Source organism: Luteimonas padinae, assembly GCF_014652935.1.
In the GTDB taxonomy this organism is placed as follows: domain Bacteria; phylum Pseudomonadota; class Gammaproteobacteria; order Xanthomonadales; family Xanthomonadaceae; genus Luteimonas; species Luteimonas padinae.
The window spans coordinates 1-359629 of sequence record NZ_BMZT01000003.1 but is presented as its reverse complement, the minus strand read 5'-3'; the positions used below and the strand labels follow the sequence as shown (position 1 = coordinate 359629).

Genomic DNA, 359629 nt, shown 5'->3' with positions numbered 1-359629 from the left:
CGAGGATGCGGCGCAGGGTCGCCAGGCAAGACCAGAAGCTGTCAGCTCTTTTACAACCGTCCGTGATTTCGGGGTAGAACCCTAGTGGATGGAAATGGTTTGGGTGCTACCCCACGGTCCCTGGATATCGGGAACATCTGTAATCGCATACGGCGTGCATGGCTCGCCCTCTTCGTAAAGTCGCACGCCCTTCTCAACCCCTTTCATGGCAGCTGCTTGAAAGGCGGGATCCAAGAGCGCTGCAGCGTCATCTGGATTTGAGTGAAACGCCGTTTCAACGATAATCGCAGGAACTGTTGCGATGCTGTTTTCGCCATTATCGGTAGCGCCGACAGGATTGGTTGCAACTGGAAAGTCTTCGTAACCGCCTTGCGCGTTGATTATTTCCTTCATGTAGCAGAGAACACTTGTCGCGACATTGCGTGGGACAACTCTGCCTTGATGGTAGTAGACACGAGTGCCACGAGGAGTCGGCGTGTCATGCCCGTTCGTATGTATACTTAGCAAACCACTCGCTGCGATATCATTCGCATATAGTGGCCGACTCCTGATGTCTTCATCACGCTCACGCAAATCGTGAGTTGCATTGGGTAGCGAGTTCCAGATATCTTTCCTGTTTGGCAGCATCTCCTGCAGATAATAGCGAGCCGCTATGTCAATCCAAGGCGATCCGCTTGGGGCGTGAACGTTGGGCGACATAGAGCGTATCAGCAGCGCTGAATGCAGACCTCGCTCCATGATCAAATTTACAAGGGAATAGGAAAGTGGCTGAGTAATTTGGTCTTCCCTAACTCCAAAATACGCGTCTCGCTGAAATCTCCATATCGGCGGAGTGCTGCGATGGAGATACATTCCATGTCCAGCACTAACTACAATTTGTCCAGGACCGCCAAGTTGGCCGAAGTCGAGACCGCTCAAGGGGTCGCCGTCCTGTACGGAAAAGTCCTCCGGATAGTAGAAATGGAGCCCTTGGCCATCGAATGTGTAGTCGACATTCTCAACAATGATCTTGAGATCGAAGTTCGCCATCTGCACGATCTCAGTAGTGATCGTATGGAGACGATCTTGTAGCTCACTACCAAAGTTTCTCTGCCCTTGGGGCAGGTAGTCTTGCGTCAGATCAATCACGACTCTACTGTGGCTCTTATCTAGTCGGACGCTGATAAACGCATCAGTACGTCCCTGTCGAGCCAGTACGCCCTGAACAACGTCCGAGAGAAGAGCCACGAAGTTACGAGCCTGCTCGTCATTCAGTGACGCCGAATTGATCGGATCTTCGTGGGTTGGTTTAGGGGGTTTAGCAGCTACCCCGAAGGTGATTGCCGAGAGCATTACCACTGTCAAGACGCGTGGGATCCAACTTGCGCACGACTGCTTCATAGCCATTCTCCTTGGCAAACAGTAGGTACACGCGAACAAGATCGCCCGGAACGCTTAGAGTGCTCCTGCCCCATGCAAACCCTTAGTACAGCTAGATAAAACAGAACGTGATAATGGTCACGTTTTTGCCTGCGGAGGCTGAAGACCCCCTTTCCTGCTACCGCTTGTTATCTTTGTTGGCGATGATCTTCGCCTTATCGCCAGTACGGAAGCAACAGAGTAGGGCGCCCGCGTAGGAGACTTTGAGGGTCGGCAGGGATTCGTGTAAAGACGGGCCGAAAGTGAGCTAACTGCCTGTCGCAGCTGGCTTTCTTGGCCGCTCCAGAAAATCGAGGGTTGGGCAGCACTCTCCCGCCGGCACTTGGGCGCACCGGGCTATTTTCTGTTCGAGATCCCTCTCCAGCTGTCGCAGCTCGCGGATTCGTAGACGGACATCGACGAGCTTTCGCTCGGTCAGCTGACGGGTCTGCTCGCAAGAACGTTCGCCTGTGATCTCTAGCAGGCCAGCGATCTCGTCGAGGCTGAATCCCATCATCTGAGCGCGCCGGATGAACTGAAGCCGATTGACATCGTTTTCGTCGTAACGACGCACGCCTCCTATGGGTCGCTCGGGTTGACGCAGCAGCCTACGTCGCTGGTAGTAGCGCACGGTTTCGACGTGCACATCGGCCGCCGCCGCCAGCCGGCTGATCGTAAACGTGTTCGGACGCACGACTTGACTCCGTACCTAGGTACAGAGGCTAGTATGCTCTGATGCAAACAACCCCGGCCAAATCGTCTGTTCCAGCCATCGTTGGCGCGAGCATCGCCGCCATTGGCGCATCGGTCTGCTGCGTCGTGCCGCTGGTGCTGGTCCTGCTGGGCATCAGTGGCGCCTGGATCGGCACCCTGACAGCTCTCGATCCCTTGAGGCCCTGGTTCAGCGCCGCCGCCGTACTGTCCTTGGCCGTGGCGTTTTGGATGCTGTATCGACCGGCGGCACGGTGCGGTGTGGATGGCAGTTGCATCGCCCCGGACGCTCTGCGACGCAGGCGACGTTGGCTCTGGTTGGCGACAGCCCTCATCGTCCTGTTGCTGCTGTTTCCCTATTACATCGTCTGGATTCTGTAGGAGGCGCGATGCACAAGTGGATACTGGCCCTGGTGGCTGCTCTGTCGGTCGGTGCCGCTCTTGCGACGCCCGCAACCGTAGTGATGCTCGATGCTGAGAACATGACCTGTCCCGCCTGCGGCATCACCATCAGGAAGGCGCTGGAGAAGGTGCCGGGCGTGGCCGATGTGAAGGTGGACACCCGGGCTAAAACAGTCACGGTGACGTTCGAATCGAGCCAGACGGATGCAGCCGGAATCGCGCGTGCAGTCACGGAAGCAGGCTTCCCGGCCATGGTGCGGACTGGCGGTGAGTGACGTCAAGCTGGAAAGCATCTTGACCTGCCCGGAGTGCGGCCATCGGGCGACCGAGACAATGCCCATCACAGCGTGTCAATTCTTCTATGAGTGCACGGGCTGTGGAGCGGTTTTGCGTCCGCATCAAGGCGACTGCTGTGTGTTCTGCTCGTTCGGAACAGTGCCATGTCCACCGATCCAACAGAACAATCCCTGTTGTGGTTGAACCGCGGACTCCGATAATAGTTGGACAGACAGGCTGCGAGATCGACTGTGCCACCCTGGAAAGCGCGCCGCTCAACCAGCGGTGTGCATGCGAAGTGGTCGACATCCTCCGTCTGCACGAGTCGATCCGGGGTGCCTTTCCGGAGTTCACGACTGATCCCGCCGTACACGCGCACTTATTTTCACCCTATGCCTTGTTCGTTGATCGGCCCGCGTTGGAGGCCATGGGACGAGTCGCGGCGGCGGTCTTCGACGTCGCAGGAAACCCGGGATATAGCCAACGGGTCCTGCAATGGGCCCCTGACATTGCAACCCATGATCCGGGTTCGGCGGGGGGCGTCCTGGGTCTGGACTTTCACCTGACGGTCGATGGGCCGCGGCTGATCGAGGTCAACACCAATCCAGGCGGTCTGCTCCTCAATGCCTTGTTGCTCGATGCCGTGCGGTCTTGCGCGCCGCCAGCATGGGCCACCTGGACCAACGCGGCCCAAGCGCGTGATGCGGCCGTCACGGCCTGGATGGAGGATGCTCGGCAGCAATCCGGGCGCACGCCGTCGCGCCTGGCCATCGTGGACAGCACTCCGCGAGCGCAGTTCCTTTACCCCGAGTTTGAGCTGTACGCGAACGCGTTTCGGGACCATGGCGTGGACTGCGTGATCAGCGCTCCCGAGGATTTGTCGTTTGGTTCGGACGGGCTTGAGGATGCCCACGGTCGAATCGACACTGTCTACAACCGGTTGACCGATTTCGCGCTCGAGGATGCCTCGCATGCAGACATTCGTGAGGCTTACCTGGCAGGGGACGTCGCGCTGATGCCGCATCCCCGAGCACACGCGCTGTTTGCCGACAAGCGCAACCTTGCGGTGCTCGGGTACCCGGCTCTGCTCGGCGGGTTCGGGGTCGATGCGGGTTCGACGGCACTGCTGGGCCAGGTGATCCCGCCCACGGTCGAACTCGTGCCCGCGAACCGGGATGCGTTGTGGGCAGTGCGCAACGGATATTTCTTCAAGCCTGCAGCAGGGTTTGGCAGCCGTGGGAGTTATCGGGGCGACAAGTTGACCCGGCGGACTTGGGCGTCTATGGCGTCGGCGACCTACATCGCACAGGCCTTCGCGCCACCGAGCATGCGGATCGTGCATGGGGGCCAGTCCCTCAAGGCGGATGTGCGCTGCTTCGCGTCCGAGGCGGGTGTCCTGTTGTTCGCGGCCAGGCTGTACCAGGGCCAGACCACGAACATGCGCACCCCCGGTGGTGGATTCGCAGCGGTGCTCACGTCGTCACGGATCGACGAGTGATTCCCCACCGGAGCCGACCCTTGGGGCGTGTCGTGGCTACAGCCAGGCGAGTGCCGATTCAGCCAGTTCGCGCTCCTCATCGATCGCGACGTTCCATATGCTCGGCCCGCCCCCGCGGTCGATCCGCGTGGCTCCAGCATCGTTGACGTCAGGTGCCAGCGCCAGGCCGAGCCAGGCCAGTCGCGCGACGATGCGAGCCCGCAAAACCGGCGCGCGATGGCCGATGCCGCCGGAAAAGACGACATGGTCGAGTCCGCCGATTCCCGTGGCCATGGCCGCGATGGACTGCGCGATCCGGACTGCAAACAGCTCCACGGCGAGCTGGGCCTGCGGGCCGGGATCGGCCAGCAACACGCGCATGTCGCCATGCCCGGCGATTCCAGCAAGGCCTGCACTGCGATCAAGGCCATCTTCAAGTGCCTGCGCATCCAGACGCTCGTGCCGTAGCAGATACAGCAATGCGCCGGGATCGAGATCTCCGGAGCGGGTAGGGCTCGGGATTCCACCCAGCGGAGTGAGCGCCATGGTGGTGTCGCGGCTGCGGCCGCCTTCGACGGCGTTGACGCTGCAGCCACCGCCCAGATGCGCGAAGACGGCGCGGCCCTTCAGGATTCCAGTGTCGTGGCCGGCCACTATGCGGAGCGCGGAGGCAAAGGCGAGTCCATGGAAACCGTAGCGGCGGATGCCCAGCGCATCCCATGCTTCAGGGACAGGCAAGCGCCGGCTCCAGGGCGCGAGCGACGCGTGGAAGTCGGTGTCGAAGGCCACGCCTTGACGCGCGTGCGGCCAACGCAGGCGGGCGGCACGCGCGAACGCGAGGGCTACCGGCTGGTGCAAGGGCGCAAACGGCACCAATTCATCCAATTTCGCGAGCACGGTTTCGTCGAGCTCGCGGGCGTCGTGCAGGTCCGCCATGTACGATCCGGTGCACCACCACGTCGGGGCCGGGCGACGGCTCCGACAATGCCTCGAGCAGGGTGGCAAGGCGCTCCTGCGCATCTACGCCGACTGGAATCTCGGCCCGGGAGCGCTCGACCAGGCGAGACTGCGCGCCGGGTCCCTCAGCGTTGAACAGATAGGACGCGCCCTTGAGGGTGGACGAGCCAACGTTGAGTGCGAGAAGCCGGCGCGTGGTCACAGGTGTCGCCAAATCATGCTCATGGGGACCGCACCGCCCGGCGCAACAACTGCGCATTGATTGCCACAACGACGGTGCTCAGCGACATGAGCACTGCCCCAAGCGCAGGTTGCAGCAGGATCCCCCATGCGGCGAGAACGCCAGCGGCGAGAGGGATGGCGACGATGTTGTAGCCGGCGGCCCACCACAGGTTCTGGATCATCTTGCGATAAGTGGCCTTGCTCAATTCGATGATCGCTGGCACATCGCGCGGGTCGCTGCGCACGAGTACGACGTCGCCGGCCTCGACCGCGACGTCCGTCCCTGTGCCGATGGCGATGCCGACGTCGGACGTGAGCAGCGCCGGAGCGTCATTGACACCGTCACCCACCATCGCGACGCGCTTGCCCTGGGCCTGCAGCTCCTCGATCTTTGCCACCTTGTCCTCGGGCAATACCTCGGCGAAGACGGTGTCGATATTGAGTTCCTTCGCGACCGCGTTTGCGACCGCCGTGGAATCACCAGTCAGCAGGACAACCTCCAGTCCTTCGTCGTGCAGACGCTTGACCGCGTCGAACGATTCGGGACGGATGGCATCCGCGATCGCAAATACGGCGAGCACCCGGTCGCCTTCCACCAGGTAGGTTGCAGACTGACCATCGGCTGCGGCTGATTCGGCAGCCCGCCGAAGGGTCTCCGGCGGCTCGACGGCGAGCATTCTCAAGAGACCCGGCCCGCCAACGTGAAGCGAGCGCTCCTCGACGACTGCGCGCACGCCGCGTCCTGGCATGGACTCGAAGCCCTGCGACATCGGAACGTCGATGCCATGTTCCTTTGCGCTGGTCATCAGCGCCTGCGCGATCGGATGTTCAGCGTCGCGCTGGACGGACGCTGCCACGCGAAGCACCTCGTCGTCGGTGAGTCCTTCGGCGGCAGTGGTCTTCACGACGCGATGCGACCCGAGGGTGAGCGTCCCTGTCTTGTCGAATACGACCGTGTTCAGAAGACGCGCCTCTTCCAGGCCGCGTCGATCGCGCACAAGCAGCCCGTTCCGCGCGCCAATTGTGGTCGAGATGGCTGTCACCAGCGGGATGGCCAGACCCAGCGCATGGGGACAAGCGATCACGAGCACGGTCACTACGCGCTCGATCGTGAAGCTCCAGGGTCGACCGAGGAGTGGCCAGACGATGGCGGTGATGGCGGCGGAGACGATGGCGATGATCGTGAGGTAGAACGCCGCCCGGTCCGCCAGGGCCTGGGCGCGCGAGCGTGACGTTTGGGCCTGCTCGACGAGCCGCATGATGCCCGCGAGCGCGGTCTCGTCGCCGGTTCCAGTCACCTCGACACGCAGCGAGCCCTGCCCGTTGACGGTGCCGGCGATCACCCGGTCGTCCACCGACTTGTCCATCGGCTTGGACTCGCCGGTGATCATCGCTTCGTTGACCGCGCTGGTCCCTTCCTTCACTACGCCGTCGGCGGGAATACTTGCACCCGGCCTGATGAGCAGCAGGTCACCGCGCTTCAGATCCGCGACTGGGACTTCCTTCGCGGTACCGGCCTCATCCAACCGTACCGCCATATCAGGCAGCAGCTTCGCGAGCTCCTTGAGAGCGCCCTGTGCCTGGTTGATCGAACGCATCTCGATCCAGTGGCCGAGCAACATGATCGCCACGAGCGTCGCCAGCTCCCACCACAGGTCCAATCCCTCGACAACGCCGAGCGTGACCAACGCGCTGTAAAGGAAGGCGACGGTGATCGCAAGCGAGATCAGCGTCATCATGCCCGGCAGGCGATTTCTCAGCTCGTGGTATCCGCCGCGGAGGAACGGCCAGCCGCCGTAGAAGTACACGATCGTGCCGAACACCGCCGGGATGTACGCCGACCCCGGGAACTGTGGTGCGGTGTAGTCGAACCAATGCTGGATCATCCCGCTCCAGATCAGAGTGGGGATGGTCAGCAGCAGCGTGAACCAGAACTTGTCGCGGAAGCTCGCCACGCTGTGGCCGGCGTGCTTGTCGTGCCCGGCATGGACGTCACCTTCAGCACCCGTGCGGGGATGCGGCGGTTGCTCGCCGTGCGCCTGATGATCTTGATGATGATGATTGCGTTGCGTCATGGGTCTGCCTTCCTGAATGCACTGATGCACCGGGCACCAGCGGGGAGATAGATCAGTGTTCTGTTACAAGTGTCCCGATCTGGCGATGGCCATCACCAGCCGCAGTGAGAGCAATCCCGCAGCAGCGAAGGCCACGATCGCCAGGAAAGGCATGTGACCGAACACTTGCGGGCCGTCGGAATGCAGGCTCAACAGCGCACCGCTTACGTACAGGCCCAAGGTGACCAGGGCCAACGCCAGCCGGTTGCCCGTGCGCGCGATTGCCTCCTGCGTGGAACTCAGGCCATGGTGGTGTACGGAGAAGGCGGGTCGTCCGTCGCTGAGTTGCGCCTGCCGCAACAGGTCGGTGGCGATCTGTGGCAGTTGGCGCGCAGTGCGGGCCAGCCGCATGGCAAGCGGCCTGTTGCCGCTGGGGCGGCTGGCTTCGGCAATGTCGGCGATCGCGGCCGCCTGCGCGGACAGCGTCCCCAGCAGGTCCAGATCCGGATCCAGCGCCCGCAGCGTGTTCTCGACCAGGAACAGCGTCCGGATCAGGGACAGCAGGTGGGCCGGAAGCCGGAAGCCAGCGCCCTGCCCAATGCGTGCCACGCGCCAGATTGCCTCGGCAATGGACCACTGCGCCAGCGGACGGCTGGCCATCTCGGCCAGGATCAGGTGGATCTCGCGCACATGCGAGCGGCGGTCGACCTGCGGCGGGAAGAAGCCCATGGCGATCGCTGCATCCAGCACGCCCTCGGCGTCGTCGGCCGCAATGGCCTCGACCATGCCGCCGAGCGCGAGCCGGGATGCAGGGTCGAGCACGCCGATCGAGCCAAAGTCATGCAGGCACAGGCGACCGTCGTCAAAGAAGAACAGATTCCCCGGGTGCGGGTCGGCATGGAAGACGCCGGCGCCGAAGAGCTGATGCACGTAGGCACCGAGCAGCGCCCTTGCCAGTGCGGGAGCCGCCGCCGTTCCATAAGCGGCTTCCAGGCGGGTGCCGTGGCTACGATCCTGGACCAGCACGTCGCGGGTGGCGTAGGGCTCAACGACATGTGGCTGTGTGATGCCGGGCAGGGCATCGAGCACCTTCGCCATGCGGCGCATGTTCTGCGCCTCGTGACGCATGTCGATTTCATCGCGCAGGAATGCGCCCAGCTCGTCCACCAGTTCGAGGGGGCGGTGTCGCTTCAGAGGCGGCCAGATCCACTGGGCTACGCGCAGCGTGCGTCGAAGCAGCCGCAGGTCAGCCTGCACTTGAGCGTGGATGCCCGGCCGGGTGACCTTGACGACCACGTCGCGACCGTCATGCATGCGAGCCGGATGGATCTGAGCCACCGACGCGGCGGCCAGCGGATGGTCATCGAAGCTGGCGAAAAGCTCTTCGACGGAGGCGCCGAACGCCTGCTCGACCATGTGTCTGGCCTGGTCCGCAGGAAATGCCGGCACGTCGCTGTGCAACCGCGACAATGCCTCGCGATAGGGCGCCGGCAGCAGGTCCCAGCGCAGGCTCAAACCCTGGCCCAGCTTGACGAAGGTGGTACCCAGCCCCACCAGGGTGGCGCTGACGTACGCGGGAAGCCGTTCGGGTCTGCGTCGGCGCAGGCGCAACACCGCGACCCCGAGAGTCAGTCCGGCCCAGGCGATCTGGCCTCCGCGGCGCACCGTGCCCGCCATCAGCGCGAGGTCCTGGCCGGCCGGCTCACGATGCCGGCCCCGCTTCCGCGCGCAGGATGGCGGTCGGATCGCCGCGACCATCCACGGCCGCCAGCTCCGCTTCGGACAGCAGGTTGTCGCGGGACTCGCCGAGGACGCCCGCAGCCGCGTCAACCACGTGCGCCCAGGTGCTGCGGTTGGCGAACAGCAGGCCCGGCACGTCCAGTGTGCCGCCCCGGTTGACGAAGCCCAGCGCCGCGGTGGTGGTGGGGCCGGTGTCGAGTCGGCGCAGCGCACCGAGGAAGGGCTCCGGACGGGTGTGGGTAACGAATACGCGCGGCCGGCCCACCGGAAACAGCGCTTGGACCGCACTGTCGGAGTGCACGTACCTTGCCTCCTCCGGATCGCGCGGGGCGCGAAATCGGCCGGGTTCGGCGAGATAGACGATCGCGGCCGACATTCCGCGTGCGGCCAGACGCGCCTGTGCGCGGCGCACTTCCTGCAGCTGGTACGCGCCGGTGGCCACCAGCAGGATCGCCGCCGTCTCCGGATCGCCGGCGAGGCATGTTGCGCCGGTCTCGGCCAGTGCCTGGGCCTGCTGCGGGGTCAGCTCATGAGGCACCGGACGCTTGGGAACGACCAGTGTGGTGACCGTGCCCCGTTGCGCGTAGGCGCGGGCGAGGGCGGCGGCAGCGCCATTGGCGTCCGGCGGGAACACCACGCGCGAAATGTCGGCCATTTCGCCCATGAGCGCCTCGGCCATGGTCGGATCCTGGTGGGACTGTTCGTTCTTCGCGTTCTCCCACGTGTGCGAGGTCAGCACCAGGGGCACGCCCAGCCAGCCGGGTGGGCGCCCGGCCTGGGCCTGGTGGCGGGCGAAGATCAGTTCCTGACGTACGGCGCCGAGCATCTTCGGTGCAAACGCTTCGTAGGTGACCACCAGGTTTAGCCCGCCCTTGTTGCCGAGCGCCGCGCAGACCACGGCTTCTTCGTTGAGCGCAGTGATGACCGCGCCGGTTGGCGATTCGGCGACGCCGGGCTCGGGCTCGTGCACCCGGTGCTTCATCGCGTCCAGGGTCCGGTCGAGCTTGTTGCTGCGCAGCTCATCGGGATTGCCCACGCGCACCCGCAGTCCCGGATTCGCCTCGGCGATGGCGACGAACTGCTCGTCGAGTGCGGTCATTGGCGAGCTCTCACCGCCGGCGCCGCGGTCGGCGATCGCCGGGACGCGGGGCGGTTCCACCTGGCGATCGGCCAGCGCATGGTCGCGCTCGCGCACCCGCTGCTGGAGATCGTGGCTGTTGAGTGCGGCAACGGCCTGCTCGAGCTCCGACGCGGCCACGAACAGCGCCGCTGCGCCTTCATTGAAGAGCGTGCGCGCCGCGGCATCCTTCGCCGGATTCCCCGGCAGCGGCAAGTTGTGCGAGGCGTTGGTCCCGGCGCCGGGGAAGCCGAAGCCCTTGACGGTTTCGGCGATGCCATAGGGCAGCCGCACGTCGGCGGGAACAGCGGCGCCCGCTTGCAGGCGCGACTCCATCACGTGGATGCCCCACGCGATGCTGGCCGGATCGCGCCCGTCCAGCGCGATCGGATCAAAGCCGTTCAATCGCAGGTGCCGGTCCAGCCACCGCTCGCCGCCCTGCTGGGTGATCTGGCTGCGCTGTTCGATGCGGCGCCCGTTGAGGATGATGATCGGGCTGACCAGTCCGCTGTCCTCGGCGCGCCACCAGCGTGGCGCCCAGTCGCTGCCACGCTGTTCCTCGAACGCACCGTCGCTGAGGAAGGCGACCAGGCGTTCATCCTTGAGCGGCGCATGCACGTACTGCAGCTCGGCAAAGCCGAGATAGCCGCCTTCCATCACGCCCCCGGCGGTGTGCGCATTGACGTGGGAGCCGAGGGGCGACGCCGGCGTTCCGTCCGGATTGAGGGTGTAGGCATAGAAGTCGCTTACGAACCGGCTCAGCCCTTCGCCGGTGCGGTCGTAACGTTCGGCGTGCCGGTCGGTCATGTTGCCAACCAGCACGTTCAGCGCGTCGATGGCGGCCACGCAGTGCCCCTGGCCCATCATCCACGCGCGGGTGACGCCATCCAGGGAATCCATCAGCAGGTAGCCGGCGTAGGCGGGCACCATGTTGAGGGACCCGCCGGTGTGGCCTTCAGGCGTGGTCTTGAAATCATCGACCTCCAGGGCCGCGCCGTCGGTACGAACGCGCTGGCTGTAGGTCATGTGCGCCACCAGCCACATGCCGGCGCTGGTGACGCGGTCGGCCGCGGCGAGCCGCTGCCATGCGGTGCCGGCATCCGGCGTGCGGCCCAGGGCGACCAGCTCGTGCACCATCTGGCGGACCCGGAGCTGGGTAAGCGGGTCATGTCGGATCACCCCGTAGCCGGCCGCCCAGTGGGCGAACGCGGGATCGGCCTGCCGGTGGGCGTCGGCGAGTTCAAGGATCCGCTGGCGCTCGGCGGCCGACAGCTGGTCGGCGGTGCAGCAGTTGAGATGCAGGTTCATGGGTCCTCCGGGGAATCGGTCGAAGCGGTCATCAGGGTCGATGCCGCGGCGGCGAGGTCCGCACCCAGCGCGATGGCGTTGGAGGGGTGGGAAATGGTGTCAGTGCTGACGATGCGGGCCAGGCCCGCCTCCTGCAGGCGGGCATAGGCGTCGCCTGCGAACACCGGATGGATGGCGACCAGCAACGGCGACGGCAACGACAACCGGCGCAGGTGTGCGAGGGTCTCCAGGATCGTGTGGCCGGACGACACGATGTCGTCGATCAGCACCGGAGTCCGACCAGCCACGGCTGCCGGGTCGGGCAGGCTGACGCGCACGTCGTAGTCGCCGTGCCGCTCCTTGGCCAGCACCTGGTAGGGCATGCCGGACAGGGCGGCGATGTCCGCTACCCACTGCTCGCTCTCGCTGTCAGGGCCGATCAGCACAGCGTCGGGGACGGTCTCAGCGATCCAGCGGGCCACGGCCGGCGTCGCCGATACGTGGACCGTCGGAATGCGGTAGAGCGACTGCAGGCGCTCGACGCGGTGCAGGTGCGGGTCCACGGTCACCAGCCAGTCGAAATCCTCTTCGAGGAATTGCGCAAACAGCGGTGTACTGACCGCCTCGCCGCGATGGAAGCGGGTGTCCTGGCGCATATACCCCAGGTAGGGTGCGATGAGGCCGACCGAACGAGCCCCGAACTCGCGTGCGGTCCGGGCGGCGAAGCGCAACGGGAGGGCCGTGGCATCGGCGTTGCGCAGGCTGGCCAGGAGCGCCACATCGGCTCCGGCCAGTGCGTCGTCCAGGGTGACCAGCGACTCGCCATCTGGGAAGTGCCGCCAAGCCACGGGTGCAATGCGCGCCTGCAGGGGCTGGTTGATGGTGCCGGCCAACACTGCATCGGCCGGGAAGGGCATCAGCACACGGGTCATGGAACCTCTCCAAGCACAAAGGGTTGCAGCGTCGCGGCGTGCTCCAGGGCGTAGGCCAGTTCTCCCGGCGACTCCGCATGCAGGGTCATCATGGGCTGTCCGCGCTCGACCGTATCGCCGATCCGCAGACCGGTTTCGAGGCCGGCGGTGGGGGATGTCGGGGCGCCGGCCAGCTTGGCCAGTTTGGCCAGCCTGCGGTTGTCGATCGCCGCGATGCGGCCCGATGCAGGCGCCGGGACGTCGGCGGTGAACGCCGCCCGTGGCGGTTCGCGGAAGCCTCCCTGGGCCTCGCAGATCGCCAGGAACTTGGCCAGCGCCGCCCCGGAATCCAGCACGCCGCGCGCGCGCTCCAGTCCGGTGCCGGCGTTGCTGCCCGGTGCCATGTCCAGCAGCGCCGCGGACAGCGCAAGTGCGCGTTCGCGAAGGTCGGCGGGTGCATCGGCTGCGTTGCGCAGCACCTTGAGCACATCGTGCGCCTCGAGCGCCGGACCGATTCCCCGCCCCACCGGCTGGCTGCCGTCGGAGCGATGGATGCCCAACTGCAATCCCAGCGCGCCCGCGGTGTGGGCAAGCCGCGTGCCGAGGCTGTGGGCCGCGGCCTCACCTCGCACCTTGGCCGTCGGACCCACCGGCATGTCGATCAGGACGTGGGTGGAGCCCGCGGCTATCTTCTTCGACAGCACGCTGGCCACCAGTTGACCGTCGCTGTCGAAATCCAGCGGGCGCTGCACCCGGATCAGGATGTCGTCGGCCGGACTCAGGCGCACGTTGCCACCCCAGACGATGCAGCCGCCCTCGCGCTCCACCACCCGGCGCATCGCCGCCAGATCGAGCGCCACGGGCGCCATGACCTCCATGGTGTCGGCGGTGCCCGCGGGCGACGTGATCGCGCGCGAGGACGTCTTCGGGATGCGGTAGCCCAGCGCAGCCACGATGGCCACCACGATCGGCGTGGTGCGATTGCCGGGCAGGCCGCCGACGCAATGCTTGTCCAGCACCGGCCCATCGCCCCAATCCAGGCGCTGGCCAACGGCGATCATGGCCCGTGTCAGCGAGGTCGTCTCGGCGTTGTCGAGGCGGTCGCCCGCGCTGGCCGTGACGAAAGCCGCAAGCTCCAGGTCCGACAGCCTGCTTTCCATCACGTCCTGCACCAGGGCGAGGTACTGCGCGTCGTCCAGCCGTGCCCCGAACACCTTGGCGCGGAGCGCGCCTGCCGACGACGCGGGTTCCGCATGCCGCACCCGGGCGAGGGCATCGGGCATGGGATCGAGGAGCGTCCACGCGGCCTCCGACAGCGCCACCTCGTCGAGGCCGAGCCGATCGTCGACGACCACGTTCAGCGTCGCCACCAGCGTGCGCGCGCCGACGTCCAGCCTCACGCGCGTCATCGCGGCAAAGCCTTCCGAGCGGCAGACTTCGCAGTCACGGTGCATATAGACCACCGGCTGCTGGTAGGTGTCGATGCCGGCACGGGTGACGCGCAGGCGGGTGTGGCCCGGGGCCTGCGTGGTCATCTCGCATCCTCCAATCCGACTAGCTCCAGGTGCTCCGGCACGCGCGCACGCCAGCCCAGTTCACGCTGCACGCGCCCGCGCAGCGTGTCGGCTGCATCGGGCTCGCCATGGGTGAGGTACACCACGCGCGGCGCGGACGGCGCGGTGCGCATCCAGTCCAGCAACTCCCCGGCGTCGGCGTGGCCGGAGAAGCCTTCCAGCTGCACCACTTCAGCGCGGATGGGGACCTCGCGGCCGAACATGCGCAACGTGCGCTTGCCTGCCGCCAGCGCGGCACCGCGTGTTCCTCCGGCCTGGTAGCCCGCGAGCAGGATCGCGTTGCGGTCATCGGGGCCGAACGCCTCGATGTGGTGCAACACGCGCCCCCCGGTCGCCATCCCGCTGGCGGAGATGATGATCATCGGCCCGCGCTGGCGGTTGAGCGCCTTCGACTCTTCTACAGTGTTGACGAAGGTGGCCACGTCGAACATCCGCTGGCAGTCCTCTTCGGACACGTGGTGCTCGGAATGGTGGGCGTGGTAGTGCCGGGTCGCGTTGATCGCCATCGGGCTGTTGAGGTACACCGGCACGCGAGGGATCTCCTTGCGCTCACGCAACCGGGCGATATGCAGCATGAGCGCCTGGGCGCGTCCGACAGCAAAGGCGGGGATGACGATAACGCCCCCGCGCGCGGCAACACGGCGGATGATCGGGGCCAATTCCGCTTCCTGGTCGATCGGGACGTGTTCGCGATTGCCGTAAGTGGACTCGCAGACCAGTACGTCGCAGGCGGGCAGGGGCGTCGGCGGATTCATCAGCGATTCCTGCTGCCGTCCCAAGTCGCCGCTGAAGTGCAGGCGCTGGCCCTGAACATCCAGGCTGACGTGGGCGGCGCCCAGGATGTGACCTGCGGGGTGGAAGCGCACCGTGAAGCCGGGCGCGACCTCGATGTCGCGTTCATGGTCATGTCCCTGCAGCTGCTTCAGGCTGCGACGGGCGTCCTCTTCCGTATAGAGCGGTCGCGGCTCCTTGTGCTTCGAGTAGCCCTTGCGCGCGGCGTACTTCGCCTCTTCTTCCAGCAGGTGCCCGCTGTCGGGAAGCAGCAGGCCGCACAGCGCCACGCTGCCGTGGGTGCAGTGGATCCGGCCGCGGAACCCCTGCTTGACCAGCGCTGGCAGGTAGCCCGAATGGTCCAGGTGGGCGTGGGTCAGGACCACCGCATCGATTGTCGCCGGATCGACCGGAAACGGTGCCCAGTTGCGTTCGCGCAGCTGCTTGTAGCCCTGGAACAGGCCGCAGTCCACTAGCACGCGCTGGCCATTGCCCTCGACCAGGTAGCGCGAGCCGGTCACAGTGCCCGCGGCACCGAGGAACTGCAGGGTGGGGCTGGAAGACGCTGTCATGACGTGACTCCTGTCTCGGAAGGAAGCGATTGCGGGCGGCGTTGGAAGGGCCGACGCGCATCCCCGTGCGACGCGGCTGGTCAGGGGCGAACGAGCTCCACCGTGTCGTTGACCTTGGGGCTGCCGGAGATCACTTCCGCCTCCGCGTAGTGACCGTCGAACAGTTCAACGATCCGCACTTGGCCGACGTTTTCACGGCGATAGCGTGGACCGCCGGCCCGCGAATGCCGGATACGGCGCTTGTGCCGGATCACATCCAGCACCTGCCCGACCTGGGCGCCGTCGGCCTGCCCGACGCAGACCACGAGCGTCTCGTCCCCCTTCTCCAACACCTGGCCGCGCATCAAGACGTTGTGGCGGAACCCGCCCTCGCTCGCGGACGCGACGCCCGGCAGTGCGAACGAGAAGGCGAGCGCGCCCGCCATCGCCAACGCGGCGAACAAGCGGTAGGGATTGGTACGTGGGGCCGAGGAACAGGCAATGGGTGTGATCGTACTCATTGGGTGGACTCCTTCGATGGGGCGTGAACGGAGACGGCGATCTGGGGAGACCGCACGAACGGACGGAATATGCGTGTCGCCAACTGGAACGGCCCAGCGCTTTTCAGGCAGTTCCTCAACCTGCGTCACCGGGCTTCTCCCGCCGATGGGGTGGGGCCGCGCCGACGTCGCGGGATGAAGGCGGGGACCTCCTGCATGTAGCGGACGTAGTCATCGCCGAAACGACTCAGGCAGTCTTTCTCCTCACGGCGAGCAAGGCGGGCGTAGGCCCACACGAGCACCGGATAGCTGATGAGGGTGAGCAGCGTCGGCCACTGCAGCAGGAAGCCTGTCAGCACCAGCACGAATGCGACGTACTGCGGGTGACGCATGCGTGCGTACACACCCTCCAGGGCCAGCCGCCCCTCACGCTGTGCGCGATACAGCACGGGCCAGGCGGCCGAAAGCAGCCAGAACCCGCCTCCGATCAGTACGAAACTCGCGATGTGGAATGGACCGAAATGCGGGTTGGCGCGCCAGCCGAACCACATCTCAAGCAGATGGCCCGCGTCATGACTGAGCCAGTTCACCTGTGGATAGTTGGCACTGAGCCAGCCGCCCAGCACGTACAGCGTCAGCGGGAAGCCATACATTTCCGCGAACAGGGCCACGACGAAGGCTGAGAACATCCCGAATCCCCGCCAGTCCCACCGGGTCAACGGCTTGTAGAAGCTCCAGGCGAAGAAGATGAAGAACGCGGCGTTGATGGCGGCAAGGAGCCAAAGACCGTAGCCAGAATCAGGTGCGTGCATGTCAGCGTCCTCCGTTCGAGGTGTCGGACGTTTCGTCGTTCAGTTCCCGCTTGCGGCGGCTTTCATGGTGGCTGTGGGGTGTGTCGTCGGCATTGCCACCGCGCCCATGACCTCCATGCCCCTTGTGCATAAACACGTGCATCAGGGGGCACAGCAGCAGGATGGCCAGCGGCAACCAGCGGAGCGTTCCCGCAAGGTGGACGCGGTGCTCGACGCCGAGATAGAACAAGGCCAGCGCCAGGAAGATCCAGAAGGCCCAACGTCGGGACCCTGAGGTGGCAGGACCGGGAACAGTCATGGCAAATTCTCCTGAGTGGGGCGGCGTCCAAGGAGTCGCCGCGGGGTGGATTTGACGAACTTGCCGCCTTCCGCCGCGGCTACGGCTTCGATCAACGCGCAGACGTCATCGCCAGTCGGAATGGAGTCCGGAAGCTTCGCCCAGGCGTGGATGGCACGCTCCATCCGTTGGTGCATGGCGAGCAGCCTGTCCAGTTGTTGGCGGGTGTCGTCGAGCCTGCGCCGGATGATGTCCCGCACAAGCGGGCAGGGACTATGCCGCTGCAGGCTGTGGCGGATGATTTCCTCGATTTCGGCCAGCGTGAAGCCGAGCTGTTGCGCCGTACGAATGAAGTGCAGGCGCTGGAGCTCCGAAGCCGAGAAGAGCTGATACCCGCCCTCGGTATGCGTGGCCGCCTGTAGCAGGCCGCGCCGCAGATAGTTGCGCACCACATGCACCGTGACGTCGCCCTGCTGTGCCAGCTGGCGTACCGTCATCAGCTGCGGCGCTGCTTCGTCTTTGCCCATCATTGGCGCGCTCCAAGAAAGATGGTGATCACGCTAGACCTGTGTCCCGCACACAGGTCAAGCTCGGCTGACACGCCTCCATCCACACCAAGGCATCGAGTGCTCCCGCAGCGATAATCTTGGGTCAACGAACACGCGGACCGCCTTTGCCCTGGCGCGTTGAAGGTCGGCCACATCACGACACGTCCGCCGGCAGCGCAGCAGCCATTGGCCGCTTCCTGGCCAGCTGCCGCTGCTTGATCAACGAGTACAGTGCCGGGATCACCACCAGCGTCAGCACCGTCGACGACACCATGCCGCCCACCATCGGCGCGGCGATGCGGCGCATGACTTCCGAGCCTGTGCCGCTGCTCCACATGATCGGCAGCAGGCCGGCCATGATCGCGACCACGGTCATCATCTTCGGGCGCACGCGGTCGACCGCGCCTTCGATGATCGCGTCGCGCAGATCGCCGGCATCCAGCGAGCGGCCTTCGGCCTGGCGCTGCGCGGCGCGAGCTTCCAGCGCGTGGTCGAGATAGATCAGCATCACCACGCCGGTTTCCGCGGCGACGCCGGCCAGTGCGATGAAGCCGACGATCACCGCGACGCTGACGTTGTAGTCGAGCATCCACATCAGCCACACGCCGCCGACCAGTGCGAACGGCACCGACAGCATCACGATCAGCGACTCGGTGACGCGGCGGAAGTTGAGGTACAGCAGCAGGAAGATCAGCGCCAGCGTCACCGGGACGACGACGCGCATCTTTTCTGCGGCGCGCTGCATGTACTCGTACTGTCCGCTCCAGGTCACGTAGTAGCCCGGCGGGAACTTCACCTGCTCGGTGACCGCGTCCTGCGCTGCCTGCACGTAGCGGCCCAGGTCGCTTTCGCGCGTGTCGACGTAGATGTAGGCCGCCAGCATCGCGTTCTCGGTGCGGATGCTCGGCGCACCCTTCCTGACCTCAATCCGCGCCAGTTCGCCCAGCGGCACCTGGGCGCCGCCGGGCACCGGCACAAGGACTTGGCTGCCGATACGGTGCGGATCGTCGCGGAGTTCGCGGGGATAGCGCACGATCGCGCTGAAGCGTTCGCGGCCCTGGAGGATGGTGGTGACGATCTCGCCGCCCAGCGCGGCGGCCACCACGTTCTGCACCTCGCCCAGGGTGACGCCGTACTGGGCCAGGCTGCCAAGGTCGGGGGTGATGTCGAGGTAGTAGGCGCCGGTCAGGCGTTCGGCGAACGCGCTGGTCGTGCCCGGCACTTCGCGCACCACGGCTTCGATCTCGGTGGCCAGGGCGTCGAGCTGCTCGAGGTCGGTGCCGAAGAGCTTGATCCCCACCGGCGTTCGGATGCCGGTGGCCAGCATGTCGGTCCGGGCCTTGATCGGCATCGTCCAGGAGTTGGCCACGCCCGGGAACTTCAGCGCCTCGTCCATCTCCGCGATCAACTTGTCGGTGGTCATGCCGTCCCGCCACTCGTCCTCGGGCTTGAGGTTGATGACGGTTTCGAACATCTCCAAAGGTGCAGGATCGGTGGCGGTCAGGGCGCGGCCCGCCTTGCCGAACACCGACTCCACCTCCGGGAAGCCCTTGATGATCCGGTCCTGCTGCTGCAGCAGCTCCGACGCCTTGGTCACCGACATGCCCGGCAGCGACGCTGGCATGTACAGCAGCGTGCCCTCGTTGAGCGTGGGCATGAACTCGCTGCCCAGGCGCGATGCCGGCCACAGGCTGGCGAACAGGGCGACCAGCGCGATCACGATCGTGGCCATCCGGTACCGCAGGACCACGTTGATCACGGGCCGGTAGGCCGCAACCAGGAACCGGTTCACCGGATTCTTGTGCTCGGGCACGATCTTGCCGCGCACGAACAGCAGCATGAGTACCGGTACCAGCGTGATCGACAACAGCGCGCCACCGGCCATCGCGAAGGTCTTGGTGAATGCCAGCGGCTTGAACAGGCGACCTTCCTGAGCCTCCAGGGCGAACACGGGCAGGAACGAGACGGTGATGATCATCAGGCTGAAGAACAGCGCCGGCCCGACCTCGCGACAGGCATCGATGATCAGCTGGGTCCGGCTGCGGGAGCCGTCGGAGCGCTCGATGTGCTTGTGCGCGTTTTCGATCATCACGATCGCCGCATCGACCATCACGCCGATCGAGATCGCGATGCCGCCCAGGCTCATGATGTTGGAGTTCATGCCCAGCGCACGCATGGCGATCACCGCGATCAGAACGCCGACCGGCAGCATGACGATCGCGACCAGCGCGCTGCGCGCATGGAACAGGAATACCAGGCACACCAGCGCGACGATCAGGCTCTCCTCGAGCAGCGTCGTGCGCAGCGTCTTGATCGCACGCACGATGAGGTCGGAGCGGTCGTAGACGGCCTGGACGCTGACGCCTTCGGGCAGGCCGCGTGCAAGTTCCGCGATCTTGTCCTTCACTCCGCCGATCACGGCCAGGGCGTTCTCGCCGAACCGCGCAATCACAATGCCGGCCACGACGTCGCCTTCGCCGTCCAGGTCGGCGATGCCGCGACGCTCGTCAGGCACCAGTTCGACCCGGGCGACGTCGCCGATCAGCACCGGAGCGCCCCCTTCGGCGCGCAGCACCAGGCTCTCGATGTCCTCGATGCCGCGCAGATAGCCACGGCCGCGGACCATGTACTCGGTCTCGGCCATCTCGATCACACGGCCGCCAACGTCGCGGTTGCTTGCAGCGATCACCTCGGACACCCGCGAAATCGGGATGTCGAACTCGCGCAGGCGCACGGGGTCGACGGTGATCGAGTACTGGCGCACGAAGCCGCCGACGCTGGCGACCTCGGCCACGCCGGGCGCGGTGGTGAGCTGGTAGCGCAGGTACCAGTCCTGCATGGCGCGCAGTTCATCCAGCGAGTGGCGGTCGCTTTGCAGCACGTACTGGTAGACCCAGCCCACGCCTGACGCATCGGGGCCCAGCGCCGGTGCCACGCCAGCCGGCAGGTTCTTCGACGCGACGTTGAGGTTTTCGAGCACGCGCGAGCGCGCCCAGTACAGGTCCGTGCCCTCCTCGAAGATGACGTAGATGAAGGAGGCGCCGAAGAACGAGAAGCCGCGGACGTCCTTTGATTTCGGCACCGCGAGCAGGGCGCTGGTCAGCGGATAGGTGACCTGGTCTTCGACCACCTGGGGCGCCTGCCCCGGATACTCGGTGAACACGATCACCTGCACGTCCGACAGGTCCGGCTGGGCATCCAGCGGCGTGTTCATCAGTGCGTAGATGCCACCGGCGACGATCGCCAGTGTCATCACCAGGACCAGGAAGACGTTGCGGACCGACCATTCGATGAGGCGGCCAAGCATGTCAGTGCCCCTCGTGGCTGCTGGGGGAGGGCGGAATCTTCTCCGGGGCGGCGGGCATGGAGTGGCCGGCGTGCGGATCAGCAACCTCATCACCATGGGCTGCGTGCGGGTCAGCGGCGTCCTCACCGTGCCCGGCGTGCGGATCCTCAGTGGTGCCCGAGGGGGTCCCGTGTCCTGTGTGACCTTCAAGTCCTTGGAGCGCCGACTGCAGGTTGCTTTCTGCGTCGATCAGGAAGTTGGCCGAGACCACGACCTGCTCGCCCTCGGCGACCCCGTCCAGAATCTCGATACGATCGCCGCCGCGCCGCCCCAGGGTGACATCCCGCGGCGCGAAACTGCCGGGGCCGGTCTCGACCAGCACCACCTGGCGGGTGCCGCTGTCGAGCACGGCCGAGCGCGGGACGGTCAGGACCGGTCCGGACCCCGGCTCCTCGAGCAGCACCGTTCCGTAGAGCCCTGGACGCAGATCGCCGGCCGGGTTGGGCAGCGCGATGCGCACGTCCACCGTGCGGGTCATGGCATCGATGATGGGCTGCACGAAGGCGACTTCGCCCTCGGCCACCTGGCCAGGCAGGGCCACGGTTTCAAACCGGGCCGCCTGGCCGGGCTTGATGTCCGCGGCCTGCGCCGCGGGCACCTTGGCGATCACCCACACCGTCGACAGGTCGGCCAGGCGCAGGATGGTCTCGCCCGGCTCGAAGCGCGCGCCCTGGACCACCGGCTTCTCGATCACGACCGCGTCCGCGGGTGCGGTGAGCACCAGGGCCGTCTTGCCGAGCTGCGCGTCGCTGATTTCCCAGTTGCGCAGGCGGGTGCGGGCGGCATCGCGCAGCCGGATCATTGACGCCGCGCTCGCGGGGTCGGACGCCGCCAGCCTGCGGGCGGTCTCGTCGGCCAGCTGGTATTCCTGCTGCGCCGCGGCCAGCTGCGGGCTGTAGACGGACAGCAGCGGTTGCCCCGCGCGGACCCGCATGCCGGTCTGGTTCGCGTACAGCCGCTCCACCCAGCCTTCGAAGCGTGGCGCGATCGCGTACTGCCGGGTCTCGTCAACCTCGACGGTGCCGCTGGTGCGCACGGTCGCAGCCAGGACTGCGCGCTGGACCGCTTCGGTGCGCACGCCCAGCGCCTGCACCTTGTCGGGTGGCATCACCACCGTTCCCGGCGCCGCGGCAGGCGCGTCGCCGGCGTAGACCGGAATGTAGTCCATGCCCATCGGGTCCTTCTTCGGCACCGGCGAGGTGTCCGGAAGGCCCATGGGATTGCGGTAATAGAGCACCTTGCGTTCCGCGGCCGGCGCTTCGGCGGACGTGGCTGCGCTCGGAGCATCGTTCGTCGCGCGTCCGGCCATCCAGCCGACGGCGAGGGCGGCGAGGGCGACGCCGATGGCGAGCGACAGGGTCTGGACACGGGTCATCGGATCTCTCCTTCGATGGCGCGCACGGCGGCGGCGCCCAACAGTTCGTCACGCAGTGCATCGACCCGTGCGAGGTCGGCGCCCTGCCATTCATTGAGTGCTTCCAGCAGCGTCCCGAAGTCGACTTCGCCGACCTGGTAGCTGGCGAGGGCGGACTGCCAGGTGGCGTCGGCCTGCGGCAGCAGCGTGTTCTCGATCAGCGCGCGGCGCTCGCGTGCGCTGGTCCATTGCGACCAGGCGGAGGCGCCGCTTTCCTCGACGGCCCGCAACGTGGCATCTCTGCGGGCCAGCGCCGCGTCTTCGAGCAGGCGCGACTCGCGCTCGCGTTCGCGGCGGGCGCGCTGCTGGAACGGGATCTCGACCTCGAGCATCAGCTCGGTGCTTTCGAGGCCGTTGCCGAGCTGCATCGCACCCACGCCCAGGGTGATGTCCGGAAAGCGGTTGCGACGCTGCAGCACCACGTTCGTGCGCGCCGCCTCGGCGCGGGCCTGCTGCGAGCGCACCGCGGGATGCGCATCGGCGTCATCCAGTGCCTCGGCAAGCGAGGCGCTGTGGACGGCGAGGTGCGGCGCCTCGCCGGGAGTCGCCAGCGGTGCATCGGACCGGCGCCCCAGCACCGCGTTCAAGGTGGCGGCCGCCTCCTGCTTGGTCGCGAGGCGTTCGATCCGCTCGCGCTGTAGGCTGGTCTGCTCGACCTGGGCGCGGATGGCATCCTGCTGCGCCGCGCGACCCAGGGCGTAGCGCACGCCGGCTATTTCCTCGACCTGCCGGAGCAGGGCGATGCGGCGGTCGAGCACGGCCACGGCCTGATCGGCATGCCAGTAGCGCACGTACGCCGCTTCAGCCTCTGCCAGCAGGTCGCGCGCCGCGGTGATGCGGTCAAGCCCGACCGCGACCGCGTCCTGGCTGGCCGCGGTCCGCGCCAGACCACGCTTGCCCCAGAGCGGGAAGCGCTGGCGCAATGCGTAGTCGACTTGGCGGTCTGCACCGGCGGAGCGCCAGGGCTTGTCCGGATCGAGGCCGCGGAATCCAAGGGAAGCCGTCGGGTCGGGTAGGGCGCCCGCTGGCTGGATCCGTGCTTCGGCGGCCTGGGCCTCGAAGTCCATGGCCCGCAATTCCGGGTTGTGTTCCAGAACCCAGGCGCGGATCGACTCGAGGCTGTGCCCCGGGACGGGTTCGGTGGCGGTCACCGGCAGCGCCAGGGCCCACAAGGCGCCGGCAAGCACGCCGGCAAGAAGGTGCCGGAGCGGTGGCAGACGGCGGGACAGAGGGCGAGGGTGCAGGCGCCTGGCCGGCAGTCGGTCGAACGGGGATGCCATATCAGTGTCCTTGGGCCGACGCGACGCAGGTCGCTCGGACGAGGGCAGGAACACATGCCGTGACGCAGCCACGGCGCGAACGCACAGGACTGCGCCGCACAGACGTGCGGAGCAGTCAGCGTCCAGGCATCAGATCAGCAGGAGTGCCGCTGGATGGGCCGTTGGTCGGTGCCAGGCGGGCCTGGGAGGCGAATCCACCCATGTGGACGTGGCACCGGGCGCAGCATCCGCAATCCCGGCGTCCGCGAACCAGGAGAGCCACGCCCCGACAAGGAGCGGCGGAATCGAAGGGATGCGCCCACTGTCCGCCGAGATGTCACCCGCGGTGCAGTGCTCGTCGCACAGTGCCTTGCTCGCCGAGGGGAGCTCGGCATCGCAGCCGTGGCCATGGTCGTGCTGGGTGTCGGTGGCGGCAGCGACCAGCGCCGCCGGCGTGCCTGGGAGGTCCAGGCACTCGCCATGGCCTGCCAGCGCGAACTGGGACCAGAGCAGCGCCGCCATCGCGAGGAAGACGGTGCGCTTGAACCAGTTCCGGTGGCGAAGACGGGCCATGACTTGAGCTTACCACTACCCGGTCTGACGCAACTGATCCAGATCAACTCTTGGCCAGACCGGGAGTCTGTTCCGGCGCGGTCGCCCTCGGTGTAGCCGGCACCGCGGTCGACCTGGCCAGGCGAAGCGCGTTGGCAACCACCGACACCGAGCTCAGGCTCATCGCAAGCGCCGCGACCATCGGGCTCAGCAGGATCCCGAATGCGGGGTAGAGCACCCCGGCCGCGACCGGCACCCCCAGCGCGTTGTAGAGGAACGCGAAGGTGAGGTTCTGCTTCATATTGGCCACGGTGGCCTGAGAGATCTTCCGGGCGCGCAGGATGCCGCGCAGGTCGCCCTTGACCAGGGTGATCTGCGCGCTCGACATCGCGACGTCGGTGCCCGTGCCCATGGCAATGCCGACGTCGGCCGCGGCCAGCGCGGGCGCATCGTTGATGCCGTCGCCCGCCATCGCCACCCGCCGGCCCTCGCGCTTGAGGCGCTGCACCAGCTCGGCCTTGTCCTCGGGGCGGACCTCGCCATGCACTTCGTCCAGGCCCAGTTCGGTGGCCACAGCCCGTGCGGTGGTGAGCCCGTCGCCGGCGGCCATGATGATGCGCAGCCCGGCGGCGTGCAGCTCATTGATGGCGGTCGCGGCCGACGCCTTGATCGGGTCTGCGACCGCGATCAGACCCGCCAAGCGACCGTCCACGGCGAGGAACATGGCGCTAGCACCCTCGCGGCGCAGACGCTCGGCGACGTCGAGATGCGCACCGGGATCGGCGCCCATATCATCCATGAGTGCGGTATTGCCCAACGCAAGCGCGTGACCGGCGACGGTTCCGCGCACACCCATGCCGGTCACCGAGTCGAAGTCCTCCACGCGGTCGAACTCGAAGTTCCGGCGTCGGGCCTCGGCGACGATGGCGTCGGCCAGCGGATGCTCACTGCCCTGGTCCAGGCTGGCCGCCAGGTGCAGCACCTGGTCGGCGTCGAAGCCCTCGAAGGCCACGACTTCCTTGAAGGCCGGGCGCCCATCGGTGAGGGTGCCGGTCTTGTCGACGATCAGGGTGTCGATGCGGCGCATATGCTCGATGGCTTCGGCATCGCGGAACAGCACGCCCACCTGTGCCGCCTTGCCCGTGGCAACCATGATCGACATCGGCGTCGCCAGGCCCAGTGCGCAGGGGCAGGCGATGATCAGCACCGAAACCGCGTTCAGCACGGCGTAGGTCCAAGCGGGCTCCGGGCCGAAGATGCCCCAGATGAAGAAGGTGGCCACCGCGATCGCCAGCACCGCGAGCACGAACCAGTAGGCGACGGTGTCGGCCATACGCTGCATCGGCGCGCGGGAACGCTGCGCCTGCGCGACCAGCTGCACGATCTGCGAGAGCACGGTGTCGGAACCCACCTTGGCGGCGCGGATCACCAGCGCACCGGTGCCGTTCTGGGTCGCGCCGATGACCTGGTCGCCGGCGGTCTTCTCGACCGGAATCGGTTCGCCCGTGAGCATCGACTCGTCGACGCTGGAGCGGCCTTCCACCACTTCGCCATCCACCGGCACCTTCTCGCCGGGTCGCACGCGCAGGTGGTCGCCGACATGCACGTGGGTCAGCGGGATGTCTTCCTCGGTGCCGTCGGCATTGACCCGCCGGGCTTCCTTGGGCGCCAGACCAAGCAGGCCCTTGATCGCCGCGGACGTTTTCGAACGCGCCCGCAGTTCCAGCATCTGGCCGAGCAGCGTCAGCGACACAATCACTGCCGCCGCCTCGTAATACACGCCGACGCGCCCATGCTCGGTAAACGACGGCGGGAACAAGCCGGGTGCCAGCGTGGCGACCAGGCTGTAGCCAAAGGCGGCCGCAACGCCAATCCCGATGAGGGTGAACATGTTCGGGCTGCGGTTGCGGATCGACTGCACGCAGCGCTCGAAGAACGGCCAGCCGGCCCACAGCACGACCGGTGTGGTCAGGACCAGCTCGACCCAGGTCTGCACGTCGATCGACAAGGGCAGGATCTGCACGTCGTCCAGCACGACACGCGGGAGGTACTGGCCGAACATGGCCAGCACCAGCGTCACCACCGTCAGCGGAAGCGTCCACCAGAACCGGCGCGAGAAGTCGCGAAGTTCCGGATTGTCATCGTCCTCCAGGCTCGGCATTTCCGGCTCCAGCGCCATGCCGCAGAAAGGACAGTTACCCGGACCCTGTTGCCGGACTTCAGGGTGCATCGGGCAGGTGTAGATGGCGCCGGGCTGGGCCACCTCAGGCTCATCCCGGGACGTCAAGTAGCGCTCGGGATCAGCCACGAACTTCGCGCGGCATCGCTCCGAGCAGAAGTGAAAATGGGCGCCGGCGTGGTCCGCATGATGCGGCGTGGTGGCGGGATCTACCTGCATGCCACAGACCGGGTCGGTTACCCGTCCATCCGCAGTCTCGACAGGGGCTTCGCCTGTGGAATGGTGATGGTCATGGGACGACGGTGAGTTCATGCCGATGCTCGCTTTACTGGAGATGGACTGCCAAGGCAGTGTGCCATTGCGGGTTAAACAGCTATTCGGGGCTGAGCGTCCCGAGAACTGAAACAACAATCAGGATCAAGATGGCTAGCGCGGCCTCAGCCGTAACACTTTGCCGCAAAGCACGCGCCTCCTGTGCAGGTTCTCCGCTGGTCAGCGCCCGTCCCAGGCGCGGCACCAGCGTCCATCGGTGCAGCGCCCCTAGGCCCAGCATTCCGCCGAACAGAGCCAGTTTGAACAGCAGGAACTTCCCGTAGGTGCTCTGAAACAGGGCCGAAAACGACCACGCGGTGAGATCCCCGTAGTGCACGATGCCGGACACGACGAGCGCAGCAACGAAAATCGTTCCCAGCGTCGAAAATCCATGCAGAAAGTCATGCGTTGATCGCAGACGCCCGCTGCCGGAGGCCTCCTTGCCGCGCAGGAGCATCCCCAGGAACATCAGGACCGCTGCGATCCAGCCGCCTGCCGCAAGAAGATGGACAAGGCCCGCAGCAAGCCGGACCGCGCCTGCCACGCCCTCACCAGCGGCCGCGTGGCCGTTCCATGCCAGAGAAGCGAGTGCGCCGCCCGCCAGCGTCGCCGCCAGCGGGAAGGCGGTCTCCACCTTCCCGCGGCGACGATGCCATCCGAGCACGAACATCAGGGCGACCAGCAGCGCGCCTCTCGCCATGGCTGCCCGGCCCGCGGACGTCTCGAGCAGATACCAGCCAAGCGATGCGCGATCAACGTCGGCAACCGGCATTCCCATGATGCCCGCGGTTTTGAGAACGATATCGGCCCCGGTGAGCACAGTACCGACGGCGGCACTCACCAATAGAACGCCCATGAGTGGCCACCCGGCCAAGGCGTCGGCGAGTGTCGATCGACGCGAACCGTACCAACCGAACAGTGGAACCCCGAAAAGCACCATGAGAACAAGGTATTCCAGGAATCTCAGTGCATAAGCCGAGAGGTCGAACATTTGTTGCTCCTCAGCGCACCGTGAAACTGAAATTGCCGGTCATGGGGTGGTTGTCGCCTCCAACGGCGCGGTATTCCACGGTATAGACGCCCGGAGTCAGCGGCTGGGGCAACTTGGCACGCAGGGTCTTACCGTTGTTGACGATCTCGGTCGTGAAATTCTCGATCGGCATGGTGGAACTCCCGTGCTTCATGAGCAACTTGAGACGCGACGCCCGCGGAATCAATGTTTCGTTGAACACGAGAACGATCTGGCCCGGCGAAGCCACCACCGCATTTGCCGCCGGTGTGGACTGCTGCAGCGCGGCGTGGGCGTGCGCGATCTGCAGGGAGAACTGCCCAGCCGCAATCGCGAGGACGAGCGCGAAGGAGCGAAGGACGTTTGATGATTTCATAGGGATAAATCCTCATTGCGAATGTGATGCAAAGCCCCGTTCGGCGCCGTGCTGTGTTGGATCCGACAAGCGTTAGGTGTCGGGCTGTCACCGAAACCACGGTTGGTCGGCTTGTGATATTTGAGATGAGGATCCCGCCGCTCAGGCGGGATCCTCGACGCGTCAAGCCGCCATGGCGCTGCAGCTTTCCGCGCAACGGCGACAAACTTCGGCGCAGCGCGCCATCTCCGGGTCGTTCATGGCGTCGCATGCATCGGCGCACTGGCGGCAGATCTCCGCGCAGGCACCGCAAACCACGTCGTGAGCGCTGGCACCGCGCAGCATCGCGTCGGCACTGGTTGCGCAGATATCGGCACACGTCGCAAGTAGTGCAATGTGCTCTGGGGTCGCGTGGGCACCTCCTTTGGTCAGGCAGTAGTTGATGGTCTCCAGGCAGATGTCATGACACTGCGTGCAGTTGTCGATGCACTCGTTCATGGCCTGGGACCGGTGTGCGGCGGAATGGTGAGTCATGTGGTTCTCCTTCTTCCTTGCGGGCGAGAATCGGCGCGCCCGCAACACCGCCCCCTGTTGCTGCGACGGATCAGTGCTGTGCGAACGGTTCAGTGGTTCCGTCGCGATGGACCAGCTCGACCGTGTACGGCTGCTGTCGCCCCTCCGGAACCTCCATGCCGGGAGAACCAAGCGGCATCCCTGGGAGGACCAGGCCGCGTGCGTCCGGCTTTTCTTCGAGGAGACGCTTGATGTCCGCGGCCGGGACGTGGCCTTCGATGACGTATCCGCCGATCTCGGCCGTGTGGCAGGAGCCCTTTGCATAGGGGACACCCAGCCGCTCCTTGAGCGGCCCCAGGTCATCCATGTCGTGCACATCCACGGTGAAGCCCGCCTTCTGCACGTGGTCGATCCAGGCACCGCAGCACCCGCAGGTCGGGGTCTTGTGGACGGTCATGCGTGGCAGGGCTGCTGGAGTCGCGTCGGCTGATTGGACGACAACCTGTGCGGAGGGCGAGGTTGTGGGTTGCGCGGATGAAGCATCCTGGGTGCAAGCACCCAGACCAGCCACGGCAAGGACCACAAAAGTCAGGCGGTGCAATCTGAGCGTAGTCATTTCAAACTCTCGACTCAGCGCTTGGTCCGCGAGGACCAGTGGATGTGGACGATCCGCCAGCCGTCGGCGGTCTGCTTCAGCACCATCGTTTCGGTGCTCTGGACGGTCAGTGGCTTGCCGTCCTTCTGGGCGTGCAGCTCGCTTTCGGTTCCGACCCACGCGAACTCGCCAGCGGTTCGTGCACGCTGACGGAGCAGCTGGCGATGGGCGCCCTTGAGGAACGCCGCATCGCTGACTGCGTGATGGCCCATGTATTCCTCGCGGCTGTGTTCGGCGCCCCCGGACTCGAGGATGAGAACGTCGGCAGCGAGCAGGGCTTCGACCGTGGCCAGATCGCCGCTAGACAGGGCGCTGTTGAAACGCTCCGCTACGGCGACCGCGGCCTCTGCAGTGACTGGGACGTCGACGTCCGCAGATGCCGCGGCAGCGGGGTGATGTGCGTGCGGCTGTGTCGCCTGCGCCATTGCGGGGGACACGACGGCCAGTGCCAGTGCGAGGGTGAACGAGATTGCTGTTGCGTTCATTGCGTGGGCTCCAAGGAGATCAATGGGTGTGCGCATGGCCGTCACCGGCCACGGGCGTGTGTGGTGCAGGGTGCGACTCCACCTTGCCGTTGGGATGGCGGTGGTCCACCAACCCGACTTCCGTGTCGCTGAGTGTCGGGCCGTGGTGATCGTCGTCCACGCCCGGCGGGTGCGCATGCGGCATGGAGTTGTTGCCCGGCTCGGATGGGGCAGGGTGATCCTCGGCCTTTTCGTCGTCATGGTGGCCTTGCGTCTCGCCGCCGCCATGCGAATGGCCCTCGCTGCTGTCGACAAGTTCCTTGTACGCAGTCGCGTCGAGCGTGGGCAGCACCTGCAGGAACGCGGCCATGTTCCAGATGTACTCGTCGCTCATGTTCTTGCCCCAGGCGGGCATGCCGCTGGCCTTGATCCCGTGCTTGATCACCCAGAACGCTTTGGCCACGTCGACCTTGTGTTTACTGAGGTCCGGCGGCGTGGGATACAGGCCCTGGCTCAACTCGGTTTCGGCCATCGACGGGGCCAGGTGGCAGCCAGCGCACATCGCCGCATAGTTGCCCGCGCCCTGGACGATCCGTGTGCGATCGTCTAGGCCCGACGGCACGTCCAGCCGTCCCGCACGTGACACGATGGAGCGCTCGCGTGCGGTTTCGAGCAGGAAATGCACGGGCTTCGTGTGCATGTCATCGGCGGCGACGTTGTACACGCCGCCCCAGATGAAGCCCGCCGTACCCGCCACGAGAACCAGCGGAACCCCGATCAACCAAACACGCTTGCGTGTCTTTGGTTGCATGTGTGTTCTCCCATCAGAACCAGATTCGGACGCCGGCCACGACCCGGGTGTCGTCGACGTCCCCGGACCGTGCGCGACGCTGGTCCGCCGTTCCGCCGTAGGCACGCTCCCAGACGACGCCGACATAGGGAGCGAACTGCCGATGGAACTCGTAGCGCAGGCGGAAACCCGCTTCGACCTTGCTCAGTCCGCTGCCGATTCCAACCGCCGGATCGTCCTTGCTCCAGGCTTCGCCCTCGACGAGCCACTGGCCGATCAGCCGGTTGGTGAACAGCATTTCGTATTCGGCTTCCGCCCCAAGCCCGACCTGGCCGGACTCGCCCAGGTACGCGGTCGCTTCGACTTCAAACTTGTACGGGGCAAGGCCGATGACGCCGAGCGCGGCATAAGTGCGCGACGGGCCGCCGCCAAAGCCGAAGTCATGTCGGACACCGGCGACTGCATCCCACCATCGGGCGATGGCCCGGCCGTACAGGACTTCCACATCCGCCGACTCGGTGGATCCGCCCGCACGCTCGCCCTCGCTGCGGAGCCAAAGCCGGTTCAAATCTGAGCCGACCCAGGCTTTCGCTTCCCAAGCCATGCCGGTGCCGTCCTCATCCGCGTCCCACGCTTCGAGCCGGTCAAGCGACCAGTACGAGTTGATCGATTCGCCGTGTATCACGTGGTCGTCGAGGTTCTTGAATGCCGCGGCGCGATCGGCCGGGGTGAGGACAGGGATGGGCTCGTGCGGCTCCGCGGTCGCCGGAAGATCCTGGCTGGCACCAGGCTGATGGCCCATCGACGCGTGGTCCATGCCAGAGTGATCCATCTCGGAGTGGTCCATCGTGGAGTGGTCCATCCCCGAGTGGTCCATCGTGGAGTGATCCATCGTGGAGTGATCGCTGCCGGCAGTGTCCGCGGCCCCATGTTTCATGGAGCCGTGGTCCATGGCCCCGTGATCATCGGACATCGTGTCTGTCGGAGTCGGCTGGTGGCCGGCGTGTGGGTCAACAGGCTCAGGTGACGATGGTGTCGCAGCTGGAGCCGGCTTCGCTTCCGGATGGTGCGAGGCGTGGTCTGTCTCCTGCGCCCACGCGGGCGCGAACCCAGCGGCAAGCCACAGTGCGGAGGCCAGGCCGATGGCCAGGGGATGGCGGCTGGAACCGATCATGGCGCTCATTCCTCCACCCGCACTTCGCGGAACATGCCGGCTTCCATGTGATAGAGCAGGTGGCAGTGGTAGGCCCAGCGGCCGAGCGCATCGGCGCGCACCCGGTAGCTGCGTCTGGTGCCCGGCGGCATGTCGATGGTGTGCTTGCGCACCATGAAGTTGCCGGATTCGTCCTCCAGGTCGCTCCACATGCCGTGGAGGTGGATCGGATGCGACATCATCGTGTCGTTGACCAGCACGATCCGCAGGCGCTCGCCGTAGTTCAGCCGCAGCGGCTCCGCGTCAGCAAACTTCACTCCGTTGAACGACCACGCGAAGCGCTCCATGTGGCCGGTCAGGTGCAACTCGACTGTGCGTCCGGGCTCGCGCCCGTCGGGGTCGCGGAACGTGCTTCGCAGGTCGGCGTAGCTCAGCACGCGGCGGCCGTTGTCGCGCAGGCCGATGCCCGGATCATCCAGCTTGGGCGTGGGTGCCATCGTCTGCATGTCGACCAGGGGGTTGCCGGTTTCGGTGGCAGGGTGTTCCTGCATTCCGTCGGCGCCGTGATCCATGCCGGCCATGCTTTCGCCGGCCATCGCGCCTCCGGCCATCGACGACATGTCGTGGCCGCTGTGGTCCATTCCGGCCATCGCACCGCCGGCCATTGCCCCCTGAGACATCGAAGACATGTCGTGACCGCCGCCACCCATTCCGCCGTGGCCCATGTCGTCCATGGTGAGGAGTGGCTTGGGGTCGACGTTGGGCACGGGCGCCCGCAACCCCTCCCTGACGGCGAGCGTGCCGCTGATGTAGCCGGTGCGGCCGGTGTCCTGCGCGAAGATAGTGAACGCATCCTGCCCGGTCGGTTCGACGATGACGTCGAACGTCTCGGCCGTGGCGATGCGGAACTCATCGACCGTGACCGGATGCACGTACTGGCCATCGGCTGCGACCACGGTCATCTTCAGGCCCGGAATGCGCACGTCGAAGTACGTCATCGCGGACCCGTTGATGAAGCGGAGGCGGACCTTCTCGCCCGACCGGAACAGGCCGGTCCAGTTGCCGAGCGAAGTCGTGCCGTTCATGAGGAAGGTATAGGTGTTGCCGTTGACGTCCGACAGGTCGGTCGGGGTCATCCGCATCTGGCCCCACATCTTGCGGTCTTCGACCGTGGCGGCCAGGCCGTGCTGCTTCACGTCGTCGAAGAAATCGCCGACCGTCTGCTTGGAGAAGTTGTCGAAGTCCGACCGCTTCTTGAGCCGGGCGAACAGGCGCTTCGGATCGAGGTCGGTCCAATCGGTGAGCATGACCACGTAGTCGCGGTCATAGGCGAAGGGCTCGGGTTCCAGCGGCTCGATCACCAGCGGCCCGTAAAGACCGGCCTGCTCCTGGAAACCGGAATGGCTGTGGTACCAGTAGGTGCCGCCTTGCACGACGTTGAAGCGGTAATGGTAGGTCTCGCCGCGGTGGATGCCGTTGAAGCTCAGCCCGGGCACGCCGTCCATGTCCGCCGGCAGCAGGATGCCGTGCCAGTGGATCGACGCCTGGTCGCCATGGATGGAACCGGGGGGCAGGGCATTGCGGACCCGCAGGTTGACGGTCGTGCCCTCGCGCCAGCGCAGCAGCGGCGCCGGAACGGATCCGTTGACCGTGATCGCGGGGCGCGTGGCGCCGGTGAAGTTCATCGGCGTCTCGCCGATGGTCAGATCGAAGTCGGTGCCCGAGAGCACGTTGGGCAGGCCCTCGGCCTTGACGGCCCAGCTGGAACGGGGCCACAGACCCAAGGTTGCGACGGCCCCGCCAACAGCAAGGCCCTGGACGAAGCGGCGGCGCGACGGGGCAGACAGCCCCTCGGCACGGCCGAAAGAATCGGATGACATGGGAACTCCGGGAAAGGTCGAAGGCTCGCGGGACGAGCGTTACCCTGTCAGTGCGGAGCAGCGGACAGGATCCATCAGCGCCTCGGAAGGCGCGCAGGGACACTTAGCCGATCGGAGGTCGGAAGAGATTGGTCAGGGCCGCGGACGCGTGCACCGACAGGAACGGTTCGGCGGTGTGCCGGTACCGGATGGTGAAATCGGCGAGTGCCGACCCGGCGAGCGCCGCTGCGCAATGGTGTATGCAGGGGCAGCAATTCCCCGCCTCACAGCAGTCGTCCAACGGCGATTCAGCCCCGGCCTGGTCAGCGGCCTTGGGGTAATGGTGATCATCGGCCCCCGGAGCAGCCGCTGAGGCCCCGTGGCAGGCAGCCATGGCCTCGGCTGCTGTCGACGCCGTGGTCGCGTACGTCGCGTCGCCCAGGGAGTCGCGCACGTGCTCCATGTGCATGGACGCGCCAGCGATGCCCGGACCGTTCGCCAGCAAGGCAACGATCAGGAACAACCGCATCATGAGCGCGCGGAAAGGCATGCGCCCTAGTATACGTGCGGATATAAACGCCGGATGAACGCAGCGACAACCGCACGGGACGCAGCTCGAATATCGAGCCCCCAGCCCTTCGTCGCCTGCCTAGCCCAACGCGCCTGCAGCAGTTTTTCGGCTACAGGGCCATGTCTTCGTAGCTGCGGGGATCAGAGACCGGCTCCAGGTGCCCGGTCACGCGCATGGCCGGGAACTCCGCCACGATCTTCTCCACCAGGTCTTCCATGGCGTCATGCCCGCGCAAGACGGTCCAGTCGCCGGGCACCAGCATGTGCATCTCCATGAACTGGCGGGCCCCCGATTCGCGGGTCCGCACGGCGTGGAACTCGATCCGGCCCGGTTCGGCGTGCGCGTCCAGGATGGCCTGGATCCGGGCGTTGTCCTCGGGGGACAGGGTCGCGTCCATCAGGCCGGAGGCGGATTCGGACATCAGCCGGTAGCCGACAACCAGGATGTTGACGCCCACCAGGATCGCGATCACCGGATCCAGCCAGTCCCAGCCCGTCAGCCACGCCAGCCCCAGGCCCACCACGACCCCGACCGAGGTGTACACGTCGGCCATCAGATGCTTGCCGTCGGCGCGCAGGGTGATGGAGCGGTGCTCGGTGCCGACCTGGATCAGGATCCGCCCGACGACACCGTTGAGGACGGCGGCCACGATCGAAATGGCGAGGCCGATGCCGAGCGCTCCCAGTGGCCGCGGATTGAGCAGGCGATCGATGCCCAAGTAGATGATCGAGGCCGCGGCGACGAAGATCATGATCCCTTCCAGCGCGGCGGAGAAATACTCCGCCTTGCTGTGGCCGAAGTGGTGGTCGTCGTCGGCCGGCTGGGCGGCGATGGTCAGCGAGACCAGGGCCACGATGGCGGCCACGAGGTTGACCATCGATTCGGCGGCGTCCGACAGCAGGCCCACCGAGCCGGTGATCGCCCAGGCACTGCCCTTGAGCAGCACCGTCAGCACCGCCGTCACGATCGCCAGCCACGCGTACTTCCTCAGGTCCGGCGTGGCTTCGGCCGGTCTGTCATGGGGTTTCATGGGGACTATTGTCCGCTGCGACCGCGGGCCGGGCCAGCCGGCGCATGTCGCGCAGTCGGCAGGTCCGCTCAGAACCTCGACCGCCCGCAGCAGGCGTCGTCGTTCCGGCGCGGGTCGGCACCGCTTGCGCGCCGGTCGATCCTAAGCGGAGCGCGCATAGGCTGGCAGGCATCAGGTTCACACGATGAGAAGGGCACAGCAAGCCCCTAGCCAGCCGTCCTGCGTTGAGCGAGGTTGGCTGTTTGCTTGCCCGAAGCGGGTGTTCGCCTGAGCGCGCGGATTAGGGCTGGTTATCGGGGGTAGGGCGGATGGCTCCTTTCGACCCAAAGCGGACGTCTCGTTGGAACATCGCGCACCACTTCGTCCCACGGATCACTCAGGCAGCCAAGCCCGACCGCATGACCTCGTAGAGCGCAGTCCGGGTATTGTTGTCTGCCATCGAAGGGCTAGCAGCCCATGCAACGGCAAGAGCCCCTAGGAAGAGACTGAGCCGGGGCATCCCGGCGGCTCCCGGCGAGGTCAGTGTCCCCGCGCATGAAATCGAACCGCTGCAGCAGGCGCACCAGTTCCTGGACACGCACTGTCGTCGGGGCTGCGCGATCACCAGCCGTGCCAGTGCGGCAGCGGAAACAAGTACAAGCGGTGCCATGGCCGACAACTGGAACGCGCCTTTTCCCTGTAGCCCTCTCGACGCATTCAGCGGAATTGTATAACCCCATCATCCGCAGGTACCCTGCGCGGCCATGACCCGCCTGCATCCCCGCTTCTTGTTGCCGCTCCTGCGCGTCGTCGTGCTGGGTGTGCTTGCGTTGGGGCTGGCGTTCCAACCGGTGATGACAGCCGCCGGCGAGATGCATGAGCTCGCGCACGATCCGTCTGGCGCGCACAGCCACGGCCCGCATGCCAACGATCTGGACCCGGAGTTCGCCGCGGCGGACGCGCACGATCAGGACGGATCGGAGACGTTGCACCTGTTGCTGGATTTCGCCCATTGCTGTGGTTCAGCCGCGGCCGTGTTGCCGGTTCTGGATTCATTTTCCACTCAACCGGTCGCCGGTCGAATGGGGGTCGAAAAAGCGTCGCCCCCGGCCGCCTTGCGTCTGCCGAGCCCATTCAAGCCTCCGATCTTCGGATGACCGCGCCGTCGGCCTGATGCCGACGCCCGTCAATTCGATTCATCGGAGCAACCCCCATGCGTTTGCGATCAGCGGCCCTGGCCGCGTTCGTCGCCGTGTGTGCCGTGGCATTCCCCACGCACGCCGCCGACCCCCTCACCCTGGACGACGCTTTCCTCCGCGTTGCCGATACACACCCCGATCTGCGCCTGTTTGGCGCCCGCCATGAGGCCCTGAAAGCCGAACTGGATCGCTCCTCGTTGCGCCCGGCGCTGGTCGCTGGAGCCGAGGTCGAGAACGTGCTCGGTACCGGCCCGGCCAGCGGCCTGGATGGCGCCGAGATCACGCTGAGCCTCGCCTCCGTGCTGGAGCGCGGCGGCAAGCTCGATGCCCGCCGCACGCTCGCGCAAAGCCGGATCGATGCGCTGGCCATCGGGCGCGAGGCGCGGCGGTTGGATCTCCTGGCCGAAGTGGCCCGCCGCTACCTAGCAGTCGTCGGTGCGCAACGCGAAGGCGAGCTTGCGCAGTTGGGCGTCGACCAGCGCGATCGCACCGTTGCTGCGGCGCGCCGGCGTCACGAGGCTGGCGCTTCGCCCGAGTCGGTCGTACTCACCGCCCAGGCGGCCTTTGCGCGGGCCGAACTGGATAGCGCCCGTGCCCGGCAACGTGAGGCGGCCGCCCGCCAGCACCTCGCGGCCCTGTGGGGCGAGCGAAATCCCGCATTTGAGATCGTCGGCGGCGATCCGCTGGATGTGCCCCAGGTCGCGGACTTCGCGGTACTCGCCGATTGGTTGCAACGCACTCCCGAGCTGGCGCAGTTCGTCGACCAGCAGCGCATTGGCGAGGCGCGCCTGCAGCTGGCACGCAGCGAAGCGACCCCCGACTTCGACTGGCAGGTGGGCGTGCGACGGATGGCGGAGGGCGATGACTTCGGCTTGGTCGGCAGTGTCTCTATCCCGCTGGGCACCACTCGCCGGGCACAGCCGGGCATCCGTGCCGCACGCGCCGAGTTGACAGCGCTGGAAATCGAACGGGAGGCCATGGGGCTGTCGCTCTACTCCACCCTCGCTGAGGCGCATGGCCGCTTCGGGGTGGCCCGCCTGGAAGCACAGCGGCTAGGTGAGGACGTGCTTCCACGTCTGGCCAAGGCCGAAGCCGCGGCCGCCACCGCGTACCGCGCAGGCGCCGCCAGTTATCTGGAGTGGTCGAGCCTGCAGGCGGAGCACGCCGCCGCACGGCAGCAACAGCTGGCGGCGGCGCTGGAAGCCCAGCGCGCCCTGATCGAGATCCAGCGGCTGACCGGCCAGGCATTCGTCGCCGGCCCGGGCCTGCAACACAACCAAGGAGCAACCCCATGAAGCCTGTCCACCTGATCCCGGCACTGGCGCTGGCCTTGGTCCTCGCAGCCTGCGGTGGCGAGCCGGACCAGCCGGCCAAGGACGCACATGCGAACGACGCCGCCGACCACGGAACGGAGGCCGACGAACACGGCCATGAGGCGGATGAAGTCGCCAGCACGGTCATCGCTGCGGAAGTCGCTGAAAAGTCCGGTATCAAGACGCAGCCCGCCGGCCCCGGCGTGATCGCCGACGAGCATGAGGTGCAAGGCCTGCTGACCCCGGTCGAGGGTCGCGTTGCGCAGGTCACCGCCCGTTTCCCGGGCCCGATCCGTTCGCTGCGCGCCAACGTCGGCGACCCGGTCCGCGCCGGCCAGGTGCTGGCGACGATCGAGAGCAACCTGAGCCTGAGCACCTACAGCGTCGCCGCGCCGATCTCCGGCGTGGTCGTCGAGCGCAGTGCCTCGGTCGGCGGCCTGGCCAGCGAAGGTGCGCCCCTGTTCGAAATCGCCGATCTTTCGCAGCTCTGGGTCGACCTCCACATCTTTGGCGCGGACGCCCAGCACATCCAGCCCGGCGTGCCGGTGGCGGTCACCCGCATGAGCGATGGCGAGACCGTCCGAACCACGCTCGAACGCGTGCTGCCGGGCATGGCCACCGCCAGCCAGAGCACGGTGGCACGCGCGACGATCGACAACGCCGACAACCAATGGCGGCCGGGCACAGCAGTCAAGGCGCGGATCACGGTCGCACAGGAACCGGTGGACCTGATGGTGCCGCTGACCGCGCTGCAGTCGATGGATGGCCAGGAGTCCGTGTTCGTACGTGAGGGCGAGACGTACCTGACCCGACACGTCGAACTCGGTGCCCGCGATGCCACGCAGGTGCAGATCCTCTCGGGCCTGAGTGAAGGCGAGGAGGTGGTCGTCGCGGAGAGCTACCTGATCAAGGCGGACATCGGCAAGGAAGGCGCGGCGCATGACCACTGACGCCATAGGCCGCCAGCCGGGCCTGCTGGAGCGGATCGTCCGGTTCTCGATCCGGCATCGCTGGATGATGCTGGTGCTGACCCTCGGGCTGATCGGAGTAGGCATCTGGAGCTTCACCCGGCTCCCGATCGATGCAACGCCGGACATCACGAACGTCCAGGTGCAGATCAACACCGAGGCGCCCGGCTACTCTCCGCTGGAGTCCGAGCAGCGGGTCACCTATCCGATCGAGACGGCACTCGCCGGCTTGCCCCGGCTCGACTACACGCGCTCGCTGTCGCGCTACGGCTTGTCGCAGGTCACCGTGGTGTTCGAGGACGGCACCGACCTGTACTTCGCCAGGCAGCAGGTGGCCGAGCGCCTGCAGCAGATCCGCTCGCAGATCCCAGAGGGACTGGAACCCGAAATGGGGCCGATCTCGACCGGGTTGGGCGAGATCTTCATGTACACCATCGATGCCGCGCCCGAGGCGGTCAAACCGGACGGCACGCCGTGGACCGCCACCGACCTGCGCACCCTGCAGGATTGGGTGATCCGGCCGCAGATGCGCAACACCCCGGGCGTGACCGAAGTCAACACGATGGGCGGCTTCGAGCGGCAGATCCACATCACGCCGGACCCGTCCAGGCTGGTCGCACTCGGCTTCACGCTGCATGACATCGTCGACGCGGTGGCGGCCAACAACCAGAACATGGGCGCCGGTTACATCGAGCGCAACGGCCAGCAGTACCTGGTGCGCGTGCCCGGCCAGGTCGGCGGGATCGACGAGATCCGCAACATCGTGCTGGACCGGCGCGAAGGCCTGCCGATCCGGGTTGCCGACGTGGCGCAGGTGGGTGAAGGCCCGGAGCTTCGTACGGGCGCGGCCACCCAGAACGGCGAAGAGGTCGTGCTGGGCACCGTGTCGATGCTGGTCGGCTCCAACAGCCGCAGCGTCGCGCAGGCCGCGGCGGCGAAGCTGCAGGACGCGAACGCGAGCCTGCCAGAAGGCGTTATCGCAACGGCGGTCTACAACCGCACCGGGCTGGTCGAACGCACCATGCAGACGATCTCGAAGAACCTGGTCGAGGGCGCCCTGCTGGTGATCGTGGTCCTGTTCCTGCTACTGGGGAACTTCCGCGCCGCGCTGATCACCGCAGCCGTCATCCCCCTGGCCATGCTGTTCACGATCACCGGAATGGTGCGCGGAGGCGTCTCGGGCAACCTGATGAGCCTGGGTGCACTCGACTTCGGGCTGATCGTCGATGGCGCGGTCATCATCATCGAGAACGTCCTGCGCCGGTTTGGCGAGATGCAGCATCGGCTTGGCCGGACGCTGACACGTGAAGAACGCAACGACCTGACGGCTACCGCCACGGTCGAGGTCATCCGGCCCAGCCTGTTCGGCATGTTCATCATCGCCGCGGTGTACCTGCCGATCTTCGCCCTGACCGGGATCGAGGGAAAGATGTTCCATCCCATGGCGATCACGGTGGTGCTGGCCCTCACCGGCGCCATGGTGCTGTCGCTGACCTTCGTTCCCGCGTCGATCGCGATCTTCATGGGCAATCGCGTCCAGGAGAAGGAGAACCGGCTGGTCCAGTGGACGCGAGGCCGCTATGAGCCCTTGCTTGCCTGGTCGCTCCGCCGGCAGAACTGGGTCCTTGGCGGGGCACTCGCCCTGGTTGCCGTGTCCCTGCTGGTCGCCACGCGCCTGGGCAGCGAGTTCATTCCCAGCCTGGACGAGGGCGACATCGCCATGCACGCGATCCGTATCCCAGGCACGGGCCTGGAGCAGTCGGTGAAGATGCAGCTCGCCGTTGAGGAGCGCCTGCAGCAGGTTCCTGAAGTGGAGCGGGTCTTCAGCAAGATCGGCACGGCGGAGGTGGCCACCGACCCGATGCCGCCGAACGTGGCGGACACCTTCTTGATGATGAAGCCACGCGCGCAGTGGCCCGACCCGAGCAAGCCCAAGGACGTGCTGCTCGAGGAGATCGAGGCGGCGGTGGCGACGCTTCCAGGCAACAACTACGAGTTCACGCAGCCGATCGAGATGCGGACCAACGAGCTGATCTCCGGCGTGCGTGCGGACGTGGCGGTCAAGGTGTTCGGCGATGATCTGGACATGCTGATCGAGGTCGCCGAACAGGTCGAGGCGGTTGCCAGGCAGGTCGATGGCGCGGCGGACGTCAAGACCGAACAGGCGACCGGCTTGCCACTGCTGACGATCGTCCCGGATCGTGCGGCGCTGGCGCGCTTTGGCCTGAATCCGGGGATCGTGCAGCAGACCATTGCCACCGCGGTCGGTGGTCAGGTTGCCAGCCAGCTGTTCGAGGGCGACCGCCGCTTCGACATCGTGGTCCGGTTGCCGGAACAGATGCGTGTCGATCCGACTGCCCTTCAGGATCTGCCGATCCCCTTGCCCGACGTTGCGAACGCGGACCGGTCGAGCCTGGAGCCACGCTGGGCGACCGCGCGGACCGTACCGCTGCGGGAGGTCGCGAAGATCGAAAGCCTGCTGGGGCCCAACCAGATCAACCGCGAGAATGGAAAGCGCCGGGTGGTGGTCACCGCCAACGTGCGTGATCGCGACTTGGGTAGCTTTGTCGAAGAGCTGCAGCAGCGCGTCGGGCAGCAGGTGGACGTGCCCGAGGGCTACTGGATCGACTACGGCGGCACGTTCGAGCAGTTGATCTCGGCCAGCCAACGGCTCGCAGTCGTGGTACCGGTGACGTTGGTCCTCATCTTCGGCCTGTTGTTCATGGCGTTCGGTTCGGCCAGGGATGCGGTGATCGTGTTCAGCGGGGTGCCGCTGGCCCTGACGGGCGGTGTGGCCGCACTGGCACTGCGCGGCATCCCGTTGTCGATCACCGCAGGCGTCGGCTTCATCGCGCTGTCCGGCGTGGCCGTGCTCAACGGCCTGGTCATGATCGCCTTCATTCGCAACCTGCGCGAACAAGGCCAGTCGCTGGACGACGCGGTCTTCAACGGCGCCCTCGGGCGGCTGCGGCCCGTGCTGATGACCGCCCTGGTCGCGTCGCTCGGCTTCGTCCCCATGGCGCTCAATGTCGGCGCGGGCGCGGAGGTGCAGCGTCCGCTCGCCACCGTCGTGATCGGCGGGATCGTGTCTTCAACGCTGCTCACCCTGCTTGTCCTGCCCACCATTTACCGTCTTCTGCATCGCGGCGACGCAGCGAAGCCGCAACTGGAGGCCCACTGAGTTGAGTGAAGAGAAGATCGAAATACACGACGCGCACCAGCGCCGGATCCTGTTGATCGTCCTCGCCCTGAACCTCGCGCTTGCCGCGGGGTTCGGGGTCACGGGCGTCGCCGCCGGCTCAAGCGCTCTGATCGCAAATGGACTGGACAATGCGTCCGACAGCGCCGTCTACATCATCACCCTGCTCGCACTCAGTCGCTCACAAGCCTGGAAACGGTCGGCGGCCAAAGTGTCCGGCTGGCTGCTGATCCTGTTCGCCGCTGGGATCCTGGTCGACGTGGGCCGTCGGTTCCTGGGTGACGCCGAGCCCATTGGTACGACGATGATGGTGATGGCGCTGGGGGCCGGCCTGGTAAACGCGACATGCGTGTGGCTGCTCAAGAAAATCCGGCAGGCCAATGTGAACGTGCGTGCCGCGACGACCTTCAGCACCAACGATTTCATCGCCAACGCAGGCGTGCTCGTGGGTGGCGGACTGGTGCTGTGGACCGGGCGGGCCTGGCCCGACCTCGTCGTGGGGCTCGCAGTGGCGGCGATCGCCCTGAAAGGGGGCATCGAGATCCTGCAGGATGCCCGTGGCGAAGAGGACGCTTGAGTGCCGACCTAGGATGGCGGGTGGCGCAGCGTGTCGAGGATGGCGCACTGGCCGCGCTCGCCGCCGCTGCAACTGCCAATCACCCGTTCGAGCTCCGAGGCCATCCGCTGAAGGTCGTTTAGCCGGTTCCGGATGTCCAGCAGGTGCCCGCGGGCAAGACGGTCGACATCCTGGCAGGACAACCCGTCGTCTTCGGCCAGGCCCAGCAGGCTGCGGATCTCCTCCAGCGAGAAGCCCAGTTCGCGTCCGCGGCTGATGAAGCGCAGCCGATCCGCGTCGGCGGGACGGTAGTCGCGATACCCGCCCGCCGTGCGCGGCGGGGCAGGCAACAACCCGATGCGCTCGTAGTAGCGCACGGTTTCGGGATGGCACCCGCTGCGCTCCGCGACCTCTCCGATCTTCATGGGCTTGACTCTGTAGCGACTCCGGGGTTTAGGATCGCCGACCTGGAAGCGGGCCGCAAATCCTCGGACGCCCGCTCGACTCGGAGACATGATCATGAGTGATTCGTGCGGCTGCGGAAGCACGGTGGATATCCGCGCCCTGGAGGCGGGGCAGCGGCGCGTGTTGATGATCGTGCTGGCAATCAACATCGCCAGCTTCGTGATGATGATCACCGCAGCGATCTACAGCGGCTCGTCCTCGTTGCTGTCGGGCAGCCTCGACAACCTCGGTGATGCGTTGACCTATCTGCTGAGCCTGGCAGTGATCGGCGCGAGCCTGCGCGCCAAGGCCAGGGTGGCGTTGTTCAAGGGATTGCTGATCCTCGGTGCCGCGGTTGCGGTCGCCATCCAGATCGGCTGGCGCCTGGCCCACCCGGAGGTGCCGATCTTCGAGGCCATCGGCATCGCCGCCGTGATCAATCTTGCGTTCAACGCCTTGTGCCTGTGGCTGCTTACCCCGTACCGCTTTGGCGACGTGAACATGTCATCGGCCTGGGAGTGCTCGCGCAATGACCTGTACGAGGGTGTTGCGGTGCTGCTGGCAGCCGCCGGCGTGTGGCTGTTCGATGCCGGCTGGCCCGATCTGGTCATCGCCGGTGGACTGTTGCTGATGTTTCTGCGGTCCTCCGCTCGGGTACTCCGCATGGCTTGGCGGAGTTACCGGGACGAGGTGAAATAACGAGTTACGGCCCGTTGTCCGGTCCTCGAAGAAGAAATGCTCCGTTCTGACGCGTGGCTGGAGCGGCCAAGAAAGTCAGCTATGACAGGCAGTTAGCTCACCTTTGGCCGTTTTTTACACGAATCCCTGCCGACCCTCTGAAAGAGTGGATTCGAAGCGGCAGTTCGGGTCAGCCAGAACGTCCGCTTCTGGCCGGTAGCGGACGTTGGGGCAGGGGATTAGGGATGTTTATCGAGGGTAGGGGTGGATAGCTTCTGGTCGGAAACTGCCCTCGGACGTTCGCCTTGACGCTGTACAAGTCCAGGTATCGGTCAGAAGCAGCGCTACGCGCCTGCGTGTATCGCTCTATTCGGCGTGATGGCGAAGCCAATCCATCACTGCGGTCACCGCGGCGCTAGCGCTGCTTTGCTCTTGCCTCACCAAGTGATAGGTGTAACCGGGAATCGCAGGCCCGAATGGTTGTAGCAGTCGCCCGGCGGCGATTTCATCGGCCACCAGTGCTTGGCTCAGCAGCGCGACGCCCTGCCCAGCTACCGCTGCCTGGATCGCATGGCTTTCATCGGAGTAGCGCAACTCCGCCTGGGTGGTGGGTAGCGCGATACCGGCTTCCGCATGCCATCTCGTCCAAGTAGGGTTGTCCGGGGACGCTTTCTGCCAGTCGAAGTGAACCAGCGGATATGCCGCCATGTCCTGGGGCGAGCGCACTTGGAGTATCGGATTGATCACTGGGATATACGCGTCTGCGAAAAGTACATCGCTGCGGTACCCCGGATATGGCCCCCTGCCGTAGCGGATGGCGATGTCGAATGCATGGCTGGCCAGATCTACCACTGTATCCGATGCATGTAGCTGCAGATCAATGCCCGGATGATTGGCACGGAAGTTCGCTACGCGGGGCACTAGCCACTTCGCTACGAAAGCATTGGTCGCGGAAATGGTGACGCTTTCCCGTTCGGCGGGCGTCAGCAGCCGCCGGATGGCAACGTCGAAGATGTCGAAGCCCTGCCGGAGTGCCGGATACAGCTGTAGACCGGCGCGAGTGAGCGATACCTGTCTCACGCGGCGATCAAACAGCCGAACGCCGAGATGATCTTCGAGTGCACGGATCCGATGGCTCACGGCAGTAGGCGTGACCGCAAGCTCCGCCGCTGCCTGTTTGAAACTCCCATGGCGCGCCGCTGCTTCGAAGGCGCGTAGGGTGGACATGGGCGGGAGGCGGCGGGCAGGCGATGTCATGGATGAAAAAATATCATTTATCGAGTGACAAATCATCGTTTGTCGTCAGATTTCATGCGGATCAGGATGTGTGGCACCGGGGCATCGATGAATTCACATCACCCTGAATCGCCACCACCAAGGAACCGACCATGCGCGAACGCATCATCACTGAGCCGGACCACTACGCTCCCTATCTGCTTTCCCAGGGCATCCGCTTCGGCGATCTGCTCTTCATCTCCGGCCAGGCCGCCGGAGGCGAGGACGGGAAGATCGTCTCAGGCGACTTTCTGACCCAGGGCCGCCGAGCCTTTGCCAATCTGTCCCGTGCACTGGAGGCCGGAGGCTCGAGCCTGCATGACGTCATCAAGGTCACCATTTTCGTCACCGATATGGGTCACTTCCAGGACGTGGTGCAGCTGCGGCGGGAGTTCTTCTCGGCGCCGTATCCGGCGGACACCATTGCCGAGATCAAGGCTTTATATGACCCCAATGCCATGATCGAGATCGAGGCGATTGCCGCGGTCACGAAGGGAAAGGCCGAGGCATGAGCGCCGTCGACGTGCATGCGCTGCTCGCCCCTCACGCCCTCGGCCAACTCACGCTACGCAATCGCCTGGCCGTAGCGCCGATGACCCGCGTCTCCGCTACCCCGGACGGCCTGCCGACCGGAAAGATGGCGAGCTATTACGATGGCTTTGCCAAAGGTGGCTTTGGCCTACTGATCAGCGAGGGCCTCTACACCGACGCGGCTTTCTCACAGGGCTACCTCAACCAGCCTGGCCTCGCGGAGGACGGCCAAGCAAGGGCCTGGGCGCCGATTACGGCCGCCGTGCAAGCGAACGGCGCCCGAATCGTCGCCCAGCTGATGCATGCCGGCGCGCTGAGCCAAGGCAATCGCTTCCGTGAATACGCCGTTGCGCCGTCGGCCATACAGCCAAAGGGCGAAAAGATGGCGTTCTACTACGGCCAAGGCGCCTATGAAACGCCACGGCAGATCACTGAGGAGGAAATCGAGGATGCCATCGCTGGTTTCGCAAGTAGTGCGCGACGCGCGGTGACGATCGCCGGATTCGATGCCATCGAGATCCACGGGGCGAATGGCTACCTGCTTGATCAGTTCCTGACTGCCGGCACCAACCAGCGTACCGACCGGTGGGGTGGCGGCATGAGCGAGCGCATGAGATTGCTGGTGGCGGTCGTCCAACGTGTCAAGCAAGCGGTGGCCGGTCGAGCGCCGGTGGGCATCCGGATCTCACAGGGCAAGGTCAACGACTTCCATGCGAAGTGGAGCGGTGGCGAGCGCGACGCCGAAGTCGTGTTCGCCGCCCTCGCCGATGCAAGCGTGGATTACCTGCACATCACCGAGTTCCAGGCATGGCAACCCGCGTTCGAAGGGAACAGCGCCACACTCGCGGAACTGGCCAAGCGTTACGCATCGGCGGTGCCGTTGATCGTCAACGGCAGCCTCCACGAGCTCGACCGGGTCAGCGCCATGCTCGACAGGGGGGCCGACCTCGTCGCCATGGGGCGTGGCGCACTGGCCAACCCGGACATGCCGCGATTGCTTCAGCGAGGCATGTCCCTGCGCGAGTTCGACAACACCATCCTTGGCCCGATCGCCGATATAAAACAGTCGGAGCTGACGTTAAGAGCCTACCCAGCAGGCGCGTGACAACGCCAAGCCGCTGCAAGGGGACTCCTGCTCAACCCGTCGATGCTCCGGCTTCATCGTGAAGCCACGCGCAGAAAGCGTCTACGGTGGCGTCTGCCGAAGAACAGATCATCGAGTTCCTACTCAGTGTATGCAGCTAGGCTTTGCTGTTCGCCTACGCGTAGCATCCAACAGCATCAAGGGGATGGCACACCAGAGTGTGCGCTGTTGCTAAACTGGATAGCGGACCAATGGTCAAGCTACTAGGTGGTTGGCATTCAGATGACTTATATTCTTACCGACAACGAGAAAAGCTTTCTCAATGAAATTTGCCGGCCGGCTTGGGAGGACACTCGCAAGCAGGGGAAGCAGACGTTGGGGGGGCATTGCCTGCCATTGTCTTCTGTCGCCGCGATAGTTCTGACCGAGCGCCGTTTCCGTAATGCGAACTGGCGGGTTGTCGGCGGAGATGTGGAGACGCCTACGGGTCGGGTGGGTCATTTTTGGCTTGAAGGCAACTCAGCCGATCGATCTTTTTTTCTGGACATTACGTCAGATCAGTTTGGTTATGTTTGTCCATCTTTCTTGGCGAAAAGGCCCGAGAACTATCATCTTGGTCAGCAACCTAGTGATCTCTTCGAACACGCCATACAGGAAATGATAGTTGAAGCCCGGGAGCGACTCGGCAAATTCGATCTAGCTCCTGACAACTAATGAAGCAAACACTTCGTGGCCGGCTTAGTTTAAAGCTGGCCAACGTCTGCATCTGTTCGGAAGCGGGCATCGGCGAGACAGGAGATTAGGGCTGGTTATCGGGGGTAGTGAGGGGGGGCTTCCGACCCAACGGCGCCGATGTTCGAGTCATCCGTGATTGGGCAATTGTGTCGGACCTTTAGGGTCAAACACGAACCGCTGCCCAGGAACCAAGTTGAAGTTGCAGTCTTTCGCCGGAAGGCCGTTTAGTCTGAGCAGGAGGATGGCTTCGCCCTTCTTCGCTAGATCATCCAGCATCGCTTCTTCGAGCTTCTCTAAATGCGAAAGCATGTGTAGGAACCCAGAAAGAACCTCATCGCAATCTTTCAGCAATTGCTTCTTCGACACTTCTGGGGCGCGGATGTTAAGCGTCTGAATCTCTGAATGGGCGGCCTGGGCGTTTCGAAGCTTGTTCACAAAATCCATGTGATCCATCGCGCAATGGTCGAACTCGAGGCAAAGATGGAACGGGTGCGCCAACGTGCCTATCAGAGAAACCAAGTGTGGTTCTTTCCCATTCTGCTTTCTGCAAGAAGGACAGGGTGACTCCAGCAATGCCCCGAGCGCCATTCGCTTGTATCTTGACTCAGGAAACTGTGTGCAATGGAGTAACTGCTTGATCACAACCTCGCAGAATCTGGCGGTATAGAGAAGAACGTCGTTGTATAGTCGAAGTCGCTCGACCTCTGCGTCCACATTGGTATGATCCGGTGAAGGCGTGGTGGCGTATTCGTGAGAGACGTTGATTGCCTGACCTAGAACCAAAGATAGCGCGGCTGCGCTGTAGCTGTATGGATTTGTGTAACACCCCGTGGTCTCGCGGTCGGAGTTGGAGATGTATGAGAGTTGGCCCCGCTGCATCATCCAGGCGCGCATCTCCCGAGCCGAAGGTAAGAAATTGATGCCCACGATCCGCTCACCCTCCCAGCGGTACGCGTGCGGCCGGTAACTCCACGAAAGGTGCTTTCCATGCCACTCGCGTTCTGGCGGTCGCTGTGTGACTTCGGCAGTCATGATGTAAGAGTAATCCGTTTGGTCTCAATGAAAAGACAACGAACCACAGCAGTTGCTACGGCCCGCTACTGACCGAAAGCTTGTTCAGGCGGGTGGGGATTACGAAGATTATCGCGGGCGGCGAAAACCGCCATTGGGCGATAGTAGGTGAGTGCTGACGGAACCAACAAAAATGCCAATTCAGTGTAGTTTTTGTGCTTAAGCAGCTTGGCGGATCTCGGCCGGCAACTTCAGCTTTGGGTCGATGACCATCAGCTCCACGCCTACCCGCTTGACTTGTGCCGAGTAATTGAGGCTGAGATTGATGCTCGGAAACTTTTTGTAAAGGCGCTGGATTTCAGGTGCGTCGTCATAGGTCACCATCCAACGCTGCTCAATCATTGGGATCACCCGCGCCAGGCTTGCATGGTCCTCATGCTTATAGAAACTACAGTACAGGTCACGGCCCTTGCCGTAGTAGGGCGGGTCTATGTTGACCAGCGCCTTCTTCGATAGCTTCGGTAGCTTGTTCAGGATGAAGTCCTCGGCGTCCATCTTAGTAAGCGTGACCTGAGCCTTGTACTTCGCGATGCGCTGGATTTTTCGCAGCAAGTCGGTCTTGTTGAAACGACAATCCAATGAGTAGGCACTCTTCTGCATCTTGCCACCGATCACACCGCCCTTGAGGATCCCAGATCGATTGGTCCGATTTAGGAACAGCGTGGAGAAGCCGAGCTCCAGTTGGCGTGCACGCCGATCCTGCTGCACAGCCTTCTGCTTATGCCAGACTTCCATGGTTACTGGGGTCTTCTCGATCAACTCGCATAGGTCATCGGTCCTGCGCAAGACAGAAGCCCAGAAGGCGTAGATTGACGGATCGATATCATTGATATGGATCTCAGACACGTAAGCGTCCAGCAGCAGCTTCCAAGCGATGCCGCAGCCGCCGGCAAACGGCTCGATATAGGAGCCATAAAACAACTCATTCTCGCGCAGAATTTCGATAACGACCGGTGCGAGTTGGGTCTTGCCGCCTGGATAACGGAGAGGCGAGTCTGTCACTGGCATACGAGCAAACCTATATCTAATATGATGACTCTAGCGAAAGGGAGGCCGCTTGGCCACGCCCTCACAGCAACCCTTTCGCCAACAGGTGGAGCCCAGGCTCAAGGGTGTCCCAACGGCGATTAATTTCAGCTCGCGTAGGAACGGAACTGCCGTGAATCCAACTACCCAACGAGTCTGGCGACGTGCGGGAATAGCGATCTGAAACCATGCCCTTCAACGGCTGCAGGGCAGATTTGAGCGCCTTTCCTTCCAACGTCGAATGTGTTTCCAGATGTTTGACGCATCGGTCGATTACATTGTGCAGGTCTCCCTCCATGCCCAGACGGTGACGCTTGGCGTACAGCTTGGCGAGACGCTCAATGAACGCACGAAGCAGATACGCCGCCGCGAAGGAATGCTCGTTAGCATCGATGCTGCGCAGCTCGCGAAATAGGCGGCTTAGGATATGGTCGCTGGTGAAGCTATGTCTGAAGCCCGTAGTCACGACAGACCCGCGCTTATCAGGGTTGGACAGCCTCGGTGCTGCCTTGGCAGCTGACATTCTCGGACTTTTGAGCGGTACAGCCTTGGGCAGGCGCGTCTTTGGCGCGTGTCCGTGGGTGCTCAGCTCCTTGGCATATGACTTCCAGTCCGCAGCCTTTGAACGCGAATGCACCTTGGGATCTATGCCAGTCAAGCTCTTCGGCAACGAGTCCTGGAGGAACACTTTAAGGGCGGTGTTGAACTCATCCTGCGGCACGTCGAGTTCTAGCTCTTTGTTGGACGCGAGACCCAATGTGTGGCGGAAAATCGGATTGCCAAGGTATCGCGTAAGCGTAGTGACGGGCACTTCCTGATGTTCTTCACCCGTAATAAGACCGGTCTTCAAGGCGTGATCTACAAGCCCCGCAGCAAGTTGGTTCGCAGTAGAGCCACCAACCTTCTCAGCGTGACGCGCCTTCGCATTCACATCCCACGGACGTAAGCCTTTGCCTCCATCTTCGCCACGGTGCCGCATGCTAATCCACGGCTCGGCATCTTCCTCACTGTCAAACAAAACAACTTCAATCCGGGCGGGGATTTCTTGGCCCTTGGCCTTGTAGTCCAGCACCTTCTTCTTGAAAGAATCGGGAGCCTTGTCGGGGTCGTGTAGCATTTTCAATGCACAGACGCGGCGATTGCCTTCCACCACGATGTACGAACCCTTGAGTGCCGGATGGGCGACAACGCCAATTCGCTCTAGCGGATTCAACGCGCCAGCCTCAGCAATGCTTCTGGCAACTTCGCCAGCTTTCTCTTTCCTCAACAACTGCGCAATAATCTCAGGCTCGTTATCCATTGCATCGTGTCGCGCATTTGTTCGATCCAATAGAAGCTTATTGATGCCAACCGTGATGGTTCTATAACCCATTTTCACTACACCCCTATGCCCTACGAGGACTGGCTGAAAAATCCCAGTGGTAACAACGGCGCAAGGTTCATCAGGTTCGAATCTGGTGCTTAGCCTGATCTATTGGAGTCGCTGGGAAGTTGAGGCAACAGTCGACTCGAACTCTTCAATGAAACGCTTGACCAGTTCACTATTCACAGAAATCCATGCCTCCATAATCCCCCAACGTTTGATCTTTAACCAGCGCTCGCCCCACCAACTCTTGCTGGAGTCCCGATCATCACCTTCTCCTGAGTTATTAGGAAAAAAACTCTCTAAAAGCTTGTCGCTCGTAGGATTGGATACGTGTAAGCCAAGGAGGGCGTCCCGCAACTCGCCGTCATCTGCCGTAATCATAGACCTTATAAAGTTCTTTACGATATTCTCGGGAGATCGGCTGGTGCCTCTGGCACCGGAAGGGCATGGCAGCTTAATGGTATTTCGACGTCGCACAGCCTTAGCAGGAATGGAGGTGTCCGCGTCAACTATCAATACCCTGTCTTTGAAGATTGGGTCATGATCAGGAAGCTTTACCAGATTGGAGCCACCGACTCCAAGGCCGATTAGCTTAATCCTCACGCCATATTTTCTGCCGAGAGAAGTTCTTTTCGCTGGCGGCATCAGCGCTTCAAAAAACTGCTTGCCTTCTTCATCTTCAAAGTACACACCAAGTACGGGCTTGGTGGCCTTGACCGGTTCATCATCACGAAGCGCCATGTCATCAAGTATGGCCTCCAGCGATTGGTTCTCTGCTACCCGGGGAGACCTGGTATCAAGCAGGTAGAGTACTGAGTCGGGCGCCCGCGCATCGCCAGCGCCATCCGGATGGACCGCTGTGATCAATCGGGGGGAGTGTGTCGTGGCGACGATCTGAAGACTCAACTGCCTAGCATATTTCTTCAGACCTTTAGCGAGTCGATCAATGGCATGCGGGTGGAATCCAACATCCAGTTCGTCAATAACAAGAAGGCCCCCGGCATAGGATGCGCCTTGCTCGCGCTTGAGCTTGCTAAACGATGCAAGCGCGGTCGCGATGCTACCCAAGCTATCTTGGCCCATTGAAACCGCTAAAGCGTCGTGGTTCTTGTATCCGGGTTGGCTACTCTTTTTGTTAACCCCCCTGATGCTTTGCTCTGTCACGTTGTTTGTCACCTCACTGCCGGTGATAACAGATTTCATGAAATCTGTCATAATGATCTTGTCCTCGTCAGCCATGGCCGAAATGGCAACAGTGACGTCGCTGTCATTTGCTTCACCGATTGATGCGAGCCGACGAATTCCGAGATAAATGGTCGGTAGTGGCACCTTTGCATCTTGGCCGACCGGATCGTCATCAGCTCGATCCACAGTTCTAGGAACAACCCTCGCCCGGCGTTCCTTGACACGCTTTGTCATGGCGCATCGCTTTTTGATGGTGTTCCCATTGACTTCGGAAGTAACGATTGGTTGCGAAGATATATTTTCTTGAGCGAGATCTACCTCATCGATTGCCAGGTAAACGATCTTCTCGATGTTCGCGTAATAGTGCTCGCCGAAGTAGCTTTTGGGTCCATCAGTCAACCCAAATGTGTTGGTTAGCAGGCCTAGAATGGTCGACTTTCCGATGCCATTGTGTCCCGCAATCAATGTCAATCTTGGAGAGATTGGGACTTCTAATCGCGCCAGTTTGCGAAACGGCGGATGTCCAAACTCTATAGACTTCACCAGCACATTTTGGATTGCAACACCTGCCATGATCGGAGCCCCCCCTCCTCAAGTCTCAAAATTTCTCCATCGCTCGGAGTCTACGGCATCTGGCAACGCCTATGACCCTTGATGGTTGCCTGGTCGATGGCCTCAATCCTCTAGTAATCGAGCAGCGGGATTGTCTGTGGCTCCTCCGGATTGGAAGTACCCGATCACGCTCGACACCGCCCGGTGCTCGGTCAGCTGCATGATCGCCGGCAGCGAAACCCCTTGGCGGCTTGCCTCGGTCACGAACCCCGACCGCAGGCTGTGCCCCCCAAAATCCCCCTCAAGCCCCGCCTGACGAGCACGCCTCTGTACGATCTCCCCGACGGCGGCCGGGGAGAGGGCAGGGCCCACACGATCCTTCCACAGTCGCCGAAAGATCGCACCGTCGGTGATCCCAGACGCCTCCAGCCAGTCCTCCAGCGCCAGAGCGGCGCGATCAAGCACTGGCTTGTCCGGCGTTGAGTTGGCCGTCACCCCAGCCTGCTGAGTCTTGCTGTGCTCGAGCCGGTAGATGTAGCCCTGGTCACCGAGTCTTTTCAGATCGCGTAGATCCGCCGCGGCGACCTCGCTCCGCCGGCGTCCGCCGCTGGCAAAGGCAAAGCAGAGCAGGGCACGGTCGCGCAGGCCCACCAGGCTTTCATCGCATGTCGCCAGCATTCTTTCGAGCTCTGGCAGAGTGATGGCGGTCTTTTTTCGCGGCCGCTCCCCACGTTTAACAACCGCCCGGGCGGCACGGCTCAGCACGGTTCGAACCGCAGGCTGCTCGCAGGGATTCGGGACCTGCTTAAGCCGATGCGCCGTGGAAAGCACCGCGACCCGATGGCGGACGGTGGCCAGGGTCCAAGGACCGGGTTTGGCTTTGAGGCCGGCCGTCACGAGTGCCTGATCGACGGCTGGCGGCAGTTCCCAGGTCAGATCGCCGTCTGCGGATCGCCGCTGGACATGGTCGACCACGAACTGCAGCACGGCGGCTTCCGAAACCGGCAGCACCAGTTCGACGCCGTAGCGCGCCGCATGCCAGCCAGCCCAGTAGCGCAGGGCCGTGGCGTAGCTGCGGGTGGTGTTCTCGGCGGCCGCTTCGGCCAGCAGTTCGCGCACGGCATCGGGAGCCTGTTGGGCGAGCTGGTCGGGAAGGACCATGCCAGAGGCCGGTTGCACGAGGACCGGAAGTGCGTGATTATCGTTCATAATATGTAGTATTCACTACGTTGCAGACCATCCACCCGCGATAATCATCACTTATCACCAGTACGGAATCAACAGAGTAGGGCGCCCGCGTAGGAGACCCGTCCATGGCCCGAGGCATCACCGAATCCGACGTACACACCGCCGCTGACGCCATCGTCGACGCAGGCGAACGGCCCACGGTTGAGCGCATCCGCGCACATCTGGGCACCGGGTCCCCGAACACGGTGACTCGCTGGCTCGAGACCTGGTGGCAGGGGCTCGGCCAGCGACTGCAGGCGCAACAGGCGAGTCTTGCGCTCCCGGAAGCCCCTGAATCCGTGGCGAAAGCCGCGGGAGCGCTGTGGCGCCTGGCGTTGGAGCATGCCCAGGCCCACGCCAAGGAGGCACTGGAGGCTGAGCGCGTGGCCCTTCAGGAGGAACAATCCAAGCTCCAGGCCGAACGCGAAGCCTTCGCCATTGAAGCCACCGCTTTACGCGCCAAGGTCGAGGCCGCCTCCCAAGCTGAACGCGTGGCTGCGACCCAGGCGACCGAGCTCAGCCGGCTGATCAGCCAACTGGAAGGCCAAGTTGCCGAATTGGCCCAACAGCGCGACGTTGCGCGGGAGCAAGCCGCGAACGCCGAGACCGCACGACAAGCTGCCGATCGACGCCTGCAGGCGCTCCAGGACGCTGCCCAGGCTGAACGGGAAACACTGGCGAAGCATGTTCAGGTGACCGAGGACCGGGCCCATGCCGAAGTCGATCGCGCCCGGCAGCAGAGCAGGGAACTCCAAAGCCGTCTTACGGCCCTTCAGAAGGAGCAGGCAGCGGCCCAGAAAGCGCAACTCGTGGCCCTGGAGCAAAGCAACGCCAAAGCCATGGAGGCCCAGCGGCAGGCTGAGATCCATCAGGCCAAGGCTGAAGCGCTAGCAGAACAGCTGGCGCAGCTGCGCGACTTGCCGGCCGAGTTGGAGTCGGTCCTACGCCAGGCCAAAAAGGCAGCGCCAAGCCCCAGAAAGGTGGCCCGGCGGAATGTGCAAGCGCCCCAGAGGAAGAAGGTGTCAGCGGCAACCAGGAAGAAGGCAGCCGCGGACCTGGGCTAGACGGCCAACCTGGGAGCCGTTCCTGTACTCACACGATTTGGCATCCGGACACTCGACGTGTGCAATTGTGAGAAAGCTGCGCAGGTACGAACTCACACAATTACCCATCAAGCACTCACGCCTTTAGGCATCCAGACAGGAGCGGTGGGGGGATCGGGAATGACGGTGCGATGGCGTGAGTCCGCGCAGCTGGGTGGCTTGCCATTCTGACATAATGTGCATTATGCGAAGTTCCGAAGGGCGTGGACGGCAGGGCTGGCACGCTGGATCGCCCGCATCATTGGGCACAGCACTCTTTGGTGCACCGCTTGAACACTCTTGGTGTACATCCAGCGCACTCACACCTATACATCGAAATTTCTAGCGCACTGGAGAGCCCACGATGTCGTCGACAGCGCAGAAGCCCAGGGCCTGATCACGCCAGAGGTAGCCGAGGAGGCACAGGACAGGCTCGACCAGGCGCGCTGATCGCCCCGTCAATACGCCGCGGCCGCCAGCAGCGGCACCGCCTCGTCCCAGTGCGCGCGCACGCCCAGCGCCAGCATCTCGAACAGCACCGCCGCTCCCACCACTTCCGCGCCCTGCCGCCGCATCAGCGAGCGCGCCGCCAGCAGGGTGCCGCCGGTCGCGAGCACGTCGTCCACCAGCAGCACGCGGGCGCCTGTGGGCAAGGCGTCCACGTGCACTTCCAGCCGGTCGGTGCCCTATTCAAGCGCGTAGTCCTGCGACAGGGTGTCGGCCGGCAGGCGGCCCGGCTTGCGCACGGGGACGAAGCCGGTGCCGAGCGCCTGCGCCAGGGCCGCACCCAGGATGAAGCCGCGCGATTCGATGCCGACCACCGCGTCCAGCGCGGCCCCGCGCCAGGGTTCGACCATGGCCGCGACCGCGGCCGCGAAGCCGTCGGCATCGGCCAGCACCGGGGTAATGTCCTTGAACAGGATCCCGCGCCGGGGAAAGTCGGGAACGTCGCGCACCAGCGCCTGCCACGGCTTCACTTGAACTCCCCGTCCACGTAGAGCCAGCGCCCGTCGACGCGCGCGAAGCGGCTGACCTCGTGCAGGCGATTCGCCTTGCCGCCGCCGATCCTGTGCCGGGCGACGAACTCCACCACGGCGCTGCCGTCGCCGCCGTCCTCATGGCGCTTCACGTCCAGCCCCAGCCAGCGCAGGCCCGGGGTGTCATCCAGGTCCAGCGTGTCGGGGCGGGTGTCGGGGTGCCAGCTCACCAGCAGGTAGTCGCGCAGGCCGAGCGCGTAGGCGCTGTAGCGCGAGCGCATCAGCGCTTCGGCGCTGCCGGCCACGGCCTGGCCTTCGTGCAGCGGCTGGCAGCACGAGGCATAGGGAGTGGAGGCATTGCAGGGGCAGGACAACGACATGCCGGGACGCAGTAAACCAGCGTGGGGTGGGCCGTCGAGTTTGAGCCTCCCCGGCCGCGAAGCCAAATGGTCGCTGGCGGCACGAGGGTGGCGGCTTCGGAGAGTTGAAATATTGGCGTCATATGATCGAGCGTTGCCCTAGCCCAGCAGGTCGCATCGATGCCACGCACACCCCGAGTCGCCCCGGTCGCAGCCGCGATCACCACCGCCATGCTCATGGCAGCCCCGCCTGCGATGGCGCAGCCGGCACCAGGCGTCGCGACCGGCAGCTCAGCCCCGAGCTGCACGCTGACCGCGTTCCGCATGCGCTCGGACTTCGAGTCGCCGCTCAACGACACCACCGACTGGGCCGGCGCCACCAACGAGGCGCTGGCCGTCAACGCCGACCAGCCATTCCGCCTGCGCCTCGAGCTGGAGGCCGAAGGCCCGGCCGGGCAGCCGCGCAGGTTCTGGCTGCAGTACCGCCACAACGGCGGCGCGTGGACCGATCTGCAGGCCGCCGACTTCCCCTACCCGCTGGTCACGCCGCCGATCAGCGTGGTGGCCAACGGGGAGTACACCCCGGGCGAGGCCACGCTGGACCTGCTGCCGGGTTCCCGGGCGCCCTTCCATGCCGGCGCCGGGATCGTGGCGGAAGCCGCGACGCCGTCCTGGACCGGCGGCAGCGCCCACGGCGAGTGGGAATGGCCGCTGGTGGTCCGCCGCTTCTCAGACCACGCGCACACCAATGACACCGGCGATACCTACGAGCTACGTGCCGCCGAAGCGTTCGGCACCTGCAGCAGCGCGGTCGTGCCGACGCTCACCGTCACCGTGCCCGACGGGCTGCTGGGCGGCACCTTCGTCGAAACCCCCGGCCCCATCGGTCCCTGGCAGGCGCGCAACGGCGACCTGTACTTCCTGATGGAGCCGGCCGAGACCAGCAACATGCTGATGGTGGTGAAGTCCAGCGACGGCGGCCGCAGCTGGCGCGAGGTCGATGGCGGCCACCGCCCGGCCACCGGCGACCTCGAAGGCTTCGCGGCCACGCTTGCCGGCGACACGGTGCACATGCTCCACCAGACCTCGGAGGCGGTCTTCCACCATGCGTTCCGCACCTCCGACCATCCGACCGCACCCGACACCTGGGCCGTCCGCGACGAGCAGCTGGCCGCGCCGGAGGAGCCGCCGATCCAGGTGGCGGCGCTCGCCGCACGACCCGACGGCAGCCTGCTCGGCGTCTACGGCACGCCCACGCACATCGAGCTCCGGATCCGCGACGCGGGCGGCCGCTGGAGCGACGCCACGGTCATCGACCCGGACAGCGATGCGCTGCTGTCCGGGCCGATGCTGGCCACCGGCAAGGACGGCGCGGTGCACCTGGCCTATACCGACCGCCGCGGCAACGCCTGGTACCGGACCATCGGCCATGACGGCCTCCCCGGCCCGCGCCAGCACGTGGCCGACGGGCTCGGCCGCGCCGAAACCGACGTCGGCTCCATCCTGCCGCTGGTGTACCTGCCCGCCACCGACACGCTGATGGTCATCTACCGGCTGGCCAACGGAGCGCTGCGCGAGCGCCGCTCGGTCGGCGGCGCGCCGCTGGGCGGGCCGCGCGTGGTGACCGACCGCGTGGTCATCCAGGGCGCGGTGGACTCCGACCAGACCGCGGCCGACGCGATCGCACTCGACGGCCGCGCGCAGGTGCTGTTCGTCGACGCCGACTCCGGCAGCCTGTTCCACGCCGCCACCGGTGACGACGGCGAATGGGGGCCGGCCACGCTGCAGGTGGACGACATCGACGGCCAGTGGGTCCGCGGCCGGCCGGTGCGGCGCGCCGACGGCAGCCTCGTCTACGGCCATGTGTATGACGCCGGCTCCAACGGCGGCTCGGGCCTGAACCGCTATGGCGAAGTGGAGCCGGGGGCGCCAGGCGCGGAGTGACGTCCGCCGGGCGCGGGAACGATCACCGCCGCAGCGCCTCCGCCACCATCCCGGCAGGCACCGTCATACTGGTCGCCGCCGCGCTGCTGGCGCATCCTGCTTCACGCGCACCCCACGCACCCGAGGAGACTCCCATGACGATCAAGGCCTACGGCGCCCATGCCGGCGACAAGCCGCTGGAACCCATCGACATCACCCGCCGCGCCACCGGCGCGCACGACGTGCGGATCGACATCGCCTTCTGCGGCGTCTGCCACTCCGACCTGCACCAGGTCCGCGCCGAATGGGCCGGCACCCGGTTCCCCTGCGTGCCGGGCCACGAGATCGTCGGCCGGGTCTCGGCCGTCGGCCCGGATGTGTCCGCGTTCAAGCCCGGCGACCTGGTCGGCATCGGCTGCATCGTCGACAGCTGCCGCGGCTGCGACGAGTGCGCCGACGGGCTGGAGAACTACTGCGACGGCATGGTCGGCACCTACAACTCGCCCACGCCGGACGCGCCCGGCCACACCCTGGGAGGCTATTCGCAGCAGATCGTGGTGCACGAGCGCTACGTGCTGCGCATCCGCCACGGCGAGGACCAGCTTGCGGCCGTCGCGCCGCTGCTGTGCGCGGGCATCACCACCTGGTCGCCGCTGCGCCATTGGCAGGTGGGGCCCGGCAAGAAGGTCGGCGTGGTCGGCATCGGCGGGCTGGGCCACATGGGCATCAAGCTGGCGCACGCGCTGGGCGCGCACGTGGTGGCGTTCACCACCTCGGAGTCCAAGCGTGAGGCGGCACTGGTGCTGGGCGCGGATGAAGTGGTGGTGTCGCGCAACGCCGGCGAGATGGCCGCGCACCGCAAGAGCTTCGACTTCATCCTCAACACCGTGGCCGCGCCGCACGATCTCGACGCCTTCCTGGCGCTGCTCAAGCGCGACGGTACGATGACCCTGGTCGGTGCTCCGGCCACGCCACATCCGTCGCCGAACGTGTTCAGCCTGATCGCGAAGCGGCGCTCGCTGGCCGGTTCGCTGATCGGCGGCATCCCGGAAACCCAGGAGATGCTCGACTTCTGCGCCGAGCACGGGATCGTGGCCGACATCGAGATGATCCGCATGGACGAGATCAACGCCGCCTACGAGCGCATGCTCAAGGGCGACGTGAAGTACCGCTTCGTGATCGACAACGCGTCGCTGGCGGGCGATGCGGCGTCGGCCGGCGGCTGACTGACGGGCGCAACCGGGGCGCACGCCCGAAGGCCATGAGTCCCGAGCCGCAGGCCACCCTCGAACTGCAGCGCACCCTGGTCCTGGTGCTGGACCTGTGCGGCACCTTCGCGTTCGCGGTCAGCGGCGCGACGGCCGCAGTGCGCCGGCACCTGGACATTTTCGGGGTGCTGGTGGTGTCGTTCGCGGCATCGACCTTCGGCGGCATCAGCCGCGACGTGCTGATCGGGGCCACGCCGCCGGCGGCCATCGAGGACTGGCGCTACCTCGCGGTCGCGATCGCCGCGGGCGTGGTGACGTTCTTCTGGTCGCCGCTGGTGGAACGGCTGCGCAACCCGGTCCGGCTGCTGGATGCGGTCGGCCTGGCCTTCTTCGCGGTCGCCGGCACCGAGAAGGCGCTGGCATTCGGGCTCAGTCCGCTGATGGCCGCGCTGATGGGCATGCTCACCGGCATCGGCGGCGGCATGGCGCGCGACGTCCTGCTGGCCGACGTGCCGGTGGTGCTGCGCGCCGATCTCTACGCCGTGGCGGCGCTGGTCGGGGCCGGCATCGTGGTCGGCGGCCACCTGCTCGGGCTGCCGGTGGTGGCCACGGCGGTGGCGGGCGGCCTGGCCTGCTTCGCGCTGCGCCTCCTGGCCCTGCGCCGGGGATGGCGGCTGCCGGTGGCCGGCGGGGCGCCACCGCCCGACGGGGATGCCTGAGCGTCCGTTGATCCTGGATAGCCCGGGTGGGGGCGCCACGCGCTAGACTTGCCCGTCATGCGCCCGTCCGCCCTCCTCCTCCGGATCCTGCTGGCCGTTGCCCTGGTCGTGAATTCGATCGGTGGCGCGGTCGCCGGCGTGGCCGGCAGCGGGGCCATCGGGCACGTGGCGGCGGCTTCCGTGGAGGTCGCCACCGCCGCGTCGCATTGCGGTGGAAGCCCGGCGGACCACCCCGTCGTACCTGAATGCCCCGCTCCCGCGGACGGCCACCCCTGCCCCTCGTCCGGCGAGGACGACTGCAGCCACGACGCGCGGTGCCTGCAGGCCTGTACGCATGCGTGCGCAGCGCTCGCCCGGTGCTTCGCGATCGGCGTGCAGGTGAACGCGGGCAGCCCGCTGCATCCGTTCACCCGGGGCCTTCCCTCGCCGCCCGTGCGCACCCCGATCCGGCCTCCCATCGCCTGACCTGCCGGCGCCCCAAGGGCGCTTTCCGTGGCAGCCCCATGCGGGTCGGCCCTTCCATCGGACGTCGGGCCGCGCATGCCGCGGCGGCGACGGGTGAACAGGAGTTTCAATGAACCATCCCCATTCCCCGGGCGATACGCCCGCCCATGGCCGCCGCCGCTTCGTGCAGGGCCTGGCCGGCGGCGGCATTGCCGCGGCGCTCGGCCTCAGGCCTGGCGCCGGCCACGCCGCCCCGGCGGCCGTGCCGGTGCTGTCGGGTTCGACCTTCGACCTCGCCATCGGCCGCTCGGCGGTGGACTTCACCGGACGTGCGCGCCTGGCGACCACGGTCAACGGCAGCCTGCCGGCGCCGATCCTCCGCTTCCGCGAGGGCGACACCGTCACCCTGCGCGTGGCCAACCGCCTGCGCGACGCCTGGAGCTCGATCCACTGGCACGGGCTGCTGCTGCCCGCGAACATGGACGGCGTGCCCGGGCTCAGCTTCGACGGCATCGCGCCGGGCGACACCTGGACCTACCGCTTCGACGTGCGCCAGTCGGGCACCTACTGGTACCACGGCCACTCGATGTTCCAGGAGCAGGCGGGCCTGTACGGCGCGCTGGTGATCGACCCGCTCGAACCACCGCCCTGGCACCACGACCGCGAGCACGTGGTGCTGCTGTCGGACTGGACGGACATGGATCCGGTCGCGCTGTTCCGGCGCATGAAGAAGGACGCCGGCTACGACAACTACTACCGTCCGACGGTGGGCGACTTCGTCCGTGACGCGCGCGCGCGCGGCTTCGCGGCGGCGTGGCACGAGCGTGCGATGTGGGACCGGATGCGGATGACGCCCAGCGACATCTCCGACATCAACGGCCACACCTACACCTACCTGCTCAACGGCACCGCGCCCGCGGGCAACTGGACCGGGCTGTTCCGGCCGGGCGAGAAGGTCCTGCTGCGCTTCATCAACGGCTCGGCGATGACGTATTTCGACGTGCGCATCCCGGGCCTGAAGCTGACCGTGGTCGCGGCCGACGGCCAGTACATCCACCCGGTCACGGTGGACGAGTTCCGGATCGCCGCGGCGGAGACCTTCGACGTGCTGGTGGAGCCGTCCGGCCAGGACGCGTACGCGATCTTCGCCCAGGACAGCGGCCGCACCGGCTATGCGCGCGGCACGCTGGCGGTGCGCCACGGGCTGGCGCCGCCGGTGCCGGCGCTGGATCCGCGGCCGCTGCTGACCATGGACGACATGGGCCACGGCGGGATGGACCACGGCGGCCACGCGGCGATGGGCCACGGCGCGCCGGCTGCCCCGGCGGCCGTGGACCATTCCGCGCATGCGGGCCATGCGGGCCATGCGGGCATGGACCACTCGGCACATGCGGGCCACGCCGCCGGTGCAGCCGGCATGGACCACGGCAGCGGCGCCATGCAGGCGCATCCGGCGAGCGAGGATGGCCATCCGCTGATCGACATGCAGGCCATGTCGGTGTCGCCGAAGCTGGACGATCCCGGCGTGGGCCTGCGCGGCAACGGCCGCACGGTCCTGACCTACGGTGCGATGCGCAGCCTGTTCGCCGATCCCGACGGTCGTGACCCGGGGCGCGAGGTCGAGCTGCACCTGACCGGCCACATGGAGAAGTTCGCCTGGTCGTTCAACGGCGAGAAGTTCATGGATGCCGCGCCGCTGCGCATGGTCTACGGCGAACGCCTGCGCGTGGTGCTGGTGAACGACACGATGATGTCGCACCCGATCCACCTGCACGGCATGTGGAGCGACGTCGAGGACGAACGCGGCGGCTTCCACCTGCGCAAGCACACCGTCGACATGCCGCCCGGCACGAAGCGCGCGTTCCGCGTTCGCGCCGATGCGCTGGGCCGGTGGGCCTTCCACTGCCACCTGCTGTATCACATGGAAGCCGGGATGATGCGCGAAGTGCGCGTGGAGGAGCGGGCATGACGCGCACCTCTGCCAACCGCGCCTGCGCAACGCGCGTCGCTGCTGCCGTGACAATGGCTGCGGCGCTTGGATTCGCGGGTCAGACCGTGGCGCAGGACCATCACGGGCGTGCCCCAAACGCCGCGCACGACCACGCTGGCCATGCCGGACACGGCGAGCATCCGCGCAGCCCGGACCATGCCGCGATGGACCATTCGAAGATGGACCATTCGAAGATGGCCCATGCGGCGAGCGGACATCCCGCCAGCCACGCCAACACGCACGGCGATGCTCCCCTGCTCCCGGTCCCGACCCTCACCGATGCCGATCGCGCCGCCGCCTTCCCGGCACTCACCCGCCACATGGAGCACGCGCCCACGGTCAACCGCTACCTGCTGTTCAATCGCCTGGAGGCCTGGGACGAGGACCAGGGCAGCGGCCAGGCCTGGGAGGCGCAGGGCTGGATCGGCACCGACACCGACCGGCTGTGGCTGCGCTCGGAAGGCGAACGCGGCGCCGGCGACACCTACGCGGCCGACCTGGAGCTGCTCTACGGGCGCAGCGTGTCGCCCTGGTGGGACGTGGTCGCCGGCCTGCGCCACGACTTCGCGCCCGGTGACTCGCAGACCTGGGCCGCCGTCGGCGTGCAGGGGCTGGCGCCGTACCTGTTCGAGGTCGCGGTGACCGGCTATCTCGGCGAGTCGGGCCATTCCGCACTCGCCGTCGAAGCCGAATACGAGCTGCTGCTGACCAACCGCCTGATCCTGCAGCCGGTGCTCGAAGCGACCCTGCATGGCAAGGAAGACCTTGCGCGCGGCGTCGGCACCGGGCTGTCATCGGCCGAGGCGGGGCTGCGCCTGCGCTACGAAGTGAACCGCCACTTCGCCCCGTATCTCGGCGTCACCCACGAACGGGCCTTCGGTGACACGGCCCGCCTGCGCCGCGCCGGGGACGCGCCGACGCGCGAGACCCGGCTGGTTGCCGGCCTCAGGATCTGGTTCTGAATCAACCAATTGGAGTGATTAAATAATGTCCAACTTCAAGCATGGCAAACCGATGATGACGCTGCTGCTGGGCGCGGCCACCGCGCTGGCCGCCTGCAGCGCCGGCAGCACCCCTCCCCCGCCGGCCGCGGCGCCGGCGCAACCCGCCGCGGCTTCCGCGGCGCCCCTGGCCAGTGCCCCCGCCCACAGTCCCGCCCCGGCGACCGAGGCCGCCGACGCGCTGATGGTCGTGCACAAGCATCCGAGTTGCGGCTGCTGCGTACTCTGGGTGGACCACATGCGCGAGGCGGGTTTCTCCGTCGAGGTGCACGACCACGAGGACATGGGCCCGATCAAGCAGGCGGCCGGCGTGCCCTACGCCAAGGGCTCCTGCCACACCGCGGAGATCGACGGCTATTTCATCGAAGGCCACGTGCCGGCCGAGGACGTGAAGCGCCTGCTCGCGGAGCGGCCGGACGCGCGCGGCCTCACCGTGCCGGGCATGCCCGCGGGTTCGCCCGGGATGGAGATGCCCGACGGCACCGTCCACCCCTACGCGGTCGAACTCGTCCACCGCGACGGCAGCACCACCGAGTACGCCCGCCACGGCGAGTGAACCTGCAGCGGGTGCGGTGCGCGACGCCCCGCACCCGCGTCGTGTTCAACCCATGTGCTGGCCGCCGTTGACCGCGATGTCGGCGCCGGTCACGTAGGCCGCACCTTCGCTGCAGAGGAACGCGACCACCGCGGCGATCTCCTCCGGCCTGCCCAGGCGCCCCATCGGCACCTGGCCCACGATCGACTCCACGATCTCCGGCTTCATCGCCATCACCAGCGAAGTGCCGACGTAGCCGGGCGAGACGCTGTTGACGGTCACGCCCTTGCGCGCCAGCTCCTGCGCCAGCGCCTTGGTGAAGCCCTGCACGCCGGCTTTGGCCGCCGAGTAGTTGGACTGCCCGAACTGGCCCTTGGTGCCGTTCACCGACGAGATGTTGACGATGCGGCCCCAACCGCGGTCGGCCATGCCGTCGGCGAAGGGCTTGGTGACGTTGAACATCGAGTCCAGGTCGGTGCGCAGCACCGCGTCCCACTTGGCCTTGTCCATCTTGCGGAACGTCGCGTCGCGGGTGATGCCGGCGTCATTGACCAGGATGTCGATGCCGATCCCATCGGCCTGCAGCCGCGCGGCCATCGCCTGGCAGCTGTCGTAATCGGCCACGTCCACGGGTTCGACGCGGAAGTCGCGTCCCAGCGCGGCCTGCGCGTCGCGCCAGGTGGCCGGGTCTTCGACGCCATCGAAGCAGGTCGCGACGACACGATGGCCGGCGTCGTGCAGCGCGATCGCGATGGCTTCGCCGATGCCGCTGGTGCCGCCGGTGACGAGCGCGGTACGCGGGGTCGGGGTATGGGACATTCGATGCTCCAGTTGGACGGTCAAGCCGCCGAGTATCGCGCGCCGCGCGCGGCATCGAAATTTCTTTGTCGCAATGTGTTGACGGCCCCGGAAAGCGTGCCTACAATTTGCGGCTCCCAACACGTGGGGCCATAGCTCAGCTGGGAGAGCGCCTGCATGGCATGCAGGAGGTCGGCGGTTCGATCCCGCCTGGCTCCACCACTCTTCGAACCAGGCCGTTCGAAAGTGACCGGACAGATCCAAGTCCCCATCGTCTAGAGGCCTAGGACACCACCCTTTCACGGTGGACACCGGGGTTCGAATCCCCGTGGGGACGCCATACAGGAAGAAGCCCGCCGTCAGGCGGGCTTCTTCTTTTGTGCGTCCGCTGGCCGGACCGCGTGCTCAGCCGCTGCTGCCGTCTCGCGCCGCGATTTCGCTCCAGTCGACCTCGACGCCCTTGCGGTGCCCCTTCTCCACCAGCTTCAGGCCGGCCGGGTCGATGGTGAGGGTGTAGGCCTTGTCGCCGATCTGCACTTCGCGCTTCAGGGGCTTGTCGAGCTTCGTCGTCATGGGTTCACCTTTGGCTGTCGAGGGACCTGTCGGCCGACGATAGCACCGGCGCCGGCCCGGGACATGAAGGCTCACGCCGCAGCGTGGCCACGCCATGGCCGCGCTCGGCCAGGTACTGCAGCCATTTGCCGAGGAAGGTGTTCATCCGCATGCGGTGGCCGATGAGCGCCGCCGGCGGCGGGAACAGGCCGATCGCGTCCTGCCAGCGACGGCCCACGTAGCAGTGCGTGGCCTCGACCTGGCGCGCGTCGCGATAGAAGCGCAGGTAGGCCGAAGGGTCGGGCTCGCCGGTCACCGGGTCCGGCAGCGCCACGTAGGCCAGCCGCAGTTCGCTGGTGTAGGCATGGCGCTCGATGACGTCCAGGCGCAGGTCGAGCCCGTCGCCGACGCTGGAGACATAGACCCCGGGCGCAAGATCGCCGGGCTCGAACAGGCGCACCAGGCGCGCGTGGTTCTCCGCGTACAGCGCCATCAGCCAGCCGAGGCGGCTGAGGCCGGGGAGTTTCGCGCGCCGGGCTAGGAGCTGGGACATGCCCCGATGCTACACGCTCAGAACATGCCCCGACGGATGCCCAGCGTGCTCATCACCTTGCTGGAGATCTCCTCGATCGAGGTGTGCGTGGTGCTCAGCACCGGGATGCGCTCGGCGCGGAACAGGGTCTCGGCCGCGGCCACCTCGCGCTTGCAGGTCTCGAGCTCGGCATAGGGCGAGTTCGGGCGCCGCTCCTGGCGGATCTGCTGCAGGCGCACCGGGTCGATGGTGAGTCCGAACAGCTTGGCGCGATGCGCGCGCAGGCGCGGCGGCAGGCGGTCGTGCTCGAGGTCCTCCTCGGTCAGCGGGTAGTTGGCCGCGGCGATGCCGTGGTGCAGCGCCAAGTACACGCAGGTCGGCGTCTTGCCCGCGCGCGACACCGCCACCAGGATCACGTCGGCGTCGTCGTAGTTGATCGACATGCCGTCGTCGTGGGTCAGGGCGTAGTTCATGGCGTTGATGCGCTTGTGGTAGGCGTCGAAGTCGACCATGCCGTGGGCCTGGCCCACGCGCGGCTGGCGCATTTCGCCCAGCTCGGATTCGAGCTGGCTCATGAAGGGCTCGAAAACGTCCAGCACCAGCGCCCCGCTGGCCCGGATCGCGGTGGTCAGCTCGCTGTTGACGCAGGAATTCACCACCACCGGGCGCAGGCCGCTGGCCTCCCCGGCCTCGCGGATGCGGCCGGCGATCTCGTGGGCGCGCTCGACGCTGTCCACGAAGGGGATCCGCTCGGTGGCGAAGGCGCTGTCGCGGAACTGGGTGAGGAGGCTGTGGCCGACCGTTTCGGCGGTGATTCCGGTGCCGTCGGAGACGTAGAAGACCGGGCGCGGGCTCGTCATGGGTGGTTTTTCCTGCGTGGCCGCGGGCCCCGCGGCGGGATGGCTTGCTAAAATAGCCGTTCCCGCCGCCCGGCGCCGCAGGCCCGGACGTGTATCCACCGAACCACCGCAGAACCCTCCGGAGCCCGCCTTGAGCGCCAACATCCTGTGGCTTGACGACCTTCGCCTCACCGACCTCGCCCAGGTCGGCGGCAAGAATTCCTCGCTTGGCGAGATGATCGGCAACCTGGCCCGGCTCGGTGTTTCCGTGCCCGGCGGCTTCGCCACCACCGCCGATGCGTTCAAGGATTTCGTCGCCCACAACGACCTGCACCAGCGCATCTTCGACCGCCTGGCCACGCTCGACGTCGAGGACGTGCCCGCGCTCAACAAGGCCGGCGCCGAGATTCGCGGCTGGGTGATCGACGCCCCGCTGCAGCCGGCGCTGGAAGCCGACATTCGCACCGCCTACGCCAAGCTCTGCACCGACAACGGCGGTGGCGACGTGGCCGTGGCCGTGCGCTCCTCGGCCACCGCCGAGGACCTGCCCGACGCCTCGTTCGCGGGCCAGCAGGAGACCTTCCTGAACGTCACCGGCGCCGACGACGTGGTGGTGAAGGTGAAGGAAGTCTTCGCCAGCCTCTACAACGACCGCGCCATCGCCTACCGCGTGCACCACGGCTTCAAGCACGAGGACGTGTTCCTGTCGGCCGGCGTGCAGCTGATGGTGCGTTCGGACTGCGGCGCCTCGGGCGTGCTGTTCACCCTCGACACCGAGTCCGGCTTCCGCGACGTGGTGTTCATCACCTCCAGCTACGGCCTGGGCGAGAACGTCGTGCAGGGCGCCGTGAACCCGGACGAGTTCTACGTCTACAAGCCGACCCTGCGCCAGGACCGCCCGGCGATCCTGCGCCGCTCGCTCGGCGCCAAGCAGATCCGCATGGTCTATTCCGACGCGCCCGGCGAGCGCGTGCGCAACGAGGACACGCCGGCCGAGCTGCGCGGCAAGTTCTCGATCAGCGACGCCGACGTGCACGAGCTCGCCCGCCAGGCGCTGACCATCGAGCAGCACTACCAGCGCCCGATGGACATCGAGTGGGCGAAGGACGGCATCACTGGCAAGCTCTTCATCGTCCAGGCCCGCCCGGAAACGGTGAAGTCGCGCGCCAAGGCCACCCAGATCGAGCGCTTCATGCTCGGCAGCCGCGGCGACGTGGTCTGCGAGGGCCGCGCCATCGGCCAGAAGATCGGCAGCGGCGTGGCCCGCGTGGTGCGCTCGCTCGACGACATGAACCGCGTGCAGCCGGGCGACGTGCTGGTCGCCGACATGACCGACCCCGACTGGGAGCCGGTGATGAAGCGCGCCGCGGCCATCGTCACCAACCGCGGCGGCCGCACCTGCCACGCCGCGATCATCGCCCGCGAACTGGGCGTGCCGGCCGTGGTCGGCACCGGAAACGCGCTGGACGCGATCGAGGACGGCAAGGAGGTCACGGTCAGCTGCGCCGAGGGCGACACCGGCTTCATCTACAGCGGCACCCTGCCCTTCGAGCGGATCACCACGGATCTCACCTCGATGCCCGAAGCGCCGCTGAAGATCATGATGAACGTCGCCAACCCCGAGCGCGCGTTCGACTTCGGCCAGCTGCCCAACGCCGGCATTGGCCTGGCGCGCCTGGAGATGATCATCGCCGCCCACATCGGCGTGCATCCCAACGCGCTGCTCGAGTACGACAAGCAGGACGCCGAGACGAAGAAGAAGATCGACGAGCGCACCGCCGGCTACGCCGACCCGGTGAGCTTCTACGTCGACCGACTGGCCGAAGGCATCGCCACCCTGACCGCGTCCGTCGCACCGAACCCGGTGATCGTGCGCATGTCGGACTTCAAGTCCAACGAATACGCCAACCTCATCGGCGGCCACCGCTACGAGCCGGAGGAAGAGAACCCGATGATCGGCTTCCGTGGCGCCAGCCGCTACGTCGACCCGGCGTTCGCCCAGGCGTTCGCGCTCGAATGCCGCGCGGTGCTGAAGGTCCGCGAGACCATGGGCCTGGACAACCTCTGGGTGATGATCCCGTTCGTGCGCACGCTCGACGAGGGCCGCCGCGTGCTCGAGGTGCTGGCCGCCAACGGCCTGCGCCGCGGCGTCAACGGCCTCAAGGTCATCATGATGTGCGAGGTCCCTTCCAACGCGCTGCTGGCCGACGAGTTCCTGGAGATGTTCGACGGCTTCTCGATCGGCTCCAACGACCTGACCCAGCTGACCCTGGGCCTCGACCGCGACTCCGCCGTGGTCGCGCATCTCTTCGACGAGCGCGACGCTGCAGTGAAGAAGCTGCTGTCGATGGCGATCCAGACCGCGAAGGCCAAGGGCAAGTACATCGGCATCTGCGGCCAGGGCCCGAGCGACCACCCCGACCTCGCCGAGTGGCTGATGCAGCAGGGCATCGAGTCCGTGTCGCTCAACCCGGACACCGTCGTCGACACCTGGCTCAAGCTCGCCAAGTCGAAGGCCAACGCCTGAGCCGTGCAGGAGCAGCTACAGCTGCGACCCACCGCAACTTGAAGGCCGGGCTTCGTGCCCGGCTTTCTCTTTTTTTGCCACGGATTTGCGCGGATTACGCGGGTCTGGCCGAGGCCAGTGCCGGCACCGCGCGCTGCACAAGCATTTTTCCTGGATGGCTTTTGCCAAGCAGTCCGTACAGGCCCTGAACTTCAATCCTTCCTCAGCCAGATCCGCGTAATCCGCGCAAATCCGTGGCTGAAAAAGCTTCTTGGCCCGCCTTTGCTTTATCCGCGTAAATCCGCGCTATCCGCGTCATCCGTGGCAAAAAATCACTCACCAATGCGGAGCGAACGCCCCCATCCCCGCACGGTAGTGGCGAAGTTCGGCGATGGAGTCGTGGACGTCGCTCAGCGCGGTGTGCGCCGCCTGCTTGCGGAGGCCGGCGTAGAGTTCCGGCGCCCAACGGCGGGCGAGTTCCTTCAGGGTGCTGACGTCGAGGTTGCGGTAGTGGAACCAGCGCTCCAGCGCCGGCATGCGACGGTGCAGGAACCGACGGTCCTGGCAGATGGAGTTGCCGCACATCGGCGATTTGCCGGCGGGCACCCACTGTTCCAGGAATTCCAGGGTACGGGCTTCGGCCTCGGCCATCGGCACGCCCTCCTCCAGCACCCGGCGCCAGAGGCCGGAGCGGCCGTGCTGGTTGCGGTTCCATTCGTCCATGGCCTCCAGCAGCGCCAGCGGCTGGGCGATGGCCAGTTCAGGGCCTTCGGCCAACACGTTGAGCTCGGCGTCGGTGACCACGGTGGCGATCTCGAGGATGGTGTCGTTGTCGGTGTCGAGACCGGTCATCTCCAGGTCGATCCACACCAGCCGTTCTTCGTTGCCCACCCTCGCTCCTTCCTGTCCGCCAGTTGAAACGGGCATGGTACCGCGGCTCAGGCCGGCGGCAGGCCGCGCTTGGCGCGGAAATAGTTGCGCAGGCGCTGTCCCGCTTCTCCGCCCAGCACGCCGCCCGTCACGTCCACCCGGTGGTTGTGGCGCGGATCGGTCAGCAGGTCGAAGACGCTGCCGGCGGCGCCGGTCTTGGGATCGCTCGCACCGTAGACCACGCGCGCCACGCGCGCGTGCACCATCGCCATCGCACACATCGCGCAGGGTTCGAGCGTGACGTACAGCGTGCAGCCGATCAGGCGGTGGTTGCCCAGCGCCCTGCCCGCTTCGCGCATGGCCACGATCTCGGCGTGGGCGCTGGGGTCGTGTTCGCCGATGTTGCGGTTCCAGCCTTCGCCCACCACCTGGCCGGTCGCGTCCACCACCACCGTGCCCACCGGAATCTCGTCGAAGTCGCGCTCAGCGCGATCGGCCAGGGCGAGCGCGTGGCGCATCCAGGCCTCGTCGGTGCCGGGCGCGGTGGTGTCGGCGTGCTTCTGCATGCCGCGCATTCTAGTCGGGATGGCGCACGGGCCGGCCACCGGACACCGCGGTCCGTCATCCGTCATCCGCCAGCGCGCCTGATCCGCATCAAGCGCCAGGCGGCAGCCACGGCCTAGAATCACCGGATGCACAGCAACCATGCGAACACCGGCGGACCCGGCCACGGAAGCGGCGCACTGCAGCCGATGCAGGTGGACGTGGTGTCCATCCAGTCGCAGGTCGTCTACGGCCAGGTCGGCAACACCATCGCCGTGCCTACGCTCCAATCGCTGGGGCTGCGCGTGGCGGCGGTGCCGACCGTGGTGCTGAGCAACACGCCGCACCACCCCACCGTGCACGGCGGCGCCATTCCGGTCGAGTGGTTCCGCGGCTACCTGGATGACCTGGTCGCGCGCGACTGCCTGCGCCGGCTGCGCGCAGTGGTGGTCGGCTATCTGGGCGGCCCGCGGCAGGCGGAGATCCTGGCCTCATGGCTGGAAGATCTGCTGCGGGCGGATCCGGGCATCCGGGTGCTGATCGACCCGGTGATCGGCGACGAGGACGTCGGTGTCTACGTCGACCCGGGCATGGTCGACGCCTACCGGCGGCACCTGTTGCCGCTGGCCGACGGGCTGGTGCCCAACGCCTTCGAGGTCGGCCTGCTCACCGGCCTTCCGGTGGACGATCTCGACCAGGTCATCGCGGCCGCACGCGCCCTGATGGGCGGCCGTACGCAGTGGGTGGTGGCGACCAGCGCCGCGCCCGCGGGCTGGCCCGAAGGCGGCATGCAGGTCGCCGTGGTCACGCCCGACGCGGTGCAGACCATCGACCACCGCCGCCTGGCGACGACACCCAAAGGCACCGGCGACCTGTTCAGCGCCACCCTGGCCGCGCACCGGCTGGCCGGCCTGGACGTGGTGGATGCGGCGCGGCGCGCCTGCGATCGGGTGCTGCAGGTGCTCGAGGCATCGCTGGCCGCTGGCAGCGCGGAGATGCTGGTCTTCCCCGACCCGCAGGACAGTCCTCCGCCCCCATCGCCCCCGACCAGTCCGGCCCCCTGTAGGAGCAGCTATAGCTGCGAATGCTGCCGCCGCACGCCAATGCCGCCGCTGCAGGCCATCGCAGCTATAGCTGCTCCCACAGGCGGCAGTCAGGTGTTCGTGCGGCTGCGCCGGTGCATCAGCACACCGGCGATGCTCACCCCCAGCGCCACCAGCACCACGATGATCGTGGCCAGGGCGTTGATCTCCGGCGTCACGCCCAGCTTCACCTTCGAGTACACCACCATCGGCAGCGTGCTCGAGCCCGGCCCGGAGGCGAAGCTCGCGATCACCAGGTCGTCCAGCGACAGCGTGAACGCCAGCAGCCAGCCGGCCAGCAGCGCCGGGGCGATCAGCGGGAGGGTGATCACGAAGAACACCCGCCAGGGCCGCGCGCCCAGGTCCATGGCGGCCTCTTCCAGGCTGTCGTCCATGCCGGCCATGCGCGAGCGCACGACGACGGTGACGTAGCAGGCGGTGAGCGTGATGTGCGCAAGCGTGATGGTCACCATGCCGCGGTCCGGCCAGCCGAAGGCCTGCTGCAGGGTCACGAACAGCAGCAGCGAGCTCAGGCCCATCATCACGTCGGGCATGACCATCGGCGCGGAGTTCATCAGGCTCAGCAGCCCCCGCCCGGGAAACTTTCCGAAGCGAGACAGCGCCAGCCCGCAGGCGGTCCCCAGGAATACCGCCGCGGTGGCGGTGAGCGCCGCGATCAGGAAGCTGCGCTGCACGGCGTCCAGCAGCTGCTGGTTCTCCAGCAGCGCCGTGTACCAGCGCGTCGAGAACCCGCCCCAGACCGTGGCCACGCGCGAGGCGTTGAATGAATACACGACCACCGACAGGATCGGGATGTAGAGGAAGGCATAGCCCAGCACCATCGCCGTGTACAGCAGCGTCGGGTTGCGCTTCATGCCTCGGCCTCGCGCTCGTTGCGGCGGTTCTCGAAGTACTCGAACACGAGCGTGGGCAGCACGATCAGCACCAGCATCGCGATCGTCACCGCGGCCGCCAGCGGCCAGTCGCGGTTGGTGAAGAACTCGATCCACAGCACGCGGCCGATGGTCAGCGCATCGGGTCCGCCGAGGATGTCGGGAATGACGAACTCGCCCACCGCGGGGATGAACACCAGCAGCGCGCCGGCGATGATCCCGGGCATCGACAGCGGCAGGGTCACGCGCGCGAACGCCTGCCAGGGCTTGGCCCCCAGGTCTTCCGCGGCCTCGAGCAGCGTGAAGTCGAGCCGCATCAGCGTGGCCGTCAGCGGCAGAATCATGAACGGCAGGTAGTTGTAGACGATGCCGATGTAGACCGCGGTGTCGCTGTGCAGCAGCGCGAAGTCGGGCCCGGCCAGGCCGACCGCCGACAGCGCCTGTGCCAGCAGGCCGTTGGCCTTGAGGATGCCGATCAGCGCGTAGGTGCGCAGCAGCGAGCTGGTCCAGAACGGCAGGATCACCAGCACCAGCAGCACCAGCCGCTTGACCGGCGACGCGCGCGCGATGCCGTAGGCGATGGGATAGCCGAGCAGCAGGCAGAACAGCGTCGACACCGACGCGAACAGCAGCGATTTCAGGTAGGCCGCCACGTACAGCGGGTCCGACAGCAGCATGGCGTAGTTGGAGGTGTGCAGGCGCAGCGAGGCCGCGCCATCGGCCGCGTGCTCGACCAGCGCCGTATACGGCGGCGCCTGCCCGAACACCGCCTGCGCGAAGCTGATCTTGAGCACGATCAGGAACGGCACCAGGAAGAACAGCCCCAGCCAGAGCATCGGCAGCGCGGTCACCAGGAAGCGGCCGCGACGCGTGCGGAACTCCTGCCCGACGCTGCGGAACCAGCCGAACAGGTTCCGCACCACGTCGAACCAGAAGTCCCACAGGCCGGCGTTGCGCCCCGCGGTGTTCATGCCGTCAGCACCACCGCGCTGGCCGCTTCCCAGCTCAGCCACAGGGTGTCGTCCCAGTCGTAGTGCGGCTCGGAGCTGCGCGCGACGTGGGTTTCCTGCACGCGCACGATGGCGCCGGCTTCGGTCTCGACCTGGTAGATCGACACGTCGCCCAGGTAGGCGATGTCGCGCACCTTGCCCACCACCACGTTCTCGGTGGCCACGGTGCCGCGCTGCGGCGGCGCTTCGTGCACGTCGATCTTCTCCGGGCGCACGGCCACGCTGACCGCGGTGCCCTCGGGCAGCGGGTCGGTGTGGCGCGCGAGCAGTTCGGCGTCCAGCGGGTCGCACTGGATGCGGACCTGGCCACTGCCCTCGTCGCTGCCCAGCACGCGGCCTTCGAAAATATTGATGCCGCCGATGAACTCCGCCACGAAGCGAGTGGCGGGATACTCGTACAGCACCGCCGGCGTCGACACTTGCACGATGCGGCCGGTATCCATGACCGCGATGCGGGACGACATTGTCATCGCCTCCTCCTGGTCATGGGTGACCATGATGAAGGTGGTGCCGACGCGCTCCTGGATGTTCACCAGTTCGAACTGGGTGTGCTCGCGCAGGCGCTTGTCGAGCGCGCCCAGCGGCTCGTCGAGCAGCAGCAGCTTGGGCTGCTTGGCCAGCGCACGGGCCAGGGCCACGCGCTGGCGCTGGCCACCCGAGAGCTGGTGCGGCTTGCGGTTGCCGAGCTGCGGCATGCGTACCAGCTCCAGCATCGACTGGACGCGGTCGCGGATCTCGCTGGCCGGGAGCCGGTCCTGGCGCAGGCCGAAGGCGATGTTCTGCGCGACCGTCATGTGCGGGAACAGCGCATAGCTCTGGAACATCATGTTCACCGGCCGCTGGTAGGGCGGCAGGTGGGTGACGTCGAGGCCGTCGATCAGGATCCGGCCCTGGTCGGGCGCTTCCAGCCCGGCCAGGATGCGCAGCAGCGTGCTCTTGCCCGATCCGGAGCCGCCCAGCAGCGCGAAGAACTCGCCGCGGTAGATGTCGAGCGTGACGTCGTCGCAGGCGTAGACCTTGCCGAAGGTCTTCGTGACCCCCTCGATGCGGACGAAGGGCTGGGCCGCGGGGTCGCGCCAGGGCTCGGAAGCGACGCTCCGCGCGGGAACGGCCATCGCCTAGCGGCCGCTCTTGATGCCGGTCCAGGCGCGCACGCGCTGGCGCTGCACGTCTTCCGGCAGCGACACCGGGTCGACCAGCCTGGCACGAACGGCTTCGGGCGGATACACGCCCTGGTCCCCGGCGATCTCCGGATCGACCAGCGGCGTCGCCGCGAGGTTGGCGTTGGCATAGGCCACGTGGTCGGTGACCGCGGCGATGACCTCGGGCTGCATCAGGTAATCGACGAAGGCGTGCGCGTTGCCCGGGTGGCGGGCGTCCTTCGGGATCGCGATGACGTCCATCCAGCGGATCGCGCCCTCCTTCGGGATCACGTAGCGGATGTCGGGCGCGGCCTTGCCGGTGGCGTCCGCGGCCTCGGCGGCGACGTCGCGGGCCTGGCCGATGTCGCCGGAGTAGCCCATCACCAGGCAGGCGTCGCCGTTGGCCAGCGCGTCCTTGTACTCGGCGTTGTTGAAGGTGCGGATGTGCGGGCGGATGGCGGCATAGGCCTGCTGCACGGCTTCGATCTCGTCGGCGGCGCCGGCGTTGGGATCGCGGCCGAGCCAGATCAGGGCGGCGCCGAAGGCCTCCTGATCATCGTCGAGCACGTGGATGCCGCAGGAGGCGAGCTTCGCGGCGTTCGCCGGATCGAACAGCAGGCTCCAGGAATCCAGCGGCGCGTCGGCACCGAGCGCGGCGGTGACCTTGTCGACGTTGATGCCCAGGCCGGTGGTGCCCCACATGTAGGGCACGACGTGGGCGTTGCCGGGATCGATGTCGGTCAGGCCCTGCAGGATCGCGGGGTCCAGGTGCTGCAGGTTCGGCAGCTTCGACTTGTCGAGCTCCGCGTACAGGCCGGCGCGGATCTGGCGCTGGGCGAAGGGCCGGGCGGACGGGAACACCACGTCGTAGCCGGAGCCGCCGGCAGTGAGCTTGGTCTCGAGCGTCTCGTTCTCGGCGTAGACGTCGTAGTTGACCTTGATGCCGGTGGCGGCCTCGAAGCCGGCGATGGTGTCGTCGGCGACGTAGTCGGACCAGTTGTAGACGTTGAGCACCTTCTCCTCGGCGCCGGCCGGCGTGCCGGAGGCGTCGGAGCCGGTCTGGCTGCCCCCGCAGGCGGCAAGGACCAGGGCGCAGGCAAGCGGGGCGAGGCGCAGGGACACGGCAGTTCTCCAAGGGCTGGGTACGGTGGCAGCGGGCATGTTCGGAGCGCACCCCGAGGGTGTCAACGCGAATTTACCGTCTGGCCGGCGAAGTATATATTGGCGGGTTTCCCCTATGAGACCCGCAATGAAGACGTCCTCCCTGTGCGCCGCGCTTGCGGCCATGCTTGCCGCCACCGCCCTGCCCGCCCTGGCGCAGGACGACGCCGGCGGTCCGGCCTGGACCTTCGGCGGCGAGGTCACGGCGGCCAGCGATTACGTGTGGCGCGGCGTTTCGCAGACGATGGAGGACCCGGCGCTGCAGCTGGAGGCCTTCGTCGAGCATGACAGCGGCTTCTACGTCGGCGGCTTCGCCTCCAACGTCGACTTCGGCGATCCCGATGACGGCATCGACTACGAGCTCAACGGCTTCATCGGCTGGGCGGGCGCCCTGAACGACAGCACGGAGCTGGACGTGTTCGTGTCGCGCGTGGCCTACCCCGGCCACAACGGCGCCGACTACGACATCGACTACACCGAGATCGAAGCCAGCCTGACCTTCGTGGAGCAGTACCACGTCGGCGTCGCGTACTCGCCGGACATCTTCAACCTCGGCGGCAAGGGCTGGTACTACTACGCCGGCGCGGCCTTCCCGCTGGCCGATACCGGCCTGACGCTTGGCCTGCAGGCTGGCCACTACGACCTCGACGACGCTGCCGGCGACAGCTACAGCGACTGGCTGGTGAGCCTGGACCGCGACTTCGGCCCGATCAACGCGAAGCTGCAGTACACCGACACCTCGAGCTACGGCGACCTGCTGTCCGAGTCCGTGGGCGACGCCAGCGTGGCCGACGGCCGCGTGGCGCTGCTGCTGACCTGGGCGTTTTGACCCCAGCACCGCCCCGCCCCCTCGCACGTCCCCTGTAGGAGCAGCTACAGCTGCGACCCGCCATTACAGTCGCAGCCGTGTCCACGCAGGTTGCGATCCTGTGGCAGAGGGGTCGCAGCTGTAGCTGCTCCTACAGGGGCGACGGCGGCGACGGCGGCAGCAGGGGCGACGGGGCGCAGCGTGCGCCCGGCGTCACTCCCACTCGATCGTCGCCGGCGGCTTGCCGCTGATGTCGTACACCACGCGCGACACGCCGCGCACCTCGTTGATGATCCGGTTCGAGACCCGGCCGAGGAAGTCGTACGGCAGATGCGCCCAGTGCGCGGTCATGAAGTCGATGGTCTCGACCGCGCGCAGGGCGATCACCCATTCGTAGGCGCGCGCGTCGCCGACCACGCCCACCGACTTGACCGGAAGGAACACGGCGAAGGCCTGGCTGGTCTGGTCGTACAGGCCCGCCTTGCGCAGCTCTTCGATGAAGATCGCGTCCGCGCGCGCCAGGATGTCGGCGTACTCGGCCTTGACCTCACCGAGGATGCGCACGCCCAGGCCCGGGCCGGGGAATGGATGGCGGTAGACCATCTCGTGCGGTAGGCCCAAGGCCACGCCGATGCGGCGCACCTCGTCCTTGAACAGCTCGCGCAGCGGCTCCACCAGCCCCATCTTCATGTGCTCGGGCAGGCCGCCGACGTTGTGGTGGCTCTTGATGACGTGCGCCTTGCCTGTCTTGCTGCCGGCGGATTCGATCACGTCGGGGTAGATCGTGCCCTGCGCCAGCCACTTCGCGTTGGCGCGCTTGCCGGCCTCCTCGTCGAAGATCTCGACGAACAGGTTGCCGATGATCTTGCGCTTGGCCTCCGGGTCGGTGACCCCGGCCAGCGCCTTGAAATAGCGCTCGCGCGCATCGACCCGGATCACCCGGATGCCCAGGCCGTGCGCGTCGGAGGCGTCGGCGAAGGTCGCCATGACCTGGTCGCCCTCCTGCCAGCGCAGCAGCCCCGTGTCGACGAAGACGCAGGTCAGCTGGTCGCCGATCGCCCGGTGCAGGAGCGCCGCGACCACGGAAGAGTCGACGCCGCCGGACAGGCCCAGGATCACCTCGTCGGACCCCACCTGTTCGCGTACGCGCGATATCTGGTCCTCGATGATCTGCTCGGCCGTCCACAGCGTCTCGCAGCCACAGATGTCGACCACGAAGCGCCGCAGCAGAGCCTGGCCGGACTTCGTATGCGTGACCTCGGGGTGGAACTGCACGCCGTACCAGCGCTTGTCCTCGTTGGCGAAGGCCGCCACCGGCACGCGCTCGGTCTTCGCGGTCACGGTGAAGCCGGGCGGCGCCTTCGAGACGTGGTCGCCATGGCTCATCCACACGTCCAGGCGCGGCGGCAGGCCGAGGTGGTCGCGCAGGTCGCCGAACAGGCGGTCGGCGGCCACCAGGGTGACTTCGGCGTGGCCGTACTCGCGCGCGTCGGCGGCCTCGGTCTCGCCACCGAGCTGCTTGGCCATGGTCTGCATGCCGTAGCAGATGCCCAGCAACGGCAGGCCGCTGTCGAACACCTCCTGCGGCGCGACCGGCGCGCCTTCGGCCGTCGTCGATTCCGGCCCGCCGGAGAGGATGATGCCGCGCGCGCCATAGGCGGCGATCTCCGCCGGGTCGTGGTCCCAGGCCCAGATCTCGCAGTAGACGCCGAGCTCGCGCACGCGGCGCGCGATCAGCTGCGTGTACTGCGCGCCGAAGTCGAGGATCAGGATCTTGTCGCGGTGCAGGTCGGTCATGGCGTGAATTCAGGGGGCGACTGCTCGGGCAGCGCGAGTCGGAAGGTGCACTGCTCGAGCTCCGCGTTCCACTCGCCACCGTTGCCGGTGCAGGAATCGCGCAGCTGCCAGCCGCGGTAGAAGGTGTAGCCGTAAAGCGCGACCGCCACCAGCACCGCCACGGCGATGCCGCGCAGCAGGATGCGGCGTGCCGGCGACGGCGTCCGGGGGGAGCGGCGGCGCGTCATCTCATCCGGCCCGGTAGTTCGGCGGTTCCTTGGTGATCTGCACGTCGTGCACGTGGCTCTCGCGCTGCCCGGCGCCGGTGATCTTCACGAACTGCGGCTTGCTGCGCATCTCGTCGATGCTGGCGCAGCCGACGTAGCCCATGGTCGCGCGCAGGCCGCCAAGGAGCTGGTGGATCACGCCGGCCAGCGGGCCGCGGTACGGCACCCGGCCCTCGATGCCCTCGGGCACCAGCTTGTCTGCGCTGGCGGCCTCCTGGAAGTAGCGGTCGCTGGAGCCCTTCTCCATGGCGCCGAGCGAGCCCATACCGCGGTAGCTCTTGTAGCTGCGGCCCTGGTAGAGCTCGGTCTCGCCGGGGGTCTCCTCGGTGCCGGCGAACAGGCCGCCGATCATCACCGTCGACGCGCCGGCGGCCAGCGCCTTGCCGATGTCGCCGGAATAGCGGATGCCGCCGTCGGCGATCAGCGGGATGCGGTCCTGCAGCGCCGAGGCAACCATGTCGATCGCGGTGATCTGCGGCACGCCCACGCCCGCCACCACGCGCGTGGTGCAGATCGAGCCCGGGCCCACGCCGACCTTGACCGCGTCGGCGCCGGCGTCCATCAGCGCGAGCGCGGCGTCGCCGGTGACGATGTTGCCGCCGACCACCTGCAGCTGCGGGAAGTGCTTCTTGGCCCAGGCCACGCGGTCGATCACGCCCTGCGAATGCCCGTGCGCGGTGTCGACTATGATGACGTCCACGCCGGCGGCGGCCAGGCGCTCGATGCGCTCCTCGGTGTCACCGCCCACGCCGACCGCGGCGCCAACCAGCAGGCTTTCCGACGCGTCCTTGGCCGCGTTCGGGTTGTCGTGCGCCTTCTGGATGTCCTTGACGGTGATCAGGCCGCGCAGCTGGAAGTCGTCGTTGACCACCAGCACCTTCTCGATGCGGTGGCGGTGCAGCAGCTCCATGACCTCTTCGTCGCTGGCGCCTTCCTTCACCGTGACCAGCTTGTCCTTGCGGGTCATGATGTTCTTCACCGGGTCATCGAGCTTCTTCTCGAAGCGCATGTCGCGCCCGGTGACGATGCCGACCAGCCGGTCGCCATCGACCACTGGAACGCCGGAGATGTTGCGCGCGCGGGTGAGCTTGAGCACCTCGCCGATCGAGGTCTGCGGGGAGACCGTGAACGGCTCGCGGATCACGCCGGCCTCGAAGTTCTTCACCTGCAGCACGTGTGCCGCCTGGCGTTCGGCGCTCATGTTCTTGTGCACGATGCCGATGCCGCCGAGCTGGGCCATGGCGATGGCCAGGCGGGCCTCGGTGACGGTGTCCATGGCGGCGGACACGATCGGCATGTTCAGCCGGAGGTCGCGGGTGAGGCGGGTGGCGAGCGAGACGTCCTTGGGCAGGACGGTGGAATGCGCCGGGACGAGCGAAATGTCGTCGTAGGTCAGCGCGTCAGCCTGGATACGCAGCATGGCGGTGCCAGTGGTGGTGAAGCACGCGATTGTACCGCGCCGCGGCACCTCGCGGCGTGCCGCGGGGCGGGACGCCGCGTCCCGCTCAGCCCGCGTCGTCGCCCGTTTCCAGGGCCTCGGCGGCCTCGAGCGTGTTCTCCATCAGCGTGGCCACGGTCATCGGCCCCACCCCGCCCGGCACCGGAGTGATCCAGCTGGCGCGGCGGGCGGCCTCGGCGAACTGGACGTCACCCACGAGGCGGCCGTCGTCGAGCCGGTTGATGCCGACGTCGATCACCACCGCGCCGGGCTTGATCCACTCGCCCGGGATCATTCCCGGCTTGCCCACGGCCACCACCAGGATGTCGGCCTCGCCGACATGGCGGCGAAGGACCTCGGGCGGCGTGAACCTGTGGCAGGCGGTGACCGTGCAGCCTGCGATCATCAGCTCCAGCACCATCGGGCGGCCGACGTGGTTGCTGACGCCCACGATCGTGGCGCTCTGCCCGCGCACCGGCCGATCGGTCCAGGCCAGCAGGGTGGTGATGCCGCGCGGCGTGCACGGCCGCAGGCCGAACTGGCGCAGCGCCAGGTGGCCGACGTTCTCGGGGTGGAAGCCGTCGACGTCCTTGCGCGGGTCGATGCGGTGGATCAGGCGGGTGGCGTCGGGAATGCCGGGCAGCGGCAGCTGCACCAGGATGCCGTGCACCTTGGGGTCGGCGTTGAGCCGGTCGATCAGGGCCAGCAGCTCCGCCTCGGTGGTGCCTTCCGGCAGGTCGAAGTCGAAGGCGCGGATGCCGACGATGCCGGCGGCGCGGCGCTTGTTGCGCACGTAGGAGCGCGAGGCCGGGTTGTCGCCGACCAGCACCACGGCCAGCCCGGGCGGCTCGTGGCCGGCGGCGACGCGCGCCTCGACCCGGACCCGCAGCGATTCCAGCAGCTGGTCGGCAATGCCCTTGCCGTCGAGGATGCGGGCCGTGGGTGAGGTCTCGGACATGCCTGCCTGATCGTGCGCGGGGAAGCGGCCATTGTCGCCGATCAAGGCCGCCGCGCGCGAACCCGTGCGGCCACGGCGCGGTCAACGCACCGGCGCAGGGGTCCCCGCCGGGCAGCGCGGGACACCGGCGCCGACGACGCAGTGCACGCAGCACTGCGGGGCCGCGGGCGAACTCGCCGGTTCCTGCAGCGGAGGCGGCGGGGCCAGCCGGGCGAGCTCGGCCTGCGGCCGCAGCTGCAGCAGCGCCCCCCAGTCCTGGCGGTTCGCATTGCAGGCCTCGGGCGCGTCCGGAGTGCAGGCCGGGTCGCCATCCGTGCGCATCGGCAGGTCCTGGAAGTGGCCGCCCGCCGTCAGCGGCAGCAGCCGCATGGTCACGCCGTCGAGGACGTTGCCGCCCACCAGGCGCGCGAGGCGCTCGCCGGCGGACACGACCACGTCGCAATGCATGCCGAGCCCGCCCCCTTCGCCGCCCAGCAGGGTCGCCAGGCCGCCGAAGCCGTAGCTGCGATCGGCGACGCGCACGTAGCACAGCAGGTCGCCCGGCGCCGGCTTCGCCGCGCGGGGATCGGCGATCCGGTAGGCGCTGCCTTCGGGGTCGCGATAGGCCGCGCGCACGTAGTCGACGTGGCTGGCAGAGGCGCCGAAGCCCGGCAGCGCCGCGCGCCGCATCACCCAGGACACGAAGGCCGCCGACCAGGGCGTGTCGATGATGAAGCTGCGGCAGGCCGCTGCTGAGTGCTGCGCCGGTGGCTGCGCGCATTCGACGGCGCCGGGACGCTGCAGGACCTGGCGCAGCAGGCCGCTGCCCCGCCAGTAGTCGCCCACGCGCTGCCAGGCCGGCTGCCCGTTGGCCAGCAGCGCCGCCTCGGCCTCGCGCACCACCGAACCCGCCAGCCGGCCCTGCGGGTCGATGAAGGGACGATGCCAGGCCTGGTGCTCCTCGCAGGCGACGGCCGCGATGCGCGTGGCCGCGTCGGGCGCCGACTGCTGCGCCCGCAGCAGCGGGCACGGGTCGGCCGCGGCGGCCGGAAGCGCCGGCAGGACGCAGGTCATGAGCGCCAGGAGCGCCAGGCGCATCCAGCCGCGCGGTGTCGTCGTCATGCCGTCGTCCTCTCCGATGGAGCGGAAAGACTAGCCGAGTCCGTCGGCGGTCCCGCTCACGCGCGGGACACGCTCAACCCGCGCAGAACGCGGCGTAGTCGATGTAGCCGGGGAATTCCCGCCCCGGCGCGCACACCGGACAGGCCGGATCGGGCGTGAGCCGCGTTTCGCGGAAGTGCATGCCCAGGGCATCGAAGTGCAGCAGGCGCCCGCGCAGCGGCTCGCCCACGTGCAGCAGCAGCTTCAGCGCCTCGGTGGCCTGCAGCATGCCGACCACGCCCGGCAGTACGCCCAGCACGCCGGCCTCGCTGCAGTTGGGCGCGGCCTCGGCCGGCGGGGGCTCGGGGAAGAGGCAGCGGTAGCACGGCGCCTCGCCGCGGTGGCGGCCGGCGTCGAACACACTGACCTGGCCCTCGAAGCGGTGCACCGCGCCGTAGACCAGCGGCACCGCGTGGCGGATGCAGGCATCGTTGAGCAGGTAGCGCACGGGGAAGTTGTCGGCGCCGTCGACCACCACGTCCACGCCCTCCATCAGCCGGTCGATGTTGGCCGACGTCACCCGCTCGGCCACCGCGTCGATCGTCAGCCGCGGGTTGAGCGCCGACAGCCGGACCTCGGCCGAATCGACCTTGCGCAGGCCGATATCGGCGTCGGTGTGCAGGATCTGGCGCTGGAGGTTGCTGCGCTCGACCACGTCGTCGTCGGCTATGCGCAGCTCGCCCACGCCGGCGGCGGCCAGGTAGAAGGCGGCCGGCGAGCCGAGGCCGCCGGCGCCCAGCATGAGCACGCGCGAGGACTGCAGCCGCTTCTGGCCGCGCATGCCGATCTCGGGCAGCAGCAGGTGGCGCGAATAGCGCTGGTGGAAATCCTCGTCGCGCGCCGGCGCCGCGGGATCGGGGCGGGCCATCGGCAGGCCCTCGGCGATCCAGCGCAGCGTGCCGCCGCGGACCGAGGCCACGTTGCGGTATCCTTGGCGCCGCAGCGCTTCGGCCGCCAGCATCGAGCGCCCGCCGGTCTGGCAGATCAGCACCAGTTCGCGGTCGCGGTCGTAGAAGTGGAAGCCGGGGTCGGCCTCCAGCTCGCCGCGCGCGATGCCGAGCGCACCTTCGGCCATGCCGCCCTCGCGCTCATGGTCTTCGCGCACGTCGACGAGGGTGGCGCCCATGGTTTCGAGCCGCCGCCGTGCGTCGCGCGGTGTGATTTCAGTTGCACGCATGCCGCGATTATCCGCCACCGCCCCACTCCCGCCGACTGCGGCCAACCCGAGATCCGCCTACCCTACGCCAAGCCATCCGCCCGCGCCGCTCCCGCCGCGGCACGCAGCGTTCATCCCGGCGTGCAGCCGGCGGCGGCGAGGTCATCGGGCGTGTTGAGGTTGCCGAAGCGCAGGCCGGCGAAGCGCACGCCGACCATTCCGAGCCGCGCCTGCAGCGTGCGCACCGCCAAGTCGCCGGACTCCAGCGCGGCCGGCAGCGCCGCGCGCAGCGCCTCGACGCGCCACAGCGCCACCAGCGGCTGGCGGCCATCGTCGTCCTCGGCCCAGGCGCCCTCCCCGCCCGCGGCGCGCAGGTTGCGCAGCAGGCAGTCGTTGACCGACACCAGATCCACCGGGAGCGTGAGCAGCCACGGCGTCGCGCAGGCGGCGGCCAGGGCATCCAGCCCACCCAAGGGCCCGAGGTCCGGATGTCGGTCGGCCACCGGAACCAGATCGTGGGCGGCATAGCGGCCGTGGTCCCGGTTGGCGGAGACCAGCACCGCGTCGACCTCGCCGCGCACGCGTCCGGCCAGGCGGACCACCTGCGGCACTCCGCCGCGCTGCAGCCAGGCCTTGTCGAGGCCACCCAGGCGCGTGGCGCGCCCGCCTGCCAGCAGCCCGAGCGTGGTCGCCGCCTGGTTCACTTCCCGCGCTTGGCGTGACGGATCAGGCGCTTCTTCTTCGCCACCTGGCGCTCGGACAGCACGTTCTTCTTGTCCTTGTAGGGGTTCTCGCCCTCCTTGAACACGAAGCGCACCGGCGTGCCGACCAGCTTGAAGCGCTTGCGGAAGAAGTTCTCGAGGTAGCGCTTGTAGCTGTCCGACAGCGTACGCAGGCGGGTGCCGTGCACGATGATGGTCGGCGGGCTCTCGCCTCCCGGATGCGCGAAACGCAGCTTGGCGGCATGGCCGCGCACCACCGGCGGCGGGCTGGCCTCGGCCGCGATCTCGACCGCGCGCGTGACCTCGGCGGTGCTGAAACTGCGCGTGGCCGAAGCATGCGCGCGGTGGATCGCGCGGAACAGCTCGCGCAGGCCGGAGCCGTGCAGCGCACTGATGCGCACGGCCTCGGCCCAGGGCACGAAGGCCAGCTTGCGCGACAGCAGCGCCTCGACCTGTTCGCGCTGGTAGGTGTCCAGGCCGTCCCACTTGTTGACGGCGATCACCAGCGCGCGCCCCGCGTCGAGCACGGCGCCGAGCACGCTGGCGTCCTGGTCGGTCACGCCCTCGCGGGCGTCGATCAGCACCACGGCGACCTGGCAGTGCTCGATCGACTCCAGCGTCTTGATGATCGAGAAGGTCTCCACCGCCTCGTCGACCCGCGACTTGCGGCGGATGCCGGCGGTGTCGACCAGCCGGTACAGGCGGCCGTCGCGCTCGAGGTCGGCGGAGATGGAATCGCGGGTGGTGCCGGCGACGTCGGAGGCGATCATCCGCTCCTCGCCGAGGATGCGGTTGACCAGGGTCGACTTGCCCACGTTCGGACGGCCGACGAAGGCGATGCGGATGCGGTCCGGGTCGTTGTCGGGGACTTCGGTGGCGCCCTGCTCCGGCAGGCGTTCGTGGATCGCCTCGACCAGGTCGTCGAGGCCCTGGCGGTGCGCGGACGAGACCGGCACGACGTCGCGGAAGCCGTAGCGCGCGAATTCCGCCAGCGCGGCGCGTGCGTCCACGCCATCGGTCTTGTTGACCACCAGGAACACCGGCTTGTCGGACTTGCGCAGCCACGCGAGGATCTCGTCGTCGACCGACGACGGACCTTCGCGGCCATCGACCACGAACAGCACCAGGTCGGCCTCGTCGGCGCCGGCGCGGGCCTGGCGCGCGGTCGCGCCGGCCAGGTCGCCGGTGACGAGGTGCACGCCGCCATCGGCGATGCCGCCGGTGTCGACCAGCGCGAAGGGCCGCGCCTCGTCGAGCCGGCACACGCCGTAGTGGCGGTCGCGGGTGACCCCCGGCTGGTCGTGCACGAGCGCGTCACGCGTGCGCGTCAGGGCGTTGAAGAGCGTCGACTTGCCGACGTTGGGACGGCCCACCAGGGCGACCAGGGGAAGCATGGGATGTCGTGCCTTGGTTCGTGGATGCGGGAAACGCGCGGCCCCGGGCAGAGACTACCCGGGGCCGCGATGTCCCGCCAATTCGCGGGGTTCAGTCGATGCGCCAGGCGCTGAGGTCGCCGTCGACGTTCTGCACCACCATCACGCCGTCGGCCACCACCGGATGCGCCGCGATGGCGGAGCGGCCGGCGCGCGTGCGCGCGGCGAACTCGCCGTCGGACAGCCGCATCCAGTGCAGGTAGCCCTCGAGGTCGCCGACCACGGCGTAGGCGCCGTGCACGACCGCCGGGCTCAGGTTGCGGCGGGCCAGCGCCGGCTGGCGCCAGTAGGACGTGCCGACGTACTTGTCGATGGCCCAGACGGTGCCGGCGGCGTCGCTCACGACCACGCGGTCGTCTGCGACGCCGACGCTGCCGGCGCCGCCGCTCTCGGCGGCCCAGAGCGGCCGGCCGGACGGGCCTTCGAAGGCCATGGTGCGGTTCTTGTAGCTGCTGGCGATGACGGCGGGGCCATCGACCACGGGCGCACCGTCGATGTCGGCCATGCGCTCAAGCTCGGTGCGCCCGTCAGGCAGGGCGACCGCCTGCTCCCACATCTTGCGTCCGTCGGTGAGCGACAGCGCGACCAGGTCGCCCTCGTCGGTGCCGACGAAGGCGTAGCCCGGGGCGAGCGCGACCGGCGCGTTGCCGCGCACGGTCAGGGTGGGCAGCTCCTCGATCCAGAACCAGCGGCGCTCGCCGCTGGCGGCGTCGAACGCAGTGACGCGCCCGTCGTTCGAGCGGACCACGACCAGGCCCTGGCCGACCGCCGGGCGTGCGATGACCTCGTTGGGCACCTTGGCGGTCCAGCGCAGCGCGCCGCTGGCCGCGTCCAGCGCGACCACCTCGCCGTCGAGCGAGCCGGCCACGACCAGGCCGTCGCCGGCGCCGGGACCACCGGACAGGCGCAGGTCCGATTCGTGCCGCCAGAGGCTGTTGCCGCTCTGCAGGTCGAAAGCGCGCACCCCGCCTTCCACCGACGCGGCGTACACCACGCCGTCGGCGATGAACGCGCCCTGGCGCACGCCGGTGTTGCCGTCGCCCTTGCCGGCGCTCGCCGTCCACAGCCGGCTGGGCGTGGCTTGGGACTGGAACTCGACCAGCTCGGCCGGCTCGGTCTGGACCTCGTCCTTGTCGCCGCTGGAGAACCAGCCGCGCACGGTGCTGCAGCCGGTGGCCACGCTCAGGCAGGCGAGCACGACGGCGGCGCGGCCGGCGAGGCGCAGGCCGCGAGGCGTGGAATTGGAGATCTGTGCGCTCATCGGGCCTGCTCCCCGTCATCCGCGGCGGGGGTACCGCCGGCATCGATCAGTTTGATCCGCACCAGCCCGCGCTGGGGGGCGGTCTCGTCGAGCGCCGCAAGCGCGGCGGCGTAGGCCTCGCGGGCCTGCTCCATGCGCCCGGCGGCCCGTTCGGCGTCGCCGCGGACTTCCAGGCTGCCGGCGTCGCGGGCGTCGCCGAGCGCGGCCAGGGCCTCGTCGGTGCGCCCCGCGTCGATCAGCAGCACCGCCAGCCGGCGCGCGATGACCGGCGCCAGCGCCGGGTCCGCGTCGCGGATGCCCGAGAGCGTCGCGATCGCCGCCTCGCTGTCGCCGGCGCGGACCTGGGCGGCCGCCAGGTCGAGCGGCACCAGGCTGGCGTACACACCCTCGGAAAGACCCGCCGAATCGGCCAGGCTGCGCGCCTGCTCGAGGTCATCCGCCGCGAGCGCTTCGTTGAACGCGGTATAGGCCTCGCCCTTGGCGACGCGCTGGCCGTGCAGGTGGTCCTGCCACTTGCCCCAGCCGTAGACCAGGACCAGCGCGACCGCGATGCCGCCGACCACCCCGATGGCGTTCTGCCGGATCCACTGGCGTACGCGTTCGCCCTGTTCGTGCTCGTCGAGCAACTCGTCTACTGCCATGTTCTTCCGATCATGCTGGGCGCCACGCCGCCGACGGGCGTGTGGACACCGGAAAGGGAACGGCCCGCGAGCGGGCCGCCGGTTTCATGCGCGGGGTCCCGGAGGGACCGTCGCAGCCGCTGCGCCGGGCTCAGTGGCCGGCGGGCGCGAGCGAACCGTCAGAGGATACCGTAAAGCGGGCGACGTTCGCCCGGAGGTAGGGCGAGATGTCCTGCGTCTCGCCGTTGGCGCGCACGTCGACCGCGTCGGCGTTGCCGAGCACCACCGCGCCCACTTCGCCGGCCGCGAAGCCGCGGATCTCGCCGGCACGCAGCAGGGTCTGCTCGAGCACGCGTCCATCGGGAGCGCTGATCTCGACCCAGCTGTCGTCCGACAGCTCGAACTCCAGCGCGGGGGCGGCGACGGCCGGCGCCGCCTGCGGAGCGGTGCGCTGCGGGACCGGCGCCATGGAGGCCACCAGGGCGGTCGGACCGCGGGAAGCCTCGGGTTCGCCCACCGCACCGACCGGGACGTCCAGCGACCCCGACACCGTGTCCTGCGGCGCAAGGTGCGGCCGGGTCGCCAGCCACACCGGCAGCGCGATCGCGGCGGTGATCACCACGTAGACCAGGCGGCGCGCGGACTGCTCGGCGATGATGCGCATGCGCGGCACGTAGGTGCGCGGCTTGAGCTCCACCGGCCGGACCGGTTCGACTCCGGAGGCCGCGTGGACCGTCGAGGTGGCGAGTCCAAGCAGGCGCCCGTAGCTGCGCAGCTGCCCGCGGATGAAGACCGGTGCGCCGAGGCGGCTCCAGTCCTCAGCCTCGAGCGATTCGACCACGCGCACCGGCATCTTCAGCCGGCTGGCGACGTCCTGGATGGAGAGGCCGGCGGCCTCGCGGGCGGTGCGGAGGCGCTGGCCGCAGCCATGGTTGGCGTCGGTCGTGTTGTGGTCTGACGGCATCATCGTGAAGTGCTGTCCCCGGGCAGCCTTGCTGGCGCGTGCGGAAACTCCGACCGCAGGCGCTGAACATAACGAGCGGCGGCAGCCTTGTCGCCGAGCTTGTCCTCGATCTGTGACGCAAGTAGTAGCGCGGCCGGCGAAGCCTGTGCCGCATCGAGACGGCGCTGCGAAAACGCCCGTGCCTCGAAGTATTCCCCCAGCCGGTAAAGATGCCGCGCCAGCGCTTCGAGCGCAACAGCATTCACCGGATCCAGGCGCAGGGCGGCGCGCAGATCGCGCTCGGCCCGCGCCGGCTGGCCGCCTTCGACCGCGCAGGCGCCGGCATTGGCCAGCGCGGAGGCCGGGCTGGCATAGCTGCGGTCGGCCAGGGCGCGGTCGAACCACGTCATCGCTTCGGGCGCGCGGCCGTTGAGGCACAGCCAGCTGCCGTAGTTGTTCAGCGCCGCGCCCGAGCCCGGCGCCAGCTCCGCGGCGCGCGCATAGTGCTCGCCGGCATCTGCGGTGCGTCCCTGGCGATCCAGCGACAGCGCCAGCAGCGTATGCGCGAGTTCGCTGCTGCCATCGATCCGCAGCGCCTTGCGGGCTTCGGCCTCGGCATCGGCCGCGCGACCCTCGCGCAGCGCCTGCTCGCCGCGCAGCAGGTGGACGCGGGGATTGTCGTCGGACCGGCCGCTGCCGCGCTTGCCGCTGACGTCATAGACCGGCGCCACCTGTTCGGACCTGCCACGCTCGGCGCTCGGCTTGATGAAGCTCAGCCGCGCGCAGCCGGCGGTGGACGCCAGCACGGCCACCGCCATCGCGCAGGCAGCCAGCCTAGCGATGGACATGGCCGCCCTCCCCGCCCGCCTCGAGGCTGCGCCGGAACTCGGCCTGGCGGCGGGTGCGGTCGGCGACCTGGCCCTTGAGCTGGCCGCAGGCGGCGTCGATGTCGTCGCCACGGGTGCGGCGCACCGGCGCAATCATGCCCGCGCTGTTGAGCAGCTTCTGGAAGGTGCGGATCGCCGCATCGTCCGGGCGCTCGTAGCGCGTGCCTGGGAACGGGTTGAACGGAATCAGGTTGATCTTGGCGGCGTCCTTCATCTGCACCGCGCGGTCGAACGCACGCAGCAGCTGCACCAGCTCGAGCGCGTGCTCCGGCTGGTCGTTGACGCCCTTCATCAACGTGTATTCGAAGGTCACCGACTCGCCCTTTTTGCGCAGCGCGTAGCGCACGCAGGCGTCCATCAGCTGGGCGATCGGGTACTTCTTGTTGAGCGGCACCAGCTTCGTGCGCAGCTCGTCGTTGGGCGCGTGCAGCGACACGGCAAGCGAGACGTCGCTTTCCTCGGCCAGCCGATCGATCATCGGCACCATGCCGGCGGTCGACAGCGTCACGCGCTTGTTGGCCAGGCCGTAGCCCAGGTCGTCGCGCATCACGCTCATCGCGCGCACGACGTTGTCGAAGTTGGCCAGCGGCTCGCCCATGCCCATCATCACCACGTTGGTGAGGCGGCGCTGCTTGTGGGGAATGTTGCCAAGGTGCTTCGCCGCCACCCAGACCTGGCCGATGATCTCGGCGGTGGACAGGTTGCGGTTGAAGCCCTGGGTGGCCGTGGAGCAGAAGGTGCAGTTGAGCGCGCAGCCCACCTGCGAGGACACGCACAGCGTGCCGCGGCCCTTGTCGGGAATGTAGACGGTCTCGATGGCATTCCTGCCATCCATGCCCAGCAGCCACTTGTGGGTGCCGTCCTCGGATTCCTTGTCGAAGTGCACCTGCGGCACCACGACTTCAGCCCGCTCCTGCAGCTTGGCGCGCAGCGCCTTGCCCAGGTCGGTCATCTCGTCGAAGTCGGTCACGTGCCGGTGGTGGATCCACTTCATCACCTGGTGCGCACGGAAACGCTTCTCGCCGAGTACATCGGCGAAAAACGCCTCCAGCCCCGCGCGATCGAGGTCCAGGAGATTCTGCTTGGTTGCGGCTTCGGTCACGGGACTGTCGGAAGAGCAAAAGCCTTTGCCACGGATGAACGCGGATCACGCGGATTTGCGCGGATAGAGCAGAAGCATGAAGACAGGTGGAAAGCCCTGATTTCGGATCTGTTTGCTTTATCCGTGTTCATCCGCGTGATCCGCGTAATCTTGTGGCAAAAAAGAATCAACGACCGTAGACGTCCGTCGACGGGAAGAAGTACGCGATCTCGAAGGCGGCGGTTTCGGCGGCGTCGGAACCGTGCACGGCGTTGGCGTCGATCGAGTCGGCGAAGTCGGCGCGGATGGTGCCGGCGGCGGCTTCCTTCGGGTTGGTGGCGCCCATCAGGTCACGGTGCTTGAGGACGGCGTTCTCGCCTTCCAGGACCTGGATCATCACCGGCCCGCTGATCATGAACTCGACCAGGGCGTTGAAGAACGGACGCTCGCGGTGCACGGCGTAGAAGCCCTCGGCCTCGGCGCGCGAGAGCTGCTTCATCTTCGCGGCGGCGATCTTCAGGCCGACCTTCTCGAAGCGGGAATAGATTTCGCCGATGACGTTCTTGGCAACGGCATCGGGCTTGATGATGGACAGGGTGCGCTCGAGCGCCATGGGGAGGTCTCCGGGATGAGGTGCCGGCCTTCCAGGCCGACACACGGTAACATGGAAAAACCCACGCCGGGGCGCGGGTTTAGCCGACAAGGCTGGAGTAATTCTAGCGGATCGGATGCGCCGCCTGCACGCGCGGTCCTGAACTTTTTCCATTTGACCGGCCGCCCCGGGCCCGCCTAGTATCCAAACAAGCGTTTGATTCAGGCAAGGCCCTGCGCACCATGGCAAGCACCCAGTTCTCCACCAAGGACCGGATCCTCGGCGCCGCCGAGGAGCTGTTCGCCCAGCATGGCTTCCTGGGCACCTCGCTGCGTCAGGTCACCAGCCGCGCCGACGTCAACATCGCCGCGGTCAACTACCACTTCGGCAGCAAGGAAAACCTCATCAACGAGGTGTTCCGTCGCCGGATGGACGAGATGAGCCGGCAGCGCCTCAGCCAGCTGGAACAGGCATCGAAGGACCGGCCGGGCGAGCTCGAAGCGGTCCTGGCCGCCTTCGTGGAGCCCGCCCTGGCCGTGGCCCGCGACTGCCAGGGCGGCGCCGCGTTCATCCGCGTGATCGCGCGTGCCTATGCGGAGAAGAACGACGGGCTGCGCCAGTTCCTGTCGGAGCAGTACGGCCATGTGCTGCGCGAATTCGCGCGCGCGATCGCGCAGTGCGTGCCGGGGCTCGAAAAGGAGCAGCTGTACTGGCGGCTGGACTTCCTGTCCGGTGCGCTGACCTACGCCATGTCCGATTTCGGGCTGATCAAGCGTCCCGCCGGGGTCAGCGAGGTCGCCCACCGCAAGCGTGCCGCGGACGAGCTGATCCGCTTCGCGGCGGCCGGAATCAAGAGTTGAACGATATTTAAATCAAGGAGTTGCCGAACATGACTGAGAAACTGCTTGTGCGTCGCGCCGCCGTGCTCGGCGCCGGCGTGATGGGGGCGCAGATTGCCGCCCACCTCACCAACGCCGGCGTCGACACCGTGCTGTTCGACCTGCCTGCCAAGGAAGGCGACCCCAACGGCATCGTCAACCGCGCGATCGCCGGTCTTGGCAAGCTCAGCCCTGCGCCGCTGGCCTCGAAGTCGCTGGCCGCGGCCATCACCCCGGCCAACTACGAGCTCGGGCTGCAGCGCCTGAAGGACTGCGACCTGATCATCGAGGCCATCGCCGAGCGCATGGACTGGAAGCAGGACCTGTACGAAAAGATCGCGCCTTTCGTGGCCGACCACGCCGTGCTGGCCAGCAACACCTCGGGCCTGGGCATCAACAAGCTGGCCGAGGCGCTGCCGGAGAAGCTGCGCCCGCGCTTCTGCGGCGTGCACTTCTTCAACCCGCCGCGCTACATGCACCTGGCCGAGCTGATCCCGGCGCGCACCACCGACAAGGCCGTGCTGCAGGGCCTGGAGGCCTTCCTCACCAGCACCCTCGGCAAGGGCGTGGTCTACGCGCGCGACACCCCCAACTTCATCGGCAACCGCATCGGCGTGTTCTCGATCCTGTCGACGATCCACCACACCCGGGAGAGCGGCCTGGGCTTCGACGAGGTCGATGCCCTGACCGGCCCGCTGGTCGGGCGCCCGAAGTCGGCGACCTACCGCACCTCCGACGTGGTCGGCCTGGACACCATGGGGCATGTCATCAAGACCATGGCCGACACCCTGCCCGACGACCCCTGGCACAAGTACTTCAAGTCGCCCAAGTGGCTGTCCGCGCTGGTCGAGAAGGGCGCGCTGGGCCAGAAGGCCGGCGCCGGCATCTTCCGCAAGGTCGGCAAGGACATCCTGGTCCTGGACCTGGAGAAGCAGGACTACCGCCCGGCCGACCGCAAGGCCGCCGACGAGGTGGTCGAGATCCTGAAGACGAAGGACCCGGTGGCGAAGTTCGCCGCCCTGCGCGCCAGCGAGCACCCGCAGGCGAAGTTCCTGTGGGGCGTGTTCCGCGATCTGTTCCACTACTCCGCCTACCACCTGGCCGACATCGCAGAGACCGCACGCGACGTCGACCTGGCCATCCGCTGGGGCTACGGCTGGTCGCTCGGCCCGTTCGAGACCTGGCAGGCCGCGGGCTGGAAGCAGGTGGCGCAGTGGATCGCCGACGACATCGTGGCCGGCAAGGCCATGAGCGACGCGCCGCTGCCGGACTGGGTGTTCGACGGCCGCGATGGCGTGCATTCGGCCGAGGGCAGCTACAGCCCCGGCAAGAACGCCCGCCTGCCCCGCTCCGCCCTGCCCGTCTACAAGCGCCAGCGCTTTCCCGATCCGCTGCTGGGCGAGTCCTTCCCCAAGGGCGAGACGGTGTTCGAGAACGACGGCATCCGCATGTGGAGCGACGGCGACGACATCGCCGTGGCCTCGTTCAAGACCAAGATGCACACCGTCTCCGACCAGGTGCTCGACGGCCTGCAGGAAGCGGTGGCGCGGGCCGAGCGCGATTTTGCCGGCCTGGTGATCTGGCAGCCGAAGGAGCCCTTCTCCGCCGGTGCCGACCTGGCCGGCGCGCTGGGCCTGCTCCAGGCCGGCAAGGTCGACGCCTTCGAGGCGATGGTCGCCAACTTCCAGGCCACCAGCTTGGCGCTCAAGTACTCGCTGGTGCCGGTGGTGGCCGCGGTGCGAGGCCTGGCGCTGGGCGGCGGCTGCGAGTTCCAGATGCATTCCGCGCGCACGGTCGCGCACCTGGAGAGCTACATCGGCCTGGTCGAGGCCGGCGTGGGCCTGCTGCCGGCCGGCGGCGGCCTGAAGGAGTTCGCCGTGCGCGCCTCCGACGCGGCCGGCCCGAACGGCGACGTGTTCGCCGAGCTCAAGGGCTGGTTCGAATCCGTGGCGATGGCCAAGGTGTCCACTTCGGCCGTCGAGGCGAAGGAGCTCGGCCTGCTGCGTGCGCAGGACAAGGTCGCTTTCCACGCCCACGAACTGCTGCACATCGCGAAGGCCGAGGCCCGCGGCCTGGCCGAGACCGGCTACCGCCCGCCGCTGCCCGCCCGCCGCATCCGCGTGGCCGGCGACGTCGGCATCGCCACCTTCCGCATGCTGCTGGAGAACATGCTCGAGGGCCGCTTCATCAGCGAGTACGACTACGAGATCGCGCAGCGCATCGCCACCGTGGTCAGCGGCGGCGACGTCGACCGCAACGCGGTGGTCGACGAGGACTGGTTGCTGCGCCTGGAGCGCCAGCACTTCGTCGAACTCGCGCAGCAGGAGAAGACCCAGGCCCGCATCGCGCACATGCTCAAGACCGGCAAGCCGCTGAGGAACTGAGGCCGCGCGGGGTCGTTCCCGGCTTCGGGAGGGATCCAGCGGGGTTGCCCCCATCCGCCCTTCGGGCACCTTCCCCCGCGATGCGGGGGAAGGAGATCAAGCAAGGATCAAACAGATGAGCAAGCAGGTACAGGACGCCTACATCGTCGCCGCCACCCGCACCCCGGTGGGCAAGGCGCCCAAGGGCGTGTTCCGCAACACCCGCCCCGACGACATGCTGGCCCACGTGCTGAAGTCCGTGGTCGCGCAGGCGCCGGGCATCGACGTCAACCGCATCGACGACGCCATCATCGGCTGCGCCATGCCCGAGGGCGAGCAGGGCATGAACGTGGCGCGCATCGGCGTGCTGCTGGCCGGGCTGCCCGACACCGTGGCCGCGCAGACCATCAACCGCTTCTGTTCCTCCGGCCTGCAGGCCGTGGCGCTGGCGGCCGACCAGGTGCGGCTCGGCAACGCCGACCTGGTGCTGGCCGGCGGCACCGAGTCGATGAGCATGGTGCCGATGATGGGCAACAAGGTGGCGCTGTCGCCGAGCGTGTTCAAGGACGACCACGTCGCCATCGCCTACGGCATGGGCATCACCGCCGAGAAGGTCGCCGAGGAATGGAAGGTCTCACGAGAGGACCAGGACGCGTTCGCGCTGGCCTCGCACCAGAAGGCGCTGGCGGCGCAGAAGGCCGGCGAGTTCGCCGACGAGATCTCGCCGCTGGAAGTCGTGGCCCGCATCCCCGACCTCGGCGGCAACGCGGTGCGGGTGAAGAAGGCGCTGGTCGAGCACGACGAGGGCCCGCGCCCGGACACCTCGCTGGAAGGCCTGGCAAAGCTGCGCCCGGTGTTCCGCAACGGCCAGTTCGGGGGCAGCGTGACCGCCGGCAACTCCTCGCAGATGAGCGACGGTGCCGGTGCGGTGCTGGTGGCCTCCGAGCAGGCGATCAAGGACTACGGCCTCACCCCCCTCGCCCGCTTCGTCTCGTTTTCGGTCGCCGGCGTGCGTCCCGAGGTGATGGGCATCGGCCCGATCGCGGCGATTCCGAAGGCGCTCAAGCAGGGCGGCCTGACGAAGGACCAGCTGGACTGGATCGAGCTCAACGAGGCCTTCGCCGCCCAGGCGCTGGCGGTGATCCGGGACTCGGAGCTGGATCCGTCGAAGGTCAACCCGCTGGGCGGCGCGATCGCGCTGGGCCACCCGCTGGGCGCCACCGGTGCGGTGCGCACGGCGACCATCGTCCACGGCATGCGCCGCAGGAAGCAGAAGTACGGCATGGTGACGATGTGTATCGGCACCGGCATGGGGGCTGCGGGAGTGTTCGAGGCCCTGTAGTCCTGGAGGAAAAAGGGACGCCCAAGGCGTCCCTTTTTCGTTGCGGCCGATTGCCTCAGAGAGGCCGGGGCCGGTCAGCGGCCGCGCCCGTAGATCTCCACGCGCATCGTGCCGTCCGGGTTGCGGGTGCGCGAAATCACGGAGCTCGGCATCGCACTCCCGACGCTGGCGGTGTAGAGCAGGATCCAGTCCTCGGCCTTGCCGGCGTCTTCGAACTGGCCGTCGATGCGGCACATGCTGCTGCGGCAGTCGATGCTGAGGTTGCGGGGTTGCGCACCGGCGACATCGAAGGCCGGGTCGGCCGCGATGCCGTTGAGTTCGGTGATCTTCCCCGGCGCCCAGGCCGGATCAACCTGCTCGCTGGCATACCGCTGCGCGGATTGCTCCTTGAGTGCTGCGGTTCGCGCCTGGTGTTCTTCGCGCTTTCGGGCCCGCTGGTCGAGCTGCTCGATCATGGCCTCGTCGGTGGCGGGCCTTCCCGGGACCGACGGCGCTGTGCGCGCGACCGGCGGGGCGAAACCGGCCGAAGGCGCAGACTCCTGCGCGGCCGCAACGGCATCTGGGGCGGTCGCAGTCGGCGTGCGATCGCCCCGCAGGAAGAACGTGCCGGCCACGACCGCCACGACAATGGCGGCAGCCGCGATGATGGGAAGCTTGGTGCCTGGTTTCATGGAAGCGTCGGGCCCGGTTCAAAGGATGCAGTGTGTTCGATCACGAGGTCAGGAAAAAGGGGTGCCGGTTGCCCGGCACCCCTTTTCTGCTCGCTTGGTACGGGACCGGCTTACTCGGTCGCCCAGTACACGTAGGTGTCGTTGATGCCGACGCCGCCGGGCAGGCGGCAGCTGAACGCCACCAGGCCGGACGCCATGGCACCCGTTTCGAAATCGGTGTCCGCGACGAAGATGTTGCCGTCCTCGCCGCCACCACCGGCCGGGATCTCCACGCTCAGGCTGATGTTCTCGGTATCACCACCTTCCCAGCCACCCACGGCGGTGCAGGTCACGGTGGCCGGCTCCGTGGTCGTGTTGGTGAAATAGGTGTCGACCAGCAGGGCCGAGTTGTCGATCGCCGCGCCGGCGTCGAACTCGAAGCCGCAGGTGATGAACATCGGCGTGGTGCCCACGTTCTGCACGGCGAGCGGCCGCTTGCGCAGGCCGACTTCGAAGTTCGGCAGTGCGCCCTGGCACCGGGCAGCAGGCTGGGCGGCATTGGAATGGACGACCTGCGAGACGGCCGGCGCACTGTAGGCGGCGGCAATGGCGAGCGTCAGGCCCGCGAAGGTTGTTGCAAGCTTCATGAAGCGGTCTCTCCCTGGTTGATGTGCTGTCAAGCGATCATGAGGGCTCTCACCCCACTCATGACCGCTTGAATATAACCCTGCCTTCCGCAAGATGTCACCCGGCTTCCCGCAGTCATCAGGAGTCGACGACCCCCAGCTCGACCAGCGCCTCCCGCATGAAGCCCTGGGCGGCCTCGCTGAGTTTTTCATGGTCAAGCGCATGGCGGATGGTGGCCTCGATGAGGCCGATGTGCGTCCCGCAGTCGAAGCGGGTGCCCTGGAAGTGGTAGGCGAGCACGCTCTCCTCCGCCAGGAGGGCCGAAATGGCGTCGGTGAGCTGGATCTCCCCGCCCGCGCCCGGGCGGGTGGCCTCCAGCAGGTCGAAGATCCGCGGTGACAGCACGTAGCGCCCAACCACGGCCAGGTCGCTGGGCGCGTCGGCAGGCCTGGGCTTCTCCACGATGGCCGTGATCCGGCCGCGCCGGTTGCTGAATTCATCCGTCGCCACGATCCCGTAGCTGGACACCTGCTCCGCCGGCACCGACTGGGTCGCGATGACGCTCGATCCGCTGGCTTCGGCCACGTCGGCCATCTGGGCGAGCGCGCCCGGACCGCGGTTCCAGATCAGGTCGTCGGGGAGGATGACCGCGAAGGGCTCGTCGCCGACCACCGGCTTGGCGCAAAGCACGGCATGCCCAAGCCCCAGGGCCTCGGCCTGCGTGACGAACACCGCGCGCACGCCCTTTGGCAATACGTTGCGCACCAGCTCCAACTGCGTCGTCTTGCCGGCGCGCTCGAGCTTCTGCTCCAGCTCATAGGCCTTGTCGAAGTAGTCCGCGACCGCGTGCTTGTAGCGGTTGGTGACGAACACCATGGTGTCGCATCCGGCCTCGACCGCTTCGTCGACCGCATACTGGATCAGGGGCCGATCGACGATCGGCAACATTTCCTTGGGAACCGTCTTGGTGGCCGGGAGGAACCGGGTGCCGAGGCCGGCCACGGGAAAAACCGCCTTGCGGATGCGTCGGGTCATGTGCGTCTTGCGTTCCTTGCGGGAAAGGCGACCACCGTCGCGGCCGCGGGCTCTTCATGGTGGACCAGGGGCGCGAACTCCGGAACCGCCTCGCGCAGGGCCTGGTCAAGGGCCTCGAGATCGTAGCTGGCGACCGCGTCGCGCAGGCGCGACAGGGCCGGGCCGATCCGCTCCGAAGACACGACGCGCGCTTCCGCCTGCAGGATCTTGGGATGCGCCGTGGGCCGGTAGCGCTCGTCGGCGTGGAACAGCGTCTCGTGCAGCTTTTCGCCCGGACGCAGGCCGGTATAGACGATGGCGATGTCGCGGCCGGGCTGCTTGCCGGCGAGCGTGATCATCTGCTCCGCCAGCAGGCGGATCGACACCGGCTCGCCCATGTCGAGGGTATACACCGCCTGCCTCGACCCGATCGCCACGGCCTGCAGGATCAGCTGGCAGGCCTCGGGGATGGTCATGAAGTAGCGCGTGACCTCCGGGTCGGTCACCGTCACCGGCCCGCCGCTGCGGATCTGCGCACGGAACAGCGGCACCACGCTGCCGGCCGAGTCGAGCACGTTGCCGAAGCGCACCGTCACGAAGCGCGTGCCGTCAAGGCTGTTCATCGCCTGGCAGACCATTTCCGCCAGGCGCTTGCTGGCGCCCAGCACGTTGACCGGATCCACCGCCTTGTCGGTGGAAATCAGCACGAAGGTGCCGACCCCGGCCGCCTGCGCCTCGTGCGCCACCGTCGCCGTGGCCAGCACGTTGTTGCGCACGGCTTCGCGGAGCTGCGATTCCAGCACCGGCACCTGCTTGTACGCGGCGGCGTGGAAGACCGCCTCCGGCTGCGACAGCGACAGTGCGTGGCGGATCACCGCCGGATCGCCGCAGTCGCCCAGCACGGGCAGGCACTCGATCTGGGGGAAGTCCCGGCGCAGCTCGTTCTGAACGGTCAGCAGCGCCAGTTCGTCGATCTCGATCAGCGTGATCTGGCGGGCGCCGTGGCGCGCGCACTGGCGGCAGAGTTCGGCTCCGATCGAGCCACCAGCGCCGGTGACCAGCACGCTGCGGCCTCCGAGCCAGCCGCGGATGGCCTTCCAGTCCGGCGTGACCGGCTTTCGGCCGAGCAGGTCCTCGATCGCGACTTCCTTCAGCTCACCCGGCAGCGACCGCCCCTCGAGCAGGTCGTTGAGCCGCGGAACGGTGCGGAACGGCAGGCCCGTTCGTTCGCAGGCGGCAACCACCCGGCGCATGGCGGTCGCGTCCAGCGACGGCATCGCGATCACCAGCAGGCGCGCAGCGGTCTCCGGCGCGATCTGGCCCACGTCGTCGATCCTGCCCAGCACCGGAAGTCCCTGCACGTGGCTTCCGCGGAGCCTCGCCGCGTCGTCGAGAAAGCCCACGGGCTGATAGGCTCCCACGCGGCGCAGGTCGCGCACCAGCGCCTCGCCCGCCTGCCCCGCGCCGAGGATCAGCACCCGCAGCGCCGCCTTGTCGGTGCGCTCGTTGCCGTGGTCCTTCCATGCGCGGTACAGCAGTCGTGGCATGCCCAGCAGCGCCGACAGCACGACCGGATAGGCCAGCATGACCGTGCGCGGCACCTGGCCCGCGCGGTCGAAGACGAAGAACAGCAGCGGCAGGATCGCCAGCAGGCCGAACAGGCTCGCCTTCACGATGTTGACCAGGTCGGGGATGCTCGCGAACCGCCACACGCCGCGGTAAAGGCCGACCTGCCAGAAGATGAGGCCCTGAACGATCAGGATCAGCAGCATCTCCGGCGACAGCAGCGGCGCGGCAGCGACCTGGTCGATGGCCGACTGGCGGAAATGGTTGAGACCGGCCCAGGTGAGCCAGACCATGGCCAGGTCGTGCGCGACCACCGACAGCCGCGGCAGGCCGTTCCGGATCCGGTCACTCAGGCTGGTCATCGTCGGGCGTCTCCTCATGCGTTCGTGCATCCGCACCGGTGGAGGCGCGCCATACCAGGATTCCAGCGGCAACGAAGCCCGCACAGACCGCCAGTTTAACGATGAAGCCGCTCCCTGAGGCAGCGAGCGCCGCCAGAACGGCGACGGCCGTCCATCCGGCGTACGCGAACGCCACCGGAACATGCGAACCCGTGCGCCTCGCCAGGCGCTGGTAGGCATGGCCGACGTGGGCCGTCCACCACTGTTCGCGACTGACGATGCGCCCGCCGAGCGTCAAGGTCGCGTCAACCAGGAACGCCGAGAGCGGCAGGCACGCGAGGACGAGCAGCCCCGCTCCCTGCCCCGGCGCCGCATCGGACAGCAGCAGGACCACCAGGACCGCCAGCGCGATACCGAGGGTTCCGCTGCCAACGTCGCCCAGGAAGATCCGCGCCCTCGGGAAGTTGAACGGCAGGAACCCGAGGCAGGCGGCGCACAGCAGCAGCGCTGGAAGCGCCGCCCGCACCCCTTCCTCCCCATGCGACGCGATGCCCAGCGCGGCGATGCCGGCCGCGGCCAGGGCGGCCTGGCTGGTCGCGATGCCGTCGATGCCATCCATGAAGTTCCAGACGTTGACCATGACCGGCACGGCCACGAAGGCCAGCAGCGCCAGCCACGCCGCTCCGCCGGCGAAGGACACACCCGCGGCGAGCACCAGGCCGGCCACGACGTGCGCGAGCAGCCGCCACCAGGCCGACAGCGGGCGGTGGTCGTCGATGTAACCGGCCACCGCCACCAACAGGCTGCCGCAGCCCGCCGCCAGGGCCAGCTCCCACGGCATCCAGCCCGACCACCCGGACAGCACGCAGGCCAGGACCCAGGCCACGGCGATGCCGACGCCGCCGCCACGCGGCGTGGGGACCTGGTGGCTGCGCCGCTCCCCGGGCAGGTCGAGCAGCCCGTGACGCAGCGCGTGCGCGCGTGCCAGCCAGGCTCCGGCAGCGCCGAGGGCCGCCGCGGCGGCCAGCCATGGCAGCGCGTGGATCCAGTCCAGGCGATCCACTCCTCTCAGACCACGGCGTAGTTGAGCAGCGGCTTGATGCTGCCCCACTCCTTGCAGGACGGGCACTGCCAATGGTGGCTGCGCGCGCCGAACCCGCAGCGGTTGCAGCGGTACGCGGGGTTGCGCACCAGCAGCTGGTCGGTGATGTGCCGGAGTTCCTGCAGGGTGGCCGCCTCGTTCCCGCCTTCGGCCAGGGTGAGCTCGATCAGCGCCGCCTCGCCGCGCACCGAGGGCCGGTCCTTGAGCTGCTGGGCGAGGAAACGGCGTGCCGCCGGCACGCCCTCCTCCGCTTCGACCAGATGCGTCAGCGCCAGCACCGGCGCCACCCCGCGGTAGTGCTCGCTCATCTCGGTGAGGAAGGCGCGCGCGCCGGGCAGGTCGCCGACGCGGTCGTAGGCCAAGCGCAGCGGCGGCAGGATTTCCGGAAGGAAGTCGGGGTCGTGCCGGGCGGCGCGCTCGTAGGCGCGGATTGCCGCAGCGTCGTTGCCGGCATCGAGCTCCAGGCGGCCCTCGAGCATGCCGGCGCGCACCGAGCTGGAGTCCGCCGCATAGGCGCGCGCCACCGCCGCCTGCGCACCCTCGCGGTCACCGGCGGCGCGCAGGCGCTCGGCGAGCTCGCACTCGAACTGGCCGATCAGCTTGCCCATGGGCTCGCCGGTCACGTCTTCGTAGCGGGTCGCGTTCTCAATCGCCTTGGGCCAGTCGCGCTCGGCCTGGTAGATGCCGATCAGGTGCCTGAGCGCCTGCGGCGCACGCTGGTCGAGCGCGGCGAGCTCGGTGAACACGGTCTCGGCGCGATCGAGCAGGCCCGAGCGCATGTAGTCCTCGCCCAGCGCCAGCAAGGCCTGCACCTTCTGCGGATCGCTGAGGTCCGGACGCTGGACCAGGCCCTGGTGCAGGCGGATCGCGCGGTCGACTTCGCCGCGGCGGCGGAACAGGTGCCCGAGCGCGATCTGGGTCTCGAAGGTGTCCTTGTCGAGTTCGGCGATGTGCAGGAACAGCTCGATGGCCTTGTCCGGCTCCTCGCTGAGCAGGTAGTTGAGGCCGCGGAAATAGGTGGTGGACAGCTTGCTGACCTGGCTGTCGCTGTGGCGCTCGCCGCCGCGGCGGCCGATCACCCAGCCCGAGAGCGCAGCGATCGGCAGCAGCAGGAAGAACCAGAACCACTCGGTGACGAAAGCCATCAGTTGGCGTCCATTGCGTTGGGGGTGGGCGTGCGGGCGCGCCGGCGCAGCGGCAGCACGATCGACGCCATCGTCGCCAGTCCGCCGGCTAGCGCGCCCAACAGCAGCGTGGCAAGCAGCGCGAGGCCGAGCGTCGGATGGAACACGGCCAGGCCGAGGTCGAGTTCGACCACCTGTGGATTGAGTGCACCGACCGCGACGCCTGTGGCCAGGCACAGCATGCCGATGAGGATGCGGATCGGGCGCATGGGCGGCTAGCTTAGCCGGCCCGGGCCACGCAGTCAGCCGCGGATGGCGGCGACGTCAGTCTTCGGCCGGAAGGGGCATGACCTCGCTGACGCGTTCGCGCAGCTCCTTGCCCGGCTTGAAATGGGGAACGTGCTTGCCCGGCAGCGCGACGGCCTCGCCGGTCTTGGGGTTGCGGCCCGTGCGGGGCGGACGGTAATGCAGGGAGAAACTGCCGAAACCGCGGACTTCGATGCGCTCGCCGTTGGCCAGCGCGCCACCCATCATCTCCAGCAGAGACTTCACCGCGAGGTCGACGTCGTCGGCCTTCAGGTGCCCCTGGCGCTGGGCGAGGATCTCGATGAGTTCGGACTTGGTCATGTGCCCCCTGGCGACCCTGTACAAGCCAACGGCGGCCCGGCTCACGCCGGGCCGCCGCCGGATGCTGCGGTATTACTCGGACTTGCTGTCCAGCTGCTCGCGCAGCAGCGCGCCCAGCTTGGTGGTTCCGCTGGAGGCTTCCGCCGCCGCGCGGTTGTACTCGGCCAGGGTCTCGGCCACCTCGGCCTCGTCCTTCGCCTTGATCGACAGCTGCAGGCTGCGGCCCTTGCGGTCCATGCCGATGAACTTGGCTTCGATCGAGTCACCGACCTTCAGGTGCTGGCTGGCGTCGTCGACGCGCTCGTCGGCGATGTCGCGGGCGGCCACGTAGCCTTCCACGCCATCGGCCACTTCGATCACGGCGCCCTTGGCGTCGACTTCCTTGACGGTGCCGGTGACCTTGGAGCCGCGCGGGTGGTTGGCCATGAACTGGCCGAACGGATCCTGCTCGAGCTGCTTGACGCCGAGGCTGATGCGCTCGCGCTCCGGGTCCACCGCCAGCACCACGGCCTCGAGGGTGTCACCCTTCTTCAGCTCGCGGGCCACGTCCTCGCCGCTGGTGTTCCAGCTCATGTCGGACAGGTGGATCAGGCCGTCGATGCCGCCGTCCAGGCCGATGAAGATGCCGAAGTCGGTGATCGACTTGATCTGGCCCTCGACCTTGTCGCCCTTCTTGTGGATGGCCGCGAAGGTCTCCCACGGGTTGGAGGTGACCTGCTTGATGCCCAGCGAGATGCGGCGACGCTCCTCGTCGACGTCCAGCACCATGACCTCGAGCTCGTCGCCGACCTGCACCACCTTGGCCGGGTTGACGTTCTTGTTGGTCCAGTCCATCTCGGACACGTGCACCAGGCCCTCGACGCCCGGCTCGATCTCGACGAACGCGCCGTAGTCGGTGACGTTGGAGACCTTGCCGAACACGCGGGTGTTGGACGGGTAGCGGCGGGCGATGTTGTCCCACGGATCCTCGCCCAGCTGCTTCAGGCCGAGGCTGACGCGGTTGCGCTCGCGGTCGTACTTGAGCACGCGGACGTCGAGCTCCTGGCCCACTTCCACCACCTCGGACGGATGGCGCACGCGCTTCCAGGCCATGTCGGTGATGTGCAGCAGGCCGTCGATGCCGCCGAGGTCCACGAACGCGCCGTAGTCGGTGAGGTTCTTGACCACGCCCTTGAGCACGGCGCCCTCGACCAGCTTCTCCATCAGCGCCTCGCGCTCCTCGGAGTGCTCGCTCTCGACCACCGCGCGGCGGGAGACGACGACGTTGTTGCGCTTGCGGTCGAGCTTGATGAGCTTGAACTCCAGCTCCTTGCCCTCGAGGTACACCGGGTCGCGGACCGGGCGCACGTCGACCAGCGAACCCGGCAGGAACGCGCGGACATCCTTGATGTCGACGGTGAAGCCGCCCTTGACCTTGCCGCTGATGCGTCCGGTGACGGTTTCGTTCTTCTCGAGGGCTTCCTCGAGCTCGTCCCACACCATGGCGCGCTTGGCCTTCTCGCGCGACAGCACGGTCTCGCCGAAGCCGTTCTCGAGGGAGTCGAGGGCGACCTTGACGACGTCGCCTTCCGCGACGTCGATCTCGCCGGCGTCGTTACGGAACTGTTCGATCGGCACGATGCCTTCGGACTTGAGGCCGGCGTTGATCACGACGACGTCGGTGCGCACCTGGACCACGGTGCCGGTGACGATCGCGCCGGGCTTCAGCTTGGCGAGGTTCGCCTGGCTGGCTTCGAACAGTTCTGCGAATGATTCGGTCATTGGAAATTACTCGGTTGATGAAACAGACCGGCTGCGCACGGGGCGCCTGGCCGGTCCACCCGTTGTCGGCGTGCGCGGGATTGCGCCTTGCCGTGAGTGCTGGTTGGAAACGGAAAATCCGCGCGGCGGTCGCCACGCGGGGCCATCTGCCGCGCCGGATTCAGGCCCCGTGCCCGGGCACCAAGGCCAGGACGCGCTCGACGACCGCCTCGATGCCCTGGCCGGTGGTGTCGATGCGCACGGCGTCTTCGGCCGGGCGGAGCGGAGCCACCGCGCGGCTGGCATCGCGCGCGTCGCGGGCCAGAATCTCCCGCAGCAGACCGTCCAATGTAACGGAAACCCCCTTGTCCTTCAACTGCTTATAGCGCCTTTCGGCGCGCTCCTCGGCGCTCGCGGTGAGAAAGACCTTCCAGCCGGCGTCCGGGAAGATCACCGTCCCCATGTCGCGGCCGTCCGCGACCAGGCCCGGGGCCTGGCGGAAGGCGCGCTGGCGCTCCTTGAGCGCCGAACGCACCTCGGGGATGGCGGCGATGGCGGAGGCCGCCGCCCCGGCGGTCTCGGTGCGCAGCTCATCGGTGGCGTCATGGCCGTTGACCAGCACCCGCGGCTCGCCCGCGGCATCGTCGCGGAAGCCGACCACGGTGTCGAAGGCGCAGCGGACCAGCGCGCCGGCGTCGTCCAGGTCCAGGTCGGCCCAGCCCGCGGCGACCCCGACCGCCCGGTACAGCGCGCCCGAATCCAGGTAGTGCCAGCCCAGTCGCGCGGCCACCGCGCGGCTGATCGTGCCCTTGCCGGAGCCGGAGGGGCCGTCGATGGTCAGTACCGGGATGGTGGATTCGGGCATGGTGGTCTCCGGGAGGGGCGGATATTCTAGACCGTGCCGCGCCGCATCCCGGGCAAGTACTTGATCCGGGGCCGCGGGTCCAGCTAGAATTGCCGGCTTGTTTGCCCCAACCATTTTCAGAGGTTCGTCATGAAGGTCCTGTCCTCCCTGAAGTCGGCGAAGGCCCGTCACCGCGACTGCAAGGTCGTTCGTCGCCGTGGCAAGATCTTCGTCATCTGCAAGTCCAACCCGCGTTTCAAGGCCCGCCAGCGCTGAGCCGGCTGCCCGGCGGCAGCGCATGCCGATGCATGCGGCAGCCGCCCGCGACGCCCGGAAGGCCGCAGCAATGCGGCCTTCCGCGTTTCCGGCACCCGCCCACCCCGTGACGGCGCGCCCGGTTCGGGGCGACTCACGCACCGGCACCGGCGCGATCTGTTAAAACGCTGCGGCTGCAAGCGATGCAGCCACCGGGGAGACCATGATGCGCTTGTCCATTGCACTGACCACCGCCGCCCTGCTCGCCGCCGCCGGCAGCGCCAGCGCCGACACCCTGCTCATCGAGCGCGTCCAGCACGAGACCGTGGCCATGCCCGCGCGCGGCTCGAGCATGTCGCAGGTCGAAGCCCGCTTCGGTGCGCCGGCCGAACGCATGGATCCGCGCGGCGGCCAGAAGCGCCAGTGGCCCACGATCCACCGCTGGGTCTACCCCGCGTTCACCGTGTACTTCGAGAACAGCCGCGTGATCGACGCGGTCGCCAACCAGGCCACGCCCGGCGAGACCGGTCCGAAGCCGCCGATCCGCTAAGCGAATGACCGAAAAGACCCTGCGTTTCCCCGCGGAGTGGGAGCCCCAGTCCGCGATCCTCCTCGCATGGCCGCACGCCGGCACCGACTGGGCCGAGCGCCTGGGCGAGGTCGAGGAGACCTATATCGCCCACGTCGCGGCGATCACCCGTTTCCAGCCGGTGCTCATCTGCGTGGCCGACGAGGACGTCGAAGCCTACGCGCGCGCGCGCTTGGCCTCGAACCGCATCGACATGAGCCGGGTCGGGTTCATCACCCTGCCCTACAACGACACCTGGCTGCGCGACACCGGGCCGATCTCGCTTGCCGGCGCGGAGGAGTTCGAGCTGCTCGATTTCCGCTTCACCGGTTGGGGTGGGAAGTTCGAAGCGGGCGAGGACGACCGCCTGGTGCAGCGCCTCCACGAGGCTGGAATCTTCCGCAACAGTTCCGTGCAATCGATTGATTTTGCTCTGGAAGGCGGGGCCATCGAAACCGATGGCGCGGGCAGCCTGCTGACCACCTGGCGCTGCCTGCACGAGCGCCATCCCGACGCCAGCCGCGAACAGCTCGACCAGCGCCTGCGTGGCTGGCTGCGTCAGGACCGCGTGCTCTGGCTCGACCACGGCTACCTGGAAGGCGACGACACCGATGCCCACGTCGACACGCTGGCCCGCTTCGCGCCGGACGACGCCATCGTGTTCCAGGCCTGCGACGATCCGGCCGACCCGCACTATGCCGAACTGTCGGCGATGGCCGCCGAGATCGCCGCGCTGCGCACGAGCGACGGCAGGCCCTACCGGCTGTTCCCGCTGCCGTGGCCGGTGCCGATCCTCGACGGCGGTCGCCGCCTGGCCGCCAGCTACGCCAACTACCTCGTCATCAACGGCGCCGTGCTCATGCCCGCCTACGACGACCCTGCCGACGATGGCGCCGCCGCCGTGCTTGCCGCCGCGCATCCGGGCCGCGAGATCGTGCAGGTGCCGTGCCGCGCGCTGATCTGGCAGAACGGCAGCCTGCACTGCATCTCGATGCAGCTGCCCGCCGGCCTGGCCTGATCACCCGAGGGACAGCATGGGCGGCCTACAATGGCCGGCTCACATGCATCGCCGCCACAGGGGCCCCGCCATGACCAGGAAGACCCTTCCCGTCGCGCTCGTCCAGGAGCGCAACCACGGCAGCGCCGCGGACAACCTCGAAGTGATCGAGGCCCGCGTCGCCGAGGCCGCGCGCCAGGGCGCGAAGCTGGTGCTGCTGCAGGAGCTGCACAACGGCGCCTACTTCTGCCAGCACGAGTGCGTGGACGAATTCGACCTCGCCGAGACCATCCCCGGGCCCAGCACCGAACGCCTCGGCGCGCTCGCCAAGCGCCACGGGGTGGTGCTGGTCAGCTCGCTGTTCGAGAAGCGCGCCACCGGCCTGTACCACAACACCGCGGTGGTCTTCGACGCCGACGGCAGCACGGCCGGCAAGTACCGCAAGATGCACATCCCCGACGATCCGGGCTTCTACGAGAAGTTCTACTTCACCCCGGGCGACCTCGGCTTCGAACCCATCGACACCTCGGTCGGCCGGCTCGGGGTGCTGGTGTGCTGGGACCAGTGGTACCCGGAGGCCGCGCGCCTGATGGCGCTGGCCGGCGCCGAGCTGCTGCTCTACCCGACCGCCATCGGCTGGGATCCGGACGACGACCAGGCCGAGAAGAACCGCCAGCGCGACGCTTGGATCCTCAGCCATCGCGGCCATGCGGTGGCCAACGGCCTGCCGGTGCTCAGCTGCAACCGCGTCGGCCATGAAGCATCGCCCATCGGCGCGTCGGGGATCGACTTCTGGGGCAACAGCCATGTGCTGGGGCCGCAAGGCGAGTTCATCGCCGAAGCCGGCGGCGACGCCACGATCCTCGCCTGCGAGGTCGACCTCGGCCGCAGCGAGGACGTGCGCCGCATCTGGCCCTTCCTGCGCGACCGCCGCATCGACGCCTACGACGACCTGCTGCGCCGCTACCGCGACTGACGCGCCCGCGGGCGCACGACTCCGGATTGCCATGACCGAGACTCCCGCAGGGCCCGACGCGGACCCCGTGACCGCCGCCCCCGCCACGGATCCGTCGGGCCCGCACCGTGACGCATCCGCCGACGCCGCCGGCGCGGCGTTCGACCTGGCCGCCCAGCCCCACGCCATCGTCGAACGCGACGGCGTGCGCTACACGCTGCTGGGCACCGCCCATGTCTCGCGCGCCAGCGTCGACGCGGTGCGCGCCGCGATCGCCACCGGCGCCTACGACGCCGTCGCGGTCGAACTCGACGAGCAGCGCCTGCAGGCGATGACCGATCCCGACGCGCTCGGGCGCATGGACCTGGTCAAGGTGCTGCGCGAGGGCAAGACGCCGCTGTTCGCCGCCAACCTGGCGCTGGCGGCCTACCAGCGCCGGCTGGCCGAGCAGATGGGCGTCGAACCCGGCGCCGAGCTCAAGGCCGCCGCCGCCGATGCCGGCGCGCGTGGCCTGCCCCTGCAGCTCATCGACCGCAACGTGGGCCTGACCTTCAAGCGCGCGATGCAGCGCCTGGGCTGGTGGGGGCGCGCGAAGGTCAGCGCGAGCCTGCTGATGGGCCTGCTGTCGAGCGACGAGGTCGGCGAGGACGAGATCGAGCGGCTCAAGCAGGGCGATGTGCTGGAGTCGAGCTTCAGCGAGTTCGCGGGCGAGACGCCCGAGCTCTACGAGACCATCATCGCCGAGCGCGACCGCTACATGGCCGCTCGCCTGCGCGAAGCGCCCACGGGCGCGCGCGAGGTGCTGGCGGTGGTCGGAGCGGGCCATCTCAAGGGCCTGGCCGAACACCTGCGCGACGACACCGCGCCTCCGGCCGAGTTGCGCGCATCGCTGGAACAGGTGAAGCAGAAATCCCGGGTGCCGTGGATGGAGCTCGTCATCGGCACCATCGTCATCGGCGGCTTCGCCTGGGGCTTCTGGCAGGGTGGCATCGACGTCGGTGCGGACCTGCTGCTGCAGTGGGTGCTGGTCACCGGCGTCCTCGGCGCGCTGGGCTGCGCGATCGCCGGCGGGCATCCGCTGAGTATCCTGTCGGCCTTCATCGCATCACCGCTGACCCCGCTGCACCCCGCGCTCGCCTCGGGCACGGTCAGCGCCGTCGTCGAGGCCATGCTGCGCAAGCCGACCTATGCCGACTTCATGGCCCTGCGCGAGGACGTCAACAGCGCGCGCGGCTGGTGGCGCAACCGCGTCGCGCGCGTGCTGCTGAACTTCTTCCTCACCAGCCTCGGCACCGCGATCGGCGTGTGGACCGGCGGGCTGAGGATTCTGGGCACGCTCTTCGGTTGAGGGCGGGCCGGGTCGCAGCTGTAGCTGCTCCTACCGCACGGCATACCCGCACGCCACGCCCCAGACCCCACGCCACGCACGCCCATCCGCACGCACGCACGCACGCAATGACTGTAGGAGCAGCTACAGCTGCGACCCACGCCCCTGACTGCCACGATCAACACGGCAATCAGGCCATCGCGGCAGCCCCCTCTCCGCCACGCCCGCGCGCTCGCCTGAGCACGCGCGCGGTGCCGTTGGCGAGGTCGTCGAGAATCGCGTAGATCGTGGGCAGGAACAGCAGGCTCACGCCGGTCGAGAACGCCAGGCCGCCGGCCACCGCGCGCGCCATCGGCGAATAGGCCAGGCCGCCCAGCACCACGGTCTCGCTGAGCGAGATCGGCACCATCGCCAGGATCGCCGTACCCATGGTCATCAGGATCGGGCGCAGGCGCTCGCGGCTGCCCTCGACCAGCGCGTCGGTGCGCGACAGGCCGCGGCGGCGCAGGTTGTTGATGTGCTCCACCATCACGATGCCGTTGTTCACCACCACGCCCATCAGCACCAGGATGCCGATGAAGGCCATGATCGTGAACGAGGTGCCGGTGATCCAGAACAGCCAGAACACGCCCAGGATCGAGAACAGCACGCAGCTCATGATCGCTGACGGGAACAGCAGCGACTCGAACACCGCGGCCATCACCACGTAGATCATCACCAGCGCCAGCACGAAGTTGAACAGCATCTGGTTCATCGCCTGCTGGCTTTCCTCGAAGCCGCTGCCCGAGAACGAATGGCCGTAGCCGGGCGGCAGCGTCACCGCACCGAGCACGCCCTCCATCGCCTTGCGGGCTTCGTCCATGGTCGCCTCGCCCTCGAGGTTGGCCTGGATGCCCAGCGCGGTCTGGCGATCGTGGCGCGTGATCCGGGTGGCCGACGGCGTCACCTGCAGGTCGACCATCGCCGACAGCGGCACCTGGCGCCCGTCCGGCGAACGCACCATGAAGCCGGCGATGTCGCCCGGGCCGTATTCCTGCGCGCCGCTGAAGCGCACCCAGACCGGCACCTCGGTGTCGTCGCGCCGGTACTCGCGCAGCTGGGTGCCGCGCAGCGCCATCGACACGAACGACGACACCTGCTGGGCGCTGAAGCCGAACGCCGCCGCGCGCTCGCGGTCCACCCGCACCGCCAGTTCGTCGGTGCTGGCGCCCCCGTCGATGCGCACGTCGCGCAGCTCCGGGCGCGCCTCCAGCATCGGCACCAGTTCCGTGGCCAGCTCGCGCAGCACCGGGGCGCTGTCGCCGACCAGCTGCACGCTCACGTTCTGGCCCATGCCGCCACCGCCTCCGCCGCCCTGTCCGCCCGGCCCGGACACGCCGATCTCGGCGCGCGCCGACTTCGGCAACCCCTTGCTGATCGCCTCCGACAGCGGGCGCAGGTCGGCGATGCCCTCTTCGAAGGTGATGATCGTTCCGGCATCGTTGCCCTCGCTGAAGTACGAGTACACCTGGGTGATGCGGAAACGCTCGCGGTTGGCATCGAGGAAGCCCTCGACCCGCGTGACCTCCTCGGACATCTGCGGCAGCGTGTAGCCGCCGTTCCATTTGTAGTAGAGCTGGATCTCGCCCTGCTCGCCGCCGCCGAACATGTCGAAGGTTGTGCCCTTGATCGGCACCAGGCTCAGCGCGACCACCAGCACGATGCCGGCCACGCTCCAGCCGCGGTGCGCCAGGGTCCAGCGCAGCAGGCGCGCGTAGCGGTCCTGCAGGCGCCGGATCACCCCGCCCTTCTCCACCAGCGCTGGCGGCGTGCGCATGCGCGCCGACAGCATCGGGATCAGGCTCACCGCGACCAGCCACGAGGCCAGCAGCGACACCGAGATGGTGATCGCGATCTGCGCCATGAAGATGCTGATGTCGTTGACCTCGCCCAACAGGTTGGGCAGGAACACGATGCAGTGGCACAGCGTGCCCGCCGACAGAGCGATCGCGACGTGCTTCGTGCCCGCCAGCGACGCGCGCACCGGATTGCCGGGGTCGCGCTCGCGCTCCTGGTAGATGCTCTCCACCACCACCACGGCGTTGTCGACCAGCATGCCGACGGCCAGCAGCAGGCCCATCAGGCTCAGCACGTTGAGCGTGACGCCGAAGAAGTGCATGAAGCCGAGCGTCATGATGAAGCAGATCGGGATCGCCAGCGTCACCATCAGCGTCGACGGCCAGTGGCGCAGGAAGAAGAACAGCACCGCGATCGACAGCAGCAGGCCGACTGCGCCGGCCTCCGCAAGTTCGATCAGCGAGCCGGTGACCTCCTTGCCCATGTCGTGCATCACCTTGAACTCGATGCCTTCCAGGCCGGGATCGCGCCCGGCGGCATCCAGCTCGGCCATGGCCGCGCGCGAAACCTCGACCAGGTTGGCGTCGCGCTCCTTGAACACCTCCAGGCCCACGGCCTGGCGGCCGTCCAGGCGGCGCGCGAAGTCGATGCGCGCGGGCTTCAGCCGCACCTCGGCGATGTCGCCCAGGCGCAGCCCGCCGGTGTCGATGACCAGCTCGCGCAGCTGGTCGAGGGAAGCGATCTCGCCCTGAGGCTGCACGCGCAGGCGCACGCCACCATCCTCGAGCATGCCCGCGGAGACCGAGAAATTGACCGTCCGCAGGCGCTCGGCGAGCGTGTTGAGCGCCACGCCGTGCGCGTTGAGCCGGTCCGGGTCGATCGCGATCTCGACCTCGTTGGCCGGCGCACCGTTGATCTCGACACGGGCCACGCCGGGCACCCGTTCGATCCGGCGCTTGAGCAGCCTATCGAGCAGGTCGTACGACGCCGACAGGTCGACGTCGCCCGCCAGGCGCACGCGCAGGATCGCCTGGTCGCCGCTCGACCACTTGAAGACGAAGTAGCGGCGGAAGTCGTCGGGCAGGTCGTCGCGGATCGCGTCCAGCCGCTCGCGGGCCTCGGACGCGGTGATCGCGATGTCGCGGTCCCAGTCGCGGAACTCCATGAAGATGCCGGCGCCGTTGGCGTCGGCCTGGCCGCGCATGCGCTTGATGCCGGTCATCGTCGCCAGCGCTTCCTCGGCCGGGCGCAGCAGGTTGCGCTCCACCTCTTCCGGCGACGAGCCCTCGTAGGGCAGCTGCACGAACAGGAACGGCGCCGACACGTCGGGCAGCGCCTCCAGCGGCAGCCGGAAGGCCGCGATCAGGCCGACCACCACCAGTGACACGAACAGCATCACCGTGGTGACCGGCCGCCGCAGGCTGAATTCCGCGACGGTCATGCCGGCAGCCCCTCCCGGCCACGATCGCCGTCGCTGTCGTCGCCCGCCGCGGCGCGCGCGCGGCGGCCACGCTCCAGGTACCAGGCGTCGCCGCGACGATCGAGCAGGTCGTACACCACCGGGATCACCAGCAGCGTCAGCAGCGTCGACACCAGCAGGCCGCCGATCACTGTGATCGCCATCGGCGAGCGCACCTCGGCGCCCTCGCCCAGGGCGAGCGCCAGCGGCATGAAGCCGAACAGGGTCGACAGCGTGGTCATCACGATCGGGCGCAGGCGCGAGCGCGCGCCCTCCACCAGCGCGTCGCGCTTGGCCATCCCGGCCTCGCGCAGCTGGTTGATCTTGTCGATCAGGATGATCGCGTTCTTCACCACCAGGCCGACCATCAGGATCAGGCCGATGAACACCACTACCGAGATCGTGTTGCCGGTCAGCAGCAGGCCCAGCACCGCGCCCACCATCGCCAGCGGGATGGTGAACAGGATCACGAACGGGTGCAGCAGCGACTCGAACTGCGAGGCCATCACGAGATACACCATGAAGATCGCCAAGCCGAACGCGAACAGCAGCGAGGACATCGATTCGGCCAGTTCCTCGCCCTGTCCGCCGATGTGCATGCCGATGCCGGCGCCCAGCGGATTGGCGGCCACGAGGGTCTCGACGTCCTGCACCGCGGCGCCCAGGTCGATGCCGCGCAGGTTGGCCGAGACCACCGCCACGCGGCCGAGGTCGGCACGATGGATCTCGCTCGGCCCGGTGGTCGCGACCACCTCGGCCACGGTCGCCAGCCGCACCGGCCGCGCCGCGCCCGGGTTCACGATCAGGTCGCGGATCGCCTGCACCGAGTCGCGCTCGGATTCGCGCGCACGCACCAGCACGTCGATCTTGCGGTCACGGAAGTCGTAGCGCGTCGCCACCTCGCCGCGCACCGAGTTCACCACCGCGTCCGCTACCTGGCGCGTAGTCAGGCCCATCGCGCCGGCCCGCTCCTGGTCGAAGACGATGCGGATCTCGGGCGCGCCCTGCTCCACGGTCGACTTGACGTCGGCGTAGTGCGGGCTTTTCCGCAGCAGTTCGGCCAGGCGTCCGCCGGCCGCGGCCAGCGCGTCCAGGTCGTGCCCGCGCAGCTCGATCTCCAGCGGGCTGGAGAAGCTGAAGAGCGCCGGCCGGCTGAAGTCGACCTGGGCGCCGGCCTGGCCCTGCATCGTCGCCCGCAGGCCTTCGGTGAGGCGCGCTTCCACCTCTTCGCTGCCGCCGCCTTCCATCACCACCGAGAGCTTGCCGATGTTCTCGCCGCTGTCGGTCGGGTTCGCATCCAGGCGGGTGCCGGTGCCGCTCACACCGAACAGCACCGACACGCCCTCGTCATCGGCATGCGCCTGCTGCACCCGCCGCATCATCGCGTCGGTCTCGCGCAGCGGCGTGCCGGGCGGCAGCCGCATCGTCATCTCGAAGCGGTCCTGCGCGAGCTGCGGGATCAGGTCGGTGCCCAGCGTCGGCACGATCGCCATGCTGAGCACGAAGGCCGCCGCGGCCACGCCCAGCACCAGGCGCGGGCGCGCCAGCGCGCCGGGAAGCAGGCGCAGGTAGCCGCGTTCGGCGCGGTCGTAGGGCGCCATCGCGATGCGGCTGGCCATGCCCATCGGCCTGCCGACCGCCGCCGACAGCAGGCGTCCGGCGCGCACCACCAGCCAGGAGATGCCGAAGGCCACGCCGCGCACGGCCGCGCCGATCCAGCGCGAGACCGCCGCGAACGGGCGCTGCCAGCGCGACGCCGGCCGCCACTGCGGATGCGGCGCCTCTTCCGGGAACGCCATCGGCGCCGGCGACTTCAGCGCGCTCAGCATCGGGATCAGGGTCATCGCCACCACCAGCGAAATGCCCACGGCCAGCGCGATCGTCAGCGCCTGGTCGCGGAACAGCTGCCCGGCGATGCCTTCGACGAAGACCAGCGGCAGGAACACCGCGATGATCGTCAGCGTGGACGCCACCACGGCCATGCCCACCTCGCGGGTGCCGGCGATGGCGGCATCGATGATGCCCAGCCCGCGCTCGCGCGCCTTGGCGATGCTTTCCAGCACCACGATCGAGTCGTCGACTACCAGGCCCGTCGCCAGCGCCAGGCCGCCCAGCGACATGACGTTGAGGCTCAGCCCCAGCTGGTCCATGAAGAAGAACGTGGTGATGATCGAGACCGGCAGCGAGATACCGACCACGAAGGTGCTCCAGCCGCTGCGCAGGAACAGGAAGATCACCAGGATCGCCAGCGTGCCGCCGAAGACCGCGTCGGTGCGCACGTCGGAAATCGCGGCGCGGATGAAGCGCGCCTGGTCGTCGACCACGTCCAGCGCCACGCCCGGCGGCAGCTCCTTGCGGATCCGCTGCAGCCGCTCCTCGACCGCGGCCGCGGTGGCCACGGTATTGGCGTCGCCTTCCTTGTAGATCGCCAGCTCCACGGCCTCGCGGCCGTCGAGGCGGATGATCGCCTCGCGCTCCTTCCAGCCCTGGCGCACTTCGGCGACGTCGCCAAGGCGCACCGCGCGGCCATCGGCCACGGCCCGGTTGGACGAGGCCGCGGCGCTCTGCGCCGACATCGCCGCGGCCATGACCGAGGCGTCGCCCGAGGCCGCGGCGATGCGCGCGACCTCGTCGGCGCCGCCACCGCCGCTGCCGCCGGTCTGGGTCGCGACCAGCATCCCGCGGATCTCGTCAACGGTTTCGAACTGGTTGATCGTGCGCACCAGGTAGCGCTGGGTGCCCTGCTCCAGGCGCCCGCCGGACAGGTTGATGTTCTCCTCGCGCAGGCGCTGCACCACGGCATCCGGCGCCAGGCCGATGCGCGCGAGCGCCTGCAGGTCGAGCTCGACCTGGATCTCGTCCTCGAGGCCGCCGCCGACCTTGATCGCGGCGACGCCGCTCACCGGCTCCAGCTTCTTCTTCAGGTCGTCGTCGGCATAGCGGCGCAACAGGGTGAGCTGGCGCGCGGCATCGCCCTCGCCTTCGTCCGCGCTCAGGGCGAGGCGCAGGATCGGTTCGGTGGATGGATTGAAGCGCAGCAGCACCGGCGGCTCGACTTCCAGCGGCAGCGCCAGGGTGTCGAGCTTGTCGCGCACCTCCAGGCTGGCCTGGTCCATGTCGGTGCCCCAGGCGAACTCGAGCACGACGTCGCTCTGCCCGGTCCGCGACACCGAGCGCAGCTTGCGCACGCCCTTGACCACGCCCAGCGCCTCTTCCACGGGCTCGCTGACCAGGGTCTCGATCTCCTGCGGCGCAGCGCCGGTGTACTCGGTGCGCACGGTCAGCGTCGGATAGCTGATGTCCGGCAGCAGGTTGACCTTGAGGTTGCCCAGCGCGATCAGGCCGAACAGCAGCATGCTGACCGTCACCATCGCCACCGTCACCCGTCGCCGCACCGAAAACCCGACCAGGCCATCGGCGCGCACGGTGCCGTCGACGCCGCTGTCGTCCTGGTGCATCCCCGTCCCCTGGTGGTCGCTCATTGCCGTTCGCCGTCCGCCTTCGCGTCGGCATCGGCATCGGCGGCGGCGACCGCCACCGGCGCGTCGCCGATCACCTGCACCGCGCTGCCGTCGCGCAGCGCGACCTTGCCGGCGGTGACCACGCGCTCGCCCTCGGCCAGACCGTCACGCACCTCGATGAAACCGCCGTCGACGTAGCCGGTGGTGATCGCCGTGCGCACGGCCTTGCCGTCGCGGACCACGTACACCGCCGGTTCGCCGTCGTCCTCCAGCAGCGCCGTGCGCGGGATCGCCAGCGCCGCGCCGCGGCTGTCGTAGTCGATGCCGATGCGCGCGAACATGCCCGGTTGCAGCACCCCGTCGTCCGGGTCGAAGGCGCAGACCACGCGGAAGGTGCCGCTTCCGGCATCGACCACCGGTGCGATCCGGTCGACCACGCCCTCGAAGGTCTTCCCCGCCAGCGCATCGACCTGCATGCGCACCGGCAGCCCCGCGCGCAGCGTGGTCAGGTCACGCTCGGGCACGTTGAGCGTGGCCTCCAGGCGCGAGTTGTCGACGATGCGGATGATCGGCGTGTTGATCTGCACGAAATTCCCCGGCTTGATCGAGCGCGAGGCGACCACGCCGGAGATCGGCGCGGTGACGTTGGTATAGGAGAGTTCGAGCTGGGCCATGCGCAGCATGGCGCGGGCGTTCTCGAGGTCGAAGCGCAGCTGGTCGTGGTCGCCCACGCTCACCATCTGCTGCTTGACCAGTTCGCTGGCGCGGCGGAAGTTGGCCTCCAGCTTCTTGACCTGCACGTCGGCCTGGGCGAGGTTGAGGCGCGCGCGGTCGGCGTCGATCCGCACCAGCACCTGGCCCGCGCGCACCACGTCGCCTTCCTCCACCAGCACCTGCAGCGCGACGCCGGAGGTCTTGGCCACGACCTGGGCTTCCGCGCGCGCCTCCAGCGAAGCACTGCCGCTGTAGCTGGCCGCCATTGCCCTCGGCGTGGCGGGCACGGCCTCCACCGTCACCGGCGGCGGCGCTTCGTCCTCCTTCCTGCCATCGTCGCCGGCGCGGCTTCCGCAGCCCGCAAGCAGGATCAGCGAGGCCAGGAACACGGTGGCGGGACCGGCGATACGACGTCGGGCAGCAGAGCGGATAGCGTGCATGTGGAGGCGAGCCAAAATGGTGTGGTAGGAAGGTACATCACCGGGCCACCTCCGCCCATGCGCCGAAGGTCATGCCACCCTTTGGCGGAGCGCCGGGGCCGACTGCCGAGGCGCCGATGCACGCCACCGTTAACAGGTCCCGAAGCGCTCGCTATACTCCGGCGACGGTCTGCGACGGGGAGAGATGTCGTGGGCACCAGCCAACCACAGACACAGGAAGCGGAACCCGACATGATGCGACCGTTGCAGATCGCCGCCTGCCTTGCCCTTGCCCTTGCCGCCCACTCGCCCGCCGCCTCCGCGCAGCAGGCCGCCGGCAATCCCGAGACAGGCCGCGGACTCACCTATACCTGCGTGGGCTGCCACGGCATCGAGGGCTACAAGAACGCCTATCCGCACTACCACGTGCCCAGGATCGGCGGCCAGTCGGCGGAGTACCTGACCAACGCGCTCACCGAGTACCGCAATGGCACCCGCAAGCATCCGACGATGGAAGTCCAGGCCCAGAGCTTCTCCGACCAGGACATCGCCGACATCGCCGCCTTCCTTTCGGGCCTGACGAAGTGAGCCGCGCCATGAAGACCTCCGCATTCCGCCTGGCCGCCGCACTCGCCGCCGGCCTCGTCCTGTCCGCCTGCGGCGGCGCCCCCGCCGAGCCCGGCCTGGCCCGCGCGACCACGGTCAACGCGCTGCCCGAGGGCAGGCTCGCCGAGGGTGAAGCCCGGGCCAACACCAAGGGCGCGGCGACCGGCCAGTCCTGCGTCGACTGCCACGGCGCCGATGGCAACACCCCGCTCGACCCGACCTACCCGAAGATCGGCGGGCAGTACCGCGACTACCTGGCGCACGCGCTGCAGGCCTACCGTTCCGGTGCCCGCGAGCACGCGCTGATGTCCAGCCAGGCCGCCGACCTCGACGACCAGCAGATCGCCGACCTGGCCGCGTGGTTCGCCTCGCGCCCGACCGAGCTCCGCGACCTGCACGGCGTGCACAGCATCAACTGACGGCGCCGACGGCGCCAGGTCGACCCCGCGAAGCCCGCCATGCGCGGGCTTCGTGCCGTCTGGCCGTATGCCGCCCCCGCCGCGCCTGCAGGGCTCAGGATCCCGGCGGACTGCCGAGGGCGTCCTGGTCTTCCATCAGCTCGGGCTTGAACGGCACGTCCGGCGGCTTGCGCGCGCGCGCGGGCTGTTCCTGCAGGTTGGGATCCATGATGTCGCAGGCACCGCCAAGCGCGAGCATCACCGTCACGCAGCGGATCGTCTTCGTGGTGCCCGGGATCGGGATGCGCACCTCGGTGACGCTCTTGCGCACCCGCTCCTCCAGCAGCGTCTCGCTGGGCATCCAGAAACGGTCGAACGAGGTCGGTTCGTAGTCGTAAGGCGGACGCTTGAGCCAGGTGCCGTGGCGGTCGATGTTCTCGAAATCCTCGGTGATGGTGCCCGGCGGCAAACCGCCGCCGACGCGTCCGCCGTCGGCCAGGCGCGGCCGGCCGTCGCCGTCGAACAGGCCCGATCCGCCGGGCGTGCCAGCCTGGCGTCCGGGCACGTTGCGCGCGGAGTCGCCCCAGTCATCGGCAACGGTGCGCGCCGGCGACCCGCCGGGCGGCTGGCCCGCCTGCGATCCGGCGCCGGGAGATGCCGCCGGGGCACGCGCGCCGTCGTTCGCATCTGGCCGGCCGCCAGCCGACGATGACGGCGGCGCGTCCGCCCTGCCGCTGCGCGCATCCGTCGCGGCCGCCTGCGCCGTGCCCTGTGCGGTCGCAGCCGCACGCCCGGCGGGCATCGGCACGTCGCGGGAGGGCGCGGCGGGCGCACGTGCCCGCAGTGCCGGAGCGGCCACCGGAGGCGCCGCAGCCGCCGGGCGAAGGCGGACATCCGGCGCTTCCCGCAGCTCGACGGCGCGCTCGTCGACCGCCACCCCGTGCGATGGCGCCGCGGGTACCGGCACGTCGACCTGTCGCGGCGCGCGCACGCCCGGCGCGACCACGTCGACCGGATCGGCGATCTCGACCTCTCGGCTGCGCACCGCGATCTCCTTGGCCTGGAGCGCCGGCGCGGTCATTTCCAGCTCGCGTTGCGGTGGCACCACGTGGCGGCTGTCGGGGATCTCGACCTCGGTGACCTGGAGTTCCTGCGGCGTGGGCAGCACGAGCGCGGGCAGCTCGGGCACCTCGACCGTCACCTCGCGGACCGGCAGCGGCGGAGGCGTGGCGTCGGCAGGCGGCGGCGCGGCGTCCGGAGCCACGTCGGCGACAGGCTCCGGTTCCGGCTGCGCGGGCGCGGGCATGGCCACCGCGTCCGCCGGCCGGGGCTCGCTCACGTCCGCGGGCGCCTCGGGGGCACCTCCGCCGGCGTCGTCGACCGGCGTGCCGTCACCGATGTATTCAACCTGCAGCACGTGCTCCTCGCCGTCGCGCGCCGCGGCTTCCCCGCTGGCCACGAACGGCAGGCGGAACACCATCAGCCACACCAGCGCCAGCACGAACAGCAGGTGCAGCAGCAGGCTGCCCGACATCGATGCCACCCGCGTCCAGCGCTCGTCGCGGCTGGCCGGCTGCCAGTCCTGGCGCCACAGCGCGGCAAAGGCCCGCCAGCGACCGAGCTGTTCGACGATGCCCGACGGCGGCAGCGGCGCACGCGCGGCGACCACCGCCACCACATCCTCCGCCCGCGCGCCGGTCACGTGCCCCGGCCGCGCCGACATCATGGCGAACCAGTCCCGCCAACCAGGCGGGAACTCGCCCGGGGGCGGCTGCGGGCGCAGGGACCGCCGCATGCGGCGGCGGAGGGCTTCGATCAGTTCGGCGGAAGAGAACATCCGTCGGCGTCGAAGCGGGCCGGAGGATCAGGCCGTCGCGCGGGGGATGTACGGCGCCGAACCGGTGTCGTGGTCGGTCGCATCGCGCACCGCGGTCACGCCCGGCACCTGTTCCATCAGGGTCTTCTCGATGCCCTGCTTCAGGGTGACGTCGGCCATGCCGCAGCCGTGGCAGCCGCCGCCGAAGCGCAGCAGCACCACGCCATCGGCGCTGACCTCCTCCACCGCGACGTGGCCGCCGTGGGAGGCCAGCTGCGGGTTGACCACGTGCTGGATCGTCCAGCGCACACGCTCGACCAGCGAGGCTTCGTCGTCGGGCTTCACGCCCTTGATGCGCGGGGCGCGGATCTGCAGCTGCCCGCCGGTGGCGGCGGTCGCATAGTCGATTTCAGCGCCTTCCAGGAAGGGCACGCTTCCGGCATCGAGCCACAGCGTGAAGCCGTTGCAGTCCACGGCCCATTCGTCGCCGCTGAGCTCGTCGGGCGCCGCGAACTCGAGGCGGACGTCGGCCTGCGGCGTGCCGGCGTGGGTGGCGGCCAGGCGCACGCCCATGCCGGGCACGCCTTCGCGCTCCACCAGCTTGCGGAAGTGGGCCTGTGCGGAATCGGAGATCTGGATCATGCGGCTATTCTATCCATCCCGCCCGGCTTTGCCGCGCAGCCCCCACCGCACGTCGCCGTGCGACACGCAGCGTTCAGGCGCTCGCCACCAGGAGCCCACCATGTCCGACCTCGTCCCCCTCGCCCGCGCCCACTGCCTGCCGCGTCGCGGCGCCGAGCACCGCCTGCCCGAAGCCCGCGTGCGCGAACTGCTGCCCGAAGTCCCCGAGTGGACCCTGGCCGAGGATGGCAAGGCGCTTCTGCGCACCTTCCGCTTCCCGGACTACCGCCACACGATGTCGTTCGTGAATGCGCTGGCGCACATGGCCAACCGCGAGGACCACCACCCCGATCTGGGCGTGCACTACGACCGCTGCGAGGTGCGCTGGTCCACCCACGACGTCGGTGGGCTCAGCGAGAACGACTTCATCTGCGCCGCGCGCACCGACGAACTCGCGTCCTGAGCCCCTCTGCACCCACCTCCTGCACCCCGCCCCCCGTAGGAGCAGCTACAGCTGCGACCAGCAGCGGATAACCGCAGCCCTGCAGCAAATGGTCGCAGCTGTAGCTGCTCCTACAGGGAAGCGCGGAGGCGTGTGGAAGCGCGGGGCGCGGGGCAGCCCGAACGCGCGGGGGATCGCGAACGCGCAGGGAGGCGCTGGGCCGCGGGCACGCACGCCGATAGTTGCCTGGCCCTGCCGGCCGCCTCAGGCCAGCCGGTCCAGCGCCTCGACCAGGTCCGGCGCCAGCGGCGCGGTCAGCACGTAGGGCGCGCGCCCGCCGTCAAGCGCGAACTCCAGCGAGGTCGCGTGCAGGAACAGCCGGCGCAGGCCGATGCGCTCGCGCAGGCGGCGATTGGCCTCGGCATCGCCGTACTTGTCGTCGCCGGCCACCGCATGCCCGATGTGACGAGCGTGCACGCGGATCTGGTGGGTGCGGCCGGTTTCGATCCGGACCTCGCAGTACGACTGGCCGCCGCGGCGCTCGAGGACGCGGAAGTGGCTGAGCGAGGGCTTGCCCGCCGGATCGACCTGCACGTGGCGCTCGCCGCCCTGGCGCAGGCCGACGTGCAGCGGCGCGTCCACGCTCATCACGCCGTCGGGCATCCGCCCCAGCAGCAGGGCCAGGTAGCGCTTGCGCAGCCCGGCGCCGGCATCCTCGCGCATCAGCGCCTGCAGTTCCGACAGCGCCGAGCGCTTCTTGGCGACCACCATCAGGCCCGAGGTGTCCCGGTCCAGCCGGTGCACCAGCTCGAGCTCCTGGTTGGGCCGCAGCGCCCGCAGGGTCTCGATCACCCCGAAGCTGATGCCGCTGCCGCCGTGGCTGGCGATCCCCGAAGGCTTGTTGATGGCCAGCAGGCGGGCGTCCTCGAACACGATGCTCGCCGCCATGGCCTCGAGCAGGCCCGGGGACGGACTGCCCTTCGCGGCCGGATCCTCGATCCGGACCGGCGGGATCCGGACCTCGTCACCGCCCTCCAGGCGCCGGTCGGCCCGGACCCGGCCCCCGTTCACGCGCACCTGCCCACTGCGCACGATCTTGTAGACCAGCGAGCGCGGGGCGCCCTTCAGGTAGCCAAGCAGGAAGTTGTCCAGCCGCTGGCCGTCGCGGTCCTCGGCGATCCTGACCGTGCGAACGCCACCGGTGGCCGGGGTCCTGCCTGCATCGCTCATCGTGTGCTCCTGGCTGCGCCGGAATGCCTTCCGGGGCATCCGACCTGAATTCTTTTTCTGCTACACTCGACGGGCGAGATAAGGCCCTGATTTCGCTGGAAGTTCCCCGGCCAAAAGCCGGCCTTCCGCGGGTCCATCCAGAGCGCGGCCACTGCCCCCGGGGCAGCCATGTTAGCGGCTGGACGGCAGGTCCTGTGATCGCCCGGTGCCAAGGCGCCGGCGCTGAACATGTCCCGCGCGGCGCGCAGGCCTGTCCCCCCGGACGTGCCTGCGCGGCCGCCGGCCCGAAACAGACTGCAACATGGAACAAGCGCTCCCGCGGTCCGCCGTGGTGTGCAGCGCTGGAAGCAACCACCGCCGCCAGGCGCTCGCGCGCCGGCGGCAGGCCACATCCAGGCGAAACGCCCCGGCGTTCCGCGTGCGAGAGCGCGCGAGGACGCAACAATGAAGCGCATGCTGATCAATGCGACGCAGGCAGAAGAACTGCGCGTCGCCATCGTCGATGGCCAGAACCTCTACGACATCGACATCGAGCAACCCTCGAAGGAACAGAAGAAGTCCAACATCTACAAGGGCCGCATCACCCGGATCGAGCCCTCGCTCGAAGCGGCCTTCATCGAGTACGGCGCCGAGCGCCACGGCTTCCTGCCGCTGAAGGAAATCTCCCGCGACTACTTCGCCTCCGGCGTCGACCACAACAAGGCCGGCATCAAGGAGCTGCTGCGCGAGGGCCAGGAGGTCGTGGTCCAGGTCGACAAGGACGAGCGCGGCAACAAGGGGGCGGCGCTGACCACGTTCATCTCGCTGGCCGGCCGCTACATGGTGCTGATGCCGAACTCGCCCACCGCCGGCGGCGTCTCGCGCCGGATCGAGGGCGAGGACCGGGCCGAGCTCAAGCGCGCCATGGACGCGCTGCAGATCCCCGACGACATGGGCGTGATCATCCGCACCGCCGGCGTCGGCCGCGATGCCGAAGAGCTGCAGTGGGACCTCGACTACCTGCTGTCGGTATGGAAGGCCGTGGCCGAGGCCGCGCTGTCCAAGCCGGCGCCGTTTCTGATCTACCAGGAATCGCGGCTGATCATCCGCGCCCTGCGCGACTACATGCGCGCCGACATCGGCGAGATCCTGGTCGACACCCCGGAGATGTACGCCGAGGCGCGCGAGTTCGTCGAGCAGGTGATGCCGCACAACCTGCGCAAGCTCAAGCACTACACCGACGACGTCCCGCTGTTCAACCGCTTCCAGATCGAGTCGCAGATCGAGAACGCCTACGAGCGCACCATCCGCCTGCCCTCGGGCGGCGCGCTGGTGATCGACCAGACCGAGGCCCTGACCGCGGTCGACGTGAACTCGGCGCGCGCCACCAAGGGCGGCGACATCGAGGAAACCGCGTTCCACACCAACCTGGAGGCGGCCGAGGAAGTGGCGCGCCAGCTGCGCCTGCGCGACCTCGGCGGCCTGGTGGTGATCGACTTCATCGACATGTCCTCGAACAAGCACCAGCGCGAGGTCGAGAACCGGCTGCAGAACGCGCTCAAATACGACCGCGCACGCGTGCAGCTGGGCCGCATCTCGCGCTTCGGCCTGCTGGAAATGAGCCGCCAGCGCCTGCGCGCGAGCCTGGGCGAATCCAGCCAGATCGTCTGCCCGCGCTGCGAGGGCCACGGCCGCATGCGCAGCGTCGAGTCGCTGGCGCTGGCGATCATCCGCCTGGCCGAAGAGCACGCGATGAAGGACAACACCGGACAGGTGCTGGTGCAGGCCCCGGTGGAGATCGCCAACTACCTGCTCAACGAGAAGCGCAGCGCACTGCGCGAGATCGAGACCCGCCACAAGGCGCCGATCGTGATCGTGGCCGACGAGCAGCTGCACACGCCGCACTACGAAGTCACGCGCCTGCGCGCCAACGAGCTGGACGAAGAGTCGGCGAAGCCGAGCTACCGCCGCGGTACGCCGCGCAAGGTGGCGACGATCGCGCTGACCAAGGCCAACCTCAATGTGCCCGCAGCCGCGGTGACCAAGGTGCAGCATGCGCGCCCGGCACCGGTGCGCGAACCGCGCCCGGAGCCGGTGGCAGCGCCGGAACCGGCGCCGGCCCCGGCGCCAGTGGCAGCCCCGCTGGCGGCCAGCGGCGGCATCGTCGGCTGGCTGAAGGCGCTGTTCGTCGGCCAGCCCGCCGCCGAAGCGTCGAAGCCCGCCACAGGAACCCCGGGCAAGCGCCGCGGTGAACGCGGCGACGAGCGCGGCCCGCGCCAGGAGCGCGATGGCCGCGGCAACCGCAACGGCGGCAATGACCGTCGCGAAGGTGGCCGTCGCGACGGCCGCCGCGGCGCTGGCGAACAGGGCCAGGGCGGCAAGCAGAAAGCGCCCGGCCAGCAGAATGGCCAGGGAGGCCAGCAGGCCGCGGGCGGCCTGAACGCCCAGCCGGCACAGAAGCCCCCGCGCGAGAAGCCGGCGCGCGACAAGCGCGAACGCGGCGACAACGAGCGCAATGGCCAGGGCCGCCAGCGTCGCGGCGACCAGGCCCAGGGCAAGGCGACCGAGGGCGCTGCGCGGGATGTCGTCGAGACGGCGCCGGTCGCCGTGGCTGCGGCGACTGTGGTTCCGGCCGCTGCGGCCGCCAGCCAGTCCGGCGATGAGCGTGCCCACGAGCAGCCGGCCCAGGTCGCGGCCGACGCCGTGAAGCAGACCGTCGTGCACGCGGATGCCGGCGACGGCCCTGCGACCCCGGCCGACGCCACCGGCACCACCAGCGCCAGCGCGGATGCGGGCAGCGATGCCGGTCATGCCGGCGGCACGGACGACGAGTCCGGCGATGGCGCGCAGAAGCGCCGCCGCGGTCGCCGCGGTGGCCGTCGCCGTCGCCGCGGGAACGCCGAGGGCGCTGCCGCCGACGCCGCGTCGCCGGTTGCGGGCGAATCGCCCGAAGAGGCTGCCGACGTATCAGTGGCGCGCAGCTCGCAGCCGGAGTTCGATTTCTCGGACGACGAGGCCGAAGTGAAGCCGTCGGCAGCCGCCACCGGACGCGCAACTCCGGCCACCGCCGCCGTGGCAGCAGTGGCCACGGCCGCCGCGACCGCTCCGGAGCGCCAGGCAGCGGGCCCGGGCGAGGCATCCATTGGAGTCCCGCCCACCTCGACGACCGCGACGTCAGCGGACGACGCATCTGCCGCCCAGGCCGAGCCGCGCCCCGCACCGCGCACGCCCGATGCCGTGGATGTTGCCGATGCGAAGGCCGACGGCGCCGCCACGGAAGCCGTCGATGCGAAAGCCGACCACGCCGCCGTGGAGGACGCGTCCACGTCGCCTGCGGACAAGGCAAAGCCGGCCGCGACCATCGCGCCGGAGCCGGCCCAGGCCGTGGTCCAGGCGCCGGACGTAGACGCGCCAGCGATCGACACGCCGAAGGCTGATGCGCCGGTGCCTGCCGTCGACGCCATCGCCGCCGGCACCGTCGAGGCGGCCGATGCCGCGGCCTCGGCGCCCGCGTCCGTCGCCGGCACAGGCACCGAAGTCGAGTCCGACCGGGAAGTCGACGCACCGCGCGAGGCCGCTCCGGCCGACGTGCTCCCGACGCCTGCCCCGCAGCCGCGCGGCCTGTTCGACGGTCTCGAGGCATCGGCCACGCCCACCGGCACAGGTGCCGATGGCGAGGACGTGGCTGAAGACGCAACCGCTGCATCGGCCGCGCCTGCGGACGTCGCAACCGACGAAGGCGACAAGAAGGACCAGGCGCCGCCCACCGGCGCCTGATCCGGAGCCCTGCCCCGCGTACGCTAGATGGCGTGCGCGGGGTCGGCCATGCCGTACTGGCTGGCCAGGCGCGCGAGCGCGATGCTGTCGTGCACCTGCAGCTTCTCGAACAGCCGCGTCTTGTGCGTGTTGATGGTCTTCGCGCTCAGGCTCAGCCTGCGCGCGATTTCCTCCTGCCGCATGCCCTGCACCAGCAGCATCGCGACTTCGGTCTCGCGCGGCGAGAGTGAATCGAACGGCGACTCCGTCGCATCCAGGCCCGACAGCGCCAGCGACTGCGCCACACGGCTAGCCAGGAACCGCCGTCCCGACGCCACTTCGCGCACCGCACGCAGCAGCTCGCGCGCATCCCCGCCCTTGCCCACGTAGCCCGCCGCGCCCGCGGCGATCATCCGCTTGGGCATGGGGCCATCCTCGAGCACCGACACCACGATCACCTTCGGCCCGTACTCGCCGCGCACGATGCGCTCGGTCACCTCGAGCCCGCTGACGCCGGGCAGGTGCAGGTCGCAGAGCACGATGTCGGGCTTCAACGCGCGGATCTCCGGCAAGGCATCCTCGCCGCTCTCCGCTTCGCCCACCACTTCGATGTCGGTCTCGGCCGACAGGATCATGCGCATCCCTGCGCGTACCAGTGCGTGGTCATCCACCACGTAGACCCTGATGGTCATCCTTGTCCCCTCATGACGCGTTCTTGGATCCCCGGGGGCGAGGCTAACCGTGGCGCCGCAGCGCCGCAAGCGCACTGCGTTCGTGGTCCTGGATGCACTGTGACCATGTCGACATCCTGCGCCCGGAGTGACCGGCGCGCTGCATTCATGGCGGAAGAGGTGGGATTCGAACCCACGAAAGGTTGCCCTTTGCCGGTTTTCAAGACCGGTGCCTTCAACCGCTCGGCCACTCTTCCGGGAGCTTGCCGCGGCGCTGCCTTACGCCCTGGTGGACTTTGGTCCGACAGGCACCGGCAGCGCGGGTGCGATTGTCGCACGGGCAGCGGCATTCATCCCGCCCTGCCGCTGTTGCACGTGGGCGCTCGTTGCACGGCGGGGACACCCCGCCGTCACGCGGCCCGCGCGGGACCTTCGGCCGGCTCGTCGCGCACGCACGACTGGCAGTCCAGGCGCGAGGCCTCGATCAGCGGCGGCAGCTTTTCGGCCAGGAAATCGATGAACACCCGCACCGCCGGCAGCAGCCCGCGACGCGAGGCGAACACCAGGTGCGCGATGCCCTGCGGCAGGCGCCACTCCGGCAGCACCACCTCCAGCTCGCCGTTGCGGACAGCCTCGGCGCACAGCGTCTCCGGCAGCATGGTGATGCCGAGGCCCTGGCGCGCCAGCGCCATCAGCATCGGGAAGTCGCCGCCGGCCACGCGCGGCTTGAGCTCGATGCGGCGCGTCTCGCCGTCGGCGCCCTGCAGCTCCCAGCGCTGGCGCACTTCATCCTCGCCCATGGTCATGGTGGTGTGGTCGTTGAGCTCTTCCGGCGTCTTCGGCCGGCCCGCGCGATCCAGATAGGTCGGGCTGGCGACCAGCAGCTCCTGGATCTGGCCGAAGCTGCGCATCACCAGGCTGCCGTCGTCGTCGAGCTTGTTGCGCACGCGGATGGCGACGTCGAAACCCTCGTTGATGACATCGACGCGGCGGTTCGAGACGTGCATCTGCACGCGCACCTGCGGATAGCGCGCCAGGAACTCCGGCAGCAGCTGCGGCATCTGCTGCTGCGCGAGCCCGACGGGCACGCTGGCGCGCACGATGCCGCGCGGCTCGGCGCTGAGCCGGTCGACGACCTCGCGCGCCGCGGTGGCTTCCGCGAGCATCGACTGCGCATGCCGGTAGACGCTCTGGCCGACGTCGGTCACCGCGAAGCGGCGGGTGGAGCGCTGCAGCAGGCGCACGCCCAGCTCGGTCTCCAGCTGGCTGATGCGGCGCGAGAGGCGCGACTTGGGGATGCCGAGCGCGCGCTCCGCCGCCGCGAAACCACCGTGGTCGACGACCATGGCGAAGTAATAGAGATCGTTCAGATCCTGCATCCGGGCGACTCCCAATAGAACAATTGGGTGCCATTTGACCACCGGCGGATCGATAACGCAACGAATGTGGACCAAATCGGTCCGATCAACGCCGCCTATCACGCACCGGGGACGGCAGGCGCCGAGCGCCGCGCGAGGTCACGAAATCGCGGCCAGCCCTCCCATGTACGGCCGCAGCACCTCGGGCACGGTGATCGAGCCGTCGGCCTGCTGGCCGTTCTCCATCACCGCCACCAGGGCACGGCCCACCGCGACGCCGGAACCGTTGAGCGTGTGCACCAGCTCGGGTTTGCCGCCGGCCGCGCCGCGCCAGCGCGCCAGCATCCGGCGCGCCTGGAAGTCGCCGCAGTTGGAGCACGAGGAGATCTCGCGGTACGTCTGCTGCGACGGCAGCCAGACCTCGAGGTCGTAGGTCTTGCGCGCGGCGAATCCCATGTCGCCGGTGCACAGCAGCATGCGCCGGTACGGCAGGCCGAGCCGCTCGAGCACGGTTTCCGCACAGCGCGTCATGCGCTCGTGCTCGGCGTCGCTGTCCTCGGGACGCGTCACCGAGACCAGCTCGACCTTCTCGAACTGGTGCTGGCGGATCATGCCGCGGGTGTCGCGGCCGTAGGCGCCGGCCTCGGCACGGAAGCACATCGAGTGCGCCGCCATGCGCATCGGCAGCTGCTCCGCATCGACGATCGAATCGGCGACGAGGTTGGTCAGCGGCACTTCGGCGGTGGGGATGAGATAGCGCTTCGACGCCGCCTCGCCCTCGCCGACCACGGTCGAGAACAGGTCGTCCTCGAACTTCGGCAGCTGCCCGGTGCCGCGCATCGCGCCGGCGTTGACCAGCACCGGAACGCTGGTTTCGGCATAGCCGTGCTCGTCCACGTGCAGGTCGAGCATGAACTGCGCGAGCGCGCGGTGCAGGCGCGCGAGCTGGCCGCGCAGCACGGTGAAGCGCGCGCCCGACAGCCGGGCCGCGGCCTCGCCGTCCAGCCAGCCGTTGCGGGCGCCCAGATCGACGTGGTCGCGCACTTCGAAGTCGAATTCGCGCGGCGTGCCCCAGCGGTGCTGTTCGACGTTGCCGGACTCGTCCGCGCCGACCGGCACGCTGGCGTCTGGCAGGTTGGGCAGGCCCAGCGCGATCGCCTCCAGCTCGCCGCGGATGCGGTCGAGTTCAGCCTCCGAGGTTTCAAGCTCCTCGCCGAACCCCGCCACTTCCGCCTTGATCCTCTCGACCTCGGCAAGATTGGCATCGGCCTGCCCCTGCTCGCCGGCCGCCCTGAGCCGCGCCACCTGGCCCATGAGCTGGCCGATCGCCTTGCTGCGGGTGTTGCGCAGGTTCTGCAGCTCCTGGGTGCGCACCTGCAGCGCCTTGCGCTCCGACTCCAGGTGTCCGATCGCGTCGGCGTCGAGCGCGAAGCCGCGGGTCTCGTGCAGGCGCCCGGCAAGAGCGGCGGGGTCTTGGCGCAGCAGGGTGGGATCGAGCATCGCGTGGCTTCGGCAGTGTCGGGCCGGCCATTATCGCGTGTTGCCGTGGGCTTTGCTCCGCGGCAGCGTGGCAGAATCGGGCGAACGCGATCCGAGGCCGCCCATGTCCCACACGCCCCCGCGCAGGTCCCTGCCCCTTCCGACCCTCCGCGGCTGGTGGTTTGTCGCCGCTGGACTCGCCGCCGGCATGCTGGTCTTCCTCGCACTATGGCTGGGCCAGCGCGACGGCACCCCCTACCGTCCCGACGAACAGCCGCCCGCCGCCGCCGCCCCGGTGTTCCGGCCGCTGCCGGCCCCGCCGACTTCCGGAACCGCCAGCACCTCCGGCAGCGCTGCCACCCCCGGCATGCCCGAAGCGCCGATGGACGAGGCCTGGATCGAAGAGCCTGCGGCCCAGCCGGCCGTGGCCAACGCGCGTGTCGCGGACGCGCCTCCGGCGATCGCCCCGGTCGAGCTGTCGGCGAGTTCGCCGGTGCCCATCGAGTCGCCAAGCCCCCGCTACCCCCGCAGCGCGCTGCGCCGCGGCGAGTCGGGCGAGGTGCTGCTGCGCATCGAAGTCGACCCGCGCGGCGTGCCGTCGCAGGTGGACGTGGCGTCCAGCAGCGGTTCGCGGGACCTTGATCGCGCCGCCGTGGCCGCGGCCCGCCGCTGGCGGTTCCGGCCCGCGATGCGCGACGGCGCGCCGGTCTCCGGCGTGGTGAACGTCCCGATCGCGTTCAGCAGCCCGCGCTGAGTCCCCGGCGGCGCACACGCGCCGTCAACCATGGCTGTGGAAGGCTCCGCGCACCGACGCAGAGTCCAGGAGAGCGCCATGGATCCGAAGCCCGACCTCCCGCCGCCGCCCCCGGCCCCACCCCCGCAGGGCGTCCCCGAGCAGAGAACTGCGGCCCCGCTGCTCTGGATCCTGCTGCTGCTGGCGCTCCTTGCCTTCGGCTGGTTCATCTACAGCCAGCGCGCCGGCGTCGCACCCGCGCCCGAGACCGTACCGCCGCCCCCCGTCGCGATCGGCGATGGCCGGGATGCGGCCGCGGAGCGCGAGCGCGCGGCCGACGATGCCCGGCGCGCCAACCGCGAACGCGCACCGGCGGCGCCCGCGCCCGCGGGTCCCGACCGCGAAGCGACTCCGCTGGCCCGGGTCGAGCCCGACTATCCCGTCGAGGCCTATCGCAGGCGCGAGGAGGGCACCGTGCTGGTCGGCGCCACCGTCGGGGCCGATGGCCGGCCCGCGCGGGTCGAAGTGGTCCGCCGCAGCGGCTTCCGCGATCTCGACCAGGCCGCGGTGGATGCGGTCCGCCAGTGGACGTTCGAGCCGGCGGTGCGCGGCGGCCGCCAGGTCGAGGCCGAGGTCCAGGTCCCGGTGACGTTCCGAATCGACCGCTGAGGCGCAGCGTTCGCGCTAGCCGGAACGCAGCCCGAAGCCGGCGCCGCGGGCCAGCGTCCCGAAGCCGGGGAACGAGGTCGCGACGTTGGCGACATCGTCGATCGCGACCTCGCCCCCGGCCAGCTGCGCGGCCACCGCGAAGGCCATCGCGATGCGATGGTCGCCCAGGCTGTCCACGCGCCCGGCGCGCAGCCGGCCGCCTTCGATCAGCATGCCGTCCGCGGTCTCGCGCACCCGCGCGCCCAGCGCCTCCAGCCCCGTGGCCATCGCGCTGATCCGGTCGGATTCCTTGACCCGGAGTTCTCCCGCTCCCGTCACGCGCGTGGTGCCGCTGGCGCAGGCCGCGGCCACCGCGAACGCGGGGAACTCGTCGATCATGTCCGCGACCAGGGCCTCGGGCAGGTCGATCCCGCGCAGCGGCGCGTGGCGCACGGCGATGTCCGCCACCGGCCCGCAGACGCCGTCGCGGCGGTCAAGCTCGCGGATGTCGGCGCCCATCATTCGCAGCGCCTCCAGCAGCCCGGTGCGGCGCGGATCGATCCCCACCGAGCGCAGCAGCAGGTCCGAGCCCGGCACCAGGCTGGCGGCGACGATGAAGAACGCGGCCGAGGAGAAGTCGCCGGGCACCTCGATGTCGCGCCCCGCCAGGCGGTGTCCGCCCGACAGCCGCGCCTCGCCCGGCGCGAACGCCACCGGCCAGCCGAACGCGGCCAGCATGCGCTCGGTGTAGTCGCGCGTGGGACGCGGCTCGCGCACCGCGGTTTCGCCCTGCGCGTACAGCCCCGCCAGCAGCACGGCGGACTTCACCTGGGCACTGGCCACCGGGGAATCGAAGGCGATGCCGCGCAGCGACCGGCCGCCGGTGATCCGCAGCGGCGGGCGCTCACCGTCATCCGAACCGACCGCCGCGCCCATGTCGCGCAGCGGTGCCATCACCCGCAGCATCGGCCGCTTCGACAGCGACGCGTCGCCCACCAGCACGCTGTCGAACGCCTGACCCGCCAGCAGCCCGGCCAGCAGGCGCATCGCGGTGCCCGAGTTGCCGCAGTCGAGCTCGCCGCCGGGCGCGCGCAGGCCGTCGATGCCGACGCCGTGGACGATGCGGCATGACGGCGATGGCGCTTCGATGCCGACGCCCATCCGCGCGAAGATCGCCGCGGTCGCGCGCGTGTCCTCGCCTTCCAGGAAGCCGTCGATGCGCGAGCGGCCGTCGGCCAGCGCGGCGAACATCACCGCGCGGTGCGAGATCGACTTGTCGCCGGGCACCGTGAAATCGCCCGAGAGCGCACGACCCGGCGAGGCCAGCCAGGCCTCCCGCGCCGATGGCGGCGACGCTGCGCCCACGCCGGCGTTCAAGGCACCGCCACCGGATACGAACCCAGCACCCGCACATCGCCCGCGAACGCGTCGATCTCGGCCAGCGCGTCCTTCAGCGGCGACTCGTCCACGTGCCCGGCCACCTCGATGAAGAACGCGTACTGCCACAGCGCGCCGTGCGCCGGCCGCGACTCGATCCGGTCCATGCTGATGCCGTGCCGCGCCAGCGGTTCGAGGACCCGGTACAGAGCGCCGGGCTGGTCGTGGATCGACACCAGCAGCGAGGTGCGGTCATGGCCCGACGGCGGGAACGCGGCGCGGCCGATCACCAGGAAGCGCGTGGTGTTGTCGCCGCGGTCCTCGATCGGGCCGGCCACCACCTTCAGGCCGTAGACCCGGCCCGCGCTCTCACCGGCGATGGCGGCCGCGTCGTCGGCGTTGCGCGCGCGGCGGGCGCCCTCGGCATTGCTCGCCACCGGCAGCTTCTCGGCCAGCGGCAGGTGCTGGCGCAGCCAGTTCTTGCACTGGGCCAGCGACAGTCCGTGCGAATAGATGCGTTCGATGTCCTCGATGCGGCCGGTGCGCGACATCAGGTACTGGTGCACGCGCAGCTCGACTTCGCCGCAGATCATCAGCGGCGAGGTCAGGAACAGATCGAGCGTGGACTGGATGGTGCCCTGGCTGGAATTCTCCACCGGCACCACGCCGAAGTCGGCGGCGCCGGAGGCCACTTCGTCGAACACCTCCTCCACGCTGGCCAGCGGCAGGCCGTGGGCGGAGTGCCCGAAATGCTTGTGCACCGCCTGCTGCGAGAAGGTGCCTTCGGGGCCGAGGTAGCCGACCTTCAGCGGCTCCTGCTGCGCCAGGCAGGCCGACATGATCTCCCGGAACAGGCGCACCAGCACCTCGTCCGACAGCGGACCGTCGTTGCGGTCGACCACGCGCCGCAGCACCTGCGCCTCGCGTTCGGGCCGATAGTAGTCGATGGCCGCGGCCAGCTTGCCCTTGGCGCGCCCGACCTGGCGCGCGAACAGCGCGCGCTCGGCGATCAGCGCCTGGATCTCGCGGTCGATGCCGTCGATCTGCGCTCGCACCGCGGCGAGGTCGGGCTTCGCGGGCTTGCGCTCAGCCATGGCGACGCTGGAACTCCCGCATGTAGTCGACCAGCTCCTGCACGCCGGCCAGCGGCATCGGGTTGTAGATCGAGGCGCGCATGCCGCCGGTCACGCGGTGGCCCTTGAGGCCGACCAGCCCGGCGTCGCGCGCGCCGGCCAGGAAGGCCGCGTCCAGCGCCGGATCGGGCAGGAAGAACGGCACGTTCATGCGCGAGCGCGCGGCCACGTCGACCCCGTTGCGGTAGAAGCCGCCGGAGCCGTCGATGGCGGCATACAGCAGCCCCGCCTTCGCGTCGCTGCGGCGCGCGAACTCCTCCACCCCGCCCTCGTCGAGCATCCAGCGGAAGGTCAGGCCGGCGACGTACCAGTTCCAGGTCGGCGGCGTGTTGAGCATCGAGTCCGCCGCCAGCTGCAGGCGGTAGTCGAAGATGTCGGCGCGCGGCTGGCCGGCGCGCTCCAGCAGGTCGCGGCGCACGATCACCACGCCGATGCCCACCGGGCCCAGGTTCTTCTGCGCGCCGGCGTAGATGGCACCGAAGCGCGACACGTCGATCGGTTCGGAGGCGATGCTGGAGCTGAAGTCGGCGAACAGCGGCACGTCGCCGGTGTCGGGGAAGGCGTGGCCGCCGGGTGTGGCCGGCCGGAACTCGACGCCGTGGATGGTCTCGTTGGCGGTGACGTGGACGTAGGCCGCATCGTCCGACAGCTGCCACGCGTCCACCGGCGGGATGCTGCGATAGCCGTCGGCCTCGCCGCTGGCGGCGACGTTGAGGTCGACGTAGGGTGCGGCCTGGCGGGTCGCGGTCGCGCCCCAGTGGCCGGTCAGCACGTAGTCGGCGCGCTGGCCCGGCGCCGCGAAGTTCAGCGGCAGCAGCGCCTGCTGGGTGGTGGCGCCACCGGGCAGGAACAGCACGGCGTAGTCGGCCGGGATCGACAGCAGCTCGCGCAGGTCGGCCTCGGCGCGGGCCGCGATGTCCATGAATTCGGGCCCGCGGTGGCTGATCTCCACGATCGAGGCGCCGGCATCGCCGTACTCCAGCAGGGTCCCCCGCGCTTCGAGCAGCACGGATTCCGGCAGCATGGCGGGGCCGGGACTGAAGTTGTAGGCGCGCGACATCCCGGATCCTCGAGTCATGGGGCGATCCAGTATGCCGCAATGCAACACCGCGCATGCACGGACGCGCGCGTAGGATGGAATCCCGCTCCCCCGCGAGGAATCCACGATGGCCCGATGCCGCTTGCCGCCGGTGCCGGCGTCCGGGATCACCGGCGAAGACGTCTACCGCGACCGCCGCCGCCTGCTGAAGGCCTTGGCCTTCGCCCCCGCCCTCACCATCGCCGGTTGCCGCGGCGAACCGCCTCCGCCCGTGGACGTCCCGCGCGCCGCGGCCAGCCGGCGTGCGGGGGGCTTCGGCACCGACGAGCCGATGACCCGCTACGAGGACGCGACCTCGTACAACAACTTCTACGAATTCGGCAGCGGCAAGGCCGACCCCTCGCGCGCCGCCAAGACGCTGGTCACCTCGCCCTGGTCGGTGGCCGTCGGCGGCGAGTGCGCAAAGCCCGGCACCGTGCCGCTGGAGACCCTCCTCAAGGGCCTCGTGCCGGAGGAGCGCGTCTACCGCATGCGCTGCGTCGAAGGCTGGTCGATGGTGATCCCCTGGCTGGGCGTGCCACTGGGCAAGGTGCTCAGGCGCTTCGAACCGACCGCGGACGCGAAGTTCGTCGCCTTCACCACCCTGGCCGACCCGCGCCAGATGCCGGGCATTCGCGCACCGATCCTCGACTGGCCCTACCGCGAGGGCCTGCGCATCGACGAGGCCATGCATCCCCTGGCGCTGTTGGCGACCGGCATGTACGGCAAGCCGCTGCCGCAGCAGAACGGCGCGCCGCTGCGACTGGTGGTGCCGTGGAAATACGGCTTCAAGGGCATCAAGTCGATCGTGGCCATCGACTTCCTGCGCAAGGCGCCGCGTACCTCGTGGAACGACATGCAGCCGCGCGAGTACGGCTTCTTCGCCAACGTGAACCCGGCGGTGGACCATCCGCGCTGGAGCCAGGCCACCGAACGCCGCATTGCCGGCGACGGCAACCGGCTGTTCGCCGACCGCATCCCCACCCGGCCGTTCAACGGCTATGCCGACCAGGTCGCCTCGCTGTACCAGGGCATGGACCTTGCGCGCTGGTACTGAGCGCGCGACGCCCGGCGGGGGCGCGATCGTGGCGGCCAAGGCGATGGTGCACGCCGCGGCGCTGCTGCCGCTGGCGCTGCTGGGCTGGAAAGCCTGGCAGGTCGGCGGCGGGGCCGACATCGACGCACTGGGCGCGGACCCGGTCGCGGCCATCGAGCACGAGCTCGGGCTCTGGGCGCTGCGCCTGCTGCTGGTGACGCTGGCGATCACGCCGCTGCGCCAGCTGCTGGGGCAGCCGCTGCTGCTGCGCTTCCGCCGCCTGCTCGGGCTCTGGGCCTTCGCCTATGCCAGCCTGCACTTCTGCGCATGGCTGGTGCTCGACCTGCGCGGCTGGTGGAGCCAGGTGTTCGCGGAGATCGCCGAGCGGCCCTACATCACCGTGGGCTTCGCCGCCTGGCTGTTGCTGGTGCCGCTGGCGGTGACCTCGACCCGCGGCTGGATGCGGCGGCTGGGACGGAACTGGGGCCGGCTGCATCGCCTGGTGTACGCCGTCGCGGTGCTGGCGGTGCTGCACTTCTGGTGGGTGGTGAAGTCCGACGTCCGCGAACCGCTGCTGTACGCGGCGATCCTCGCCGCCATGCTGGGATGGCGGCTGATGCGACGGCGCCAGCCGCGCGCACGTCACCGTGCGCCGGCCTCAGCCGGTGCCGAACAGCAGTAGCAGCGCCAGCAGTGCCGCCAGCACGGCCGCGGCCAGCACCAGCCAGGGCAGGTGCATCACGCTGCGGCCGCGCGCGGGCCCGGTGTCTTCAGCGGGGTCGCCGTCATCGCGCGCGGCCCGGTCGAAGATCCCCACCGGCGCCTCGAGCACGAACCGGTGGTGGGCGTCGAACACGACCTGGTCGCCCGGCCGCAGCACCGCATCGCGCACCGGCTCGCCATTGACCAGGCTGCCGTCCGGGGAGCCGAGATCGCGCAGCACGACGTCGCCGCGCAGCAGCTCCAGGCGCGCATGGCGCTCGGCGAACGCGGGTTCGTCGATGCGGATGTCGGCCTCGGGCGCGCGCCCGACCAGGCGCGGCCGCTCGAGCGTCAGGCAGCGGCCGTGGTAGCGGCCGCCGACGCCGCGCAGCACGATGCGCACGTCGCCGGACTCGCCGGTGCTGTCGCCGAAGCCGCCTGCGGGCTGCGTTGGCGGACGCGACGCGACCACGCGGATGCCGCTGCCATCGACGAAGACGGAATCGCCCACGCGCAGCATCGCCATGCGCAGCACCGGCCTGCCGTTGACGTGCACGCCGCGCGTGCCCTCCGGCACCGTCAGCCACACGCCGCGACGGTCGACGCAGAAGTTCACCAGCGGCGACGATTCGACCGGAGCGAGGCCGGCGCCGTCGTGCGGCCGACCCACGCCATGCACGCCGACGGACAGCGGGTGGTCGTCGTCGGCGGAGTCGAAGCGCAGCCTGAGGGTATCCATGCGCGGTGGAATCTATCACGCACGGCCCCTTGGATCGCCGCCTGCGCGGCTCCAGAATGTAGTCCCACCTTTGGCGGACCCAGCATGGCCGGCATCGACATCCAGCACGCCCACGCGCTGCCCCCTCCCCGCGCACGCGAGGCCGTGCAGCAGGTGGCCGACAAGCTGGTGGAGCGCTTCGGCGTGGACTGCCAGTGGCAGGGCGATGCGCTGCACTTCAGCCGCGCCGGCGTCGACGGCCGCATCGCGCTGCTGCCCGGCGCGGTGCGCGTGCAGGCCGAGCTGGGCTTCCTGCTGTCGGCGATGCAGGGGCCGATCGAGTCCGAGATCCGGCGGGTGCTGGACAAGCACTTCGCCTGAGTCCGCCGCGCGCGCGGCGGCGTCTTGCGTCTATATTCCCGGCAGGGTCCGGGAACAGGGGTACGGCATGCTGCAGTGGCTGCTGGCGATCGCCGCCGCGCTGGCGGTGGGAGGCATCACGACCTGGTTCGCGCACGGGCCGCTGCGGCGGCGGCACGACACCGAGGCCGGGATCGCCGCGCTGTCGGCGATGTCCTGGCGCGTCTTCATCCGCCTCGTGCTCGAGGCCCTGGACCGCCGCGGGTACCATCGTCTGGTCGACCGCGACGCCCCGGCCGGCGACGACGACTACACCCTGGTCCGCGATGGCGAACACTGGCTGCTGTCGGCGAAGCACGGCAGCTCCTTCGTGCTCGGCCGGCCGGCGGTGGCGGCGCTGTTGGAGGCCATGCGGCTGGCCGGCGCCGCGGGCGGGCTGCTGGTCACCCAGGGACGCATCGACGGCGAAGCACGCAGCGCCGCGCACCGCCAGCCGATCGAGCTGCTCGACGGGGCCACCCTGTGGCCCGAGCTGCGCCCGCTGCTGCCGGCGACGGTCCTGGATCCGATCACCGAAGCCTCGGCCAGGCGCGCACGCGAGCGCAGCCTGGCGGGATGGCTGCTGGCGCTGATCGTGGGCGTCGCCGTGTTCGCGCTGGTGCCCACGCCGGACGTCGCCTCCCGTTCAGGCCCGGCGGACACCCGGCCCCCTGCAGCCGGCCCCACCGCAGCCCGCGCGCCCGTTGACGGAGCCAGCGGCGACACCGCCACCGCCGGGCCCGTGGCCGACCCGGATGCCGCCACCCTGGAACGGCAGCGCCGCGAGCTCGCGGCGGCGATCACCACCCTGCCGATGGTGGCGACCACGCTGTGGACCACCGCCTCCACCCTGGAAGTGATCCTCGCCGACACCCGCGAGGATCCCGTGGCGAAGATCTGCCCGCTGGTCGAACGCTACCCCGCCCTGGCCGCCTCCAGGATCCAGCTGACGCCGCCGCCCGGCAGCGACCGGCCGGTGCGGTTCCGGCAGTGCCGGAGCTACTGAGGGCAGCCCTGACCGCCTGTCATGCAGGCGTCACCGGACCGACATCATCGGGTCACCGCCAGAGCGTGAAATGCTCCGCGAGGCCCGCCGGGGAGCGTTCCGGCCCGCGGCGGCCCCAGGTCATCCTCCTCGTCTCCTGGCTGTAAACGCTTCATTTTGCGGGCCCTCCGGGGCCCGTTCTTTTTCGCGCACGCCGCCGCCCGGCCCAGGCGTGACACGACTCGTCATGAAGCTGTCATAAAAACATCATCCAATGTGCGCAAGCCGCTTACGGCTCCTCGCCCACAACGGAATCCGCCATGACCACCTTCCCCAAGCTGCGAATCGCTTCGCTCGCCCTCGCCTCGGCGCTGTTCGTCGCGGCCTGCCAGCCCTCGGGCGACCCTTCGGCCACGGCCGGCGCGGATGCCGCGGGCGAGCGCGTCGCCACCCAGGTGTCCGGCGCGGGCGCCTCGTTCATCTACCCGCTGGTCTCGAAGTGGTCGGCCGACTACAACGCCGCCACCGGCCGCCAGGTCAACTACCAGTCCATCGGCTCCGGCGGCGGCATCGCCCAGGTCAAGGCCGGCACGGTCGACTTCGGCTCCAGCGACAAGCCGCTGTCGAGCGAGGAGCTCGCCGAGGCCAACCTCGGCCAGTTCCCCTCGGCCATCGGCGGCGTGGTGCCGGTGGTGAACATCGACGGCCTGGCGCCCGGTGCGCTGAAGCTCACCGGCCCGCTGCTGGCCGACATCTTCCTTGGCAAGGTCACGACCTGGAACGCGCCCGAGATCGCCGGCCTGAACCCCGGCCTGGCCCTGCCCGACGGCAAGATCAGCATCGTCCACCGCTCCGACGGCTCGGGCACCAGCTTCAACTTCACCAACTACCTGTCCAAGGTCAGCGCCGACTGGAAGGCGCAGGTCGGCGAAGGCACCTCGGTGTCGTGGCCGCTTGGCGTCGGCGGCAAGGGCAACGAGGGCGTGGCCTCCTACGTGCAGCAGATCCAGGGCGCGATCGGCTACGTCGAGCTGGCCTATGCGCTGCAGAACACCATGCCCTACGCGTCGCTGCAGAACGCCGAGGGCAACTTCGTCGAACCCAGCGCCGAAAGCTTCGCCGCCGCCGCGCGCACCGCGGACTGGGCCTCGGCCAGCGACTTCAACCTCGTCATCACCAACGCCCCGGGCGCGGAGTCCTGGCCGATCACCGCGACCAACTTCATGCTGATGCCGAAGCAGCCGAAGGACCCGTCGCGCAGCCAAGCCGCGCTGGAGTTCTTCAAGTGGGCCTTCGAAGAGGGCCAGGCCCAGGCCAGCGAGCTGCACTACGTGCCGCTGCCCGCCGAGCTCGTGCAGCAGATCGAGGCGTACTGGGCCGCCGAGTTCCAGCAGGGCCAGTAAGGCGACCGTGCCCGCCGCACCCGCGGCGGGCATCCTCCAGCCCCCGGGACACCGATGAACGCCACCGCCCTGACCGCCTCCGCGCCCGGCCGCCGCGACCTCCGCGACGCACGCGCCGACCGCTGGTTCCGCTACGCCCTCTTCGGCACCGTCGTGTTCGTGCTGCTGGCCCTGGCCAGCGCCATGCTCTCGATGCTCTGGGGCGGCCGCGAAGCCCTGCAGTCGCAGGGCCTGTCGTTCTTCTTCTCCGCGGAATGGAATCCGGTGGAGAACCGCTACGGCGCGCTGGCGCCGATCTACGGCACCGTGGTCACCGCCGTCATCGCCATGTTGCTCGCGGTGCCGGTGAGCTTCGGCATCGCGGTGTTCCTGACCGAAGTGGCGCCGCGCTGGATGCGCGGCCCGGTGAGCGCGGCGATCGAGCTGCTGGCCGGCATCCCGTCGATTATCTACGGCATGTGGGGCCTGTTCGTGCTGGTGCCGGTGATGACCCGCCACGTGACGCCCTGGCTCAACGAGCACCTGGGCACCATTCCCGGCCTCGGCATCCTGTTCCAGGGCCCGCCGCTGGGCATCGGCGTGCTGACCGCCGGCCTGGTGCTGGCGATCATGGTGGTGCCCTTCATCACTTCGGTGATGCGTGAGGTGTTCCTGACGGTGCCCACGCGACTGAAGGAGTCCGCCTACGCGCTGGGCTCCACGCGCTGGGAGGTGTCCTGGGACATCGTGCTGCCCTACACCCGCTCGGCGGTGATCGGCGGCGTGTTCCTCGGCCTCGGCCGCGCGCTGGGCGAGACCATGGCCGTGGCCTTCGTGGTCGGCAACAGCGTGCGCCTGACGCCTTCGCTGCTCGAGCCCGGCACCACCATCGCCGCGCTGATCGCCAACGACTTCGGCGAGGCCACCGAGACCTACCGCTCGGCGCTGCTGCTGCTGGGCTTCGTCCTCTTCATCGTGACCTTCGTGGTGCTGGCGCTGGCGCGGCTGATGCTCGCGCGGCTGGCGCGCAGGGAGGGCAACTGATGTCCGCCGAGGTCTCCGGGCGGCTGTACCTGCGCCGCCGCATCACCAATGTCGTCGCGTTGTCGCTGTCCTGCGTGGCCGCGGTCGTCGGCCTGCTGTTCCTGGGCTGGATCCTGTGGACCCTGGTGTCCAAGGGCATCACCGGCATCAACTGGGAGCTCTTCACCCGCGACACCCCGCCGCCGATGGCCGAGGGCGGCCTGCGCAACGCGCTGTTCGGCTCGGCGGTGATGTGTGGACTGGCGATCGTGATCGGCGCGCCGCTGGGCGTGGCCGCGGGCACCTGGCTGGCCGAGTACGGCGCGGCCAGCCGCGCGGCCACGGTCGTGCGCTTCGTCAACGACATCCTGCTGTCGGCACCCTCGATCGTGCTCGGCCTGTTCGTCTACACCCTGCTGGTGATGAACACCGGCGGCAGCTTCTCCGCCTTCGCCGGCGCGGTGGCGCTGGCCTTCATCGTGCTGCCGGTGGTGCTGCGCACCACCGACGAGATGCTGCGGCTGGTGCCGGCGCAGATGCGCGAGGCGGCGCTGTCGCTGGGCGTGCCGCAGTGGAAGGTGATCGTGCAGGTGCTCTACCGCAGCGCCTCGGCGGGCATCGTCACCGGCATCCTGCTGTCGCTGGCGCGCATCAGCGGCGAGACCGCGCCGCTGCTGTTCACCGCCTTCGGCAACCTGTACTGGAACAGCAACGTCATGCAGCCGATGGCCAGCGTGCCGGTGGTGATGTACCAGTTCGCCGGCAGCCCGTACGAGACCTGGCAGCAGCTGGCCTGGGCCGGCGCCCTGGTGCTGACCACCTTCGTGCTCCTCATCAGCCTCGGCGCGCGTGCGCTGCTGCTCCGCAAGCGCGTCACCCATGACTGACCCGACCCACTCCTGGACCCTTCCGATGAACGACGCCCCCGCCGCCGCCGCCACCGAGTCCGGACGCGCCAGGCTTGCCACCGCCGCTCCGCGCAGGTCCGCCGACGACGCCGCGCCGGTGAAGCTCTCGGTGCGCGGGCTGGACTTCCACTACGGCAAGTTCCACGCGATCAAGGGCGTGACGATGGAGATCCCGGAAAAGCGCGTGACCGCGCTCATCGGGCCCTCGGGCTGCGGCAAGTCGACGCTGCTGCGCGTGTTCAACCGCATCTATGCCCTGTACCCGGGCCAGGTGGCCAGCGGCAGCATCCTGCTCGACGGCGAGGACATCCTGTCGCCGAAGTACGCGATGAACCGCCTGCGCTCGAAGGTCGGCATGGTGTTCCAGAAGCCGGTGCCGTTCCCGATGACGATCTACGAGAACATCGCCTACGCCATCCGCCACCACGAGAAGCTGTCGAAGGCGGAGATGGACGCGCGGGTGGAGTCGGCGCTGCGCCAGGGCGCGCTCTGGGACGAGGTCAAGGACAAGCTGGGCCAGAGCGCCCTGGGCCTGTCCGGCGGCCAGCAGCAGCGCCTGTGCATCGCGCGCGCGGTGGCGCTGAGGCCCGAAGTGCTGCTGCTCGACGAACCGACCTCGGCGCTGGATCCGATCTCGACCAGCCGCATCGAGCAGCTGATCGAGGAGCTCAAGCTCGACTACACGATCGTGATCGTCACCCACAACATGCAGCAGGCCGCGCGCGTCTCCGACTTCACCGCCTTCATGTACCTTGGCGACCTGATCGAACACGACACGACCGAGACCATCTTCTCCAACCCCTCGAAGCAGCAGACCGAGGACTACATCACCGGACGGTTCGGATGAACAACACCCCCAACGACCACATCGTCCGCAGCCACGACGAGGAGCGCCAGCGCCTGATCGGCGAGATCATGCGCATGGGCGAGCTTGCCGTCGCCCAGCTAGAGGCCGCGCTGGACGTGGTGGAGCGCCGCGACGACCGCGCCGCCGGCCACATCGTCGCCAACGACGAGGCGATCGACGCGCTCGAGCGCGAGGTCAGCCACGACGCGATGAAGCTCTCGCTGCGCGGCCCGCTGGCGCGCGACCTGCGCGAGATCCTGGCGGCGCTGCGCATCGTGTCCGACATCGAGCGCATCGGCGACTACGCCGCCAACATCGCCAAGCGCTCGATCGCGCTGAACCAGGCGCCGGCACTGCCCGTGGCCAGCGGCCTGAAGCACGTCGGCGCGCTCGCCGTGCGCCAGGTGCGCGACGTGCTCGAGGCGTACGTCAACCACGATCCCGAGGCCGCGCAGGTGGTCCGCGACCGCGACGCCGCGCTCGACGCCGAGTACACCCGCCTGTTCCGCGAACTCCTGACCTACATGATGGAGGACGCGCGCGCGATCACCGGCTGCACCCACCTGCTGTTCATGGCCAAGAACCTCGAGCGCATCGGCGACCACGCCACCAACATCGCCGAGAACATCTGGTTCATGGTGCGCGGCGAGGACAACCTGCCGCCGCGCGAGAAGGCCGACGACACCAATACCACGGCCTGACCGCGGTGCCGGCCGCGTCGACGCGGCGTGAACGGAGCTGCTGCATACTGGCATCCCCGCGGCCACCCGGCCGCCTAGCGAGGAACGCCAGGATGTCCAAGTCAACCGCCAAGCCCGTCGCCCTGGCCATGGCCACCGCCCTCGGCGGCATCGCCCTGTCGGGTGCCGCGTTCTCGATGGCGCCGCTCGCGGGCGGCTACATGCTCGCCGCGCAGGACGCGGCCAGCGCGGACACGCCGGTCGTGGCCAAGGACGCCGAAGGCCGCTGCGGCATGGAGCGCGCGGACAGCGACGGTGACGGCCGGATGTCGGCCGCCGAGTTCGCCGCCGCCCATCCCGAAAAGGATCCGTCGTATTTCGCCGGCATCGATGCCAACGGCGACGGCTTCGTGGACAAGGCCGAGCACGACGCCCACCACGCCGCCGCCAAGGCCTCCGGCGACAAGGCCGAGCACGAGGGCAAGTGCGGCGAAGGCAAGTGCGGTGGCTCCGGCGCCTGTGGCGGCGCGGCCTGAGTGCTGATGGACCCCGAGCGCGGCGCGCCGCGCTTCCCCTGGCGATGACCGCCACCCCGCTGCACCCCCGCGCCGTCGGCCTTGGCCTGCGGCGCGCGCTGCTGCAGGACCTGCTCGCCGCGCCCGAGGGCAGCTTCGACTTCCTGGAAGCCGCCCCCGAAAACTGGATCGGCGTCGGCGGCGCGCCGGGCGAGGCCTTCGCCCGTCTGGTATCCGAGCATCCGCTGGCCTGCCACGGCCTCTCGCTGTCGCTGGGCGGGCCGGCGCCCCTGGACGACACCTTCCTGCACAAGCTGCGGCGCTTCCTCGACGCGCACCGCGCCGTGCTCTACAGCGAACACCTGAGCGCCTGCGGCGACAGCCTGGGCCAGCTCTACGACCTGCTGCCCCTGCCCTTCAGCGACGAAGCCGTGCACCACGTGTCGGCGCGCATCCGCCGCGCGCAGGACGTGCTTGGACGGAGGATCGCGGTGGAGAACATCTCCTACTACGCGACGGTCCCGGCAACCGGCACGGACGCGCGGCCGCTGACCGAGCTCGAGTTCATCAACGCCGTGCTCGCCGAAGCCGACTGCGACCTGCTGCTGGACGTCAACAACATCATCGTCAACGCCACCAACCACGGCTACGACGCGAGCGCGTTCCTGCGCGGCCTGCCCGGCGCGCGCGTGGCCTGCATCCACGTCGCCGGGCACCGCGACGAAGCGCCGGGGCTGAAGATCGACACCCACGGCGCGGCCGTGTCCGATCCGGTCTGGGCGCTGCTGGCCGAAACCTATGCGCTCATCGGGCCGCGTCCGACGCTCCTCGAGCGCGACTTCGACTTCCCGCCGTTCGACGAACTGCTGGGCGAACTCCAGGCCGTGCGCGGCCATCTGGCCGGCGCGCCGGCGCCCAGGCGGGCGGCCTGACGTGCAGGACACGCCGGATACGGTCGGCCGGGACGACGCGCCCCGCAGCGGCGCGGCCGTGCCCGGAACGCTGGCGGCCCGAGGCGCCCTGCGCACGCAGCAGGACGCGTTCAGCGCCCACATCCGCGACCCCGACCGCCATCCGCCGCCGCCCGGCGTCGACCCGCGGCGCATGCAGGTCTACCGCGACCTGTTCTTCAACAACGTCTCGCGCCTGCTCGCCGGCAACTTCCCGGTGATCCGCCGCATCCGCGGCGACGCCTGGCCGGCGATGGTGCGCGCCTTCTACCGCGACCACGGCTGCCGCACGCCGCTGTTCCCCGAGATCCCGCGCGAGTTCCTGCGCTGGCTGGGAGGCAGCGACGGCCACGAGCCCTGGCTGGCGGAGCTGGCGCACTACGAATGGATCGAGCTGGCGCTGCAGATCAGCGAAGCGGCGGTGGACGACATCGCGCACGACCGGCTCGACGCGCCCGGTACCGACGCGGCGGCCGCGCTGCTCGGCGGCCGCCCGCTGCTGTCGCCGCTGGCCTGGCCGCTGGCCTATGCCTGGCCCGTGCAGCGGATCGGCCCGGATTTCCTGCCCGACGCGCCACCTCCGGCGCCGACCCTGCTCCTGCTGCACCGCGACGCCAGCGGCCGGGTGCGCTTCCATTCGCCCAGCCCCCTGGCCTGGCGGCTGCTGCAGCGGCTGGACGAGGCTCCGGCGCTCACTGGCCGCGCGCAGCTCGAGGCGCTGGCCGCCGAAGCCGGCGTCACCGCCGACGCGACCTTCGTCCGCGAAGGGACGGCCATGCTGCTGCGCTGGCATCGCGAGGGCATCGTTCCCGGCATCCGCCGCGACGGCGACGGGACAGGCGCCACGCTCGGCTAGACTAGCGCCGGTGACCAGCCCGCTCCCGCCCCAGGCCCCCGAGGCCACGCCCGCCTTCGCCCCCATGTCCGCCCGCTTCCGCGGCTACCTGCCGGTGGTGGTGGACGTGGAGACCGGCGGTTTCGACTGGAACCGGCACGCGCTGCTGGAGATCGCGGTGCTGCCGATCGACCTCGACGCCAACGGCCGCTACGTCCCCGGCGAAGGCGCCAGCGCGCACCTGGTGCCCGCGCCCGGCACCGAGATCGACCCGAAGTCGCTGCAGGTCACCGGCATCGACCTCGACCATCCCTTCCGCTTCGCCAAGCCGGAGAAGGACGCGCTTGAGCACGTGTTCACCGCCGTGCGCACCGCGGTGAAGAAGCACGGCTGCCAGCGCGCGATCCTGGTCGGGCACAACGCCCACTTCGACCTCAACTTCCTCAACGCCGCGGTGGCCCGCAGCGGCCACAAGCGCAACCCCTTCCATCCCTTCAGCGTGTTCGACACCGTGACCATGGCCGGCCTGGCCTACGGGCAAACGGTGCTCGCGCGCGCCGTGCAGGCGGCCGGCCTGGACTGGAACAGCGAAGACGCGCACTCGGCCGTCTACGACACCGAACGCACCGCCCAGCTCTTCTGCACCATCGCCAACGCCATGGGCCGCTTCGCGACGCCCGCAACCTGAGGGCTTCGGCTTCGGGGAGGGTGCGGAAAAGCTTTTGCCACGGATTTACGCGGATAGCGCGGATTTACACGGATAAAGCAAAGGCAGGAGAAAAAGCTTTTTTGCCACGGATTTGCGCGGATTACGCGGATCTGGCTGAGGCCAGTGCCTGCGCCACGCACTGCACCTGTTCTTCATTCAGAAGGGCTTTCTGGCGTCAATCTTGCCTCGGCCAGATCCGCGTAATCCGCGCAAATCCGTGGCTGAAGAAAGCTCTCCGCCTTTTCCGCCTTTTCTGCCTTTCCGCTCTATCCGTGCAAATCCGCGCTATCCGCGTAAATCCGTGGCAAAAGCTTTCCCGGCAACCCGCCTAGAGCCTCTGCCGGACGGCTTCGAAGAGGCACACGCCAGCAGCCACGGAGACGTTCAGGCTTTCGACGCCGGCTTCGGCGGCGCCTGGCATCGGCAGGGACACCAGCTGGTCGCAGTGTTCGCGGGTCAGGCGGCGCAGGCCCTCGCCTTCGCCGCCCAGCACCAGGGCGACGTTGCCGCGCAGGTCGATGCCGTACAGCGACGCCTCCGATTCGCCGGCCAGGCCGTAGATCCACACGCCCTGTTTCTGCAGGTCGCGCAGGCTGCGCGAGAGGTTGGTGACGCGCACCACCGGGATCGCGTCCGCGGCGCCGGCGGAGGTCTTGCGCACCGTGGCGTTGACCTGCACGGCCTTGTCCTTGGGAATCACCACCGCGGTCACGCCGGCGGCGGCCGCGCTGCGCAGGCAGGCGCCGAGGTTGTGCGGATCCTGCACGCCGTCGAGCACCAGCAGCAGCGCGCGGCCTTCCGCGGCTTCGACCAGGCCCGGCAGGTCGTCCTCGTCATGGGTCTTCGCAGCGGCATAGCGCGCGACCGCGCCCTGGTGGCGCAGGCCGCCGGCGACGCCGTCGAGCGCGTTCTGGGCGACCCGGCGCACGTCGATGCCACGACGTCGTGCCTCTTCTTCGATGGTGCCGATGCGCGGGTTCTTCGCACCCGCCTCCAGCAGCACTTCGCGCACGTTGCCGGCGTCATGGTCCACGGCGGATGCGACGGCATTGATGCCGACGATCCACTGGTTCTGCTTGTTGCCCATCGGGCCCTCTTGGTCAGTATGGCTGCCTGGTGCGCTTGGCGGGCTGCCCGCGCGGCGGCTTCGGCTTCGGATCCCCCGTCCGGCGCTGGCCTTCCTCGACCAGGCGGAAGTCGATCTTCAGCTCCTCCACGCTCGCTTTCAGCACCACGATCCGCACCCGGTCGCCCAGCCGGAACTCGCGCTCCGAGCGCTGGCCGGTGAGCGTCTTGCGGATGGGGTCGAAATGATAGAAGTCGTTGGGCAGCTGGGTCACGTGCACCAGGCCGTTGACCTTGGACTCGTCAAGCTCGACGAACAGGCCGAAGCTGGTGACGCCGCTGACCACGCCGTCGAACTCGCGGCCGACGTGTTCCTCCATCCAGGCCGCGCGGTAGCGCTCGTCGACCTCGCGCTGGGCCTCGTCGGCGCGGCGCGAGCGCTCGGAGCACTGCAGCGACAGCGCCGCCATCTCGTGCGCGGAATACCGGTAGTCCGCGGCGCGGCCGCCGCCGAGCGCATGCTTGATCGCGCGGTGTACCAGCAGGTCGGCGTAGCGGCGGATCGGCGAGGTGAAGTGTGCATAGGCCTCCAGCGCCAGGCCGAAATGCCCGATGTTGTCCGGCGCGTATACCGCCAGCGACTGGCTGCGCAGCAGCACCGACTCCAGCAGCGCGGCATCCGGGCGCTCGCGCACGGTTTCCAGCAGCCTGCGGAAGTCCTTCGGCCGCACCTTCTGCCAGGTCGGCAGGCGCAGCTGGAACTCCTTCAGGAACTCGAGCAGGTCGGCGTACTTGCCCTCCGGCGGGCGGTCGTGGTCGCGGAACGGCGCGGGGACGCCCGCCTCGAGCAGCGCATGCGCGGCGGCCACGTTGGCCGCGATCATGCACTCCTCGATCAGCTTGTGGGCATCGTTGCGCTGGATCATGCCGGCCTGGGTGACCTCGCCCTGCGGGCCGAGCACGAAGCGCACCTCGCTGGTCTCGAAATCGATCGCGCCGCGGGCCGCGCGCGCCTTCTCGAACACCTTGTAGAGCTGGTGCAGCCGCCGCACCTGCTCCATCTGCGGACCGATGAAGGCCTGCGCGGCGTCGCGGTCGGCGTCGGGGATGCCGTCGCCCACGGCGTTCCAGACCTGGGTATAGGTCAGGCGCGCATGCGAGTGCATCACCGCTTCGTGGAATTCGTAGGACACCAGCTGCCCGCGGCGGTCGATCTGCATGTCGCAGGCGAAGCACAGGCGGTCGACCTTCGGCTTCAGCGAGCAGATGCCGTTGGACAGCGTCTCCGGCAGCATCGGCACGACGTACCCGGGAAAATAGACCGAAGTCGCGCGCTTCTGCGCCTCGACGTCCAGCGGCTCGCCCGGGCGTACGTAGTGCGAGACGTCGGCGATCGCCACGATCAGGCGGAAACCTTCGCGGTTGGGCTCGCAGTACACCGCGTCGTCGAAATCCTTGGCGTCCTCGCCGTCGATGGTCACCAGCGGCAGCTTCCGCAGGTCAAGGCGGCGGTTGGCGGTGGCGAAGTCGACGTCCACCGGCACCTCGGCCGCGGCGTCGAGCACTTCGGGCGGGAACTCGTGCGGGATGTCGTGGCCGTGGATCGCGGCCTCGACCGCGATCGAGGCGGTGAGGCGGTCGCCCAGCACCGCCAGCACGCGCCCGATCGGCGGCCGGTGGTTGTCGGGCGGGGTGACGATCTCGCAGACCACCAGCTGGCCGTCGCGCGCGTCCTGGCGCTCGTCGGCCGGGATCTGCACGTTGCGCTGGATGCGACGGTCGTCCGGCACCACGTAGCTGATGCCGTGCTCGAGCGCGAAGCGGCCGATCAGGCGCGTCACCCGGCGCTCCAGCACTTCGACGATCACGCCCTCGCGGCGGCCGCGTCGGTCGACGCCGGTGACGCTGCCGAGCACGCGATCGCCGTGCATGGCCTTGCGCATCTCGAACGGCGGCAGGAACAGGTCGTCACCCACGCCGCTTTCCGGGCGCAGGAAACCGAAGCCCTCCGGGTTGGCGATGATCGTGCCGGGGATGAGGTCGGCGCGCTCGGCCGGCACGAAGCCGCCGCGGCGGTTCTTCAGCACCTGGCCGTCGCGCAGCATCGCCGCCAGGCGCTTGTCCAGGGCCGCGGCGCGATCGGCGTCCTCGAGCCCCAGCACCTGCTGCAGGCGTTCGGCATCCAGCGGACCCTCGGCGTCGGACAGCACCTGCAGGATCGCCTCGCGACTGGGGATCGGATTCTCGTAGCGGCCCGCCTCGCGCGCGGCCTGCGGATCGACGAAGCCGCCTGCGCGCCCGGAGGCGGCCCGCGGCGCGCTCGGCTGCTTCCCGCGCGCGGGCTTGTCCATCGGTCGGGTCTCGTTGCCGCGCGCCGCGTCCGCGCCGCGTGGCTTCATCGCGCGCAGCAGCCCGGGGTCGGGCATCCAGGCCGGCTGTGCCCCCGCGCCGCCGGCCTTGCTGCCGCCATGGCCCGGCGCCCGCTTCGCAGCCTTCGAGGACGCCGGCGGCGAACCCTTGCGGCCCTTGCCGGACGCAGCTCTGGTCGCACCTGGCTTCGCAGGTTCCGTGTCGCGGCCGGTGCCGCGCTTGCCCGTTTGTTTCGTCATCCGGCGATTGTACGCGCGCGTCGTGTCCATCCCGTGCGCAACAGCCGTTGACAGACTCGCCGCCGCGCTGCACCATACGCGCCCACCTGCCCAGGTGGCGGAATTGGTAGACGCACTAGTTTCAGGTACTAGCGGGTAAAACCGTGGAGGTTCGAGTCCTCTCCTGGGCACCAGTTACAGCAGAAAACCCGCGCTCCGGCGCGGGTTTTCTGTTTTCCGCACGCCGTGGCGCGGGCACCGTCAGCGGCCGGCGCGGCGCACGAACGGCAGTGCGTTGTGCACGTGCGTGGCCGCGATCGCGGCGTGCCCCACCGCGACCGAGATCTGGTTGAGACCACTGACCACGTCGCCGATGGCGTAGAGACCGGGCAGCCGCGTCTGCTGGTCGCGGTCGACGATGATCTCGCCGCGCTCGTCCAGCGCCGCCCCCGCAGCCTCGGCCATGCCGGCGCAGGTCTCGGAGCCGAGATAGGCATAGACGGTATCGAAGGCGACCGGCTCCGCTCCCGGCGGCGCATAGGTGCAGCGCCGGCCGTCGAAGCCCAGGCGCCCGCCTCCGGGCAGCCACTGCACGCCGGCCGCCCGCGACTCGCGACCCGCTTCGCCGCCATCGCCATCGTCCAGCGGCAGGGCATGCACCGTCGGCGAGTATCCGCGCAGGAACAGCGCATGGCTTCCGATGTCCGCGCTCGGCCCCAGTACGCCGATCGACAGGTCGGTTGCCTCGTAGGCGTCGCAGATCGAGCACAGGCGCAGCGCATGGCAGGCAACCGCGGCCTCCACCCAGGGCTCCTCCGGCAGGCGATCGCGCACGCCGGTGGCGAGGATCACCCGGCGGGCCAGCCAGTGGCGATCGCCCGCCCGCACCTCGAAGCCATCGTCGCGCACGGCGATGGCGTCCACCCGCGCCTGCTCGACCGGCACCTCGACCGCCGCGGCCTGCTCGCGCAGGCGGCGCAGCAGGCCGTCACCTGACACTCCCTGGGGAAAGCCCGGGCAGTTGTTGCTTTCCGGGATCCAGCGCGCGCGGCTGTCGCCGGCATCGAGCACCAGGCAGTCGCGATGGAAGCGGCGCAGGTAGCTGGCCGCTGTGAGGCCCGCGGGCCCTCCGCCAACGACGATGCAGTCGATCATCCGGCGTCCTCGGGCGCGGAGGGCGGCGCCTTGCGCTGCGTGCCACCCTCGCGGCGCGGCATCGGGTCGTCGCGCGTGGGGGAGAACGCGTTGCGGTCGCCGCTTCCATGCGGGTACTCGCGCGGCTCGCGGTCGGGCGTATCGTGGCCGGGGGTGTCGGGTGCAGGGCCCTGGTCGCGGGGCATGGCGGGTCTCCACGGTTCGCGCGGCGCGCGGCAGCCAACGACACTGCGATCCGGTCTCGCAAGGCGGCGTGAATCCGGGGTGGCGGATCCACGGGGCCGCTGGATTCATCGCGCGATCACTGCGGGCCCGTAGCGTTAGGCCATGGCCCCGCCCTCCTCCGACCCGTCCTCTGACGATGCCCCACCTGGCTCGTTCGAGGCGATCGAGGCCGGCCTCCTGTATGTCTGCGATCAGGACCCCGGCATCCGTCGCCTGCGCAGTGGCCGCGGCTTCCGCTACCTCGATCCGGAGGGCAAGGCGGTGCGCGATTCGGCCACCCTGGACCGGATCCGCGCGCTGGCGATCCCGCCGGCCTACCGCGACGTGTGGATCTGCACCTCCCCCCGCGGCCACCTGCAGGCCACCGGCCGCGACGCGCGCGGACGCAAGCAGTACCGCTACCACGCCCGCTGGCGCAGCTGCCGCGACGCGGGCAAGTTCGAACGCCTCCCTGCCTTCGCCGACGCGCTGCCGCGCCTGCGCCGGAGGCTGCGCGCCGACCTCGCCCTGCCGGGCTTCCCCCGCGAGAAGGTACTGGCCCTGGTCGTGGCCACGATGGCAAGCACGCTGCTGCGGGTGGGCAACGACAGCTACGCACGCGACAACCGGTCCTATGGCCTCACCACCCTGCGCAGCCGCCATGCGCGGTTCCCGCCCGGCGGGCTGCGCCTGCAGTTCACCGGCAAGGGCGGCAAGCGGCACGACGTCGAGCTCAACGACCGGCGCCTGGCGCGGATGCTGCGCTCGATGCACCAGCTGCCCGGCCAGCGCCTGTTCCAGTACACCGGTGAGGACGGCGAGCCGCATCCCATCGACTCGAGCATGGTCAACGACTATCTGGGCGAACGCATGGGCCCCGGGTTCACCGCCAAGGACTTCCGCACCTGGGGCGCGACCCTCGAGGCCTTCCGTCTGCTGGCCGCCTCGCCGCCGCCGGCGGACGCCAGCGGCCGTGCGCTGGCCGCGATCCAGCAGTCGGTGCTGGGCGAGGTGTCGGCGCTGCTCGGCAACACCGTGGCGGTCTGCCGCAAATCCTATGTCGACCCCTGCGTGTTCGAGGGCTGGCAGGACGGCAGCCTTGCGCGCGCGGCCGGACAGGCGCGCGGTGCGCGACAGTGGGAGGCCGCCGCGCGTCGGTTCCTGGCGCGTGCCCACGCCCGCCAGCGCCCTGCGGTCACGCGGAGGAAACGCCGCCGGCGCTAAGAACAGGCCGCACCCACGCCACAGATCGCGAGGCACGCCATGAGCCGTGACAGGAAAGACCTTCCCGACAACCACCCCGCGCCGCACCGGGACGAAACCCCGGACGAGCGTCGCGAGCGCAAGCACAAGGAAAGCGAGAACCAGGACGAGGCGCTGGAAGAGACCTTCCCGGCGAGCGACCCTGTGTCCCCCTTCGTCCCGGCGAAGGCGCCCGACTGAACGTGGCGACCGGCGCCCTGCCCGCGCTCCTGGTGATCGACATGATCGGGATGCTCGACTTCCCCGGTGCCGACCGGCTGGCGCCTTCCGCCGTGCGCGCGGCGCGCGGCGCACGGACCTTGCGCGACCGCTTCCACCGGCGCGGCTGGCCGGTGGTGTATGCCAACGACAACTTCGCCCACTGGCAGTCCGACTTCCGCGAGCTGGTCGCGATGGCCTCGGCGATGCCGGGCGCGGCGAGCAGGATCGCCGGGCTGCTGGAGCCGACGCCACAGGACTACTTCGTACTGAAGCCCAAACACTCGGCCTTTCTCGACACCGCGCTGCCCGTGCTGCTGGCCAAGCTGGGCGTCCAGCGCCTGCTGCTGACGGGCATGGCGCTGGAAGCCTGCATCCTGGCCACCGCGATCGATGGCAACGCGCGCGAGTTCGAGGTCGCGGTCGCGCGCGAGGGCGTGGCCGGCAAGCCGGAACTGCGGGCCGCCGCGTTCAAGGTCCTGTCCGGCTCGAACGCCGCCGCCGTGGTCGCGCTTGATCGCGCCGTGGCCTGGTGCGCGCGCGCGGCGCGCTGAGCCCCGCGGACGTCCCCCGCCCCTCATCCCGCTTCGCGCCGAGGCCGCGCGCGGACCGGCGCCGCTGGCGGCCCGGTAGAATGCCTGGTTCCCACGCCACCGCAGTCCCGATGAACGATCCCGTCCGCACCGTCTTCCACGGCTTCGAGCAGATTCCCCTGCGCGAGTACGCCGAGCGCGCCTACCTCGACTATTCGATGTACGTGGTGCTCGACCGCGCCCTGCCCTTCATCGGCGACGGGCTGAAGCCGGTGCAGCGGCGGATCGTCTACGCGATGAGCGAACTCGGCCTCAACGCCACCGCCAAGCCCAAGAAGTCGGCGCGCACCGTCGGCGACGTCATCGGCAAGTTCCATCCCCACGGCGACAGCGCCTGCTACGAGGCCCTGGTGCTGATGGCACAGCCGTTCAGCTACCGCTATCCGCTGATCGAGGGCCAGGGCAACTTCGGCTCGCCCGACGACCCGAAGTCGTTCGCGGCCATGCGCTACACCGAGTCGAAGCTGACGCCGATCGCCGAGGTCCTGCTGGGCGAACTCGCCCACGGCACAGTGGACTGGGCACCGAACTTCGACGGCACGCTGGAGGAGCCGACCTGGCTGCCGGCGCGCCTGCCGCACCTGCTGCTCAACGGCACCACCGGCATCGCCGTGGGCATGGCCACCGACGTGCCGCCGCACAACCTCAACGAGGTGGTCAGCGCCTGCGTGCGCCTGCTCGACGATCCCGACGCGACCGTCGCCGACCTGTGCGAGCACGTGCGCGGCCCGGACTATCCGACCACGGCCGAGATCATCACCCCGGCCGGCGACCTGCGCGCGATCTACGAGACCGGCCACGGCAGCGTGCGCGCGCGTGCCACCTTCGAGAAGGAAGGCACGAACATCGTGGTCACCGCGCTGCCCTACCAGGTCAGCCCGGGCAAGGTGATCGAGCAGATCGCGGCGCAGATGCGCGCGAAGAAGCTGCCGTGGCTGGAGGACATCCGCGACGAGTCCGACCATGCCAACCCGGTGCGCGTGGTGCTGGTGCCGCGCTCGAACCGCGTCGACGCCGAGCAGCTGATGGGCCATCTGTTCGCGACCACCGACCTCGAGCGCAGCTACCGGGTCAACCTCAACATCATCGGCCTCGATGGCCGCCCCCAGGTCAAGGACCTGCGCAGCCTGCTGCTGGAGTGGCTGTCGTTCCGCTCCGACACGGTCACCCGCCGCCTGCAGCACCGCCTCGACAAGGTCGAGCGCCGCCTGCACCTGCTGGAAGGCCTGCTGGTGGCCTTCCTCAACCTGGACGAGGTGATCCGCATCATCCGCACCGAGGACGAACCGCGGCCGGTGCTGCAGGCCCGCTTCGGCCTCAGCGACGACCAGGTCGACTACATCCTCGAGACCCGCCTGCGCCAGCTGGCGCGGCTGGAGGAAATGAAGATCCGCGGCGAACAGGACGAGCTCGCGCGCGAACGCGAGCAGCTGGCCGCGGTCCTCGGCAGCAAGGCGAAGCTGCGCAAGCTGATCAAGGACGAACTGCTGGCGGACGCGAAGAAGTTCGGCGACGAGCGCCGCTCGCCGCTGGTCGCCCGCGGCGCGGCGCAGGCGCTGGCCGAAACCGACCTCGTCGCCAGCGAACCTGTCACCATCGTGCTCAGCCAGAAGGGCTGGGTGCGCGCGGCCAAGGGCCATGACGTCGACGCCTCGACGCTGTCCTACCGCGACGGCGACGGCCTGCTGGGCGCGGTGCGCGGACGCAGCACCCAGCAGGTCGCCTTCCTCGACTCGACGGGACGCGCCTATTCCACGCTCGCGCACGGCCTGCCTTCGGCACGCGGCAACGGCGAGCCGCTGACCGGGCGCTTCTCGCCCGCGGCCGGCGCCAGCTTCGTGGCCATGGCCAGCGGCGATGCGGACACGCGCTACACCGTCGCGTCCTCGGCCGGCTATGGCTTCGTCACCCGCTTCGAGAACCTGACCAGCCGGCAGAAGGCCGGCAAGGCGATGCTGAGCCTGCCCGAAGGCGCGCAGGTCCTGTCGCCGTCGCCGGTCGGCAACCTGCAGTCGGACCGCATCGTCGCGGTGACCAGCGCCGGCCACCTGCTGGCCTTCCCGGTGTCCGAGCTGCCGGAACTCGACCGCGGCAAGGGCAACAAGATCATCGAGATCCCCAAGGCCAAGCGCGGCACCGAGCGCGTGGTGGCGGTGGTGGCGGTGCCCGAGGGCGGCAGCCTGCTGGTGCATTCGGGCGCGCGCACGATGACGCTGTCCTGGCGCGATCTCGAGGCCTACCTCGGCGCGCGCGGCAGCCGCGGCGGCCTGCTGCCGCGCGGCTGGCAGAAGGTCGAAGCGCTTTCGGTGGAGTGATGGACCCCGGCTTCTGGCACGAGCGCTGGCGGGAGGGCCGCATCGGCTTCCACCAGCCCTCGGTCACGCCGCAGCTGGAGCGCCACTGGGACGCGCTCGGGCTGCCCGCGGGCAGCACCGTGTTCGTGCCGCTGTGCGGCAAGAGCCTGGACATGCGCTGGCTGGCCGCGCGCGGCCACCGGGTGCTGGGCGTGGAGCTGTCGGCGATCGCGGTCCGCGAATTCTTCGGCGAACAGGGCCTGGAGCCGACGCTGCGCGAGACGGCGTACGGCGTGCACCACGAAGCCGGCCCCTTCGAGATCATCGTCGGCGATGCCTTTCGGCTCGACCGCGAGGCGCTGGCCGCCTGCGCTGGCGTGTTCGACCGGGCAGCGCTGGTCGCACTGCCGCCCGACATGCGCCTGCGCTACGCCGGCAGCACCTGGGCGGCCCTGCCGCAGGGCTGCCGGGGTCTGGTGCTGACGCTGGAGTATCCGCAGGCGGAGAAGGCGGGCCCGCCGTTCGCGGTCGGGGCCGACGAGATGCAGGCGCTGTTCGGCGACGACTGGGCACCGGTCCTGCTCGAGCGCAGCGACATCCTGGCCACGGAGCCGCGCTTCATCGAGGCCGGCGTCGGCGCGCTGGCGGCGGCCACGTGGCGCCTGGAGCGGCAGCCGACGCGCTGAGCGCGGCACACGGCCTCCGCAGCGACCCGGTCGCGCCGTCGCCGGTACTACAATGCCGCGGGGCTTCGGGGACACCACCATGCTGCTTCGCTGGACCTTGCGGATCGCGCTCGCGCTGGCGGCGCTCGCCCTGCTGCTGTTCCTGACCAGCTGGTGGCTGCTGCGCGGCAGCCTGCCCCGGCTGGACGGCGGGGCCGAGCTGGCCGGGCTGTCCGCCCCGGTCTCGATCTCCCGCGACGCGCTGGGCGTTGTGACCGTGGCGGCCTCCGGCGAAGCCGACGCCATGCGCGCGCTGGGCTACGTGCACGCGCAGGAACGCTTCTTCGAAATGGACCTGATGCGGCGCTCGCCCGCGGGCGAGCTGTCGGCGCTGTTCGGCGCGGTGGCGCTGGACACCGACCGCCGACATCGCGTGCACCGCATGCGCAGCCGCGCGCGCGAAGCGGTGGACGCCGCGCCGGCGGCCGAGCGCGAACTGCTCACCGCCTACGCGGAGGGCGTCAACGCCGGACTCGGCGACCTGCGCGTGCGGCCCTGGGCCTACCTGCTGCTGCGCGCCCGACCGGCGCCATGGCGGCCGGAGGACTCGGTGCTGGTGGGGCACGCGATGTACTTCGACCTGCAGGACGCCGGCAACGCGCGCGAGCTGGCGCTGTGGCGTGTCCGCCCGCACCTGCCGGAGGCGCTGTATGCCCTGGTCGCGCACGCCGGATCGGACTGGGATTCGCCGCTGCTGGGCCGTGCCATCGGCGACGCGGCGCTGCCGGAGCCAGAGGCGGTGGACCTGCGCCGGCTGCCCGCGCCGTCCGACGGCGTGGCGCTGGGAATGCCCGGCGCCGATCCGGCCGCGGTGGGCAGCAACAACTTCGCCGTCGCCGGCACGCTGACGGCGCACGGCGCGGCGCTGGTGGCGGACGACATGCACCTGGGCCTGCGCGCCCCGGGCATCTGGTTCCGCGCGCGCCTGCGCTATCCGGATGCGCGCGCGCCCGACGGCCAGGTCGACGTGTCCGGCTTCACTCTGCCCGGCCTGCCGGCAGTGATCGTGGGCAGCAACGGGCACGTGGCCTGGGGATTCACCAACAGCTACGGTGACTACCTCGACTGGGCGCTGGAAACGCCGTGCGCAGAGTCCGTCACCGCCGTTGCCGACGATGGCGGTGCGGCGGCCGGCGACTGCACGCCACTCGTCGTCCACCGCGAGCCGATCGAAGTGGCGGGCGGCGAGCCCGAGGTGCTGGAGGTCGAGGAGTCGGCCTGGGGTCCGGTCCTGCACCGCACCGACGACGGCCGCGTGCTGACGCTGCGCTGGACCGCGCACCTGCCGGGCGCGATCAATCTCGGGCTGGCCGGCATGGCGCGCGTGCCGGACGTCGAACGCGCGCTGGTGCTGGCGCGCGACATCGCGCTGCCCAACCAGAACCTGGTGGTCGGCGACCGCGCCGGCCGCATCGCGTGGCGCCTGCTCGGCCCCGTGCCCCGGCGGGGCGCGGGCTGCGAACCGACGGCCCCCGTCGACCTGGCCACCACCGGCTGCACGCCCTGGCCGATGAGCACCCGGCACGGTCCGACCGTGGCCTCGCCGACCGCCGACCGCATCTGGACCGCGAACGCGCGCGTGGTGGACGGTACGGCGCTGGCGACCATCGGCGACGGCGGCTACGCGCTGGGCGCGCGCGGCGCGCAGATCCGCGACGCCCTGCGGGCGCGCGATCGCTTCGACGAACGCGACCTGCTGGCCATCCAGCTCGATGACCGCGCCCTGTTCCTCGAGCGCTGGCACGCGCTGCTGCTGGAGCGCGCGCGCGTGCAGGACGCCCCCGCCCTCCGGGCACTGGCCGATGCCAGCGCCGACTGGGATGGACGCGCCTCGGTCGACTCGACCGGCTACCGGCTGGTGCGGGCGTGGCGCAACGCGGTCAACGAACGCATTTCGCTCGGACTGCTGGCGCCCGCGCGCGCCGCGCTTGGCGATGCGTTCGAGATGCCGGCGCTGCCCCAGCTGGAGGGCGTGGCCTGGCCGCTGGTGACGCAGCGTCCGCAGCACCTGCTGCCGTCGCAGTACGCGGACTGGGACGCGCTGTTCGAGGAATCTGCAGCCGCGGTGCGCGACGAGCTCGCGCCGGCCGGTCCGCTGACGGAGCGCAGCTGGGGCGAGGCCAACACCGCACGCATCTGCCATCCGCTGGCCCAGGCCCTGCCGGGACCATTGCGCCAAACGCTGTGCATGCCGGCCGACCCGCTGCCCGGCGACAGCCACATGCCGCGCGTGCAGGCACCGGCGATGGGCGCCTCGCAGCGCATGGTGGTCGCACCGGGCCGTGAAGCCGAGGGCATCATCCACCAGCCCGGGGGCCAGAGCGGACACCCGCTGTCGCCGTTCTGGGGCGCCGGGCACGAGGACTGGGTGTCGGGACGGCCGTCGCCGTTCCTGCCCGGCGCGGCACGCCATTCCCTCGTGCTGGATGGGCGCTGAGGGCGGCCGCCGGGGACGATCACCGCGGATTCATCACGCGTGCGCAAAGTGTTTCCGCATCGTCCCGACCACTCGAAGGAGCCCACCATGGCGATCCGCAGACTCGACATCCTGGCGCTTGCGCTCGGCGTCGGCCTTGCCAGCGCGGCGACGGCCGCCGCGGCGCAGACCATCGGCTACAACGTCCGCACCGGCGACGTCTGGGTCGATACGCGCCTGGGCGAAATCAACGACTATGGCCGCCGCTACCGCGATCCGTTCATCGACGAGATGCACGGCTACTACGGTGCCCCGCGCCCCTTGCTGGTCGACCTGCTCGACCGTCGTGGCTGGGCGCCTGGCGATGTCTACTACGCCTGCGCCATCGCGCATGCACTCGGGGTGCCCTGCGTGGACGTCGTGCACGAATACGATCGCCATCCGGGCCAGGGCTGGGGCGCGGTGGCGCAGCGCATGGGCATCAAGCCCGGGTCCGCGGCCTTCCACGCGCTGAAGCGCGGCCAGGTCGACACCTATGGCCGCTGGGGTCAGACCGTGGTGATCGATCGCCCGGTGCGGGTCGACTGGTCGCGCTCGGGTCCCGATCGCGGCCATGGCCACAAGGGCAACGGCAACGGCGGCAACAACCGTGGCAACAGCGGTCGCGGCAACAATGGCCGCGGGAACAATGGCAACAACGGCCGGGGCAACAGTGGCAACGGCAACAAGGGGCGCGGCAACAACGGCAACGGCAACGGCAATAACGGCAAGGGCCACGGCAAGGACTGAGTCACCATCGCCGATCCGACGACGGCCACCGCCCGCGGTGGCCGTCTGCGTTCCGGGCCCCGCGCCGGTCACCAGCGTCAAGGGCGACCGCATCGTGGCGGTGCCCGAGGGCGGCAGCCTGCTGGTGCATTCCGCGCAGCGACCGCGGCAACATCGCGAAGCAAGGCGCTATCGCGCGGCCGCGTGCACCCCGGCCACCGCCCGCCCGGAAGGATCGGCCGCAGCCGCGAAGGCCGCGTCCCAGGCGATCGCCGCCGGCGACGAGCAGGCGATCGACGGCCCGCCCGGCACCGTCCGCGCGCAGGCTTCGCCCGGGAACGCGGCTTCGAACAGGCTGCGGTACCAGTAGGCCTCGCGCGTGACCGGCGGGACGTGCGGGAAACGCTTCGCGGCATCGGCGAAGGCGGCATCGCCCACGACCTCCGCGCCCCGCGCCTTCAGCGCATCGATCCAGCCATAGCCGACGCCGTCGCTGAACTGTTCCTTCTGCCGCCACAGGATCGACGCCGGCAGCACGCCTTCGAAGGCCTCGCGCAGCACCGCCTTCTCGATCGGCGGGCGGCCGTCAGGGCGAGGCGCGACCATCTTCGCCTCCGCGTCCATGCCCATCGCCAGCTCCAGGAACTCCAGGTCCAGGAACGGAACGCGCGCCTCCACGCCCCAGGCCATCATCGACTTGTTGGCGCGCAGGCAGTCGTACTGGTGCAGGGCGTCGAGCTTGCGCACGGTTTCCTCGTGGAAAGCGTCGGCGTCGGGCGCGCGGTGGAAGTAGAGGTAGCCGCCGAAGACCTCGTCGCTGCCCTCGCCGGACAGCACCATCTTCACGCCCATGGCCTTGATCCGGCGCGCCAGCAGGTACATCGGTGTCGACGCGCGCACGGTGGTGACGTCGAAGCTCTCGATGTGGCGGATCACCTCCGGCAGGGCGTCGATGCCCTCCTCCACCGTGTAGGTGAAGCCGTGGTGCACCGTGCCCAGCGCTTTCGCCGCGATCTCGGCCGCGGCCAGGTCGGGCGAGCCCTCCAGGCCGATGGCGAAGGAATGCAGGCGCGGCCACCAGGCTTCGGAGGCATCGTCGTCCTCGATGCGGCGACGTGCGAAACGCGCGGCGCAGGCCGCGACCAGCGAGGAATCGAGGCCGCCGGAAAGCAGGACGCCATAGGGCACGTCGGCCATCATCTGCCGGTGCACGGCGGCTTCGAACGCCTCGCGCAGCGCCGCCGGCTCGACGCGGCGGCCCAGCGTGGCCACGCGCTCGCGCCAGGGACGCTCGTAGTAGCGGCGAAGTTCGCCGGTGGCGGTGTCGTACCAGTGCCCCGGCGGGAAGACCTCGACGTCGGCGCAGCTGCGGGCCAGCGCCTTCATCTCGGAAGCCACCCACAGCCGGCCATCGCCGTCATGACCCCAGTACAGCGGGCAGACGCCGATCGGGTCGCGGGCGATGATCGCTCGGCCGCGGTCGCGATCCCACAGGGCGAAGGCGAAGATGCCGTTGAGGCGCGACAGCCATGCGCCGATGTCCTCGCAGGCAGCCCGTCGACGGCCCTCCACGCCGTCCATCGTTGCGGCGTAGAGCGCATTGATCACCTCGCAGTCGGAGCCGCTCTGGAAGTCATAGCCATCGCCGGTCGCGTCCTCCAGCTCGCGGTGGTTGTAGATCTCGCCGTTGACCGCCAGCACCAGCTGGCCATCGGCCGAGCGCAGCGGCTGCGCACCGCCCAGCGGATCGACGATGGCCAGGCGCTCGTGCACCAGCAGCGCGTTGGCATCGGCGTGCACGCCGCTCCAATCGGGGCCGCGGTGGCGCTGCAGCGCGGACAGCGACAGTGCGAGGGGACGCAGCACCGAGACATCGGCGCCGGGGCGGAGGTCGAAGATCCCGAGGATCGAACACATGGTGGGGCTCCTTGTGCCGGACGGCCGGCGGCGGGTGCACCCTGCGCGGGAAAAGCGAAACCCGCGCCGGGCGCGGGTTTCGGGGGGTATCGCGGTTGCCGCCGCCTAGCCTCCCGCCCACGCCGGGCGCGCGCGATTGTTCGAGCCGCGGTTGTGGGCGCGGTCGTTGCGGGCGATGGCGGGGGTGGCGGGGCGGTGCATGGAGCGAACGTAGCAGGGGGATCCGGTGGCGCGCAAGAAGAAGGGTTTCCGCGGGATTGCCCGCGTCCGCCCTTCGGGCAACTTCCCCAATTCCGCCGCCCTCACCCCACCAGAAGCTTCTCCACCAGCGCCAGATAGAGGCCCGGCAGCGCTTCAAGATCCGCCACCGACATGTGCTCGTCGACCTTGTGGATGCTGGCGTTCACCGGGCCGACTTCGATGCACTGCGCGCCCAGCGGCGCGATGAAGCGTGCGTCGGAGGTGCCGCCACCGGTGCTTTCCTCGGGCGCCGCCCCTGCCACCTCCGACAGCACCTCGCGCGCCGCCGCGCGCAGCGGGCCTTCCGGCGTGAAGAACGGCTCGCCGCTGCGGTGCCAGCGCAGTTCGAAGTCCAGGCCATGCCGGGCCAGCATCGCCTCGATCTCCGACTCCAGCCGCGGCGCATCCCAGTGCGGGTTGTAGCGGAGGTTGAAGTCCACGCGGAGCGCGCCGGGAATGACGTTCGTGGCGCCGGTGCCGGCGGCGACGTTGCTCACCTGCAGGCTGGTTGGCGGAAAGCTCTCGTAGCCCTCGTCCCAGCGGCGGCCGGTCAGCTCGGCGAGCGCGGCAAGCGCTTCGTGCACGGGATTGCGCGCCTGCTCGGGATAGGCGACATGCCCCTGCACGCCGCGCACTCTGAGTGCGCCGCTGAGCGATCCGCGCCGGCCCACGCGCAGCAGGTCACCCAGGCGCGCGGTCGAGGACGGCTCGCCGGTGATGCACCAGTCGATGCGCTGGCCACGCTCCCGGAAGGTTTCGGCGACGCGGCGCACGCCGTCGATCGCATCGCCCTCCTCGTCCGAGGTCAGCAGCAGGGCCACCGTGCCTGGATGCGCAGGGTGTGCGGCCACGAAACGCTCCAGCGCGACCACGAACGCGGCCACGCTGCCCTTCATGTCGGCGGCGCCGCGGCCGTACAGCATGCCGTCGCGGATCTCCGGCACGAAGGGATCGCTGGCCCAGGCCTCGCGCGGCCCGGGCGGTACCACGTCGGTGTGGCCGAGCAGCACCAGCACCGGCCCACCGTTGCCGTGCGTCGCCCAGAGGTTGTCGACCGCGCCGTGGCGCATCGACTCGCAGGCGAAGCCGGCGCGCCGCAGCCGCTCGGCGACCATCGCCTGGCAGCCGGCATCCTCCGGGGTGACTGACGGCCGCGCGATCAGCTCGCGGGCCAGCGCCAGCACCTCGCTCACCCGGCAATCCCGAAGCGCTGCTTGAAGCCGTTGTCGCTGAAGCCCTGGGTGACGCGGCCGTCGGCGGTCACCACCACCGGGCGGCGGATGAGCTGCGGATACTCGCGCAGCAGCAGCTTCCATTCCGCCTCGGAGCCGGGCGCCTTGCGGTGGGCGGGCAGCTCGCGCCAGGTCGTGGAGGACTTGTTGACCATCGCCTCGAAACCACCGAGTTTCCCCGCCCATTCCACCAGCGTTTCCGGCGAGGGCTTGTCGTCGCGGTAATCCACGAAGGCGTGTTCGACGCCGAAGCGGTCCAGCCAATTCAGCGCCTTCCGGCAGGTGTCGCAGTTCTTCAGTCCGTACAGGGTGGTCGTCATCGATGTGCCTCCGGGCTCAGAGCGCGTGCCCGCGCAGCAGGTCGTTGATCGAGGTCTTGGCGCGCGTCTTCGCATCGACCTGCTTCACGATCACCGCGCAGTACAGCGAGTGCGAGCCGTCCGCGGCCGGCAGCGAGCCCGCCACCACCACGCTGCCCGGCGGCACCACGCCGTAGCTGGTCTCGCCGGTCATGCGGTTGTAGATGCGCGTGGACTGGCCCAGGAACACGCCCATGCCGATCACGCTGTGGTGGCCGACGATGACACCTTCAACCACCTCCGAGCGCGCGCCGATGAAGACATGGTCCTCGAGGATCGTCGGCGCGGCCTGCAGCGGCTCGAGCACGCCGCCGATGCCGGCGCCGCCGGAAATGTGGCAGTGCCTGCCCACCTGCGCGCAGGAACCGATGGTGGCCCAGGTGTCGACCATCGTGCCCTCGCCGATCCAGGCGCCGATGTTCACGAACGAGGGCATCAGCACCACGTCGCGGCCGATGTGGGCGCCGCGGCGCGCGATCGCGCCCGGAAGCACGCGCGCGCCGAGCTTGCGGAAGGCGGCCTCGTCGAAATCCTCGAAGCGCATCGGGATCTTGTCCCAGTACGGCGCCGGGTACTGCTCCCCCAGCTCCATCTCCTGCACGCGGAAGTAGAGCAGCACCGCCTTCTTCAGCCATTCGTTGACCTGCCAGCCGCCGTTGCCGTCGGGCTCGGCCACGCGCAGGCGGCCGGCTTCGAGGCCTTCGATCGCACGGTCGACGAGCAGGCGCGTCGAACCTTCGATCTCCTCCGGCGTGAGCATCGAGCGGCGCGCCCAGGCGCTGTCGATCATGAAGGCGAGCTCGCGGTCGGCGTCGGCCACCTGGGGGGCGGCGGGGACGCGAGCAGGCGCAGGCGTCGCGACGGCGGTGCCCCGGGCCGCGGGCTTCGCCTTCGCGCGCGCCGCCGGAGCGGACGCCTGCTTCGACGGTGCCTTGCGGGGAGCCGCCGCCTTCCCGGCCGCGGCCGGCTTCGCCGGGGCCTGCTTCGCCGCCGCCTTCTTCACCGCGGCACGCTTCACCGCGGACTTCTTCGCAACCAGCTTCTTCGCATCCGCGGCGGCGGTCGTCGCGGCGGCCTTCTTCGCCGCCCCGGACGCCTTCTTCGCCGTGGACTTCTTCGCAATGCTCATTTCAGTTCCTCTCCGTCGATCCTCGCCAGCAGGGCCTCGCGCAGACGCGCGCTCGCCTCCCCGCCCAGCGGTTGCTTGTCTTCACCGGTCACCCGGAACACGTCCTCGGCGCGAGCGCCGAAGGTCGCGATGCGCGCGTCGTGCACGCGCAGTCCCTGGCTGCGCAGCACGTGCGCCACGTCGGCCAGCAGGCCGGGGCGATCGGTGCACACCAGGCTCAGCACCGTCGCGCTGCCGTCGGCGCTGGTGGCGAACTCCACCTGCGGCGCGATGCGGAAATGCCGCAGGTGGCGCGGCTGCGTGCGCTGCGCCGGGCGCACCCGGTCGAGCGGACCGGCGAGCACCGCGCCCAGCTTGCGCGCCACCACCTGCGGGTCGGCATCGGCGCGCGCGTCGCCGGGCAGCACCTGGAAGCTGTCGAACACCGTGCGCCCCGGGCCGTCGAGCGCGCGCGCCTGCTGGATCGCCAGCCCCAGCCGGTCCAGCGTGACCACGATCGCCGCGAACAGGCCGTCGCGATCGGCGCCGTGCACGAACACTTCCATCGCCGGGCTTCCCGCCGCGACCAGCCGCGCCTTGACCACCGCAAGCCCGGGATCATCGCCACCGGCCCCGTGCAGCGCGCGCGCCTGCCAGGCGATCTGCTCCGCGCGCGCGCGCAGGAAGCTGTGGGCGGGGAACCGCTCCAGCAGCGCCGCGGCATCGGCGGCGCCGATCCCGGACGCTTCAAGCAGCGTCGCTGCCGCCTCGCGGGTCTCCGCGATGCGCTCCGCCGCCGCCACCGGATGCTCCAGGCCGCGCCGCAGCGCGAGCCGCGTGGCATCGCGCAGGTCGGCGAGCAGGCGGTCCTTCCAGGCGTTCCAGAGCTTGGGCGAAGTGCCGGCGATGTCGGCGCAGGTCAGCAGGTACAGGTAGTCCAGGCGCTCGCGGTCGGCGACCTCGGTGGCGAAGCGGTGGATCACCGCCGGGTCGGCGATGTCCTGCTTCTGCGCGGTGACCGACATCAGCAGGTGGCGCAGCACCAGCCATTCCACCAGCGCCGTGTCGGCCTCGCCCAGGCCATGGGCCTCGCAGAACGCGCGCGCGTCGACCGCGCCGAGCTCGGAATGGTCGCCGCCGCGGCCCTTGGCGATGTCGTGGAACAGGCCGGCCAACAGCAGCAGCTCGGGCTTGCGCAGGCCCGGCCAGACCTCGTGTGCGCGCGAGAACCGCGCGTCCTCCTCGCCGCTGGCGAAACCGGCCAGGTTGCGCAGCACCGCCAGCGTGTGCTGGTCGACGGTATAGACGTGGAACAGGTCGAACTGCATCCGTCCCGACACCTGCGCGAAGGCCGGAATCCAGCGCCCGAGCACGCCCAGCCGCGCCATGCGCTCGAGGCTGCGCACCGGCGCCGGCCCGCGCAGCAGGCCGAGGAAGGCCTCGCGCTGCGCGGCGGTGGCCGCGGTGTACGGCGCAAGGTCGTCCAGCGCCTCGGCCAGCGCACGCGCGGTGTGGGTGTGCAGCCCGCGCAGTTCGCCCAGGCGCGCCCAGGTTGCGAACAGTTCGAACACCTCGCCGATGTCGCCGTGCGGCCAGCCGTGGTCGCGGGCGGCGAGGTAGCCGCGGCGCAGCTCGAAGCGCGCGTCCACCGCCTCGGGTTCGGCGGCGCCGTCGAAGTGCTCCTCGAAGCGCTGGTGCAGGCGGTCACCGATGCGGCGCACCACCGCCGCGCTGCGGTAGAAGCCCTGCATCATCTGCTCGACGCCGAGGTTGCGCGCATCGTCGGCGAAGCCCAGGCGCTCGGCCAGCGCCTTCTGGTGGTCGAAGCGAAGCCGCTCCTCGGCGCGCCCGGCCACCAGGTGCAGCCCGTAGCGCAGCCGCGCCAGCGCCTGGCCTTCGCGCTCGAGGGCGGCGGACTCGTCGGCACCGACGTGGCCCAGCGCCACCAGCGGCTCCAGCTCGTGGGTGCCGAAGGCGCGGCGCGCGATCCAGCCCAGCGTCTGCAGGTCGCGCAGCCCGCCGGGGCCTTCCTTCAGGTTGGGCTCGAGGTTGTCGGAGGTGTCGCCGAAGCGCGCATGGCGCCGCGCCTGCTCCTGCACCTTGGCGACGAAGAAGTCGCGCGCCGGCCAGGCCCGGTCCGGCGCGATCGCACGCGCCAGCGCCGCGCGCGCGGCGGCGTCGGCAACGAGCGGTCGCGCCTCGATCAGGGCGGTCATCACGCTGATGTCGGCTGCGGCCGCGGTGCACTGCGCGGGCGTGCGCACGGCGTGGCTCGCGGGCAGGCCCGCGTCCCAGAGCAGCGCGAAGAAGCGCGCCAGCACCGCCTCCGCCGCGCCGTCGGGCTCGCGTGCGGCCAGCACCAGCAGGTCGATGTCGGAATGCGGGAACAGGCCGCCGCGGCCGTAGCCTCCGACCGCGAACAGCGACAGAGCGGACTCCTGCGGCACGCAGCGCTGCCAGGCCTCGGCCACCACCGCGTCCACCGCGCGCGCGCGCTCGGCGGCCAGGCGCGTGGCGTCGACGCCGGCATCGAAGCGGGCCGCCAGTGCGGCCGCGCCTGCGGCCAGCGCCTCGCGGCGGGCCTGTGCCCAGCCGGCGTCGGCGGAGGCGTGGCTGCGGCCCTGCGCGTCGGAGGGCGCGGCCGCGTCCACGTCAGAGATAGCTGTCGTTGTCGTCGCCAGGCACGCGCGTCAGGACATCAGCGCCGTCGGCGGTGACCGCGATCATGTGCTCCCACTGCGCCGAGAGCTTGCGGTCCTTGGTGACCACGGTCCAGCCGTCGGGCAGCAGCCGCGTGTGGCGCGTGCCTTCGTTGATCATCGGCTCGATGGTGAAGGTCATGCCCTCCTCCAGCACCAGGCCCTCGCCCGGGCGGCCGTAATGCAGCACCTGCGGCTCCTCGTGGTACACGCGGCCGATGCCGTGGCCGCAGTACTCGCGCACTACGCTGAAGCGCTCGGATTCGGCGTACTGCTGGATGGCGTGGCCGATGTCGCCAAGCGTGGCGCCCGGCTTCACCGCGCGGATGCCGCGGAACATGGCCTCGCGGGTCACCTCCACCAGGCGCCTGGCCATCACCGACGGCGTGCCGGCGAAGTACATGCGACTGGTGTCGCCGTGCCAGCCGTCCTTGATGACGGTGACGTCGATATTGACGATGTCGCCGTCCTTCAGGATCTTGGCCTCGTTCGGGATGCCGTGGCAGATGACGTTGTTGACCGAGATGCAGGTGGCCTTGGGATAGCCCTTGTAGCCGACGTTGGCCGGCGTGGCCTGCTGCACGTTGACGATGTGCTCGTGGCAGATGCGGTCGAGCTCCTCGGTGCTGACACCGGGCTTCACGTGCGGGGCGATCATCTGCAGCACTTCGGCGGCCAGGCGGCCGGCGACGCGCATCTTCTCGATCTCTTCGGGGGTCTTGGTGGTGATGGCCATCGGGACATTATCGCTCATCCGGCGGCCTTCGGGCCCCGGCCTTGCCCGGAAGGCCCGTCACGGCTAGAATTCGCGGGTTCCGCAGCCGGATCCCGGCCCGGAACCGCCCACGACGGGCGTCACCGTCGAATACACACCTGACGCCACAGCCCGCCCCGGGGTGTCCAGCGCAGCAGGGCCGCAAGGCCCGGCAGCATCGGATTCGGAGGCGGAAGCGCCAGGGAGGCCCAACCCCGGAACCCATCGTCCGCCGCGTGCGGGCAAGCCGCCCCTACCCTTTCCCGGCGGCCGGGTTCCATGCCAGGAGTTCTGCAATGCCCCAGATCACCATGCGCCAGATGCTGGAAGCCGGCGTCCACTTCGGCCACCAGACGCGCTACTGGAACCCCAAGATGTCGCCGTACATCTTCGGCGCCCGCGGCAAGATCCACATCATCAACCTCGAGAAGACCGTCCCGCTGTTCTCGGACGCGATGAACTTCATCTCGGGCATCGCCCAGAAGCGCGGCATGATCCTGTTCGTCGGCACCAAGCGCAGCGCGCGCGAGGCGATCAAGGAAGAGGCCGAGCGCTGCGGCATGCCGTACATGACCCAGCGCTGGCTGGGCGGCACCCTGACCAACTTCCGCACCGTGAAGGGCTCGGTCTCGCGCCTGAAGACGCTGGAAGCCGGTGAGACCGACGGCACCTTCGACAAGCTGGTCAAGCACGAAGTGCTGGGCCTGCGCCGCGAGCGCGAGAAGCTGGAAGCCTCGCTGGGCGGCATCAAGGAGATGAACCGCCTGCCCGACGCCCTGTTCGTGATCGACATCGGCCACGAGGACATCGCCATCAAGGAAGCCAAGAAGCTCGGCATCCCGGTGATCGCGGTGGTCGACACCAACTACGACCCCTCGCTGGTCGACTACGCCATCCCCGGCAACGACGACGCCATCCGCGCCGTGCAGCTGTACGCCCGCGCCGCCGCCGACGCCGTGCTCGAGGGCAAGGCCGCCGCGCCGAGCGCCGCGACCGTGCGCGAGGAAGAGTTCAGCGAAGGCGGCGAAGGCGAGAAGCCGCGCCGCGCGCCGGCCCGCAAGAAGGCCGATTCCGCCGAAACCAAGCCGGACGAGGCCAAGGCCGAGGGCGCGAAGGCCGAGTAAGGCCCTCCGCGTCGCACGCCTGACACGCGGCCGCGCCACCATGCGCGGCCGCGCATTTTGAAACATCCACAGATCCCGAGGTCCCCAATGGAAATCACCGCTTCCCTGGTCAAGGAACTGCGCGAGCGCACCGGCGCCGGCATGATGGAGTGCAAGAAGGCGCTCACCGAGGCCGGCGGCAACATCGACGCCGCCGCCGAGGCGCTGCGCAAGTCCGGCCTCGCCAAGGCCGACAAGAAGGCCGACCGCGTCGCCGCCGAGGGCCGCGTCGCCTTCGCGCAGGCCGGCGACCGCGCCGCCATCGTCGAGATCAACTCCGAGACCGACTTCGTCGCCAAGGACGAGAACTTCGTGGCCTTCTGCGAGACCGTGGCCCAGGCCGCCGTCGGCGTCGACGACGTCGAGGCGCTCAAGGCCGCGACCATCGGCGGCCAGACCGTCGAAGAGGCCCGTGCCGCGCTGATCGCCAAGGTCGGCGAGAACGTGCAGGTCCGCCGCATGGTGGCGATGCAGAGCGCAGACAACGTCGCCGGCTACGTCCACGGCGGCCGCATCGGCGTGCTGGTCGAGCTCAAGGGCGGCGACGCCGAGCTGGCGCGCGGCCTGGCGATGCACGTGGCGGCCATGAACCCGCCCTACAACAAGGCCGCCGACGTCCCGGCCGACTTCGTCGCCAAGGAGAAGGAGATCGAGCTGGCGAAGATGAGCGACAAGGATCGCGCCAAGCCGGCCGAGATCCTCGAGAAGATCATCGGCGGCAAGATGGCCAAGATCGTCAACGAGGTCACCCTGTACGGCCAGCCGTACGTGCTCGACACCGACAAGTCGGTCGAGCAGGTGCTTAAGGCCGCCGGCGCCGACGTCGTGCGCTTCGAGCGCCTGGCCGTCGGCGAGGGCATCGAGAAGGTGGTGGAAGACTACGCCGCCGAAGTAATGAAGCAGGCCGGCCTGGCCTGATCGATCGTCCGGCGTCGCAGCCGAACGGAGGAAAAGCCGCGGCATGCCGCGGCTTTTCTGTTCCTCCCCCCGAGCGAGGGACCATCCGCTCCCGACGCGTGAGAAGGTCGGAAAAAACCGGCCGCCATCGCTGGCGGCCGAAAGGAGCCTCAAGACGCACTATCGAGTCTAGAAGTCGGCCCGGATCGAGAACCTGATCGCCCGCGGATCGGAGTAGCTGATCACGCGGTGCGCCTGGCTGTAAGGCAAGCCGGGGCCACCATTTTCGCCGTACTCGATCTGGTTCTGCGCCGACTGCCTGTCGAAGACGTTGAAGATGTCCAAGCCGAACTTGAGCTGGTTGTTCGCGAAGTTCGGGGCGTAGGTCACGCCGAGGTCGAGCCGGTAGCTCCAGGGCATGTTGCCTTGGCTGCCCCGCGGCGACGGCTGGTTGTTGCAGTAGAAGTAGTACGGGCCACCGTAGGCGTAGTAGGTGTTGAACTCTTCGTTCTCGGGAGTCTGGGGGTAATAGCCCATGCAGTTCTTCGGCCGCCCCGAGAATGCGGACATGGTGGCGGACAGGCCCCATTCCGGTGACGCCTGGTAGAAGCCGAACGCCTTGACGTAGTGCTTGCGGTGGTTGGGCAGGTACCCGTTTGCCAGTTCCATCAGCTCCGGATGGTCCCAGTCCTGGGTCTGCCCCACGTCGGTCTGGCCGATGTCAGACTTCAGCTGGCCCTCGGCATTGCCATAGTTGCGCGACAGGGTGTAGTCCACCCGGCCGAACCACGTCCCGTCGAAGGGGCGCTCGACGAAGAAGTCGATGCCCTGGTAGCTGCGCTTGAGCTTGGGGAAGCCGAGCTCGCCCGCCGTCAACGGCACTTCGACGAAGTTGCCCGTGCCGTCGTCCAGGAGGAACGTGTTCGCTTCGCCGGGGTTGAACAGGCGGCAGTTCGCCAGCGCGTTGCCGAGGTTGTCCGCGACCTCTTCCGAGTAGCCGTTGTCGATCGCCCAGTTGTAGGCCGGACGGTAGTCGCACATGTCGTCGATCGCTCCCTTCAGGTCACGATAGACGTAGCGCGCACCGACGGTGAGGCCGTTCTCGAACGCCTTCTCGATACCGAGCGCGTACTCGTCCTGGTAGTGCGACTTGATTCCCTTGGCGGCCACCGACCTCGGGTCCGGCGCCTGGCCGTATTCGCGGTTGGCCGAATACGGGCCGTCCCCGAGTTCCACCAGCCCCAGCGGAACGCCGGTGACCGGATCGATGCCGGTGAACGAGAAGTACTCGTTGGTGTAGAGCGAACCCGCCGCGCCACGCAGCGCCACGTTGTTGGGCATGGCCAGGTGGTAGCGGCCGGCATTGCCGTATACCTTCAGCGACGAGTCGCCCAGGACGTCCCAGCTCACGCCGATGCGCGGGGCCCACTGGTCCTTCTGCTCGACATAGACGATGCCGTCGGCATTGTAGTTCTTGAACGTTTCGTTGCGGATGCCGAGCGTGAGCAGCCACTGGTCGTTGACCTGCCACCGGTCCTCGACGTAATAGGCGGCCTGCTCGACCTTGAAGGTGCCGCCGTTCTCGTAGATGTACTGCGACACGTATTCGCCGTTCGAGGGGCAGACCGCGCCACCGCCGCCGGCGATGGGCTGCCCCGCCGTGCACGGGCCATAGCGCCAGGAGTAGCCCGGACCGGACATCTGGGTGCCAGCCATGCTCTCGGAGTCCTGACGGTCGTAACCGAAGCGCAGGCCATGGTCGCCGAGCCGCCACTCGAGGTCGAGGCGTCCGCCGCGCGTCTCGTCGTAGGCGCCTTCGTAGGCCAGGCGCTCGATCGTGCCGCGACTGATCTGCTCGTCCACCGGGCGGGAATCGGCCACGTAGACCTCGGAAGGGTCGTATCCGAAGGGCGTTTCGATATGGTCCACCGACTGTTCACCGTAGACGGCCGTCAGCGTCAGGTTGTCGCTCAGGTACCCGGTGTACTTTCCGATGTAAAGCTCGCCACCGTCTTCGTAGTAGATGCCGCCGGTCCTTTCGCCGAGCCTGAACGCGTCCTGGCCCGGCGTGTAGACGAACGAATAGTTGTCGCGGGTTTCCTTCTCGGTGTCCGAAACGGCGGTGAACTCCAGCAAGTGGTTGTCGTTGATGTTCCAGTCGATCTTGGCCATCCAGCGCGGGTCTTCCAGGTTCGCCTTCAGCCAGCCCGCATCGCCACCGGGTCGGGCCGTGCCGGGCGTGGAAATGCTCTGGTTTGTCAGCTCACCGCTCGCGTAGATGAACAGCCGGTCCTTCACCAGTGGACCGCTGGCGTACATGCCGTACTTCACCTCGTTGGCCTCACGCATGCTCCGGCGCGAGTACACGAGTCCGTCGAATGCCGGCAGCCCATTGTGTTCGTAGCGGATGTCCTCGTAGTTCCCGCGGAGCCCCTTCGGCGTGTACATCATCTCGCCGCCGAACTTCCATTCGTTGCCACCGCGCTTGGTCACGATGTTCATGACGCCGCCCGTGGAGCGGCCGAACTCGGCGCCATACCCGCCGGTGATGACCTGGGCCTGGCCGATCGCGTCGAAGGGCAGCGTGGTCGATCCGATGTTGGTCAGCGGATTGGTCACGGCATAGCCGTTGATGTAGATCGCGTTCTCCGATGCAGCGGAACCGCCGAAGGACGCCGCTCCCGGATAACGGGAGTCGGCCAGGACCACGCCTGGCGCGAGCAGCGCCACCTGCTCCAGGCTTTCGCGCACCGGAAGCTGTTCGAGCCGTTCGCTGGTGAACACCCGCCGTGTATCCGTGGACGACACGTCGATGACCGGCATACGGCTGCCTGTGACCTGAACGCCGCCGAGGGTGGTGACGTCCCCTCCAGCGGCCGCGCCGCCAGACACCTCGGTGCCGCCACCGATCACTACCTGCACGCCGGGGTTGAGGACCGTCTGCTGGCCGCTCTGGTCGACAGCGACCGAATAGGTTCCCGTGGGAAGTGCGCCGATCGAGTAGCGGCCCGAAGCATCGACGGTGATCTGGCGCTGGAACCCGGTGTCGTTGTTTCTCACGGTCACCACCGTGCCGGGCTCCATGCCGGAGCCGAAAATCGAGCCCACGGCGCTGGACTGGGCCTGTGCGGCACCGGTCGCGAAGAGTGCGCCCAGGGCCAGCGTCAGTGCGGTCTTGCGCAGATGCCTGCGCGTGGCGGTTTTGTTCAGGTTCAAATCGGTACTCCCCGGTTGCAAAAAAAGGATCACGGATGGACCTTCAAGTCACACGCCCTTGGCGCGCCGTCCGTCCATTCCTGCGGATGGTTCTCTCTTCCCCGGGCCTCGACGACCCTGCATGACTTTCGTCACGAGAGCGAAATTCGCTCCGAGTGACCATTTAAGTCAAGTTCATGACGTGAATCGGCAGAAATTAGTCCTTTTTTGTGAGTTTCGTCACATTTCAACCCGGGGATGGGTCGCGGCACCTCGCCGGCGCCGCCGGGACCGCATGCCGCAGTTCGCATGCCCGCAGGCAGACGGTCGGGTAGAATTCACCGGTTTGCCACTGCCAAGGCCCCGCACATGTCCCAGCTCGCCTACCGTCGCGTCCTGCTCAAACTCTCCGGCGAGGCGCTGATGGGCGACGAGGACTACGGCATCGATCCCAAGGTCATCCACCGCCTGGCGGCCGAGGTCATCGAGGCGCAGGCCGCGGGCGCGGAAGTCGCGCTGGTGATCGGCGGCGGCAACATTTTCCGCGGCGCGGGCCTGGCGGCGGGCGGCATGGACCGGGTCACGGGCGACCAGATGGGCATGCTGGCCACGGTGATCAACGCGCTGGCGATGCAGGACGCGCTCGAAAAGCTCGGCGCCAAGGTGCGCGTGATGAGCGCGATCAAGATCAACGACGTCTGCGAGGACTACATCCGCCGGCGCGCGATCCGCCACCTCGAGAAGGGCCGGATCACGATCTTCGCCGCCGGCACCGGCAACCCCTTCTTCACCACCGACTCCGGCGCCGCCCTGCGCGCGATCGAGATCGGCGCCGACCTGCTGCTCAAGGCCACCAAGGTGGACGGCGTCTACGATTCGGACCCCAAGAAGAACCCGGGCGCCACGCGCTTCGACCGCCTGTCCTACGACGAGGTCCTGGGCCGCGACCTGCAGGTGATGGACACCGCGGCGTTCGCCCTGGCCCGCGACAGCGACCTGCCGCTGCGCATCTTCGACATGGAGCAGCCGGGCCAGCTGCTGCGCATCCTCAAGGGCGAGCCGATCGGCACCCTGGTCCAGGGCCGGGGCTGACACTTCCCGGAGCGCCCGCCGGCGCCGGCTTCGCCTATAATCCCGCGATTGCGAACAGGAGCGGGCAGCCGATGCTCAACGAGATCAAGAAGGACGCGCAGACGCGCATGGCCAAGAGCGTGGAATCGCTGCGCCACGACCTGACCAAGGTCCGCACCGGCCGCGCGTCCACCGCGCTAGTCGACCATCTGAAGGTGAACTACTACGGCTCCGACATGCCCCTGACCCAGGTGGCCTCGGTGGCCGTCAGCGACGCCCGTTCGCTCACCATCACGCCGTGGGAGAAGCAGATGGTCGCCGCGGTCGAGAAGGCCATCCTCGCCTCCGACCTGGGCCTGACCCCGAACACGGCCGGCACCACGATCCGCATCAACCTGCCCGCGCTCACCGAGGAGCGCCGCCGCGAGCTCACCAAGCTGGTGCACTCCGAGGGCGAGTCGGCCAAGGTCGCCATCCGCAACATCCGCCGCGACGCCAACCAGCAGGCGAAGGACCTCCTGAAGGAGAAGGCGATCAGCGAGGACGACGAGCGCCGCTTCGAGACCGAAGTGCAGAAGCTCACCGACGACGCCATCAAGGACGTCGACGAGGTGGTGAAGGCCAAGGAGCAGGAGCTGATGGCGGTCTGAGGGCGACTCGATGAGCGCCCCGTCCGCCACCACCGCAGGCATTCCGCGACACGTCGCCATCATCATGGATGGCAACGGGCGCTGGGCCGCGCGCCGCCGCCGGCCGCGCATGATCGGCCACCGCGCCGGCGCGCGCGCGGTGAACCTGTGCATCGACTTCTGCCTCGAGCGCGGCGTCGCGGCGCTGACCCTGTTCGCGTTCTCCAGCGAGAACTGGGGCCGTCCGGCCGACGAGGTCGGTGCGCTGATGAAGCTGTTCCTCAACGCGCTCGATCGCGAGGTCGCCGAGCTCCATCGCCGCGGCGTGCGTGTGCGCTTCATCGGCGAGCGCGGCCGCTTCGACGCCGGCATCGTCGCGCGCATGGACGCCGCCGAGGCGCTCACCGCCGGCAACCGTCGGCTCACGCTCGCCATCGCCGCCAGCTATGGCGGGCGCCAGGACATCGCCGCGGCCGCGCGCGCGCTGGCGGTGGAAGTGGCCGAAGGGCGGCTTCGCCCCGCCGACATCGACGAGGCGGCGATCGCGCGCCACGTCGCCCTGTCCGACCTGCCGCCGCCCGACCTGTTCATCCGCACCGGCGGCGACGTGCGGATCAGCAATTTCCTGCTCTGGCAGCTGGCCTACACCGAACTCTGGTTCACCGACGTGCTCTGGCCGGACCTCGACAGGGCGACCCTCCAGCAGGCGCTGGACGACTTCGCCAGCCGTGAACGCCGCTTCGGCCTGACCGGTGACCAGGTCGCCGCGGCCACGCCCCCGGAGACCGCATGACCCGTACCCGCATCCTCGCCGCGCTCGTCATGGCCCCGGTGGCCATCGCCGCCGTGCTGCTCCTGCCCACGCCGTGGATGATGCTGGCGGCCGCGATCGTGTTCCTGGCCGCGCTCTGGGAGTGGTTCGGCCTGGCCGAGGTCGACGATTCGCTCGCCCGCGGCGCGCTGCTGGTGCTGAACCTGATGCTGATGGTGGCCCTGGTCTGGGGCACCGGCGGCACGGCGGCAACGCTGGTGCTGTTCAAGCTCGCGGTGGTGCTGGGCGTGGTCTGGTGGCTGCTGGCCATGCTCTGGCTGGTCCACTACGACTTCGCGTCCGACCACGACACCCATGCGCGCGTGTTCAAGCTGGCGGCTGCGACGTTCGCGGTGGTGCCGGCCTGGTGCGGGCTCGCCCTGCTGCACAACGACGGCCCCGGCTGGCTGCTGCTGGCGCTGATGGTGGTCTGGGCCACCGACACCGGCGCCTATTTCGCCGGGCGCGCCTTCGGCAAGCGCAAGCTCGCCCCGCGGATCAGCCCCAACAAGACCGTCGCCGGACTGGTCGGCGGCGCGCTGCTGGGCGTGCTGGTGGCGACGATCGGTGCCTGGATCCTGGGCACCGCCCCGGCGCAGCTGCCGCTGGTCGCCCTGGTGGCCCTGCTGACGGTGCTGTTCTCGGTCGTGGGCGACCTGCTCGAGAGCCTGCTCAAGCGGCACGTCGGCGTGAAGGACTCGGGCAACCTGATCCCGGGCCACGGCGGCGTCATGGACCGCATCGACAGCGTGCTGGCCGCGCTGCCCGTGTTCGCGCTCGGCAAGATCTGGCTGGGCTTCTGATGCAGCGCGTCGCCGTCCTCGGCGCCACCGGCTCGATCGGCACCTCGGCGCTCGACGTCATCGCCCGGCATCCGGAGACGATGCGTGCGTCCGCGCTCGCGGCCGGCCGCCAGGTCGAGGCCCTGCTCGAGGCCTGCCGCCGCCACCGCCCCGACGACGCCGCCATCGCCGATGAAGCAGCCCTGCCGCGCCTGCGCGAGGGCCTGCGCGAGGCCGGCCTCTCCACCCGCGCCCATGCCGGCATGGAGGCCATCGCCGCGCTGGCCCGTGACGGCGGCAGCGACACCGTGGTGGCCGCGATCGTCGGCGCCGCGGGGCTGGATTCGACCCTCGCGGCGGCGAACGCGGGCAAGCGCCTGCTGCTGGCGAACAAGGAATCGCTGGTGCTTGCCGGCGAGCTGGTGATGGCGGCCGCCCGCGAGCACGGCGCGCGCATCATCCCGATCGACAGCGAGCACAACGCCATCTTCCAGTGTCTGCCCGCCGACGGCGACTGCGCCGACGTGCGCCGGCTGGTGCTCACCGCCTCGGGCGGCCCGTTCCGCGGTCGCGACCGCGCGTCGCTGGCGGAGGTGACCCCGGCGCAGGCGGTGGCGCATCCGAAATGGTCGATGGGCCCGAAGATCTCGGTCGACTCCGCCACGCTCATGAACAAGGGCCTGGAGGTGATCGAGGCCCACCACCTGTTCGGCCTGCCCGCCAACCGCATCGACGTCCTGGTGCATCCGCAGAGCCTGGTGCATTCGCTGGTCGAGTTCGTCGACGGCTCCACTCTCGCCCAGCTGGGCCTGCCGGACATGCGCACCGCGCTCGCGGTCGGCCTGGGCTGGCCGCGGCGCATCGCCTCGGGGGTCGGCGGCCTCGACCTGCTGGCGCAGGGCCGGCTGGACTTCGAGGCCCCCGATACCGATGCCTTCCCCTGCCTGCGCCTGGCCTTCGACGCGCTGCGCGCGGGCGGCACGGCGCCGGCGGTGCTCAACGCCGCCAACGAAGAGGCGGTTTCAGCCTTCCTTCAGGGCCGGATCGGTTTCCTGTCGATCCCCGCGCTGGTCGAAGACGCGCTGGCCGCGCTGCCGGCACGGCCCGCCGCGTCCCTCGGGGCGCTGCGCGATGCCGACGCCCTCGCCCGCGCCTCGACCCGCGCCGCCCTCGCCCGCCACGCAATCTGACGAGCACGCCAACGCCATGACTACGTTCCTCGGTTCGGTGTGGTGGATGATCGTCAGCCTCGGCGTGCTGGTGACCTTCCACGAGTTCGGGCACTTCTGGGTCGCCCGCCGCAACGGCGTCAAGGTGCTGAGGTTCTCGATCGGCTTCGGCCGCCCGCTGTGGAAGCGCGTGGGCCGGGACGGCACCGAGTACGTGATCGCCGCACTGCCGCTGGGCGGCTACGTGCGCATGCTCGACGAGCGCGAAGGCGACGTCGCCGAGGACGAACGCGACACCGCGTTCAACCGCAAGTCGGTCTGGCAGCGCATCGCGATCGTGGCCGCGGGACCGGTCGCCAACCTTGTGCTGTGCGTGGCCCTGCTGTGGGCGATGTTCGTGATCGGGCGGCCGGACTACCAGCCGCTGCTGGGCCAGGTGCAAGGCGTGGCGGCCGAGTCCGGCCTGTCGCGGGGCGACACCCTGCTGGCCGTCGGCGACCGCGCCACGCCCACCTGGAGCGAGGCCTCGATGGCCCTGGTGACCGCGGCCATCGACCGCCGCGACGTCGAGGTCCGGCTGCGCACCGCCGCCGGCCAGGACGCCTTGCGCACCCTGCGGCTCTCCGCACTCCCCGCGGACCTGGACCAGCGCCGCGCGATGCAGGCGATCGGGCTGGTCCCGCAGGCGTTCGTCCTGCCGCCCGACGTCGGCCGCGTGGTCGAGGACAGCGCCGCCTGGGGCGTGCTCGCCGAGGGCGACCGCATCACCGCCATCGACGGCACCCCGGTCCACGCCTTCGCCGACATCCGCCCGCTGGTGCAGGCGCTGGGTGAACAGGGCGGCGGCGGCATGATCGAGGTCGAACGCGACGGCGAACGCCTGGCGCTCGAGGTGACGCCGACGCAGGCGACTCCGGGGGATGGCGGCGCGCCGTTCTGGGCGCTCGGCATCGAGCCGGACGCCGGCAGCGGTGCCCGCCACGACGCGACCCTGCGCCACGGCCCGCTCGCGGCCGTCCCCGCCGCGCTCGGCGAGACCTGGCGGCTGGCGCGCGACACCGTCGGCATGGTCTGGCGCATGGCCAGCGGCCGGGCGTCGGTCGAAAACGTCTCCGGCCCGATCACCATCGCCCGCTACGCCAACGCGTCGGCGGGGCTGGGCCCGGCCTGGTTCCTGAACTTCCTCGCCCTGCTCTCACTGAGCCTGGCGATCATCAACCTGCTGCCGATCCCGATCTTGGACGGCGGTCACCTGTTGTATTACCTTATCGAGTTGGTCAAGGGCAGCCCCTTGAGCGAGCGCGCCATGATCGCCGGGCAGTACATCGGCCTGGCGATGCTCGCGGGCCTGATGGGCCTGGCGTTCTACAACGACATCCTGCAACTGGTGCGATGACGCCGCATGCATGACCGCCGGACCCACCGCCCCACCCCCACGCAACGCCAGACCCGGACGCCATTGATGACGCGATTCCCGAACCGCCGCCTGCTCGCCATCACCCTCGCCTCGACGCTCGCAGCGCCGGCCTGGGCCCAGCAGCCGGTCGACCCCCAGGCCGCCTTCGGCGTTGCACCCCAGCCGGCCGCGGCCCCGGCGCCTGGCGCGTTCACGGTGTCCGACATCCGCGTCGACGGCCTGCAGCGCATCGGCGCCGGCACCGTGTTCACCTACCTGCCGATCGAGCGCGGCGACACCGTCGACGGCAGCCGCATCGGCGACGCCATCCGCGCGCTGTACGCGACCGGCTTCTTCGAGGACGTCAGCGCCGGCCGCCAGGGCGACATCCTGGTGATCGAGGTGAAGGAACGCCCGGCGATCAACAAGCTGACGCTGACCGGCAACAAGGACATCAAGACCGAGGACCTGACCAAGGGCCTGAACGACATCGGCCTGGCCGAGGGCGAGACCTTCGACCGGCTGGCGCTCGACCGCGTCACCCAGGAACTCACCCGCCAGTACAACAACCGCGGCAAGTACAACGTGGTGATCACCCCCACGGTGTCGCCGCTGGACCGCAACCGCGTGGACGTGGGCATCAAGGTCGACGAAGGCAAGCCGGCGAAGATCCGCCACATCAACCTCATCGGCAACGAGACCTTCGACGACGAGACCCTCACCGACAGCTGGGAGTCCGGCACCAGCAACTGGCTGAGCTGGTACCGCCGCGACGACCAGTACTCGCGCGAGAAGCTCGAGGGCGACCGCGAGAAGCTGCGCAACTTCTACCTCGACCGCGGCTACGTGGACTTCAGCGAGGACAACATCCAGGTCTCGATCAGCCCCGACAAGCGCGACATGTACATCACCGCCGGCCTTACCGAGGGCGAGGTGTACACGGTCGACTCGGTCGAGGTCACCGGCGACACGATCCTGCCGAAGGAGGACATCGAACGCCTGGTGCTGCTGAAGCCGGAGATGACCTTCTCGCGCGCCCTGCTCGAGTTCAGCTCCGAGCAGATCTCCGCCACGCTGAGCAACATCGGCTACACCTTCGCCCAGGTGAACGTGGTGCCCGAGGTCGACCGCGAGAACCGCCGCGTCGACATCAACCTGCAGGTGGTCCCCGGCCCGCGCGTCAGCGTCCGCCGCATCGTGTTCAAGGGCAACAGCCGCACCGCCGACGAGGTGATGCGCCGCGAGATGCGCCAGTTCGAGGGCGCGTGGTATTCGCAGGCCGCGATCGACCGGTCCAAGGTGCGCCTGCAGCGACTGGGCTTCTTCGAGTCCGGCAGCGTCAATGTCGAGACCAAGCCGGTCCCCGGCAGCAACGACCAGGTGGACGTGGAGTTCAGCGTCACCGAGACCACGTCCGGCAGCTTCATGTTCGGCCTGGGCTACTCCCAGCTCAGCGGCATGACCACGTCGGTGCAGCTGTCGCAGAACAACTTCCTCGGCAGCGGCAACCGCATCTCGGTGGAAGCGCAGCGCAACGTGTACCTGCAGCGCTATTCGTTCTCGTACATGAACCCGTACTTCAACGACAGCGGCCTGTCGCTGGGCTACAACCTGTGGTGGCGCGAGTTCGACAACTCCGAGTTCAACACCGCGCAGTACTCCTCGACCAGCCGCGCCGCGCAGATGGTGCTGGGCGTGCCGATCACCGAACACGACACCGTCTCGGCGATGTTCGGCATCGACAGCAACCAGATCTTCGCGTGGCGGGGCAGCTCGCCGCAGTCGATCGTCGACTACATCGACGTCATCGGCCAGCGCACCTTCCACGCCTGGCGCGGCGAGGTGAGCTGGGCGCGCGACACCCGCAACGACTTCCTCCAGCCCACCCGCGGCACGCTGCAGCGGGTGTCGGCGGAAGTGACCCTGCCCGGCTCCACGGCCGAGTACTTCAAGCTCAACTACGAGTTCTCCAAGTACTGGCCGCTCACGCGGGCGATGGTGCTCAACACGCGGCTGGAGCTGGGCTACGGCGACAGCTACGGCGACCCGCGCTACGGCATCGTCTACGACCCCTACATCCCCGCCGACGAGGACGCGCCGCCCACCGGCGATCCCATCCCGCGCGAGGCGGTGGCCGACGGCCTGCCGTTCTTCGAGAACTTCTACGCCGGTGGCGCGCGCTCGGTGCGCGGCTTCCGCGACAACACGCTGGGCCCGCGCGAGGCCGCCTGGAACAGCAGCTACCAGCAGGTCATCGGCGGCGCGGTGAAGACGATCGGTTCGCTGGAGATGTTCTTCCCCACCCTGCTCGACTCGCCCGCCGCGCGCGTCTCGGCCTTCGTCGACTTCGGCAACGTGTTCAAGGACGTCGACGCGTTCGACGCCGGCGAGCTGCGCGCCTCGGCCGGCATCGCCCTGATGTGGCGCGCGCCGGTCGGCCCGATCTCGATCAGCTACGCGATGCCGCTCCGCAAGGAGGATGGCGACGAGCTGGAGCGCCTGCAGTTCACCTTCGGCGGCGCGTTCTAGCCGCCGGGGACGCGCGAGATGCAGTCCAGGACGTACACGGCGGCGGCCTTGGCCGAACGCTTCGGTCTGTCGCTGCGCGGCGATGGCGGCGCCGTGGTCGAAGCCGTGGCCACCCTGGCCGGCGCCGGGCCGCGGCAGCTGTCGTTCCTGTCCAATCCCCGCTACCGCGGCCAGCTCGCCGGCTCCGCCGCCGGCGTCGTGGTGGTGCGCGAGGACGATGCCGAAGGCCTGGACCGCACCCTGCTGGTCGCGCGGGATCCCTACGTCGCCTTCGCGAAGATCGCGGCCCTGTTCGATCCGGAGCCGGCCGCGAATCCCGGCGTGCACCCCACGGCAGTGGTCGACGGGTCCGCCGACATCGATCCCGGCGCCGAGATCGGCCCGCTGGCCTGCGTGGGCGCGCGCTCGCGCATCGGGCCCGGCGCGATCGTCGGGCCCGGCTGCGTCATCGGCGAGGACTGCGTGGTCGGCGCCGGCAGCCAGCTGGTCGCGCGCGTGACCCTGGTGCGCCGCGTGCGCCTGGGCGAGCGCGTGCTCATTCATCCGGGCGCGGTCCTGGGCGCCGACGGCTTCGGCCTGGCCATGGACGCCGGGCGCTGGATCAAGGTCCCGCAGCAGGGCGGCGTCGTGGTCGGCGACGACTGCGAGATCGGCGCCAACACCACCATCGACCGCGGCGCGATCGAGGACACGGTGCTCGGCGAGGACGTGCGCCTCGACAACCAGATCCAGATCGCCCACAACGTCCGCATCGGCGCGCACACCGCGATGGCCGGCTGCGTGGCGGTGGCGGGCAGCACCACGATCGGCCGCTACTGCCTGATCGGCGGCGCCGCCGGCATCGTGGGCCACATCAGCATCTGCGACCGGGTCACCATCACCGCGATGGCCCTGGTCACCGCATCGATCGACGCGCCCGGCGAGTATTCCTCGGGCACGCCGCTCATGGACAACCGGAGCTGGCGCAGGAGCGCGGCCCGTTTCAGGCAACTCGACGCGCTCGCCCGCCAGGTGCAGGCGCTCGGCAAGGAGAAGACATGACCGCCGGCAAGCTCACGTTCCCGATCGGCGTGGAAGGCATCCGCACGATGCTGCCCCACCGCTATCCCTTCCTGCTGATCGACCGCGTGGTGGAGTTCGACGCCGAGGCAAAACGCGTGCTCGCCTACAAGAACGTCACCTCCAACGAAGCCTATTTCCAGGGCCATTTCCCCGACCGCCCGGTGATGCCCGGCGTGCTGGTGATCGAGGCCATGGCCCAGGGCGGCGGCCTGCTCACCCAGCTCGCGCGCGGCGGCGCCAGTCACGTCGGCCGGCTGTCCTACCTGGTCAAGGTCGACAATGCCCGCTTCGCCAACATGGTGGTGCCGGGCGACCGGCTCGACATCGAGGTCACGGTCAAGCGCGAGATCCGCAACATGACGCTGTACTGCGGCGTCGCCAGCGTGGACGGGAAGCAGGTCGCCAGCGCCGACATCCTGTGCGCCGAGGTCGATGCCTGACATGGCCGCCGCGGCCATCCACGCCAGCGCGATCGTCGACCCCTCGGCCGTCATCGGCGAGGGCGCCAGCATCGGCGCCTTCACGATCATCGGCGCCGGGGTCGAGATCGGCGCGGGCACGCGCATCGGGCCGCACTGCAGCGTGACGGGCCCGACGCGCATCGGCCGCGACAACCACGTCCACGGCCACGCCGCGATCGGCGGCGAGCCCCAGGACAAGAAGTTCCGCGGCGAGAGCGTGCGCCTGGAGATCGGCGACCGCAACGTCATCCGCGAATTCACCACGCTCAACCGCGGCACCGGCGACGGCGGCGGCGTGACCCGCATCGGCAGCGACAACTGGCTGCTGGCGTACACGCACGTGGCCCATGACTGCGTCGTCGGCAACCACTGCATCTTCTCCAACAACGCCACGCTCGCCGGCCACGTCGTGGTCGGCGACCACGTGATCCTCAGCGGCTTCGCCGGCGTGCACCAGTTCTGCCGCATCGGCGACCACGCCTTCATCGGCATGGGTGCCTTCGTCAACGGCGACGTGGCGCCCTTCCTGATGGTCGCGCAGGACGGCTACGGCCGGCCGCGCGGGATCAATGCCGAGGGCCTGAAGCGCCGCGGCTTCGACGCCGAGCGCATCGCCGCGATCAGGCGCGCCTACCGCGCGGTCTACATGTCCGGCGAGGCGCTGGACGAGGCGCGCGCGAAGCTCGCCGAACTCGCCGAGGGCAGCGACGACGTGCGCCTGATGCTGGACTTCATCGAGGGCGGCGACAGGCCGCTGCTGCGGTGACCGGCGGCGGGCCGCGCTTCGCGCTGGTCGCCGGCGAAGCCTCCGGCGACCTGCTCGGCGCCGGCCTGGTGGAAGGCCTGCGCGAGCGCTTCCCCGACGCGGAGTTCGCCGGGATCGGCGGCGACGCCATGCGCGCGGCCGGCGTGGACACCTGGCACGATGCAGGCGAGCTGGCGGTGATGGGCCTGTCCGAAGTGCTGGCCCACCTGCCGCGCCTGCTGCGCCTGCGCCGCGGCCTGCAGCGCCGGATCCAGGACTGGACGCCCGACGTCTTCATCGGCATCGACGCGCCCGACTTCAACCTCGGCCTCGAGCGCCGGCTGAAGGCGCGCGGCGTGTGCACCGTGCACTACGTCAGCCCCTCGGTCTGGGCCTGGCGCCAGGGCCGCGCGGCGAAGATCGGCCGCAGTGCCGACCGCGTGCTCTGCCTGTTCCCGATGGAACCGGCGATCTATGCCCGCCACGGCGTCGACGCGCGCTTCGTCGGCCACCCGATGGCCGATGCGATGCCGCTCAATCCCGACCGCCGCGGCGCCCGCCAGGCGCTGGGCGTCGATACGGAGGCGCCGGTGCTGGCGGTGCTCCCGGGCTCGCGCCTGGGCGAAATCGAACGCCTGGCGCCGACCTTCCTGCAGGCGGCCGCGCTGGTCGCCGAGCGCATCCCGGGCCTGCAGGTGCTGGTGCCGGCCGCCAACGCCGCCTGCCGCGCAGCGCTGGAGCAGCTGCTGCCGGCGCCCGGCGCCACGGCGCCGCAGGTCCGGCTGCTCGACGGCTCCGCGCGCGCGGCGATGGTGGCCTCCGACGTGGTGCTGCTGGCCTCGGGCACGGCCACGCTGGAGGCGATGCTGGCCAAGCGTCCGATGGTGGTCGGCTACCGCATCTCGCCGACGACGCACGCCATCGTGAAGGGCCTCGGACTGCTCAAGGTCGACCGCTACGCCCTGCCCAACGTGCTTGCCGGCGAGACCATCGCGCCCGAGCTGATGCAGGACGACTGCACGCCGCTCGCGCTGGCCGACGCGGTGCTGGCCTGGTTCCAGCAGCCGGAGGCGATCGAGGCGCTCGAACCACGCTACCGCGACCTGCACCTGCAGCTGCGCCGCGACGCCTCGCGCGAGGCCGCGGCCGCGGTGGCCGAACTGCTCGATCCACGTCACGCCTCCACGCCGGCGGACGCGGCGCCGTGAAGCAGCGCGCGCCGCTGGTCGGAGTCCGCTCGCGCCCAGCGCCGGCCGGTTCGGCTGCGGTATCCGCGCTGGTCGCGGGCATCGACGAGGCCGGCCGCGGGCCGCTCGCCGGGCCGGTGGTCGTTGCGGCCGTGGTGTTCGATCCCTCGCGCCCGCGGATCAACGGCCTCGACGACTCCAAGCAGCTCGCGCACGCGCGCCGTGAGGAGCTGTACGCGCGCATCGTCGACCGCGCCCTGGCCTGGCACGTGGTGGCGATCGAAGCCACGGAGATCGACCGCATCAACATCTACCAGGCCACCATGCTCGGCATGCGCCGCGCCATCGAAGCCGTCGCGCACGTGGCCGGGCTGGCCCGGATCGACGGCAATGCGATCCCGCCCGGCCTGCCCTGCGCCGCCGAAGCCTGGGTTGGCGGAGATGCCCGCGACCGCAGCATCGCGGCGGCATCCATCCTGGCCAAGGTGACGCGCGATCGCGCCATGCTGGCCCTGCACGGGGAGTTCCCGGCCTACGGCTTCGATGGCCACAAGGGCTACGGCACGCCCGCGCACCTGGCCGCGCTGCGCGCGCACGGCCCCTGCCCGCAACATCGCAGGAGCTTCGCGCCCGTGCGCGAGGCCGGCGCGCGCGACCTGTTCGCGGCCGGCTGAGCCGGCCGGCAGGCACTAGCGGGTTACCGGCCCTCCGCTCTTGGGGCGCCGGTCGGAGCCGCCCGCCTTCGCCATGCGCTTGTCGGCGGTGCCCGAACGGGGCGCCTCCGCCTTCTTCGGTGGTTCCCTGCCGGTCGTGGGCGTCTGCGCCTTGCCCGGGTGGTCCGGGTGTTTCCTGCTGGCCATCGCGATGCCTCCTGGTGGTCGAGTGCTGCGGGCCGGTCAACGCGCCCCGCCGGCCCTTGCGGGGGATGCCTCCGCGCGGCCATGGCGGCCGCACATCCTCACTTTCCCAGCACCGGGCTGGCGCGGATGCGCGCCTTCGCCATGCCGGATGTCCTCGCACGCGCCAGTTCGCGGTTAGAGGCCGCGGTGTCGCCGAGCAGCGACAGCGTCTCGGCGTTGTACAGCGCGATCTCGGCGGGATCGCCATCGTCGGCGGCCCGCGCGCGCGCCACCATCGACCAGCGAGGGCCCAGCGCCACCACATCGCCGGGTTCGAACCGGGTGTGCGGAGCCTCGCGCGCTTCCGGTCGGTGGCGCTCGCGCTGGCCGCCTCCGACGAGATCCCCACGCGTCGAGGCCTACTTCGACTTCCGCCGGTTGCGCACCGAGGAGGCGCTGCTGCGCGGCGAGCGGCCCCGCAGCTTCCCGTTCGGCCGCGCGGGCCTGGCTGTCAAGCCTTGTCCGCGCGAGGGCGGGACCCTACCCTGCCTGCTGCACCTGCGGTCCCGCGATGTCCCGACGCTTCGTCCACCTTGCCCTCCACAGCGAGTACTCGCTCGCCGACTCGACGATCCGCATCCCGGAGCTCGTCAAGCGCTGCGTGGCCCTGGGGCAGCCTTCGGTGGCGGTGACCGACCGCAACAACCTGTTTTCACTGGTCAAATTCTTCCGCGCCGCCGAAGGCGCCGGCATCAAGCCGATCGCCGGCGCCGACATCAGCCTGGCCGAGGGCGACGAGGCCCCCGCCACGCTCACCCTGCTCTGCCGCGACCACGCCGGCTACCTGTCGCTGTCGCGCCTGCTGACCCGGGCGTGGATGGAAGGCCAGCGCCACGACGGCGTGGTGGTGCGCCCTGACTGGCTGCGCGACGACCACGCCGGCCTGTTCGCGCTGGCCGGCCGGCAGTCCCCGGCCGGGCGGCTGGTCGCGGCCGGCCGCCACGACCAGGCCGAAGCCTGGCTGCGCGACTGGGGCGGCGTGTTCGGCGACGGGCTGCACCTGGCACTCGCCCGCTGCGGCTTCGCCGACGAGGCCGCGTTCAACGACTTCGCGCTGCAGGCCTCGTCGCTGTGCGCGCTGCCGGTGGTGGCCGGCAACGAAGTCCGCTTCATCGACCGCGAGGGCTTCGAGGCGCACGAGGCGCGGGTCTGCATCGCCTCGGGCCGAGTGCTCGACGATCCGCGCCGTCCGCGCGACTACACCGCCGAGCAGTACCTGAAATCCGGCGAGGAGATGGCGGCGCTGTTCGCCGACGCGCCCGACGCGATCGACAACGCCGTCGCGCTGGCACAGCGCTGCAACCTCGAACTGCGCCTGGGCACCTACTACCTGCCCGCCTTCCCGGTCCCGGACGACCACACCCTCGACTCCTGGATCCGCAGCGAGGCCCGCGACGGCCTGGCGCGACGGCTCGAGCACGCGCCGCTGGCCGCCGGCCACGACCGCGCCAGCTACCAGGCGCGCCTGGAGACCGAGCTCGACGTCATCATCCGGATGGGCTTCCCCGGCTACTTCCTGATCGTTTCGGACTTCATCCGCTGGGGCAAGGAGCAGGGCATTCCGGTGGGCCCGGGCCGCGGTTCGGGCGCCGGCTCGCTGGTGGCCTGGGCGCTGGAGATCACCGACCTCGACCCCCTGCCCTACGACCTGCTGTTCGAGCGCTTCCTGAATCCGGAACGCGTGTCGATGCCCGACTTCGACATCGACTTCTGCATGGACCGCCGCGACGAGGTCATCGACTACGTCGCGCGCAAGTATGGCCGCGACCGCGTCAGCCAGATCATCACCTACGGCACCATGGCGGCGAAGGCCGTGGTGCGCGACGCCGGCCGCGCGCTGGGCTATCCCTTCGGCCTGGTCGACGGCATCGCCAAGCTGGTGCCGATGACCCTGGGCGTGTCGCTGCCCGACGCCCTGGGCCGGACCGAAAAGGGGAAGAAGGACGACGCCTGGCGCTCGGACGAACTGATCGCGCGCTACAACGACGAGGACGAGGTCCGCGAACTCATCGACCTCGCGCTGCAGCTCGAGGACCTCACCCGCAACGCCGGCAAGCACGCCGGCGGCGTGGTGATCGCGCCCTCGCCGCTGTCCGACTTCTGCCCGCTGTTCGCCGAACACGACGGCGAGGGCGCCGGGCGCAACCCGGTCACCCAGTTCGACAAGGACGACGTCGAAGCCATCGGCCTGGTGAAGTTCGACTTCCTCGGCCTGCGCACGCTCACGATCATCGACTGGGCGGTCAAGGCCATCAACCGGCGCCATGCGGCGGATGGGTCCGCGCAGGGCGACGCCGCGGTCGAGCCGCTGGACATCGCCAAGCTCCCGCTCGACGACGCGAAGACCTACGAGCTGTTCGCGCGCGGCGACACCGTGGCCGTGTTCCAGTTCGAATCGCGCGGCATGCGCGAACTGCTCAAGCGCGCGAAGCCCGACCGCTTCGAGGACCTGATCGCGCTGGTGTCGCTGTACCGCCCGGGCCCGATGGACCTGATCCCGGACTTCATCGAGCGCAAGCACGGCCGCGCCGAGGTGAAGTACCCGCATCCGCTGCTGGAGCCGGTGCTGGCGCCGACCTACGGCGTGGTGGTGTACCAGGAACAGGTGATGCAGACCGCGCAGATCCTGGGCGGCTATTCGCTGGGCGGCGCCGACCTGCTGCGCCGCGCGATGGGCAAGAAGAAGGTCGAGGAGATGGCGCGTGAACGCGCCAAATTCGAGGCCGGCGCGCAGCAGACGCACGGCATCGAACCGAAGGTGTCCGGCCCGATCTTCGACCTGCTGGAGAAGTTCGCCGGCTACGGCTTCAACAAGTCGCACGCCGCCGCCTACGCGCTGGTGTCCTACCAGACCGCCTGGCTCAAGGCGCACCATCCTGCCGAGTTCATGGCCGCGGTGCTGTCGAGCGACATGGACAGCACCGACAAGGTCGTGGGCTTCCTCGCCGAGGCGCGCGCGCTCGGGCTGGAGGTGCTGCCGCCGGACGTGAACCACTCGTCCTACATGTTCGAGGCGATCGACCCGCGCACGCTGCGCTACGGCCTGGGCGCGGTGAAGGGCGTCGGCCAGGGCGCCTGCGAGGCGATCGCCGAGGAGCGCGCACGCGGCGGCGCCTACGTCGATCTGCTGGATTTCTGCCGGCGCAACGAATCGGCGCGCCTCAACCGGCGCACGCTCGAAGCCCTTGTGAATGCGGGCGCGCTCGACGCGCTCGGCTGCAACCGCGCCTCGCTGATGCTGCAGCTGCCCGAGGTGCTGAAGGCCACCGACCAGCTCGCGCGCGAGCGCGAGGCCGGGCAGGCCTCGCTGTTCGGCGGCTTCGCGGAGCCTGCGGCGGCCGCGGCGCAGATCACCCTGCCGGAAGTGCCGGAATGGCCGCTGGCGCAGAAGCTGGCAGGCGAGCGCGACACGCTCGGGCATTACCTGAGCGGCCACCCGCTTGATCCCTACCGCAGCGAGCTCAAGGCGCTGGTCGGCACCGACCTCGGCCAGCTGGATGCGCTGTGGGAATCGGCCAGCTCCGCGCGCAAGGGCGGCAACGGCAATGGCGAAGGCGGCCGTGGCGGCTGGCGCCAGGAGGTCACCGCGATCGTCGCCGGCCAGGTCACCGGCATCCGCAAGCGCGGCGAGAGCCAGGCCTTCGTGGTGCTGGAGGACGGGCGCGGGCGGCTCGAGTGCGCCTTTTTCTCCGAGGCCTGGATGGAGCACGCGCCGCTGCTGACCACCGGCCGCATCGTGATCGTCGAGGGCGGCCTGCGCGAGGACGAGTTCAGCGGCGGCTTCTCGCTGCGCGCACGCCGCGCCTGGGACTTCCACGAAGTCTGCAACCAGTCCGCGCGGCGGCTGTCGCTGCGCCTGGACCTGTCCGTCGCGGGCACCCTAGACCGCGTGGACGCCCTGCTGTCGACGCACCGCCCGGGGCCGACGCCGCTGCGCCTGGACCTGCTGCTGCCGGCGGGCAGCGCCGGCTCGCTCGACCTCGACGGCCAGCACGCGGTCCGCGTGGATCCGGACCTCGTCGACCGCCTGCGAGGCGAGGACGGCGTGCGCGCGGTCCAGGTCGGCATGGGCAGCCGCCCCTGGGCGGCCGGCTGAGCCGCGGCCACACCCCGACGTACGGTCCCCCCGGGCCGAACCCGCTAGACTCCCTCCTTTTCCGACCGAAGCCGTCGATGAATCCGAACTACCTCGACTTCGAGCAGCCCATCGCCGACCTGGAAGCCAAGATCCAGGACCTGCGCCAGGCCAGCTCCGGCCCCGCCGTCAACATCGACGCCGAACTCCGGACGCTCCAGGACAAGCTGCGCCTGCGCACCGCGCAGATCTTCCGCGACCTGACGCCCTGGCAGGTGTCGCAGCTCGCGCGCCACCCGGCGCGGCCCTACACCAACGACTACATCCGCTACATCTGCGACGAGTTCCAGGAGCTCGCCGGCGACCGCGCCTATGCCGACGACGCCGCGATCGTCGGCGGCATCGGCCGCATCAACGGCCGCAGCGTGATGATCATCGGCCACCAGAAGGGCCGCGACACCAAGGCCAAGGTACGCCGCAACTTCGGCATGCCGCGCCCCGAGGGCTACCGCAAGGCGCTGCGGCTGATGAAGATGGCCGAGCGCTTCAAGCTGCCGCTGCTGACCTTCATCGACACCCCCGGCGCCTATCCCGGCATCGGCGCCGAGGAGCGCGGCCAGTCCGAAGCCATCGCCCGCAACCTGATGGAAATGGCGGAACTCAAGATCCCGATCGTGTGCACGGTGATCGGCGAAGGCGGCTCCGGCGGCGCGCTGGCGATCGGCGTCGGCGACCGCACGGTGATGCTGGAATACAGCACCTATTCGGTGATCTCGCCCGAGGGCTGCGCCTCGATCCTGTGGAAGGACGCGGCCAAGGCCAAGGACGCCGCCGAGCAGCTGGGCCTGACCGCGAAGCGGCTGCTGGGCCTGGGCCTGGTCGACAAACTGGTGCGCGAACCGATCGGCGGCGCGCACCGCAATCCGCGCCAGACCGCACTGCGCCTTAAAGCCGTGCTGCTGAACCAGCTCGACGAGCTGGAGGCACTGCCGGCCGACGTGCTGGTGGACAAGCGCTACCGGCGCCTGCGCGGCTACGGGGCCTACGAGGCGGCCTGAGCCGGCGCGCACGATCGCATAGACTCTCCCGTGCCGGCAGACCGCCGGCCCAGGGGAGAGACCAACACATGATCATCAAGCGCATCGACGTCCTGTCCGCGGCGAAGATCTTCGGCATCACCGCCGCCGCCTTCGGCCTGCTGGCCGGCATCCTCGTGTTCCTGTTCGGGGGCGTGCTCGGCAGCCTCTTCGGCGACGCCGGCGGCGTGGGCTTCGTCGGAGGCTTCATGGCCATCATCACCATGCCCATCATGTACGGCATCTTCGGCTTCATCGGCGGCGCCATCCAGGCCTTCATCTACAACCTGGCGGCCGGCTTCATCGGCGGCGTCCGGATCGAGACCGAGTAAGCCGGGGCGGCGCGCGGTGGCCCGGGCGCCGCGCGCCGCAGCCTGTCCACCCATGGATCCGGCACTGCCTGACACCATCTTCGCGCTCCCGGACGAGGGAACCGGCAGCGCGGTGCTGGTGGCGCTGAGCGGAGGCCTGGACTCCAGCGTCCTGCTGCAGCGCCTGGCCGAGCTCCCGGCGATCCGCGAACGCGGCCTGCGCGCCCTGCACGTACACCACGGCCTGCATGCCGATGCCGATGCCTGGGCCGCGCACTGCGCGGGGCTGTGCTCGAGGCTGGGCGTCGCGCTCGAAGTCCGTCGCGTCGAAGTCGCCCGTGACAGCGGGCTCGGGCTGGAAGCCGCCGCACGCGCCGCGCGCCATGCGGCCTTTGCCCAGGCCCTGGGTGCCGGCGAGGTGCTGGCCCTCGCGCACCATCTCGACGACCAGGCCGAAACCTTCCTGCTGCGAGCGCTGCGTGCGTCCGGGCCGGACGGCCTCGCCGCGATGCGGCCCTGGCGGCGCTTCGCCGGCGGCTGGATGTGGCGGCCCCTGCTCGCGCAGCCGCGCGCGCGCCTCGAGGCCTGGGCCCGTGCGCGCGGGCTGGACTGGATCGAGGACCCGGCGAATGCCGATCCCGCCCACGCACGCAGCCTGCTGCGCCAGCAGGTGCTGCCGCTGCTCCGCCAGCGCTGGCCGGAAGCCTCCGCCGCCCTCGCGCGCAGTGCCGCCCTGTGCGCGGAGGCCACGGACCTGCTGGCGGACGATGACAGCGCCGCGCTGGACGCCCTGGCCGGCCCGCCCACGGCGTCGGCCACGGGGCCGCTGCCGATCGCGGCGCTGTCGGCGCTTTCTCCGCCGCGCCGCGCGCGCCTGCTGCGTGCATGGGCCGCACGCTCGGACCTGCCGCCGCTCCCGGGCTCGGGCATCACCGCCATCGGAGCCCTGTTCCAGGCGCGTGGCGACGGCGCCGCCGAATACCGCTGGGCCGGGGCTTGCGTCCGCACCTGGCGCGGGCATCTGCATGCCGTGCCGGACGCCGCGCCGCTGCCGGCCGGCTGGTCGCGCCTTTGGGACGGACGCGACCCGCTGCAGCTTCCCGGTGGCGGCCGGCTGGTGCTGGAAGGCGCGGATGCGTTCGATGCCCCGCTGCGCGCGCACGCACGGCAGGGGGGCGAGCGCATGCTGATGCCCGGACGCAGGCATTCGCATTCGCTCAAGCAGCTCCTGCAGGACAGCGGTTGCCCACCCTGGGTCCGGCCGCGCATGCCACTGCTGTCGGATGGCGACGGCCGGCTGCTGGCGGCGGGCGACGCCGTGGTGTCGGCAGCGCTGGACGCCTGGCTGCACCGGCATGGCGCACGCCTGCGCTGGCATGACATGGCGTAAACTCGAAGCCATGTCCGACACGCCCGATACCGCCCCCACCGGCTCCCCGGTCGCCGATTTCGAAGCCTCGCTCGACGCGCTCGAGCAGCTGGTCGGGAAGATGGAACGCGGAGACATGAGCCTCGAGGATTCGCTTGCCGCCTACGAGCGCGGCGTCGGCCTCTACCGCCGCTGCCAGCAGGCCCTGGAAGCGGCCGAACTGCGCGTGCGCCTGCTCACCGATCCGCAGCAGCCCGACGCCGCCACGCCGTTCCCGGGCCTCGGCGACGATGCCTGACGCCGGCGGCGGCGACGTCGCCGCGCGCCTGGACGCCTGGCGCCGTCGCATCGACGGCGTGCTCGAGGACGCACTGGCGCGGCATCCGGCGGCGGAAGCACGGCTCGGCGACGCCATGCGCCACGCCGTGCTGCTCGGCGGCAAGCGCATGCGCCCGCTGCTGGCCTATGCCAGCGGCACCGCGTTCGGTGCCGACGAGGCCACGCTCGATGCCGCCGCCGCCGCGATCGAACTCGTGCACGCCTATTCCCTCGTGCATGACGACCTGCCGGCGATGGACGACGATGCCCTGCGCCGCGGCCAACCGACCGTGCACGTCGCCTTCGACGAAGCCACCGCGATCCTGGCCGGCGACGCGCTGCAGTCGCTGGCCTTCGCGGTACTGGCCGACGCGCCCTGCAGCGATGCCGCGCGCGTCGCGATGCTGCGCGAACTCGCGCTGGCCTCCGGCGCGACGGGCATGTGCGGCGGGCAGGCGCTGGACCTCGCGGCCACCGGCCGCGGCGCCGAAGCCGGCATCCACGCGCTGGAGCACCTGCACGCGCTCAAGACGGGCGCGCTGATCCGCGCCGCGGTGCGCCTGGGCGCGATCGCCGCCGGTGCTCCGGACGCCGGATGCGTGCGCCTGGACGCGTTCGCCGATGCGCTCGGGCTCGCGTTCCAGATCCGTGACGACCTGCTCGACGTCGAGGGCGAAAGTGCCACGCTCGGCAAGACCGCGGGCAAGGACGCCGAGCAGGACAAGGCCACGTTCCCGGCGCTGATCGGCATCGAGGCCTCGCGCGCCCGGCTCGACGGCCTGGCGCGGACGATGGATGCGGCGCTCGCGCCGCTGGGCCCGCGCGGCGACGCGCTGGCGGCGCTGGGACGGCTGGCGATCAGCCGTTCGTACTGATCCGGGCGCGCCTCAGAACAGCCGCAGGGTCAGCGGATAGCGGTAGGCCTCGCCGTTCCAGGCGCGGAGCACCGCGATCACGCTGCAGACCAGCCACATCAGCGCGATCACGACGAACAGCGCGAGCAGCAGCAGGCCAGCCGGCAGGGTGACGATCGCGCCGATGCCGAGCGTGAGCAGGGTCGCGCCCACCAGCACGACGGCGATCGCGCAGGCCACCGCGGCGTAGATGAACATGCTGAGGTTGAAGTTCAGCGCCTCGCGCGCGTGCGCGGCGACGAAGGGCGAATCGTCGCGCTTGAACATGTACACCGCGCCGGCGCCGAGCACGCCGGCGATCCCCGCCATCCAGCTGGTGCACAGCGCCAGCACCAGCGCGGCCAGGTGGGCGCACGCGGCCCACTGGCGCTCGCTGGGCGTGGTGGTGCCGATCACGTCGCGGGTTTCGTTCATGGCAGGGTGTCCTCGTCCGGTAGCCGTGTCCCCGTAAGTTGGGGCGCGCGCGCGCCGCGCGCAACCCAACCGATGACAGGGCCGGTCGCGCCGCGCGCGGTGGAGATGGCGCGTCAGTCCGCGCCGGCCACCGTCATCGCGCCGACCAGGATCGAGCCGGTGCGGATGTGCGAACGCGGGTCGATGTCGCGGCCGACGGCTTCGATCGCGAGGAACATGTCGCGCAGGTTGCCGGCGATGGTGATGCCGTCGACGGGATGCACGATGGCTCCGTTCTCGACGCGGAAGCCCGCCGCGCCGCGCGAGTAGTCGCCGGTGACGGTATTGACGCCCTGCCCCATCAGGCTGGTGACCAGCAGGCCGTCAGCCATGCCGCGCACCAGGTCCTCGAGGCTTCCGGCGTTGGCGGCGACGTCCAGGTTGTGCACGCCGCCGGCGTTGGCGGTGGTCTCCAGGCCCAGGCGACGCGCGGAATAGCTCCCGAGCACGTAGCGCTGCAGCACGCCGGCCTCGACCAGCGGGGCCTCGCGCGTGGCCACGCCTTCGGCATCGAACGACGCCGAGCGCAGGCCGCGCTGCAGGAACGGACGCTCGTGGATCGAGAACCAGTCGGGGAACAGCCGCGTGCCGGCACTGTCGACCAGGAAGCTCGCCCCGCGGTACAGCGCGCCGCCGGAGACCGCCCCCAGCAGGTGTCCGAGCAGCGAGCGCGCGACCTCGGCGGAGAACAGCACCGGGTAGCGGCCGGTGGCCAGCGGACGCGGATCCAGGCGTTCGACCGTGCGCCGCGCTGCGCTGCGCCCGACGGCGGCGGCCGGTTCGAGATCGCCCGGCGCCAGCGCGTGGCTGTACCAGCCGTCGCGCTGCATGGCGTCGCCCTGGCCCGCGATCAGCGCGCAGGACAGGCTGTGGTGGCTGGCGCGCTCGGCGCCGACGAAGCCGTGGGAGTTGGCGTACACCGACAGCGTGGTGCCGCTGCCGACGCCCGCGCCGTCCGAGTTGCTGATGCGCGGGTCGGCGTCGCGACCGGCCTGCTCGGCCGCCAGCGCAAGCTCCACCGCCTGCTGCGCGTCCAGGTCCCAGGGGTGCCAGGCGTCGAATTCACGCAGGTCGCGCGCCATCAGCGCCGGGTCGGCGAGCCCGGAGGCGGGATCGTCCTCGGTGTGGCGGGCGATCGCGCAGGCCTGCGCCACGGTCGCGGCCAGGCTCTCCTCGCGCAGGTCGGCGGTGCTGGCACTGCCCTTGCGCTGGCCGAAATAGACGGTGACGCCGATGCCGCGGTCGCGCGTGGACTCGATCGACTCCACCTCGCCCATGCGCACGTTGACTTCGAGCCCGCGGTCCTCGCTGCAGGAGACCTCGGCCTGGGTGGCGCCGGCGGCGCGGCAGCGGTCGAGCAGCTGGGCGGCGATGCCCTCGAGGCGCGCCAGGCGCTGGCGGCTGTCGTCCACGGCGGGCGTGGCGTCGGTGATGGCGGTGGTCAATGCCTTATCCTTCGTGGTTCTTGAATGGTTGGACGGCGGGCTGGAACGACATGCGCGGCAAGGACGACGACACCGGTGAATTCCTCGGCCCCAGCCGCAGCGCGCAGCGTCGCGAGGCGCTGGACGTGCTGGAGCTGGCGAAGCAGCTCGTGGACCTGGACCCGGGCCGGCTGGCGAAGCTGCCGCTGGGGGAACACCTGCTGCCCTTCATCGCCCAGGCGCGCCGCATCACCTCCAACATCGCGCGCAAGCGCGAGATCGCCTTCCTGGCAAAGCAGCTGCGCCGCGAGGACGAGGAGGCGCTGGACGCGCTGCGCGACGCCCTGGACACCGACGGCGAAGCCGCGCGCCTGGACACCGCGCGCCTGCACCGCGCCGAGGAATGGCGCGAGCGCCTGCTGGGCGAGGACGGCGCAGCCGCGCTCTCGGCGCTGATGCACGAGTTCCCCGGCGCCGACAGCCAGCGCATCCGCCAGCTGGTGCGCAACGCGCTGGCCGAGCGCAAGGCCGGCAAGCCGCCGCGCGCCTTCCGCGAGCTGTACCGCGAAGTGCGCGCGCTGCTGGACGCCGACACGCCCGCCGACGACGGCACCGTGTAGGAGCGGCTGCAGCCCCGACTGCGCCGTGGGGGCCTGGCAATCGCGGCTATAGCCGCTCCCACAGGAATCGCCGCGGCAGCCCCTCCCTGCAGGAAGCGGCGTCACGCCCGCGTGCCACCGACGGTGATCGCCTCGACCAGCAGCGACGGCTGGCCCACGCCCACCGGCACGCTCTGGCCGTCCTTGCCGCAGGTGCCGACGCCGTCGTCGAGCGCCATGTCGTGGCCGACCATGCGCACCTTCTGCATCGTTTCCGGACCGCTGCCGATCAGGGTCGCGCCCTTCACCGGCGCGGTCACCCTGCCGTCCTCGATCAGATAGGCCTCGGTGGCCGAGAACACGTACTTGCCGCTGGTGATGTCGACCTGGCCGCCGCCGAAGTTGACCGCGTACAGGCCTTTCTTCACCGAACGGATCATGTCCGCGGGATCGTCCTTGCCCGCCAGCATGCAGGTGTTGGTCATGCGCGGCATCACCAGGTGCGCGAAGGATTCGCGGCGACCGTTGCCGGTCGGGGCCACGCCCATCAGCCGCGCGTTGAGCGTGTCCTGCATGTAGCCGGTGAGCACGCCGTCCTCGATCAGGGTGGTGCACCGGGTGGGCGTGCCCTCGTCGTCGACGTTGAGCGAGCCGCGGCGGCCATCGAGCGTGCCGTCGTCGACGATGGTCACGCCCGGCGCGGCCACGCGCTGGCCGATGCGGCCGGCGTAGGTGCTGGTGCCCTTGCGGTTGAAGTCGCCCTCCAGGCCGTGGCCGACCGCCTCGTGCAGCAGCACGCCGGGCCAACCGCTGCCGAGCACCACCGGCATCACCCCGGCCGGCGCGTCGACCGCCTCGAGGTTCACCAGCGCCTGGCGCAGGGCTTCGCGCGCGAACTTCTCCGGCTGCCCGTCGCCGAGCAGTTCGGCGTAGGAGTACCGCCCGCCGTAACCGGCGTAGCCGCTCTCGCGTCGGCCGCCCTGCTCGACGATCACCTGCACGTTGAGCCGCACCAGCGGCCGCACGTCCCCGGCGACCACACCGTCCGAGCGTGCGACGAAGATCGTGTCGACCCCGCCCGACAGGCTCACCATCACCTGCTTCACGCGCGGGTCGGCGGCGCGCAGCAGGCGGTCGACGCGGCGCAGCGCCTCGACCTTGGCATCGTTGGCCATGCCGTCCACGGGATCCTCGGCCGGATACAGCGAGCGCGCGCCCGCCGGCACCAGCGACCGCACGCGCTGCTCGGCGCCGCTGCGCGCGATCGCACGCGCCGAGCCCGCGGCCGACAGCAGCGCCTCGGCGTTGATGTCGTCGGCATAGGCGAAGCCGGTCTTCTCGCCGCTGATCGCGCGCACGCCCACGCCCTGCTCGATCGAGTGCGCGCCGTCGCGCACGATGCCGTCCTCCACCGTCCAGCTCTCGCGCCGCGCGTGCTGGAAGTAGATGTCGCCGAAGTCGACGCCGGGCCCCAGCAGGGTGCCGAACGCGCGCTCCAGCCCGGCACCGTCCAGCCCCGCGGGCAGCAGCAGGCGTGACTGGGCGATCTCGAGGGCGTGGGTCATGTCGGGGTCCTGCGGGAAGTCATGCGTGGAGAGGTGCGGGCTCGGAGCGCCCGGATCAAGGTGGACGATCGGCTTCAGGGCACCGGCACGGGCCCGGTGGCCGCTGGCGGCGTGGCCTCCCTGCCCTCCACCACCACCTTCGGATCCTTCCAGGGCCCGGTGACGTGGTAGGTGCGCGCGCCCATGCGCCCGAGCGGCTTCTCGAACACCGCGTTCGCCACCGCGCCCACGGCCGCGCCCACCGGCCCGGCGGTGATCGCGCCGACCGCGGTCAGCAGGCCGCCGGTGCGCGGCTGCACTTCGATCACCTGGTCATAGGTCTGCGCGCGCAGGTCGGCACTGCCGCCGATATGGATCTCCGCCGCGGCGCCGTCGATCACCAGCGCATCGCTGCGCGCCAGGCCATCGCCGAAGTGGAGCGTGCCGTCGATGCGGTTGAAGGCGAAGCCGCGCGAGAACAGGTCGCGGAAGTCGAGCATCAGCCGCCGCGGCAGCTCGGCCACGCTGAGCAGGCCGAGGAAGCGGCCGGCACCGGGCTCGACCTCGACCAGCTGGCCATCCTTCACCGCCAGCGCCAGGCTGCCCTCGAGCCCGGCCAGCCGGAAGCCTGCCGGCGAACCCGGCCAGCCGGCGTCGAAGCGCGCCGTGCCGTGGCCACCCTTGAGTCGCTCACCCAGGCCCAGCCCGCCCAGCAGCGTGCCGAAGTCGTGGCTGTCCACCTCGACCTGCATGCGCGTGCGGGCACCGGTGCCGCGTCCGGTCCATGCGCCCTGCACGTCGATCGACTGTCGGGGCGCGCGCAGCTGCAGGCGCTCCACGCGCAGGCCATCGCCCGCGGGCCGGGTGCGCAGGTCGAGCCGGCCGAGGGCCGCGTCGGCCACGCGCAGGTCGTCGACCACGATCGCCAGCGGCGGGATCGCGGCTGGATCGATGTCGGTGTCGGCGCGCGCGGCGGCGTCCGCATCGCCGCCGCCAGCCGCACCTGCGGGGCCGCCGGCACGGGCGCTGCGCCAGTGCAGGCGATCGACGTGCGCCGCGACGGTGGCGCCGTCGCCCTGCGGGATGCTCAGGCTTCCCGCCAGCGCCGCGCCGTCGAAGCGGATGTTCGTGCCCCGACGCTCCGGGCGGGCCACCACGCGCGTTGCCGGGAACACGCCCCCGAGCAGCTGCAGCCGGTCGGCGAGCAGATCGATCCCGCGCAGCTCGAGGCCATCGCCAGCTGCCGCGCCGTCGCCGCCGAAGAGTCCCGCCCATTCGATCGCATCCAGCACCGGCGTGCGCCCGGTGATGCGGATGCCGGCGTCGGGCGGGACGGCATCGACGCGGTCGCGGCCGAGCACGGCCAGCACGCCGGTGCGCCCGCCGCGGCTGCGCGCGCGCAGCGCCACGCGGTTGCCCAGCGCCACGTCGATGTCGTCCTCGCCCATCGGCAGCCGGAGGTCGATGCGGGCCGCCAGCGCTTCGCCCGGCGGCTTGCCCAGCGGCGCGGGCAGCGACAGCCGCGTGCCGACCAGGTCCGAACGCAGCTGCAGCCGCCCGCCCGCGCCGTCGGCACCCGCGTCCTGCGGCAGGCCCAAGGCCATCGTCCAGTCCGAGCGGCCGTCGAGGCGCTCGCCCAGCCAGGCCAGCTGCGGCGCGCGCGCGGCCAGCTCCGCCGACGCCAGGCTGGCCTCGAGCTCGGCCTCGAACGCCATGTCGCGCGCCTGCACGTGGCCTTCGCCCGCGCGCAGCGACAGCCGGCCCGGTGCCCCGTCCCGCCGCACCCGCAGGCCGTCGGCCGTGAACCCCGCCTGGTCGTAGCGCGCCTCGCCATGCACGGCGTCGAAGGCCAGCTCCCAGCGCTTTTCCGCGAGACGCGCGCCGGCGAGCGCGACGCGGCCGCTGATGCGCGGGCCGGTGTCGCCATCACCGCTGCCCAGCGGCAGCACCAGCCCGAAGGTCGAGCGCAGCGGGCCCGACGCCGACAGCGCGTCGAGGATGTCCTCCCGGCCTTCGCGCAGCGGGCTGGCGCGCAGGACCGCGAGCACCGGCGCGGCATCGGATGCCAGCGTCGCCTCGACCCGGAGCGGCTGGTCGCCGAAGTCCGCGATCCCGGCGCGCAGGGATTCCACCGGCACCTCGCCAAGCCGGGCGCGGCCCTCGAGGCTGAAGCCGGCCGCGACGAAATCGACCCGACCGTCCAGCGCCGTGGCCGCGGGCCAGCCGGGGTCGAAGCGCACTTCGGCGCCCTCCAGCCTGGCCGTGGCGTGGAACAGGCCGCGGGCGGCACCGTCCGGCCCGGCCGCGAACGGCCAGTCGTCGAGATCGCCCGACACCACGGCGCGCCCGTCGAGCACCTGCCCGCCGACCAGCGCCGTGTCCAGCCAGTGCACCGCGGCCTCCGGCATCAGGTGGCGGATCCAGAAGCGCTTGGCGACCGGCACCCGGGCCGCGTCGACGTCGGCCGCGAGGTCGATGCCCGGCCGCGTGCCGTCGCCGGGGAACATCAGCCCGCCGCGGACCTCGGCACCGTAGCCCTGGCCGTCGATGCGCAGCGCGGGGGTCCGCACCTGCCAGCCGCCATCGTCGCGCCAGAGCACCACGTCGCCGCGCAGCCTGACCTCGTGCGCGAGCGGACCGAAGCCTGCGGGCCAGTCGACCACGACCGTGGCCGCCGGGTCGGGCGTGAACACCAGGCCCGCGGAATCGCCGCGCAGGCGCCCGGAAAGGCCGGACACGCCGGGTGCATCGCCCAGCACGGCGAAGCCCAGGCCGTCCACCTGCGCGCTGGCCCGCAGCGCGCCGCCCGCATCGCCGACGACCTCCACCTCGCGCAGCACGCCGTCCGGGCGCGCATCGCGCAGCCAGGCCGCGAGGCCGTCGGACAGCCCCGGTGCCAGCGGCGCCAGCGCCAGCAGCGCGCCGGCATCGATGCGCGCGGCCACCAGCGCGCGCCGCGCGCCCCCGGCCACCAGCAGTCCGTCGAGGCGCTGCGCATCCTCGCCCGCGCCCAGGCGCAGGCGGGGCGCATCGAACCGCCAGCCGCCCGCCACCGCCGTCCAACGCCCGTCGACGCCGACATCGCCAAGGTCGACTTCGCGTGCCGCGCCGCTTTCCCCGCCGCCCTGCAGGCGCAGCCCTTCGACATCGCCGCGGATGGCCACCGCCGACACCCGGTAGCCACCCAGGTCGACCCAGGCTTCGACGCGGCCGGTGCCGGCCACCGGCCCCACGCCGCCGGCGCGCAGCGACGTCCAGGCCGACAGGTCGGCATTCCGCAGCGCGAGCCAGGCCCGGGCATCGCCGCTGTCGCGATCGAGTTCGGCGGTGATGTCCAGCGGCGAGACGCCCGGCACCATCCATGCCCGCGCGGCCGCGCGCACGCGACCGGCGTCCACGCGCAGGCGCAGGTCGACCTCGTCCAGGCGAGCGTCGATCCCGAGCCCGGGTGCATCCACGACCAGCACCCCGTCGATCACCTGCAGCTCGCCCAGGCCTTCCAGCGCCTCGAAGGGATCGCCATCCGACTGCGCTTCGCCGGGCAGACCGCGGACCTGCCAGCGGCCGTCGTCGCCGCGCTCCAGCGCGAGCTCCAGCCCGCGCAGGCGCAGCTCGGTGAACGACCGGCCCGGCAGCAGGCCGGCGTACTGCGCCACCAGCACTTCGGCCGCACCGATCGGGATGGCCTGGTCGCCTTCGCCGATGCGCAGGCCGTCCAGGCGCAGCAGCGGGCCGCGGCGGGTCCAGGCGGTTTCAAGATGGTCGAACGAGACCGGGCGTCCGGCGCGCTGGCCCAGCCACTCGGCGACGCGGTCCGGGTGGCGCTCGGCCAGCGGCAGCAGCTGGCTGGTGATGCCCGCGCCCAGCGCCATCAGCACCAGGCCGATGGCGATCGCGTACCAGGCACCGCGCCGCGCACGGCGCAGGGCGCGGCGCAGCGGGCCGGCCATCAGCGGCCCGCGCGCCGGGCGCGGGGCTCAGAGCAGGACGACATCGAACTGTTCCTGCAGGTACTGCGCATCGGCCTGGAAGCGGATGGACTTGCCGAGGAACTCCTCCAGCTCGGCCACCGCCGCGGATTCCTCCTCGGTGATCCGCGCCACCACCTTGGGCGAGGCGATCACCAGCAGCCGCTCGGCGTCGAACTGACGCACCGCGCGCACCACTTCGCGGAACACCTCGTAGGTCACCGTTTCCGCGGTCTTGAGCATGCCGCGGCCGCCGCACTCGTGGCAGGTCTCGCTGAGCTGGCGCTCCAGGCTCTCGACCGTGCGCTTGCGCGTCATCTCCACCAGGCCCAGCGGCGAGAAGTCGTAGACCGTGGTCTTGGCGTGGTCGCGCAGCAGCGACTTCTCCAGCGTCCGCAGCACCTGGCGGCGGTGCTCGGGGTCGGTCATGTCGATGAAGTCGATGATGATGATGCCGCCCAGGTTGCGCAGCCTGAGCTGGCGCGCCACCGCCTGCGCGGCCTCGAGGTTGGTGCGGTACACCGTCTCCTCGAGGTTGCGCTGGCCGAGGAAGGAGCCGGTGTTGACGTCGACCGTGGTCATGGCCTCGGTCTGGTCGATCACCAAGTACCCGCCCGACTTCAGCGGCACCTCCTTCTCCAGCGCGCGGCCGATCTCGTCCTCCACGCCATAGAGGTCGAACACCGGACGGACGCCCGTGTAGTGCTCGATCTTCTCGTCGAGCCCGGGCATGTACTGCGCGGCGAACACCTTCAGCCGCTCGCAGGTCTCGCGCGAATCGACCTTGACCTTCTCCACGTCGCGGCGCATCAGGTCGCGCACCGCGCGCATCGGCAGGGTCAGGTCCTCGTAGATGCAGCTGCCCACGCGCGCCGCGGCGGCGTTGCGCTCCACCAGCGCCCACACCCGCGCCAGGTAGGCGACGTCCTCCGCGAGGGCTTCGGCCGGCTGGCCCTCGGCATTGGTGCGCACGATGTAGCCGTGGCCGCCGGCCAGCGCCAGCTCGCCGACCAGCGCCTTCAGCCGCGCGCGTTCGGCCTCGTCCTCGATCCGGGCGGACACGCCGATCACCTTCGACTGCGGCAGCAGCACCAGATAGCGCGACGGGATGCTGATCTGCGTGGTCAGGCGCGCGCCCTTGGTCCCGATCGGGTCCTTGACCACCTGGACCACGACCTCCTGGCCATCGCGCAGCAGCTCGCCGATCGGCGGCGTGGATGGCGGCGGCGACGGTGGCAGCGGCGGCGCGCCGGGTTCCTCCACCGCGAGGTCCACGGCACGGCCCGGGCGCAGCACGTCGTTGGCATGCAGGAACGCGGCGCGCTCCAGGCCGACATCGACGAAGGCCGCCTGCATGCCGGGCATCACCCGCTGCACCTTGCCCTTGTAGATGTTGCCGACCACCCCGCGGCTCCAGCCGCGCTCGATGTGCAGCTCCTGGAGCATGCCGTTCTCGACCACCGCCACGCGGGTCTCGCGCGGGGTGACGTTGACCAGGATCTCCTCGCTCATGCGTCCCCGCCCCGCCGCGGCGTGCTGGCCTGGATGCCGAAGCCGCGCAACAGGCCCGCGGTTTCGTGCAACGGCAGGCCCATTACGCCGGAGTAGCTGCCCGCCAGGCGGCGGATGAAGCGCTCGGCGCCGCCCTGGATGGCGTAGGCGCCGGCGCGGCCCATCGGTTCGCCGCTGGCGACGTACTCGGCGATGTCGGCATCCGACAGCCCGGCGAACGACACCTCGCTCTCGACCAGCACCGAGGCCTCGCGGCCGGCGGACACCAGCGACACCGCGGTCAGCACCCGGTGGCTGCGGCCCGACAGCCGGCGCAGCATGGCTTCGGCGTGCGCGGCGTCGGCGGGCTTGCCGAAGACCTCGTCGCCGAGCACCACTTCGGTGTCCGAGCCCAGCACCACCGCGCCCGGCACCGCGACCACGCGCAGCAGGCCGGCACCGGCCTTTTCGCGGGCGACGCGCGCGACGTAGGCATCGGGTGACTCACCGGGCGCGCGCTGCTCGAGCACCTCGACGTCGAGGACGCCGAAGTCGAGGCCGAGGCGCGCCAGCAGTTCGCGCCGGCGCGGGGATTTCGAGGCAAGGTGGAGCATCGTGGAAGGATACCGTGCCCGCGCCGGGCCGGCCGTGCGCCACGGCCGCAACCCCGTTCCGGCTCACGACCCGTTCACTCCATCCGCACAACCCTTCCCTTGCCCCTTCCCGGAGACCACGATGACCCCGACCCTGCAGCGCACGGCGTCCGCCGCCGCCCTCACCCTCCTCCTCGCCTTCGGGACGCCCGCCATGACCGCAGCCGCGCAAACCCCAGCCCACACGGCCACCAGCGACGGCACCCTGCTGTCGGTCTCGGCCAGCGGCGAGGCCAGCCGCGCGCCCGACGTCGCCACCGCGTCGGCCGGCGTGGTCACCCAGGCCGCCGACGCGAATGCGGCGATGCGCGCCAACGCCGCGCAGATGACGAAGGTGATCGCGGCCATCCGCGCGGCGGGCGTGGCCGAGCGCGACATCCAGACCACGGGCATCAACATCCATCCCACCTACCGCCACATCGAGAACGAGGAGCCGCGCATCTCCGGCTACAGCGCGAACAATTCGGTGAGCCTCAAGGTGCGCGACATCGCCAGGCTCGGCGAGGTGCTCGACGCGCTGGTCGACAGCGGCGCCAACAACGTCAGCGGCCCGAGCTTCGGCATCGACCAGCCCGAGGCGGTGTACGACGAGGCCCGTCGCAAGGCGCTAGAACAGGCCCGCCGCCGCGCCGACATGTATGCCGAAAGCCTGGGGCTGCGCGTGCGCCGCATCGTCAGCATCAGCGAAGGCGGCGGCTTCGAGCAACCGCGCCCGATGTTCGCCGTGCGCGCGTTGGCCGCGGATGCCGAGGCCTCGACCCCGGTCGCCGCGGGCGAGAACACATTGACGGCCAACCTGGAGATCGTGTTCGAACTGGGGCGCTGACGACCCCGCGGCCACCGGCCGCGCGTTGGCATCCCCGCACCCGGCATGCGCCGGTCAACGAGGAGGTGGTCCATGGTCCTGCAGTCCGATGTGCGCAGTCCGTTCCCCGCCCTGTCCACGCACCGCGCGGCGGACGACCCGCGACGACCCGACCCGGTCCGCGTCGCCGGCATCGCCGGCGCCCTGCTGCTCAACGGCGCCGCGCTGATGCTGATGCTCGCCCCGCTGGGGAGCCCCGGGACAGCGCCCACGCCGCAGAAGGGCCTGGAGGGCGAGTGGTTCGAGCCCAGGCCGCTGCCGCCCCCGCCGCCCCCGCCCATCGTTCCCGTGCAGCGCGTACCGACCCCGGCAACGCCGACGGCGGAGCCGCGACGGGCGGTGGTCACCCAGCCCGAACCGGCGACGCCACCCCTCGTCGAAGGAGGCACGCTCCCCGCGGATTCCCTGCCTCCGCTCGAGGCGGGCACGGGTGATGCCGATGTCGCCCCGGCGCCCGGCCCCGCCGCCGGCCTGCAGCTGGCCTATGCCGAGGCCAGTTCGCCGCCCTACCCGCGCGACGCGCTGCGCTCGGGCCACCAGGGCACGGTGGTGCTGCAGGTGCTGGTCGGCGTGGACGGGCGCCCGTTGGAGGTCGTGGTCGAGACAGGCAGCGGCTACCGCGAGCTCGACGAGGCGGCCCGGCGGCACGTGCTGCGCCGCTGGCGCTTCCAGCCGGCCATGCGCGACGGCCGGGCGGTGCAGGCCATCGGCCTGGTGCCGATCGAGTTCCGCCTCGACCGCGGGTGAGCGCCGCGCTCAGGCGCGGTGGTAGGGATGGTTGGCGAGCAGCGCCGCGGCGCGGTAGAGCTGCTCGGCCAGCACCAGCCGCACCAGCATGTGCGGCAGGGTGAGCGGCCCCAGCGACCAGGTTTCATCGGCGCGGGCCAGCACCTCGTCGGCGTGGCCCTCGGGCCCGCCGACGAGGAAGGCCAGGTCGCGGCCCTGGCCGCGCCAGTGCTCCAGCCGCTTCGACAGCGCTTCCGAATCCCAGGCCCGGCCGCGTCCGTCCAGCGCGACCACGTGCAGCTCGCGCGGCAGCGCCGCCAGCACGCGCTGGCCCTCGTCGAAGGTCGCGCGCGCGGCGTCGCGGCCCTTGCCGCGCAGGCCTGGCGTGATCTCCACCAGTTCGAGCGGCAGCCAGTGCGACAGCCGCTTGCGGTATTCGCCGAAGCCCTCCGCGACCCAGCCCGGCGGGCGCTCGCCCACGGCGACCAGGCGTGCCTTCACCGCAGCCGCTCAGTCAGCGTCGCGCGTGGTGGCGTCGGCTTCGTCGGCGTCGTCGCCGTGTCCGAACGAGCGGCTGGCCTCACCGGCGTCCGGCGGCTGGTCGCCCACCGTCCACAGTCGTTCCAGCGCATAGAACTCGCGCACCCGCGGCAGCATCACGTGGACCACGACGTCGCCCAGGTCGACCAGCACCCATTCGGCCTCGCGCTCGCCCTCGACGCCCAGCGGCTGGCAGTCCAGGCGCTTGGCGAACTTCACCACCTCGTCAGCGATCGACTTCACGTGGCGGGTGGACGTGCCCGACGCGATCACCATGAAATCGCAGACGCTGGTCTTGCCGCGGACGTCGATGTCGACCACGTCCACCGCCTTGATCTCGGCGACGGCCTCCAGCACGGTCGACAGCAGCACGTCGACCGACGGCGGCGGGGTGGGCAGGCTGGTCTTGATGACTTGGGCTTGGCTGGTCAAGGGCTGTGGCTCGTTGGCTGGGCGACGGATTATAGCGAAGGGCCCGTCGCGGCCCCGTAACCGTACAGCCGGCGTTCGCGGATGAATCCGGCCACCGCCGGCGGCAGCATCGCGTCCCAACCGTCGTCGGCGGCGATCCGGCGGCGCACCTCGGTGGAGGATTCCCCGCGCAGCCTGGGAAGTTCCAGCACCGCGAACCCGCCGGCCGGCGCCTCCGCCAGCGCTTCCGGCGGCCTGCGGCGGGCGCCGAGCTCGCGCTCCACGGCCGGGGCGCGCGCGGCGACGTCGTCCGCGCCGATGGGCGAGCCAGGCCGCGCCACCGCCAGCACGTGGCCGTGCGCGAACAGCTCGCGCCAGCGGTACCAGGTGTCGAGCTGCAGCAGCGAGTCGCCGCCGACCACCCAGGCAATCGGCCGGTACGGCCCCTGCTTCGCCCGCACCAGGCGCAGGCTGTCGATGCTGTAGGACCGCCCCGCGCGCTCGAGCTCCAGCCGATCCACGCGCAGGCCCGGCTCGCCGGCGATGGCCAGTTCCAGCATTCGCGCGCGCAGCGCAGCGCCAGCGTGGGTCGCGTCCTTGTGCGGGGGATCCGCGGCGGGCAGCAGGGCGACCTCGGCATCGAGTGCGTCGCGCACCGCCAGCGCCACCGCCATGTGCCCCAGGTGGACCGGGTCGAAGCTGCCGCCGTAGCAGGCCAGCAGGCTCACGCGGCCAGCAGCGGCACCGCGCGGGCGTCGGCCACCGCCAGCAGCAGGCGCTCCAGCAGCAGCCATTCATCGCCGGCACCGCGTCCCTTGGCCACGCGGTCGACCTCGCCGGCCGCGGCCACGAAGCGTTCCCAGCGCGCCGCGGGATGGCGCTCCAGCGCGCGCCGGTAGGCCGCCTCCTTCGCGTCCCAGATCCGCTGCGCCTTGAACTCGGCGCCGAGGTTGCCGCCGCGCGCCTTGACCCGCGCCAGCGCGGCCATGCGCTGCAGCTCCACCACCACCATGCCCATGAGCGCGGGCACGGCTTCGCCCTCGGCACGGAGCCCGGCGAGCATGCGCACGGCCTGGGCCCCCTGGCCGTTGAGCGCGGCGTCGACCAGGCGGAAGACGTCATAGCGCGCCGCGTCCGCCACCAGCGCCTGCATCCGCGCCGCATCCAGGGTGCCGTCGGTGGCGAGCAGCGCCAGCTTGTCGATCTCCTGCGCGGCGGCGAGCAGGTTGCCCTCCACCCGTTCCACCAGCAGCTGCACGGCACCGGCGTCGGCGCTTACGCCGCGACGGCGCAGGCGCCCCTCGACCCAGCCCTGCAGCTCGTGCGGCTTCACCGGCCAGGCGACCGCGATCGCACCCGCGGCGGCGATCGACTCGCTCCACTTGCCGCCGTGCTTCCGGCTCCACTCGCCGCCGGTGACCAGCAGGCAGAGGTCCGGCGGCGGATCGGCGCAGAAGGTCGAGATCACCTCCGCGCCCTGCTTGCCGGGCCTGGCGGTCGGCAGGCGCACTTCGATCAGGCGCCGCGCCGCGAACAGGCTGGGCGCGCGCAGGCTGGCCTCGAGCCCGTCCCAGTCGACGTCGCGACCCTCGACCTCGAAAACCTCGCGTTCCGCGTAGCCCTGTTCGCGGGCCGCGGCGCGGATGGCGTCGGCGCACTCCAGCACGCGCAACATTTCGGCCCCGGCGACCAGGTAGACCGGGGCCAGGGGCCCGCGGGCGACGCTGCCGGCCAGCTGCTCCGGACTCAGCTCACGCGCCATCGCCGGACGGCCGATCCACCGCCTCGCCTTCCGGCGTCCCGTCGTCGTCGGACGCCGGACCGGCGTCGCCTCCGGCCGCCCCGGCCTCGGCCGCGCGCGCGGCCTCGGCTCGATTCACGGCCGCGATCCGGCGCAGCACCGCCGCCGCCATGTCCCGCTCGAGCTCGCGGGCGAGCATCTCGCGCTCGCTTTCCGAGCCCGTGGAGTTGTTGGGCAGGGAGACGTAGTCGCGCGAGAGCTCGATCACCTGCTCAGGCACCAGTTCCCGCCCCTGCGGATCCAGCAGCTTGAACACCGCCGCGTAGCGCAGGCTGTACTCCTGGCCGCGGCCGAACTGGTCGACGCTGATCGCCTGGGAATCCCAGCGCTCCGAGAGGATGCGCAGCACCGCCACGCCGTCACCGGCGCGCTCGGGGACGTTGAAGCCGGCGCGCTCCAGCGAGCGCGTCAGCGACTGCGCGAGCGGGCTGTAGGGATTGCGCGCGACCACCTGCACGCCGGCCAGGTCGGGTGGCAGTTCCAGCGGTTCGCGGAGGTGGAAGCCGCACGCCGGCAGCGACAGGACGATGGCGGCAAGCAGCAGCGGCAGGAGTCGGCTCATGGCGCGCAGTGTGGACGAGGCGGCGGCGCGCCGGCAACCGCGACTGGCAGGTTCGCATGCCGCCGGCCGCCGCTCGCGCGTTCCATGACAAAATGAAGACACGGCCGCGTGCCGCTCGGACCCACCGGTTGCCAGGCAGAAGTCGTGCTGACAAGGACATTGAAGATCGCTCCCGGCGTGCCATGGAGGGCCCGGCTCAAATGGCTCCTGCCCATCCTGCTCCCCGTGTTGTTCGCATTCGCGACCTGGAGCCTGGATCGTGCCTCGATCGGCGTGGCCGTGGACGCTTACCGCGTGCCGGCCACCGTCGCCGCCAACGCCGTGCCCGGGCTGCTCGTATGCCTGGCCCTCTTCGTGGCGACGCGGCGGCTGCTGCTTTCGTTCCTGATGGGGTTCGCGCTGCAGGCGCTGGTCTACGAAGCGTCCCGCATCAAGCTGCGGACGATCGAAACGCCCGTGGCACTCGAGGACATGTACTTCCTGACGGGGATCGACCTCGCGGGCATCAGGCTCTTCTGGGCCTATGTCGAGGATCCCGTGCGACTGCTGGTCCTGCTGGGCGCGGGGCTGGCGCTGCTGGCCCTGGTGACGTGGCGCGAGAAGCCTTGGTTCCGCAACTTCGGCCCGGGCCGGCTGGCGCTGCTGGCGCTGACCTTCGCCGCCGCCGCATCGCTTGCCCAGGCACGATGGCCGTGGCCCCGCCTCTACCAGGACGATGTCGCCGCGCCCACCCGGTTCAGCACCATGCCCGCCATCCTCCATTCCGGACTCATGGCCGACCTAGTCGACAAGCACCTGGAGCGGAAGACGCGCCGCTTCGACGTCGACGAAGCGGCACTGCGCGCCGCTGCGCGCAAGCTCGCCGCCACGCCCGACCGGGACGCCGGACCGCGCCCGCTGGCCGGCACGCGACCTGACATCGTCGTGGTGCTCAGCGAGTCCTTTTTCGACCCGCGGATCATGCGCGGACTGGACGATATCGAGGACTACATCCCCAACGTCCGGCAGTGGATCGAAGCGGGGCATGGCGGCACGATGTCGGTGCCGGCCTACGGCGGCGGCACGATCAGGACCGAGTTCGAGATCCTGACCGGACTGCCGTACCGCGCCTTCCCTGACATCGGCTTCCCTTACATGGCGCTGGACATGCGCGCCACGCCCACCCTGCCGGGGTTGCTCCTGCGCGAGGCCGGCTACCGCACCGCGGCGATCCACGGCAACCAGGGATCGTTCTACAACCGCTCGGCGGCCTACGGGGCGATGGGGTTCCAGAAGTTCATCACGGCGAAGGAGTTCGGCAAGGCCGGGGTCAGGGATGGCCTCTGGTACTCCGACGAGTCCATGACCGACCTGCTGGTCGCCGAACTCCAGTCGGAGGAAACGCCGCTGTTCGCCTTTGCGATCAGCATGCAGAACCACGGTCCCTACGACGCAAACAGGGCCCTCCATGCCGACGCATGGGAACGGATCCGTCTTCCCGACGGCCTTGGCGAGGGTGCCGCTATCGAGCTGCGCAACCTCCTCTACCACCTGGGCAGCGCCGACGCGCAGTTCGCGCGCCTGCTCGACGTCCTGCAGCGGCGCAACCGCCCCTACCTGCTGCTGTTCTTCGGCGACCATCTGCCCGGCCTGCATGCCACCTATCCCGAGCTCGGCTTCGTCGATGGTGCGTCCGCCCGCAGCCAGCAACCGCCGTGGGTGCTGATTCGCGGGCGGGGCTCCGACACCTGGCCGGCCGCGCGGGAGATCGCTTTCCCCTGGCAGCTGCCGGCCGAGCTGGCCTACGAGGCCGGCATCGACAACGCCTATTTCGACTTCAGCAGGAAGATGGGAGCCATGATGGGCCGGGACTACGAGAAAAAGCCGGATTCGCCCTCGGCGAAAGCCCTGACGTCGGCCGCGCGTGCGAACCTTTCCGGCGGCTTCGAGGCACGGGTCCGATGATCGGCCGTTCCGTCCGGGCGCTCGCCGCCACCGGTCTCGCAGTCCTCGCCGCGTCCTCCTGTTCGCCGCGCGGGGCGGATCTGGAGATCATTGCCGACACCTCCTCGTGCACGATCCCGAAGGTGGTGACGGTCCGCTGGAGCATCCCGGAGGACGAGCCGGTACCCGCCCTGCTGAGGATCAACGGCCCCGGGCGCCCGATGAAGGACTGGCGCCAGGCATCGGTCCGGGAAGGCGAAGCACCCACTGGCCCATGGGCCAGTGACGGGCTGACCGTGACCCTGGTGTCGAAGTCGGGCCGCCCGCTGGCCAGGCGCACGCTCACGCAGGGGCCCTGCGACGCCGGCTGAACTCAGCCGGCCACCACGTTCACGATCTTGCCCGGGACCACGATGACCTTGCGCACCGCAAGGCCTTCCAGGACCCGCGCCACGCCCGGCTCGGCCAGCGCCGCCGCTTCAACCGCCTCGCGCGCGGCGTCCGCGGCCACCTCGATGGTGCCGCGCAGCTTGCCGTTCACCTGCACCGCCAGGGTGACCGCGTCGCGCACCAGCGCCGTCGGGTCGACGGCAGGGAAGGCGACGTCATCGACCACCTGCTCGGCATGGCCCAGCACCTGCCACAGCGCATGGCAGGCGTGCGGGGTGACCGGGTTGAGCATCAGCACCATCGCCTCCAGGGCCTCGTGGCGCACGGCCCGGCCGGCGTCGCTGGCGTCGTCGAACTTCACGACGTGGTTCAGCAGTTCCATCAGCGCGGCGATCGCGGTGTTGAAGCTGTGGCGGCGGCCGTAGTCGTCGCCGACCTTCTGGATGGTCTCGTGCAGGTGGCGGCGCAGCGTCTTCTGCGGCGCCGTCAGGGCGGTGGTGTCGATGGCCGGCGGGCGGCCGATGGCCTGCAGCGACGCGGCGTGGTCGTGCACCAGGCGCCAGACGCGGCGCAGGAAGCGCGCCATGCCCTCGACGCCGGCCTCGTTCCACTCCAGCGACAGCGTCGGCGGCGAGGCGAACATCGAGAACAGGCGCACCGTATCGGCGCCGTAGCGGTCGACCATGGCCTGCGGGTCGACGCCGTTGTTCTTCGACTTCGACATCTTCTCGGTGCCGCCCACGCGGACCGGCTGGCCGTCCGACGCCAGGTGCGCGCCGGTGACGCGGCCGCGCTCGTCGCGCTCGACCTCGACATCGGCGGGGTTGAACCATTCCTTCGCGCCGTTCGCGTCCTCGCGGTAGTAGGTATCGGCGATGACCATGCCCTGGGTGAGCAGGTTCACCGCCGGCTCGTCGCTGTCCACCAGGCCTTCGTCGCGCAGGAGCTTGTGGTAGAAGCGGAAGTACAGCAGGTGCAGGATCGCGTGCTCGATGCCACCGATGTACTGGTCGACCGGCGTCCAGTACTTCGCGCGGCCGTCGACCATGTCGGCCGCGCCCGGCGAGGTGTAGCGCGCGTAGTACCAGCTCGACTCCATGAAGGTGTCGAAGGTGTCGGTTTCGCGCTCGGCGGCGCCCCCGCACTGCGGGCACGTGGTCTTGCGCCACTCGGGGTCGGCCTTGATCGGCGACTGCACCACGCCCGAGGCGAAGGCGTCGGCCACGTCCTCGGGCAGCACCACCGGCAGCTGGTCCTCGGGCACCGGCAGCGCGCCGCAGGCGGCGCAGTAGACCACCGGGATCGGGCAGCCCCAGTAGCGCTGGCGGCTCACGCCCCAGTCGCGCAGGCGGAAGTTGACCTTGCGCCGGCCGGTGCCCTCGCCCTCCAGGCGCGTGGCCAGGGCGTCGAAGGCGGCGTCGAAGTCGAGGCCGTTGTACTCGCCGGAATCGATCAGGAAGCCACGCTCGGTGTACGCCTCGCGCTGCTCGATGCCGTCCATGTAGTCGCGCACCACCGCCACCGCGGCCGCGGTGTCGTAGGCATCCACGCTGCCGCCCGCGAGCGCGGCCTGGAACGGATCGGCGTCGTGGGCCACGTCGCCGATCACTTCCGCCAGTGCGTCGCGCACGGCCGGCGGCACGATCACCGGGCGCACCGGCAGGCCGTGCGCCTTGGCGAACTCCCAGTCGCGCTGGTCGTGTGCCGGCACCGCCATCACCGCGCCGGTGCCGTAGCCCATCAGCACGAAGTTGGCCACGTACACCGGCACGTCCTCGCCGGTGACCGGGTGGATCGCCCACAGGCCGGTGGCCATGCCGCGCCTGTCCTGGGTCTCCAGCTCGGCCTCGGAGACCCCGCCCCGACGCAGTTCATCGATGAACGCGGCGAGCTTCATGTCCTCCTGCGCGGCCTTCAGCGCCAGCGGATGCTCGGCGGCGATGCTGATGAAGGTCACGCCCATCAGCGTGTCGGGACGCGTGGTGTAGACGGTCAGCGGCGCGTCCTCGCCGTCGACGCGGAACTGGATCTCGAGACCCTCGCTGCGGCCGATCCAGTTGCGCTGCATGGTCTTGACCGCCTCCGGCCAGCCCGGCAGCGCGTCGAGCCCGTCCAGCAGCTCCTGGGCATAGTCGGTGATGCGCAGGAACCACTGCGGGATCTCGCGCTTCTCGACCACCGCCCCCGAGCGCCAGCCGCGGCCGTCGATCACCTGCTCGTTGGCCAGCACCGTCTGGTCGACCGGGTCCCAGTTCACCACCGCGTTGCGGCGGTAGGCCAGACCCTTCTTCATCAGCCGCGTGAACATGCGCTGCTCGTGGACGTAGTAGTCCGGGCTGCAGGTGGCGAACTCGCGCGACCAGTCGATGGCGTAGCCCAGCATCTTCAGCTGGTCGCGCATGTGGTCGATGTTGGCGTACGTCCACTTCGCCGGCGCGGTGCGGTTCCTGATCGCGGCGTTCTCGGCGGGCAGGCCGAAGGCGTCCCAGCCCATCGGCTGCAGCACGTTGTGGCCGGTCATGCGCTTGTGGCGGCTGATGACGTCGCCGATGGTGTAGTTGCGCACGTGCCCCATGTGCAGCGCGCCCGACGGGTACGGCAGCATCGACAGGCAGAAGTACTTCGGGCGCGCGTCGTCCTCGCTGACCTCCCAGGCGCGCGCGCGCTCCCAGCAGCCCTGGGCCGCGCGCTCGACGTCGGCAGGTCGGTAGGAGTTCGGTTCTGGCGCTGCGCTGGGGTCGGACACGTCGTGGTTGCCGCGGAAAGTGGGGCCGCCAAGCCTACCCCAGTGGCCACTGCCGCCGCCACGCGACCCCGCACCCTCCTGCCCTATGATGGCCGCCATGACGCCGCCGTCCCGACTCCGGCCGTACCGCCTCGCCGCTGCCGTCGCTGCGCTGCTGCTGCTGGTAGCGGTGGCCGCGGCGACGGTGTTCGGCGTGCGGCTGCTGACCGAGAGCAACCGCTGGGTCGAACGCAGCCACCAGGTCATCGAGCAGCTCGAGGCCAGCCAGTCGCTGCTGGCCGCCACCCAGGCGGCCAGCCGCGGCTATCGCCTGACCGCGCACCCCTCGCTGCGCGGGGAGTTCCACCGCGCCGGCCCGCAGGCCCTGGACGCGGCCCTGGAACTGGTCCGCATCACCAGCGACAACCCGTCGCAGCATGCGCGCGCCCAGAGCCTGCTCCGGCAGTCGACCCAGCAGATCGAGCGGATGCAGGAACTGGTCGACATCCAGGACCGGGAGGGCCAGAAGGCCGCGGTCGCGGCCATGCGCGTGGACGAACTGGTCGCCCGCATGCACGGCGTCAATGCCGCCAGCGAGGCGATGCGCGCGGAGGAACTGCGGCTCCTCGCCGCCCGCCGGGCCACCAACGAGCGCAACGCCAACCTGCTCCTCGGGTTCGTGCTGCTGAGCCTGGCGGTGTCGCTGGCAACGCTCTGGACCCTGCTGGTGAGCCTGTCGCGCGAGAACCGCCACAACCGCAACCTGGAGCGCGAAGCCCGCGGGGCGCTGGCGGAGCTGCAGCGGGCCCAGACCATGACCGAGCGCCTGTCCGCGCAGCGCTGGGCGATCAGCGAGTACACCGGGCTGCTGCAGAGCGCGCAGAACCTGGACGAGGCCATGGAGCTCACGTCCTGCACCTTCGAACGCCTGCTGCCGCACCTCGGCGGCCAGTGCTACCTCGCCCGCGCGTCCCGGGACTTCCTGGAAAGCCGCGCCAGCTTCGGCCGGCCGGCGATCTCCAGCAGCGACGCCCTCCCGCCCGGCGACTGCTGGGCGCTGCGCCGCGGCCAGCCGCACCACAACCGCGCCGGTGGTGGCGTGCGCTGCGCGCACCTCGAGCACGGGACCTCGCTGGCCGCGATCTCGACGCTGTGCATTCCGCTGTCGGCGCAGGGCGAAACGCTCGGCATGCTCCACGCCAGCGGTCCCGTCGACGGCGGCGAGGAGGACAACGACGCGGCCATCATCGAACTGATGGGCGAGCAGCTCGCGCTGGCGATCGCCAACCTGCGGCTGCGCGAGACCCTGCGCCAGCAGTCGCTCCGCGATCCGCTGACCGGCCTCTTCAACCGCCGCTACTTCGAAGAGAGTCTGCGCCGCGAGATGCTGCGCTGCGAGCGCCGCCGCCTCCCGCTGGCGCTGCTGGTGCTGGACATCGACCACTTCAAGAGCTTCAACGACAGCCAGGGCCACAGCGCAGGCGACGCTGTGCTGGCGCACGCCGGCCGCTGCATCGCGTCGCTGGTGCGCGCCGAGGACATGGCCTGCCGCTACGGCGGCGAGGAATTCACCATCGTGATGCCGGAGACCGACGCCGCCAGCGCGGTCGCGCGCGCCGAAGCGATCCGCCGCGCCGTGTCCCAGCAGACGATCTCGCACAACGGCCGCACGCTGGGTGCGGTGACGGTCTCGATCGGCGTGGCGACGTTCCCGCAGGACGGCGTGACACCCGAACTGCTGTTCGAGGTCGCCGACGCGGCGCTGTACCGGGCGAAGGCGGAAGGCCGCAACCGGGTCCTGCACGCCGCGGCCGGCATCGGCTGAGGACGGCGGGTCCGCCTCAACGCATCGGCCTGCCCCAGGGGACGCAGGACACCCACGCGAACCAGGCCGCGAAGGCCAGGCGCTGGGCCAGTGGCGCCGGCACGGCCTCGGCCGCGAGCCAGCTCAGCGTGAACACCAGCCCGCCCGCGCCCAGGTGACCAAACGCCGCCAGCGGCCGGCGGCCACGCACCGCAGCCACCGCCAGCAACGCCGCGGCCGCGGCGAACGCGATCCCCCACAGCGCCCACGCGACGCCATGCAGGCGGCCGCGCCCGGCGTCGGGCGCCGAGGCATCCAGCGGAAGCAGTCCCTGGGCCGCGAAGGCCAGCGCCGCCAGCAGCGCCAGCGACCAGCCCAGGCGCGCCGCCAGACCGGCCCCCTGCGGCAGCGCCGCGCGCCTGCGCAGGGCCACGAACCCGGCGAGCAGACCGGGCATCAGATAGCCCAGCAGGTTGAATCCGGCCGCGCGCGGAACGCCCGCGGCACCCAGCAGCGCCACCGGCCAGTGCGCGTGGCCATAGCCCTCCAGCGCCGCGCCGAACCCGGCCAGCGCCGCCGCGAAACAGCCCGCGGCCGCCACGCCCGCGACGCGTGCCGCAAGGTCATGGCCGTCCGGAGCTGCTGTCGTCATGCGTCGAGGTGCCTCGTGGATGCAGCGCGCATCCTCGCTCCGCCGGCTTGCAAACGGCAAGCACTGGCACAATCTCATGCGTATCGCATCCTGGATCGGACCATGCCCCAAGCACACGCCACCACGCACGCCTTCGACGCCACCGCCGACAACTTCGAGGCCGACGTCCTCGACCGCTCGCTGCAGGTGCCCGTGCTGATCGACTTCTGGGCCGAATGGTGCGGACCCTGCAAGACCGTCGGCCCGATCCTCGAGAAGCTCGCGGCCGAGTACAACGGCACCTTCGTGCTCGCGAAGATCGACGTCGACCGCGAGCAGCAGCTGGCCGGCGCATTCCAGATCCGCTCGATCCCGACCATCATCCTGGTCAAGGGTGGCCAGCCGGTGGATGGCTTCCCCGGCGCGATGCCCGAAGGCCAGCTGCGCGAGTTCCTGGCCGGCCACGGCATCGTTCCCGCCGCGGCGCCCGCCGATGACGCGACCGTCGCCGAAGCCGCGCCGGCGGATCCGCACGCGGAAGTCGAGCGCCTGCGCGCCGAATCCGCCGCCGCGCCGGACAACGACGCGCTCCGGCTCGACCTCGCCGTCGCCCTGCTCGCCACCGGCGCCACCGACGAGGCCGGCCGCCTGCTCGACGCGCTGCCCGCCAACCTCGCCACCGACGACCGCGCCCTGCGTGCCCGCGCCGCACTCGGCTTCGCGGCGCTGCTGCGCGACGCACCGCCGGCGGCCAGCCTCGAGTCGGCGCTTGCCGCCGACCCGTCCGACCTCCGTGCCCGCCACCTGCTCGGCGCCCGGCACATGGTCGAGGGCCGCCACGAGGCGGCGCTGGAGCAGTTCATGGAGATGCTGCGGCGCGACCGCGGCTTCGACGACGGACTGCCGCGCAAGGCCCTGATCGAGGCCTTCCGCGTCATCGAGGACGGCGGCCTGGTCTCGCGCTACCGCCGGCAGATGTCCTCGCTGCTGCTCTCCTGACCGGTGCGCGCGTCGACCCTGCGCCACGGCATGAACGCGTGGCCGCCGTTCCTGTTCTCCGGAATCCGCATCACCGCGCTGGCCGAGGACTACCGCCACGCCCGCGTCGAGCTGCGCCAGCGCTGGTACAACCGCAACTACGTCGGCACGCACTTCGGCGGCAGCCTGTTCGCCATGACCGATCCGTTCTGATAGGGGGCCTCAGAATCGTTACCTTGTGCTAGCCTGCTGGCTCACCCAGCGGAGAGCGCACATTGACGTGCTTCAAGCAAGGCTGCTGCAAGCATCAAGGCCACTCTAGCGATCGAACTGTCTCTCCCCTGCAGGAACAGATCCAGGGGGCCGCAGAATGGAACTGATTTGGTCCACGGACGACTTCAAGCTGCACGGCGTTTCGTATCGCGACTTCCCGATCCTGCTTGATTCAGAAATGGTCGGCGTCTCGCCAGCCAACACGTTCCTCCGATATCACCTCCTGCAACGGGGAAGGGTTGGATCCGCCAAGAGTTGGAAGGTCTATGGGCAAGCGCTGTACGACTACTTCGGCTTTCTCGAAGCGCACGACCTAGTCTGGAACGACACCCCGAAGGCAGAGGATCACACACCAGTTGCTGCATATCGCGACTACTGCAAGGACACGATAGGGCTGAGCCTGAACACGGTCAGGCAAAGGTTGTATCTGATCTGTGAGTTCTACAAATACGCCCACAAGCAGAACTGGATCGAGACACTTCCGTTTTCAAGGGAGATTGTTCTAGCACCGAAAGCAGACACGCTCCTCGAGCACATCGACAGTTCCGGCGACGAGGTCGCATCGACTAGCGTTATGCCAAAGATGAGGAAGACGCTTCCACAGTTTCTGTCGACAGACCAGATCCAGCAACTGCTCGCCACAGCGCACAATCCCCACCACAAAATGATTGTGCGCATGGGACTACAGACGGGACTTCGTCGCGAAGAGATCGCCACATTCCCCTACGCCTACCTGATCGCTCCCGCACGCCTTGGCCATGCGCCCAAGAACATCAGAGTTCACCTGGATCCGGAAGATGGACACGGCATGCGAACCAAAGGCAACAAGGAGAGAACCATCTACATCAGCCGGAACTTCATGAAAGACCTGTGGCACTACTTCGTTCAGGTCCGCGGAGAGCGGGCGAGACAAGGTGCCTCTCAATCGAATGCACTGTTCTTGAACCAGGATGGAAACCCTTTTGCAGCCGGCGGAAAGGGAATTGAGCGGATCGTCCGCAACCTTGGCGCCAGTGTCGGCATCAAGGTGTGGCCGCATATGTTGAGGCACACCTATGCAACTCACACCCTGAATTCCATGCAGCAAGGTGACAAGACCATTGAGCCAATCGTGTTCTTGCAACGACAGCTAGGCCACGAATCCATACAGACGACCATGGTCTATGCGCATTTGATCGACGAACTGGCAGACGCCGCCGTGCTCCAGTACGACGATGAAGTCACGGAATGGAGCCGAGCTTAGCGAATGGGCAGGAAGAAGAACTTCCCGAAAGCAGACCTGACCGTCCCGACGGCTGTCATTCGCAAGACCGAAAGCGGTGGAATTGAGATTTCGAAGGAACTCATCTCGCAAGCACAAACTGTCGTCCGGTTCCCCGCAGAAGGCAACGCAACCGACCGCAGAAGTTTTGATTTTTCTCCTTGGTATGGAGTGGGTGTCGATCAGATCACATACGCATTCCAAAAGCAGGTCGAACGGTTCCTGCTGACCGGGGACGGGGATCTATCAATTGCAACCATCGCAGGATACTGCGGCAACGGGGCGAAGCTGTTCCTGGATTACTGCGTACTGACTGCCGGCGCGCTCGGCCGTGACCTGGTTCTGCCTGACATCGGTCGCCCGCTCGTTGATGGCTATCTTTTCCATTTACGCCAGTCGACCATAAAAACAACGACTCAGCGGCACAAATACACCTGCCTGAAGGCGATACTCGTTGGCCTTGCCGAAAGTAAGGTGATTGTCATCCTGAACGGAGAAGAAGGTACATTTCCTCCAAATCCGTTTCCGAACATTGGGCGCAAGCAACAAGGCGAGAAGCCACTGGATCAGCGAGAAAGAAAGACATTCGCTGCTGCATTGAAGACCGCAGTGATGCCGATTTTTCATGACGGTGCAGAACCAACGGCCGATCTCCTGACGTATGCCATTCTGGCCATCGCGCTCAGAACCGGGAGGAACACCACACCATTGCTTGAGCTCCCCGTCGACTGCCTCAGGCCGCACCCGAAGAAGAACATGCGGATTCTCGTGTGCTTCAAGAGGCGGGGCGCCACGACCCATAAGGTCGCATTACGCGACGTGAGCGACATTGCCATGTCCGCCAGCGTTCTTCCAGACGTGGTTCGGCTGATTGAACGCGCCAAGATCCTTTGCGAACCCCTGCAGAAGGATGCCCCAGCCCATTTGAAGGGCCGGCTATGGCTCTATCGCGACGCCGCAGGTCGCGTTACACATATCAGCGATATGACGCTCATGACCGTCATACAAAGACTCGTCAAGGATGCCGATCTTGTAGATGCGAACGGAGATCCGTTGCGCGTCAACATCTCCCGCCTACGGAAAACGTTCGCCAATCGCATTTTCGAGATTCTGGATGGCGACATCGCAGCCACGGCCAGGGCTCTGGGAAATACCGCGCGCACCACGGATCGCGACTATTTGATTCCCAGCGAAGACGCGAAGAGGAACTGGAGTTTCATGGGGCAAGTTCTTGCCAATGAACTTGAGACAGGGACGCTTGTGACGCAAAAGACGCCTACTTCGCGCTGCAGTGACCCGAAGAACGGCCAGTTGGCACCAAAGAACGGGACACAGTGCATGAACTTCCTTGCCTGCTTGCGGTGCAGGAACTTCGTCGTGACGGGCGATCCGGATGACCTCCATCGGCTATTCAGCTTTTTCTGGCTGGTGGTGCGGGAACGGGACAGGGTCACCAAGAAGAGATGGAAGCGTCACTACGCGCACCTGGTCAGGCTGATCGAACGGGACGTCGTGGATCGTGGAATTGCCGAGAGGAAGCTGGATCCAGATGTGATCCGTTCGGCCCGGGATCGCGCGCGTACCAACCCACATCCCTTCTGGTCAAGGCCGGATTCCCTTGAGTACCTGCAATGAATTCACAAGCATCCCCGGCAGGCCATCGCGGTTATTCACTGCAACCATCCAGTGTTCTCGAATTGTCGTCTCTGGACAGGGACTCATTGATTGTTTCTGCCATCAATGTCAATGGATCGTGGCAGACGGTTAGCCGTTATGGGGACGACTCATGGTTGCTCCACAGTGGCGTCACTAATCAGAACAAGGGATACCGAACCCTGAATTTCACGACCGTACCAGAGCCTTTCCGTGCGGCGATGAAAGCCATCATGTACCGGTTTATGCGCCGCGGAAGCATGAATCGCGGCCGACTTCCCAGCGTGTCCACGGTGAGATTACTTTTCTGGGATTCGATATCGTTCTTCCGCTACATCCTATCGCTCGGCATCGAACGACTTCAAGACGTCAGTCCATTTGTATGCGCCACTTATGTCCAGGAAATGAAAGGGCGCACATCAGCGAGAGGTAAATCCTTCTCTCGCACGACGCTTGAGAAGCGATTCCGCGCGATCGAGATGCTGCATGAACTGAGCAAGCATACGGACGATTCGATGCCTACCCATCCCTGGCCGGATTCCTCTGCGAAGATCCTCTCAGGAACGCTGACCGGATCCAGGGGAAGCCGGCATCATGGTGTCACGCCCCTCATTCCTGACCATATCTTCTGCGCGCTGTTCCAAGCCTCGCATGCCTTGGTACAGAAAGCCCAATACATTCTTGACCTGCGCGATGAGCTTGCGACCGTGGAATCAGCAGGCGGCGGAAATTCCAAGGAAGCGAATACGTGCGCGATGAGGAGGCACCTGGTAAGCCGAGGATGGGCTCACGGGTTAGCGAAATTCCAGGAAACAGTCACGGATCTCAGAACAGCCTGCTACATCATTGTCGCCAGCCTTTCCGGTTGCAGAAATCATGAAATCGCGGCGATCCAGTGCGGCTCGTACTATCGAACGGAGGGCAGCGATGGAGAGACATACTGGTGGATGCGGAGCCAATCGATCAAGACAGATGCCGGCGATACGGAATGGATGATTCCAGAAGCGGCCGTGCGGGCACTACAAGTCATGGATCGCTGGGCCATCCCATACCAGACCATTATCGCCGATGAAATCGCCCAGCGCCGGGCTATCGACCCCACCGACACCGAAATTGCCGAGGCGGAGAGGCATCTCAAGGCGGTATTCCTCGGAAGAGGTTCCAGAAACGGAAATGCCGTACGCACCATCTCGTTGAGATCACTCAGCGTTAGCCTTTTGGCGTTTGCGAAGAAGAACGGTATCGCCTGGAACGTGGCCACTCACCAGTTCCGTCGCACCTTTGCTCACTACGCTGCTCGCAGCCAATATGGCGACCTACGCTACCTGAAAGAACACTTCAAGCACTGGACTATCGACATGACCTTGCTCTATGCGTTGAACGATGCGCTGGAGGAGACATTGTTCGAGGAAATTGGCGAGGAGGTTGACAGTCTACGTGAGGCAAAAATCGACCTCTGGCTTTCTCCAGACGTCCCACTTTCTGGAAGAACCGGCCGCGGGTTCGTCGAGTATCGAGGAGCCAACCCCATCACGTTGTTCAAAAGCAGGGCCGAGATGATCCAAACAATCTCGGAGAACATCGAGATTCGCAGCAATGGACATGCCTGGTGTTCGGCACACCATGGAATCGACTGTGTAGGGAACGGCGGGCTGGATCGGATCCGTTGCACCGACTGCCAACATAGTGTCATCGAAGCGCAGCATGCACCCTTCTACCAAGGGTTGTATGAGCACCTAGAAACCCTCCTCGATTGCGATGACATCGGTGAAGGCGGATTGCTTCGCGTGCGCCGCGATCTGGACAGATGCGCCATCGTGCTTCGCGATCTTGGCCATGAGCTGAACAACAACGGTGCCGCATGAAGAACAGCCGCTTGGCATCTGAAGACAGGCAAAAGCAACTTCGCCTTGCCATCACCCGCATAGAGCGAGGGCGCTCGCAAACCAAAGCGAGGAAGCTGACGATCTCTTCGGTAGCAAGGGAAGCGGGCGTGAGTACCTCGCTCATTCACAACTACCATCCCGAGATTGCTGAGGTCATCCGCGAGAAGCAGGGACGATCCAGTCGAGCCATGCGGGATGCGAAGCAATCGGAACTCAAGGCAGAGCGGGAGAAGAATCAAAAACTACGATCCGAGAATGCTCAGTTGCGGCAACAGATTGCCAAGCTGGCCTCGGTCAACGAACTGTTGACGATGAACATCTCCTCGCTTGAGGCACGAATGTCCGGCGGGAACGTCATTGACCACCCATCTGCCAAGAAGTGACTATTTCGGCGCCGCCGGCGCCGGCATGCTGCGCCACCTCATCGGCTGACATGGGGATCCTGCCTGCCATCGATGCCCGCCTTCCGGGTGGCTACGCCTGACGGCTACCTCCCTGCGACGACGTGCTTGCATCACGAGAACGGCCGCGCCGACCATCGTGCGCCCATTGTCCTCCACCACTACTCGCTCGGGTGCGTGACGCTGTGGCGGGGGGGGTTTCCAAACGCCTCGCGATTGCGACCGTGCGGGATGTCATCACACTTGAGCTGCTTGCCGGACTGGGCCTCGTGGTCGTCTGGCAATGTAGCCGAAAGACGATGCCGAAATCGTCGAGCACGATTACATTTGAACTGCCTGCCGATCATCCGCACGTCTTGGAGCACACCCGAGAGGGAACGCACCGGCATGCCTATCGCATCGATATCCTGCATCGCCGGTGGCCGGGCTAACCTGCGAGCGGGTAGCCGCAGAGGCAATCCGAACAATGCGCAACGAGAAGTTAACAATACTTCTTGGGTGTCGGCAGAACTTTCTTCGCCGGGATCGGAATGACGTTGATGTGTCTTGACGCGGGAAGGGAGTCCGCGCACAGTACTCTACCCACCACGGGTGCGATCTCACCCCATGTTGGGCGTTGCCTGAGATTGCGCGTCAGCCGTCCGGGCAGGCAAGAATGAAACCGAACGTTCGTGGTTTGTCGCATGTCTGAGTGTTTTGCGCGGAGTCGAAGGTTGATCATGGCATTGCTTCTGGCAATGCTGGTGATCGTGCCTGCGATCGATGCTGCGGCCTGCACGGTCGAGCCGGAGACGGTGCAGCACGACGCCGACTCGGATCCCGGCACGCCAGATCATGCCGTTTGTGGGCACGGCCATTGCCACCACACGGGGACTCAGTTGTTGCCGTGCGACGCCTCGTATTCGGCGGTTGTTCATGCGGTTCTCGTCCTCGCGCCTGAGAAGCCGGCGCCGAAGTCTTTGCTACCCGAACGGTTGATGCGTCCTCCCCGAGTCTGATCGCAACGTTTGCGGCGATTCGCCGCAGTGATTGCCATCCAGACAGACTCACGGGTATCCCATGCATGACCGTATCGACTGGTCGCCTATGGCGGCCGGTGGCTGCGTCGTTGCTTGTCCAGCCTGTCGGCGAAAGGCCGACACGAGCGGGAGCGCGCGATGACGACCGCCACGTTTCCTCACTTGAACTTCAATCAGCTTCGTCCACCGGGCATTGGCGTCCTGTCGCTCGTCGCCCTCGTGGTGCTCGGCGCCGGATTGGGACTGCGGGATCCCTGGCCCGCCGACGAACCGCGCTTCGCGCTCGTGGCCAGGCAGATGGTCGAAAGCGGCGACTGGCTGTTCCCCCATCGGGGAACTGAGCTCTATTCGGACAAGCCGCCGCTGTTCATGTGGATCCAGGCCGCGCTGTACTGGGCCACGGGCAACCTGCGGATCTCCTTCCTGCTGCCGTCGCTGCTGGCCGGCTTGCTGACGATCGTGCTGACGTACGACCTCGGTCGCCGTTTGTGGAACCGGCAGATTGGGCTGTGCGCCGGGTGGGCGTTGCTCCTCACCTTGCAGTTCACCCTGCAGATGAAGCGAGCGCAGATCGACCCCCTGCTGATCGCTTGGGTCACGCTCGCGCATTACGGCTTGCTGCGGCACGTCCTCCGGGGGCCTGACTGGCACATGTGGACGCTGGGGTGGTTCGCCGTGGGACTGGGTGTCATCACCAAGGGCGTCGGCATCATCGCCCTGTTCGTGCTGATCCCGGCGATCGCCGCAACCTGGTGGCAACGCGGCGTCTCGAATGCCTGGTGGCACGACCGGAAGTTCTGGCTGGGGCCGATCGCGCTGCTGGTGGCCGTCTCGCTCTGGTTGGGACCAATGCTGGCCGCGGTCCGGTTCGTGCCTACCGCCGAGCATCTGGCCTACGCCCAAGACATCCTGTTCCGGCAAACCGTCGAGCGCTACGCGGAGTCCTGGACGCACATCAAGCCGCCTTGGTACTTCGCGGGCGTGATGGCGAGCGCGTGGTTGCCGTTGATGCTGGCGATGCCATGGGCACTCGCCCCTTGGAAGCGGCGCATCTCTCGTGGCGATCCACGCTTTCTGCTCCTGCTGGGCGGCTGGCTGCTGATCGTGCTGTTCTTCTCGATTCCATCGGGCAAGCGGGACATGTACATCCTGCCCGCCTTGCCGCTGGCCTGCCTGGCCGTCGCACCGCTGCTTCCCGGTCTGCTCAGACGCAGTGGGCCACGCCTGCTGCTCCTTGGATTCATCATGGCGCTGGCCTTTGCGCTGTTCATGGCGGGCCTGGCGATGCTGTTCACCGATCCGGGTTTCGAGAAACGTTTCCTGCTGACGCGCGGCATGTCCACAAGCTCGGAAGGCATGGCTTGGCTGGTGCTCGCCATGGCGCTGCCCGCGGCATTGGGCGCCATCACCGCCATGAGCGGGCGGGTCGTGGCCGGCACGATGGCCGGTCTAGGGGGAATGTGGATCGCCTTCGGCATCGGCGGCGCCGTCGTCCTCAACGATGCGAACTCGTCGCGCGGGCTGATGGAAACCGTGGCGCGACAGATCGGCCCAGACGCACAACTCGGCCTCGTGGGCTGGCGCGAGCAGCAGTTGTTGATGAGCCAATCGCCAACCACCGAATTCGGTTTCACCCGGCCGGAGAAAGAGCAACTCGAAAGCGCGTTGGCGTGGCAGGCGCAGGCCCCAGAGGACAGGTGGCTGCTCATCGTGGGCTCGGCGATTCCGCAAGGATTTCGCGACGGGGAACCGTTTGCGGTGGGTATCGCCAACCGGAGGACATGGTGGCTGTTGCCCGCGCGTGCCCGGGACACCTCAACCCAGGAGAGCCAGCGATGAAACACGCTGCGTTCCCGCATACAGATGGCTATCGAGTCGGCTCAGCCTCATCGGCGGTTCCGGATTCGCTTTCGGTCGTGATCCCGGCACACAACGAAGCCGGCAACATCGCAACCCTCCTGCAGGAAGTCTGCGACGCCCTGCGCGGGCGGATCGAGTTCGAGATCGTCTGCGTGGATGATGGTTCGAGCGACGGCACCGGGCAGGTGCTGTGGACGCTGAAGAGTGGCATCCCCGAACTGCGGCCGTTCCAGCATGACGTGTGCCGAGGGCAGAGCGTTGCGCTGCTAACGGGCGTACAGAACGCGTACAGCCCGTGGATTGCGACGCTGGACGGCGACGGACAGAACGATCCCGCGGACATTCCAAGCTTGATTGCCCGGCTGGAAGAATCACCGCCCGACGTGAAGCTGATCGCCGGCTGGCGCGTCATGCGCAACGATGGATCGGGCAAGCGAATCGCATCCCGGCTGGCCAATCGCATCCGGCGCTTCTTCCTCCACGACGGGACGCCGGACACGGGCTGCGGGATCAAGCTCTTCGAACGAGATGCCTTCCTGTCGCTGCCTGCATTCAATCACATGCATCGCTACCTGCCTGCGCTCATGCAACGGGCGGGCTGGCGAACGGTCAGTGTTCCGGTCAATCACCGCCCGCGGGGATCGGGAAGATCCAAGTACACCAACTTGGGACGAGCACTCGTGGGCATACGTGACCTGCTTGGCGTGTCATGGCTCACCGCACGCCACGTGCGTGCGCGCAGCCGATCCATCCAGGAGACCAGGCCATGAACGATCCCATCGCATGGCTCGCCTGGACGGGAATCGTGCTGACGCCGTGGAAACTCATCGGGATGATCGGCGCGCTGATGTTTGGCGCCCGCTGGCTCGTCCAGTTCCTCGCCAGCCGGCGCGCCGGCCGGCCGGTCATTCCCCGCCTTTTCTGGTACATGAGCCTGACGGGGAGCCTCATGGCGCTCTCGTACTTCCTGTTCTCGCACAAGCAGGACGTGGTCGGCGTACTGCAGAACCTGCTGCCAGCCTTCACTGCGGCATACAGCCTCTACCTGGATCTTCGCCCGCGGAGCGAGCACGGTGCCGGCCCGGCTCACGGTGATCCATCGTGATCGGTCGGCCGCCGCGAAGCACGCAAAAGAGAGTTGCCCAATCAACCACCCTCGAACTTTCGGCGGCAATGCGGACGCTGTTGGGTTCTCGCTCTGATCGACGGCTTGCCGGACTCAGGCCGTCCGTCAGCGTGGAAGGCCTCATCGCCATCGCGAGCCTGTTCTTCGTCGCGACCGCGAACGGGGCATTCTGGTCTGGCGTCAGGGACGCGGGCATCCTGGACCAGCCGGGCAGTTGGCGCCTGCTCGCCAGCATGGGCCTTGCGATTGCGGGCCTGCACGCGATCCTGCTCGGGATCGTCCTGAACCGCTGGACGGCCAAGCCGTTGCTCACGCTGCTTCTGATGGCGACAGCGGCGGCTGCCTACTTCGCGGATCGTTATGCCGTCCATTACGACCCGAGCATGATCCGGAACGTACTGCGCACCGATACGGCGGAGGCCTCCGAACTGTTGACGCCGGGACTGGCGTCGTCGGTGCTGGCCATGGGTGTCCTGCCGGCTGCTCTGCTCTGGTGGACGAGGATCAGGACGTACGGATGGAAACGCAGCCTGCTGCGCCGCTTGGCGTTCCTGCTGGCCGTGACCGCCTTGACCGGAGTGGCACTGGCGGCGTGCTTCGACGATCTCTCGTCGCTGATGCGGAACCACAAGTCCCTGCGCTACCTGGTCACGCCGGGAAACTATCTCGTGTCGACCGTCAAGGTGCTGGGCGAGGACGCCCGTACTGCGGATGCTCCCCGCCGTATCGTTGGCGAGGATGCACGACTGGTCGGCCATGAATCGTCGACCAAACCCCACCTGCTGGTGATCGTCGTCGGGGAAACGGTTCGCGCCCAGAACTGGGGACTGAACGGCTACCGTCGGCAGACGACGCCCCAATTGTCATCACTGGACGTCATCAACTTCACGGATGTCACGGCTTGTGGATCGAACACGGAGGTCTCAGTGCCGTGCATGTTCTCGGTTGCCGGACGGCGGAAATACGATCAGGAACTTATCAGGCGATCCGAATCGCTGTTGCATGTCTTGGAACGTGCAGGCGTCAGGACGCTCTGGCGCGACAACCAGACCGGATGCAAGGGCGTATGTGCCGGGCTGGCGTTCGAGTCCTATCGTGAGCCGCGTATCGACCCGCTCTGCGACGAGCAGGCGTGCCGCGACGCAGTGATGTTGCAAGGATTGCATGACGCCATCGACGACAATCCGGGCGACGCCGTGGTGGTGCTTCATCAGCTCGGAAACCACGGCCCGAGCTATTTCAAGCGGTATCCACCGTCGCTGCGTCGCTTCATCCCGGACTGCAGGAGCTCGGATCTTGGGAGATGCAGCCAGGAAGAAATCGTCAACGCGTATGATAACGCCATTCTGGAAACCGATGACTTCCTGGCCAGGACCATCCGCATGCTCGCGCAGGATCGGTCGCACGATACCGCCATGATCTACCTCTCCGACCATGGCGAATCGCTTGGCGAAGGAAACCTCTACCTGCACGGATTTCCTTACGCAATCGCGCCGCAAACCCAGATCAAGGTGCCGATGGTGGCGTGGCTTTCGCCGGGAATGCGAGACAGTGCTGGCATCGACATGCGGTGCTTCGAGCGACAGGCAGGCAGGCCGCTTAGCCACGACAACCTGTTCCATTCCGTGCTGGGGCTCATGCAAGTTCGATCTTCTGCCTACGACGCCGCTCTGGACGTGTTCTCGGCCTGTGCCGGCGTCTCCATGCCGCAGGCTTCGCGCATGGGTTTCGTACGCCGGCAGGAGAGATGACCGTTGACTCCCGAAGAGAAGATTGGATCCGCTTTATGCCCAAGATGCTCGGAGCACACTGTTATTGCATCCGGGCGGGCGCTGTGAGTACGTTGATCCGATGCCTTGATGAGCTTTGCTCCAAAGCCTGTTCCGTACGCGCACTGCCATCGGAACATGGGGCCAGACGTCCCTTCCGGATTGAGAGTGCCTGAATACGTGGAAAAGCGATATTTGCCGCAGACACGCCTGCTTGACTTCGGCTCTCCTGGGATTCACGACCTGGTGGCCGCACGAGGATGGGGCGCATTGGAGCCATTCGATCAGATCGGGAAGGCCTACACCTTCGTTCGCGACGAAATTGCGTTCGGTTACAACCGGGATGACGAGATTGCGGCGTCCGAGGTACTTAAGGACGGTTACGGTCAGTGCAACACCAAGGGAACATTGTTGATGGCGCTTCTGCGTGCGCTCGGCATTGCGTGCCGCCTGCACGGCTTCACCATCCACAAGGAACTCCAGCGCGGTGTGGTTCCCGAACTGGTCTACGGCCTCGCCCCCGACGACATCCTCCACAGTTGGGTGGAAGTCTGGCACGACGGGCGCTGGATCAATCTTGAGGGTTTCATACTGGATCAACCCTTCCTCGATCCCTGCAGGCAAAGTTTGCCGGAACCGCCAACGAACTCTGCGGCTACGGCGCCGGAACCGATTGCCTGTCCTCGCCACCCATTGATTGGGTGGGACAGGACACGTACATCCAACGCACGGGCATCAATGCCGATCTCGGGGTATTCGACAGCCCGGACGACTTCTACGCCCGGCATAAGCAAAATCTCGGCTGGATGCGGGGGTTACTCTATCGGCATCTCGTGCGTCACTCGATGAACCGGCGCGTCAGGAAAGTTCGCCAAGGTCGGATTCCGGCAATCCCCGGAGGCCCGGCAGGGCACGAACATGTGGGGCGGGACTAGATTGCTCGGCCAGCCCGCACCAGTTCGATGCCCGGCACTTGGACCGGGCGACGGACGTTCCCTCGCTCGCCCGCAAGCAGGTGGGAGCCTCCTCAGTGGACGCGTACCCGGAACGGTGGCATGCGATTGGCGACCGGCGACCGGTCCACGAACCGGTGCTTGAGCGCCGCGGCCACGTGCAGCGCGATCAGCGCCACCGCAATCCAGACCAGCACCACATGCATTTCAGCCGCCGGGCGGTGCAGCGAACGGGGCAGGCCGGGGATGATCGGCCACGGCGTTCCGCCCACCAGCGTGGTCATGCCCGTCTCGGCCGCGGTGCTGCCGGTGGAGACGTACACCCACCCGGCCAGCGGCAAGGCAATCAGCAGCGCGTAGAACAGCCAATGCACGGCGCGAGACAGGATGCGCTGCCAGCCGGGGAAGTCCGGCGGGAACGGCGGCGGGGGATGCGTCAGCCGCCAGCCCAGGCGCACCACGGTCAGCAGCAGCACCAGAAAGCCAAGTGTGCGATGCCACTCGAACCAGGCGGTCCGGGCATCGCCGCGTTCCATGCCGCTGAAGATCCAGCCGGTGCCGAACTGGGCGATGAGCACCACCACGATCAGCCAGTGGAGCGCGACCGCGACATTGTCGTAGCGGGCTACGCCTTCGCGCAGGTTGTATGCCATGGGGGAATCTCCTGTGGCCTGGCGACTCTAACCCAGTGTTCCGGGCGACACAAAAATGACGCCAACACACTGGTAGAGTTTTGCCGATGGACGAGCCCGAACCCGGGCCGCCCGGTACCAGACGCGCGGTCGGCGCGTCGTGGCGAGAAGCGTTTTCACGAACGCCGCTCTCTGAACAGTATCCCAAGCCTGCCGCCCGCCAAGATTCCCAGACCGGCCCTGTTATTGTATCCGGGCGCAAGCGACTGATATATTTGACCCGATGCATCGTGCCCTTGCCCGACTGAGAAGCACCATTGCCGCGCTGCTTGTCGCAGTGCTGGTGATCGTGCCTGTCGCCGATGCGTTCGCGTGCTCGTTCGAGTCGGACGCGGATCACGCGGCGGTCGCAGCGGACGATTACGCGGCGTCATCGTCGCGCGACGACGCCGGAAAGGGCGGCGTCCCGGACGGCTCGCATGGCGTGTGTGCCCACAATCACTGTCATCATGCATCGGCCAACCTTGCTTTCAGCGCGACCGTGGGCTACGACACCACGCATGCCGTGCAGCCTGTTCTACAGGACTCCACTCGCGCATTCGGGCTATACGAAGGACCCATGAGGCCTCCGCGGAGCTGACGTGCTTTGCCCGTCCTGACGGGCTCCCACGTCAACTTTTGCCTCTGGAGTTCCCATGTTCACGCTGCTTGTCCGACCGCTCATGGCGGCCGGGTTCGCGGTGGTTGTCCTGGCATTCGCGTCGCCGTCTATGGCGGCCGTTCCTGCCGTCGAAGCCACCCCGTCCTATGAAGATCTGATCGCCCGGCTCGACGCGTTGCCGTCGATGCTCGAGGCCGATGCCGTCTACGACGCGGCCGCCGCCCGTGCCCAGCAGGCGCGGGCCCTGCCCAACCCCTCGATCGTGTACGACCGGGAGAACGTCTACGGCACCGGGCCCTACAACGGCACCGGCAATGCCGAATCGACCCTGTCGATCAACCAACCCCTCGAACTGTTCGGCCAGCGCAGCGCCCGCATCCAGGCGGCGCGCTCCGAGGCCGACGCGGCGGGCCTGCGGCGCGAACAGGCCCGCTGGCAGATCGCAGGCCGGTTGGCGCTGGCCTACGCCGAGGCCGAAGCCGCGGCACGTCGCCACGACCTGGCGGCCGAAGCGCTGTCGCTGACCGAGCAGGATGCGCGCGGGGTCGCCGCCATGGTCGAGCAGGGTCGCGAGGCCACACTGCGGGGCGTCCAGGCCCAGAGCGAGGTCGAGGCCGCCAGGGCGGCGCTCGATGAAGCCAGGGCCCTTCGGGACGGTGCGTTCGCCCGTCTGTCGGCGATCGCCCTGCTCGACCGGCCGGTGCAAGCGATCGGCGCGAGTCTGCTCGATCGCACGCCCGCCCTGCCGGGAGCCAGATCGGACGACCCGCTGGCCGTCCAGGTCGCCACCGCCGAACTCGACGCCGCCAGCCGCCTGGTGACAGTCGAGCGGCGCCGCGCGCTCCCGGACGTCAGCGCTGGCGTCGGCATGCGCCGGTTCCGGGACACCGGCGACGAGGCGTTCACGGTCGGCGTCGAGTTGACCGTCCCGCTGTTCGACCGCAACCGGGGCGGCATCCGCGCCGCCTATGCCGAGCAGCGGGCCGCCGAAGCGCGCCTGATCGCGCAAAGGCAGGAGGCGCAGGCGGAACGGCTCACCGCCGAGGCCGCGCTGGCCGCATCGAGCAGCCGCACGCGGGCCGCCGACAGCGGCGTCGCGGCCGCCGAGGAGGCCTATCGCCTGTCCCGCATCGGCTTCGAGGCCGGCCGGATCTCGCAGCTGGAACTTCGCAGCACACGTGCGGCGCTGATCGCCTCGCGCAACGCCGCCGTGGACGCGCGGATCGCGCGCGTCCTTGCCGAAATCGACCTGGCGCGCCTCGAAGGCCGTGCCCCGTTCGGAGAATCCCGATGAACACCAATACGAGGCGACTGATGCTCGCCGCGGCGCTCCTGATCGCCCTCGCCGCAGGCTTCGGCCTGGCCAGGCTCACCGGAGGCCAGGATGCCGAAACCTCCCATGCGGCCCATTCCGACGACGACGGCCATGCGTCGCACGGGGACGACCAGGCACAGGAAAGCCATGCCGATCATGGCGCCGAAGACGGCCATGACGAGAAAGGCGACCACGACGACCACGGCGATGAAGCGGCCGAGGGCGAGGAAGGCCTGGTCGCGCTGACGCAGCAGCAGATCGAGGCGTCGGGCATCCAGGTCGTGGCCCTGGGCCGGGGCGGCGGCAGCGAGACGCGCCTGAGCGGTCGCGTCGAGTCCGCCATCGGCGCACGCGCCTCCGTTGCCGCCTCGGTCGGCGGCCGCGTCGAGCGCGTCATCGTGGCACCCGGCACTCCTGTCCGCGCCGGCCAGCCGCTCGCGGTGATCGTGAGCGGCGAAGCGGCGACGATGCGGGCGGGCGCGGAGGCCGCACGCGCCGAGGCCGAAGCGGCACGGCTGGTCTACCAGCGCGACCAGGCGCTGGTGACCCAGGGCGTGGTCGCCCGGCAGGAACTCGAAGCCTCGCGCGCACGCTCGCTGGCGGCCGATGCCGCGGCCCGGGCGGCCGCGGCCCAGGTCGCCGCGGCCGGTTCGCCGAACGCAGGCGGGCGCGTGACCATCAGCAGTCCCGTGCCCGGCGTCGTCGGCGCGGTGCAGGTGACGCCCGGCGGCTTCGTCGCCGCGGGCGACCTCGTGGCCAACGTGGCCGATCCCGCGCAGACCGAACTGGTGTTTTCCGCCCCACCCGCGCTCGCTGCGCAGATCGCGCCCGACGCGCGCATCGAGGTCACCGGGGCCAACGGGAGCTTCAGCGCCGTCGTGATCGGCGCGGCCGCCGACGTGCGCGAACAGGGCGGCATGGCGATCATCCGTGCGCGCCCCGAGTCCGGCCCCCTGCCGCCGGCGGGCTCGCCGGTGTCCGGCGTCGTGGTGGCCGAGGCCAAGGACGACACGCTGACCGTGCCCGCCGACGCCGTGCAGACGGTGGAGGGCCGGTCGGTCGTGTTCGTGGCCGGCGACGACGGCTTCCGTGCCACCCCGGTGCTCGCGGGACGTCGCGCCGGCAGTCGCATCGAGATCCTCAACGGGCTGTCGGGCGACGAACGCGTCGCCGCGACCAACGCGTTCCTGCTGAAGGCCGAACTCGCCAAGGGCGAGGCCGAGCACGGCCACTGAGGACGCCATCATGTTCAAACTCATCATTGAAACGGCGGTCCGCTTCCGCTGGGCAGTGGTCTTCGTGGCGGCGGTCATCGCCGCATACGGCCTGTTCCAGCTCAGCAAGCTGCCGATCGACGCCGTGCCGGACATCACCAACCGGCAGGTGCAGATCAACACCATCGCGCCCGCGCTCGCCCCGGGGCAGATCGAGCGCCAGGTCACTTTCCCGCTCGAAACAGCGCTGGCCGGCATCCCGGGGCTGACCAGCACGCGTTCGCTCTCGCGCAACGGCTTCTCGCAGGTCACGGCGATCTTCACCGACCAGACCGACATCTACTTCGCGCGCCAGCAGGTGGCCGAACGCATGCGCGAGGTGCAGGAGGACCTGCCCGAGGGCGTAACGCCGATGATGTCGCCGGTCACGACCGGCCTCGGCGAAGTGCTGATGTGGACGGTGGACTACGTGCCGTTCGACCCGGCGAACGTCGGCAAGCCGAACGCGCCCGGCTGGCAGGCCGACGAGATCTACCTGACCCCCGAGGGTGACCGGCTCGCGACGGCGCAGGAGCGCGCCACCTACCTGCGCACGGTGCAGGACTGGATCATCGCGCCGCAGATGCGCTCGACACCCGGCCTGGCCGGCGTCGACACGATCGGCGGTTACGTCAAGGAGTACGCCGTCCGTCCGAATGCCGAACGGCTGGCTGCCTACGGCATCGGCCTGGGAGAACTGGTGCAAGCGCTGGAACGCTCCAACGTCCAGGCCGGCGCGGGCTTCGTCCAGCGCGCCGGCGAAGGGCTGGTCGTCCGCGCCGATGCCCTGGCGCAGACGGTCGACGACCTGGCGCAGGCGCCGATTGCCAATCGCGGCGGCGTGGTGATCCGTGTCTCAGACGTGGCCAGCGTCGGGCTCGGACAGGCGCCGCGGTTGGGCGCCGCCACACGCGACGGCCACGAAGCGGTGCTCGGCACGGCGCTGATGATCGCCGGCGGCAACAGCCGCACGGTGGCGCAGGCGGCGGCCGAGCGCCTGGCCGAGGTCAACCGCTCCCTGCCTGCCGGCATCGTGGCCGAGCCCGTCCTCGACCGCAGCATGCTGGTCAATTCCACGATCAAGACCGTGGCCAGGAACCTGACCGAGGGCGCGCTGCTGGTCATCGTGGTGCTGTTCCTGCTGCTGGGCAACATGCGTGCCGCGGCGATCACCGCGCTGGTGATCCCGCTGTCATTCCTGTTCGCAGTGATCGGCATGAACCGCTTCGGGATCAGCGGCAACCTGATGAGCCTGGGCGCGCTCGACTTCGGCATCCTGGTCGACGGCGCGGTGATCGTGGTCGAGGCGACACTGCTGATGCTCGGCCAGAAGCGGGCCGAACTGGGTAGGTCGCTCTCCGCCGGAGAGCGGCTGGGCGTGGCGATCCAGGCGGCGCGCAAGATGGTGCGGCCCGCGGCGTTCGGCCAGTTGATCATCCTGCTGGTGTTCGCGCCGATCCTCACGCTGCAGGGCGTCGAGGGCAAGACGTTCCAGCCGATGGCCGCGACCTTCATGCTCGCCCTGATCGGCGCGTTCATCCTCTCCTTCACCTTCGTGCCGGCGATGGCCGCACTGTTCGTGCGCGAGCCCAAGGTCGCCCCCGGACACGCCCCGCCGCATGAGGACGAGAACGGATCGCACGGTGGGCACAGCGCCGAGCACGAGACCCGCATCATCCGATTCGTACGCAGCAGGGTCGAGCCGATTATCCGCACCTCGGTGTCGCGACCGCGCAGCGTTCTGATTGGTGCGGTTGCCATGCTCGCCATCGGCTTCGTGGCATTCCTCTCGTTGGGCCGGGAGTTCATGCCGACCCTCGACGAAGGCAACCTGGCGATGCAGGCGCTGCGGGTGCCGTCCGCTTCGCTGGAACAGTCGCTGGCGATGCAGTTGGCCCTGGAGAAGGCCATCACGAGCGAACCCGAGGTCAAGACGGTCTTCTCGCGCACGGGTACGGCGGAGGCGGCGATCGATCCCATGCCGACCAACATCTCCGACAGCGTGATCGTGCTCAAGCCGCGCGCCGAGTGGCCCGACAGGTCGCTGGGCAAGGACGACCTCATCCTCCGCCTGGAGTCGATCGTCGGCAACCAGATCGGCAACGCGTTCGAGTTCAGCCAGCCGATCGAACTGCGCTTCAACGAACTGATCTCGGGCGTGCGCACGGACCTGGCGGTGATGGTGTTCGGCGACGACTTCGACGTCCTGCAGCCGATCGCCGACCAGGTCTCGCTGAAGCTGCGCGGCATCGACGGCGCGGCGGACGTGCGCGTGGAGCAGGTCTCGGGCCTGCCCACGCTCACCGTCCGGGTCGACCATGCCGCCGCGGCGCAGTACGGCCTGACCGCGGCGGACGTCAGCGAGGCGCTGGCGACCGGGATCGGCGGCACAGCGGCCGGCAAGATCTTCGAGGGCGACCGTCGCTTCGACGTCGTGATCCGGCTCGACGAGGCCGACCGCAACGATCCGGCACAGCTCGCCGCCCTGCCGGTCGTCGCCCCCAACGGCACCGTGGTGCCGCTGTCCTCGGTCGCGCGCATCGACGTCAGCGAGGGTCCCAACCAGATCAGCCGCAACAACGGCAGCCGCCGCATCGTGGTGCAGGCCAATGTCCGTGGCCGCGACCTGGGTGGCTTCGTCGGGGAAGCGCAGGCCGCCGTGGCCGACATCGCCCTGCCCAGTGGCGTCTATCTGGACTGGGGCGGGCAGTTCGAGAACCTGCAGCGTGCCGAAGCACGCCTGGCCCTGGTGATCCCGATCGTGTTCCTGATGATCGGCGCCCTGCTGTACATGGCGCTCGGGACGATCCGCGAGGCCGCGCTGGTCTTCGTCTGCGTGCCGCTGGCGCTGGTCGGTGGCATCCTGGCACTGCTGGTGCGCGGCATGCCGTTCTCGGTGTCGGCGGCGGTCGGCTTCATCGCCGTCTCCGGCGTCGCCACGCTCAACGGCCTGGTGCTGATGCAGGCCATCCGCGAACGGCTCGCGGCCGGAGATGCGCCGCTGGAAGCGGCGGCGACCGGCGCCGCCAACCGGCTGCGCGCCGTGCTCACCACGGCGCTGGTGGCGATCGTCGGCTTCATCCCGATGGCGATCGCGACCGGATCCGGCGCCGAAGTGCAGAAGCCGCTGGCGACCGTCGTCATCGGCGGACTGATCACGGCGACCGTGCTGACCCTGCTGGTGCTGCCCACGTTCGCGGCGCGGGCCATCGCGCATCGTCCGAAGCGGCACGCGACATGACGCAGGATCTGGCCCGGCAGAAGAACGTCCTGCGGCAGGTGCTGCTGTGGAACCTCGCGCTGTTCGCGGGACTGGGCGTGGCGGGCTGGGTGGCCGATTCCAGCGCCCTGCTCGCCAACGCCGTCGACAACGGTTCGGATGCGGCCGTCTATCTGCTGAGCTACCTCGCCATCGATCGCCGCCCCGTCTGGAAACGCGGTGCGGCGACCGTCTCGGGGATCATGTTGCTGATCTTCGCCGTGGCGGTCCTGGCGGATGTCGTCCGGCGGTGGATGTATGGGGCCGAGCCGCTCGGTCCGGTCATGATCGGACTGGCGGTCGCCGCCGCTGCGATCAATCTGTGGTGCCTGGTGTTGTTGCGCCGCATTCGTTCCGAGGACGTGAACATGAAAGCGGCCGAAACCTTCAGCTTCAACGACTTCATTTCCAATGGCGGCGTGATCGTGGCCGGGGGGCTCGTGCTTTGGCTCGGCACATCGTGGCCAGACCTGGTAGCCGGCGCCCTGATCGCAGCCGTTGCGTTCAAGGGCGGTATCGAGATCCTGCGGAGCGTTCGGGAAGACAAACGTTCCGATAGCAATGACCCCGTCGCATGAGCCTGCTGGTTGGCAGATCCGGCATGCGCGTCAACGGACAAGCACACCCGTAGCCCTTAATACCTGGGGAAAACGACAATGACCGAGAAGCTGCGCATCGACCTTCAGATCCTCCTGCCCCACGTGCCTGACGAGGCCGATGCCTGTGTCAAGCGGCTGATCGACGATTTGGAGGGACGCAACGGGATCGAGCAGGTACACCTGCGCCCGGGCTCTGACGGTGCGCCGGCACAGATGTGCGTGCACTACAACCCGGATGTCGTACCGCTCGCCCGCATTCGCGAGGTTGTCGAAAGCGCGGGCGCGGCGATCAGCGAGCGCTACGGTCATGCCCTGTGGGAGGTGAAGGGGATCGGCCACCAGCGCCGTGCGCGCACCGTTGCCGAGCAACTCAAATCGCTCTGGGGAGTGCTGGAAGCCGAAGCCAGCGCGGCCGGCTTCGTCCATGTCGAGTACGACCGCCGAGAGGTCTCGGAAGAACGCATCCTGAAGGTCCTGGCCGGGATGCAGGTCGTTCCGGTCAAGACCATGGACGACGATCAACACACGCACGGCGAAGACGGGGCGGCCCATGCGCATCGCGAGGGCAGCGGCCATGCGCATGGCAAGGATGGAAAGGCGCATGCGCACGGCGGCTTGCTGGGTCCGAATACCGAATTGATCTTCTCGCTGGTCTGCGGCGCCTTGCTCCTCACCGGCTTCCTGGTGGAAAAGTTCTTCACAGGTGCGCCGGGGTGGCTGCCGCTGGCCTGCTACGTTGGCGCGTACTTCTTCGGCGGCGTCTACACGCTTCGCGAGGCATTCGACAATTTGAAGCTGAAACGCTTCGAGATCGACACGCTGATGCTGGTCGCGGCCGCTGGCGCCGCGGCGCTCGGTTCCTGGGCCGAGGGCGCGCTGCTGCTATTCCTGTTCAGCCTCGGGCATGCGCTCGAACACTACGCCATGGGCCGCGCCAAGCGCGCCATCGAGGCCTTGGCCGAGCTGGCGCCCGACACCGCCGTGGTACGCCGCGACGGACAGGTACAGGAGATCGCAGTCGAGGATCTCGTCGTCGGCGACGTGGTGCTCGTGAAGCCCAACGAGCGGATGCCGGCCGACGGCTTCCTCGTACTCGGCACCTCCAGCGTGAACCAGGCGCCGGTGACCGGCGAGAGCATCCCGGTCGACAAGCGGCCGGTGGACGATCCCGCGACGGCACGCGTGCGACCCGACGGCGTCGATGCCGCCTCGCGCGTATTCGCCGGCACCATCAACGGCAGCGGCGCGATCGAGATCGAGGTCACACGCAAGTCCAGCGATTCGGCCCTCGCGCGCGTGGTCAAGATGGTCAGCGAGGCCGAGACGCGCAAGTCGCCGACGCAGCGCTTCACAGACCGGTTCGAGCGCATCTTCGTGCCCGCGGTGCTGGGATTGGCGGTCCTGCTGCTGTTCGCTTGGGTGGTCGTCGACGAGCCCTTCCGAGACAGCTTCTATCGCGCAATGGCGGTGCTGGTGGCGGCCAGCCCCTGCGCGCTCGCGATCGCCACGCCCAGCGCGGTGCTGTCGGGTATCGCCCGCGCGGCGCGCGGCGGCGTGCTGATCAAGGGGGGCGCGCCGCTGGAGGAACTCGGCTCATTCAACGCCATGGCCTTCGACAAGACCGGCACCCTGACCGAAGGCCGTCCGCGCATCACCGATGTCATCACCGTCGATGGGGTGACGGAAGAGGAACTGCTCACCGTCGCGATCGCGGTCGAGTCGCTCAGCGACCATCCGCTGGCCGCGGCCATCGCCCGGGATGGCCGCGAGCGGCTGGGCGAGCGCGACATCCCGTCCGCCAGCGGCCTGGAGAACCTCATCGGCCGTGGCGTGACCGCCACGCTCGGCGGCGAGACGGTGTGGATCGGCAAGGCCGAGATGTTCGGCGCCGACGGCGTCGCGGCGCTGGGCGAATCGGCGGCGGCCGCCATCGCGCAACTGCGCGAGGCCGGACGCACCTCGATGGTGGTCAGGCAGGGTGAGCGCGACCTGGGCGCCATCGGCCTGCTCGACACCGCGCGCGAGGGCGCACCCGAGGCGCTGCAGGCACTGCGCGCACTCGGCATCACGCGCATGATCATGATCTCCGGCGACCACCAGCGGGTCGCCGATGCGATCGCCTCGGAAGTGGGCCTGGACGAGGCCTGGGGCGACCTGATGCCCGAGGACAAGGTCGAGGCCATCCGCAAACTGCGAGAGCAGGACAAGGTGGCCATGGTCGGCGACGGCGTGAACGACGCACCGGCGATGGCCAACGCCACGGTCGGCATCGCGATGGGCGCCGCCGGTTCCGACGTCGCGCTGGAGACGGCAGACGTCGCGCTGATGGCCGACGATCTGCGCCATCTGCCGTTCGCCGTCGGCCTCAGCCGGCACACGCGCGGCGTGATCCGGCAGAACGTGTTTGTCAGCCTCGGCATCGTCGCCTTCCTGGTGCCCGCGACGATCTTCGGCCTGGGCATCGGCCCGGCCGTGGCGATCCACGAGGGGTCTACACTGCTTGTGGTGTTCAATGCGCTCCGGTTGCTGGCGTATCGCGACCCGCGCGTCGCATGAGCCCTACAAGTCTCATGCCCTGTTGCGCGGCAACGCTTTTTCGGATGAAACGGTCATGACACATCGGATCCCCCTTTGCATTGCGCTGCTCTCTTTGCTGGCGATGACGTCCAGCGCGGTCGCCCAATTCACCGTCGCCAGCGGCCAGCAGGTGACGCCTGCGCCGACGCTCGAGCGGGGCGCCGAACTTCCGCTGCTGACCGTGCACAAGCACCCTTCCTGCGGCTGCTGCGGCGTCTGGGCCGATCACATGAGGCGGGCCGGTTTCAACGTCGTCGAGAAGAACGTCGAGGACATGGCAACCATCAAGGCGGCGGCCGGCGTGCCGTCCTCGATGGGCTCCTGCCATACCGCCCAGGTCGGCGATTACTTCGTCGAAGGCCACGTCCCTGCCGAAGACATACGCCCCCTGCTGCGCGAGCGGCCTGACGCCAGAGGGCTGGCGGTTCCCGGCATGCCCATCGGGTCGCCGGGCATGGAGCACCCGCAAGGCATCGTCCAGCCCTACACGGTGTCGCTGATCCTGAAGGACGGCAGCGTGCGGGAATTCAGTCGACACCCCTAAAAGGCAGAGGACATGCTGGTCGCACGGAATGTCCGTGGGTCGTTCCAGGGAGGCGGATCCGGTGCTGCAGCAGGACGGGAGGCAACGCATGAGCTTTCATGACATTGTCGTAGATGCCAGCCCCAGGGAGGACATCTCGCGCACCCTCGAACTGGCACGCGACATGGCGTCCGCATATGCAGCAAGGCTGTTCGTCGTTGCCTATGCATGGCCGGGCACGACCGTTTCGGACGTGCTTGGCGGAGGCAGGTTCGGAAGCCAGGCGCTGACCCGCGAACTGCAGCAGGCGATCGCCTCATCCCGCAGCGCTTTCGATCGCGTCTTCTCAGCCGCTACGGTGGATACCGAATGGTGCTCTGGCATCGGCGACCCGGCGACCGTGCTGGTCGATCACCTCCTGACGGCCGATCTCCTCATCACCGGCGTTTCCGCGGGCAATGGCAACGTCGTTGCGGAACCCGCGGCGCTTGCGCTCAACTCGGGCGCTCCCGTGTTGCGGCTGGGCGAACGCGAGGCGACAGACCGCTTTTCCAGGGTTGTCGTTGGGTGGAAGGATTGCCCGCAGGCGCGACGCGCCCTCCATGCGGCATTGCCGATCCTGGTCCGAGCCGACGAGGTCGTCATTGTCGGTGTAGGCGATGAGGTGAAAGCCACGCGGCTCGAAACAGTCGTCGATCACCTGCAGCGGCATGGCGTAACAGCGAGCTACGCGCATCTGCCCCAGTCGGAGGAAGGCGTCAGTGCGGATCTGGTCTGCCACGCGCTGCGGAAGGAGGCGGATCTCGTCGTCACCGGCGCCTATGGTCGCGGGCCGCTCGCAGAGCGCGTGCTCGGCGGTGTCACCAGGGATCTGCTCAAGACCGCCGATCTGCACTGGTTCATGGCGAGCTAAGTCCGTCACGAGCATCGCGTCAGAGACGGGCGATCATGAACGCGATCGCCAGCACGAAAGCCGCAAGGCTCGGGAGCAGGGTCACCGCCATGCCGAAGGCGCGTCCACCGGCTCCTTTCGGATACCCCAGCAGGAAACTGATACGGCCGACGCCGAACAGCAGTACGGATGCAGCGATGAACGGCATCGCTGGAGCACCCAGCAGCATCAGGAGCGCGGACAGCGAGAATGCCGCGATCACGAACTGCTCGAGCGTGTTCTGGAGAAAGGCGGCCGCGACCGCGATCTTCGGACTCGGGCGCGAGTAGGCCGAGCCGCCGATGTCGTCGGCGGAGTGGCGCCTTCCCCTCGCGACCATCCCCACGCCGATCAAGACCCACATGACGAGGAGCAGGTTGGCCCCGGCTAGGAAGGTGAGTCGCGATTCCAGTCCGTCGGCCGGGAACTCAATGATGCGCGGCAGGAGGAAGTGCGCTGCGCCCAGGACTGCCGCGCATGAGAGGAACGCGGCGCCGCTGGCAATATAGATTTTCCGCTGCTCCTGACGAAGCTCGGCCTCGGACTTGGGAAAGATCGCCATCTCATGTTCTCCCGCACGCGGAAAATAGCCAGTTTTCCAAGTAAAGGCCCACTCAGCCGGCCAAGGGTGACTTCATCGCATGGGCAGGCCATGCTCGGATTCTAGGGTGCCGGCGGCGTTAGTGAGGAGCGGGCATCGTCCCGGAATCGATCTCGAGCTTGGCGTGGTATCAAGAAGTGCCGCACACCCCGCCGCAAGCAAAAAATGCTCCGGCGTTGGACGGCCCTACCGTTGGACGAGCAGACCCAGAGGGATCCGCGAAACCGTTACTTCGCCAGAAGTAGCCATTTTCCGCTCTCAAATTACATGTAACTATTACCAACGCCCCAAAAGTTCTGGATGCTGCTGACGATGCATGCGCTGGGCCGCGACTACTACGTCTGGGACCAGGCCGCGGAGATCCGCTTCCTGAAGCCGGGCCGCGGCACGGTGCACGCAAGCTTCGACCTGGGCGACGACGTGATCGACGCCATGCGCGCGGCGACCGCGGGCGGCGCGAAGCACCTGCACTGGTTCGATACCGACGTCGTCGATGCCGAGGGCGACGTGGTGGCCGCGGTCCGCAAGCAGGTCTACGTCCGCCGCAAGCCGGACCGCAGGGTCGAAAGCGCCGGCGCGTGACCGGCGTCGCAATGGCCTTCATCCCATTCAGGGCCCGGACCGCTATCCTCGACGTCGCCTCAGGGGGGCCGGGATGACGCAGGACAATCCAAGCCGTATCGACGAGCCGATGCCGGAGATCCGCGGCTACCGGCTCGCGCGTGTCGTCGGCGCCGGCGGGATGTCGACGATCTACCTTGGCGAGCAGCTCTCGCTCGGGCGCGAGGTGGCGATCAAGGTGATGCTGCCCGAGGCGCTGTCCGACGAGGTCAGCCGCCGGCGCTTCGAGAACGAGGCGCGCACCATCGCCCGCCTCGACCATCCCAACATCGTCGGCATCCACGACGTCGGCCGGACCACCGAGGGCCTGCCCTACTACGCCATGCCCTACCTGCCGCGCGGCCACCTCGGCCAGCGCGACCTGCGCGGCAACGAGGACGCGGTGCGCGGGATCCTGCGCAGCCTGCTGTCGGCGCTGCAGTACGCGCACGCGCGCGGCGTCGTACATCGCGACGTCAAGGCCGAGAACGTGCTGTTCGACGACAGCGGCCGGCCGCTGCTGGCCGACTTCGGCATCGCTCTGCGCCGCGGCTACGGGTCGCGCGTGACCACCGCCGGCCTGGCCGTGGGCAGCACCGCCTACATGCCGCCCGAGCAGGCCCGCGGCGAAGGCGTGGACGCGCGCGCCGACCTCTACAGCGTCGGCGTGCTGGCCTGGGAGATGCTGGTCGGCAGCCTGCCGTACAACGCCGCCGACGCGCTGTCGATGGCGGTGATGCACGTGCAGGACCCGATCCCGCGCCTGCCGCCGGCGCTGCGCCACTGGCAGCCCTTCATCGACCGGGCGCTGGCCAAGGCGCCCGGCCGCCGCTTTGCCGACGCCACGCAGATGCTCGAGGCGCTGGAGCACATCCCGGCGCGCCGCCACGGCGGACTGCGCGGCGCCGTCACCGGCCTGGGCGAACGCCTGCGCCGACTGCCGGCCCCGGCCTGGGCCGGCGTCGGTCTGGTCGCGGTCGCGGCCATCGCCGCGGGCACCTGGCTGCACGGCCGCGATGGAGCGTCCGCCTTCTACCGGGCCGCCGACGACGCCGGCCGGGCAGGCGAGGCCGACCGGGGCGGCTCGGCCAGCCCGCCGCTGGCGCCGCGATCGGCGCCGCTGCCCGGCAGCCCCGAAGACGCCATGCTGCGCGCGGCGCCGGCCTCGGATGCCGAGCGCTGGCTGGTGACGGCCGAACGCCAGATGCGTGCGGGTCGCCTGTCGGCACCCGCCGGCGACAACGCCTACACCAGCCTGCTCAACGCCTGGCAGGCGGACGCCGGCCACCTCCGGCTCGGTCCCGCGATCGACGCCCTGATCGCGGCGCTCGGCGCCCGGGCCGAGCGCGCCTTCGCCCGCGGCGAGACCGATGAGGCGCGCACCGCGGTCATGCAGGCCAGCCAGTTGGCCTCGCGTACCTCGCGCGCCGATGGCGACGCGCTGCGCGCGCTGATGGCGGGCGTGGGCAAGGTGGTGTCCGCGCGCGTGGACCGGGCAACCACCGACTACGACCGCGCCGACGCGCTCGACGCCATCGAAGCCGCGCGCCGGATGGGGCTGGACGCCCCGGCACTGGCGAAGCTCGAGCGGCGCGCGCGCGCCATTCCCCTCCCCGGCGAGCGCCTTGGCGGCAAGGGCGTGGACATGGTGCTGGTGCAGCAGGGCGGGATCCGCCTGGGCGCGATGCGCCGGCCGGTCAGCCGCGACGAGTTCGCGGCCTTCGCCGACGCGACCGGCCGCGCGCCCGCGCGCTGCCGCGAGCGGGCTTCCCTGCTGCGGGTGGTGGCGCCGCGCAACTGGCGCAACCCCGGCTTCGAACAGAAGGGCGGCGACCCCGCGGTCTGCGTGTCATGGGATGACGCGCGCGCCTACGCCCAGTGGCTGGGCCAGCGGGACGGAATCGCGTATCGCCTGGCCACGTCCACCGAATGGACGCGCCTGCCCGCGGCCGGCGGGTCGCGCCGCATCGCGGAATGGAACGTCGACTGCAGCGGCAGCTGCGAACAGCGAGTGGCCAGCGGGACCAGCTGGCGCGACGAATCCGCCACGACCGACGGCCGCGAAGCCGACCGTGGCTTCGACGACGTCGGCTTCCGGCTGGTCCGCGACCTCGGCGGCGGCTGAGCGGCTCAGCTCCCCGTCGAACGTCCCCGGCCGCCGCGCCCGCGGCTGCCACGGCCACGCGCACCCGGTGCCTTCGGCCCGGCATGCGCCTGCGCCGCCGGCGGCTGGGCCTTGCCGTGCCCGCCCTGGCGATGCGCCGGCTTGCCTGCGGCACGGCTCGGACGCTGCTCGCCAGCGCGCTGGTCGCCCGCGGCCTGCGGCGGACCGCGGCGCTGGCCACCGGCACGCTGGCCGGCCGGCCGCTGCCCGCGTCCGCCCTGCGGCGGCATCGGCGCGTCCAGGCGGATCGGGCGGCTCGGCTCGTAGCCGGCCACCACGTCCATGCGGATCTCGGCCTTCAGCATCTTCTGGATCTGGTTGAGCAGCGCGCCCTCTTCCGGCGACACCAGCGACAGCGCCTCGCCGGTCGCGCCGGCGCGGCCGGTGCGGCCGATGCGGTGCACGTAGTCCTCGGCCACCATCGGCAGGTCGTGGTTGATCACCAGCGGCAGGTTCGGGATGTCGAGTCCACGCGCGGCGACGTCGGTCGCGACCAGGATGCGGGCACGACCGGCCTTGAACGCGTCCAGCGCCTTCTGCCGCTGCGCCTGGCTCTTGTTGCCGTGGATCGCCACCGCCGGCAGACCGGACTTTTCGAGTTGTTCGGCGAGGCGGTTGCAGCCGTGCTTGGTCTTGCCGAACACCAGCACCTGGTCGGTGTGGCGCGCGGACAGGATGTCGACCAGCAGGTCGCGCTTGCTGGCCGAATCGACCGGGTGCGCGCGGTGCACGATGGTCTCGGCGATGGTGTTCTGCGCGGCCACCTCGACCTGCTTCGGCGACTGCATGTACTCCAGCGCCAGCGCCTTGATGCGCGCCTCGAACGTGGCCGAGAACAGCAGCGTCTGCCGCTGCTTCGGCACGCGGCCCATGATCCGCTTCATCTGCGGCAGGAAGCCCATGTCCAGCATGCGGTCGGCCTCGTCCAGCACCAGCACCTCGACCGCGTCGAGCTTGGCGTGGCCGGCGTCCATGTGGTCGAGCAGGCGCCCCGGACAGGCGACGAGGATGTCGACGCCGCGGCGGAGGTTGTCGATCTGCGGCTGCATGCCGGCGCCGCCGAAAATGGTGGTGACGTTCATGCGCAGGTGGCGGCCATATTCCTTGAGACTGTCGGCAACCTGCACCGCCAGCTCGCGGGTCGGCACCAGCACCAGGGCGCGCGGCTTGCGCGGGCCCTTGGGCGGGGTCTCCTTCGACAGGCGCTGCAGCATCGGCAGGCCGAAGGCGGCGGTCTTGCCGGTGCCGGTCTGGGCGGCGCCCAGCACGTCATGGCCGGCCAGGACCAGCGGGATCGCCTGTTCCTGGATCGGGGTGGGAATGGTATAGCCGCTCGTTTCGAGCGTGCGCAGCAGCGCGGACGAGAGCCCGAGGGCCTCGAAGGTCCGGGTATCGGACATGGATTGAACTCCTGGTTCGCAGCTTGCCCGGCGCTTTCCGTGAACCGCGCGGCGGGCAATGGATTAGACGGCTTGCGGAGATGTCCGGGCCGTGTCTGCGCGACGAGAGACGTGCGGGAGTTAAAGGGCCGGGGCGCCATGCGGGGCCGCGGCTGGGCAATGACCGGATAACGGACTGCCGTGCGCCAACCGGTGCATCATACGCGAACATGCCTGAATCCGATACTTCGCAGCTGTTGCACGTGGTCGTCCTGCTGGCGGCCGCGGTCGTGGCCGTGCCGGTGTTCCGGCGCCTGGGGCTGGGCTCGGTGCTCGGCTACCTCGCCGCCGGCGTCGCGGTCGGCCCGTTCGGACTGGCGCTGTTCGCGCGGCCGGAGGCGATCCTGCACGTGGCCGAGCTGGGCGTCGTGCTATTCCTCTTCGTGGTGGGGATGGAGATGCGCCCCTCGCACCTGTGGGCGCTGCGGCGGCAGATCTTCGGCCTCGGGCCGCTGCAGATCGGCGCCTGCGCGCTGGTGCTCACCGGGTGCGGCCTGCTGCTGGGGCTGGCGCCGCCGGTGGCCTTCATCGCCGCGTCCGGCTTCGTGCTCACGTCCACCGCGATCGTGATGCAGATGCTGGCCGAGCGCGGCGACATCGCCACGCCGCGCGGCCAGAAGATGGTCTCGATCCTGCTGTTCGAGGACCTGCTGATCGTGCCGCTGCTGGCGCTGGTGGCGTTCATGGCACCGGCACAGGCCGGAGACGCCGGCGGCTCGCGGCTGCTGTCTGTCGCGATCGCCGCCGGTTCGCTCGCGGCGCTGGTGGCAGCGGGCCTGTTTCTGCTCAACCCCCTGTTCCGGCTGCTGGCCGCGGCGCGGGCGCGCGAGGTGATGACCGCCGCCGCCCTGCTGGTCGTGCTGGGCGCGGCGCTGCTGATGGAGATGGGCGGGCTGTCGATGGCGATGGGCGCCTTCGTCGCCGGCGTGCTCCTGTCCGAATCCACGTTCCGGCACCAGATCCAGGCCGAAATCGAGCCCTTCCGCGGCCTGCTCCTCGGCCTGTTCTTCCTTGCCGTGGGCATGTCGCTGGACCTGGCAGTAGTCGCCGCCGACTGGCGCTTCGTGCTGATGGCGGTGCCGCTGATGATGTTCGCCAAGGCGCTGTGCATCTATGTCGTGGCGCGCATGCTGCACACCGGCCACGCCGATGCCGTGGATCGCGCGGTGCTGATGGCCCAGGGCGGCGAGTTCGCCTTCGTGCTGTATTCCGCCGCGCAGGCCGCCGGCGTGCTTCCGGGCGAGGTCAACAACGCCATGACCGCGGTGGTGGTGCTGTCGATGGCGCTCACACCCCTGGCCGCGATCGCGACCCGGCGCGTCAGGCGCCGCGACAGCGAATCGGTGCCGGACGGCGTGGAGCCCGCCTCGGGGCAGTCGGGCAGCGTGCTGATGATCGGATTCGGCCGCTTCGGCCAGGTCGTCAGCCAGTCGCTGCTGGCGCGCGACGTCGACGTCACCATCATCGACAGCGATGTCGAGATGATCGCCAGCGCGGCCCGCTTCGGCTTCAAGGTCTACTACGGCGACGGCACCCGGCTCGACGTGCTGCACGCCTCGGGCGCCGGCAGCGCGCGCGCGATCGCGGTCTGCGTCGACGACCGCGCAGCGGCCGACCGCATCGTGGAACTGGTGCAGTCGGCCTTCCCGCAGGCCCGGCTGCTGGTGCGCGCCTACGATCGCCCGCACAAGCTGAAGCTGGTCGCCGCCGGCGTCGACGTCGCCATCCGCGAGACCTTCGCCGCCGCCCTGCAGTTCGGCGAGGCGGCGCTGCGCGAACTCGACGTCGATCCCGACGAGGCCGCCCGCGTCACCGCCGAGGTGCGCAGGCTTGAGGTGGAGCGCTTCGAGCTCGAGCGCCTGGCCGGGCTCGCGGCGGGTGCCGGCATGATGCGCACCAATACCGGCCCGAAGCCGGCGCCGCTGACCGCCCCCAGGCGCCAGGCGCGCGTGCTGGGGCCAGATGCGGAAACCGCTGCCCCACCCCCACCCGCCGCCGCGGACGAGCCGCCCGGGCCCGTCGCATGACCTTCTGCACCCTGCGCGCCACTCGGCACGGGCGTACATTCGACCCCCGGCCGCCCCCTCGGGGACGGCCGTTCCCTATTGCCATGCCCGCAAGGGCGGAGTCCGCATGAGCCACGCTTCCAAGTCCGCACCGAAGTTCCTGCTGCTGTCCCTGGCGATCGCCGGCGTCGTCGCCGGCTGCCAGCGCGACGCCACGCCCGCCACCACGGTGGCCGAGGGCGCCGCGCCGGAAGTCCCCGCCTTCACCCTCGACGAGTCGACGCTCCCGGGCGTGAACAGCTTCAAGGCCGCCGACTTCGACGCCAACGGCAACGCCTGCACCGACTTCGGCGCCTACGTCAACGGCACCTGGCTGGCCGCCAACCCGGTGCCGGGCGACCGCACCTCCTGGGGCGCGTTCGAGATGCTCGACGAGCGCTCGCAGGCGATCCAGCGCCAGCTGGCCGAGCACGCCGCCGCGATCGAAGGCGCCTCCGGCGTCGAGAAGATCGTCGGCGACCTGTGGGCCACCGGCACCGACGCCGAGGCCATCAACGCCCAGGGCATCGCGCCGCTCGAGCCCGAGCTGGCCACCATCGCCGGCCTGGACGCGCCGGAGAAGATCGCCGACTACCTGCGCGCCAGCGCCGCCAAGGGCCAGTTCACGCTGTTCGGCTTCGGCCCGGAGGCCGACTTCATGGACTCGTCCATGAACATCGCCTACGCCTTCCCGGCCGGCCTGGGCCTGCCGGACAAGACCTACTACTTCGACGCCGACAAGAAGGACAAGCTCGAGGCCTACCAGGCGCACGTCGCCAAGGTGCTCGAACTGTCGGGCGTGCCGGCGGCCGAGGCCGCCACCCAGGCCGCCGACGTGGTCGCATTCGAGACCCGCCTGGCCAAGGTGTCGAAGTCGAGCGAGGAGATGTCGCGCGACGTCGGCCTGTTCTACAACCCGGTCAGCCTGGCCGAGGCCGACAAGCTGGCCCCCGGCTTCAACTGGACGGCGTTCTTCGAGTCGCAGGGCGTGGCCGCGCCGGAGAAGTTCTCGCTGGCGATCCCCGCCTTCCACTCCGAGGTCAGCGCGATGATCGGCGACGTCGCCCCGGCGACGTGGCAGTCATACCTGCGCTTCCACACCGTCGACAGCGCCTCGCCCTACCTGGCCGACGCCTTCGCCGAGGAGAACTTCAACTTCTATTCGCGCACCATGCGCGGGCAGAAGGAGATGAAGGAGCGCGGCAAGCGCGTGCTCGACACCATCACCGGCCAGACCGGCGAGGCGCTGGGCCAGATGTACGTCGACGTCGCATTCTCGCCCGAGGCCAAGGAGCGCATGGAAACCCTCGTCGGCAACCTGAGCCAGGCGCTCAAGGCCCGAATCGAGAACCTCGAGTGGATGTCGGAGGAGACCAAGGCCAAGGCCCTCGAGAAGTGGGCCAGCTTCACGCCCAAGATCGGCTACCCGGACAAGTGGCGCGACTGGTCGGGCCTGGCCACCTCGCGCGACAGCTACATCGGCAACCTGCTGGCCGCCAACGAGTTCAACTACAAGTGGTCGCTGGGCAAGATCGGCAAGCCGGTGGACAAGACCGAGTGGGCGATGCCGCCGCAGATGGTCAACGCCTACTACAACCCGCTGGCCAACGAGATCGTGTTCCCGGCCGCCATCCTCCAGCCGCCGTTCTTCGACGCCAACGCCGACGACCCGCTCAACTACGGCGGCATCGGCGCGGTGATCGGCCACGAGATGACCCACGGCTACGACGACCAGGGCAGCCGCTTCGACGCCACCGGCAAGTTCCAGAACTGGTGGTCCGACGCCGACGCCAAGGGCTTCGCCGGCCGCACCGACAAGCTGGTCAACCAGTTCAACGGCTACGAGGCCGCGCCCGGCCTGCACGTCAATGGCAAGCTGACGCTGGGCGAGAACATCGCCGACCTCGGCGGCCTGGCGACGGCCTACGACGCGATGAAGCAGGCCACCGCCGGAAGCGAGGACCCGATGATCGAGGGGCTGTCGCGCGACCAGCGCTTCTTCGCCAACTGGGCCACGGTGTGGCGCCGCAACTTCACCGACGAGGAGCTGAAGGTGCGCATCGCCACGGATCCGCACGCACCGGCGAACTTCCGTGCGATCGGCGCGCCCTCGAACCTGCCGGCGTTCGCCGCGGCGTTCCAGTGCAAGGCCGGCGACGCGATGGTGCGCGAAGGCGATGCCCAGGTCGTGATCTGGTAACTCCGCGCCATCGGCGTCACGAAAAGGCCCGGCACCTGCCGGGCCTTTTCCGTTCCGTGGACCCGGGCCCGGTCGCACTCCGTCGAATCTCCGCAGCGCCCGTGGATTCAGTCCCGTCATGCGGTGGCTTGATAGACTTCCGCGGTCATTTCGCCGGATCCCCCCATGCCCAAGCACGCCCCCCTCGCCGCCGCGCTCGCCGCCAGCCTCGCCCTCGCCCTCGTGGCCCCCGATGCCGACGCTCAGCGCCGCGGCGCGGCGCGCGCGCCGGCCGGCCCCACGGCCTGCGGTGATTTCTACGCCTTCGCCAACAAGGACTGGCTGGCCGCCAATCCGGTCCCGGCCACCGGCGCGGTGTCGGTCCTGGGCGAGCTGCAGGCGCGCGTGCTCGAGCAGCAGCGCGAGCTGCTGTCCACCGCGATGAACGCGCCGCAGGGCAACGTGCAGAAGCTCCTGGGCGACTTCTGGGCCAGCGGCCTGGACGAGGCCGCGGTGGAAGCCGACGGCGCCAACCCGATCGCACCGCTGCTCGACCGCATCAACGGCATCCGCCGCGCCAAGGACATTCCGCCGTCCATCGCCGCCCTGCACCAGGTCGGCATCCCGGTGGTGTTCAACTTCAGCGCCGACCTCGACCTGGCCGACCTCGACCGCCACATCGGCTACTTCGCCCAGGGCGGCACCGGCCTGCCCGACCCGGCCTTCTACACCCGCGAGGACCCCGCGTCGCGCGAGATCCTCGGCCTGTACAACGCCTACGTGCAACGCATCCTGGCGCTGACCGGCACCGCCGAGGCCGACCTCGCCGCCGAAGCGCAGCTGGTGATCGACCTCGAGACCCGCATCGCGCGCGCATCGCGACCGGTCGCCGAGCTGCGCGACCCGCGCGGCAACTACGCCCTGGTCCCGACGGCGGACCTGGGCAAGGCGTACAAGCGCCTGCAGCTCGGCGAATTCCTCGCCGCCCAGGGCGTGGCCGACGACAGCGTCTCGATCGCCAACTCCGCGCTGTTCACCGCGCTCGACGGACTTGTCGGCAGCCTCAAGCCCGCGCAGTGGAAGACCTACCTGCGCTTCCACGTCGGCGACGCGATGGCGCCCTACCTGTCGAAGGGCTTCCGCGACGCGGCCTTCGATTTCCGCGGCCGCGTGCTGCGTGGCGAAGCGGCGCAGCCGCCGCGCGAGCAGCTGGTGCTGCAGGCGATCAACCACGCCGCCGGCCAGATGGTCGCGCGCGAGTACGTCGGCCGCCACCTGCCCCAGGCCAACCGCAGCCGCGCCGAGGCGATCGCCGTGGAAGTGCGCGATGCGCTGAAGCGCTCGGTCGAAGGCGCCGCGTGGATGGACGATGCCACCCGTGCCGGCGCCCTCGCCAAGCTCGACGCGCTGAAGATCGAGATCGGCGCCCCGGTGCGCGACATCGACTACACCGTGCAGCCCATGGGCCGCGGCAGCTTCGGCGGCAACATGCTCATCGCCTCCACCTGGCACCACCGCGAGGAGATGAAGCGCATCGGCCGCGGCAACGCCCAGCGCCGCTGGCCGGTGCAGCCGCAGGAGCCGGCGCTGGCCTACGACGCCGCGCACAACCGCCTGCTGGTCTCGGCCGCGGTGCTGCAGCCGCCGGTGCTCGACATGTCGCTCGACGGCGCGGCGCACTACGGCAGCTTCGGCGCCCTGGTCGCGCACGAGCTCAGCCACGCCATCGACGGCAAGGGCCGCCACGTGGACGCCAGCGGTACGATCCGCGACTGGTGGACGCCCGGCACCGCCACCGCCTGGACCGACCGCCTGAACGCGCTGGCCGCCCAGTACGGCAACTACGACTACCCCGGCCTCACCGGGCGCAAGCTCAACGCCAGCCTGACCAGCGAGGAGAACGCCGCCGACCTGGCCGCGGTCGAGATCGCCTGGAACGCCTTCAGCCAGGCCCAGCCCGAAGCCGCGAAGGAGGCCCGGCAGGCCTTCTTCGGCGCCTGGGCGGGGGTGTGGCGCGAACAGGTGTCGCCGGCGGTGGCCGAGCAGCGCGCCAGCACCGCCCTGCAGGCGCCGGGCCAGTGGCGCAGCAACGGCCCGCTGTCCAACCTGCCCGCCTTCAGCGAGGTCCACGGCTGCAAGGCCGGCAATGCGATGTTCCGTGCCGACGCCGACCGCGTCAGCCTCTGGCGCTGATGCGGCAACCGGGGCCCGCCCGGCGGCGCCCCGACCTCAGAAATGGCGGGCCCGCGTGGGCCCGCCGCGACGGAACGGCGGCTGCCCGCGCCAGTAGCGGATCAGCAGCCAGCCGAACAGCATGCCGCCCAGGTGCGCGAAATGGGCCACGCCGGCCTGCGTGCCGGTGATCCCCATGACCAGCGTGATCACGCCGAACGCGATCACCAGCGTGCGCGCCTTCATCGGGATCGGCGGGATCAGCAGCATCACCCGCTGGTGCGGGAACAGCATGCCGGTGGCCAGCAGCAGGCCGAACACTCCGCCCGATGCGCCGACCGTGGGATACGGCAGCCCGCCCTCGAGCACCGACCAGCTGGCCACGCCCAGCTGGCACAGCCCCGCTCCGGCCACGCAGACCAGGAAATAGGTCAGGAAGCGCTTCTGCCCCCAGACGTACTCCAGCTGCGCGCCGAACATCACCAGCGCCAGCATGTTGAACAGCAGGTGCGCCAGGTCGGCATGCAGGAAGCCGTAGCTCAGCAGCTGCCAGGGCAGGAAACCGGACACCCCGGCGACCCGCGCGTAGGCCTCCATCCCCATGGGCCACAGCATCAGCGGCGCGAACAGCGCGCTCCCGAGCAGCTTCTGCAGCAGGAACACGCCGACGTTGGCGATCAGCAGCGCCTTGGTCACGGGGGGAAGGTTGGTCAGCATTCGGGCGCCTCGCGGGGGGACGCCCATGATACCGGTTGGCCCGTGACTTCCCGTCGCCTTCCGCGCTCAGGCGGGGCCCCAGACCACGGCGTCGAGCGAACGTCCGCGCTGGACGAGGCGCACGCGGCCCTCGACCACCTTCACGCCCTCGGCCTGCAGGCGCCGGGCCTGCTCACGCCAGGAATCCGAGCCCGCGGCGAAGGCGATGCGGCCGTCGCTGCGCAGCACGCGGTGCCACGGCAGCGCGGGGTCGTCGCTGGCCGCCAGCAGGCGGGCCACCCAGCGCGCACGCCCGGGCAGTCCGGCGCGGCGGGCGACCTCGCCATAGCCCGCGACTTCGCCGGGCGGGATCGCACGCACGGCGGCCAGGATGCGTTCGGCGGAGTCGGCGGTGGGGGCCATTGAGCTAGGATAGCCACACGTCCGCCGCGCGGGTGCACCCCATGCAGAACTTCGAGCAGGTCCGCCGCCATCTCGGCAGCAACGGCTTCCGGACCACGGTCAACGAGGCCTTCGTGGTCGGCGTCGAGCTCAGCCTCGACGGCGGCCGCCGCCACCAGTCCATCTTCCTGTCCGAACTCCAGGACGACGATGGCCGCTGCTACCTTCGGGTCAGCACCGCCGTGGCGCCGATCACCGGCGTCGACGCGCGCCGCGCCCTGGCCTACAACTGGGGCAGCCGCGTCGGCTACCTCGCGATCGGCCAGCTGGACGACGTGCCCTACCTGCAGCTGTGCGAGAACCGGCCGTACGACGGCCTGGACGCGGCCGAAGTCGGCCGCCTGGTGCTGGAGATCGGCGGCATGGGCGACCGCCTGGAGCGCATGCTCAGCGCCGACGGCGACCTGCTTTGACCCCCGATGCCGCAGCGTCATCTGTAGGGGCATCTGTAGGAGCAGCTATAGCTGCGACCTGCTGATCGTCGCAGCTATAGCTGCTCCTACAGAGGGACAGCACAGAGCCGCCGTTACAGAGCGGCAGCACAGAGCCGCCGCACAGTGCGCCCCTACAGCAACCCCATCCAGCCAAGCAGGCGGTACAGCCCCCAGGCGATCGCGCCCGACATCGGGATGGTCAGGATCCAGGCGCCGATCATCTTCTCCACCACCGTCCACTTGATGGCGTTGAGGCGCTTGGCCGTTCCCACGCCCATGATCGCCGACGAGATGTTGTGGGTGGTCGACACCGGAATGCCCAGCGACGAAGCCGCCAGGATCACCGAGGCCGCGCTGGTCTCGGCCGCGAAGCCGTGGATCGGATGCAGCTTCACCAGCTTGTGGCCCAGCGTCTTGATGATGCGCCAGCCGCCTGCGGCGGTACCCGCGGCCATCACCAGCGCGCAGCTGATCTTGATCCAGGTGTCGATGTCGCCTTCCGCCAGCGCGCCCTCCGACGGATGCAGGAAGGCCAGCCAGCCCGGCAGCGCGTCCAGCGTGCCCGCCGACTGCGCGCTCACCAGCGCCAGCGCGATGATGCCCATGGTCTTCTGCGCGTCGTTCATGCCGTGGGCGAAGCCCATGCCGGCGGCGCTGACGATCTGCGCCTTGCCGAAGAAGCCGTTGACCCAGCGCGGCCGGGCGATGCGCGCGAGCACGCCGCCGCTGCGCGCCATCATCGAGATCACGAAGAACAGCACGCCCATCATCAGGAAGCCCGCCGCGAAGCCCAGCAACGGCGAACTCACCATCGGCACGATCACCTTCCACAGCACGCCGGCGCTGCGGTAGACCGGCTCGGCGGGCTCGGACCAGATGATCGAGCCCCAGTTGTTCGATGTCGCCGCCAGCGCGGCGCCGATCAGGCCGCCGATCAGCGCATGCGAGGACGACGACGGCAGGCCGAACCACCAGGTGATCAGGTTCCAGGTGATGCCGCCCAGCAGCGCGCACAGGATCAGCTGCGAGCCGACCTCGACCACGCCTGCGTCGATCAGGCCCGAAGCAATCGTCTTGGCCACCGCGGTGCCGGCCAGCGCACCGATCAGGTTCATGCCCGCGGCCAGGCCCACCGCCTGCATCGGCGACAGCACCTTGGTCGCGACCACGGTCGCGATCGAGTTGGCCGTGTCGTGGAAGCCGTTGATGTACTCGAACGCCAGCGCGACCAGGATGACCACCAGCACCAGTGTCAGCATGGTGCCGGCCTCAGCTGTTCTTGAGCACGATTTCGTAGGCCACCACGCCGGCCTCGCGGCAGCGGTCGATGGCCTTCTCGAGGATCTCGAAGAACTCCTTGAGCAGGAACATCTGCTGGGCGTCGAGCTTGCCCGAGTAGATGTCGCGGTAGAGCTCGAGCATCAGCCGGTCGGCCTCGTTCTCGATCGAGCGCAGCTCGTCGTTGAGGGCCTTCATCGGCTCGAGCTTGAGGTGGCGCAGCTGCTTCACCATCTTCACCACCACGCCCGCGGCCTGCTCCAGCATCGCCGCGCGCGGCGCGAAATCGATGTGCTCGAGATGGCGGGTAGCCAGCGAATAGCGGTCGGCGAACTTCTCGATCTGCTTGGGGATCTTGTACAGCGCCGAGCCCAGGGCCTCGATGTCCTCGCGTTCGATCGGCGTGATGAAGCTGTCCACCAGCGCCTGGCTGATCTTGTTGGAGGCCTCGCGCTCGCGCAGGCGCGCCAGCTTGAAGGCGTCCAGCGCCGGCTGGCGGTCGGCCTCGCGCAGCATCTGGTGGAGCGCGACGGCGGCGTCCTGCGCGGCCTGGGCGGCCTCCTCCAGCAGCGTGTAGAACTGCTTGCCTTGGCCGAACATGGTCTGCAGGGAAAACATGGGGAATTCGCCTCTCGCGGTCTCGGGACGGAGCTGCCCGTGCACGCGGGCCCGCGGAATTATGACGGCATCATGACGATCCGCCCAGCATTTCCCGGACGGGGGCCAGCCGCCCCGGCCTGCTATGATCCGGCGGTGCCCAGCGCACCTGTGCCCCGGACCCCCATGGACGACGACCCAAGACCGCCCTCCCGCACCAGCGGGACCGCCCCCTCCGCCCTTCCCCCGCGGTATGTCCGCCCTGCACGGGAAGCCCGGAGATGATCGAACTACTGCTCATCATCCTGCTCCTGGTGGCCTGCAACGCCTTCTTCGCGCTGTCGGAGATGTCGGTCGTCACCTCGCGCAAGCCACGCCTGAAGCAGATGGCCGCCGACCAGCGGAGCGCGCAGAAGGCGCTGGAGCTGGCCGAACATCCCGAGCGCTTCCTGTCCACGGTCCAGGTGGGCATCACCCTGGTCGGCATCCTCTCGGGCATGCTGGTCGGCGACGCCCTGGGCGGGGAGATCGCCGCCTGGATCGGCTCCCACCTGCCGGTGGCCGGCACCTATGCCGGCACCATCGGCAAGGTGGTCGCGGTCGGCCTGATCACCTACGTCACCATCGTCCTGGGCGAGCTGTTGCCCAAGCGCCTGGCCCTGCTGGCGCCCGAGCGCCTGGCCAGCCTGGTGGCGGTGCCGATGCACTGGCTGTCGCGGATCGCCACGCCGGCGGTCTGGCTGCTCAGCGCCTCGGTGCGCGGCCTGTTGCGCCTGATGCGCCTGGGCGACAGCGAGGCCGCGCATGTCACCGAAGAGGAAATCCGGCTGCTGGTGAGCGAAAGCCACGAGCAGGGCGTGATCGACGCCGACGAGCGCAACATGATGAACCGCGTCATCTCGCTCGGCGACCGCGACACCGAAAGCCTGATGACGCCACGCACGCGCATCGCCTGGCTCGACGCCGGCGAAAGCCTGGAGGAGAACCTCGCCACCATGCGCGAGACGCCGTTCTCGCGCTATCCGGTGTACCGCGGCAGCGACGCCGAGGTGGTCGGCATCCTCGAGGTGAAGTCGCTGGTCGACCGTTTGCGCGCCGGTGAATTCGACCTGTTCGAACACCTGCGTGAACCGCTGTTCGTCTCCGAATCGACGCCTGCGCTGAAGCTCCTCGAGATCCTTCGCGAGGCGCAGCAGTCGCTGGCCCTGGTGGTCGACGAGTACGGCGACGTCACCGGCATCGTCAGCGTCAACGACGTGCTCGAGGCGGTGATCGGGCGCACCTCCACCGGCGAGGGCGCCGATGCGCATCCGCTGGTGGTCGAGCGCGAGGACGGCTCGCTGCTGGTCGACGGCGGCCTGGCCGCGGACTCGCTGCGCGAGCTGATGGACGGCAAGCCGCTGCCCGATGGCGACGACCGCGACTACAACACCGCCGCCGGCATGACGATCGCGCATTTCGGGCGCATCCCCAACGTCGGCGAGCACTTCGACTGGGCCGGCTGGCGGATCGAGGTGGTCGACCTCGACGGTCCCCGCATCGACAAGCTGCTGCTGCAGCGGATCGCGGCCACGCCGGTGGGCGATGGCTGAGGCGCACCGCGACCCGCCGCGCGCCAGTGCGCGGGCGGTGCTCGCCGCGCTGGCCGCGGGGCCGGCCGACGACGTGGTCACCCTGCGCTCGATGCTGGAAGGGCTGGGCGGCAGCCTGTTCGGCATGCTGCTGTTCATCGCCACCCTGCCCGCCTTCCTGCCGATCCCCGGCGTGGCCGGCGCGCTCAGCGGGCCGCTGGTGAGCCTGATCGGGCTGCAGCTGCTGGTGCTGATGCGCCAGCCTTGGCTGCCGCGGATTGTCGCCGGCCGAGGCCCGCGCCGCGGCACGCTCGCACGCTTCGAACACCGCATCTCGCCCTGGCTGGAGCGGCTCGAGCGCCTGGTGCGGCCGCGGCTGCCGGGGATGATCGACCATCCGGCCGCGACCTTCGTCACCGGGCTGCTGCTGGTGCTGCTGGGCGTGCTGCTGGCGCTGCCGATCCCGTTCACCAACTACGTGTTCGGCGTCCTGCTGCTGGGCTACGCCTTCGCGCTGCTCGAGCGCGACGGCGCGCTGATGCTCGTGGCCTGGTGCGCGGGGCTGGCGGCGATCGCGGTGTTCGGGGCGGCCGGCGGCACGCTGGGAGTGCTGGCCATCGACTGGATCATGCCGGGCCGCTGAGCGCGGCGCGGCGGCGCGGCCTCAGCCCAGCAGGCCGCGGAGATCCTGTCCGGTCATCGGGTGGCCGAGCCAGTAGCCCTGGGCAAGGTCGCAGCCGCGCTCGCGCAGCACGTCGTACTGCCCTTCCTTCTCCACGCCCTCGGCAACCACGGTGATGCCCAGCGAGTGCGCCATCGCGATGATCGCGGTGGTCAGCGCCAGGTCGTCCGGATCGCGCAGGACGTCGGCGATGAAGCTGCGGTCGATCTTGACGCCGTCCACCGGGACCCGGCGCAGGTGGCTCAGGCCCGAGAAGCCGGTGCCGAAGTCGTCCAGCCACACCTTGACCCCGGCGTCGCGCAGGCGCGCGAGCAGGCTGCTCACCCGCACCTCGTCGCCGATCACCGCGGTCTCGGTCAGCTCGATGTGCAGGCCGGCGGCCGGCAGCCCGGTCGTGGAGAGCACATGGTCGACCAGCGCGGCCAGATCGCCGTTGCGCAGCTGCCGCGGCGAAACGTTGACCGAGACGAACAGGTCGCAGCCGGGGAAGTCGCGCCGCCACTGCATGGCGTCGGCGCAGGCCGCGCGCAGCACCTGCGGGCCGATGGTCTCGATCAGGCCGCTCTGCTCGGCGACGTCGATGAACACCGACGGCGCCACCGCACCGTGCTCGGGATGCTGCCAGCGCAGCAGCGCCTCGGCGCCGACCAGGCGGCGGTCCTCGAGCCGGTACACCGGCTGGTAGGCCAGGCTGAGTTCACCGCGCTCCCAGGCGCCGCGCAGGTCCTGCTCCATGCGCACCCGGCGCTCCACCGCCTGGTCCATGGCACGGCTGTAGAAGCGGTGGCAGTTCTTGCCGGCGACCTTCGCCTGGTACATCGCGATGTCGCCGTTCTTCATCAGCATGGTGGCGCCGACGGCATCGTCCGGGAACACGGTGACGCCGATCGAGGTGCCGAGGAAGACCTGGCGCCCGGCGACCACGATCGGACGGCTGAGCTCGGCCACCAGGGTTTCCGCCAGGTGGCCGGCGACCTCGCGGATGCCGTCGGCGGCGTCCGCGTCGGACTCCACCAGGATCACGAACTCGTCGCCGCCGAAGCGGGCCAGCACCGCGCCGCTCCCGCCCAGGCGGTCCACCGTCTCCGAGATCCGGTTGGCGAACTGCACCAGCACCTCGTCGCCGGCGTCGTGGCCGAGGGTGTCGTTGACGCGCTTGAAGTCGTCGATGTCGGCGAACAGCAGCGCCAGCTGCCGGCTCGCGCCGTGCAGCTCCATCAGCCTGCGGTCGAGCGCCTCCCGGAAGGCCAGCCGGTTGCCGAGCCCGGTCAGCGCGTCGGTATAGGCCATGCGTCGCATGTCGCGGTCGTGGCGCGCGATGCTGTCGCGCATCCGCCCGAAGGCGCGCACCAGGTCGCCGACCTCGTCGCTGCGGCGGCTGTCCGGCATCTCGGCGACGAAGTTGCCGCCTTCGATCTGGCGGGCGGCGTCGGCCAGCTCGCGCACCGGGCGCACCAGGGTGCGCTGGACCAGCATGCCCAGCCCCACGGCCAGGAGCACCAGGCCCGCCATCAGGGTCGCGATCCAGCCGGCATGGCGCTGGCCGATCGCCACCAGGCGCTGGCCCATGCCGTCGGAGGCGCGCTGCTCGTCGGCCACCACCGAGGCCAGCGAATAGCCCACCCGCAGCCCGCCCAGGCGCTCGTCGCCGATGTACAGCGGCACCGCCACGTCCAGCACCTCGTTGCTGGCCTGGATGTGTGGCGCGCGCGCGGTCACCACCTCGAAGGCCATCGGGTCGTCCATCACCTGGCCATAGGTGCGGATGTCGCGCGAGCCGTCGTGGATCACCGCGCCGGTGTTGTCGTAGACCAGCGCGTAGGCGACGTCGGGCTGCTTGAGGCCGGCGCGCAGCAGGCTGCCGATCGAATCGAGGTCGAAGTAGTACAGCGGGTTGACCAGGCTGCCGGCCAGCTCCACGGCCGCGGCCTCGGAGCGTTCGGCCAGGCGGTCGAAGGCGAGCGCGTGCATGGACTCGCGCCCGAGGTCGAGCACTTCCCGGCGCATCACTTCCTGCCGGTGCAGCACCACCGCCACGACCGCGAGCACCGCGAGCACCGCCAGCACCAGGGAGACGAGGAACCGCGCGTAGAGCCCGCCGCCCCTCATTCGATCACCCTGCCGACGTTGGACACGCCGGCGCGCAGCAGCTCCAGCGCGCGCGCGGTGTCGTCGTCGATGGGCAGGAAGCGGGTGGTGCCGAAGAAGCGCTGCAGCGCTTCGCTGGCCGCCGGATCGTTGCCCGCGGCGGCCAGCACCTCGCGCAGCCGCCCGGCAACCGCGGGATCCAGGTCGCCGCGCACCATTTCAAGACCACGGGGGAAGGTGCCGGTGGCATGGAACACCACCAGGTCGCGCCGATAGCTCTCGGGCATGCCCTGCACGCTCTCCCAGTCGAGGTTGCTGAAGGCGCCGGCGTCGACCAGGCCCTTGTGCACCCAGGTCGAGATGTTGAGTTCGGAGCGCGCGAACAGGTAGCCGACCGAGCCTTCCGCCGGCCGGTCGGTGGGCGACAGCAGGATCTCCATGTCCAGCCCCCGGTCGATCAGGCTCATCGCGGGCACGAAATAGGCGCTGGTCGAGGTCGGGTTCTGGAAGGCGAGGCTGCGCCCGCGCAGGTCGTCCAGGCCGGTGATGCCGCTGTCGCGGCGCGCGATGAACACCGTGTGGTAGCTGCCCACGCCGTTGCGCTCGGTCAGCAGCAGCGGGCGCGCACCGGCGCGCGTCTGCAGCGCCATCGCGCTGCCCGAGGTCTCGGTGACCCAGTCCACGCGTCCGCGCCGCAGATAGCTCTCCATCTGCCGGCTGTCGCGCGCCATCAGAACGCGGCCTTCGCGGATGCCGACGTCGGCCATGCGCGGCACCACGTAGTCGAGCAGCTGCCTGAGCTGGTCGTAGTGCGCGGCGGGGTCGTCGCTGATGCGCCCGAGCACCAGCACGCCCGGTTCGGCGGCGGCCGCGGGGGCGCAGAGTGCGAGCGACGCGGCCATCGCGGCCAGGAGCTGGCGGAGGCGGCGGGGCATGTGGCTGGTGCTCGCACCCTGCAGGCGGGGAATGCCGCAGGTTAGCCGAAAACATGACCGCCAACACATCTCAGCGCGTATCCCCGTGGCCGCCGGCCAGGCGCGCCATCCGCTGGGCGTCGGCGAGCACGCCGCGCAGCAGCCGGACCTCGCGTTCGTCCAGCCCGCAGCGCAGGAAGATCCGCCGCAGCTTGCGCAGGGCCGACTCCGGGGCGCGGCCCTTGTGGAAGTCGATGGCCTCGAGCGTGTCGCCAAGCTGGTCGAAGAAGCCCTCGAGCTGGGCATGGCTGGCGGGCGCCTCGCGGTGGCCGTCGCTACCGCCGGTCGGCAGCCCCGCGCGCTCCAGGGTCGCGACCCGCAGCTCGTAGGCGAGCACCTGGACCGCGGCCGCCAGGTTGAGCGAGCTGTAGTCCGGGTTGGCGGGGATGTGGACCGCGGCGTGGCAGAGCTGCAGCTCGTGGTTCTCGAGCCCGGTGCGCTCGCGGCCGAAGACCAGGGCCACCGGTGCACCCGGGCCCGCCGCGTCGAGCAGGCGCGCGGCGCCCGCGCGCGGCGACAGCTCCTCCAGCTGGATCCGCCGGCTGCGCGCGGTGCAGCCCAGCACCAGGGCGCAGTCGGCCACCGCCTCGGCAAGGTTGCCGACGATCGTCGCGGCCGCCAGCACGTCGTCGGCGCCAGCGGCCATCGCCACCGCGTCGGGGTGCGGGAAGCGCTCGGGCGCCACCAGCACCAGCCGCTCCAGCCCCATCGTCCTGATGGCGCGGGCGGCCGAACCGATGTTGCCGGGATGCGAGGTGCCGACGAGGACGATGCGGACGTCGGCGGCTGGCTGGGGGACGGTGTTCATGGGCGCGAATGGTAAACTGCGCGGCGGCCTCGAGCCGCCCTGCTCTTTTCCCCTGCCGTCCACGCCACGCCGGAGCCCGTCGCCGATGCAACAACCTGCCGTCAACATCATGGTCAAGGCGGCCCGCGCCGGCGGCAACGTCCTGCTGCGCCACATGCACAAGCTCGACGCGATCAACGTGGTCGAGAAGGACCGCATGGACTACGCCAGCGAGGTCGACCGCCTGGCCGAGGCGGCGGTGGTCAAGGAACTGCGCCGCGCCTATCCCGAGTACGCGGTGCTGGGCGAGGAATACGGCGAGCAGAAGGGCAGCCGCGGCGCCAGCCGCTACACCTGGGTCATCGACCCGCTCGACGGCACCAGCAACTATCTTCGCGGCTTCCCGCACTGGTGCGTCTCGATCGCGCTGTGCGAGGGCCCGGAGCCGCTGCACGGGGTGATCTTCGACCCGCTGCGCAACGAGCTGTTCACGGCCACGCGCGGCGCCGGCACCCAGCTCAACGAGAAGCGCGTGCGCGTGGCCGAGCGCAAGGACCTCAATGGCGCCACCATCGCCACCGGCTTCCATCCGCGCGAGCGCCAGCGCACGGCGGCGCAGTTCGACTGCCTGCGCCAGGTGCTGTCGGTGGCCGAGGACGTGCGCCGCACGGGCTCGGCCGCGCTCGACCTCGCCTACGTGGCGGCGGGCCGCCTCGACGGTTATTTCGAGGCCGGCGTGCAGGCCTGGGACATCGCCGCGGGCATGCTGATGGTGCGCGAAGCCGGCGGCAAGGTCACCGACTACAAGGGCGCGGTGATGGGTCCGGTGCACGTGGCGATGCAGAGCCGCCAGATCGTGGCCGGCAACCTGCGGGTGTCCGAGGCGCTGCAGAAGAACATCGTCGCGTCGGGATACGCCGCCGCTTACTGAGGCTGTGCGGTGCCCGCCGCGGATGCAGGGGGGATGACCAGCCGGAATCTGCGCTGTCCTGCTCCCACTTCCGGCCGCCGGCCATCCATGGCCGGCTCTGGCCATCCCCCCTGCCTCCACGACGGGTCCGACTTCTTTCGCGATCCTGTGGCCTGAAGAGCCAGCCAGCGGCGAACATGGCCTACCCGGCAATCGGGTGGCTTCCCGCCATGTCGCTTTTGATCTCCGTGCCGACGCCGATGATGGTCGGAGCCCGTTCCGGACGAAGGCCGGCAGGACGCCTGGTCGAGCTGCGATGCGATGCCTGCTGCCACGCAGGGATCCATGGCAAGTGCCGCGCCTTTTTCCAGCGGCCCGCCGGGATGTTGCACGCTTCGGCGCGTGGCCTGCTGACGGGAAGTCAAGGAGGAGATGCCGGCCCGGCGGGCCGGCATCGGGGGACATGAGCGGCAGCAGGCCATGCGTCGAAGCCACGCAGCGCCCCCACCCGCGCTCTTACCCGGCACCCGGCGCGACAAGAGCCCAAAGAAAAACCCCGCCACCAGGCGGGGCTTTTTCGATCGGAGCGCCGCGCGACTCAGGGCCTGCGGGCGAGCTCCGCGTCGTCCCGGGCCTTCGGCAGCAGGTCCTGCTTGGTGACCTTGAGGAAGCCCATGGTCAGCAGCGGGCAGGCCACCAGGATCGACGACAGCGTGCCGATCACGATGCCGAACATCATCGCCAGCGACATGCCTTCCAGCGAGCCGCCGCCGTAGAGGAACAGCGCCAGCACCGTCAGGAACGCCACCACCGAGGTGATGATCGTGCGCGACAGGGTCTGGTTGATCGAGGCGTTCAGCACCTCCATCGGCGGCGCGCGCATGCTGCGGAAGTTCTCGCGCACGCGGTCGAAGACCACGATCGTGTCGTTGATCGAGAAGCCCATCACCGAGAGCAGGCCAGCCAGCACCGTGAGGTCGAACTCGTGTCCGCTGAGCGCGAACCAGCCGGCGACGATCAGCACGTCGTTGAGCGTGGTGACGATGGCCGCGACCGCGAACTTCCACTCGAAGCGGAAGCCGATGTAGATCAGGAAGCCCACGACCACGAACAGCAGCGCATAGACCGCGTTCTCCGCCAGGTCGCGGCCGACCTGCGGGCCGACGAACGCACTGCTCTGGATGGTGGCCGGGTTGTCGGGCAGCGACGCGGCCTCCCTCACCTCGTCGGCAGTGCGGCTGGTGGCATCGGCGCTGGTCTCGCCGTCGCGCGGCTGCAGCCTGACCAGCAGGTCGCTGCCGCTGCCGAAGGTCTGCACCTGGGCGCCGGGATAGCCGGCGTCGGCCAGGCGCTCGCGCACGCCGTCGACGTTGGCGGGCTGCTGGAAGCGCAGCTCGACCACGGTGCCGCCGGTGAAGTCGAGCGCGTAGTTGAAGCCCTTGCCGGCGATGGCGCCGATGGCGGCGATGGTCAGCAGCATGAAGGCCGCCACCGACACCCAGCGCAGGCGCATGAAGTCGAGGTTCGGGGTGGCCGGGATGAGGCGCAGGGGAAAGATGTTCATGTGTCGTGTGCCCGCGTCAGATGGCCAGGGTCTTGAGCTTGCGCTTGCCGCCGTAGACCAGGGTGGCGATGCCGCGCGAAACGGTCACCGCGGTGAACACCGAGGTCAGGATGCCGATCACCATCGTCACCGCGAAGCCCTTCAGCGGGCCAGTGCCGAACGCGAACAGCGCCACGCCGGCCAGCAGCGCGGTCATGTTGGAGTCGAAGATCGTGCCCGAGGCCTTGTCGTAGCCGTTGGCGATCGCCGCCCGCGGTGGCATGCCCGCGCGCAGCTCTTCGCGGATGCGCTCGTTGATCAGCACGTTGGCGTCCACCGACATGCCGATCGACAGCGCCAGGCCGGCGAAGCCCGGCAGCGACATGGTGGCGCCGAACACGCTCATGATCGCGACCACCATCAGCAGGTTGAGCAGCAGCGCGACGCAGGTGAACAGGCCGAACATGCGGTAGTAGATGCCGAAGAACAGCAGGGTGAACACGAAGGCGTAGAGCACCGCCGTGGTGCCGCGCGCGACGTTCTCCTTGCCCAGGCTGGGGCCGACGATGCGCTCTTCGATGAAGTCCATGGGCGCGGCCAGCGAGCCGGAGCGCAGCAGGCGCGCCAGGCTGTCCGCCTCGGCCTTCTCCAGGCCCGTGGTCTGGAACTGCTTGCCGAAAACGCCGTTGATGTTGGCGACCGAGATCACCTCCTCGCTGACACGGAAGCTGCGCACTTCCTCGCCCGCGGCGTTGGTGGTCACCTGCGGCACGCGCTCGATGTACACCACCGCCATCGGCTTGCCGACGCTGACCGAGGTGAAGTCGAACATGCGCTGGCCGCCGACGTTGTTGAGCGTGACGCTTACCGCCGGCATGCCGTTCTCGTCGAGCGTCGACTGCGCCGCGACCATCTGCTCGCCGGACGCGATCACGCGCTTGGACAGCAGCACCGGGATCGGCTTGCCGTCCAGCCCCGTGCGACGCTCGTAGTACACGCGCGCCTCGGGGGGCACGTTGCCGGTGGCGGCCGCGTCGTAGGGATCGCCGTCGATCACCGCGCGGTATTCCAGCGTGGCGGTCGCGCCGATCATGCGCTTGGCCTCCGCCGTGTCCTGCACACCGGGCAGCTGCACGACCACGCGGTCGCTGCCCTGGCGGGTGATCACCGGCTCCCCCACGCCGACTTCGTCGACGCGGTTGCGCAGGGTGGTGATGTTCTGCTCGATGGCGTCGGCCGAGATCTGGTTGAGCTCGGTCTCGGGCACGCGGATGGTGATGCGGCTGCCCACGGCCTCGCGCAGCAGGGTCGGCTGCGCGGTCGCCAGCAGCGACAGGGCGCGGTCGGCGTCGGCGGCATCGGACAGCTGGGCGACGATGGTGCCGGTGGCGTTGCGCTCGACCGACTCGTAGCGGATGCGGTTGTCGCGCAGGATCGCGCGGACCTCGTCGGCGTAGGCGTCCAGGCGCTTGTCCAGCGCCGCCTTCTGGTCGACCTGGAGCACGAAGTGCACGCCGCCCTGCAGGTCGAGGCCGAGCAGCATCGGCTTGGCGCCGAACCAGGACAGCCAGTCCGGCACGGTCGACGCGAGATTCAGCGCGACCACGTACTGGTCGCCCAGCACCGCGCGCAGCGCGTCGGCGGCCTTCGTCTGGTCGTCGAGGTCGAGCAGGCGGACCATGCGCTCGCGCTCGCCTTCGGTGTCGACCGACTTCGGCGTCACGCCGGCGGCCGACAGCGCCTCGTCGATCTTCGCGTCCAGCTCGACGCCGGTGGGCGCACCGCGGTTGGACGTGATCTGGACCGAGGGATCCTGCGGGTAGATGTTGGGCAGCGCGTACAGCGTTGCCAGCAGCACCACGAGGAGGATGACGACGTACTTCCAGCGGGGAAATTCGAGCATGGTCGGGTCTTGCGCGAGGTCGTCCCGCGGGCGGGAGTGACGGGTTCTGGAACGGGCGTCGGCGCGGGACCGGCGCTCAGGCCGGGCCCGGTGCCTCCGGCGGGTGTCAGGCGGCCTTGAGCGAGCCCTTGGGCAGCACGTTGCCGACGGCGTTCTTCTGCACGCGGATCTCGACGTTGTCGGCGATCTCGACGGTGACGAAGCTGTCGCCCACGCGGCGCACCACGCCGGCGATGCCGCCGCTGGTGATCACCTCGTCGCCGACCGCGAGCTTCTCGACCATGTTGCGGTGCTCCTTCGCGCGCTTCATCTGCGGGCGGATCATCAGGAAGTACATGATCAGCAGCAGGATCACCGGGAAGGCGAACATGCTCAGCGGGCTCTGCGCCGCGGGCGCGGCCTGGGCGTAGGCGGGGGCGATGAGGAAGTCGAGCAGGTTCATTCAGGACGGTCCGGTGCGGAAATCAGCTGGTTAGTATGCCACGGCGGCGTGGCCAGGCGTTCCGGGGCGCCGCCGCAGGCCTGCCGCCCCCCTTGCCCACCAACCGCCCCTGTAGGAGCAGCTACAGCTGCGACGGGCAGTGGCCGGCATGTCGGGTCGCAGCTGTAGCTGCTCCTACACGGAGGTGGCGCGGGCAGCTTGGAAAGACCGCCTGAAGGCCTCGAAGGTTCCCGAGGCGATCGCGGCGCGCATGTCGGCCATGAGCTTCTGGTAGTACCAGAGGTTGTGCAGGGTGCCGAGGATCGGGCCCAGCATCTCGTTGCAGCGGTCCAGATGGCGCAGGTAGGCGCGGGTGTAGCCGCCGGCGCAGGCCGGGCAGCCGCAGCCCTCCTCGATCGGGCGCAGGTCGCGTTCGTACTTCGAATTGCGGATGCGCACGGTGCCGAAGGAGGTGAAGTAGTGCCCGTTGCGCGCGTTCCGGGTCGGCATCACGCAGTCGAACATGTCCACGCCGCGGGCGACGCCGTCGACCAGGTCCTCGGGCCGGCCCACGCCCATCAGGTAGCGCGGGCGGTCGGTGGGCAGCTGCGGGCAGGTGTGCTCGAGCATGGCGTTGCGCTCGGCCTCGGTCTCGCCCACGGCCAGGCCGCCGATGGCGTAGCCGTCGAAGCCGATGTCCTTCAGCCCCGCCGCCGAGCGCGTGCGCAGGTCGTGGTGCACCCCGCCCTGCACGATCCCGAACAGCGCCGCGTCGTTGCCCTCGTGCGCCCGCTTCGAGCGTTCGGCCCAGCGCAGCGACAGCTCCATCGAGCGCTCGATCACGCGCTTGTCGACCGGCTGGCCGTCCTTCTGCACCGGCGGACACTCGTCGAAGATCATCACGATGTCCGAGCCCAGCACCTTCTGGATGTGCATCGACTCCTCGGGCCCGAGGAACACCTTAGAGCCGTCGGTGGGCGCGGCGAAGGTCACGCCCTGCTCGGTGATCTTGCGGCGGTGCGCCAGCGAGAACACCTGGAACCCACCGGAGTCGGTGAGGATCGGCCCGTCCCAGCGCGCGAAGCCGTGCAGGCCGCCGTGGGCCTCGATCACCTCCAGCCCCGGGCGCAGGTACAGATGGAAGGTGTTGCCGAGGATGATCTCGGCGCCCAGGTCACGCACCTGCCCCGGCAGCACGCCCTTGACCGTCCCGTAGGTGCCCACCGGCATGAACGCCGGCGTCTCCACGGTGCCGCGCGGGAAGGTCAGCCGCCCGCGGCGCGCATCGCCGTCGGTGGCCAGCAGTTCGAACTGCATGCGGGACATCGGAAACCTGGAGTCGTGGGGGCTGGCTATTGTCGCGGAACCGCGGGGCGTTTGCTTCGTTGGGGGTGTCGGAAAAGCCTTTGCCACGGATTTACGCGGATTACGCGGATTTACACGGATAAAGCAGAAGCCATTCTGGTTCTGGGAGTGGCTGCAGTCGTGAAGGGAGCTTGGCCAGATACGTGGCACTTGTCTGGAGATCCATGTTCCAGGACCCGCGGTTCCCCGGGGTCGCAGCTGTAGCTGCTCCTACATGCACATCCAGTTGCTTTTGCTTTATCCGTGTAAATCCGCGTAATCCGCGTAAATCCGTGGCAAAAAAGCTCCTCCAGGACCCTCAATCGAAGCGAACCGGCGCCACATCAAGGAGGCTCAGGCGCACGAGGCTGCCCGGAGGCTGGGCGGCCAGGGTGGCGGCGTCGGGGTCGTCGATGTCGATCTCGACCAGGCTGCCGCCGGCCAGGCGCAGGGCCAGGGCGTGGCCAGGGCCGCGAAAGGTCAGAGCTACCAGTTCGGCCTGCAGGGGGCCCTGCGGGTCGGGGCGCAGGGCGTGCGGGCGCAGCAGCACGTCGCCGCCCGAGCCAAGGCCCAGCGCCGCGGCCGGCACCAGGGTGCCGCGGCCGATGAAGCCGGCCACGAAGCGGTCCAGCGGGCGCCGGTACAGCGCTTCGGCGCAGTCCCACTGCAGGATGTGGCCGCCGTCCATGACGCCGATCCGGTCGGCCATGGCAAAGGCCTCGGACTGGTCGTGGGTCACCATCAGCACGGTCGCGCCCGAGGCCTTGAGCAGCCCGCGCAGCTCCGCGGCCAGCTGCTGCCGGGTCTCGGTGTCGAGGTTGGAGAAGGGCTCGTCGAGCAGCAGCAGCGCCGGGCCGGGCGCCAGCGCACGGGCGAGCGCCACGCGCTGCTGCTGGCCGCCGGAGAGTTCGTGCGGATAGGCGCCGCCACGATCGGCCAGGCCGACCAGCTCCAGCATCTCCGCCACCCGCGTCCGCTGCGCGACGCGCGACAGGCCGCGCAGGCCGAAGGCGACGTTGGCCGCGACGTCCATGTGCGGGAACAGCGCGTAGTCCTGGAACATCATGCCGACGCTGCGCTTCTCCGGCGGCAGCGACAGCCCCGGCGCCGCCACCCGCTGGCCCTGCACGTCGATGCGGCCCGCCAGCACCGGCTCGAAGCCGGCCACCGCGCGCAGCACCGTGGTCTTGCCGCAGCCCGATGCGCCCAGCAGGCAGCCGATCCCGCCTGCACCCAGCGACAGCGAAAGGCCGTCCACCACCACCTTGGTGCCGCCTCCCGGCGCCGGGTAGCCGACGCGGATGCCCGCGATGTCCAGCAGCGCATCGGTCACGACATCCTCTCCCGTCCATAACGCACGCCGGTGCGCGCGAGCAGCACCACCGGCAGCAGGCCGACGGCGACGATCAGCAGCGCCGCCACCGCGCCTTCCTCGTACGTCCCGCGCGAGGCTTCGGCGTAGAGCCAGGTCGCGAGGGTCTCGAAATTCAGCGGCCGCAGCAGCAGCGTGGCCGGCAGCTCCTTCATCGCGTCCACGAACACCAGCAGCGCCGCCGCGGCCAGCGCCGGCCGCAGCAGCGGCAGGTGGATGCGGCGCAGCGTGGCTCCCGGCGCGTGGCCCAGGCTGGCCGCGGCCTGGTCGAGGCTGGGCGGGATGCGCGCCAGCCCGGCCTCGATGCCGCCGGCGGCGATCGCCATGAAACGCACGGCATAGGCCAGCACCAGCGCCGCCGCCGAGCCCATCAGCAGCATCTTCGGGGTCATCCCGGCTGCGGCCAGCACGACATTGGCGGCGTCGTCGAACCAGGCCAGCGGCAACAGCAGGCCGATCGCCAGCACCGTGCCCGGCACCGCATAGCCCAGACTGCCGCCGCGCAGCGCCAGCAGCGCTCCGGCCGTGCGCCGGCGCCCCTGTGCCAGGCGCATCGACCAGCCCAGCACCAGGCCCGCGGCCAGGGTCACCACGGTGGCGGCGGCCGCCACGCCCACGGTGTTGCCGGCGCTGGCCAGCAGCTGCGGCGAGACCCCGTGTTGGACGACGCGCTCGAACGCCTCCCAGGCCAGATAGCCGGCGGGAAGCAGGAAGCCCACCAGCACCGGGAACAGGCCCAGCGCCAGCGCCAGCGCCGCCGCCCCGCCGCGCAGGCGGCGCGGACGCATCGGACGCGGGCGCTCGCCCGCCGCGTAGCGCTGGCGCCGGCGCGCGTGGCGCTCCAGCGCCAGCAGCGCCACCACGATCGCCAGCATCGCCAGCGCGATCTGCGCCGCGCCCGGCAGGTCCGAGCGCGTCACCCAGGTGGTGTAGACCGCCACCGTCATGGTCTGCACGCCCAGGAACTCGGAGGCGCCGATGTCGTTGAGCACCTCCATCAGCGCCAGCGCCGTGCCGACCGCGATCGCCGGCCGCGCCAGCGGCAGCGCCACGCGCCGGAACACCTGCGCCGGCGTGGCACCGAGCGTGCGCGCCGCGTCCAGCAGGCCGGCGGCCTGGGTCATGAACATCGCGCGCGTGGTCAGGTAGACGTAGGGATAGAGCACGAAGCCCAGCAGCACGATGCAGCCGGCCAGGCCGCGGATGTCCGGGAGCCGGAAGTCACGCGGGCTGTCGTAACCGAGCAGGTCGCGCACCAGCCCCTGCACCGGGCCCAGCGGATGCAGCAGGTCCAGGTAGGCGAAGGCGACGATGTAGGTCGGCACCGCCAGCGGCAGCAGCAGCGCCCAGGCGACCGTACGTCGCCCCGGGAAGTCGAAGGCCGTCACCAGCCAGGCCGCGCCGGTGCCGATCGCCACCACCAGCGCGCCGACGCCGACCAGCAGCGCCAGCGTGTTGCGCGCCGCGCCCGGGAGCACATAGCGCGCCACGTGGCTCCACAGGCCCTCCTGCCCGCCCTGGAGCGCGGTCCAGCACAGCGAGGCCAGCGGCAGCAGCACCAGCGCCGCGACCGCCACCGCCGCCCACTGCCACGGGCCTTCGGGCAGCAGCCGGCGCAGGCCGCGACGGGACACGCCGTGGACCACCGGGTGCAGCGCACCCGCGGGCATTCCCGTCGCCGCCATGCCGCCGCCGGATCAGTTGTCGAAGCCGACCTTGTCGACCAGCGCGCTGGCCTCGCGGCGGTTGGCCACCACCTCGGTCAGCGGCAGCGGGTCGACCGTCAGCGTGCCGAAGCTGGCCACCACCGGATCGAGCTCGACGCCGGCCTTCACCGGGTATTCGTAGTTGGCGCGCGCATACAGGCTCTGCGCTTCGTCGGACACCAGGTACTCCATCAGCTTCACCGCGTTGTCGCGGTTGGGCGAATGCGCCGCCAGCGCGGCGCCGCTGATGTTGACGTGGGTGCCGCCGTTGTCGACGTTGAAGGTCGGGCGGATGACCTTGATCGCCTCGCCCCACTGGTGCTGCTCGCTGCCCGGCTCGGCGTTCTTCATGCGGCCGACGTAGTAGGCGTTGGCGATGCCGATGTCGCAGATGCCGGCGAGGATGTCGCGGGCCACGTCGCGGTCGCCGCCGGCGGCCTTGCGCGCCAGGTTGGCCTTGACGCCGCGCAGCCAGGTTTCAGTGGCCTCGGCGCCGTGGTGGGCGATCATCGCCGCGAACAGGCTGGTGTTGTACGGGTGCTGGCCGGAGCGGATGCAGACCTTGCCCTTCCACTGCGGGTCGGCCAGGTCTTCGTAGTGGAAGGACTCGAGGTCGAGGTCATTGTGCGCGTACAGCACGCGGTCGCGCAGGCTCATCGCGAACCACTGGTCGTCGGCGCCGCGCAGGTGCGCCGGGATCGCGGCTTCCAGGACCTCGGACTGCAGCGGCTGGGTGTGGCCGGCTTCGACCAGGTCGAGCATGTTGCCGGTGTCGACCACCATCAGCACGTCGGCCACCGAGCGCTCGCCTTCGGCACCCAGGCGCTCGAGCAGGCCGTCCTTGAGCAGCACGGTGTTGACCTTGATGCCGGAGCTGGCGGTGAAGGCGTCGAGCAGCGGCTGGATCAGGCCGGGCTCGCGCGTGGTGTAGAGGTTGACCTCGCCGCCGGCCTGCGGCGCATCCGCGGCGGCATCGGCGCCTGCGGCCTGAGCGGGCGCGGCATCGGAGCCGGCGACGTCGGCGGGCTGCCCGCCGCAGGCGGCGAGCAGGAACGCGGCGCAGGCGCTGGCAAGCGCGGCGCGGGGAAGGCGGAACGAAGACTTCACGGGCATCTCCCTGGTGCGTGCGTGGGGCGCGGCAGGCGCCGCTCAAATGAGAATGATACTCGACAAGCAGCGACTCAATCGTGCCGGTGCAGCAGCATTGCGTCGCCGTAGGAGAAGAAGCGGTAGCGCTCGCGCACGGCGTGCGCATAGGCCGCCAGCACCCGTTCGCGCCCCGCGAACGCCGACACCAGCATCAGCAGTGTCGACTCGGGCAGGTGGAAGTTGGTCAGCAGGATGTCGGCCGAGGTGATGCGGTAGCCGGGCACGATGAAAATGGCGGTCTCGCCGGCGAAGGGGTGCAGCTCGCCGTCCACGGTGGCCGACTCCATCGCCCGCATCACCGTGGTGCCCACGGCCACCACCCGGCCCCCGGCCTCGCGGGTGCGCCGCACCTGCTCCACCAGCGCCGCGCCGACGTTGATCCACTCGCTGTGCATGCGGTGCTCGCGCACGTCGTCCACGCGCATCGGCTGGAAGGTGCCGGCGCCGACGTGCAGGGTCACGTGGCCGAAGCCCACGCCCTTCGCGCGCAGCGCTTCCAGCAGGGGTTCGTCGAAGTGCAGGCCCGCCGTGGGCGCCGCCACTGCGCCGGCCTCGCGCGCGAACACGGTCTGGTAGCGCTCGGCGTCGTCGGCGCCCGGCTCGCGCTGGATGTAGGGCGGCAGCGGCATGCGCCCGGCCTTCTCCAGCCAGGCCTGCAGCGCGCCGTCGACGTGGAAACGCAGGTGGTGGAAGCCGCCGTCGCGGGCCACCACCTCGGCCACGCCGCCGGCGTCGAGCTCGATCAGGTTTCCGGGCCTGGGCGTCTTGCTGGCGCCGACCTGGGCGCGGGCCTCGTTGCCCGGCAGCAGGCGCTCGATCAGGATCTCCACGCGCCCGCCGCTGCCCTGCTTGCGGCCGAACAGCCGCGCCGGGATCACCCGGGTGTCGTTGAACACCAGCAGGTCGCCGGCGCGCAGGAACCCGGGCAGCTCGCGCACCTGGCGGTCGTCGTACCCGGCATCGCCCGGCGGCACCACCAGCATGCGGCTGGCCGAACGCTCGGCCAGCGGCGCCTGCGCGATCAGGTCCTGCGGCAGGTCGAAGGAAAAATCGGACTTCTTCAAGCAGGCCTCAGCGTTCGAACTTGGTCGACAGCAGCAGCGTCGAGGTGGTGCGCTCGACGCCGTCCAGGGCGCCGATGCGGTCGGTCAGCTCGTCCATCCCGCCGATGGTCGCCACCACCGCCATCGCCACCAGGTCCCAGGCGCCGTTGACTGAATGCAGCGCGCGCACGCCGGGAAGCTGGCGCAGCGCCTCGACCACGGCCGGCGCCTGCTTGGGGAACACGGTGATCATGATCAGCGCGCGGATGCGTTCGCGCTCGTGCTGGTCGTCCACCCGCACGGTGTAGCCGGCGATCACGCCGCTGCGCTCGAGGCGCTCGATCCGGCTCTGCACCGTGGTCCGCGACAGCTGCAGCCGGCGCGCGACCGCGGCGGTGGGCATGCGCGCGTCCTCGCGCAGCAGCGACAGCAGGGCTTCGTCGGCAGGACTGAGCTTCATGCGCGGATTCTATCGTCGATTCGCCGAAAACAGCAGGGTTTCCGAGCAGAACGCACCTACCAAGCGACGAACGCCTGCCGATACGATAGGGGAATCGCGCGGCCACCCGGCCCGCAGCCGTACAGGAGAGACCGCCATGACCGCCACCGTGACCGCCGCCCTCGCCCCGCTCCGCGCCCGCAAGGGCCAGCGCCGCACCCCGGGCCTCGACGACGCCACCCTCGAGCGCCTGGCCGCCGGCCATCCCGAGCTGCGCGCCGCCATCGACGCCGCCGCGGCCGAGTTCGCGCACGTCCAGGCCGACTTCGGCGACCTGCTCGACCTCGACGAGGACGCCCAGATCGCCGCCATCCAGGCCGGCTACGTCAACTTCTATCCGCAGGACGGCGTGAACCCCTACGTCGCCCTCGCCGCCCGCGGCCCGTGGATCGTGACCCTCAAGGGCGCGGTGCTGTACGACACCGGCGGCTACGGCATGCTCGGCTTCGGCCACGCGCCGGAGCAGGTGCTGGCCGCGATGGCGAAGCCGCAGGCGCTGGCCAACATCATGACGCCGAGCCTGTCGCAGCTGCGCCTCGACCGCGCCCTGCGCGCCGAGATCGGCCACAGCCGCGGCGGCTGCCCGTATGCCGCCTTCATGTGCCTCAACTCCGGATCGGAATCGGTGTCGCTGGCCGCGCGCATCGCCGATACCAACGCCAAATCCATGACCGATCCGGGCGCGCGTCACGCCGGCCGCACGATCAGGCGCCTGGTGGTCAAGGGCGCCTTCCACGGCCGCACCGAGGCCCCGGCGCTGTACTCCAACTCCACCCGCAAGGCCTACGAGGGCGCGCTGGCCAGCTACCGCCACGAGGACAGCGTGCTGGTGGTGGCGCCCTACGACATCGACGCGCTGAAGCAGGCCTTCGCCGACGCCGACGCGAACGGCTGGTTCATCGAGGCGATGTTCCTGGAGCCGGTGATGGGCGAAGGCGACCCCGGCCGCAGCGTGCCGGTGGACTTCTACGCCGCCGCGCGCGAGCTGACGAAGGCGCACGGTTCGCTGCTGCTGGTCGACTCGATCCAGGCCGGCCTGCGCGCCACCGGCACGCTCTCGATCGTCGACTACCCGGGCTTCGAAGGCCAGGAAGCGCCGGACATGGAGACCTATTCCAAGGCGCTCAACGCCGGCCAGTTCCCGCTGTCGGTGCTGGCCGTCAACGAGCGCGCCGCCGGCATCTACAAGCGCGGCACCTACGGCAACACCATGACCGGCAACCCGCGCGCGGCCGACGTCGGCGTGGCGGTGCTGGGCATGGTCACCCCGGAGGTGCGCGCCAACATCCGCACCCGCGGCGCGCAGGCGATTGAGAAGCTCGAAGCGCTGAAGGCCGAGCTGGGCGGGCTGATCACCAAGGTCCAGGGCACCGGCCTGCTGTTCTCCTGCGAGCTGTCGCCGGAGTTCAAGGGCTATGGCGCGGGATCCACCGAGGAGTGGCTGCGCGAGCAGGGCCTGGGCGTGATCCACGGCGGCGAGAACTCGCTGCGCTTCACGCCGCGCTTCCAGATGGGCGAGGACGAGCTGGACCTGGTGGTGTCGATGGTCAGGCGCGCCCTGCTCGAAGGGCCGAAGGTGAAGGCGGCGGCCTGAGCGGCCAGCGCCTGCTGACCAGGGGGCCGGCTCTCAGGAGCCGGCCTCTTTTTTTGGTTCTTCGCCCAACCGGGGGAATGTTCGCGTTGGTGTTTTTCGGGCTGCGGCGGCCCGGCGCGGACGCAGGGGGGATGCCCAGCCGGAATCTGCGCTGTCCTGCTCCCACTTCCGGCCGCCGGCCATCCATGGCCGGCTCTGGGCATCCCCCCTGCGCCCGCACCGGGCACCACCTCCCCCGCGGTCCGGGAAGACGCCAGACCTGCCTGACCGAGTCCTTCCAGTTCTGACCCGCCCTTCCGTTTGCGAGCGGCTGCCGCCTGGATCGTTGTGTGCCTTGCTGCGGACGTTGGCGCTTCGGTTGCGGTTGCGGTTGCTGTTGCAGTTGCTGTAGCTGTTGCAGTTGCTGTTGCTGTTGCCGTCGATCGTTCCCGGAGCCGACCATGGCCACAGCCCGTCGCGCGCACAGGGGGTGTGCGGACAGCCGGCCATGGATGGCCGGCGGCCGGCAGTGGGAGCAGGACGCGGAGATGCCGGGGGAGCACACCCCCTGTGTGCGCGACGGGCCGCGTACACCATCACGGAGCCGACTTGCCAACCCCGCAAGCATCTCTGGCCGCAGCAGATGCCAATCCAGCATCACCACAGTCAGGCTCGACCGCGAGCCTACTCACTTGGGAAATGAACCTCTTTTTTTTGCGCCGCGATGGCGCGCCGCGGCTTCGTCCAGCATCCGAAGCGCCTCGGCCGCGTCGCCCCAGCCCTGCAGGCTGACGCTGCCGGCCGCTTTGGCGGGGAGCTGCTTGTACGCGCGGAAGAAGGCTTCGATGCCGGGGCTCCGTACGCGGTGCGGGGGCCGGGCGCGTGCCCCCGGGGCCGGGCATGCGGCGGCGATGAAGCCGCGCATGCTCGCCGTCGCCGTCATTCCCAGCAGCGGTCGGCGCGGCCCTTGAGGGTGGCCGCGCGGGTGCAGTCGCGCTGGTCGATGCGGCCTTCAACGTGCTCGACGATGCGCCGGCCCGATGCCCGGTCGCCCTCGATGGAAAACGCGTCGTACAGCCGTCCGGTGGCGGTGCGCGCCTCGTAGCGCAGCACGTCACCGTCGATGCGCACCCGCTGGTACAGCTGGGTGTCCTCGGCCACCGGCGCCATCGTGGCGCGCGCCTCGGGCGACAGCCGGTACTGCTTGGCACCGGCCACGCTCACCACGTACTGCGGCGTGCCCTGCCCTTCCACCAGGCCACCGCGGCGGCCGTAGACGTGGTCGTGGCCCTGCAGCACCAGGTCGACGCGATGGCGCTCGAGCACCGGAAGCACATGCTCGCGCAGCAGTGCGTTGTCGCGGTCCTGGCGCGGCGAGAACATCGGCTGGTGCACGACGACGATGGTCCAGGCGCGCGGGCTGCCACCCGACCCGGCGTCGCCCAGTACGCCGTCCAGCCACGCGGCCTGCGCGCGCGCGGTGCCGAGGTCGAGCGCGGAGGTGCCGTCGAGCACCACGAAGCGCGCGTCGTGCATGTCGAACCAGTAGGTCGAGGCCTCGGCGCCGGCGGCGCCGTTGCCGGCCAGCGCGAACGCGTGCGGCCAGTGCGCGCCCATCATGCGGCGCTCCTGCGGCGTGTCCTCGAACTCCTCGGCGTACTCGTGGTTGCCCATCGCCGGCGCCACCAGCATGGTCGCGGCGACCGGCGCGACGATGTCGAACCACTCGCCCCATTCGTTGTCGTCCTCGCCGTCGCCACCGCTGACCAGGTCGCCGGCGAACAGTGCCAGGCGGGCATCGGGCGCATGCCGCAGCGCTTCCAGCAACACGCGGCTGCCGTGGCTGGCGTTCTTGTTCTGGGTGTCGCCGAAGTACAGGAACTCAAGCGGCATGCCGGGCTCGGCCGCGGTGCGCAGCTGCCGCCACGGGCTCCACCAGCCGCCGGCGCCCTGCACGCGGAAGGCGTACAGCGTGTCCGGCTGCAGCCCGTCGACCTCCACCCGGTGCTGGTGGCCGACGCCGTTCTCCGTCCCGAACACCGAGGTGCGCGCGACAAGCCGGCGCGGCTCGCCCACGTCGGGCGAATCGCCCGCCACCACGAGCTCCAGCCTCGGCGCCTGCACGCCCGCGGACGTGCGCCAGGACACCTGGAAGCCGCGCGCGGGATCGGCCGCGGGCGAAGCGACGATGCGGTCGGGCTGCGCGGCCGGTGCGTAGCGCAGGTCGCCCGCGGGCACGAGCGTGTTCGGCTCGACCGCGCGGGCCGTGCCCGTCGCCGATCCCTCCGCGCCCGCCGCGAACGGCAGTGCCAGCAGCATCGCGAGCAGCAGGGGATTCGACGCGCGCGGACGTGCGTGCAGGAGCGGTGGGACGGCGGCGGACAGCAGGAACCTGGGCATCGTGGATCGACCTTGCGAAAGGAATGTCATGAAACCGCAAAGTTTCCGGCCGCTGTATGACGGACTTGTTGCAGCCCGCAGTCCCGCTGCCGCGGATGCGCGCCATGCGGTCCGTCCACGGTCACATTCCTGCCATGGAAGCGACATTCAATACCCGGATGACTACGCACCCGGGCCTGACTCGCATGATCCGCAACACCCTCAAGACCACCCTCCTCTCGCAGGCACTTCTGTTCGCGCTGGCGGCACCCGCCGCGTTCGCACAGGACGCGGCCCTGGACGGCTCCACCGATGCGGCCCCCGACCCCAAGCAGCTCGATTCGGTCGTGGTGCAGGGCGAAATCGCCTATCGCAACCGCACCGCGGACATCGAGCCGGTGCTGAGCTACGACCTCGAGTATTTCCAGCGCTTCGAACCCACGACCGTCGGCGACATGGTCAAGCGCGTGCCGGGCGCCGCCTTCGTCGGCTCCGACATCATGGAATACGACGGCGTGCAGCTGCGCGGCCTCGCCGGCGGCTACACCCAGGTCCTGATCAACGGCAAGAAGGTGCCCGGCGCCGGCGACGACCGCTCGTTCTGGATCGACCGCATCCCGGCCGAGATGGTCGACCGCATCGAGGTCCTGCGCAGCAACAGCGCCAACCGCTCCGGCGACGCGGTGGCCGGCGCGATCAACATCGTGCTGCGCGACGCCTACGAGTTCGACGGCGGCTACCTGCGCCTGGGCGCGACCCGCTGGGACGACGGCGAAGTCAACCCGTCCTTCGGCGCAGTCGCCAGCGGCGAGGCCCTGGGCGGACGCATCCTCGGCGGCATCAACGTGCAGGACCGCTACCGCGGCAAGTACAAGCGCTCCGACCGCTTCTCCGACCCGTCGATGCAGGAGCTGGTCAGCTGGGAGGACCAGGAGGAGATCAAGGACGGCCGCGACTACTCCGGCAACGTCTCGTACACCGCCGACGTCGGCGAGACCGGGCGGCTGAGCATCGACGGCTTCTACGTCAAGACCGACCGCGACGTGACCGAGGTGTCGTACGAGGAGGAATACGACGACGGCGAGGTGATCACCGCCGACGTTCCCGGCTTCAGCACCGTGGACCAGAAGAACTGGGGCATCGGCGCCGAGTACCGCTTCGACATGGCCGGCGGCACCACCGAGCTGGACTTCGACTACGCCAGGTTCGAGGACAGCAGCATCGAGACGGAAGAGGCGCACGCCTACGTCGACGGCGAGTGGGACGAGTCCGAGGCCGAGCGCCTGGACATCGACGCCAGCGACACCGAGACCAGCTTCAAGATCGCGCACAAGCGCTGGCTCGGCGGCACCGAGATGCAGTTCGGCGTCGACTACCGTGCCAAGGAGCGCGAGATCGACCACGCCTACTACGAGTTCGCCGCCGACAACGAAGGCGACCCGGTGGTGTACCAGCCCGACACCATGGTCGGCAGCCTGATCGAGGAGACGCGGATCGACCCGTACCTCATGTTCTCCGGCGGCACCGGCGTGATGGCCTGGGAAGCCGGCCTGCGCTACGAGCGCACCGATTCGGACATCGAGTCCAGCCAGGACGGCGACCTCGTCCGCGTGTCCAAGGACTACGGCGAGCTGCTGCCGTCGCTGCACCTGAAGTGGGACCTGACCGACGCCGACCGCATCAGCCTGTCGCTGGCCCGGAGCATCAAGCGCCCGGACTTCAACGCGCTGATCCCAGCGCTGCTCGACGGCGAGTACGGCGACAACGACTACATCGGCAACCCGCACCTCGACCCTGAGACCGCCAACGGCCTCGACCTCGGCTACGAGCACCGCCTCGGCCGCCGTGGCGTGGTCGGCATCAACCTCTTCTACCGCGACATCGACAACCTGATCGAGCTGGTCAACACCGGCGAGCCCAGCGATGAAATGATCGGCACCTGGGAGGACCTGGTGGACGATGGCGAGTACGCCACCATCGAGGAGGCCATGGCCGCCGAGCCCGCCAACAGCTGGGTGTTCACCTCGGCCAACGTCGGCAGCGGCAAGGTCTACGGCCTCGAGTTCGACCTGTCCACCCCGCTGGGGGCCTTCGGCATGGAGAACACCGGCGTGTTCATGAACTACGCCTACGTGAAGTCCGATGTCGACGACTTCATGGGCGAGCGCCGCTTCAACAACCAGGCCAAATCGACCTTCAACGTCGGCTTCATCCAGGACCTGCCGACGCTCGACGCCAGCTTCGGCCTGTCGTACCGCAAGCAGGGCGACGCATACGAGCGCATCGTCGGCGAGGAGGTCACCATCAGCTACGGCGAGGACCTCGAAGCCTTCGTCGAGAAGCGGTTCGGCAACAGCTTCTCGCTGCGCTTCACCGCGGCGAACCTGCTGGACGCGTCGAAGGACGAGGTCTTCCACAAGTTCAACACCTTGGAAGACCAGTTCGCGCGCGACTACGACGAGTTCGAGCTGGAGACCGAAGAAGCCGGCCCCAGCTACCAGCTGGTCATGCGCTGGGCGTTCTGAGCCGGGCGCCCTGCCCACCGGACCACGGAAAAGCCGGCCCGATGGCCGGCTTTTTCGTGGCCGGCATGCACACGGCCGCGACTTTGTTGCAGACTTCCGGCATCGCTCCCCAGGCACCGCAACGTTGAAGATCGTCGAAGTCCGCCATCCCCTCGTGCAGCACAAGCTCGGCCTGATGCGCCGCGCCGACAACAGCACCAAGACCTTCCGCGAGCTCGCGGGCGAGGTCGCGGCGCTGCTCACCTACGAGGCCACCGCCGACCTCGAATGCGAGGATGCCGAGGTCGAAGGCTGGGCCGGCCCGGTGCGCGTGCGCCGCATCAAGGGCCGCAAGATCACCCTGGTGCCGATCCTGCGCGCAGGCCTGGGCATGCTGCCCGGCGTGCTGGAGCTGATCCCCGCGGCCAAGGTCGGCGTGGTCGGCATCCGCCGCGACGAATCCACCCTCGAGGCCATGGCCTACTACGAGAACCTGGTGGGCGACATGGCCGACCGCACCGCGCTGATCCTCGACCCGATGCTGGCCACGGGCGGCACGCTGGTGGCCACGGTCGACATGCTGAAGAAGGCCGGCTGCACGCGGATCAAGGGGCTGTTCCTGGTGGCCGCACCGGAGGGCCTGCGGGCGCTCGGGGCCCGCCATCCCGACGTCGAGGTCTACGTGGCGTCGATCGACGAGCGCCTGAACGAACTGGGCTACATCCTCCCCGGCCTTGGCGACGCCGGCGACAAGATCTTCGGCACCCGCGCCTGAGGGGACGTTGCGCGGGCGCACGGCGCGCGTCCACGCTGTCCTGCCCCCCGGGCATCCCGCGTTGCCCGGGATGTGGCCACCGCTCCGCTGCCGCCGACGCCTCCGGCCCCCGAGGGCCCGATCCCGCCCGCCCACGCGCCGCCGGCGGGGGAATGGCTGTTCGGCCGCTACCGCCTCGTGCCCGCGTCCCGCAGCCTGCACAGCGGTGAGCGCCGCATGGAGCTGGATCCGCGCGCGCTCGCGGTGCTGGAATGCCTGCTGCGGCAGGCCGATTCCGTGGTGCCGCGCGCCCACCTGATCGCCGAAGCCTGGCCGGGCGCCGAGGCCGTTTTCGACAGCGCGGTGTCCAAGGTCATGCGCCGCCTTCGCGTGGCGCTCGGCGACCCGCACGGCAACGTCCTGCAGACCATCTATGGCGAGGGCTACCGCCTGGCGTTGCCGGCGACGCTGCTGCCGCCGATGCCGGCACCGGCCGCGCACCGGCCACCGGGACTGCGGAACGGGGCGGCGCATGGCCAGGCGACGTCGCGCGATGGCGTGCCGGCCCCCTCGGCGTCCACGTCGACGCTCCACTTGGTGCCGGATCCCGGGAAAGACGATGCGGGGATTCCGCGGCACGGGCCGCGCGCCGCCTGGCGGGTCTGGCTGCCGTGGACGATCGCCGCCCTCGCCAGCCTGCTCGCCGGCTGCCTGGCCTGGCTGCTGTACCGCGCGGGCGTCGGCTGACCCTCAGTCCGCGCCGTTGGCTCCAAGGCTGCGCGCCTGCAGCCGTTGCACCTGGTGCACGCCGCTGAACCGGCCGCGCGCGTCGCGGTCGAGCTGAGCGAGCGCGCAGTCGGGATCGTGGGTGAAGTACAGGTGCACGCCGCGGGCGAACTTGTCGTCGAGGAAGGCCTGCTTCTCGTCGATCAGGGTCTCGGCGCAGCGGTCGTAGCCCATGGTGATTGGCACGTGCACCCAGGGCAGCCCGGGCACGAGGTCGGCGCAGAACACCACGCCGCCGTGGTGGCCGTCGTCGCGGCGCTCCGGGCCGAGGATCTCGGCCAGCATCATCCCCGGCGTATGGCCGTGGCTCCAGTGGAAGCGCACCGCGTCGCCCAGCGCCGGCGTGCGGTCGCTGCCGTGATCCACCAGCTCCACGCGGCCGCTGGCCTCGAGCAGCGGCAGCAGCGCCGGGATGTAGCTGGCGCGATCGCGCGGGTGCGGATCGCGCGCGCGCTCCCACTGCTCGCGGCCGATCACGAAGGTGGCGTTGGGGAACAGCAGCTCCGGGTCCCGGCCCTCTTCCCAGGCCGACAGCAGCCCGCCGGCGTGGTCGAAGTGCAGGTGGCTCAGCACCACCACGTCGATGTCCTCGTGGCCGAAGCCGGCCTCGCGCAGCGAATCCAGCAGCACGTGGCCGTCGCCACCGATGGCGTAGCGCTCGCGCAGCTTCGGCTCGAAGAAGGCGCCGATGCCGGCCTCGAACAGCACCGTGCGCCCATTGAACGGCGTCGCCAGCAGCGCACGCGTGGCGAGCCGGATGCGGTTCTGCGCGTCCGGCTCCATCCATTTCGACCACATCGCCCGCGGCGCGTTGCCGAACATCGAGCCGCCGTCGAGCCGCTGGGTATTGCCTTCGATCGACCAGAGTTTCATGTGGATATCCTCGTGTCCGTCCACCACTTGTCGCCCACCAGCCACTGCAGGAGCAGCTACAGCTGCGACCCGGTTCACCGGCCCAGACGAATTCATGCCCGCCTGGAGATTCCGGTCGCAGCTGTAGCTGCTCCTACAGGATCATGGTCAGGGATCGTGGGGATCATGGTCAGGGGCGATGGCACCATGGCCAGGGTGGTGGCTCGGACGGTGGTCAGGGCTTGGTAGCGCGCACTTCGGCCTTGCCCACGGGGTTGCGCGGGTCGGTCCCGGCTTCCATGCGCTTGCCGGCGATGTCCCAGGCCACGGTCTGGAAGTTGCCCCAGGCGTCGCTGGAACGGCGGCCCTCGGCCACTTCGTCCTCCGGGCGCACCACGGTGTGGCCCATCGCGCGCAGTGCCTGCGCGGTGGCCACGTCGAAGGTGCCGGCCTCTGCCTGGATCGCGTCCGGCATCCACTGGTGGTGGTACCGCGGCAGCGCGGCGACGTCGGCCGCCGACAGCCCGGCGTCGTAGCCGAGCACGCCCAGCAGCACCATGGTGATGATGCGGCTGCCGCCCGGGGTGCCGAGCACGGCGATCCGGTCGTCGGACAGCATGAAGGTCGGCACCATCGAGCTGAGCATGCGCTTGCCCGGCGCCGGCGCGTTGGCGTCGAAGCCCATCACGCCGAACGCGTTCGGCGTGCCCGGCTTGAGCGCGAAGTCGTCCATCTCGTTGTTGAGCAGCACGCCGGTGCCCGGCGCGACCAGGCCGGAGCCGTAGAGCAGGTTCACCGTCTGGGTCGCGCCGACGCGGTTGCCTTCGGCGTCGATGATCGAGAAGTGCGTGGTTTCCTCGTCCTCGAGCGGCGTCGGCGCGCCGGACAGCAGGTCGCTGGGCGTGGCGCGCTCCGGATGGATGGTGGCGCGCAGGCCGGCGGCGTAATCGGGGCTCGTGAGCAGCCGCTGCGGCACGTCCACGAAATCGGGATCGCCCAGGTAGAAGGTGCGGTCGCGGAAGGCGCGGCGCATCGCCTCGACCACCAGGTGCGTGCGGTGCGCCTCGTCCAGCTTGCTCAGCTCGTAAGGCGCCAGGATCTGCAGCATCTGCGCCAGCGCGATGCCGCCGGACGACGGCGGCGGCGCGGTGACGATGTCCCAGTCGCGGTAGCGGAAGCGGACCGGCTCGCGCTCGCGCACGCGGTAGGCGGCGAGTTCGGCGGCGGTCCACTGTCCGCCTTCGGCGTTGACGCCCGCCACCAGCTTCGCGCCGACGTCGCCGGCGTAGAAGCCGTCGAAGCCGCGCTCGGCCAGCTGTTCGAGCGTGCGCGCGAGGTCGGGCTGGCGGAACAGGTCGCCTTCGCGGATCGGGCGACCACCGGCGAGGTAGACCTCGCGCGTGCCGGGATAGCGCTCCATCACCGTGCGCCGCGCCTCGTAGCCGCGCGCCATGCGTCCGTACACCGGGAAGCCCTCGCGCGCGATGCGGATCGCCGGCGCCAGCGTGCGCGACAGCGGCAGCCTGCCGTACTGCTGCTGGATGTGGACGAAGGCCGCGGGCAGGCCGGGGATGCCGGCCGACCAGGCACCGTTGGTGGCGCGGTCGCGGTCGAACTCGCCCTCGGCATCGAGGTAGCGCTCCGGCGTCGCGGCCTCGGGCGAGGTCTCGCGCGCGTCGACGAAGACGTCGCGGCCGCTCTTCGCATCGTGCAGCAGGAAGAAGCCGCCGCCGCCGATGCCGGAGCTGATCGGCTCCACCACCGACAGCACCGCCGACACCGCGATCGCCGCGTCGAAGGCGTTGCCGCCGTCGGCCAGCACTTCCATGCCGGCATCGGTGGCCAGCGCGTGCGCCGAGGCGATCGCGGCGCCCGGAGGCGTGGCCGCGGCCGCCGGAGCAGCATGCGCGGCGGCCTTTGGCGCCTGGCCATCGGCGGCCGCCACCACGCCCGCGGGCACCAGGGCGAACAGCAGCGGCAGCGCCATCCGGCGCAGCAGGGTCATTGGCGTCATGCAGCCTTCTCCGTCAGCCGCAGGAACTTGGCCAGCAGCTGGTCGTGGGTTTCGGGAACATCGGGATCCGGGTCGATGCACTCGACCGGGCAGACGACGACGCACTGCGCCTCGTCGAAATGGCCCACGCACTCGGTGCAGCGCGAGGGATCGATGACGTAGACGGTTTCACCCTGCGAGATGGCCTCGTTGGGGCACGCAGGCTCGCAGACGTCGCAGTTGATGCAGAGTTCGTTGATGCGCAGCGCCATGGAGCCATTGTAGACCCTGGGCGTGCGGGCCGCCGCCGGCACGGGGCCGGCGGCGGACGCGGGGGCTTACTTCGCCTCGACGAAGATGAACTCCACGGCGGCCGGGGCCACGGCGGCGGACACGCGCTCGCGGTCGGCAGCGGCGCCGATGAACACGACGCGCACGCCCTTCATGGTGTCGGGTTCGACGCCGGCGAAGGCGTTGACGATGATGTCGGCCATCTTCGCCGAGTCCGACGAGGCATAGGCCAGCATGTTGCCGCGCACGATGCCGCGCGACACGTCGCTGGTGGCCTTGTCGGACAGGCGCTCGTAGTTGCCGGCGTCGGCGGCCTCGTCGCCTGTCGGTGCCGGCAGGTAGTAGACGTAGGGCTGGTTGACGATGCCTTCCATGTTGCGCGTCACCACGTCGGAGACGTAGGCGCGCCAGGCGGTGTCGTCGGCGGTGGCCGGCGCGGTCAGCGGCGCGGCGACGACGGCGACGGGCGCCTCTTCCTTCTTGCAGGCCGCAAGCAGCGGCAGCGCGAGGCAGGCGGACAGGAGCAGGCGGGTGGTGGTCTTCATTCGTGTTCCCCAGGAGATCGTTGCGTTGGTGGTGAGTCTATCCCGCGCGCCGCCATTCGGCCTGGAGCGCTTCGGCCACCGCCGCCGGCACGAAGCCCGAGACGTCACCGCCGAGGCGGGAGATCTCGCGCACCAGCGACGAGGATATGAAGCCGTACTGTTCGGCCGGCGTCAGGAACAGCGTCTCCACCTCGGGAATGAGGTGGCGGTTCATGCTCGCCAGCTGGAATTCGTATTCGAAGTCGGACACCGCGCGCAGGCCGCGCAGCAGCACGCCGCCGCCGACGTCGGAGACGAAGTGGGCAAGCAGCGAATCGAAGCCGCGGACCTCGACGTTGGCGTGGTGGGCCAGCGCCTGGCGCGCGAGGTCGACGCGCAGGCCGAGCTCCAGCGCCGGGCCCTTGGCCGGGCTCTCGGCCACACCCACGATCAGGCGGTCGAACAGCGGCGCGGCGCGGTCGACCAGGTCGACGTGGCCGTTGGTGATCGGATCGAAGGTGCCGGGATAGACGGCGATCCTGTTTCGGGCTGTGCTCATGCCTGTGTGCGCCGTGCTCGGGGTGCTGATCCGCCGGCCGGAGTGTATCAGCGCGGCACGACGCTGGTCAGGGTGCCGGCGCGCGCCGGAACAGGGCGTGGCGCGCGTCGCGGGTCGAGGACTCGCGGTGCAGGCGCCAGCCGGCGCCGGGTGCCGCCGGGGTGGCCGACGGCGACTCGATGTAGAGCCAGGCCTCGTCCGCGACCCAGGGGCCGAGCCGCTCCAGCGCGGCGTCCCAGGCGCCGGAATCGAAGGGAGGGTCGAGGAACACCAGGTCGAAGCGGCCGTGCAGCGGCGCGCGCAGCAGCTCCAGCGCGTCGGCGCGCAGCACCGTGGCGGCATCGCCGGCATCCAGCCGCGCGCAGGTGTCGCGCAGCGACTGCGCCAGCGCGGGATCGCGCTCCACCAGCAGCGCCTCGCGCGCGCCACGCGACAGCGCCTCGAGGCCCAGCGCGCCGCTGCCGGCGAACAGGTCGAGCACGCGCGCGCCCGGCAGCACCGGCTGCAGCCAGTTGAACAGGGTTTCGCGGGCGCGGTCCGAGGTCGGCCGCAGGCCGGGCGCGGACGCCACCGGCAGCTTCGATCCGCGCCAGCGGCCGGCGATGATGCGCACGCTGCCGGAGGCCGCGGAACGGGAGGGCGCGCGAGGGCTGGGTGGTACCATGACGCGGCATTGTCCGCGCTTGTGCGCACATGCGCACCCTCCCCCGTTCCCGCCTGGTCCGATCGCGATGAGTCTGTTCCGCCGCTGGAAATCCGACGCCGACAAGGCGAAGCCGGCGAAGGACGAACGTTCGTCGCTGAGCGCCGCCGCCGAAGCCATCGAGGCGGCGCGCCGGATGGGCGACGCGGCCCAGCCCGGCGCCACCGACGTGGCCGCGGCCGTCGAGGACGCGTGGAGCGCGCGCCGCGAGGTCCATGACGCCGCGCCTGCGCCGGCGCCCGCCGATGTCGCCGCGTGGAGCGCCGATGCGGACCCCGAAGCGGCCCCCGAAGCGCCGGCGCCGACCATATCCGACGCCATTTCGCCGGCAACGGCGGCTCCGCTGCAGGTCGAGGTTGCTTCGCCCGCGCCCGCGACCGTCGCCGTTGCGCCGCCGGCGCCCATCCCCGCCGCCCCGGCGTCCGCGCCCCCTCCGGCCGCCGTCCTTGCCGATGCACCGACGCCGCACGCCACCCAGGAAAAGCCCGCCGCCGCCCCCGGCAAGCCGGGCTGGCGCGAGCGCCTCATGGGCAGCGGCATCGCCCGCGGCCTCGGCGGCCTGTTCTCGCGCAATCCGCGCCTGGACGACGACCTGCTCGACGAGATCGAGACCGCACTGATCACCGCCGACGTCGGCGTCGCCGCCACCACCGGCCTGGTCGAGTCGCTGCGCAAGCGCATGAAGGCGCGCGAGTTCGCCGACGCCAACGCGCTGCGCAGCGCGCTGCGGCTGGAGCTGATCCGCATGCTCGAGCCGGTGGCGAAGCCGCTGGCCATCGACCCGGCCGCGAAGCCCTTTGTCATCCTCACCGTGGGCGTCAACGGCGTCGGCAAGACCACCACCATCGGCAAGCTGGCCAGGCGCTTCAAGGACGAGGGCCGCGGCCTGATGCTGGCCGCCGGCGACACCTTCCGCGCCGCCGCCGTCGCGCAGCTTCAGGCCTGGGGCCAGCGCAACGGCGTGGCCGTGGTCGCCCAGGGCCAGGACGCCGATCCCGCCTCGGTCGCCTTCGACGCGCTGCAGGCCGCGAAGGCCCGCGGCACCGACGTGCTGATCGCCGACACCGCCGGCCGCCTGCACACCCAGCAGGGCCTGATGGCCGAGCTGTCGAAGATCAAGCGCGTGCTCGGCAAGCTCGATCCCGCCGCGCCGCACGAGGTGCTGCTGGTGATCGACGGCACCACCGGCCAGAACGCGCTCAGCCAGTTGCGCCACTTCCACCAGGCCGCCGGCGTGACCGGGCTGGTGGTGACCAAGCTCGACGGCACCGCCAAGGGCGGCGTGGTGTTCGCGCTGGCGCGGGAGTTCGGCATCCCGATCCGTTTCGCCGGCATCGGCGAGCGCCCCGAGGACCTGCGCGTGTTCGACGCCGAGGCGTTCGTCGACGCCCTGCTGCCGGAGGCGCTGGGGGCGTGAGGCTGCGCCGCGGGCTTGCGCTCGCCGCCGGCATCGCCGTGGTCGTGCTGCTGCTGGTCGCGCTGGCCGCGGCGATCCTCATGCAGCCGCGGCAGCTCGCGCGCATCGCGCTGGGCAGCGTCGGCGACGCGCTCGGGCTGGACATCGACTTCGAAGGCGAGGCGCGCTATCGCCTGCGCGGCTCCCCGCTGCTCGAGGTACGCGACGTCGTGGTACGTGCGCCGGGTGCGGGCGCGCCGCTGCTGCGCGCGGAGCGGCTGCTGGTGTCGCTGCCGTGGTCGACCCTGCGCGAGCGCGCGGCACCGCTGGTGCTGGAGCGCATCGAACTCGACGCACCGGTGCTGGACCTGGCGCTGCTGCAGGCCTGGCTCGCCGGCCGGCCGCCGGGCGCAGGCCGGCTGCCGACGCTGTCCGACGGCATCGGCGTCCGCGACGGACGGCTGCTGGGCGAAGGCTGGGCGCTGCACGGGCTCGACCTCGACCTGCCCTCGCTCGGCGAAGGCCGGCCGGTGGCCGCGCACGCGCGCGGCGTGCTCGAGCTGGCCGCCCCGACCCGCGTCCACTTCGACCTCCATCTCGCGGCCACGCGGCCCGCCGACGGCGCGGGCGCCAGCGCGCGCGGCCGCGTGCGCATCGAGGGCGCGGACTGGCAGCTACCCGCCACCGTCGCCGCCTCGGGGCCGCTGCGCTTCGGCGGCGGCATCCTGCGCGTCGCGCCGCTGCGCTTTGGCATGTCCGCCGAGTACCGCGGCGAAGGCGAACCGCTGCGCTTCGCGCTCGGCACGCACGGCCCGCTGCGCCTGCGCGACGGCACCTGGACGCTGGCGCCGGCGGCGGTCGCGCTGCGCGTCGAGGGCATCGTGCCGCGGCTGGACTTGAACGGACGCGGGGCCTTCGGACACGCCCTGCTGCTGGAATTCACCGGCCGCATGCCGGACTGGCCCGAAGCATGGCCGGCGCTTCCGGCGCCGCTGGACGCATCGCCCGCGCCGATCGCCGTCGCGCTGGCCTATGCCGGCGCGCGCGACCTGTCCGGCCCCGTCGGCCTGCATCTGCGGCGCGATGGCGCCCAGGCCCGCGCCGGCGTCCGCATTCCGGAGCTGCTGGGCTGGATGGACGCCGCCGCCACCGGCACGCCGCTGCCGCCGCTCGCCGGGCGCGCCAGCGCCCCGCGCATCGAGATCGCGGGGGCGGTGCTGGAAGGCGTGGAGATCGGGATCGAGCCGGGTGACGCGCCGTGAGCCCGCGGACATCGCGCCAGGCACACGTCGAAGCTGCAGCCCCTGCCACGCCTACAACCCCTGCCACGCCCGCGGCCGACGCGTTCGCCGCCCCGCTGCTGGCGTGGTTCGACGTGCACGGGCGCCACGACCTGCCCTGGCAGCACCCGCGCACGCCGTATCGCGTCTGGCTGTCGGAAATCATGCTGCAGCAGACGCAGGTGCGCGTGGCCATCCCCTATTTCGAGCGCTTCGTGGCCGCATTGCCGACGGTCGCCGCGCTCGCCGCCGCGCCGCTCGACGACGTGCTCGGGCTGTGGTCCGGCCTGGGCTACTACGCCCGCGCGCGCAACCTGCACGCCGCCGCGCGCACCTGCGCCGAGGCGCATGGCGGCGAACTGCCGCGCGACTTCGACGCCCTCGTCGCGCTGCCGGGCATCGGCCGCAGCACGGCCGGCGCGATCCTGGCCCAGGCCTGGGGCGACCGGTTCGCGATCCTCGACGGCAACGTCAAGCGCGTCCTCGCGCGCTACCACGGCATCGACGGCTGGCCGGGCCAGCCCGCGGTGGAAAAGCGCCTGTGGGGCTTCGCGCAGGCGCACCTGCCACGCGCGCGCCTGGCCGACTACACCCAGGCGCAGATGGACCTCGGCGCCACGCTCTGCACCCGGCATGCGCCTGCCTGCACCGCCTGCCCGCTGCGGCCCGGCTGCGTGGCGTACGCGCAGGGGCGCACCGGGGAACTGCCGACGCCGAAGCCCGGGAAGGCGCTGCCCACCCGCGAGGCGACGCTGCTCCTGCTGCGCGACGCCGAAGGCCGCGTGCTGCTGCAGCGGCGCCCGCCGGCCGGGGTCTGGGCACAGCTGTGGTCGCTGCCCGAGGCCGACGGCGAGGCCGCCGCGCGCGCATGGTTCGGCGACCACATCGACGGCGACTACGCGCACGGCGAAGCGCTCGACAGCATCGCCCACGTCTTCAGCCACTACCGCTTCAACATGCACCCGCGGCGCTGGCGCGCGGTCGCCACCGCGGCCGCGGTGCGGGACAATGACGACCTGCGCTGGGTGCCGCGCGACGCGCTCGCCGGCCTCGGCATCCCGGCGCCCGTCCGCACGCTGGTCGAGGCGCAATTCGAACAGGACCAGGAGAAACAGCCGTGAGCCGCACCGTCCACTGCGAATACGAGAAGCGCGAAGCCGAAGGCCTCGACTTCGTGCCCTGGCCGGGCGCGCTCGGCGAGCGCGTCTTCGCCAGCATCGGCAAGCCGGCCTGGGGCGCGTGGCTGGCGCACCAGACCATGCTGATCAACGAGAACCGCCTGTCGCCGATGGACCCGGAGCACCGCGCCTTCCTGGAGCGCGAGATGGAGAAGTTCCTGTTCCAGGGCGGCGCCGAGAAGCCTGCCGGCTACGTGCCCGAAGACGCGTCCTGAGCCTCTTCCCGCGCCGCCTTCTCGGCCTCGCGGATGCGGGTGACGTCGAGCGGCCGGATCTCGCGGATGCGGCACGGCAACCGCATCGAGCCGGGGCTGTCCACCAGCACCTTGTCGAAGCCCGCGTACACCCGGCTGCCCTGGCTGGTGAGGCCGATCATCGGCGTGAATTCGATGTCCGGGCAGACGCCGCTGAACGACAGCAGCCAGGCCTCCTTCGGCCTCGTCCAGACCGCGATGTGCTCGTCGTCGAGCGGCGTCCAGCCGCTGATCCGCCCGAGATAGCTGAAGCTGGACACGGGCTCGCCGGCGGCCGCGCGGTAGGTCGCCAGCTTTTCAGCCTCGGTCATGCCGGTGGTGGCGCAGCCCTGCAGCGCCATCAGTGCGATGGCCGCAAGCGCAGCCGTGGGCGTGCCTTTCATGATGCCTCTCCCGCCGCGGCGCGGCGCTGGAACCGGCTTTCGATCATCGCGCACTCGCGGCCCCGCTGCGCACGGGCAGCGCCCGGCGTTCAGCCACGATAAGAAACAGAAAAGCCCGCATATCTGCGGGCCCTTCGCTGCCAAGTGGTGGCCGGGGAGGGAATCGAACCCCCGACACGGGGATTTTCAATCCCCTGCTCTACCAACTGAGCTACCCGGCCACTGGCGAGCCCGGAATGATACGGGAGCAGCCCTCGCCGAGGCAAGCATCCGGACGGACGCACTTCACCGTCGCCCAGCCTTCGCTACCCTGTCGCGATGCCGACGATCACCGATCCCCGCGAAGCCGCGCTGCGCCGCCGCAAGGCCATCGCGCTCGGGCTGCTCGGCATCGCCGGCACGGGGCTTGCGGTCGTCTCCGTGCTCGAGCGCACGCACCCGCACTGGGCCTTCGGCTTCCTGGCCGCGGTGTTCGAGGCGGCGCTGGTCGGCGGGCTGGCGGACTGGTTCGCGGTGGTCGCGCTGTTCCGGCATCCGCTGGGCATGCGCTGGATCCCGCACACCGCGATCATCCCGTCGAAGAAGGACGCGCTCGGCGCCAGCCTTGCCGACTTCATCTGCGACCACTTCCTCGGCACCCGGCAGGTGGCGGAGAAGCTGCAGTCGGTCGACATCGCCGGCTCGATCGCCGCCAAGCTCGCCGACTCGGGCTTCGCCGGCAGCATGGGCCGCGCCCTGGCCAATGCCCTGCCCCGCATCCTGGACGCGCTCGACAGCGAGGAACTGCACGGCTTCCTGCACCGCATCGCCGAGGCACGCCTGCGCCAGGTCGACCTGTCGGGCGTGGTCGCGGTGGTGCTGCGCCAGCTCACCGCGGACGGCCGCCACCAGGCGCTGGTGGACGCCGGGCTGTCCTACGCCGGCGAGGTGCTGGCCGCGCCCGGTACGCACGAGCGCATCTCCGGCGTGGCGGGCCGCGAACTGTGGAAGGTGCTGCGCTACCTGAAGCTCGACGGCGTGGTGGCCGACAAGGTCGCCGACAAGCTGGTCGCGGGCATGACCGGCATGGTCGGCGACATGGCCCGCGACCGCGACCACGAGATGCGCCAGCGCATCGGCGCCGAGTTCGAACGCCTGATCCTTCGCCTCGAGGACGACCCCGCGCTGCGCGAGCGCGTCAACGCCTTCCGCGACCAGCTGATCGAGGATTCCGACCTGTCGCGCTACCTGCGCAGCCTGTGGCACGACCTTGCGGCCTGGATCCGCGAGGACGTGGGCCGCGACGACTCGGCCATCGCCACTCGGATCTCGTCGGTGGGCGCCGAGATCGGCGCGCGGCTGGCCGCCGACGACGACATGCGCGCGTGGATCAACGACGGCATCGTCGGCCTGGTGCTGCCCGAGATCGAACGCTACCGCGAAGGCATCCGCGGCTTCATCGTCGAACGCGTGCACCAGTGGAGCGCGGTGGAGCTGACCCGCGAACTCGAGCTTGCGGTGGGCTCGGACCTGCAGTTCATCCGCTACAACGGCACCGCCGTCGGCGCGCTGATCGGCGGCGTGCTGTACGCGCTGGTGCACGTGATCCAAAGCCTGGCCTGAGCCGCCGCCCCGCCCTGTAGGAGCAGCTATAGCTGCGACCCGCCCCCCGACGCATTTGCACACCTCGGTCGCAGCTATAGCTGCTCCCACAGATAGCTGCTCCCACAGAGGCAGCGCGGGCGCCCAGGCGCGGGCCGGGTCAGGACGACTTGCGGCCCGAGCCTGACTTCTTGCCGCCGCCGTCCTGCTTGTTCACCGTCGCCCAGGCGACGCGTTCCGCGTCCTCCTTCGAGCGGCCTTTTTCGCGCTCGCTGTCCTCGATGTGCTCCGCCTTGCGCTTCTGCTTGTCGGTATAGGCCGACTTGTCGCCCCTGGTCATCACGCACCTCCTGACTGCAGCATGGTCCCGATCATCCGCGCGGCCCGCCCATCACGGGCAGGATCGCGCCGTTCACGTACGACGACATCACCGGCGACGCCAGGAACACATAGGCCGGCGACAGCTCTTCCGGCTGCGCGGGACGCCCCATGTCGCTGTCCTTGCCGAACTTCGCCACGTCGGCGGCCGGCTTGTCGGCCGGATTGAGCGGCGTCCACACCGGCCCCGGCGCCACGCAGTTCACGCGGATGCCGCGGCCGAGCAGGTTGCTCGCCAGCGCCTTGGTGAAAGCATGGATCGCGCCCTTGGTCGCCGAGTAGTCGAGCAGCTTCGGGCTGCCGAAGATCCCGGTCTCGGACCCGGTGTTGATGATGCTGGCGCCCTCCTCCATGTGCGGCAGCGCGGCGCGCGCCATGTGGAAGTAGCCGGCGATGTTGGTCTGCAGGGTCTCCTGCAGATGCTCGTCGGTGAGGTCCTCCAGGCGCTCCACGTGCTGCTGGAAGGCGGCGTTGTTGACCAGCACGTCGAGCCGTCCGAAGGCGTCGACCACCTGCCCCACCGCGTCCTCGCAGAACGCCGGGTCGCGCACGTCGCCGGCGATGACCAGGCAACGCGCGCCTTCGGCCTCGACATGCCGGCGGGTCTCCTCGGCGTCACCGCCCTCCGCGAGGTGCAGCACGGCGACGTCGGCGCCTTCGCGCGCGAACAGCACCGCCACCGCGCGGCCGATGCCCGAATCGCCGCCGGTAACGATCGCCGCCATGCCGTCGAGCTTGCCGCTGCCCGCGTAGTCCGGCGCGCTGAAGCGCGGCTGCAGGTCGAGATCGCCTTCCATGCCCGGCTTGGGAAGATGCTGGGCCGGCAGGGTGGTCGGCTGCCGGCGCGCGCCGGCCTGCGCGGGCGACTTCTTCGCGGGCGCCTTCTTCTTCGCCTGCTTCGCGGAGCGCAGCGCCTGCTCCTGGATGTCGCGCTGCCGCGCCGCTGTCTTCCTGCCGCCGCCTGCGGGACCGGCCCCGGCCGCCTTGGCCGCCTTACCCGTCTTCTTCGTCGCCATCGACCACCTCCCGGAGATTGCCGTCGGCGGTCGACGTTACGCCGGGGGCCGTTGGCGCCCCGTCATCGCGATGTGCATGCAGCGTGCGAGGCTCAGCCGGCCTTGCGCGCAGCGCCGCCGGCCCCCTTGCGCGGCGCCTTCGCGGACTTCTTCGCCACCTTCGCCGACTTCTTCGCGGCTTTCTTCGCTGTTTTCTTCGCGGTCTTCGCCGCTGCCTTCTTCGCAGGCTTCGAGGGCGACGCGTCCCCGGCCGCGCCCCTCGCGCCGCGCTTCTTCGCGGGCGTGCGCCTGTTGGCGCCGATGCTCTTCTGCAACAGGGCCATGAAGTCCACGACATTGGTGGTGGCGTCCTCGGGCACGTCGCGCTCGTCGTCGTCGTCACGCGACACCACGCCCTGCGACTTCATCCGGTCGCGGATCACCTTCTCGAGGCGCTCGCGGAACTCGTTGCGGTATTGCGACGGGTCCCAGTCGCCGCTCATCGCCTCGATGAGCTGCCCGGCCATTTCCCGCTCCTTCGCATTGATCCGGTAGTCGCCGGCTCCGCCCTCGGGCAGCCGGTACTCCGACGCATCGACGACCTCCTGCGGGTAGCGCAGCAGCATCAGCACCAGCGCGTCGCCCTGCGGCAGCACCGCCGCCAGGTATTCACGCGTCCGGATCACCACGCGCGCGATGCCGGCCTTGCCGGTGTCGCGCAGGGTCTCGCGCAGCAGCACGTAGCCCTTCTCGGCCTTCTTCGCGGGCACCAGGATGTAGGGCTTCTCGTAATAGGTCGGCGGGATGTCGGCGGCGTCGACGAAGGTCTCGACCTCCACCGTCTCGTGGCTTTCCGGCGCGGCGGACCTGATGTCGTCCTGCTCCAGGACCACGTAGCTGCCCTTGTCGTACTCGAAGGCCTTGACCACGTCCTTCCACGGCACTTCCTCCCCGGTCTCGGCGTTGACGCGCTCGTAGCGCACGGGGTTGTTGTCGCGGGAATCCAGCATGCGGAAGCTGATGTCGACCCGGCGCTCGCCCGACATCAGCGACACCGGCACGTTCAACAATCCGAAGCTCAGGGTCCCGGTCCAGATGGGGCGCGCCATGGCGGCCTCGCGTGCAGATGGGCGGACTCCGGACGCTAGGCGCGGCGCGGTGAGACGCGGGTGAAGCGGCCCGGGCCGGGCGATGGAAAGCGCCCCGGGGGCTTGCGGGACCCGGGTCCCGCTGCTGTATACTGCGCGGCCACCTCGGGCGGTTAGCTCAGCGGTAGAGCATTGCCTTCACACGGCAAGGGTCGCAGGTTCGATCCCTGCACCGCCCACCAGATCCAGACAGAAACCCCTGGTTTTCCAAGGGTTTTTTGTTGCGCCCCCTCCGGGGTGTCAGGCGGCCAGCAGTCCGTCGCGCCTGGCGGGCCAGTCCGTGGTCCAGCGCATGATCTCGGCGGCCGGCATGGGCTCCGCGAACAGCACGCCCTGGCCCATCCGGCAGCCCAGGTCGCGCAGGCAGGCGAAGTCCTCGACCGACTCCAGCCCCACCGCGACCGCCTGCACGTCGAGTTCGCGCGCCAGCGCCAGCGCGGCCTGCACGATCGCGCGGCGCGACGCGTCCCGGGCCACGCCGCGGACGAAGCCGCGGTCGATCTTGAGCTCGGAGAACGGGATGTCGCGCAGCTGCGACAGGTTGGAAAAGCCGGTGCCGAACTCGTCGATCGACAGGCGGATGCCCTTGAGCCTCAGCCTGGTCATGATGTCGAGCCGCGCCTGCGGCTGCGCCTGCGTCGGCAGATGGGCCTCGGACAGCTCGAGCACCAGGCGCTCCAGCGGGAAGTCCGCCGCGGTGGCCAGGCGCGCGACGCGCTCGGGCATGTCGAGCGTGGCGAGGTTGGCCATGGTCAGGTTCACCGCAACGTCCAGCTCCCGGCCCGCCGCGCTCCAGTGGCGCGCATCGTGCAGCGCGTTCGACAGGACCACCCTCGCCAGCGGCCGGATCAGCCCCGCCCACTCCGCCAGCGGCACGAACTCGGCGGGCATCACGATGCCGCGGCCGCGCTGCTGCCAGCGGGCCAGCGCTTCCACCCCGACCACCTCGCCGCTGACCAGGTCCACCTTCGGCTGGTAGAAGTTGAACAGCTCGCCCGAGGTGATCGCAGCCTCGAGCGCGGACGCGTCCCGGGCGGAGAACCGCGGCGCGGCCGCATCGGCGTCCCCGGCCGGTCCGGCCGGCGCATCGGCGTGCCGGAGGATGTCCTGCAGCGCCTGCGGCTGCACCGGTTTGGAGAGCGTGCCCAGGACATTCAGCCGCTGCGCGCGCGCCACCTGCTCGGCGGCCTGCAGCACCCGCGGTTCGGCACCGCTCATGAGCACCAGGGCACCGGTGAAGCCGCCTTCGGCGAGGTGGCGGACGAACTCCACGCCGTCCATTCCAGGCATCCGCAGATCGCAGAACACCAGCCCGAAGCCGGCCGGGTCGGCAAGGACGCGCGCCAGCCCGTCCTCCCCGCGCGAGCACAGCTCGATCCCGGAATAGCCGCTCTTCTTCAGCCCCATGGCCCGCAGCTGGATGTGCAGCAGGCGGGTGGTGAAATCATCGTCGTCGACAACCAGGATCTTCAAAGCGCATACCTCGTCATGTCCGGCGCCGGCGCGACGGCCGCGGCCCGCCAGCGGCGCATCGCCGCCAGGGCCGCATCCAGTGCGTCCACCACCTGTTGCACCAGCGGGCCGACGCCGTCGCGCCGCCGAGCATCCACGTGTTCCTCGAGCCTTGCGCACAGCAGCGCCAGCGGCACGGCGCCCACCGAGCGCGCGGACGCCTTCAGCCGGTGCGCGAGCATGCCGGCCTCGCCGGCGTCGCCCGTGCGTGCCGCGCGCAGCAACTCGTCGCGCATGCCGGTCGCGACGTCGTCGAAATAGTCGAGGATCTCCAGCATCAGTCCCCGCTCGTCGCCGACCAGCTCGCGCAGCGCACTGGCCTCGAACACCGGCATCGGCCCCGACGCGGCGCAGGGCCCGTCGACCGGCACCGCCAAGGCGGGAACGCCGTGGCCGGCCGCAGCCACCGGCGCGGTGGCCAGCCAGCGGCCAAGCACCGCACGCAGCCCGTCGAGCTGTATCGGCTTGCTCAGGAAGTCGTCGAAGCCCGCCTCACGGGCCTTCTCCGCCTGCCCGATGCGGACGTCCGCGCTGAAGGCCAGGACCGGCGTCCTGATCCCGGGGGCCTCCCGGCTGCGGATCGCACGGACCAGGCCGAAGCCGTCCATCACCGGCATGTGCAGGTCGCTCAGGACCAGCGCAAAGCCGCCCTCCAGCCAGCGCGACAGGCCTTCCTGGCCGTTGCCCGCCATCTCCGCGTCGACCCCGACCATGGCCAGCTGTCGCGCCAGCACGCTCCGGTTCGTCGCATCGTCCTCGACCACCAGGATGCGGCGCCCTTGGGCTCGAAACTCCGTCATGCTCCCTCTCCCTGGAGCAGCGGTAACGGGGGATGCTGCTACGCAACATGGTATCCGCGCGCGCGCCGGCGCTCCCGTGCGCACCGTCACAGAGCCGCAACATGACCCGCCCGGGCCTCAGGGGCAGTCGCCGATCCGCCGGAACGCGAGATCCTCGTAGTCGTAGCTGAAGTCGGCCTCGGGGTCGACCTTGGCCATGGCCAGGGTGACCGGCCCGCCGTCGGTCCCGGCGGCGAAGTCGAGCCAGGCGTCAGCGTCCGCGCCGAGGGTGTCGAAGTCCACCAGCAGGCGGTCACCCGCGCGCAGCACCGGGCCGGCCAGCCGCGGCGACTTCAGCGATTCGAAGCGCACGCCGCCATCGGCCTGGCACACGGTGGCCTCGCCGAACCAGAGATCGCGGTAGCGACCGAGCCGGCCGGAGAGCGCGTCGGCAGCCACGGCCTCGCGCGGGTGTACGCCCGCAGCGTCGGCCTCAGGCGAGTCCGGCGCAGCGGTGGATGCCGCGCGCTCCGCGGCCAGCAGCGATGCGTAGTGCGCGACCAGCCCGTCCTCCCGGGGACAGGCCGATGTCCCGGGACATCCGGTGAAGATCTTCGACAGCGACTGTTCAAGCACCGTCCGCGCATCGCCCGCATCCGCGTTGAGCAGGATGACGAAGCCGGCGTCCAGCTCCGGCAGCAGCGTCACCGCGGAATACATGCCCGACAGCGTGCCGGTGTGGGCGACCTTCGCCGTGCCGTCGACGTCGCTGAGGCGCCAGCCATGGCCGTAGGCGTAGTAGTGGCTGCGGTTCCAGTCGCGCATGCGCCGGCTGAGCGGCATCGGCATGTGCGGGGTCCACGCGGCCGCGCGCTGCCCGGCCGACAGCCAGGGCCGCCCCGCGGCGTCACGCGCGTCCGGATCGAGCCAGGCACGCACCCAGCGCAGCATGTCGTCCAGCCCGCAGCGCACGCCGCCGGCCGCCGCCATCGGCATGTCGGCCACGACCTCGCCATCGGGACGCCCCACCCACGCGCCATCGCGTCGACCGTGCGGTGCGGCCACCGGGCCGGCGCCGTCGATGCGCCACTCCCCGACCCTGCAGCCGTCCATGCCCAGCGGCTCGAACACCTCGCGCCGCAGCAGCACGTCGTAGGGCGCGCCGCCGGCCGCGGCCGCCACTTCGCCGGCGACGATGTAGAGCGTGTTGTCGTACGCGTAGCGCGAACGGAAGCTCCAGCGCGGCTTCAGGTGCGCCAGCCCGGCGATCACCTCGCCGCGCGTGAACGCGTTCGGCTCCGGCCACAGCATCAGGTCGCCAGCACCCGGGCCCAGGCCACTGTTGTGGATCAGCAGGTCGCGCACCTGCATCTCGCGCGTCACCCAGTCCTCGTGCATGCGGAAGCCCGGCAGGTGCTTCACCACCGGATCGTCCCAGGCCAACAGGCCGGCATCGACCTGCCGCGCGAGCAGTGCGGCGGTCATGGCCTTGGTGTTGGAGGCGACCTTGAACAGCGTATCGGCGGTGATCGCCTCGCCGCTGCCGGCGACGGTCTCGCCGCGCAGTTCGACCTGCCGCACCTCGCCATCGCCAACCACGCCGACGGCGATGCCCGGAAGCGCATAGCGCGCGACCGTCTCGTCCACCGCCGCGGCCACGGCCTGCCGCGGCCAGTCGCCATCCGCAGCATCCGCACGCGCCGCCGGCGCAAAAAAAATCGCGGCCGTGGCTGCGGCCGCGAAGAGGACTCCCACTGTAGCCACCTTGCCTCCTTCCCGTACCGGAGAGCGACGATCCGCCGCCCTCCGGTACGTCATGCTCAGAAGTTCCAGGTCACGACCAGCTGCGCGTAGCGCGGGGCCTGCCAGACCGTTCCTTCGCCGAAGTACGGCAGCTTCGTCCCGGGCGTGCTTTCGTAACGCGAATGCACGTTGACCTTGGTCTGGCTGTTGAGCAGGTTGTAGACCGAGAAGCGCGCCTTCAGGTCGATGCCTTCCACCGGCAGCGTCCAGGTCACGTTCACGCCGAGATCCTTCACCCAGGGCATCCGGCCGAAGGCACCGCGCTCGGAGTAGACGAGCTGGCGGGTGGCCGGGTCGGCGCAGTTGGCCACGCACAGCCAGCCAGTGCCGCCGCCGCTGAACTCGCCCGGGCCACCGCCCGGACGGCGGTCGTCGGGCCACACCACGCCGAACGCGGTGATCGGGCCGCCGGAGCGGGCCGTTGCGGTCGCGCCGAAGCTCCACATCTCGTTGAGCTTGTAGCTGCCGCGCAGCTTGAACTGGTGTCGGAAGTCGTTGAACAGGACGCCGAAACGCTCGTTGTTGGCCGGATGGTCGTAATGCTGCACCAGGTTGGTGTCGGCATAACCGGTATCCGAGTTGACCGGACCCTCCATGTTGCCTTCGCTCTTGGACCAGAGGTAGCTGAAGTTCATCGCCCACTTGTCGTCCCAGGCGCGGTCAAGCTGGAACTCGACGGCCTTGTAGGTGCGCTTGGGACGCTTGTAGCCCATGACCGCGCCGTCGCCGTAGGACGCCACGTAGCCGTCCTGCGAGGAGTCGAACTCCACCCAGTCCTCCGTATCCGGGCACCACAGGGTCACCTTCTCGCCCGGGTTGATGATCGGCCAGTCGCCGGAGTACCAGCCGCAGCCTTCGACATGGTTGATGCGCGCGTCTTCCACGGCGCGGGTCACTTCGCGATAGGTCGCGTTGACGCCGTACGACCAGGCCTGGTTGATGGCCTGCTGGAAGCCCAGGATGAACTCGTCCTGGTACACCTGCTTCAGGTCGCGCGCCACGGCGGTGCGCACATCGTCCGGCGGCGGCGCGTTCATGTCGGTGTTGACCGGGCCGATCTGCGCGCCGAGGTTGGGCGAGAGGTAGGGCTTGCCGGTGATCGGATCGTTGAGCTCGGTCCAGCCGTTGAACACGTAGTAGGAATGTTCGTCGGTGGTGCCGCCGCCGAAGTAGTCGGTCAGTTTGTTGGTCAGCGGCAGGTAGTAGCGGCCGGCATTGGCGAACAGCTTGGTGGTGCCGTCACCCCTCATGTCCCAGCTGAAGCCCAGGCGCGGCGAGACCATGTCCTCGAAGTCCGCGCGGGCGAAGGTCGCGCCCGAGGCCAGCTTGTTGTGGAACTTGTCGAAGCGCACGCCCAGGTTCAGCAGGACGTTGGGCGTGACGCTCCAGTTGTCCTCGATGTAGAACGCCTGCATCTCGGTGCTCACCGGCGCGCCGGTGATGTAGCGGCGCGCATCGACGATCTGGGTCACGCCATCCGGCACGACGGTACCGTTGAGCGGTGCACCCGGGGTCACGGTCTGCACCTGGTAGCTGCGGCCGTCGCCGGGATAGCGCACGAAGCTGGTGGAATCCAGCACCTCGTGGTCGACGCCGAAGCGCAGCAGGTGGTCGCCCAGGGTCCACTCGAAGTCCAGTCGCGCGGCCTCGCGCTCGTCGACGCGGCCGTTGTAGCTCGAGTTGGTCGGATGGCAGCCCCAGTTCACCCGCGCCTGGTTGGCCACGGTCACGATGCTGCAATCAGCGTCCCACGGGCTGCTGGTGTTGGTGCTGCGCTCGTTGACGCCGTACATGGCCTTGGCCATGAAGTTGTCGCCGAAATGGCCGGTATAGGTCACCGACCAGTTCTCGCCGCCGCTGCCCGACACCGAGCCGCCATTGAGCTCGCCGCTCTCGCCCGAGTCCCAATCGTAGTCGTAGATGCTGGTCTCGCTGTCGGCCTTGTCGGAGAACGCCAGCAGCTCAAGCAGGTGGTTGTCGTTGATCTGCCAGTCGAGCTTCGCGCCCCAGAAGTCGTTGTCGCTCTTGGTCAGGTAGACCTCGTTTTCGTCGACGTCCTTCGGGCTGCTGTCTCGCACCTCGTACATCGCGAAGAAGAACAGCCTGTCCTTCACGATCGGGCCGGACGCCCAGACGTTGGCCTTGTAGAACGAGTTCGAGTCACGGCTGGTGCGGTCGCGCTCGTCGAGCGTGCCGTCCGAATGGAAATGGTCGTCCTTGGACGAGCGCCAGGCCGAGGGCTCCATGGTCAGCTCGACGCCTGACTGGAACTCGTTGCCGCCCGAGCGCGTCACGGCGTTGATGACGCCACCGGTGCTGCGGCCGAACTCCGCCGAATAGCCACCGGTCTTGACCTGGAACTCGTCATAGAAGCCGAACGGCACCGAGGAGAAGCCCTGGCGGCGATACGGGTCGGTGACGTTGAGGCCGTTGATGTAGACCGCGTTCTCGGCCACCGAAGCGCCGCCGAAGGTCAGGCCGCCGAAGGTGGCGCCCGACGACACCACGCCGGGTGCGAGCAGAGCCACCGATGACAGGCTCTGGTCCACCGGGAGCTGCGCGATCTGCTCGCGCGTCACGTTGGTGGCGGATTCGGTCGAGCGCACGTCGACGCGGTTCACCACGCGCGCGCCGACCACCTGCACCGTGGCCATGTTGGCGATGCCGCCCTCGCTGCCGAGGTTGACGGTGGTGGTGCCGCCCAGCGCGACGCTGACCGCCACCGGCTCGCCGACCGGCGCGCCGTCCCGCACCACCTGCACGTTGTAGTCGCCCACCTGCAGCTGGCCGAGGCGGTAGCTGCCGTCGGCGCCGACCGTCACCGTGCGCGTGGCGCCGGTGGTGGCATTCACCAGTTGCACCTGGTCACCCGCGTTCGCGCGGCCGGCCACCGCGCCGGTGGCGCTCTGCGCCAGCGCAACCGGCGCCATTGCGGACAGGCAGGTGCCCAGGGCGATGCAGAGCGCGGCTCTGCGGAATCGGGTGTGGCTGGCCTTCATTGCGGTTCTCCCCGGAACAGGTGTGCGTTGTTGGGTGGCTTGGCTCAGGTGCCGTCGTCCATGACCGGTGGCAGCAGCTGCCACTCGAAGTCGTAGGTCCACTGGTCGAAGTACAGGTTGCCGCCGTCCCACTCGGCTTCGCCACGCTGCAGGTCGACGGTTTCGGAACGCGGGTGGTGCTTGGCCGGCACGAACTCGCGCGACCAGTCGTCGTTGAATGCGATGCGCCAGGCGTCGAGTCCGCCCAGGTAGAAGTCCTGCAGCTCGGGCGCGGCGCCGGGCAGGCGGCCGAAGGTCACGTCCATCGGCACCCAGCCGTAGGGGGCCAGGTACATCCAGCCCCAGTCGTGCATGTCGTTGTATTCGCCGTCGGAGAAGATCCAGCCCGACTGCCAGCGCGCGGGGATGCCGTTCATGCGCAGCAGGGTGATCAGCAACAGGGTCTGCTGGCCGCAGTCCGCGTGGCCCTGCTCCAGTGCGTGCTGGCCGATGTTGGTGATGGTGGAATACTCGCGGGCGCCGGCCCAGGGGATCCGGTCGACGGCGGCGAAGAGCTTCTGCGCGATGCGGTAGGGGTTGGTCTCGTCGCCGACGATGCGCGCGGACTCCAGGCGCATGGCGTCGTTGAACACCACGTGTGGCGCGCGCTCGGCAACAAAGGGCGCGAGCTCGGGCGTGATCTCTGCCGGTACCACGCGCTCGGGATCGATCCGGTTGTACTGCGCGCTGACGGTCAGCTCGTAGGTCACCGAGAACGCGGTCGGCTCGCCGGCAACCGCCGGCGCCTCCATGTACACGGTGCGCTGCAGCGCGGACTCGGGCGCGAGCTGGTGATCGGCCGGCACCGTCGACTGCAGCGCGATGTGCTCCTGCTGCCCGGCGATGGCGCGCGGGAACGGCAGCCAGGCGCGCACGGTCTCGCCGGGGGGCACCGCGTCGGGCTTGACCGTCAGCGACTGTGTCACGCGCACGCGCTGCGGCGCGACCGCGCGCTCGCCGCTGGCCAGGGCGGCCTCGCGCACGCGGGCGTGCTGCGGATGCGGCGCTTTTAGCGGGCTGTCGTAGACCACCAGCGGCGTCGCGCGGCGCTTGCGCGCCTCCTCGCTCAGGCGGAACAGATTGGAGGGGCCGCGGCTGAACCAGCGGCGCTGGCCGTCGATCACCCGCGCCTCGATCAGGCCCGCGGCGTCCCAGCGCGCGAACTCGGCGTCGGTGAGGTCGGGGATGTCGCGACGCAGGCGCGCCTTCGCGCCGGCTTCGTCCAGGCGGAAGTCCATCAGGATGCGGCGCATGCGCTCGCGCTGGAACTCGAGCGCGGTGCGCTGGTCTACGCCGAGCGACGCGTCTTCGAGCGCGCGGGCGATGGCCGCTTCGGCGCCCTTGAAGTCGCCGGCGTCGACGAGGTCGATGATGGCGGGCGGAGCGGCGAGACGTGCGCCGATGTCATCGCTGCTGGCGGGTGTTGTCGCTGCTGTTGCAGGAGCGGCTATCGCTGCGACCGCCGCTCCGTCGGTGGACATGACAGCGTTTGCGGCCATAGCCGCTCCCACAGGAAGGGTTGCGGCGAGCGCGAAGGCATGGGCACGCCATCGGCGCGGGGCGGGGCCCGCGCTGGCAAGCATGTGTGCTGGATCGATTGCAGGCATCGCTGAAAGCCCCTCTCCTGGCCCCCGGAACTGCGTCGGGGCTGTGTAACATGGGCTTCATGGGGCGTCAATAATTTATTCTTTTTGGTTGCTTTGTCCGAATCATGTATTCCATGATGCCTTCCGGCTCCGATATCGCCGGAAGGGGACGATCCATGCGATCCACTGCGCTGCTCCTCAGCGTCCTGCTCGCGCTGCCCGCCTCGCTGGCCGCGCGCGAGCCCGCCCAGGCGTCGCCGCCGCTGGCGGTCCCTGGGCTGGCCGATGCCCATCTTTCGCCCGGATTCTGGATCGACGCGCTCGCCGACGCCGACCGCGTGGTGCTGACGCCGGCGCAGATCGCCGCGCAGAACGCGCGCATGCAGGCCGAAGACCCGTCGATCCATGACCTCGAGGCCCTGCCCGCGCGCATCGACGGCGCGCAGGTGCGCGGCTGGATCGAGGCGCTTTCGAAGCTTCCCGAGCGCGAACTCTTCGCCGACACCGGCCGCCCGGTGCCCAGCGACGCGCTCCGCGACATCCAGGCCAATGCCGCGCTCGATGCCGTACCCGCCAGCCAGGCCACCCGCCACGGCATGGTCGTGGCCCGCGCCGACCTGCGCGCCTTCCCGACCCGCCTGCGCGTCTTCCACTCCGCCGGCGACCGCGACATCGACCGCTTCCAGGAAAGCGCGCTGTTTCCGGGCGATCCGGTCGTCGTCCTGCACGAGAGCCGCGACGGCGAGTGGTACTTCGTGCTCAGCCAGCGCTATGCCGCCTGGATCGAGAAGCAGTACGTGGCCGAGGGCGATCGCGAGGCGATCCACGCCTGGGGCCGCCGCGCGCCCTTCCTGGTGGTGACCGGCGCCACCGCGCGCACCGCCTACACCCCGGAGAACCCACGCGTTTCCGACGTGCAGCTGGAAATGGGCGTGCGCGTGCCGGTGCTGGCCGAGTGGCCGGCGATGGAGGCCGTCAACGGCCAGCTTCCGTCGGCCCACCACGTGGTCGAACTCCCGGTGCGCGGCGTCAACGGCAGCCTCTCCTTCGAGCCCGCCCTGCTGCCGCGCTCCGCCGACGTCGCCAGCGACTACCTGCCGCTGACCGAAGCCAACCTGATCCGCCAGTCCTTCAAGTTCCTGGGCGAGCGCTACGGCTGGGGGCATTCGTACAACACCCGCGACTGCAGCGGCTTCGCCTCCGAGATCTACCGCAGCTTCGGCGTGCTGCTACCGCGCAACACCAGCGCGCAGGCCGTGAGCCCGGCGCTCAACCGCCTGCCCTTCGACGCCGGCGACAGCCACGCCGAGCGCGTCCAGGCGCTGCGCGAGGCGCGTCCGGGCGACCTGGTCTACATCCCCGGCCACGTGATGATGGTGATCGGCCACGTCGACGGCGAACCCGTCGCCATCCACGACACCAGCGGCATGGCCTGGAAGCCCGAGGGCGCCGACGACCTGGTCCGCCTGCACCTCAACGGCGTCGTGGTCACCCCGATCCTGCCGATGATGTCGAACGCGACCACGCCGACCGTCGACCGCATCACCAGCATCCAGCGCATCCGGCCCTGATCCGGACACGCCCAGACAATGACCCGCCGCACATGAAGATCACCGACATCCGGCTCGCGATGCTGCGGGTCCCGCTGAAGACCCCGTTCAAGACCGCGCTGCGCACCGTCGACACGGTGGAAGACATCGTGGTCATGATCCACACCGACGATGGCCGCATCGGCTACGGCGAGGCCGCGCCGACCGCGGTCATCACCGGCGACACCCACGGCTCGATGGTCGAGGCCATCGGCAAGGTCATCGGCCCGCGCCTGGTCGGCCGCGACGTCGCCGACCTCAACCGCAATGTGCAGCTGGTGCAGACCGCCATGGAGCGCAACACCAGCGCCAAGGCCGCGGTCGAGATCGCGCTGTACGACCTGTGGGCGCAGCTGTACGGCGCCCCGCTCTACCGCATGCTCGGCGGCGGCGGCGACCCTGTGGTCACCACCGACCTGACGATCAGCGTCGACTACATCGACAAGATGGTGGCCGACTCGCTGGCCGCGGTGGACCGCGGCTTCGAGTCGCTGAAGATCAAGGTCGGCAAGGACATCGGCCTCGACATCGAGCGCGTCAAGGCCATCCACGCCGCGGTCGACGGCCGCGCGCTGCTGCGCCTGGACGCCAACCAGGGCTGGACCGCCAAGCAGGCGGTGTTCGCGATCCATGCGCTCGAAGACGCCGGCGTGCACCTGGAGCTGCTGGAACAGCCGGTGCCGGCAAGCGACATCGAAGGGCTCAAGTACGTCACCGAGCGCGTGCACACGCCGGTGATGGCCGACGAGAGCGTGTTCGGCCCGTCCCAGGTCATCGACCTGATCCAGCGCCGCGCCGCCGACATCATCAACATCAAGCTGATGAAGACCGGCGGCATCTCCAATGCCATCCGCATCGCCGACATCGCCGCGGTGCACGGCGTGGACTGCATGATCGGCTGCATGATCGAGTCGGCCATCAGCGTGGCGGCCGCGGTGCACCTGGCGGTGGCCAAGGCCGGCGCCATCACCAAGATCGACCTCGACGGGCCCTCGCTGTGCACCTTCGACCCGGTCGAGGGCGGCGTCGAGTTCAACGAGGCCGAGATCGCCATCAGCGACGCGCCGGGCCTGGGCATCCGCGCAGTGCGCGGGCTCGAGCCGATCACCACCGGCTGAGGCGCCGATGCCCCCGCTCGCGAGGATCCGCGGCGAACGCGACCGGATGTCGGCGATCGAGCGCCGCATTGCCGATTTCATGCTCGACAACGCCCACCTGCTGCGCGACTACTCCTCGCAGCAGCTGGCCAACGCGCTCGGCATCAGCCAGTCGAGCGTGGTGAAGTTCAGCCAGAAACTCGGCTTCAAGGGCTACCCGGACCTCAAGTTCTCCATCGGCGAATCGCTGGCACGGCTCGACTCCGACGGCGGCGACGCCGGCACGGCGCTGGCCGCGCACGACGACGACCCGGGGGCGCGGCTTGCCGAATCGCTGTGGCGCGCCAAGGCCGAGGCCGTGACCGTCACCCGCGCGCTCAACGCGCACACCGAGGTCGCCCGGGTGGCCGAAGCCATCCGTACGGCCGGCAAGGTCTACGCCATCGGCGTCGGCAATGACGGCCTGCACGCGCGCGCGCTCTCGATCAAGCTGGCGATGATCGGCCGCACCGCCATCCACCTGTTCGACCCGGCGCTGATGGCGGTGGGCACCTCTTCGGCGGCCAGCGGCGACGTGCTGCTGGTGCTGTGCGAACACGGCCAGGAAGCGGCGCTGTGCCATACCGCGCGCCTGTTCCGCCAGCGCGGCGGCAAGGTGGTCACGATCACCCGGCATACCGCGAACGCGCTGCGGGCGCATGCCGACATCGCGCTGCTGGTGAGCGCGCACGACCCGCGTCCGCAGGTGGAGGTGCTGCTGTACCACGCGGCGCTGCAGCACCTGCTGGACCTGGTGTTCCTGCTGCTGTGCGAAGACGAAGTCCACCTGCGTATGCTGGTCGAGAATGCCGCACCCATCGAATGAGGTCCCCATGGCAGCACGTCGCAACGCCTTTGCAGGAGCGGCCATAGCCGCGACAACCGCCGGTCGAAGCCGCAATCAGTCCCGCGGACCCGGTCGCGGCTATAGCCGCTCCTACAGCCTGGTTGGCGGCGACGGCCCCGCATCGGGGAGGCGTTGAGGATGCCGCGGCTTTCGAACGCAGCACGCGTGCTGCTGGCGCTGGCGCTGGGCGCCATCGCCGGCCTGCTGCTGGCCTGGAGCGACCCGGCGCTGGGCGCGCGCGCCGCCGATCTGGTCCAGCCCATCGGCCGGCTCTGGCTCAACGCCCTGCAGATGACCGTGGTGCCGCTGGTGGCGGCGCTGGTGGTGCTGGGCGTGAATTCCGCCACCGATGCCGCGGCGTCGGGCCGAACCGCGCGGCGCGCGATGGCCGTGTTCGCGGTGCTGCTGATCGCCTCGGGCAGCTTCACCGCCTTCATGGCCCCGAGCCTGCTGTCGCTGGTGCCGCGCGACCAGGCGCTGGTCGACGCGTTCCGCCTGGCCATCGGCGCCGACGACACCGTGATCGGCCGCGCGCCCGCCTTCGGCGAGTGGATCACCACCGTCATCCCCAGCAACGCGCTCGCGGCGGCCGCGGCCAACGCCATGCTGCCGCTGGTGGTGTTCTCGCTGTTCTTCGGCTTTGCCGCCACCCGCATCGACCCCGAGCGCCGCGCGCGCCTGCTCGAGCTGGTGCAGGCCATCGCCGACACCATGATCCAGGTCGTGCGCTGGGTGCTGCTGGCGGCACCGCTGGGCGTGTTCGCGCTGGTGCTCGCGGTGTGTGCGCGCGTGGGCCTGGCGGTGCTGGGCGCGCTGGGCTGGTACGTGCTGCTGCTGTGCACGCTGTACATCATGGTCACGGTGCTGCTGTACGGCGTCGCGCGCCTGGTGGCGAAGGAGCCGGTGCGCCGCTTCATGGTCGGCATCTTCCCCGCCCAGGTGATCGCGGCCAGCACGCAGTCCTCGCTGGCGTCGCTGCCGGCGATGATCGACTGCGCGCGCAACCGCCTCGGCTACCCGCTGCACGTCACCGCGCTGGTGCTGCCGATGGCGGTGTCGCTGTTCCGCATCACCAGCCCGATCCAGTACATCGGCGTGGTGAGCTTCATCGCCTGGATGTACGGCCTCGACCTCAGCGGGCTGCAGGTCGGCACCGCCATCGTGCTGTCGGCGCTGATCAGCATGGGCTCGGTCGGCCTGCCCGGCCAGGTCAGCTTCATGACCAACAACCTGCCGGTGACCCAGGCGATGGGCCTGCCGGTGGAGCCGCTGGGGCTGCTGCTGGCGGTCGACAACATCCCCGACGTGTTCTCGACCACCGGCAACGTCAGCGGCGACCTGACTGCGACGGCCATCGTGAACCGCCTGGAGGGCGCGTAGGCGCGTACGCCGGTCCACGCACGCCTGCACCGGCACCGATACGGATGCCGACGCAGCAGCGGCGCGGTCAGTGGCTTTTGGAGGCGCGCATCTCGAGCACGCGCGGTGGCGGGGCGAAGGTGTCGGCGCGGGCGTCGGCCCAGAAGGCGCGGAACACGGCGTGGCGTTCGGGCACGTCGCCCAGCAGCTCGCCCGGCTGCAGGAAGTGGTAGATGTTGGCCAGCGAACTCACGTGGTTGCCGGACACCCGGCGCACGATGTGCTCCGGCCCCAGCTCCGCCGGCGACGACAGCCCCGCCGCACATAGCAGGTCGCGGAAGCCCAGCATGGTGTTGCGGTGGTAGTGCGCCACGCGCTCGGCCTTGCCCTCGACGTCGAGGTGGGTCCAGCGCCGCGGGTCCTGGGTCGCGATGCCCGTCGGACAGCGGTCGTTGTGGCAGCTGCGCGCCTGGATGCAGCCCAGCGAGAACATGAAGGCGCGCCCCGCGTTGCAGAAGTCCGCGCCCATCGCCAGCGTGCGCGCGATGTCGAAGCCCGAGGTGATCCTGCCCGCCGCGCCCACCCGGATCCGGTCGCGCAGGTCCACGCCCACCAGGGTGTTGTGCACCAGCATCAGCGCTTCCTGCAGCGGCACGCCGATGTGGTTGACGAACTCCACCGGCGCCGCGCCGGTGCCGCCCTCGGCACCGTCGACCACGATGAAGTCGGGCAGGATCCCGGTCTCGCGCATGGCCTTGGCCACGCCGAACCACTCCCAGGGGTGCCCGATCGCCAGCTTGAAGCCCACCGGCTTCCCGCCCGCCAGCTCGCGCAGCGCGGCCACGAACTCCAGCAGGCCGACCGGTGACCCGAAGGCCGAATGCTGCGCCGGCGAGATGCAGTCCACGCCCACCGGCACACCGCGCGCCAGCGCGATCTCCGGCGTCACCTTCGCCGCCGGCAGCATGCCGCCGTGCCCGGGCTTGGCGCCCTGCGACAGCTTGATCTCGACCATCTTCACCTGCGGATCGGCGGCGTTGTCGGCAAAGCGCGCGGGGTCGAAGCGCCCCTCGGCGTCGCGGCAGCCGAAGTAGCCCGAGCCGATCTCCCACACCAGGTCGCCGCCGTGCTCGCGGTGGTAGCTCGAGATCGAGCCCTCGCCGGTGTCGTGATAGAACCCGCCGTGCTTCGCGCCCAGGTTCAGCGCACGGATCGCGTTCGCCGACAGCGAACCGAAGCTCATCGCCGAGATGTTGAACAGACTGGCCTCGTAGGGCGCGGCACCACCCTCGCCCACCGTGACCCGGAAGTCGTGGTCGGCCAGGTGCGTGGGCACCAGCGAATGGTTGATCCACTCGTAATCGTTGCCGTACACATCGTGGATGGTCCCGAACGGCACCGTGTCCTGCACGCGCTTCGCACGCTGGTAGACCAGCGCGCGCTGCTCGCGCGAGAACGGCACCTCCTCGGCATCGCGCTCGATGAAGTACTGCCGGATCTCCGGCCCGACCGACTCCAGCCCGTAGCGGAAATGGATCAGCACCGGATACAGCTGCCGCAGCGTGCTGGTGCGCTGGCTCACGTCGGCCAGGCCCAGCAGCGACAGCGCGCCCGCCACCCCCGCCAGCCACCACCACCCCGGCGACCAGGCCAGCGCCAGCACGACGGCGAGCAGGCAGATGGCGATGCAGGCGAACCAGGCGGTGTAGCGGTAGGTCATCGGAAATATCCGAAGCGCGCCCGGACGGCGCCCCCGGATGATCCCACAGGGACACGGCGGCGCTACACTCGATCCACGGGCGGCAAGGACGCGGGCCCGGTTGATGCATCACACAAGGAAGATCCGATGACGCACGAACGACTCCAGGCCGCGCTACTGATCGCGGTCACGACATTGATGCCGGGCCCCGCAGTTGCTTCGGACCTCTTTCCCGGCTTCGCGGCGCCCGCTGCAGCGATGGATCCGGGGGACTGCCAGGACGCTGCCGATCTCGACGCGAAGGAGGCGTGTTATGCCCGGCTTCCCGCTGCGATGATCGAGGAGTGCGAGTCCCTGCGCCTGTTCGCATGCGCTCCGTACCGGAACATGCACATCGCCCGACAGGCCCATGAAGCGGCGATCGAGGCGCTCGCGCACGCCTCACGCAGGACCAGGGCGACCGGCTCGGATCCCAGCTACGCGGACACACTCGTGGACCGGCTGCGCGATGCGGAACGCGCATGGGAAGCGTGGCGTGATGCCGAATGTGCGCTCGAACCGCTGCTGGACGGGATGTCACGGAACGAAGCCGTCGACCTGGCCGAGGCCTGCAGAGCGGAAAAGACTCGCGCCAGGGCCGCTCTGGTGCGGGCACGTGCCACCGGTATGGAAGACGCCGAACGATGAAACCAGAGGACAAGGATGTCCACGATCCGCTCTCGCGCCAAGCCTTCGAATCCATCGTCTACAACGCCGTCGGACGAGGCAGCGAGGTCAATACATTCCCGGCGTTCGCCCTCGCCCACAGCACCGGCAATTCGGGCTGGTCGACCGGGATCGTGCAGTGGGACTTCGGGCAGCCCGGACGTGGCCACAAGGTCGCTGACCTCCTGGTCGGTTACCAGGCGTGGGCGATGCCGGAGGCACGCTTTACCGAAGAGGAGATGGCGTCGCTTTCAGCGCGCCTGCAACGGCGGGGGCAGGTCGGCAACGCCCTCGGCGCCGACGAGCGGGATCGGCTTGACGCTTACCTGCGCTCCGGGGTCGGCCGAGAATTCGTCGAAACCCTCAACCGCGAGCAGGTCGACTACAAGTGGCGACACGTCGGCCAACCGCTGAGCGACGTGCCCTGGCTTGCGCGGCTCGGCGCGGACGATCCGGCCGAAGCGATCGAGATCGTGACGATGGCGAGCAAGCTGTTCAACCAGAACGAAGTCCGCGGGCGGCGCCTGCTCGATCACTTGCAGCACAACGAGCTGTCCGCGGACGGCACGGCGGACTGGATCGGCGGCACGGGAATCGACGGCCTCAACCCGCACGCGCGCAGGGCCATCGTGGCGGGCCGCGACCATGCGCGCGCGGGCGCCAGGCTTCTCGGCGAACTGCAGTACGGCACGTCGGCAACCAGCGACCGCTGGAGGAGCATTGTGCAGCGCGGCGACGCCAGTCTCTCGCGGGACTTTGAATTCAATCCGGACCTGCAGTTCTTCGACGCAATGTTGCGCAATCCGCGCGAGGGCCTGCGGCTCCTGCACCACATCGAGCGAGCCGGTTGTGGCAGCCCGATCCACATCCGCGGCGTAAACGCGCTGGCACGCAAGGAAATGGCCGAGATCACGGCGGTTCCGCCGGACGATCCCGTCCTCACGACCACCAGGGGAACGGAGTACGCACTCCGCGAGTCCGGCTGGTCCCTCGCCCGGCCTGCCACCGGTCGTCGGGCCGCGGACAATGTCGACTATATGGAGGGCATGCAGCTGCGACCGCCACGACCCACGACGTCCCCGGATCCACACGACGACGAAGCGCTGCGGACACGGCTGCTGGAGCTGTACGAGTCACACGGCGCCGCTCCGGCACCGCTCGAGCTGGACGTGGTCACCGGGACCCTGCTTCGCGAAGTGGAGCGATCCGGACGGGGCAGGATCACCCACCTCGCATTCGCCGAGGGCAGCCTGCCCAACAGTGGGCGCAGGCGCGTCATCGCCTGGCAGGGTGATCCGAGTGATCCCGCCACCCCATGGTCGACGCTGTCCGTGCGGGACGCCCTTGCGGCGGCTGAGGACGGATGCACGCCGCAGCATACGGATATCCATCCGCAAGGCCCGGAGCGGTGGGAGCGCTCCGGACCGGACCCGCAGCCCCGGATTCGCCCCGGGTGACTCGACTGCGCGGTCAACTTCGCGGTTCGCGCTGGTGCCCGGGGTGGGATTCGAACCCACAAGGCCTTGCGGCCGGAAGATTTTAAGTCCCCTGCGTCTACCTGGTTTCGCCACCCGGGCCGATGGCGCGGCCCGGTGTCCCGGATGCGCACCCGGGTTCAACGCATGAAGGCGCGGGATGCGGCCGCGGCTGAATGCGCAGCGCTTGAGATGGTGCCCGGGGCGGGACTCGAACCCGCAATGGCCGCAAGGCCCAGGGAGTTTAAGTCCCCTGCGTCTACCGATTCCGCCACCCGGGCAGGCTGGACAGTCCGCCATGATGGCGGTTTCCGGCCTCAGGCGCTGCGGCGTAAACGCTCGTCGTCGGAATCTTCGCCGCCTTTGCCCTCGGCCCCGGGTGTGGACGGTCCGGTCGGACGCGTATCGGCGCGGGAGGGCATGGTGCGTCCCGCGATGCCCGCGGCGGTGGCGCGCGCGGTCGCCAGCGGCCGCTCGCCCGCTCCGTCCTGTCGGCCACGGACGCGCTCGGGCAGCGGCCCGAACACCGGCAGTGCGCGCAGTGCGCCAAAGAAGCGCAGCGTCGCCGCGCGGTTGCAGCTCAGCGCATACCAGCCCACGCACAGGGCGATGAAGGCGGCCAGGATCGCCATGTTCGGCACGTCCAGGCGCATCAGCTGCCCGGCCACCGCGCCGGTGCCGAAGCTGAAGAGCGTCAGCGTCACCGCCGCCTGGGTCGGGCCGAAGCCGGCGTCCTGCATGAAGTGGTGGATGTGGTCGCGCCCGGCGGAGAACGGCGAGCGGCCTTCGCGCGTGCGGCGCACGGTCAGTACCAGGCAGTCCATCACCGGGATCGGGATCAGCCACAGCGCGAGGACGGGGTTCACCGGGTGGCCGGAGTTCTGGGTCAGGCGGAACACCACCCAGGCCACCAGCAGTCCCAGCCAGGCGCTGCCGGCGTTGCCCATGAAGGTCTTCGCGCGCGGCTGCCAGGGGAAACGCATGTTGTAGAGCAGGAAGGCGCAGACGGCGCCGGCGATCACCAGCGAGATCCGCGCCAGCGACGGATTGCCCGCGTACACGGCGGCGGCCGCCAGCATCACCAGGCAGGCCGCGACCAGCGATCCGGCCAGGCCGTCGGCGCCGTCGACCATGTTGATGGCGTTGATGATGCCGACGGTGGCGAACACGGTGAACGGCACCGAGATCCAGCCCAGCTCGCCCATGCCGAACACGCCGCCGAGGTTGGCCACGCGCACGCCGGCGCCGTAGATCATGATCAGCGCGGCGACCACCTGGGCGAGCACGCGCCAGTACCAGCGCAGGTCATGGCGGTCGTCGTACAGGCCCACGCCCACCAGCAGCAGCGAGGCGGCCAGGAACGCGAGCATGGTCGAGGCGGCGTGCGCGGGCAGCAGCGGCAGCACCACCAGGCAGCCCACGACCATCGCCAGACCGCCGATGATCGGCGTCGGATGGGCGTGGTCCTTCCGGCCCTTGGGAAAATCGAGGAGGTTCAGGCGCGGCGCCAGCGGGTGCAGCAGCTTCAGCATGCCCCAGGCGATCACGGCGGCCAGCAGTGCGTAACCCAGTCCGATTTCCAGCACCCAATCCATCGCGACTCCATTCGCCGGTCTGCGCTGCCACGGCGCGCACCGCCCACCTGCACGCGAGAACCAGGCCAACTTGCCGACGGCCCGGCGCGACGGGGGCTTACATCGCGGCGATCGCACCCCAGCATGCCAATCCGTCGTGGAGGAACCGTGACAGCATCGACGGCAAGCCCTTCATGTTACGGCATTGCTGCGCCGCAGCATAGCCGTCCGGAACCCTGCGACCCCGGGCGCCACGAAGTGCCCCGCAGCGTCGCCTCGGTAGTAGTCGCGGTACCAGCGGACGAAGTTGGCCACGCCCTCTTCCACCCCCACCACCGGCCGATAGCCGACGTCCGCCACCAGCGCCGAGACGTCGGCCTCGGTGTCGGGCACGTCGCCGGCCTGCAGCGGCAGCATCTCCATCACCGCCTTCCTGCCCAGGCACTGCTCCAGCACCTCGATGTAGCGCAGCAGCTCCACCGGCTGCTCGTTGCCGATGTTGTAGATCCGGTACGGCGCCACGCCGCTGGAACCCGGATCGGGCGACTCGCCGCTCCAGGCCGGATCGGCGGTGGCCGGACGGTCCAGCGCGCGCACCACGCCTTCGACGATGTCGTCGACGTAGGTGAAGCTGCGACGGTGGTGACCGTGGTTGAACACCTTGATCGGTTCACCGGCCAGGATGGCCTTGGTGAACAGGAACAGCGCCATGTCCGGCCGGCCCCAGGGCCCGTACACGGTGAAGAAGCGCAGGCCCGTCGACGGCACGCCGTAGAGGTGCGCATACGAGTGCGCCATCATCTCGTTGGCCTTCTTGGTGGCCGCATACAGCGTCAGCGGATGCTCGGTGGCCTGGTGCTCGTTGAAGGGCATGGCGCGGTTGGCGCCGTACACCGAGCTGGTGGACGCGAACACCAGGTGTTCGACGCCGTGGTGGCGGCAGCCTTCCAGCACATGCAGCGTGCCGGTGACATTGCTCGACACGTAGACGTGCGGGTTCTCCGCCGCGTAGCGCACGCCCGCCTGCGCCGCCAGGTGCACGACGCGGTCCGGGCGGTGCGTCGCGAACACCTGCTCCACCGCCGCGCGGTCGGCAAGGTCGGCCTGCACGTGGGTGTAGCCGGGATGGTCCATGAAGCGCGCCAGCCGCGCCTTCTTCAGGTTGACGTCGTAGTAGTCGTTGAGGCTGTCGAAGCCGATGACCTCGTCCCCGCGCGCGAGCAGCTTGAGGGCGACGTGGCTGCCGATGAAGCCGGCGGTGCCGGTGACGAGGACTTTCATTGCGTGACTCCGGAAGACAGGGCGGCATGATACCGCCCCTGCCCCGGTTCCACCGGCCTCACGGCGTCAGCACCACCTTGCGGCAGTCGTCGTCCTGGGCGTTGAACATCTCGTAGCCCTTCGCGGCGTCGGCCAGCTTCATGCGGTGGGAGATGATCACCTCCGGCGCCAGCCGGCCCTCGCCGACCGCCTCCAGCAGTTCGGGCATGAAGCGCTGCACGTGGGTCTGCCCCATCTTGAACGTCAGGCCCTTGTCGAAGGCATCGCCGAACAGGAATCCGTGGATGAAGCCGGCATACACCCCCGGCACGCTCACCGTACCGCCGCGGCGCGTGGCCGCGATCGCCTGGCGGATGGCCTTGCCGCTGGAGCCTTCCAGCTTGAGGTTGGTCATCACCGTCTCGGTGACGCTGCCCTTGGCCTCGAAGCCCACGGCCTCGACTGTCGCGTCCACGCCGCGGCCGGCGGTCGCCTCCACGATCGCTCCTGCCGGGTCGTCCACCTGGTCGAAGTTGATCGGGATGATCCCGTAGGTCTTGCGCGCGAACTCCAGCCGGTGCGCGTTCTCGTCGACCATGAAGATGGTTTCGGCGCCAAGCATGCGCGCGCAGGCCGCAGCCATGAGGCCCACCGGTCCGGCGCCGAAGATCGCCAGCGACGATCCCGGCTCCACGCCGGCGTTGATGACCGCCTGGTAGCCGGTGGGCAGGATGTCGGAGAGGAACAACACCTGTTCGTCCGACAGCACGTCGGGCACCACCAGCGGGCCGACGTTGGCCTGCGGCACGCGCACCAGCTCGGCCTGGCCACCGGGCACGCCGCCGTACATCCGGCTGTAGCCGAACAGCGCCGCCGGCGGCTTGATCATCTTGGCGTTGAGGATGGCGCCACGGCCGGTGTTGGTGGTCTCGCAGGCGGCGTACTCGTTCAACAGGCAGTGGAAGCACTGGCCGCAGGCGATCACGAACGGGATCACCACGCGGTCGCCGCGCTTCACGCGCGTCACCGCCGGGCCCGCGTCCTCGACGATGCCCATGAACTCGTGGCCGAGGATGTCGCCATCCTCCATCGTCGGGATCTTGCCGCGGTAGATGTGCAGGTCCGAGCCGCAGATCGCGGTGGCGGTGACGCGCAGGATGATGTCGTCCGCCGCCACCAGGGCCGGATCGGGAACTGTCTCGACGCGCACGTCGCGCGCGCCCTGCCAGGTGAGTGCTCGCATTGGATGTCCTTGATCGCGCCCGCACGGGGCCGGGACGGACCATCCTCTGCGCGCCGGCGTGAGTCCGGCGTCAGGTAAGGTGCCCCTCCATGCCCACCGCCGTCATCTGGTTCCGCGACGACCTCCGCCTGCAGGACCATCCCGGCCTGCAGGCGGCCCATCGCGCCGGCTTCGCCCCGCTCCCGGTGTACATCCACGCGCCCCACGAGGAGGGCGAATGGGCGCCGGGCGCGGCCTCGAACGCCTGGCGGCACCGCTCGCTGGCCGCGCTCGACGCCGCGCTGCGTGCCCGCGGCTCGCGCCTGCACGTGTTCGCCGGTGACAGCCTGGCGACGCTCAAGGCCATCACCACCGCCACCGAGGCCGCGGCCGTGTACTGGAGCCGCTGCCATGAGCCCGCCGCGGCCCGGCGCGACGAGGCCGTTCGCCGCGCGCTGCGCGCCCGCGGCCTGCGCGCCGACGCCTGGAACGCGCACCTGCTGTTCGAACCCTGGCAGCTGGAGACGAAGGCCGGCGACCCTTTCCGCGTCTTCACCCCGTTCTGGAACGCCGCGCGCCGCGCCTGGTCGCCGCCGGCGCCCGTGCCCGCGCCCGACCTGCTGCCGACGTTCTCCCCCCTGCCCGGCGAGACGACGCTCGATGCCCTCGGCCTGGCGCCCGACATCCGCTGGGACGCCGGCTTCTGGGCGCACTGGACGCCAGGCGAAGCCGGCGCCGACGCCGCGCTGCAGGCCTTCATCGCCGACGGCCTCCACGACTACCCCCGCGGCCGCGACCATCCCGCCCGGCGCCTGACCTCGCGCCTGTCGCCGCACCTCCACTTCGGCGAGATCTCGCCCTGGCGCATCGTCCATGCACTGCAGGAGGCCGGCCCCGTCGAAGCGCGCGCGGCCTTCGTGCGCGAGCTCGCCTGGCGCGAGTTCGCCGTGCACGTGCTGCACCACTTCCCGCACACGCAGGACGCGAACTTCAACGCCCGCTTCGACGATTTCGCCTGGTCGGCGGTCGATCCCGCCCTGCTGCGCGCCTGGCAGCGCGGCCGCACCGGCGTGCCCATCGTCGATGCCGGCATGCGCGAGATGCAGGCCACCGGCTGGATGCACAACCGCGTGCGCATGGTGGTGGCCAGCTACCTGACCAAGCACCTGCGCCTGCACTGGCTGCACGGCGCGCGCTGGTTCTGGGACCAGCTGGTCGACGCCGACCTCGCCAACAACACCCAGGGCTGGCAGTGGGTGGCCGGCACCGGCGTCGACGCCGCGCCCTATTTCCGCATCTTCAACCCGGTGCTGCAGGCGCGGAAGTTCGATCCCGCGGGCGAGTACATCGCGTGCTGGGTGCCGGAGCTGCGCGAGCTGCCGTCCAAGGCCCGCCATGCGCCCTGGGAGGTCCCGACCGGCTCGCGGCCGACGGGCCTGTATCCCGCGCGCCCCATCGTCGACCTCGCCGAAGGCCGCGCCTCCGCGCTCGAGGCCCTGAAGCGCATCCGTGTGCCGGTGGCCGACCCGCTGGACTGACCGGCCGTTCACGGCGGCGGCGGGAAGGTGGGGGGCCCGCCCGCACGCAGGTGCCGCCGCATGAGCCTGGTCGAATACCGCCGCAAGCGCAGCTTCGACAAGACCCGCGAACCCGAGCCGGGCAAGCCGCTGCCGCGCGGCCAGCGCGCGATCTTCGTCGTCCAGCTGCACCACGCCAGCCGCCGCCACTACGACTTCCGGCTGCAGGTGGGCGACGCGCTCAAGAGCTGGGCGGTGCCCAAGGGCCCGAGCTACGACCCCGCCGTGAAGCGCATGGCGGTCGAGGTCGAGGACCACCCGGTCGACTACGCCGGCTTCGAAGGCGAGATCCCGAAGGGCGAGTACGGCGGCGGGCACGTCGCCCGCTTCGACCACGGCGTGTGGTCCACCGACGGCGATCCCGAGGCGCAGCTGGCGAAGGGGCATCTCCGCTTCGAACTCTTCGGCGACAAGCTCAAGGGCGGCTGGCACCTGGTGCGCTCGGGCAAGCCGGCGAAGCAGCCGCAGTGGCTGCTGTTCAAGGACAAGGATGCCTGGGCGGGCACGCTCGAAGCCGACGACCTGCTGGCCGACGTGACCGCGCCGCCGGCCGCCGACCTCAAGCGCGCCGGCGCCGGCAAGGCGGTCAGGAAAAAGCTGGCCACCGTGCCGGTGCGCAAGGGCCGTCGCAAGGACTGGGCGAAGAAGGCGCTCGCGCTCACCGGCGCGAAGAAGGCCAAGGCCCCCGACGGGCCCTTCGAGCCGCAGCTGGCCAAGCTCCACGAAAGCCCGCCCGAAGGCGAGCAGTGGCTGCACGAGATCAAATGGGACGGCTACCGAATCCTGGCCACGATCGCGAAGGGCGATGTGCGGCTGTGGTCGCGCAACGCGCTGGAGTGGACGGAGAAGCTGCCCGAGATCCGCGCCGCCATCGAATCCCTGCGGCTGGAATCCGGCGCCCTCGACGGCGAACTGATCGCCGGCGGCGGCACCAGGGACGACTTCAACATGCTGCAGGCCACGCTCTCCGGCGAGCGCCAGGGCAGCCTGGCCTACGCGCTGTTCGACCTGCTGCACATCGACGGCGTGGACGTCTCCGGCGCCCCGCTGGTGGAGCGAAAGGCACTGCTGCAGTCGCTGCTGGCCGGCGCCACCGGGCACCTCGCTTACAGCTCGCACACCGTGGGCGACGGCGAGGCCGCGTTCGAACTGGCGGGCCAGAACGATTTCGAGGGCATCATCTCCAAGCGCGCCGACCGCCCATACCATCCCGGCCGCAGCGACGATTGGCGCAAGACCAAGCAGCTGGCCAGCGACGAGTTCGCCGTCGTCGGCTACACCGCGCCCAAGGGCAGCCGCACCGGGTTCGGTTCGCTGCTGCTGGCGAAGCCCGATGCCGAGCACGGCTGGCGGTACGTCGGCCGCGTGGGCAGCGGCTTCAACGACAGGCTGATGGCCGAGGTCACCGCCAGGCTGCCGAAGCGCGGCGCCAGGCAGCCCACCGCCCACGTCGGCACCACCGACACCGACCTGCGCACGGCGACCTGGTTCGCGCCGAAGTTCGTGGTCGAAGTGTTCTTCCGCGGCATCGGGCGGCAGCAGCTGCTGCGGCAGCCGTCGCTGAAGGCGTTGCGGCGGGACAAGGACGTGGCGGACCTGGCGGACAGCGACCGCGGAACGACGGAGGAGAGGCCGATGGCCGCTAAGAAGGCTGCGAAGAAGGCGACGAAGACATCGGCGGCAGCGACGACGAAGAAGGCGACGAAGAAGGCCGCGAAATCGGCCTCCGCGAAAAATGCTTCGAAGGCGGCTGCGAAGAAGGCGGCGCCACGCGCGTCGAAAGCGCGCCCGGACCGCCAGCCCCCCGCCCTCTCCAGCCCCACCAAGATCCTCTACGCCGACATCCGCGCCACCAAGCAGGACGTCTGGAACTACTACACCGCGGTCATGGACCACCTGCTGCCCGAGGTGCAGGGTCGGCCGGTCTCGATCATCCGATGCCCGTCGGGCACCGACAAACCCTGCTTCTTCCAGAAGCACCTCACCGCGGGACTGGAACTGGTGTCCACGCAGCGCCTGAAGGAGGAAAGCGGCATCAACGCCGACTACCTGGTGATCGAGGACACCGCCGGCCTGCTGGAACTGGTGCAGTTCAACGCGCTGGAGTTCCACCCCTGGGGCGCCCACGCCGACACGCCTGACACCGCCGACCGCGTCATCTTCGACCTCGACCCCGGCCCCGGCGTGCCCTTCACCGAGGTCAAGGCCGCCGCCACCCACATCCGCCGCCTGCTGCTGCAGGCCGAACTCGAATCCTTCCTGCGCGTCTCCGGCGGCAAGGGCCTGCACGTCGTGGTGCCGCTCAATCCGGGCTGCGACTGGGACCTGACCAAGCGCTTCGCCCAGGGCTTCGCCCAGGCGCTGGCCGAGAGCGAGCCCGACCGCTTCGTCGCCACCGCCACCAAGGCCAAGCGCAACAAGCGCATCTTCGTCGACTACCTGCGCAACGGCCGCGGCGCCACCGCCGTGGCCTCGTACTCGCTGCGCGCCCGACCGCGCGCGCCGGTGGCGATGCCGATCGCCTGGAGCGCGCTGTCGAACCTCGAGCGCCCGGACCCGTACACCATCAAGGACGTTCCCGCGATGCTAAAACGCCGCCGCAAGGACCCCTGGGCCGACATCGACAAGCTCAAGCAGAACCTCGCCCGCTGGTCCTCCCCCTGACCTCCGCGCCGCCTCCCTGTAGGAGCAGCTAAAGCTGCGACCCCGGTCCCCCCCACCGCTATGATGGTCCGCCCCTCCCGCCGCCCGACCATCCATGGCCAAACTCAACCCCCTCCAGGAACAACTCCTGAAAGCCGGCCTGGCCAAGAAGTCCAAGGTCGCCGAAGTCGCCCGCCAGCAGACCAAGGCCCGCCAGGGCAAGGCCCCGCCGACCGACGCCGGGATCCAGCGCGAAGCCGAACGCGCCCGCCTCGACAAGATCGAACGCGACCGCGCCCTCGAGGCCGACCGCAAGGCCAGGGCCCGCGACGCCGAACTCCAGTCCCAGGCGCGGCAGATCATCCACGACAAGAAGGTGCCGCGCAGTGGCGAAAGCGAGTATCGCTTCAGCGCCGACGGCGCGATCCGGACGCTGCTGGTGAACGAAGACCTGCGGAAGAAGCTGTCGTCAGGCGCGCTGGTGATCGCGCGCCTCGGCGACCGATACGAACTGCTGCCGCGCGGCGCCGGCGACAAGGTGCGCGAGCGCGTGCCGGATTGGATCGTGCTGGATCATGGGCAGCCGGGCGAAGCGGCGCCGGCGGGCTCGTCCGAGGATGACGAGTACTACGCGCAGTTCAAGGTGCCGGACGACCTGATGTGGTGACGCAATCAAAACAGGCCGGGATTCCCGGCCTGTTTCCGTTACAGCATCCTGCGCGGATCAGAAATCAAACCGCACCTGCACCTGCGCCAGGTCCACGTCCACGTCATCCAGCTCGAAGCGGCTGTACTCGCCGCGGAGCGCGAAGGTGTCGTTGAAGCGGTACTGCAGCCCCAGGCCGTAGGTCGGGTCAGTGCCGTCGTCGGTCACGCGGCCAACCACGGGGGCGCCCAGCTCGGCGTCCCAGTCGTGGAAGCCGACCTTGGCGTAGCCCGAGAAGTTCTCGGTGAAGGGCAGCGTGCCCACGGCGGTCAGGGAGATGGTGTCGGCTTCGAAGCGGCCGAGGCCGCCGCGGCCGTCCACGTCGCCGAAGTCGGTGTAGGCCGCTTCCAGTCCGAAGTACGGGGTGAACTGGTAGCCACCGAAGCCCTGGAACGCGGTGTCTTCGTCGTCGGCAAAGGACTCGTCGACCATCGACTGGCCGACGCCGGCGCCGGCGTACCAGCCCACGGGCTCGGCGGCCTGGGCGCCGAAGGAGAGCGCGCCGAGGGCGGCGGCAAGGACGGTACCGGCGAGGAGGTTGGTCTTGTTCATTGCGTGGAACTCCTGGGTTGTTTGCGTCACGCCAACAAGGTGGAGTCCGCACTCTCGGAACAAAGTAGAGTTGTCGCCACTCATCGTTCCGCAGATGACCACAACGGACCGGAGTCCCGTACCGCCGCCGCTGGTGGCGTCAGGCGACCACCCCGCCCCCTCGCTTGCAGGCCGTCAACCCGGCGAGCGCGACCACCACCATTGCAATACAGATCGTCCTCGCCTGCATCGAGTGCTGCTCCCCCTTCCGGCACCCTGACGCAACGGATGCGCAGCGACGCCAAAGCGGCAGTCCCGCCAGTCCGGCTGCTGATCGCTGCCCCGTCGATCGCCACCACGCCCGGAGGCACCGGCTCAAGCGGCTTCGCGGTGCTCGTAATACGGCCGGTCCCGGTCATCCAGGATCGCGTGCATCGCCGAAAGGTTCCCCGCGTCCGGCGACAGCCACGCGTCCAGGTGCTCCGCCTTGATCGGCACGATGCACCGGTCATGCCCGGCGGCCGCCACTTCCGGCGGCGGCTCGTCGGTGATCGCGGCGAACGAGTACAGCTCGCTGCCATCGGCTTCAGTGGTGCGCGTCCACAGGCAGGCCGCGATCAGGTCGCGCCCGTCGCTGGGGCGGAACTCGAGGACCTGGTCCTGCCCGCCGCGGTCGACGTGCTCGTAGAAGGCGCCGGCCACCATCACCCCGTGGCCGTGGCCGAACACGCGGCCCCATGACTTCTCCAGGTTGTCCCGGCGGGCGTTGTAGGTGCCCGGGTACTTGCGCTCGATGGCCTCGGTCCAGTCCGGCAGGCGGCACTGGTAGCGCATCAGGCGGGCGACGTAACGGCCGGCCTCCTTGATCACCACCGGGCACCAGTAGCCGGGGTAGATGCGGCCGAGGCCCGGCTGCGCGGGAGGCGTGCGCAGTTCATCCAGGCGCCGGAGTGCAGCCTCCACCTTGTTGGTACCGATGCGGACGTCGTCGCGCGCCTTCTTCGTCTCGCGCACCTGCAGCGCCCGCTCGGCGTCGGCCACGCGCTTGCGCTGGGCGAAGACGAGCCGGGTGAGCTGGTCGATTTCGGCCTGGTCGGCGGCGCGGATGGCGGCGGCGACGGGCGCGGGCGCAAGCGCGAGGGCTTCGCGTTCGAGGGCGCGGGGCATCTTGCGGCGTTTCGCCGCGTCCTTGCCCTTCTTCGTCCAGAACTCTTCGACGTACCAGTCCGGGTCGATCCTGACGCCGAGGGTGCGTTCGAGTTTGCGGATTTCGGCGTGGACAAGGGCCGAGTAGCACATGCGGTCGCTCCTGCCGGGACGATTGATCCTCTCGCAACCAGTGCGGTGCGAAGGTGGAGAAAAGGGGCGACCTCGCGTCTTCGCGTCGCGCAGCCAACCCCAGCCTGCCGTCGTTCACAATACAGCCCCCACGAGCGCGCATCCGCATGGCCCACGACTCCCACGACCACGCCCCCGCACCCGACACCAACGCGCAGGCCGCCTTCGAGACCTTCATCGCCACCGTCGTCGGCGCCCTGGTGCGCGGCGTTCGGCCGCCCGAGCTGTTCGCCCTGGCCGACACGCTTGTGCCCGAGGTGGCCGCGGCCATGCCACCGCTGGCCGCACAGCCGATCCCCACGCAGCAGGCCGCTGCCCGCATGCTGGCGCGTGACATCGCCGCCCGCACGCCCCTGCCGGAGCGGCGGTTCGCCCAGCGCCCGCTGCCGGAGCCCGGCCGCAACGAGCCCTGCGACTGCGGCTCGGGCCGGAAGTACAAGCAGTGCTGCCAGTCGGCCCCGCGCACCCGGGCCCTGGAGGGCGTCAACCTGCTGCCCTGGGTGCTGGACGCCCTGCCCCGCGGCCGCTGGCGCGAGCTGGCCGGCAGCGCGATCGACCCCCTGGCCGTGGCCCATGCCGCCGCCACCTGGCGCGAGGCCGGCCGCCTGCGCGAGGCCGAAGCCCTGCTCGAACCCTGGTTCAGCGCCGGCGCCGCCCTGACGGTCGAGCACGAACCGCTGTTCGACCTGCTGCTCGATGTCTGGCTCGACCTCGGCCACCCGCGCAAGCGCAAGCGCCTGATCGAACACGCGCTGGCCCATGGCGACCGCGGCCTGCGCTCCGCGGCACACCAGCGCCTGGCCACCATCGCCGCCGATGCGGACGACCTCGACACCGCCTGGCGCCACTTCCGCGCCGCCCAGCGCGAGGCGCCCGACGCCCCCGCCCTGGCGCATCTCGAAGTCATCCTCTTGCTGTCGCAGGGCGACGAGGCGCGGGCCCGCGAGCGCGCGCGCTTCTGGGCCGCCCGCCTGCAGCGCATGGATGCCGATGGCCTGGCCGACCTGATCGGCCTGATGCAGCAGATCGCACGCGAAGGCGAAGCCGCCATGGCCCGGCTGCCGGGCGAGAGCGACACCCTGCTGGCCCTCGCCCACCTGCTCGACCACGCCCCGGCACCGGCCCTGCGCCACCGCGTCAGCGGGCCGGCCGCGGATGCGGTGGTGCTGGTGCCGGATCGGGCGCTGGCCGGCGCACTCGCCGACTGGACGCACAGCTTTCCCTCGTCCAGCCCCATGCTCACCGGCCTCAGCGTGGACGACGACCATCCCGCCTGGGACGAACCCCAGCCGTGGCTCGACCTGCTGCGCGCGCAGCCCGAGCTGTGGCACAGCTTCACCGTGATCGACGACCTGCTGCTGGCGCTCGCGTCCATCCACCGCGTCGGGCTGGAGCCGCTGCGCCAGGCGCTGGCCGGCCGCGGCGAGGCCCTGCTGCGCCTGCATGCCGAGGCCGCACCCGGGCGCGAGATCCCCTGGGCCTTCCACGACAACCGCCCGGCGCTGCGAATCCTCGCCCAGGCCATCGCCGCCGCGCCGGAACCGCCCGACGCCGCCGCGCTGGCCCGCATGGAGTGGATGCTGGCGCTCAACCCGCACGACAACCACGGCTACCGCAGCGCGCTCGCCGCCGCGTGGCTGCGCGACGGCGAACCCGCACGCGCGCTGGCCCTGATCGAGCGCTACCCGCACGACAGCTCGCTCGGCTACGCGCATGCGCTTGCGCTGCTGGCGCTCGGGCGCGAACCCGAGGCCCGCGCCGCGCTGGCCGACGCACTGGCGGCGCTGCCGCTGCTCGGACCGGCGCTGGCGGCCGCGCGGCTGCGCAAGCCCGCAATGCGCGATGGCTGGATCCAGCATGGCGGCGCGGACCATGCGTGGCTGCACCGGCAGGCGCTGCGACCGGCGTGGGCGCGTTACGAGGGGGCGCTGGGGTGGTTGGGGGAGAAGATCCGCCCTGAATGACGCGGTTCAGCGTTTTCCCGGCCGCTGCACGGGACTCCCGACCTCGCGGCCGCCATGCGCCATCGCAACACATGCGATGCCCATCAGAAGCCCCGCCATTCCACCCGCAAGGTTCAACAACACATCATCCACCCGCGGCGAACGCTCCGGCGTCAGCCCCTGGGCAACTTCCGCGGCAACCGCCAGCACCACCACCAGCGCCCACGCCTTCCAGCCGCGCAGGTCCGCGCGGCCCAGCCAGAGCATCAGCCCCAACCATACGAAGATGGCGAAGTGCAGCCAGTCCGAGAGCGTCCACGGGGTGTCGGCCACCATGCGGTTCAAGGTCCGCACCGCGTCCTTGCCGATGATGGCCGTCAGCTGCGAGCCCGGCAGGAACAGCATCGCCGAGGTCACCACTGCGGACAGGAACAGCACCACCCGCGCCAGCGGTCCGCTGCGCCACGCCAGCACGCCGCCTACCAGAAGGACCAGCGCAGCCAGGATCAGTTCTGAAGCGTCCATGGGCGGGCGTCGCGGTCAGAGCCGGTGGACGTACACGGTGGACGATTCGCCCTCGTGCACCTGCACGTCGCCCGCGGGCTCGGCGCCCATGCGCTGGTAGAAGCGGTGCGCCGGCGCCAGGGCGGCGCCCACGATGATGCGGAAGGCGGGCTCGCCGTGCCGACGGAATTCCTCCGCCAGCCTGCCGTACAACACGTCCGCCACGGCCTTGCCCCGCCACTCCGGCGATACGGCCAGGCTCAAAAGCTCCGCCTCCGGCACGCCATCCGGCAGCCCGCCGTCGCCGGAGTAGCGCACGATCTCGAGAATCCTGCGCACCTTGGCCGGCCGCAGCAGCGCCGGCAGCAGGGCCAGGCCCAGCCGCACCGGCCTGCGCAACATGCGCCGGTAGATCGGCCCCATGCCGGCACCGCCGGTGATGAATCCGGCCACGCGGCCGTCACGTTCCTCGGTGAGCAGGAAGGTGCCCTCGGCCTGGTCGATCGCCTCGTACATCTGCACCAGGAACCCTTCACCCAGCGTGGCCAGGAAGCCCTGGTCGAGGCAGCGCACGTGCAGCCGCGCCACCTCACGGTAGCGTTCGCGCGGCGTCATTCGGTGGCGGCGGCGGTGGCCGGCAGCGGCGCCGTGGCCGGTGCGCCGACCGCACCACCCGCCGCCACGAGCTCCGGCGGCGGCATGGGGAGGCCGCGGAACACGCGCCAGAACACGGTCGAGCCGGGCACCAGCACCACCCACGCCGTCAGCACGATGCACTTCAGGTACGTGCCCAGGCCCTGGTTGGCGACGTACCACTCTTCCAGCGCGCCCTTGTACGGCATGATCACCTCGTCGTAGAAGCGCTCCGGCTCCGCGCTGGCATGCATCAGCTCTTCCTCGTCGCGGAAGACGATCGAGCCGACGCCGGACAGGCCCGGACGCACCTTGATGATCTCGGCCTGCGACCGGGCCGGGAAGGCGTCGAAACAGCGCTGCGTCTGCGGGCGCGGGCCCACGATGCTCATTTCGCCCTTGAAGATGTTGAGCAGTTGCGGCAGCTCGTTGATCTTGGTTTTGCGCAGGAAGCGGCCGATCGGCAGCACGCGCGGGTCGTTCTTCACCGTCACCGTGCCCGTGCCAAGGCTCGGGCTGTTCTTCAGCATGGTGGCGAACTTGTACAGGCCGAACGTGCCGCCGCCCTGGCCGATGCGCTGCTGAACGTAGAACACCTCGCCCTCGCCGGTCAGGCGCAGGATGATGGCGATGGGCACCAGGAGCGGCGACAGGACCAGCAGCGCCAGCCCAGAGAAAACGATATCTAGCAAACGCTGCATGTCACATCCTGTTGTCGAGGTACTTGCCCGTTTCCTTGTGGGCGAAGTCGGGAATCATGTGGTTGAAGAGCTCCACGATCTCGGGCTTGTCCCAGGTCGTGCCTGCGCGGATGGCGCCGATCGTGGAAAGGAAATGCTCCAGGCGCCCTTCGTCGAACGCCGGCTGGTTGAGGATCACGCCGATGTTCTCGAAGCGCTCCATGTCCAGCGTCTCGGCATCGGTGAAGAACTCCTCGAAGTCCTTCTCGCCCGTGGTGTCGCTGGCGAAGAAGTAGACCGGCCACTTCTTGGCCGCGATCAGCTCGGCCGCGCGGTCGCGAGCCTCGTCCTCGCTGGCGCACTCGTGGGGCTCGAACCCGAGCGACTCCAGGAAGCGCACCGCGATGTCGGAGAACCGGGTCAGGTCCAGCTCCTCGCTCAGCTTCGGGAAGAAGATGTCCCGGTTGCCGCCCAGCAGGCACGAACTCAGGCAGAGTTCCCCGGATTCCTGCGGCGTCACGAAGTAGCGCCTCACGTCGTTGGGCGCCGAGATCGGCTGGCGCTTGGCGAAGCGCTGGTTGAACCCGTGCAGCAGCGAGCCGTCGGAGAAGGCGACGTTGGCGAAGCGCGCCGTCGAGATCGGCAGTTCCAGGCTCGCGCGCATCAGGAACATCTCCATGATCCGCTTGCTGGCACCCATCATGTTGACCGGGTTGGCCGCCTTGTCGGTGGACACGCAGAAGTACTTGCGCGCCCCGCCCGCCTGCGCCTGGGCGATGGTGCTGATGGTGTTGAGCACGTTCACCTCGATCAGCCGCATCAGGGTGAACGGGTCCTTCTCGCTGCGCACGTGCTTGAGCGCGGAGAGGTTGAGCACGTAGTCGTAGCCCTGCCCGGCCGCCATCAGCGCGGCAAACTCGCGGCTGCCGCAGTCGATGGCGAAAGTGCGGAAGTCGCCGTCGATGTAGCCCAGCGTGCTGCGGATGTCGCGCACCAGCTCGACCATGTTGTTTTCGCTGATGTCGACCACGTGCAGCGCCTGCGGCTTGCGCTTGAAGATCTCGCGCGTGACCGCCTGGCCGATGGAGCCGGCACCGCCGATCACCAGGAAGCGGCTGGATTGCACCAGACCGGAGAGCTCGGCCTCGTGGCGCTGGATGTCGGTGTCGAAGAGCGGCGCGGTGCGGCCGATCAGGTCAAGGATGTTCATGGCGTCCGTTTCTGTTCAAGTCTTCCGTCGGGGTCGTACACGTCCAGCTCGGCCGCGGGCCTCAGTGAGCTGCCATACACGACCAGATTGATTCCCCCCGCCCTTGCCTGCGACGGAAACATGATTCCGTCCAGGCCCGCGGCCACCACGTCGTCCGCCATGTACCAGGTGGGCGGCTCCACCGAGCGCCCGAACCACTCGGCTCGCCAATCCACATCGAAGTCGGCCCACACCGCAGCCCACTGCGCCGGGTCGAAACCTGCGCTGAAGTCGGCGACCCGCAAGCCATCCGCAAGAAGGTGCAGATGGTGCCCGGGGGCAACCATGGGTTGTCCTGCCGGTACTCATCGAGCGCCGTCGGCTCGTCCAGCGAGAGATACAGCGCCTCCTGTCCAGGCCGGTTGAAACGGCCTCCCTGCCGCGCTGCGCCCATTCCGGAGAGCGGCGTGTTCGCAAACGCAGGCACGATGACCCGGTACCAGGCGGGATGCAGCCCCCTGTCCAGTACCAGCTTGATCATCCCGCGCTGCCGCCGGCGAGGGACTCCAGATAGGCGACCACCGCATCCGTGCGCCCTTCCTGCACGAGCGTCTCGGCAGTCTTGTATCCGAACGCCTTTAGCGGCTCATTGCGAAGAAGAAAGACCGCCCGTCCTTCGTCGCCGGTCATGGCCGTGGCGACAGCCAGCACGCGGATCATGTCCTGCAGGTACTTCTGCAGCTGGGCTGCGTGCGGCCGGGCCGTGGGCGTATTGCGATGCACATGCGCCCGCTCGGCCAGTTCCTGGACGCGCAGGCCGAACAACTCCCCGACCTTGCCAGGGGACAGGAACGGCGTATCGGGTTCGCGGAAGCGCTCGGTCAAAGGTGTTTCAAGCACTGCGTTCATCGCCACCTCCGGCACCACGCATTCTCAACGCAGCAATTATGCACTTTTACTGCATCCCCCGCAAATGCCATCTCAGCCAGCCCGCAAGCGCCCGAACTCGCTCTCCGGCACGCTGGACGGCAGGTTCACCACCCGCGCCTCCAGCCAGCGGGAGTTCTCCAGCCCGTCATGCTGGCAGTGCTGGAACATCGGCAGCCGCGACATCAGGCGCCAGATCGGGCGGGTCATCACGTCGCGGCTGTTGGTGTATTCCAGCAGCGCGTCGCGGTCGGCCTCGGAGTCCAGCACGATGGCGTTGAGCCACCAGTTGGCCGTGGTGCCGGGCAGCGGCTCCACGAAGCGGACATCCGTGCCCGCGAAGAACTTGCGATAGCGCGCGGCCACCTCGGCCTTGATCTCCAGCATCCTAGGCAGCAGCTCCATCTGCGCGCAGCCCAGCGCGGCGTTGAGGTTGGGCAGCCGGTAGTTGTAGCCCACCTCGTCGTGCACGAACTCGTAGGGGTGCGGGATCTTGGCGGTAGTGGTCAGGTGCTTGGCACGTTTGGCCAGCGCCTCATCGTTGGTGATGATCATGCCGCCGCCGCCGGTGGTGATCACCTTGTTGCCGTTGAAGCTGAGCGTGGCCAGGCGGCCGAAGGTGCCGGTGTGGCGTTCGCCAACCCAGCTGCCCAGGGATTCGGCGGCGTCCTCGACCACGGCAATGCCGTACTCGTCGCAGATCGCCACGATCTCCTCGATGCGCAGCGGAATACCAAAGGTATGCATGGGCACGCATGCGGAAATGCGTCGGCCGGTGCTGCGGTTCCGGGCCTGGCCGTCGCGCAGCTCGGCGTGCTCGGACAGCCAGCGGCGCAGCGCTTTCGGGCCAAGACCCAGCGTGTCGAGATCCACATCCACGAACACGGGATGGGCGCCGACGTAGCTGAGCGCGTTGCAGGTGGCGATGAAGGTCAGCGCCTGGGTGATGACCTCGTCGTCGCGCTGGACGCCGGCCAGCTGCAGGGCGACGTGGAGGGCGGCGGTGCCGTTGACGGTGGCGATGGCGTACTTCGCGCCGGTGAAAGCTGCGATGTGCTGCTCGAACTCGATGACCTTCGCGCCCACGGAGGAGACGAAGTTGGAGTCGATGCAGTCGATCAGGTACTGGCGTTCGTTGCCTTCGAAGACGGGGCGGTGAAGGGGGATGAAACCATCGCCGTGCGTCGAGCGCACCAGATCCACCACGGCCTGGAACTGTGTTGCCTGCTGCGTCACGCCTGCGCCTCCCCTTCCGTCGCGGCTCTGGTGATGCCCATCTCCCGCAACATCACCGCGTTGACCTTGTGCACGTCGTACTTGTCCTCTGCAATCTGCCTTGACCGCCGCCCCATGCGCTGGGCGAGCGCGGGATCCTCGATGAACTTCAGCATGGCTTCCACCAGCGCATCCACCGACTGCACCGGGACCAGGAAACCATTGTCGCCGTCGATGACCGTCTCGCGACAACCCGGGGCATCGGTGGTGATGATGGGGCGGCCCATGGCCATGGCTTCCAGGACCGTGCGCGGGGTGCCTTCGCGGTAGGACGGCAGTACGTAGACCGTACTGGCTGCGATGGCCGGGCGTACGTCGTCCAGCTTGCCTAGGAACTCGAGGGTGCCATCAGCGACCCATGCATCCAGTTCGGACTGGGCGATGGCGTCGGGGTTGCTGTCGATCCAGCCCACGGCGTGGAATCGAACCTCGGGGTGCAAGGCCTTGACCTGCCGCGCCGCCTTGGCGAACTCGCGCACACCCTTATCGCCCAGTAGGCGGCCGATCAACAGGAAGACGATGGGACTGCCCGGCAGCGGGGCGACCCGAAACGCCGCCACGTCCACGCCAGAGCCGTTGACGACCACCGAGGGGATCCCCACCGGTGCGATCCCCAGCTCCCGAAACAGTCGCTCGTCGTCGGGATTCTGAAAGAACATCTTGTGGGTGCGGCCTAGTGCGAATCGGTACAGGCCGCTGACCACCCTCTTGACGATGCCCTGTCGATCTCCTGTGAACGCGAAACCAAGTCCTGTCACCAACGCAAAGCGCTTGGGCACGCTGGCCATCCACGCCGCGATGGTGCCGTAAATCACTGGCTTGATCGTGTAGGGCAGCACCACAGTGGGCCGCAACTCACGCATCAGCGCGCGGAGCGCCAGAACAAGCCCGATGTCCACAACTGGATTTGTCCCAGTGCGGCTCAGTGGAATGTCATGTAAGGCAACGCCTATCGACCTGAGTGCTTCGCGCAGCCCAGTTACGGTATCGACGGCCGGAGCCGCAATGTGCACTTCCCAGCCGGACGCCACCATCGCCTCCAACAGAGGACCTCGGAACTTGAGGATGGAATCCGGATAGCTCGCGACAACCAAGGCCCGATTGATCCCGATGGAGTCCTGTTGCATCAGCCCACCCGCGACGCGATGCTGTTCTTCACAAAGCGAAACTTGCCGCTTGCCTCGCGTGGGATTTCATCGACCTGTTCGAATCGAATGCGCATCCCCTGCCCGGTCCGCTGTCGTAGCGCCGCCAGGAACCGGTCCGCTTGGTTCGTATCAAACCGCCTGTCTCCTACCACCCGGACTGTGATCTCATCCTCGACATCCTGCACGACCTGAAAACTGAGGATCCCATCCACATCCTTTGTGCAGTTGCTCAGGTTGCCAAGATTGATGCGCCCCGTTTCGTGCGAGTAGACGAAGTCGCTTGTCCGACCGTCAATCCAATCCACGAGAGGGAAATTCCAACCACAACCACAAGTGTCATCATGCGCAGCAAGCCGCAACCGGTCGCCAACCCGGTAACGCACAAGCGGCGTACCGTGCGTGGTAAACGAAGTCACCACCATCTCGCCCTCGCGTGCGGCGTCGCCGTTACCGTCCAGCACCTCAAAAACACCCGTCAATGGATGAATATGCAGGCGGCCTTTCGCGCACTCCAGGATGAAGGGCGCCCCTTCCGACGAAGCATACTGATCGACCAGCCGACAGCCGAACACCTCGCCGATGACCTCGCGATGGACGGGCAGAACAGTCTCCGCAGTTGGAAACATGGCTTCAACCTTCCAGTCGGCCACGAGGCCACGCTCGCGCGCAACCATTGCGATGTCGAGAACGCTGGACGGGAAGCCCACGATGAAGCGAGGTCGGAACGCTTGAAGCGCATCCCAGTAGCTATCGAAGTTGCGCCGATTGATCAGAAACGTCGAAAAGAACCGAATACTGTTGCGTCGATCGTCACGATAGCATCGCCCCCTATCAACATCGCGCTGCGTGGCAAGTGATTTTCCACTGAACCACGCCACCTTCTCACCTAAACGGTACCCGTGCGACTCCCGGAAATGATCAAGCAGCGCGAACCGCTCCTGCATGTCTTCATGCGTGTAGATCACCTTCATTGAAGCGCCAGTCGTGCCTCCGGTCAGGCTGACCACGCCTTCCTGCTCCGTGATTGTTGAGATTCGAGGGAGTTCCTGGAGCAAGCTGACCTTCTCAAGAAGCGGAAACTCAGACAGCCCACCCGCTGAAATCTTCGAATACCAAGGCGAGCGTTCCCGTACATAAGCCAGGAACTCTTCCAGCCGCTTACTGGACTCGGCGGCCAGTTCAGCCGCCGCAGAAAGCTCCCATTCCGAAAAGTACGCTCGCATCTCACCGTACCGGCCTGCATGCCGCTGGCGATAGAGTCGAGAGTTGTACCAGCCGATAGCTGCATCCTGAATCCAGTACGGCGCATACCTGAGGACGGCATCCTTGATGCGGCTCACGCTCTTCCCTCGACGATCTCCATGATCAATCTGGACTGGGAGCTGGCGGAGGGCTCGGAAACACTGGATGACTCAGCCTGCGCGGACTGGTAAAGCCAATCAGACACCTTCCCCGCCAGCGCCGACGTATCACGCTCAGAATCCACTGCGTGGTACAGGTCTGGGCTGAATGTACGCATGAAGCCCAGGGCATCAGCATCACCCGGGCCGAAGTACAGGACTGGACGCCCCACTCCAAGCAGGTCATAAGTCTTCAGCGGAATACCGCATCGGTGTATCTCACCGCTTCCAAGCAAAAGCAGGTTCACGTGGCTTCTCGCTGCAAGATCAAGCGCCTTCTTCTTGGACAACTCGCCGCAGTGCTCGATACAGAACCGATCACCGGAAGGTTCCGCAAGCAAATCGTCGAGCGCTTCCCTGGTGGCAATTCTCAAGCGAACGCCCTTCATATCGTTCGGCAGCAACTTCGAGGCACGGCGCAAGAGTTCAATCGCGGGGCGATAGGGCCGGTCGCCGCCATACAGCGCTCCAGCGTAGGTCACGTCAATCCAGCCCGTCGCCTCAACGCGCCCCGATACCCTTGCCTTGTGCGCATCCTCGGAGATTCCGTTGTAGACCAGGTTCGCATTGATCGAAGTCCTGCGGTCAATCATGCGTGCCACGCCCGGTGTCACGGTCGTGACAGTACGTGCGCGCGTAAGTACCCTGCGGGTCAGCCATGGCATCGGACGCGAGTTGATTCCATCCACGGCGTCTCGGAGGTCAACGTGCAACTCTGCCCCCGTGAGAACGCTGGCGGCCCACGCAAGCCCCAGGTTGGACACCAGAGGCGCTGTTGACCAGATCACCGGCCGCACTCCGGCACGCTTGTCGGCGCGGGCGGCAGCAACCAACGTCGGAAGCGCACGCAGTGCCCATGGCAATCCTTTGTCCACCTGCACAACCCCAGCAACAGCGCGGACAGCCACTCCAGCCAACCGCAAAGAGCGCCCTGCGGAGCTCTTGCTTCCGGCTCGTCTCTGGCTTGCAGGCACTTCGTTGCTCGCAAGGTTGCGGATACTCCCGCGAAGGGTGTGAACCGTATACGGCACGTTCTGGTCGGCACAGTACCGAGCGAGCTGGTACGGCCTGTGCGCAGCAGGCACATTGTCCGGGGGGAAACTGTAGGACACGATATGAACATGCATGCCTTTACTATGCACCACCCGACTCCATTCTCTCCGCAGGCGTCATATCGTTTTTTCGAACCTGCTTGGCGGCATATATGACCAAAGAAACCACAAAGAACATGATCCAGAATTCTCGCTTTCGCAGGTGATAAGTGTATGCCCACGACAGCAACAGCCCGATCAGCATCGGCACATAGTATCGGAGGTACGCCGAAAACTGGCTTGGGCCCCAGGCTCTCAAGGCCTGCCATACATGGGTGGTCATGAACGCCGCGTACGCGATCACTCCAAGCAATCCGGCGTTGCCGATAATGGAGAGGTAGGTGCTATGAATTTCATACCTTTCTGTAATGACACCAGCAACGTTCCCCAAGCCTACCCCGACCAGCGGATTTACTGAGAAGGCGGCTTTGGCAGCCTCGATATTCTCCACAAGGAATCCTTCCTGGAAGTCCTCGGCGGCGGCTTGGCTGAACTTCTTGCCAAACCGCCATGCCATCCCTTCAATGTTCTCCAGTCCCCACAGGAAGACAAAGTACGCCAATGGGGCCAGGAGCGCGGTCATTGCCAGCATCGTGATTCCAAACTTCTTGTCTCGCTTGCTGGGTGAAAACAGCAGGGTCGCCCCAAGGGCAAGCAGCCCCACCGCCAATCCAATGACCGCAGCCCGCTTGGATGTGAATACGAGCGCGAACACGATGGTACCTACCATGAACATGTTAAAGCGTGTTCTGGGAATCAATCCCGAGAGCAGACCTGGTATCACGATCGCTAGATACATGCCAAAGAATGCACCCGCCTGTCCGGTATTCCGAAAGGTGCCCGTCAAGCCATTGCTGGGGCCGGGTAGCAGGTTCGGCCAGATGAAGAAGTCGACAATACCGATCATCGCCAATAGCCATCCCGCCCAAAGAATCGACTTCAGCGCCAACGGAGCCGCTTCATCAATGGGCATGCGGCGGTACAGGTTGTACAAGACCAGGGAGACAACGCAGATGAACACATGAACCACCAGCTCAAGCAGGCCCCTGGCCGGATACATGGCGAAGAGAACGCCCAAGGCATAGACAATCAGCAACGGCAGATACGCCCGGTACTCGATGGGCGCCCTCAGGCTCAACTTGCGGTCCGTCAGGCCAACGACGATCCAGAAGCCGATCAGGACCAGCCCGACGATGTCCGCTGACGCAACCCGGCCTTCCACACCCTGACCCGCTTCACCGGCGACCCAAGTCACTCCCGCCGTCAGGAAGAACAGAAAGCCAAGGATCCCAGTGATCCTCTTGATGCTCACGCGTGTGCGCCATTCGCGGGCGTAGGTTGATCAATGATCGCATTCACGATCTTGCCGGCCGCGTCTGCGGCTCCGTACAACTGCAGACTGCAGTCCACCGCGTCACTGGCACGAATGTGCTGGGATATCGACTTGGCGTTTGCGCCGACCAGGACGTTGACGCCTGCGTCGACCAGTTCTACCCACTCGGTTTCATCACGCATGGTCACGCAGGGTTTGCCGTGGAAGTAGGCTTCCTTCTGCACGCCTCCCGAGTCGGTGGCGATCACGCGGCAATGCGTCTCCAGCCATACCATCTCCAAATAGCCCACCGGCGGAACGACCCGGATGCTGTCTGCAATGACAATGCCGGCCCGGTCGATCGTTCCCCAGGTGCGCGGATGCAGTGGGAGGATGACGGGCAACCCGGCTTCCGCAAGACCTTGCAGGATGCCGCGCAACCTCGCGAGGTCGTCAGTGTTCTCGGCCCGGTGGATCGTGCACAGCACATAAGCGCCACGCTCGATGCCGAGCGACCCGAACCACTCCGGCTCACTCGCCATACCCTTGTAGAACATGGCGGCGTCATACATCACATCGCCAACCAGACGAACCTTGTTGCCCGTGATGCCTTCGGCGGCAAGGTTGCTAAGTCCCGTGTCCGTCGGGACGAGCAAGAGGTCCGACGCATGATCCGTCAGTACCCGGTTGATCTCCTCCGGCATCCTGCGATTGAAGGAACGCAGGCCAGCCTCGACGTGTGCGACGGGAATATGGAGCTTCGCGGCGGCCAACGCTCCGGCAAGCGTTGAGTTGGTGTCTCCATACACCAGCACCCAGTCGGGCTTCTCCTCCAGCAGCACGGATTCGATCTTCTCCAACTGGCGCCCAGTCATCTGCCCATGCGGACCACCACCTACTTCCAGGTGATGATCCGGGCACGGAATGTGCATCTGCTCAAAGAACACGTCCGACATGTTGGCGTCGTAGTGCTGCCCCGTATGCACGATGACTTCCGTAATACCGCCATGTGCACGGATTGCGCGGGAAACGGCAGCAGCCTTGATGAACTGAGGGCGAGCCCCGACGATGGTTACGATATTGATCTTGCTCATACTGGGAGATTGCTCACACCACTCGAATAAAGCCAATGAGATAACGCAACGCCAGCCCCGCCAATACCCACCAAAGAACCACTACAGCGCAGCGGGAGAACACAGAGATAGCCTGCTCGACTCCCACCCCAGCGAGTCGGTAGTAGACCAAACAACAAAACCCGTAGAACAGTGCTGCTGCGACAGCGAAAGACTCCGCCATATAAGGAGGCGCTATCTCGAACGCCAGCCATATCGCCAATAGTCGCACTGCGAGCCCAAGCAACTGCATTAGCAGCATCAAGCGCTGCTTTTGCTTGACATGCATCACCATGGACACGGGCGAAGACAGGAACTTGAGCACGCACCATGGAGTCAACCACATAATTAGCCCGCCGGTTCTCACCCACTCCTTGCCAAACACGATGGCAATCACAGGAGTGGCGACGATCCCCATGAACAAGAGGGGTCCGACGCCAATCTTGAGTAACCCTTCGAGTACATTCTCCGTAAACGCAGTCAGGCGACCCTCACGCAAGTGAGCCGGAGCATGCGCCAGATAGGCTTGTCCGTAGGAGCTCCCGACCAATGCCATCGGAGCGGCCATCACTCGAGTGGCAAGAAGAAGGAAGCCCGCTTCCGGACCGATTGCCAACGCCGCGATCACGATCACCGGAAGTTGACTGCCTGCCGAGTTCGCAAATGCCTCGAAGGTCGCGTACTTGGGGAATCGTTGGTACTTGGTTGCCACCTTCCGCAATGAGTCCAAGTTAACGTGCCTTAGCAAGCGTCTGTCTTGCTGCCAGAACTGGTGTCCCAAGCTTAGGAAGCCCGCCCCACTGCTTACCATGTGGCCCGCCAACAGGCCTATCGATCCCGTGCCAAGTAAGCCAGCACCGGCCTGCACACCCACACCTCCGGTGGCCTGAGCCATGCGGGTTCGGGCGATTCCTGTGAAGTTCTTCTTGCGTGTGGCCCAGTACTGGGTCGCGGCATAGGCACTGGCCATCCACATTCCAACCGGAACCATCCACAGGTACGGCGAGAGCTCGGGGATTCCGAGCCGGTTGACCAGCCCCCCCCCAAGCAGGAGAACTAGTCCCCCTGTCAGTAGCGACAAGATCAGCCCGCTGCCAACGGCAAGGACCAGCAAGCTGGCCGCATCCTCGTCGTGCTCAGGCAGCGGGATTGCAATCTCGAAACGCAAACACGCAATGACGCTCAGCATTCCGAGAAGCGAGACATAAACGGCCAGCACACTGAACTGCTCCGGCGTGTACAGGCGAGTCAGAACCGGCAGCGCGAGCACCATGACGGCCTGTGCGGACGCAGTGCCACCAACAAGCGTACCTACCGCACGCCCGAATCCGCCGTCCTTCTCCAGCCGTGACTGGATCGCTAGCTTCAAGCGAGCGAGCGACATCGTACGGCTTGTGCTAACACCGAAACGACTTCTGTCATAACGATGTCGGTCAGATACGGGTGCATCGGCAGACTGATCACCTGCTCTGCCGCCAGATCGCCGTGTGGCGACGCCGCAGACTCGTCCGCCACGGCAGGCTGCTTGTTGAGCGGCAACGGGTAATGGATCGCGGTGGGGATACCGGCATCGCCCAGAGCCTTCTGAACCGCCGTGCGCTCGTTGACGCGAATGGTGTACTGCGCCCACGCACTGGTGTTGTGCGGCTCAACATGTGGCGGCTCAATGTTGACCTCACTAAGCAAGCGCGCGTAGACACCCGCAGCCCGCTGTCGTGCAGCCATTTCGTCATCCAGGATCTCCAGCTTCGGCAGGAGGATCGCCGCTTGCAGCGTATCCAGGCGGCTGTTCATGCCGACGCGAACGTGGTGGTAGCGCTTTTCCTGGCCATGCCTGGCGACCTGCCGCATGACCTTTGCCAGTTCGTCGTCGCCGGTAAAGATCGCGCCGCCATCACCGTAGCCGCCCAGCGGCTTACTGGGAAAGAAGCTGGTGGTGGCGATGGTGGTCAGGTTGCAGCTCTTGCGACCTTTGTAGGTGGCGCCGAAGCTCTGCGCGGCATCCTCGATCACGGGCAGGCCGTGCCTTGCGGCAATGGCATTGATCGCATCGTAGTCAGCGCACTGCCCGTAGAGGGACACCGGGATGATGGCCTTGGTGCGCGGCGTGATCGCCGCTTCCAGCAATGCCGGGTCGAGATTGTAGGTCCGCGGATCGATGTCCACATAGACCGGCTTGGCGCCCAGCACCGCGGCCGCCTCGGCCGTGGCGATGTAGGTGAACCCGGGGGTAATGACCTCATCCCCCGGGCCGACGCCCAGCGCCATGAGCGCGATCTGCAGCGCGTCGGTCCCGTTGGCGACGCTGATGCAGTACTTCGCGCCGGTGTAGTCGGCCAGCTTCTCTTCCAGCTCTGCCACCTCCGGTCCGAGGATGTACTGGCCATGGGCCAGCACGCGGGCGATGCCGGCGTCGATCCGGTCCTTGATGCGGGCCTGCTGCGACTTGAGATCGATGAAATCCATCAGGCGGCACTCTGCCTGGTCAACTGGCCATCGAGCAGCTGATAGCGGTCGCCCGTGTGGCTGCAGACCGCTTCGCCGTCGCCCGCCAGCGGCAGGTCGAGCTGCTCGCCGAATTCGCTCATCCAGCCAATCTGGCGGGCCGGCACCCCAACCATCAGTGCAAAAGCCGGGACATCCTTGTTGACCACCGCGCCCGCGCCCACGAAGGCGAACTCGCCGATGGTCACACCACAGACAATGGTGCAGTTGGCGCCAAGGGTGGCGCCCTTCCTGACCAGCGTGTCGCGGTACTGATCCTTGCGCTCGATCAGGGAACGTGGGTTGTAGACATTGGTGAAGACCATGCTGGGCCCGCAGAACACGCCCTCTTCGAGGGTCACGTTGTCGTAGACAGAGACATTGTTCTGGATCTTGCACTTGTCGCCGATCGTGACCTTGTTGCCGATAAACACGTTCTGGCCAAGCGACACGCCCTTTCCGATGCGTGCGCCTGCGCACACGTGCACGAAGTGCCATACGCGCGAGCCTTCGCCAATCTGGGCGCCCTCGTCGACGATGGCGCTAGGATGCTGGTAGTGCGTCATCGGGTCACTTCCTGAGTAAGGGGTGGTAATCGCCCGCCAGCGTCGCGGGCGTGGCCCCACGGATGGCTGCAACGGTTGCGATCGCGGTCCGGTTTTCCTCGAGGCCGAAGCCCCGGCCCGCCAGGATTTCCTCGTAGCTGCGCGTATGCAGGTCGGTGAAGCCACCGGAGAACTCGATCTCCTCTCCGTCGACGGTGATGGACCGATACGTGCGCTGTCCTGCTTCGCGAGCGGACCCAGGCACGTCGTCCACGTCCACCGACAGGAACCAGCGCACACGCGCGTGCTCGTACTCCAGGTAGCCGGCCGCCTTGGTGTCCGAGGCGAGGTGCACGACGTTGTCCTGCAGGGCGCCGAAGATGAAGTGCAGCATGTCGAAGAAGTGGACGCCGATGTTGGTCGCGATGCCGCCCGACTTCTTCTGGTCGCCCTTCCAGCTCTGCAGGTACCAGTTCCCGCGCGAGGTAATGTAGGTCAGGTCGACTTCGTACTTGGTGTGCTTGGCTTCCCGCTGCACCTTCTCGCGCAATTCCACGATGGCCGGATGAACGCGCAATTGCAGGATGGTATTGACCTTGCGGCCGGTGTCGCGCTCGATCTCCTGCAGGCCGTCGATGTTCCAGGGGTTCAGGACAAGGGGCTTCTCGCAGATCGCGTCGGCGTCCGAGCGCAGGGCGAAGCGCATGTGGGAGTCGTGCAGGTAATTGGGCGAACAGATCGACACGTAGTTGATGCGATTGCCATGGTTGGCGCGCCGCATCTTGTCCACATGACGGTCGAAGCGCTCGTATTCGGTGAAGAAATCGGCTTCAGGGAAGTGACTGTCGATGATCCCGACGGAATCGTTGGGATCGTAAGCCGCCACCAGCCGGTGGCCGGTGGCCTTGATGGCCTGCATGTGCCGCGGCGCGATATAGCCTGCTGCGCCGATCAAAGCAAAATTCTTCACTCAGAGTCTCCCGTCCACCGCTTCCCGCGGCAACACATACTTCACGTCATACAGCACCGCCCCCGGCTTGCCATGCGCGCGGATCCCCGCCGCACCCAGCTTCCGGAACTCCTCGTGCCCCACCGCCACGATGATTGCGTCGTACTCGCCCTCGCCCGGCGCGCACAGGCTCAGCCCGTACTCGTGCTTCGCCTCGCCCGCGTCCACCCACGGGTCGCACACATCCACGCGCGCGTTGTAGCCCTGCAGCGCGCCGATGATGTCCACCACCCGCGTGTTGCGCAGGTCCGGGCAGTTCTCCTTGAACGCCAGGCCCAGGATCAGGATGCGCGCGCGCACCGGGTTGATGCCGTTGCGCACCATCAGGCGGATGACCTCGTTGGCCACGTACTGGCCCATGCCGTCGTTGGTACGGCGCCCGGCCAGGATCACGTCCGGGTGGTGCCCCACTTCCTGCGCCTTGTGCGTCAGGTAGTACGGATCCACGCTGATGCAGTGCCCGCCCACCAGGCCCGGGCGGAACGGCAGGAAGTTCCACTTGGTGCCTGCGGCTTCCAGCACTTCCAGCGTGTCGATGCCGAGCTTGTTGAACAGGATGGCCAGGTCGTTGACCAGGGCGATATTGAGGTCGCGCTGGGTGTTCTCGATCACCTTGGCGGCCTCGGCCACCTTGATGCTGCTGGCCTTGTGGGTGCCGGCGCTGATGATGCTGGCGTACAGCGCGTCCACGAAGTTCGCGGCGGCGAGCGTCGAGCCGGAGGTCACCTTCAGGATGCTGGTGACGCGGTGCGCCTTGTCGCCGGGGTTGATGCGCTCCGGGCTGTAGCCGACGAAGAAGTCCTGGTTGAACTTCAGGCCGCTCACCCGCTCCAGGATCGGCACGCACACTTCCTCGGTGCAGCCGGGGTAGACGGTGCTCTCGTACACCACGGTATCGCCGGGCTGCAGCACCTTGCCCAGGGATTCGCTGGCCTTGCGCAGCGGCGTCAGGTCCGGGCGGCGGGCGCTGTCGATCGGCGTCGGCACGGTGACGATGTAGACGTTGCAGCCGCGGATGTCGTCCAGGCTGTCGGCGAAGGACAGCCGCGCGGACTCGGCCAGCAGCTCCGGCTCCACTTCCAGCGTGCTGTCGCGCCCGTCGCGCAGCTCGGCGACGCGGGCGGTGTTGATGTCGAAGCCGACGGTGTCGTACTGCTTGCCGAACTCGACCGCCAGCGGCAGGCCGACATAGCCCAGGCCCACGACGGCGATGCGGGTGGCCTGCGGGGTGGGAAATCCGCTCATGGAACAGGATCCTTCTGGAAGTCTTCGATGTCTGGTTCGGCCACGCCCACGCCCGCGATGCGGGCGGCCTGCGCAAGCGCGGCATCCTGGGTGGCGATGGGCAGCTGGCGACGCATCGCCAGGTCAAGGTAAGCGGCGTCGTAACTGGACAGGTCGTAGCGCAACGCAAGCGCCAGCAGCTGGCCGGCATCCGGGGCTTCGTGGTCCAGGTCCAGCGGCAACGCCGCAAGGTCGGCAAGCGCTTCCTGGGCCTGCTGTGCGGTCAGGCGGCTGCGCTTGCAGGCCGTGCGCAGCACGTTGGTGTATTCCAGTCGCAGCAGGGCCGGCGCCACGGCACGGTCGTCAAGCAGCCGTCGGGCCATCGCATCGGTGTATGGCGTGGCCTGGCCCTTCAGCAGCCAGCCACTCACGACGGAGTTGTCGAGCACCAGCGGCATCAGTCCAGGCCTTCGCGCGCGATCGCTTTCAGGTCGCCTTCCAGGTCGAGCCGGTCACGCAGTGCTCCGAGGCGGCGAAAGACCTTGGCCACGCGCTCGCGCTGGGCGGCGTGATCGGGTTCGCCTGCGGCCACGAGCCTGGCCACGGCCTTGCCGCGCCGGGTCACGGAAATCTCCTCGCCCGCCTCGACCCGCGCGATGAGCTCGGACAGGCGGTTCTTGGCTTCGGCCACCGGAATGCTAATCATGGCTAGACTCCATACTTTAATAGCTAGCCATCATGTTGGGACGGTCGGGTACGTGCGTCAAGCGCGGGGTACTGGCCGCCTGCGCGGCGGCAAGGCCCGCCAGTGCCGCCGCCACGGCCAGCATGGCCGGGGTGCGCAGCGGATAGTCCACCAGCGAGTGCGCCAGTATCGCGCCGAGGGCGACCAGCGCGGTCACGCCGAGACCGCGCAGGTTCGCCGGCTGGCGCAGCAGCCCATGCAAGGTCGATGCCAATGCGACGGCACCCAGCACCATGGCGAGAACGGCAGGCATGCCGGCAGCAAACCACCACTGCGCGTACTCGTTGTGCGCATGGTTGACGTAGTTCGCCATCAGCAGCTCGCGCGGCGCCTCCTGCTCGAACAGGGGCACGTAGCTGCCGATGCCGGCGCCCATGGGCGCGTAGCGCGCGGCGATCTCGCCGGTGAGCGCGCGCAGCGGGCCGCGCAGCTCGTCAATGGCTTCGACCTGCATCCAGCGCAGCGCGAGGAACAGCGCGATGGCTGCGACGGCCATGCAGGCCACGAGCACCATGCGGCTGCGCACGCCGCCGCGCCACGCCGGCCAGTGCGCCGCGACCACCAGCGCACAGGACAGGATCAGCAGCACCACGCCCGCGCGCGAGCCGGTGAGCGGAAGCGCCACCGCCGCCAGCAGCATCACCAGGGCCGCGACCACGCCGTGCGCCACGCGGTGCGGACGGCCGGGACGCCACGCGCCCACCACCATCGCCAGTCGGGCGCAGGCCAGCGTGGCCGCCACCACCAGCAGGGTGGCCTGGTGGTTGGGGTTGGCGAAGAAGCCGTTCATCGCCGCCGACCACTGCGGATAGGGATTGAGCGCGCTTTCCTGCGGTGCGCCGAGCTGGGCGACGCCCAGCACCAGGCTGGCAACGGCCAGCGCGACGACCAGCTGCGCCAGGCGGCGCTGCGCGGCAGCAGGCAGCGACAAGGCCATGGCGAAGATGGCAAGCGCGGGCAGCAGGTGGAAGGCCGCGGCCAGGCTGGCCGCGGGCGCCAGCGACCAGCGCGACGGCGCTTCGACGCCGAACCGGCCCAGGTCGGCCGCAAGCGCAGCCCGGCCCTCGCCTCCCGCCATCCCGGCGGGCAGGACGGACTGGAGGACGGGAATGGCGAACAGTAGGCCCGCGAACGCGAGCCATGCGTATGGATGTGGATTCACGGCGCGCGGAGTGGCGTGCAGCAGGCGCCAGCCCGCCCAGCCCAGCATCGGCAGCGCCAGCAGCTGGGCGGCGAATACGCCCGCGCCCGATTCCTGCGAACTGCCCCCCGACACCACGCACAGCACAAGCAACGCGCATACCGCCACCAGCCCCGCCCGGGACTGGAGGTCGAGACTGTGCCCGCCGTGGTGGGTGTCGGCATCCGCGCCGTGCATGGGTGTCCTTGCCTCAACAAAAAACGGGACGGGGTGGCCCCGTCCCGTCGATCCTGCTGTCAATCCGCCAGTGGTCAGCGGCTGACCGGAGGCGGCTCCACGTACTCGACGTCGTCCATCGTGGCCAGGGCCGCGGCGCCGGCCGCGGCAATGCCCGCGACAGTGGCGAGACCACCGGCATCAACGCCGGTGGCGGCGGTGGCACCGGTGCTGCCGGCCGCGGCGACGCAGGTCGCCGGCACGCTGTACACGCCCGCGCTGGACAGCGGCTGGGTGCAGCCGTTCGGATAGACGAGGGTGGCGCGGCTGTCTTCGGCCAGCATCACGCGGCTGCCGGCCGTGACCTGGGTGCCCGAGGATGCCGAGACGAACTCACCGCCGTTGCTGACCATGGCGCTGCCGACGTCGACGCGCAGCGTGGCGGTGCCACCACCGTCCTGGGCGAACGCGGGCGCGGCGCAGAGCGCACCGGCCAGGGCGAGGACAAACAGATGGGGCTTCTTCATGGCTTTCTTCCCTGACGATGTGAGGAATCCGACGCTTGCTGCAGCGCGACAAACATTACGGGACCAGTGCGTCCGATGCAAGCTGCGAAACGTCGGATGTGCCTGTTTTAACAGGCCAATGTGCGAATTGCGTGACGACACCCTGTTCAGCATTCAGCGGCTGACCGGCGGCGGATCGTCGCTACCGCCCCCGCCCGCGACCGCGGCGATCACGGCCACGCCGCCCACCACGCCCGCGACCACGGCGCCGGTGCTGACGCTGCGCTGCGTGCTGGCCAGACTGCAATCGGGGGTGACCGTGTAGACGCCCGGCTCGGACAGCGCCTTCTGGCAGCCGTTGCCGTAGTCGAGCGAGGCCTTGCCGCCTTCGGCCACCATCACGCGATGGCCGGGCGCCACAACCTGCCCGGACGCGGCCTGGACGAACTCGCCGCCGGTGCTGACCAGGACCGAGCCGCCGTCGATCTGCAGACCGATGGGCGCGGCAGCGGGCTCCTGGGCCTGCACGGCCAGGGGGGCGATGGCGAGGGTCAGGCCGAGGCCGACGAGGGTGTGGCGCAGTGACATGGCGGTGAGCGTCCTTGTTCGCCGGTAAGCGGCGCGAGAGTTTAACGCAACAATCATGCCAGTTGTCACGTTCCAACGTGGATATCGGCGTAATGCACTTCGCCGCGCAGGGTCTGGGCGACGCCGCGCGGCGCGGGATTCACCAGCCGCAGCCACTGGCCTTCGCAGCCCTGGCCTTCGGGCACGGTGAACGCCAGCTCGAGCGGGACCCAGTCTCGCGCCTCGCGCACGCTGGCGCCGCTGGCGATGCGGGTGCGGCCGTCGCTGCAGGTGAGCTGCCACTCCAGGCCCTGGTCCGAGCGCAGGCCCTCGGTGCGGCCGCGCAGGCGCAGCACGTGCTCGCCGGGCGCCAGCAGCAGCGGGACTTCGAGGCCGGTGGCGGCCACCGGGCGGCCGAGGAAGCGCAGGCGCGCGGCGTGGCGGCCCTCGCCCACTTCGACGCGGTCGAACAGCACGCCGGGCACGCGGCGCACGCGCCAGTCGAAGCCGGACGAGGACGGCGCGCGGCCGAAATCGCCGTTCCACGGCACCGGCAGGCGCGCAGGGGTGCCATCGAGGCCGCTGGCCCAGCGGGCATAGGCGCTGCCCCAGCGGCCGTCGCGGAGCATGCCGTCGATCCAGCGCGCGGTGTCCCGGGCGTCCAAGGCGCCGTGCGCGCGCAGGGCGCCGTGCAGGTTGTCGGCGGCGTCGGGCAGCTTGCTGGCGGTGGTGGCGCGCAGGATCGCGCTGCGCCACTGCGGGCGCTGCACGAGGTGGGTGGCCAGGGCGTCGGCGAACGCGGGGTCCCGGGCCAGCCGGGCGATCAGCTCCAGCAGCGGCTTGCGCTGCGCGGGCGCGACGGTGAGCAGCGCATCAAGCTGGTCGGCGGCGGCGGCGAAGTCGCCCCGCTGCAGCGCGTCGGTGGCCAGCCAGCCCCGCACCTGGGGATCGCGCGGGGCGCGGCGGACGGCGGTTTCGTAGCGGGCGCGCGTCGCGTCCGGGCCGCCCTGCCCGTCTTCAGCGCGGGCGATGACGCCGAAGGCGCGGCCCAGCGCGGGTTCGCGCGCGAGCACGTCGCGGGCGATGGCGGCGGCACGCGGGCCGTCGCCGGCCTGGAGCGCGGCGTTGGCGGCGGCAAGGTCGTCCTGCAGGCGCTGCTGGTCGTGGCGGGTGGTGACGAGGGCCACGCCCGTGGCGACCAGGGCGGCGACGAGCGCGGCGAAAGCGATCCAGCGGGCGGCGCTCATCGCGCGGGCTCCAGGTGCAGGCGGGCGATGCGCCAGTGTTCGCCGCGGCGGGCCAGCTGGACGCTGAGCATGCCGGTCTCGACGGTGCCGCGGCGGCCGTGGAGGCGGTAGGCGCCGGACACCGAGGCGGTGCCGCTGCCGAGGGTCCAGTTGGGCTGGACGATGGCCATGCGGCTGCGCGCGGCAGGCGCGTGGCGGGCGTGGAGGTCATGGCGGATTGCGGCGGCCTCGAGGCTGACGGGGAGGTCGAGCCAGAAGGGCTCGCCGCCGCGTTCGGAGGCGAACCAGGCGGTGACGCTGTCGAGGGCGGCCTCGGCGTCGCGGAAGAGGCGCACCGGGTCCTCCGTAGCCGCCCCGCCGTCGCCCACCCCGCCGACGCCCGCCCCGCTGTCGCCCGCCCCGCCGACGCCCGCCCCGCCGACGCCCGCTCCTGTAGGAGCAGCTATAGCTGCGACCTCTTCCCCGACGCCCTCATCGTCCACCGGGGTGGTGGTCGTGGGGTGGGTCGCAGCTGTAGCTGCTCCTACAGGGAGGGGGGTCGGGGTCGGGGTCGGGGTCGGGGACGGGGCCGGGGTCGGGGTCGTGGCCGGGGTGGGCCAGTCGGCGGCTTCGGGCGGTTGCACCAGCGACTGTGCCTCCGCCGCCGCTGTCTGTGCGGCCACGTCCGCCGCCAACGCTGCTGCCGCCATCACCTCGGCCGCCGGCATCTCCGCCGGCGCGGGCGCGGGCGCGTCCACGTCCGCCAGCACGCGCGGCAGCGGTGCGGCCATGCGTGCGCTCACGTCGATGTCCTGCGCGGGGACGTGGGCCACATCGCGCAGGGCGTCCAGGCGGTCTTCGCGGGTCAGGGCCAGCCACGCCAGGGCGAGACAGGCGATGGTGAGGAAGGCGACGGCGATGGGGCCGGTGGGGATGGGGGTGGGGGGTGGGAGGTGGGTGTAGGGGATGGGGGGGAGGGTCGCAGCTTTAGCTGCTCCTACAGGGGGAGCTGGGGGGGCGGGCGGGGTGTGGGGGGTGGCGTCGTAGGTGGCGCGGGCGTGGGGGGTGCGGAGGTGGTTCCAGGCCTGGTTGACGCGCGTCGACAGCGCGGAGTCCCACTGGGCGCCTTCGCTGCGGTCGGGGTGCAGCCAGCGCATCAGCAGGTGGTGGTGCTCGCGCAGCACGGCGTGCGTGGCGTCCGGTGCGGCGCCGAGGTTGCGGTAGGCGTCGGCGCCTTCGGCCAGCAGCACCTGCTGGATGTAGAAGCGCGAGGCTTCCACCAGTTCGGCTTCGGGGTGGCCGGTGCGGGCGGATGCCTCACGCGCCGCAGCGGAAGACCCCGACGCGATCGCCAGCACTTCGCCGATGCCCTCGGGCAGGGCCCGCGTGCGCAGGGACGTGCGCAGGGCGGGCGCGCGCAGCAGGCCCAGCGCCAGCTCCAGCGCCTCCCCGCCCTGCCCCGCCATCCCCGTGCGCGCCCCCACGCCGCCCTTACTTCCCGGCCAGCCTTGGCTGGGTGCCGTAGGAGTAGTACGAGGAATAGTCGTAGCCGTAGCCGGCGACCTTGGCGTCGTAGTGGGTCAGGATCGCGCCCAGCACGTGGGCGCGCGCGGCGGCCAGGCGCTTGAGCGCGGCCTGCGCGGTCTTGATGCGGGTCCCGCCGGCCTGCACCACCATCAGCGTGCCGCCGGCGACGTTCGACAGGATCGGTGCATCGGCGATGCCCAGCACCGGCGGGCCGTCGATGATCACCTGGTCGTACTTCTCGGCGGCGACGGTCAGCATCGACAGCAGACGGCTGCCCGACAGCAGCTCCGCCGGGTTCGGCGGCAGCGGGCCGGCCAGCATCACCTTCAGGCGCTCGTCGTCGGTATCCATGATCACCTGGCTGGCACTGGCGGCGCCGGCCAGCAGGCTGGACAGGCCGGTGTCCGAACGCACGCCCAGCACGCGGTGCAGCGACGGGTTGCGCAGGTCGGCCTCGATCAGCAGCACGCGCTTGCCCAGCTGGGCGAAGTTGCGCGCCAGCGTGGTGGCGGTGGTGGACTTGCCTTCCGAGGCGCTGGCGCTGGTGACCAGCAGCACCTTGGGCACGCCATTATCCGTGGAGAACTGCAGCGCCGTGCGCACCGAGCGGTAGGCCTCGGCGAAGGCCGAGCGCGGGTCGCCCATGGCGTCGGCCACGCTCTGCTTCTTCAGGTGTGGAATGATGCCCAGCACCGCCATGCGCAGGTGCTGCTCGATGTCTTCCGGGCCCTTCAGCGTGTCGTCGAGGAACTCGAGCACGAAGGCCAGCAGCACGCCCAGCATCAGGCCCAGCATCAGGCCGATGGCAAGGTTGAGCGGAAGGTTGGGCTTGAAGCGCCCGCTCGGGATCATGGCGCGGTCGACGATCGAGATGTTGTTGGTGCCGACGCCGGCGCCCGCCGCCACGCCGACCTCCTTGTAGCGCTGCAGCAGGCTGTCGTAGAGCTGTCGGTTGGTGTCGACCTCGCGGCGCAGGATGTTGTAGTCGATCGATCGGTTGTCGACGTCGAGCGTGCGGCCGCGGAGCGCGTCGATCTGCGCCACCAGCATGTTCTCGCGCGCCTGCGCGGCGTCGTACTCGGCCTTGATCGAGGCGCGCACGGCGTTGCGCTCCTGCGCGATCTGGCGGTCGACCTCGTCGATCTGGCCCTTCAGCGCGAGCATGCTCGGATACTCGGGCTTGTAGGTCTTGAGCTGCTGCTGGTACTCGGCGTTGAGGGTCGCGCGCTGCTGCTGCAGCGAGTTGAGGATCGAGTTGCTGATCGCGCCCGCCGGCAGCTGGCCGCCGCCGGAAACCTGGCTCCATGCCGCCTGGGCTCGGATGCGCTCGTCCTGCGCCGCGGCCAGCGAGGCGTTGAGCGCGCCGAGGTTCTGGCTTTCCAGGCTCTGGCTGCCCTCGCCGCTGGTGACGATGTTCTCCTTCGTGGCGAAGGCGACCAGGGCGCGCTCGGATTCCTCGAGCCGACCCTTGGCCAGCGCCAGCTGCTCCTCGATGTACTTGCTGGCGTAGGACGAGGCGTCGAACTTGCGCTCGATCGCATGGGCGATGAAGCCGTCGGCCACCGCGTTGACCACGCGCGCCGAGAAAGCCGGCAGCGTGGAATCGAAATGGATCCGCACCAGGCGCGAATTGCGCACCGGCTCGACGGTCAGGCCGCTGCGCACGATGCCGACGGCCTGGCGCAGGTCGGCCATCGCATCGGCCTCGCTTTCCGCGTCTCCCGCGTCATCGGCGGCATTGACCGGTTCCGGCCGCAGGGCGCCGGTGGCGCGCTGCCACCAGGTGGTGGAGCCGAGGCGTTCGACGGTGGCGGCGTCGATCGCCAGCTCGTTGGCGACGCGCTCGGCCAGCGCGCGGCTCTTCAGCAATTCGTACTGGGTGGTGAGGAAATCCGGGGCGGCCGCCTCGGCGTTGCCCAGGCCCTCGTCCTGCAGGATCTGCACCGATTCGCGGTCGATCTGCAGCGTCGCGGTGGCGCGATACACCGGCGGCATCATCAGCGTGGCGATCAGCGCCAGCGCGACCACGGTGCCGAGCACGCCAAGCACCAGCCACTTGCGCTTGACCAGGATGCGCCAGTACGCAAGCAGGTCGATCTCGTCCTCGTCGCCGCCGCGCTTGTCCTCGAAGACATCGAGGGCCATTGCCCGCTGGCCGCCGCCAACGGCGAGCTGGCCCGGGCGCTGCACGGGCAGGTGGTCGCCGCGCTCGTCATCCCCGGGGCGCGAAGGCAGGTTGTCGTCTTGCATTCGGTCGTCGTCCGTAACTTGGTGTGGCTCAGAGGGCCAGGAACAGGCCCAGTGCGGGCACCGAGCGCAGGAATTCGCGGAACGCCGACTTGCTGCCGGAGCGCTCGATCACGATCACATCGTCGCCATAGACCTGCGGGTCGGCCAATTCGCCGCGGCGCACCTTGGTCAGGTCGTAGGCGGCGGCCATGCGCTGGCCATTGATATGCCGGAACAGCACCACGCCCTCGAGGTCGGCGAATTCATCCGTGCCCTCGGCCATCGCGATGGCCTGCAGCAGCGAGGTCTTTCCGGTGAGCGGGTAGATGCCGGGCTTCTTCAGCGCACCTTCGAGCGTGACGCGCTGGCTGGTGTATTCCTTCACGAACACGGTGACCTGCGGGTTCTGCAGGTAGCCGTCTGCATAACGCGCGCCCAGCTCCTTCTCGAGCTCCGGCACCGTCTTGCCGCCGGCCATGACGCCGCCGACCAGCGGCAGGTTGATCATGCCGTTCGAGTTGACCCGCGCCTGGTGGGTGAGCTCGGACACGCCGAAGACGCTGATCTCCAGCAGGTCCTGCGAGCCGACGCGATAGTCGGTGGCGCCTTCGTAGGCGCCCGAGGCCGCGGTGGTGTCCGGCGGCGGCAGCGTGATGCCGTGCGCGGCGGTGCGGTTGCCCGACGACGCACAGGCCGCAAGCAGCAAAGCGAACACGGCCGCGATCAGGAGTCGGCTGGCTTGTTTCATGGGGGACCTCGGGTGGAACGGATGGACGTCAGGCGTTACGCAGGAATCGGGCCAGCAGGCCGCGGCGACGGTGGGCGCGCGGCGGCACCTTCAGGGGAGGCAGTGTAGCCGGTGCAGCGTTTGCCACGATGCCGGCCGGACGCGTATTCACCATGTGATCGGCCTCTTCGGCGCCCACCAGGGCCGCCGCGGCCTCGCGCGCTTCGGCCAGGAACGGCGGACGGCGCTCGGGATGATGGGCGTCGGTGGCCAGGATGTGGCAGTGGCCCTCGCCCACGAATTTCTCGCCCCAGTGCTTCGCCCGGCGCCCGTAGCGGCCGGTCAGCGCGCCGGCGGTGACCTGGATCCAGCAGCCGCGCTGCGAAAGTGTGACGAAGGTCTCGTAATGCTGCTCGACCCAGGTGAGTCGCTCGGGATGTGTGATCACCGGCACATATCCGGCCGCGAGCAGCTCGAACAGTGTCTCTTCCAGGCGCGGAGGGGCGACGTGGTGCGGCGGCTCGAACAGCAGGTAGCGCGAGCCGGCGAGCGTGGGCACGCGGCCGTCGCGGATGCCCGCCACGAGGTGCTGGTCGAGGTGCACGTCGGCGCCCTCCACCAGCTTCAGCGCGATGCCTTCACGGTCGAGTTCGGCCTGCAGGGCGGCGATGGCCGCGCGGATGCCCGGACCGGTGTTCTCGTACAGGCCGGGATAGATGTGCGGGGTGCAGGCGGTGACGGTGATGCCGTCGGCCACGGCCATGCGCGCCATCTCCAGCGACATCGCCAGGTCGGTGGCGCCGTCGTCGATGGCCGGCAGCAGGTGGCAGTGGAGGTCGTACACGGGGCGCTTCCATGTCAGCCCAACAGCGGCGCGAATTCTACCAGTTGGCCGGCCCGCCGACCGTGCGGGCGGGCGCCGCCGGAAGGTCTGGCGCGCTCCTTGCTTTCCCACCTCGGCATTCACGGCGTTCCCGATAGAGTGCCGGCCCGCACCCCGAGACCCCCATGCCCCGCTCCTCCCGACGTCCACGCACCTGCTGGGCCGATGCGCCCCTGCTGGCGACCCTGGTCGCGGCCAGCGCGTGGCTGTCGCTCACGCTGGCGCGCGGGCCGGGCGAGCTCTCGGGCGTCTGGATCGGCAGTGGCCTGCTGGCCGGCTGGCTGCTGTCCCGGGGCACCCGCCTCTGGCCGGCCTATGTGGCGGCAGCACTGGCGGCCGACGTAGGCGCGCGTCTGTTCGTCGGGGACACGCCGGGCTATGCCGTGGTGATCGCTTGCTGCAACGCCACCGAGGCGCTGCTGCTGGCGGGCATCGTCCGCCGCCACGTGCCAGACGTGCGCGCACCGAAGGACTGGATGGCGATGGGCGGCCTGGCCACCGCGGCCACGCTGCTGGCCTGCGCGGTGTCGGGCACCGTCGCCGCGGCGGTGGTGCACCGGCTGCACGGGCAGGACTTCCGCATGGCGTTCCTCGGCTGGTATGCCGCCCACGTGGTGGGCATGGTGATCGTGGCCACCACGACCCTGGTGGTGCAGCGCGAGGGCCTCGCGCGGTTCGTGGCGAAGGGGTGCAGCGGAAGCCTGGTCGCGACCATGGCACTGCTGATGGTGGTGGCGGTGGCGGTGTTCCTGACCTCGTCGCCGCTGCTGTTCCTGGCCTATCCGCCGCTGCTGCTGGTGGCCGCGCGCCACGATTTCACCGGCGTGGCGCTGGGCGTGATCGCACTCGCGCTGGTCGGCGGCATCGCCACGCACCTGGGGCACGGGCCACTGTGGCTGCAGCAGGACCTGGACGACCGCGGGCGGATCGCGCTGCTGCAGATCTTCCTGGCCGGCGGCTGCCTGATGACCATCCCGATGTGCCTGGCCACCGCCGAGCGCAACCGGCTGACCCGGCACCTGGCCGACAGCGAGCGCCGTTACCGGATGCTGGCCGACCACTCCCACGACGTCATCACCCGCATCCGCGCCGACGGCGAGCGCTTGTATGTCTCGCCCTCGGTGGCCGAACTACTGGGCTGGCAACCCGCCCAGATGCTCGGTTCGCGCTGGGACCTGATACATCCCGACGACCGCTTGCGGCAGCAGCAGGCCATGGCCGAGGTGCTGGCCACCGGCCATCCGCGCACCGACGTGTACCGGCTGAGACACCGCGACGGTCACTACGTCTGGGTGGAAGCGGTGTCGCGCTGCCTGCCGGCGGACGACGACGCCACCGAGCTGGACGTGATGCTGAGCGTGCGCGACATCACCCGGCGCAAGGAGACCGAGGAGGCGCTGGTCGAAAGCCGCCGCGAGCTCGAGCGCATGTCACGCACCGATCCGCTGACCGGCCTGGCCAATCGGCGCCAGCTGGACGAGCGCCTGACGCAGGCGCTGGCGCGGCTGGGCCGCGGCGGCCCGCCGGTGGCACTGCTGTACCTGGACGTCGACCACTTCAAGCAGGTCAACGACAGCCTCGGCCACGCCGCCGGCGATGCCCTGCTGCGCGAATTCGCGCGCCGCCTGCGCGACAGCGTGCGCGTCACCGACCTGGTGGCGCGCCCGGGCGGCGACGAGTTCGTCCTGCTGCTGGAGGATCCGGGCCCCGCCGGCGCGGAAACGGTGGCGCGCAAGGTGCTGGAGGCGACGCAGGTGCCGATCGAAGCCGAGGGCACCGCGCTGGTGGTCGGCACCAGCATCGGCATCGCCTGCGCGCGCCGGCCGGTCGAACCCGCGAGCCTGATGGCCCGCGCCGACGCCGCGCTGTACATGGCCAAGCGCGCCGGGCGCAACCGCTACCACGTCGACGCAGGCGGCTGAGGCTCCGCGCCGTCAGCCGTGCAGAGGCAGTGATGCGCCCGTCTGTGTGCGGGGGTGCCGGCTCCCGCAACAGCCAGCACGCCACGAAAAAAGCCGCCCCCGGAGGGGCGGCTTTCGTCTGGAGGCCTGAGTCGGAATCGAACCGGCGTACGAGGATTTGCAGTCCTCTGCATGACCACTCTGCCATCAGGCCGATGGGCTGATACGACAAGACCCCGTTTCCGGGGCCTTGTCAAAATCTGGAGCGGGAAACGAGACTCGAACTCGCGACCCCGACCTTGGCAAGGTCGTGCTCTACCAACTGAGCTATTCCCGCGTTGAGCCCGCCATTGTACGGTTAACCGGGTGTCTGTCAACACTTCGTTACCGTGGTCTGTCGCCGGAGACCGGCGTCGGGCACGGGCAAATTATGCATCGCCCGCGCCCGGGCGGCAACATGTTTTGTTCGCTGGTCAGTGGCGCTCGCCGGCCTTCAGTGCGGGCCAGGCGGCGCGCAGGTAGAGGAAGGCCGACCAGAGCGTCAGCAGCGCGGCCACGGCCAGCATCCAGTCGCCGACGTGGAAGATCGGCTCGCCCAGCCACGGCTCGGGCCGGGGCGGGTTCTTGTCCGGGGTCACGGCGTAGAGCAGGCACAACAGGGCCACCATCTGCACCACGGTCTTGAACTTGCCGATCGCGGCCACCTTCACGGTGGCGCGCTGGCCGAGCTCGGCCATCCATTCGCGCAGCGCGGACACGGCGATCTCGCGGCCCACGATCACCGCCGCCCAGAACGCCATCCACGGCGTGGGGTGCCCCTGCACGATCAGGAACAGCGCGGTGGCCACCATCAGCTTGTCGGCCACCGGGTCGAGGAAGGCGCCGAAGGCCGAGCTGAGCTGATAGCGGCGCGCGATCCAGCCGTCGAGCCAGTCGGTGACGGCGGCCAGCGCGAACACGCCGGCGGACGCGAAGTTGCTCCACTGCCAGGGCAGGTAGAAGGTCAGCACCAGCACCGGGATCAGGACGATGCGCAGCAGGGTCAGCCAGGTGGGGAGCGTCAGTTTCATGCGGTTCCGGGGGCGTCCAACCCGTGCAGTGTGGCGTAAATCCGTTCGGCGAGGGCGAGGTTGACGCCCTCCACGCGCGCGATCTCCTCGACGCCGGCGGCGCGCAGGCCGCCCAGACCGCCGAAATGCTTGAGCAGCGCCGCGCGCCGGCGCGGGCCGATGCCGGGAATGTCCTCGAGCCGGCTGCTGCTGCGCGCCTTCTGCCTGCGGCCGCGGTGGCCGGTGATGGCGAAGCGGTGGGCCTCGTCGCGCACCTGCTGCACCAGCTGCAGGCCCGGCGATGCGGCGCCCGGCTTCAGCTCGCGGCCGTCCGGCAGCAGCAGGGTCTCGTCGCCGGGCCTGCGCGCTTCGCCCTTGGCCACGCCGACCACGGTGATGCCGGGGATGCCCAGTTCGGCCAGCACGTCGTTCGCCTGGGCCACCTGCCCTGCCCCGCCGTCGATCAGCAACAGGTCGGGCAGCACGGCGTCGGGGTTGCCGGCGGCGCGCCTGAAGCGGCGCGTCAGCGCCTGGTGCATGGCGGCATAGTCGTCGCCGGGCTCGATGCCGGCGATGTTGTAGCGGCGGTACTGGCCGCGCACCGGGCCTTCGGCGTCGAACACCACCTGCGAGGCGACCGTGGCCTCGCCCATGGTGTGGCTGATGTCGAAGCACTCGATGCGGTTGGCCGGCGCGGCCAGGCCCAGCAGCTCGCGCAGCGATTCCGCGCGCGCGGCCTGCGCGGCCTGGCTGCCGAGCTGCGCGGCCAGCGAGCTTTCGGCGTTGCGGCGCGCGAGGTCGAGGTAGCCGGCGCGCTCGCCGCGGACGCTGGTCTTGACCACCACCCTGTGGCCGGCGGTAAGCGCGAAGGCCTCTTCCAGCAGCGCCACGTCGGCGATCGCGCGATCGAGCACGATCTCGCGCGGCGGCGAGTGCGCGGTGTAGTACTGGGCCACGAACGCCTCCAGCACCTGGGCCGGGTCCTCTTCGCCGTTGGTCCTGGGGAAGAAGGCGCGGGTGCCGAAGTTGCGGCCGTCGCGGAAGGCCAGCAGCAGCACGCAGGCATTCGCGCCCTGCATGGCGATGGCCAGCACGTCGAGGTCGGCGGCGCGGCCGTCGACGTACTGGCGCGCCTGCATGCTGCGCAGGCTGGCCAGGATGTCGCGCAGGCGCGCGGCCTCCTCGAAGTCGAGGCGCGTGGCGGCGGCGTCCATCGCGGCCGTGAGCTCGGTCAGCAGGTCGTCGCTGTGGCCTTCGAGGAACAGGCGCACGCGGCGCACGGCGGCGGCGTAATCTTCGGCTTCGACCAGGCCGACGCAGGGCGCGCTGCAGCGGCCGATCTGGTACTGCAGGCAGGGCCGCGTGCGGTTCCTGAAGACGCTGTCCTCGCAGCTGCGCAGCTTGAACAGCTTGTGCAGCAGGTTGAGGGTGTCGCGCACGGCCAGCACGCTGGGATACGGGCCGTAGTAGCGCCCCGGCACCGACTGCGGGCCGCGGTGCAGGGCCACGCGCGGCCACTCCTCGCGCGTCAGCAGCAGGTACGGATAGCTCTTGTCGTCCCTGAGCAGCACGTTGTAGCGCGGCTTCAGCGACTTGATCAGCTGGTTTTCGAGCAGCAGCGCCTCGGCCTCGGTGCGGGTGACCGTGACCTCCATGCGCGCGACCTGGGACAGCATCGCCGCGGTGCGGGCGCTCTTCGGGCTGGCGTTGAAATAGCTGGCGACGCGCTTCTTCAACGCGCCGGCCTTGCCGACGTAGAGCACGCCGTCGTCGGCGCCGTACATGCGGTACACGCCGGGCGCGGTGCTCAGGCCGCGCACGAAGGCCTTGCCGTCGAAGGGAGGCGGGGCCGGCGCGGCGGGCTCCGCGGGGCCGCCCGGGCCGGTCATTCGCCGATCGGAACGTGCTTCAGGCTGCCGTCCCGGGTGTCGTAGCGCAGCACCGCATGGGCATCGGTGTCGGCGATCCAGACCGCGCCGTCCGCGGCCGCCAGACCACCGGGCGCGTGCAGGCGCTGCGGCAGCTGCACGGTGCTGAGCTCGCCGCCGCCCAGGCGCAGCGCGCGCAGGCAGTCGTTGCCGCTGTCGGCGATCCACAGCACCGGCGATGCCGGGTCCAGGGCGATCGCCTGCGGCTGCTGCAGGCGCGCTTCGCTGCGGGCGCCGTCGGCGTTGCCGTGGCTCCAGGCGTCCGCACCCACGAGCGTGGTGACCTGGCCGCTGCGCGCGTTGACCGAGCGGATGGCCGACCCCGCGGCGTCGCAGACATAGACCACCTGCTGCACCGGCGCCAGCGAGGCGGGCTCGGCGAAGGACGCGGCCGCGCCCGCCCCGTCCGCCACCGCGAGCTCGCCCGAACCCGCGACCAGCGAGATCCCCGGCGCGCCGAGGTCGAAGCGCCAGACGCGGTTGTCGCCGGCGGTGGCGATGTACAGGCTGCCCGTGGCCAGCGACGCCGCCACCGCGCGCGGCTGGTCGAGCGCGACCATGCGCGGGTCGGTCACCGGGCCCTCCGGGGGCGTGCCCGGGCGGCCGGCGCCGACCACGGTGTCGATGTCGCCGCTGCGCAGCCGGATGCGGCGCACGGCGTGGTTGCCGGTGTCGGCGATGTAGAGCGTGTCGCGCTCGATGGACAGGCCCTGCGGCCGGTTGAACGCCGCCAGCTCCATCGGGCCGTCGATGAAGCCCGAGCCGCCGCTGCCGAACTGGCGAAGCACGCGGCCGCTGAGGTCGCACTCGAGCACGCGGTGGTGGCCGCTGTCGGCGACGTAGAGATAGCCGCCCGACAGCGCCAGGCCGGTCGGGAAGCGCAGCGGCAGCATCGGCTCGCCGCCGCGACGCATCTCGATGCGCTCGGCGTTGAGCGAGCGCGGCGTGCCCTCGGCCTGCAGGCGGCTGACCGCGGCGTCGATCGCGCGCAGCTGGCCGTCGCCGACGAAGCGGTCGCGCACGCGGCCTTCGGCATCGACCAGGACCACGGTCGGCCAGGCCTCGATGCCGTAGTGCTGCCACAGCACCCAGTCGGCGTCATGCCCTATCGGGAACTCGAAGCGGTGGCGCGCGAGGCGCTTGCCCGCCCGACGTGGCTCGCGCTCGTGGTCGAAGCGCGGCACGTTCACCGCGACCACGTTCAGCCGGTCCGGATGGCGGTTGCGCAGGTGGTCGAGATCGACCAGGGTCTGGTTGCACCAGGCCGAGCCCGCGTTGACGAAGGCGATCGCGGAGACCCGGCCGAGCAGCTGCGACATGCGCAGCGGCGCGGTGATGTTGAGCCATTCGATGCCCGGAGGGAACTCCGGAGCCGGCGCAGCGGCGGGCGCCGCGACGCGACCCGGATCCATCAGTTGCCGAGCGACTGCGTGGGGCCGGCGCCACGCCTGGTGGCCTGTTCCCAGCCGTCACGCCCACCCTGGCGCTGGCGCGTGCGCTCGGCGGCGGTCATGCACTGCAGCTCGCGGAAGTTGCTGCCTACACTGCGCTCGCGGCGGCACACCTGGCGGCTGTCGCGGGCTGCCTGGTCGAGCAGCGCATTGACACGCGACTGCGATTCCAGCACTTGCGTGCGCGTACCGTCGTCGAGCTGCGAGAACGAGCGCCCCGCCAGCTGCTGCTGCATGCCGTCGAGCAGGCGCAGCACCTCGGTGCGGTGGCCTCCGTTGAGTTCGACGTAGGTCTCGCCATCGGCAAGGACGGCCTTTACGCGCGCGTGCTCGGCGGCGAAGTCGGGCTTGCGCGCATCCACGGGAGCGTGCTGCGCGAACGCGGGGGCTGCGAAGCCGCCGGCGAGCACCACCATCAACATCAATTTCTTCATTCCCGGCTCCCTGTGTCGAGGGTGGATAGTAACCCGGCCGGGGACCTGGTCAACGCACCCGTTCCGCCCTGGCGCTCGACCCGCCGACCCGCGCCCCGGCCTGCCTGGCAAGGCGCTCCGCCCGGGCCAGGTCTTCCGGCGTATCCACGCCCGGCGGGAACGGCTCCGGCGACAGCGCCACCGCGATCCGGTGGCCGTGTTCGAGCGCGCGCAGCTGCTCCAGCGACTCGGTGCGCTCCAGCGGCGTCGGCGGCAGCGCAGCGAAGCGCTTCAGGAAGCCGGCGCGGTAGGCGTAGATGCCGATGTGGCGCAGCCACCGGTGGCCGTCCGGGAGCCGGGCGCGGCCTTCGGCGGTGGCCCAGGCGTCGCGCGGCCACGGGATCGGGGCGCGGCTGAAGTACAGCGCGTCACCGCTGGCGGCACGGACCAGCTTCACGGCGTTGGGATCGGCGAGCGTGGCGGCGTCCTCGACCGGCGTGGCCAGGGTCGCCATGTCGGCGCCGGAGTCGACCAGGGCGGCGGCCACGGCGCGGATGCCGGCGGCCGGCGCGAAGGGCTCGTCGCCCTGCAGGTTCACGACCACGGTGTCGTCGGGCCAGCCGGCAATCGCGGCGCATTCGGCGAGGCGGTCGCTGCCCGAGGCGTGGTCGGGCGACGTCATCGCGATCTGCACGCCGCTGCCGGCCAGCGCGTCGGCGATGCGCGCGTCGTCGGCGGCCACCCACACCGCGTCCGCGCCGGCGTCGAGCGCGCGGCGGGCAACGTGGAGGACCAGGGGTTCGCCGGCGAGCAGGCGCAGCGGCTTGCCGGGCAGGCGCGAGGCGGCGTAGCGGGCCGGGATGGCGACGACGAAGTGATGGTTCATCCGGCGATTGTGCCCGCGCTCCTGCAGGAGCGGCTACAGACGCGACCGCTCTGGCCCCGGCCGGTGGCGGGCCCTGACCCGGCCGGTGGCGGGGCCTGCCCGGCCTTGGCCGCAACGCCGGGTCGCGGCTGTAGCCGCTTGTGTCTTTGCTTTGTTCTAGCGTGTAGGCGAGAGCGGAGTGCGGGACGCCGACCAGCCGGGGTGCCGC

At 69.3% G+C, this 359629-nt stretch carries 312 protein-coding genes, 10 tRNA genes and 7 pseudogenes; 138 read left to right on the top strand and 191 right to left on the bottom strand.

All coding sequences use genetic code 11. From position 1 onward, the window contains the following. Positions 1–81: 81 nt before the first annotated feature. A complete protein-coding gene (locus IE168_RS05165) occupies positions 82–1380 on the bottom strand; it encodes an N-acetylmuramoyl-L-alanine amidase family protein (protein WP_189495851.1) in 1299 nt (432 codons plus the stop codon). A 286-nt stretch (positions 1381–1666) separates the two neighbouring features. After that, complete coding sequence (locus IE168_RS05160; RefSeq protein WP_043766636.1) at positions 1667–2092, bottom strand: MerR family transcriptional regulator; 426 nt, start codon at positions 2090–2092, stop codon at positions 1667–1669. A 41-nt stretch (positions 2093–2133) separates the two neighbouring features. Between IE168_RS05160 and IE168_RS05155 the strand changes: the two genes are divergently transcribed. The 4 genes from IE168_RS05155 to IE168_RS05145 all read left to right on the top strand — a co-directional run bounded on the left by IE168_RS05155 (position 2134) and on the right by IE168_RS05145 (position 4285). Then, positions 2134–2490: a mercuric transporter MerT family protein gene (locus IE168_RS05155; RefSeq protein WP_017355168.1), complete on the top strand. Its 357-nt coding sequence runs from the start codon at positions 2134–2136 to the stop codon at positions 2488–2490. Positions 2491–2498: 8 nt separating this feature from the next. Beyond that, positions 2499–2786, top strand: coding sequence for a heavy-metal-associated domain-containing protein (locus tag IE168_RS05150; protein WP_189495848.1), 288 nt, complete (start codon positions 2499–2501; stop codon positions 2784–2786). After that, positions 2716–2991, top strand: coding sequence for a GDCCVxC domain-containing (seleno)protein (locus IE168_RS14505; RefSeq protein ID WP_484497218.1), 276 nt, complete (start codon positions 2716–2718; stop codon positions 2989–2991). The genes IE168_RS05150 and IE168_RS14505 overlap by 71 nt, the downstream gene beginning before the upstream one ends. 94 nt (positions 2992–3085) lie before the next feature. Then, positions 3086–4285, top strand: a complete 1200-nt coding sequence (locus IE168_RS05145) for a hypothetical protein (protein WP_189495846.1) — start codon at positions 3086–3088, stop codon at positions 4283–4285. A 36-nt stretch (positions 4286–4321) separates the two neighbouring features. Here IE168_RS05145 and IE168_RS05140 read toward each other — a convergent pair whose 3' ends face one another. The 26 genes from IE168_RS05140 to IE168_RS05015 all read right to left on the bottom strand — a co-directional run bounded on the left by IE168_RS05140 (position 4322) and on the right by IE168_RS05015 (position 35046). After that, complete coding sequence (locus IE168_RS05140; RefSeq protein ID WP_189495844.1) at positions 4322–5200, bottom strand: hypothetical protein; 879 nt, start codon at positions 5198–5200, stop codon at positions 4322–4324. A 242-nt stretch (positions 5201–5442) separates the two neighbouring features. Beyond that, a complete protein-coding gene (locus tag IE168_RS05135; protein WP_229823123.1) occupies positions 5443–7518 on the bottom strand; it encodes a heavy metal translocating P-type ATPase in 2076 nt (691 codons plus the stop codon). Positions 7519–7581: 63 nt separating this feature from the next. After that, complete coding sequence (locus tag IE168_RS05130) at positions 7582–9174, bottom strand: ABC1 kinase family protein (protein WP_036196098.1); 1593 nt, start codon at positions 9172–9174, stop codon at positions 7582–7584. A 25-nt stretch (positions 9175–9199) separates the two neighbouring features. Then, positions 9200–11662 carry a phosphoketolase family protein gene (locus IE168_RS05125; protein WP_229823122.1) on the bottom strand — a complete coding sequence of 821 codons (2463 nt, stop codon included), beginning with the start codon at positions 11660–11662 and terminating at the stop codon, positions 9200–9202. Then, the gene (locus IE168_RS05120) at positions 11659–12573 is read right to left on the bottom strand and encodes a ribose-phosphate diphosphokinase (RefSeq protein ID WP_189495842.1); all 915 of its coding nucleotides are present in this window, start codon (positions 12571–12573) and stop codon (positions 11659–11661) included. The genes IE168_RS05125 and IE168_RS05120 overlap by 4 nt, the downstream gene beginning before the upstream one ends. Next, positions 12570–14087: a thymidine phosphorylase family protein gene (locus tag IE168_RS05115; RefSeq protein ID WP_140908535.1), complete on the bottom strand. Its 1518-nt coding sequence runs from the start codon at positions 14085–14087 to the stop codon at positions 12570–12572. The genes IE168_RS05120 and IE168_RS05115 overlap by 4 nt, the downstream gene beginning before the upstream one ends. Then, on the bottom strand, positions 14084–15469 hold the full coding sequence (locus tag IE168_RS05110; protein WP_189495840.1) for an MBL fold metallo-hydrolase RNA specificity domain-containing protein: 1386 nt from the start codon (positions 15467–15469) through the stop codon (positions 14084–14086). Before IE168_RS05110 ends, IE168_RS05115 begins: the two co-directional genes overlap by 4 nt. 80 nt (positions 15470–15549) lie before the next feature. Then, positions 15550–15969 (bottom strand): hypothetical protein, encoded by a 420-nt coding sequence (locus IE168_RS05105; RefSeq protein WP_189495838.1) that lies wholly within the window; start codon positions 15967–15969, stop codon positions 15550–15552. Between the two features lie 125 nt (positions 15970–16094). Next, a complete protein-coding gene (locus IE168_RS05100) occupies positions 16095–16760 on the bottom strand; it encodes a methyltransferase family protein (RefSeq protein ID WP_189495836.1) in 666 nt (221 codons plus the stop codon). Position 16761: 1 nt separating this feature from the next. Further along, positions 16762–17058, bottom strand: coding sequence for a DUF2933 domain-containing protein (locus tag IE168_RS14765; protein WP_189495834.1), 297 nt, complete (start codon positions 17056–17058; stop codon positions 16762–16764). Further along, positions 17055–17567 (bottom strand): MerR family DNA-binding protein, encoded by a 513-nt coding sequence (locus IE168_RS05090; protein WP_189495832.1) that lies wholly within the window; start codon positions 17565–17567, stop codon positions 17055–17057. The genes IE168_RS14765 and IE168_RS05090 overlap by 4 nt, the downstream gene beginning before the upstream one ends. Positions 17568–17739: 172 nt before the next feature. Next, positions 17740–20892, bottom strand: coding sequence for an efflux RND transporter permease subunit (locus tag IE168_RS05085; protein WP_189495830.1), 3153 nt, complete (start codon positions 20890–20892; stop codon positions 17740–17742). Position 20893: 1 nt separating this feature from the next. Further along, positions 20894–22306: an efflux RND transporter periplasmic adaptor subunit gene (locus tag IE168_RS05080; RefSeq protein WP_189495828.1), complete on the bottom strand. Its 1413-nt coding sequence runs from the start codon at positions 22304–22306 to the stop codon at positions 20894–20896. Further along, positions 22303–23496 carry a TolC family protein gene (locus IE168_RS05075; protein WP_229823120.1) on the bottom strand — a complete coding sequence of 398 codons (1194 nt, stop codon included), beginning with the start codon at positions 23494–23496 and terminating at the stop codon, positions 22303–22305. The genes IE168_RS05080 and IE168_RS05075 overlap by 4 nt, the downstream gene beginning before the upstream one ends. A 258-nt stretch (positions 23497–23754) precedes the next feature. Continuing rightward, positions 23755–24177: a hypothetical protein gene (locus IE168_RS05070; RefSeq protein ID WP_189495823.1), complete on the bottom strand. Its 423-nt coding sequence runs from the start codon at positions 24175–24177 to the stop codon at positions 23755–23757. Positions 24178–24220: 43 nt separating this feature from the next. Beyond that, on the bottom strand, positions 24221–26647 hold the full coding sequence (locus IE168_RS05065; RefSeq protein ID WP_189495821.1) for a heavy metal translocating P-type ATPase: 2427 nt from the start codon (positions 26645–26647) through the stop codon (positions 24221–24223). A gap of 61 nt (positions 26648–26708) precedes the next feature. Further along, positions 26709–27638: a copper homeostasis membrane protein CopD gene (copD, locus tag IE168_RS05060; RefSeq protein ID WP_189495819.1), complete on the bottom strand. Its 930-nt coding sequence runs from the start codon at positions 27636–27638 to the stop codon at positions 26709–26711. A gap of 10 nt (positions 27639–27648) precedes the next feature. Beyond that, the gene (gene copC, locus IE168_RS05055; RefSeq protein WP_189495817.1) at positions 27649–28032 is read right to left on the bottom strand and encodes a copper homeostasis periplasmic binding protein CopC; all 384 of its coding nucleotides are present in this window, start codon (positions 28030–28032) and stop codon (positions 27649–27651) included. Between the two features lie 162 nt (positions 28033–28194). Continuing rightward, positions 28195–28545, bottom strand: a complete 351-nt coding sequence (locus tag IE168_RS05050) for a four-helix bundle copper-binding protein (RefSeq protein WP_024867865.1) — start codon at positions 28543–28545, stop codon at positions 28195–28197. Positions 28546–28615: 70 nt separating this feature from the next. Further along, on the bottom strand, positions 28616–29140 hold the full coding sequence (locus IE168_RS05045) for a DUF411 domain-containing protein (protein ID WP_024867864.1): 525 nt from the start codon (positions 29138–29140) through the stop codon (positions 28616–28618). Between the two features lie 14 nt (positions 29141–29154). After that, entirely contained in the window at positions 29155–29664 is a 510-nt protein-coding gene (locus IE168_RS05040; RefSeq protein WP_024867863.1) for a nuclear transport factor 2 family protein, read from the bottom strand. Between the two features lie 19 nt (positions 29665–29683). Beyond that, the gene (locus IE168_RS05035) at positions 29684–30454 is read right to left on the bottom strand and encodes a c-type cytochrome (protein WP_189495815.1); all 771 of its coding nucleotides are present in this window, start codon (positions 30452–30454) and stop codon (positions 29684–29686) included. A 13-nt stretch (positions 30455–30467) separates the two neighbouring features. Then, positions 30468–31607 (bottom strand): copper resistance protein B, encoded by a 1140-nt coding sequence (locus IE168_RS05030; RefSeq protein WP_229823119.1) that lies wholly within the window; start codon positions 31605–31607, stop codon positions 30468–30470. 5 nt (positions 31608–31612) lie between these two features. Continuing rightward, positions 31613–33466, bottom strand: a complete 1854-nt coding sequence (locus IE168_RS05025) for a copper resistance system multicopper oxidase (RefSeq protein WP_189495813.1) — start codon at positions 33464–33466, stop codon at positions 31613–31615. Positions 33467–33569: 103 nt separating this feature from the next. After that, on the bottom strand, positions 33570–33995 hold the full coding sequence (locus tag IE168_RS05020) for a CopL family metal-binding regulatory protein (RefSeq protein WP_189495811.1): 426 nt from the start codon (positions 33993–33995) through the stop codon (positions 33570–33572). Positions 33996–34125: 130 nt separating this feature from the next. After that, complete coding sequence (locus IE168_RS05015) at positions 34126–35046, bottom strand: cation diffusion facilitator family transporter (RefSeq protein WP_129135893.1); 921 nt, start codon at positions 35044–35046, stop codon at positions 34126–34128. Between the two features lie 580 nt (positions 35047–35626). Here IE168_RS05015 and IE168_RS14820 point away from each other — a divergent pair. From IE168_RS14820 to IE168_RS04985, 6 genes are all read left to right on the top strand, one after another. Continuing rightward, the gene (locus IE168_RS14820) at positions 35627–35728 is read left to right on the top strand and encodes an SEC-C metal-binding domain-containing protein (protein WP_095209460.1); all 102 of its coding nucleotides are present in this window, start codon (positions 35627–35629) and stop codon (positions 35726–35728) included. A gap of 61 nt (positions 35729–35789) precedes the next feature. Then, positions 35790–36182, top strand: coding sequence for a hypothetical protein (locus IE168_RS05005; RefSeq protein ID WP_162202221.1), 393 nt, complete (start codon positions 35790–35792; stop codon positions 36180–36182). Positions 36183–36238: 56 nt separating this feature from the next. Continuing rightward, positions 36239–37519: a TolC family protein gene (locus tag IE168_RS05000; protein WP_189495809.1), complete on the top strand. Its 1281-nt coding sequence runs from the start codon at positions 36239–36241 to the stop codon at positions 37517–37519. Continuing rightward, a complete protein-coding gene (locus IE168_RS04995; RefSeq protein ID WP_189495807.1) occupies positions 37516–38487 on the top strand; it encodes an efflux RND transporter periplasmic adaptor subunit in 972 nt (323 codons plus the stop codon). The genes IE168_RS05000 and IE168_RS04995 overlap by 4 nt, the downstream gene beginning before the upstream one ends. Before the next feature lie 22 nt (positions 38488–38509). Then, complete coding sequence (locus IE168_RS04990; RefSeq protein WP_189495902.1) at positions 38510–41686, top strand: efflux RND transporter permease subunit; 3177 nt, start codon at positions 38510–38512, stop codon at positions 41684–41686. A 1-nt stretch (position 41687) separates the two neighbouring features. Then, positions 41688–42281 (top strand): cation efflux transmembrane domain-containing protein, encoded by a 594-nt coding sequence (locus IE168_RS04985; RefSeq protein ID WP_095208872.1) that lies wholly within the window; start codon positions 41688–41690, stop codon positions 42279–42281. An 8-nt stretch (positions 42282–42289) separates the two neighbouring features. On the opposite strand, the gene IE168_RS04980 is transcribed toward IE168_RS04985, so the two are convergent. Beyond that, positions 42290–42685, bottom strand: a complete 396-nt coding sequence (locus IE168_RS04980) for a MerR family transcriptional regulator (protein ID WP_095208871.1) — start codon at positions 42683–42685, stop codon at positions 42290–42292. A 94-nt stretch (positions 42686–42779) separates the two neighbouring features. Between IE168_RS04980 and IE168_RS04975 the strand changes: the two genes are divergently transcribed. Continuing rightward, positions 42780–43403: a cation efflux transmembrane domain-containing protein gene (locus tag IE168_RS04975; RefSeq protein ID WP_095209458.1), complete on the top strand. Its 624-nt coding sequence runs from the start codon at positions 42780–42782 to the stop codon at positions 43401–43403. 345 nt (positions 43404–43748) lie between these two features. Here IE168_RS04975 and IE168_RS04970 read toward each other — a convergent pair whose 3' ends face one another. Beyond that, positions 43749–44609 carry a LysR substrate-binding domain-containing protein gene (locus IE168_RS04970; protein WP_229823117.1) on the bottom strand — a complete coding sequence of 287 codons (861 nt, stop codon included), beginning with the start codon at positions 44607–44609 and terminating at the stop codon, positions 43749–43751. Positions 44610–44770: 161 nt separating this feature from the next. Between IE168_RS04970 and IE168_RS04965 the strand changes: the two genes are divergently transcribed. From IE168_RS04965 to IE168_RS04955, 3 genes are all read left to right on the top strand, one after another. Beyond that, the gene (locus IE168_RS04965) at positions 44771–45169 is read left to right on the top strand and encodes a RidA family protein (RefSeq protein ID WP_189495803.1); all 399 of its coding nucleotides are present in this window, start codon (positions 44771–44773) and stop codon (positions 45167–45169) included. Then, a complete protein-coding gene (locus IE168_RS04960; protein WP_189495801.1) occupies positions 45166–46293 on the top strand; it encodes an NADH:flavin oxidoreductase in 1128 nt (375 codons plus the stop codon). Before IE168_RS04965 ends, IE168_RS04960 begins: the two co-directional genes overlap by 4 nt. A 261-nt stretch (positions 46294–46554) precedes the next feature. Further along, positions 46555–46986 (top strand): hypothetical protein, encoded by a 432-nt coding sequence (locus tag IE168_RS04955; protein WP_189495799.1) that lies wholly within the window; start codon positions 46555–46557, stop codon positions 46984–46986. Positions 46987–47133: 147 nt separating this feature from the next. Here the strand turns inward: IE168_RS04955 and IE168_RS04950 are convergent, their stop codons facing one another. The 5 genes from IE168_RS04950 to IE168_RS04930 all read right to left on the bottom strand — a co-directional run bounded on the left by IE168_RS04950 (position 47134) and on the right by IE168_RS04930 (position 53416). Continuing rightward, positions 47134–48039: a hypothetical protein gene (locus tag IE168_RS04950; protein WP_189495796.1), complete on the bottom strand. Its 906-nt coding sequence runs from the start codon at positions 48037–48039 to the stop codon at positions 47134–47136. A 198-nt stretch (positions 48040–48237) separates the two neighbouring features. Further along, complete coding sequence (locus tag IE168_RS04945; RefSeq protein WP_189495794.1) at positions 48238–49086, bottom strand: DNA adenine methylase; 849 nt, start codon at positions 49084–49086, stop codon at positions 48238–48240. 61 nt (positions 49087–49147) lie between these two features. Continuing rightward, on the bottom strand, positions 49148–50476 hold the full coding sequence (locus IE168_RS04940) for a ParB N-terminal domain-containing protein (protein ID WP_189495793.1): 1329 nt from the start codon (positions 50474–50476) through the stop codon (positions 49148–49150). 99 nt (positions 50477–50575) lie between these two features. Then, positions 50576–52228 (bottom strand): AAA family ATPase, encoded by a 1653-nt coding sequence (locus IE168_RS04935; RefSeq protein WP_189495791.1) that lies wholly within the window; start codon positions 52226–52228, stop codon positions 50576–50578. A 102-nt stretch (positions 52229–52330) separates the two neighbouring features. Next, on the bottom strand, positions 52331–53416 hold the full coding sequence (locus tag IE168_RS04930; RefSeq protein WP_229823115.1) for a site-specific integrase: 1086 nt from the start codon (positions 53414–53416) through the stop codon (positions 52331–52333). A 104-nt stretch (positions 53417–53520) separates the two neighbouring features. On the opposite strand from IE168_RS04930, the gene IE168_RS04925 reads away from it, so the two are divergent. Then, positions 53521–54498, top strand: coding sequence for a DNA-binding protein (locus tag IE168_RS04925; protein WP_189495789.1), 978 nt, complete (start codon positions 53521–53523; stop codon positions 54496–54498). Positions 54499–54974: 476 nt separating this feature from the next. On the opposite strand, the pseudogene IE168_RS04920 reads toward IE168_RS04925, so the two are convergent. Both IE168_RS04920 and IE168_RS04915 read right to left on the bottom strand, forming a co-directional pair. After that, positions 54975–55520: pseudogene (locus IE168_RS04920) on the bottom strand (adenine phosphoribosyltransferase). Continuing rightward, positions 55490–55873, bottom strand: a complete 384-nt coding sequence (locus IE168_RS04915; protein ID WP_189495786.1) for a YchJ family protein — start codon at positions 55871–55873, stop codon at positions 55490–55492. Before IE168_RS04915 ends, IE168_RS04920 begins: the two are co-directional and overlap by 31 nt. A 216-nt stretch (positions 55874–56089) precedes the next feature. Here IE168_RS04915 and IE168_RS04910 point away from each other — a divergent pair, with 216 nt between their 5' ends. From IE168_RS04910 to IE168_RS04880, 7 genes are all read left to right on the top strand, one after another. Next, on the top strand, positions 56090–57796 hold the full coding sequence (locus tag IE168_RS04910) for a sialidase family protein (RefSeq protein WP_229823112.1): 1707 nt from the start codon (positions 56090–56092) through the stop codon (positions 57794–57796). Positions 57797–57930: 134 nt separating this feature from the next. Next, entirely contained in the window at positions 57931–59001 is a 1071-nt protein-coding gene (locus IE168_RS04905) for an NAD(P)-dependent alcohol dehydrogenase (protein ID WP_189495782.1), read from the top strand. Between the two features lie 35 nt (positions 59002–59036). Next, complete coding sequence (locus tag IE168_RS04900) at positions 59037–59702, top strand: trimeric intracellular cation channel family protein (protein WP_189495780.1); 666 nt, start codon at positions 59037–59039, stop codon at positions 59700–59702. A 57-nt stretch (positions 59703–59759) separates the two neighbouring features. Beyond that, entirely contained in the window at positions 59760–60167 is a 408-nt protein-coding gene (locus IE168_RS04895) for a CopL family metal-binding regulatory protein (protein WP_189495778.1), read from the top strand. 109 nt (positions 60168–60276) lie between these two features. Further along, a complete protein-coding gene (locus tag IE168_RS04890; protein ID WP_189495776.1) occupies positions 60277–62115 on the top strand; it encodes a copper resistance system multicopper oxidase in 1839 nt (612 codons plus the stop codon). Between the two features lie 185 nt (positions 62116–62300). Further along, positions 62301–63098 carry a copper resistance protein B gene (locus tag IE168_RS04885; RefSeq protein ID WP_308430337.1) on the top strand — a complete coding sequence of 266 codons (798 nt, stop codon included), beginning with the start codon at positions 62301–62303 and terminating at the stop codon, positions 63096–63098. 25 nt (positions 63099–63123) lie between these two features. Further along, on the top strand, positions 63124–63693 hold the full coding sequence (locus IE168_RS04880) for a DUF411 domain-containing protein (RefSeq protein WP_229823108.1): 570 nt from the start codon (positions 63124–63126) through the stop codon (positions 63691–63693). A 45-nt stretch (positions 63694–63738) separates the two neighbouring features. Here the strand turns inward: IE168_RS04880 and phbB are convergent, their stop codons facing one another. Beyond that, complete coding sequence (gene phbB / locus IE168_RS04875) at positions 63739–64491, bottom strand: acetoacetyl-CoA reductase (protein ID WP_189495772.1); 753 nt, start codon at positions 64489–64491, stop codon at positions 63739–63741. Positions 64492–64616: 125 nt separating this feature from the next. Between phbB and IE168_RS04870 the strand changes: the two genes are divergently transcribed. Together IE168_RS04870 and IE168_RS04865 are read left to right on the top strand one after the other, a co-directional pair. Further along, positions 64617–64692 (top strand) — tRNA-Ala (locus IE168_RS04870). 42 nt (positions 64693–64734) lie between these two features. Then, positions 64735–64810 (top strand) — tRNA-Glu (locus tag IE168_RS04865). A gap of 65 nt (positions 64811–64875) precedes the next feature. On the opposite strand, the gene IE168_RS04860 is transcribed toward IE168_RS04865, so the two are convergent. From IE168_RS04860 to ppsR, 3 genes are read right to left on the bottom strand one after another with little or no spacing between them, the layout of a single operon-like run. After that, positions 64876–65043, bottom strand: a complete 168-nt coding sequence (locus IE168_RS04860; protein WP_189495770.1) for a hypothetical protein — start codon at positions 65041–65043, stop codon at positions 64876–64878. A gap of 4 nt (positions 65044–65047) precedes the next feature. After that, positions 65048–65575 carry a DUF1249 domain-containing protein gene (locus IE168_RS04855; RefSeq protein WP_189495768.1) on the bottom strand — a complete coding sequence of 176 codons (528 nt, stop codon included), beginning with the start codon at positions 65573–65575 and terminating at the stop codon, positions 65048–65050. A 17-nt stretch (positions 65576–65592) separates the two neighbouring features. Beyond that, positions 65593–66414: a posphoenolpyruvate synthetase regulatory kinase/phosphorylase PpsR gene (gene ppsR / locus IE168_RS04850; RefSeq protein WP_189495766.1), complete on the bottom strand. Its 822-nt coding sequence runs from the start codon at positions 66412–66414 to the stop codon at positions 65593–65595. A gap of 130 nt (positions 66415–66544) precedes the next feature. On the opposite strand from ppsR, the gene ppsA reads away from it, so the two are divergent. Beyond that, positions 66545–68920: a phosphoenolpyruvate synthase gene (ppsA, locus tag IE168_RS04845; RefSeq protein ID WP_189495764.1), complete on the top strand. Its 2376-nt coding sequence runs from the start codon at positions 66545–66547 to the stop codon at positions 68918–68920. A 315-nt stretch (positions 68921–69235) separates the two neighbouring features. Here ppsA and orn read toward each other — a convergent pair whose 3' ends face one another. Next, positions 69236–69826, bottom strand: coding sequence for an oligoribonuclease (gene orn, locus IE168_RS04840; protein ID WP_189495762.1), 591 nt, complete (start codon positions 69824–69826; stop codon positions 69236–69238). 11 nt (positions 69827–69837) lie between these two features. Further along, positions 69838–70335: a tRNA adenosine(34) deaminase TadA gene (gene tadA / locus IE168_RS04835; RefSeq protein WP_229823107.1), complete on the bottom strand. Its 498-nt coding sequence runs from the start codon at positions 70333–70335 to the stop codon at positions 69838–69840. A 126-nt stretch (positions 70336–70461) separates the two neighbouring features. Between tadA and pdxK the strand changes: the two are divergent. Continuing rightward, positions 70462–71313: pseudogene (pdxK, locus tag IE168_RS04830) on the top strand (pyridoxine/pyridoxal/pyridoxamine kinase); the annotation flags it as partial. 152 nt (positions 71314–71465) lie between these two features. Here the strand turns inward: pdxK and IE168_RS04825 are convergent. Genes IE168_RS04825 through IE168_RS04810 form a run of 4 tightly spaced genes read right to left on the bottom strand, consistent with a single transcriptional unit; the run spans position 71466 to position 75561 of the window. Further along, positions 71466–72269, bottom strand: coding sequence for an ABC transporter permease subunit (locus IE168_RS04825; protein ID WP_189495758.1), 804 nt, complete (start codon positions 72267–72269; stop codon positions 71466–71468). Then, positions 72266–73258 carry an ABC transporter permease subunit gene (locus IE168_RS04820; RefSeq protein ID WP_308430336.1) on the bottom strand — a complete coding sequence of 331 codons (993 nt, stop codon included), beginning with the start codon at positions 73256–73258 and terminating at the stop codon, positions 72266–72268. The genes IE168_RS04825 and IE168_RS04820 overlap by 4 nt, the downstream gene beginning before the upstream one ends. Beyond that, a complete protein-coding gene (locus IE168_RS04815) occupies positions 73255–74412 on the bottom strand; it encodes an ABC transporter ATP-binding protein (protein ID WP_189495756.1) in 1158 nt (385 codons plus the stop codon). Before IE168_RS04815 ends, IE168_RS04820 begins: the two co-directional genes overlap by 4 nt. Before the next feature lie 3 nt (positions 74413–74415). Beyond that, on the bottom strand, positions 74416–75561 hold the full coding sequence (locus IE168_RS04810) for a polyamine ABC transporter substrate-binding protein (RefSeq protein WP_229823106.1): 1146 nt from the start codon (positions 75559–75561) through the stop codon (positions 74416–74418). Between the two features lie 127 nt (positions 75562–75688). On the opposite strand from IE168_RS04810, the gene IE168_RS04805 reads away from it, so the two are divergent. After that, the gene (locus IE168_RS04805) at positions 75689–76429 is read left to right on the top strand and encodes a TorF family putative porin (protein ID WP_189495752.1); all 741 of its coding nucleotides are present in this window, start codon (positions 75689–75691) and stop codon (positions 76427–76429) included. 192 nt (positions 76430–76621) lie between these two features. On the opposite strand, the gene guaA is transcribed toward IE168_RS04805, so the two are convergent. From guaA to ndk, 14 genes are all read right to left on the bottom strand, one after another. Further along, on the bottom strand, positions 76622–78205 hold the full coding sequence (gene guaA / locus IE168_RS04800; protein ID WP_189495750.1) for a glutamine-hydrolyzing GMP synthase: 1584 nt from the start codon (positions 78203–78205) through the stop codon (positions 76622–76624). Further along, positions 78202–78432, bottom strand: a complete 231-nt coding sequence (locus tag IE168_RS04795) for a hypothetical protein (protein WP_189495748.1) — start codon at positions 78430–78432, stop codon at positions 78202–78204. Before IE168_RS04795 ends, guaA begins: the two co-directional genes overlap by 4 nt. Before the next feature lies 1 nt (position 78433). Next, complete coding sequence (gene guaB / locus IE168_RS04790; protein ID WP_189495746.1) at positions 78434–79891, bottom strand: IMP dehydrogenase; 1458 nt, start codon at positions 79889–79891, stop codon at positions 78434–78436. 85 nt (positions 79892–79976) lie between these two features. Further along, positions 79977–80867 (bottom strand): bifunctional methylenetetrahydrofolate dehydrogenase/methenyltetrahydrofolate cyclohydrolase FolD, encoded by an 891-nt coding sequence (gene folD / locus IE168_RS04785; RefSeq protein WP_189495744.1) that lies wholly within the window; start codon positions 80865–80867, stop codon positions 79977–79979. 81 nt (positions 80868–80948) lie between these two features. Further along, positions 80949–81968: a DUF2272 domain-containing protein gene (locus IE168_RS04780; protein WP_189495742.1), complete on the bottom strand. Its 1020-nt coding sequence runs from the start codon at positions 81966–81968 to the stop codon at positions 80949–80951. A 73-nt stretch (positions 81969–82041) separates the two neighbouring features. Beyond that, a complete protein-coding gene (gene moeB, locus IE168_RS04775; RefSeq protein ID WP_189495740.1) occupies positions 82042–83184 on the bottom strand; it encodes a molybdopterin-synthase adenylyltransferase MoeB in 1143 nt (380 codons plus the stop codon). 110 nt (positions 83185–83294) lie between these two features. After that, complete coding sequence (mobA, locus tag IE168_RS04770; protein ID WP_189495738.1) at positions 83295–83867, bottom strand: molybdenum cofactor guanylyltransferase; 573 nt, start codon at positions 83865–83867, stop codon at positions 83295–83297. Next, on the bottom strand, positions 83864–85279 hold the full coding sequence (gene der / locus IE168_RS04765; RefSeq protein ID WP_189495736.1) for a ribosome biogenesis GTPase Der: 1416 nt from the start codon (positions 85277–85279) through the stop codon (positions 83864–83866). Before der ends, mobA begins: the two co-directional genes overlap by 4 nt. Before the next feature lie 91 nt (positions 85280–85370). Beyond that, entirely contained in the window at positions 85371–86579 is a 1209-nt protein-coding gene (gene bamB, locus IE168_RS04760; RefSeq protein ID WP_189495734.1) for an outer membrane protein assembly factor BamB, read from the bottom strand. Further along, positions 86576–87220 (bottom strand): YfgM family protein, encoded by a 645-nt coding sequence (locus tag IE168_RS04755; RefSeq protein ID WP_189495732.1) that lies wholly within the window; start codon positions 87218–87220, stop codon positions 86576–86578. Before IE168_RS04755 ends, bamB begins: the two co-directional genes overlap by 4 nt. A 130-nt stretch (positions 87221–87350) precedes the next feature. Beyond that, a complete protein-coding gene (locus IE168_RS04750) occupies positions 87351–88166 on the bottom strand; it encodes a helix-turn-helix domain-containing protein (RefSeq protein WP_229823105.1) in 816 nt (271 codons plus the stop codon). Further along, entirely contained in the window at positions 88163–88990 is an 828-nt protein-coding gene (locus tag IE168_RS04745; protein ID WP_189495730.1) for a tetratricopeptide repeat protein, read from the bottom strand. The genes IE168_RS04750 and IE168_RS04745 overlap by 4 nt, the downstream gene beginning before the upstream one ends. After that, positions 88977–90167 (bottom strand): dual-specificity RNA methyltransferase RlmN, encoded by a 1191-nt coding sequence (rlmN, locus tag IE168_RS04740; RefSeq protein WP_189495891.1) that lies wholly within the window; start codon positions 90165–90167, stop codon positions 88977–88979. Before rlmN ends, IE168_RS04745 begins: the two co-directional genes overlap by 14 nt. A gap of 130 nt (positions 90168–90297) precedes the next feature. Further along, positions 90298–90723, bottom strand: a complete 426-nt coding sequence (ndk, locus tag IE168_RS04735) for a nucleoside-diphosphate kinase (RefSeq protein WP_189495728.1) — start codon at positions 90721–90723, stop codon at positions 90298–90300. A gap of 221 nt (positions 90724–90944) precedes the next feature. Here ndk and IE168_RS04730 point away from each other — a divergent pair, with 221 nt between their 5' ends. The 3 genes from IE168_RS04730 (at position 90945) to IE168_RS04720 (ending at position 95285) form a co-directional block, all read left to right on the top strand. After that, on the top strand, positions 90945–91562 hold the full coding sequence (locus tag IE168_RS04730; RefSeq protein ID WP_189495726.1) for a TetR/AcrR family transcriptional regulator: 618 nt from the start codon (positions 90945–90947) through the stop codon (positions 91560–91562). A gap of 29 nt (positions 91563–91591) precedes the next feature. Beyond that, positions 91592–93964 (top strand): 3-hydroxyacyl-CoA dehydrogenase/enoyl-CoA hydratase family protein, encoded by a 2373-nt coding sequence (locus IE168_RS04725; protein WP_189495724.1) that lies wholly within the window; start codon positions 91592–91594, stop codon positions 93962–93964. Between the two features lie 115 nt (positions 93965–94079). Beyond that, positions 94080–95285: an acetyl-CoA C-acyltransferase gene (locus IE168_RS04720; protein ID WP_189495722.1), complete on the top strand. Its 1206-nt coding sequence runs from the start codon at positions 94080–94082 to the stop codon at positions 95283–95285. 74 nt (positions 95286–95359) lie between these two features. On the opposite strand, the gene IE168_RS04715 is transcribed toward IE168_RS04720, so the two are convergent. The 10 genes from IE168_RS04715 to cmk all read right to left on the bottom strand — a co-directional run bounded on the left by IE168_RS04715 (position 95360) and on the right by cmk (position 104941). Then, the gene (locus IE168_RS04715) at positions 95360–95956 is read right to left on the bottom strand and encodes a hypothetical protein (RefSeq protein WP_189495720.1); all 597 of its coding nucleotides are present in this window, start codon (positions 95954–95956) and stop codon (positions 95360–95362) included. Between the two features lie 110 nt (positions 95957–96066). Next, positions 96067–96582: a hypothetical protein gene (locus tag IE168_RS04710; protein WP_189495718.1), complete on the bottom strand. Its 516-nt coding sequence runs from the start codon at positions 96580–96582 to the stop codon at positions 96067–96069. 118 nt (positions 96583–96700) lie between these two features. Then, positions 96701–97597: a UTP--glucose-1-phosphate uridylyltransferase GalU gene (galU, locus tag IE168_RS04705; RefSeq protein WP_189495716.1), complete on the bottom strand. Its 897-nt coding sequence runs from the start codon at positions 97595–97597 to the stop codon at positions 96701–96703. Then, positions 97594–99504: a polysaccharide biosynthesis protein gene (locus IE168_RS04700; RefSeq protein ID WP_189495714.1), complete on the bottom strand. Its 1911-nt coding sequence runs from the start codon at positions 99502–99504 to the stop codon at positions 97594–97596. The genes galU and IE168_RS04700 overlap by 4 nt, the downstream gene beginning before the upstream one ends. Continuing rightward, positions 99488–100546, bottom strand: coding sequence for an MraY family glycosyltransferase (locus IE168_RS04695; protein WP_189495712.1), 1059 nt, complete (start codon positions 100544–100546; stop codon positions 99488–99490). The genes IE168_RS04700 and IE168_RS04695 overlap by 17 nt, the downstream gene beginning before the upstream one ends. A gap of 5 nt (positions 100547–100551) precedes the next feature. Next, positions 100552–101730, bottom strand: a complete 1179-nt coding sequence (lapB, locus tag IE168_RS04690; protein ID WP_189495710.1) for a lipopolysaccharide assembly protein LapB — start codon at positions 101728–101730, stop codon at positions 100552–100554. Beyond that, positions 101730–101978, bottom strand: a complete 249-nt coding sequence (locus tag IE168_RS04685; RefSeq protein WP_189495708.1) for a lipopolysaccharide assembly protein LapA domain-containing protein — start codon at positions 101976–101978, stop codon at positions 101730–101732. The genes lapB and IE168_RS04685 overlap by 1 nt, the downstream gene beginning before the upstream one ends. A 55-nt stretch (positions 101979–102033) precedes the next feature. After that, a complete protein-coding gene (locus IE168_RS04680; RefSeq protein ID WP_263598369.1) occupies positions 102034–102360 on the bottom strand; it encodes an integration host factor subunit beta in 327 nt (108 codons plus the stop codon). A 48-nt stretch (positions 102361–102408) separates the two neighbouring features. Further along, positions 102409–104097, bottom strand: a complete 1689-nt coding sequence (gene rpsA / locus IE168_RS04675; RefSeq protein WP_189495704.1) for a 30S ribosomal protein S1 — start codon at positions 104095–104097, stop codon at positions 102409–102411. A 160-nt stretch (positions 104098–104257) separates the two neighbouring features. Then, a complete protein-coding gene (gene cmk, locus IE168_RS04670) occupies positions 104258–104941 on the bottom strand; it encodes a (d)CMP kinase (RefSeq protein WP_189495702.1) in 684 nt (227 codons plus the stop codon). 129 nt (positions 104942–105070) lie between these two features. On the opposite strand from cmk, the gene ykgO reads away from it, so the two are divergent. The 5 genes from ykgO to IE168_RS04645 all read left to right on the top strand — a co-directional run bounded on the left by ykgO (position 105071) and on the right by IE168_RS04645 (position 109043). Continuing rightward, complete coding sequence (gene ykgO / locus IE168_RS04665) at positions 105071–105196, top strand: type B 50S ribosomal protein L36 (protein WP_005409283.1); 126 nt, start codon at positions 105071–105073, stop codon at positions 105194–105196. Positions 105197–105398: 202 nt separating this feature from the next. After that, positions 105399–105725 (top strand): hypothetical protein, encoded by a 327-nt coding sequence (locus IE168_RS04660; protein ID WP_189495700.1) that lies wholly within the window; start codon positions 105399–105401, stop codon positions 105723–105725. Between the two features lie 4 nt (positions 105726–105729). Then, the gene (locus IE168_RS04655) at positions 105730–106761 is read left to right on the top strand and encodes an agmatine deiminase family protein (RefSeq protein ID WP_189495698.1); all 1032 of its coding nucleotides are present in this window, start codon (positions 105730–105732) and stop codon (positions 106759–106761) included. A 70-nt stretch (positions 106762–106831) separates the two neighbouring features. After that, positions 106832–107716, top strand: coding sequence for a carbon-nitrogen hydrolase (locus tag IE168_RS04650; protein WP_189495696.1), 885 nt, complete (start codon positions 106832–106834; stop codon positions 107714–107716). 31 nt (positions 107717–107747) lie between these two features. Beyond that, positions 107748–109043 carry a TraB/GumN family protein gene (locus IE168_RS04645; protein WP_189495694.1) on the top strand — a complete coding sequence of 432 codons (1296 nt, stop codon included), beginning with the start codon at positions 107748–107750 and terminating at the stop codon, positions 109041–109043. Between the two features lie 169 nt (positions 109044–109212). On the opposite strand, the gene IE168_RS04640 is transcribed toward IE168_RS04645, so the two are convergent. From IE168_RS04640 to IE168_RS04630, 3 genes are read right to left on the bottom strand one after another with little or no spacing between them, the layout of a single operon-like run. After that, entirely contained in the window at positions 109213–112299 is a 3087-nt protein-coding gene (locus tag IE168_RS04640) for an efflux RND transporter permease subunit (protein WP_189495692.1), read from the bottom strand. Then, positions 112296–115775: an efflux RND transporter permease subunit gene (locus tag IE168_RS04635; RefSeq protein WP_229823133.1), complete on the bottom strand. Its 3480-nt coding sequence runs from the start codon at positions 115773–115775 to the stop codon at positions 112296–112298. Before IE168_RS04635 ends, IE168_RS04640 begins: the two co-directional genes overlap by 4 nt. Positions 115776–115795: 20 nt before the next feature. After that, positions 115796–116932, bottom strand: a complete 1137-nt coding sequence (locus tag IE168_RS04630; protein WP_189495688.1) for an efflux RND transporter periplasmic adaptor subunit — start codon at positions 116930–116932, stop codon at positions 115796–115798. Positions 116933–117166: 234 nt separating this feature from the next. Here IE168_RS04630 and IE168_RS04625 point away from each other — a divergent pair, with 234 nt between their 5' ends. Both IE168_RS04625 and IE168_RS04620 read left to right on the top strand, forming a co-directional pair. Then, positions 117167–117499, top strand: a complete 333-nt coding sequence (locus tag IE168_RS04625) for a c-type cytochrome (RefSeq protein WP_189495889.1) — start codon at positions 117167–117169, stop codon at positions 117497–117499. An 8-nt stretch (positions 117500–117507) separates the two neighbouring features. Next, complete coding sequence (locus tag IE168_RS04620) at positions 117508–117936, top strand: c-type cytochrome (protein ID WP_189495686.1); 429 nt, start codon at positions 117508–117510, stop codon at positions 117934–117936. 94 nt (positions 117937–118030) lie between these two features. Here the strand turns inward: IE168_RS04620 and IE168_RS04615 are convergent, their stop codons facing one another. Both IE168_RS04615 and IE168_RS04610 read right to left on the bottom strand, forming a co-directional pair. Beyond that, positions 118031–119752, bottom strand: coding sequence for a hypothetical protein (locus tag IE168_RS04615; RefSeq protein WP_189495684.1), 1722 nt, complete (start codon positions 119750–119752; stop codon positions 118031–118033). Positions 119753–119779: 27 nt separating this feature from the next. Next, positions 119780–120373 carry an NfuA family Fe-S biogenesis protein gene (locus tag IE168_RS04610; protein ID WP_189495682.1) on the bottom strand — a complete coding sequence of 198 codons (594 nt, stop codon included), beginning with the start codon at positions 120371–120373 and terminating at the stop codon, positions 119780–119782. A 100-nt stretch (positions 120374–120473) separates the two neighbouring features. Between IE168_RS04610 and IE168_RS04605 the strand changes: the two genes are divergently transcribed. Next, positions 120474–120815 (top strand): 4a-hydroxytetrahydrobiopterin dehydratase, encoded by a 342-nt coding sequence (locus tag IE168_RS04605; RefSeq protein WP_189495679.1) that lies wholly within the window; start codon positions 120474–120476, stop codon positions 120813–120815. Positions 120816–121058: 243 nt separating this feature from the next. Here IE168_RS04605 and IE168_RS04600 read toward each other — a convergent pair whose 3' ends face one another. Further along, the gene (locus IE168_RS04600) at positions 121059–122024 is read right to left on the bottom strand and encodes an RluA family pseudouridine synthase (protein ID WP_189495677.1); all 966 of its coding nucleotides are present in this window, start codon (positions 122022–122024) and stop codon (positions 121059–121061) included. A gap of 444 nt (positions 122025–122468) precedes the next feature. On the opposite strand from IE168_RS04600, the gene rne reads away from it, so the two are divergent. After that, positions 122469–125780, top strand: a complete 3312-nt coding sequence (rne, locus tag IE168_RS04595) for a ribonuclease E (RefSeq protein WP_189495675.1) — start codon at positions 122469–122471, stop codon at positions 125778–125780. Between the two features lie 23 nt (positions 125781–125803). Here rne and IE168_RS04590 read toward each other — a convergent pair whose 3' ends face one another. The 4 genes from IE168_RS04590 to serS all read right to left on the bottom strand — a co-directional run bounded on the left by IE168_RS04590 (position 125804) and on the right by serS (position 129288). Then, a complete protein-coding gene (locus IE168_RS04590) occupies positions 125804–126451 on the bottom strand; it encodes a response regulator (protein WP_189495673.1) in 648 nt (215 codons plus the stop codon). A gap of 148 nt (positions 126452–126599) precedes the next feature. After that, a tRNA-Ser gene (locus IE168_RS04585) sits at positions 126600–126687 on the bottom strand. A gap of 153 nt (positions 126688–126840) precedes the next feature. After that, complete coding sequence (locus IE168_RS04580; protein WP_189495671.1) at positions 126841–127809, bottom strand: LysR family transcriptional regulator; 969 nt, start codon at positions 127807–127809, stop codon at positions 126841–126843. 138 nt (positions 127810–127947) lie between these two features. Beyond that, positions 127948–129288 carry a serine--tRNA ligase gene (serS, locus tag IE168_RS04575; protein WP_189495669.1) on the bottom strand — a complete coding sequence of 447 codons (1341 nt, stop codon included), beginning with the start codon at positions 129286–129288 and terminating at the stop codon, positions 127948–127950. A 187-nt stretch (positions 129289–129475) separates the two neighbouring features. Here serS and IE168_RS04570 point away from each other — a divergent pair, with 187 nt between their 5' ends. Together IE168_RS04570 and IE168_RS04565 are read left to right on the top strand one after the other, a co-directional pair. Then, positions 129476–130021, top strand: coding sequence for an energy transducer TonB (locus IE168_RS04570; protein ID WP_189495667.1), 546 nt, complete (start codon positions 129476–129478; stop codon positions 130019–130021). 78 nt (positions 130022–130099) lie between these two features. Continuing rightward, positions 130100–130669: an energy transducer TonB gene (locus IE168_RS04565; protein WP_189495665.1), complete on the top strand. Its 570-nt coding sequence runs from the start codon at positions 130100–130102 to the stop codon at positions 130667–130669. Positions 130670–130684: 15 nt separating this feature from the next. Here the strand turns inward: IE168_RS04565 and aroA are convergent, their stop codons facing one another. From aroA to serC, 3 genes are read right to left on the bottom strand one after another with little or no spacing between them, the layout of a single operon-like run. Next, complete coding sequence (gene aroA / locus IE168_RS04560) at positions 130685–132013, bottom strand: 3-phosphoshikimate 1-carboxyvinyltransferase (RefSeq protein WP_189495663.1); 1329 nt, start codon at positions 132011–132013, stop codon at positions 130685–130687. A gap of 8 nt (positions 132014–132021) precedes the next feature. Beyond that, complete coding sequence (pheA, locus tag IE168_RS04555; protein ID WP_189495661.1) at positions 132022–133119, bottom strand: prephenate dehydratase; 1098 nt, start codon at positions 133117–133119, stop codon at positions 132022–132024. Beyond that, a complete protein-coding gene (gene serC, locus IE168_RS04550; protein ID WP_189495887.1) occupies positions 133112–134218 on the bottom strand; it encodes a 3-phosphoserine/phosphohydroxythreonine transaminase in 1107 nt (368 codons plus the stop codon). The genes pheA and serC overlap by 8 nt, the downstream gene beginning before the upstream one ends. A 106-nt stretch (positions 134219–134324) precedes the next feature. On the opposite strand from serC, the gene msrP reads away from it, so the two are divergent. Both msrP and IE168_RS04540 read left to right on the top strand, forming a co-directional pair. Next, the gene (msrP, locus tag IE168_RS04545; protein WP_189495659.1) at positions 134325–135293 is read left to right on the top strand and encodes a protein-methionine-sulfoxide reductase catalytic subunit MsrP; all 969 of its coding nucleotides are present in this window, start codon (positions 134325–134327) and stop codon (positions 135291–135293) included. A 43-nt stretch (positions 135294–135336) separates the two neighbouring features. Continuing rightward, positions 135337–135954 carry a protein-methionine-sulfoxide reductase heme-binding subunit MsrQ gene (locus tag IE168_RS04540; RefSeq protein ID WP_229823129.1) on the top strand — a complete coding sequence of 206 codons (618 nt, stop codon included), beginning with the start codon at positions 135337–135339 and terminating at the stop codon, positions 135952–135954. On the opposite strand, the gene IE168_RS04535 is transcribed toward IE168_RS04540, so the two are convergent. Then, a complete protein-coding gene (locus tag IE168_RS04535; RefSeq protein WP_189495655.1) occupies positions 135931–136713 on the bottom strand; it encodes an FHA domain-containing protein in 783 nt (260 codons plus the stop codon). The genes IE168_RS04540 and IE168_RS04535 overlap by 24 nt on opposite strands. A gap of 84 nt (positions 136714–136797) precedes the next feature. Between IE168_RS04535 and IE168_RS04530 the strand changes: the two genes are divergently transcribed. The 11 genes from IE168_RS04530 to rnt all read left to right on the top strand — a co-directional run bounded on the left by IE168_RS04530 (position 136798) and on the right by rnt (position 145904). Next, on the top strand, positions 136798–137073 hold the full coding sequence (locus IE168_RS04530; RefSeq protein ID WP_189495653.1) for a polyhydroxyalkanoic acid system family protein: 276 nt from the start codon (positions 136798–136800) through the stop codon (positions 137071–137073). Between the two features lie 67 nt (positions 137074–137140). Next, positions 137141–138097 (top strand): restriction endonuclease, encoded by a 957-nt coding sequence (locus tag IE168_RS04525; RefSeq protein WP_189495651.1) that lies wholly within the window; start codon positions 137141–137143, stop codon positions 138095–138097. Between the two features lie 299 nt (positions 138098–138396). After that, the gene (gene pstS, locus IE168_RS04520) at positions 138397–139479 is read left to right on the top strand and encodes a phosphate ABC transporter substrate-binding protein PstS (protein ID WP_189495649.1); all 1083 of its coding nucleotides are present in this window, start codon (positions 138397–138399) and stop codon (positions 139477–139479) included. Positions 139480–139533: 54 nt separating this feature from the next. Then, positions 139534–140502 (top strand): phosphate ABC transporter permease subunit PstC, encoded by a 969-nt coding sequence (pstC, locus tag IE168_RS04515; RefSeq protein WP_189495646.1) that lies wholly within the window; start codon positions 139534–139536, stop codon positions 140500–140502. Next, positions 140499–141368, top strand: a complete 870-nt coding sequence (gene pstA, locus IE168_RS04510; RefSeq protein ID WP_189495885.1) for a phosphate ABC transporter permease PstA — start codon at positions 140499–140501, stop codon at positions 141366–141368. The genes pstC and pstA overlap by 4 nt, the downstream gene beginning before the upstream one ends. Before the next feature lie 25 nt (positions 141369–141393). Continuing rightward, positions 141394–142236: a phosphate ABC transporter ATP-binding protein PstB gene (gene pstB, locus IE168_RS04505; protein ID WP_189495644.1), complete on the top strand. Its 843-nt coding sequence runs from the start codon at positions 141394–141396 to the stop codon at positions 142234–142236. Next, positions 142233–142937: a phosphate signaling complex protein PhoU gene (phoU, locus tag IE168_RS04500; RefSeq protein ID WP_189495642.1), complete on the top strand. Its 705-nt coding sequence runs from the start codon at positions 142233–142235 to the stop codon at positions 142935–142937. The genes pstB and phoU overlap by 4 nt, the downstream gene beginning before the upstream one ends. Before the next feature lie 92 nt (positions 142938–143029). Beyond that, entirely contained in the window at positions 143030–143452 is a 423-nt protein-coding gene (locus IE168_RS04495) for an HvfA family oxazolone/thioamide-modified RiPP metallophore (protein ID WP_189495640.1), read from the top strand. A 44-nt stretch (positions 143453–143496) separates the two neighbouring features. Further along, a complete protein-coding gene (locus tag IE168_RS04490) occupies positions 143497–144363 on the top strand; it encodes an HvfB family MNIO-type RiPP peptide maturase (protein WP_189495638.1) in 867 nt (288 codons plus the stop codon). Position 144364: 1 nt separating this feature from the next. Next, positions 144365–145237 carry an HvfC family RiPP maturation protein gene (locus IE168_RS04485; protein ID WP_189495908.1) on the top strand — a complete coding sequence of 291 codons (873 nt, stop codon included), beginning with the start codon at positions 144365–144367 and terminating at the stop codon, positions 145235–145237. A gap of 64 nt (positions 145238–145301) precedes the next feature. After that, positions 145302–145904 carry a ribonuclease T gene (rnt, locus tag IE168_RS04480; protein WP_189495883.1) on the top strand — a complete coding sequence of 201 codons (603 nt, stop codon included), beginning with the start codon at positions 145302–145304 and terminating at the stop codon, positions 145902–145904. Positions 145905–146253: 349 nt separating this feature from the next. Here rnt and rlmB read toward each other — a convergent pair whose 3' ends face one another. Next, on the bottom strand, positions 146254–147012 hold the full coding sequence (rlmB, locus tag IE168_RS04475) for a 23S rRNA (guanosine(2251)-2'-O)-methyltransferase RlmB (RefSeq protein WP_189495635.1): 759 nt from the start codon (positions 147010–147012) through the stop codon (positions 146254–146256). 13 nt (positions 147013–147025) lie between these two features. Next, complete coding sequence (gene rnr / locus IE168_RS04470) at positions 147026–149599, bottom strand: ribonuclease R (RefSeq protein ID WP_189495633.1); 2574 nt, start codon at positions 149597–149599, stop codon at positions 147026–147028. Between the two features lie 88 nt (positions 149600–149687). Between rnr and IE168_RS04465 the strand changes: the two genes are divergently transcribed. Beyond that, positions 149688–149772, top strand: a tRNA-Leu gene (locus tag IE168_RS04465). A gap of 67 nt (positions 149773–149839) precedes the next feature. Here IE168_RS04465 and IE168_RS04460 read toward each other — a convergent pair. Then, positions 149840–150733 (bottom strand): NAD(P)/FAD-dependent oxidoreductase, encoded by an 894-nt coding sequence (locus IE168_RS04460; protein ID WP_189495631.1) that lies wholly within the window; start codon positions 150731–150733, stop codon positions 149840–149842. Continuing rightward, positions 150730–150918 (bottom strand): hypothetical protein, encoded by a 189-nt coding sequence (locus IE168_RS04455; protein WP_189495628.1) that lies wholly within the window; start codon positions 150916–150918, stop codon positions 150730–150732. The genes IE168_RS04460 and IE168_RS04455 overlap by 4 nt, the downstream gene beginning before the upstream one ends. A 142-nt stretch (positions 150919–151060) precedes the next feature. Between IE168_RS04455 and IE168_RS04450 the strand changes: the two genes are divergently transcribed. From IE168_RS04450 to IE168_RS04420, 7 genes are all read left to right on the top strand, one after another. Then, on the top strand, positions 151061–152161 hold the full coding sequence (locus IE168_RS04450; RefSeq protein ID WP_189495626.1) for a DNA topoisomerase IB: 1101 nt from the start codon (positions 151061–151063) through the stop codon (positions 152159–152161). 39 nt (positions 152162–152200) lie between these two features. Next, entirely contained in the window at positions 152201–152380 is a 180-nt protein-coding gene (locus IE168_RS04445; RefSeq protein ID WP_189495624.1) for a hypothetical protein, read from the top strand. A gap of 2 nt (positions 152381–152382) precedes the next feature. Next, positions 152383–152952, top strand: coding sequence for a cysteine hydrolase family protein (locus IE168_RS04440; protein ID WP_229823097.1), 570 nt, complete (start codon positions 152383–152385; stop codon positions 152950–152952). Between the two features lie 110 nt (positions 152953–153062). Then, on the top strand, positions 153063–155306 hold the full coding sequence (gene parC / locus IE168_RS04435; RefSeq protein ID WP_189495622.1) for a DNA topoisomerase IV subunit A: 2244 nt from the start codon (positions 153063–153065) through the stop codon (positions 155304–155306). Then, positions 155306–155971 carry a thiopurine S-methyltransferase gene (locus IE168_RS04430; RefSeq protein ID WP_189495620.1) on the top strand — a complete coding sequence of 222 codons (666 nt, stop codon included), beginning with the start codon at positions 155306–155308 and terminating at the stop codon, positions 155969–155971. The genes parC and IE168_RS04430 overlap by 1 nt, the downstream gene beginning before the upstream one ends. A gap of 79 nt (positions 155972–156050) precedes the next feature. Further along, positions 156051–158447 carry a penicillin acylase family protein gene (locus tag IE168_RS04425; protein WP_189495619.1) on the top strand — a complete coding sequence of 799 codons (2397 nt, stop codon included), beginning with the start codon at positions 156051–156053 and terminating at the stop codon, positions 158445–158447. An 87-nt stretch (positions 158448–158534) separates the two neighbouring features. Then, entirely contained in the window at positions 158535–159215 is a 681-nt protein-coding gene (locus tag IE168_RS04420; protein ID WP_189495617.1) for a hypothetical protein, read from the top strand. 168 nt (positions 159216–159383) lie between these two features. Here IE168_RS04420 and asnB read toward each other — a convergent pair whose 3' ends face one another. The 6 genes from asnB to map all read right to left on the bottom strand — a co-directional run bounded on the left by asnB (position 159384) and on the right by map (position 167485). After that, positions 159384–161111: an asparagine synthase B gene (asnB, locus tag IE168_RS04415; protein WP_189495615.1), complete on the bottom strand. Its 1728-nt coding sequence runs from the start codon at positions 161109–161111 to the stop codon at positions 159384–159386. A gap of 302 nt (positions 161112–161413) precedes the next feature. Then, complete coding sequence (dapE, locus tag IE168_RS04410) at positions 161414–162544, bottom strand: succinyl-diaminopimelate desuccinylase (RefSeq protein WP_189495613.1); 1131 nt, start codon at positions 162542–162544, stop codon at positions 161414–161416. Further along, positions 162541–162903 carry an arsenate reductase gene (locus IE168_RS04405; RefSeq protein WP_189495611.1) on the bottom strand — a complete coding sequence of 121 codons (363 nt, stop codon included), beginning with the start codon at positions 162901–162903 and terminating at the stop codon, positions 162541–162543. The genes dapE and IE168_RS04405 overlap by 4 nt, the downstream gene beginning before the upstream one ends. Positions 162904–162919: 16 nt before the next feature. Next, the gene (dapD, locus tag IE168_RS04400) at positions 162920–164071 is read right to left on the bottom strand and encodes a 2,3,4,5-tetrahydropyridine-2,6-dicarboxylate N-succinyltransferase (protein ID WP_189495609.1); all 1152 of its coding nucleotides are present in this window, start codon (positions 164069–164071) and stop codon (positions 162920–162922) included. After that, a complete protein-coding gene (gene glnD, locus IE168_RS04395) occupies positions 164068–166701 on the bottom strand; it encodes a [protein-PII] uridylyltransferase (protein WP_229823095.1) in 2634 nt (877 codons plus the stop codon). The genes dapD and glnD overlap by 4 nt, the downstream gene beginning before the upstream one ends. A gap of 1 nt (position 166702) precedes the next feature. After that, positions 166703–167485 carry a type I methionyl aminopeptidase gene (map, locus tag IE168_RS04390; protein WP_189495607.1) on the bottom strand — a complete coding sequence of 261 codons (783 nt, stop codon included), beginning with the start codon at positions 167483–167485 and terminating at the stop codon, positions 166703–166705. 314 nt (positions 167486–167799) lie between these two features. On the opposite strand from map, the gene rpsB reads away from it, so the two are divergent. Both rpsB and tsf read left to right on the top strand, forming a co-directional pair. Beyond that, entirely contained in the window at positions 167800–168627 is an 828-nt protein-coding gene (rpsB, locus tag IE168_RS04385) for a 30S ribosomal protein S2 (protein WP_189495605.1), read from the top strand. Positions 168628–168714: 87 nt separating this feature from the next. Then, complete coding sequence (gene tsf / locus IE168_RS04380; RefSeq protein ID WP_189495603.1) at positions 168715–169584, top strand: translation elongation factor Ts; 870 nt, start codon at positions 168715–168717, stop codon at positions 169582–169584. Between the two features lie 168 nt (positions 169585–169752). Here tsf and IE168_RS04375 read toward each other — a convergent pair whose 3' ends face one another. Further along, positions 169753–172779: a TonB-dependent receptor gene (locus tag IE168_RS04375; RefSeq protein ID WP_229823094.1), complete on the bottom strand. Its 3027-nt coding sequence runs from the start codon at positions 172777–172779 to the stop codon at positions 169753–169755. Positions 172780–173127: 348 nt separating this feature from the next. On the opposite strand from IE168_RS04375, the gene pyrH reads away from it, so the two are divergent. The 12 genes from pyrH (at position 173128) to IE168_RS04315 (ending at position 185274) form a co-directional block, all read left to right on the top strand. Next, entirely contained in the window at positions 173128–173850 is a 723-nt protein-coding gene (gene pyrH / locus IE168_RS04370) for a UMP kinase (RefSeq protein WP_189495601.1), read from the top strand. A gap of 71 nt (positions 173851–173921) precedes the next feature. Continuing rightward, the gene (gene frr, locus IE168_RS04365) at positions 173922–174479 is read left to right on the top strand and encodes a ribosome recycling factor (RefSeq protein ID WP_189495599.1); all 558 of its coding nucleotides are present in this window, start codon (positions 173922–173924) and stop codon (positions 174477–174479) included. Positions 174480–174489: 10 nt separating this feature from the next. Then, the gene (uppS, locus tag IE168_RS04360) at positions 174490–175251 is read left to right on the top strand and encodes a polyprenyl diphosphate synthase (protein WP_189495597.1); all 762 of its coding nucleotides are present in this window, start codon (positions 174490–174492) and stop codon (positions 175249–175251) included. Next, positions 175248–176072 (top strand): phosphatidate cytidylyltransferase, encoded by an 825-nt coding sequence (locus IE168_RS04355; RefSeq protein ID WP_189495595.1) that lies wholly within the window; start codon positions 175248–175250, stop codon positions 176070–176072. Before uppS ends, IE168_RS04355 begins: the two co-directional genes overlap by 4 nt. After that, entirely contained in the window at positions 176072–177241 is a 1170-nt protein-coding gene (locus IE168_RS04350; RefSeq protein WP_386660027.1) for a 1-deoxy-D-xylulose-5-phosphate reductoisomerase, read from the top strand. The genes IE168_RS04355 and IE168_RS04350 overlap by 1 nt, the downstream gene beginning before the upstream one ends. A 16-nt stretch (positions 177242–177257) precedes the next feature. Next, on the top strand, positions 177258–178616 hold the full coding sequence (gene rseP / locus IE168_RS04345; protein ID WP_189495593.1) for an RIP metalloprotease RseP: 1359 nt from the start codon (positions 177258–177260) through the stop codon (positions 178614–178616). A gap of 6 nt (positions 178617–178622) precedes the next feature. Further along, a complete protein-coding gene (bamA, locus tag IE168_RS04340; RefSeq protein WP_425490142.1) occupies positions 178623–181145 on the top strand; it encodes an outer membrane protein assembly factor BamA in 2523 nt (840 codons plus the stop codon). Between the two features lie 18 nt (positions 181146–181163). Beyond that, positions 181164–182186, top strand: coding sequence for a UDP-3-O-(3-hydroxymyristoyl)glucosamine N-acyltransferase (gene lpxD, locus IE168_RS04335; protein WP_189495589.1), 1023 nt, complete (start codon positions 181164–181166; stop codon positions 182184–182186). Further along, positions 182183–182647, top strand: a complete 465-nt coding sequence (fabZ, locus tag IE168_RS04330) for a 3-hydroxyacyl-ACP dehydratase FabZ (RefSeq protein WP_189495587.1) — start codon at positions 182183–182185, stop codon at positions 182645–182647. Before lpxD ends, fabZ begins: the two co-directional genes overlap by 4 nt. Before the next feature lies 1 nt (position 182648). Further along, the gene (gene lpxA, locus IE168_RS04325) at positions 182649–183434 is read left to right on the top strand and encodes an acyl-ACP--UDP-N-acetylglucosamine O-acyltransferase (RefSeq protein ID WP_189495873.1); all 786 of its coding nucleotides are present in this window, start codon (positions 182649–182651) and stop codon (positions 183432–183434) included. Then, complete coding sequence (lpxB, locus tag IE168_RS04320; protein WP_189495586.1) at positions 183431–184621, top strand: lipid-A-disaccharide synthase; 1191 nt, start codon at positions 183431–183433, stop codon at positions 184619–184621. Before lpxA ends, lpxB begins: the two co-directional genes overlap by 4 nt. A gap of 14 nt (positions 184622–184635) precedes the next feature. Next, positions 184636–185274, top strand: coding sequence for a ribonuclease HII (locus tag IE168_RS04315; RefSeq protein ID WP_189495871.1), 639 nt, complete (start codon positions 184636–184638; stop codon positions 185272–185274). Positions 185275–185558: 284 nt separating this feature from the next. Here IE168_RS04315 and IE168_RS04310 read toward each other — a convergent pair whose 3' ends face one another. After that, complete coding sequence (locus tag IE168_RS04310) at positions 185559–185759, bottom strand: hypothetical protein (protein ID WP_189495584.1); 201 nt, start codon at positions 185757–185759, stop codon at positions 185559–185561. A 251-nt stretch (positions 185760–186010) separates the two neighbouring features. Between IE168_RS04310 and dnaE the strand changes: the two genes are divergently transcribed. The 6 genes from dnaE to IE168_RS04280 all read left to right on the top strand — a co-directional run bounded on the left by dnaE (position 186011) and on the right by IE168_RS04280 (position 193523). Further along, entirely contained in the window at positions 186011–189595 is a 3585-nt protein-coding gene (gene dnaE, locus IE168_RS04305; RefSeq protein WP_189495581.1) for a DNA polymerase III subunit alpha, read from the top strand. A 77-nt stretch (positions 189596–189672) separates the two neighbouring features. Further along, positions 189673–190632: an acetyl-CoA carboxylase carboxyltransferase subunit alpha gene (locus tag IE168_RS04300; protein WP_189495579.1), complete on the top strand. Its 960-nt coding sequence runs from the start codon at positions 189673–189675 to the stop codon at positions 190630–190632. 68 nt (positions 190633–190700) lie between these two features. Beyond that, entirely contained in the window at positions 190701–190982 is a 282-nt protein-coding gene (locus IE168_RS04295) for a hypothetical protein (protein ID WP_189495577.1), read from the top strand. Between the two features lie 52 nt (positions 190983–191034). Continuing rightward, positions 191035–192351, top strand: a complete 1317-nt coding sequence (tilS, locus tag IE168_RS04290) for a tRNA lysidine(34) synthetase TilS (protein ID WP_189495575.1) — start codon at positions 191035–191037, stop codon at positions 192349–192351. Between the two features lie 10 nt (positions 192352–192361). Next, a complete protein-coding gene (locus IE168_RS04285; protein ID WP_189495573.1) occupies positions 192362–192628 on the top strand; it encodes an exodeoxyribonuclease VII small subunit in 267 nt (88 codons plus the stop codon). Next, positions 192621–193523 (top strand): farnesyl diphosphate synthase, encoded by a 903-nt coding sequence (locus IE168_RS04280; RefSeq protein ID WP_189495571.1) that lies wholly within the window; start codon positions 192621–192623, stop codon positions 193521–193523. The genes IE168_RS04285 and IE168_RS04280 overlap by 8 nt, the downstream gene beginning before the upstream one ends. Positions 193524–193535: 12 nt before the next feature. Here IE168_RS04280 and IE168_RS04275 read toward each other — a convergent pair whose 3' ends face one another. Then, positions 193536–193976, bottom strand: a complete 441-nt coding sequence (locus IE168_RS04275) for a DUF4870 domain-containing protein (protein ID WP_189495569.1) — start codon at positions 193974–193976, stop codon at positions 193536–193538. A gap of 113 nt (positions 193977–194089) precedes the next feature. Further along, positions 194090–195448 (bottom strand): metalloprotease PmbA, encoded by a 1359-nt coding sequence (gene pmbA, locus IE168_RS04270; protein WP_189495869.1) that lies wholly within the window; start codon positions 195446–195448, stop codon positions 194090–194092. Positions 195449–195459: 11 nt separating this feature from the next. Between pmbA and yjgA the strand changes: the two genes are divergently transcribed. Then, entirely contained in the window at positions 195460–196059 is a 600-nt protein-coding gene (gene yjgA, locus IE168_RS04265; protein ID WP_225217894.1) for a ribosome biogenesis factor YjgA, read from the top strand. A 101-nt stretch (positions 196060–196160) separates the two neighbouring features. Here yjgA and tldD read toward each other — a convergent pair whose 3' ends face one another. The 4 genes from tldD to IE168_RS04245 all read right to left on the bottom strand — a co-directional run bounded on the left by tldD (position 196161) and on the right by IE168_RS04245 (position 203655). Further along, a complete protein-coding gene (gene tldD / locus IE168_RS04260) occupies positions 196161–197603 on the bottom strand; it encodes a metalloprotease TldD (RefSeq protein WP_189495568.1) in 1443 nt (480 codons plus the stop codon). A 74-nt stretch (positions 197604–197677) separates the two neighbouring features. Then, on the bottom strand, positions 197678–201532 hold the full coding sequence (locus IE168_RS04255; protein WP_189495567.1) for a YhdP family protein: 3855 nt from the start codon (positions 201530–201532) through the stop codon (positions 197678–197680). A gap of 27 nt (positions 201533–201559) precedes the next feature. After that, positions 201560–203062 (bottom strand): ribonuclease G, encoded by a 1503-nt coding sequence (gene rng / locus IE168_RS04250; protein ID WP_189495566.1) that lies wholly within the window; start codon positions 203060–203062, stop codon positions 201560–201562. Next, positions 203059–203655: a Maf family protein gene (locus IE168_RS04245; protein ID WP_189495565.1), complete on the bottom strand. Its 597-nt coding sequence runs from the start codon at positions 203653–203655 to the stop codon at positions 203059–203061. Before IE168_RS04245 ends, rng begins: the two co-directional genes overlap by 4 nt. A 121-nt stretch (positions 203656–203776) precedes the next feature. On the opposite strand from IE168_RS04245, the gene IE168_RS04240 reads away from it, so the two are divergent. Continuing rightward, positions 203777–204520, top strand: coding sequence for an SIMPL domain-containing protein (locus IE168_RS04240; protein ID WP_189495564.1), 744 nt, complete (start codon positions 203777–203779; stop codon positions 204518–204520). Between the two features lie 72 nt (positions 204521–204592). Further along, on the top strand, positions 204593–205306 hold the full coding sequence (locus tag IE168_RS04235) for an energy transducer TonB (RefSeq protein ID WP_189495563.1): 714 nt from the start codon (positions 204593–204595) through the stop codon (positions 205304–205306). Between the two features lie 9 nt (positions 205307–205315). Here the strand turns inward: IE168_RS04235 and rlmH are convergent, their stop codons facing one another. The 5 genes from rlmH to IE168_RS04210 are packed head-to-tail and all read right to left on the bottom strand — an operon-like array spanning position 205316 to position 208599. Further along, on the bottom strand, positions 205316–205786 hold the full coding sequence (rlmH, locus tag IE168_RS04230; RefSeq protein ID WP_189495561.1) for a 23S rRNA (pseudouridine(1915)-N(3))-methyltransferase RlmH: 471 nt from the start codon (positions 205784–205786) through the stop codon (positions 205316–205318). A 9-nt stretch (positions 205787–205795) separates the two neighbouring features. Next, positions 205796–206257 carry a ribosome silencing factor gene (gene rsfS / locus IE168_RS04225; RefSeq protein ID WP_189495559.1) on the bottom strand — a complete coding sequence of 154 codons (462 nt, stop codon included), beginning with the start codon at positions 206255–206257 and terminating at the stop codon, positions 205796–205798. A gap of 29 nt (positions 206258–206286) precedes the next feature. Further along, positions 206287–206964, bottom strand: a complete 678-nt coding sequence (gene nadD / locus IE168_RS04220; protein WP_229823092.1) for a nicotinate-nucleotide adenylyltransferase — start codon at positions 206962–206964, stop codon at positions 206287–206289. After that, complete coding sequence (holA, locus tag IE168_RS04215; protein WP_189495555.1) at positions 206961–207998, bottom strand: DNA polymerase III subunit delta; 1038 nt, start codon at positions 207996–207998, stop codon at positions 206961–206963. The genes nadD and holA overlap by 4 nt, the downstream gene beginning before the upstream one ends. Continuing rightward, positions 207988–208599 carry an LPS-assembly lipoprotein LptE gene (locus IE168_RS04210; RefSeq protein WP_189495553.1) on the bottom strand — a complete coding sequence of 204 codons (612 nt, stop codon included), beginning with the start codon at positions 208597–208599 and terminating at the stop codon, positions 207988–207990. Before IE168_RS04210 ends, holA begins: the two co-directional genes overlap by 11 nt. 225 nt (positions 208600–208824) lie before the next feature. On the opposite strand from IE168_RS04210, the gene IE168_RS04205 reads away from it, so the two are divergent. After that, a complete protein-coding gene (locus IE168_RS04205; RefSeq protein ID WP_189495551.1) occupies positions 208825–210543 on the top strand; it encodes an LTA synthase family protein in 1719 nt (572 codons plus the stop codon). Continuing rightward, a complete protein-coding gene (locus IE168_RS04200; RefSeq protein WP_189495549.1) occupies positions 210540–210893 on the top strand; it encodes a hypothetical protein in 354 nt (117 codons plus the stop codon). The genes IE168_RS04205 and IE168_RS04200 overlap by 4 nt, the downstream gene beginning before the upstream one ends. 2 nt (positions 210894–210895) lie before the next feature. On the opposite strand, the gene leuS is transcribed toward IE168_RS04200, so the two are convergent. Further along, positions 210896–213658, bottom strand: a complete 2763-nt coding sequence (leuS, locus tag IE168_RS04195) for a leucine--tRNA ligase (protein WP_229823091.1) — start codon at positions 213656–213658, stop codon at positions 210896–210898. Between the two features lie 97 nt (positions 213659–213755). Between leuS and IE168_RS04190 the strand changes: the two genes are divergently transcribed. Then, positions 213756–215462 (top strand): sensor domain-containing diguanylate cyclase, encoded by a 1707-nt coding sequence (locus IE168_RS04190; RefSeq protein ID WP_189495545.1) that lies wholly within the window; start codon positions 213756–213758, stop codon positions 215460–215462. Positions 215463–215478: 16 nt separating this feature from the next. Here the strand turns inward: IE168_RS04190 and IE168_RS04185 are convergent, their stop codons facing one another. Next, complete coding sequence (locus IE168_RS04185) at positions 215479–216093, bottom strand: DUF998 domain-containing protein (RefSeq protein WP_189495543.1); 615 nt, start codon at positions 216091–216093, stop codon at positions 215479–215481. Positions 216094–216195: 102 nt separating this feature from the next. Here IE168_RS04185 and trxA point away from each other — a divergent pair, with 102 nt between their 5' ends. From trxA to IE168_RS04125, 12 genes and pseudogenes are all read left to right on the top strand, one after another. Next, positions 216196–217071, top strand: coding sequence for a thioredoxin (trxA, locus tag IE168_RS04180; RefSeq protein WP_189495541.1), 876 nt, complete (start codon positions 216196–216198; stop codon positions 217069–217071). A gap of 3 nt (positions 217072–217074) precedes the next feature. Next, positions 217075–217260 (top strand): annotated as a pseudogene (locus tag IE168_RS04175) (DUF4442 domain-containing protein); the annotation flags it as partial. A gap of 160 nt (positions 217261–217420) precedes the next feature. Continuing rightward, complete coding sequence (locus IE168_RS04170; protein ID WP_189495536.1) at positions 217421–218566, top strand: tyrosine-type recombinase/integrase; 1146 nt, start codon at positions 217421–217423, stop codon at positions 218564–218566. 3 nt (positions 218567–218569) lie between these two features. Then, positions 218570–220219, top strand: coding sequence for a hypothetical protein (locus tag IE168_RS04165; RefSeq protein WP_189495534.1), 1650 nt, complete (start codon positions 218570–218572; stop codon positions 220217–220219). Further along, the gene (locus IE168_RS04160; RefSeq protein ID WP_189495533.1) at positions 220216–222102 is read left to right on the top strand and encodes a site-specific integrase; all 1887 of its coding nucleotides are present in this window, start codon (positions 220216–220218) and stop codon (positions 222100–222102) included. Before IE168_RS04165 ends, IE168_RS04160 begins: the two co-directional genes overlap by 4 nt. Next, positions 222099–222506, top strand: coding sequence for a TetR family transcriptional regulator (locus IE168_RS04155; RefSeq protein ID WP_189495531.1), 408 nt, complete (start codon positions 222099–222101; stop codon positions 222504–222506). Before IE168_RS04160 ends, IE168_RS04155 begins: the two co-directional genes overlap by 4 nt. Before the next feature lie 737 nt (positions 222507–223243). After that, the gene (locus IE168_RS04150) at positions 223244–223522 is read left to right on the top strand and encodes a hypothetical protein (RefSeq protein WP_189495529.1); all 279 of its coding nucleotides are present in this window, start codon (positions 223244–223246) and stop codon (positions 223520–223522) included. Between the two features lie 159 nt (positions 223523–223681). Beyond that, on the top strand, positions 223682–225382 hold the full coding sequence (locus tag IE168_RS04145; RefSeq protein ID WP_189495527.1) for an ArnT family glycosyltransferase: 1701 nt from the start codon (positions 223682–223684) through the stop codon (positions 225380–225382). Then, positions 225379–226173, top strand: a complete 795-nt coding sequence (locus tag IE168_RS04140) for a glycosyltransferase family 2 protein (protein WP_189495525.1) — start codon at positions 225379–225381, stop codon at positions 226171–226173. The genes IE168_RS04145 and IE168_RS04140 overlap by 4 nt, the downstream gene beginning before the upstream one ends. Beyond that, entirely contained in the window at positions 226170–226508 is a 339-nt protein-coding gene (locus IE168_RS04135; protein WP_189495523.1) for a lipid-A-disaccharide synthase N-terminal domain-containing protein, read from the top strand. Before IE168_RS04140 ends, IE168_RS04135 begins: the two co-directional genes overlap by 4 nt. Before the next feature lie 68 nt (positions 226509–226576). After that, on the top strand, positions 226577–228280 hold the full coding sequence (locus IE168_RS04130; protein WP_189495522.1) for a phosphoethanolamine transferase: 1704 nt from the start codon (positions 226577–226579) through the stop codon (positions 228278–228280). A gap of 186 nt (positions 228281–228466) precedes the next feature. Next, positions 228467–229147 carry a transglutaminase-like domain-containing protein gene (locus IE168_RS04125; protein WP_229823090.1) on the top strand — a complete coding sequence of 227 codons (681 nt, stop codon included), beginning with the start codon at positions 228467–228469 and terminating at the stop codon, positions 229145–229147. A gap of 178 nt (positions 229148–229325) precedes the next feature. On the opposite strand, the gene IE168_RS04120 is transcribed toward IE168_RS04125, so the two are convergent. Next, positions 229326–229904, bottom strand: coding sequence for a cytochrome b (locus IE168_RS04120; protein ID WP_189495520.1), 579 nt, complete (start codon positions 229902–229904; stop codon positions 229326–229328). Between the two features lie 262 nt (positions 229905–230166). Between IE168_RS04120 and IE168_RS04115 the strand changes: the two genes are divergently transcribed. From IE168_RS04115 to IE168_RS04080, 8 genes are all read left to right on the top strand, one after another. Further along, the gene (locus IE168_RS04115) at positions 230167–230523 is read left to right on the top strand and encodes a hypothetical protein (protein ID WP_189495518.1); all 357 of its coding nucleotides are present in this window, start codon (positions 230167–230169) and stop codon (positions 230521–230523) included. A gap of 55 nt (positions 230524–230578) precedes the next feature. After that, positions 230579–231838, top strand: coding sequence for a TolC family protein (locus IE168_RS04110; protein ID WP_189495516.1), 1260 nt, complete (start codon positions 230579–230581; stop codon positions 231836–231838). Next, entirely contained in the window at positions 231835–233094 is a 1260-nt protein-coding gene (locus IE168_RS04105; RefSeq protein WP_189495514.1) for an efflux RND transporter periplasmic adaptor subunit, read from the top strand. The genes IE168_RS04110 and IE168_RS04105 overlap by 4 nt, the downstream gene beginning before the upstream one ends. Positions 233095–233104: 10 nt before the next feature. Further along, positions 233105–236353, top strand: a complete 3249-nt coding sequence (locus IE168_RS04100; RefSeq protein WP_146384984.1) for an efflux RND transporter permease subunit — start codon at positions 233105–233107, stop codon at positions 236351–236353. Continuing rightward, a complete protein-coding gene (locus tag IE168_RS04095; RefSeq protein WP_189495511.1) occupies positions 236350–236949 on the top strand; it encodes a cation efflux transmembrane domain-containing protein in 600 nt (199 codons plus the stop codon). Before IE168_RS04100 ends, IE168_RS04095 begins: the two co-directional genes overlap by 4 nt. 78 nt (positions 236950–237027) lie before the next feature. Continuing rightward, positions 237028–239526 carry a heavy metal translocating P-type ATPase gene (locus tag IE168_RS04090; RefSeq protein WP_189495509.1) on the top strand — a complete coding sequence of 833 codons (2499 nt, stop codon included), beginning with the start codon at positions 237028–237030 and terminating at the stop codon, positions 239524–239526. Between the two features lie 22 nt (positions 239527–239548). Continuing rightward, a complete protein-coding gene (locus IE168_RS04085) occupies positions 239549–240091 on the top strand; it encodes a DUF411 domain-containing protein (RefSeq protein ID WP_308430335.1) in 543 nt (180 codons plus the stop codon). 88 nt (positions 240092–240179) lie between these two features. Continuing rightward, entirely contained in the window at positions 240180–240983 is an 804-nt protein-coding gene (locus IE168_RS04080; protein ID WP_189495507.1) for a universal stress protein, read from the top strand. A gap of 19 nt (positions 240984–241002) precedes the next feature. On the opposite strand, the gene IE168_RS04075 is transcribed toward IE168_RS04080, so the two are convergent. Then, positions 241003–241563 carry an MAPEG family protein gene (locus IE168_RS04075; protein ID WP_189495505.1) on the bottom strand — a complete coding sequence of 187 codons (561 nt, stop codon included), beginning with the start codon at positions 241561–241563 and terminating at the stop codon, positions 241003–241005. 333 nt (positions 241564–241896) lie between these two features. Between IE168_RS04075 and IE168_RS04070 the strand changes: the two are divergent. Both IE168_RS04070 and IE168_RS04065 read left to right on the top strand, forming a co-directional pair. Continuing rightward, positions 241897–242184 (top strand): annotated as a pseudogene (locus IE168_RS04070) (DUF4442 domain-containing protein); the annotation flags it as partial. Between the two features lie 73 nt (positions 242185–242257). After that, positions 242258–244327: a bifunctional serine/threonine-protein kinase/formylglycine-generating enzyme family protein gene (locus tag IE168_RS04065; protein WP_189495501.1), complete on the top strand. Its 2070-nt coding sequence runs from the start codon at positions 242258–242260 to the stop codon at positions 244325–244327. A 5-nt stretch (positions 244328–244332) separates the two neighbouring features. On the opposite strand, the gene IE168_RS04060 is transcribed toward IE168_RS04065, so the two are convergent. Beyond that, a complete protein-coding gene (locus tag IE168_RS04060) occupies positions 244333–245766 on the bottom strand; it encodes a DEAD/DEAH box helicase (protein WP_189495499.1) in 1434 nt (477 codons plus the stop codon). A 209-nt stretch (positions 245767–245975) separates the two neighbouring features. On the opposite strand from IE168_RS04060, the gene IE168_RS04055 reads away from it, so the two are divergent. The 3 genes from IE168_RS04055 (at position 245976) to IE168_RS04045 (ending at position 252222) form a co-directional block, all read left to right on the top strand. After that, positions 245976–247832, top strand: coding sequence for a monovalent cation:proton antiporter-2 (CPA2) family protein (locus tag IE168_RS04055; RefSeq protein WP_189495497.1), 1857 nt, complete (start codon positions 245976–245978; stop codon positions 247830–247832). Between the two features lie 139 nt (positions 247833–247971). Beyond that, positions 247972–250050 (top strand): M13 family metallopeptidase, encoded by a 2079-nt coding sequence (locus IE168_RS04050; RefSeq protein WP_189495865.1) that lies wholly within the window; start codon positions 247972–247974, stop codon positions 250048–250050. 165 nt (positions 250051–250215) lie between these two features. After that, positions 250216–252222 carry a M13 family metallopeptidase gene (locus tag IE168_RS04045; RefSeq protein WP_189495495.1) on the top strand — a complete coding sequence of 669 codons (2007 nt, stop codon included), beginning with the start codon at positions 250216–250218 and terminating at the stop codon, positions 252220–252222. A gap of 36 nt (positions 252223–252258) precedes the next feature. Here IE168_RS04045 and IE168_RS04040 read toward each other — a convergent pair whose 3' ends face one another. Both IE168_RS04040 and IE168_RS04035 read right to left on the bottom strand, forming a co-directional pair. Further along, the gene (locus IE168_RS04040) at positions 252259–252918 is read right to left on the bottom strand and encodes a rhomboid family intramembrane serine protease (protein ID WP_189495493.1); all 660 of its coding nucleotides are present in this window, start codon (positions 252916–252918) and stop codon (positions 252259–252261) included. Positions 252919–252984: 66 nt separating this feature from the next. Next, entirely contained in the window at positions 252985–253320 is a 336-nt protein-coding gene (locus IE168_RS04035; RefSeq protein ID WP_189495491.1) for an MGMT family protein, read from the bottom strand. Between the two features lie 41 nt (positions 253321–253361). On the opposite strand from IE168_RS04035, the gene IE168_RS04030 reads away from it, so the two are divergent. Continuing rightward, positions 253362–253772: a hypothetical protein gene (locus IE168_RS04030; RefSeq protein WP_189495489.1), complete on the top strand. Its 411-nt coding sequence runs from the start codon at positions 253362–253364 to the stop codon at positions 253770–253772. A gap of 152 nt (positions 253773–253924) precedes the next feature. Here IE168_RS04030 and IE168_RS04025 read toward each other — a convergent pair whose 3' ends face one another. Both IE168_RS04025 and IE168_RS04020 read right to left on the bottom strand, forming a co-directional pair. Then, entirely contained in the window at positions 253925–255052 is a 1128-nt protein-coding gene (locus tag IE168_RS04025) for an inorganic phosphate transporter (protein WP_189495487.1), read from the bottom strand. A gap of 10 nt (positions 255053–255062) precedes the next feature. Beyond that, entirely contained in the window at positions 255063–255689 is a 627-nt protein-coding gene (locus IE168_RS04020) for a DUF47 domain-containing protein (RefSeq protein WP_189495485.1), read from the bottom strand. A 260-nt stretch (positions 255690–255949) separates the two neighbouring features. Here IE168_RS04020 and IE168_RS04015 point away from each other — a divergent pair, with 260 nt between their 5' ends. Continuing rightward, complete coding sequence (locus IE168_RS04015; protein WP_189495483.1) at positions 255950–257260, top strand: hemolysin family protein; 1311 nt, start codon at positions 255950–255952, stop codon at positions 257258–257260. Next, positions 257253–257882 (top strand): exopolysaccharide biosynthesis protein, encoded by a 630-nt coding sequence (locus tag IE168_RS04010; RefSeq protein ID WP_189495481.1) that lies wholly within the window; start codon positions 257253–257255, stop codon positions 257880–257882. Before IE168_RS04015 ends, IE168_RS04010 begins: the two co-directional genes overlap by 8 nt. Positions 257883–257903: 21 nt before the next feature. Here IE168_RS04010 and IE168_RS14815 read toward each other — a convergent pair. The 4 genes and pseudogenes from IE168_RS14815 to IE168_RS03995 all read right to left on the bottom strand — a co-directional run. After that, positions 257904–258644 (bottom strand): annotated as a pseudogene (locus tag IE168_RS14815) (putative bifunctional diguanylate cyclase/phosphodiesterase); the annotation flags it as partial. A gap of 123 nt (positions 258645–258767) precedes the next feature. Next, positions 258768–259397: pseudogene (locus IE168_RS14810) on the bottom strand (diguanylate cyclase domain-containing protein); the annotation flags it as partial. 629 nt (positions 259398–260026) lie between these two features. Beyond that, positions 260027–260944 (bottom strand): phosphate/phosphite/phosphonate ABC transporter substrate-binding protein, encoded by a 918-nt coding sequence (locus IE168_RS04000; protein WP_189495477.1) that lies wholly within the window; start codon positions 260942–260944, stop codon positions 260027–260029. 70 nt (positions 260945–261014) lie between these two features. After that, a complete protein-coding gene (locus IE168_RS03995; protein ID WP_189495475.1) occupies positions 261015–261791 on the bottom strand; it encodes an RNA methyltransferase in 777 nt (258 codons plus the stop codon). An 85-nt stretch (positions 261792–261876) separates the two neighbouring features. On the opposite strand from IE168_RS03995, the gene IE168_RS03990 reads away from it, so the two are divergent. Then, positions 261877–262701 carry an inositol monophosphatase family protein gene (locus tag IE168_RS03990; RefSeq protein WP_189495472.1) on the top strand — a complete coding sequence of 275 codons (825 nt, stop codon included), beginning with the start codon at positions 261877–261879 and terminating at the stop codon, positions 262699–262701. Positions 262702–263278: 577 nt separating this feature from the next. On the opposite strand, the gene secF is transcribed toward IE168_RS03990, so the two are convergent. From secF to IE168_RS03945, 9 genes are all read right to left on the bottom strand, one after another. Then, the gene (gene secF, locus IE168_RS03985) at positions 263279–264244 is read right to left on the bottom strand and encodes a protein translocase subunit SecF (protein ID WP_189495470.1); all 966 of its coding nucleotides are present in this window, start codon (positions 264242–264244) and stop codon (positions 263279–263281) included. Positions 264245–264260: 16 nt separating this feature from the next. After that, a complete protein-coding gene (secD, locus tag IE168_RS03980; RefSeq protein ID WP_189495468.1) occupies positions 264261–266126 on the bottom strand; it encodes a protein translocase subunit SecD in 1866 nt (621 codons plus the stop codon). Between the two features lie 106 nt (positions 266127–266232). Beyond that, positions 266233–266568 (bottom strand): preprotein translocase subunit YajC, encoded by a 336-nt coding sequence (gene yajC, locus IE168_RS03975; protein WP_189495466.1) that lies wholly within the window; start codon positions 266566–266568, stop codon positions 266233–266235. A gap of 174 nt (positions 266569–266742) precedes the next feature. After that, entirely contained in the window at positions 266743–267873 is a 1131-nt protein-coding gene (tgt, locus tag IE168_RS03970) for a tRNA guanosine(34) transglycosylase Tgt (RefSeq protein ID WP_189495465.1), read from the bottom strand. A 337-nt stretch (positions 267874–268210) separates the two neighbouring features. After that, positions 268211–269224 carry an ABC transporter ATP-binding protein gene (locus tag IE168_RS03965; protein ID WP_229823089.1) on the bottom strand — a complete coding sequence of 338 codons (1014 nt, stop codon included), beginning with the start codon at positions 269222–269224 and terminating at the stop codon, positions 268211–268213. Then, the gene (locus IE168_RS03960; RefSeq protein WP_229823088.1) at positions 269221–270948 is read right to left on the bottom strand and encodes an ABC transporter permease; all 1728 of its coding nucleotides are present in this window, start codon (positions 270946–270948) and stop codon (positions 269221–269223) included. Before IE168_RS03960 ends, IE168_RS03965 begins: the two co-directional genes overlap by 4 nt. 12 nt (positions 270949–270960) lie before the next feature. After that, positions 270961–272076, bottom strand: coding sequence for a Fe(3+) ABC transporter substrate-binding protein (locus IE168_RS03955; RefSeq protein WP_229823087.1), 1116 nt, complete (start codon positions 272074–272076; stop codon positions 270961–270963). A 74-nt stretch (positions 272077–272150) separates the two neighbouring features. Continuing rightward, positions 272151–273182, bottom strand: a complete 1032-nt coding sequence (gene queA, locus IE168_RS03950; protein ID WP_189495461.1) for a tRNA preQ1(34) S-adenosylmethionine ribosyltransferase-isomerase QueA — start codon at positions 273180–273182, stop codon at positions 272151–272153. 7 nt (positions 273183–273189) lie between these two features. Beyond that, positions 273190–273621: an Lrp/AsnC family transcriptional regulator gene (locus tag IE168_RS03945; protein ID WP_189495459.1), complete on the bottom strand. Its 432-nt coding sequence runs from the start codon at positions 273619–273621 to the stop codon at positions 273190–273192. Positions 273622–273757: 136 nt separating this feature from the next. On the opposite strand from IE168_RS03945, the gene IE168_RS03940 reads away from it, so the two are divergent. Beyond that, positions 273758–275254, top strand: coding sequence for an aminotransferase class III-fold pyridoxal phosphate-dependent enzyme (locus IE168_RS03940; protein WP_189495457.1), 1497 nt, complete (start codon positions 273758–273760; stop codon positions 275252–275254). 667 nt (positions 275255–275921) lie between these two features. Here the strand turns inward: IE168_RS03940 and IE168_RS03935 are convergent. Then, positions 275922–276158: an inorganic diphosphatase gene (locus IE168_RS03935; protein WP_189495454.1), complete on the bottom strand. Its 237-nt coding sequence runs from the start codon at positions 276156–276158 to the stop codon at positions 275922–275924. 14 nt (positions 276159–276172) lie between these two features. Continuing rightward, positions 276173–277552: a purple acid phosphatase family protein gene (locus IE168_RS03930; RefSeq protein WP_189495860.1), complete on the bottom strand. Its 1380-nt coding sequence runs from the start codon at positions 277550–277552 to the stop codon at positions 276173–276175. A 266-nt stretch (positions 277553–277818) separates the two neighbouring features. Here IE168_RS03930 and IE168_RS03925 point away from each other — a divergent pair, with 266 nt between their 5' ends. From IE168_RS03925 to IE168_RS03915, 3 genes are all read left to right on the top strand, one after another. Beyond that, complete coding sequence (locus IE168_RS03925) at positions 277819–280137, top strand: TonB-dependent receptor plug domain-containing protein (protein WP_189495453.1); 2319 nt, start codon at positions 277819–277821, stop codon at positions 280135–280137. 124 nt (positions 280138–280261) lie between these two features. After that, entirely contained in the window at positions 280262–280891 is a 630-nt protein-coding gene (gene upp, locus IE168_RS03920; protein ID WP_189495451.1) for a uracil phosphoribosyltransferase, read from the top strand. A 72-nt stretch (positions 280892–280963) separates the two neighbouring features. Then, positions 280964–281617 (top strand): winged helix-turn-helix domain-containing protein, encoded by a 654-nt coding sequence (locus IE168_RS03915; RefSeq protein ID WP_189495448.1) that lies wholly within the window; start codon positions 280964–280966, stop codon positions 281615–281617. Positions 281618–281620: 3 nt separating this feature from the next. Here IE168_RS03915 and IE168_RS03910 read toward each other — a convergent pair whose 3' ends face one another. The 6 genes from IE168_RS03910 to rsmD all read right to left on the bottom strand — a co-directional run bounded on the left by IE168_RS03910 (position 281621) and on the right by rsmD (position 286539). After that, positions 281621–282529 carry an MBL fold metallo-hydrolase gene (locus IE168_RS03910; RefSeq protein ID WP_189495446.1) on the bottom strand — a complete coding sequence of 303 codons (909 nt, stop codon included), beginning with the start codon at positions 282527–282529 and terminating at the stop codon, positions 281621–281623. 214 nt (positions 282530–282743) lie between these two features. Next, complete coding sequence (gene ggt, locus IE168_RS03905) at positions 282744–284522, bottom strand: gamma-glutamyltransferase (RefSeq protein WP_386660070.1); 1779 nt, start codon at positions 284520–284522, stop codon at positions 282744–282746. Further along, positions 284519–284773 (bottom strand): YfhL family 4Fe-4S dicluster ferredoxin, encoded by a 255-nt coding sequence (locus IE168_RS03900; RefSeq protein ID WP_189495444.1) that lies wholly within the window; start codon positions 284771–284773, stop codon positions 284519–284521. The genes ggt and IE168_RS03900 overlap by 4 nt, the downstream gene beginning before the upstream one ends. Positions 284774–284839: 66 nt before the next feature. Continuing rightward, the gene (locus tag IE168_RS03895) at positions 284840–285337 is read right to left on the bottom strand and encodes a hypothetical protein (RefSeq protein WP_189495443.1); all 498 of its coding nucleotides are present in this window, start codon (positions 285335–285337) and stop codon (positions 284840–284842) included. Between the two features lie 37 nt (positions 285338–285374). Next, the gene (gene coaD / locus IE168_RS03890; RefSeq protein ID WP_189495441.1) at positions 285375–285875 is read right to left on the bottom strand and encodes a pantetheine-phosphate adenylyltransferase; all 501 of its coding nucleotides are present in this window, start codon (positions 285873–285875) and stop codon (positions 285375–285377) included. A 67-nt stretch (positions 285876–285942) separates the two neighbouring features. Further along, complete coding sequence (gene rsmD, locus IE168_RS03885; RefSeq protein WP_189495438.1) at positions 285943–286539, bottom strand: 16S rRNA (guanine(966)-N(2))-methyltransferase RsmD; 597 nt, start codon at positions 286537–286539, stop codon at positions 285943–285945. Positions 286540–286606: 67 nt separating this feature from the next. On the opposite strand from rsmD, the gene ftsY reads away from it, so the two are divergent. From ftsY to IE168_RS03865, 4 genes are read left to right on the top strand one after another with little or no spacing between them, the layout of a single operon-like run. Then, positions 286607–287995, top strand: coding sequence for a signal recognition particle-docking protein FtsY (ftsY, locus tag IE168_RS03880; protein WP_189495436.1), 1389 nt, complete (start codon positions 286607–286609; stop codon positions 287993–287995). Beyond that, positions 287992–289236, top strand: a complete 1245-nt coding sequence (locus tag IE168_RS03875; RefSeq protein ID WP_189495433.1) for an AsmA family protein — start codon at positions 287992–287994, stop codon at positions 289234–289236. Before ftsY ends, IE168_RS03875 begins: the two co-directional genes overlap by 4 nt. Then, complete coding sequence (gene mutY / locus IE168_RS03870) at positions 289233–290375, top strand: A/G-specific adenine glycosylase (RefSeq protein ID WP_386660076.1); 1143 nt, start codon at positions 289233–289235, stop codon at positions 290373–290375. Before IE168_RS03875 ends, mutY begins: the two co-directional genes overlap by 4 nt. Next, positions 290372–290647, top strand: coding sequence for an oxidative damage protection protein (locus tag IE168_RS03865; RefSeq protein WP_189495431.1), 276 nt, complete (start codon positions 290372–290374; stop codon positions 290645–290647). Before mutY ends, IE168_RS03865 begins: the two co-directional genes overlap by 4 nt. On the opposite strand, the gene IE168_RS03860 is transcribed toward IE168_RS03865, so the two are convergent. Next, a complete protein-coding gene (locus tag IE168_RS03860) occupies positions 290623–291069 on the bottom strand; it encodes a DUF6491 family protein (protein ID WP_189495429.1) in 447 nt (148 codons plus the stop codon). The genes IE168_RS03865 and IE168_RS03860 overlap by 25 nt on opposite strands. A gap of 145 nt (positions 291070–291214) precedes the next feature. Continuing rightward, positions 291215–291290, bottom strand: a tRNA-Phe gene (locus IE168_RS03855). Positions 291291–291387: 97 nt separating this feature from the next. Between IE168_RS03855 and IE168_RS03850 the strand changes: the two genes are divergently transcribed. After that, positions 291388–292671 carry a DUF445 domain-containing protein gene (locus IE168_RS03850; RefSeq protein WP_189495427.1) on the top strand — a complete coding sequence of 428 codons (1284 nt, stop codon included), beginning with the start codon at positions 291388–291390 and terminating at the stop codon, positions 292669–292671. 139 nt (positions 292672–292810) lie between these two features. On the opposite strand, the gene IE168_RS03845 is transcribed toward IE168_RS03850, so the two are convergent. The 3 genes from IE168_RS03845 to ku all read right to left on the bottom strand — a co-directional run bounded on the left by IE168_RS03845 (position 292811) and on the right by ku (position 295132). Then, complete coding sequence (locus tag IE168_RS03845) at positions 292811–292990, bottom strand: hypothetical protein (RefSeq protein WP_189495425.1); 180 nt, start codon at positions 292988–292990, stop codon at positions 292811–292813. Positions 292991–293021: 31 nt separating this feature from the next. Then, complete coding sequence (locus IE168_RS03840) at positions 293022–294044, bottom strand: SDR family oxidoreductase (RefSeq protein ID WP_189495423.1); 1023 nt, start codon at positions 294042–294044, stop codon at positions 293022–293024. A 92-nt stretch (positions 294045–294136) separates the two neighbouring features. Continuing rightward, the gene (gene ku / locus IE168_RS03835; RefSeq protein ID WP_189495421.1) at positions 294137–295132 is read right to left on the bottom strand and encodes a non-homologous end joining protein Ku; all 996 of its coding nucleotides are present in this window, start codon (positions 295130–295132) and stop codon (positions 294137–294139) included. Between the two features lie 146 nt (positions 295133–295278). On the opposite strand from ku, the gene IE168_RS03830 reads away from it, so the two are divergent. Next, a tRNA-Val gene (locus IE168_RS03830) sits at positions 295279–295353 on the top strand. 58 nt (positions 295354–295411) lie between these two features. On the opposite strand, the gene IE168_RS03825 is transcribed toward IE168_RS03830, so the two are convergent. The 5 genes from IE168_RS03825 to IE168_RS03805 form a co-directional block, all read right to left on the bottom strand. Then, complete coding sequence (locus tag IE168_RS03825; RefSeq protein ID WP_189495419.1) at positions 295412–296644, bottom strand: EAL domain-containing response regulator; 1233 nt, start codon at positions 296642–296644, stop codon at positions 295412–295414. Beyond that, the gene (locus tag IE168_RS03820; RefSeq protein ID WP_189495417.1) at positions 296641–297483 is read right to left on the bottom strand and encodes a response regulator; all 843 of its coding nucleotides are present in this window, start codon (positions 297481–297483) and stop codon (positions 296641–296643) included. Before IE168_RS03820 ends, IE168_RS03825 begins: the two co-directional genes overlap by 4 nt. Before the next feature lie 117 nt (positions 297484–297600). Continuing rightward, complete coding sequence (locus IE168_RS03815) at positions 297601–299217, bottom strand: serine hydrolase (RefSeq protein ID WP_229823085.1); 1617 nt, start codon at positions 299215–299217, stop codon at positions 297601–297603. Between the two features lie 65 nt (positions 299218–299282). Then, positions 299283–302264, bottom strand: a complete 2982-nt coding sequence (locus tag IE168_RS03810; protein WP_189495415.1) for a TonB-dependent receptor — start codon at positions 302262–302264, stop codon at positions 299283–299285. Positions 302265–302308: 44 nt separating this feature from the next. Further along, a complete protein-coding gene (locus IE168_RS03805) occupies positions 302309–303784 on the bottom strand; it encodes a transglutaminase-like domain-containing protein (RefSeq protein WP_189495414.1) in 1476 nt (491 codons plus the stop codon). 281 nt (positions 303785–304065) lie between these two features. Between IE168_RS03805 and IE168_RS03800 the strand changes: the two genes are divergently transcribed. From IE168_RS03800 to IE168_RS03785, 4 genes are all read left to right on the top strand, one after another. Further along, complete coding sequence (locus IE168_RS03800; protein WP_189495413.1) at positions 304066–305460, top strand: C40 family peptidase; 1395 nt, start codon at positions 304066–304068, stop codon at positions 305458–305460. A 32-nt stretch (positions 305461–305492) separates the two neighbouring features. Continuing rightward, on the top strand, positions 305493–306596 hold the full coding sequence (locus IE168_RS03795) for a dipeptide epimerase (RefSeq protein ID WP_189495412.1): 1104 nt from the start codon (positions 305493–305495) through the stop codon (positions 306594–306596). A 7-nt stretch (positions 306597–306603) separates the two neighbouring features. Continuing rightward, positions 306604–307440, top strand: coding sequence for a MurR/RpiR family transcriptional regulator (locus IE168_RS03790; protein WP_189495411.1), 837 nt, complete (start codon positions 306604–306606; stop codon positions 307438–307440). Positions 307441–307599: 159 nt separating this feature from the next. Then, entirely contained in the window at positions 307600–308841 is a 1242-nt protein-coding gene (locus IE168_RS03785) for a dicarboxylate/amino acid:cation symporter (RefSeq protein ID WP_189495410.1), read from the top strand. A 67-nt stretch (positions 308842–308908) separates the two neighbouring features. Here the strand turns inward: IE168_RS03785 and IE168_RS03780 are convergent, their stop codons facing one another. Further along, complete coding sequence (locus tag IE168_RS03780) at positions 308909–310540, bottom strand: FMN-binding glutamate synthase family protein (RefSeq protein WP_189495409.1); 1632 nt, start codon at positions 310538–310540, stop codon at positions 308909–308911. A gap of 126 nt (positions 310541–310666) precedes the next feature. Here IE168_RS03780 and IE168_RS03775 point away from each other — a divergent pair, with 126 nt between their 5' ends. Together IE168_RS03775 and IE168_RS03770 are read left to right on the top strand one after the other, a co-directional pair. After that, on the top strand, positions 310667–311206 hold the full coding sequence (locus IE168_RS03775) for a lysozyme inhibitor LprI family protein (RefSeq protein ID WP_189495408.1): 540 nt from the start codon (positions 310667–310669) through the stop codon (positions 311204–311206). Further along, positions 311203–312681 carry a hypothetical protein gene (locus IE168_RS03770; RefSeq protein WP_189495407.1) on the top strand — a complete coding sequence of 493 codons (1479 nt, stop codon included), beginning with the start codon at positions 311203–311205 and terminating at the stop codon, positions 312679–312681. The genes IE168_RS03775 and IE168_RS03770 overlap by 4 nt, the downstream gene beginning before the upstream one ends. Before the next feature lie 32 nt (positions 312682–312713). On the opposite strand, the gene IE168_RS03765 is transcribed toward IE168_RS03770, so the two are convergent. The 5 genes from IE168_RS03765 to IE168_RS03745 form a co-directional block, all read right to left on the bottom strand. Beyond that, a tRNA-Leu gene (locus tag IE168_RS03765) sits at positions 312714–312801 on the bottom strand. Between the two features lie 91 nt (positions 312802–312892). Further along, a tRNA-Leu gene (locus tag IE168_RS03760) sits at positions 312893–312980 on the bottom strand. Positions 312981–313016: 36 nt separating this feature from the next. After that, a complete protein-coding gene (locus IE168_RS03755; protein ID WP_189495405.1) occupies positions 313017–314294 on the bottom strand; it encodes an MraY family glycosyltransferase in 1278 nt (425 codons plus the stop codon). 171 nt (positions 314295–314465) lie between these two features. Beyond that, entirely contained in the window at positions 314466–315554 is a 1089-nt protein-coding gene (locus tag IE168_RS03750; RefSeq protein ID WP_189495403.1) for an NAD-dependent epimerase, read from the bottom strand. Between the two features lie 58 nt (positions 315555–315612). Further along, positions 315613–316776 (bottom strand): zinc-dependent alcohol dehydrogenase, encoded by a 1164-nt coding sequence (locus IE168_RS03745; protein ID WP_189495401.1) that lies wholly within the window; start codon positions 316774–316776, stop codon positions 315613–315615. 89 nt (positions 316777–316865) lie between these two features. Between IE168_RS03745 and IE168_RS03740 the strand changes: the two genes are divergently transcribed. From IE168_RS03740 to IE168_RS03730, 3 genes are all read left to right on the top strand, one after another. Beyond that, positions 316866–318293, top strand: a complete 1428-nt coding sequence (locus tag IE168_RS03740; RefSeq protein ID WP_189495399.1) for a cryptochrome/photolyase family protein — start codon at positions 316866–316868, stop codon at positions 318291–318293. 60 nt (positions 318294–318353) lie between these two features. Continuing rightward, positions 318354–320996, top strand: coding sequence for a DNA ligase D (ligD, locus tag IE168_RS03735; RefSeq protein ID WP_189495397.1), 2643 nt, complete (start codon positions 318354–318356; stop codon positions 320994–320996). A 94-nt stretch (positions 320997–321090) separates the two neighbouring features. Beyond that, the gene (locus IE168_RS03730) at positions 321091–321642 is read left to right on the top strand and encodes a DUF2058 domain-containing protein (protein WP_189495395.1); all 552 of its coding nucleotides are present in this window, start codon (positions 321091–321093) and stop codon (positions 321640–321642) included. Positions 321643–321699: 57 nt separating this feature from the next. On the opposite strand, the gene IE168_RS03725 is transcribed toward IE168_RS03730, so the two are convergent. Further along, on the bottom strand, positions 321700–322233 hold the full coding sequence (locus tag IE168_RS03725; RefSeq protein WP_189495393.1) for an outer membrane beta-barrel protein: 534 nt from the start codon (positions 322231–322233) through the stop codon (positions 321700–321702). Between the two features lie 354 nt (positions 322234–322587). Continuing rightward, complete coding sequence (locus IE168_RS03720) at positions 322588–323511, bottom strand: SOS response-associated peptidase family protein (RefSeq protein ID WP_189495391.1); 924 nt, start codon at positions 323509–323511, stop codon at positions 322588–322590. A 146-nt stretch (positions 323512–323657) separates the two neighbouring features. Here IE168_RS03720 and IE168_RS03715 point away from each other — a divergent pair, with 146 nt between their 5' ends. Then, a complete protein-coding gene (locus IE168_RS03715) occupies positions 323658–325514 on the top strand; it encodes an SEC-C metal-binding domain-containing protein (protein WP_189495389.1) in 1857 nt (618 codons plus the stop codon). Positions 325515–325520: 6 nt separating this feature from the next. Here the strand turns inward: IE168_RS03715 and IE168_RS03710 are convergent, their stop codons facing one another. From IE168_RS03710 to IE168_RS03580, 28 genes and pseudogenes are all read right to left on the bottom strand, one after another. After that, entirely contained in the window at positions 325521–326018 is a 498-nt protein-coding gene (locus tag IE168_RS03710; protein WP_189495388.1) for a VanZ family protein, read from the bottom strand. Positions 326019–326033: 15 nt separating this feature from the next. After that, positions 326034–326612, bottom strand: a complete 579-nt coding sequence (locus tag IE168_RS03705; RefSeq protein ID WP_189495385.1) for a GNAT family N-acetyltransferase — start codon at positions 326610–326612, stop codon at positions 326034–326036. Further along, the gene (locus IE168_RS03700) at positions 326609–327331 is read right to left on the bottom strand and encodes a sugar transferase (RefSeq protein ID WP_189495383.1); all 723 of its coding nucleotides are present in this window, start codon (positions 327329–327331) and stop codon (positions 326609–326611) included. Before IE168_RS03700 ends, IE168_RS03705 begins: the two co-directional genes overlap by 4 nt. Position 327332: 1 nt before the next feature. After that, positions 327333–328520, bottom strand: a complete 1188-nt coding sequence (locus IE168_RS03695) for a UDP-N-acetylglucosamine 4,6-dehydratase (protein ID WP_189495381.1) — start codon at positions 328518–328520, stop codon at positions 327333–327335. Next, complete coding sequence (locus tag IE168_RS14495) at positions 328517–328846, bottom strand: RES domain-containing protein (protein WP_229823082.1); 330 nt, start codon at positions 328844–328846, stop codon at positions 328517–328519. Before IE168_RS14495 ends, IE168_RS03695 begins: the two co-directional genes overlap by 4 nt. Positions 328847–328899: 53 nt before the next feature. Beyond that, a pseudogene (locus IE168_RS14805) lies at positions 328900–328953 on the bottom strand (hypothetical protein); the annotation flags it as partial. A gap of 83 nt (positions 328954–329036) precedes the next feature. Beyond that, complete coding sequence (locus tag IE168_RS03685) at positions 329037–329408, bottom strand: antitoxin Xre/MbcA/ParS toxin-binding domain-containing protein (protein WP_189495379.1); 372 nt, start codon at positions 329406–329408, stop codon at positions 329037–329039. 72 nt (positions 329409–329480) lie between these two features. Beyond that, on the bottom strand, positions 329481–330662 hold the full coding sequence (locus IE168_RS03680; RefSeq protein ID WP_189495376.1) for a LegC family aminotransferase: 1182 nt from the start codon (positions 330660–330662) through the stop codon (positions 329481–329483). Continuing rightward, positions 330659–331828 (bottom strand): glycosyltransferase family 4 protein, encoded by a 1170-nt coding sequence (locus IE168_RS03675; protein WP_189495374.1) that lies wholly within the window; start codon positions 331826–331828, stop codon positions 330659–330661. The genes IE168_RS03680 and IE168_RS03675 overlap by 4 nt, the downstream gene beginning before the upstream one ends. Continuing rightward, positions 331828–333189 (bottom strand): phenylacetate--CoA ligase family protein, encoded by a 1362-nt coding sequence (locus IE168_RS03670; RefSeq protein ID WP_229823080.1) that lies wholly within the window; start codon positions 333187–333189, stop codon positions 331828–331830. Before IE168_RS03670 ends, IE168_RS03675 begins: the two co-directional genes overlap by 1 nt. Continuing rightward, on the bottom strand, positions 333186–333842 hold the full coding sequence (locus IE168_RS03665) for a glycosyltransferase family protein (protein ID WP_189495372.1): 657 nt from the start codon (positions 333840–333842) through the stop codon (positions 333186–333188). Before IE168_RS03665 ends, IE168_RS03670 begins: the two co-directional genes overlap by 4 nt. Positions 333843–334383: 541 nt before the next feature. Next, on the bottom strand, positions 334384–335652 hold the full coding sequence (locus tag IE168_RS03660) for an O-antigen ligase family protein (RefSeq protein WP_189495370.1): 1269 nt from the start codon (positions 335650–335652) through the stop codon (positions 334384–334386). Continuing rightward, a complete protein-coding gene (gene wecB / locus IE168_RS03655; RefSeq protein WP_189495368.1) occupies positions 335649–336746 on the bottom strand; it encodes a non-hydrolyzing UDP-N-acetylglucosamine 2-epimerase in 1098 nt (365 codons plus the stop codon). The genes IE168_RS03660 and wecB overlap by 4 nt, the downstream gene beginning before the upstream one ends. Before the next feature lie 13 nt (positions 336747–336759). Further along, the gene (locus IE168_RS03650; protein WP_189495366.1) at positions 336760–338148 is read right to left on the bottom strand and encodes a lipopolysaccharide biosynthesis protein; all 1389 of its coding nucleotides are present in this window, start codon (positions 338146–338148) and stop codon (positions 336760–336762) included. Beyond that, positions 338130–339230, bottom strand: a complete 1101-nt coding sequence (locus IE168_RS03645; protein ID WP_308430334.1) for a DegT/DnrJ/EryC1/StrS family aminotransferase — start codon at positions 339228–339230, stop codon at positions 338130–338132. Before IE168_RS03645 ends, IE168_RS03650 begins: the two co-directional genes overlap by 19 nt. Continuing rightward, a complete protein-coding gene (gene wbpD / locus IE168_RS03640; RefSeq protein ID WP_189495364.1) occupies positions 339230–339814 on the bottom strand; it encodes a UDP-2-acetamido-3-amino-2,3-dideoxy-D-glucuronate N-acetyltransferase in 585 nt (194 codons plus the stop codon). The genes IE168_RS03645 and wbpD overlap by 1 nt, the downstream gene beginning before the upstream one ends. A 4-nt stretch (positions 339815–339818) precedes the next feature. Then, positions 339819–340763 (bottom strand): Gfo/Idh/MocA family protein, encoded by a 945-nt coding sequence (locus tag IE168_RS03635; protein WP_189495362.1) that lies wholly within the window; start codon positions 340761–340763, stop codon positions 339819–339821. Beyond that, positions 340764–342047, bottom strand: coding sequence for a Vi polysaccharide biosynthesis UDP-N-acetylglucosamine C-6 dehydrogenase TviB (gene tviB / locus IE168_RS03630; protein ID WP_189495360.1), 1284 nt, complete (start codon positions 342045–342047; stop codon positions 340764–340766). Beyond that, positions 342044–342484, bottom strand: a complete 441-nt coding sequence (locus tag IE168_RS03625) for a type II toxin-antitoxin system VapC family toxin (protein WP_189495358.1) — start codon at positions 342482–342484, stop codon at positions 342044–342046. Before IE168_RS03625 ends, tviB begins: the two co-directional genes overlap by 4 nt. After that, positions 342484–342732, bottom strand: coding sequence for a type II toxin-antitoxin system Phd/YefM family antitoxin (locus tag IE168_RS03620; RefSeq protein ID WP_189495356.1), 249 nt, complete (start codon positions 342730–342732; stop codon positions 342484–342486). The genes IE168_RS03625 and IE168_RS03620 overlap by 1 nt, the downstream gene beginning before the upstream one ends. A gap of 16 nt (positions 342733–342748) precedes the next feature. Further along, a complete protein-coding gene (locus tag IE168_RS03615) occupies positions 342749–344149 on the bottom strand; it encodes an O-antigen ligase family protein (RefSeq protein ID WP_189495354.1) in 1401 nt (466 codons plus the stop codon). Positions 344150–344223: 74 nt separating this feature from the next. Next, complete coding sequence (locus tag IE168_RS03610) at positions 344224–344655, bottom strand: hypothetical protein (RefSeq protein WP_189495352.1); 432 nt, start codon at positions 344653–344655, stop codon at positions 344224–344226. A gap of 153 nt (positions 344656–344808) precedes the next feature. Beyond that, positions 344809–345222: a hypothetical protein gene (locus tag IE168_RS03605; RefSeq protein WP_189495350.1), complete on the bottom strand. Its 414-nt coding sequence runs from the start codon at positions 345220–345222 to the stop codon at positions 344809–344811. Positions 345223–345287: 65 nt separating this feature from the next. Continuing rightward, positions 345288–346448, bottom strand: coding sequence for a hypothetical protein (locus IE168_RS03600; protein ID WP_189495348.1), 1161 nt, complete (start codon positions 346446–346448; stop codon positions 345288–345290). Next, positions 346445–347911 (bottom strand): J domain-containing protein, encoded by a 1467-nt coding sequence (locus IE168_RS03595; protein WP_189495346.1) that lies wholly within the window; start codon positions 347909–347911, stop codon positions 346445–346447. Before IE168_RS03595 ends, IE168_RS03600 begins: the two co-directional genes overlap by 4 nt. 7 nt (positions 347912–347918) lie before the next feature. Beyond that, positions 347919–350204, bottom strand: a complete 2286-nt coding sequence (locus tag IE168_RS03590) for a GumC family protein (protein WP_189495344.1) — start codon at positions 350202–350204, stop codon at positions 347919–347921. 28 nt (positions 350205–350232) lie between these two features. Beyond that, positions 350233–350931: a polysaccharide biosynthesis/export family protein gene (locus IE168_RS03585; protein ID WP_189495342.1), complete on the bottom strand. Its 699-nt coding sequence runs from the start codon at positions 350929–350931 to the stop codon at positions 350233–350235. A 28-nt stretch (positions 350932–350959) separates the two neighbouring features. After that, positions 350960–351754 (bottom strand): tyrosine-protein phosphatase, encoded by a 795-nt coding sequence (locus tag IE168_RS03580; protein ID WP_189495340.1) that lies wholly within the window; start codon positions 351752–351754, stop codon positions 350960–350962. A 164-nt stretch (positions 351755–351918) separates the two neighbouring features. Between IE168_RS03580 and IE168_RS03575 the strand changes: the two genes are divergently transcribed. Continuing rightward, entirely contained in the window at positions 351919–353715 is a 1797-nt protein-coding gene (locus tag IE168_RS03575) for a sensor domain-containing diguanylate cyclase (RefSeq protein WP_189495339.1), read from the top strand. Positions 353716–353834: 119 nt separating this feature from the next. On the opposite strand, the gene IE168_RS03570 is transcribed toward IE168_RS03575, so the two are convergent. The 7 genes from IE168_RS03570 to kdsB form a co-directional block, all read right to left on the bottom strand. Beyond that, positions 353835–353908, bottom strand: a tRNA-Cys gene (locus IE168_RS03570). A gap of 47 nt (positions 353909–353955) precedes the next feature. Continuing rightward, positions 353956–354031 (bottom strand) — tRNA-Gly (locus tag IE168_RS03565). 136 nt (positions 354032–354167) lie between these two features. After that, positions 354168–354764 (bottom strand): CDP-diacylglycerol--glycerol-3-phosphate 3-phosphatidyltransferase, encoded by a 597-nt coding sequence (gene pgsA / locus IE168_RS03560; protein WP_189495337.1) that lies wholly within the window; start codon positions 354762–354764, stop codon positions 354168–354170. Further along, positions 354761–356632 carry an excinuclease ABC subunit UvrC gene (gene uvrC, locus IE168_RS03555; RefSeq protein WP_189495335.1) on the bottom strand — a complete coding sequence of 624 codons (1872 nt, stop codon included), beginning with the start codon at positions 356630–356632 and terminating at the stop codon, positions 354761–354763. The genes pgsA and uvrC overlap by 4 nt, the downstream gene beginning before the upstream one ends. Beyond that, a complete protein-coding gene (locus IE168_RS03550; RefSeq protein ID WP_189495333.1) occupies positions 356629–358083 on the bottom strand; it encodes a redoxin family protein in 1455 nt (484 codons plus the stop codon). Before IE168_RS03550 ends, uvrC begins: the two co-directional genes overlap by 4 nt. Beyond that, positions 358083–358556, bottom strand: a complete 474-nt coding sequence (locus IE168_RS03545; protein ID WP_189495331.1) for a hypothetical protein — start codon at positions 358554–358556, stop codon at positions 358083–358085. Before IE168_RS03545 ends, IE168_RS03550 begins: the two co-directional genes overlap by 1 nt. A gap of 49 nt (positions 358557–358605) precedes the next feature. Next, positions 358606–359421 carry a 3-deoxy-manno-octulosonate cytidylyltransferase gene (gene kdsB, locus IE168_RS03540; protein WP_189495329.1) on the bottom strand — a complete coding sequence of 272 codons (816 nt, stop codon included), beginning with the start codon at positions 359419–359421 and terminating at the stop codon, positions 358606–358608. Positions 359422–359629 lie beyond the last annotated feature (208 nt).

Coding starts and splice junctions, on each gene's coding strand:
- pyrH (WP_189495601.1), top strand. CDS start 173,128: ATGTCCCAGCTCGCCTACCGTCGCGTCCTGCTCAAACTCTCCGGCGAG.
- IE168_RS03750 (WP_189495403.1), bottom strand. CDS start 315,554: ATGAAAGTCCTCGTCACCGGCACCGCCGGCTTCATCGGCAGCCACGTC.
- IE168_RS05070 (WP_189495823.1), bottom strand. CDS start 24,177: ATGGCCCGTCTTCGCCACCGGAACTGGTTCAAGCGCACCGTCTTCCTC.
- IE168_RS04780 (WP_189495742.1), bottom strand. CDS start 81,968: ATGACGACGACACCGCGCGGCTGGATGCGCCTGGCGCTCCTGGCGCTC.
- IE168_RS04235 (WP_189495563.1), top strand. CDS start 204,593: ATGGTCCTGCAGTCCGATGTGCGCAGTCCGTTCCCCGCCCTGTCCACG.
- IE168_RS04420 (WP_189495617.1), top strand. CDS start 158,535: ATGGCGATCCGCAGACTCGACATCCTGGCGCTTGCGCTCGGCGTCGGC.
- holA (WP_189495555.1), bottom strand. CDS start 207,998: ATGGCGCGTGAGCTGAGTCCGGAGCAGCTGGCCGGCAGCGTCGCCCGC.
- IE168_RS04450 (WP_189495626.1), top strand. CDS start 151,061: ATGGCCCCGCCCTCCTCCGACCCGTCCTCTGACGATGCCCCACCTGGC.
- IE168_RS03935 (WP_189495454.1), bottom strand. CDS start 276,158: ATGCGCGGCTTCATCGCCGCCGCATGCCCGGCCCCGGGGGCACGCGCC.
- IE168_RS04700 (WP_189495714.1), bottom strand. CDS start 99,504: ATGACCAGCCTGAGTGACCGGATCCGGAACGGCCTGCCGCGGCTGTCG.
- IE168_RS05130 (WP_036196098.1), bottom strand. CDS start 9,174: ATGGCGGGCACGGTGCGCCGCGGAGGCCAGATCGCCTGGGCCGGACTG.
- IE168_RS04065 (WP_189495501.1), top strand. CDS start 242,258: ATGACGCAGGACAATCCAAGCCGTATCGACGAGCCGATGCCGGAGATC.
- IE168_RS03795 (WP_189495412.1), top strand. CDS start 305,493: ATGAAGATCACCGACATCCGGCTCGCGATGCTGCGGGTCCCGCTGAAG.
- ndk (WP_189495728.1), bottom strand. CDS start 90,723: ATGGCGCTCGAGCGCACCCTGTCCATCATCAAGCCCGATGCCGTTGCC.
- IE168_RS03675 (WP_189495374.1), bottom strand. CDS start 331,828: ATGCAACAGGACTCCATCGGGATCAATCGGGCCTTGGTTGTCGCGAGC.
- ppsR (WP_189495766.1), bottom strand. CDS start 66,414: ATGACGAGCCCGCGCCCGGTCTTCTACGTCTCCGACGGCACCGGAATC.
- IE168_RS04960 (WP_189495801.1), top strand. CDS start 45,166: ATGAGCGCCGTCGACGTGCATGCGCTGCTCGCCCCTCACGCCCTCGGC.
- IE168_RS04160 (WP_189495533.1), top strand. CDS start 220,216: ATGAATTCACAAGCATCCCCGGCAGGCCATCGCGGTTATTCACTGCAA.
- IE168_RS03585 (WP_189495342.1), bottom strand. CDS start 350,931: ATGAAACAAGCCAGCCGACTCCTGATCGCGGCCGTGTTCGCTTTGCTG.
- IE168_RS04115 (WP_189495518.1), top strand. CDS start 230,167: ATGCATCGTGCCCTTGCCCGACTGAGAAGCACCATTGCCGCGCTGCTT.
- IE168_RS03780 (WP_189495409.1), bottom strand. CDS start 310,540: ATGACCTACCGCTACACCGCCTGGTTCGCCTGCATCGCCATCTGCCTG.
- IE168_RS05100 (WP_189495836.1), bottom strand. CDS start 16,760: ATGCACGCACCTGATTCTGGCTACGGTCTTTGGCTCCTTGCCGCCATC.
- IE168_RS03620 (WP_189495356.1), bottom strand. CDS start 342,732: ATGATTAGCATTCCGGTGGCCGAAGCCAAGAACCGCCTGTCCGAGCTC.
- fabZ (WP_189495587.1), top strand. CDS start 182,183: ATGACCGCCGGCAAGCTCACGTTCCCGATCGGCGTGGAAGGCATCCGC.
- pgsA (WP_189495337.1), bottom strand. CDS start 354,764: ATGAAACTGACGCTCCCCACCTGGCTGACCCTGCTGCGCATCGTCCTG.
- IE168_RS04630 (WP_189495688.1), bottom strand. CDS start 116,932: ATGCACGCTATCCGCTCTGCTGCCCGACGTCGTATCGCCGGTCCCGCC.
- IE168_RS04245 (WP_189495565.1), bottom strand. CDS start 203,655: ATGCTCCACCTTGCCTCGAAATCCCCGCGCCGGCGCGAACTGCTGGCG.
- IE168_RS04725 (WP_189495724.1), top strand. CDS start 91,592: ATGACTGAGAAACTGCTTGTGCGTCGCGCCGCCGTGCTCGGCGCCGGC.
- IE168_RS03770 (WP_189495407.1), top strand. CDS start 311,203: ATGAAACCAGAGGACAAGGATGTCCACGATCCGCTCTCGCGCCAAGCC.
- der (WP_189495736.1), bottom strand. CDS start 85,279: ATGCTTCCCCTGGTCGCCCTGGTGGGCCGTCCCAACGTCGGCAAGTCG.
- IE168_RS04590 (WP_189495673.1), bottom strand. CDS start 126,451: ATGACCATCAGGGTCTACGTGGTGGATGACCACGCACTGGTACGCGCA.
- IE168_RS05045 (WP_024867864.1), bottom strand. CDS start 29,140: ATGACTACGCTCAGATTGCACCGCCTGACTTTTGTGGTCCTTGCCGTG.
- IE168_RS03790 (WP_189495411.1), top strand. CDS start 306,604: ATGCCCCCGCTCGCGAGGATCCGCGGCGAACGCGACCGGATGTCGGCG.
- IE168_RS05155 (WP_017355168.1), top strand. CDS start 2,134: ATGCAAACAACCCCGGCCAAATCGTCTGTTCCAGCCATCGTTGGCGCG.
- tgt (WP_189495465.1), bottom strand. CDS start 267,873: ATGTCCCGCATGCAGTTCGAACTGCTGGCCACCGACGGCGATGCGCGC.
- IE168_RS04610 (WP_189495682.1), bottom strand. CDS start 120,373: ATGATCCAGATCTCCGATTCCGCACAGGCCCACTTCCGCAAGCTGGTG.
- IE168_RS04200 (WP_189495549.1), top strand. CDS start 210,540: ATGATCGGCCGTTCCGTCCGGGCGCTCGCCGCCACCGGTCTCGCAGTC.
- IE168_RS04730 (WP_189495726.1), top strand. CDS start 90,945: ATGGCAAGCACCCAGTTCTCCACCAAGGACCGGATCCTCGGCGCCGCC.
- IE168_RS04170 (WP_189495536.1), top strand. CDS start 217,421: ATGGAACTGATTTGGTCCACGGACGACTTCAAGCTGCACGGCGTTTCG.
- IE168_RS04805 (WP_189495752.1), top strand. CDS start 75,689: ATGAAGACGTCCTCCCTGTGCGCCGCGCTTGCGGCCATGCTTGCCGCC.
- lpxA (WP_189495873.1), top strand. CDS start 182,649: ATGGCCGCCGCGGCCATCCACGCCAGCGCGATCGTCGACCCCTCGGCC.
- rlmB (WP_189495635.1), bottom strand. CDS start 147,012: ATGGGCAACAAGCAGAACCAGTGGATCGTCGGCATCAATGCCGTCGCA.
- IE168_RS03820 (WP_189495417.1), bottom strand. CDS start 297,483: ATGACGGAGTTTCGAGCCCAAGGGCGCCGCATCCTGGTGGTCGAGGAC.
- uvrC (WP_189495335.1), bottom strand. CDS start 356,632: ATGACCGGCCCGGGCGGCCCCGCGGAGCCCGCCGCGCCGGCCCCGCCT.
- rnt (WP_189495883.1), top strand. CDS start 145,302: ATGTCCGCCCGCTTCCGCGGCTACCTGCCGGTGGTGGTGGACGTGGAG.
- IE168_RS04090 (WP_189495509.1), top strand. CDS start 237,028: ATGACCGAGAAGCTGCGCATCGACCTTCAGATCCTCCTGCCCCACGTG.
- IE168_RS04460 (WP_189495631.1), bottom strand. CDS start 150,733: ATGATCGACTGCATCGTCGTTGGCGGAGGGCCCGCGGGCCTCACAGCG.
- IE168_RS03705 (WP_189495385.1), bottom strand. CDS start 326,612: ATGACGCCGCGCGAACGCTACCGTGAGGTGGCGCGGCTGCACGTGCGC.
- IE168_RS04495 (WP_189495640.1), top strand. CDS start 143,030: ATGTCCAAGTCAACCGCCAAGCCCGTCGCCCTGGCCATGGCCACCGCC.
- IE168_RS04060 (WP_189495499.1), bottom strand. CDS start 245,766: ATGTCCGATACCCGGACCTTCGAGGCCCTCGGGCTCTCGTCCGCGCTG.
- IE168_RS04185 (WP_189495543.1), bottom strand. CDS start 216,093: ATGACGACAGCAGCTCCGGACGGCCATGACCTTGCGGCACGCGTCGCG.
- IE168_RS04885 (WP_308430337.1), top strand. CDS start 62,301: ATGGACCATTCGAAGATGGACCATTCGAAGATGGCCCATGCGGCGAGC.
- IE168_RS03685 (WP_189495379.1), bottom strand. CDS start 329,408: ATGAACGCAGTGCTTGAAACACCTTTGACCGAGCGCTTCCGCGAACCC.
- map (WP_189495607.1), bottom strand. CDS start 167,485: ATGGCCATCACCACCAAGACCCCCGAAGAGATCGAGAAGATGCGCGTC.
- IE168_RS04190 (WP_189495545.1), top strand. CDS start 213,756: ATGACGCCGCCGTCCCGACTCCGGCCGTACCGCCTCGCCGCTGCCGTC.
- phoU (WP_189495642.1), top strand. CDS start 142,233: ATGAACAACACCCCCAACGACCACATCGTCCGCAGCCACGACGAGGAG.
- asnB (WP_189495615.1), bottom strand. CDS start 161,111: ATGTGTTCGATCCTCGGGATCTTCGACCTCCGCCCCGGCGCCGATGTC.
- IE168_RS04905 (WP_189495782.1), top strand. CDS start 57,931: ATGACGATCAAGGCCTACGGCGCCCATGCCGGCGACAAGCCGCTGGAA.
- dnaE (WP_189495581.1), top strand. CDS start 186,011: ATGTCCCGACGCTTCGTCCACCTTGCCCTCCACAGCGAGTACTCGCTC.
- phbB (WP_189495772.1), bottom strand. CDS start 64,491: ATGTCCCATACCCCGACCCCGCGTACCGCGCTCGTCACCGGCGGCACC.
- IE168_RS03925 (WP_189495453.1), top strand. CDS start 277,819: ATGATCCGCAACACCCTCAAGACCACCCTCCTCTCGCAGGCACTTCTG.
- rng (WP_189495566.1), bottom strand. CDS start 203,062: ATGAGCGAGGAGATCCTGGTCAACGTCACCCCGCGCGAGACCCGCGTG.
- IE168_RS05090 (WP_189495832.1), bottom strand. CDS start 17,567: ATGATGGGCAAAGACGAAGCAGCGCCGCAGCTGATGACGGTACGCCAG.
- IE168_RS04455 (WP_189495628.1), bottom strand. CDS start 150,918: ATGCCCCGCGACCAGGGCCCTGCACCCGACACCCCCGGCCACGATACG.
- IE168_RS03600 (WP_189495348.1), bottom strand. CDS start 346,448: ATGAGCGCCGCCCGCTGGATCGCTTTCGCCGCGCTCGTCGCCGCCCTG.
- IE168_RS04105 (WP_189495514.1), top strand. CDS start 231,835: ATGAACACCAATACGAGGCGACTGATGCTCGCCGCGGCGCTCCTGATC.
- IE168_RS04605 (WP_189495679.1), top strand. CDS start 120,474: ATGTCCGACCTCGTCCCCCTCGCCCGCGCCCACTGCCTGCCGCGTCGC.
- IE168_RS03665 (WP_189495372.1), bottom strand. CDS start 333,842: ATGATTGACCGCAGGACTTCGATCAATGCGAACCTGGTCTACAACGGA.
- lpxD (WP_189495589.1), top strand. CDS start 181,164: ATGCAGTCCAGGACGTACACGGCGGCGGCCTTGGCCGAACGCTTCGGT.
- IE168_RS04095 (WP_189495511.1), top strand. CDS start 236,350: ATGACGCAGGATCTGGCCCGGCAGAAGAACGTCCTGCGGCAGGTGCTG.
- tviB (WP_189495360.1), bottom strand. CDS start 342,047: ATGAGCGGATTTCCCACCCCGCAGGCCACCCGCATCGCCGTCGTGGGC.
- IE168_RS04650 (WP_189495696.1), top strand. CDS start 106,832: ATGACCAGGAAGACCCTTCCCGTCGCGCTCGTCCAGGAGCGCAACCAC.
- IE168_RS04295 (WP_189495577.1), top strand. CDS start 190,701: ATGATCATCAAGCGCATCGACGTCCTGTCCGCGGCGAAGATCTTCGGC.
- IE168_RS03910 (WP_189495446.1), bottom strand. CDS start 282,529: ATGAAACTCTGGTCGATCGAAGGCAATACCCAGCGGCTCGACGGCGGC.
- IE168_RS04620 (WP_189495686.1), top strand. CDS start 117,508: ATGAAGACCTCCGCATTCCGCCTGGCCGCCGCACTCGCCGCCGGCCTC.
- IE168_RS14505 (WP_484497218.1), top strand. CDS start 2,716: ATGCAGCCGGAATCGCGCGTGCAGTCACGGAAGCAGGCTTCCCGGCCA.
- IE168_RS05150 (WP_189495848.1), top strand. CDS start 2,499: ATGCACAAGTGGATACTGGCCCTGGTGGCTGCTCTGTCGGTCGGTGCC.
- IE168_RS04130 (WP_189495522.1), top strand. CDS start 226,577: ATGCGGACGCTGTTGGGTTCTCGCTCTGATCGACGGCTTGCCGGACTC.
- IE168_RS04045 (WP_189495495.1), top strand. CDS start 250,216: ATGCCCAAGCACGCCCCCCTCGCCGCCGCGCTCGCCGCCAGCCTCGCC.
- IE168_RS04255 (WP_189495567.1), bottom strand. CDS start 201,532: ATGGCCGGCCCGCTGCGCCGCGCCCTGCGCCGTGCGCGGCGCGGTGCC.
- IE168_RS03775 (WP_189495408.1), top strand. CDS start 310,667: ATGACGCACGAACGACTCCAGGCCGCGCTACTGATCGCGGTCACGACA.
- IE168_RS04210 (WP_189495553.1), bottom strand. CDS start 208,599: ATGAGCCGACTCCTGCCGCTGCTGCTTGCCGCCATCGTCCTGTCGCTG.
- IE168_RS05085 (WP_189495830.1), bottom strand. CDS start 20,892: ATGCTTGGCCGCCTCATCGAATGGTCGGTCCGCAACGTCTTCCTGGTC.
- ku (WP_189495421.1), bottom strand. CDS start 295,132: ATGGCGCGCCCCATCTGGACCGGGACCCTGAGCTTCGGATTGTTGAAC.
- IE168_RS04425 (WP_189495619.1), top strand. CDS start 156,051: ATGCTGCTTCGCTGGACCTTGCGGATCGCGCTCGCGCTGGCGGCGCTC.
- IE168_RS04685 (WP_189495708.1), bottom strand. CDS start 101,978: ATGCGCCCGATCCGCATCCTCATCGGCATGCTGTGCCTGGCCACAGGC.
- IE168_RS04815 (WP_189495756.1), bottom strand. CDS start 74,412: ATGGCCGTTCCCGCGCGGAGCGTCGCTTCCGAGCCCTGGCGCGACCCC.
- IE168_RS03945 (WP_189495459.1), bottom strand. CDS start 273,621: ATGAAGCTCAGTCCTGCCGACGAAGCCCTGCTGTCGCTGCTGCGCGAG.
- tilS (WP_189495575.1), top strand. CDS start 191,035: ATGGATCCGGCACTGCCTGACACCATCTTCGCGCTCCCGGACGAGGGA.
- IE168_RS03715 (WP_189495389.1), top strand. CDS start 323,658: ATGGCCCACGACTCCCACGACCACGCCCCCGCACCCGACACCAACGCG.
- IE168_RS03840 (WP_189495423.1), bottom strand. CDS start 294,044: ATGGCGACGAAGAAGACGGGTAAGGCGGCCAAGGCGGCCGGGGCCGGT.
- IE168_RS04155 (WP_189495531.1), top strand. CDS start 222,099: ATGAAGAACAGCCGCTTGGCATCTGAAGACAGGCAAAAGCAACTTCGC.
- dapD (WP_189495609.1), bottom strand. CDS start 164,071: ATGAGCATTGCGAAGAAGTCCACGGCGAAGAAGGCGTCCGGGGCGGCG.
- IE168_RS03805 (WP_189495414.1), bottom strand. CDS start 303,784: ATGTCCACCGACGGAGCGGCGGTCGCAGCGATAGCCGCTCCTGCAACA.
- IE168_RS04570 (WP_189495667.1), top strand. CDS start 129,476: ATGCTGGTCTTCCTCGCACTATGGCTGGGCCAGCGCGACGGCACCCCC.
- IE168_RS03725 (WP_189495393.1), bottom strand. CDS start 322,233: ATGAACAAGACCAACCTCCTCGCCGGTACCGTCCTTGCCGCCGCCCTC.
- IE168_RS04915 (WP_189495786.1), bottom strand. CDS start 55,873: ATGTCGTTGTCCTGCCCCTGCAATGCCTCCACTCCCTATGCCTCGTGC.
- IE168_RS04405 (WP_189495611.1), bottom strand. CDS start 162,903: ATGACGACCACCCTGTACGGACTGAAGAACTGCGACACCTGCCGGAAG.
- IE168_RS14495 (WP_229823082.1), bottom strand. CDS start 328,846: ATGGTTGCCCCCGGGCACCATCTGCACCTTCTTGCGGATGGCTTGCGG.
- IE168_RS05140 (WP_189495844.1), bottom strand. CDS start 5,200: ATGGCGGACCTGCACGACGCCCGCGAGCTCGACGAAACCGTGCTCGCG.
- IE168_RS05110 (WP_189495840.1), bottom strand. CDS start 15,469: ATGACAGCGTCTTCCAGCCCCACCCTGCAGTTCCTCGGTGCCGCGGGC.
- IE168_RS04995 (WP_189495807.1), top strand. CDS start 37,516: ATGAAGCCTGTCCACCTGATCCCGGCACTGGCGCTGGCCTTGGTCCTC.
- IE168_RS03645 (WP_308430334.1), bottom strand. CDS start 339,230: ATGGATTTCATCGATCTCAAGTCGCAGCAGGCCCGCATCAAGGACCGG.
- rpsA (WP_189495704.1), bottom strand. CDS start 104,097: ATGACCGAATCATTCGCAGAACTGTTCGAAGCCAGCCAGGCGAACCTC.
- serS (WP_189495669.1), bottom strand. CDS start 129,288: ATGCTCGATCCCACCCTGCTGCGCCAAGACCCCGCCGCTCTTGCCGGG.
- IE168_RS04975 (WP_095209458.1), top strand. CDS start 42,780: ATGAGTGATTCGTGCGGCTGCGGAAGCACGGTGGATATCCGCGCCCTG.
- IE168_RS04940 (WP_189495793.1), bottom strand. CDS start 50,476: ATGGGTTATAGAACCATCACGGTTGGCATCAATAAGCTTCTATTGGAT.
- IE168_RS04120 (WP_189495520.1), bottom strand. CDS start 229,904: ATGGCATACAACCTGCGCGAAGGCGTAGCCCGCTACGACAATGTCGCG.
- IE168_RS05135 (WP_229823123.1), bottom strand. CDS start 7,518: ATGACGCAACGCAATCATCATCATCAAGATCATCAGGCGCACGGCGAG.
- IE168_RS03900 (WP_189495444.1), bottom strand. CDS start 284,773: ATGGCGCTGCGCATCAACGAACTCTGCATCAACTGCGACGTCTGCGAG.
- IE168_RS03785 (WP_189495410.1), top strand. CDS start 307,600: ATGCCGCGGCTTTCGAACGCAGCACGCGTGCTGCTGGCGCTGGCGCTG.
- IE168_RS04935 (WP_189495791.1), bottom strand. CDS start 52,228: ATGGCAGGTGTTGCAATCCAAAATGTGCTGGTGAAGTCTATAGAGTTT.
- guaB (WP_189495746.1), bottom strand. CDS start 79,891: ATGCTGCGTATCCAGGCTGACGCGCTGACCTACGACGACATTTCGCTC.
- IE168_RS04300 (WP_189495579.1), top strand. CDS start 189,673: ATGAATCCGAACTACCTCGACTTCGAGCAGCCCATCGCCGACCTGGAA.
- IE168_RS04970 (WP_229823117.1), bottom strand. CDS start 44,609: ATGTCCACCCTACGCGCCTTCGAAGCAGCGGCGCGCCATGGGAGTTTC.
- copC (WP_189495817.1), bottom strand. CDS start 28,032: ATGAAATCATCAAACGTCCTTCGCTCCTTCGCGCTCGTCCTCGCGATT.
- IE168_RS04150 (WP_189495529.1), top strand. CDS start 223,244: ATGGCATTGCTTCTGGCAATGCTGGTGATCGTGCCTGCGATCGATGCT.
- IE168_RS04430 (WP_189495620.1), top strand. CDS start 155,306: ATGGACCCCGGCTTCTGGCACGAGCGCTGGCGGGAGGGCCGCATCGGC.
- galU (WP_189495716.1), bottom strand. CDS start 97,597: ATGACCCGACGCATCCGCAAGGCGGTTTTTCCCGTGGCCGGCCTCGGC.
- secD (WP_189495468.1), bottom strand. CDS start 266,126: ATGCTCGAATTTCCCCGCTGGAAGTACGTCGTCATCCTCCTCGTGGTG.
- IE168_RS03610 (WP_189495352.1), bottom strand. CDS start 344,655: ATGAAGAAGCCCCATCTGTTTGTCCTCGCCCTGGCCGGTGCGCTCTGC.
- IE168_RS04955 (WP_189495799.1), top strand. CDS start 46,555: ATGACTTATATTCTTACCGACAACGAGAAAAGCTTTCTCAATGAAATT.
- IE168_RS04925 (WP_189495789.1), top strand. CDS start 53,521: ATGGCCCGAGGCATCACCGAATCCGACGTACACACCGCCGCTGACGCC.
- IE168_RS04880 (WP_229823108.1), top strand. CDS start 63,124: ATGTCCAACTTCAAGCATGGCAAACCGATGATGACGCTGCTGCTGGGC.
- IE168_RS03895 (WP_189495443.1), bottom strand. CDS start 285,337: ATGAAGACCACCACCCGCCTGCTCCTGTCCGCCTGCCTCGCGCTGCCG.
- IE168_RS04745 (WP_189495730.1), bottom strand. CDS start 88,990: ATGTCCATCGCTAGGCTGGCTGCCTGCGCGATGGCGGTGGCCGTGCTG.
- IE168_RS04140 (WP_189495525.1), top strand. CDS start 225,379: ATGAAACACGCTGCGTTCCCGCATACAGATGGCTATCGAGTCGGCTCA.
- IE168_RS03575 (WP_189495339.1), top strand. CDS start 351,919: ATGCCCCGCTCCTCCCGACGTCCACGCACCTGCTGGGCCGATGCGCCC.
- IE168_RS04890 (WP_189495776.1), top strand. CDS start 60,277: ATGAACCATCCCCATTCCCCGGGCGATACGCCCGCCCATGGCCGCCGC.
- IE168_RS05050 (WP_024867865.1), bottom strand. CDS start 28,545: ATGACTCACCATTCCGCCGCACACCGGTCCCAGGCCATGAACGAGTGC.
- IE168_RS04715 (WP_189495720.1), bottom strand. CDS start 95,956: ATGAAACCAGGCACCAAGCTTCCCATCATCGCGGCTGCCGCCATTGTC.
- pstC (WP_189495646.1), top strand. CDS start 139,534: ATGAACGCCACCGCCCTGACCGCCTCCGCGCCCGGCCGCCGCGACCTC.
- pstB (WP_189495644.1), top strand. CDS start 141,394: ATGAACGACGCCCCCGCCGCCGCCGCCACCGAGTCCGGACGCGCCAGG.
- IE168_RS04930 (WP_229823115.1), bottom strand. CDS start 53,416: ATGAACGATAATCACGCACTTCCGGTCCTCGTGCAACCGGCCTCTGGC.
- IE168_RS04950 (WP_189495796.1), bottom strand. CDS start 48,039: ATGACTGCCGAAGTCACACAGCGACCGCCAGAACGCGAGTGGCATGGA.
- IE168_RS03940 (WP_189495457.1), top strand. CDS start 273,758: ATGACCGCCACCGTGACCGCCGCCCTCGCCCCGCTCCGCGCCCGCAAG.
- IE168_RS04035 (WP_189495491.1), bottom strand. CDS start 253,320: ATGGCCCCCACCGCCGACTCCGCCGAACGCATCCTGGCCGCCGTGCGT.
- IE168_RS04645 (WP_189495694.1), top strand. CDS start 107,748: ATGACCGAGACTCCCGCAGGGCCCGACGCGGACCCCGTGACCGCCGCC.
- IE168_RS04900 (WP_189495780.1), top strand. CDS start 59,037: ATGAGTCCCGAGCCGCAGGCCACCCTCGAACTGCAGCGCACCCTGGTC.
- bamB (WP_189495734.1), bottom strand. CDS start 86,579: ATGAGCGCACAGATCTCCAATTCCACGCCTCGCGGCCTGCGCCTCGCC.
- IE168_RS04860 (WP_189495770.1), bottom strand. CDS start 65,043: ATGACGACGAAGCTCGACAAGCCCCTGAAGCGCGAAGTGCAGATCGGC.
- IE168_RS05005 (WP_162202221.1), top strand. CDS start 35,790: ATGACCCGCCTGCATCCCCGCTTCTTGTTGCCGCTCCTGCGCGTCGTC.
- IE168_RS03995 (WP_189495475.1), bottom strand. CDS start 261,791: ATGAACACCGTCCCCCAGCCAGCCGCCGACGTCCGCATCGTCCTCGTC.
- IE168_RS04010 (WP_189495481.1), top strand. CDS start 257,253: ATGGCTGAGGCGCACCGCGACCCGCCGCGCGCCAGTGCGCGGGCGGTG.
- IE168_RS04655 (WP_189495698.1), top strand. CDS start 105,730: ATGACCGAAAAGACCCTGCGTTTCCCCGCGGAGTGGGAGCCCCAGTCC.
- IE168_RS04165 (WP_189495534.1), top strand. CDS start 218,570: ATGGGCAGGAAGAAGAACTTCCCGAAAGCAGACCTGACCGTCCCGACG.
- IE168_RS04280 (WP_189495571.1), top strand. CDS start 192,621: ATGCCTGACGCCGGCGGCGGCGACGTCGCCGCGCGCCTGGACGCCTGG.
- IE168_RS05080 (WP_189495828.1), bottom strand. CDS start 22,306: ATGACCCGTGTCCAGACCCTGTCGCTCGCCATCGGCGTCGCCCTCGCC.
- IE168_RS03605 (WP_189495350.1), bottom strand. CDS start 345,222: ATGTCACTGCGCCACACCCTCGTCGGCCTCGGCCTGACCCTCGCCATC.
- IE168_RS03590 (WP_189495344.1), bottom strand. CDS start 350,204: ATGCAAGACGACAACCTGCCTTCGCGCCCCGGGGATGACGAGCGCGGC.
- IE168_RS03810 (WP_189495415.1), bottom strand. CDS start 302,264: ATGAAGGCCAGCCACACCCGATTCCGCAGAGCCGCGCTCTGCATCGCC.
- secF (WP_189495470.1), bottom strand. CDS start 264,244: ATGAACATCTTTCCCCTGCGCCTCATCCCGGCCACCCCGAACCTCGAC.
- IE168_RS04240 (WP_189495564.1), top strand. CDS start 203,777: ATGACCCCGACCCTGCAGCGCACGGCGTCCGCCGCCGCCCTCACCCTC.
- IE168_RS04350 (WP_386660027.1), top strand. CDS start 176,072: ATGCAGCGCGTCGCCGTCCTCGGCGCCACCGGCTCGATCGGCACCTCG.
- pheA (WP_189495661.1), bottom strand. CDS start 133,119: ATGGCTGAGCGCAAGCCCGCGAAGCCCGACCTCGCCGCGGTGCGAGCG.
- bamA (WP_425490142.1), top strand. CDS start 178,623: ATGCATGACCGCCGGACCCACCGCCCCACCCCCACGCAACGCCAGACC.
- IE168_RS05020 (WP_189495811.1), bottom strand. CDS start 33,995: ATGCCTTTCCGCGCGCTCATGATGCGGTTGTTCCTGATCGTTGCCTTG.
- IE168_RS04980 (WP_095208871.1), bottom strand. CDS start 42,685: ATGAAGATCGGAGAGGTCGCGGAGCGCAGCGGGTGCCATCCCGAAACC.
- IE168_RS03625 (WP_189495358.1), bottom strand. CDS start 342,484: ATGCCGCTGGTGCTCGACAACTCCGTCGTGAGTGGCTGGCTGCTGAAG.
- IE168_RS04525 (WP_189495651.1), top strand. CDS start 137,141: ATGCTGCAGTGGCTGCTGGCGATCGCCGCCGCGCTGGCGGTGGGAGGC.
- IE168_RS05035 (WP_189495815.1), bottom strand. CDS start 30,454: ATGCAACCAAAGACACGCAAGCGTGTTTGGTTGATCGGGGTTCCGCTG.
- IE168_RS04135 (WP_189495523.1), top strand. CDS start 226,170: ATGAACGATCCCATCGCATGGCTCGCCTGGACGGGAATCGTGCTGACG.
- IE168_RS04020 (WP_189495485.1), bottom strand. CDS start 255,689: ATGTTTTCCCTGCAGACCATGTTCGGCCAAGGCAAGCAGTTCTACACG.
- IE168_RS04660 (WP_189495700.1), top strand. CDS start 105,399: ATGATGCGCTTGTCCATTGCACTGACCACCGCCGCCCTGCTCGCCGCC.
- IE168_RS04755 (WP_189495732.1), bottom strand. CDS start 87,220: ATGGCAGTAGACGAGTTGCTCGACGAGCACGAACAGGGCGAACGCGTA.
- folD (WP_189495744.1), bottom strand. CDS start 80,867: ATGTCCGAGACCTCACCCACGGCCCGCATCCTCGACGGCAAGGGCATT.
- IE168_RS04040 (WP_189495493.1), bottom strand. CDS start 252,918: ATGCTGACCAACCTTCCCCCCGTGACCAAGGCGCTGCTGATCGCCAAC.
- IE168_RS05040 (WP_024867863.1), bottom strand. CDS start 29,664: ATGAACGCAACAGCAATCTCGTTCACCCTCGCACTGGCACTGGCCGTC.
- IE168_RS04720 (WP_189495722.1), top strand. CDS start 94,080: ATGAGCAAGCAGGTACAGGACGCCTACATCGTCGCCGCCACCCGCACC.
- IE168_RS04530 (WP_189495653.1), top strand. CDS start 136,798: ATGGCCGGCATCGACATCCAGCACGCCCACGCGCTGCCCCCTCCCCGC.
- IE168_RS04075 (WP_189495505.1), bottom strand. CDS start 241,563: ATGGCGATCTTTCCCAAGTCCGAGGCCGAGCTTCGTCAGGAGCAGCGG.
- IE168_RS04145 (WP_189495527.1), top strand. CDS start 223,682: ATGACGACCGCCACGTTTCCTCACTTGAACTTCAATCAGCTTCGTCCA.
- IE168_RS04795 (WP_189495748.1), bottom strand. CDS start 78,432: ATGACGCGCCGCCGCTCCCCCCGGACGCCGTCGCCGGCACGCCGCATC.
- tldD (WP_189495568.1), bottom strand. CDS start 197,603: ATGACCCACGCCCTCGAGATCGCCCAGTCACGCCTGCTGCTGCCCGCG.
- IE168_RS04635 (WP_229823133.1), bottom strand. CDS start 115,775: ATGCACCAGGACGACAGCGGCGTCGACGGCACCGTGCGCGCCGATGGC.
- IE168_RS04025 (WP_189495487.1), bottom strand. CDS start 255,052: ATGCTGACACTGGTGCTGGTGGTCATCCTGGTCGCGCTGGCGTTCGAG.
- IE168_RS04855 (WP_189495768.1), bottom strand. CDS start 65,575: ATGTCCCAGCTCCTAGCCCGGCGCGCGAAACTCCCCGGCCTCAGCCGC.
- yajC (WP_189495466.1), bottom strand. CDS start 266,568: ATGAACCTGCTCGACTTCCTCATCGCCCCCGCCTACGCCCAGGCCGCG.
- IE168_RS05120 (WP_189495842.1), bottom strand. CDS start 12,573: ATGACCCGTGTGCTGATGCCCTTCCCGGCCGATGCAGTGTTGGCCGGC.
- IE168_RS03990 (WP_189495472.1), top strand. CDS start 261,877: ATGCAACAACCTGCCGTCAACATCATGGTCAAGGCGGCCCGCGCCGGC.
- IE168_RS04895 (WP_189495778.1), top strand. CDS start 59,760: ATGCGCCCGTCCGCCCTCCTCCTCCGGATCCTGCTGGCCGTTGCCCTG.
- IE168_RS04965 (WP_189495803.1), top strand. CDS start 44,771: ATGCGCGAACGCATCATCACTGAGCCGGACCACTACGCTCCCTATCTG.
- rne (WP_189495675.1), top strand. CDS start 122,469: ATGAAGCGCATGCTGATCAATGCGACGCAGGCAGAAGAACTGCGCGTC.
- IE168_RS04285 (WP_189495573.1), top strand. CDS start 192,362: ATGTCCGACACGCCCGATACCGCCCCCACCGGCTCCCCGGTCGCCGAT.
- IE168_RS04535 (WP_189495655.1), bottom strand. CDS start 136,713: ATGGATACCCTCAGGCTGCGCTTCGACTCCGCCGACGACGACCACCCG.
- IE168_RS04750 (WP_229823105.1), bottom strand. CDS start 88,166: ATGATGCCGTCAGACCACAACACGACCGACGCCAACCATGGCTGCGGC.
- IE168_RS04825 (WP_189495758.1), bottom strand. CDS start 72,269: ATGAAGCGCAACCCGACGCTGCTGTACACGGCGATGGTGCTGGGCTAT.
- rsmD (WP_189495438.1), bottom strand. CDS start 286,539: ATGGTACCACCCAGCCCTCGCGCGCCCTCCCGTTCCGCGGCCTCCGGC.
- wbpD (WP_189495364.1), bottom strand. CDS start 339,814: ATGACGCACTACCAGCATCCTAGCGCCATCGTCGACGAGGGCGCCCAG.
- frr (WP_189495599.1), top strand. CDS start 173,922: ATGCTCAACGAGATCAAGAAGGACGCGCAGACGCGCATGGCCAAGAGC.
- moeB (WP_189495740.1), bottom strand. CDS start 83,184: ATGCGTGCAACTGAAATCACACCGCGCGACGCACGGCGGCGGCTCGAA.
- IE168_RS04600 (WP_189495677.1), bottom strand. CDS start 122,024: ATGAGCGATGCAGGCAGGACCCCGGCCACCGGTGGCGTTCGCACGGTC.
- pstS (WP_189495649.1), top strand. CDS start 138,397: ATGACCACCTTCCCCAAGCTGCGAATCGCTTCGCTCGCCCTCGCCTCG.
- IE168_RS03740 (WP_189495399.1), top strand. CDS start 316,866: ATGCCCACCGCCGTCATCTGGTTCCGCGACGACCTCCGCCTGCAGGAC.
- IE168_RS03960 (WP_229823088.1), bottom strand. CDS start 270,948: ATGGCGGCGACGGGAATGCCCGCGGGTGCGCTGCACCCGGTGGTCCAC.
- IE168_RS03745 (WP_189495401.1), bottom strand. CDS start 316,776: ATGCGAGCACTCACCTGGCAGGGCGCGCGCGACGTGCGCGTCGAGACA.
- IE168_RS04820 (WP_308430336.1), bottom strand. CDS start 73,258: ATGAACACCGCGGGGCGCAACGCCGGCCTGTGGGACTTCTGGTTCGAC.
- ykgO (WP_005409283.1), top strand. CDS start 105,071: ATGAAGGTCCTGTCCTCCCTGAAGTCGGCGAAGGCCCGTCACCGCGAC.
- IE168_RS04100 (WP_146384984.1), top strand. CDS start 233,105: ATGTTCAAACTCATCATTGAAACGGCGGTCCGCTTCCGCTGGGCAGTG.
- IE168_RS04445 (WP_189495624.1), top strand. CDS start 152,201: ATGAGCCGTGACAGGAAAGACCTTCCCGACAACCACCCCGCGCCGCAC.
- IE168_RS04910 (WP_229823112.1), top strand. CDS start 56,090: ATGGCAGCCCCGCCTGCGATGGCGCAGCCGGCACCAGGCGTCGCGACC.
- IE168_RS03550 (WP_189495333.1), bottom strand. CDS start 358,083: ATGGATCCGGGTCGCGTCGCGGCGCCCGCCGCTGCGCCGGCTCCGGAG.
- IE168_RS03695 (WP_189495381.1), bottom strand. CDS start 328,520: ATGAACATCCTTGACCTGATCGGCCGCACCGCGCCGCTCTTCGACACC.
- IE168_RS04640 (WP_189495692.1), bottom strand. CDS start 112,299: ATGACCGTCGCGGAATTCAGCCTGCGGCGGCCGGTCACCACGGTGATG.
- IE168_RS03710 (WP_189495388.1), bottom strand. CDS start 326,018: ATGGACGCTTCAGAACTGATCCTGGCTGCGCTGGTCCTTCTGGTAGGC.
- copD (WP_189495819.1), bottom strand. CDS start 27,638: ATGTTCGACCTCTCGGCTTATGCACTGAGATTCCTGGAATACCTTGTT.
- IE168_RS03850 (WP_189495427.1), top strand. CDS start 291,388: ATGCCGACGATCACCGATCCCCGCGAAGCCGCGCTGCGCCGCCGCAAG.
- IE168_RS03845 (WP_189495425.1), bottom strand. CDS start 292,990: ATGACCAGGGGCGACAAGTCGGCCTATACCGACAAGCAGAAGCGCAAG.
- rpsB (WP_189495605.1), top strand. CDS start 167,800: ATGCCCCAGATCACCATGCGCCAGATGCTGGAAGCCGGCGTCCACTTC.
- IE168_RS14765 (WP_189495834.1), bottom strand. CDS start 17,058: ATGACTGTTCCCGGTCCTGCCACCTCAGGGTCCCGACGTTGGGCCTTC.
- uppS (WP_189495597.1), top strand. CDS start 174,490: ATGAGCGCCCCGTCCGCCACCACCGCAGGCATTCCGCGACACGTCGCC.
- IE168_RS04540 (WP_229823129.1), top strand. CDS start 135,337: ATGGTGCACGCCGCGGCGCTGCTGCCGCTGGCGCTGCTGGGCTGGAAA.
- coaD (WP_189495441.1), bottom strand. CDS start 285,875: ATGAGCACAGCCCGAAACAGGATCGCCGTCTATCCCGGCACCTTCGAT.
- tadA (WP_229823107.1), bottom strand. CDS start 70,335: ATGCAGAAGCACGCCGACACCACCGCGCCCGGCACCGACGAGGCCTGG.
- yjgA (WP_225217894.1), top strand. CDS start 195,460: ATGCCTTATCCTTCGTGGTTCTTGAATGGTTGGACGGCGGGCTGGAAC.
- serC (WP_189495887.1), bottom strand. CDS start 134,218: ATGTCGCGCGCCTACAACTTCAGTCCCGGCCCCGCCATGCTGCCGGAA.
- IE168_RS03800 (WP_189495413.1), top strand. CDS start 304,066: ATGCGATCCACTGCGCTGCTCCTCAGCGTCCTGCTCGCGCTGCCCGCC.
- IE168_RS05165 (WP_189495851.1), bottom strand. CDS start 1,380: ATGAAGCAGTCGTGCGCAAGTTGGATCCCACGCGTCTTGACAGTGGTA.
- guaA (WP_189495750.1), bottom strand. CDS start 78,205: ATGACCGACCTGCACCGCGACAAGATCCTGATCCTCGACTTCGGCGCG.
- rseP (WP_189495593.1), top strand. CDS start 177,258: ATGACTACGTTCCTCGGTTCGGTGTGGTGGATGATCGTCAGCCTCGGC.
- IE168_RS03615 (WP_189495354.1), bottom strand. CDS start 344,149: ATGCACGGCGCGGATGCCGACACCCACCACGGCGGGCACAGTCTCGAC.
- IE168_RS04000 (WP_189495477.1), bottom strand. CDS start 260,944: ATGCCCCGCCGCCTCCGCCAGCTCCTGGCCGCGATGGCCGCGTCGCTC.
- IE168_RS05015 (WP_129135893.1), bottom strand. CDS start 35,046: ATGAAACCCCATGACAGACCGGCCGAAGCCACGCCGGACCTGAGGAAG.
- IE168_RS03545 (WP_189495331.1), bottom strand. CDS start 358,556: ATGAAGAAATTGATGTTGATGGTGGTGCTCGCCGGCGGCTTCGCAGCC.
- orn (WP_189495762.1), bottom strand. CDS start 69,826: ATGCCCGTTTCAACTGGCGGACAGGAAGGAGCGAGGGTGGGCAACGAA.
- IE168_RS05025 (WP_189495813.1), bottom strand. CDS start 33,466: ATGTCATCCGATTCTTTCGGCCGTGCCGAGGGGCTGTCTGCCCCGTCG.
- ligD (WP_189495397.1), top strand. CDS start 318,354: ATGAGCCTGGTCGAATACCGCCGCAAGCGCAGCTTCGACAAGACCCGC.
- IE168_RS05115 (WP_140908535.1), bottom strand. CDS start 14,087: ATGACCACGCAGGCCCCGGGCCACACCCGCCTGCGCGTCACCCGTGCC.
- IE168_RS03860 (WP_189495429.1), bottom strand. CDS start 291,069: ATGAAAGGCACGCCCACGGCTGCGCTTGCGGCCATCGCACTGATGGCG.
- IE168_RS05065 (WP_189495821.1), bottom strand. CDS start 26,647: ATGAACTCACCGTCGTCCCATGACCATCACCATTCCACAGGCGAAGCC.
- IE168_RS04055 (WP_189495497.1), top strand. CDS start 245,976: ATGCCTGAATCCGATACTTCGCAGCTGTTGCACGTGGTCGTCCTGCTG.
- IE168_RS04030 (WP_189495489.1), top strand. CDS start 253,362: ATGCAGAACTTCGAGCAGGTCCGCCGCCATCTCGGCAGCAACGGCTTC.
- cmk (WP_189495702.1), bottom strand. CDS start 104,941: ATGCCCGAATCCACCATCCCGGTACTGACCATCGACGGCCCCTCCGGC.
- IE168_RS04580 (WP_189495671.1), bottom strand. CDS start 127,809: ATGCAGGATCTGAACGATCTCTATTACTTCGCCATGGTCGTCGACCAC.
- wecB (WP_189495368.1), bottom strand. CDS start 336,746: ATGAGCAAGATCAATATCGTAACCATCGTCGGGGCTCGCCCTCAGTTC.
- IE168_RS04710 (WP_189495718.1), bottom strand. CDS start 96,582: ATGAAGCTTGCAACAACCTTCGCGGGCCTGACGCTCGCCATTGCCGCC.
- ggt (WP_386660070.1), bottom strand. CDS start 284,522: ATGACGCCAATGACCCTGCTGCGCCGGATGGCGCTGCCGCTGCTGTTC.
- trxA (WP_189495541.1), top strand. CDS start 216,196: ATGCCCCAAGCACACGCCACCACGCACGCCTTCGACGCCACCGCCGAC.
- IE168_RS04015 (WP_189495483.1), top strand. CDS start 255,950: ATGATCGAACTACTGCTCATCATCCTGCTCCTGGTGGCCTGCAACGCC.
- IE168_RS03700 (WP_189495383.1), bottom strand. CDS start 327,331: ATGCAGCGTTTGCTAGATATCGTTTTCTCTGGGCTGGCGCTGCTGGTC.
- IE168_RS04615 (WP_189495684.1), bottom strand. CDS start 119,752: ATGTTCTCTTCCGCCGAACTGATCGAAGCCCTCCGCCGCCGCATGCGG.
- IE168_RS05000 (WP_189495809.1), top strand. CDS start 36,239: ATGCGTTTGCGATCAGCGGCCCTGGCCGCGTTCGTCGCCGTGTGTGCC.
- IE168_RS04080 (WP_189495507.1), top strand. CDS start 240,180: ATGAGCTTTCATGACATTGTCGTAGATGCCAGCCCCAGGGAGGACATC.
- IE168_RS04565 (WP_189495665.1), top strand. CDS start 130,100: ATGGATCCGAAGCCCGACCTCCCGCCGCCGCCCCCGGCCCCACCCCCG.
- IE168_RS05105 (WP_189495838.1), bottom strand. CDS start 15,969: ATGAGTACGATCACACCCATTGCCTGTTCCTCGGCCCCACGTACCAAT.
- IE168_RS04625 (WP_189495889.1), top strand. CDS start 117,167: ATGCGACCGTTGCAGATCGCCGCCTGCCTTGCCCTTGCCCTTGCCGCC.
- IE168_RS03755 (WP_189495405.1), bottom strand. CDS start 314,294: ATGGATTGGGTGCTGGAAATCGGACTGGGTTACGCACTGCTGGCCGCC.
- tsf (WP_189495603.1), top strand. CDS start 168,715: ATGGAAATCACCGCTTCCCTGGTCAAGGAACTGCGCGAGCGCACCGGC.
- IE168_RS03720 (WP_189495391.1), bottom strand. CDS start 323,511: ATGTGCTACTCGGCCCTTGTCCACGCCGAAATCCGCAAACTCGAACGC.
- IE168_RS05125 (WP_229823122.1), bottom strand. CDS start 11,662: ATGAACCTGCATCTCAACTGCTGCACCGCCGACCAGCTGTCGGCCGCC.
- IE168_RS04110 (WP_189495516.1), top strand. CDS start 230,579: ATGTTCACGCTGCTTGTCCGACCGCTCATGGCGGCCGGGTTCGCGGTG.
- IE168_RS04355 (WP_189495595.1), top strand. CDS start 175,248: ATGACCCGTACCCGCATCCTCGCCGCGCTCGTCATGGCCCCGGTGGCC.
- lapB (WP_189495710.1), bottom strand. CDS start 101,730: ATGGCTTTCGTCACCGAGTGGTTCTGGTTCTTCCTGCTGCTGCCGATC.
- IE168_RS03930 (WP_189495860.1), bottom strand. CDS start 277,552: ATGCTGCTGGCACTGCCGTTCGCGGCGGGCGCGGAGGGATCGGCGACG.
- IE168_RS03650 (WP_189495366.1), bottom strand. CDS start 338,148: ATGTCGCTCGCTCGCTTGAAGCTAGCGATCCAGTCACGGCTGGAGAAG.
- IE168_RS04275 (WP_189495569.1), bottom strand. CDS start 193,976: ATGAACGAAACCCGCGACGTGATCGGCACCACCACGCCCAGCGAGCGC.
- IE168_RS05030 (WP_229823119.1), bottom strand. CDS start 31,607: ATGATCGGTTCCAGCCGCCATCCCCTGGCCATCGGCCTGGCCTCCGCA.
- kdsB (WP_189495329.1), bottom strand. CDS start 359,421: ATGAACCATCACTTCGTCGTCGCCATCCCGGCCCGCTACGCCGCCTCG.
- IE168_RS03730 (WP_189495395.1), top strand. CDS start 321,091: ATGGCCAAACTCAACCCCCTCCAGGAACAACTCCTGAAAGCCGGCCTG.
- IE168_RS04490 (WP_189495638.1), top strand. CDS start 143,497: ATGACCGCCACCCCGCTGCACCCCCGCGCCGTCGGCCTTGGCCTGCGG.
- ftsY (WP_189495436.1), top strand. CDS start 286,607: ATGAGTCTGTTCCGCCGCTGGAAATCCGACGCCGACAAGGCGAAGCCG.
- msrP (WP_189495659.1), top strand. CDS start 134,325: ATGGCCCGATGCCGCTTGCCGCCGGTGCCGGCGTCCGGGATCACCGGC.
- IE168_RS04945 (WP_189495794.1), bottom strand. CDS start 49,086: ATGCCAGTGACAGACTCGCCTCTCCGTTATCCAGGCGGCAAGACCCAA.
- rnr (WP_189495633.1), bottom strand. CDS start 149,599: ATGACGAAACAAACGGGCAAGCGCGGCACCGGCCGCGACACGGAACCT.
- parC (WP_189495622.1), top strand. CDS start 153,063: ATGAACGATCCCGTCCGCACCGTCTTCCACGGCTTCGAGCAGATTCCC.